General features: G+C 58.3%; 373 protein-coding genes, 6 tRNA genes and 2 pseudogenes (2 of these 381 running past the window's edge). 196 read left to right on the top strand and 185 right to left on the bottom strand.

The annotated features are described in order from the left end of the window. On the bottom strand, window positions 1–320 hold the 5' portion of the coding sequence (locus DHV10_RS10620) for a sigma-70 family RNA polymerase sigma factor (protein ID WP_109486307.1). It extends 256 nt beyond the left edge of the window; only the first 320 of its 576 coding nucleotides appear in the window; the start codon lies at window positions 318–320; the stop codon falls past the left edge of the window. A 377-nt stretch (window positions 321–697) separates the two neighbouring features. On the opposite strand from DHV10_RS10620, the gene DHV10_RS10615 reads away from it, so the two are divergent. The 3 genes and pseudogenes from DHV10_RS10615 (at window position 698) to DHV10_RS27740 (ending at window position 4,081) form a co-directional block, all read left to right on the top strand. Then, window positions 698–2,380, top strand: coding sequence for a hypothetical protein (locus DHV10_RS10615; protein ID WP_109486306.1), 1,683 nt, complete (start codon window positions 698–700; stop codon window positions 2,378–2,380). Between the two features lie 3 nt (window positions 2,381–2,383). Further along, window positions 2,384–2,833, top strand: a pseudogene (locus tag DHV10_RS28255) (hypothetical protein); the annotation flags it as partial. Between the two features lie 585 nt (window positions 2,834–3,418). Next, window positions 3,419–4,081: a hypothetical protein gene (locus DHV10_RS27740; RefSeq protein ID WP_239461458.1), complete on the top strand. Its 663-nt coding sequence runs from the start codon at window positions 3,419–3,421 to the stop codon at window positions 4,079–4,081. Between the two features lie 80 nt (window positions 4,082–4,161). Here the strand turns inward: DHV10_RS27740 and DHV10_RS10605 are convergent, their stop codons facing one another. Then, on the bottom strand, window positions 4,162–6,636 hold the full coding sequence (locus DHV10_RS10605; RefSeq protein WP_162601416.1) for a beta-galactosidase: 2,475 nt from the start codon (window positions 6,634–6,636) through the stop codon (window positions 4,162–4,164). 32 nt (window positions 6,637–6,668) lie between these two features. Then, window positions 6,669–8,828, bottom strand: coding sequence for a glycoside hydrolase family 2 protein (locus DHV10_RS10600; RefSeq protein WP_109486303.1), 2,160 nt, complete (start codon window positions 8,826–8,828; stop codon window positions 6,669–6,671). Between the two features lie 16 nt (window positions 8,829–8,844). Here DHV10_RS10600 and DHV10_RS10595 point away from each other — a divergent pair, with 16 nt between their 5' ends. Then, the gene (locus tag DHV10_RS10595; RefSeq protein WP_109486302.1) at window positions 8,845–12,258 is read left to right on the top strand and encodes a DUF5107 domain-containing protein; all 3,414 of its coding nucleotides are present in this window, start codon (window positions 8,845–8,847) and stop codon (window positions 12,256–12,258) included. Window positions 12,259–12,260: 2 nt separating this feature from the next. Next, window positions 12,261–13,673 (top strand): sugar porter family MFS transporter, encoded by a 1,413-nt coding sequence (locus tag DHV10_RS10590; RefSeq protein ID WP_109486301.1) that lies wholly within the window; start codon window positions 12,261–12,263, stop codon window positions 13,671–13,673. Window positions 13,674–14,195: 522 nt separating this feature from the next. On the opposite strand, the gene DHV10_RS10585 is transcribed toward DHV10_RS10590, so the two are convergent. After that, a tRNA-Leu gene (locus DHV10_RS10585) sits at window positions 14,196–14,283 on the bottom strand. 266 nt (window positions 14,284–14,549) lie between these two features. On the opposite strand from DHV10_RS10585, the gene purL reads away from it, so the two are divergent. Beyond that, window positions 14,550–16,997 carry a phosphoribosylformylglycinamidine synthase subunit PurL gene (purL, locus tag DHV10_RS10580; protein ID WP_162601415.1) on the top strand — a complete coding sequence of 816 codons (2,448 nt, stop codon included), beginning with the start codon at window positions 14,550–14,552 and terminating at the stop codon, window positions 16,995–16,997. Then, window positions 16,997–18,508, top strand: coding sequence for an amidophosphoribosyltransferase (gene purF / locus DHV10_RS10575; RefSeq protein ID WP_109486299.1), 1,512 nt, complete (start codon window positions 16,997–16,999; stop codon window positions 18,506–18,508). The genes purL and purF overlap by 1 nt, the downstream gene beginning before the upstream one ends. Before the next feature lie 50 nt (window positions 18,509–18,558). On the opposite strand, the gene DHV10_RS10570 is transcribed toward purF, so the two are convergent. Beyond that, window positions 18,559–19,923, bottom strand: coding sequence for an MFS transporter (locus DHV10_RS10570; protein WP_109486298.1), 1,365 nt, complete (start codon window positions 19,921–19,923; stop codon window positions 18,559–18,561). Between the two features lie 169 nt (window positions 19,924–20,092). On the opposite strand from DHV10_RS10570, the gene DHV10_RS10565 reads away from it, so the two are divergent. The 7 genes from DHV10_RS10565 (at window position 20,093) to DHV10_RS10530 (ending at window position 33,743) form a co-directional block, all read left to right on the top strand. Further along, entirely contained in the window at window positions 20,093–22,120 is a 2,028-nt protein-coding gene (locus tag DHV10_RS10565; RefSeq protein WP_109486542.1) for a spermidine synthase, read from the top strand. Between the two features lie 382 nt (window positions 22,121–22,502). Beyond that, a complete protein-coding gene (gene fusA / locus DHV10_RS10555; RefSeq protein WP_109486296.1) occupies window positions 22,503–24,653 on the top strand; it encodes an elongation factor G in 2,151 nt (716 codons plus the stop codon). Window positions 24,654–25,104: 451 nt separating this feature from the next. Continuing rightward, window positions 25,105–26,535, top strand: a complete 1,431-nt coding sequence (locus DHV10_RS10550) for an MATE family efflux transporter (RefSeq protein WP_109486295.1) — start codon at window positions 25,105–25,107, stop codon at window positions 26,533–26,535. Window positions 26,536–26,668: 133 nt separating this feature from the next. After that, complete coding sequence (locus DHV10_RS10545) at window positions 26,669–28,135, top strand: TolC family protein (RefSeq protein WP_109486294.1); 1,467 nt, start codon at window positions 26,669–26,671, stop codon at window positions 28,133–28,135. Between the two features lie 98 nt (window positions 28,136–28,233). After that, window positions 28,234–29,031, top strand: a complete 798-nt coding sequence (gene pgl, locus DHV10_RS10540; protein WP_109486293.1) for a 6-phosphogluconolactonase — start codon at window positions 28,234–28,236, stop codon at window positions 29,029–29,031. Then, the gene (glk, locus tag DHV10_RS10535) at window positions 29,028–30,059 is read left to right on the top strand and encodes a glucokinase (protein ID WP_109486292.1); all 1,032 of its coding nucleotides are present in this window, start codon (window positions 29,028–29,030) and stop codon (window positions 30,057–30,059) included. The genes pgl and glk overlap by 4 nt, the downstream gene beginning before the upstream one ends. Before the next feature lie 189 nt (window positions 30,060–30,248). Beyond that, window positions 30,249–33,743, top strand: a complete 3,495-nt coding sequence (locus tag DHV10_RS10530) for a glycosyl hydrolase 2 galactose-binding domain-containing protein (protein ID WP_109486291.1) — start codon at window positions 30,249–30,251, stop codon at window positions 33,741–33,743. On the opposite strand, the gene DHV10_RS10525 is transcribed toward DHV10_RS10530, so the two are convergent. The 12 genes from DHV10_RS10525 to DHV10_RS10470 all read right to left on the bottom strand — a co-directional run bounded on the left by DHV10_RS10525 (window position 33,740) and on the right by DHV10_RS10470 (window position 51,379). Next, window positions 33,740–34,624, bottom strand: a complete 885-nt coding sequence (locus tag DHV10_RS10525; RefSeq protein ID WP_109486290.1) for a glycine betaine ABC transporter substrate-binding protein — start codon at window positions 34,622–34,624, stop codon at window positions 33,740–33,742. The two genes, DHV10_RS10530 and DHV10_RS10525, sit on opposite strands and share 4 nt — an antisense overlap. Next, window positions 34,621–35,271 (bottom strand): ABC transporter permease, encoded by a 651-nt coding sequence (locus DHV10_RS10520; RefSeq protein WP_109486289.1) that lies wholly within the window; start codon window positions 35,269–35,271, stop codon window positions 34,621–34,623. Before DHV10_RS10520 ends, DHV10_RS10525 begins: the two co-directional genes overlap by 4 nt. Next, complete coding sequence (locus DHV10_RS10515; protein WP_109486288.1) at window positions 35,268–36,032, bottom strand: ATP-binding cassette domain-containing protein; 765 nt, start codon at window positions 36,030–36,032, stop codon at window positions 35,268–35,270. Before DHV10_RS10515 ends, DHV10_RS10520 begins: the two co-directional genes overlap by 4 nt. A gap of 60 nt (window positions 36,033–36,092) precedes the next feature. Further along, window positions 36,093–36,953 (bottom strand): PfkB family carbohydrate kinase, encoded by an 861-nt coding sequence (locus tag DHV10_RS10510; RefSeq protein ID WP_162601413.1) that lies wholly within the window; start codon window positions 36,951–36,953, stop codon window positions 36,093–36,095. Between the two features lie 56 nt (window positions 36,954–37,009). Continuing rightward, the gene (locus DHV10_RS10505) at window positions 37,010–37,969 is read right to left on the bottom strand and encodes a tetratricopeptide repeat protein (RefSeq protein ID WP_162601412.1); all 960 of its coding nucleotides are present in this window, start codon (window positions 37,967–37,969) and stop codon (window positions 37,010–37,012) included. A 1-nt stretch (window position 37,970) separates the two neighbouring features. After that, on the bottom strand, window positions 37,971–39,161 hold the full coding sequence (locus tag DHV10_RS10500; RefSeq protein ID WP_109486285.1) for a tetratricopeptide repeat protein: 1,191 nt from the start codon (window positions 39,159–39,161) through the stop codon (window positions 37,971–37,973). Between the two features lie 130 nt (window positions 39,162–39,291). After that, window positions 39,292–42,828 (bottom strand): carboxypeptidase-like regulatory domain-containing protein, encoded by a 3,537-nt coding sequence (locus DHV10_RS10495; RefSeq protein WP_162601411.1) that lies wholly within the window; start codon window positions 42,826–42,828, stop codon window positions 39,292–39,294. Window positions 42,829–43,112: 284 nt separating this feature from the next. Beyond that, window positions 43,113–44,852, bottom strand: a complete 1,740-nt coding sequence (locus DHV10_RS10490; protein ID WP_162601410.1) for a CRTAC1 family protein — start codon at window positions 44,850–44,852, stop codon at window positions 43,113–43,115. Then, complete coding sequence (locus DHV10_RS10485; protein ID WP_239461551.1) at window positions 44,849–46,627, bottom strand: CRTAC1 family protein; 1,779 nt, start codon at window positions 46,625–46,627, stop codon at window positions 44,849–44,851. Before DHV10_RS10485 ends, DHV10_RS10490 begins: the two co-directional genes overlap by 4 nt. A gap of 166 nt (window positions 46,628–46,793) precedes the next feature. Beyond that, window positions 46,794–48,905, bottom strand: a complete 2,112-nt coding sequence (locus DHV10_RS10480; RefSeq protein WP_109486282.1) for a glutaminase family protein — start codon at window positions 48,903–48,905, stop codon at window positions 46,794–46,796. 49 nt (window positions 48,906–48,954) lie between these two features. Further along, window positions 48,955–50,007 carry an ROK family protein gene (locus DHV10_RS10475; protein ID WP_109486540.1) on the bottom strand — a complete coding sequence of 351 codons (1,053 nt, stop codon included), beginning with the start codon at window positions 50,005–50,007 and terminating at the stop codon, window positions 48,955–48,957. A 325-nt stretch (window positions 50,008–50,332) separates the two neighbouring features. After that, window positions 50,333–51,379 (bottom strand): LacI family DNA-binding transcriptional regulator, encoded by a 1,047-nt coding sequence (locus tag DHV10_RS10470; RefSeq protein ID WP_109486281.1) that lies wholly within the window; start codon window positions 51,377–51,379, stop codon window positions 50,333–50,335. A 321-nt stretch (window positions 51,380–51,700) separates the two neighbouring features. On the opposite strand from DHV10_RS10470, the gene DHV10_RS10465 reads away from it, so the two are divergent. The 8 genes from DHV10_RS10465 (at window position 51,701) to DHV10_RS10430 (ending at window position 62,279) form a co-directional block, all read left to right on the top strand. Then, window positions 51,701–54,520 (top strand): glycoside hydrolase family 127 protein, encoded by a 2,820-nt coding sequence (locus DHV10_RS10465; protein WP_239461456.1) that lies wholly within the window; start codon window positions 51,701–51,703, stop codon window positions 54,518–54,520. Window positions 54,521–54,937: 417 nt separating this feature from the next. Then, complete coding sequence (locus tag DHV10_RS10460; protein WP_109486280.1) at window positions 54,938–56,356, top strand: Gfo/Idh/MocA family protein; 1,419 nt, start codon at window positions 54,938–54,940, stop codon at window positions 56,354–56,356. Window positions 56,357–56,484: 128 nt separating this feature from the next. Beyond that, window positions 56,485–57,363: a sugar phosphate isomerase/epimerase family protein gene (locus tag DHV10_RS10455; RefSeq protein WP_239461454.1), complete on the top strand. Its 879-nt coding sequence runs from the start codon at window positions 56,485–56,487 to the stop codon at window positions 57,361–57,363. A 27-nt stretch (window positions 57,364–57,390) separates the two neighbouring features. Next, window positions 57,391–57,933 carry a hypothetical protein gene (locus tag DHV10_RS10450; RefSeq protein ID WP_109486279.1) on the top strand — a complete coding sequence of 181 codons (543 nt, stop codon included), beginning with the start codon at window positions 57,391–57,393 and terminating at the stop codon, window positions 57,931–57,933. Then, complete coding sequence (locus DHV10_RS10445; RefSeq protein WP_109486278.1) at window positions 57,927–59,264, top strand: Gfo/Idh/MocA family oxidoreductase; 1,338 nt, start codon at window positions 57,927–57,929, stop codon at window positions 59,262–59,264. Before DHV10_RS10450 ends, DHV10_RS10445 begins: the two co-directional genes overlap by 7 nt. A gap of 4 nt (window positions 59,265–59,268) precedes the next feature. After that, a complete protein-coding gene (locus DHV10_RS10440; RefSeq protein WP_109486277.1) occupies window positions 59,269–59,937 on the top strand; it encodes a discoidin domain-containing protein in 669 nt (222 codons plus the stop codon). Between the two features lie 25 nt (window positions 59,938–59,962). Next, window positions 59,963–61,444 carry a flippase activity-associated protein Agl23 gene (locus tag DHV10_RS10435; protein ID WP_162601409.1) on the top strand — a complete coding sequence of 494 codons (1,482 nt, stop codon included), beginning with the start codon at window positions 59,963–59,965 and terminating at the stop codon, window positions 61,442–61,444. Between the two features lie 4 nt (window positions 61,445–61,448). Continuing rightward, window positions 61,449–62,279, top strand: coding sequence for an FAD:protein FMN transferase (locus DHV10_RS10430; protein ID WP_109486275.1), 831 nt, complete (start codon window positions 61,449–61,451; stop codon window positions 62,277–62,279). Window positions 62,280–62,383: 104 nt separating this feature from the next. Here DHV10_RS10430 and purS read toward each other — a convergent pair whose 3' ends face one another. Beyond that, window positions 62,384–62,629 (bottom strand): phosphoribosylformylglycinamidine synthase subunit PurS, encoded by a 246-nt coding sequence (gene purS / locus DHV10_RS10425; RefSeq protein ID WP_109486274.1) that lies wholly within the window; start codon window positions 62,627–62,629, stop codon window positions 62,384–62,386. Window positions 62,630–62,796: 167 nt separating this feature from the next. Between purS and DHV10_RS10420 the strand changes: the two genes are divergently transcribed. The 3 genes from DHV10_RS10420 to DHV10_RS10410 all read left to right on the top strand — a co-directional run bounded on the left by DHV10_RS10420 (window position 62,797) and on the right by DHV10_RS10410 (window position 64,899). Next, entirely contained in the window at window positions 62,797–63,378 is a 582-nt protein-coding gene (locus DHV10_RS10420; RefSeq protein WP_109486273.1) for an inorganic diphosphatase, read from the top strand. Window positions 63,379–63,546: 168 nt separating this feature from the next. Further along, a tRNA-Ser gene (locus DHV10_RS10415) sits at window positions 63,547–63,640 on the top strand. A gap of 86 nt (window positions 63,641–63,726) precedes the next feature. Beyond that, complete coding sequence (locus DHV10_RS10410) at window positions 63,727–64,899, top strand: tyrosine-type recombinase/integrase (RefSeq protein WP_109486272.1); 1,173 nt, start codon at window positions 63,727–63,729, stop codon at window positions 64,897–64,899. 35 nt (window positions 64,900–64,934) lie between these two features. Here DHV10_RS10410 and DHV10_RS28250 read toward each other — a convergent pair whose 3' ends face one another. The 3 genes from DHV10_RS28250 to DHV10_RS27075 all read right to left on the bottom strand — a co-directional run bounded on the left by DHV10_RS28250 (window position 64,935) and on the right by DHV10_RS27075 (window position 66,429). Next, entirely contained in the window at window positions 64,935–65,156 is a 222-nt protein-coding gene (locus DHV10_RS28250; RefSeq protein WP_109486271.1) for a helix-turn-helix domain-containing protein, read from the bottom strand. 161 nt (window positions 65,157–65,317) lie between these two features. Then, a complete protein-coding gene (locus DHV10_RS10400) occupies window positions 65,318–66,073 on the bottom strand; it encodes a Mom family adenine methylcarbamoylation protein (RefSeq protein ID WP_109486270.1) in 756 nt (251 codons plus the stop codon). Continuing rightward, window positions 66,070–66,429 (bottom strand): hypothetical protein, encoded by a 360-nt coding sequence (locus DHV10_RS27075; protein WP_162601408.1) that lies wholly within the window; start codon window positions 66,427–66,429, stop codon window positions 66,070–66,072. The genes DHV10_RS10400 and DHV10_RS27075 overlap by 4 nt, the downstream gene beginning before the upstream one ends. 1,345 nt (window positions 66,430–67,774) lie before the next feature. On the opposite strand from DHV10_RS27075, the gene DHV10_RS10390 reads away from it, so the two are divergent. Both DHV10_RS10390 and DHV10_RS10385 read left to right on the top strand, forming a co-directional pair. Further along, a complete protein-coding gene (locus DHV10_RS10390; RefSeq protein WP_109486268.1) occupies window positions 67,775–70,399 on the top strand; it encodes a DNA primase family protein in 2,625 nt (874 codons plus the stop codon). Window positions 70,400–70,845: 446 nt separating this feature from the next. Then, the gene (locus tag DHV10_RS10385; RefSeq protein ID WP_162601407.1) at window positions 70,846–71,331 is read left to right on the top strand and encodes a hypothetical protein; all 486 of its coding nucleotides are present in this window, start codon (window positions 70,846–70,848) and stop codon (window positions 71,329–71,331) included. A 964-nt stretch (window positions 71,332–72,295) separates the two neighbouring features. On the opposite strand, the gene DHV10_RS28245 is transcribed toward DHV10_RS10385, so the two are convergent. Beyond that, complete coding sequence (locus tag DHV10_RS28245; RefSeq protein ID WP_420818744.1) at window positions 72,296–72,640, bottom strand: DUF3592 domain-containing protein; 345 nt, start codon at window positions 72,638–72,640, stop codon at window positions 72,296–72,298. 227 nt (window positions 72,641–72,867) lie between these two features. On the opposite strand from DHV10_RS28245, the gene DHV10_RS27070 reads away from it, so the two are divergent. From DHV10_RS27070 to DHV10_RS10360, 3 genes are all read left to right on the top strand, one after another. Next, complete coding sequence (locus DHV10_RS27070; RefSeq protein WP_162601406.1) at window positions 72,868–73,152, top strand: hypothetical protein; 285 nt, start codon at window positions 72,868–72,870, stop codon at window positions 73,150–73,152. Window positions 73,153–73,224: 72 nt separating this feature from the next. Further along, window positions 73,225–73,599, top strand: a complete 375-nt coding sequence (locus DHV10_RS10365; protein WP_109486263.1) for an NTF2 fold immunity protein — start codon at window positions 73,225–73,227, stop codon at window positions 73,597–73,599. Between the two features lie 176 nt (window positions 73,600–73,775). Beyond that, the gene (locus DHV10_RS10360) at window positions 73,776–74,036 is read left to right on the top strand and encodes a hypothetical protein (RefSeq protein WP_109486262.1); all 261 of its coding nucleotides are present in this window, start codon (window positions 73,776–73,778) and stop codon (window positions 74,034–74,036) included. 84 nt (window positions 74,037–74,120) lie between these two features. Here DHV10_RS10360 and DHV10_RS28240 read toward each other — a convergent pair whose 3' ends face one another. Both DHV10_RS28240 and DHV10_RS27540 read right to left on the bottom strand, forming a co-directional pair. Then, entirely contained in the window at window positions 74,121–74,483 is a 363-nt protein-coding gene (locus tag DHV10_RS28240) for an energy transducer TonB (RefSeq protein ID WP_162601405.1), read from the bottom strand. A gap of 198 nt (window positions 74,484–74,681) precedes the next feature. Continuing rightward, the gene (locus DHV10_RS27540; RefSeq protein ID WP_204101381.1) at window positions 74,682–75,125 is read right to left on the bottom strand and encodes a hypothetical protein; all 444 of its coding nucleotides are present in this window, start codon (window positions 75,123–75,125) and stop codon (window positions 74,682–74,684) included. A gap of 259 nt (window positions 75,126–75,384) precedes the next feature. On the opposite strand from DHV10_RS27540, the gene DHV10_RS27065 reads away from it, so the two are divergent. The 3 genes from DHV10_RS27065 to DHV10_RS10335 all read left to right on the top strand — a co-directional run bounded on the left by DHV10_RS27065 (window position 75,385) and on the right by DHV10_RS10335 (window position 76,882). After that, on the top strand, window positions 75,385–75,777 hold the full coding sequence (locus tag DHV10_RS27065) for a hypothetical protein (protein ID WP_162601404.1): 393 nt from the start codon (window positions 75,385–75,387) through the stop codon (window positions 75,775–75,777). A gap of 45 nt (window positions 75,778–75,822) precedes the next feature. Further along, entirely contained in the window at window positions 75,823–76,113 is a 291-nt protein-coding gene (locus DHV10_RS27990) for a YXWGXW repeat-containing protein (RefSeq protein ID WP_109486258.1), read from the top strand. Window positions 76,114–76,408: 295 nt separating this feature from the next. Further along, the gene (locus DHV10_RS10335; RefSeq protein ID WP_109486257.1) at window positions 76,409–76,882 is read left to right on the top strand and encodes an ester cyclase; all 474 of its coding nucleotides are present in this window, start codon (window positions 76,409–76,411) and stop codon (window positions 76,880–76,882) included. A gap of 1,195 nt (window positions 76,883–78,077) precedes the next feature. On the opposite strand, the gene DHV10_RS10325 is transcribed toward DHV10_RS10335, so the two are convergent. From DHV10_RS10325 to DHV10_RS10310, 5 genes are all read right to left on the bottom strand, one after another. Continuing rightward, the gene (locus DHV10_RS10325) at window positions 78,078–78,299 is read right to left on the bottom strand and encodes a hypothetical protein (RefSeq protein ID WP_109486255.1); all 222 of its coding nucleotides are present in this window, start codon (window positions 78,297–78,299) and stop codon (window positions 78,078–78,080) included. Window positions 78,300–78,689: 390 nt separating this feature from the next. Beyond that, on the bottom strand, window positions 78,690–79,115 hold the full coding sequence (locus tag DHV10_RS10320) for a Rap1a/Tai family immunity protein (RefSeq protein WP_109486254.1): 426 nt from the start codon (window positions 79,113–79,115) through the stop codon (window positions 78,690–78,692). Between the two features lie 552 nt (window positions 79,116–79,667). Further along, window positions 79,668–79,904, bottom strand: a complete 237-nt coding sequence (locus DHV10_RS27060; protein ID WP_162601403.1) for a hypothetical protein — start codon at window positions 79,902–79,904, stop codon at window positions 79,668–79,670. Between the two features lie 52 nt (window positions 79,905–79,956). Then, window positions 79,957–81,081: an argonaute/piwi family protein gene (locus DHV10_RS10315; protein ID WP_162601402.1), complete on the bottom strand. Its 1,125-nt coding sequence runs from the start codon at window positions 81,079–81,081 to the stop codon at window positions 79,957–79,959. A gap of 373 nt (window positions 81,082–81,454) precedes the next feature. Further along, a complete protein-coding gene (locus DHV10_RS10310; RefSeq protein WP_162601401.1) occupies window positions 81,455–82,996 on the bottom strand; it encodes a toll/interleukin-1 receptor domain-containing protein in 1,542 nt (513 codons plus the stop codon). 156 nt (window positions 82,997–83,152) lie between these two features. Here DHV10_RS10310 and DHV10_RS10305 point away from each other — a divergent pair, with 156 nt between their 5' ends. The 8 genes from DHV10_RS10305 to DHV10_RS10265 all read left to right on the top strand — a co-directional run bounded on the left by DHV10_RS10305 (window position 83,153) and on the right by DHV10_RS10265 (window position 94,137). Next, complete coding sequence (locus DHV10_RS10305; protein ID WP_109486251.1) at window positions 83,153–84,820, top strand: type I restriction-modification system subunit M; 1,668 nt, start codon at window positions 83,153–83,155, stop codon at window positions 84,818–84,820. Next, the gene (locus DHV10_RS10300) at window positions 84,821–86,095 is read left to right on the top strand and encodes a restriction endonuclease subunit S (protein ID WP_109486250.1); all 1,275 of its coding nucleotides are present in this window, start codon (window positions 84,821–84,823) and stop codon (window positions 86,093–86,095) included. Further along, a complete protein-coding gene (locus DHV10_RS10295) occupies window positions 86,092–88,962 on the top strand; it encodes a type I restriction endonuclease subunit R (protein WP_109486249.1) in 2,871 nt (956 codons plus the stop codon). Before DHV10_RS10300 ends, DHV10_RS10295 begins: the two co-directional genes overlap by 4 nt. Further along, window positions 88,959–89,306 carry a M48 metallopeptidase family protein gene (locus DHV10_RS10290; protein WP_109486248.1) on the top strand — a complete coding sequence of 116 codons (348 nt, stop codon included), beginning with the start codon at window positions 88,959–88,961 and terminating at the stop codon, window positions 89,304–89,306. Before DHV10_RS10295 ends, DHV10_RS10290 begins: the two co-directional genes overlap by 4 nt. Window positions 89,307–89,388: 82 nt before the next feature. Then, window positions 89,389–89,889: a hypothetical protein gene (locus DHV10_RS10285; protein WP_109486247.1), complete on the top strand. Its 501-nt coding sequence runs from the start codon at window positions 89,389–89,391 to the stop codon at window positions 89,887–89,889. 778 nt (window positions 89,890–90,667) lie between these two features. Then, the gene (locus tag DHV10_RS10275) at window positions 90,668–91,288 is read left to right on the top strand and encodes a recombinase family protein (RefSeq protein ID WP_109486245.1); all 621 of its coding nucleotides are present in this window, start codon (window positions 90,668–90,670) and stop codon (window positions 91,286–91,288) included. Then, window positions 91,285–91,509 carry a hypothetical protein gene (locus tag DHV10_RS10270; RefSeq protein ID WP_109486244.1) on the top strand — a complete coding sequence of 75 codons (225 nt, stop codon included), beginning with the start codon at window positions 91,285–91,287 and terminating at the stop codon, window positions 91,507–91,509. Before DHV10_RS10275 ends, DHV10_RS10270 begins: the two co-directional genes overlap by 4 nt. 255 nt (window positions 91,510–91,764) lie before the next feature. Further along, window positions 91,765–94,137, top strand: coding sequence for an energy transducer TonB (locus tag DHV10_RS10265; RefSeq protein WP_109486243.1), 2,373 nt, complete (start codon window positions 91,765–91,767; stop codon window positions 94,135–94,137). A gap of 152 nt (window positions 94,138–94,289) precedes the next feature. Here the strand turns inward: DHV10_RS10265 and DHV10_RS10260 are convergent, their stop codons facing one another. From DHV10_RS10260 to DHV10_RS10240, 4 genes are all read right to left on the bottom strand, one after another. Next, window positions 94,290–94,883, bottom strand: coding sequence for a hypothetical protein (locus tag DHV10_RS10260; RefSeq protein WP_109486242.1), 594 nt, complete (start codon window positions 94,881–94,883; stop codon window positions 94,290–94,292). Between the two features lie 47 nt (window positions 94,884–94,930). Beyond that, complete coding sequence (locus DHV10_RS10255; RefSeq protein WP_162601400.1) at window positions 94,931–95,974, bottom strand: zinc ribbon domain-containing protein; 1,044 nt, start codon at window positions 95,972–95,974, stop codon at window positions 94,931–94,933. Window positions 95,975–96,674: 700 nt separating this feature from the next. After that, complete coding sequence (locus DHV10_RS10245) at window positions 96,675–97,454, bottom strand: hypothetical protein (RefSeq protein ID WP_109486239.1); 780 nt, start codon at window positions 97,452–97,454, stop codon at window positions 96,675–96,677. 28 nt (window positions 97,455–97,482) lie between these two features. After that, a complete protein-coding gene (locus DHV10_RS10240) occupies window positions 97,483–98,025 on the bottom strand; it encodes a hypothetical protein (RefSeq protein WP_109486238.1) in 543 nt (180 codons plus the stop codon). A 1,847-nt stretch (window positions 98,026–99,872) separates the two neighbouring features. On the opposite strand from DHV10_RS10240, the gene DHV10_RS27055 reads away from it, so the two are divergent. Then, window positions 99,873–100,034 (top strand): hypothetical protein, encoded by a 162-nt coding sequence (locus DHV10_RS27055; RefSeq protein WP_162601399.1) that lies wholly within the window; start codon window positions 99,873–99,875, stop codon window positions 100,032–100,034. A 238-nt stretch (window positions 100,035–100,272) separates the two neighbouring features. Further along, window positions 100,273–100,521: a hypothetical protein gene (locus DHV10_RS10225; protein WP_109486235.1), complete on the top strand. Its 249-nt coding sequence runs from the start codon at window positions 100,273–100,275 to the stop codon at window positions 100,519–100,521. Window positions 100,522–102,483: 1,962 nt separating this feature from the next. Here DHV10_RS10225 and DHV10_RS10200 read toward each other — a convergent pair. Beyond that, window positions 102,484–103,287: a ferritin-like domain-containing protein gene (locus tag DHV10_RS10200; protein WP_109486537.1), complete on the bottom strand. Its 804-nt coding sequence runs from the start codon at window positions 103,285–103,287 to the stop codon at window positions 102,484–102,486. A gap of 532 nt (window positions 103,288–103,819) precedes the next feature. Between DHV10_RS10200 and DHV10_RS27050 the strand changes: the two genes are divergently transcribed. Then, the gene (locus DHV10_RS27050; protein ID WP_162601398.1) at window positions 103,820–103,981 is read left to right on the top strand and encodes a hypothetical protein; all 162 of its coding nucleotides are present in this window, start codon (window positions 103,820–103,822) and stop codon (window positions 103,979–103,981) included. A gap of 1,037 nt (window positions 103,982–105,018) precedes the next feature. On the opposite strand, the gene DHV10_RS27045 is transcribed toward DHV10_RS27050, so the two are convergent. Both DHV10_RS27045 and DHV10_RS10195 read right to left on the bottom strand, forming a co-directional pair. Next, window positions 105,019–105,186, bottom strand: coding sequence for a hypothetical protein (locus tag DHV10_RS27045; RefSeq protein WP_162601397.1), 168 nt, complete (start codon window positions 105,184–105,186; stop codon window positions 105,019–105,021). Between the two features lie 137 nt (window positions 105,187–105,323). Continuing rightward, window positions 105,324–105,623 (bottom strand): zinc-ribbon domain containing protein, encoded by a 300-nt coding sequence (locus DHV10_RS10195; protein ID WP_109486230.1) that lies wholly within the window; start codon window positions 105,621–105,623, stop codon window positions 105,324–105,326. A gap of 449 nt (window positions 105,624–106,072) precedes the next feature. On the opposite strand from DHV10_RS10195, the gene DHV10_RS10190 reads away from it, so the two are divergent. Both DHV10_RS10190 and DHV10_RS10180 read left to right on the top strand, forming a co-directional pair. Beyond that, complete coding sequence (locus DHV10_RS10190; protein ID WP_162601396.1) at window positions 106,073–106,540, top strand: Crp/Fnr family transcriptional regulator; 468 nt, start codon at window positions 106,073–106,075, stop codon at window positions 106,538–106,540. A gap of 464 nt (window positions 106,541–107,004) precedes the next feature. After that, window positions 107,005–107,859 (top strand): hypothetical protein, encoded by an 855-nt coding sequence (locus DHV10_RS10180; RefSeq protein ID WP_162601395.1) that lies wholly within the window; start codon window positions 107,005–107,007, stop codon window positions 107,857–107,859. Between the two features lie 181 nt (window positions 107,860–108,040). Here DHV10_RS10180 and DHV10_RS28235 read toward each other — a convergent pair whose 3' ends face one another. From DHV10_RS28235 to DHV10_RS10150, 6 genes are all read right to left on the bottom strand, one after another. Beyond that, entirely contained in the window at window positions 108,041–108,238 is a 198-nt protein-coding gene (locus DHV10_RS28235) for an ATP-binding protein (protein WP_162601394.1), read from the bottom strand. 59 nt (window positions 108,239–108,297) lie between these two features. Further along, window positions 108,298–108,489, bottom strand: coding sequence for a hypothetical protein (locus DHV10_RS10170; RefSeq protein WP_162601393.1), 192 nt, complete (start codon window positions 108,487–108,489; stop codon window positions 108,298–108,300). Window positions 108,490–109,014: 525 nt separating this feature from the next. Next, a complete protein-coding gene (locus DHV10_RS10165; RefSeq protein ID WP_109486224.1) occupies window positions 109,015–110,223 on the bottom strand; it encodes a hypothetical protein in 1,209 nt (402 codons plus the stop codon). A gap of 2 nt (window positions 110,224–110,225) precedes the next feature. Next, window positions 110,226–111,350 carry an alkaline phosphatase family protein gene (locus DHV10_RS10160; RefSeq protein WP_239461452.1) on the bottom strand — a complete coding sequence of 375 codons (1,125 nt, stop codon included), beginning with the start codon at window positions 111,348–111,350 and terminating at the stop codon, window positions 110,226–110,228. Window positions 111,351–111,385: 35 nt separating this feature from the next. Next, window positions 111,386–112,738: a tetratricopeptide repeat protein gene (locus DHV10_RS10155; protein ID WP_239461450.1), complete on the bottom strand. Its 1,353-nt coding sequence runs from the start codon at window positions 112,736–112,738 to the stop codon at window positions 111,386–111,388. Window positions 112,739–112,883: 145 nt separating this feature from the next. Next, window positions 112,884–116,777, bottom strand: coding sequence for a TonB-dependent receptor (locus tag DHV10_RS10150; protein WP_239461449.1), 3,894 nt, complete (start codon window positions 116,775–116,777; stop codon window positions 112,884–112,886). Window positions 116,778–117,406: 629 nt separating this feature from the next. On the opposite strand from DHV10_RS10150, the gene DHV10_RS10140 reads away from it, so the two are divergent. From DHV10_RS10140 to DHV10_RS10125, 4 genes are read left to right on the top strand one after another with little or no spacing between them, the layout of a single operon-like run. Next, entirely contained in the window at window positions 117,407–121,069 is a 3,663-nt protein-coding gene (locus DHV10_RS10140) for an FG-GAP-like repeat-containing protein (RefSeq protein WP_239461447.1), read from the top strand. A 39-nt stretch (window positions 121,070–121,108) separates the two neighbouring features. Further along, window positions 121,109–123,595 carry a tetratricopeptide repeat protein gene (locus tag DHV10_RS10135; RefSeq protein WP_109486220.1) on the top strand — a complete coding sequence of 829 codons (2,487 nt, stop codon included), beginning with the start codon at window positions 121,109–121,111 and terminating at the stop codon, window positions 123,593–123,595. Beyond that, window positions 123,592–125,343 (top strand): CRTAC1 family protein, encoded by a 1,752-nt coding sequence (locus tag DHV10_RS10130; RefSeq protein ID WP_109486219.1) that lies wholly within the window; start codon window positions 123,592–123,594, stop codon window positions 125,341–125,343. Before DHV10_RS10135 ends, DHV10_RS10130 begins: the two co-directional genes overlap by 4 nt. 46 nt (window positions 125,344–125,389) lie before the next feature. Then, window positions 125,390–127,168 (top strand): CRTAC1 family protein, encoded by a 1,779-nt coding sequence (locus DHV10_RS10125; RefSeq protein ID WP_109486218.1) that lies wholly within the window; start codon window positions 125,390–125,392, stop codon window positions 127,166–127,168. A gap of 4 nt (window positions 127,169–127,172) precedes the next feature. Here DHV10_RS10125 and DHV10_RS10120 read toward each other — a convergent pair whose 3' ends face one another. Beyond that, window positions 127,173–128,762 (bottom strand): tetratricopeptide repeat protein, encoded by a 1,590-nt coding sequence (locus tag DHV10_RS10120; protein ID WP_109486217.1) that lies wholly within the window; start codon window positions 128,760–128,762, stop codon window positions 127,173–127,175. Window positions 128,763–129,314: 552 nt separating this feature from the next. Between DHV10_RS10120 and DHV10_RS10110 the strand changes: the two genes are divergently transcribed. Together DHV10_RS10110 and DHV10_RS10105 are read left to right on the top strand one after the other, a co-directional pair. Beyond that, on the top strand, window positions 129,315–132,395 hold the full coding sequence (locus DHV10_RS10110; RefSeq protein ID WP_162601392.1) for a hypothetical protein: 3,081 nt from the start codon (window positions 129,315–129,317) through the stop codon (window positions 132,393–132,395). A 30-nt stretch (window positions 132,396–132,425) separates the two neighbouring features. Further along, complete coding sequence (locus DHV10_RS10105; RefSeq protein WP_239461445.1) at window positions 132,426–133,466, top strand: VWA domain-containing protein; 1,041 nt, start codon at window positions 132,426–132,428, stop codon at window positions 133,464–133,466. 20 nt (window positions 133,467–133,486) lie between these two features. Here DHV10_RS10105 and meaB read toward each other — a convergent pair whose 3' ends face one another. The 9 genes from meaB to DHV10_RS10060 form a co-directional block, all read right to left on the bottom strand. Then, window positions 133,487–134,536, bottom strand: coding sequence for a methylmalonyl Co-A mutase-associated GTPase MeaB (gene meaB, locus DHV10_RS10100; RefSeq protein ID WP_109486213.1), 1,050 nt, complete (start codon window positions 134,534–134,536; stop codon window positions 133,487–133,489). Window positions 134,537–134,579: 43 nt separating this feature from the next. Then, on the bottom strand, window positions 134,580–136,730 hold the full coding sequence (scpA, locus tag DHV10_RS10095) for a methylmalonyl-CoA mutase (protein ID WP_109486212.1): 2,151 nt from the start codon (window positions 136,728–136,730) through the stop codon (window positions 134,580–134,582). A gap of 2 nt (window positions 136,731–136,732) precedes the next feature. After that, entirely contained in the window at window positions 136,733–138,475 is a 1,743-nt protein-coding gene (locus DHV10_RS10090) for a methylmalonyl-CoA mutase family protein (RefSeq protein WP_109486211.1), read from the bottom strand. Beyond that, window positions 138,465–138,989 (bottom strand): VOC family protein, encoded by a 525-nt coding sequence (locus DHV10_RS10085; RefSeq protein ID WP_109486210.1) that lies wholly within the window; start codon window positions 138,987–138,989, stop codon window positions 138,465–138,467. The genes DHV10_RS10090 and DHV10_RS10085 overlap by 11 nt, the downstream gene beginning before the upstream one ends. Beyond that, window positions 138,986–139,366, bottom strand: coding sequence for a biotin/lipoyl-containing protein (locus DHV10_RS10080; protein WP_109486209.1), 381 nt, complete (start codon window positions 139,364–139,366; stop codon window positions 138,986–138,988). Before DHV10_RS10080 ends, DHV10_RS10085 begins: the two co-directional genes overlap by 4 nt. Before the next feature lie 12 nt (window positions 139,367–139,378). After that, complete coding sequence (locus DHV10_RS10075) at window positions 139,379–139,828, bottom strand: hypothetical protein (protein WP_162601391.1); 450 nt, start codon at window positions 139,826–139,828, stop codon at window positions 139,379–139,381. A 10-nt stretch (window positions 139,829–139,838) separates the two neighbouring features. Next, window positions 139,839–141,413: an acyl-CoA carboxylase subunit beta gene (locus DHV10_RS10070; RefSeq protein WP_239461441.1), complete on the bottom strand. Its 1,575-nt coding sequence runs from the start codon at window positions 141,411–141,413 to the stop codon at window positions 139,839–139,841. Window positions 141,414–141,734: 321 nt separating this feature from the next. Beyond that, window positions 141,735–142,526, bottom strand: a complete 792-nt coding sequence (locus DHV10_RS10065) for an SDR family NAD(P)-dependent oxidoreductase (protein ID WP_109486207.1) — start codon at window positions 142,524–142,526, stop codon at window positions 141,735–141,737. Window positions 142,527–142,631: 105 nt separating this feature from the next. After that, the gene (locus DHV10_RS10060) at window positions 142,632–143,963 is read right to left on the bottom strand and encodes a YncE family protein (protein ID WP_109486206.1); all 1,332 of its coding nucleotides are present in this window, start codon (window positions 143,961–143,963) and stop codon (window positions 142,632–142,634) included. Between the two features lie 168 nt (window positions 143,964–144,131). On the opposite strand from DHV10_RS10060, the gene DHV10_RS10055 reads away from it, so the two are divergent. The 4 genes from DHV10_RS10055 (at window position 144,132) to DHV10_RS10040 (ending at window position 148,695) form a co-directional block, all read left to right on the top strand. Beyond that, window positions 144,132–145,169, top strand: coding sequence for a class I fructose-bisphosphate aldolase (locus DHV10_RS10055; RefSeq protein ID WP_109486205.1), 1,038 nt, complete (start codon window positions 144,132–144,134; stop codon window positions 145,167–145,169). Window positions 145,170–145,175: 6 nt separating this feature from the next. Then, window positions 145,176–146,051 carry a polyphosphate kinase 2 family protein gene (locus DHV10_RS10050; protein ID WP_109486204.1) on the top strand — a complete coding sequence of 292 codons (876 nt, stop codon included), beginning with the start codon at window positions 145,176–145,178 and terminating at the stop codon, window positions 146,049–146,051. Between the two features lie 68 nt (window positions 146,052–146,119). Then, window positions 146,120–146,596 (top strand): (2Fe-2S)-binding protein, encoded by a 477-nt coding sequence (locus DHV10_RS10045; protein WP_109486203.1) that lies wholly within the window; start codon window positions 146,120–146,122, stop codon window positions 146,594–146,596. Further along, entirely contained in the window at window positions 146,593–148,695 is a 2,103-nt protein-coding gene (locus tag DHV10_RS10040) for a xanthine dehydrogenase family protein molybdopterin-binding subunit (RefSeq protein ID WP_109486202.1), read from the top strand. Before DHV10_RS10045 ends, DHV10_RS10040 begins: the two co-directional genes overlap by 4 nt. A 3-nt stretch (window positions 148,696–148,698) precedes the next feature. Here the strand turns inward: DHV10_RS10040 and DHV10_RS10035 are convergent, their stop codons facing one another. Further along, window positions 148,699–149,922 (bottom strand): zf-HC2 domain-containing protein, encoded by a 1,224-nt coding sequence (locus DHV10_RS10035; protein WP_109486201.1) that lies wholly within the window; start codon window positions 149,920–149,922, stop codon window positions 148,699–148,701. Further along, window positions 149,919–150,956 (bottom strand): RNA polymerase sigma factor, encoded by a 1,038-nt coding sequence (locus DHV10_RS10030; RefSeq protein ID WP_162601390.1) that lies wholly within the window; start codon window positions 150,954–150,956, stop codon window positions 149,919–149,921. Before DHV10_RS10030 ends, DHV10_RS10035 begins: the two co-directional genes overlap by 4 nt. Before the next feature lie 79 nt (window positions 150,957–151,035). On the opposite strand from DHV10_RS10030, the gene DHV10_RS10025 reads away from it, so the two are divergent. From DHV10_RS10025 to DHV10_RS10015, 3 genes are all read left to right on the top strand, one after another. Next, a complete protein-coding gene (locus DHV10_RS10025; protein ID WP_109486200.1) occupies window positions 151,036–151,950 on the top strand; it encodes a bifunctional 5,10-methylenetetrahydrofolate dehydrogenase/5,10-methenyltetrahydrofolate cyclohydrolase in 915 nt (304 codons plus the stop codon). 3 nt (window positions 151,951–151,953) lie between these two features. After that, complete coding sequence (gene coaE / locus DHV10_RS10020; protein WP_109486199.1) at window positions 151,954–152,649, top strand: dephospho-CoA kinase; 696 nt, start codon at window positions 151,954–151,956, stop codon at window positions 152,647–152,649. Window positions 152,650–152,745: 96 nt separating this feature from the next. Further along, a complete protein-coding gene (locus tag DHV10_RS10015) occupies window positions 152,746–153,903 on the top strand; it encodes a S1C family serine protease (RefSeq protein WP_109486532.1) in 1,158 nt (385 codons plus the stop codon). Between the two features lie 263 nt (window positions 153,904–154,166). Here DHV10_RS10015 and DHV10_RS10010 read toward each other — a convergent pair whose 3' ends face one another. Together DHV10_RS10010 and DHV10_RS10005 are read right to left on the bottom strand one after the other, a co-directional pair. Then, window positions 154,167–154,445, bottom strand: coding sequence for a hypothetical protein (locus DHV10_RS10010; protein WP_109486198.1), 279 nt, complete (start codon window positions 154,443–154,445; stop codon window positions 154,167–154,169). A 274-nt stretch (window positions 154,446–154,719) separates the two neighbouring features. Beyond that, on the bottom strand, window positions 154,720–155,442 hold the full coding sequence (locus DHV10_RS10005; protein WP_109486197.1) for a hypothetical protein: 723 nt from the start codon (window positions 155,440–155,442) through the stop codon (window positions 154,720–154,722). Window positions 155,443–155,500: 58 nt separating this feature from the next. Between DHV10_RS10005 and DHV10_RS10000 the strand changes: the two genes are divergently transcribed. Further along, a complete protein-coding gene (locus tag DHV10_RS10000; RefSeq protein WP_109486196.1) occupies window positions 155,501–156,748 on the top strand; it encodes a DUF711 family protein in 1,248 nt (415 codons plus the stop codon). Between the two features lie 14 nt (window positions 156,749–156,762). Here DHV10_RS10000 and purN read toward each other — a convergent pair whose 3' ends face one another. Next, window positions 156,763–157,401, bottom strand: coding sequence for a phosphoribosylglycinamide formyltransferase (purN, locus tag DHV10_RS09995; protein ID WP_109486195.1), 639 nt, complete (start codon window positions 157,399–157,401; stop codon window positions 156,763–156,765). A gap of 162 nt (window positions 157,402–157,563) precedes the next feature. Continuing rightward, complete coding sequence (gene purM, locus DHV10_RS09990; RefSeq protein WP_109486194.1) at window positions 157,564–158,637, bottom strand: phosphoribosylformylglycinamidine cyclo-ligase; 1,074 nt, start codon at window positions 158,635–158,637, stop codon at window positions 157,564–157,566. Between the two features lie 227 nt (window positions 158,638–158,864). Between purM and hemL the strand changes: the two genes are divergently transcribed. Then, window positions 158,865–160,187 (top strand): glutamate-1-semialdehyde 2,1-aminomutase, encoded by a 1,323-nt coding sequence (gene hemL, locus DHV10_RS09985; protein WP_109486193.1) that lies wholly within the window; start codon window positions 158,865–158,867, stop codon window positions 160,185–160,187. Between the two features lie 82 nt (window positions 160,188–160,269). Continuing rightward, window positions 160,270–160,944, top strand: coding sequence for a ferric reductase-like transmembrane domain-containing protein (locus tag DHV10_RS09980; RefSeq protein WP_162601389.1), 675 nt, complete (start codon window positions 160,270–160,272; stop codon window positions 160,942–160,944). Between the two features lie 7 nt (window positions 160,945–160,951). On the opposite strand, the gene DHV10_RS09975 is transcribed toward DHV10_RS09980, so the two are convergent. After that, window positions 160,952–161,695 carry a polysaccharide deacetylase family protein gene (locus DHV10_RS09975; protein ID WP_239461438.1) on the bottom strand — a complete coding sequence of 248 codons (744 nt, stop codon included), beginning with the start codon at window positions 161,693–161,695 and terminating at the stop codon, window positions 160,952–160,954. A 141-nt stretch (window positions 161,696–161,836) separates the two neighbouring features. Between DHV10_RS09975 and panB the strand changes: the two genes are divergently transcribed. The 6 genes from panB (at window position 161,837) to DHV10_RS09945 (ending at window position 165,675) form a co-directional block, all read left to right on the top strand. Then, window positions 161,837–162,760, top strand: coding sequence for a 3-methyl-2-oxobutanoate hydroxymethyltransferase (panB, locus tag DHV10_RS09970; protein WP_420818742.1), 924 nt, complete (start codon window positions 161,837–161,839; stop codon window positions 162,758–162,760). After that, the gene (gene panC / locus DHV10_RS09965) at window positions 162,760–163,608 is read left to right on the top strand and encodes a pantoate--beta-alanine ligase (protein ID WP_109486191.1); all 849 of its coding nucleotides are present in this window, start codon (window positions 162,760–162,762) and stop codon (window positions 163,606–163,608) included. Before panB ends, panC begins: the two co-directional genes overlap by 1 nt. A gap of 48 nt (window positions 163,609–163,656) precedes the next feature. Continuing rightward, window positions 163,657–164,556 carry an Fpg/Nei family DNA glycosylase gene (locus DHV10_RS09960; RefSeq protein ID WP_109486190.1) on the top strand — a complete coding sequence of 300 codons (900 nt, stop codon included), beginning with the start codon at window positions 163,657–163,659 and terminating at the stop codon, window positions 164,554–164,556. A gap of 178 nt (window positions 164,557–164,734) precedes the next feature. Further along, window positions 164,735–164,821, top strand: a tRNA-Leu gene (locus DHV10_RS09955). A gap of 251 nt (window positions 164,822–165,072) precedes the next feature. Continuing rightward, window positions 165,073–165,357 (top strand): hypothetical protein, encoded by a 285-nt coding sequence (locus DHV10_RS09950; protein WP_109486189.1) that lies wholly within the window; start codon window positions 165,073–165,075, stop codon window positions 165,355–165,357. A gap of 123 nt (window positions 165,358–165,480) precedes the next feature. Continuing rightward, window positions 165,481–165,675, top strand: a complete 195-nt coding sequence (locus tag DHV10_RS09945; protein ID WP_162601388.1) for a hypothetical protein — start codon at window positions 165,481–165,483, stop codon at window positions 165,673–165,675. Between the two features lie 7 nt (window positions 165,676–165,682). On the opposite strand, the gene DHV10_RS09940 is transcribed toward DHV10_RS09945, so the two are convergent. Both DHV10_RS09940 and DHV10_RS09935 read right to left on the bottom strand, forming a co-directional pair. Beyond that, window positions 165,683–166,873 carry a tetratricopeptide repeat protein gene (locus DHV10_RS09940; protein WP_109486187.1) on the bottom strand — a complete coding sequence of 397 codons (1,191 nt, stop codon included), beginning with the start codon at window positions 166,871–166,873 and terminating at the stop codon, window positions 165,683–165,685. A 113-nt stretch (window positions 166,874–166,986) separates the two neighbouring features. Further along, entirely contained in the window at window positions 166,987–168,360 is a 1,374-nt protein-coding gene (locus DHV10_RS09935) for a DUF3863 domain-containing protein (protein WP_109486186.1), read from the bottom strand. Window positions 168,361–168,465: 105 nt separating this feature from the next. On the opposite strand from DHV10_RS09935, the gene DHV10_RS09930 reads away from it, so the two are divergent. Then, window positions 168,466–170,082 (top strand): Na+/H+ antiporter, encoded by a 1,617-nt coding sequence (locus DHV10_RS09930; RefSeq protein ID WP_204101379.1) that lies wholly within the window; start codon window positions 168,466–168,468, stop codon window positions 170,080–170,082. A gap of 112 nt (window positions 170,083–170,194) precedes the next feature. Further along, window positions 170,195–170,698, top strand: coding sequence for a cytochrome P460 family protein (locus DHV10_RS09925; RefSeq protein ID WP_109486185.1), 504 nt, complete (start codon window positions 170,195–170,197; stop codon window positions 170,696–170,698). A 6-nt stretch (window positions 170,699–170,704) separates the two neighbouring features. Here the strand turns inward: DHV10_RS09925 and DHV10_RS09920 are convergent, their stop codons facing one another. Beyond that, window positions 170,705–171,550, bottom strand: a complete 846-nt coding sequence (locus tag DHV10_RS09920) for an RDD family protein (RefSeq protein ID WP_162601387.1) — start codon at window positions 171,548–171,550, stop codon at window positions 170,705–170,707. Between DHV10_RS09920 and DHV10_RS09915 the strand changes: the two genes are divergently transcribed. Beyond that, window positions 171,549–172,523: a stage II sporulation protein M gene (locus DHV10_RS09915; RefSeq protein ID WP_109486183.1), complete on the top strand. Its 975-nt coding sequence runs from the start codon at window positions 171,549–171,551 to the stop codon at window positions 172,521–172,523. The two genes, DHV10_RS09920 and DHV10_RS09915, sit on opposite strands and share 2 nt — an antisense overlap. Window positions 172,524–172,526: 3 nt before the next feature. Further along, window positions 172,527–173,417, top strand: coding sequence for a CPBP family intramembrane glutamic endopeptidase (locus DHV10_RS09910; protein ID WP_109486182.1), 891 nt, complete (start codon window positions 172,527–172,529; stop codon window positions 173,415–173,417). Here the strand turns inward: DHV10_RS09910 and DHV10_RS09905 are convergent. Together DHV10_RS09905 and DHV10_RS09900 are read right to left on the bottom strand one after the other, a co-directional pair. After that, a complete protein-coding gene (locus tag DHV10_RS09905) occupies window positions 173,345–174,043 on the bottom strand; it encodes a CPBP family intramembrane glutamic endopeptidase (protein WP_162601386.1) in 699 nt (232 codons plus the stop codon). The two genes, DHV10_RS09910 and DHV10_RS09905, sit on opposite strands and share 73 nt — an antisense overlap. 257 nt (window positions 174,044–174,300) lie before the next feature. Then, window positions 174,301–175,503, bottom strand: coding sequence for an acyltransferase family protein (locus DHV10_RS09900; protein ID WP_109486180.1), 1,203 nt, complete (start codon window positions 175,501–175,503; stop codon window positions 174,301–174,303). 159 nt (window positions 175,504–175,662) lie between these two features. On the opposite strand from DHV10_RS09900, the gene DHV10_RS09895 reads away from it, so the two are divergent. Beyond that, complete coding sequence (locus DHV10_RS09895) at window positions 175,663–176,871, top strand: acetyltransferase domain-containing protein (RefSeq protein WP_109486179.1); 1,209 nt, start codon at window positions 175,663–175,665, stop codon at window positions 176,869–176,871. Between the two features lie 4 nt (window positions 176,872–176,875). On the opposite strand, the gene DHV10_RS09890 is transcribed toward DHV10_RS09895, so the two are convergent. Then, a complete protein-coding gene (locus DHV10_RS09890; protein WP_109486178.1) occupies window positions 176,876–178,186 on the bottom strand; it encodes an MFS transporter in 1,311 nt (436 codons plus the stop codon). Between the two features lie 189 nt (window positions 178,187–178,375). Here DHV10_RS09890 and DHV10_RS09885 point away from each other — a divergent pair, with 189 nt between their 5' ends. Beyond that, window positions 178,376–180,565 carry an OPT family oligopeptide transporter gene (locus DHV10_RS09885; RefSeq protein ID WP_239461437.1) on the top strand — a complete coding sequence of 730 codons (2,190 nt, stop codon included), beginning with the start codon at window positions 178,376–178,378 and terminating at the stop codon, window positions 180,563–180,565. Between the two features lie 614 nt (window positions 180,566–181,179). Further along, window positions 181,180–182,253, top strand: coding sequence for a threonine aldolase family protein (locus tag DHV10_RS09875; protein ID WP_109486176.1), 1,074 nt, complete (start codon window positions 181,180–181,182; stop codon window positions 182,251–182,253). 10 nt (window positions 182,254–182,263) lie between these two features. Here DHV10_RS09875 and DHV10_RS09870 read toward each other — a convergent pair whose 3' ends face one another. The 4 genes from DHV10_RS09870 to DHV10_RS27040 form a co-directional block, all read right to left on the bottom strand. Beyond that, entirely contained in the window at window positions 182,264–183,856 is a 1,593-nt protein-coding gene (locus DHV10_RS09870) for a PDDEXK family nuclease (RefSeq protein WP_109486175.1), read from the bottom strand. A 5-nt stretch (window positions 183,857–183,861) separates the two neighbouring features. Next, window positions 183,862–184,392 carry a YfiT family bacillithiol transferase gene (locus tag DHV10_RS09865; protein WP_109486174.1) on the bottom strand — a complete coding sequence of 177 codons (531 nt, stop codon included), beginning with the start codon at window positions 184,390–184,392 and terminating at the stop codon, window positions 183,862–183,864. 20 nt (window positions 184,393–184,412) lie between these two features. Next, complete coding sequence (locus DHV10_RS09860) at window positions 184,413–184,595, bottom strand: hypothetical protein (RefSeq protein WP_109486173.1); 183 nt, start codon at window positions 184,593–184,595, stop codon at window positions 184,413–184,415. Window positions 184,596–184,750: 155 nt separating this feature from the next. Beyond that, window positions 184,751–184,897: a hypothetical protein gene (locus DHV10_RS27040; RefSeq protein WP_162601385.1), complete on the bottom strand. Its 147-nt coding sequence runs from the start codon at window positions 184,895–184,897 to the stop codon at window positions 184,751–184,753. Window positions 184,898–184,982: 85 nt separating this feature from the next. Between DHV10_RS27040 and tldD the strand changes: the two genes are divergently transcribed. From tldD to DHV10_RS09780, 16 genes are all read left to right on the top strand, one after another. Then, entirely contained in the window at window positions 184,983–186,437 is a 1,455-nt protein-coding gene (gene tldD, locus DHV10_RS09855) for a metalloprotease TldD (protein ID WP_109486172.1), read from the top strand. Window positions 186,438–186,473: 36 nt separating this feature from the next. Then, complete coding sequence (locus DHV10_RS09850; protein WP_109486171.1) at window positions 186,474–186,791, top strand: type II toxin-antitoxin system RelE/ParE family toxin; 318 nt, start codon at window positions 186,474–186,476, stop codon at window positions 186,789–186,791. After that, a complete protein-coding gene (locus DHV10_RS09845) occupies window positions 186,788–187,069 on the top strand; it encodes a helix-turn-helix domain-containing protein (RefSeq protein WP_109486170.1) in 282 nt (93 codons plus the stop codon). The genes DHV10_RS09850 and DHV10_RS09845 overlap by 4 nt, the downstream gene beginning before the upstream one ends. Window positions 187,070–187,118: 49 nt before the next feature. Further along, window positions 187,119–188,531: a TldD/PmbA family protein gene (locus DHV10_RS09840; RefSeq protein ID WP_109486169.1), complete on the top strand. Its 1,413-nt coding sequence runs from the start codon at window positions 187,119–187,121 to the stop codon at window positions 188,529–188,531. Window positions 188,532–188,543: 12 nt separating this feature from the next. Beyond that, on the top strand, window positions 188,544–189,803 hold the full coding sequence (locus DHV10_RS09835) for an excinuclease ABC subunit C (RefSeq protein WP_109486168.1): 1,260 nt from the start codon (window positions 188,544–188,546) through the stop codon (window positions 189,801–189,803). Window positions 189,804–189,820: 17 nt separating this feature from the next. Beyond that, window positions 189,821–190,381 carry a HEAT repeat domain-containing protein gene (locus DHV10_RS09830; RefSeq protein WP_109486167.1) on the top strand — a complete coding sequence of 187 codons (561 nt, stop codon included), beginning with the start codon at window positions 189,821–189,823 and terminating at the stop codon, window positions 190,379–190,381. Window positions 190,382–190,429: 48 nt separating this feature from the next. Further along, complete coding sequence (gene rpe / locus DHV10_RS09825; protein WP_109486166.1) at window positions 190,430–191,098, top strand: ribulose-phosphate 3-epimerase; 669 nt, start codon at window positions 190,430–190,432, stop codon at window positions 191,096–191,098. Window positions 191,099–191,176: 78 nt separating this feature from the next. Next, window positions 191,177–192,694, top strand: coding sequence for an outer membrane protein assembly factor BamD (locus DHV10_RS09820; protein WP_162601384.1), 1,518 nt, complete (start codon window positions 191,177–191,179; stop codon window positions 192,692–192,694). A 259-nt stretch (window positions 192,695–192,953) separates the two neighbouring features. Continuing rightward, entirely contained in the window at window positions 192,954–195,719 is a 2,766-nt protein-coding gene (locus tag DHV10_RS09815) for a valine--tRNA ligase (RefSeq protein ID WP_109486164.1), read from the top strand. A gap of 38 nt (window positions 195,720–195,757) precedes the next feature. Beyond that, window positions 195,758–196,498 carry a J domain-containing protein gene (locus DHV10_RS09810; RefSeq protein ID WP_162601383.1) on the top strand — a complete coding sequence of 247 codons (741 nt, stop codon included), beginning with the start codon at window positions 195,758–195,760 and terminating at the stop codon, window positions 196,496–196,498. Window positions 196,499–196,519: 21 nt separating this feature from the next. Further along, window positions 196,520–197,410: a carboxylating nicotinate-nucleotide diphosphorylase gene (nadC, locus tag DHV10_RS09805; protein ID WP_109486162.1), complete on the top strand. Its 891-nt coding sequence runs from the start codon at window positions 196,520–196,522 to the stop codon at window positions 197,408–197,410. Window position 197,411: 1 nt separating this feature from the next. Next, a complete protein-coding gene (locus DHV10_RS09800; RefSeq protein WP_162601382.1) occupies window positions 197,412–198,191 on the top strand; it encodes a biotin--[acetyl-CoA-carboxylase] ligase in 780 nt (259 codons plus the stop codon). 13 nt (window positions 198,192–198,204) lie between these two features. After that, window positions 198,205–199,050 carry a type III pantothenate kinase gene (locus tag DHV10_RS09795; protein WP_109486160.1) on the top strand — a complete coding sequence of 282 codons (846 nt, stop codon included), beginning with the start codon at window positions 198,205–198,207 and terminating at the stop codon, window positions 199,048–199,050. A gap of 6 nt (window positions 199,051–199,056) precedes the next feature. After that, window positions 199,057–199,773 (top strand): hypothetical protein, encoded by a 717-nt coding sequence (locus DHV10_RS09790; RefSeq protein WP_109486159.1) that lies wholly within the window; start codon window positions 199,057–199,059, stop codon window positions 199,771–199,773. Beyond that, complete coding sequence (gene rlmD / locus DHV10_RS09785; RefSeq protein WP_109486158.1) at window positions 199,770–201,083, top strand: 23S rRNA (uracil(1939)-C(5))-methyltransferase RlmD; 1,314 nt, start codon at window positions 199,770–199,772, stop codon at window positions 201,081–201,083. Before DHV10_RS09790 ends, rlmD begins: the two co-directional genes overlap by 4 nt. A gap of 47 nt (window positions 201,084–201,130) precedes the next feature. Beyond that, window positions 201,131–203,836, top strand: coding sequence for a ComEC/Rec2 family competence protein (locus DHV10_RS09780; RefSeq protein ID WP_109486157.1), 2,706 nt, complete (start codon window positions 201,131–201,133; stop codon window positions 203,834–203,836). A gap of 13 nt (window positions 203,837–203,849) precedes the next feature. On the opposite strand, the gene DHV10_RS09775 is transcribed toward DHV10_RS09780, so the two are convergent. Both DHV10_RS09775 and DHV10_RS09770 read right to left on the bottom strand, forming a co-directional pair. Further along, on the bottom strand, window positions 203,850–205,412 hold the full coding sequence (locus DHV10_RS09775; RefSeq protein WP_109486156.1) for an outer membrane beta-barrel protein: 1,563 nt from the start codon (window positions 205,410–205,412) through the stop codon (window positions 203,850–203,852). Beyond that, window positions 205,358–207,544: a carboxypeptidase-like regulatory domain-containing protein gene (locus DHV10_RS09770; protein WP_109486155.1), complete on the bottom strand. Its 2,187-nt coding sequence runs from the start codon at window positions 207,542–207,544 to the stop codon at window positions 205,358–205,360. The genes DHV10_RS09775 and DHV10_RS09770 overlap by 55 nt, the downstream gene beginning before the upstream one ends. Before the next feature lie 326 nt (window positions 207,545–207,870). Here DHV10_RS09770 and obgE point away from each other — a divergent pair, with 326 nt between their 5' ends. Continuing rightward, on the top strand, window positions 207,871–208,905 hold the full coding sequence (gene obgE / locus DHV10_RS09765) for a GTPase ObgE (protein ID WP_109486154.1): 1,035 nt from the start codon (window positions 207,871–207,873) through the stop codon (window positions 208,903–208,905). 26 nt (window positions 208,906–208,931) lie between these two features. Here the strand turns inward: obgE and DHV10_RS09760 are convergent, their stop codons facing one another. After that, complete coding sequence (locus DHV10_RS09760; protein ID WP_109486153.1) at window positions 208,932–209,654, bottom strand: lipid-binding SYLF domain-containing protein; 723 nt, start codon at window positions 209,652–209,654, stop codon at window positions 208,932–208,934. Between the two features lie 188 nt (window positions 209,655–209,842). Here DHV10_RS09760 and DHV10_RS09755 point away from each other — a divergent pair, with 188 nt between their 5' ends. Continuing rightward, the gene (locus DHV10_RS09755) at window positions 209,843–210,778 is read left to right on the top strand and encodes a 3-keto-disaccharide hydrolase (RefSeq protein WP_239461435.1); all 936 of its coding nucleotides are present in this window, start codon (window positions 209,843–209,845) and stop codon (window positions 210,776–210,778) included. A gap of 61 nt (window positions 210,779–210,839) precedes the next feature. Here DHV10_RS09755 and DHV10_RS09750 read toward each other — a convergent pair whose 3' ends face one another. From DHV10_RS09750 to DHV10_RS09720, 7 genes are read right to left on the bottom strand one after another with little or no spacing between them, the layout of a single operon-like run. Further along, the gene (locus tag DHV10_RS09750) at window positions 210,840–212,276 is read right to left on the bottom strand and encodes a DUF58 domain-containing protein (protein ID WP_109486151.1); all 1,437 of its coding nucleotides are present in this window, start codon (window positions 212,274–212,276) and stop codon (window positions 210,840–210,842) included. Further along, window positions 212,273–213,289, bottom strand: a complete 1,017-nt coding sequence (locus DHV10_RS09745) for an AAA family ATPase (protein ID WP_109486150.1) — start codon at window positions 213,287–213,289, stop codon at window positions 212,273–212,275. Before DHV10_RS09745 ends, DHV10_RS09750 begins: the two co-directional genes overlap by 4 nt. Beyond that, window positions 213,286–214,509: a DUF4350 domain-containing protein gene (locus tag DHV10_RS09740; protein WP_109486149.1), complete on the bottom strand. Its 1,224-nt coding sequence runs from the start codon at window positions 214,507–214,509 to the stop codon at window positions 213,286–213,288. Before DHV10_RS09740 ends, DHV10_RS09745 begins: the two co-directional genes overlap by 4 nt. Next, window positions 214,506–215,612: a DUF4129 domain-containing protein gene (locus tag DHV10_RS09735; protein WP_109486148.1), complete on the bottom strand. Its 1,107-nt coding sequence runs from the start codon at window positions 215,610–215,612 to the stop codon at window positions 214,506–214,508. The genes DHV10_RS09740 and DHV10_RS09735 overlap by 4 nt, the downstream gene beginning before the upstream one ends. Then, window positions 215,609–216,592 (bottom strand): hypothetical protein, encoded by a 984-nt coding sequence (locus DHV10_RS09730; RefSeq protein ID WP_162601381.1) that lies wholly within the window; start codon window positions 216,590–216,592, stop codon window positions 215,609–215,611. The genes DHV10_RS09735 and DHV10_RS09730 overlap by 4 nt, the downstream gene beginning before the upstream one ends. Next, window positions 216,589–217,713: a hypothetical protein gene (locus DHV10_RS09725; RefSeq protein WP_109486146.1), complete on the bottom strand. Its 1,125-nt coding sequence runs from the start codon at window positions 217,711–217,713 to the stop codon at window positions 216,589–216,591. The genes DHV10_RS09730 and DHV10_RS09725 overlap by 4 nt, the downstream gene beginning before the upstream one ends. Beyond that, the gene (locus DHV10_RS09720) at window positions 217,706–218,716 is read right to left on the bottom strand and encodes a hypothetical protein (RefSeq protein WP_109486145.1); all 1,011 of its coding nucleotides are present in this window, start codon (window positions 218,714–218,716) and stop codon (window positions 217,706–217,708) included. Before DHV10_RS09720 ends, DHV10_RS09725 begins: the two co-directional genes overlap by 8 nt. Window positions 218,717–219,032: 316 nt before the next feature. Here DHV10_RS09720 and DHV10_RS09715 point away from each other — a divergent pair, with 316 nt between their 5' ends. The 4 genes from DHV10_RS09715 to DHV10_RS09700 all read left to right on the top strand — a co-directional run bounded on the left by DHV10_RS09715 (window position 219,033) and on the right by DHV10_RS09700 (window position 221,785). After that, window positions 219,033–219,422, top strand: a complete 390-nt coding sequence (locus tag DHV10_RS09715; protein ID WP_162601380.1) for a DUF5818 domain-containing protein — start codon at window positions 219,033–219,035, stop codon at window positions 219,420–219,422. A 134-nt stretch (window positions 219,423–219,556) separates the two neighbouring features. Beyond that, entirely contained in the window at window positions 219,557–220,084 is a 528-nt protein-coding gene (locus DHV10_RS09710; protein ID WP_109486143.1) for a DUF1572 family protein, read from the top strand. A gap of 188 nt (window positions 220,085–220,272) precedes the next feature. Next, a complete protein-coding gene (locus DHV10_RS09705) occupies window positions 220,273–221,355 on the top strand; it encodes a J domain-containing protein (RefSeq protein WP_109486142.1) in 1,083 nt (360 codons plus the stop codon). A gap of 100 nt (window positions 221,356–221,455) precedes the next feature. After that, window positions 221,456–221,785, top strand: coding sequence for a hypothetical protein (locus DHV10_RS09700; protein ID WP_239461433.1), 330 nt, complete (start codon window positions 221,456–221,458; stop codon window positions 221,783–221,785). Between the two features lie 83 nt (window positions 221,786–221,868). On the opposite strand, the gene DHV10_RS09695 is transcribed toward DHV10_RS09700, so the two are convergent. The 5 genes from DHV10_RS09695 to DHV10_RS09675 form a co-directional block, all read right to left on the bottom strand. Next, window positions 221,869–222,558, bottom strand: a complete 690-nt coding sequence (locus DHV10_RS09695; protein WP_239461431.1) for a DUF3108 domain-containing protein — start codon at window positions 222,556–222,558, stop codon at window positions 221,869–221,871. 166 nt (window positions 222,559–222,724) lie between these two features. Beyond that, window positions 222,725–223,357 carry a methyltransferase family protein gene (locus DHV10_RS09690; protein ID WP_239461429.1) on the bottom strand — a complete coding sequence of 211 codons (633 nt, stop codon included), beginning with the start codon at window positions 223,355–223,357 and terminating at the stop codon, window positions 222,725–222,727. After that, complete coding sequence (locus tag DHV10_RS09685; RefSeq protein ID WP_109486140.1) at window positions 223,354–224,427, bottom strand: glycosyltransferase family 9 protein; 1,074 nt, start codon at window positions 224,425–224,427, stop codon at window positions 223,354–223,356. Before DHV10_RS09685 ends, DHV10_RS09690 begins: the two co-directional genes overlap by 4 nt. A 59-nt stretch (window positions 224,428–224,486) precedes the next feature. Beyond that, complete coding sequence (gene lpxK / locus DHV10_RS09680) at window positions 224,487–225,524, bottom strand: tetraacyldisaccharide 4'-kinase (RefSeq protein ID WP_109486139.1); 1,038 nt, start codon at window positions 225,522–225,524, stop codon at window positions 224,487–224,489. Next, on the bottom strand, window positions 225,521–226,849 hold the full coding sequence (locus DHV10_RS09675; RefSeq protein ID WP_109486138.1) for a 3-deoxy-D-manno-octulosonic acid transferase: 1,329 nt from the start codon (window positions 226,847–226,849) through the stop codon (window positions 225,521–225,523). Before DHV10_RS09675 ends, lpxK begins: the two co-directional genes overlap by 4 nt. A 56-nt stretch (window positions 226,850–226,905) precedes the next feature. On the opposite strand from DHV10_RS09675, the gene DHV10_RS09670 reads away from it, so the two are divergent. Together DHV10_RS09670 and DHV10_RS09665 are read left to right on the top strand one after the other, a co-directional pair. Next, window positions 226,906–227,565, top strand: coding sequence for a hypothetical protein (locus DHV10_RS09670; RefSeq protein WP_109486137.1), 660 nt, complete (start codon window positions 226,906–226,908; stop codon window positions 227,563–227,565). Between the two features lie 138 nt (window positions 227,566–227,703). Further along, the gene (locus DHV10_RS09665; protein ID WP_239461427.1) at window positions 227,704–227,973 is read left to right on the top strand and encodes a hypothetical protein; all 270 of its coding nucleotides are present in this window, start codon (window positions 227,704–227,706) and stop codon (window positions 227,971–227,973) included. 115 nt (window positions 227,974–228,088) lie between these two features. Here the strand turns inward: DHV10_RS09665 and DHV10_RS09660 are convergent, their stop codons facing one another. From DHV10_RS09660 to DHV10_RS09650, 4 genes are all read right to left on the bottom strand, one after another. Beyond that, entirely contained in the window at window positions 228,089–229,300 is a 1,212-nt protein-coding gene (locus tag DHV10_RS09660) for a sensor histidine kinase (protein WP_109486135.1), read from the bottom strand. Further along, window positions 229,297–229,815, bottom strand: coding sequence for an ATPase domain-containing protein (locus tag DHV10_RS27980; RefSeq protein WP_275425906.1), 519 nt, complete (start codon window positions 229,813–229,815; stop codon window positions 229,297–229,299). Before DHV10_RS27980 ends, DHV10_RS09660 begins: the two co-directional genes overlap by 4 nt. Continuing rightward, window positions 229,772–230,764, bottom strand: a complete 993-nt coding sequence (locus tag DHV10_RS09655; protein ID WP_275425905.1) for a DUF7125 family protein — start codon at window positions 230,762–230,764, stop codon at window positions 229,772–229,774. Before DHV10_RS09655 ends, DHV10_RS27980 begins: the two co-directional genes overlap by 44 nt. A 295-nt stretch (window positions 230,765–231,059) precedes the next feature. Beyond that, the gene (locus tag DHV10_RS09650; RefSeq protein WP_109486525.1) at window positions 231,060–232,256 is read right to left on the bottom strand and encodes a carboxypeptidase-like regulatory domain-containing protein; all 1,197 of its coding nucleotides are present in this window, start codon (window positions 232,254–232,256) and stop codon (window positions 231,060–231,062) included. 364 nt (window positions 232,257–232,620) lie between these two features. Between DHV10_RS09650 and DHV10_RS09645 the strand changes: the two genes are divergently transcribed. The 4 genes from DHV10_RS09645 (at window position 232,621) to DHV10_RS09630 (ending at window position 236,416) form a co-directional block, all read left to right on the top strand. After that, entirely contained in the window at window positions 232,621–233,121 is a 501-nt protein-coding gene (locus tag DHV10_RS09645) for a GNAT family N-acetyltransferase (protein ID WP_204101378.1), read from the top strand. Further along, the gene (trmFO, locus tag DHV10_RS09640) at window positions 233,118–234,488 is read left to right on the top strand and encodes a methylenetetrahydrofolate--tRNA-(uracil(54)-C(5))-methyltransferase (FADH(2)-oxidizing) TrmFO (protein WP_109486133.1); all 1,371 of its coding nucleotides are present in this window, start codon (window positions 233,118–233,120) and stop codon (window positions 234,486–234,488) included. Before DHV10_RS09645 ends, trmFO begins: the two co-directional genes overlap by 4 nt. A 60-nt stretch (window positions 234,489–234,548) precedes the next feature. Then, entirely contained in the window at window positions 234,549–235,286 is a 738-nt protein-coding gene (locus DHV10_RS09635; RefSeq protein WP_109486132.1) for a hypothetical protein, read from the top strand. Between the two features lie 80 nt (window positions 235,287–235,366). Continuing rightward, window positions 235,367–236,416 carry a DUF7544 domain-containing protein gene (locus DHV10_RS09630; RefSeq protein WP_109486131.1) on the top strand — a complete coding sequence of 350 codons (1,050 nt, stop codon included), beginning with the start codon at window positions 235,367–235,369 and terminating at the stop codon, window positions 236,414–236,416. Window positions 236,417–236,486: 70 nt separating this feature from the next. Here the strand turns inward: DHV10_RS09630 and DHV10_RS27035 are convergent, their stop codons facing one another. Then, window positions 236,487–236,636: a hypothetical protein gene (locus tag DHV10_RS27035; RefSeq protein ID WP_162601379.1), complete on the bottom strand. Its 150-nt coding sequence runs from the start codon at window positions 236,634–236,636 to the stop codon at window positions 236,487–236,489. A gap of 198 nt (window positions 236,637–236,834) precedes the next feature. Here DHV10_RS27035 and DHV10_RS09625 point away from each other — a divergent pair, with 198 nt between their 5' ends. Both DHV10_RS09625 and DHV10_RS09620 read left to right on the top strand, forming a co-directional pair. Next, window positions 236,835–237,323 (top strand): SRPBCC family protein, encoded by a 489-nt coding sequence (locus DHV10_RS09625; protein ID WP_109486130.1) that lies wholly within the window; start codon window positions 236,835–236,837, stop codon window positions 237,321–237,323. 92 nt (window positions 237,324–237,415) lie between these two features. Further along, on the top strand, window positions 237,416–238,627 hold the full coding sequence (locus DHV10_RS09620) for a DUF6599 family protein (RefSeq protein WP_109486129.1): 1,212 nt from the start codon (window positions 237,416–237,418) through the stop codon (window positions 238,625–238,627). Window positions 238,628–238,970: 343 nt separating this feature from the next. Here DHV10_RS09620 and DHV10_RS09615 read toward each other — a convergent pair whose 3' ends face one another. Both DHV10_RS09615 and DHV10_RS09610 read right to left on the bottom strand, forming a co-directional pair. Beyond that, window positions 238,971–239,582: a hypothetical protein gene (locus DHV10_RS09615; protein WP_109486128.1), complete on the bottom strand. Its 612-nt coding sequence runs from the start codon at window positions 239,580–239,582 to the stop codon at window positions 238,971–238,973. Between the two features lie 80 nt (window positions 239,583–239,662). Continuing rightward, window positions 239,663–240,319 (bottom strand): TetR/AcrR family transcriptional regulator, encoded by a 657-nt coding sequence (locus DHV10_RS09610; protein WP_109486127.1) that lies wholly within the window; start codon window positions 240,317–240,319, stop codon window positions 239,663–239,665. Window positions 240,320–240,443: 124 nt separating this feature from the next. Here DHV10_RS09610 and DHV10_RS09605 point away from each other — a divergent pair, with 124 nt between their 5' ends. Then, window positions 240,444–240,833 (top strand): hypothetical protein, encoded by a 390-nt coding sequence (locus tag DHV10_RS09605; RefSeq protein WP_162601378.1) that lies wholly within the window; start codon window positions 240,444–240,446, stop codon window positions 240,831–240,833. Between the two features lie 9 nt (window positions 240,834–240,842). Here DHV10_RS09605 and DHV10_RS09600 read toward each other — a convergent pair whose 3' ends face one another. Further along, window positions 240,843–241,448, bottom strand: coding sequence for a hypothetical protein (locus DHV10_RS09600; protein ID WP_162601377.1), 606 nt, complete (start codon window positions 241,446–241,448; stop codon window positions 240,843–240,845). Between the two features lie 122 nt (window positions 241,449–241,570). Next, window positions 241,571–242,791, bottom strand: a complete 1,221-nt coding sequence (locus tag DHV10_RS09595) for a TIGR04053 family radical SAM/SPASM domain-containing protein (protein WP_239461425.1) — start codon at window positions 242,789–242,791, stop codon at window positions 241,571–241,573. Window positions 242,792–243,152: 361 nt separating this feature from the next. Between DHV10_RS09595 and DHV10_RS09590 the strand changes: the two genes are divergently transcribed. After that, the gene (locus DHV10_RS09590; protein ID WP_109486124.1) at window positions 243,153–244,106 is read left to right on the top strand and encodes a universal stress protein; all 954 of its coding nucleotides are present in this window, start codon (window positions 243,153–243,155) and stop codon (window positions 244,104–244,106) included. Between the two features lie 164 nt (window positions 244,107–244,270). Here the strand turns inward: DHV10_RS09590 and DHV10_RS09585 are convergent, their stop codons facing one another. The 4 genes from DHV10_RS09585 to DHV10_RS09570 all read right to left on the bottom strand — a co-directional run bounded on the left by DHV10_RS09585 (window position 244,271) and on the right by DHV10_RS09570 (window position 250,341). Further along, on the bottom strand, window positions 244,271–246,214 hold the full coding sequence (locus DHV10_RS09585) for a CRTAC1 family protein (protein WP_109486123.1): 1,944 nt from the start codon (window positions 246,212–246,214) through the stop codon (window positions 244,271–244,273). A gap of 5 nt (window positions 246,215–246,219) precedes the next feature. After that, window positions 246,220–248,106, bottom strand: a complete 1,887-nt coding sequence (locus DHV10_RS09580; RefSeq protein ID WP_420818741.1) for a CRTAC1 family protein — start codon at window positions 248,104–248,106, stop codon at window positions 246,220–246,222. A 9-nt stretch (window positions 248,107–248,115) separates the two neighbouring features. Beyond that, entirely contained in the window at window positions 248,116–249,957 is a 1,842-nt protein-coding gene (locus tag DHV10_RS09575) for a CRTAC1 family protein (RefSeq protein ID WP_109486122.1), read from the bottom strand. 237 nt (window positions 249,958–250,194) lie between these two features. Next, complete coding sequence (locus tag DHV10_RS09570) at window positions 250,195–250,341, bottom strand: DUF3309 family protein (protein WP_109486121.1); 147 nt, start codon at window positions 250,339–250,341, stop codon at window positions 250,195–250,197. A 322-nt stretch (window positions 250,342–250,663) separates the two neighbouring features. On the opposite strand from DHV10_RS09570, the gene DHV10_RS09565 reads away from it, so the two are divergent. From DHV10_RS09565 to DHV10_RS09545, 5 genes are all read left to right on the top strand, one after another. Beyond that, a complete protein-coding gene (locus DHV10_RS09565) occupies window positions 250,664–250,816 on the top strand; it encodes a lmo0937 family membrane protein (protein WP_109486120.1) in 153 nt (50 codons plus the stop codon). A gap of 122 nt (window positions 250,817–250,938) precedes the next feature. Continuing rightward, window positions 250,939–251,178: a CsbD family protein gene (locus DHV10_RS09560; protein ID WP_109486119.1), complete on the top strand. Its 240-nt coding sequence runs from the start codon at window positions 250,939–250,941 to the stop codon at window positions 251,176–251,178. A gap of 330 nt (window positions 251,179–251,508) precedes the next feature. Continuing rightward, window positions 251,509–252,354 carry a ComF family protein gene (locus DHV10_RS09555; RefSeq protein ID WP_109486118.1) on the top strand — a complete coding sequence of 282 codons (846 nt, stop codon included), beginning with the start codon at window positions 251,509–251,511 and terminating at the stop codon, window positions 252,352–252,354. 14 nt (window positions 252,355–252,368) lie between these two features. Beyond that, a complete protein-coding gene (locus DHV10_RS09550; protein WP_239461423.1) occupies window positions 252,369–252,992 on the top strand; it encodes an HNH endonuclease in 624 nt (207 codons plus the stop codon). A gap of 68 nt (window positions 252,993–253,060) precedes the next feature. Continuing rightward, on the top strand, window positions 253,061–253,858 hold the full coding sequence (locus tag DHV10_RS09545; protein WP_109486117.1) for a dimethylarginine dimethylaminohydrolase family protein: 798 nt from the start codon (window positions 253,061–253,063) through the stop codon (window positions 253,856–253,858). 23 nt (window positions 253,859–253,881) lie between these two features. Here the strand turns inward: DHV10_RS09545 and DHV10_RS09540 are convergent, their stop codons facing one another. Next, the gene (locus tag DHV10_RS09540; protein WP_109486116.1) at window positions 253,882–254,784 is read right to left on the bottom strand and encodes a hypothetical protein; all 903 of its coding nucleotides are present in this window, start codon (window positions 254,782–254,784) and stop codon (window positions 253,882–253,884) included. A 300-nt stretch (window positions 254,785–255,084) separates the two neighbouring features. Here DHV10_RS09540 and DHV10_RS09535 point away from each other — a divergent pair, with 300 nt between their 5' ends. The 6 genes from DHV10_RS09535 (at window position 255,085) to mtgA (ending at window position 262,883) form a co-directional block, all read left to right on the top strand. Next, window positions 255,085–257,115, top strand: a complete 2,031-nt coding sequence (locus tag DHV10_RS09535; RefSeq protein WP_109486115.1) for a sensor histidine kinase — start codon at window positions 255,085–255,087, stop codon at window positions 257,113–257,115. 262 nt (window positions 257,116–257,377) lie between these two features. Continuing rightward, window positions 257,378–259,507: a dipeptidyl-peptidase 5 gene (locus tag DHV10_RS09530; protein ID WP_109486521.1), complete on the top strand. Its 2,130-nt coding sequence runs from the start codon at window positions 257,378–257,380 to the stop codon at window positions 259,505–259,507. 96 nt (window positions 259,508–259,603) lie between these two features. Further along, a complete protein-coding gene (locus DHV10_RS09525; RefSeq protein WP_109486114.1) occupies window positions 259,604–260,947 on the top strand; it encodes a molybdopterin molybdotransferase MoeA in 1,344 nt (447 codons plus the stop codon). Window positions 260,948–261,106: 159 nt separating this feature from the next. Beyond that, the gene (gene moaC, locus DHV10_RS09520) at window positions 261,107–261,589 is read left to right on the top strand and encodes a cyclic pyranopterin monophosphate synthase MoaC (RefSeq protein WP_109486113.1); all 483 of its coding nucleotides are present in this window, start codon (window positions 261,107–261,109) and stop codon (window positions 261,587–261,589) included. 77 nt (window positions 261,590–261,666) lie between these two features. Further along, window positions 261,667–262,077, top strand: a complete 411-nt coding sequence (locus DHV10_RS09515; protein WP_204101377.1) for a VOC family protein — start codon at window positions 261,667–261,669, stop codon at window positions 262,075–262,077. A 143-nt stretch (window positions 262,078–262,220) separates the two neighbouring features. Continuing rightward, window positions 262,221–262,883 (top strand): monofunctional biosynthetic peptidoglycan transglycosylase, encoded by a 663-nt coding sequence (mtgA, locus tag DHV10_RS09510; RefSeq protein WP_109486112.1) that lies wholly within the window; start codon window positions 262,221–262,223, stop codon window positions 262,881–262,883. A 60-nt stretch (window positions 262,884–262,943) separates the two neighbouring features. Here the strand turns inward: mtgA and DHV10_RS09505 are convergent, their stop codons facing one another. From DHV10_RS09505 to bcp, 4 genes are all read right to left on the bottom strand, one after another. Next, window positions 262,944–263,327, bottom strand: coding sequence for a response regulator (locus DHV10_RS09505; RefSeq protein ID WP_109486111.1), 384 nt, complete (start codon window positions 263,325–263,327; stop codon window positions 262,944–262,946). A gap of 189 nt (window positions 263,328–263,516) precedes the next feature. Further along, entirely contained in the window at window positions 263,517–264,050 is a 534-nt protein-coding gene (locus tag DHV10_RS09500) for a c-type cytochrome (protein ID WP_162601376.1), read from the bottom strand. 58 nt (window positions 264,051–264,108) lie between these two features. Further along, window positions 264,109–264,798: a DNA-3-methyladenine glycosylase gene (locus DHV10_RS09495; RefSeq protein ID WP_109486109.1), complete on the bottom strand. Its 690-nt coding sequence runs from the start codon at window positions 264,796–264,798 to the stop codon at window positions 264,109–264,111. Continuing rightward, window positions 264,777–265,250 (bottom strand): thioredoxin-dependent thiol peroxidase, encoded by a 474-nt coding sequence (bcp, locus tag DHV10_RS09490; protein ID WP_109486108.1) that lies wholly within the window; start codon window positions 265,248–265,250, stop codon window positions 264,777–264,779. Before bcp ends, DHV10_RS09495 begins: the two co-directional genes overlap by 22 nt. 83 nt (window positions 265,251–265,333) lie before the next feature. Between bcp and DHV10_RS09485 the strand changes: the two genes are divergently transcribed. From DHV10_RS09485 to DHV10_RS09475, 3 genes are all read left to right on the top strand, one after another. After that, window positions 265,334–266,716, top strand: a complete 1,383-nt coding sequence (locus DHV10_RS09485) for a hypothetical protein (protein WP_109486107.1) — start codon at window positions 265,334–265,336, stop codon at window positions 266,714–266,716. 362 nt (window positions 266,717–267,078) lie between these two features. Continuing rightward, the gene (locus DHV10_RS09480; RefSeq protein ID WP_109486106.1) at window positions 267,079–268,074 is read left to right on the top strand and encodes an acyl-CoA desaturase; all 996 of its coding nucleotides are present in this window, start codon (window positions 267,079–267,081) and stop codon (window positions 268,072–268,074) included. Window positions 268,075–268,176: 102 nt separating this feature from the next. Next, window positions 268,177–268,977, top strand: coding sequence for an SDR family NAD(P)-dependent oxidoreductase (locus tag DHV10_RS09475; RefSeq protein WP_109486519.1), 801 nt, complete (start codon window positions 268,177–268,179; stop codon window positions 268,975–268,977). A gap of 161 nt (window positions 268,978–269,138) precedes the next feature. On the opposite strand, the gene DHV10_RS09470 is transcribed toward DHV10_RS09475, so the two are convergent. Then, window positions 269,139–269,891, bottom strand: coding sequence for a DNA alkylation repair protein (locus DHV10_RS09470; RefSeq protein ID WP_109486105.1), 753 nt, complete (start codon window positions 269,889–269,891; stop codon window positions 269,139–269,141). A gap of 104 nt (window positions 269,892–269,995) precedes the next feature. Further along, entirely contained in the window at window positions 269,996–270,289 is a 294-nt protein-coding gene (locus DHV10_RS09465; RefSeq protein ID WP_109486104.1) for a hypothetical protein, read from the bottom strand. A 36-nt stretch (window positions 270,290–270,325) separates the two neighbouring features. Here DHV10_RS09465 and DHV10_RS09460 point away from each other — a divergent pair, with 36 nt between their 5' ends. Further along, window positions 270,326–271,072 (top strand): hypothetical protein, encoded by a 747-nt coding sequence (locus DHV10_RS09460; RefSeq protein WP_109486103.1) that lies wholly within the window; start codon window positions 270,326–270,328, stop codon window positions 271,070–271,072. A gap of 29 nt (window positions 271,073–271,101) precedes the next feature. Here DHV10_RS09460 and DHV10_RS09455 read toward each other — a convergent pair whose 3' ends face one another. Continuing rightward, window positions 271,102–271,353, bottom strand: a complete 252-nt coding sequence (locus DHV10_RS09455) for a hypothetical protein (protein ID WP_109486102.1) — start codon at window positions 271,351–271,353, stop codon at window positions 271,102–271,104. A 174-nt stretch (window positions 271,354–271,527) separates the two neighbouring features. On the opposite strand from DHV10_RS09455, the gene DHV10_RS09450 reads away from it, so the two are divergent. Continuing rightward, window positions 271,528–271,603 (top strand) — tRNA-Thr (locus DHV10_RS09450). 128 nt (window positions 271,604–271,731) lie between these two features. Here DHV10_RS09450 and DHV10_RS09445 read toward each other — a convergent pair. Continuing rightward, window positions 271,732–274,068, bottom strand: a complete 2,337-nt coding sequence (locus tag DHV10_RS09445; RefSeq protein WP_162601375.1) for a glycoside hydrolase family 44 protein — start codon at window positions 274,066–274,068, stop codon at window positions 271,732–271,734. A gap of 131 nt (window positions 274,069–274,199) precedes the next feature. Continuing rightward, the gene (locus DHV10_RS09440; protein WP_109486100.1) at window positions 274,200–277,037 is read right to left on the bottom strand and encodes an EAL domain-containing protein; all 2,838 of its coding nucleotides are present in this window, start codon (window positions 277,035–277,037) and stop codon (window positions 274,200–274,202) included. Window positions 277,038–277,570: 533 nt separating this feature from the next. On the opposite strand from DHV10_RS09440, the gene DHV10_RS09435 reads away from it, so the two are divergent. From DHV10_RS09435 to DHV10_RS09425, 3 genes are all read left to right on the top strand, one after another. After that, on the top strand, window positions 277,571–278,515 hold the full coding sequence (locus DHV10_RS09435; protein WP_109486099.1) for a tetratricopeptide repeat protein: 945 nt from the start codon (window positions 277,571–277,573) through the stop codon (window positions 278,513–278,515). Window positions 278,516–278,779: 264 nt separating this feature from the next. Next, window positions 278,780–281,677, top strand: a complete 2,898-nt coding sequence (locus tag DHV10_RS09430; protein WP_109486098.1) for a protease pro-enzyme activation domain-containing protein — start codon at window positions 278,780–278,782, stop codon at window positions 281,675–281,677. A gap of 141 nt (window positions 281,678–281,818) precedes the next feature. Beyond that, on the top strand, window positions 281,819–282,979 hold the full coding sequence (locus tag DHV10_RS09425) for an acyl-CoA dehydrogenase (protein WP_239461421.1): 1,161 nt from the start codon (window positions 281,819–281,821) through the stop codon (window positions 282,977–282,979). Window positions 282,980–283,066: 87 nt separating this feature from the next. Here the strand turns inward: DHV10_RS09425 and DHV10_RS09420 are convergent, their stop codons facing one another. Both DHV10_RS09420 and mmuM read right to left on the bottom strand, forming a co-directional pair. Next, a complete protein-coding gene (locus tag DHV10_RS09420) occupies window positions 283,067–284,170 on the bottom strand; it encodes a carboxypeptidase-like regulatory domain-containing protein (protein WP_109486096.1) in 1,104 nt (367 codons plus the stop codon). Between the two features lie 121 nt (window positions 284,171–284,291). Beyond that, complete coding sequence (gene mmuM / locus DHV10_RS09415; RefSeq protein WP_109486095.1) at window positions 284,292–285,206, bottom strand: homocysteine S-methyltransferase; 915 nt, start codon at window positions 285,204–285,206, stop codon at window positions 284,292–284,294. A 66-nt stretch (window positions 285,207–285,272) separates the two neighbouring features. Here mmuM and DHV10_RS09410 point away from each other — a divergent pair, with 66 nt between their 5' ends. Further along, window positions 285,273–285,557: a type II toxin-antitoxin system Phd/YefM family antitoxin gene (locus DHV10_RS09410; RefSeq protein ID WP_109486094.1), complete on the top strand. Its 285-nt coding sequence runs from the start codon at window positions 285,273–285,275 to the stop codon at window positions 285,555–285,557. Window positions 285,558–285,560: 3 nt separating this feature from the next. Here the strand turns inward: DHV10_RS09410 and DHV10_RS09405 are convergent, their stop codons facing one another. Further along, a complete protein-coding gene (locus tag DHV10_RS09405; protein ID WP_109486093.1) occupies window positions 285,561–287,876 on the bottom strand; it encodes a RelA/SpoT family protein in 2,316 nt (771 codons plus the stop codon). Between the two features lie 355 nt (window positions 287,877–288,231). Here DHV10_RS09405 and DHV10_RS09400 point away from each other — a divergent pair, with 355 nt between their 5' ends. Further along, the gene (locus tag DHV10_RS09400; protein WP_109486092.1) at window positions 288,232–288,657 is read left to right on the top strand and encodes a c-type cytochrome; all 426 of its coding nucleotides are present in this window, start codon (window positions 288,232–288,234) and stop codon (window positions 288,655–288,657) included. Window positions 288,658–288,690: 33 nt separating this feature from the next. Next, window positions 288,691–290,046: a class I SAM-dependent rRNA methyltransferase gene (locus DHV10_RS09395; protein ID WP_109486091.1), complete on the top strand. Its 1,356-nt coding sequence runs from the start codon at window positions 288,691–288,693 to the stop codon at window positions 290,044–290,046. A 4-nt stretch (window positions 290,047–290,050) separates the two neighbouring features. Here the strand turns inward: DHV10_RS09395 and DHV10_RS09390 are convergent, their stop codons facing one another. Next, on the bottom strand, window positions 290,051–290,566 hold the full coding sequence (locus DHV10_RS09390) for a plasmid mobilization protein (protein WP_162601374.1): 516 nt from the start codon (window positions 290,564–290,566) through the stop codon (window positions 290,051–290,053). A gap of 110 nt (window positions 290,567–290,676) precedes the next feature. Beyond that, window positions 290,677–292,854, bottom strand: coding sequence for a prolyl oligopeptidase family serine peptidase (locus tag DHV10_RS09385; RefSeq protein WP_109486089.1), 2,178 nt, complete (start codon window positions 292,852–292,854; stop codon window positions 290,677–290,679). Between the two features lie 81 nt (window positions 292,855–292,935). Between DHV10_RS09385 and murJ the strand changes: the two genes are divergently transcribed. Next, window positions 292,936–294,558: a murein biosynthesis integral membrane protein MurJ gene (gene murJ, locus DHV10_RS09380; RefSeq protein ID WP_109486088.1), complete on the top strand. Its 1,623-nt coding sequence runs from the start codon at window positions 292,936–292,938 to the stop codon at window positions 294,556–294,558. A 90-nt stretch (window positions 294,559–294,648) separates the two neighbouring features. Here the strand turns inward: murJ and DHV10_RS09375 are convergent, their stop codons facing one another. Next, a complete protein-coding gene (locus tag DHV10_RS09375; RefSeq protein ID WP_109486087.1) occupies window positions 294,649–295,149 on the bottom strand; it encodes a bactofilin family protein in 501 nt (166 codons plus the stop codon). Window positions 295,150–295,470: 321 nt separating this feature from the next. Here DHV10_RS09375 and DHV10_RS09370 point away from each other — a divergent pair, with 321 nt between their 5' ends. The 4 genes from DHV10_RS09370 to DHV10_RS09355 all read left to right on the top strand — a co-directional run bounded on the left by DHV10_RS09370 (window position 295,471) and on the right by DHV10_RS09355 (window position 299,861). Then, window positions 295,471–297,183: an N-acyl-D-amino-acid deacylase family protein gene (locus DHV10_RS09370; protein ID WP_109486086.1), complete on the top strand. Its 1,713-nt coding sequence runs from the start codon at window positions 295,471–295,473 to the stop codon at window positions 297,181–297,183. Between the two features lie 434 nt (window positions 297,184–297,617). Further along, complete coding sequence (locus DHV10_RS09365; protein WP_109486085.1) at window positions 297,618–298,730, top strand: NADH:flavin oxidoreductase/NADH oxidase; 1,113 nt, start codon at window positions 297,618–297,620, stop codon at window positions 298,728–298,730. A gap of 133 nt (window positions 298,731–298,863) precedes the next feature. Beyond that, window positions 298,864–299,424: a MerR family transcriptional regulator gene (locus tag DHV10_RS09360; RefSeq protein WP_109486084.1), complete on the top strand. Its 561-nt coding sequence runs from the start codon at window positions 298,864–298,866 to the stop codon at window positions 299,422–299,424. Between the two features lie 360 nt (window positions 299,425–299,784). Next, window positions 299,785–299,861, top strand: a tRNA-Pro gene (locus DHV10_RS09355). A 758-nt stretch (window positions 299,862–300,619) separates the two neighbouring features. On the opposite strand, the gene DHV10_RS09350 is transcribed toward DHV10_RS09355, so the two are convergent. Beyond that, window positions 300,620–300,892 carry an oxidative damage protection protein gene (locus DHV10_RS09350; RefSeq protein WP_109486083.1) on the bottom strand — a complete coding sequence of 91 codons (273 nt, stop codon included), beginning with the start codon at window positions 300,890–300,892 and terminating at the stop codon, window positions 300,620–300,622. Between the two features lie 112 nt (window positions 300,893–301,004). Between DHV10_RS09350 and DHV10_RS09345 the strand changes: the two genes are divergently transcribed. Both DHV10_RS09345 and DHV10_RS09340 read left to right on the top strand, forming a co-directional pair. Next, complete coding sequence (locus tag DHV10_RS09345; RefSeq protein ID WP_109486082.1) at window positions 301,005–301,712, top strand: SOS response-associated peptidase; 708 nt, start codon at window positions 301,005–301,007, stop codon at window positions 301,710–301,712. Window positions 301,713–301,863: 151 nt separating this feature from the next. Then, window positions 301,864–302,214, top strand: coding sequence for a DUF4870 domain-containing protein (locus tag DHV10_RS09340; protein ID WP_109486081.1), 351 nt, complete (start codon window positions 301,864–301,866; stop codon window positions 302,212–302,214). A gap of 29 nt (window positions 302,215–302,243) precedes the next feature. Here DHV10_RS09340 and DHV10_RS09335 read toward each other — a convergent pair whose 3' ends face one another. From DHV10_RS09335 to DHV10_RS09325, 3 genes are all read right to left on the bottom strand, one after another. After that, window positions 302,244–304,799 (bottom strand): ribonuclease R family protein, encoded by a 2,556-nt coding sequence (locus DHV10_RS09335; RefSeq protein WP_109486080.1) that lies wholly within the window; start codon window positions 304,797–304,799, stop codon window positions 302,244–302,246. A 132-nt stretch (window positions 304,800–304,931) separates the two neighbouring features. Further along, window positions 304,932–306,911 carry a DUF3857 domain-containing protein gene (locus tag DHV10_RS09330; protein ID WP_109486079.1) on the bottom strand — a complete coding sequence of 660 codons (1,980 nt, stop codon included), beginning with the start codon at window positions 306,909–306,911 and terminating at the stop codon, window positions 304,932–304,934. Window position 306,912: 1 nt separating this feature from the next. Beyond that, window positions 306,913–308,958, bottom strand: coding sequence for a DUF3857 domain-containing protein (locus DHV10_RS09325; RefSeq protein ID WP_109486078.1), 2,046 nt, complete (start codon window positions 308,956–308,958; stop codon window positions 306,913–306,915). Between the two features lie 126 nt (window positions 308,959–309,084). Here DHV10_RS09325 and DHV10_RS09320 point away from each other — a divergent pair, with 126 nt between their 5' ends. Next, window positions 309,085–311,433 carry a glycoside hydrolase family 31 protein gene (locus DHV10_RS09320; protein ID WP_109486077.1) on the top strand — a complete coding sequence of 783 codons (2,349 nt, stop codon included), beginning with the start codon at window positions 309,085–309,087 and terminating at the stop codon, window positions 311,431–311,433. Between the two features lie 23 nt (window positions 311,434–311,456). Here DHV10_RS09320 and DHV10_RS09315 read toward each other — a convergent pair whose 3' ends face one another. After that, window positions 311,457–312,035 carry a Maf family protein gene (locus tag DHV10_RS09315; RefSeq protein WP_109486076.1) on the bottom strand — a complete coding sequence of 193 codons (579 nt, stop codon included), beginning with the start codon at window positions 312,033–312,035 and terminating at the stop codon, window positions 311,457–311,459. Between the two features lie 227 nt (window positions 312,036–312,262). Here DHV10_RS09315 and DHV10_RS09310 point away from each other — a divergent pair, with 227 nt between their 5' ends. Next, window positions 312,263–313,171, top strand: coding sequence for a PI-PLC domain-containing protein (locus DHV10_RS09310; RefSeq protein ID WP_109486518.1), 909 nt, complete (start codon window positions 312,263–312,265; stop codon window positions 313,169–313,171). Between the two features lie 40 nt (window positions 313,172–313,211). Here DHV10_RS09310 and xylE read toward each other — a convergent pair whose 3' ends face one another. From xylE to DHV10_RS09265, 9 genes are all read right to left on the bottom strand, one after another. Continuing rightward, on the bottom strand, window positions 313,212–314,654 hold the full coding sequence (gene xylE / locus DHV10_RS09305) for a D-xylose transporter XylE (RefSeq protein ID WP_109486075.1): 1,443 nt from the start codon (window positions 314,652–314,654) through the stop codon (window positions 313,212–313,214). Window positions 314,655–314,745: 91 nt separating this feature from the next. Further along, window positions 314,746–316,224, bottom strand: a complete 1,479-nt coding sequence (locus DHV10_RS09300) for an FAD-dependent oxidoreductase (protein ID WP_162601373.1) — start codon at window positions 316,222–316,224, stop codon at window positions 314,746–314,748. A gap of 44 nt (window positions 316,225–316,268) precedes the next feature. Continuing rightward, window positions 316,269–317,765: a polyamine aminopropyltransferase gene (locus tag DHV10_RS09295; RefSeq protein ID WP_109486074.1), complete on the bottom strand. Its 1,497-nt coding sequence runs from the start codon at window positions 317,763–317,765 to the stop codon at window positions 316,269–316,271. A gap of 1 nt (window position 317,766) precedes the next feature. After that, complete coding sequence (locus DHV10_RS09290; RefSeq protein ID WP_109486073.1) at window positions 317,767–317,976, bottom strand: DUF350 domain-containing protein; 210 nt, start codon at window positions 317,974–317,976, stop codon at window positions 317,767–317,769. After that, the gene (locus tag DHV10_RS09285) at window positions 317,976–318,158 is read right to left on the bottom strand and encodes a hypothetical protein (RefSeq protein WP_109486072.1); all 183 of its coding nucleotides are present in this window, start codon (window positions 318,156–318,158) and stop codon (window positions 317,976–317,978) included. Before DHV10_RS09285 ends, DHV10_RS09290 begins: the two co-directional genes overlap by 1 nt. Continuing rightward, window positions 318,158–319,522: a DUF4178 domain-containing protein gene (locus tag DHV10_RS09280; protein WP_162601372.1), complete on the bottom strand. Its 1,365-nt coding sequence runs from the start codon at window positions 319,520–319,522 to the stop codon at window positions 318,158–318,160. Before DHV10_RS09280 ends, DHV10_RS09285 begins: the two co-directional genes overlap by 1 nt. Further along, window positions 319,519–320,148, bottom strand: coding sequence for a DUF4178 domain-containing protein (locus tag DHV10_RS09275; protein ID WP_109486070.1), 630 nt, complete (start codon window positions 320,146–320,148; stop codon window positions 319,519–319,521). The genes DHV10_RS09280 and DHV10_RS09275 overlap by 4 nt, the downstream gene beginning before the upstream one ends. After that, window positions 320,145–320,537, bottom strand: coding sequence for an S-adenosylmethionine decarboxylase (gene speD / locus DHV10_RS28230; protein WP_109486069.1), 393 nt, complete (start codon window positions 320,535–320,537; stop codon window positions 320,145–320,147). The genes DHV10_RS09275 and speD overlap by 4 nt, the downstream gene beginning before the upstream one ends. An 11-nt stretch (window positions 320,538–320,548) precedes the next feature. After that, window positions 320,549–321,532 (bottom strand): SPFH domain-containing protein, encoded by a 984-nt coding sequence (locus DHV10_RS09265; protein WP_109486068.1) that lies wholly within the window; start codon window positions 321,530–321,532, stop codon window positions 320,549–320,551. Window positions 321,533–321,770: 238 nt separating this feature from the next. Between DHV10_RS09265 and DHV10_RS09260 the strand changes: the two genes are divergently transcribed. Next, window positions 321,771–323,273 carry a glycoside hydrolase family 28 protein gene (locus tag DHV10_RS09260; protein ID WP_109486067.1) on the top strand — a complete coding sequence of 501 codons (1,503 nt, stop codon included), beginning with the start codon at window positions 321,771–321,773 and terminating at the stop codon, window positions 323,271–323,273. Window positions 323,274–323,322: 49 nt separating this feature from the next. Here the strand turns inward: DHV10_RS09260 and DHV10_RS09255 are convergent, their stop codons facing one another. Together DHV10_RS09255 and DHV10_RS09250 are read right to left on the bottom strand one after the other, a co-directional pair. Further along, on the bottom strand, window positions 323,323–326,007 hold the full coding sequence (locus tag DHV10_RS09255; RefSeq protein ID WP_239461417.1) for an alkaline phosphatase family protein: 2,685 nt from the start codon (window positions 326,005–326,007) through the stop codon (window positions 323,323–323,325). Between the two features lie 279 nt (window positions 326,008–326,286). Next, a complete protein-coding gene (locus tag DHV10_RS09250; protein ID WP_162601371.1) occupies window positions 326,287–327,105 on the bottom strand; it encodes a chitobiase/beta-hexosaminidase C-terminal domain-containing protein in 819 nt (272 codons plus the stop codon). Between the two features lie 815 nt (window positions 327,106–327,920). Here DHV10_RS09250 and DHV10_RS09245 point away from each other — a divergent pair. The 5 genes from DHV10_RS09245 to rocD all read left to right on the top strand — a co-directional run bounded on the left by DHV10_RS09245 (window position 327,921) and on the right by rocD (window position 337,588). Continuing rightward, window positions 327,921–331,229 (top strand): chitobiase/beta-hexosaminidase C-terminal domain-containing protein, encoded by a 3,309-nt coding sequence (locus tag DHV10_RS09245; protein WP_162601370.1) that lies wholly within the window; start codon window positions 327,921–327,923, stop codon window positions 331,227–331,229. Between the two features lie 707 nt (window positions 331,230–331,936). After that, on the top strand, window positions 331,937–333,451 hold the full coding sequence (locus DHV10_RS09240; RefSeq protein ID WP_162601369.1) for a chitobiase/beta-hexosaminidase C-terminal domain-containing protein: 1,515 nt from the start codon (window positions 331,937–331,939) through the stop codon (window positions 333,449–333,451). Window positions 333,452–334,092: 641 nt separating this feature from the next. Then, window positions 334,093–335,127, top strand: a complete 1,035-nt coding sequence (locus tag DHV10_RS09230; protein ID WP_162601368.1) for a hypothetical protein — start codon at window positions 334,093–334,095, stop codon at window positions 335,125–335,127. 160 nt (window positions 335,128–335,287) lie between these two features. Next, window positions 335,288–336,265 (top strand): zinc-dependent alcohol dehydrogenase, encoded by a 978-nt coding sequence (locus DHV10_RS09225; RefSeq protein WP_239461415.1) that lies wholly within the window; start codon window positions 335,288–335,290, stop codon window positions 336,263–336,265. Between the two features lie 99 nt (window positions 336,266–336,364). Beyond that, entirely contained in the window at window positions 336,365–337,588 is a 1,224-nt protein-coding gene (gene rocD, locus DHV10_RS09220; RefSeq protein WP_109486059.1) for an ornithine--oxo-acid transaminase, read from the top strand. A 162-nt stretch (window positions 337,589–337,750) separates the two neighbouring features. On the opposite strand, the gene DHV10_RS09215 is transcribed toward rocD, so the two are convergent. The 3 genes from DHV10_RS09215 to DHV10_RS09205 are packed head-to-tail and all read right to left on the bottom strand — an operon-like array spanning window position 337,751 to window position 341,094. Next, window positions 337,751–338,188, bottom strand: coding sequence for a C40 family peptidase (locus DHV10_RS09215; protein WP_162601367.1), 438 nt, complete (start codon window positions 338,186–338,188; stop codon window positions 337,751–337,753). After that, window positions 338,149–338,649 carry an SH3 domain-containing protein gene (locus tag DHV10_RS09210; RefSeq protein WP_162601366.1) on the bottom strand — a complete coding sequence of 167 codons (501 nt, stop codon included), beginning with the start codon at window positions 338,647–338,649 and terminating at the stop codon, window positions 338,149–338,151. The genes DHV10_RS09215 and DHV10_RS09210 overlap by 40 nt, the downstream gene beginning before the upstream one ends. Before the next feature lie 51 nt (window positions 338,650–338,700). Next, window positions 338,701–341,094 (bottom strand): serine hydrolase, encoded by a 2,394-nt coding sequence (locus tag DHV10_RS09205; RefSeq protein WP_109486516.1) that lies wholly within the window; start codon window positions 341,092–341,094, stop codon window positions 338,701–338,703. A 113-nt stretch (window positions 341,095–341,207) separates the two neighbouring features. Here DHV10_RS09205 and dtd point away from each other — a divergent pair, with 113 nt between their 5' ends. Continuing rightward, window positions 341,208–341,657, top strand: coding sequence for a D-aminoacyl-tRNA deacylase (gene dtd / locus DHV10_RS09200; protein WP_109486056.1), 450 nt, complete (start codon window positions 341,208–341,210; stop codon window positions 341,655–341,657). Window positions 341,658–341,684: 27 nt separating this feature from the next. On the opposite strand, the gene DHV10_RS09195 is transcribed toward dtd, so the two are convergent. After that, window positions 341,685–343,301: an FAD-dependent monooxygenase gene (locus DHV10_RS09195; RefSeq protein WP_109486055.1), complete on the bottom strand. Its 1,617-nt coding sequence runs from the start codon at window positions 343,299–343,301 to the stop codon at window positions 341,685–341,687. A gap of 20 nt (window positions 343,302–343,321) precedes the next feature. Then, the gene (locus tag DHV10_RS09190) at window positions 343,322–343,798 is read right to left on the bottom strand and encodes a MarR family winged helix-turn-helix transcriptional regulator (RefSeq protein ID WP_162601365.1); all 477 of its coding nucleotides are present in this window, start codon (window positions 343,796–343,798) and stop codon (window positions 343,322–343,324) included. Window positions 343,799–343,948: 150 nt separating this feature from the next. On the opposite strand from DHV10_RS09190, the gene DHV10_RS09185 reads away from it, so the two are divergent. Both DHV10_RS09185 and DHV10_RS09180 read left to right on the top strand, forming a co-directional pair. Beyond that, window positions 343,949–345,157: a hypothetical protein gene (locus tag DHV10_RS09185; protein ID WP_239461413.1), complete on the top strand. Its 1,209-nt coding sequence runs from the start codon at window positions 343,949–343,951 to the stop codon at window positions 345,155–345,157. Further along, complete coding sequence (locus tag DHV10_RS09180; RefSeq protein ID WP_109486053.1) at window positions 345,154–346,659, top strand: hypothetical protein; 1,506 nt, start codon at window positions 345,154–345,156, stop codon at window positions 346,657–346,659. Before DHV10_RS09185 ends, DHV10_RS09180 begins: the two co-directional genes overlap by 4 nt. A 567-nt stretch (window positions 346,660–347,226) precedes the next feature. On the opposite strand, the gene fdhD is transcribed toward DHV10_RS09180, so the two are convergent. From fdhD to DHV10_RS09160, 3 genes are all read right to left on the bottom strand, one after another. Next, the gene (gene fdhD / locus DHV10_RS09175) at window positions 347,227–348,054 is read right to left on the bottom strand and encodes a formate dehydrogenase accessory sulfurtransferase FdhD (protein WP_109486514.1); all 828 of its coding nucleotides are present in this window, start codon (window positions 348,052–348,054) and stop codon (window positions 347,227–347,229) included. A 388-nt stretch (window positions 348,055–348,442) separates the two neighbouring features. After that, window positions 348,443–349,465, bottom strand: a complete 1,023-nt coding sequence (locus tag DHV10_RS09170; RefSeq protein WP_109486052.1) for a hypothetical protein — start codon at window positions 349,463–349,465, stop codon at window positions 348,443–348,445. A gap of 379 nt (window positions 349,466–349,844) precedes the next feature. After that, window positions 349,845–350,318, bottom strand: a complete 474-nt coding sequence (locus DHV10_RS09160) for a Crp/Fnr family transcriptional regulator (RefSeq protein ID WP_109486050.1) — start codon at window positions 350,316–350,318, stop codon at window positions 349,845–349,847. Window positions 350,319–350,730: 412 nt separating this feature from the next. On the opposite strand from DHV10_RS09160, the gene DHV10_RS09155 reads away from it, so the two are divergent. Both DHV10_RS09155 and DHV10_RS27030 read left to right on the top strand, forming a co-directional pair. Continuing rightward, entirely contained in the window at window positions 350,731–351,030 is a 300-nt protein-coding gene (locus tag DHV10_RS09155) for a zinc-ribbon domain containing protein (RefSeq protein WP_109486049.1), read from the top strand. A gap of 382 nt (window positions 351,031–351,412) precedes the next feature. Then, the gene (locus DHV10_RS27030) at window positions 351,413–351,598 is read left to right on the top strand and encodes a hypothetical protein (protein WP_162601364.1); all 186 of its coding nucleotides are present in this window, start codon (window positions 351,413–351,415) and stop codon (window positions 351,596–351,598) included. Window positions 351,599–352,627: 1,029 nt separating this feature from the next. Here DHV10_RS27030 and DHV10_RS27025 read toward each other — a convergent pair. Then, a complete protein-coding gene (locus tag DHV10_RS27025; protein WP_162601363.1) occupies window positions 352,628–352,789 on the bottom strand; it encodes a hypothetical protein in 162 nt (53 codons plus the stop codon). Between the two features lie 690 nt (window positions 352,790–353,479). Between DHV10_RS27025 and DHV10_RS09145 the strand changes: the two genes are divergently transcribed. From DHV10_RS09145 to DHV10_RS27730, 3 genes are all read left to right on the top strand, one after another. Next, the gene (locus tag DHV10_RS09145; RefSeq protein WP_162601362.1) at window positions 353,480–354,133 is read left to right on the top strand and encodes a ferritin-like domain-containing protein; all 654 of its coding nucleotides are present in this window, start codon (window positions 353,480–353,482) and stop codon (window positions 354,131–354,133) included. Between the two features lie 2,508 nt (window positions 354,134–356,641). Next, a complete protein-coding gene (locus DHV10_RS09130; RefSeq protein ID WP_109486044.1) occupies window positions 356,642–357,376 on the top strand; it encodes an SOS response-associated peptidase in 735 nt (244 codons plus the stop codon). Between the two features lie 47 nt (window positions 357,377–357,423). Beyond that, window positions 357,424–358,335, top strand: a complete 912-nt coding sequence (locus tag DHV10_RS27730; RefSeq protein WP_162601361.1) for an ATP-dependent DNA ligase — start codon at window positions 357,424–357,426, stop codon at window positions 358,333–358,335. Window positions 358,336–359,194: 859 nt separating this feature from the next. Here the strand turns inward: DHV10_RS27730 and DHV10_RS09115 are convergent. Further along, window positions 359,195–360,472, bottom strand: coding sequence for an NRAMP family divalent metal transporter (locus DHV10_RS09115; protein WP_109486513.1), 1,278 nt, complete (start codon window positions 360,470–360,472; stop codon window positions 359,195–359,197). Between DHV10_RS09115 and DHV10_RS27020 the strand changes: the two genes are divergently transcribed. Beyond that, complete coding sequence (locus tag DHV10_RS27020) at window positions 360,440–360,691, top strand: hypothetical protein (protein ID WP_162601294.1); 252 nt, start codon at window positions 360,440–360,442, stop codon at window positions 360,689–360,691. The two genes, DHV10_RS09115 and DHV10_RS27020, sit on opposite strands and share 33 nt — an antisense overlap. A gap of 118 nt (window positions 360,692–360,809) precedes the next feature. On the opposite strand, the gene DHV10_RS09110 is transcribed toward DHV10_RS27020, so the two are convergent. Beyond that, window positions 360,810–362,084 (bottom strand): ATP-binding protein, encoded by a 1,275-nt coding sequence (locus tag DHV10_RS09110; RefSeq protein WP_109486041.1) that lies wholly within the window; start codon window positions 362,082–362,084, stop codon window positions 360,810–360,812. A gap of 346 nt (window positions 362,085–362,430) precedes the next feature. Between DHV10_RS09110 and DHV10_RS09105 the strand changes: the two genes are divergently transcribed. Next, on the top strand, window positions 362,431–362,631 hold the full coding sequence (locus tag DHV10_RS09105; RefSeq protein WP_109486040.1) for a hypothetical protein: 201 nt from the start codon (window positions 362,431–362,433) through the stop codon (window positions 362,629–362,631). Between the two features lie 24 nt (window positions 362,632–362,655). Here the strand turns inward: DHV10_RS09105 and DHV10_RS09100 are convergent, their stop codons facing one another. The 5 genes from DHV10_RS09100 to DHV10_RS09080 form a co-directional block, all read right to left on the bottom strand. Further along, window positions 362,656–362,877 (bottom strand): hypothetical protein, encoded by a 222-nt coding sequence (locus DHV10_RS09100; protein ID WP_109486039.1) that lies wholly within the window; start codon window positions 362,875–362,877, stop codon window positions 362,656–362,658. Next, complete coding sequence (locus DHV10_RS09095; RefSeq protein WP_109486038.1) at window positions 362,874–363,494, bottom strand: recombinase family protein; 621 nt, start codon at window positions 363,492–363,494, stop codon at window positions 362,874–362,876. Before DHV10_RS09095 ends, DHV10_RS09100 begins: the two co-directional genes overlap by 4 nt. Window positions 363,495–363,888: 394 nt before the next feature. Further along, the gene (locus DHV10_RS09090) at window positions 363,889–365,094 is read right to left on the bottom strand and encodes a GIY-YIG nuclease family protein (protein WP_109486037.1); all 1,206 of its coding nucleotides are present in this window, start codon (window positions 365,092–365,094) and stop codon (window positions 363,889–363,891) included. Beyond that, complete coding sequence (locus DHV10_RS09085; RefSeq protein WP_109486036.1) at window positions 365,087–367,141, bottom strand: DEAD/DEAH box helicase; 2,055 nt, start codon at window positions 367,139–367,141, stop codon at window positions 365,087–365,089. Before DHV10_RS09085 ends, DHV10_RS09090 begins: the two co-directional genes overlap by 8 nt. Further along, complete coding sequence (locus DHV10_RS09080; RefSeq protein WP_204101375.1) at window positions 367,138–369,396, bottom strand: DNA methyltransferase; 2,259 nt, start codon at window positions 369,394–369,396, stop codon at window positions 367,138–367,140. The genes DHV10_RS09085 and DHV10_RS09080 overlap by 4 nt, the downstream gene beginning before the upstream one ends. 26 nt (window positions 369,397–369,422) lie before the next feature. Between DHV10_RS09080 and DHV10_RS09075 the strand changes: the two genes are divergently transcribed. After that, window positions 369,423–369,947 (top strand): hypothetical protein, encoded by a 525-nt coding sequence (locus tag DHV10_RS09075; protein ID WP_109486035.1) that lies wholly within the window; start codon window positions 369,423–369,425, stop codon window positions 369,945–369,947. 66 nt (window positions 369,948–370,013) lie between these two features. Here DHV10_RS09075 and DHV10_RS09070 read toward each other — a convergent pair whose 3' ends face one another. Continuing rightward, a complete protein-coding gene (locus DHV10_RS09070) occupies window positions 370,014–370,205 on the bottom strand; it encodes a hypothetical protein (RefSeq protein WP_109486034.1) in 192 nt (63 codons plus the stop codon). 448 nt (window positions 370,206–370,653) lie between these two features. On the opposite strand from DHV10_RS09070, the gene DHV10_RS09065 reads away from it, so the two are divergent. Beyond that, a complete protein-coding gene (locus DHV10_RS09065; protein WP_162601360.1) occupies window positions 370,654–371,148 on the top strand; it encodes a hypothetical protein in 495 nt (164 codons plus the stop codon). A gap of 1,033 nt (window positions 371,149–372,181) precedes the next feature. Then, window positions 372,182–374,050, top strand: coding sequence for an FG-GAP-like repeat-containing protein (locus DHV10_RS09060; protein ID WP_109486032.1), 1,869 nt, complete (start codon window positions 372,182–372,184; stop codon window positions 374,048–374,050). 387 nt (window positions 374,051–374,437) lie between these two features. Here DHV10_RS09060 and DHV10_RS09055 read toward each other — a convergent pair whose 3' ends face one another. Beyond that, window positions 374,438–374,644 (bottom strand): hypothetical protein, encoded by a 207-nt coding sequence (locus tag DHV10_RS09055; protein ID WP_109486031.1) that lies wholly within the window; start codon window positions 374,642–374,644, stop codon window positions 374,438–374,440. Window positions 374,645–375,001: 357 nt separating this feature from the next. On the opposite strand from DHV10_RS09055, the gene DHV10_RS09050 reads away from it, so the two are divergent. From DHV10_RS09050 to DHV10_RS09030, 4 genes are all read left to right on the top strand, one after another. Next, a complete protein-coding gene (locus DHV10_RS09050) occupies window positions 375,002–375,289 on the top strand; it encodes a hypothetical protein (RefSeq protein ID WP_109486030.1) in 288 nt (95 codons plus the stop codon). Between the two features lie 112 nt (window positions 375,290–375,401). After that, window positions 375,402–375,533 carry a hypothetical protein gene (locus DHV10_RS27975; protein ID WP_275425904.1) on the top strand — a complete coding sequence of 44 codons (132 nt, stop codon included), beginning with the start codon at window positions 375,402–375,404 and terminating at the stop codon, window positions 375,531–375,533. A gap of 1,605 nt (window positions 375,534–377,138) precedes the next feature. Beyond that, a complete protein-coding gene (locus DHV10_RS09035) occupies window positions 377,139–378,962 on the top strand; it encodes a CHASE3 domain-containing protein (protein WP_109486027.1) in 1,824 nt (607 codons plus the stop codon). 170 nt (window positions 378,963–379,132) lie between these two features. After that, complete coding sequence (locus DHV10_RS09030; RefSeq protein WP_109486026.1) at window positions 379,133–379,744, top strand: DUF1579 family protein; 612 nt, start codon at window positions 379,133–379,135, stop codon at window positions 379,742–379,744. A gap of 178 nt (window positions 379,745–379,922) precedes the next feature. On the opposite strand, the gene DHV10_RS09025 is transcribed toward DHV10_RS09030, so the two are convergent. Continuing rightward, complete coding sequence (locus DHV10_RS09025) at window positions 379,923–380,414, bottom strand: PilZ domain-containing protein (RefSeq protein ID WP_162601358.1); 492 nt, start codon at window positions 380,412–380,414, stop codon at window positions 379,923–379,925. 707 nt (window positions 380,415–381,121) lie between these two features. Here DHV10_RS09025 and DHV10_RS09015 point away from each other — a divergent pair. Together DHV10_RS09015 and DHV10_RS09010 are read left to right on the top strand one after the other, a co-directional pair. Continuing rightward, window positions 381,122–381,487 carry a response regulator gene (locus DHV10_RS09015; RefSeq protein ID WP_239461411.1) on the top strand — a complete coding sequence of 122 codons (366 nt, stop codon included), beginning with the start codon at window positions 381,122–381,124 and terminating at the stop codon, window positions 381,485–381,487. A 27-nt stretch (window positions 381,488–381,514) separates the two neighbouring features. Further along, window positions 381,515–382,096, top strand: a complete 582-nt coding sequence (locus DHV10_RS09010; protein WP_109486022.1) for a response regulator — start codon at window positions 381,515–381,517, stop codon at window positions 382,094–382,096. Between the two features lie 1,374 nt (window positions 382,097–383,470). Here DHV10_RS09010 and DHV10_RS27015 read toward each other — a convergent pair. Then, complete coding sequence (locus DHV10_RS27015) at window positions 383,471–383,899, bottom strand: hypothetical protein (protein WP_162601357.1); 429 nt, start codon at window positions 383,897–383,899, stop codon at window positions 383,471–383,473. Between the two features lie 253 nt (window positions 383,900–384,152). Here DHV10_RS27015 and DHV10_RS09000 point away from each other — a divergent pair, with 253 nt between their 5' ends. The 4 genes from DHV10_RS09000 to DHV10_RS08975 all read left to right on the top strand — a co-directional run bounded on the left by DHV10_RS09000 (window position 384,153) and on the right by DHV10_RS08975 (window position 389,106). Next, window positions 384,153–384,875: a phytanoyl-CoA dioxygenase family protein gene (locus DHV10_RS09000; protein WP_109486020.1), complete on the top strand. Its 723-nt coding sequence runs from the start codon at window positions 384,153–384,155 to the stop codon at window positions 384,873–384,875. A gap of 1,956 nt (window positions 384,876–386,831) precedes the next feature. Beyond that, the gene (locus DHV10_RS08985; RefSeq protein ID WP_109486017.1) at window positions 386,832–387,332 is read left to right on the top strand and encodes a hypothetical protein; all 501 of its coding nucleotides are present in this window, start codon (window positions 386,832–386,834) and stop codon (window positions 387,330–387,332) included. A 74-nt stretch (window positions 387,333–387,406) separates the two neighbouring features. After that, the gene (locus DHV10_RS08980) at window positions 387,407–388,165 is read left to right on the top strand and encodes a hypothetical protein (protein WP_162601356.1); all 759 of its coding nucleotides are present in this window, start codon (window positions 387,407–387,409) and stop codon (window positions 388,163–388,165) included. Window positions 388,166–388,167: 2 nt separating this feature from the next. Further along, window positions 388,168–389,106 (top strand): ATP-binding protein, encoded by a 939-nt coding sequence (locus DHV10_RS08975; protein ID WP_109486015.1) that lies wholly within the window; start codon window positions 388,168–388,170, stop codon window positions 389,104–389,106. A gap of 71 nt (window positions 389,107–389,177) precedes the next feature. Here DHV10_RS08975 and DHV10_RS08970 read toward each other — a convergent pair whose 3' ends face one another. The 3 genes from DHV10_RS08970 to DHV10_RS08960 form a co-directional block, all read right to left on the bottom strand. After that, a complete protein-coding gene (locus DHV10_RS08970) occupies window positions 389,178–389,801 on the bottom strand; it encodes an alpha-ketoglutarate-dependent dioxygenase AlkB (RefSeq protein WP_109486014.1) in 624 nt (207 codons plus the stop codon). Then, window positions 389,798–390,454 carry a hypothetical protein gene (locus DHV10_RS08965; RefSeq protein WP_162601355.1) on the bottom strand — a complete coding sequence of 219 codons (657 nt, stop codon included), beginning with the start codon at window positions 390,452–390,454 and terminating at the stop codon, window positions 389,798–389,800. The genes DHV10_RS08970 and DHV10_RS08965 overlap by 4 nt, the downstream gene beginning before the upstream one ends. A 295-nt stretch (window positions 390,455–390,749) precedes the next feature. Then, entirely contained in the window at window positions 390,750–391,601 is an 852-nt protein-coding gene (locus DHV10_RS08960; protein WP_109486012.1) for a hypothetical protein, read from the bottom strand. A 486-nt stretch (window positions 391,602–392,087) separates the two neighbouring features. On the opposite strand from DHV10_RS08960, the gene DHV10_RS08950 reads away from it, so the two are divergent. The 3 genes from DHV10_RS08950 (at window position 392,088) to DHV10_RS08940 (ending at window position 394,780) form a co-directional block, all read left to right on the top strand. Beyond that, the gene (locus tag DHV10_RS08950; RefSeq protein ID WP_109486010.1) at window positions 392,088–392,498 is read left to right on the top strand and encodes a hypothetical protein; all 411 of its coding nucleotides are present in this window, start codon (window positions 392,088–392,090) and stop codon (window positions 392,496–392,498) included. A 201-nt stretch (window positions 392,499–392,699) separates the two neighbouring features. After that, complete coding sequence (locus DHV10_RS08945) at window positions 392,700–392,996, top strand: hypothetical protein (RefSeq protein WP_162601354.1); 297 nt, start codon at window positions 392,700–392,702, stop codon at window positions 392,994–392,996. 371 nt (window positions 392,997–393,367) lie between these two features. Beyond that, window positions 393,368–394,780, top strand: coding sequence for a tyrosine-type recombinase/integrase (locus DHV10_RS08940; RefSeq protein WP_162601353.1), 1,413 nt, complete (start codon window positions 393,368–393,370; stop codon window positions 394,778–394,780). A gap of 14 nt (window positions 394,781–394,794) precedes the next feature. Here DHV10_RS08940 and DHV10_RS08935 read toward each other — a convergent pair. Beyond that, window positions 394,795–394,871 (bottom strand) — tRNA-Met (locus DHV10_RS08935). A gap of 229 nt (window positions 394,872–395,100) precedes the next feature. Here DHV10_RS08935 and DHV10_RS08930 point away from each other — a divergent pair. Further along, a complete protein-coding gene (locus DHV10_RS08930) occupies window positions 395,101–396,573 on the top strand; it encodes a sodium:solute symporter family protein (RefSeq protein ID WP_109486007.1) in 1,473 nt (490 codons plus the stop codon). Between the two features lie 73 nt (window positions 396,574–396,646). Further along, window positions 396,647–397,828 (top strand): alanine racemase, encoded by a 1,182-nt coding sequence (alr, locus tag DHV10_RS08925; protein WP_109486006.1) that lies wholly within the window; start codon window positions 396,647–396,649, stop codon window positions 397,826–397,828. Here the strand turns inward: alr and DHV10_RS08920 are convergent. Then, on the bottom strand, window positions 397,825–398,502 hold the full coding sequence (locus tag DHV10_RS08920; protein ID WP_109486005.1) for a cytidylate kinase-like family protein: 678 nt from the start codon (window positions 398,500–398,502) through the stop codon (window positions 397,825–397,827). The genes alr and DHV10_RS08920 overlap by 4 nt on opposite strands. 184 nt (window positions 398,503–398,686) lie before the next feature. Here DHV10_RS08920 and DHV10_RS08915 point away from each other — a divergent pair, with 184 nt between their 5' ends. Both DHV10_RS08915 and DHV10_RS08910 read left to right on the top strand, forming a co-directional pair. After that, the gene (locus DHV10_RS08915) at window positions 398,687–399,016 is read left to right on the top strand and encodes a PadR family transcriptional regulator (RefSeq protein WP_109486004.1); all 330 of its coding nucleotides are present in this window, start codon (window positions 398,687–398,689) and stop codon (window positions 399,014–399,016) included. Window positions 399,017–399,041: 25 nt separating this feature from the next. Next, window positions 399,042–401,699 carry an ABC transporter permease gene (locus tag DHV10_RS08910; RefSeq protein WP_239461409.1) on the top strand — a complete coding sequence of 886 codons (2,658 nt, stop codon included), beginning with the start codon at window positions 399,042–399,044 and terminating at the stop codon, window positions 401,697–401,699. A gap of 161 nt (window positions 401,700–401,860) precedes the next feature. Here DHV10_RS08910 and DHV10_RS08905 read toward each other — a convergent pair whose 3' ends face one another. The 6 genes and pseudogenes from DHV10_RS08905 to DHV10_RS08885 all read right to left on the bottom strand — a co-directional run bounded on the left by DHV10_RS08905 (window position 401,861) and on the right by DHV10_RS08885 (window position 406,275). Then, window positions 401,861–403,459 (bottom strand): DUF4097 family beta strand repeat-containing protein, encoded by a 1,599-nt coding sequence (locus DHV10_RS08905; RefSeq protein WP_109486003.1) that lies wholly within the window; start codon window positions 403,457–403,459, stop codon window positions 401,861–401,863. Continuing rightward, complete coding sequence (locus DHV10_RS08900; protein WP_109486002.1) at window positions 403,456–403,779, bottom strand: hypothetical protein; 324 nt, start codon at window positions 403,777–403,779, stop codon at window positions 403,456–403,458. The genes DHV10_RS08905 and DHV10_RS08900 overlap by 4 nt, the downstream gene beginning before the upstream one ends. After that, window positions 403,776–404,528 (bottom strand): LiaI-LiaF-like domain-containing protein, encoded by a 753-nt coding sequence (locus DHV10_RS27970; protein WP_275425903.1) that lies wholly within the window; start codon window positions 404,526–404,528, stop codon window positions 403,776–403,778. Before DHV10_RS27970 ends, DHV10_RS08900 begins: the two co-directional genes overlap by 4 nt. A gap of 78 nt (window positions 404,529–404,606) precedes the next feature. Then, window positions 404,607–404,651, bottom strand: a pseudogene (locus tag DHV10_RS28225) (hypothetical protein); the annotation flags it as partial. Then, the gene (locus DHV10_RS08890; protein ID WP_109486000.1) at window positions 404,639–405,517 is read right to left on the bottom strand and encodes an anti-sigma factor family protein; all 879 of its coding nucleotides are present in this window, start codon (window positions 405,515–405,517) and stop codon (window positions 404,639–404,641) included. The pseudogene DHV10_RS28225 and the gene DHV10_RS08890, both read right to left, overlap by 13 nt. After that, entirely contained in the window at window positions 405,517–406,275 is a 759-nt protein-coding gene (locus DHV10_RS08885; RefSeq protein WP_204101374.1) for an RNA polymerase sigma factor, read from the bottom strand. The genes DHV10_RS08890 and DHV10_RS08885 overlap by 1 nt, the downstream gene beginning before the upstream one ends. Before the next feature lie 275 nt (window positions 406,276–406,550). Between DHV10_RS08885 and DHV10_RS08880 the strand changes: the two genes are divergently transcribed. After that, a complete protein-coding gene (locus DHV10_RS08880) occupies window positions 406,551–407,447 on the top strand; it encodes a bifunctional helix-turn-helix transcriptional regulator/GNAT family N-acetyltransferase (protein ID WP_162601351.1) in 897 nt (298 codons plus the stop codon). 65 nt (window positions 407,448–407,512) lie between these two features. Here the strand turns inward: DHV10_RS08880 and glgC are convergent, their stop codons facing one another. From glgC to DHV10_RS08860, 4 genes are all read right to left on the bottom strand, one after another. Next, window positions 407,513–408,808, bottom strand: coding sequence for a glucose-1-phosphate adenylyltransferase (glgC, locus tag DHV10_RS08875; protein WP_275425902.1), 1,296 nt, complete (start codon window positions 408,806–408,808; stop codon window positions 407,513–407,515). A gap of 203 nt (window positions 408,809–409,011) precedes the next feature. Beyond that, window positions 409,012–409,734, bottom strand: a complete 723-nt coding sequence (locus DHV10_RS08870) for a hypothetical protein (RefSeq protein ID WP_162601350.1) — start codon at window positions 409,732–409,734, stop codon at window positions 409,012–409,014. 122 nt (window positions 409,735–409,856) lie between these two features. Further along, complete coding sequence (locus DHV10_RS08865) at window positions 409,857–410,540, bottom strand: YdcF family protein (protein WP_162601349.1); 684 nt, start codon at window positions 410,538–410,540, stop codon at window positions 409,857–409,859. Window positions 410,541–410,622: 82 nt separating this feature from the next. Beyond that, window positions 410,623–411,216: a nitroreductase family protein gene (locus DHV10_RS08860; RefSeq protein ID WP_239461408.1), complete on the bottom strand. Its 594-nt coding sequence runs from the start codon at window positions 411,214–411,216 to the stop codon at window positions 410,623–410,625. 267 nt (window positions 411,217–411,483) lie between these two features. Here DHV10_RS08860 and DHV10_RS08855 point away from each other — a divergent pair, with 267 nt between their 5' ends. Next, complete coding sequence (locus tag DHV10_RS08855) at window positions 411,484–412,359, top strand: inositol oxygenase family protein (RefSeq protein ID WP_109485994.1); 876 nt, start codon at window positions 411,484–411,486, stop codon at window positions 412,357–412,359. A gap of 250 nt (window positions 412,360–412,609) precedes the next feature. Next, on the top strand, window positions 412,610–413,515 hold the full coding sequence (locus DHV10_RS08850; protein WP_109485993.1) for a pirin family protein: 906 nt from the start codon (window positions 412,610–412,612) through the stop codon (window positions 413,513–413,515). 74 nt (window positions 413,516–413,589) lie between these two features. On the opposite strand, the gene DHV10_RS08845 is transcribed toward DHV10_RS08850, so the two are convergent. From DHV10_RS08845 to DHV10_RS08830, 4 genes are all read right to left on the bottom strand, one after another. Further along, window positions 413,590–414,300, bottom strand: a complete 711-nt coding sequence (locus tag DHV10_RS08845) for a lipid-binding SYLF domain-containing protein (RefSeq protein ID WP_109485992.1) — start codon at window positions 414,298–414,300, stop codon at window positions 413,590–413,592. Between the two features lie 233 nt (window positions 414,301–414,533). After that, a complete protein-coding gene (locus DHV10_RS08840; protein WP_162601348.1) occupies window positions 414,534–415,034 on the bottom strand; it encodes a hypothetical protein in 501 nt (166 codons plus the stop codon). Then, on the bottom strand, window positions 415,031–415,597 hold the full coding sequence (locus DHV10_RS08835; protein WP_109485990.1) for an RNA polymerase sigma factor: 567 nt from the start codon (window positions 415,595–415,597) through the stop codon (window positions 415,031–415,033). Before DHV10_RS08835 ends, DHV10_RS08840 begins: the two co-directional genes overlap by 4 nt. 42 nt (window positions 415,598–415,639) lie before the next feature. Further along, a complete protein-coding gene (locus DHV10_RS08830) occupies window positions 415,640–416,584 on the bottom strand; it encodes a hypothetical protein (protein WP_162601347.1) in 945 nt (314 codons plus the stop codon). A gap of 244 nt (window positions 416,585–416,828) precedes the next feature. On the opposite strand from DHV10_RS08830, the gene DHV10_RS08825 reads away from it, so the two are divergent. Then, window positions 416,829–417,029 carry a hypothetical protein gene (locus DHV10_RS08825; RefSeq protein ID WP_109485988.1) on the top strand — a complete coding sequence of 67 codons (201 nt, stop codon included), beginning with the start codon at window positions 416,829–416,831 and terminating at the stop codon, window positions 417,027–417,029. Between the two features lie 193 nt (window positions 417,030–417,222). Further along, window positions 417,223–418,143 (top strand): non-homologous end joining protein Ku, encoded by a 921-nt coding sequence (gene ku / locus DHV10_RS08820; RefSeq protein WP_109485987.1) that lies wholly within the window; start codon window positions 417,223–417,225, stop codon window positions 418,141–418,143. An 85-nt stretch (window positions 418,144–418,228) separates the two neighbouring features. Here ku and DHV10_RS08815 read toward each other — a convergent pair whose 3' ends face one another. Next, window positions 418,229–420,646 (bottom strand): ABC transporter permease, encoded by a 2,418-nt coding sequence (locus tag DHV10_RS08815; protein ID WP_109485986.1) that lies wholly within the window; start codon window positions 420,644–420,646, stop codon window positions 418,229–418,231. Between the two features lie 201 nt (window positions 420,647–420,847). On the opposite strand from DHV10_RS08815, the gene DHV10_RS08810 reads away from it, so the two are divergent. From DHV10_RS08810 to DHV10_RS08785, 6 genes are all read left to right on the top strand, one after another. Beyond that, window positions 420,848–421,972 (top strand): hypothetical protein, encoded by a 1,125-nt coding sequence (locus tag DHV10_RS08810; protein WP_109485985.1) that lies wholly within the window; start codon window positions 420,848–420,850, stop codon window positions 421,970–421,972. A gap of 164 nt (window positions 421,973–422,136) precedes the next feature. Further along, a complete protein-coding gene (locus tag DHV10_RS08805; protein ID WP_109485984.1) occupies window positions 422,137–423,453 on the top strand; it encodes an adenylosuccinate synthase in 1,317 nt (438 codons plus the stop codon). Window positions 423,454–423,484: 31 nt separating this feature from the next. Then, window positions 423,485–423,772, top strand: a complete 288-nt coding sequence (locus tag DHV10_RS08800) for a putative quinol monooxygenase (protein WP_109485983.1) — start codon at window positions 423,485–423,487, stop codon at window positions 423,770–423,772. Between the two features lie 230 nt (window positions 423,773–424,002). Further along, window positions 424,003–424,449 carry a nuclear transport factor 2 family protein gene (locus DHV10_RS08795; protein WP_162601346.1) on the top strand — a complete coding sequence of 149 codons (447 nt, stop codon included), beginning with the start codon at window positions 424,003–424,005 and terminating at the stop codon, window positions 424,447–424,449. 71 nt (window positions 424,450–424,520) lie between these two features. After that, on the top strand, window positions 424,521–425,369 hold the full coding sequence (gene mutM, locus DHV10_RS08790; protein WP_109485981.1) for a bifunctional DNA-formamidopyrimidine glycosylase/DNA-(apurinic or apyrimidinic site) lyase: 849 nt from the start codon (window positions 424,521–424,523) through the stop codon (window positions 425,367–425,369). A 1,029-nt stretch (window positions 425,370–426,398) separates the two neighbouring features. Further along, entirely contained in the window at window positions 426,399–427,322 is a 924-nt protein-coding gene (locus DHV10_RS08785) for a response regulator (protein ID WP_109485980.1), read from the top strand. A 163-nt stretch (window positions 427,323–427,485) separates the two neighbouring features. On the opposite strand, the gene DHV10_RS08780 is transcribed toward DHV10_RS08785, so the two are convergent. Beyond that, the gene (locus DHV10_RS08780; protein ID WP_109485979.1) at window positions 427,486–427,824 is read right to left on the bottom strand and encodes a histidine triad nucleotide-binding protein; all 339 of its coding nucleotides are present in this window, start codon (window positions 427,822–427,824) and stop codon (window positions 427,486–427,488) included. A 111-nt stretch (window positions 427,825–427,935) separates the two neighbouring features. On the opposite strand from DHV10_RS08780, the gene DHV10_RS08775 reads away from it, so the two are divergent. Then, entirely contained in the window at window positions 427,936–428,208 is a 273-nt protein-coding gene (locus DHV10_RS08775; protein ID WP_162601345.1) for a hypothetical protein, read from the top strand. 619 nt (window positions 428,209–428,827) lie between these two features. Then, window positions 428,828–429,103, top strand: a complete 276-nt coding sequence (locus DHV10_RS08770; protein ID WP_109485977.1) for a hypothetical protein — start codon at window positions 428,828–428,830, stop codon at window positions 429,101–429,103. A 639-nt stretch (window positions 429,104–429,742) separates the two neighbouring features. On the opposite strand, the gene DHV10_RS28475 is transcribed toward DHV10_RS08770, so the two are convergent. The 3 genes from DHV10_RS28475 to DHV10_RS08750 all read right to left on the bottom strand — a co-directional run bounded on the left by DHV10_RS28475 (window position 429,743) and on the right by DHV10_RS08750 (window position 433,578). Further along, a complete protein-coding gene (locus tag DHV10_RS28475; RefSeq protein ID WP_476703839.1) occupies window positions 429,743–430,516 on the bottom strand; it encodes a chitobiase/beta-hexosaminidase C-terminal domain-containing protein in 774 nt (257 codons plus the stop codon). Between the two features lie 2,300 nt (window positions 430,517–432,816). Beyond that, on the bottom strand, window positions 432,817–433,068 hold the full coding sequence (locus tag DHV10_RS28215; RefSeq protein ID WP_109485974.1) for a YdeI/OmpD-associated family protein: 252 nt from the start codon (window positions 433,066–433,068) through the stop codon (window positions 432,817–432,819). A gap of 33 nt (window positions 433,069–433,101) precedes the next feature. Continuing rightward, window positions 433,102–433,578: a YybH family protein gene (locus DHV10_RS08750; RefSeq protein WP_109485973.1), complete on the bottom strand. Its 477-nt coding sequence runs from the start codon at window positions 433,576–433,578 to the stop codon at window positions 433,102–433,104. A 50-nt stretch (window positions 433,579–433,628) separates the two neighbouring features. Here DHV10_RS08750 and DHV10_RS27965 point away from each other — a divergent pair, with 50 nt between their 5' ends. Both DHV10_RS27965 and DHV10_RS27960 read left to right on the top strand, forming a co-directional pair. Then, window positions 433,629–434,183, top strand: coding sequence for a molybdopterin-dependent oxidoreductase (locus tag DHV10_RS27965; RefSeq protein WP_275425901.1), 555 nt, complete (start codon window positions 433,629–433,631; stop codon window positions 434,181–434,183). Next, entirely contained in the window at window positions 434,120–435,811 is a 1,692-nt protein-coding gene (locus DHV10_RS27960) for a molybdopterin-containing oxidoreductase family protein (protein ID WP_275425900.1), read from the top strand. The genes DHV10_RS27965 and DHV10_RS27960 overlap by 64 nt, the downstream gene beginning before the upstream one ends. A gap of 40 nt (window positions 435,812–435,851) precedes the next feature. Here the strand turns inward: DHV10_RS27960 and DHV10_RS08740 are convergent, their stop codons facing one another. The 3 genes from DHV10_RS08740 to DHV10_RS08730 all read right to left on the bottom strand — a co-directional run bounded on the left by DHV10_RS08740 (window position 435,852) and on the right by DHV10_RS08730 (window position 440,420). Continuing rightward, window positions 435,852–436,220, bottom strand: coding sequence for a rhodanese-like domain-containing protein (locus DHV10_RS08740; protein ID WP_109485972.1), 369 nt, complete (start codon window positions 436,218–436,220; stop codon window positions 435,852–435,854). A gap of 101 nt (window positions 436,221–436,321) precedes the next feature. Next, the gene (locus DHV10_RS08735; RefSeq protein ID WP_109485971.1) at window positions 436,322–438,916 is read right to left on the bottom strand and encodes a glycoside hydrolase family 2 TIM barrel-domain containing protein; all 2,595 of its coding nucleotides are present in this window, start codon (window positions 438,914–438,916) and stop codon (window positions 436,322–436,324) included. 196 nt (window positions 438,917–439,112) lie between these two features. Then, window positions 439,113–440,420 (bottom strand): M24 family metallopeptidase, encoded by a 1,308-nt coding sequence (locus tag DHV10_RS08730; RefSeq protein ID WP_109485970.1) that lies wholly within the window; start codon window positions 440,418–440,420, stop codon window positions 439,113–439,115. Between the two features lie 199 nt (window positions 440,421–440,619). Between DHV10_RS08730 and DHV10_RS08725 the strand changes: the two genes are divergently transcribed. Then, complete coding sequence (locus DHV10_RS08725) at window positions 440,620–441,090, top strand: DUF4440 domain-containing protein (RefSeq protein ID WP_109485969.1); 471 nt, start codon at window positions 440,620–440,622, stop codon at window positions 441,088–441,090. A 148-nt stretch (window positions 441,091–441,238) separates the two neighbouring features. Here DHV10_RS08725 and DHV10_RS08720 read toward each other — a convergent pair whose 3' ends face one another. From DHV10_RS08720 to DHV10_RS08705, 4 genes are all read right to left on the bottom strand, one after another. Beyond that, entirely contained in the window at window positions 441,239–442,537 is a 1,299-nt protein-coding gene (locus DHV10_RS08720; RefSeq protein ID WP_109485968.1) for an MGH1-like glycoside hydrolase domain-containing protein, read from the bottom strand. A 72-nt stretch (window positions 442,538–442,609) separates the two neighbouring features. Then, window positions 442,610–442,963 (bottom strand): EthD family reductase, encoded by a 354-nt coding sequence (locus tag DHV10_RS08715; RefSeq protein ID WP_239461405.1) that lies wholly within the window; start codon window positions 442,961–442,963, stop codon window positions 442,610–442,612. A gap of 55 nt (window positions 442,964–443,018) precedes the next feature. Then, the gene (locus DHV10_RS08710) at window positions 443,019–445,658 is read right to left on the bottom strand and encodes an alpha-glucuronidase family glycosyl hydrolase (RefSeq protein WP_162601343.1); all 2,640 of its coding nucleotides are present in this window, start codon (window positions 445,656–445,658) and stop codon (window positions 443,019–443,021) included. A 47-nt stretch (window positions 445,659–445,705) separates the two neighbouring features. Beyond that, entirely contained in the window at window positions 445,706–446,239 is a 534-nt protein-coding gene (locus DHV10_RS08705) for a TlpA family protein disulfide reductase (RefSeq protein ID WP_109485967.1), read from the bottom strand. Window positions 446,240–446,452: 213 nt separating this feature from the next. On the opposite strand from DHV10_RS08705, the gene DHV10_RS08700 reads away from it, so the two are divergent. After that, on the top strand, window positions 446,453–447,547 hold the full coding sequence (locus DHV10_RS08700) for a hypothetical protein (protein WP_109485966.1): 1,095 nt from the start codon (window positions 446,453–446,455) through the stop codon (window positions 447,545–447,547). Between the two features lie 23 nt (window positions 447,548–447,570). On the opposite strand, the gene pabB is transcribed toward DHV10_RS08700, so the two are convergent. From pabB to DHV10_RS27010, 3 genes are all read right to left on the bottom strand, one after another. Continuing rightward, complete coding sequence (gene pabB, locus DHV10_RS08695; protein WP_109485965.1) at window positions 447,571–449,451, bottom strand: aminodeoxychorismate synthase component I; 1,881 nt, start codon at window positions 449,449–449,451, stop codon at window positions 447,571–447,573. 34 nt (window positions 449,452–449,485) lie between these two features. Continuing rightward, complete coding sequence (locus DHV10_RS08690) at window positions 449,486–450,430, bottom strand: Ig-like domain-containing protein (protein ID WP_239461536.1); 945 nt, start codon at window positions 450,428–450,430, stop codon at window positions 449,486–449,488. Window positions 450,431–450,652: 222 nt separating this feature from the next. After that, window positions 450,653–450,817 (bottom strand): hypothetical protein, encoded by a 165-nt coding sequence (locus DHV10_RS27010; protein WP_162601341.1) that lies wholly within the window; start codon window positions 450,815–450,817, stop codon window positions 450,653–450,655. Window positions 450,818–451,107: 290 nt separating this feature from the next. Between DHV10_RS27010 and gluQRS the strand changes: the two genes are divergently transcribed. Beyond that, the gene (gene gluQRS, locus DHV10_RS08685; protein ID WP_109485963.1) at window positions 451,108–451,989 is read left to right on the top strand and encodes a tRNA glutamyl-Q(34) synthetase GluQRS; all 882 of its coding nucleotides are present in this window, start codon (window positions 451,108–451,110) and stop codon (window positions 451,987–451,989) included. A gap of 45 nt (window positions 451,990–452,034) precedes the next feature. On the opposite strand, the gene DHV10_RS08680 is transcribed toward gluQRS, so the two are convergent. Next, window positions 452,035–454,599 carry an ABC transporter permease gene (locus tag DHV10_RS08680; protein ID WP_109485962.1) on the bottom strand — a complete coding sequence of 855 codons (2,565 nt, stop codon included), beginning with the start codon at window positions 454,597–454,599 and terminating at the stop codon, window positions 452,035–452,037. 87 nt (window positions 454,600–454,686) lie between these two features. Here DHV10_RS08680 and DHV10_RS08675 point away from each other — a divergent pair, with 87 nt between their 5' ends. The 4 genes from DHV10_RS08675 (at window position 454,687) to DHV10_RS08660 (ending at window position 460,888) form a co-directional block, all read left to right on the top strand. Next, window positions 454,687–455,151: a DUF4126 domain-containing protein gene (locus DHV10_RS08675; RefSeq protein WP_109485961.1), complete on the top strand. Its 465-nt coding sequence runs from the start codon at window positions 454,687–454,689 to the stop codon at window positions 455,149–455,151. 48 nt (window positions 455,152–455,199) lie between these two features. Continuing rightward, window positions 455,200–456,576, top strand: coding sequence for an FAD-containing oxidoreductase (locus DHV10_RS08670; protein ID WP_109485960.1), 1,377 nt, complete (start codon window positions 455,200–455,202; stop codon window positions 456,574–456,576). Window positions 456,577–456,707: 131 nt separating this feature from the next. Continuing rightward, entirely contained in the window at window positions 456,708–457,568 is an 861-nt protein-coding gene (locus DHV10_RS08665; protein WP_109485959.1) for a sugar phosphate nucleotidyltransferase, read from the top strand. Next, a complete protein-coding gene (locus DHV10_RS08660) occupies window positions 457,565–460,888 on the top strand; it encodes a UTP--glucose-1-phosphate uridylyltransferase (RefSeq protein ID WP_204101373.1) in 3,324 nt (1,107 codons plus the stop codon). The genes DHV10_RS08665 and DHV10_RS08660 overlap by 4 nt, the downstream gene beginning before the upstream one ends. A gap of 55 nt (window positions 460,889–460,943) precedes the next feature. Here the strand turns inward: DHV10_RS08660 and DHV10_RS08655 are convergent, their stop codons facing one another. After that, window positions 460,944–461,373: the end of an ABC transporter permease gene (locus DHV10_RS08655; RefSeq protein WP_109485957.1), read on the bottom strand. It continues 2,135 nt past the right edge of the window; the window shows 430 of its 2,565 coding nt (coding positions 2,136–2,565); its start codon lies off the right edge, out of view — the gene reads right to left on this strand; the stop codon is at window positions 460,944–460,946.

The raw sequence follows: 461,373 nt of genomic DNA, 5'->3' as shown, positions 1-461,373 counted from the left end.
GGAACGTCTCCCCCACGTTTCGAAGCGCGACGGGTGCGGGCATGATCTACCAGAATTTGTCTCATGAGCTGCGCCGCCACGGCAAAGAAATGAGCCCGATTCTGCCACTCCGGCAGCTCTTGCGCCACCATGCGGACGTATGCCTCATTGACGAGGGCGGTGCTTTGCAGAGTATGGCCTGGACGTTCGTTCTGCAGGTAACGAGACGCGATGCGCCGCAGTTCGTCATATACGAGCGGAAGAAGGGAGTCGAGCGCTTGCCGGTCTCCGCTGCGCCAGCGAACCAGTAGTTCTGTAACTTCCGAAGAAGGACCTGACACGAAGTTTCCCCACGTCGCGCGTGGGAAGCGCGTTGGCGAAGCATATCCTCCTCATCTTCGCAAGTCAACATAAGAAAACATGAGGGACACTGCGCCTATGCGCCGAGGGTGCGAAGTTCCAGATTTGAGCATCACAGGTCGGTCGGAATCCCGGAAAGGGCTCTGATTTTTCCCTCCAATTCTTAAGGCGAAAACTCATCTCCGACCGGATCATCGAGAACTGAATTTCTTCTCCGGCGTGACCCACTTCGCACTTCTCTTTCCGCCTTTCTCGTTAGGGACCGCACTCCGCGGAGGCCACAGCGACGCTCTCCTTTCTGACCCGCCCGCTGCGGACATCGCTGAGTGTGCACTCAGAATGCTTCGTGAGGTGAAAGATGTCCATTCCCGTTTCGCGTTGCTCAACTTCGATGCTCCTGCTGCTGATCTTTACCCCGATCGCCCACGGCCAGCAGAAGTCCTCTGCGGCTCAGTCCGACGACCTTCATATCAAGAAGAGCATCACGGTTGGAGGGAATTTCGTTTCGGCCTCAGAGAGTTCCATCAGCGGAGCGCGCGAGCGGACCGTCACTCAGACTCCCAATGGAACGACCATCACTCTGCGGCAATGCGACCTTAAACGCACGGTCACACTGAACGAGCAGTCCCAGACATACATGGTCACCCCCGATGCGCAAGACGAGAACGCGGTAAAGGCTGCGGCACTTGCGGCTGGCCAGCCCGCCGCCGAAGCAAACGGAGGGAAAATCGTTTTGACGACCACCGTGACTGATACCGGCGAGCGGAAGACTATGTACGGCTATCAGGTGCGGCACCTCAAAGCAAAGGTGGTGCAGGAACCATCGCAGGATGCTTGTACGCAGGTCCGGCAGATGTTTCAGATAGATGGGTGGTTCGCGGATATCTCGAAGGAACAAGCCGCCTGTATGTCGTTTGCGCCTCCCGTGCAGCAAGGGACAGGCTGCAGCGACAAGCTGATCGAGAAGCGCGTCGGCAGTGGAAAGCCGGGATATCCGATACAGGAGAACATCACGATGGCGACTCCCGACGGGGGCACGATGACGATTGGCCTCCTGACATCGGAACTTACTAAGCAGGAGAAGCTGCCTGCTGAAATGTTCGATGTGCCCACTGGTTACCGTCAGGTCAGTTCCACCGCAGAGTTGAACGGAGCCGTACCCCAGGCTGCCCCGCCGTCGCAGATGACCCAGGCAGCCGCGCCCGCGCCTCAGCAACCGATACCTCAAGGCGGAGCACAGGCTAGCGCGGCTGCCATGAAGTCGACCCTCCTCTCCGGCATGCTGAACCCGATGGCCGCGCCAGCCGCGAATCAGGCTGCCATGGCCCAAATGCAACGGCAGATGGCGATGATGCAGGGCGGCGGAATGCCGCAAATGGGCGGAATGCCGCCAGTGAACGGGGGCAACCAGCCTGCGGGCAGCCAAATTGCTGCCCCGCAAGCGCTGGGACCCAAGGCACCCGGGAAGATCCGCATCGGTGTTGCTCCCCCAGATGCTCAGGTCGGTCAAGGCAACAACACCGGTGGGGACTACAGCACCCCTATTCGAAACGCCGAGATAGCTCTGATGAGTGGACCTGCAATCGAGGTGGCCGGGCTTGACTCGCACATTGCCATGCAACTCCAGGCTGAAGCGCAGCAAAAGCAATGTGATTACATCCTCATATCAAGTGTGGAGGTAAAGCACAGCACGGGCGGCGGCTTTGGGAAGTTCGCAAAGTTTGGAAGCATGGCGGCAAGCATGACGCCCATGGGAGCCATGGCACACGGAATGGGTGGCGCGATTGCGGCACAGGGTGCCGCAATGGCGGCCTCTCAGATGGCGCAGAAACAGGCCATGAACCAGCTCGCCGGCTTCACCGGGCAGATCAAGTCGAAAGATGACGTGACCGTGCAGTATCAGTTGGTTCCCACCGGACAATCCGCGCCGCTCGTACAGAACTCGCTTAAGGGCAAGGCCAAGTCCGATGGCGAGGATGTACTGACGCCGCTTCTGCAACAAACAGCAAGCGAGGTGCTGGGTGCAGCCGCGAAGAAGTAGGTCGTGCTTCTTTACTTGTCAAGCTTTGAGACAGCCTCGCCGACCTCGATTCTCTGCCGGAGGATAATCGTGCGCACTCGAATAGTATTGTCCGGGCTGGGTTGCCTTGTTCTCCTGTTGGCTGTTTCTGGGTGTAAGAAGAAGAACGATGAATCATCTGCCGCTTCAGATTTTGGTGGGTTCAAGGCGAGCGGCAATACGCAGCCGAGAAGAACATCCTCGGCACAGGGACAAACGCAACCGGCAGCGCCGGTTTTGACCCCGACAAGCTCAACGATCGGGCGAAACGGAGGTACTCTCTCCTCATCGGACGGGAAGCTACGGCTGTCCATTCCGCCCGGAGCGCTTGTCGCCGATACCGAGGTGCGGATTCGACCTGCAATCGACGACTCCGAAGAGAGCTTCGGACCCATGTATGACCTCAGTCCTGAAGGCTCGATGTTTGCCGAGCCGGTCACGATTACCTGGAATTTAACGAGCGAAGATCTTGCAAGGACCAATCTGGACAACTTGGTCGTGAGAAGCAAAGGGTCCGACGGGAGATGGACAGTCCAATCGGACGTGGAACGAAATGAGGCCGACCGCACCATCAGAGTCTCTGCCAGACATTTCTCGCGGTGGGATCTTGCCATGACCCTCCGAATCCAGCCATCCGTAGCGAAGGTGTTCGTTGGTGATTCCATTGAGCTAGACGCATTCATTGGGACTACGCGCCTGAGCCCACCGGCACCAGACAATGACAATGAGACACCAGGAACAGCTAAAGGCAATGATGTCGTAAACCACACTAAGCCAAATTCGGATGACGATTCCCTTGATGTTCCGGGAGACATAAGAGCCCGGATGTATCGAGACGTTTCGTGGCAAGTCAACGGCCGTAAGTGTGGAACTCTTGACACGGGATTGGTTGGAACACACATGGTGGGCCTCTACGAGATCGATCAAGCAGCACACCAACCCGCCGAATATATAACTCCCGACGATCTGCCCTCCCCCAACCCGGTTACTGTCAGTTTCGAAATCAGGCTAAGAGTTTCCGTGCCTAAAGGAAAGAGTTTCACTTACGCCGAAAAGAAGATGATCGCTACGGCGCTGATCACCGTCTTGCCCCGAGAGGACCACTGGGTTGGATTCTCCAACATCACACAGGGAGCAGACGAGAAGGTTAGCAGCCAGTTCACATTCGCACAGGCACCGAAGGACCAGAAAGGTCCTATTCGCACCTATGAGGTCCTTAACGGAACGGTCGGATACAAGGGTCCGAAGACTGTATCCGGCGGAGCCTGCACATTGTCGATTTGGCCGTCATCCCAGGTGCTGAAATCGGGGCCGCCCACGCCAGCAGTCCTGGTCAGCGACATGGTAGGAAGCCAGGGAATGCTGCGAGTCGACATGTCGAATCCAGATCAATGGTTGATTGCCGGACAGGGAGACAGCCAATGGCTGGCCGATTACACCACACATTGCGAAAACGGAGACGGGACAATACAGACCGGGGTGCACGCCGGATGGTGGCCCCTCAATCCGCTGAACATGGCGCCCACACCCGTGACAGTCACCGCGGGCAAACCACCGAACATCTACGTGAAGATTGATGGGCCGATGGCGAGAGGAACGGTTCACCTCACATACGTGGGTTACAAACCTGCACCCCTCACCCAACGGATGGGCAACTTCTATTGCCAGACCAAGGCGTACTGACCGGTCATCCTGTGCCGCAATCGCGCCGGACATGATCTTTCTGGAAGCAGACACTCAGGCAGCGATTCATCTGGGTCGAGTTAGTCGGCCCCTATCTGAAATAGAAACTTGTATTCCGGAAGGAGCGTTGCGCGCTTCAAATCTTCCACCTGCTCTCTGCCCTTGAAGCTTGGCCTGAATCGCTTCTCTATGAAGATCGGGGCGTCCTCCCTCAGCGGAAGAATGCTGATCTCAAGTGGACCATCCGCCAGCGTGCGCATGAAGCGGCGCAATCCGATCGTCCACTCAGCTCCGTTGTAGAAGTTGTCAGTGAGAACTTTGCCATTTGAACTTAGCCGCGCTACGTCACCCGTGTAGTCAACTTTCAGAAACAGGTTGCTCAACGTTTCGCTCTGGGGAAGGCGCGGCACGGAGATCGCCCACTTCGCCGCAGAATCGAAGGAGGTTTCGCTCGGAGCTATTGCTACCCCCTTAGGCCGCCACGACAGTGGTGATCCAAGCTGGACAGGTGAAACTTCACCAGCATCCCTTAACTTCTTCACATCGAACGCAATGCGTTCCTCAGGGACAGACGCGGCGAATCGGTTTAGCTTCCCAGCTGAACTCAGACTTAGTTCTCCACCGCTCGCGAGCCTCAATTTGCCGACCGAGGGAGGATAGATCGTGAAGCTGCAGTGAGGATCGCCTCTAGACAGCAGCACGAATGACTTTTCGTCGGCAAAGAATCCTCGGTCAGTCACAAGGAGATGCGGCGAGCCATCCACGTTTGTCTTCCATGCGTTCTCGGCTTCCTGAGTTGACAAAAGGATCAGCCGTACCTCAGGCCCCTGTCCAAGCCTGATTCGAACTTCGTGGTCAAGGCCGGTCTGCAGCTGAGAGATCGTGATGCCCTCTGGGTGCTTTTCAACCGATGCTCTGCCCGCACTTACATCTAGCTCAGGTTCGTTCTTGAGGACAAACGTGGACGGGATTCCCGGAGTCTGTACGAAGAGGAAGACCTCTCCTTCACTGTCCCGGAATCGAGTAAACAACTGCGCGGTAGCGTACTTCAAAGTAGAGGCGCCAAGCTGAAGATTGAATGGCCAGATGAAGTAAGAGCCTGAGGGAATATCGATCGGCTTTTTTGGTATGTTGAGCTTCGAATCCGGGAGCAGTACCTCGAATTGCGCACTCTTCCGGGCGGGCATGGTCGCCCCGCGCACGTAATTGTTCACGAACAGAAATCCACGTTCCCCATTGCTACGAACCGAAGCACGAACGACGTTGAGATCGTCAGCACTCCTGGGAACGATGTCCGGCACGTGAACTGACATCTGCGCTAACTCGCTTCCGAAGTCATTCAGAAAGTAATGAAAGACTTTCAGCTTCCGGAATGACGCGCGCTCCTCGCCGAACTCGCTCAGGGGAGCCTGGAAGTCATACGATTTCATCGGCACGTCTGTCGGATATCCGGTAGCCTGCGACTCCTGTAGTGTTGTTAAGCGTCCGTCAGGATTCTCGCCGCCCTGAAACATGTAGTACCCGTAAAGGTTTGCTCCTGACCCGAGCATCACCGGAAGCATCGCTGCGATATCATCCGGCTCAATCAAGGGCCGCCGATGGTATGTGTCTTGAACTCCGCCGCCTAGCTCCGCTGTGAGAAAGGGCGTATTCCAGCCCGAGGCGTTGGTCTCGCGCGTTTCGTCGATGTCTCCCGTATCTCCCGCGACCCTGTTGCGGAAGCGAAACATGTATACCTCATTCGGTGACAGTGCCGTGATCGACGAGTCCCACGGCGCGTCAGGATACCCGCCAAACACCGGCAGCACTTCACCCTTCGGCACTACGGCGTTATCCCATCCGGTCACGGTGTAGAGAGGAACATCCAGGCCACCCTTGATTGCAAGCCTCTTCAGCGCGAGTATGTACCGTTCACCTTCCAGAGGGCCCCGCGCGGAGTATTCATTCTCGAGTTGGACTCCAATCACTGGCCCGCGATCCTTCCACAGCAAACCGTTCAGCTGAGCTCCGATCTGCGCGTACAAGCCTGCAACACTGGACATAAATGCCGGATCATTACGCCGCGTCGGACCATCCTTGATCACCCAATCTGGAAGGCCGCCGTTTCGCACTTCTCCATGCACCCAAGGACCGACGCGAACCAATAGGTACAGCCCATGTCGTCTGCACAACTCGGCGAAATGTCTGAGATCCTTCTGGCCCGCCCAGTCGAATTTTCCTCGAATCTCCTCATGATGGATCCAGATCACATATGTAGATACAATCTGCACTCCTGCAGACTTCATCTTGAGGAGTTCTTCCTCCCACTCGGGCGCCGGCACACGCGAGTAGTGGAATTCCCCCATCACCGGCAGCCACGGCCGGCCGTCCATCGTGAGGTACATCGAGTTGATCCCCAGGGTATGACCAGATGCGGAATGCGAGCTGCCTTCGCGGTAAGACGTCGCCCCTGGGACCTGCAATGGCCTGCGCGCATCAATCACCACGAGCTGCGCCACAGCAGCGCAAGTGAGCGGCCCAAAGACAAGTGAGAAGAAAAGACTACGCAACATCATCGGTCGTCGCTCACGCAATCTCATCCACCTCGCTAGCGCTGCGCTGCCTCAACCAGGTATTCCACGGTCATCGCCGAGAAGTCCGTAGGTCGGATTATGTCCACGACAATTCTCCTGATCCCAGCCGATGAAACTTCGATCTTGAACGACTGCGAGGAGCCAGGATGCAGATCAGGAATGCTCACCTTTCCACCATCCATCGCCAGATCGTCATATCCATAAGCGATCCAGCGCAGCGAGTAGTCTCGCAGAACATATCCTGGGAGCCTTTCCCGCGCTCGAAGCTCAACTTCAAATCGACTCTCGTCGAGTTTCCGCAACACAGCCCTCTCAAGCGGGCTCGCCTGCATGCGCAAAGCTTCAAACGAAGGTTTTCTGCGCCCGTACAGGTCCACCACGCCGTGTACCCTTTGCCGCATCGCCCCTTTCCCTTTATCTCCCACCAGCGTGCGGTAATCGTTATAGTCGAAGTAAATCGCGCCGGCGACCTCCGGAAACTTCCGAAATACTTCTGTGTGGGAATTCACAATCGCAACGCGATTCTCGTCTCCGGGCATTATCTTCGGCTGGCACTCGCACCAGCCATACTCTGAGATGACAATCGGCTTCTCAGGAAATGCCTTCCGAATCCCCTCAATGCAGGCTTCAACGTCTTCCGGACCTCCGGGTGTCCAGCTTCCGTAATACTCATTTGCCGAAATAAAATCGAACTCGCCCGCCATATCTGCGCCGGGATGGCTTCCCAGCGTGTGCGAAGCATAAGTCTGCAACCGCGATGGATCGAGCCTGCGAGCCTCAGCGCTCATCGCGCGTGCAAATTGCTTCGACCGTGGATTCTTCCCGTCTACTTCATTGCACAGGCCCCACGCAACGATGCATGGATGATTGCGATCGCGCCTGATCATCTCCCTAAGCTGTTCAAGCCCGTTCTGTTCCAGGGCGTGCTGAACATCGTCTGTTGTCTTCAGGAACGTCTCCTGTCCCCACGCCGGCACCTCTTCCTGCATCAGGATCCCGTGCCGATCGCAGAAGTCCAGTACGCGCCGATCCTGCGCCCAATGCACGCGCGTAAAGACGCAATTCAATTCCTTCATGTCCCGGTGATTGCTTTCTATCCACTGTGTCATCTCGGCAAAGCCCTGCTCAGGATGACTCCCTGCCATGCGCTCCACACCGATCAGAGAAACCTGCTCTCCATTCAGATAGAAGGCGCGCCCGCGCACCTCGAACCTGCGAATACCAAAGTGCTCATTTACCTGATGACTGCCCGACGAACTCTCGAGCTCAATCAACGCCTGATACAGGTGCGGCGAATCAAAGTGCCAAAGCTGAGCGCCTTTCAGGGTCATCGGGCCCAGCTCGACCGTCTGCTCTCCGCGCCCTTCCACACTGATTCCGACTGGGCCCAGATGCAACAGCTCTTCCGCGCTTGCTTTTTGGCGAATCGCAGCTCGGACATTCGCCTTACCCGCCCGCAAATCAGCGTTGCGAACCACAGCCCGCATCTTGATCTCAGCCGAACCGCTCACCAGATCCGGAACCGCATCGATTTCCACCCGTTCAATAAACATGCGCGCCGTTATGAGCAGGTTCACCGGACGGATTATCCCGCCATCGTCCGTCCAGTCATAACACTTGTTGCGCGGCAGCATCCGGTCGCCCGGCCGATTATCAACGCGCACCATCAAGGTGTTCTCGGCCCCATTCGCCAGGCGATCTGAAATATCAAGAGTGAAGGCCGTGTAACCCCTGCCAACATGTTCCCCGACAGCCTTCCCGTTCAGAAACACGTGCGCAGTGTGGTTCACTGCTTCAAACTCGATGCGCACACACCGCGATGCTGCCCACTTATTCGGTGCATCAAGGCGGAGGCGATACCATGCCACCCCGACGTACTCCGGCGATCGGCCCAGCGACTGCCACGTATGCGGCACCTCGACTGCCTGCCAGCCACTCGCGCGCTGGGCTATTTTTGCGGGATCTGCAGACCCCTCAGCGTCCATCTGAAACTCCCAGCCATCGCAAAGCGCGACTATTTCGGACTCACGACCGCCTGCATCGACTGCGAGTTTCTCCGGCTCACCTGTCTGCGCCCCCAGAACAGCTAACCCGCTTGCGGAAACAGAACTCAGGAATCTACGCCGGGTTTGCACATGCACCTCACAGCGGATAACGTTGTGTACGTCCACCATATACTCCGGAGCCCCGATGCCGACCAAATCTTCAGCAGCAGAAAATGCCCCATCTTCGCAATACCTGCTGCTGCCTGATGCTCCTCCAGAGCAGTCCGGTTCAGTGAAAGCTTGGGAGCAGGAGGTCGAGATCCTCACCTACGCCCCAGCTCAGCCGGATCGAAACCCAATGTTCCTCGAAAGACGCGTCTACCAGGGCAGCAGCGGTAAGGTATACCCGCTCCCATTTATCGATCGCATCGCAACCGAACCCACACCGAAATCATGGAAAGCCGTCCATATCGAAAACGAGTATCTGCGCCTCATGATTCTTCCCGAGATCGGTGGGCGCATTCACATCGGATACGACAAAACCAGCGGCTACGATTTCTTCTACCGCCAGAACGTGATAAAGCCGGCGCTCGTGGGACTTGCAGGCCCGTGGATCTCGGGCGGCGTCGAGTTCAACTGGCCGCAGCACCACAGGCCGGCTACCTTCATGCCCGTCTCAACCGAGATCGATCGCTCCATTGACGGCTCAATTACTGTCTGGTGCAGCGATCACGATCCCATCCATCGCATGAAAGGTATGCATGGCATCTGCCTTCATCCAGGCCGCGCGATATGCGAACTGAAGGTCCGCCTCTTCAACCGCATCCCCTTCACGCAAACCTTCCTATGGTGGGCCAACGTAGCCACACGTGTACACGAGATGTACCAGTCTTTCTTCCCCGCTGACATCAGCTTCGTTGCAGATCACGCCAAGCGCGCTGTGACTTCATTCCCTCTTAGCAACGGAACGTATTACGGCGTTGCATACGATGAGCGGGCCCGAAACGGCGTTCCCGCCGATGAAGCGCCGAGCGACTTCGTCCCGGACGGTAGTTATCCTGCCAACGATCTAAGTTGGTATGCGAACATACCCGTTCCCACCAGCTACATGATCACGGGCACCGAGCAGGACTTCTTCGGCGGCTACGATCACAAAGCCCATGCAGGGGTCGTGCACGTCGCTGATCACCACATCTCGCCGGGCAAAAAGCAATGGACATGGGGCAATCACGACTTCGGCTACGCTTGGGATCGTAATCTCACCGACCACGATGGCCCGTACATCGAGTTGATGGCCGGCGTCTACACGGACAATCAGCCGGACTTCTCCTACCTGGCTCCCTGGGAGACCAAAACTTTCACTCAGAATTGGTTCCCGATTCATGGCATCGGAAAACCAATAGCAGCCAATAGAAACGCGGCCCTGAGCGTTCTCATTGAGCGCGGAACATTACGTATCGGCGTCTTCGTTACAGCTCCGGTGGACAACGCAACGATGATTCTCAAACTCGACGGCACAGAAACCGCCCGCTGGAATAGAAACATCTCTGTCGCACAGCCGGCAATCATGGAAGCTCGGCACGCACCCGTGCACAACGGATCCCCAATCGCCGTTGCCGTCTACGCAGGATCGCGGCTCCTTATCGAGTACGACTCCGCAAAGGTCCGCCCCGCATCGGCGCCTGTCGTCGCAAGCGAACCAAAGCTGCCTCAAGAAGTTGAGAGCGTCGAGGAACTCTACCTCATTGGGCTCCACCTCGAGCAATATCGCCACGCAACGCGAATGCCCGAAGCCTACTGGGTGGAGGGCCTCCGTCGTGATCCTGGTGAATCACGCATCCTCAACGCAATGGGCCTCTGGCATCTTCGCCGCGGCGAGTTCGAGAACGCGGCTCAACACTTCCAGTCCGCCATCGCCCGCCTCACCGCTCTTAATCCGAATCCCCGGGAGGGCGAATCATTCTATAGTCTTGGACTCGCCTGCCGTTATCAGGGCCGGAATAAAGAAGCCTACGACGCCTTCTACAAAGCAACATGGAACGCAGCCTGGCGCGCGCCCGCTTACCTGGCCCTCGCCGAATGCGACTGCGACAATCAGGATTGGGTAAGAGCAATCGACCACCTCCAGCGTAGCCTGCGCGCCGACGCTGACAACCTGAACGCTTGCAACCTCCTGAGCCTCGCCCTGCGAAAGTCAGGCCACTCCGCAATAGCCGACCTTCTCCTCGACGAAGCCCTCGCGCTCGACCCCATGGACATCGCCGCTCGTTGGCAAAAGGGCGTCCCGCCTGCCAATAATCAGGAGCACCTTGATCTTGCCTTCGATTTCATCCGCGCGGGACTGCACGAAGAAGCCTGCCTCGCACTCGAAGCAGCGGATCAAAATGCGCAGGACGGAACGCTTCCGATCGTCCTCTTCACTCTCGCCAGAGTTCAGGAGAAACTTGCAGACTCGCGCGCCGTGCAGACAATGGAACGGGCCGCCACTGCCTCAGTCGACTACTGCTTCCCAAGCCGCCTCGATGAAATGATCGTGCTCCGGTGGGCTCTCGCCAAATCCGCCGCGAAATGGACTCCCTCTTATCTGCTCGGCAACCTGCTCTACGACAAGCGGCGTTACGACGAAGCGATTCAGCATTGGGAAGCCTCAGCCCGCGAGAACCCCTCCTTGCCCACCGTCCATCGCAATCTCGGCATCGCTTACTTCAACGTCCAACACGATCCTCAGCGCGCATTGGAGAGCTTCGAGACTGCATTCGTCGCAAACCCGAGTGACGCGCGCGTCCTCTACGAACGCGACCAGCTCTGGAAAAGAACGGGACGGCCCCCTCAGCAGCGCCTCGATGAATTGCTTCGCTATCCCGCGCTCGTCGACTCACGTGACGACCTGTCCGTTGAAGTCGCCACTCTCTTCAACCATCTTGGCCAGCCCGGAATGGCCTTGCATCTTCTGCTCAGCCGGCGCTTTCAGCCGTGGGAGGGCGGCGAGGGCCTCGCACTCGCTCAGTTCGTGCGCGCGCACCTGCTACTGGGGCGCCTCTCGCTCGACAGCGGTAACTGCGAAGCAGCACGCAATCATTTCCTGGCAGCGCTACAGCCGCCGCACAACCTCGGCGAAGCGAAGCACCTGCTTGCCAACCAGAGTGACATCTACTTTTGGCTTGGCGAGTCCTATCACCGCGGCGGTGATCTAGCACAAGCGCGGACGTGGTGGCTCCGCGCAGCCAAGCAAAAAGGCGACTTCCAGCAGATGTCAGTGCACGAAATCTCGGACATGACTTTTTGGACCGGTCTTGCTCTCGATCGCCTGGGCAGAAATAGAGAAGCTCAATATCTCTTCACCCGCATCCACGACTCCTCTCTGAAACTCGAAGCGACGGAACCGAAAATCGACTACTTCGCTACGTCACTCCCCGCGATGCTGCTCTTCTATGAAGACCTCGTCCAGCGCAATCACCTTGATGCCATGTTCCTTCGCGCGCAAGCTTTGGCTGGCCTGGGCCATCGGTCCGAATCGCAATCCCTGCTCCAGCAAGTGCTCAACCTCGATCGCAGTCACGGTCGAGCGTCTGACCTCCTGAATCAGTCCGGGCTTCGCAACACCGGAGTCGCGGGCTGACGATGCAAGTGACTCCCGTTACGCCGATCTCGCTTCCCTCGTCCCAACCTGAGATTCATCTTCGGTACGTCTGGACCATCGCATTCATCGCCGCCCTCGGTGGACTGCTCTTCGGCTACGACTGGGTCGTCATCGGCGGCGCAAAGCCCTTCTACGAGGCCTACTTCCACCTCACCTCGGAAGCTCTCGTCGGCTGGGCAAACAGCTGCGCCTTGCTCGGCTGCTTCGCCGGATCGCTTCTGGCCGGCCCCGCGGCCGATCGCTTCGGGCGCAAAAAGCTGCTCGTCTTCTCGGCCCTTCTCTTCGCCATCTCCTCTATCTTCACGGGATGGGCACACGCCTTCTCCACATTCATCTCGTGGCGCATTATTGGCGGAGTCGCCATAGGACTCGCCTCCAACGTCTCTCCGATGTACATCGCAGAAATCAGCCCGGCCCAATGGCGAGGCCGTCTCGTCAGCCTCAATCAGCTCGCAATCGTCATCGGCATCCTCGCAGCCCAGCTCATCAACTGGCGTATCGCCGAAGATGTCCCAGGCGGAATCGTGATCGTGGCCTCGTGGAATGCCCAGTACAGCTGGCGCTGGATGTTTACTGCAGTAGCAATCCCCGCGGTCCTATTCCTGTGTTCGGCACCGTTCATTCCGGAAAGCCCGCGCTGGCTCATCGCGCGGGCTAACGCACAAGACGCTCTCGAGGTACTGCGAAAGATCGGTGGCCAGCATTACGCGAAATCAGAGTTGACTGCCGTCCAGAATTCGCTGTCAGTTCCTCATGAGAACGCCGGCTGGCGAGAGATGCTCTCCGGCCACGGTCGCAAGCTTCTCGCTATCGGAGCAGCCCTCGCCGTTCTCCAGCAGTGGAGCGGCATCAACATCCTCTTCAACTACGCGCAAGAGGTCTATCGCACCGCGGGATACGGCGTGAGCGAGATCCTTTTCAACATCGTCATCACCGGAGCTATCAACCTTATCTTCACCGTCATCGCTATGCTGCTCGTCGATCGCTTTGGCCGCAGGAAGCTCATGATCTTCGGCTGCTTGGCCATCGGCGCGGCGCACCTCGCAGCCAGCTTGGCGTATCGCTCGCACGCGAAGGGTGCATGGGTTCTCGTTCTCACGCTATGCGCCATCGCGTTCTACGCGACGTCGCTCGCACCCGTAACCTGGGTTCTCGTCACCGAAATTTTCCCCAACCGGATGCGCGCATCCGCTGTATCGACTTCAATTGCAGTGTTGTGGGTGGCATCCTTCCTTCTTACTTACACCTTTCCGATGCTGGACGCCGCGATTGGTACATCCGGAACCTTTCTGTGCTACGCCGGCATCTGTTTCGCGGGCAGCATCTTCGTATTCACGGCTGTGCCGGAAACGAACGGCCGGTCCCTTGAAGATTTGGAGATTACCTTGCCGTAGATAGTCAGCCTCACGCAGAAGCAGAGCCGCTTGTCGCGCAGGGAGGCTGAAAAGACGCAAGATCCGAGACCGTGGATTGATTTGTCCTCCGCGAATGCGACTGCCTCTCCTATGTGCTTCCTGGCCTCGGGAAATGTCCTCTTATCAGAGGTCAGAGCATCTCCGCCTCTTCCGTTGCTTAACCAATGCCAAGTTGCGTGCTGCGTCATGCCGAACTTTGATCAGACTCAGGTGCGGGGGGCGACAGAACTCACCTGAACACTCCGACGGTTCTCGAGTTTTCGCTCAAACGTCGCGCTCTGTGACGCAAATTCCAAAGCCACGAGAGATGCCTGACCGAGCCTCGGCGATCATCAGTCCAATTATGAAGAAAGGCTAGAAGCGATCGAGTAAGTGGCCGCGGATCGATTCACCGATGCCAGGAGGGGAAACTTAGACACACTCTGGGCGGAAATTAGGCACGATTCAGGCACGAACGATTTATGACTTTGCCAATGAGTTGATTATGAATAGGTTTAAGGCTGGTGCCGGGAGGGGGGGTCGAACCCCCATGACCGCAAGGGTCGGCGGATTTTGAGTCCGCTGCGTCTGCCAGTTCCGCCATCCCGGCCGGGGTGGGGATACAGGTAAAGTATCGCACAGGCGCATGTTGGAGGCTAATCAATGACGCCTCGTGGCTAAACGACGCAATGCCAGTTCAGGGCGCCCTAGAAGTTCCTCGAATACGATAACGGAGGCGCCTCCACTCTCCTCGGGGTGGTCGGCTGATTCTGAAAATTGTGGGCTCAGGGAAACCTCAGGACTGAGGTGCCTCCTTTCCTGAATGCATACGTTCAGGACGGGCATACATCCCATGCGACAATGGAGGCAATCGTGATGACTACTGCCTCTTCTGCTGTCGTTCCCGATCCAGTCGTGGTCACCCCGGAGTTGCTGGCTCAGCACAGCATCACCCCGGACGAGTACGAGCGGATCCTGACGGCACTGGGACGCGTCCCTTCCCTCACCGAGCTTGGCATATACAGCGTGATGTGGAGCGAGCACTGCTCATACAAGTCGAGCCGTGTGCATTTGAAACGCCTTCCGACGAAGAGCGATCGGGTCGTCCAAGGCCCTGGAGAGAACGCCGGCATTATCGACGTGGGCGACGGCTGGGCCTGTGCCTTCAAGATCGAAAGCCACAATCATCCCAGTTACATAGAGCCGCATCAGGGTGCGGCGACAGGCGTGGGCGGGATCCTGCGGGACATCTTCACGATGGGTGCGCGGCCACTGGCCGTGATGGACTCACTGCGCTTCGGGCCAGTCTTTCCGGAGGCTGGCACGGAGCCGGAGCTCGTTCAGAAGAACCACTCCATTGTGGAAGGCGTGGTGGACGGCATTGCGAGCTACGGCAACTGTTTCGGCGTGCCGAATCTCGGCGGGGAGACGAAGTTTGAGCCCTGCTACAGCGGAAACCCGCTGGTGAACGCCTTTGCACTGGGACTAGTTCGCAAGGACGAGATCTTCTATGGCAAGGCCACGGGCACTGGCAACCCGGTCATATATGTAGGAGCAAAAACAGGGCGTGACGGTATCCACGGTGCCACGATGGCCAGCGAGGAGTTCAAGGAAGGCTCTGAGCAGAAGCGGCCGAACGTACAGGTCGGCGATCCTTTCATGGAGAAGCTGTTGCTCGAAGCCTGCCTCGAGGCGATGAAGACTGGCGCGATCGTCGGCATTCAGGACATGGGCGCGGCCGGGCTGACCTGCTCAACGTGCGAGATGGGCGCGCGCGGAGGCGTAGGACTCGATGTAGAACTCGATCTTGTTCCGCAGCGTGAAACTGGGATGAGCGCCTACGAGATCATGCTCTCCGAAAGCCAGGAGCGCATGCTTCTCGTCGCCGAGAAGGGGCGCGAGGACGAGGTGCTCAAGGTCTTCGCGAAATGGGGTCTGGACGCTGTGATCGTCGGCACGGTCCGGCCGGAATCGCGCCTTCGCATCCGGCACCATGGAGAACTGGTGGCCGACATTCCGAATCAGTCGCTGACGGATGACGCACCGTTGTATCGGCGGCCCGTAGGAACATGGAAGCCGCCCGTGGAGCTGGAACCATCGGAGCGGGTATCCGCTGAGCTGGCGAAGGATCGCGATCTTACGGCCGATTTGAAGACGCTGCTGGTGAGCGCGAACATAGCGTCGAAACGCTGGGTGCACGAGCAATATGACTCGATGGTGCAGACCAACACTGTCCTCGGGCCGGGCGGCGAAGCCGGTGTGATGCGCATCAAGGGAACCGGCGAAGCTGACCATGAGCGCGGTCTCGGCATGGCACTGGATGGTAACGGCCGCTGGTGCTATCTCGATCCGAAACTCGGAGCGAAGCACGCTGTGGCCGAGGCCTCGCGGAAAGTAGCCTGTGTCGGGGCGACTCCCGTCGCTGCCACCAACTGCCTGAACTTCGGCAATCCCGAGAAGCCAGAGATAATGGCGCAGCTCTCGGCGGCGATCGACGGCATCGCCGAGGCATGCACCGCACTCGGCACTCCGATCACGGGCGGAAACGTCTCGCTCTATAACGAGACCAAGGGCGAGGGGATCTATCCAACACCAGTGCTGGGGATTGTCGGCATCTTGGACGATGTGACCAAGGCCGTGCCGGCTGCGTTCCAGCGCTCAGGCGATGCGATTCTGCTGTTGTGGCCGGTGCCGCGTGGCGAAGAGCCAAAGCCTGAAATGAAGGTGCCGTTCCAACCCGAGCCAATGCGCTACTACCCGGTGGAGACCCAAGCAGAGCCTGTGCCTGACGCAGATCCAGAAGCGCCGGACGCGACCGCAGCACAGAATGTGTCCGCATTTGGCAGCTCGGAATATGCCAAGGCCGTACTCGGGCAGCTATGGGGCACGCCGCCATCGCTTGACCTGGAAGCGGAAGCTGATTTGCAAAGACTGCTTGTCACTTTGTCGAACCGGGAGCTGATTCGCTCAGCTCGCGATGTATCGGACGGAGGCATCGCCACGGCCCTCGCTCAGGCCAGCTTTGAGAAGGGCATTGGGGCCAAAGTCGATCAGGAGCCGGCGCTCATGACCCATCCGCTGTTCGGACTGTTTGCGGAGCCGGCATCGCTGGTAGTTGTGAGCACAGTGCATGAGAACATCTCCGAAATTGAAGAAGTGGCAAATCGCTTCAACTATTTCTGCTCGCGCCTGGGCACGACGGGCGGCGACAGACTCGAGATCTCGGTCTATGGAGACGTCTTGATTTCAGCTTCGATTTCTGAGTTGCGCGGGCACTGGGCAAAGTCTCTGGAAGCAGCACTCCACAATGAGGTCACGGCATAATGACGAGCCGCTTGATGTACCAGGGGGTCCCCGGTGTTGCTGACACAGCACAAGCGGAAATCCAGCATGCCACTCCTCCAGGTGGTTTGATCGACAGCGATCCGAAGCTGCGCGAAGAATGCGGCGTAGTCGCCATTAATGGACATCCGGATGCCGCGAAGATGGCGTACCTCGGTCTCTACGCCCTGCAGCATCGGGGACAGGAATCCGCGGGTATCGCAACGGCAGATGGGCAGCATCTTGCCAACATAAAGGGTATGGGCCTCGTCTCCGAGATCTTCACGGATGATGTGCTGCACAAGCTGCCAGGTATGATGGCAATCGGGCACACGCGCTACTCGACAACAGGTGACTCAGCGCTGCTGAATGCGCAGCCGATCCGGGTCGAGTCTACAAAGGGTCTGATCGCAATCGCCCACAACGGCAATCTGGTGAATCTGGGGACGGTTCGCGCCAAGCTTGAACGCGACGGCGCCTATTTCCAGACCACTTCGGACTCTGAAATCATTGTCCAGCTCATCGCCCACTCGCGTGCCGGAACTCTGGTCGACGCGATCGCGGATTCACTTGGTCAGGTGGAGGGGGCGTTTTCGATTGTGATGATGACGCGCGATCGCATCTTCGCGGCACGCGATCCTCGCGGCTTCCGTCCGCTCTCAATCGGGCGCATTCGCAATCAAGACGGTCCTGACACTATCGTCATTGCTTCCGAGAGCTGCGCATTCGATCTGCTCCGTGCCGAGTACGAACGCGATGTACTACCGGGTGAGCTGGTAATGATCACGGAGGATGGCCTAACCAGCCGGCAGTATGCGAGCGGGGTTCAGCAGTCGAGTTGCATCTTCGAGCATGTGTACTTCGCCCGCCCCGATAGCAGGATCTATGGACGCTGGGTCCAGGAGAGCCGCGATCAGATGGGTCGCCAGCTCGCCCGTGAGTCTGGAGTTCCAGCGGACGTGATCGTACCAGTGCCGGACTCGGGAGTAACCGCGGCTCTGGGCTACGCGGAGGAGAGCGGGATTCCGTTCCGTCTTGGCCTCATCCGCAACCATTATGTGGGGCGCACGTTCATTGAGCCGGAACAGCGGGTACGCGACTTCGGTGTAAGGCTGAAGCTGAACCCGGTGCGCAATCTGCTTGCAGGCAAGCGGGTTGTCCTGATCGACGACTCGATCATCCGCGGAACGACGAGCCGCAAAATCGTACGGATGGTCCGCGGTGCGGGCGCAAAGGAAGTGCATCTGCGCATCAGCTGTCCGCCGACAATCTCGCCGTGCTTCTACGGTGTGGATACGCCGCGCAAGCAAGAATTGATCGCAGCCAACCAGACCATCGAGGAGATTCGACGGTTCATTGAAGCCGATACGCTGGCTTATCTCTCGCTTGACGGCTTATTGAAGAGCTGCGATGGGGGCGAGGGAAATGGCTACTGCGTCGCGTGCTATACGGGCAACTACCCGACTGCGTGGGTAGATGTGGACGAGATCTTGCCGGCAACAGCGAACGCCTGATTCGCGATCCATGTGAGATTCCGTCGAACAAGTTCGCAGTCCGCGAAATCCTATGCCGTCTCGTTGGCGAGATCCGGTCGCGCTGCCGACAGCCGTCCTTTGGCCAGGCTGCGAGTAAGAATGAACATCACGAGCGCTGCAGTAAGACCGGGAACGACCAGTCCGCGCAGACCGAAGTTGTAGTTGCCCGTCGCGTCCTTCATCCTTCCCATCCAGTACGGGCCAATGAAACCGCTGAACATGGTGATGGTGTTCATGGCGGCAATGCCCGCGGCTGCCGCGCGCCCTGCAAGGAACTGGGTCGGAACAGCCAAGGCAGGCGCCTGAAGAGCCATGAACGCGACAAAGCTCGTTCCGAGCGCGAGAACCACGAGCCATCCCGGACCTCCGTAGCTCGCGACGAAGTAGCCCATCGCCATCACGCAGCATGGCACACTGCAGTGCAGAGCGCGATCGCCGGTCCTGTCCGAGTTCGATCCCCCAAACAGCATCGCGGCTGCTCCGAAAATTCCGAAGCAAGACATGAGCAATCCGACCTTCCCGACACTCAAGCCAGTGGCAGCCTGCAAGATTGCCGGGCCGGAAAAGTAGAAGCCGTAGTTGCAGGTGAGTGCCGAGAGGAAGAACAGCCCGATCATCCAGACCTTCGGTGAAAGCAGGGCACGCAGAATGCCTGCCTCATGTCCTATGTGTGCGTGGGAGTAATCTACTTCCAGCTGTCTTCGGAGCCATGCTTTCTCATCGGCAGTGAGCCAGGGAGCTCTCTCTGGACTGTCTGGGAGTGCCCTCAGAACTACAACGCTGAATAGCGCCGCCGGTAGTCCCTCCAGTAGGAAAAGCCACTGCCATCCAGCGAGGCCGAGTTCTCCCTGCAGCCCCATCAGCCATCCGGCAACGGAGCCCATCAGCACGGTACTCAGCGGCAGCGCTACATAGAACCTGCTCACCGCGCGGGCACGGATCTTTGCCGGAAACCACAGCGTCAGGTAGTAGAGCACCCCAGGAAAGAATCCCGCCTCGGAGATTCCGAGCAACAGGCGAACCGCATAGAACTCGAGCGGCGTTCGCACGAACATCATCGCAGCCGCGAGCAAGCCCCACGTCAGCATGATGCGCGCCAGCCAGCGGCGCGGGCCGAAGCGCAGGAGCAGCAGGTTCGATGGGACCTCGCACAGCGCGTATCCGATGAAGAAGAGCCCTGCTCCGACACCGTATACCGTCGCGCTGAAATGAAGATCGCTATTCATTCGTAACGAAGCGAAGCTGATGTTAATGCGATCCATGTAGGCCATTCCATAGCCGATCGCAATGAGCGGGAGCAGGCGGACATCGGCTTTGCGCTGGGCTCGAGCGCCGATCTCAATCTCGGAAGCGCCAAGGGCAGGTTCGTCGGATATAGCTCTCGAGATCGACATTCAGATTTCCTCCTGACAGTAGACGAGGCCGGAAGGGAAATGCGGCAGGGGTGTATGGCAATCTAACACAATCGCACTCAAGCTAAGCAAGCAAACTCGTTATGCGGATCATCGGGTTGAGGCGATGATTGAAAATGAGAATGATGATCAAGTCGCCTCAGAGGTTCGCATGACCGGGTCGCGCTGGCTGTTCGCGACAGCGGTTTTTCTCGGCGCGTTCTTGCTGTTTATGGTGGAGCCGATTGCCGCGAAGCAGCTCGTTCCCGTGCTGGGCGGGTCGGCGGCCGTCTGGATCACCTGCCTCGTCTTCTTCCAGACAGCGCTCCTCTGCGCCTACCTGTACGCGCACTGGACGGCGCGGCGACCGCGCTGGAAGATGTACTCCGGGCTGCTGCTAGCAGGACTGGCGACGGCGGTTGCCTGGTGCACGCGAAGTGCAGTGACCGGCGGCGTATCGAATCACCCGATCCTGGCTGTGTTCGGGGTTCTTGCGAGCACAATCGGGCTTCCTTTTCTCGCGCTCGGCACAACCAGTCCGCTGATGCAGGTGTGGTGGCCGCGCCTCCACGGGTCGGCAATTCCCTACAGGTTGTTTGCGCTCTCCAATCTTGCCTCACTGCTCGCACTCGCAGCCTATCCGGCCCTCATAGAACCTCATCTGACGTTGCGTGCACAGCGCATCGCCTGGTGCTGCGGCTTCGCGGTCTTCGCCGCACTGGTGAGCATCATCGCGGGGCGAGCGCGGTCGGCAGATGTTAGCTCGGCACAAGCAGACGATACGAATGTCGAGGACGCAGCTCCGGCGCCGCTTGCGCAGAAGGCTCTTTGGGTACTTCTACCCATGGGTGCAGCGATGCAGTTGAGCGCCGTGACCAGCTACCTGACGGCGAACGTCGCGGCTATACCTCTGCTGTGGGTGCTGCCTTTAGGCGTATACCTCCTGACAATCATCCTGACATTCGAGTTTCCGCGGGCGCTTCCGCGGAGCGTCGTGGCCCGCTTCCTAATCCTGATGCTGGCAAGTCTTGGTTATGCCTTCACCAAACAAGACGCGGAGTGGCCGCTGCGTATCAGCATTGGTTTCTTTCTGATGGAGACGTTCGCTTCCTGCCTCTTCTGCCACAGCGAGGCCTATCGGCTCCGGCCGCGGCGAAGTTCAGAGACGACTGAGTTCTATCTGCTGTTTGCAGCGGGAGGCGCGCTGGGATCATTCCTGATCGGCATCGCGTTCCCATTGCTGTTTCGGTTCAATATGGATCTGGTGATCACCTGCTGCTTCACAGCCTTCCTCGCGTTTCTCGTCACATGGCAGGACGGCTGGAATTCGAGGCTTCTCTGGGGTGTCGGCACGATCATCATGACGGTGCAGGTCTTCTGGATCGCGACGGTAAATGCGCGCAACACCCAGGTGGCGGTACGCAACTTCTACGGCGCACTCCGCGTGAAGCAGAACTTCGGTTATCCGGGAGCTATTCTTCGCACCCTGACCAACGGAAATGTCGAACACGGGACCGAGATCTTCGGCACTGATGCGCAGCGGCATACACCGACGACGTATTACGCGGAGAATTCAGGAGTCGGTTTTGCACTTCGGTTCTGTTGCGGCGATCGGCCCAGAAAGGTCGGCGTGATCGGACTCGGCGCCGGAACCGTGGCTGCATACGGACGGCCAGGAGATCGCATTCAGTTCTACGAAATCAACCCTGCCGTCGAGCCGATTGCGCGAAACGTCTTTACCTATATTCGGGATTCCGGCGCTCAGGTGTCGGTGATCACGGGCGATGCGCGGACTTCGCTAACAACGGAGCCGCCGCAGCGGTTTGATGTGCTTGTGGTGGATGCGTTCTCGGGGGACGCAATTCCGCTACATCTGCTCACGACAGAAGCGCTTGCACTCTACAGGCGTCATCTCGCACCGGGCGGAATCATTGCGTTCCACATTTCCAACCGGCACGTCGATCTCGAGCCCCCCATCGCGTTGCTGGCTGCCTCGGCGGGCATGCAGGCGAGACACGTTTATAGCCTCGCCAACGAACCCCGGGGGGAATACACGTCAACATGGATGCTGGTGACGGATAACGCAGCGTTCTTCCAGCAGCCGGAGCTCGTGTCTCATGCGTTCGACCCGGAAACGCTTCCGGGGCTGCGCCCCTGGACCGACGATTTCTCGAGCCTTCTGCCGGTTCTGCACTGGTAGGGAATCGCTTCAGAGCCGGATTCCTCCCGAAGTTACCAGTCCGCGAGCTTAGGCTAAGAGCTAGAACGTGTAATTCAAGTCACAGGACGTTCATACTCCTGCTGTGATAGCATCCGCTTCTCAAAGCTAGACGCCCGGCGGCTTCCCGATAATTCCCGGAATCCGCCGCGCGCCTGCCGGAGACTCTCCGCATGGACGAGGAAGACGGCAGACTGGGCCCTCGAGCCCAGAAATCCGGACGCGTTGACGTCCTTCGGGACGCCCTGATGACGTCCCTGTGTCGCACTCCCAAACACTTTCAATGGGCGCAGCCGATCTCGGAGTCCAACTTCGGGCCGAAGGTCTTCGCCCTTAAAGACCCAAACAAAAGTGAGGTAATGCCATGAAAACGTACCAGGGAAGTGAGATCCGCAACGTAGCTGTAGTGGGGCATGCGCAGAGCGGCAAGACTTCGTTGATTGCCGGACTGCTGCATGCCGCGAAGATGACACCGACACAAGGGCGCGTGAACGACGGCTCAGCCGTGACCGCGTATGACGAAGAGGAAGTTGCCCGCGGCACAACCATGTCGAATGCGGTGGCGTTTGCCGAGTGGCAGGGCGTGAAGATCAATTTTGTTGATACTCCCGGCTTTCATATGTTCACCCACGAAGCGAAAGCAGCGTTGCTGCCGGTCGAAGCGGCCTGCGTGGTGGTGAACGCACAGAATGGCGTCGAGCCGGTGACGGAACGAGTCTGGAAATGTGCCGAAGAGGCGAATATTCCGCGCTTTGTGGTCATCAACCAGATGGACCACCCGAAGGCGGGCGGCGGAAACGGCCTGAGCGCGCTGATTGAAGATCTGCACGAACGCTGGGGAAGGACCTGCGTTCCGGTGCAGTTGCCGATCTCCGATGCTGGCGGATTTCATGGAGTCGTTGACCTGGTGACAATGGAAGCGTTCCATTACTCGCCGAACGGCGATGGGCACGGGAAGATCACGGGTGAGATACCGGCCAGCATTGCGCAACAGGCTAAAGAGGCGCATGAGGCGCTGGTTGAGTTGGTTGCGGAAGGCAAGGACGAGTTGATGGAGGAGTTCTTTGCCGAGGGGACAATTCCCGAGCAGCATCTGATCACCGCGCTGCACGAAGCGATCCGCGAAGACAGGATCTTCCCCGTGCTGTTTGCCAGCGGCGGAACGAACGTTGCTACCGATCATCTGCTCGACTTCATCAAGGTGTATGCGCCTGCGCCGACCGAGCGCCCGCCGCTCCCGGTGAAATCCGCAGCGATGCAGGCTGTTGCAGCAAACGGAAGCGCGGCTGATTCGGCCTCAGGCGGCACATCCTTCCGCAAGGTCGACGATTCGGAGCCGGTCGCGGTCGTTGTTTTTAAGACAATGAGCGATCCATTCGCGGGCCGCATCACCTTCTTCAAGGTCGTCAGCGGATGCGTGAAAAACGACGCGACACTCGAGAACTATACACGCCGGAGCCAGGAGCGCTTCTCGCACCTGAGCGTGATGCAGGGACGTAAAGCTGTCGAAGTCGCAGAACTTCATGCGGGCGATCTGGGCGCAGTTGCCAAGCTCAAAGACACGCTGACCGGCGACACGCTTGGCGTCAAAGGAGCCGATATTCAGGTTGAGCTTGCGGCCATGCCCGAACCGGCAATGACCTACGCGATCGAGCCCAAGACGCGCGGCGACGAAGACAAGCTCGCGCCCGCGATTCACAAGCTGATGGAAGAGGATCTGCTGATCCGCTTTTATCGTGATCCGCAAACAAACGAATTCCTGATCGCCGGCGCAGGACAGCCGCACATCGAGACGATCGTTTCGCGGTTGAAAAAGCGCTATCACGCTGAGGTCACGTTGAAGGCTCCGAAGGTTCCTTATCGCGAGACCATTCGCGGGAAGGCCGACGCACAGGGCCGGCACAAAAAACAATCCGGCGGTCACGGACAGTTCGGCGATTGCAAAATTCGCATGGAGCCAATGCCTAGGGGCGGTGGTTTCGAATTCGCCAGTGAAGTGTTCGGGGGTGCGATTCCGCGCAACTTCATTCCGGCCATCGAGAAAGGAATCGTGGAGACTGCGGCTCGCGGATATCTCGCGGGCTATCCGGTCGTCGATTTCAAAGTCGTCGTCTACGATGGCAGCTATCACGATGTCGATTCAAACGAACTCTCCTTCAAGAAAGCCGGCCGCCTCGCCTTCCGCAAGGCGATGGAGTCGGCAAAACCGTGCCTGCTTGAGCCGATCATGAAGATCGCTGTTGAAGCGCCGGACGAATTTGCCGGAGCGTTGATGGGCGATCTGAACGGACGCCGCGGCCGGGTGCAGGGCATGGAGACACGCGGACGCACGACGATCATCAACGCCGAGGTACCGATGGCCGAGATGCTCACCTACGGAACTCAGCTCACCTCAATGACCCAGGGCAAGGGCAGCTACCGGATGGAGATGGATCACTACGATGTGGTTCCACAACTCGTAGCCGAAAAGATCCTAGCCAACGCCAAGCGGCCGGTTGAGGAGGAAGAGGAGTAAGTCAGTTCGTAGTTCTTAGTTCGTAGCTGACAGATGCAGAGCCCGGCGCGATCTTGCGTCGGGCTTCTGTTGTCATTAGGCGGTGCTTGTCACTTTTCGCTGGAATCGAGAGTCGATTCCGGGATATAGTCTGGACACCCGCCGGTCCCGCCGGCCTATGGAGGAAACAGTGTTTCAGCCTGTCATCGTCCGAATTCGACCTAATCGCTGAACATTGCCTCGGGTTTTTCCCTTCTTTTTGATCCCGAGGTCAGATCCAGACCTGGGGTGATTCTGCAAAGCAGAACTTATGCGATTAAACCCCTTCGCTCACGCTTGGGATTGTCTCGCAGCGCTCGGCCCGCGTGGGCTAAAGCCCTGATTGAACGGACCGGGATAGCGGCTCGACTGAAGTCGTGCCCTTTCAAAGCCGCACCTGGACAGTTCTTCAGCACGCAACGTGGAGATCCGTATGTCTGTACTTGAGTGGTTGATACCGCCGCCGCCGAGAGAGGGCGAGCAGGGCTTCTGGTCATCGGTGCGCGAGGCGTTGAAGGGCTCGCACCGCGACTTCACAACTGGAAATTTGAATCGCGCCATCCTGCTGCTGGCCATCCCGATGGTTCTGGAGATGGTGCTGGAATCGCTTTTTGCCGTAACGGACGTGTTCTGGGTGGGTCGGCTGGGCGCGAACGCAGTGGCGACGGTGGGCATCACGGAGTCGATGCTGGCGCTGGTGTTTGCGATCGGGCTGGGCGTGGCGATGTCGACGACGGCGATGGTGGCGCGGCGCATTGGCGAGAAGGATCCGGAAGACGCGGCGATTGCGGGCGTGCAGGCGATCATGGTGGGACTGGCAATCTCGCTGGTGATCGGGATACCCGCGGGAATCTTCGCTCCGCAATTGCTGGGTGCAATGGGCGCGTCGCCGGAGATCGTGGCCACTGGGTCGGGCTATGCGCGGGTGGCGCTGGGCGGATGCGGCGCGATCATTATGCTGTTCCTGAACAACGCAATCTTCCGCGGCGCAGGTGACGCGGCGATTGCGATGCGGCTGCTGTGGGTGTCGAACATCATCAACCTGGTGCTCGACCCGTGCCTGATTTTCGGGATTGGGCCTTTCCCGCGCATGGGCGTGACGGGGGCTGCACTAGCGACGCTGACCGGGCGGTCGATTGGAGTGCTGTACCAGTTCTACCGGTTGCTGAAGGGCACGGAGCGCATTCACGTGGTGGCGCGGCATCTGCGCGTTCACTTTGGCGTGATGTTGCGGCTGCTGCGCGTATCGCTGACGGGCATGATGCAGTTTGCGATTGCGAACACGAGCTGGATTGCGCTGGTGCGGATCATCTCGCTCTTCGGAGCGGCCGCGGTGGCGGGATACACGGTGGCGATACGAATCGTGATCTTCTTCATCCTGCCTTCATGGGGGCTGAGCAACGCGGCGGCGACGCTGGTGGGGCAGAGCCTGGGCGCGAAGAAGCCCGAGCGCGCAGCAAAGGCTGTGTGGCAGACGGGCTTCTACAACATGATGTTCCTGGGGACTATCGGCGTGTTCTTCATCGTGTTTGCCACGCCGGCGGTTCGGCTATTCGTGAACGACCCGGCGGTGGTGCCGCTTGCGGCAACGGCTCTGCGCATCTTCAGCTGCGGGAACGTGGGCTATGCCTACGGGATGGTGATGCTGCAGGCTTTCAACGGGGCGGGCGACACGATGACGCCGACGATCGTGAACTTCTTCGGCTTCTGGGTGCTGGAGCTGCCGGTGGCCTGGCTGCTGGCAGTCACTGGTCACCTGCATAGCGAAGGGGTGTTTCTGGCGATTGTGGTGGCGCAGTGCAGTGTGGCGGCGGCGGGCATCGTGCTGTTCCGGCGGGGCAGGTGGGCGCGCCAGAGGATCTGACGCGGAGGCCTGGACACTGAAGGACACGAAAAACTGACCGGAATCTGGTGCAAATTCTCCCAAGATCGCATTGGATTCCGGTATTTTCCGGCCGCATTTGGGAATCCTTCGCTGCCCTTAAACATCTGAGAGAATGATGGATGTGAAAGAAGCTGCACAATTTGCCCGCTGCGCGGCCCTGGGGCTAGTCTGCCTGGCCGGAGCGGCGAGCATTTATGGGCAGAATCCCGGTTCGGGGCAGAATCCTACTTCGGCGGCAAATCCCTTCTACGGCAGCGTCACCGCTCAGGCGATCAGCGATGAACCGCTGAAATTATCGCTGGACGACGCGATTCGGCGGGGATTCGAAAACAACCTGGGCCTCAAGGAAGCGGAGAGCGGAGAGAAGCTCTTCCAGGGCGAGAAGAATATTGCGCTGCAGCAGTTTCTGCCGACGATCAACCTGAGCGGCGGAACTGGTTACTTTGAGCACAACCTGGCGGCGCAGGGGTTCGGTCCAAGCACCCTGAAGAAGTTTGGGGCCATCTTTCCGGGCGGACCGCCGACGGGGATTTCGCTCATCACAAAAGACGACCTGACGCAGGGGCAGTTGTCGTTGAGCCAGACGCTGTTTTCCGGAGTGGTGATTGCGGGATGGAAGGCGGCGGGGGCGGCGGCGCGTTCGGCCTATTTTGCGAAGATGTCGGCGCGCGGCGAGGTGGTGCAGCAGGTGGCCACGGCCTATCTGCGGTGCATTGCCGATGCGAGCGAGGTGGACAACGCGACCGCTCTGGTCAAGGCGGATCAGGTGCAATTGGAGCATGCTCATGCCCAGCACGAAGCGGGCACTGCGGCCAACCTCGACGAGCTGCGGCCCAAGGTCCAGCTGCAATCCCAGCAGCAGGCGCTGATCGCGGCGCAGAACACGCTTCAGAAGGATTTGATTCTACTGAAGCGCGAGATCGGGATCGATCCGGGGCAGAAGATCGTCCTTACGGATCCGGCTCCGTACAGCGACGTGGCGGACCAGACGCCCGCGGAAGTCAGGGCTGTTGCGTACAAGAGCCGGCAAGACTACCAGAATCTGCAGAACCAGATCATTGAGCTTCGCGCGGCTCATGCAGCGTATCGCGCACAACGCCTGCCCAGCCTGAAGTTCAATGGGTATTACGGCGTTGACCGAGTGAACGGCAGCCCGAGCCATGGAGTTTTCTCGGCCGTGGGGACGCTGAACATTCCGATCTTCCGCGAGGCGAGTATACGCGGCGAGGCAGACGCTGCTGCTACGCAGCTTGCGGCGGCCAACGCGCAATTCGATGACCTCCGCGCGAAGATCGACCAGCAGGTGCGGTCGGCTCTGCTGGATGTGGAAGCGGCCAAAAAGCTGGTGGACGTTTCGAAATCGAACGTCGATCTGGCGACACAGGAAGTGAGCGACGAGACGGATCGCGTGAATGCAGGCGTGGATGACACGCTTCCGCTGGTCACGGCGCAGGCATCTCTCGCGACGGCGCAGAGTAACTATGTGCAGAGCCTCTACCGCTATAACATGGCCAAGCTGGCGCTTGCGCGTGCGGCGGGAGTGATTGAGCTGCAGTACAGGGCTTATCTCGGCAAGTAAGCGGGCGGCGGGTTTGGGATTCCACAGGCGGACAGGTCTCACGGGTGGCTCTCTTGTGAAGGGCTACCGGGTAATGTAGAAGAGGCGGAGGTCGCCGCATGCCATCGAAACTTAAAATCGAATACATTGTTGAGCCGGACAGCAGCGCTCTTGCACGCCGTGCTGCCGAGCAGTTTGTCGCGATTGCAGAGGAGGCGGCAACGAAACGCGGCCGGGCGCGGATTGCGATCAGCGGAGGTTCAACGCCGAAAGCTGCCTTTCAGTTGCTGGCCGATCCGGGGCAGCCGTTTCGGAAACGGATGCCGTGGGACAAAGTCGACCTCTACTGGGTGGACGAGCGGACCGTTCCTCCCGATCACGCGGAGAGCAACTATCGCATGACGCGCGAGGCGATGCTCGATCGCGTTCCACTGAAGCCAGACCAAATCCACCGCATGGAAGGCGAGCTGGAGCCAGAAGTGGCGGCGGCGCGCTACGAGTCGCTGCTGAGGAATACGTTCAGGCTGGAAGGCGCGGAGACGCCTCGCTTTGACCTGGTGCAGCTGGGAATGGGAGACGACGGGCATACGGCTTCGCTGTTTCCGCACACAGAGGCGATCAACGAGATGGGGCGGCTGGTGACGGCGAACCAGGTTCCGCAGAAGGACACGTGGCGCATTACGCTGACGTGGCCGGTGATCAACCAGGCCAGCTCGGTTTTCTTTCTGATTGGCGGCGCGAACAAGGCGGAACTGGTGAAAGAAGTGTTCACCGGGCCGCGCGATCCGGAGCGCCTGCCCAGCCAGCTCATCTGGCCCTCAAGCGGTATACTCACTCTCGTCCTGGACAAGGATGCTGCTGCGCTACTGCCTGCAACAGAAGGGAATGGCCACGGGACTTTTGAGAGGGAAAGATGATTCTAGCTGGTGATGTAGGCGGCACGAAAGTCCACCTGGCGCTGTACGACTTCACAGCGGGCAAGCTGAAACATACGCGCGACAAGCAGTATCCGGCGAAAGAGTACGCGGGGCTCGTTGAGATTGTCCGCGAGTTTCTGGGGACGGATAAGGTCACCGCGGCGTGCTTTGGCGTGCCGGGACCGGTGCGCGACGGGCGGCTCAGGCTTACGAATTTGCCGTGGACTCTGGACAGCCGCGAAATCTCTCTCAATCTGCACATCGACCACGTGTTTCTCATCAACGATCTGGAAGCGAACGGATATGGGATCGCGGAGTTGTCGACGGATCAGATCTATGTGCTGAGCGAAGGCGACGCGAGCCAGATCGGCAATCGCGCGCTGATCGCGGCGGGCACGGGGCTCGGCGAAGGGCTGCTGGCCTGGAATGGGCGCATTCACGTGCCGTATCCGTCAGAAGGCGGGCATACGGATTTTGGACCTCGCAATGAGACGGAGATTGAGCTGCTACGCTTTTTGCAGCGGAAGTACAACGGACGGATCAGCTATGAGCGGGTCGTCAGCGGCATGGGGCTGACAAACATCTACGAATTTCTGCGCGATGGCTACGGGATGGAAGAGCCGAAGTGGCTGGCGGAGAAACTCGCCGAAGCTCACGACCCGAACAGCGTGATCACGGAGATGGCGCTGTCAGTGAAAAGCGAGATCTGCGTCAAGGCTCTGGATATGATGGTCTCGATCTACGGAGCCGAAGCCGGAAATCTGGCGCTCAAGGTGCTTTCGGTGGGCGGTCTGTATGTGGGCGGAGGGATCGCTCCGAAGATTCTGGAGAAGCTAAAAGACGGCGTCTTCCTGAAGGCCTTTCAGGATAAGGGGCGCCTTAGCCAGCTGCTCATCAACATGCCGGTTCGTGTGATCTTGGAGAGTCGCGCGGCGCTGATGGGTGCTGCCGCCTACGCGGAGGCTCGGGCGGCGGAGTTCAGCGGCGTTTCTCCGCGGGCGGCTTCAATCGGACATACGAGCCTTTAAGACGCGACAAAAACATTCATCACCTAGTGAATCTCGGTGTAATGCTCTAGGGTCCGTTGTCAGACCTGCCCGGGTTTGTGATCGCGAAAGGCCGCAGTTACACTTGCTCGTTCCATGATTTTCAGGTGAGGCGTGCTGCGCCTGACGCAGGCGCGTCAGCCTTAACTTTCAGGACGCGGAGTTCGTTTGATGAATTGCTTCTTTGTTGCCTACTTTCTTTTTGCGGCGAGTGCATTTGCGCAGAACTATACACGCGGGGTGGGTGTGTATCCCGGAGATCCCAAGGAGTTCACCGGGCCTTCTCTGGTTGTGGATTCGACGAACTATCGCAACCTGGCGCTGCACAGGCCTGCGTATCAGTCGAGCGCGTATGACTATAACCTGACGGCGCAGCTTGTTACGGATGGAATTCGAGAGACAGCGCCGCCGCAGTGGATCGAGACGTCAACGAGTAACGCGGGAGTCCTGCCTAAACGCGAGCGAGAGCTTTTTCTCGACGGCAATGTCACGTCGTCAGTGGATGTATCTGGCGACAACGCATGGGTAGAGTTCGATCTTAGGGGCGGCGGCAAAACCCCGGAGCTCGACAGGATCGACCTTTACCTGCGGAAGATCTATGGGCACTCTTTGAAGGGGACATGGACCTACGTTGTGCTCGGATCAAACGATGGCTCGAGTTGGAAAGAGGTAGGGCGCAGAACGGGCTCTGAGTGGCCGGACATGGCGGCGCCGGGGCCGAGTTTCGTGGAGTCGATTCCTTTCTCGCGACCTGAGACGTTTCGCTCGTATCGAGTGCAACTCTCTTCGGACACGGTGCATAAGTGGGGCGTCGCGGAGTTGGCGCTGTTCGACCAGGGGCGGTCAGTGCGGGTGGCGGGGCCGGATATCTTCTCGAGCGCGTGGATGAGCGCGGGAGGCGGCGAAGAGTGGGTCTACGTTGACCTGGGCGCTAGCTGCACGTTCGATCGCATTACGCTGACCTGGCTCGAGCGCGCGGCGGAAGGAGCCGTGCAGATTTCAGATGATGCAAAGAGCTGGAACACGGTGAAGGCGCTCACAGAATCGTCGAACATGACGGATGATGTGCGACTGGACAGTCCTACCCGCGGCAGCTATGTCCGGGTGTTGATGACGAAGCCCGCGAAGAGTGGGGACCGGTACGTGCTCAGCGAACTTGAGGTGTTCGGGCGGGGAGGGCCGGCGCCGGTTGCCCATGCCGCTGCGGCTGCAAAGCAGGACGGGGCTTTGCCGCTGGCGGGGGGAGCGTGGCGGGTACAGCGAGCATCGCTCGTGGCAGGGAGCGGAGAGGATCTATCGAAGCCGGGATACAGCGACAAGGACTGGATGATTGCGACCGTCCCGGGAACGGTGCTGACCAGTTATCTGAATGACAGCGCGATTCCTGATCCAGACTTTGGCGATAACCAGTACGCGATTTCGGACTCGTTCTTCTGTGCGGACTTCTGGTATCGCGACGAGTTTGAAGCGCCGGTCGCGCAGCATGCAGGCGAACACACGTGGCTCAACTTCGACGGCATCAACTGGAAGTCCGAGGTCTACCTCAACGGACAAAACGTCGGCCGGATTGATGGCGGCTTCATGCGCGGCCGTTTTGATGTGACGGCGTCCATCCATCCGGGCGCGACGAATGCGCTGGCGGTTCGAATCATTCGCGTGGCCAATCCGGGCAGCACGAAAGATAAGGCCGGGCCAACGGTGAATGGAGGTGCGCTGGGGCGGGATAACCCTACGTTTCACGCATCGGCGGGATGGGACTGGATGTCGACGATTCGCGGCCGCGACACGGGGATCTGGAGCAACGTGTGGCTGAGCAGAACGGGAGCGGTGCGCATTGAGAACCCGATGGTAACGACGAAGCTGCCGCTGCCGGATACTGCTCATGCAGACGTTACCATTGAAACGACGCTGCGAAATCTAAGCGGCGCGGCGGTGTCGGGAACGCTGCACGCGAGCTTTGGAGACGTGAACGTCTCGATGCCGGTATCGGTGGAAGGCAACACGACGAAGGCGGTTGAGTTGTCGCCGGCGTCGCTGCCGCAATTGCGCCTGGCGAATCCGAAGCTCTGGTGGCCGGTCGGGTATGGCGATCCGAATCTCTATCCGGTCTCGATCAGCTTCGAGGCAGATGGGGTTGTTCCAGACCAGACAACTTTCAAAGCAGGTGTTCGGCAGTTCACGTACTCGGAAGACGGCGGAGTGCTGAAGATCTGGATCAACGGACGGCGCTTCATTCCGCGTGGGGGCAACTGGGGCTTCGCCGAATCGATGCTGCGGTATCGCGCGCGCGAGTACGACACGGCGCTTCGCTATCACCGCGACGAACACTTCAACATGATTCGCAACTGGGTGGGGCAGACCGGCGATGAAGCCTTCTACGATGCAGCCGACCGCTTTGGCGTAGTGGTATGGCAGGATTTCTGGCTGGCGAATCCATGGGACGGGCCCGATCCGGACGACAATGAATTATTCCTGACGAGCGCGAAGGATTACCTGCTGCGCATTCGCAATCACGCTTCGCTGGGAATCTTCTGCGGACGCAATGAAGGCTTTCCACCGCAGCCGATTGATGATGGGCTGCGCAGTCTGGTCGCCGCACTTGAGCCTGGATCGCATTACATCTCAAGTTCGGCTGACGGACCGGTGAGCGGGCATGGGCCTTATCGAGTTGAACCGCTTCGCTACTATTTTGAGCAGGCGCCGGTAAAGTTGCACAGTGAGATGGGTTCGCCGAATGTGGTGGAGATGGACGATCTGCTGCGGACGATGCCGGAGCAGGCGATGTGGCCGCAAGGGTATGAGTGGCCATTGCATGACTATCACGAGAGCAATCCATTCACGGTGGCCGTTGACCATCAGTATGGCGGAGCGGCCAGCATCGAGCAGTGGGACAGCGTCGCGCAATTTGTGAACTACGACTCGTATCGCGGCATGTTCGAGGGACAGAGCAAGAACCGGCTGGGGCTGTTGATCTGGATGAGCCACCCTGCCTGGCCTTCGCTGCTGTGGCAGACCTACGATTATTTCTTCGACACGGACGCCGGGTACTACGGCGCGAAGAAGGGCGCCGAGCCGCTGCACATCCAGTGGAACGCATCGACGGATGCTGTCGAAGTAGTGAACTACAACGCCGGCGATCAGAGAGGGCTTACGGCTCACGCTCAGATCATCAATATCGACGGGAGCGTGAAGTGGGAGAAGACTGCGACTCTGGACAGCCGAGAAGACAGCACAGACTCCCCGCTGAAGCTCGAGTTCCCTGCCGGACTTGCGCGGACGCATTTCATCCGACTGAACCTTACGCGAAATGGTGTGGCGATTTCATCGAATTTCTATCTGCGGGGCCTGACGGAGAACAATTATAAGGGCATTCGCGATCTGGGTGCGGCCAAGGTGAAGCTCAAGAGCCGCATCAAGCGAAATGGATCAGAGTGGGCAATTACGGCGGAGTTGAAGAATGCCTCGAAGACTCCGGCGCTGATGGTGCGGGTGAAAGCAATTGGGAGCAAGAGCCGCGATCTGATTCTCCCGGCGCTCTTCAGCGACAACTACATCGAGCTGATGCCGGGCGAAAAGCAAATGATCTCGATTACGCTTCTGGATGCGGACACGCGCGGAGAGAAGCCGGCTGTTCGGCTGGAGGGCTACAACCTCGCGCAGCACTAGAGAGAGTGACGCGTTCTGAACTCGCGGACGACATCGGCGGGGTTGCGGTGCTGTCCGTCGACGGCTTCATTCATGGTGCGCATGTCTTCCGCTGTGATCTTTCCGGCGAGTGCGTGAAGAGCCTGCGCTATCTGCGGCCATCGCCGTAACGATTCATTCCGGACCAGCGGGACGGCCTGATACGGCGGGAAGTAGTGGCGATCGTCCTGAAGTGCGACCAGGCCGAGGGCCTGAATGGGACCGTCCGTTGAGTTGGCTGCGATCATGTCGACCTGATGCGCGGTCAAGGCGCGATAGAGCAGGCCCAGATCCATGGTGCGAGGCGGTCCGGCGAAATGAAGATTGTAGGCTGCTCTGAGGCCTGGCAATCCGTCGGGGCGCTGCTCGAATTCATAGCCAACCCCGAGATGCCAGTTAGGCGTGTGTTGGGCCGCCTGGCTGAGCGTGGTGAGGTTGAGGCGCTTTGCGTCGTCGCCGCGAATGACCATGGCGAACGTGTTTTCAAAACCCAGGGGCTCGCCGACGATGACGTCATCTCGGGTCGCGTACAGACGGCGTACGGTGCTTAGAACTGCATCGGGATCCCGATTGACGGGCTGCTTGAGGATCGCAGTGAGTGCCGTGCCGGTGTACTCGATGTATGCGTCGATGCGGCCGGAGACGAGCGCCTGGTTTGAGATGTAGCTACCGGCCAGATAAAACCGCCGTTCTACGTGGAGGTTTGATTTTGCTTCGATCTCCTGGGCGAGAAGCTCTCCGAGGATGACCTGTTCGGTGAAATTCTTCGCGCCGACCACAGGGTGGTTGGGCCGCGGGGGCGAGCAACCAAGAAGGAGGAGAGTCAGAGCGCTAAGAGCTGATCTGAGAAAATTTTGCCTCATGGTCGGGCGCTCTCTGGTGCAGGCACTTTGAAACGCTTCTCGAGCAGCCCCAACGCTCCGTCTGCGATCAGGGCAAGCAGCGCGGCCGGTACAGCGCCGGCGAGCACGAGGCGATTGTCGACGGAGGCTACGCCGCGAAAGATCAGTTCGCCTAATCCGCCGGCACCAACTGCGGCGGCGATGGTGGCGATGCCGATGCAGGTTACGGTCGCCGTGCGCAGGCCGGCGAAGATGAAGGATGCGGCGAGAGGAAGTTCGATCTTGAAGAGGCGTTGACGATTGGTGAGGCCGATTGCGCGGGCGACCTCGATCAGGGTTGGATCGATGCTGCGGATTCCAGCATAGGTATTGCGCAAAATCGGCAGCAGCGCATACGCGGTGAGCGCAATGATGGCGATGCGCGCGGCGCGTTCACCAAGCCATGGCAGGGGGAGTAGAAATCCGAACATAGCGAGCGACGGGATCGTCTGCAGAACGTTGGTTATGCCGATGACCGGCTTTGCCCAGCGCGGCGAACGCGTCAGCCATATGCCGGCGGGAATGGCGATGGCAGCGGCGAAGAGCATCGCTGCCCCCGTGAGCCAGAGATGTTCAATGGCCAGCGTGCCGATCTCAGCGCCATATTGCGACAGGAAGGACCTGTTCATCGTGAGGCACTCTCCTGCGCGGATCGAGCGGCTCCGCGATGAAAGGCAGCGGCGTAGGAGATGATCTCGGGACGTTCGGAGCGGAGGAATTCGTTTCGCGGAACATTGACGATGATCTTGCCTTCGCTCAGCAGAACAATGCGATCGGCGAGGTAAAGAGCTTCGTCGAGATCATGGGTGATAAGCAGGACAGTGGTTCTTACTCGGGTGAGGAGTTCACGGAGCATGTCCTGCATTTCAGCGCGCGTGAGGGGATCAAGGGCGCCGAAAGGCTCGTCCATGAGAAGGATGCTGGGTTCTGCTGCGAGAGCGCGGGCAAGGCCGACGCGCTGGCGCTGGCCCCCGGAGAGTTGATGGGGATATCGTTGCGCGAAGTTTTCAGGATCGAGGCCGACGAGTTGAAGCAGATCGCGAACACGTTGCGAGCGTTGCGCGCGAGAGCGGCCTTCTGCTTCGAGGACAATACCGACGTTTCTTTCCACCGTGAAGTGGGGGAACAGGCCGGTCTCCTGAATGACGTAGCCCATTCTGCGGCGCAGGGAAACGACATCCTGCTCGATGGATCCAGCAATAAGCACTTGGCCGCTCGCAGGCACTACGATGCGATTGGCAGTGCGAAGGAGCGTGGTTTTGCCGGAGCCGCTGCGGCCGATGATTGCAGTCAGGGAGCCCTCTTCGATGCTGAGCGACACGCTGTCGAGGAGGCTGCGGCCCGCTGCGGTGACGACGGATATGTCTCGGAATTCCAGCGCGGCACTCATTGCATCGACTGTTGGGCAGCTTAACACGGCGGATCAGATCGCTCAGCATGTTGGCCGACTTCACCCAGCCATCCATGCTCGCGTTCCCCGGTAACGACAGGACTCTGAGGCGATGATGGAAGCTGTACAGAGAGCCTCGTCAAACCTGCGACCATCAGCATAATAATAAAAGCAGAACGCGCCGTGGAGGATATCACCTGCGCCGGTTGTGTCGAGGGATTCGACCTGCTTTACATTGATCGTTCCTCTCGCAGACTCCGAAGCCCACAGAATCGGTGCAGCACCCTGGGTGATCGCGATCTTCTCTACGCCGGATGTACGAAGATAGGCGATGACTCCGTCCTTATCAGTACAAGTGGGCGGAAAGAAGTCTGCGGAGCAGATCGCGACATCGACGTGCTTCAGCAGTCGGTCGGTTCCGGTCTTCCAGCTGCCTCCGTCGAGAACGACGGTGATTCCGGCTGATTGCGCAGCTTCGGCCCATGCCTGGCAGGCCTGCATATCATGGCCATCGACCATGAGGATATTCGCGTCGGCCAATTGAGACTGGTCCACTGTTGCATTCGGAATCGTTCGGCCTGATGTGTTGGCTGAAACGACGCTGCGGTGGGCCTCAGCGTCGACCCAGATGGACGAGATGGGAGGAGGTTCATGCGCATTCGGGGCGAGATCGGCCAGGGCGATGCCGAAGTGGTTGCATTCTTCGCGGATGACAGCGGCGAGCGAGTGTGCGCCTGCGGGCGTGACCAGGGTCGTATTGCCGCCGAGATGGGCGAAGGTGATGGCAGCATTCGTGGCGGGGCCGCCGACAACGATTTCCTGTGAATGCGCGGCAACCTTCGTGTTCGGAGCGGGGTGTTCGGAAACGGTGTAGATAATGTCGATTGTGGAGAGACCGACGAAGATGCCTTTGGGTTGCATATACGTGTCCCGCATTCATTGCAGAGTGACCAATTTGCGCGGCCGTAGACTCGTGGTCAGGGCTCGTTGGGATTTCGAATGGAAAGAGGATTGGGTGTTTTATCTGACGAGTGCGATCCGCTGAGCCTTGCGGTCAGGTCAAATTCCTTCTTTGCTTGAGCTACGAGGCCCTGTTTCCGGTAGAGCTGGCCGAGTTGATAGTGAAGGCTGGACACGTTGGGCGCTAGAGCGATGGCTTTCTCCAACTCCGCCTGCGCCTGGGGCAGGTCGGCCTGCGCGGCAAATGCGTGGCTTAGCTCCTCATGGACCGTCGGGTTGTTGGGTGCAAGCGCGGCGGCGCGCTGCAGGTAGTCGATGGCCTTGGCGGGCTGGTGTTGATCGCCGTAGAGCTTGCCTAGATTGAGGAATGGCTGCGCATCAATGGGTGCGGGGCCTTGCCACTCGATTGCGGTTTCGAAGGCGGCTCTGGCCTTGTCGGTCTCGTTGAGCTCGCGCCATGCGAGGCCGAGGTTGTTCTCGGCTTCAACGTACTTCGGATGGAGCGCCAAGGCGCGCTCGAAGCTGGCGATGGCGCCATGATAATCGTTCTCGTTGAATCTAGTTCTGCCGAGCAGATAGTGGACGTTCGCATCGTTCGGCAACTCAGCGACGACTGCGGAGAACCATTTGTCTGCATCAACGAGGTCATTGAGGAGAACGTAGTCGGAGGCTACGGTCTTCAGTTCTTCGGGGCCTGGGCGCCGGAACTTGGCTCCGGCAGTGAATTCGGCGAGTGACTCACGCGCTTTTTTCTCGCCGAAGAGAACAAAGCCGAGGAGGAAGTGTGCGTCGGCGGAGTTGGGGTTGGCTGTAATGCTGGTGCGAAGCGCGGCTTCAGCTTCCGGCAGTTTCCCCTGATCGGCGAGGGCGCGCGCCGAGGCAAGGGGATCGCTGGGCGATTGGGCGTGGGTGGAGACCTGGAATAGGATCGCGAGCAGAGCTAGAGGGGCAGCCTCTCGGACTATTTTCGTAGGCACGTCAGTGGGCCGCATTCTTGATTTCTGCAGAGCTGCTTGCCTGGCCGGCGACCGCTGCGCTGGCTTCGCGCTGCAATGTGCCGTAGGTCTGCATCTCTTTCTGCGCCTCGGCGTTCTTGCCTTGGGATCTGTAGACGTTAGCAAGGAGGAAGTGAATGCTGGGCTCGCGCGGACTGTCTTTCATGGCCATCAACAGATCGGGCAGCGCTTCGGGCTGGCGTCCGAGGCGAACAAGGGCGCGGGCGCGGTCTACGCGCGCCTGCATCAGCGCGGGGCAACGCTCGATGGCCGCGTTGGCTTCGGTCAGGGCTTCGTCGTTGGAGTCGTTGGCTTCGAGGATCGCGTTGGCCAGCTTCCAGTGAGCCATGCAGTTGTATGGATCGTTCTTGAGCTCTGCGCGGAATTCATCCTGCGCAGACTTCCATTTTCCGATGTACCAGTATGCATCGCCCATGTGCATGTGGGTGCCGGGTTTCTCCGGGGCGGCGTCGACGGCCTTCTTGTATTCGACAAGCGCGAGGTCGTAATTGTGCATGCTCTCGTCGATTTCGCCGGCGATCTCATGGGCGACGACCGAATCGGGATCAATTTCGTTGATCTTCTTCAGCGAATTCTCTGAAAGCTGAAGGTAGGTCTTGCCCAGCATGTACCAGGCCTGCTGGTCGTTGGGGTTGCGCGCGAGATAGTCGTTGAGGTGACGCGCGGCCTCATCGAGCTTCTTTTCGTTCATGAGCATGCGCGTGAGCGTCATCTCGACTTTGTCGTCTTTGGGATTCGCTCGCAGAGCCTTGCGGAGAAGTGGCTCGGCTTTGTCGTTCTCCCCAAGCTGCACATAGCTCATGCCGAGGATTGCAGCAGCAGTGGGCATATTCGGGTTCAGTTCGAGACCGCGCTTCAGAGTCTCGGCCGCATGCGCATAATCGCGCTGGTCGAAGTAGAGAGCTCCCAGATTGTTGTAAGCCGCTGCGAGATGAGGAGCTAGCTTGATGATGGCACGGTACTTCTCAATGGCGTTGGCTGCGTCGCCGCCCTCCGATGCGGCATTGGCTTCCGCGTAGAGTTGCTGCACCTTCGGCGTGACCTCAGCGTCGCCTGCCTGCCCCAGAACCGCCGGACACACGCAGAGGGCAAGCGCGGCGGCCACAAGCGACAGCTTTGTTGTTCGGAGAACGCCGCAGGAGAAGGACTTCATGACTTGTAATTATAGATTTCCGTGATCCTTGCAGGTTAGCTCGTTGCGTCCGAAAAAATCGCCGGACTGCATGGGGCAGCCCGGCGCAAGGAAGTCACAAGTGTTCCAATTTCAGGAGACAGAGGTAAACCTAGAATTCCAATCGCAAACTGACCTGACCTTGTCGATTGCTAGTATTCGAACCTTTTCCAGTGACCTGGCCGAACGAAGCATCGCTCTTGTTGGTATCAGGACCGTTAAAGATGGTTCTGTTCAAGGCGTTGAAGTAGTCCACAGAGAGAATGGTGGTAAACCGTTCTCCAATATAGAAGTGTTTTTTCGCGTTGAGGTTTTCGTTGTAGAACGCGGGGTACCTCAGCTCAGGATAATTACGCTTTGCATCACCCAGCACATACTGGCTCGGCGTGAGCGTAAATGCGCTCTGATCAAACATCTGCGCCGCCGGGATCTTTCCGAGGAAGTAGTCGCGCGCACGGTTGTAGGATGCGGTACCCAGCTTAACCGATGAGTTGCGATCGGGACGATTGAACCCATTCGGGAACGGTGTTCCGTTTTCGTAAGGCCCAAATGCGCCGCCCGCTTCGTAGTCTAGAATCCAACCAACCTGCCATCCTCCAACTACATTGCCGAGTTTGCGGTTGTTAACGAACTTCTTACCGGGTCCGATGGGCAGCATGTAAGTGCCGCTCACCTTGAGCGTCTGAGGTTCATCTGCGTTGGAGATTGCCCACTCGGGCTTCTGGTTGTACTTGTTTATGCCGCCCGAGGTAAAGCTCGAGAACCCGCTGCTTGTGTTGTCGTACAGGCGGGAGAGCGTATAACCCGCGAGGAACGACAGTCCGTTGCTGAAGCGCTTCTCAACCTCGATCTGAGCGGACTGGTAGTACGTGGTACCCATGGCTTCGAAGTTGTAGAAGATGTTCGAGTACTGTGGGTAAGGCACGAGGGCCTGGGCCACGGTAGCCGATCCGCCGAAATCCGTCACGAAGTCCGGATAGGGCAGCGGTACACCGTCGAGAGAGGTCTGGCCCGGCGCGAACACATCATTCAGCTTGGAACCGAGAGAGAGGTACTTGGGATCGAGCTGGTTGATGTGATTGTTCTGGCTGGGCAGGTGGATGATGCGATTGCCGACCCACGCCACGGTCGCCAGCATGTTGTAGGGCAGTTCGCGCTGCAGGTTTACGTTCCACTGCTCGCTATACGGAGCCTTACCGTCAGTCTTCTTACTCATGGCGTTGATCTGGTTGCCACGGCCAAGGCTGGGGCTGAAGGGCGTCGGGCTCACAGCGGGAATGGAGTTTGTATCCCAGCTGCCGAAGCTGGAGTTGTAGCTGCCGGTGCTGTTGCGTGTATACGAACCCACAAGCAGGTTTCCGTAGTTGACGGCGACCTTGTTGGTGCCGTACTCATACGCGCCGCCATCAAGGAAGGCGACATCCACACCAGCCTGCAGAACCATCTTTCGGCTCAGCTGATATGCGAAGCCGAAGCGAGGTCCGAGGTGGTTCCAGTGGGTATCGACGTGGTTCCAGCCGACGCAGCCATTGCAGCTGCCCAGCTTGTTGGCCTGACCGGGGATGTTCTCTCCGGGCAGCGTTCCCGGGTTGTCGGGATTGAAGAAGACTACGTTGTTGTGGTCTTCAGTGAACGGAACCTGGATATCCCAGCGAAGTCCAAGGTTGACGGTGAGCCGAGGCGTCAGCTTGATGTCGTCCTGGAGATACGGTGAGAAGTCGCGGTTGCGCAGCTTGAGCTCCTGCGAGTTGCTGCGGTTTGCAGAATCAGGAATGCCGAGCAGGAAGCTGGCGAAGGAGCTGCCGTAGCTGCCGAAGTTCGGGTCATTCGAGTTCTGCACGGACGTTGTGCGCTGGCTGAAGTTGAAGTGACCACCCTCGGTCTGCTCTTCGTTGTCGTCCTGATAGGCACGACGATACTCCCAGCCGATGTTGAAGGTGTTGCGACCCTTCGTCCACAGGTAGTTGTTCACGAGCGCAATGCCGAGCTTACGGTTTATCGATTGGAGCCATGCGCCGCTGGTGCCCCAGCTGGTGGGAGCGTGCTGTCCGTCAAAGGTGATGTTCGGCGGAATGTCTTCGTTCTGAACCGCGCCGAACTGGTAGCCCTTGGTGATGTTGAACTGGTTGTTGATTTCGCCGATCCAGCCGAACCCAGCCGTCATGACGAGGTGCGGGTTGAAGGTATTGCTGTAGTTCAGCAGGAAGGCGCTGCCCAGCGCAGGCTCATACTTCTGGCTGTTCAGCGGGTTGGGCGCCAGCACGATCGGAGCATAGTCGAAACTGTGCGTGGTATAGCTGTTCCGCCACTGGCTATAGTGAAGGCTCTGCCGGGCCGAGATGTTCTGGTCGACCGTAAAGCCCCATACGTGCTGGATGTTCGGGTTGATGAAGTGCGCGTAGGTCTTGTTGGAGTCCAGACCGCCGGAGATGTCGGGATTCGGCAGATACTGGAGGAGCGAGGATGACAGCGGGCTGATGCAGTTCGTGGGGATTTTGTTTCCCGGGAACGGCTGGCCAGGCGTCAGGCCGTTGCAGCTGAATCCAATCGGTACATAGATCGGGATCAGCTTGCCATTGGTATCAACGTAGTCGCTGAAGTCGCCGCCCTTTTCCGCTGCGGTCGGCACAGTGCCAATGCCGGTATTCAGGTTGTTCTGCTTGTACCACTCCTGGCTGTAGTAGCCGAAGGTGCGGTTGCGGCCGTCGTAGATGTGCGGAATCCGGATCGGTCCGCCGACGCTGAAGCCATAGTTATTTTCGTGGTCGGACGGAGGTGTCTTCGATCCGCCCCATGCCGGGCCGTTGAAGAAGCCGACGGAGTCAAAGAAGCTGTTGCGGTTGATCTCGAAGAGATCGCCGTGGTACGAGTTCGTACCCGACTTCATCTGATAGGTCAACGCACCCTGGCCGAGGCCAAACTGCGCCGAGAAGGTGGAACGCTCGACCTTGTACTCCTGAACGAGTTCGAAAGGCGGGTTGAAGTTGGTCGTGTAGCCTTCGGTTTCAGGCTGGGGCGTGGGAATACCGTTGTAGACGATTTCCTGCTCAAAGTCGACGCCGCCGCTGACGCGGTGGGAGAAGGTTCCGCCTGTGGTTCCGGGGGCTGTGAACTGGAGCTGATCGATCTGGCGGCCGCGGCCCGAAACTTCTTCAGGCAGGGCGGCAACGACCACAGGCTCAATTGTGCTTCCAATCTCGGGAGCGGTGGTGTTGAGTGCGATCTCGTCTGACGTGACCTGAACGGTTTCGTTCGAGCCGCCAGTGGTAAGGGCGAAATCGACGGTTGCCGTGGTACTCACCTCGATCGTAACGCCCTTTTTGACGTCCTTTTTGAACCCACTAGCGTCGACCTGGACCGTATATCTGCCGGGCAGCAGGCCGCGGAATGAATAGGTCCCGGCGCTACTGGAAACGGTATCGGAGGAAACCGACGTTTGCTCGTTGGTGATGGTGACCTTGGCGTTGGGAATAACCGCGCCGGTCGGATCGGTGATCGTACCCGTGATGCCTGCGCTAGCCTGCGCGAAGGCAGTTTGCGGGGCCAACGAGATCAAGCTTGCAATTGCGACGAAGACCATAGCCCACAGGGCGGCCTTCGAGCGGCGCAATTGGGCAGCGCACTCCTTGGGAATGGGAAATAGTTTCACTTTGCCTCCTGGTCTTACCCAGTTCAGTTGTCGGACTCTGTAGTTTTTGGGGACTGTCGTGACTTCGGAAGGGCTCTGTTGGCCTTGGATCCTGAGTCAGAGATGGAAACGATACCATTTGATGGTAGCGATTCCATTCCGCGCAAATATACGTCGGGCTATTTTGCACTGTCAAGATTTTTCTCGGATAATCCGCTACCTACTCAACAATGCTTGCACCTGTTTAGTGACGAAAATCGGTTTACGGGTGCTGGAGTGCAGCGTCTCCGGTGCAGATGGTGGGATCAGTTGCACCCGCTGGAGGCGGATGCAGCGGGCTCATCGACCTCGACCTGGCGATCGCTTTTGACCCCGGTAAGCGTTTGGAGGATTCCGCTGGGCCACCGAATCTCCACGCAGGAGGCGGCTGGGCTCTCTCCCAGGCCGAAGTGCACGCGCGGATCACTGGATGAGAGATAGCCGCTGGAGGTGGTGGCGGTGGCCCACTGCTTGCCGGCGGGAGTTTCGACTTCCACTACGGCTCCGATACCGTCACGATTGCTTTTGTGTCCGATAAGGCGCAGCGTAAGCCAGTGGCCAGAGTGCTCCGTCTGGTTTAGGAGGACGTAGGCTGGGCCGCCATTCGTTGTGACGACGGCGTCGATGCGGCCATCATTGTCGATGTCGCCAACGGCCATGCCGCGGCCGACCCAAGCCTCATGGAAGATGTCTCCGGAGATAGGGGAGACGTCCACGAACTTCTGGCCGGTATTGCGGGCCAGAAGCATGGGCTCGCGGTAGTGAAACTGCGGATTTATGCGTTCGATGGTGTCGAGGTCGTGTCCCTGGGCAACGAGCAGGTCTTTCCAGCCATCATTGTCGTAATCGAGGAAGCGGAGGCTCCAGCCGGAGTGGAGCAGGGTCATGGCGCCAATGCCGCTCTCTGCGGAGGCGTAGTTGAAGGTGCTGTCGCGGTTGTTCTGGTAGAGTGCGTAGCGCTGGTTGGCGAGGTCATCGACGATAATGTCGGGCCAGCCGTCGTTGTCGTAGTCGGCGAAGTCGACGCCCATTCCGGCGTAGGTCTGGCCCTCGGCGTTGACTGCCGCGCCGGTCTCTAGCCCGACCTCTTCGAAGGTGCCGTTTTTTTTCTGGTGGAAGAGGAACTCGGGCATGGAATCGTTGGCGACGAAGATGTCCATGCGGCCGTCAAGGTCGTAGTCGGCGAAGGCGATGCCGAGGGCCTTGGCTGGTTTGTCGAGGCCGAGCTTATGCGCCACTTCGGTAAAGTGGCCATTGCCGTCGTTGTGGTAGACGAGCATGGTAATTGGCTGAAAGACGTCGGGATGGCAATAGCCGCGGTACCCCTCGCGATGCTCGCCGCACCAGACGTCTTCCCAGTCCCAGGTGACGTAGCGATCGACGACAAGATCGAGCAGGCCGTCGTTATCGAGGTCGACCCAGGCTGCTGAGCTGGACCAGCCACCTCCGGCGACTCCGGCCTTGTCCGTCACGTCGGTAAAGGTGCAGTTGCCGTTGTTGTGGTAGAGGCGGTTGCCTCCGTAGGCGGTTACGTAGAGGTCTTCGTAGCCGTCGTTGTCGTAGTCTGCCGCGGCGACACCCATGCCGTAGCCGATTCCCTTGAGGCTGGCTTTTTCGGTGACGTCCTCGAAGGTGCCGTCGGCCTTCTGGTGGTACATGCGGTTCCAGAATTCGGGGCCGGTCTTCTGGGGAATGAAGCCTTTCGGCGTGGGATCGGTGTAGGGGGCGCCGTTGACGAGGAAGAGATCGAGGCGGCCGTCGTTGTCGCAATCGAAGAGGGCGACGCCTGAGCCCATAGTCTCGATCAGGTATTTGCGGGAGGTGTGGGGCGCCTGGTGAAGGAATTGCACGCCGACCTTGCTGGTGACGTCGACAAACTTGCCGGGAACGGCGGGGTTCGGCTTCGGAGCGGGCTCTGCGGGAGGTTTGGGCGACTGCGCGAGACATGCGGCAGAGGAGAGGATCAGCAGGGTGGAGAGAAGGCGTGCGACACGAACTTGGCTCACTGCTTGCTCCCTGTGCTTGCGGATCCGGCGCAGGGTTTCCCGGCGCAGAGCGAGTAAGTAATTCCCTTCCCTTCCGTGATGGTGTAGATACGGTCGACTGCGGGGAGTTTGACGGTTTCTTTCGCGCCGGACGGCCAGTGAATCTCGGCTGAGCCTGGATCAGTCGCGTCGCCGAGGCCGAAGTGAAGGCGAGGATCGTTGGTGGAGATGTAGCTGCCGCCGCTGATCACATCCTGACGCTGGCGGGTACCGTTCGCGGTCAGGTACGTAGTGGCTCCGACCGCATCGCGAGGGCTCTTTGCGCCGCCGATGAGTTTCAACTCGACCCAGTGATGATGATCGGGGTTGATGTCTCTGAGCAACACGGGAGGACCGTCCATCTGGCTGATGACGACGTCGATCTTGCCGTCGTTGAAGAGGTCGCCAAAAGCTGCGCCCCGGCCTGTGATGAGTTCGGCGAGTGCGGTTCCCTTAACCGGCGGAACCTCAGTGAAGCTGCCATTGTGTTCGTTTTGGAAGAGCAGCGATCGCTGTGCGTAAGAGGTGCCCCAGTCGAGGCGGTCGGCTGCGGGATAGATGTGGCCGTTGATGAACATCAGGTCGAGCCAGCCATCGTTGTCGTAGTCGAGGAAGCCGTCGCCCCAACCGAGAAACGGGATGGAGACCTTTCCGATTCCCGAGCGCATGGAGACTTCGCTGAAGCCGCCCTTGCCCTGATTGCGAAAGAGAAGTTTCGATTCGTCGGAGAAGTCGCTGATGGCGAAATCGAGCAGGCCGTCGTTCATATAGTCGCCGACTGCGACACCCATTGCTGCAACTTCGCGTCCGTCTTCGTTGAGGCCGAATCCCGTGCCGTAGCTCGCGTCTTCGAAGGTGCCGTCGCCGCGATTGAGATACAGGTAGCTCAGGGTCGAGTCGTTGGCGACGACAAGGTCGGGCTTGCCGTCGTTGTTTACGTCTACGAACACGGGGGTGATGCCGTAGTACTTGTTCGCCGAATCCGCCACACCGGCCTTCGCGCTCACGTCTTTGAACGTGCCGTCACCGTTGTTAAGTAAAAGATGGTCTGGTTCGCCTTCGAGATTCTTAGGGCCGCACATCACGGGTTCCCCGCGAAACTCGCAATAGGAGAATCCGGTTGCCTTGGTGTGCTCATATGGCAGGTTATCGCGGTCGAAGTGTACGTAACCCGAAATGAACAGATCGAGCCGGCCGTCTCCGTCGTAGTCGCCCCATGTGGCGCCGTCTGACCAGTTGCCCAATGCGACACCGGCTTTCTCCGCAACATCAGTGAATGTGTCGTCGTGGTTGTTGTGGTAGAGGCGGTTCTTGCCCCAGTTGGTGACGAGCATGTCGGGCCAGCCGTCGTTGTCGTAGTCGGCAACGGCTACGCCGAAGCCCCAGCGGTCATTGGTCACGCCGGCCTTTACAGCGACGTCGGTGAAGGTTCCATCGTGGTTGTTATGGAAGAGCGCGGCATGCGGCGGAGCTTCTTTGCCGTCCATGGCGTTAAAGGTTGATCCATTCACCATGTAGATGTCGAGCCAGCCGTCGTTGTCATAGTCGATTAGACCGACACCCGAGCCATTGGTGTCGATGATGAGGCGCTTGTCGGCGTTTCCCATGGTGTGCTTCCAGCCAGAGAGGCCCGCCGCTTTCGTGATGTCCTGGAACGGGACTGGGCCGGAATCGACGAAACCGGAGGCGGTGATGGGCGTTCTGCGGGGACTCTGCGGGGCAGCTCCAGGCTGGGCACAACTCGACGTCACGAACACGACGGCAGCGGCAAGGAGCCCAGACCACGCGGGAGCACAGATGCGCCGTTTGTGCGGCAACGATGACCTCCATTGGGAAGTCTATAGCAGGTTTAGACTCGGATCCCTGCGCGCCGCAAGGTCATTGAAGATTTGTGCGCACGATCAAGCGCGAGCGGCTGCTCTATCAATGCCGAACCCCGGAGCGATCCACCCACTTGCTCCACATCTGCGGATCAGCCAGCATTTTGATATAAACGCCACCCACGACGGAACGTGCCTGGAAGCCGGGATGCTTTGCGGAGATCGTGTCGTACCAGTCGGTCATGGGAATGCGTTCAGGGGTCTTGTCGAAGAAGTGGAATATGGGGCTCACAAGAGTCTTGAAGTCTTCCTGATTGGAGGCCAGCGTGGCCGACCATACCGTCCAATCGAGCTTGGTGTAGGTCGCTCGATTATCCAGCGGCAGCCCGTAGGGATTGAGGTGCTTCTTGTAGAACGCTACTTCCCGCTGGGCGATCTCAGGCGAGAACATGCGCAGGCCAAGAATCGTGTCCCAAACCAGGTTGTACTTCTGGCTCCAGGTGCCGCTCTTGTCGAAGGCGAGGCGGTAGTGGTCGCCATCGAGAGCCATCGAACTCCATTTGTCAGCCATGGACTTAGCGGCTGATTCATACTTCTTCGCCGTCGCCTCATCGCCGAGTTGCCGTGCAAGCTGCGCGTACGCGGCGAGGGCCTCGATGGCTTTGATGGAGAGATTCGTGTTATGCGCGAGGTGCCCGGCGAAGTCGTCGGTGCAAAGCTGCTTTTCCGGATCGAATCCTTTGGCGAGCAGGAAATCGGCCCACTTGGTCACCAGAGGCCAGTAGCGCTTAGCGAATGACGCATCATGTTCCGCGCGTGAAAGAGCGGCGATCATGAGGATCATGTTGCCGGATTCCTCGACCGGCATCTGATCTTCTTCGCTGCTTTCACCTCCGCCGTAGAGCTGCCCGTTTGCGAGCGGATATACGCCGAGATCGTGCGGGGCGAAGGGGAACTTCCAATGACTGGTCTCCGCATAGCGCATCACCGGCTCGAGCTGCGCCTCAACGAGCTTCGGATTTAAGAGCAGGAACATCGGCGAAGACGGGTACAGCACATCGACCGTGGAGACCGAACCGTTGCTGAAGTTTTCCTTCGGCATAAAGAAGGGCACGCCGGCGTCATCTTCCACCAGCTTGTGCGCGCCGATGGCTTGGCGGTAGGCGAGGATGGCGATTGCTGCATATTCAGCGCCTCCTTCCTGCGTGAGATCGTGTTCAAGTTCGGAATCGAACTGCTCGGCGCGTTTGGCCAGCAATGGATAATCGTGCTCCGCGGCGTCGAGCATCTCAGCGAAGGTGGTGAACTGTTTGCGCCAGTGCGGCAGCAGCCGTTGGCGCATGTATTCGACCGAGTAGATGTCGTTGTAGGAGGCGAGGACGTGGCGCTGAACGGGCGCGCCGCCTACGGAGCCGAGCGGCATTGTGACAATCAGCTTTGGAGACGCCGGGTGCTGACTTTTTGGCATGCGCGGCTGTTCGAGATCGTCCTGCGTGGGGATCTTGCCGTTTTCCACGAAGCTTTGACGGTCGGACCAGTTGCCGGCGGTGGTGATGGTCTTGCCTTGTCTATCGGGCACGCCGAGATAGAAGTATCCCCAGTTGATGCGCAGATCGTCGCCATATTCTTCGAGCATGGGCTGCTTCTGTGTGCCGACCCGAAGCAGGTCGAGGCCGTCGATCCGATCGCGCGACCAGACTACTTTCTCACCGGGCGTATTGGTTGCGATGGTGCCGTCGAAATCAAGGTATAGCGTTACGTCATGCTGCGAGCCATCGCGCGACTTGACCTGCCAGGAAAGGTACGTGACGGGACGGCCCATGACTGCCATGTCGTCTGTAAAGGCCGGAGTGAAGAAGCAGATCTGCAATTCAATCTGCGGATTTGACATGGTCACGATGGTGCGCGTCGGCGTGATGGTGCGCTGTATCTCCTCGAGTGCCGGAGCGTTGTCGGCTTCGCCCAGATAGCGAAAGCTCTTGCCGTCGATGCGGACGATACCGGTCAGTTCCTGCCGTGCACCGGTCCAGTGGCGCGTTGGGCCGCCGGTGAGTTGGTCTGCGTCGGACCAGATGCTGAAGTACGGGTCATGCACGACGAGAGGCGTAGATGGAGGCCGCAGATTCAGATTGGATTTAGATTGCCCTTGGAAATTGACGGCAGCACTGATCGCGAACGCAGAGATTCCGATTGTGCGCAGGAACGAAGAGTTCATACAGAGTCTCCTCTGAGTTTTGCAGTTGCTCGTACCAGCCAGGAGTTTCTCAGGCAGAAGCCCAGGTTGGCTTCGAAGAATACTCGGCCGAGGAGTACACCGGAAGGATACATGCGCCCATGAGGCCGGCTTCGGCGCCGAGCCGCGCGGGGAGCACGCGTGTTCCGCCTCCGGGCATTCCGGCAGCAGCAGCTCGGCCCGGTGCAGTGAGAGCGTAGACATAGCTGCGGCGCTCGAGTTCTTCAAAGATAGAAGGCGAGAGCAAATCCCATGAGTTCGCAACTCCGCCGCCGATCACGTAGAGCGGGAAATTCAGGATGTTGACGAGCCCGGCGAGGCAGATTCCGAGAGAGCGGCCGGTTTCGTCATAGATCTTCTTTGCGTCGACGTTGCCGGCCTTTGCGGCTTCCGCAAGGCTGTGCGCAGTGAGACCCCTACCGTCGGATTTGAGAAGTGCAAGTCCGGGAGCTTTGCCCGAGCTAATCATGCGCTCGGCGGAGTTCACCAGGGCTGTGGCCGAGGCGCATGATTCCAGACATCCGTGATTACCGCAGCCGCAGAGGGCGCCGTCGGGATACACGGTCATGTGCCCGGCTTCGCCACCCATGCCTGCGGACCCGTGCCAGAGCTTTCCTTCGAAGATGATGCCGTTGCCTACGCCGGTTCCGAGCGTGAGCATGCACATGGAGTCGATACCGAGTTCTTTGCCAAGGCCGAGTTCATACTCGGCAAGGACGGCGGCATTGGCGTCGCTCTCTAGAATCACAGGGCGCCGCAGCCGCTTCTCCATTTCGGCGAGGAGAGGAAAGCCGTCCCATCCGGGAAGGTTTGGAGGATGGTGCAAGCGGCCGGCAGGGAGTTCGAGCGGTCCAGGTGATCCGACGCCTATGCCCGCGCAGTCGCGGCCGTTTGCATGTTGAGTGAGCAGTTTGGAGATTGCCTCACACATGTCATCGACGACGGCGATTGGACCCGCTTCGAGTCGGGTGCGAAGAGATACGGACTCCAGAACCCCGCGATCGGGCGAGTATGCCGCGATCCGCAGGCTGGTTCCGCCGAGATCGACGCCGATGGTGAGAACCTGTGAGTTATCCAAGGCCATTCTGCGATCACCGCGGATTAGAGGAGATCGGAAGTATGCTTGCGCCCGTTCGGCCGTGTGCGCCAGGAAGACAGGGAAGGCGCGAAGCAAATTCTCCGTTCCGCTTTGTTCTTGGAAACGATACCACACAACGCGAAACGGCGGTCAACCGAGCTGAAAGCTACCGCACATGAAGCACTCAGGACACGCGACGCGGAAATCAGGGCTGCAGGGGATGTTTCGGGTCAAATCAGCGGGGCCAGGCGAGATTCACGCTGCCGGCGTTTGGATGCGAGCGAACATGGTACCGTTTCCATGCTTGCTGGGAGGCAGAAGAAACTTCGCTTCAAGAGCCTGCGGGCGTACACCCGCAAGAGCTTCGCTGGATGAGTCTTGTTTCCAGCGTCACCATTCGAGGCCTCTTCGCCTTTTGCGGAGCGTGCGCGCCCCGTTTGCCAAGGAGTTGCTCGAACAGGAGTTCTGCTGCGACTCTGCCTATCTCTTCGACGGGTTGCTGGATGACGCTAATGGAGGGCCTCACAGTTGAAGCCAGCTCGAAGTCATCGAACCCAAGCAGTGCCATCGCCTTCGGAATGGGGACGTTCAGTTTCAGCAGAACTTCAAAGGCGTAGATGGTTGTGCTGTTCTTCAGGGTGAAGATCGCGTCGGGAGGATTTGGGCCGGAGAGCATGCTCTGGATTGCATACTCGGCGGAGCGGTAGTCCTTGACGGAGGTGTTCAAGGTGGCCGGCATGCCTGCCGCTTCCATGGCGGCGCGATAGCCGCGCATGCGTTCGTGGATAGTAAAGAGCGTTGTTTCACCTGTGAGGCAGACGATTCGTTTGTAGCCGTGATCGATGAGGTGCTGCGTGGCGAACCGGGCGCCCTTGAAGTTGTCGGAGAGCACGGCTGGAACCAGCGAGTCCGCGACGGGGCGATCCACGGCAATGACCGGAACCGAGAGCCGCCGGAGCAGGTCCTGGAGGGCTTCGCTTTGCGAGTTGGCGGGCGCAACGATCAGGCCGTCCACGCGATGGCTGATGAGGATGTTCAGGTTTTCAAGCTCGCTGTGCGGGTCGTTATGCGACGCGGTTACGATGAGCAAAGAGTCGTTGGCCTGGGCCACGGCCTGCGCAGCTTCAGCGCAACTGGAGAAGAACGGGTCGGCGATGCTGGGAATCACGAGGCCGATGGTCTTGGTGCGGTGGCCTTTTAGAACGCGGGCCGCCTGGTTGGGCCGGTAACCCATGGCATCAATGACGCGCTGGACGTGCTCCAGCGTCTTTGGGCTGACGCGATCCCCTCCGTTTATGACGCGAGAAACGGTGGTTGTGCCCACCCCGGCGGCGCGCGCCACTTCGCTGACCGTGGGAGGAGTGCCTCTCTTCTTCATCGACCTTCCAAGACTACAGTGCGGTACGAGAAGTCTAAGCTACGTGCCCTGAGGGCACAATCGAGGGTCCGTCGGTGTTTGCAGGGGCGCAGCGATTGCTCCACAGGTAAACGCTTGCTGCTCAGTTCTGGCTCCCTAGGTCGCAGGTCCCTGGAAGCTGAATCGATAGGGTTAGGGCCCGCTCTCGGCCGTTTCTTGACAGCGGTTCGGAGCAGGTTTCTACTCGATTTTGCAGTCGCGGCGGCCTTTTCAGGAAACGTTATCAGAGTGCGTTTTTGCCGGTGACAGCGTAGACGAGGCGCAGTTGAGGGGAGCTCGACCATGAAGAAGAATCGCTGGGAAAACGATGCAAGACCTGAGATGTCTCGGGCTTTGACAACCGATTCAACCCGCCGGGAGTTTCTGGCGGGGATCGGCGGAGCGGCGGCGCTTGCGGCCTTGTCGAGCCCGCCGGCGTTCGCGCAGAGTCAGGATGCGCCGCTCAACGTCGCCAGGGTCGCAGTTCCCTCGAGCCGGTCGTTGATGAGCGAGAACAGGATCTCGGCTCTGAATGACGGGTTTGAGCCTGCGGATTCGTTCGACCGTGCGCACGCACTTTATGCGATGTGGGTGAATCACGACGCTGGCGAGCGCGTGAGCTGGGTACAGTACGAGTGGAGCGAGCCGGTAAGCGTCGATAAGGTTGAGGTTTACTGGGCTGCGGAGCGTCCGCGTCCCGGAGCGATTCCGGGTAGCGTGGGGCCGGGGGTGCAAGCGCCCCAGAGCTACCGCGTCGCTTATTGGAACGGTTCGGATTTCGCGCCGGTGAAGAAGCCGCAGGGGCTCGGCGTTGCTCTGAATGCATTTAACACAACGACGTTTGAGCCGGTGAAGACGACGAAACTCAGGCTCGAGGTGGTTCCGCAGGAGCACCGCCTCACCGGAATTCTCGAGTGGCGCGTCTTCAACCATGGCCCCGCACCAGCGCTCCCGCCTGTCGTCGATGCAGGCGTTGACCGCTCGGTAGTCAGCGATGGAAAGACGTACCTCTCCGGAAAGGTTTCATGGCTGCAGGATTCGCCGCGCAACAAAGCGGTCTGGAAAAAGACCTCCGGCCCGGGCGCAGTCGCCTTCGCCGCAGCCTCCTCGCCCGTCACCACCGCGGCCTTCTTGCAACCCGGCGATTACGTGCTGGAACTCGACGCATCGGGCAGCAAGGGCGCGCTTCACCGAATCAACGTGCACGTGGAGCCTGCGCCTCCGGCGGATCGTCTGGATGTGGTGTACACCCGGAGATACTCGATCGACAGCCCTCTCTGGAATGCGCGCGCGAAAGCTCTCATCGTTGACTGGATTCCGCATTGCATCGCGATGTGCGAACGCACGGACATTGCGCCGATGCGCGGCGACGGCGGCATCGATAACTTCGTCGAGGCTGGAAAAGCCAATCGCGGCGAGCCACACGGCACGCACAAGGGTTTTGTGTTTTCGAACGCCTGGGTCCATCAGACTGTGGAGTCTATGTGCATCGCTCTCATGGTCGATCCGCAGGGTGATGCGGAGATCGTGAAAGCCCAGGAATTGATGCGCGGCACCCTCGAGCGCTGGATTCCGATTATCCTCGCCGCTCAGATGCCGGATGGCTATCTGCAGACCGCTTACATCCTTGCCGATCGCAAGGAGTGGCCGGAGCGCTGGTCGCCCGATCATCGCGGTAATCACGAGGGATATGTCTCGGGCTACTTCATCGAGTCGGCGATCAACCACTACACGCTGACCGACGGCAAGGACCTGCGCCTCTACAATGCCGCTAAGAAGCTGGCGGACTGCTGGGTTGCGAATATCGGCCCCGGCAAGAAGGAGTGGTTTGACGGGCACCAGGAGATGGAGCAGGCATTAGTGCGATTTGGCCGCTTCGTCAACGATCAGCAAGGCAATCACAGGGGAGATGCGTACATTGCGCTGGCGAAGTTCCTGCTCGACTCGCGCCGCGGGGGCTCGGAGTACGACCAGAGCCATCTCCCGCCAGGGCAGCAGTACGAGGCTGTGGGACACGCCGTCCGCGCCATGTACTTCTACTCCGGAATGGCCGACATCGCCGCGGAGACGCAGGATCGCGATTACCAGAGCGCGGTGATTTCTCTGTGGGACAACATGGTGAACCGCAAGTACTACGTAACCGGCGGCATCGGCAGCGGCGAGACGTCGGAAGGCTTCGGACCGAATTACTCGCTGCGCAATGAGGCTTACTGCGAAACCTGCTCGAGTTGTGGCGTGGTGTTTTTCCAATACAAGCTGAACCTCGCTTATCACGATGCCAAGTATGCCGACCTCTACGAGCAGACGATGTACAACGCGCTGCTGGGCGGCGTGGCCCTGGACGGCAAGAGCTTCTGCTATACCAATCCGTTGGTGAACACGGAGCGCGCGAAGTGGCACATCTGTCCGTGCTGCGTAGGGAACGTATCGCGAACGCTGTTGATGATCCCGACGTGGAGCTATGTGAAGAGCAAAGACGCGCTCTTCGTGAATATGTTTGTGGGCAGCCGGGTGCGTGTCGGCGAGGTTGCCGGAACGAACGTTGAGATCGTGCAGAAGACTGATTACCCTTGGCGCGGGGCAGTTGCCATCACGGTGAATCCGGAGGAAGCAAAGACGTTCTCCGTTCACGTCCGAATACCGAATCGGACTACGAGCAAGCTCTACAAGGAGTCGCCTGCAATTAGCGGTGTGAAAAGCCTCAAGATCAATGGCGAACCGCACACGCCGGAGATCCGCAAAGGCTATGCGGTGATTACGCGCGAGTGGAATGCCGGCGATCGCATTGAGCTCGAACTGCCGATGGAGCCTCAGTGCATCACAGCCGACGAGCGGATCGCTGCGGACCGGGACCAGGTGGCATTCAAGTATGGGCCGCTCATCTACAACGTGGAGACGGCGGATAACCAGAACATCCATCAGAAGATCGGGGATTCACCGCTCCAGGCGGAGTGGCGGCCCGATTTACTGGGCGGCGTGATGGTGATCAACGGGAGATGGGAGGACGGATCAGAGCTGATCGCGATTCCGAACTTCGCGCGCATGAATCGAGTGGGACCACCCCCTGAATACCCCAGTGAACGCGAAGATAGCAGCCAAATCGATTCGAAAGTCTGGATTTAGGAGACCTTACCGCCCGGCCGCTTTTGCGTTGGAGCGCTGCTGCCGGCTGTGGGCTCGTGCTTTGCGCGGCCGGCAGTCAGGAATCTGCTACCTTTATTGGTGAGGCGTCCAAGAGGCGCACGGCGGTGATCCGTTATGTTTCACTCTTTCCTGGTCCTGGCCACGAAAATCGTTGAGGTCCTGTTCTTTGTCGGGATCGTTGGCTGCGTGCTCGTCGTCACAATCAGCTGGGTCTCGATATTCAAAGAAGGCTTTAAAAACTCTGACGATCACGCTGCTGGCATCCGTTAGAGCGCGCTCAAATCGCTCCTCAATACGCACCGGCTTCTTCTCTCTCTTTTGCCTCTGTTCGACCTACCCGACGAAAAGTGATTAAAATCATTTGCGATTCCAGATCGAACCGACCTTGAGAGCTGAATGATGCCTGAAAAGTCTGACAGTGGTTTCTTGTCTCGTCCCTTCAATCGCCGCCGTTTCTTAAAGAGTGCTGGAACTGCTGCAGTTCTTCCAACTTTCCTGCACGGCGCGACTGCACAAACCTCCACAACTTCGCCGAACAACCGCATCAACGTCGGCGTGATCGGAATGGGCTGGCAGGGCCCCGGGAATACCGAGAACCTGCTGAACAATTCTGAGTGCCAGGTGGTGGCGGCGTGCGATATCGACGCCAACCACCTTCAGGCAGCCATCAAGAAGATCAACGAGACCTACGGCAATGAGGACTGCAAGGGCTATCACGACTTCCGTGAGTTGCTCGCCCGCCCGGACATTGATGCGGTGATGATCGCCGTGCCCGATCATTGGCACGAGATCGTGGCTACCGAAGCCGCCCGCCGCAAGAAGGACATCTACGGCGAAAAGCCGCTGGGGCACACCATCGCCGAACAGCAGTCCATTGTTCGCGCCGTGAAGCAGAACAACATCGTGTGGCAGATGGGATCGTGGCAGCGCTCCGTTCCCATGTTCCACAAAGCTGCGGAGATCGTCCGCAACGGACTGATAGGCACCGTGACCCACGTCGAAGTCGGCCTGCCCGGAGGCAACGCCGACTTTGATGGTTTTGGAAAGGCGGCTCTGGCCAAGGTCGCTGCGGCTGGCGGCACAGCGAAACATCTGGAAGAAATAGTCCCCGGGACTTCAGCCTGGGACGCACTCCTCACCGATCCGCCTAAGGAACTCGATTACGAGATGTGGGTTGGGCCGTCCAAAATGGAGCCGTATATGAAGGTGCGCTCGCATAAGTCCTGGCGGTGGAACTACAACACCGGAGGCGGCGAGCTACTGGACTGGATCGGCCACCACTGCGACATCGCCCACTGGGGACTCGACTTCGACCAGACCGGACCGCTGGAGGTGGAAGGCACGGGCGACCTACCCCCGCGCAATGCTGCATGGAACAGCGCTCCGAAGTTCCGCTTCGAGCTGAAATATCCGCAGAACGTCACCATGACCCTTGCTGGTGGAAATCCGGATATCAAGATGGGTGTGAAGTGGATTGGTACCGAGGGCTGGGTGTGGGTTGATCGGGGCGGATTTGATGCCTCGAACCCTGCGTGGAAGCAAGGCAAGTACCTACCGCGCGAATTGCGTAAGGTGAAGCTTTATACCTCTTCAGATCACATGGGGAACTTCCTTGATTGCATCCGGACGCGGCAGAAGACGGTGACGCCGGTCGAGATCGGTCACAACTCCGCAATTCCTGGGCATCTTTGCCACATCGCAATGTTGACCGGCAAGAAGATCCGGTGGGACGCGAAGGAAGAGAAGATCATCGACGATCCGGAAGCAAGCAAGTTGATGACACGCGAATATCGCGGGCCCTGGAAGATGAGCTAGCGCTTTGACGTACGAGCCCCCTCGACGAGCGCGCATCCTGGAATTTGTAGTGTTTCCGGGCTTCGGGCCGCAACTCGACCCGAAGCAACAATGAATGATCAACTGGTAGCGACCAAGTGGAGGAAGTAATGCGGCCCGTATCTCGCAGGGAATTTATCGGCGGAGCAGCAGCAATCGCATTGATTTCAGCGACGAAGATGTCGTTTGCGGAACCGTTGGGTCTGGCACCCGGCATTCAGCTCTACAGCGTGCGCGAGCAGATGGCGAAGGACTTCGAGGGCACGCTCGCCGCAGTGCGCAAGGCAGGTTATGTTGAGGTCGAGTCTGCGGCACTGCCGAAGAAGCCGGCTCCGGAACTCCGTAAGGCGCTGGATCAGGCCGGGCTGAAGTGTGTCAGCGCTCACCGCTCCTTCGAGGACGTCACGAAGAATCTGGATGCGACAACGGAGTTCGAGAAGACGATTGGCGTGAGCTACATTATCTGCCCGGGGCCGGGACGTCGAAATGCGGGACGCGGGCCTCTCACGATCGACGATTGGAAGTACAACGCCGAGGAATTCAACAAAACAGGTGAGAAACTGAAGAAGGTGGGGATCACGTTTGGCTATCACAACCACTGGTTGGAATTTGCTCCGGTGGATGGGAAGCTGCCGTACGAGGTGCTGCTGAGCCAGTGCGAGTCTGACAAGACCACGTTTGAGATGGATTGCGGGTGGGTCAAGGTTGCGGGGCACGACCCGGTTGCGCTGATGCAGAAGTATCCGCACCGCTTCTCGATGTTCCACGTGAAAGATTTCCATCTGCCGCCGGATATGACGGTCGCCAAGCACGACGAGGCGAACGTGACAGAACTGGGCCGGGGCTCGATTGACTACCGCCCGATCTTCGCGCAAGCAGCGAAGAACCAGAAGATTACGCATGCCTTCGTTGAGCAGGAGGCTTTCGACATTCCGTGGCAGGAGTCGCTGAAAGTCGATGCGACCTACCTGAAAAACTTAACCGTCTAGGCGAAGACCAAAGCGCCCTGAGGATACATGGCTACAACAACTGAAGTGAGAGTGACTCCGGCCCAGAGAATCGCATGGGACTACACCTTTGCGTTCTGGGCTTTGCGCCTATGGCTCGGTGTTCGCGCGCTGTTCGTGGGCATTCAAAAGTACGCGGTCTACAAAGCGGTGGCACAGCCGCTCATTGATCCATCTACCGGCCAGCCGGATGCCAGCGGCGTGATGGTAAACGTAAACGTCAAGTCGTATGCGCTGGCTAACTACGCGGGCGTGCCGACAGCGCTGCGGGATAAGTTCGCGCACGATCCGATGTTTCCGAAGTTTGCGCTGACGATATTCGATAAGACGCTTGGGCCATTGTTCATCCTCACCGGCATCATGTTGATCATCGGCCTCGGAACGCGGCTTTCACTGCTGATTCAGGGGCTGCTGTTCATTGCTCTGACGGTCGGCCTGGTGCTGATTGATGAAAATGCTGGTGTGGCGTATCTCGGTATCCATATTGCTCTGGTCGCAGCCGCCTTTGTGCTCGCCCAGCACAACAGGTTTGTGGTTCTGAAAAAATGGTAGACAAACTGAATCGTCGCGAATTTCTCAGCGCGACCGCGGTTGCGGGCGCCGCAATGCTTCTGGAAGCCTGCAAGTCGGATACGGCCGAACAGAAAGCTGCGGTCGGCAAGTCGTCGCTGAACAATATCAACATTGCTCTGATCGGATACGGCGAAGAAGGCAAGGTTCTCCTCGAATCCCTGCTGAACATTCCGGGCGTCAAAGTAGTTGCCCTGTGCGACATCTGGGACTACCACCGCGGTGAAGGCCAGAGGTATCTTCAGAAGCTCGGGAACGAAGTTCGGGCGTATGAAAATTACGAAGACCTGCTCTCGAAAGAGAAGGATCTTCAGGCTGTCGTCATTGCGACACCCGACTTCTGCCACGCGCCGATGACGAACACGTGCCTCAAGGCAGGTCTGCACGTCTACTGCGAAAAGATGATGAGCAACACGATCGACGGTGCGCGCTCCATGGTGAAAACCATGCGCGATACCGGAAAGCTGTTGCAAATCGGTCATCAGCGCCGCAGCAATCCGCGGTATCTTTTCACGCTCAACCGGCTGCTGCATGAGGCGAACTTCTGCGGCAAGCTGACCGCTATCCAGGGTCAGTGGAATCGTGCCGTAAAGGAAGACTTTGGCTGGCCGAAAAAGTACGAGATTCCGCAGAGCATGTTGGCTAAGTACGGCTACAAGGACATGCATCAGTTCCGGAACTGGCGCTGGTTCAAGGGACTGGGTGGCGGCCCGTTGTCAGACCTGGGAGCGCACCAGATCGACATCTTCAACTGGTGGATGGGGAGGACGCCGAAATCCGTTATGGCCAGTGGAGGTTTGGATTATTACAAGAACCACGACTGGTACGACAACGCGATGGTGATCTATGAGTTCCCTGTCGACCAGGCAGTCGCGCGCGCTTTCTATCAGGTGCAGACTACAACCAGCGCGGGCGGCGGCTATTACGAGCAGTTCATGGGCGATGATGGAACGATCAGGATGTCGGAAGACCCCGCTATCTGCGCTATCTACCGCGAAGCTCGCGCCACCGCTGTCTCATGGGACGACCTGACACAGAAGGGCTACGTGAAGGCGAAGCCGCTGGCCGCCGACACCGCCAAGGTCGACGTTCGAGAAACCGCGGCGCTGGCCGAATACGAAATCCCCGTGTTCTTCAATAAGCCACCGCATCAGCCTCACCTTGAGAATTTCTTCAATGCGATCCGCGGCACGGCTAAGCTGAACTGCCCGGCCGATGAAGCTTTCTCGAGTGAGTACGTGATCCATAAGGCCAATGAGGCAGTAGCCGCCGAGAAGAAAATCAACATCTCAGATGAAGAAGTGAGAGCCTGAATCCATGAAACTGAACCTTTCCCGCACATCCGCGATTGTCGCCGCACTCCTTTTCGCAACCGCCGCTCTGGCACAGGACAAGGTGCCGCTGAAGACGCAACTTCCCAAGCCGCTGTTCGTCGGGACGCCTGTTCCCCTCAACGTGCCGAACCTGGAACCGCCGCTCAAGGGTAAGCGCGCAGACTTCATGGTCCCAGCCGGTACGGTCAACCTGGCCAAGGGCAAAAAGGTTACAGCCAGCGACGATAGCCCTGTGACCGGAACGCTGGACCTGATCACCGACGGCGATAAGGCTGGCGACGAAGGTTCGTGGGTTGAACTTGGGCCTGGCAAGCAGTGGGTTCAGATCGATCTCGCCAAGAAGGCCAACATTTACGCCGTGCTCGTGTGGCACTTCCACTCGCAGGCGCGCGTATATCGTGACGTCGTCGTGCAGGTTTCCGATGATCCGAACTTCAAGTCAGGCGTGAACACGATCTTCAACAACGACTTCAAAAATGAAGTAGGGGCAGGCGCGGGTAAGGACCAGAATTACGTAGAGACCTACCAGGGCAAGCTGATCGACGCCAAGGGAGTGCAGGGACGCTACGTTCGCCTCTACAGCAATGGCAACACCAGCAACAAACTGAACGACTACATCGAGGTCGAGGTGTGGGGCAAGCCTGCTGCCTAGGTCCGCATTGGGCGGCGAAGCTCTGATGCGCCGCGCGATTCACTCACGGACGCGCTGGCTCCCCTTCATCTTCGTCGCGCTTCTCGGTCTGGCCGTTCGCCTTCCGCAACTGGGCGAGCGGCCGATGCACACCGACGAAGCGATCAACGGATACATCGTTGGACAGCTACTTTCCGGAGAGCCGTTTCGATACGACTCCGTGGACCGCCACGGTCCTGCCTTGTCCCTGATTGCACTCCCTCTGGCGCGGATACAAGGCGCGCGATCTTTCTCCGATCTCACCGAATCGGAACTGCGACTAGCTCCTGTACTCGCCGGATGCCTGACCATCCTCCTCTTCGGCGCTGCTGTTGATCTGTTCGGGTTTCTTCCCTGCCTAGTCGCAGCACTGCTATTTGCATTTGGACCACTCCCGCTCTACTACGATCGGTACTTCATCCATGAGTCGCTCTTCTGCGCCGCAACGTTCGGGTTAATCCTATCCGGCTGGCGTGCCTGGAGTTTGTCGTCTCTGGGCTATGCTGCGCTAGCAGGCGCTTGTGGGGCATTGATGCTCGCAGCTAAAGAGACTGCTTTCCTCCACTTCGTCGCTCTGGCGGTCGCGGCGATTGTGTTTGGTTTCTGGAGCAGACCCGTACAACGCAGCACTTCAGGAAAACAGCTGAGTATATTGCTGATCGCAAGCGGAACCTTCGTAGCGCTCAGTGTTCTTCTCTACACCTGGTTTGGCCGAAACTGGAGCGCATTGCACGCGCTGTTCGGGGCGACGCCGCATCTGGTTTCGCGCGCAGGCGGGCAGGGTCATGCGAAACCATTCTGGTACTTCGCTCAGCTTCTCACGAGCGGCCAGTCCGGAGCCGTTGTTACCGCTCTTGCCTGCATCAGGCTTTTTGCCGCGATGAGAAGAAGCCAGCCCTCGTCTTACACCTTCATCGCTATTTACCTCATTCTGATCGGTTCAATCTACAGCCTGATCCCATACAAGACGCCGTGGCTGGCGCTGAACCTCTGGCTGCCGCTGGCCTTGCTTGCGGGAGGTGCAAGCGAGATGCTGTGGCAGGCAGCAACTTCGCACGCATTTGGACGAGTCGCGATCCCTGCTCTCGGCGTACTGGCAGTGTTGGTGGCTGCCTCAATCGCGCACGATACGCGCGAGCGTGTCTTCCTGCATCCCGCGGACGAACAGAACCCGTACGCCTATGCACACACCACCGATGACATTCTCGGACTGCCTGCAGAAATTTCGGAACTCGCCCGGCGCGCTGGCATCACGAGTCCGCGCATCGCCGTGATCGCCTCGGACCCATGGCCCTTGCCGTGGTACCTGCGGCACTTCTCTCAAGTCGGCTTCTGGCAACCAAGCCAGCAGCCGGCCCACGCTGATTTCTACATCACATCAACCGATTCTGCTGAGCAGTACCGCGACTTGCTGAAAGATTACCGGGCCGATTTCTTCGGTGTGCGACCGGGCGTTCTGATCCTGTTGTGGTTGCCGGCGCCGAAGTGATTCCATGGCTGAAATCCATCAATTCAACCATCGCGCAATGGCAACTCATTATGAAGTTCGCGTCGCCGCCGAGGAGAGGACTTATGCGGCTCAGGCTGCTCAGGCTGCGTTCGATCTTCTGGACCGGCTCGAAGCTCGACTGAGCCGCTACAAACCGAACAGCGACATCGCCCGACTCGCTCAGCTCGCTCCTGGAGAGAAGCTGCGCGTGAGCGAGCCAGCCCTGGCCTGCCTTCAGATTGCGAAACAGATGGAGCAGATCACGCAGAGCGCCTTCTGTCCCACTCCCGCTGCCCTTCAAACCCAACCCGCACTACCGGAATGGAATCTGCTTGCCGCGGAGCAATCGATCCAGTGCGTAAGCGGCCGTCTCGATTTCGACCTGGGCGCCATCGGCAAAGGCTTCGCGCTGGATCGCATGGCGGAACTGATTCGCGAGTGGGATTGCCCATCATTCCTGCTCGTGGCAGGAGGGAGCAGCATTCTCGCGGGAGATTCGCCCACCGATGCAGCGGGTTGGTCCTGCGGCCTCGGAGAAGACGATTCACCCCACCGCATCTTTCTCTCAAACGCGTCGCTGAGTGGCTCTGGGCTCGCAGTGAAGGGCGCCCACATACTCGATCCGAGAAGCGGCCTGCCAGCACCCCGACAATCCCGGGCATGGATTCTGGCAGACACGGCCGCCGATTCAGATGCCCTTTCGACAGCCTGCATGGTTCTCAGCGAGGCTGAACTGATCGGCATCCTTGAACGAAATCACTCATGGCTCGCTTTCCTTGAGACGGAGGAAGGACCTCGCCCCCTCGGAAGACGATCAATCCCTAGTCCAGCATAGCTATGGCGATAATCAGCTAACCTTCTGCCCACCAGCGGTTTAGGCTGCCGGCTAAAAAAGCGGCGAGATGCTTCAGCAAAGTGAAAGTGAGCAGCCGACCGCTTTTACTCTTCGAGCCTGTACGTGAACTCCTCGATCACTGGGTTGGTCAGCACTTCCCGGGCGATCCGCTCCACTTGGGTTCGCGCGGCTTGTTGGTCAAGTCCATCCGAGAGCGACAGTGCAAAGTACTTGCCCTGGCGCACCGCTGCAATGTCCGAAAAGCCGATCTTCTTCAGTGCATTGTGAATAGTCTGACCCTGCGGATCCAGGACCGAAGTCTTCAACGTAACGTAGACATGCGCCTTCATCTTCCCGGATTATAGTAGTTCAAGTGGTGCCCGGTAAGTGCCCTCCCGACTCGTCTTCACCCAAGGTTCCCCTCAAGTGAAGACAAAGCGCATGGCGCGGTGCGCATCCAACGAGATTCCGGTCCCTCTGCCTGCCGGACCCAACCCCGAGAGGATGTAGAAACAGAATGATCAATTATTTGGAGCTTCCCATCGGAGAGCGCTCGCCTGAGGTTTTTCGGGCAGTCATCGAGATACCTAAAGACGGTACCAATAAGTTCGAGTACGACAAGCAGTTGCACGTGTTCAAGCTTGACCGCAACCTGCATTCACCCGTGCACTATCCCGGCGACTACGGCTTCATTCCTTCCACGCTGAGCGACGATGGCGATCCACTCGATGTCCTTGTCCTTGTCCCGCACGCCACTTTCCCCGGATGCGTACACGAAGTCCGCCCCATTGGGCTACTCGAAATGCTCGATCAGGGCACCCTCGACGAAAAGGTACTTGCCGTGGGCAAGAACAATCCGCGATACACTAACGTCTGGAACTACACCGACATTTACCCCCACATGCTCAAAGAGATCACGCACTTCTTCTCCGTATACAAGGACCTCGAGGGCAAGCGGGTGGAGATCAAGGGCTGGCACGACGCCGCCTACGCGCGGGATAGGGTCGTCCGCGCCACCAAGCTTTTCGAAGAGGCCCACAAGGGCGACGACGCCAAGCTGAAGCCTGTTGCTCTAAAGCAGAAAGTCGCCGCCAAATAGACAGCGGGCATTCGGACCAAGGCAATGAGTCGACCGAGGCGAGCACGGCGTGAAGTGGGTGGGGTCTGGGAGATGTGGTTACAGCCCGTTATGGGCTAGGCTGATCCGCCGCTGACAGCTGATCTCTGACCGCTAATCTCTGATCCCTGTATAATCCAGACTGAGCCCGGAGAGATGGCCGAGAGGCTGAAGGCGGCGGTTTGCTAAACCGTTATAGGGGCTAAAACCTCTATCGGGGGTTCGAATCCCCCTCTCTCCGCCAGCATCTAGAATCAACAACATACAGCCACTGTTACGATAGTCTGTTAAGAATCGCCTACCTCTGAGTATTAACCCTCGGAGGATTTCATGGCGAACACTACCGCCCGACTATACATTCGCAGCAGTTCTGGGTTCTCTACTCTACCCAAAAAGTTGGTAGACCTTCCAACCAGCCAGTCATTCTATTTGGTCTGGTACGAAGGCAACCGCAAACGCGCCCGAAGCGTAAGCCGTTTCGTAGATGAAGCCCAAGTTGCCCTCATCAACAAGGAGTCTGAACTCCGGAGGGCTGCAATCAACTTTCAATCGCAAGGCCGAAGGAACACACAACAGTCCGATGTGCCTGAAAGCCCTCAACTCGCAGATGCAGCAACCGAGTACGTCACCCGCGTCAAGAAATCTAAAAAACACAAGACTTTCTTGGCCTACAACCGAGCGGTGACGGATTTTGTAACGGTCGTCGGCGACAAATCCACTGCTGACCTGACCCGTAAGGATGTCCTTCAGTTCATGGATTGGATGCGCACCAAGGATGCGGACGACCGCACCATCTACAACCGGCTCACCCATCTCAAAACTTTTTTCACCGAATACTCTTTATCGTGGCCGTTACTCAAGACGGACAGGGTAAAGTACACCGAGCCGCTCGTTCGAGCGTACTCCGATTCCGACCTCAAGCGACTGTTTGCAGTGACCGATGAAGAAGAGGCCGACCTGTTCCAATTCTTCTTGGTCACGGGTGGGCGGGAGCAGGAGGTCAGCACCGCGACTTGGGCTGACATCGACTTCGATTGCCATGAGTTTCTGATTCAGGACAAGCGTGACCTCGATTGGACTTCAAAGGACCGCGAGGAAGGTAATATCCCGGTACCTGACGATTTCATCCATCGAATGGAAGAACGGCATCGGCGTTACCCAAAAAGCCGCCTCATCTTCCCAAATACGCTTGGGAAGCCGCAAGGGCATTTCCTGCGCCAGCTTCAGAACTTGGCCAAGAGGGCTGGGTTGAATTGTGGCGGCTGTGTCAATCGCAAGGGAGAGAGTTGCACCGATGACGCTGTGTGCTCAAACTGGGGGCTGCATCGGTTCCGCAAAACCTTCGCCAGCTTGCACCATGACAACGGAGTACCCGTCCGTACCATACAACGCTGGTTGCGTCACTCTAGTCTGGAAACTACACTTCGCTACCTTGCGGCCGGGCAGAACAAGAAGTATCGAGCGAAGGTGAATACAACGTTCTCAAACATCATTAAGGCGTGACAGCAAAGAAGGGCGGCTTCATGCCGCCCTTCGGTTTATGCTGCCGTCGTAACTCGACGTGCCCACAAGAAGTCTGCCAACTCCTTGGGCTCAATGCGCCATTCCTGCCCGACCTTGAATGCACCGATTTTCCCGGCCTTAACCCAAGCCCGAACTGTCTCGCCATCGAATCCTGCGTATGATCCGGCTTCCTTCAGAGTGAGAAGCCGTTCAAGTGACTTCAGCGTTCCGACTACTGTAATGTTTTCTCTATCCATTGCTACCGCACCTTACCCTTAGCTAGGGTTGTACTCTCTAAATACTCGGTTTCTAGTCATACGAGGCTCTTGCTCGTGCCTGCCTTGGCGATTCGATTACAGGTCAGCCAAAGAAGGCGAACCAAAAGTGATTGCAGGAGGGCTTGAACGCGCAATGATTGCTAATCTGCTCGCCTCGGATAAGGTAAGGAGGGCAACTTCAGTGCTCTGCGATACTGCTTCACAATGGCCGGTGTTCCATAAAGTCCAATAAATTTGTGTTTTCGCTCTCCGGGCAAGAACACCGCACCTTGGTCGGTCAGAAGCTGCTTTTGCTCTGCCCATGTTCTTCGATATCGCATCGGTTCTCCTTGCTTATGGCCCCGCCTGTCACGCGCCAAGCCGCTGATCTGTCGGCTGTCGTGAATCTTGCCGTCGAGTACAAACACCTGTGCTGCGCGGGTGTACCCGGCGTATTGCCAATTCAGACTGGAATAAATGACTCCACATTCACCCGCCGACTCGGTGGCGTATGCGATGAAAAGATTTTTGTTGTAGAGTTCGGCCATCTGCTCACAAGCGCGTCGTATTAACCAACTCGCAGAATTCTTTGGAGTCCACGGAAGGCAGGTGCCGCGAACGAGTTCACACACGCGGTCAGCGTGTTCAACTCCAGCAACGCTCTCCCACACTCGCGTTCCACCTGTTGCTCCGAAGCCTTCGCACCCGCCCAAGTGTTCGCCAAAGAAGAGACCGAACCACTTGCGACCGGAACCCATGGAGCGCAACCATTCGTATTTCAGGATCAGCGGTCTCGCCTGTTCATGAGTAATCTCACGAACACAAGCATGAGCGAAGTCTTGGGCGAGAGCCCGTTTGATGTCTTCGTCGGGCTCAGGCGGTGCAGACTCTCGAATCTCTCGCTGATGACATTTCATGCCCTTCCCTCAATGACCTTGACGGCAAAAGACAGTTCTCGCGCACCGCGTAGCACCTTACGCCATGCCTCAGACGCCTTCTGGAGGTCACTTTTTTGGCGGTCTGTGAGCATAGCGGCATCGGAATAGACTACCCGCTCCATAACCCTGATATATCTCTCGGCGGCTTCCACGCTGGCAGCAAGACGACTATTGATTCGCAACTCTGGCATCGACTTCTCCGCTGTCTTTACCGTCAGTGTGGTGGCTGCGGTCACCGCGTCAGCATGGTCCTTCTCGTATCCGGCAATGATGGCCTTGGCTTGATCGTTCCCCGCTTCCGCTGCTGCTCCCAACTTATCCTTCGCGTCGGCCAAAGCCTTTGCAGCGGCTGTGACCCGTCGCGCCGTTGCGGACCTGGTCCGCGATGCAGCGGAACCGCTGCTCCGCTCACCGGCTACCGTGCCTTCAAGTGTGGGAGGGTCAACGACCGTAGCCAACAATTCTAAGGCCGCGTTGGTGCGACACTTCCACGACCTAAAAGTACCGGGTGGAACACCGACAGACCTCAAAAACTCATGGAACGTCGGTTCCACGAGGTCATGCAAGTCGGTACGAGCACCTTGCTGCTTGGTGTATCTCCGCTCGACTTCAAGCAGGGCCGGATATAACTCAGCCTGTCTCCGGGTGAATCCTTCTACATGCGCAGCACAACGGGCGGCACGATGCTGAACATAAGTCCGTAACTCAGCAGATGGTATCTCACGGAGGCTGACCTGTGTTGCTGCAACACTAGTGAGCGATGTGAGAGACAGGGAACGATCCAATGTAGCCATTGTTTATATCCTCAAAGTGCGAGCGTCTCTCCTCACTCGCCTAAAGCGATAATCTGCCTGAGTGGGCTCGAAATCAACATGCTCCGTCAGAGCGTATAGCCAGTAACCATCGGTAGTTTGGTAAGCATTTTCAAAGTCCAAGTACATCGAACTCTGCGCCAGTCCGGTCGCAAAAATTCGCCGAAAAACATGGCTAACTTACGTCTAGTTAAAATCAGTCACTGGGGATGATTACCAAAGAGTTTGTGGATTGATTTGCAACGGCTCTCTTGATGCCAGAAACGGCCAAGCCCCCGGCACGAATGCCGAGGGCTGAGTTACGACGAGTATATCCCTGAGCAATCCGCCGTGTATCGCAGTATGGAGCCAGTATGTAAATCAGATAGTTTTCAAAAAATTATTTCACCGTCTTCCTCGTCCGCCAATCCACTGCCGTTCTTTCGCGGCAATCGCCGCGAAGCGCGGACTTCGGCGATGTTGGCGCAATCATGCGGGAAGAGGCTCTGAAAGCATACCCGGTACAACCGTCAGCTGAGGTACCTACTCTACTCCGACCCCTTACTCCAGCGGTGGGTATCCGATTGTTGACGCACGGCGGAGCACTGGCGTGCGCTCAGTATCAATGAAACGCCGGAATCAACAGGCACTACAAAAAAGATTTCAGAAGTTCGTGGTTTCCGAGTATTGGACCTTTGGCAGAGGTTGCAGCCTGCCATTCCCCGCCTTCACGCTGGGTTTCCACAGGGGTCGTCGAAAGACGACCCCGTTCCGAAACTCAGGCTATGCGAGGAACGGAACCGGAAACTCACTCTCAATAAGACTCTAACTTACAGAACGACTTTGACCTGTGTTTCTGGCTCCGATTTTCATGATTGGAGCGCACTAGATGCCAGATGACTTGAAACTGTATGACCTTACTGAGATTCGCAAGGCCATCAAGATACTGTTCTCCGATGTTCGGTTTGGAGAAGGCGAATGTGTTGAAATCAGGGCATTCGACAAGAAGAAGCGGCTGGTCGTCAGCGGCTGGTTCGATGACCTTGACCTGTTGGCGAAGCGGGTTGCCCGTGCTGCTCGTGACGGCGTAGGAAGCCCCGGCACTTACCGCTTCATTCAGGACAACGTCTACTGGACAGTCAACCCCGTCAACGATGCCCTCCTCTCTCGTCAAACCAAGAACACTCTGGAATTCGTGTCAGAAAACAGCAGCGATAACAACATCACTCGTCGTTGCTGGTTTCCAATCGATGTTGACCCCATTCGGCCTTCGGGAGTGTCAGCTACCAAAGAAGAGCGCAAGCTTGCTGTCGATGTAATCAGTGCGATGGCCGGGAAATTGGAAGAACTCGGATTCACTGAAAACATGTATGTGGGCGGAACCTCAGGCAACGGGTTTCACTGCCTGATTCGTGTTGACTTGCCCAATGACGATGACAGCCGTGACCTGCTTCGCGATTGCCTTAAGAGTCTGAACACGCTCGTCGGTACCGCGAAGGCTGAGATTGACCCGAAGGTGTTCAACGCTGCTCGAATCATTAAGGCGTACGGCACCATAGCACGAAAGGGCATCAATGACGAGAAGCGGCCATGGCGAATGTCAAAGCTAACTCACATCCCTGAACGGGTTGAGGTTGCATCGCGCGAATTGTTGGAGAAACTTGCCGCGCTCGCGCCTCAAGGTGGTAATCCGAAGCGTGCGGTCGAAGATAAACCGCACGGGCCGTGGACGGAACAAAACACCCAAGCCTACATTGACGGTGGAACCGATTGGAAATGCATTCGCGAGGAAGGTAAGAAGTCCAACGAGGTTTGCAGGTGGATTGGACGCTGCGTCAGAGATAACACCCACACCGACGCGGCTATCATCCTTCACACGGATGGCTGGTGGAGCTATACCTGCTTCCACGCATCGTGTGCCCACTTCCGGCACGAACAATTCAAAGCGCACTGGTCGGAACGTAAGGGCAACTACGCGTTCCCCACGTTGAAGCGACATTCTGGAATGACGGATGGTTTCGCAGTTGAGTTCCTCTCCGATGTGATCGAGGAGACTCCGTGCGTGGAGGAGATTCCACTCTATAATCTTACTGACACAGGCAATGCGGAACGTTTTGCATGGAGGTACAAGAATCAATTCCTGTACTGCCCGCAGCGTGACTGGTATGCATGGGATGGCAAGCGTTGGAAGCCGGATGGAGTCTCAGCTATCACGTTGGCATCCATTGCGACTGTGCGGAAGATTAGCGATGAGTTGAGGCGTGCTCTCGCCAATTGCGACTCCGAGACCGAGGATGGTCAATATCAAATCGACGACATTACAAAATCCTACAGCCGTTGGGCGAAGACCAGCGAGGCTCGTCCACGTTTGGAAGCTCTGGCGAGTATCGCTGAGAAGTTCCTGCCTGTAGAACTGGACAGGTTTGACCAAGACCGGATGCTGTTCAACTGCGCTAATGGGACTATCGACCTAAAAACAGGTGAGCTACGTCATCCACGTCGCGAGGACTACATCACCACAATATCTCCCGTTCAGTATGAGCCCGCAGCCGAGTGTCCGCTATGGATGGAGTTCTTGAGTGATGTCACAGCCGGAAATGACGAGCTTATCCGCTATTTGCAACGGGCAGTCGGTTACAGTTTGACCGGCTTGACCGTGGAGCACTGCATGTTCATTCTGTGGGGCACCGGCAGAAATGGGAAGTCCACGTTCTTGGAGGTGATCCAGCACCTTATGGGAGAGTACTCCAAGGCTGCACACATGAATACGTTCATGCAAAAGAAACAGGATGAGGGTATTCCGAACGACTTAGCGGCTCTGGCATCAGCACGTTTCGTGTCGGCGACTGAGTCCGACGATGGCAAACGGCTTGCCGAAGCAAAGATTAAACAGATCACGGGCGGTGACACTGTGACCGCTCGGTTTCTGCACAAGGAGTTCTTTCAATTCCAGCCGCAATTCAAAATCTGGCTGGGTACCAATCACAAGCCAACGGTCTATGGGACGGACGAGGGCATCTGGCGTCGTATTCGACTGATCCCGTTCGAGGTTTACATTCCAGATGGCAAGAAGGATGAAAAGCTGACACAGAAACTCATCAGTGAAGCACCGGGAATTTTGAATTGGGCATTGCAGGGACTGGAAGAGTACAGGTTTCACGGCATGATGGAGCCAGACATCGTGAAGGCAAGTACAGAGGACTACCGCGCCTCACAAGATTGGATGACACGGTTCTTGGGGGAAGTTACTGAGCCAAGCTCGGAGGACAATATTCCGGCTCGCAAGTTGTATGAGAAGTACGGTGACTGGTGCAGCCGTACAGGCGAGTTCAAGCTGAAGGAAGCCAAGTTCGCCGAAGGCATGCAGCAGAAAGGTATGAAGTCGAAAGAGAAGCGGCAGAGTGACGGCAGTAAAAAAATGGCATATGAAGGTATCAAGCTTCGTGGTGGGTTGTCAGGGTTAGGAATGGGTGAAATGCCGTCGGCTGATCTGGATGGGTTAATTGGCTACTAGATGTGCAGCCCACCCTAGCGAGCGTCCATTAGTCGGTGGATGTCCGGGTATGTCTGGGGGGATTTGGCACTGTAGTTCATACGGGAAATCTGATTCTGCTCGTCAAAACGGCATTCCCGCTACAGTGCTAAAACCGGGGGGACACCCTCTGACATTCGGACGGGCACCAGATAGGCCAAGGGCTGATTTGTCTCCAGATTGGCAGTCGAACACAAAAAAGCACTACGAAAATATATAAAGAGGGCGTTCGTGCCCACCCGTACGCAGATTAGATTCGAGAGGTTTACTCAATGGCATATCCAATGACAGACTCGTACCGTTCCTTCCTTCAATCGATGTGTTCTTTCTGGTCACCAGAACAGAGCGAGTATCTTGCCACAGAAATCCTCAATCAGTGGTCGCTTCGAAAGTCTCTCCGCAATGAGATAGCCCGTCTGGAAGCGGAGGTGCAGAAGCATGATGCTGTGCTCGGTCATTTGCTGCTACTCCAGAAGCAGAAACTCTCCAAACTTGGCCGGGGAGGAGGCTGGAGCGCGTGGCTGAAACAGGAGGGCGTCCCAAGGGCAACCGCCGACCGCCTCGTCGCCGAACACGTGGCGTTCTTTGGCCTAGAAGATCAGTTGCCACATCGTGGACAGAGAGAGGCTTTGGAGGGAAATCTTTGTCAGGCAGCACATCGGACGAGTGAACGCCTCGACAATCTGCTCAAATCTCCGAAATCCAAGATGGCCTTCATGCGGGTGCTCGCCGATTGCCTTGGATTTGTCGTCGAGTACGGCGATGGGCTCGAAACCGTGAGGCTTTCGATTCCTCAGCCGCAGGAAGATACGGTGGACACTGCACCGGCCATCATCGAAATGCAGCCAGATGGCTCAGTACGACCGGTGAATCATGAACTTCGCGAGGAGGGTGCGGGCGATGCTGTTCTGTAGGCGGATGATTCGCGCCCATACTCATCTGCTGCTCGCGCCTCGTGCAAACCGTTCGAGCCGGGAGGTTATTCGGACCTGATGTAACCCGCCCGGTACGGACGACGAAATGCTTCTCCCAGAGGGAATCCCTGAATGCCGGGTAGCCCGCCATCGAAGTTGAGAATTGACGACCTCTGATTCAAGCAGGTTCAGTTTGGGGGAAGAAAACGGCAAGAATTGCCCTCGGCCCGAACTGTTGAATCTGCCCTATGGAGGCGCTCCTCCGGTCGAGAATGGCTCACTGGCTGGTTCAAAGGTTAGGAAGTCGTCGATGACCTTTTTGACCACTTTCCCGACATATTCGTAGCGCCTCCGAGACCGCCAATGACGTTCCAGAGCCCGATGACAGCCACACCGCTGGTCGGCTTTTCAGACACGACCACACTGGGCTCAGTCACCATCGTCCTACCCGTTTGCTCTGGCCTAACGGATTACCGTCGAGAGGGACTTGAGAGCAAAATGTTGCCAAGTTCAGAGTTGCCGCCAACAGGGTATCAATGCAAATGCTAGGCTGAGGAAGAGGGGCTATGTGGCCGGATATGCTTCGTCAAGGTCGTTCGGTAGACGAGTTTCTCTGGAAGGGAGACCGTCGAGCAAAGCCTATCCAGAGAGCCGCGCTTGTGCTCTATAGTCTAATGTTCCTGCTGATGGCTTTTGTAGGGTCGGTCGTCGCGTGGAAGCTGGATGACAGTTGGCTGATGAGAGCGATATTAATCGTTCTTGCTTGTCTCTTTGTCGGAGTAAGCGTTCGTTTCGTACGGAACGCCCTTCTTCGATAGAGGCTCTCGATCTGATTTGGGGCGAATCACCGCCAAATTCGGAACCAAACGGACGATAGGCGAAGAAACGGCATAGTTCCGAGTTGCCGACCACACTACCACAACACATCAATCAACTTCGCGACTCGAGCAGCAGTGTCGGGCTCCTAATGCCTGATTGAGCGGCGCTTGGAGTACAAGATCGAAGCGATGATCACAATGATGCCTACGATTAGGAACCGAGAAAATCCTACGTTGTTGCGGCTAGCAGCCTCGTAATCGGTGAGCGAGTTTGTCACTGGCGCATCTCTATCGAAATAGACCGTGACCTGCTGCCCGATAGCCATGGGCGAGCTCGGCGAGGAACTTTCACCGGTATACCGCTTCCCCCGGACCGCAAATGTATAGCTGCACCGATTGTGATTCGACGGCTCGTAAGCAGTAACGAAGCCTATCGTCGACTCTTGCCGTGCTGCGATTAAATGTTCTCGATGGGCACTGGGCAAAACCACAACTAAGCCGAAAACCAAGGGCAAGGTAAGGAAAAGAGAGTTCCATGATTTCCAGTCATTTTGCGAGCGCGGAGAAAAGAACCATCTCACGAAGTTCACGCCCAATTATCTCCCACGTTCACGAGCGTGCCCTAGCTGGCACGTATTGGGTCCAATCACCGGCAACTCGGACGTTACCAATTCTGGTGCAGAATCGTTACGATGATCTCCCGGAGTTCCTAGTGTCGATGAATCGCGAATACATCCCTACCGTGGGCGAAGAGGTGCTTCTCGTCAATCACCTCGGGACGTTCATGGTCGAAGAAGTTGATTGTGAAAGGAAGACGGCCTCTGTTCGAGTAAGGCGTTCTGGCCTTTTAATGGAAGGCGTTGAGTGGCGTACCATCTGGCCGCTCGACGCCAAAACCCGTGCCGCATTAGCGGATATCTCTAGGAGTGAGGAGTTCCAGAAATTCCTTTCCAAACACATCGGCAGCAGCAACGATGAGGGTGACCGGCAACTCGGACCCTGACGGATTTTGGATTGGTTTTGATTGGCGACCACTCGCCCGGAGATAGGCGGCAGTCAGCAGTAGCATTTAGAAATGCGCCGAACATTGCTTCTTGGATTCATTTCATTCGTGATTCTGGTCTGCGTCACAATGGCCCAGACTGTCGTGACAGACAGCGACATGATCGAGTACGACCGTCGGATCGCCGAGCACCACAAAACAGCATTTCCTACAGCAGGTATCATCCCGAACGAGGAGACAGCAAAAGCTGTGGCGTTGGCGATAGCGATTCCGATCTGGGGCAAAGATAAGGTCAACTCCGAGCTTCCGCTGAGAGCAGGCTTGAAAGGCAATGTGTGGACCGTGATCGGAAGTCCTCATCTACACGGAGGCGAGACCGGGGGTGAGTTGATAATCCAACTCGACAAACGGACTGGAGCAACACTCGCTTTTGTACACACCCAGTAATCACTGGGTTCGCGGCCCACAAATGGCAACATCCTGACGCTCGTGGCTGTATTACCGGCTACTCGGACCTTTGACGTTCGTTCGCTTTTTAGGTTCCGAGTCGCCGACAATACTCCCACAAATGCCAGTTTCCGATGCGATAAGCTCGCATCAAGGCTCTTCACCGCATTGAATCCATGACCAGAAGAAAACCCTTCAATCGCAAGATCATCCGCAGCAACATCGCAGAGGCGATCGAGCAACTCCAGAAGTTGGAGCAAAGCGCGACCGGCGGAACACTCAGCGAGACTGAACTTCAAATTGGCTTGGCTCATGCCTACCACCACCTTAATTTCGCTTGGAACGTCAGGCGGGTCGCAACATCTGAATACGCCCACCTGACTCAGGAGCAATTTGAGCAATGGGGTACGTATCCAGTCGAGATCAACGACATTTAGCCAATTTCGGCAAGGGTCCGAGTTGCGGACAACACGACCACGAACAACACGACCGCGAACAGACTTTAGTGACCGAGATCAGTTCTAGTTTGGTGCTTTCTTGATTTGAATCGCAGGGCCGCAACCGGGCGGTAGCGGTAGTGTGTTCCCGCCCTTTCCGTCAGGTACGTGCATCGGTAATGCTTGGCCGTCGCCTAGGTAAAGGATCGATGCTTGAGTTCGCACCGGAGTGGGTTTGCCGCTGACCATGTAAGGCCGATATGTCCAACGCCGCACGGCAGCAAGGGCAGAATCTTTCAGTTCTGAATAGCCGCTTTCGAAGTCGGCCTTGTTCACTTTGCCCTCTGCGTCAACGAGAACTCTGACCACAACGAGGGCATTCGAGCACCGCTTGAGAGGTGGTGCCGACAGAGGCGGGGTTTCGTGGGACAACAGGAGAGCGGCCATGGCCTTCTCTGGAACATCAAGCGCTCTTGTGTCCTGAGCAACGGTGAATATCGCTTGCTGGCAAAAAAACAATCCGAGAATAGTGATGGAGAGCCTAAGAGCCATTGAAGGCTCACTATACAGCATTCGGGCCGTGTCACCGGCAACTCAGAGCTTTGACGGATTTTCAATTTTAGTTTCGAGTGGCACTGTCTTCGATCACACGGCTTCGAGATAGGCGCTCAATTCGCTCAATGGCGTTAGTTGCGCTACAACGGCGAGTTCCTTCGGTCGATATAGGAATGTCCATTCTCCTATCTGTTCGACCTGTATGTCTGGATCGAAGGCTGATGCGGTGATGCTCGACCTGTCGGCTTGAATAGCGATCACAGTTCGACGCAAGCTCCCTTTGCCACTCCCGAATCGACAATCGAACGCAATTACGCGCCTGCCGCTTCGTTCGCCTTCGAGGACATTCCAAACAGATGTAATTCCGGCTGGCAAATCCTTCAGGATCGACTGAGGGATTGTGTCCGCTAAGTAGTGAAAGCCGGTCATCTGTGCAAGTCGGCGAATGCCACTTGCTCTCACACGGCGTCTCCACAATGCCAAGCCAAACATGGCTGCGATGCCTATGAAAAATATGCCGTCCCAAGCGTTCACAACTCCGAGTTTAGTCCATTGACTTTGTAAGACCGGCGAATCACCGCCAACTCGGAAACCGGCAATTTCTTGGTTAGGGTACGACTTGCCGACACTCGCGCCTAATTATTTCCGGATTGCTCTCTTATGTGCCATGTGTTTCTCGACGCGATGGATCAGGATGAGGACGAGGAAGAAATCTACGAGAACGAATGGAAAAACCAAGAATGAGGGAACCCACTCGGCGTTCCATGGAAAGAACAAGATCAGCGGAAGGTGAATGAGCGAAATTGCAGCGATAGAGGGCCAAAACCACGGCTTCCTGCTTAACTCCCATCGAAATCTGCTGGCCAAGAAAATCGCAGCAGCGCAAAACCATGCGGCTCGCCCGTTGCTAGGCTTTCTAAAATACATAAATATGAGAAGCAGTGGGAACGTCAGGACAATCGCTCCAACTGCCCACGGCAATGTAACCTTGCTCTCTGATTGCTCGTTCATTACTCGCTGTCCCAACATTACACTTAATGCAAGTTCTGGATGGATCACGGGTGATACGGAAACAATGTATCAGGTCAATTTCTTGACAAGCTTCCCTCATGGCTCGCACTGCGACGGCCACACCATCAACCTTTTCTGCCGAGGAGACTTCAAACAATTCAGAGTAGAAGCTTGAGCGATAACGATGCTCCGGTGACACGTATGTGGAAGGAGTTGACAGGTGAAGAAGATTGCACTGGCAGCTTTGCTAACTATCACATTGTTGCCCGTGGCTGGATATGCACAGGTTTACGTTCGCGTCGGCCCACCAGCCCCAATCGTAGAACGACGTACCCCGCCTCCTGAGCGTGGATACGTTTGGGTGAACGGTTATCACCGATGGGACGGAGAACGATACGTCTGGGTTCCGGGACACTGGGATCGACCCCCTCGTCCCCACGCACGGTGGGTAAGGCATCATTGGGTCCACCGACGCGGCGGTTGGGTCCTTGTTGATGGACACTGGCGGTAGTAGAGAGGTAGCCGGAGCGAGGTTGCGGCTTAGCTCTAGCTGCTACAGGAAACGACAAAACGGGAACTCGCGTGCTTCCGCCTTGACAGTTGACTTTGAGGTTGACTCGTCTCCCGATTGCGGTTATCGTACTCCCACTCCTGTAAGCAAGAAGCACGAGTATGCGGGGACTGAGCCCCTCGGGGGAGAGGACTCGTCCCCATTCGTGTTTAGGCAGACCTAAACTCTGCTCACTTACGTATTGCCGACGATACCCAAATGACTAAGCTGAAGTACTGCCTGTCTCGGAGATCGCATGAGTGAAGAGTCCAACATCTTTTGCGTTAGGCAACACTTCGAGGTGCTCTGGAATGCCGGTGAAGTTAGCAAAATCGACGAGTTCTTTTCGCCCAATTTCGTGAATTTCGGCATTTCCTATAGCGATGCACGGGGCATAATTCAGATGATCGTGTCCGTATGGCGAACTGCCTTCCCGGACCTTCATTTCCAAATCGACCATCTGCTATGTTCTGAGAACAATGTCATGTGCGAGGTCACCCTAAGCGGCACGCATCTTGGCGAGTTCGTCATGGTTCCGCCTTTGAACGGGCCTCCGATCAAACCCAACGGGCGAAGCTTCCATGTGAAGCACGTTCATCGGTTCCGGTTGCAGGACTCAAAAATTGTCGAGCACTTCGCGGTGCGTGACGATCTACGCATGTTCCAGCAACTCGGACACGTCGTAGTTCGGACGACCGACCATGCAGACATGGATGGCTCTGTCAGTTGACGTTCATTCGCGTGTAGTCAATTCCGTGGAGGCGTTAAATTACACCCGCAGGTATTGGCTGATTCACCTGTTTAGGCACATCGATTTGATCGTGTGGTATTTCACCTTCTTTATTGTTGATTTAATCAGACTCGACTATCCGAAAATAGACGCTACCTTTGTAAAATCAGTCCGCAATGTCCAATGCAACCAGTGTTTGTGTGCTGTCGGTTCTAAGCCGAGCATTCGAGCTTCGTGTGCGGTTCGAGAAATCGAATCTCTGGGTATGGTCTATTTGCATGTCCGACGGATCGCTACTGCAAGAAGGACATGAGTCAACCCAGACAGAAGCGCAAGTCGCTGCCCAATTCGCATTTGAACAGCGACTTGTATGGGCCGGGCTTTACCGCTGCGCTCCCAATGCCTTTCAGTGGAAGGAGCTCTCGACCTCAGACTCAATCTTTCGAACATCGGTACTCCATCGACCATTGTGAAAGCATCGGACGAAATGCAAGACCTTCAAGATCGCGATTCTGAACCGGCGAATCCGCTCGGTTTTCTCGGTGTGGCAGTCGCAGTTCTCGGCATTTGTCCTCTTTTCGAGCCTCTAAGACTGGCATGTCTCGCCGCCGCATCTATTCTGCTTCCTGTCTTCTTTCAATCCCAAGAAAGTTGGCCTTCCTCGATGCGCTGGATGCTTTCCTTAGTTGCCAATAGCTTCCTTGCCTACGTCGCATGGTGTGTTCTTCGACAGAGGTAGGAGCAAACCCTATCTATTCCGAGCGCGTAGGACAGACAAGCGGGGATGCCCGCCTTCATCGCGGGTCGAGTTCGAATGTGGTGCGTGCACCAGCGTGCGTCTGCTATCGTGCGGTTCAACCCGAAGGTGTGCGCCGATGTATTCGTCAGGGCAACTGCTGATTCTCGTTCTCATGCCGCCATGCCTTGCTGCACTAGTCTGGCTTGGCTTCCGGTCGATACTGGCCGAATACGTAGATAGCCGTCCATTCCTGAAAAGGTATGGCTTTTGGCTCCATTTGGCTCTCGCATATATATGGATGACTGCTGTGTTCCTGATCGAGAACAGGCGGTGATCCTCATGCGCCCCGAACCGGAACTGTTGGATTTTAGTTTGTCCGGCTGTCCGGACTAGGGACGGGAGGCGAAGGATGCACTTCGCGAGCGTTTCGGGGGGAGAATGCGACCTTACCAGCGTTTATCGCTTTTTTGTATCGCTCAAATCAGCGAGCGCGGCAGCGCGTTTGCGGATGTCCTCAGTGACCCATTCGAGCCGCTTAGCCGAGAGCCCGTGAGCTTTCGGCGGCAAGCAGCCGGAGGAGATGAGTGTGGTGAGCCGCTGTTTTCTGCTGGCAAGTTCCTCGAGCTTCGACTGAAGGAAGTCGATTCTTCTCGCCTTGATGTGATTCGCATTCATCATTGAGATGCGACACCCTCGCCAGTGCTTCACAGTGCACGGCATCAACAAGTCAGCAGTTGCACCGAGTCGGCAGTTGGGCGGTGTGCCTGTAGGATGAACGACAGGCACAGCATATTAGATGTTTCGAAAATGCGAGAGATGTATGTACCTCCTCAGAAGCGATTCCCTCATGCATAGCTGGAGAGTCACCTTGTTTTGAAGGTCAACTTATTGACAATCCCGGTTGCTCAGGAACCGTTATAAGCCGCATCTAGCGATGTAGCCTTTCGGAGCCGAACGGCCCCTCCCCCCTCGCCTTCTATTTCTTCTCAACAGAGTCACGAGACGCGAAGGACCCGGACTCTGACTTCAACCATAAAAACCAGAACGGTGACGCACACTGAAGCAGTATCACGGGGTCTTTTTGACGCATGGATAGGTGTCTTCGAACGCCATCATGACCGCCATTGAACCGGGGCTATGGAGGAAAGTTGGGTGCTCATCTAGATACTTCAGAACAACTTTGGTCAATTCAAACACGGTCGCTTCAGGCGGAATGCACATGATTGAATATTCTTTGCGGTTGTACGAGTCGTTCACTGTATTCCATATAGCTTGCATGTCTCTCATTCCGTTCAGATACCCCATGCAGTGCGATGCCTTGCCCCACTCCAAGTCGGTGAGATTTGTTGGCGCGTTTGTAATCCTTACGGCTAGTTGGCACGCACTGTACACATCTGCTCCGGTAACCGCCTTATCGGTTTGCGCTTGAAGCGAGGTCAGAAAACATAGGCCGCTCAAACAGAAGGCGAACGCAGCGGACGCAAGACGTTTCATCAGTTCTCCTCAACTAAATCGATTAGAGCATTGTACCCCGATTCCGAATACCGAACCGTCCCTGCAAAGTAAACTGGCTGTCCGGTAGCACTGACAGATGACGGAGGGTGGCAGTCACTCGCAGGAGCGTGGGCAAGATGCGGGAGAGCCAGCTTGCAAACGTGGTATGACCGACGCTGGAGAGTAGCCCGGCCCGGCGCGATGATGCTTTTCACAATCGACCACCGGAGCGCATCCCAATTGCTTCCATGATTCGTACCGGGCGGAGAGACTGTCGATGCTGTCCTTGCTCATTCCAGCCTCCCGGGCCGATGAACCAGTACGGTGCATCCCATCTGCCGTAGCCGAAGAAGTGCTCGGCCATATGCGCAAGTCCAGATAGGTTCAACGTGAATTGACTGTTACTCACAGACTCACACTCACTCGAGCGAAGTTAATTCAATGCACATGCGAGTTTCCCGAACTTCCTCTTGAACCTGTTCGACCGCAACAACCTCTGCTCTCGTGAGTGAGCGTGACAGTGTTCGGAGGATGCAGTATTGGAAATGCTTCTCACGATTGCGGTGTTGTTCCAGCAGAGCCTTCAGCTTTTTGTTTCCACCGTGACCGCTTCTCGCATATTGCCGCCAGCGACCAAGTATGCCCTGTTGCCCTGAAGCTTTGGTAGATTTCAAGCTCCTTTCGAGTGAAATTGTGTACGTCCACCCGCTTGTCCTCGTGTCGAACCACCCTGATTTTGTATTTACTCGGGTCGATACCACGCAAGGATAAAAGCTCAGTCAATTTCATCTGTTCTCCTGAACCGGCGACTGACCTTCTGTCACCTGAATATCAGTTTCTCTCACATGTAATAGCGATATTGCACCGCTGGCTCCCGAGACCCCGCCAGTTTGAGAATCTCTCCCACACGACGAGAAAACGCCAGCGTTATCGGGTCGTGCGTGCAGAACGCTGATGTGTTCCAGTTAAGTTTGGTCAAACGCAGGATGTCCTCAGCGCATTCGCGAAATGTAAGAGAGCCCCAGTTCTCTGTGATTTCAAGCGGTTGAGGGATTCGGAATCCAGAGTAGCAACGCAAGAACGGAGCGTAGCCGGTCGTGTAGACCAAGCCCTTCTTGGCTCCGAAATCGACGGCAGTTCCCCGAAGCACTGCCTTGTATCCGGGGCGAAGGCAAAAGATGCCTCGGCGTGCAATGGTCAATAGTCCGTATTGATTTGTGTGCGATGCCAGTGCATTCTCGAACCCAATGCGTTCGTCCTCGGTGTATCGAGAGGTCTTATGAAGAACGACTTTTCGCGGCTTGATGCCAACCTGCTTTTCGTAGACATCCAATACGCGGCTCAGAATTGCGTTTGCTTGGTCACTATTCAGGTGTGGTGCCTTTTCCTTTTGAGCTCTTTCGTCCCATTCAACAGTGTCGCCTCTGAGAACGAAGCCTTCTCCTCTGTCGGTGAACGCCTGAGCAATGCTCGTTCTCAGGTAAGGGGACCGTGCTTCATCTTCGTGATAAAAAGACACCCCAACGAAGCAAGAGCCCTCAACAATCTCGGCTAGACGCCACGGAATAATCTTGGCCTTGTACATCAAAGCCGTCGTGAGATTCCATGCCCGTGTCGCCAAGTCCTGTACGCCTCTCGTTCCGGCCAGAGTCTTGTGCCAGATGAGTTGCGTGGGCAACACGTCCATGCATTCAGCCTTGAGTCCGCGTCGAAAGCTACGCGACGTGTCGTCTGATGGTTCTTCAACATCGCCTGAGGACAGTTCGGCAAACTCGCCGCATTCGCGGTCGTACTCAGCAATACCCGTCCGACAGAGGTCTTCGAGGTTTTGCGACATGGCGCAAATCACAACATCCGGTGGCGAGTCCAAAGCCGCTAAAGCCCTGACCTCTTCGGCGACGAACTTCTTTAGCAACCCGACTCTGCGCGTGAAATCCTCTTCCGCTTCTACCAGCCGAACATCCACAGCCCGGAGGCTCCGGTGCCAAATTGGCTGAGTAATCAGTTCGATTTGAAAAGGCTCACCAGAATTCAGACCGGGGAATGAAGGATGCAGGACGCAATCGACACTCTCTTTCTGTTCAACGGGCTTTTGCATTTGGGTGAGGAGGGAGATTGCTCTGTCGATTGCATCTGCCGGGCCGACGATTCCAACCCGGATGTTTTCTCGACGAGTGGCGTCCGTTTTGCTATAGGGGCCGAATGCTGCGAGGCCAGTGCGAGGGTCAACGCATCGCTGCTTGTTTGCGAAGAACAGTTCAGGCTCCGGCAGGTAGGTACAGGAGAGCCTGTCGGTACTCTGAGAAAGCAGGGATTCCAACGAAAGAGCGTGGAGTTCCTTACCTTTCGAGTGCCGTTTCGTCCTCCCGGTCTTCTTCCGCGAACTGTACTTCCTCTGTGTACGCAATCGAGGTTTCCTCTCCAAAGAGTTCTAACTGCGGAACTACCACATCGTCCTGAATCTCAGCCTCCATCAGCTTGTCGAAATTCACTTGGTCACTCGCTATGCCAAAGTCCAGCTTTCCTGAAACTGGTGTAAGGTCAACGCGGACGGGAGTCTGTCCTGTGTCGATGACCAGTTCTTTCGCTCTCGCGATAACCAATGACCAGAATCTCAGGGTTCGAAGGATTTGGCCGTTTCGCTCCTGATTAAGCCAATGCGAAAGAATAGGGCCAACCCATTTATTCGTTCGGGGCGATTTCCCGTCATCCTTGGTCAGCAAGTAGGTCGGCTCCAGTTTCAACATCAGGCTATCGAGAACCAAAATGAAGTTCGCCCTGAAGCCTTGATGACGCCAGCCGAACGGTTCGTCAGAGTATTTGCCGTCATTCTGTTTTACGCGGCGTGTGTGGGGAGTCGTCACTTCTCTCCACTTTCTTACGCCGCCCAACTTCCACGGTATTCTTACTGGCTTGCCTCCACTGTAGTGATACTTAACCTTTCCAGAACTGCTTTCTTCAGTGGTTTCTTTAATGTCAAGTGGTCGGAAGAAATAGCGTCCCTTCCCTCCATCAAAACGAATACGTCGCTGCCAAGCGTGTTCTTTGAGGCAAATGTTCAGCAGTTCAATTGCGCGGCGGCTGTAGTCCTCGTCAGAAAACCAATCCGTGAAGGCGTCGGCTTCGACGACCGCGTTCTTCTTGAAGACGGGTCGAAATACATCAGTGGTGTTCAGGTCGCAGAATGTGTAAAGCTTGCCGTCACGCAAAATAAACGGGGGTGCGCTGTCGGTGTAGTCACGAATTTCCTCTTTCTTCCTGAGCTTTGTTGATGCGTAGTAAACCCGCTCAGGCAAGCTGGTGACTCTGTAAAGATTCGCAACCAGACGCTCATTGATTCGGTCGGCTCCCACCGAAGAGGTTATTTGAATAGGAGCGGGTTCATAGGGGAGCGGGGTTACCGGGACGGTCGGGGAAAAAGTTCCCCTTCCTCGCGGAGTGGGCTCACCCCTTAAATATCTAATCAACTCCGCGAAACTGTCCTCGAATTTATCGGGGTCACGGAAGTCAATCCAGTTCCTCATCCTCAAGGAGGCTGGAAGTGTCACGTTTTCCTTGAGCAGAGGCACTACACGTCCCCTTGCACCCGATGGGTCCGACCACACGGCGATTGTTCGTTCCATGGTCGGCCATTCCGCTGCGAGCATGGCACGGGAAACGACAATTCCGATAACGCGAGCTTTGTCGATATACTTCTCTATATCGAGAACAATGTTTCCGCCTTTGGGAAAATCCCACTTGTCAAATACAACCGCAAGGTTGCGGTTCCTGTAGGGCTCCTGCTCGATTCGCTCAGCCAACATCTCGACCCACGGCTTATCAGCGCCGTTGTGACATAGGAAGATGTCCTTCTCTGTAGAAGGTGCCGATTTGAAATCCAAGCTCGCCTGACTCGACATTTACTGAAACTGTAGCGCAAAACACTTCATTTGAAACACCTTGCCAACATTTCCACATTCGTGGCCGAGATTTCCACCGTCAACCCCGTTGCGCTACCCTGAAGTGTCTTCATCTTTCAGAAAGAGTGCATCAGGGAAATGGCTACAACCGCCAATCCACCAAAGCGTCTGCCACGCAAGAAAAAGGCCGACGAATCGAAAGTCGTCACTACCATCGCCTTTCCTGCTCTAGCGGAGGAGCATCTCGACATCCCCACCCTTGAACAGTGGCTGTGGGATGCTGCGTGTGCCATCCGGGGAGCGGCGGACGCCCCCAAGTTTAAGGACTTCATCCTGCCGCTCGTCTTCTTCAAGCGGCTCTCCGACGTGTTCGAGGACGAGTTCGCCGGGCAGGTGGCCGAGTTCGGGGACGAAGAAGTCGCCCGTGAGGTCATCAAGGCCGACCACGAGGACGCCCTAAAGAACAACCGCAAGCCCATTGTCCGCTTCTTTATCCCGCACGAGTACCGATGGTATGCCGTTCGGAACCACGCCGCCGATGGCACGCTCGGCCAGTTCGTCACGGACGCCATGCGGGAGGTTGCCAAGCTTAATCCCGAACTCCTCGGCGTGCTCGACATCAAGGACTACAACGAGCGTCAGAGCGGCCAACGGACACTGGACGACGACCGGCTTGCGGCCCTCATTGAGGTCATCAGCCGCCACCGGCTCGGCCTGAAGAATGCAGAACCGGACATCCTTGGCAGAGCATACGAGTACCTCCTCCGGAAGTTCGCCGAGGGGCAGGGCCAATCCGCTGGGGAATTTTATACCCCAAAAGAGGTCGGCTGGCTGATGGCTCATCTGCTCGACCCCAAGCCCTACACCACCATCTATGACCCGACATGCGGCTCGGCGGGATTGCTCATCAAGGCTCGACTCCTGTTCGAGGAGAAGAATCCAGAGCAGAAGAGCAAGGCTCCCAAGCTCTTCGGGCAGGAGATGAACCCAGTCACGTTCGCTATGGCGAAGATGAACATGTTCCTGCACGACTACACTGACTCACTCTTCGCCATTGGCGACACCTTCACCAAGCCGGGTTTCTCCGCCGAGGGTGCCGGGCTTAAGCGATTCGATTACGTTGTCGCGAATCCGATGTGGAATCAGAAGAACTACCCTGAATCGTTCTATGAGAACGACCAGTTGAAGAGGTTTGAGATGGGCTCCGCGCCCTCGTCCTCGGCGGACTGGGCATGGCTTCAGCACATCGCGGCCTCGTTGAACGACTCAGGCCGTGCCGCCGTGGTGCTTGATACCGGAGCGGCCTCGCGTGGTTCGGGCAGCAAATCATCTGACAAAGAGAAGACCATCCGGCAAGCGTTCGTTGAGGCCGACCTCATCGAGGCGGTCGTGCTGCTCCCGGAAAATCTCTTCTACAATACCGCCTCTCCGGGCATCGTCCTCCTTCTCAATCGTCACAAGAACAACGGACGCAAGGGACAGTTCTTGCTCATCAATGCGTCGGCTTTCTTTACTAAAAGAAAACCGAAGAACGAGCTGACGGAGGAAGGAATCGCTGTTGCCGCTGAGGCCTTCCACAAATGGGAGACGCGAGAGAAGCTCAGCAAGATTGTGACGCTGGAGGATGTGAAAGAGGCAGATTTCAATCTGAGCCCGTCGCTATTCGTTGAAATTAACGGAAAAACAAAACATCGCTCCCTCGGGGCGATTGTCAAGGATTTGGCCTCAGCCCGGCTAAATCGCGAACAAGCGGATGAAGCCCTTGATGTGATTTTCAGCGGACTGCCCCTGACGGAGAAAAAATAGATGCAATGCTCACGCGCTGAGTCCGCATGGCCGTCAGTATCGCTTTCTGATTTGTGCGAGAAGACTTCGACAACTAATCCAAGTTCTCGTCCTGATGAATTCTTCAAGTACGTCGATGTTTCAAGCGTCTCAAATGAATCGTTCAAAATCGTTGGGGCAAACCGCCTACAAGGCAGAGACGCACCCAGTCGAGCACGGCAGTTGGTTCAGTTTGATGATGTCATTTTCGCTACGGTACGCCCTGCACTTCGCCGGGTGGCGATGATTCCTCAAGAACTTCACGGAGAAGTTTGCTCAACTGGCTTCTGCGTTTTGAGGGCGAACAAGCAACGGCTGAACCCGAATTACTTGTATTGCTACCTTCTTTCAGAAGAAGTTCGCCAGAAAGTCGAAGCTCTTCAAACGGGAGCAACCTATCCGGCAATCAACGACGGAGATTTATTTCGGTTGGCTATTCCTCTGCCTTCACTTACTGAGCAAAGTGCGATAGCCCATGTATTGCAGACTGTGCAGAAGGCGAAGGACACGCGTCAACACGAACTGGACTTGGAGCGTGAGCGCAAATCCGCGCTCATGGAGCACCTGTTTACCCATGGTACTCAAAGCGAGGCAACCAAGGCGTCCGAGATTGGCGAAATCCCGGACGGTTGGTCGCTCAAGCCCCTCAGCGATGTAGCGGATATAGCCTACGGTGTACAAGCCGCTGTAGCTCATTTGACAGACCCATCTGGCGGGATACCAATCCTCACGAACGTCAACATTAAAAACGAGGGAGACTTAAACCTCGACACTCTCAGGTACTTCCCGCTCCCCAAGAAAATGCGAAGCCGTGCAATTCTCGCTCATGGAGACGTGCTCTTCAATTGGCGAAGCGGCAGTCAAAATCACGTCGGGAAGACTGCAATATTCGAAGAGGAAGGGGAGTTCACTTTTTCATCCTTCATCCTTCGATTCCGTCCAACAGGTGCTCTCTTCAACCGATTCCTGTTCTATTTTTTGCAAGCGATTAAGTCACGAGGATACTTCACCCAAAACAGGCAGCAATCGTCAGTGAACTCAGTATTCAATGCAAGCGTGGCAGCGACAATTCCAATACCTCTTCCTGCGATGGGAGAACAAGAGGAGATTGCTTCCTGCCTCTTTACTTGCGACAGAAAAATCCATGCATTAGAAGCCGAAATCCGCTGCGTTGAAGAGCTCTTCAATGCCATGTTGCAGCAGCTAATGGGTGGTGAACTTTCTGTGACGCCGTTGGTGCGAGAGGGATATGCATGAGTGAACGCTCGGCAGTGCAGAGCCCAATGCTTAAGTACGCGCAGGAAATTGACTGGGATTACGTCAAGCCGAGCGATGCTCTTGCGATGCGTGGCGGCGACACTGGCCTGTACTTCACCGGCATCCTCGAAGCACAGCTAATCCGCCTAAACCCCGGCATCGTTGACTTGAGCCGCACGCCAGACATTCTCCGCCGCCTGAACCTACTGAAGCCGACCATCGAAGGCAACAAGGAGGCCCACTCGTGGATACGTGGAGAGCAATCAGTCTTCGTTCCCGAAGAGAGCCGCGAACGCAACGTCAAGGTCATCGACTTCGAGCATCCCGAGAACAACCTCTACCACGTGACCGACGAATGGTGGCAGAAGGGCACGGTCTTCAGCAACCGTGCTGATGTGGTCTTCCTGATAAACGGCATTCCGATTGCAATCGCGGAACTCAAGAACGCTACGAAGCAAGACGGCATTGCCCTCGGCGTTGACCAGATTCGCCGGTACCACAAAGAGACCCCCGAGATGTTCGTCGCCACGCAGGTCTTCGAGGTGTCTCAGCTTCTCGATTTTTATTATGGCGTCACGTGGAGCACGGCACGCAAGAATCTGTTCAACTGGCACGATGAGCAGCCGGGCAATTACGAGAACAAGGTCAAGGCGTTTTTCAGTCGCTGCCGCTTCCTGCGGCTAGTTAGGGATTACGTCATCTTCATGACCGAAGACGACGAACTCAAAAAGAAGATTCTCCGCCAGCATCAGACCCGCGCTGTCGAGAAGGTCATCCAACGTGCGACCGATACCACGAAGCGGCGGGGGTTGATTTGGCATACGCAAGGCAGCGGCAAGACCCTGACCATGCTGACGGTCGCGTCCAAGCTCCTTCGCGAGACAAAAGGGACGGAGAAACCAACCGTTCTAATGCTCATCGACCGGAACGAACTCGAAGGGCAACTTATCAAGAACATCGAGGGGTACGGCATCAAGACCCATGGACTGGCGGATAGCAAGAAGGAGCTTCAGAGAATCCTCGCTTCTGACTATCGCGGCCTTGTCGTCTCGATGATTCACAAGTTTGATGACATCCCGGCGAACATCAACACCCGCGAGAGCGTCGTGGTACTCGTGGACGAAGCTCACCGTACAACGGGCGGCAACCTAGGCAACTACCTGATGGCCGCACTTCCGAACGCGACATACATCGGCTTCACAGGAACCCCCATTGACCGTCTCTCGCAGGGTCAGGGCACATTCAAAGTCTTCGGCAGCGACGACGAAGAGGGATACCTCGACAAGTATTCCATCGCCGAGTCCATCACGGATGGCACCACAGTCAAACTGAACTACGCTCTTGCGCCTTCCGACCTCACAGTGGACAAGGAGGTTCTTGAGAAGCGGTTCCTGAGCTTGGCCGAGGCTGAGGGCGTCAGCGATGTGGAAGAGTTGAACGCCATCCTCGACCGGGCAGTTGAGTTGAAGGAGATGATGAAATCTTCTGACCGCATCGAGAAGATTGCGAGGTTCGTCGCGGAGCATTTTCTGGCGAACGTGGAGCCGATGGGCTTCAAGGCATTCCTCGTGGCGGTTGACCGTGAGGCGTGTGCTCTTTACAAGAAAGCCCTCGACAAGCATCTGCCGCCAGACTACTCGCGTGTGGTTTACTCTCCGTCTCACGGTGACCGGGAGGAGATGAAGGCGTACTACATCAATGAGGACGAGGAGAAGAAGCTCCGCAAAGATTTCATCCGGAAGGCGGAACTGCCCAAAATTATCATCGTCACTGAGAAGTTGCTGACAGGCTTCGATGCGCCCATCCTCTACTGCATGTACCTCGACAAGCCGATGCGCGACCACGTGCTGCTTCAGGCCATCGCTCGGGTGAACCGTCCTTATGAGGATGACAAGGGTTTGGTCAAACCGTTTGGGTTTGTGCTCGATTTTGTCGGTATCTTCGAGAAGCTTGAAAAGGCACTCGCGTTCGACTCAGACATAGTTGCCTCGGTCATCCAGAACATCGACGTGCTAAAACAACTCTTCGCTACGATGATGCAGGAACAGGCATCGGCATACGTGCCCTTGGCGAAGGGATGGGATGACAAGGCCAAGGAACGGGCAATCGCACACTTCGAGGACAAGGAGAGGCGTGGAGTCTTCTTTAAATTCTTCCGCCAGCTTCAGAATGTGTATGAGGTCATCTCGCCGGATGCCTTCTTGCGTCCGTTTATGGACGACTACCTCGGACTGGCTGAACTGTATGCCCTGATTCGAAATGCTTACAGCGACCGTATCTACATCGACCGCGAGGTATCGAACAAGACACGTGAACTGCTCCAGAACCAGACAGTCACAGGGCAGCTTGAAGTTCCGGGAGCGATTCATACACTGGGTGCGGAGGAACTCTCGAAACTCAAGCAGAGCGACACATCCGACACTACGAAAATCCTGAACTTGCGTAAAATCCTCACAGCCACGGTTGTCGATGATGGCCTATCGAAGCCGTTCCTGATTTCAATTGGCGACCGTGCTCAGAAACTAGCCGAGGCTTACGAGAACCGCCAGATTGAGACACAACAGGCTCTGCTCGATTTCGAGAGGCTTGCACGAGAGGCAGTTGAGGCCGAGGCGGAGCGGCAGAGGCTTGGGCTCGATGAGAATGCCTTCGCCATCTACAAAACCGTTGTGACAGATTCGCCGGGTTTCGCAGCAGATGAATCCAAGGCATTGAACACCTTGTTCGAACAGCACTCCGATTACAGATGGAACGATGACCAGAAGAGCAAACTGCGGACGGAGTTGTACAAGGTACTTCGTCCCAAAGTCGGGACCGGCAAGATGATTGAGGTCACAAACCGCCTCCTGAACATTCAGCGGGTATGACGGTGCGAAAACAAAAGTCGGCAGCCCGGTGGCAGGATGCGGACGAACTGCGTTGGGCGGTGCAAAACTGGGTGACGCGTATTGGCATCAAGAGCGTGCAGGTCTACGTCAGGCCGATGAAGCGCAAATGGGCGTCCATGTCCTCTTCGGGGCGGATGACCCTCGACGCTTCTCTTCTGAAGTTGCCGAAGGAACTCGGGGAGTACGTCATCGTCCACGAACTCGTTCACCGCCTTGCACCCAATCACGGAAAGGTCTTCAAAAGCTTTATGCTGGCCTACCTGCCGGATTGGGAAGAGCGGGAAGCCCGTCTTCAGAAGAAAGTACATGCGTTAGGCAATTAAGCCGAGTACTCGGGCGTGAACGATTGGCTTTGCGCCGCAATTTCAGCCCAGTAGAAGGGGGGAATAGTAGACGGGGGAATAGATGACTGTCGAGAAGCTTTCCGAATGGATGTTACAACTGACCGAAGGTTCCGAGGATGTGATTTACGCAGATGAGGACGGCTCGATTGACCCAAACGAGAATAGAGTTCGCGGTGAACTGGTCAATCTCTTCGTCAGATGCCGACAACAGGTAGAGGGTACAACGCCAAGCTCAGATTCCTTTGAGGAATTTGTTCAGAATAACAGAGAACTCGTCGAGAGTTGGCTAGACGGATATTACGTATACCCTCAGCTTCATGCCATCCCGGAGATGATTTCACGCACGCTGCTCCTCGCAAAGCTGGATGCTATCTCCACCCCATCCGAACAAACGAACCAGTACATCGCTGAGGCGACCAGATGTTACATCCACGGTTTCATGCTCGCGGCTGTGGCCGTCGCTCGGGCCGCGTTCGAACAGGCTCTCAAAGAACGTCTCTCACAAGCTTCACGCAGTGTCCTACGATGGGGTGAATCTTGGAGGCCTACTAAAGATGGTTAGAGAGAGGGGAGATGTGTTCGCGCAAGATTTACTCGATATGGCATTCCAGTTGAACAAAAAATGCAACCAAGTGATGCATAGTCGGCCAACCCGCAGCGACGACGAAGCACTGTCAATCTTAGACGGAATCAGGTTCTTAATCCGGGAGCTATATTCGAGGTAAGAGCCTTGCAGTCGAAGTCTTCGCCTTTCGGCCACGCTTGGCATTGGTACGCGCTTCTCTTGTCCGCCCATCGACTCCATTCTTGTCCCACAAGGTGCTCCGGCATTTTTTAGACGCGCAAAGTTTGGGGTACTCCACAGACGGAATCCAGACGTGTCCGCAGACGTCGCAGACCGCCACTCTCTGCAATTTCCAGCCCACACTTAGATTATATGTTCTGACCACTGGGCATAATAGTCTTGATTCCGGCATTCATGATCGAATATAATATGTCCGACAGGCAATATGCGCGATGGGCATAATAAGCCGATTAGGAGCGACGTCTCATGAGCCAATCCGACCGAGAACTGGATGAGGCAATCGCGGAATGGTTGGCAGCTTTTCAAGCCCATAAAACGCTACTTATCCGCTACGGTTAGGCTCTTCACTGCCTTCGCTCATTCATGGCCGGGCTCCCACCGCTACCTCGCCGAGGCATTCTCTGATTATCGAGAAGCCTTGCTCCGTGACTCTGGCTACAGCCATTCGCAAGTCGCCGAGGTCTTCCCAACGAGGAAGGCGAGAAGCGAGTAACGCAATCCATCAAAGTGCTTGAAGTATGAGGAGGCATCCCATATGAAAAAAGCGGCCCTATACGCAAGAACCTCAACGGTAGACCAGCATCCCGAGTCCCAACTCATCCAGCTTCGGGAGATTGCGGCTCAGCGTGGTTTCGAGGTCGTTGCGACCTATTGCGACCACGGAATCTCAGGTTCAAAAGCAAGACGACCCGGTATTGACGCCATGATGCGTGACGGGCGTCGGGGCCGCTTCTCCGTAATCCTTACAGCAGCCTTCGATAGACTTGCACGCTCGACCAAAAACTTCATCGCCATCATTGATGAGGCAGAATCAGCGAACATCCAAATCATTTCCGCGAGGGAGGCGGTAGACACCAGCACGCCGACCGGACGTATGTTCGTGACAATGCTCGGCTGCATCGCCGAGATGGAGAAGAGCTTCATTGTCGAGCGTGTCCGAGCCGGGATACGACGTAGGAGGCTGGAAGGCTTACGTGTGGGTCGCCGGCCCCTCGATCTTGATCACGCGAGTCTCATCGAAGACCGTATGAAGGGAATGAGCCTGACCGCCGTAGCAAAGCGGTACGGCGTAAGCAGAGCGAGCGTCGTGCGCTGGGTTCGCGAGGCTCAAAAGATGACAGCCATCCACGGCCTCAATGAGGAGGTCGCAGCATGATCGACCATGTGATCGTCAGGTTCCGTCCGAGCAAGGATGTGCGCAATCTGCCGAGTGAATCCCTGAACAACGCGCTGGTTTCTCTTTCCGAGGCGGACGAACTCCAGCCGCTTCTAAGCGAGGCGACTGCGGAGGGCAAAGCACTCGCCATTGAAGTGTTCCAGAACCGGGAAGGACGCCCCGTGTTCATCAATTTCAAAAAGGAGGAACTCGAATGGTAGGACTCCTGCGACGGGGCCCAACCTTGACGCTTGTGCCCGCTCATCCGTGTTTAATACCTCGATGCCAAGAAGAGTTGTCAAAGCGATAGGGCGTCCATCCTCCGCCTGCTGCCAGTGCCGGGTACCTCAGGCAAGTCTAAAGGTATAGTCAGATAGGTAGCCATGCTTCTTGCCAAGCTCCGAACTCTGGTACCCAACTGCCGGAGAGAAATCTTGATCTGATACGCATGGGGCTGTAGAATTTCACGAACTAAAATGCCACCAAAGTTCGGCATCATCGAAGGCTCGGTTTACCTGCGCACCAGATGCAAATCGATCCTGCGCCTTGTAATTATTGTCGTCAGCACTGCGTCTAGCGTGGTTCAACTGAAAGCTCAGGCTGACAATTCAGCTCTGCGAGGTCAGATAACCGGAGGGCATCTTATTCAGAGGGTAGCGCCCCTTTATCCGCCAGTTGCGAAAGCGGGTCACGTGCAAGGAACCGTTGTACTCGACGTCGTCGTCGGAAAAGATGGTACGGCCAAATCAACGACTTTCGTAAGCGGGCCGCCCCTGCTCACACAATCAGCAATCGAGGCGGTTAGTCAGTGGAAGTGGGAACCCTTCTTGATCAACGGAATCGCAGCCGAAATACACTCACGAATAAGCGTAGATTTCGTACTCGGCGCAGCGGTTTCTGCCCCAGCACCTCCAGCGCCAGCGACTCCGCAAACTCGTGAGAGCACATCAGAAACTCAGAATACACTGGGGCAAGATTTCGAATTCGGCACGAGCGGCCATCCAAAAGACGATGCGCAAGCGGTCTTCTGGTACAAAGAGGCAGCGGACAAAGGCTTTCCACCCGCTCAATACAATTTGGGGAGGATGTACCTAAGCGGCCGTGGAGGGCTGACCAAAGATGAGGCTCGGGCAGCCGTTTTGCTGAGAAAGTCAGCAGAAGCAGGCTACTCGACTGCTCAAGTCAATCTTGGAATAGCATACGAAATTGGAAAAGGTGGCTTGCGAAAAGACTGGTTCGAAGCATTGCAGTGGTACCAGAAAGCCGCTAACCAAGGAGATGCTGAAGCCGAGGCACGAGTGAGTGTTTTTTACTTGAAGGGGCAGGGAGGTCTGGCTTCGGATGGCTCCATGGCGCTCGTCTGGGCAGAGAAAGCAGCAAAACAACATAACGCTCTTGGTGAGTTTACGATTGGTGAGATATATGCGAATGGCTTAGCAGGATTATCAAAGGATCATAGACAAGCACTTCAGTGGTATCGCAAAGCTGCTGATGACGGCAATGACGATGCAATGTGTGCTCTCGGCCTCGCCTACGATCTAGGCGATACTGTCCCGAAAGATAAAGTAGAGGCTCTGCACTGGTACCGACAAGCTTCTGCGCATGGCAATCGTAATGCCATGTCCATGGCTATGATGCTGAATGGTAAGGCCTACGGGCGACTTGCAAGCGTCACGCAATGTCCAACCGGAGCCGTATCGAATTTAGAAGAGCAGCGCACGAAGGACTCCGTGGTGTTCTACCCTCTTTGCTCGATCGCAACTATCGAGGACGGTACGAATTGTCCAGATGGGTTCTTCTATATGTCTGGAGAAGGTTGTAAAGTCGGTCTGTCGGAATGCCCAAAGGGATACAAACTGATTTCGATTCCGGAAAGTGACACGTTTCACCCAGAACAATTGACATATCGCTGCCATAAGGGAGATGCCTCGATCAGTGCTGATAAGTTAGCGTTTGAAAGTGCACTGAGAATAGAGGAGACCGAAGCTTGCGACGGCCAAAGCGGCTCCGAATTCTGTCGTGCGGACTTCTTGAACGCACTGACCTACCGAACAGTCGCACTGAGCCCAAGCGGCGTGCTTGGGACAGTGGTCGATCTCAATGTGCCCCAGTTCTGCGGGTCAGGAGGATGCTCATGGGTCGTTCTGACTCGGGTAGGCAAGGAGTACCGCAAGGTGTTCCATGGTTTCGGTAATTTGCAAATTGATAGCACGACAACAAATGGATATTACGACATAGACGAAGTAGGAAGCGGAAGCAGGTCAAAGGCACTATGGTCAGGTTTCGAGTATAGAAGTGAAGCCACGCGGAAAGGAGAGGAGCGTGTAGCGCATCACGCTAGTGCAGATACGGCGCACTCAGCGAGCGCCTGCAATCCGACGCGATCCAACCTTGCTATGCACGCGGGACCGTTTGTGATTGGCGAGTCAGTCTGCGACGCTATGCGGAAGGCAGGCATTCCGATAAGCAAGCTTCCGTACCTCGAGGAAAACAGCGCCGGCTTAACTCCCCCAAGCACGAGCGATGCGCAAGAGATGATTGACAAGTTGTTCAAAGGCTCTTATGAGGCATATAACCTCGTCTTCACAAAGGGCACACCTGACGGAATACTCTCGCAGGTGTGGGTATTTACCAGAAGCTCTTATGCATCTCAGAGAGCAAAGCTTACATCTCAGTTCGGATCGCCCACGCAAGAGCAGCTGAAGGTGAGTAAGAACTTTGGACTGCCATATAAAGAGGCGCTCTGGACATTTCCGGATAATACTGCGATAAACCTTACCGAGGACGGCGTCAAGAACGACAGCAAGGGCTTACTCAGTTTCACTAGAGTTCTGTATCTCCGGCGATGATCAGTTCCTCGACCGCAGCTATCCACTGGTCAACAAACCTCTTTCCGCAACTCCTCAATATTGCGGGTATTTGCCCGTGCAATTGGCGACTGGCGATTGGTTAAAAACCGTTAGTCTGCGAACCAGTTGAACAGCAGAGGGAATCCTCGCTTCTATCGTTTTGGAGATGGAGTAGTCCAGCCTCCTAAATCCTCTTCGCTTAGTGGTGATTCAAAGTACTTCTCCATATTGACTCGCGAAACAGGGTCTTCCATATTTTTCACATCTTGCATCTCGCCCTGTTCGTCCCAATAATTTGCGCTTATCGATATCGTCTTTGCCACGTCTGCAATCTTCACATCCTTCGATTCGCTGCCATGTCGGAGCGTGCAGCCTTGGCGACATAACATTACAATTTCGGGGCACGTACGAAGCACCTGCCTGAGCGGCTGTGGCCGGTCAAATTCTACGACAAGCCAATCAAGTCGTCGTGTCGGGTAAAGTCGGGATTGGCTCAAATCGTCGGCGTAATGAACTTTAAGTTGGAAACTGCTTCCCAACAACCGCCGAGAATAAACCTCGAACACATTTCCCTGAGCAACAATTGGCGGATGCCTCAGGTATAGTTGCGTACCCGAGTCGAAATACTTGAGAGGAGACCCAAGCTTGGACAGAACCTCTTGTCTCGACATACCAATTCGCAAAGCAGACTGACCGTAGCCTAGCCCACAAACTGCGAACAAAAGAGCAATCGAAATTTTCTTCATGTAGTGCGCTCAATCTCGTACACGGGAATTCAGCCGTGCCGTGCTGGTTACAGGTGCTCGCAGCCTAAGGAGTAGTCTTGACCCAATTCGAAGACGCTCCCTTGCCGCAGTTTTACTGTCCGAAACCCCACCTTGCATAAATCCTTTTTCCAGCTTGGCAATACGCCATTTATGAACTGTACCCGGGTGGCGGTGTCTTTGAACATATCGGAGTCGAGAACCAAGTCTTGCTCTTGCGTATCTCCTTCGCCGTGCGCCCAAACCGTAATGTCGTAACCCATCGAAGTGAGACGTTGTTGGAGCCGCTGAGCGAACCCATCGCGTGCGGCCTGCTCAGACTTCGTTCCTTGTTCAATGCTGGCTGCTGCCTCTGGAGCCACTTGCCATCCATCCTTGTAGTCGAAGACCTGAACGTCGTTTCCTTTTACGACGATGCTACCTGCATCTTTGTTCTGGTCTCCGTCTATACCCCATTGGTAATAAGCTTCGTCATGTTCTCCGTAGCCGCAGGAGCCGATATTATCCGCGAACGGTTCATTTGCGCACTTCTCTCCTCTATACACTGAAATCATTCCGGATAAGTACCCTATATTTCCCCACTGCTTCGAAGTGCCATGAGTCAGGCCAATGTCTTTGAATCGGTGTGACCGCACCTTGTCGCGAAAAAACCAAAGAAGACTCTTCAGTTGTTCGTCCGTAGTTTTGACAGGCACAACGACAGAGATTCCCTCATCAGTCATAAACTTGTAAATCTTGAATTTCGGAGAAGGAACAGTTGGCCGCACAATTTGAGGTTGCGGCGTAGTTGGGGAAACGGAAGCCCCTGCCTGAGCATTCTGCTGCTCGGGCGATGGAGTGGAACTACCACTCGGTGACTTCTTGACGGAAAGAGAAATCCATAGGACGACTGCAACAAGGCAGACAGAAAGAATAACGAACGCTATCTTATGGCGATACTGAATGGCCTTGTAGGCTGCTGGTGGGATTGCGGCGGACGGCGGAGTTGGAACTGTCTGCGTGACGGCTTTGCCGCACTGCGGACAAAACGCATCATGACTACCAAGGCGGAAACCACAAGCAGAACAGTACATGTGTTCCTTCTAAGCCAGTTTTGCGATTCGGATTCAGTCGCCAAAATTATAACGCCGGTGGGTCTACCGAATCAGCGTGGGCGCGGAGGCCGTTTTCCATTTAAAGCGTCCGAGTGGCACCTATAGTTGGCGGCGTCCAACCGAAAGCCGCCGATACGCCGGAAGCGTTCGAGTGGTTCAGACGCTGCCTGATTGCGCCGGAAATGGAAGTGTAAAGAGCCCCGGCGATGTAAGCCGGGCTCTCGTTAGGCGGTACACCTCGTTATCCGCCTATTCCGCTTTTCCCCGGCGTGACCGGCATCTCGATGGCTCATTGACTAGACCAAGTTGACCACTGTCGCGAAGGGAAATCAGGCGCAGATTCCGCAAGAAACCTGTGGCCTATGACCGAGGTATTTGAACCACCCCACTTAAAGTGGCTCCAGAATAGACCCGTCAGTATCGTCATCCTTGGTTTCGTTGATAATGCGAGCGACAGCTTTGCTAAGAAGTTCCTCATTGGGGACTGAACCGTTTACGCCTACAGCATCTGTGTGGACTATACGGTAACGCTTCACCACGTGTTTCTTTGTTATTGGCTCAATTTCGACGACTTGCTTTATTTGCCCAAGCTTGATTTCTGGCTGTCTCATATACCTCCATTCATATCTGCGCTACCACTCATCAACGTCTCTCTTTTCTCGCCTCGTGACATGAAGCATCAAACCACCCCCAAAATCCAGCCCTCGATTTTGGCGATTCCGTGTTCCTCTGGCGTCAAACTCGGATTGAGAAATCCGTTGAGAGTGCCGTCGCGGTCAGCACGTTCCAGCCATGCAGCCGCTGCATACGCTGCTTGCTCATCGCCGTCACGGTCATCCTTCGGGAACCGCCTCATCCACAATGCCGGATAGACTTCGGCGACAACCGACTTGCCCTCGGGAATTTCCCATCCGTCGAAAGGCCAGAAATGAATCGGGCGTTCACAGTTCTTTCTCAAGTAGAGGAGCCAAGGCAATCCAGCGTGTGTCGAAGCCGCTACCTCCCCGTTCACGCCAAACCCGAATACAGACTTCGCGGTTGGCGTCCATCTTTCTGTCAGTCGGAACCAACTCCGCTCTCCTGTCCGCTTGCCGCTCCGTGAAGGGTCATCCCGTATGAAGGAGACGTAAGTGTTTCGTTCGTCGGTCGGCCAGTGGTATCTGAAATCGAGCAAGAAATCTTGCCAATCGCTAGAGAGCCTGTACTTCTCGAAGTAGGTCTGCGGAAATGAAAACGCGTGGTCAATGCCAACAATGGTCGGGGTGTCGCCACCAAGCTCGTCGCACAGCCATTTGGCCAAACCTCGGCGTGTCCAGTACCGGCGAGGGCTCGGCGGGGGTTGAATCTGTATCGGCTCACCGGAGTCCTCTGCCATGAACACGCGGATACCCTTACAACTGGAGTCTGCTGTCTCCGCGCCGGAGTAGTCGATGCCGATGTAGCGAGTGAATTGGTGCATTCTAATTCCTCGGGGCTCGTTTTTCTATTCAGAACCGGTCGTTCTGTATCCATTCTGCAACTTCATTACTCACTGAGAACCTCTGCTGAGGGTTCCCTTCAAATCGTGCCCCGAGCGCATAGGCATTCCTCTCAAGGGGAATTCCTTCGTATCCTCCACCAGAAAGAAACCCACGAACGTACAGACTTGAGAAGTGCGGGATTCCAAGCTGTCGATACTGTTCAACATGAACAAGCTCATGAAATAGCAATCCATCAGTGAAGGGCAGATGGGAGACCACGACATTTCCGAAGGTGATTGCAGCCATCGTTCGGAAATCTGGCAAGTTCTGAAAACCCATTTGCAAAAGCTGCGGGTAGAAGGCGGGATTCTGGACACGACTGTTCTGAAGCACGACCAGTCGAACCCCGTCAACGACTTCAGGGACAAAGAACCCCTCCATCGCAAGACGTTGCTCCTCTGCAAGCGGCATGGCGAATGGTAGGTATGCTTCGTGTTGAGATGCAATGTACTGAACGACTGCATCAGACAGTTGCTGCACTTGTAGCGATGTCAACTGTGGGGACGCCATCGTTTCCTCCAATCCCTCAATTCACGGTCGCGCCACGGTTACCAGTTCGGGAATATGTTTGGATGAAATTTTGTCGTGTGTTCAAACCTATTTCGCTGCTGCACCCTTCTTCTTCGCCCAACGCTTCCGCTGAGCTTCTGCAATTTTCTTCCGGGCGGCGGCACTCAGCTTTCGGCGTTTGCGCACGGGCTTGGCACTGTCGTTTGTGGGTGTCGTGGAAAGGAGAGCGCGGACTTGCTTGAGGCGTGCGATTTCGGAGTCGATTTCGGCGAGGATTCGTTCGATCGTCATATTGGAAAGTGTACGACCTTCGGAGACGCTTGCCTCCGCATTTAAGAGGCAAGCGATCCGGCAAACCTTGAAACAGGCTACAGATTTCACCACGAAGACAGCGACACCAACGAAAAGCAGCGTGTCCAACCTCCACTGCGTGCTGTGCTGAGAATACTGAGCGGGAACCTGAAAAACTCCGCCTCACCACAATCTTTGGGCATCTATATCAAGTGTGAGTTCGTTGGTATCGACCCTGCTGCCCTGAGACTCGGGCGAAGCGACGATCCTCAGCGGGCTTTCCGTCCATCAACGTCCATGGTGTGAAGGACAGCATACTTAGATATTTAGAGAGCTATGAAATGAACATCGAAGAACAGCGTAATACACGCCGCTCGTGCCGTATGTTTGTTCTGGTTGTTTTCGGGTCTGTGGTATTGGCTTTCATTCTCGTCGTGGCCTTGTCCCATCGACACGTGGTGGGCGAGCAAAGAGAATTCCCGTCTCTATCACATCGGCGGTGATCTGGGGGAGCAATCGGACGATCAGCTTCGTCTCGTCTAGGAACGCACTATCTTTTCTCCGACCGCGTATAGGATGAAGTCCTCCAGAGAGATGCCCTCGCGCTCTGTTATCGCGTTGGCATCGCTGAGGAGCGATTGATCCAACTTCAACTTGACCTCTTGTGTCGGGAATTGAGGACCGCTGGTCAAACCCTGACCCTCGATTTCTTCAATCCGTTGCGCCAGTATTTCTCGGAGACGATAACTGAAGGGGTCTTGTCCGGATCGCTGTCGATTTTATTGAGTGTTGTTTCAGAGTCTGGAGCATCTGCTGTTTCCTACTTTGCCCTGTTGACATCCGACTTTTCTATCCATCGCAGCTTAAGCTCGACTGAAGATCGGACATTGACTGATTCGACTCTTTCGGTCGTCTTGCCGCCGCAGGGAAGTGTCTTTGGAAATGCACAACCACACTCGGATTTGTCCCAGTTGCGCGGAGGCAAATTTTGCGCCTAGTCTGAACTCTTCCGCAGAAGGATGGCAAAAAATGGCGCACGGTTTCATGCACCGATTCAACCCAGATGGCACGGTAGATTCAATCTGTCGATGCTGCTTTCGGACTGTAGGAACCGTGCTCCATGAGGACGATCTGATGATCCATGAAGTTCGTCACCGTTGCCCACCTGAGGAGGCGCGACGATACAATCCGGAATGGGAAGAGTTGATGTCGGCTCAGGGAGACTTTGAGATTGTCAGACGTGCTTAAGAGCCTTTGTGTCTGATTCCTTGTCGCGCTCTCGGATCAGGTCTTGAGACGTGGCTATCGCGTCTAAGGATTTTGACATCTGCTCGTCGAAACAACTGTCAATCACGCGAGACTTGTTGATGAGTTCGCGGCTCTCTGCCACGAGTCTCCTTGAGCGAAGGATAAGCTCGTCGTGGTCAACCATGTGAAGACAATGCCAGAATCGCTCTGTGGAAACCAGAAAGTTCTTGCCAACTAGGGAAAACCCTTGGATATGTACTCGCATCGGACCCCGAATGGAGCAACCTTCTATTCACGTCCGAAATTTAGTGGAGACAGCAGTTCTGCATCTTCAGCACTCCCCGGACCTGAGCGAGGATGAGGTTCGCTGGATTCAGCAGTTCGCCGCTCACCTGATCACGGAGTTCAGCGTACTGAAGGAACCTGACGTTCTGTATGCCCGATTAGAAGATGGAGCGCACGCGAAGTAGTGGGTGGGGATTAGGCCTTGCACCAATATGCCATTTGTCTTCATCGGCTTTTGCTCTATCGTCTGTTGAGACCATTGGCCCGTGGTCCGGGAGGCCCGCAGGTGTAAGCACGGGTCGGATGCGGGCCTCTCTCCCAAATTTTGGGATAGTGCCCCTTTACGTCTGCCCGAAATGGCAACGTTTACAGGCCGGTTCACATCAAAATTTGTTCGGACTGCTCTGTCCTATCTCTGCTGTCATGGGCTACCTGTTATCCAGCACTGCGGAGGCTCTGCGCAAGACTCTCCAGAGCCTCGAAGACGACCCCACCGTCAATACGAGTGACCCAGCCTACGTGACTCTCAAAGCCGATATTTTGAAGCGCATCTTGGAGTTGGAAGTAGCCAAGGCCGAAACGAAGTCGAGGATTCACGTGGTTCAAGTCATTGAACCGCGCACTACAGAACTTGCAGAAGCTGAAGCAGAAGGCGATTCCGCTATCGCATAGCAGTTTGGGTGCATCCTCAACAGTGATCTTCGGGCTTCAATGACATACATCTGCGTTTTGCGCTTGGAGAGCATGATCATCGAATTGTGCGTGTCCTCTGAGACTCCAGACGACTGGCGGTGGTCACTGCGGGTAGTCAACGGGAAGACGTTACAAACAGGAACATCCGAGAGCAAACTATCTGCTCAGATTGCAGCACAGCGTGCCTACGAACAACGTCTGGAAAAGGCTGGCCTAGCCAACTGGGCCAGCAACGAATACCAGTGGGATCAGAGGCCTTTCTGATTTAACGTGAACCCTGCTTAACCCTGCTGCCAAGCGAGTTGGTGGCTCGGTGCTGGCGGAAGGCGGAAAGCAACGTTCGAACGGCGATCGTAATACGCGATACGCCATGATTCGCAGGTATGGGCCTCTTCAGCCCGTCTCAGGTCGGCTTCTGAGAAGGCGGTGGCGACGGTGGCAATGCAAGTCGGGCAGATGGAATCGACAGAGCCATCTGAGTTTAGGCGGTGAGGGTACTGCATTTGAACCTCTACATCTTGCTTGGGGGATAGCACAAGATTATCAATTCTTCGATTTCGCTTCAACTCAGGTGAAACCCCGGCCTTCTAACCGAAAGGTAACGGTTCGCCAGTTTGGAGATGACTGGGGAAATCACAAACGCCGATGGTTCTCGCCCTCTTACCTCAGGGCTGGGGGTAAAAAGGACCCGCAACCGTTCCACGAGTTGCGGTGCATTGCGCTATTTCGCCCCAGTGTTCTGCGTAGATTCGATCTTCGCGGCCAGCGTTGCCCATAAGTCGCCGGCTCGCAAACACAGGTGGGGAGACCACCTCTCCCCCGAGAGTGAGCCCTCCCCAACATACCTGTGTAATGACCCATGCAGGGGTCGTTGACGCCAACGCTACCGTGCTCGTCGGGTAACCAGTCAAGAATCCCTTTTGGTTCGTATTGGAGGGTACCAGTCTGTAAACCGTCAGGGAGGCGGAGGCTTGAACAACTGAGCCGCACAATTTATCGTGCGAGGTAAATACTCCCCCATTCCCACCAAGGAGCATAGCGCACATGATGCCGTATGCGAGGACCGTTATCTCTGTTCTTCAGACTACGTTGAGCCTCGTGGAGAGTTGTGGCCATCTACCCGGCGATAGTTCAGCCTTAGCCAAGTTGCGGGAAGGGGTGGAGCAAACCATTGCGGAACTGGAGTCTGTAGCCAAACGTGATCCGCGTTCAGAGTTTCAAGCCGCCGATGAGAACTTCTTCCGGACGGGATGATTACTCTGACCTGCTTCATGCGTCAGAGGTGTGTAGAGGGCCGCGTGGTTATCAAACGGGCGTTGACTTCCGAAGAAATGATCATCGAGGGCATTCGTAATGCTCTCAGAGCCAACCCCACCAACCTTACGCGGCAAGAGGTTCAGAAGTTGATGTCCGAACTATCAACTCTTGAACGTGCTGGACCGGAGAAGCCACCTGAAAGGTGAGACTCTCACCCCTCTCATTCTAAGAGTTCGCGCTCTAGGTCGTATGCCTTCTTGTATAGATCAAGTGCGCGTTCTGCAATGTGTAGACGTACCCGCATTTTCACTCGCTCATTGGGTGAAAGGTTGAAGTCTTTTAGCTGCTCGCGGTACGCTTCAACCTTTCTCTCGAGTTCCTTGACGTGCTGGCGTAGACTTCTGTCCATTCGCGTATAAGGTCAACAGGCCGGGGTCGAACATTTCACAAAATGGAAAGAGACGAGTCGCACGTTAGAGGGGTTGCTCGGGCAAAAAAAACCCGCGTGGCCCGCCGTTTCCACCGAGTCGCGGGACGAATTTGCCTTTGGTGTTAAACCGTGAGATTCCAATCTACGCCTTCATGTTATTCGTGCCACACACAATAAAGGACTGAGAGACCGCCCGACAGAACCCCGCAACGGTGGAAGCCGTTGCAGGGGCCTTGTTGCCGTCGGGGCTTTCTTCACTGAGTCGTGATTCCGCCGTTCATGCCGTTCGGGAAGAAGCCGCCCATCGAACGGCCACCTGCATAAACGATGTTGAGGACTTGAGATGGCGTTCGCGGGATGGCCAATGCCTTGGTATTCAGGTCAAAGATAGCTTGTCTCGTTGGTGGAATGTCAATGGAATCCACTGCCGGACTGCCGACACCATTGCCGACGCACTCCCAACGGATAGCGCCGGAGTGCATCGCCTCGGCACTGAGTATTGCGGCTGCGGCTGCAAGGTACGCCGAACTACTGATGAGAGGAGCAGCACCGAGATATGCGCTCACTCCCACATCTTCGAACTGACGCGCCAGCTTGAGCCAACTACTCACGCTCGAATAGCCATATCCCAAGGCATTAAGGTTGATAGCTGGTTTCTTGGCTGCGGAGGAGCCCAATGCCGAGCGCAGATACTTCACGTGATCGATCTCGTCGTTGCGTAGAGCAGAGGCGACACCAGCGAGGGGAGAGGCTGAGAAATTGGGTATCCGATTGCCTCCCGTTGTCGGTCCGGTTTCGTCCTCTGCGGAGATCACACCGAGCTTTACGAGAGTCGAGCCATAAGTGGAGACCGCATAGAACTCAGCTTCGAGGTATTCGAGGTTGAGAGCGAAGTTGAGAATGTCCACATCGCTAAACGCAGCGGCCTCGACTTTAGTTGTGGTCAGAGACGCAGGAAGACCGACGAACGCTGTAGCAAAGCCAATGCCGGTTAGCCCAGCGCCTTTGAGGAAGTTGCGACGGTTGGCTTCAATTGGGGAAACTTGATGATCTGACACGAAGACCTCCGAAACGTGGTGGTTCGTTCGTTACTGGGAAAGCGGTACAGTGAGACTCGTTCACCGCTGGTTGCGTCCGCTCCTCCGACAGCGGAATTCAGGGTGCTCGATGCTTACGACGCGAACAAGGTCTGCGCCTGAACAAATGACGTTTCGCTGATCCTTGAACAGGGCGGAAATCGGCCGTCGCCCGATGAGAGGTACGAACGGGGGAGTCAACTGGATTTAGTGGTTTAGGAGAAATTCTATCCTCAGCCATCACAGCCACGCCCGACCCGTTCGAGGAGAGCAGGAAAGAGGGCGGGAGCGTCGGCGCAATCATTGAGTACGAACTTCAACGATCTAAACTTCTCCCTCACACGCATTCAGCAAAGTGCATCAGAACTTCAAGAGGGGTGCTTAACCTTTGTCTGGACGCATTCTAAGTTTTGAGCGAACCTTGAGTTCCCGCCGTGAGATCGTCGAGTTGGATGCGTTACTCATCCACAGAGGCGTTCGCATTCCGTGCCGAGTTCGTGCGGTGAGGATTTCCATGCCGCAAATAGATACATGTGTCTACGTGAAGCCTGACGTAGTCAAGATCAACGTTGACCTGCCGGATGGCGTCTACGAACTGTCGCTTGATGGACGCACCTTCAAAATAGCCAAGAGCGGCGGCAAGTGGCACAGGACTTTCCATCATGCAGTGGTTTAGAGCTTTTGAAGTTGCGGAACCCATATTGCTGATTACGTAACGCGGAAGCTCAATTTGTAAGGCAGGGCATACACTCTGGGTCACCGTTCGCCACCTATTCTCATGGGGCATCTAAAGGCGGGAACAGGAGTGTTTTCCCGTTGTCTTCATCACGACAGGCCTCACAGTTCCCCCGGTGCGAGACCATTTCCCAGAACAGTTGAACAGCGGGGCTGTCATATCCGCACGGGGCTCCATGCTGCTTCCAGACGAGCAGTTTCCATTCTCGGTATAGCTCTTCGTGAACCCAACACCCCATGGAGCAGGAACGATACTCGGCTCTCCCGCCCATTCACAATAGAATCTTTGGTCTCGGCAGTCTCCAAAACTGCACCTTCTCTGCTTCGCGATTTCCGCATCCAAGTTTGTATGGTGCTTCGCTCTCAGGGCAAGCACCCCGACTGCAACGCAGTCGGTGGGCCCGCGCTGTTCGTCGCATGTACGGCGAGCAGCGCATGAACTAGCTATAAGAGTTTTCTACAATGACACACGCACCAAATCGGGTTCCAATCTTTCGTCCGAGTGCGGCAGTACGGCAGAATTGTCCTGCCTCAGTCCTGTTCATGTTGGTGGCCGCTTTTTGGTCGTTCCTGTTCGCGATATGGCTGCTCCATCCGGGCATCTGAACTCGGAATGCACCGGAAGCGGATTTCCCCCTCGCGAAGCAAACTGGACAGAAAGCGGGTTTGTTCTGTCTCGGCGTAAAGAGCATCGTTGGTTTCCCCAGTCCTCGCACGTCAAGGAAGAATCGACCCTCGTGAGGCGATTACCTAGAACCTGCACACCCTGTAAATTATGGACAGTGATTGAAGCCTTTGGAATGGAAGAACTCCCGCTCCGCAGCAGATACTAGACGAGCAGCGGTAGTGAAATCTCTGTGACTTGTGGAGCCCTTTTTAAGAAGTAGAAAACCGATAAACAGAGTGTGTCCATCGCAATCGGTGAGAAGCGCCTGCGTACTCGGTCGATGATGCTTGGTGCATACTTTTCGGTCAACCCTAATCGCTTTCGGCCAGTGGTTCAGGTTCGCGATTGCCGAGAGTTTCAAGCTCCTCGATTTTTTCGTTCAGAATCTGCTTCAGTTGGGAACTCGCTGGATTGTCGCTGTGGTTTCGTTCGATCTTCTCGACTGTGTCTTTGAGCACCTGAACCTTCGGATCAATCATTTTGAGCCCTCAGAATCCCCCACGCAGTCTTCTCTGATGATTCTCTGTCTGTCGGGGTTTTCCCTAGGGTTCTCTGAGGTTCTCAGCGCAGCGGGACACGCGCAAGCAGATTGTTGCCTCTTTGGTTACCCTCAGGCTCAAATAGCAGTGCACACGGGGGATTCCGCCTCAGAGCGGTGTTCACTGAAGCACGCACGGCAATACACAGGTCGATGTTGGCGTGGGGTGAAGGGTACTGTCGTTGCCGACCCGCAGTCCGCGCAGGTCACTTTGCTATCAGCCCTCATCGGTCGATGGTTCTTCTTTGACCTGCACTCCCGGCAACTCTTCGGTGTGTTTGTGAAGCCACGGGCACGGAAGAATTCCTGTTCGCCTGCCGTGAACACGAACTCAACTCCGCAGTTGACGCACTTCAAATCACGGTCAATGAAGTTCATGCTGACCTCCGAGCCGGGAAGACGGGGTTTTGCGAATAGTCTGAGCTTCTCTGGTAGTGACGTCAAGTGTCCCATCCGTAAACGTGGAGCCCGTTTGAGAAAAAACAACGCCAGCCGGGAACAGGTTCGGCTGGCGAGGGTAAAACCGATTGACTTCCAGATTGATTGTATTGCGATGCAATCTTCAGATGGAACTGGGAAGAACCCTTGCTTCCGCGTGACCTACAGTGCAAAAGCTCTGCCTTGAATCAGTAAGAGGAAGCACTCCTGCAAGGCGTTCTGCGGCTTGCAGGGAGGAAGGGGAATGCCACGTCTAAATGGCTTGGAGGCTACCCCGAATTTGGCTTTGGGTTATTAAAACGATCTTCGCCCCGAATTGATGAACTGTATGTGACGCTCGTCACTCCATCCGAGTTCGAATTCTGGCAGCATCTTCGGAGGGAGTTCTCGTGCTCGACGATTCCACAATCAAACAGGACATCCTAGAAGTCTCCCAGCCATCCCCGCTTTCGGGAATCTTGGCCAGCCCAGAACTGATCAAAGAATTTATTCAACGTGGGAGGACTTTGACCTTCCCGCGCACGGCTGTTCTGTTCCGGCAGGGTGAATCTGCAACGAGGGTCTACCTTGTCATTTCCGGGGCTGTGGCACTCACGCTGCCATTCTCGACCTCCCATGCAATCGGATTCATCGCCGAGAACGGCTCAATTGTTGGTGTACCAGCAGCTTTCGGCAACCAGCCGTACTCGATGACAGGCGTTGTTGTTGCTAGATCGGAACTCATAGCGATAGAAGCGGAGGAGTTCTGCAAAATGATTGCCTCTGACCCGGTCCTGTCACTAAATGTGCTGAAGATTCTAGCGGCGGAGACTCGGGCGGCACGGATGGCAATCGCAGAAGCCGCTACTGCTTTTTGAGCGTCTCTTCCATGCTCCGCATCGCCTCATCATCCCGGCAAACCTCACAAGACCGGCGATGTTCAATGATCTGCCAGTAAAGGCGGACGGTGGGGCTGTCATCCCCACTCGAGTGCGCACCGACCTGTTGTTCTACAAGCCTTTTCCACTCGGTTTCGAGTTCAGCGTGCACCCAGCAAGGCATACGCGGCCATTGTAGGCGAGATTCAGTCCGCTTCCGCAACTCTTTCTTCTCGAAAGGTTTGTACCTTTCTCATTTGTGACGAGGGTAATAACACCACGCCGGTACGGGAACTCCGTTTGAGCAGAAACCTGCCATCCTGAAACTACCAATCATGCGAGATTCGTACAGAGCAGCTTTTAAGGACCTGCTCAAGAGATCGACACTGCCCCAGAACGTCAAGGTGACGATCAGCGGAGCATACCCGTCCCAAGAGACCGCTCGGCGAATCTTGGAGACTGTTGTGTTCTTCATGCGGATGTACGGCACTCAACTCGATCTGAGCGGGTTGGATTCGATAGCAATCGCCGACGATTATCACGAGACTCTCGCCAAATTGGATCGAGGTTTCAAAGCTCCGGCTCTGGTTCCCAGCAACGATGCGTTCGGAACCGACTTCGCAAGGGCGATTCCAGTTGTCCGTGATGGTCTGGTGAAGACCTCCATCGTACTGAGGTCGGAACTGGCTTGGGCTCTCGATGATCCTGATCACGAGATGTACAGCCGAGCAATGCATCTACTTGCTCACGAGGCAGCGCACGCTCATGACAATGAGGTACTGAGACGTACACTGCCGGAGTTTGGCAAGCCCAGCGGCAAGGACTCGAGCGATGAGTATCTGTTAAGCACTGCCCACATTTGCTGGAAGGAATATATCACTTCCCGGCTCAGTGCCCAGTGGGGCATTCGCACGTACTGTGGAGAGCTAGAGCCGAGGCTGTGTGACATGCTCTCGTCGGCGAAGGAGAAGGCTGACGAATCCCGTCACGGATACCGTTTTCATCAAAACCAGAAGCTCGTCGAAGGGGAGATTCGGAACATCTTTGGGAAAATTCTCATCCGTTCGTCTTACCTTGTCGGACACGTACATGGGCTAGGAAAGACCGTCATGGAGATGGCACCCCAATACTGCAAGCTGATCAACGAGCAAACGTGGTTCTCGCCAATCTTTCAACGGTACGAATCAACGCTGCGGGAGATGCACTCGACATACGGAAGTTGGACGTGTGAGGAGGTGTTCAGTCCGCTAGTCGGTACTTGTCAGGATTTGTTGAATGCCGGGGGAATGCGGTACGTCAGGGAAGCTAGTGGGGGGTAACGTTCTGAAGTTTGAGTTCACATCTAGACCCAGTCTCGGTGCCAATAGTGAACGTCCAATCTAGATAAGGCTTGGCAAAGAATCAGGGCCTTATTCCGGGTTTCTGAGCGGAACGCTTTCACGAGCTGCCGAGGTTTTGGAAAGCCGATTCTTCTTCCTCCTACGGAAGTCCATGCCCATCCTACGGAAGTCCATGCCCATCGTCGCGAACAATGACACGAGTCAAGCCCTCGATGTCATTCTTCTGAAACACCACTTGAATTTCATCAGCATCCGCGTCCAGACCATTCCAGATAAGCTCAGCTAGTGCCGAGAGTGGCCTTTTCTTTGCGAGGCTCTTGAGATGGTCAGCCTGAACTTGGACAGTTACCGTCTTCATGGGCTGAAGCATGGAGCCGCTGAGTCTGCAACTGGCGCGAATCGTCCGCGCATTCGACCTCACCCCTCTTTCATTTTCTCCGGCACCTTCCGAAACACTCGGTTGTAAATCTCGTGGGCAAGGTCAACCGACTCTTCGATGGCCTTGCCGGTAGGCACCACTCGCACGTTGACCTGCCGTTCCCGTGCGAGCCGGATACCGGCGATGAGACAGGCACCGAGATACACCATCGCTTTATTAATTCGGGGCAAGTGTGCATCCGGGTCGAACATCACCTACCCTCGGTTCGCTGCTGGTGAGTGATGAGGATGGTCAAGTCGTCCGAGGAAGACCTCTGAGGCAGGTACCGACTTAATTCACCGCACAAGGGACATTCACCGGTGATGGACTGAATTGGAAATCCCTCCCGGCCTGAGGGCACGTCTCGGCGGCATCGCTTGCAAGTCACCACGAACGTTTTTCGGCCTGAGGGCGTCGGGAACATGGAAACATTATAGGAGAAGATAAGGCGAATATAACGGGATTCGCTCAGTCCACTGGAGAGCCGTTCTCGCTGCCCTACTGTTATGAAGACTGTTACGATTTTTGAGCTAGAATCGGGGTCAAAGAGGTTGGCGTAGGTTGTCGTAAGTTAGGGCGAGCGGAAACAAGTCTTTCCAAGTGCTTGATTCTAATCGCTATCAGGTTGATTCTAAGAGACGTAGAGATTGGCCGAAAATCGGGGGTTCGAATCCCCCTCTCTCCGCCATTCCGCACCGCCCGCTTTAGGAAACTTGTTAGGTAACCGCCATGGAAAAGAGCTTTTCCATGTCAATCGCGGTGTTTGACTCCGCCCCCCTGGGCATTGCGGGGCCGATTGCTACTGCAATCTGGTGGTCTTCGAACCACGCGATAAAGCTCGAACGCTCAGACTCAGACAATCTCTGCTGATCGATCCACTGGTAGTACGCCCCCATGTCGCCGTCAATGAGCGAGCCGACTGGATCGAGTTCCGCTTGCCCAATCCCGCCGGCCAGCAATTCGTTCATGGGGCGCTGCCTTTGTCGCGGCGCATACCTGACGAGCAATGTGAGAGGCTGGGCACGGCGCAGCACTTCGCGGGATGCCCATTGAGCAAAAGCAGTGCTATAGATTTGAGTACCCGAGCCCTCCGTTAATAATTTCAACTCGAAGCGACTCAGTACCGGGTCAGTCCCTGTCTCCACCTTCAAATCGGTCGGAGTTAAGCGAGCCATCACTGCACGAAGTTCTTCAGGACCCATGCCCGGTCGACTGATCTCCTCCTGCATCCGCTTCAACAGGGCGTTCCGCGTTGGGGTCAGAGCCCTGTAGGAAACAGAAGCGATGTGACTGCCATGCGGCTCTAAATCCCCTCCCTCGACGTACCAGTGCGCGAATGGCTGCGGATAATTTTGGGCTCTCTCCTCGAGAGCAGCCATCAAACAAGCGAGCCCGCCCTGAGGGCTCACATTTGTGAAGTAGGTTCCATGCTTCCGCAGGTTTTTGAAGAGCGGAGAGCTGTAGCTTTGTACTTCTCTGCCGATAATTGCCACTCCGACCCTGCTCAGCCGATTAAGCTCGGGCTTCCTCAGCCGGTTCAGCCGATCGCCGTATTCCGTAGCGGCCTTGCGGAAGCCGTCTAGCTGGTGAGTTGACCAGAGATAGGCAGCCTGCTGTTCGACAAATTGGGCCGGAAGGTTCACCCAGTCGAAGTTCTCAAGAGTTGAGGACAGCGAGATTGAGAAGAATGCTTCGAACCACTGATGCAGTTCCGCATCTGACAGGCTGTCGAGAGTCGAAAGCTCATCTTGAAGCGTCGAGCGCTCGGCGGGAAACTTGTAGTCGAAATCGATGACCTCCCGCAGCAAGCTCGGAGCGAACGCAAATGGCAGCCGCTGTAATGCTCCCAGGTGCTCCGTTGCGATCGCGCGAGCCTGCGGCGGATAGGACGCGAAGCTTTCGGCTTTCAGTTCGCGCGGAAGCATGGCTAAGCCAACTCTCGTATGGATTTGCCGCTCGATTGCGATGGCGAGAACCCCATCATCGCGCCAATGCTCGGAACGAGGTCGATCGACTGAATCGGCGTGTCATAGACAACACCCTGCCGCACACCGGCGCCGAGCGCCATCATCCATGTGGTCCTGCTGGCCGAATCGCCAGTACGGTGATGTTGAAACCCGTTTCCGCCCGCATCAAAGTCCGAATCGCGCCCAAAGTCAGGCAGCACAAACATGGTGGTATTGCCTGCATACTCTGGCTCTGTCTGGATAGCCTTCCACAACTCTGCACAAAGGCGGTCTGTCCGGCGGATACCTTCGATGTAGAGCGAATAGGCTCCAGAGTGTGCGACGTCGATATCGTGCATGGTGATCCAGAGCAGACTCGGCGATTCTTCGCGCATGAGACGTTTTGCAATGTACAACGACAGCTCGTCCGGGCTTGAAAGAGTGCGCGCGTGCGCGGCGAAATCACCAATCGAAAGCTTCAGGATGGTCTCGAGTTGCTGCAGCTCCACTTCTCCGCCGGCCAACGCCGGTGTATAGAGCGGCGTTTCATAGTTGTCGTGAAGGAGGTGTTCGAAATCTGCTGTGCCGGCAGAACTGGTCAGACCCAGGAGTCTCTTCGGCAGAATGACTCGCGCGCCCTGTCCGGGGCCGAATCCTTTCACTTCGCTCTCGCCGATGCGATGAAAACCATTGCTGGGCGCCACCACCCATGCATCGGACAACGGCCGCTTGAGTTCTTTCCTGAAGTACTCAAAGATGGTCGGATGCTCCGGCGCAACCGACGCGAAGTTATTCAGGGTTTCGTAGACTCCCGTTGCTAGGCTAGCGGTGGCTACATAATGCCCGAGAATCCCTTGGTTCGTCACATGCGTGAAGAAGCTCGATTGCGGAGCCATCTCGTTCAGCATGTGCGGAATGTTTTCCTGGCCCTCTGGCGCAAACGTTTCCTGATCTCGTGCGCCACCACCAAAGGTGACAACCACCACTTTGCGTTTTTTGCGCACGGACTCGGCTCGAACAAAAGGGCTCGCCTGAATCAGTGCGCCGCCCAGTGCCAGTCCCGCGGCATCTCGCAGAAATTCCCTGCGCGTGCGGCTGACTGACACGGCGGTCTCAAGTCCATCTGAGGAGCGATTCACGATCATGGCCTTTCCGTGTTCGATCCCTTCTCCGCGTACACGAACTGCCGAACATCATCATGCTCTTTTTGAACTTCAGCAAGGTGCTCAGCGCGCAGCTTTTGATAAACCGCGAATTCTTTTTGAGCCTGTTCCTTCTGCCCGGTATGAATAAGATCGGTCCCGAGCCTGTAATGCGCATCCGGCAGATTCGGATCCAGTTCAAGCGCTCGCTGGTATTGGGGAATGGATCTCGCGTACTCGCGCCGATCCGCATATAGATTTCCTAGCTGTAAGTGGGCATCCGCAAGCGAATCGTCCAGCGCTAACGCTTTCTGCAAGAGTGTCTCAATCAGACTGCCGTCTACGTTTGCGTTTCCTACACGCTTGCCCTTCCAGAGACTCACCGCGTAATAATACTGCGCGAGTGCGTTGTCAGGCCGCAGACTGGCATATCGCTTGAATCGGTCTACCACTTCATCTGCCTGAAGCGGTGAACTGTTGTAGGCCTTGGAGAGAAAAAGATAGCAACGCTCATCTTTCGGATTCAAGTCTGCAGCTGCAATCAACGCCTGCACCGCTTTGTCATAGATCCCTCGGGAATACAAAGCGAGCCCCAGGCCGATAAGAATGCGGGGCGACTTCGGATACATCTCTGAAGCCTTTTGGAAAATCTGAATAGCCGGCTCGTAGGTACGATGCAGCAGCATCTCGCTTCCCCAGGCGAAGAGGTTATCTTCGCTGGGCTCCAGGTGAGCCGCTGCCTCGTAGTCGTTCGCCGCATCCACAAACTTGCCGTCTTTCTCATCAATTTGGCCCATTAGGGCATGCAGTTCGCCGCTTTCTTTCTGCTGGAGCAGAGACTTGACTACAGTCCTGGCCTCCTCGAGATTGCCCGTCATGAAGTCAGCCATTGCCAGATCGTACCCATTGTCGTACGCACTCTGGTTCAGCTCGTAGGCGCGCTTCAACAACGGCAGCGCCTCCGCCACCTTCCCCGTTTGGATGTAGAACTCGCCAAGGTTGTGATTCGCATCGTAATTGTCAGGCTGCAGTGCGCGGGCGCGTTCGAACTGCTCCCCCGCCAGAGCGGGCTTTCCGAAACGAAGTAGGGTGGCGCCGAGGTTGGTACGGGCTTCGCCTGAGGTGGGATTGATCCGCACCGCGGCTCTCAACTGTTCAATAGCCTTCTCGCCCTCAGGGACAGACGCGTAGGCCATGCCCAGCAGTTCGTGGATCTCGAAGCTCTTTGGTGCATAGGGGAGGAGTTTTTCGAGGCGGGATGCTGCCTGCGCGAAGCGGCCGGCATCGAAGTCAGCCACCGCAGCCTGATACTGCTCGTCAAGTTTGCGAGTGTCTTTCGTTTGACCGGCCATGCAACTCGTCCAGATCATGCATGCAGCCATGACTAGACAGCGCCGCCGGAACTGATTGCTCACAATTCGCCTCCGCGTGAGCAGCGTGGCCCAGATTGAAACACCCCGGCCGGAATCATCCGACCGGGGTGTAGTCAATCTTAGCCTAGTAGTACAGCTTCAGAGCAAATTGGATCTGGCGTGGATCGAATGGCTCGTCACGGGTTGATCCAACTTCGCCGAAGTGCGGGTCGGTGTAGTTGCCCGAACCGCCGATCGCCACTACGCCGTTGCCGCCGAAGTTGGGAGCGTTGAAGTTCGGGTGGTTGAGAATGTTGAAGAACTCTGCGCGGAACTGGGTTGAGAACCGCTCGCTGATCTTGAAGTTCTTAAAGAGTGAGTAGTCGAGTCGGTGGAAGCCGGGACCAGCGATCTGTCCCGGTTTGCTGCCGAGTGCGCCTGCTCCATTCAGGGGGATGCAACCCTTCGGAGAATCAGGCTTTGGAGCAAGGCTACCTGGATTTGTTCCGTCCCAAGTAAGTTGGCAAGGCTGACTGAACGCAGCTGGATTGTTAACCCAGAACGGCCGCGGAGCACCGTCGATTGTCTTGGTCTTGATTCCCAGCTTCGGGTCCTGACCCTTGACAAGTACCGTGTTGCAGCCCGCTCCAGCAACGGTCCCTGACGGGCAACCGAAGTTCAAAGGCTGACCACCTTGCAGAGTCACGATCCAGTTCATCGCCCAGCCACCGAGAATCAGATCTGCTGGACCACCGTGGTTCATGTACTGCTTGCCTTTGCCGAACGGTAGTTCATATCCGCCGCTGAAGTGGACCACGTGGCGAATATCGAAGTTTGCCAGAGCGTAGTCGAACTTCGGACCGAGCCCCGGAATTGCGTAGGCGCGCAGACCGCCGGTGGTCCCGCCGTTCAGCAAGTCGCCTGCGTCCGACATCGTCTTGGACCATGTGTACGTAAGCAGGAAGGTAAGCCCGTTCGCGTACTGTTTTTCGAGCTTTGTCTGCAGGCCGTGGTAGCGGCTTTCTCCATAGGTGGCCTGATAGCTGCCGCCTCCGAAGTCCTTGAACGGAACGCAACTGCCACCTTGGAACTTGGCGAATGCGCCGCAGTTCTTGGTGTCCAAACCGGAAGGCAGAATCTGCGTTACGTTCTGATAGCCGACGCCACCCTGAAGATCCGATCCCTTCGTCGTTACGTACGAGGCCGTCGCAGCCAAGGTGTTTGTGAACGAGTATTGGAAGGTGAGGTTGGCGCTGTAGGTTCGAGGAGTTGCATAATCAAACTGAAGTCCCTGCAGACCAAGTCCGAGCGCATTCAAAGCCGCTGGAGTGAGAGGAATGCAAGAGAATCCAGATTCGAACGACGCCGTTCCACCCGGTCCGCTGGTCGGACAATTCGCGTAGGGCGAGTTGTACTTGATCGGCGCTACCTGTGACGATTGGCTTGGATCAGCCGGGTTCGACTGCGGGAAGTACGACAGGTTGAACACAAACGGGTAGTTCTCGCCGATGTTCGGTCCGTATCCTTGATTTTCAAACGAGTTGTAAAAGAGTCCGAAGCCGCCGCGTACGACCAGTTTCGGGGAAACCTCCCAGGCCGCGCCTACGCGAGGAGCAAAGTTATGCTTCTGCGTCTGCAACAAACCTTGACCATACTTGTCGGTCGAGTTGAGCGCGATGCCGTCTTGCGCTAGCAGGTCGACAAAGCCCTTGCACCCGATTCCCTGGCAGGTCGCGTTCGTTGAGAGGGTGCGGTTGTCCTTGCCCTTGGCAGGAATGATGAACTCAGGTTTTCCATCTGGAGGACCGCTCGGAACGAAGTTGGCCTGCCCGCCGTTCGTTTCGTTGATAGGTCCGAAGTAATCCCAGCGAAGACCGAGGTTCACCGTCAGCTTGGGGCTGACCTTGAAATCATCCTGGAAGTACGAAGCGAAGTACATCTTCTCGTCGTACGTCTTGTTGATGTTGGATGCAAACACGCCGTCAGATCCGCCCGAATAGCTGAAGCCGTTCGGGTTGGCATTGCCAGCGATGGTTGCCGGAGCTGCCGTCGGAGGCAGTACGAATTGGGCGATACCGCCCGTCGTGTTCGAAGCATTTGGAATATCCGTGAAGCCGCCGTTGTACTGGAACTGCCCGTGCGACCAGGCAGGCTGCAACGTCGAGAACTTCACGTGCTGGTATTCGATTCCCATCTTGAAGCTGTGCTTGCCGTAGATCTTCGTGAAGTCGTCTGTGACCTGTAACGTCTGGCTAACTTCGTCGGAAGGCAGGAAGGCATTGCTTCCAAGGGTCTGGAGGTTGCCTATCGAGAACGCCGGCAGTCCGCCATTCTCCTGTCCCTGCGGAATATTTGCGATTCCGTACTGGTCGGGCAGTCCATTCACGGTGCCTTCCGGCCCGAAGCGCGTGGTGTGCAGGTGGTTGAAACCGGCACGTACCTGGTTAACCGTCGATCCACTGAAGACGTGCGTGAACCCCGCGACAGCCTGATCCGATTTCGCCGTCTGCACGCCCTGCTGGAACGATCCGCCGTCAGCGATACCGCCGAAGATACCAGGGATGTAGATCGGATCATCGGAATAGCTGAAGCGGAAGAAGATCTGGTTGTGCTCGGTGGGGTTGAAGTCTTCGCGCGTATCGAAGGTGTTGGCGTGCTCATAGGTATTCGGGCTGACAGCGTAGGTCTGCAATCCCGAATTCGGAGCCGGGTAAAGATTCAGCAGCTTGACCGCGTTCGGATCGATCCGGCCGGCAGGCAGCTGGTTGAGGTCGGAGCAAGCCGCTAGCGTGAAGCTGGCCGTTGACGGACCGCACTTCGTGCTGAATGGATCGCGCACGTAGCCGGCGCTTCCCGAGGTGTTGGTTCGTCCGGAGACCGGGTCCACCGCACCGGCTGCTACATAGCGCGTCGTTGCCGGATCGAGAACTGCGCCCTTTTGGATCGCACGACCCAGAAGATCGGGGCGAGTGGTTCCATCGTTGAGCGCGAGAATATCAGCCAGATTCGTGTAGTTACTGCTCCGCATTGCGGCGGTGGGAACGTTCGCGTTCTCTGATGTGCCCTGGACTCGACGCTTCCCTTCGTAGTCGCCGAAGAAGAACATCTTGTTCTTGATGATCGGGCCGCCGGCCGACACGCCGAACTGGTTCAGGCGAAGTCTGCCCTTCTTGATCTTGTTGTTGTTCTCAAAATAGTCGGCCGCATCGAACTTGTCGTTGCGGAGGAACTCCCAGACGGTGCCGTGCAGGCTGTTGGTACCAGACTTGATGGTGGCGTTCATGACGGCACCGGCAGAACGTCCGAGTTCCGCGCTGAAGTCAGCCGTCTGAACTTTGAACTCCTGAATGGCATCAACCGGTGGCAGGATCACGAAATTTGTGCCGTTCAGGAAGTCGACTGCGTTCGAGTTGTTGTCGATACCGTCGAGAAGGTAGTTGTTCTGCGCCGGTCGCAGTCCGTTCGCCGAAAAGGCGCCCGAGGCCGCGTTGCCGCGCGTGTCAGCCTGCGGCGTCTGCATGCCGGCGCCGAGCTGAGCGAGAAACGTGAAGTTACGGCCGTTGAGCGGAAGGTTGTTGACCTCCTGGCCGCTCACCACCTGCCCAACCGAAGCCTCTTCGGTCTGCAACTGCGGAGGCGTCGTGTTCACTTCGACGGTCTCCGTCGTGCCGCCAAGCTTCAGCGAGATGTTCACTTGAAGCGTCTGCGCAACGCTGAGCGTGAGGTTCTTCTGCGTCGTCTTCGCAAAGCCCTGCGCCGTCACAGTGACTGCGTAATGTCCGGCGCGGACGGGAGAAAACGTGTAGATCCCGCTTGCGTTGGACTTGGTTTGAAGGGTGATCCCCTGGTCCGTATTCAACAGCGTGACATCTGCGTTCGGCACGACGGCACCGCTCGAATCTTGAACCGTTCCTGTGATGGCTCCTTCGTCTACCTGGCCATACATGGGTTTGGTTTGGATGACGAGTATGCATACGATCGCCAGAACTGCGTACCGTAGTGCCCTCACCATTTTCAGCTTGCTGGAGTCACGGCCCATGAGAATAACCTCCGATCCTCTGTTTCCTCGTCTGGGACACACTTCTTATCTGTGAAGCAGGTTGTTGTGGGTACAGGGGCGCAATGAAATCGTTTTCCTGTAAACGGTTTCATTGCTCGCGAGAAAAGTTAGGCGATTCACGCAATGTTTGTCAATCAAAAGTTGTAGCTGGCTCTAAATCCTCATCATTCTGCCACGTGTTCAGGTAGGACCGTCCACCTCAACACGAACGCTAAGCCCCTTTGTAAATGCCTTTATCTGCCATACCTTGAGGCTGGGGAGCGCACAGCACAGAGTTGCGACCTGCAGCACCGTGCAAAACGCCACTTTGACGTTATGGAAAGCCTCCGGGCGCAGTTTGGTCATGTATTTGGGAGAGGCTGTGGATTTCCCGGCCCAGCTCTGGAGGCACAGCCGGGATGCTATGATTTCGACCATTCGCACGCGAAAAACTCCGAATGAAGTTCCCCCTCAAGCTGAATGCGCCAGGCTTCTCAAGACGCTCAATTCTGAAATCGTTGGCATCCGCTCCACTGCTAATTCGATCAGCACCTGTTTACCCCTTCAGCCGCCCAGCTTCCTATCTTGAGCTTCCCCTCGGAGATCTGCTCCTAGCGGAGGGAAAGCTCGTGCCTCACTATCCGGTGACCTCTCCTTTGTCGGGAGTTCTCGCCAAAGTTCCGCCAGGATCTGATGAATTTCCTCTGGAGAAATTCGCGGTAGAGATCGAAGCCATCCTCGGTCGATGGGGCAACACGCTGGAAAAGAACACTAAGGGGTATGAGGCAGCTTCAGAGATCTTGAGCGATTTGATCGAAGCGTCCGATCCCGCCTTGTGGAAGGAGACCGTGATCCGTTCGGGATTCGGCGTGGATACTTCGAGGCGTGTCTTCTCATCCATCAAGAGAATCTCGCGCGATGAAATGGTCAGGAGCCTTGATAAGTGGATCGGATCGGCTCTCGCGATCGAAACGACGGAGTTCGAAATCTTCAGCATCGAGCAGACGAACGCCACACCAGTTACCGTGCGAGTCGAAGTGCGCTACAACCTGGTGTCGAGGGTCGAGAAGAACAAACGCCAGGAGCGCGTTGGAACCTGGAAGATGGAGTGGTTCCACGACGCCTCCGATCACTGGAAAGCTCGAATGTGGCAATTCGGTGGCGAAGTGGTGTGCGCGGTGGAGAACCCAGCTTTTGTCGACATTACCTCGGAGACGTTCGGAGCAATTCCTTCCTACGAATCGCAGCTTTCGCGCGGAGCGGACCACTGGCGTACGGTACTGGATGGCGCAACCGGAATCGATATTTACGGCAACAACGGTATCGCAGCAGGGGATTTTGACGGCGACGGGCTGGACGATCTTTACATCTGCCAGCCCGCAGGACTTCCAAATCGCCTTTATCGGAACCGCGGCGATGGAATCTTCGAAGATGTCACCGAGAAGGCGGGAGTTGGTGTTCTCGACGGCAGCGCGTGCGCGCTGTTTGCGGACTTCCTGAATCGGGGACGCCAGGATCTGCTCGTCGTATGCGGCACCGGTCCGCTTCTGTTCTTAAACAACGGAGATGGCACATTCAGCCTCAAGCACGATGCGTTCAAGTTCGCGCGCCCGCCGCAGGGCTCATTCACTCATGCCGCAATTGCAGACTACGATAACGATGGCCATCTCGATGTCTACTTCTGCCTGTACATGTACTACGTCGGTCTCGAGCAATACAACTACCCGGTTCCCTATTACGACGCAAAAAACGGGCCGCCGAACTGCCTCTTCCGCAATCAGGGTGATGGAACCTTTATCGAGGTCACGCAGAGCTCCGGTCTGAACATCAACAACGATCGCTACAGCTTCGCATGCACATGGGGAGACTCGAACGGAAACGGCTTGCTCGATCTATTCGTCGCCAATGACTTTGGAAGTTCGCAGCTGTATCGCAACAATGGCGACGGCACGTTCAAAGACGTCTCCCAAGAAGCACATATCCAGAGCGTTGGTGCGGGCATGGGCTGCTGCTGGTCCGACTACGATAACGACGGCGGGCAGGAAATCTATGTCCCGAGCATGTGGGAAGCGGCGGGGCAGCGCATATCAGAGCAGCCGCAATTTCACAGTGATGCGCCAGATAGCATCCGCGAACTGTATCGGCGGCACGCACGCGGCAATGCTCTCTACCATAACCGCGGCGGGCAGTTCGAGAATGTGGGGCACTCCGCGGGAGTGGAGATGGGACGATGGGCGTGGTCTTCGGACTTCTGGGATTGGGATCACGATGGGTTCAGCGATCTGTACGTGACGAACGGATATCTTACAAGTCCTCAAGACGACGAGCTCGCCGGCTTTTTTTGGCGACAGGTCGTCGCCAAATCTCCTGAAGATACGACGCCTCTCACCGCATACGAAAACGGCTGGAACGCCATCAATGAGCTCATTCGCTCCGATCACACCTGGCACGGTCACGCGCGTAACGTTGCCTTCTCAAACAATCAGGACGGTACTTTCTCTGAAGCCTCGGGCGCGTTGCTGATGGATTTTCGAGAGGATTCACGGGCCTTCGCTCTCGCCGATTTCGATCACGATGGCAGGCTCGAAGTGGTTCTGAAAAACCGCAACGCGCCTCAGATCAGGGTGCTGCATAATGCCCTGCCCAGAATCGGCGCGGTGATCTCGTTTTGTCTTCGCGGAACCCGGAGCAATCGAGACGCAATCGGTGCATCAATCAAGGTGACTGCGGGCAAGCTTGTACAGACCAAGTATCTGCAAGCCGGCTCAGGCTTTCTTTCGCAGCATTCGAAAGAGCTCTTCTTCGGCCTTGCCTCGCATGAAGGTACTGTACAAGCCAGCATCCGCTGGCCTTCGGGGCTCGTCCAGACATTCGAGCAGCTTCCTGTCTTCAATCGAATCCGCATCGAAGAAGGGACCGGGACCTTCCATGCCGAGCCGTTCTCGCCTTATCGTGCGCCGGAAGCGCGCGTATCCTCGGCCGCGAGGGAGACACTCCCGCGTGTATGCGAGACATGGCTGATTCAGCCGCTCAAGGCGCCCGCATTCACGCTTGCCGGTCTCGATGGCACAGCGCGCTCCCTCGAATCCTGGAGAGGAAATCCCTTGGTCCTGACCTTCTGGGCGACAACCTCCCAGGAGAGTTTGCGGCAGATCGAGTTCTTGAACGCACACGCGGCTGATCTTAAACGCAAGTCACTAAAGGTTCTCGCGCTCAATCTCGACGAAGCCGAACAACGCGCGACGGCTAGCAAGATCGCATCTCAGTACGACCCAAGCACAACCGTCCTATTTGCAACCGACGAGGCGGCAGGTATCTACAACCTTCTGTACCGACACCTCTTCGACCGCCAGCGCGATCTGCCCGTCCCACTTTCCCTTTTGCTTGATGCCAACGGGATGATCGTGAAGGTGTACCAGGGCTTCTCAGAGTCTTTTCCGTTTCTCGAAGACAGTACTTCGATTCCCAGGAATCAGCAGGAACGCATGCATCGTGCTCTCCCGTTTCCAGGCTTGCTTGTGCAGGATTCGTTTGAGCGCAATGACTTCACCTACGGTGTAGCCCTCTATCAGCATGGGTACCTCGATCAGGCCGCGGAATCATTTGAGCAGGTAATCGCGGCGAAGCCCAGCGATGCGAACGCCTACTACAATCTCGGCACTTTGAACCTGCGCCGCAATCGCCCCGATGAGGCGAAGACGTTCCTGCAGAAGACAGTTGAATTGAGACCTGGATTTGCCGAGGCTTGGAACAACCTGGGGATGATCGCAGCGCAACAGGGGCAAGCCGAAGAGGCAATTCAGTACTTTCACAAATCGATCGAGATTCAGCCAGGCTACTACACCGCGCACATGAACCTCGGGAATCTCTATCGCCGTCAACGCGCTTTCGATAAAGCGCGAGACTTCCTGAATCGAGCTCTATCTCTGAGGCCCGATGACGCCGACGTGCAGTACAGTATCGGGATGCTTTTCGCGCAGCAGGGTGAACTCGATCAGGCTGCTCAGCATCTGCAGCGAGCCATAGCATTGCGTCCTGGATATCCAGAAGCGCTCAACAACCTCGGCGTGATCCACGTACGGCAAAATGATGCGACCGGAGCAGAAGACCTGTTCAAGACTGCCATTGCTGTCGCTCCATCATTCGATCAGTCATATCTGAATCTCGCGCGCCTCTATGCATCCCGAAATGAGCGGCAGAAGGCGCGTGACATTCTGGAGCAACTCCTGAAGCTGCAACCGAATAACGCGAACGCACGAGATGGTCTCGCGGTGCTACAATCTGCGCCATAAGCTCGCTCTAAAACAGGTATTCAGAAGGTGGATCCTCGCATGTCATCGAAGGGAGCGGTTATCTGTTGCCGAGGATCCGCTCGTTGGGCAGGCGTCATCGCAGCTCTCTGCGTTTCCAGTCTTGCGCAACAAAAAGCCTCAATCTCACCATTTCACGATGCGGAAGAGCTCCTCGCACAACACAGGCTGGCAGAGGCTCGGACTGACGCGCTTGAGCAGTTAAAGACGCATCCGAGTGTGGACGGTTACAACTTGCTCGGCATCATCGACTCGAGCCAGCAGAACTATTCGGAAGCTGTCGACGCATTTCAGCATGCATTGCGCATGAAGCCCGGCTCTGCGAAAACGCTGAACAATCTTGGCAACGCGTACGCAGCTCAGCGTCAATTCGATCTCGCAGAGCGCCAGTTCCGCGCGGCTTTGCGCAGCGAGCCGGCCAATCTCGACGCTAACTACAATCTCGGTGTGCTGCTCATGATGAACGGCAGCGCGGCAGAGTCGATTCCGTATCTCTTGCACGTGCACACTCCTCAAGCGCAATTGAACCTGATACGTGCTTATCTTCAGACGCACCGTACCGCAGACGCATTGCGCGCAGCAGATGATCTCGCGAACCGCAACAAGAGCGACGTCAAGGTTCAATTTTCACTGGGTCTGCTGCTTGCATCGGAACGACAGTACAAAGCGGCTCAGCGTGTTCTGGACCAAGCAGCTGCACTGCAGCCCGACAGCCTCGAAGTGCTGTATAACCTCGCGCAGGTTCTCCTTCGCACAGGCGAGAACGCGAAGGCAGAACTGATTTTGAACCGCGCGATTCGCATACAGCCGGAAAATGCCGACGCACTTTATTTGCTCGCACAAAGCTATGCGGGCCAGTCTCGTCCTCTGGATGCTCTGGATGCTCTAGTGCGGGCCCACAAAGTTGCTCCGGACAATGTGGACGTCATCTCCCTCACGGCGCAAATCACGATGTCTCAAAACTATTTTGAGGACGCGATTCCTTTACTTGAGTCCGGTCTGAAGATTGCGCCCAAACGCCCTGATCTCCTCGCCGCTCTTGGGCAGAGCTATTTCATGGCTGGCAAAACTGAAAAGGCGATTGAGGAATTCAACATGCTCCTCGATGTTGAGAAATCGGCGCGATCCTACGCTTTCTTGGGGCTCTCATACCGAAACCTGGGCCGCTTCGATGAGGCCAAGAAGTACTTCGACCGTGGCATCGCGCTTGATCCGCACAGTGCGACATGTCTCTTCAACCTTGGATTCATCGCTGAGCGGCAGGGAGATGCCGCAGGCGCCCAGCGGTACTTCGAAGAGACACTCAGGTACAACCCGAAGTACTCTGATGCCCTCTTGGAATTGGCCAACATCCACAGCGCCGCAAAGCGGCTACCTCAGGCCGAAGAACTATTGCGCCGCTACGTGAAAGTCGCACCAGACCCCGCAAACGGTTACTACAAACTCGCCATGGTTGAGAGAGGCCTGCACGAGAACGAAGCTGCGAACCGCGATTTGAACGTATTCAAAACTCTTTCCAAAAACGCCCAGGCCGGGCCCTATCCATTCGAACATCTGTTTGACTATCTCAATAGCCGCTCGGAGCTGGGTGCCGGCGCTCGCACACAACTCGACATTACCGAACTGCAGGCTGAGATCCAGCGACACCCGAATCAGCCGCAAAACCTTTACATGCTGGTGGAAGCGTACCTGAAATCCGGCAGACTTGAGGAAGCCCGAAAGACTGTAGGTGAGCTCGACAATCTGAGCTCGAACGACTTCCGCACTTTGAACGGCACCGGTGTCCTGCTATCACGATACCGCCTATATGACGATGCGATTGCGCACTTCCAATCCGCTCTGCAGGCTAATCCGAACTCAGACGAAGTCAAGTTCAATCTCGCTAATGCCTACTTCGAAGAACGCAAGTATGCGCAGGCGATGGAGACTGCCCAGCAGGTCTCAGAAGCTGGCAAAAAGGATGACGCGTATCTCACGCTGATGGGCGACATCTACGCGCATCTTGGCGACAATGCCAACGCAGCCGCGATCTTCAACGACGCAATCTCTCGCAATCCGGACAACGACCAGAACTACCTCTCGCTCGCACTCGTCAACCTGCGATCCAACGACGCAGCCGCGGCACAGAAGGTTCTGGCGAAGGGCCAGACACGCATACCTCATTCCGGGAAGATTTCATGGGGGCTTGGCCTTGTGGCGGCGATGGCGGGCAATGCGGATGAAGCAGCATCTCGATTCGAACATGCGATAGAGCTGCTGCCGGAGTGGGCGGGCGCTTACTCGACTCTGGGGGTGCTCTATTTTCAAATCGGCGAAATTGACAAAGCAAAAGAGGTCTTGAATCGCTTCAAGGAAAGCAGCGTTGGACCGAGCCTTGACATCAGCCGCATTGAACAGGTCCTTGATCGCGCGACTGCTCCAGGTGAAGCTACGACACATTCCCTGGCGGCGGAGAAGCGGCAACAGCTGCTGCAGTTCGCGCTGTCGCTGTCGGACCAGACCCTATGAACGTTCGATTCCTTCGCGCAACGGCTGTCGCGGTTGCGATTGCAGTTGAATTATCTGCACACGGCACATCCGCTTTCACCCAAAGAACGAGCAAGCCTGTTATTCACGGAACAGCCCCTGCCCCGTCGGTCAGGTTCGTCGACATACACAACTCCGCCGGAATTCATTTTGTTCAGGACTCGACGGAAACCGAGGAGAAGTATTACCTCGAGACGATGGGCACTGGAGTTGCATTCCTCGATTACGATCAGGACGGATTGTTGGATATCTATCTTGTTCAATCCGGAGCTACGGACGCCTACAAGCCCGCTCACCCGCTGCGCTCCGCCCTTTACCGCAACAACGGAGACGGCACGTTTACAGATGTGACGGAGAAAGCCCACGTCGGAGGCGAAGGGCACTATGGCCAGGGCGTAGCGATCGGTGACTTCGACAATGATGGGTATCCCGACATCTATGTGACGGGGTACGGTAGCGCGATTCTTTACCACAACAACGGTGACGGAACTTTCACTGACGTGACCGCGGGAGCAGGTGTCGCTGACAAAGAGAACTGGTCTACGAGCGCCGGGTGGTTTGATTATGACAAGGATGGCTGGCTCGACCTCGTGGTCACGAACTATATCGATTGGTCGCCGAAAAATAACCTCTGGTGCGGAGAACACAAGCCGGGCTACAGGTCCTACTGCAATCCAAACAACTATCGCGGCCAGAAGACCACCCTCTACCACAACAATCACGACGGCACCTTCACAGACGTAAGCGAGAAATCGGGTGTAGCCAAACCGGAGTCCAAAGGAATGAGCATGGTGCTCGCGGACTTGAACAACGATGGCTGGCCCGATATCGCGGTGGCCAACGACACCTGGCCCAACTTCCTTTTCGAGAACAACCACGACGGCACGTTCAATGACGTTTCGCTGATCTCAGGCCTCGCCGCGAGCGAAGACGGCCGCTACGAAGCAGGAATGGGCATCGACGCGGCTGACGTTGACGGGGACGGGAACCTCGACATTTACATCACCCATCTTGATTTCGAGCTGAACCGCCTCTATCACAACAATGGTGACGGTACGTTTTCCGACGCAACCTACAGCTCAGGCATCGGAAACAAAGCCATCCTCCTGAGCGGGGTCGCTGCGAAGTTCATGGATTACGACAACGACGGCTGGCCCGACATCCTCCAGGCGAACGGAGCCATGCTTGACAACGTGCAGCTCTACCACAGCCTGGTTACCTACAAGGAGCCGCTGCTGATGTTTCGCAATCTCGGGCGCGGGAAGTTCGAGAAGGTTTCAGACTCGCTCGGTCCGGATTTCAACCGTCCAATGGTGGGACGCGGCCTTGCAACGGCAGACTTTTTGAACGACGGTCAGGTCGGCATCGCGGTTAACTGCCGAGGTGAGGAACCGCTACTTCTGAAGAATGAAGGAACCCCGAATCACTGGGCTGAGATACTTCTGATTGGGACGAAGTCGAATCGCGATGGAACTGGCTCAGTACTCAAACTAGCTACTGGCGGTGTTACCCAGGTGGACCAGGCGAAAGGCGGAACAAGCTACATGTCGGCAAGCGATCCGCGGATTCACTTTGGATTGGGCAAACGATCCAGGATCGACTCACTCCAGATCACGTGGCCCAGCGGGCAAGTGGACAAGCTTACCAACGTTCCCATCGACAGCATCGTGGCCGTGAAGGAGGGTGTGGGCATCGTTCCCCATTCATTTCCAAAGGTGAAGCCGCGGTGATCAAGTTTCCTTCTTATCTGCTGACTTTCTATAATCTCGGAATCGCATGATCATCCCACGCCGCCGCTTTCTCGGATCCACTGGCTTCCTTCTCGGCAACGCTCTACTTGACCGTCTCACAACGCCGCTGTGGAGATCGCGCGCTTCTCAGCAGTTGAAAGCCGCTGTGGCGTCCACTCCGGCTTCGCCAGTGCAGTTCATCGATGTCGCCGAGCGTGCAGGTCTAAACGTAGCGAACGTCTGGGGCGGGACCGAACATAAGCGCATCATTATCGAGACCAAAGGTAGCGGAATCGCCTTCTTCGATTACGACAACGATGGTTGGCTCGATATCTACCTCACCAACGGAAGCCGGCTTGACGCGAAATGGCCTGCAGGCTCGGCTCCCACGACACACCTGTTCAAGAACAACCGAGACGGCACATTCACAGACGTTACGGAAAAATCAGGAATCGGCCGAAGCGGCTGGCAGACCGGTGTTTGCGTCGGCGACTACGATAACGACGGGTGGGACGACATCTTTTGCACCTTCTGGGGACATAACATTCTTTTTCACAATAACGGGAATGGAACCTTCACCGATGTCACAAAGAAGGCGGGCCTTGCACAGGAGAAGGGCCGATGGGGCACCGGCTGCAGCTTTGTAGATTACGACCGCGACGGCCATCTCGACCTGTTCGTATGTAATTTCGTCCGTCTCGATCCCGACAACCCGCCCTCCATCGACAATGCGAGCTTTTGCCAGTGGAAAGGTGTTCCGACAATGTGCGGTCCTCGCGGCCTGCCCGGCGACACCAACATCCTCTACCACAACAACGGAGACGGAACATTCACGGATGTCTCGGAGAAAGCGGGGATTCTCAAACCCGGCCCTCGCTACTCGATCACTTCGGTCTGCTGCGACTTCGATAACGATGGATGGCCTGACATCTACGTCGCTGTCGACTCAATGCCCAGCATTCTTTACCAAAACAACCACGACGGCACATTCACAGATGTCGCCGTCATCTCCGGGTGCGCCTACAACGCGGACGGCCACGAACAAGCCGGTATGGGCTTGGGCGTCGCGGATTACGACTGCGACGGTTGGTTCGACATCTTCAAGACCAACTTCGCCGACGACACCAGCGACCTCTACCACAACAACGGCGATGGTACGTTCACCGATCTTTCTTTCAATTCCGGTTTAGGGATCAACAACACCTACGTCGCCTGGGGTTGCGGCTTCATCGACTACGACAATGACGGATGGTCTGACATCGTACAGATCAACGGGCACGTCTACCCCGAGATCGACAAGTACAACTTCGGCGAGACGTTCAAGAATCCCAGGCTTGTATATAAGAACCTCGGAAACGGGAGTTTCAAAGATGTTTCCGCGAGCATGGGGCCGGGAATCACCGCTCGCTACTCAAGTCGTGGCGCGGCTTTCGGAGACTACGACAATGATGGCGGCATGGACATTTTGATCCTGAACATGAACGAGCTTCCATCGCTGCTTCACAACATCGGCGGCAACAAACAGAACTGGATCAAGCTGAAGCTCGTCGGCACCAAGTGCAATCGAACGGCAATCGGCGCCCGGGCTCGAGTCATCGTCGGTAAACATGCTCAAATGGCAGAGGTCCAGAGTGGCGCCAGCGTCATGTCGCAGAATGACCTCAGGCTGCACTTCGGCCTTGGCTCAGCCAAGACGATCGATGTCATTGAAGTGAAGTGGCCTACAACGCAGAAAATCGAGCGCTTCGAGAAGGTAAAGGTCAACCAGATTCTTACGATCCGAGAAGGTGACGGCATCATTTCTGCCCGGCCACCTGCGTCATGACCGATCAGGGCCGCGCCGACCGCTCCTGTGAGCCTCCGCCGACCTGCACCAGAAACTGCTTCACTTCCTTCCGCTGCTCGTTAACCGTGGCGGCCTGTTTCTTTTTGAGCTCTTCATGAAGCCGGAACTCATCACCGGCCTTCGCCTTCTCTCCGAGCCGATCGTACGCGACCCCCAGTCGGTAGTGTGCTTCTGTTGACTGCGCATCTGTTTCGATCGCCCGTCGATAGTAGTCCACTGCTGTTTTGAAGTCACCGCGTGACGCCTCGATGATTCCCAATTGCAGAAAGGCATCGCTGCACTTGGGATCGGCCTTCAATGCTCGCTGCAGGTGACTTTCAACCACGCCCAGGGTTGCAGGGTCGATCCGCTTCCCGTGCTCCTTCCAGTACGACATCGCATAGTAAAGATTCGCAGTGGAGTTTGATGGCTGCATCTGGACGAATCGCTGCAGCTTGCTTTCGATACACGGCAGCGAGTCGGGGGCCGCGGTCTCAACTTTGCCCATGAACAAATATGGTTCGGCGTCTCCCGGGTTCAGGTCCGATGCCTGGCACAGTCGCCGGGCAGCATCGTCATAGAGCGCTCCAGCAAACAGAGCTGCACCAAGGGCCGTAAGCATGCGCGCAGATTGGGGGTAGGCCTTTGCGCCCGCGTCAAAAACATCTTTCGCCTGCCATATCGCTCGGTGCGCCAGCAATTCGGAACCCCAGGCAAAGGTATTCTCCTCGCTGGGATCTTCTTTGGCCGCTCGTTCGAATTCGCGAACCGCGGTGAGAGGGTCACCGGATTTCTCGGCGATTTCGCCCGACAGTCTGTGCCATTCCGGCTTGTTCCCACTTGAAAGCAGATGACCAAGATGATCTTGAGCTTCAGAGAGCTTGCCGATGCGAGCGAGGGCTAAGGCCAGCTCATATTCAGCCTGCGCGTCCTTCGGGTTGAGAGAAAAAGCCGTTTGCAGGGGCATGATTGCATCGGAATACCGTTCTGCCCGAAGATAAAAACGCCCTAGGTTGTGGTTCGCCTCGACACTTTGAGGCGATTTCTCCAAGGCTGCGCGAAGGTCTTGCTCGGAGGCCCCGGGTGTAGTCGAATCGGAATTCGACTTCAAGCGAGAGGTTTCACGGTTCAACGCTTCGCTCATGCGCAGGTTTGTATCGGACCCGTGACCTCCGGCAGCAGTCCAGTCCGTCACGGCGGCGACCGTAAAGTTTGGCCTGTCTGAGAACTCCATCTGCGACGCTTCGCCAGAAGCCGAAGTAAGTGTCAATTCCACTCGCTGGACAGACCCTTTCCTCGTGAGGCTAACCGTTACCTCAGAACTGTGCCGCTCGCCTTTCGAAGCGCTGAGGAGATAGGCGCCAGCTTTAAGGCTCGAAAAGCCGAAGGCCCCGGATGCATCGGTCTTCCGCTCCTCGGCCTCCCCATCTCCCACGTGTTGAAGACGCACAGTGGCATCGACGACCGCTCCGGAACTATCGCGTACCGACCCGGTGATCGAGCCGTTGGCACCGCGCTGAATCTGCGAAAAGCCTAGCCGCGCCATCAGCAGCAAGCTGAAGAGAACAAAGAGGGTTCGAAGATTTACTTTCATCCTTCACATTCCCGTACACACAACGCGGTTGCCGGAGAAACCACCGCTGCTTGAATAGCCCGAGTGCTCCGTCATATTCAAGGAGTCCTGACCTCTACTCGACGAGCCCGAACCGCCGGAGCAAGAACGAAACGTCAACCAACGTAGTGTACCCATTCCGCCGCGCAGCGCTCCCCCGGGACAATGCTAAGTGCCTGACAACAAATTGTGCTTGTAGGAAAGCGCTCCTCGCAAGTCCGTAAAAATTCGACCCCATCTAGATCGAGTTTTGATAACAGCTTGCCGGAGACAGATTGTTTTGCGATGATGGTGGACCTACGAGCGCCTCCTGCCCCGCTCTCGGAGGCGCAGTGAAAGTCAACACTCTTAATCAGGAAACACGTTGCGGCGCATCTCAGTCGGAGGCCATCCATCTCTACCCTCACCCGTGCAAAGCGAAAGTAGATCGGGAGCACTCCACATTAGACAAGCTCCTGGATTGAAAACGTTTGCCTCGTAGAGGAGTCGAGACTATCCGCAGAGATGTTCCGTTCGGTCCCAAGAGGTATCCGGATGAGGTTCTCTCGGCACCAGATTATTCGTAACACGCTTCTCTGCGCGACGGTTTGCTGCGCTTCCGTCTTCTCTTCGATGTGCGAAGCCCAAGCAGCCATCTCTACAAATCCAGATCAATCCATCGTTATTCCCGGCCCGATCAGGTCCTTCTTGCGCATGGCCGGGATCAGCCAGGAAGTGAATCCCGAGCAGGTGCTCCCTTTACTCGCTCGCAACGTATCTCTATATGGCTTCAGCGGCGCAAACCAGAAGGAATACCTTGTCCTGCTCGATCGGTACGTCCACTTTGCACGAGAGCTTCAGGGGCTAACTGACGGTCAGGGCGTAATCCGAATCGGTGGCTGCAAGGATGCTGGCCGGTTGCTGAACACGCTCGGTTACCGGCTCGAGAATGCATGCGGGCAGCGCAATACGGCGCTGATGACGGCAAACGCCGAGCGCGCATTTCTAACCACCGATTCCGGTTTTCCTCTCTCCGCACTGGAGCAGGCGCTGCAAAAGGATGCTCCCTTCGAACATCAGTTTGCCGGCACGCGCGTTCCAGTCATTCTGTCAAACGGCGAGTGGGTCGCGGCATCCAAGTCGCGGCGCAACGCAAGTGACAATCTGCTGGACGTACTCCTGCATGACCAGGACCTGGATCGCCTCTACTCGGCGATGGCCAAGTACGATAGCGATACCCAAGAAGCTCTGGCGCGTTCGCCGGGCTTGAAGAGGCTATCTCAGTCCGCTGCCGTCGTGGACCTATACGGTGGCCAAATCTGCATCAAGGACGGCAAGGTGGCTGTGCCGGGAGACGCCGAAAAGGCTTGGCAGGAACTCGTCGGTGAGAGCCCACGATCACCCGGATCATTCGTAGCCAGCCTGTTCTCGAAAGATAGTGGATGGCTCGCGGCGTATTTCGACGCACTCAGCCGGATCAACCAATCGCAGCAGGCTCACTTCACAGAAGGAAATCGCCTCAAGCGCTTCTACAGCGTGTACAGATCGACGGCCATTCGCACGGACGCGTCCCGAGGAGTCTATCCGAGGAATGGCGACCTTCTCATTCTCCTCTCCTCGCTCAAGTGGCACCCCGACGGCGATGTCGCGATTCCGGGAGACGTAGCTACGTGGGACGCGATCTTCACCCAGATGGCTAAGTCTCGTGAGATACGGCCGTGGCTGGGCCGCGGGCACGAATGGAATACCTCGGGAAAGCTGTTGGAGACATTGATCGGCTCGTCCAACTATCGCGCGGAAAACGGGCCCATCCAGGTTTTTCTCCTGCTCAGTGCTATCGATGCGTCAAGGTCGCCCCAACATCAGATGTCCGCAGACACAGAGAAGCTCCTGGCGCATCGCTTCTCGCAGTTCCGTCACTGGTTTCCAACCTTTGCTGAATTCCCCGCTCTCGATGACGAGGCAATCGCAAAGTTCGTTTTGGCTGCCGACAAAATTGATGGAATTTCAAACTCGACTCTGCGTGCGAATGCGCTTGGAGCGTTTCAGGCAGATGTCGGCATATGGCAAATCCTGGCGCGCCAGCATCAGATTTCCGAAGATCAGCTGAATTCCTCGTGGCTAAACGTTGTCCAGCCCTTCATCGGAACCAATTCTTCTGCACATCTGTTTGAGGCATCGCGAATCGCTCTGCAGGCAACGCTGAAGGCAGCCACAGGCGAAGCAAACCTCTCCCAGGATCAAATTGTGGAGTTGCTCGCCGGGCCCGTCCATGCCGATCGAGACAGCCAGCGCGTACACCAGGAGATTGCGAATAGGATTCGTGCCGTACTCGAGGATCAGCGCCTCGCGTCACTTGACGCTCTGTTCGGCCTTTACGATGGGTTGGGCCAGGCTGGCAGCGGTGGAGCTGCAGGCGGGTCGCTGCTTGCCATGGCCGAATCTCTCCGCGAATTCGAGATGCCGCGGCCAATCTTCACCGGCAACGAACGCAGTTCCTGGGCGCCGATCATCTACAGCAGCCGACACGCAGAGTTGCAGGTCAAAACGGATCTGACCAGGGTTCTGAAGTCTCCGGCTACGCCGTCGCAGCTTGAGGCGGCGCGCGGCCAGCTCACGCCCTTCTTGCGCGACACTCTCGTGGGTCTGAACTATGCATACTATGAGCCACCTGGGGCCGAGGTTCTGCATAACAATCCCCTGTTCGTCCGTTCGCATGATTTCTCTTCGGTTTCTGTTCAAGGGGTGACTGAGATCTGGGATGTGCCTCGCCTGGTTGGAGTAGGAGTGACCGCAGGTGGAGGTGCCTATCTGCTGGGATCGCTAGCCGATCTGCCGTATGCGCTTGCAATGACCGAAGAGGATTTCATCGTGCCGAGGAATGTTCAGGCATTGATCTGGCGCGAAGTGGTTCCGAATCTCATGGTGGGCTCGACACTTCCACGCTGGTGGAACGTGACTCCAAACGAACTGCACGTCGCAACCCTTTACCAAAAGACGGGCGAGGAACTGCTGAAAGCGTCGGTAACCGATCCAGAGACGCGGACGAAAGTTCTCGCAATCCTGTCGGAGCGCATTACGCCAGTTCGCCTGGAGCAGATCTCCGCTAGTTTGCAGTCCAAGAGAGAACTGAAAGAGATCGTCACGGCCATGCCGCCGGCTGATCTCCTCTTTTTGGCGTTCGAATTCCGCGGCAAATACCCGCAGCTTGCTGACCAGCCGGGACCCGCATCCCGTGAACTGAGCGCGATCTGCTCGAAAGACCCCTCCAACACGGGCTGGGAACGCCTCTCCGCAGATTTTGGCGTTCCGCATCCATCGTTCACCGTGACGAACTCCTCGTCTCTACTCAACTCGAAGAGCATGACGAACTATGAAGGAAATGCGGGGAGGATCTTCGCTGAATCATGGGACTCGAATAATCTCTACTGGGCAAGGTTGGCGGATGAAATGGGATTCCCTCCTGTTGAGCTGAACCTTCTCGCTCCGGAACTTACTCGCAACATGATCATGAATATCTTTGCCAGCAATACCGATGATTGGCCTGCGTTGCAGCGTGCGATGCTGCAGACGGGAGAAGAATTTCGGAACGGTAAGATTGCGCGGAACGTAGCTATGGCGAATTCCGCCGAATGACTTAACTGATCGTCAGAATGAGTTGAATCTATGAAAAAAACTGCTCTGGCTTTTTTGGCAATGACTCCTATCCTTTTCCTTCAGTCTGCGGATACGCAGTCTACGCCTCAGGACGAGACTACGCGCCTTCGCATGAATGTCGTCCTCGTCCAACTCAGCATCGCGGTGACTGATTCGAAGGGCAACTATGTAAACGGGCTTAAGCCCGAGGACTTCGAGGTGACTGAAGATAAAATTTCTCAGAAGATTTCGAGCTTCGAGGAAGGAAGCGGGTCCCCGCCGGATATCGAGCCGGATCAGACACTCGATGCAAAGCGGACGGTGCGGCCCGCCGGATCTCAGGAGATCGCGAAGACCGACCTGCACCTCCAGACGGCAAGCACGGCGATGACTGAGCCGCACGGAAATCAGGCGAGTGTTTTTGTCCTGTTCGATACGAGCAACTACATGTACCGCGGGTTTGTCTTCGCTCAGGATGCGATTACCGACTTCATCCGCTCGATGGACGGCGCCAGCAAAGTAGCCTTCTACTCCTATTGTCGCGACCTCTCTCGCGCGATGCAGCTGACTTCGGATCACTTTGGCATCTTGAACGCAGTACGCAGTACAGTCGCCGGAGATGACGCAGCCCTCTATAACAGCCTCCTGCTGACCGTGAAAGATGCCGCTCCTTTGAAGGGCCGGAAGGCAATTGTGGTGTTCTCCAACGGACCGGACAACGCAAGCTCTGTGCCACCGGAGGATGTCGCCGAACTGGCGCAATCTACGGGCACCATCATCTACATCATCAGTACTCGCCAGGCCGAGGAGGATCCAGCTTCAGCCGCTGCCTTTGAAAGAATGAGTCGAGTCTCTGGCGGGAAAGCGTACTTCGCGAAGAACTGGCTTGATGAAAGGAAGGCGTTCTCTTCCATTCGAGAGGACCTCGTACATCTCTACACCTTGAGTTACTATCCGCAAGCCAATCCGAATAGAGGCTGGCGATCGATCAAGGTCAGGCTGGTTGGAAAGGACCTGCAGAAGTACCACCTGCGTACTCGAGATGGATACCGGCTGGCGGCGCAAAGATAGGCTGACTTCGGGCCATCAATCTACAGCAGCGATTCGCGCTTTTTAGCTCGCCGCTGCCGGTCGGAATCATAGAGTAAGAGCAATTGTCGCGCAGCAGCTAAGGGGGTTGTTTGTCCCGCCACCACTTCTTTCTCAATATCAGCAAGGCGCTTCTGCACAGCTTCCGCTGAGACGAACATCTGTTTCAGGCTTCGATCAATGCTCTCATGAAACCATGCCAGGCCCTGCTCACGTCGCAATTGCGCGAGGAATCCGTTCTGGCGCAGCATTCCGTGATGCTTGGTGATCTGGGACCATATCTCGCCTATGCCAAGGCCGGTGCAAGCGGAACAGACACAAGCCAGAGGAGTCCACCCAGAAGCACTTGGAGGAAAGTAGTGCAGTGCGATCTCGGCGACCGCACGCGCCTTCTCGGCTTCGCGAACATTGCTGCTATCCGCCTTGTTCACGGCGATCATGTCCGCGACTTCCATCACGCCTCGCTTGATTCCTTGCAGTTCGTCACCCGCACCTGCGATTGCGACGAGCAGCAGAAAATCAACCATATCGCGGACCGATGTCTCCGATTGGCCGATGCCGACGGTTTCGATGAAGACAGTTCGGAATCCCGCCGCTTTGCATATCAGAATCACTTCTCGAGTACGGGGTCCGATCCCGCCAAGACCTACACCACTTGGGGATGGCCGGATAAATGCCATTTGGCTTGCCGCCAGAAACGGCATACGCGCCTTGTCGGCCAGAATGCTTCCCCCCGTCAGCCGGCTACTCGGATCAATTGCAAGAACCGCGACCTTCTCTTGGCAAGTGGTGATGACGTGTCTTCCGAGAACGTCGATCAGGCTGCTCTTCCCTGCCCCTGGCACACCCGTAACCCCGATCGTGATGGAATCGGCCGTCTGATCACCGCAGATCTCCAGGATCTCCGCGGCCATCGCGCTATCGCCGCGATGAGTACTCTCGATGAGAGTGATCGCCTTCGCCAGCACGGATCGATCGCCGGCGAAAATTCCGTCAGCATATTGCGATAGCGAGAGCCGCGAAGTGTGAGTTGTCCGTAAAACCCTGTCCACTTTGCTTTCGCCTTCCTAAACCGCTGTGTACATCGACCATCGATCACTGTCGAATGCACTTCGGAGATTCGCGCGTACTGATCACCTTCAGGATGCGCTGCGCGGCAGCCGGAATCACGGTGCCTGGACCGAAGATCTCTGCGACACCGGCACGCTGAAGGAAGTCATAATCCTGCGGAGGAATCACTCCTCCAGCTACGACGGCGATATCTTCGTGACCGAGACTGCGAAGCTCCTGAACGAGTTCAGGAACAAGCGTCATATGCCCCGCTGCGAGTGAAGAAGCTCCAACGACGTGAACATCACTTTCAATGGCAAACCGTGCCACCTCCCGCGGCGTCTGGAAAAGCGGCCCGATGTCGACATCGAAACCGATATCGGCAAGAGCGGTGGCGATCACCTTTGCGCCTCGATCGTGCCCATCCTGACCCATCTTTGCTATGAGGATCCGCGGTCTCCTTCCTTCCTGCCTCTCGAACTCCATCACCATCTCTTGTGCTTTGCGAAACTCATCTGACCTTGCAATACACGCCGAGTAAACCCCTGAAATGGTCCGCGTCACGGGTTGATACCGGCCCCACACCTTCTCCAGCGCAGCCGATATTTCGCCGAGGGTGGCGCGTGCGCGCGCTGCTACAACCGATAGCTCAAGCAGGTTTCCGTTCCCAGACCGTGCACATTCTTCGATGCCAGACAGGGCGTCGCTTACGGCTGCAGAATCGCGCTCACGTTTCAAGTCCGCCAGCCGATCGATCTGCGCTGTCCGAACCTGTGCATCGTTGATTGCGAGCACGGGTATATTCACGGGCTCGTCGTTCCGGTACGCATTCACCCCAACGAGGACCTCTTCGCCCGAATCGATGTTCGCCTGCCTGCGGGCTGCTGCTTCTTCAATCCTTAGCTTGGGGGTGCCAGCCTCGATAGCCTTTGTCATGCCCCCCATTCGTTCCACTTCTTCGATCAGGCTCCACGCTGCATGCATGAGTTCGTGAGTGAGCCGTTCTACGTAATACGATCCACCAGATGGATCGATCACTCGCGTAATTTCCGTCTCTTCCTGGAGGAAAATCTGCGTATTGCGCGCGATTCGCGCAGAGAACTCCGTGGGCAACGCAAGAGCTTCATCCAGCGCATTCGTGTGAAGCGACTGGGTATGTCCCAGGGCCGCTGCCATTGCCTCGACGCATGTGCGCACAATGTTGTTATACGGATCCTGAGCCGCAAGGCTCCAGCCGGAGGTCTGGCAATGCGCTCGCAGCGCGAGCGACTTCGGATTCATGGGATTGAATTGCCGCACGATCTTCGCCCACAGCACCCTGGCAGCGCGTAGCTTGGCAATTTCCATGAAGTGGTTCATTCCGATGCCCCAGAAGAATGAGATCCTCGGGGCAAAGTCATCTACGCTAAGTCCGGCCCTGATTCCTGTTCTGAGATACTCGAGTCCATCGGCGAGCGTATAGGCAAGCTCAAGATCTGCAGTGGCTCCGGCTTCCTGCATGTGATAGCCGCTCACACTGATGCAGTTGAACCTCGGCATCTTCTCTGAGCAGTATTTGAAGGTGTCTCCGATGATCCGCATCGACTCCGCTGGAGGATAGATATAGGTGTTGCGGACCATGAATTCCTTCAATATGTCGTTCTGAATAGTGCCACTCAGTTTTTGAAGGGCGACTCCCTGCTCCTCAGCAGCGACGATATAGAAGGCCATAATGGGCAGAACGGCTCCATTCATGGTCATCGAAACCGACATCTCATCCAGAGGGATGCCGTCGAAGAGCTCCTTCATATCGAGCACAGAGTCGATCGCAACCCCTGCCTTGCCGACGTCCCCTCGCACTCTCTCGTGATCTGAATCGTAGCCGCGATGCGTGGGCAGATCGAAGGCAACTGATAACCCTTTCTGCCCAGCGGCCAGATTGCGCCGGTAAAACGCGTTTGACTCCTGCGCAGTGGAGAATCCCGCATACTGCCTGATCGTCCAGGGCTTCAGCACATACATTGTGCTGTAAGGCCCTCGAAGGTATGGAGGAATGCCTGCAGCATAATCCAGATGCTCGAGACCTGTGATATCTCTACCCGAATAAACCGACTTCACGGGGATGTGTTCCGGTGTTAGCCAGCTCACAACATCCGCTTGCTCTCGATCAGAAGCCGGCTGGCAATCGAATGGCATCTTCGAAAAGTCGGGTCTCATCGTCACCCACCAATCTGAAGCTTCTGCTGAATGGCCGAAAGCACATCCACAGCGTTGCTTCGCACATGGATGAAATGTTCGATACCGAGCCCCTGCAGTTCCTTGGCGCACTCGGGATTTCCCGCAATCGCGACATTAACCTTTTGCTCCCGAGTGGATAGGGTAGCCATCAACTGCTTCGCGAATGGAAGATACTCCTGATCTGAGCTGCACAGCACAATGAGACTTGCTTCGACCTGCGCAACTTCTAAAGGAGCGTCGCATCGAACGGCGGCTGTGCGCAAGCCTGCGCAGGCGAAGAAGTCCGCCGCAAATTGTGCGCGAGCTTCGCTCATCCTGGCGTCCCCAAACGCAGCAAGAATAATCCTTGAATGTCCGCCATTCAGAAATGCCCTTTCCGAACGGAACCTCAGCTCCTCGAACGGTTGAGCAGCCCGCAGCCTCGCATTCGGCAGCTCGGGGTCAGTCCGCTCCAGAGCCAGCTCGTGCACGTCCGCAAACCGGTTCGTCCCCGTGAGTGCGAGCTTCCGTCTGCTGACCGCCTCCTTGCGATCTGCGCTCCTTCGCTCAGCGATGCGATCGATGAACGCAGTAGCCTTCGATGTACTGAAGCCTCCGCCCGCCTCGATCTCTTGAAACAGCTTCCAGGCTCCGGCAGCGACCTTGTTGGTAAGGACTTCAATCAGATAGGCTCCACGCAGCGGATCAGCAACACGGGCGAATCCGGCTTCATGCTTGAGAAGAAGCTGCAGATTGCGCGCGAGCGCTCGGCTCGCCTTCAGCGGGGTCCGATAGCACTCGTCGAAGGGCGTAACTGTGATTGAATCTGCGCCTCCGAAAACAGCAGACATAGCTTCCGTTGTCGCTCGCAGGACATTCACGTGTGGGTCGTAGACTGTCTTGTTCCAGCGAGCAGTGCGAGCGTAAATTACTGCTAGCGGGAAGTCCTGGCCACCACCGAAACTGTGCAGCGTTTTCGCGCACAGCAGGCGAAATGCTCGGAGCTTCGCAATCTCCAGGAAGAATTTTGGCCCGACAGAGAAGCGAAATGTGAGAGCCTCCACAGCTTGCGTGACGCTCACATCTCTTTGTTGCATTTGGTCAAACAACTCGACAGCTGCTGAAAGCAGAAAAGCGATCTGCTCAGTCGAGGTAAGACCGTTCTCTTCGTACTCCTCCGCGTTGAGACACAACAACCGCGACTCAGGAAAGTTTCGACACAGCTCAGCAGAAAAGTGTACGTCCGCGAGTGGATCGATATCCGTTGAGACATGCCCACGGTTTGGTCGGTCGCGGAGCCACCCGGCCGTGACATGCGCAGCCTGTTGATCTAAGCCGGCCAATCGCACCGGCAACTCATCCAGACCCCCGAGGAGTTGCGTAAGGTAGGCACGATCTAGGTCCCCTTTGACCCTAAATGAGATCTCATCCGCACCCGCGGCGATGGCCTCCAATGCATCCTGATTCGCGCGGAGCGAGTCTGCTGCATCAACCTCTTCCAGAATGCGCCAATCGGAGTTCTGACGCTTCCCCAGCTCAGGACAAGCAGGGCACGCATCTGAAACCAGAGACCCCAACCTGTCTAAATCTTCGCGCCTGTAATAGGGTTTTACATCCATCCCTTCTTCTGCGTGCCATACAAGCTTTGCCGGATAATCCGGCTCACGCACGCACGTTCGTATCGCGGATTCCCACTCTTCCGTTGCCACCTCCGGAAACCCAGATAAGAATCTACTAGTGCCCATCGCTACTCCCGGTTGGGTCTTCCACGATCTCGATTAGCACTCCAAAAGGGCTCTGCTCCTTTGATTTCGGATGAACGAAGAAGACCGTTGTGCCGCGCGACCCAGCCCGCGGCGCATCGTCAATGATCCTGAAACCTCCGTCCCTCATGGCTTGAAACGCAGCTCGCGCGTTCTCCACGCGAAAGGCAACGTGAGCCAGCCCTCCATGTCCGCCGTTCTTCGCAATCAACCTCGCTACGGGCGACTCGGGGGTCAGTGGTTCAAGCAGCTGGATCAGGTTCGGCCCATTGCCAACCTGCAACAGAACCTCGCGGACCTGATCCGATCCCAGCACTTCTTCGCGGTGAATTTCGCAAAAACCGAGTAGCTGGTAGGCCGCAACTTGCGCCTCCAGGGTTCCAGGCGGAACCGCAATCGCGACATGATCGATAAACTGAATACCAGGAATATCGCGAAGTTCCAGTTGCTCTCGCTCCGGGTAGGTGGGTGTCTTGGAAGCGGCCGTTCCTGTCATGCAAGCTCCAACATCAATTCATTTACCTTCACCGCCCTACCCTGACTCACGAAGATGTTCTTTACGACACCGCTGGCCGGGGCCGCGATCTGCATTTCCATCTTCATGGACTCCAGCACGATGACAACCTCTTCGGCCTGAACCGGCTGGCCCACTTCCACGTTCACCTTGATGACCAGGCCCATCACAGGACTGCGGCATTCCTTGTCGCTGCTCTGCTCCGGCACGACATGAGCTACAGAATTGGGCAGCGAAGCAGGAATGAACGTAGGCTCGGCAGGAGGATAAGGCGGATACTCTGGCGCGCTTTCGGCTGAATCGAGAATTTCAACCTCAGCCTCATAAGTCCTGCCGTCGATCTTGATCCGAAGCCTCAAACTTCCTCCTCTTCACCGCTGAACGCGCAGATTGTGACCGCCCTGCACAAGGACCCGGCCCTGTTGTGTCCAGGAGCTTGTCGCTGGCTTGACAGACTTCACAACCGCATCGGGCCCGAGCGTGGCAACGGCTGCGGCCGCAATGGCCGCCCGGATCTCCGGCGCAACCCTGGCCTCGGACGCTTCGTGGCCGATCTCTGACCCATCAACCTGCTGTGCCTCGCTCTGGATCTCCGAGACCTGATACGCACGCTGCTGCATCGACCATTGCTGTTGATGATCGGCCAGGCGAGTTTCCAGTGCACGGATTGCATCATCAAGTGATGCGATCTGATCCGCGATCTTCATCTGTCGATCCGACAACGCAGAGCGCATTCTGCGCAGCAACAAGGCGTAGCATCCCGCGAATGCCGATCCAATCAGCGCCGCGATCGCAAGAAGATCCGTTCCATGCAGAGTCAAGATATTCTCCTCAAAGCGGAATGAGCCCATGTTTCTTGGCTGGCCGCAACTCCCGCTTTCCGTGCAGAGATTCGAGTGCGAGCGCCAGGTACCTGCGCGTCTCCGCAGGCTCGATGATCTCGTCCACCAGCCGGCGTCCGGCGGCAACATAGGGATTCGCAAAAGTCTCCCGGTACTCTTCGACAAGTTCCTGGCGCCGTGCCACCTGATCGTGTGCCGCCTCGATTTCGTGTCGGAATACAATCTCAGCCGCGCCCTCCGCGCCCATGACAGCTATCTCTGCTGTGGGCCACGCTACGACGCGGTCAGCGCCCAGCCCCTTCGAACACATTGCGATGTACGCACCGCCGTATGCCTTGCGCAGCACAACGGTAATCTTCGGCACCGTTGCCGCCGAATAGGCAAACAGCAGCTTCGCGCCATGCCGGATGATCCCCCCGCGCTCCTGCTCAACTCCCGGCAGAAATCCGGGCACATCCACAAACGTCAGCAAAGGCGTATTGAACGCGTTGCAAAAACGCACAAAGCGGGCAGCCTTATCTGATGCATTGACGTCGAGAACCCCAGCCATAACGCTTGGCTGGTTCGCGATGATTCCCACTGGCCGTCCCTGCAGCCGGCCGAAACCAATCACAATATTTGGCGCAAAACCCGGCTGAATTTCGAGGAAGTCGTTGTAGTCCACAACTCGGGTCACAATCGAACGCACGTCGTATGCGATCTTCGGATCCACCGGCATCACTAGGTTCATGTCCGAGTCCGACTTGATGCGCGAATTGAATGGCATCCGCGGCGGATCCTCGAGATTATTCGAGGGCATGAAGCTGACCAGACGCCGGCAGAGTTGAAGAGCTTCCTTATCGTCCTGAGCGATGAGGTGAATTACGCCGGAGCGATTCATCTGCGATTGCGGGCCGCCCAGTTCTTCCGCGCTTACATCCTCGCCTGTAACCTGCTTGATGACTTGCGGCCCGGTGATGAACATTCGCGCCTGGCGCGTTTGAATCACGAAATCAGTAAGTGCAGGGCTGTATGCAGCTCCGCCCGCGCAGGGGCCGCAGATTACGGCAATCTGTGGGACCGTTCCCGATAGCTGAACGTTACGGTAGAAGACCCGCGCATAGCCATCGAGGCTGTCGATGCCCTCCTGCACTCGTGCGCCGCCGGAGTCATTGATAAAGATGAACGGCGTCCCTGTCTTCAGGGACATAATCATCATCTCGACGATCTTGCTGCAGTGCACCTCTCCAGCAGCCCCGCCAAGCACTGTGAAATCTTGGCTGGCCAGATGAACCAAGCGTCCATCGATGGTGGCGGCACCGGTCACAACTCCGTCAGCCGGGGTCTCCTTGCCTGCCATGCCAAAAAGAGTGGCGCGGTGCAGCGCGTAGATCCCGATCTCCTCGAAGCTGCCCTTATCCGCCAGCGTATTGATTCGTTCCCGCGCTGTCAGCTTGCCGGAAGCATGCTGCTTGTCGATTCGGTCTTTGCCCCCGCCCAACTCCAGTTCTGCGCGCCGGGCGCGAAGCTCAACGATTCGCTCCTGCATGCTCTTCGTTCTCGAAACATCCTGCAGCTTCGCCATCCCCACTCCAGAACCTAAGGCCGGTCCCGGAGAAGCACAGGCGCTAGCCCGATCATCCTCCGCGACCTCCGCAATTCTAGGAGTCAATCGTGGGCGGGGGATGTGATCTACTTCACGTCTGGTTCAACTTGGATTGGGCGGCGGCGCCGGCATTCAGGGAGTTGGACGGGGTGGTACCGGAAGAACGATTTCTGTGAGACTGAGATTAAGGCGATCGCCTTGAAGCCAGGTCGCATTTGCGGCGGCTTGGCTCCCCGGCGCTTCTCAATGTTGCACGAGCCGCAGTTCTCCCGCCGCTCACGTGAACTCTTCAGACGGTTCTTACTTCTCGTCTTTGGGCCGCGCCATCTTTTCATGCATGGCGCCCTTCACACTTCCCGGAATCGCATTCGCAAGCATTCCTTCCATCTTGGTCTTCCCGGAAGCTGCATACACGTGATCGTCGCCCGCGAACAGCGCGTCAATGCCCTGCTTTGCAACGTCCTGCGGTTGGCTTTCCTTTTTGCCCTTGGCGCCCACTTCCGTATTGTCCATGCCGGCGCGGTGAAAGAAGTCGGTATCGGTCGGCCCCGGCTGCAGCGCAGTCACAGTGATACCGGTGTCCCGCAGTTCGTATCGAACACTGTGCGCAAACGACAGAACAAATGCTTTGGTCGCCGCATATACCGCTTCACGGGGCGCAACCATTTCTCCCGCAATCGAGGCCGTGAATAGGACCTTACCTGCACCAAGCGGGCGCATGTGTTGAATCACGTATTTGGCAAGTTGCACCGTTCCGACGCAGTTCAGCTCTACCATCTCCAGCTCTTGCTCAAGGTCGGTTTCCCAAAAGAGGCCGCCTACCCCGATGCCGGCATTGAGGCATGCCACGTCCAGCGGACGTCCCAGTGTTTCGACAGCATTCCATAGCTCCTCGACCCCGTCACGGGTGGACAGATCCGCCGTCACATCCTTGACCTGTACTCCCAGCGAGGCGAAGTCGCTTTTTGCATTTTCCAGCCGCTCTCCGGCCGAGCACACCACGAGGTCATACCCGCGGGAACCCAGTTCCCGTGCCAGCCAATATCCAATCCCGCTTGATGCGCCCGTCACGAGCGCCAGTCTGTCCGACATAAATCACATCTCCACATCTGGTCTGCTTGCTTTGCCGACACACTTGGATGCGAAGCTGGATTCCAGGTTGGATTGGGTACAACGGATGGCGCGATCTGCCGCTTCTCAGTTTCCGACAACCAGGACCTGAAAGCTGCTATCCACGCGAGAGACCTTCAAAGGAGCGGGTCTACCATTGGTCATCGGAGTGTCCATCGCTGCTCCGTACACCACGGTCGTCAAGTACACGTTCCCGTTGGATGGATCAAGCGCAAGCGTTCTCGCGTGTTGCCGGGTCGGGAGTGTCTGGACTACGGAGTATGTATCCGTCACAGTCTGACGCACAATCGTAAGACTCCCATCCCCAGCACCGTTTGCCGTGAAGATCAGCCCTCTGTTCGCGTCGTAAGCAATCGCGTCCGCTCCAGCACCGATCGGGAGAGCAGCGACCACAGCACCCCGTTGCGGGTCGATCACAACCATTCTGAAGTTATTGCAGGCCACAAACAGCCGTACGTGATTGGCATCGATCGCGAGTGCTCTAGGTCCTTCGCACGAAGGGCCGAGTGAAATTGCGCTGGGAAGGGCTTCTGGCGGAGGGTTTGTAGCCGCACCCCGGAACCAGTCCAGGACAGGAGGTTTCTCGCTGCGAGTTTCTGCGTTCACACGAGTGCGTGTCTGCGACGTACCAGCAGTCTGCGGGACTTTACTACGAATGCTGACTATCCGCTGGAGCGCATTCTCGACTGCCTGCGCATCGATGCGAATGATCTGGTCGCGATCCCTGACTGCCATGTAGACGTGCCCGTCGCCATCGGACTCAGCAAAGCGAAGTTCCCCAGGCACCACCAGTTGCGCCAGCTGCGCCCTCTGTGCAATGTCGATCACCGTGATCGATGACTGCGTACCTTGCGGAATACCTCTAGAGAGCCTTGCAGCCGCGGTCCGTGTCGGACCAGATTGTCCCGGCTGAGCTGGCGGAGTCGCAGGCGAGGGCTGGCCTCCGACTACAAAAAGCAACCCACTCGGTACGTCGAGCGCCATTGATCGGGGTGCCGGACCAGTGGGAATACTCGTCACAACCTGAAATGAACGCCGGTCGAACACGCGTACTACATCTGCCTGGCCATCCGTTGCGTATCCGTACACGCCCTGGCCATCGAGAAGTATCGTATGCGCCTGCCTAAATCCTTTCACCGTACCGGCCACTGTGCCCGAATCCACATCTACCACCTGCACGGTAGGTCCGTGTGCAATAAACAACTCTCGAGCGGCCGGATCCATGGTGAGGTAATCCCAATCCCCTTGGCCGCCCACTACCCACGTCTTGGTGATGAAAAAAGGATGAGAGGGCGTTGCATTAGGCGGCGGAGGCACAGGCGTCTGCTGCCCCGCGGCGATGCCTGCTGCGGCAACGGTTGACCACAGTCCTACTGTCAGGCCGGCGAACACCCGCATCCTGGCACGCTCCTTCAATCTTTGACGCCGTATCTTGTTCTTGCGCTCAGATTTTCACGCAAAGAGTGCATCGATCAGAACCAACGTTAATGCACCCTAGGGTAAGTGTCGATGCATCACAACTCCTAGTGGGCATTCGATTTTGCTCTTCAGAGGGGGTTTAACGTCATGGACTCTGCCAGGCTGCGTCAAACCGCTCTGGCCATGGTTGCCAATCATAAGGGTCTGCTTGCAATGGATGAGAGTACCCCGACGGCGAATAAACGTTTCGCGGCCGCAGGCATCCCGCAAAACGAGCAGACCCGCCGCGCCTACCGTGACCTCATCGTGACTACTGCCGGGCTCGGGCGGTTTCTAAACGGCGCCATCCTTGTGGACGAGACCCTTCGTGAGCAGACCCTAAGCGGGAAACCTTTCCCCAAAGCTCTCGCAGAGCAGGGGATCATTCCAGGAATCAAAGTGGACTCTGGAGCCCAGCCCATGGCTGGCGACCCAGGCGAAAAACTCACCTCCGGACTAGACGGCCTTCGCGAGCGGCTCGCTGAGTACGCCAAACTGGGAGCTCGCTTTGCCAAATGGCGCGCCGTCATCACCATAGGTCCGGGCATTCCTACTCGAAGCTGCCTGCAGGCCAATGCGTTACTGCTCGCTTTATATGCAGCCCTATGCCAGGAAGCAGACCTGGTGCCGATCGTTGAGCCGGAAGTTCTGATGGACGGAGATCATGACCTCGCCCGGTGCACCGAGGTCACCGAACTGACTTTGCACACCGTCTTTCACCACCTCGTCACTCAAGGCGTGATGCTCGAAGGCATGATCCTCAAACCGAACATGGTGGTTCCTGGGCAAAGAGCTCCGCACCAGAACAGCGATGAAGAAATCGCTGACGCGACCGTGCGCACTCTACTTCGGACGGTCCCGCCTGCAGTTCCAGGCGTCGCATTTCTCTCCGGCGGCCAATCCGGCGAGCAGGCCTGCGCGCGACTCAGTACCATGAACTCTCGGTATCGCGGTCGCCTGCCTTGGGCGCTCACCTATTCCTTCGCACGCGCCATCCAGCAACCCGCCATGGACATCTGGCACGGTGAGGACGCGAACATCCCCGCTGCCCAGAAGGCTTTGCTGCATCGAGCGGAGTGCGCTCACGCGGCGCGCAAAGGTGAGTACACTCCAGCGATGGAATCGGATCAAACCAATGAGGGCTGACAGACCATGACCGGCAAGCGCTTCATCAAGGACCTTCGCGTAGCCCCCGGCGATCACATTCGGCTCCGCGACTTCAATCCAGGCTACAAGGGCAGCTATCAAAAACATGACGCCCTGAAGAAGGTCGAAGAACTCCGCGACAAGATGAACGATCTTCAGCAGCGACTCTTCGCGGAACGCAAGCGGTCGCTGCTCATTGTGCTTCAGGCGCTCGACGCCGGCGGCAAAGATGGCGTGATCAAGCACGTCATCGGCTCGATGAATCCCGACGGCTGCCATGTAGCCAACTTCAAAGAACCCACGCAGCAGGAGCTATCGCATGACTTCTTGTGGCGTATCGAAGCCCAGACACCCGCCAAAGGCGAAGTCGCAATCTTCAACCGCTCGCATTACGAAGATGTCCTAATCGTCCGCGTGCACAATCTTGTCCCGAAAGCCCTCTGGTCGCAACGATACGACCAGATCAACGACTTCGAGCGACGACTGGTGCAGAACGGAACTTGCATCTTGAAGTTCTTCCTCCACATCAGCAAAGAAGAACAGCTCAAGCGCTTCGACGAACGGCTCGATGATCCAGCCAAGCGCTGGAAAATCAGCGAATCAGATTACGCCGAGCGTGAGTACTGGGATGACTACCTGCGCGCCTATGAGGAAGCCTTCGAGCGTTGCAATACGGATGATGCGCCCTGGTTTGTGATCCCAGCCGACCACAAATGGTTCCGGGACCTCGCCATCTCTGAAATCGTCGTCTCCACCATGGAAGGTATGGACTTTCAGGTTCCGCAACCTACCGTCAATATCGAGGAGATCCGACGGAAGTACCACTCGGCCGCCGCCGAGGGAAGGCGCTCCGCCAAAAGCCCAAAACGGCGCGGGCGCTGAACATCTACTCTCGCATTGCGTTATGCTGAATGCCGTGCCAGACCGCTCGGCGCTGAGGTGCTCCCGCAATGAGCAAATTCCTTCTTCACATCAATGGTCAGGACCATTCCGTCCAAGCCCCGGATGAGGAATCGCTGCTTTCTGTTCTCCGGAACCGGCTCGCTTTGACGGGAACCAAGTACGGCTGCGGCGAGGGACAGTGCGGCGCCTGCACCGTTCTGATGGACGGCGCCGCTACCCGCTCATGCCAAATTCCGGCTGCTGCGGCTGCCGGCGCGAAGATCACCACGATCGAAGGTCTCGAACGCCAGGGCCGGCTCACCCCGGTCCAGGATGCCTTTCTGGAAGAAGGCGCTTATCAGTGCGGCTACTGCACCTCCGGCATGATCATGAGCGCTTCTGCTCTGCTGCACGACAACCACTCTCCAACGGACGAGCAGATCGTCACCGCAATGAACGGCAATGTCTGTCGTTGCGGAACCTACCCGCGCATTCTCGCCGCGATCAAGCGAGCCGCTTCTCTGTCGGCCGGAGGTACCCGATGACGACCCGGGAGACTGCCTCTCTGCAAATCAGCGTAGATCGCCGCGGGTTCCTGAAGCTCCTTGGTGGAGGCCTTCTCGTTTGCCTCTCGCCGTCTTCAGCGCTCGCGCAGGAATCAGGCCGCGGCTTCCGCGGGCACGAGCTACCAAACGATGTCAGCGCCTGGATTCACATCGGTGCGGATGGCCGCGTCAAGGTGTTCACGGGCAAAGTAGAGGTAGGCCAGAACATCCGTACCTCACTCGCCCAAGCCGTGGCCGAGGAACTTCGCGTGCCCTTCGAGTCGATCACCATGGTCATGGGCGACACCGACCTCGTTCCCTGGGACATGGGCACATTCGGCAGCCGCACCACGCCCACCATGTCGCCGCAGCTTAGAAACATGGCTGTTGCGGCGCGAGAGTTGCTCGTCGAGGCCGCTGCCAAGCGCTGGAACATCGACCCTTCGAAGCTGACAGCTAGCGCAGGCAAGATCACCACACCTGATGGCCAGAAGTTCATCACCTACGGGAACCTGACCCGCGGTGAGGACCTCGTCAAATCCGCGCCGGGCGATCCACCCTTGACTCCGGCCACTGAGTGGAAGATCGCGGGTACCCCCGTACCCAAGGCGAACGGCCATGACTTCGTCACCGGCAAGCATCAGTTCCCGTCCGACATTGTGCGTCCCGGCATGGCCTTCGGCGCCGTGCTTCGCCCGGAGGGTTACAACGCGAAGCTTGACTCCATCGAGACGACGGCAGCGGAGAAGCTCCCCGGCGTCAAAGTCATCCGCGATGGCGATTTCACCGGCGTTGTCGCCGAAGATGCTTTTACGGCGCATCAAGCTGTTGAGGCCATCAAGGCAAAGTGGACCATGCCTTCACAACCCTCAAACCAGGGTCTGTTCGATTACCTCAAGGCCAACCCAGACGGTGAGAGCAAACCTGATCACCAGTCGGGTTCTGTTGCTGACGCCTACTCATCCGGGGACGTCAAGCTCGAATCACGCTACACCACCGAGTACATTGCACACACGCCGCTCGAACCCCGCGCCGCTGTCGCCGAATGGAACGACGGCAAGCTCACCGTCTGGACAGGAACGCAGAGGCCCTTCGGAGTTCATGAAGAGCTGATGCAAACCTTCAAGCTGTCGCCGAAGCAAGTCCGCGTCATCCAGCCCGACATGGGAAGCGGCTATGGTGGCAAGCACACTGGCGAAGCCGCAATCGAAGCCGCGCGACTGGCTCGCGCCGCGGGCAAACCGGTCAAGGTCGTCTGGACGCGCGAAGAAGAGTTTACATGCGCCTACTTCCGGCCCGCTGGTCTCGTTGAGATCAAATCTGCGGCACGGAAAGACGGAACTCTCGTTTCGTGGGAGTTCCACAACTACAATTCAGGCCCCGCGGGGATCGAGACGCCCTACGAAACCCCAAATCAGCTCATCCAATTCCATCCATCAAAATCTCCGTTGAGGCAGGGCTCCTATCGCGGGCTGGCAGCCACCTTCAACCATTTCGCCCGAGAGTCACAAATAGACGAGATGGCGCACGCATTGCACATGGACCCGGTCGCGTTCCGCCTCAAAAACATCAGCAACCCACGTTTGAGGGCTGTGGTGCGGGCCGCTGCTGAAAAGTTCGAATGGGACTCCGCGAAATCCTCTCCCGAACGCGGCTTTGGCCTCTCCTGCGGAACGGATAAAGGTGGCTTTGTCGCAACCTGCGCTGAGATCGCCGTCAACCCATCTACGAAGAATGTGAAGGTGCAGCGCGCCGTGCAGGCTTGGGAATGCGGCGCCATCGTCAACCCCGACGGGCTTCGAAATCAGGTCCAGGGCGCGCTGGTTCAGGGCATTGGAGGAGCGCTCTTCGAACGAATTCTCTTCTCGAATGGCCGGATCGAAAACCCGCACCTCTCGAAGTATCGCGTTCCCCGTTTCAGCGACACGCCGCAGATCGACATCATCCTGCTCGACCGCAAAGACCTGCCCTCGGCTGGGGCAGGCGAGACAGGCATCGTTGGCATCGCGCCGGCAATCGGCAATGCCATCTTTGCCGCAACGGGTACTCGCTTGCGTCACATGCCGCTGACCCCGGAAGACAACGTGGTCAAATCATGAACTCTACTGATTCGGTGCGGGCGGTTCACGTGTCCATCGCTTACCGTCGTCGCTGATCCAAATCTCCGGCTTGTCGGTCGTCAACTCAAACTTCGAAGGCGCCTGTTGCTTCAGCGAGCCTCCCTCGGCCGAAGCCCCTTGCTGCGACTTCACCCGAACTGCACGACCGTCCCACTGAGCGCTGACGGCCTCCCAGTGCCTTCCTGCATCCTCGCTGACAAATACCGAGCCGCTTGTGTCAACAGCCACTGCCCTGGTCCCGACCGTAGCCTGAGAGAGCAGAGCCTGCTTGCTCGGCAGCGCCGGATTGGCAGCCTTGAGCATCGACTGGTCCTTCCCTGCCAGAGGTATGGCCTCAGTTTGCATCTGTGCAGCCGCCATGGCCGGTGCCGCAGACGGCGCCGGAGAGGCAGGAGTTGGCGCTGCCGTACCTGCTTCGACCGTCATGGCCTGTGATGCGCTCCGCTTCTTCATGACAGAGTCTGTCGGATTATTTGCCGAATCAGACAATCCACTCGCCTGCCTCACTGCGTTGGAGGAATTCTGCTGCAATGGAGCGTTATTCTGTTGCACTTGGTTCTGGAGCAGCGGGCCGCCCAGAGCCGGCGAGTTGGCACGTGCCGCAAAGGTGCCGTGATACGCTTCAGCCGACTTCGCCTTTTCCGAGAAGCCGGTCACAGAGTCAGAGTCCTTCGCAGGTTCATCCTTCTTCTGTGGCGCGACAGCCTGTTCCTCATCGAGAACCTTGCGATCCCGTTCTGCATCCTGGCCCAACCGCCTGGACTCTGCGGCTTTCCGCTCTGACGTCGCGAGTGCCTGCGATTGAGGCGTCTGCGGTGCTGACACTGCTTTAGTTTTGTCCGCACTCCGCATGGGCTCTGGCGGAGGCGCATTTTGGGCCATACGCGTTTCCGAGTGCGATGCATGATCTGCGTGCCGTATCACCGCAACACCGACGATGCCGGCTAGCGCCGCAACTGGAATCCACGCCAACCTGAAACCTCTGAACCAGCCTCCAGCCACCTTTCTTGTGGGGACCGGTGCGATCGGGCGGACCGGCTCCTCATCCATCGCCTGTCGCGCAAGAAACACGATCTCCCTGCACCGGCCGCAGTCGGCCATATGCGCAAGAATCTCTTCGCGTTCACGCTCATTCACCAGTTGCTCCGCGAACGCATTCAGCGTCTCGGCATCGGGATGGGTTCCGGGTTGGATCATCGGGTTCATCTCTCGCCGCCTGCCTCACTGGTCTGCGCACCGGTCGCCCTTGCGATCACTGACTGAGTCTGCCGCTCCGAAGACGCCTGACCTGAGAACGAATCGGCGGACGATTGTTGCAGGAGGATTTTCAAGTTAGTTCCGAGTTCCAGGTCTCGCGGATCAGCGCCGAGCGCTTCCTGCGCAGCCCTCCGGCTCAGGCCTCTCTTCTGCAATCCCCTGAGGAGATCTTTGCGCACACTCTCGGTAGCTCTCTTGACCCTGCGGCTAATGGTGGCCTCATGTACGTTCAGTACCTTTGCGATCTCCGCCAGTGTCCTCTCATCGAGATAGTATGCCGCTAGCAGGAATCGCTCCTCAGCGAGCTGGTCGCCGAAAGCTTCCCGAACCGCGTCACGCAACTTCGCTTGGAAAGCTCCATCAAGTTGTGGGGAACCCTCGGCCGCAGGTAGATCGTGCGCTTCATCATCAAGCGCCTGCTCGCGAAACGTGCGACGGTAATGATCCACAAACCTCTGCGACAGTGTCGTTCTCAACCAACCAACCAGCGATCCGCGTCCGCGATACGACTCCAGCGGGCACCTGCGGACACCGTCACGCGTCTTCAAGCCGTAGAGTTCCGCGTAGAACGCGTCCGCGAGATCGCGTCCCACTGTCTCGCTTCCGCTGATGGCGATGGCAGCGCGCGTAAGCGGAGCGGCGTAGGTCGCCATAAAGTGCTCCCACGCACGCTCGATCCCGTCCGCGCAGGCAGCCGCAAGGGTCAGATCGGCCAGCCGGACCCCACGGAAGAAAGCCGCCTGCTCGTTCACATTGGCGACGAGACCGGGGCCGAGGCCAAAATTCTGACGCAGTGCTGCGGCGAGGATAATGCGATCGAAGTCGGTCCGCGCCAGTCCCCACGATTGCGAACCGCTTTCCTCCCAAAGCCTTTCCAGAAGCGCCGCTCCCAGAACGACGGCAACCGCTGAAGTTTCAACCTTCACCGGCCCATCGAGAGACTTGGGTGACGCTTCGTCGTCCACGTCACGAAGATACGCCAAAACATCCAGTCGAAGAAACAGAACTATCGCGCAAATAACCCGCTTGGAAGAAGCGATACGATTGATGTGGAGATCATGAATGGCCACAGTGCTCGACGGGGCAGCGATTGCCGCAACCATCAAGAATGAAGTAGCCGCAGAGGTAAAGAGCCTTGCGGCCCAGGGCATCCGGCCGGGGCTCGCCGCGGTGCTTGTGGGCCATGTTCCGGCTTCGGAGATCTATGTCGCAAACAAAGTAAAGACCTGCGGCGAGCTCGGGCTTTACAGCGACCTGATCACTCCTCCGGACACGGTCACGACCGAAGACATGCTTGATCTTGTCCGCAGCCTCAACGATCGCGATGACATCGATGGCATCCTCATCCAGCTTCCGCTGCCAAAACAGGTCGATGCGAAGTTCCTGCTCGATTCCGTTACGCCTGACAAAGACGTGGACGGCTTTCATCCGGTGAATGCAGGCAAGCTGCAGGCTGGGCGACCAGCGCTCGCTCCGTGCACGCCTGCTGGGGTCATCGAGATCCTCAAGCGCAGCGGCCTGCCGATCAGCGGGCAGAATGCTGTGGTCGTGGGTCGAAGCGATATCGTCGGCAAGCCGGCCGCCATGCTGCTCCTTAACGAGAACGCTACCGTCACCATATGCCACTCGAAAACGCGGGACCTTGCTTCGATCACTCGTCAGGCGGATATCCTCGTGGCCGCGATTGGCCGGCCAGGGTTCATTACGCCTGAGATGGTGAAGCCCGGGGCGACGATCATTGACGTCGGCATCAACCGGATCACCACGCGCGAAGAGGTCGACCGGTTCTTCGCGGGCGATGCCAAGCGTGAAGCGACCTTTGCCAAACGCGGCTCGACGATCGTGGGCGACGTGCATCCCAAGGCCTTCGAAATCGCAGGCGCGTACACGCCGGTGCCGGGTGGAGTCGGCCCGCTGACGATCGCAATGCTCATGGCCAACACCGTCCGCGCCGCCAAGATGCGGAGAGGGATCTAGCCGATGCTGCGTGTCGGACTGACAGGCGGCCTCGGCAGCGGCAAGAGCACCGTTGCCCGGATGCTCCGTGAGCTTGGCGCCGACGTAATCGAGTCGGACGAGTTAGGCCGCACGCTCATGGAGCCAGGAAACGCGACTTACGATGAGATCGTCCGCGCCTTCGGGCCGGAGGTCGTGGGCGCCGATGGACGGCTCAACCGCCCGCGGCTCGCCGATCTCGCGTTCAGAGCAAACAGAGTTAAGGAGCTGAATGCAATCGTGCATCCAGCCGTGATCGAAGCTCAGGCCGAGTGGATGAAGCAGGTCTTCGCGCGCGATCCGGCCGCTGTCGCAGTTGTCGTCTCGGCGCTCATCTTTGAGGTCGAACGCGACGCGCGTGAAGGCGGTGCTGCAACTGCTGTCTACTCGGACCTGCGAAAACGCATCGACCGCATCATCCTCATCACCGCTCCTGATGAGGACAAGGTCTCGCGTTACGTGGGGCGCGTTTGCACGTGCGGAATGGGCATGGAGAAGGCCGAGGCCGACGCACGGGCGCGGCTCGCGCATCAGATCCCGGATCGAGACAAGATCGGGCGCGCCGATTACGTGATCGAGAATGCGTCCGATCTCGACTCGCTGCGATCGCAAATCGAGCAGCTATGGCTGAGGTTGAAGCAGGAGAGCAACTTAAACCTGCCCGGCGAGTCATTAAAATAGAGGCAGCATCAAACCAGCTGCGAGCCGTCGCGCCGCTCACACGGAACTGTATGGCGCCGGCGTCGTAACTGTATTGAAAGGTTCATGCAGAAGGCTATGAAACTGCGCCAGTTCGTTTTGATCGTTGCTCTGGTGGGTGGCTTCTGGTTCGCCACCACACACTTTCCGTCGGGATTGAATCATCTCGCACTGACCAGCGCCGGAAGATCGGGTTCGCCGCTCGAGTTGACCGAGGCGCATGCCGCTCCGCAATTTGACTCTGAAGAGCAGAACAACATTTCCGTCTACAAGCGCGTACTGCCGGCCGTGGTGAACATCACCTCGCGCGCAGTGATCATGAATTTCTTCTACGGAGCTGTTCCGCAGGAGGGCCAGGGCTCCGGCTTCATTCTCGACAAGGCAGGACACGTGCTTACCAACTTCCACGTGGTCGAGGGCGCGAACCGCGGCATCGAGGTGAAGCTGAGCAACAAGAGGAGCTTCAAGGCAAAGGTCATCGGCACGGATAAGATTCATGACCTTGCCTTGCTGCAGATCGACGCGCCGGACCTGCAGCCTGTAACACTGGCGGATTCGAGCCAACTCGCTGTGGGTGAGAAGGTCTATGCAATCGGCAATCCTTTTGGCCTGAGCGGCACCATGACGCAGGGCATCATCAGTTCCATTCGTTCTATCCGGAACGGAGACGGCGCGCCGATTGAGGATGCGATCCAGACAGACGCGGCCATCAATCCCGGCAACTCCGGAGGTCCGCTGTTGAATTCACGCGGCGAGGTAATCGGCATCAACACGATGATCGCTTCGAACGGCGCGGAGCAGAGTTCCGGCATCGGTTTCGCCATTCCCATCAACACGGCCAAGGCAGTTCTTTCGGACCTCACCCGCTATGGGCAGGTGCGGCGGCCTTCGCTCGGGATCGTTTCGTACGCAATCGGACCTGATCTTGCGCAACAGATCGGGCTTTCTGCAGATTCTGGAGTGCTGATCCAGAAGGTGGTTCCCGGCGGCGCGGCCGATCGAGCCGGACTGCGCGGAGGCAACGAACAAGCTTACGTAGGCAATGAGCCGGTAATGCTGGGCGGTGACCTGATCATCGCCATGGATGGACAGCAGATCACCGATCCGCAGGACATCGCGGTGGTCCTGGACAAGCATCAATCGGGCGACACCATCAGCGTGACAGTGATGCGTGGGCGCCGCCAGATGACCGTGAAGGTGACACTGGGTGAGGCGCGGACGCAGGTGAACACGTAAGGACGGGTTGTGAGTGATTTCTTTCGTTCAGCGGGGCATTCGATCTGGGGCACCAGCCCTCCCCCGGGGGGCTCAAAATTAATTTGACCGGAATTGGCCTTAAATTCTCTGCATTGAGGGTCTTGGGGGACGACCCGGGGCAAAACCCTCTCTCCATTAGGCTTAGTCGCAAGATCCTAGACAGAAAGGGCTTAGGTTCCGGCCATCCCCATCCAAATGGAGCCACGCGCCATTTGGATGGGGCCTGGGGTAATGCGCTCGAACTAAAACTTCACTCCCAGACTCGACAGGAAGTTCTTGACCTCGGGCCAGACGGCTTTGAGGTCACGGGCAGTCTGAATGTCCAGTGCGATGTTCAGCGGATTCGAAGCAGCGCCTGCCAGTTCGGCCATCGGCTTCTCGACGGCAGCGATCAACGTAGCCAGTGCAGCGACGACCTGCGGAGCAGCTTTCAGCGCTTTGTTGGCGCCCGTGAGCCATTTGAGAACATCCTCAGCACCAATCTCAATTCCCTTTTCGATATTGACGAGTATGTTTGCCATTGCAACGGTTCCTTTCAAGTAAAAAGCCGCACGGCGAGGCCAAGATCCGCTCGTTGCAGCGGCATCGGGACGCAGTGCGGCAACCCCGACACGCTCCCGCCGTCCGCGCAGGTTGGCGCAGATTCGTTCAGAAGCGGATGTCTGGGCTATAGATCCAGTTTAGAGATTTTGTCGAAATAGACTGCAAAACGACAAATAGGAATTTAACCCTTCAACATCAAGTGCTTGCGTCTATCTCTCCGGTCCCTCGGTATTGACCTGCCGAAGATGGAGATCAGCCGTGCGATACGAAGATGGGCGACGGTGAGTATCCGCTGAGCGCTGTTTTGAGCGCGCCGGCGAGGAAATGGCGGCGGTCGTTGGAGAGCATCGATCCGAACGCCATCGAGCGGGAGCCCTCGAGGCGGATGACACGCCCTGTGCGATTTGTATTCATGGAACTGAAGCCGAAGTCTTCTCCCACGGTTTTGAATTCGGAGAGGTTTCCGGTGCGCGTAATGCCGAATGGGCCAACTCCGGTGAAGATGGACAGCCTGTCGCCGTGGACGGATACGGTCACCCTGCCGACTGTCATCATCAGGCAGGACGAGACCAGGAAGCACGACCCGATCAGGAATGGAAGGCCGAAAAGGGACATGGGCAGATTGAAGTGCCCCTTGGCGATCTGCGTTCCGTAGATGCCGAACATGGATCCGCCAGCCCACACGCAGGTGAACGGCACCAGAAACAGAGCGGACCAGTTACGGGTACTGGCTCCGGCGGTAAAGCCGTCAGCCTCTGGCCTGTACCAGGCGCCCGACGGGGGAGAGTTGAGATCGACGGGGCCGGAGGGCGGAATGACCGCAGACATCAACGACGAAAGGATTGGACTGCTGGCCATCAGGACTTCGGAGGGGTGAAACGTGTTTCCGCATGAGCGGCACAGTGCCACATCGGTGGAGACGTTGATATCGTCTGTCGCAACTTTGGCGCGGCAGGTAGGACAGGTGATCTGCATGAAATTGGTGGAATTATGCCATAAGATTGGTCTCAATCCCCCGATCTGGAGGTTACCGATGAGGCGAATCTTCGCCCTCACTGCTGCTCTACTGCTCGCGTTTTCGCTCTCCGCACAGAAACCCTCGACCCCGGCCCCCACAGTCAAACCCAAGGTGCGGGCAATTACCGGATTTGTGCGGCTTGAACGGGTGGGATGGGAAAAGCAGATCGCCGAAGCGCTGGTCGTATTGCGGAAGGCAAAGAAGGAGTTCGAGTCGGCCGGGTACCAGGTGGAGAGCGTGAGGATCGTAACGCAGCCAGTGGGCGAATTGATCGCCGGGTTGTCGGAGGACGATGCCGTTGCGCTGTTGAAGAAGATCGACGAGTTCTCGGCGAAGGAGAACTTCCTGCCAAACGTGGGGCCGGGAATGATGCAGGATACGGATGATCCCGCGCCGATGAGGGTACTGGAGCGGGTGCTGTCGACTCTGCCGAACATCGAAGCGAGCGCGATCATCGCAGATGATTCCGGTATCCATTGGAAGACGATCAAACGAAGCGCGGAACTGGTGAAGTTCGTGGCCGAGCACAGCGTTCGCGCTCAGGGAACATTCAACTTCACGGCAACCGCAATGCTGAAGCCGCTCGGGCCGTTCTATCCGGGGGCGTACCACACCGGTGGAGGAAGACAGTTCGCGATTGGGTTTGAGGGAGCAGGCGTGGTAGCTGAAGTGTTCGCACGCGACAAGGGCGATCCGGATGTGGCGACTACCGAGCTGGCAGCCGCGCTGACGAAGCACGCGCGCGTGGCGGATGGAATTGGGAGCCGGGTTGCGGCGCAAACGGGTTGGGAGTTCGTGGGCGTTGATCCGACGCCGGCGCCTCTGGGTGATGTGTCGATTGCGACGGCGATTGAGAACTACACCGGCGCGAAGTTCGGCTCGAGTGGAACTCTCACTGCCGCACGCATCATTACGGCGGCCGTGAAATCGGTACCGGTGAAGCAGATTGGCTACTCAGGGCTGATGGTGCCGGTGATGGAAGACAAGGTGATGGCGCAGCGCTGGGCAGAAGGAACGTTCAACGTCGATTCTCTGCTCGCGTATTCCTCTGTTTGCGGAACGGGGCTTGACACCATTCCTCTGCCCGGCGATATCAGCGTTGAACAGATGCAGCGAATGTTCGGCGACGTAGCTTCGCTCGCAGTGAAGTGGAACAAGCCGCTGTCGGCCAGGCTACAGCCGGTGCCGGGGAAGAAGGCTGGGGAGATGACGGAGTACCAGGATCCGTTCTTATTCAATACGGTGATACACGCTGCGCCGTAGGATCTCTATGAGGATCAGGCTGTCGCGCGCTTGATGTAGCGGCGGCCCTGAATTTCATATTCGCCGCCTGCGACGCGGGAGACGGCTTCGGTGTAGGCGATGTGTTCTTCGACGAGAATGCGCTCGGAGAGGGAATGCGCGTCGTCTGACTCGAGCACCGGGATCGCGCGCTGCAGAATGATGGCGCCGTGGTCGAGGTGCTCGTCAACGAAATGTACGGTGCAGCCGGCGACCTTTACGCCGTAGTCGAATGCCTGCTGCTGTGCGTCGAGGCCTGGGAAGGCCGGGAGCAGCGAGGGGTGAATGTTGAGAATGCGGTTGGGGAAGGCGGCGATGAAGCCGGGCGAGAGCAGGCGCATGTATCCGGCCAGGCATACGAGATCGACGTTGTAATCGCGAAGACAGGAAATGAGATCGGCATCGTGGTCGGCGCGGGGACGGGCTTTTGAGACGTAGAGGGCGGTGGGGAGTCCGAGGTCTTTTGCGGCGGAGAGGCCGGGGGCGTCTGCGACGTTGGAGATGACGACGGCGATTTCGACGTTGGGGAGTTTGCCTTCACGAATGTTGCGGGCGATGGCCAGGAAGTTGGAGCCGCGGCCGGAGAGGAGGATTCCAAGGCGGAGGGGTTGATTCGGGTTGGGTGTCGTTCCCATTCAGATCAAGATAAAAAGCTGATTGGTTTCCCAGGTCTGAGAAGCGAGGCCCGGGGCACCTAGCTGGTAGAAGAACAACTGCAGATACTTCGGCTCACCACTCCCAGAACTGAAGAAAACGTTCGGGGCCCCGTTCGCTCAGGATGACAGCCCCCAGTGGGGCTACGTGTATTGCACGCGCTTTTCGCCTTTGACGATGCGGCCGATGACGAAGAATTTTTCTTCGGCGCGGTCGAGGAGGGCTTTGGCGCGGGTGAACTTGGCTGCCGGGATGACGGCGATGAGCCCGACGCCCATGTTGAAGGTGCGCATCATCTCGTCCTGCGAGACCTGGCCCAGTTCCCGGAGGTGCTCGAAAATGGGCAACACGGGCCATGAGCCGAGCTCGACCTGAGCGGCGGTTCCCTTGGGCAGAATGCGCGGCAGGTTTTCGGTGATGCCGCCACCTGTGATGTGTGCCATGCCGTTGGTGAGTCCCGCAGCGACGAGCTTCTGGATTACATGGAGATAGCTGCGGTGCGTCTTCATCAGCGCTGCCCCAGCCTTTTCCTTGATTGCTGTCACGTACTGCGAGGCCTTGTAGCCGGCGACTTCGAAGAGAAGCTTGCGCGCCAGTGAGTAGCCGTTGGTGTGGAGGCCAGTGGAGGGGAATCCGATAAGGACGTCACCGGCTTTGATCTCGGCTCCGGTAACGAGTTTGTCGCGATCGACGGCGCCAACGATGAATCCGGCGAGGTCGTACTCGCCTTCCTGGTAGAAGCCGGGCATCTGGGCGGTCTCGCCGCCGATGAGGGCGCATCCGTTAGCGCGGCAGGCCTCGGCGAGGCCGGAGACGACGGCTTCGGTGACTTCGGGGTCGAGCTTGCCGCTGGCGAAGTAATCGAGGAAGAAGAGCGGGGTTGCTCCCTGGACGGCGATGTCGTTGACGCAGTGGTTGACCAGATCGCCACCCACGCTGGAGTGGAGGCCCAATTCGAAGGCGATCTTCAGCTTGGTCCCGACGCCGTCGGCTGAGCTGACGAGGATGGGGCTTTTGAACTTCTGGAGGTCGAGTCGGTAAAGGGCTCCGAAGCCGCCGATTCCGCCTAAGACGTTGCGAGTGAAGGTCTTCTGCGCGAGATACTTGATGCGGTCTTTGGCGCGATCGCCGCGGGTGATATCGACGCCGGCGTCCGCATACGTGACGGGCTGAGTGGCGGCAGGCTTGCCGGCTTTCGCTTTGGATTCTTCGGGCACTTCACGGCCTCTTCACTCCCCGAGGGCTCCGGCTGGCGCCGGCGATTGGCCCGGGGCTGGGATTTGTTTCCGAAAGAAATCTGCGTCGGAAAGGTCGATTCTAACAGGGCAACAGGGCTCCAATTTGTGAGTCCCGAGCTGGCCGCATGTTCAAAATGTGGAGAACCGAAGGGCCGGGTGACGCACGACATTCGCGAGTTTGAAAGGACTTCTATACTGAGGTCAGCATGAGCACGAAGGCCACCAACCTGTCTCTTTCCCGAGTACACACCCGATCGCTGGAGTTGCAACGGCGCGCAGAGCGCTTCTTCCCGGGCGGGGTGAACTCGCCGGTGCGGGCGTTTCGCGCGGTGGGTGGAGCCCCGCCGTTTGTAGAGCGCGCCGAGGGCGCGTACGTGGTGGATGCGGACGGGAACCGCTACATCGACTACGTAGGCTCGTGGGGGCCGATGATCCTGGGGCACGCGTTTCCGCCGGTGGTTGAGGTGATCGAACGGACAGCGAAAAGTTCGGCGAGCTTTGGGGCTTCGACGGCTGCCGAGGCGGAGCTGGCAGAGCGGGTCATTCAGTGCTATCCGGCGATCGAGAAGATGCGGTTTGTCAGCTCCGGGACCGAGGCGACGATGTCGGCGATCCGGCTGGCGCGGGCGGCGACAGGGCGAAAGATCATCGTCAAGTTCGAAGGCTGCTATCACGGGCACGCGGACGGCCTGCTGGTGAAGGCTGGATCGGGCGTAGCGACGTTTGGGATTCCGGGGTCGGCCGGGGTGCCGGAGGAGATCGCGGGGCTGACGCATCCGCTGCCGTATAACGACCTGGCGGAACTGGAGGCGGCGTTCGATGCGCATCCGGATGAGATTGCGGCGGTAATTCTGGAGCCGGTGGTTGGGAATGCTGGTTGCATTGCGCCTGCGCCGGGGTTTCTGTCCGGCGTGCGGGAACTGACACGGCGCGAAGGCGCGCTGATGATTGTCGACGAGGTGATGACGGGCTTTCGCGTGGCGCTGGGCGGGGCTTGTGAGTTGTACTCGCTCGATCCGGACCTGGTGACGCTGGGAAAGATTGTGGGAGGCGGGCTGCCGGTGGGCGTCTTCGGCGGCAAGCGGAAGTATATGGACATGCTGGCGCCGCTGGGGCCGGTGTACCAGGCGGGAACGCTGAGCGGGAATCCGCTGGCGATGGCGGCGGGGCTTGCGACGGTGGGGTATCTGCTGGAGCATGCGGACGAGGTTTACCCGAAACTGGAGAAGACGGCGAAGGCCATCGCTGACGGAGTAGCCGCGGAAGCGGAGAAGGCCGGGGTCGCGCTGAGAACCAATCGAGTAGGTTCGATGTGGACGTGGTTTTTCACGGATGGGCCGGTGCGAAACTACGACGAGGCAGCGAAGTCGGATACGGCGGCATTTGGGAAGTTTCATCGGGCGATGCTCGATCGCGGCGTGTGGCTGCCGCCGTCGCAATTCGAAGCTGCGTTTCTAGGCACGACGCACGGTGAGGCTGAAGTGGAGACGACGACCAGTGCGGCCCGCGAGGCGTTTCGGGCTACGTAGATGTCAACATCATGGTCTCCCAGGTCTCAAAATCGAGACCTGGGGCACCCGGCAGTGTTGATGTTCCGAGGAGTTTTCCGAATTGAATTCTGTTTCTACTGCGCCGAGGTGGCGTGGACGTCTGCTGCCTAGAATCTGGCGGCATCATCTGCCGCTCTTCCTCGTGTCGTTCATCAGTGTGGCTGTGCTTTACCAGACGCGGCCGTATCCGGATGTGCTGAGCAGGGCGAGCTTTGCGACGGCATACCCGGCGCTGGCGCTGCTGGCGATCACGCTACTGATCGGGCCATGGAATTTGCTGGTGCGCAGGCCAAATCCAGTGTCGAGCGATCTTCGCCGCGACATCGGGATATGGGCTGGGCTGCTAGGGGTGCTGCACGCGGGCGTGGGGCAGTGCGTTCACCTGCGGGGACGTCCGTGGCTCTATTACGTGTATGGGCCGGGTGAACATCATCACGGGATGCGGCACGATCTGTTCGGGCTCGCGAATTACACCGGCGCACTGGGAACTCTCTTGCTGATCGCGCTGCTCGCTACATCGAATGATGTTTCGCTGCGCAGATTGGGAACGCGAAAGTGGAAGCAGCTCCAGCGGTGGAACTATGCGGTGTTTGTGCTGGTGGCAGTGCACTCGTTCGCGTTTCAGGGAGTGGAGACGCAGAAGATGCAGTGGGTGATTACGGTTGCGTTGTGTGTAGGCGCCGCGCTCGCATTGCAGATTGCCGGAGTTGCGAAACACTCTTCGGCCCGCGCTTAGCCAGACCCTACTGCTGCCACGCGTCGAGAGTCACGAAGGTATGAGAGCCGGCATAGCGCTCCAGCAGTTGCTGCGTTGCGGATACCGACGGGCCGCGATCTGCACCGAGCTTGCGATGGTTGCCGTCGTGCAGGACGATGTTGCTGGCGTAACCTCGGCGCTGGTTGCGGTCGATCTTGTTCATCAAATTCGTTGCAATCGTGTCGGCGGAGGTCTCGCTCCAGTCGCTTGTCATCGCATTCCAGGTGACCGGAATCAAACCGAGTTGCCGCGCCAGCTTCAGAACATAGGGCCGCCGGGCTCCGAATGGCGGACGGAAGAAGCGGGCAGGCTTGCCGGTGATCTGGGAAAGAATGTCGTTGGTGCGGGTCAGCTCTTCAAGCACCTTGGCATCGGAGACGGCGGTGAGCTTGGGGTGACTCCAGGTGTGGTTTCCGATCAGGTGGCCGGCCTCCAAGACCCGCCGCGCCAGATCTCGCTCAGCTTTCACAAAGCTGCCCATCATGAAGAAGGTTGCGCGGACATTGTGTTCCGCAAGAATCTCCAGCAAGCGCGGAGTCCAGGCAGGATTGGGGCCGTCGTCGTAGGTGAGGGCAAGCTCGCGAGGACGGCGCGGCGCAATGAGCGTACGGCCGAAGAGCTGGGAACCCGGCCAGCGGGCAGCATAGGTATATCCGCCGATGCCGAGCCCTACCGTGGCGCCAGCGACACCGAGCCCGCCGTAAATGCCCGCCATCCAATGAGAAAGCATTGCTCCCAATAGTGTGCGTCTGCGAGTGCCCGGACAGCAAGACAAGTGTGACGAGCCGTAACGGACGCGGAGAGCTCGCGGGAGTATACTGAGCCTGTTCGGGCTGCATCTTGAGCACTGCGGAGCGGCACTGGAGACAACGTGAGCCTTACCAACTTCCCCGGAAGCGCGAATTCTTCGCCCCTCGACCCTTCCATCACAAAAGTGACGATTCCTGCGCTGGCAGAGATGAAGCGCCAGGGCAAGCCGATCTCCGCGCTTACTGCCTACGACTACGCAACTGCGCGCCTCGTGGACGAAGCCGGCATCGATCTGGTGCTCGTCGGCGACTCGCTCGCCATGGTTGTGATGGGCCAGGACAACACATTGGCAGTCACGGTAGACGAAATGCTGCACCACACGCGTGCGGTTCGGCGCGCGGTACGACGGGCACTGGTTGTCGCTGATATGCCCTTTGGCAGTTACCACGGGACAGTAACGGAAGGTGTCGCAAATGCAGTGCGCTTCATCAAAGAAGCCGGCGCCGAGGCAGTGAAAATCGAAGGCCCTCGCGTTGCGCTGGTGCAGGCGCTCACCGACGCGGAGATCCCGGTCATCGGACACCTTGGCCTTACTCCTCAGAGCGTGCATCGCATGGGCGGCTATCGTGTTCAGGCCAAAACGCTGGATGCGGTGCAGCAGATCAAGGCAGATGCCAAGTCGCTGGAAGAGGCTGGAGCGGGCGTGCTGGTGCTCGAAGGCATACCGCGTGAAGTAGCCGCGGAAATTACAGCGGAGCTGACGATTCCGACTATCGGGATTGGCGCAGGGCCAGAGTGCGACGGGCAGATTCTGGTTTTTCACGACATGGTCAACCTGAGCTTCGCGCCCAAGGCGAAGTTTGCACGGCGCTACGCGGACGCGGCATCGCTGTTCCGGGCTGCCATCGACCACTATCGCGAGGACGTGGAGCATCGCGCGTTTCCTTCGGACGAAGAGAGCTATCATCTGTCTTCTTCAGTGAAGAAGGAACTGCAAGCCGAGCGATCTACAGTGGAACCAATCAAGCATTTGCGCAAGGCATAATGCAGATCCTGCACACAGTGGACGAACTGCGGGCGTGGAGCCGCGGCTTGCGATGCAAGGGCGCCGGAATGATCGGCCTGGTTCCCACGATGGGCGCCCTGCATGAGGGACATGCATCGCTCATCCGTGCAGCCGAGCAGCAGTGCCGGGGGCGCGTTGCGGTGAGCATCTTTGTAAACCCGACACAGTTCGGTCCGAATGAGGATTTCGCGCGATATCCCCGGACGTTTGGTGCGGACTGCGAGATCGCGGAGCGCGCGGGCGCAAACGTGATTTTCGCGCCTGGCGTGGAAGAAATGTATCCCGCCGGAGCGGCAACCTTCGTCGATGTCGAGGGTTTGAGCGAACGTCTCGATGGCCAGTCGCGTCCCGGGCATTTCCGCGGAGTTGCAACCGTCGTCGCGAAATTGCTGATCGCCGCCGAACCAGATCTTGCGTTCTTCGGTCAAAAAGACGCGGCGCAAGTCGCGGTGCTACGAAAGCTCGTTGCGGACTTGCGTCTCGGAACCAGGCTTGTAGTCTGCCCCATCGTTCGCGAGCCCGATGGCCTGGCCATGAGCTCACGAAACGTCTACCTCAGCGCCGAGGAGCGGAAGCAGGCTCTGGCGCTGTGCCGCGCTGTGCGATGCGTCGAGCAAATGAGGTCGAACGGCCAACGAGCGGCGCCTTCGCTCGTCGAGGCGGCCCGCAAAATTTTTGCTGAAGAGCCGGCTGTCCGCGTGGACTACGTTGAGCTGGTGAACTGGGAGACGCTGCTGCCGACGAATACGGCGGGGCCGGGTACGTTGTTTGCCGTAGCGGCGTGGGTTGGGGATACGCGGCTGATCGATAACACGATCCTGAAATAAACGAAAACGCATTGCACAAAGCCGCCGGGTCCATGCACTCTGAATGGAATGCCCGAGCTGCCCGATATCTCCGCATACATCACGGCGCTCGCAGCCCGCATTCTCGGGCAAACGCTGGACCGCGTGCGCCTTGGCTCGGTCTTTCTGCTGCGCAGCGTCGATCCGCCGTTGAATGCCGCAGAAGGCAAGACGGTTCGCGAACTCCGCCGTGTCGGAAAACGGATCGCGTTCGGTCTCGGTGAAGACATCTGGCTGGTGCTGCACCTCATGATCGCCGGACGGCTCCACTGGAAACCCGCCGGAGCAAAGCTGGCCGGACGAAACGCGCTCGCAGCATTCGATTTTCCGAACGGATCGCTGACGCTAACCGAGGCGGGATCAAAACGACGCGCATCCCTTTACGTGGTCCGCGGCGAGGACGCCCTTCGCGCCATGGACCCTGGCGGGGTGGAGATTTTCGAAACAGACCTCGAAGGCTTTCGCGCCGCGCTTTCCGCGGAGAACCGGACCCTCAAGCGCGCGCTGACCGATCCGCGGCTGATCAGCGGAGTGGGTAACGCCTATTCCGACGAGATTTTGCATTCTGCCCAACTCTCCCCGGTTACGCTCACCCAGAAGCTCAAGCCGGAAGAGTGGGAGCGCCTCTTCAACTCGACCCGCACCGTAATGACGGAGTGGATGGAACGGCTCGACGCGGAAGCAAGAAAGAGTTTTCCGGAGAAGGTCACAGCCTTCCGGCCCGAGATGGCCGTTCATGGACGCTTCAACCTGCCATGCCCGCGATGCGGCGAGAAGATTCAACGCATCCGCTACGCCGATAACGAGACTAACTACTGCGCCAAATGCCAGACCGGCGGCAAGGTTCTTGCCGACCGCAGCCTCTCCCGCCTGCTCGGCGCAGACTGGCCGCGAACGCTCGACGAACTGGAAGCATTGAAGCGCAAGTAGAGACGCCTGGGCCTGCAAGCGGCTGCTCGGCAGCGACTTAGATTTGAGCTGTACATGCGCTGCGTTCCGATCGAAGGGCCTAAGCCGACTCCCACCAGCTAATTTGACACGAGCCGTTCGTTTTGCGAGACTCGAAGTTGCTGCCGATCTGACGGATAGCGTCAGATTTGTGTCCCGTGCCGAAGTGGCGGAATTGGCAGACGCGCGTGGTTCAGGTCCACGTACTCGCAAGGGTGTGGGGGTTCGAGTCCCTTCTTCGGCACCAATCTTCCGCAGCATCTTCCAAAGCCCTATCTGAAATCACCCTGAGGCTGCGGAGACCTGCGCAAATTCGAGAGATCTCCGCCTTCGATTAGAAGCCGAAGGTATACGGCGTATCCGGTGGAATGAACCTCGATTTCCTGGCCGGCTACAGTGTGGTTGAACTCTTGTCGGAACGACCGGCCCGAATAACCTCCTTCACGCAGACAATCACTTCCGATAGCCTGAAATCCGCAATTGAGCTGAGGGGAGCCGATGACAAAGCTGATCTGGAAGTGGGCACGGCGCACAGTCGTGGCGGTCATCGCAGCCTTCATTGCGCTTTATCTGGGGGACATGGCTGTCTACTCGATGCGCGGCAGCCCTCAAGGCCGCGTGCACGTGAATCAGACCATCATCGTTCCACTGAAGGGCAACAAGCAGGAGTACGACTACCTCGGGGCAAGCGACGTCCCCTGCTCGGTGTCGATCTTTTCGCAAGGCGGCGAGGACGCGTGCTGGATTTTACGCCGCAATCAAAACAAAGCTACGAAGATGTAGCCGGCACTCCGGCAGCTACTCGATTGGCTGCTCACACTAGACCGTGACTTCGATCACGCGCCGTCTTGAAGAATCGTGCATACCATCTAGAAACTCGGGCCACTCCGCTCGATGGATTCGCTTATGTACAGCCGGACTCAGAACGACAACGGAACCTTCAACACCATGTGTCTCGATTGTCTGCGCACGATCGCTAGGTCAGTGGAGAACGAGACAGATCTCGAGCTGCTCGAGATGAGACATGTTTGCCCGGAGAAGGCTCTGATGCGTCTCGTCTCCGCGAAGAAGAATTCCGAGCGCCACGGCAGGGTCTGCTGAACCGCCATTACTTCGGATCCGGGGGGGCTACCGGTTCGGGCGATGGCGGAGCGGCTTGCGAGCCTCCGATCTTCTTGTAGAGTTCCTGATTCGCGGTTCTCGTAATAGAGCTGGCCTTGTCGAGTTCGGCTTTCGCCTCTTCCTTCTTTCCCATCGCGCGGTAGAGCCTGCCAAGGCGCCAGTGCACGTTCACGTCTTCCGGTGTGAGCTTTTCCGCCGTCAGAAACTCCCGCAGCGCGTCTTCATTGCGCCCGTCATTCGCGGCCACGATTCCAAGGTCAAGATGAGCGAGGCCGAGCGCGGGTTCGATCTTCACGGCCTGCTGCAAAAGCGGGGCCGCTTCCGCGTATTGGTTCATCTGGACATGGGAATCGGCGATGTAGAGCAGCGACTGCGCGTGGTTCGGATCGATCGCCAGTTCCGCCTTCAGCTCTGCGATCGCTTCGGGATACTGCTTCTGCGTCCATAACAGATATCCCAGGCCGAAGTGAGCGTTCGGCTGATTGGGCTTGGCCTTGACGGCTTTGCGGAACATCTCGATCGCCGCCGGCGTGTCTTTCATCTCGTCGAGCGCTTCGCCGGCCAGCATGTCGGCTTCGGCGGAATCCGGATCGAGCGCGAGGATCTCTTTGTAGACCTCCATCACCTTGCTGTACTGCTTCGACCAGAGCAGGCTGTGCGCGAGCGCCATTCGGATGGGCAGGTTCTGCGGATCGGCATCGGCAGCAGTTCTCAGGTATGGCGACGCCTCGGCAAACTGACCCACACCGTAGTGAGCCATTCCGAGCAGGATCTTGTAGCGCAATGCCTCTGGAGAGTTCGCCGGAGCCGACTTGAGCAAGATGTTGAACTGAGGAATGGCGCCTTTCAGATCGCCGGCCTTGAAGAGCGCGAGAGCCAGGTTCAGGCGGAGTCCAGGGAATCCAGGGCTGAGCTGAAGGGCCTTACGATACAGAGGAACCGCTTCCTTGTAGTGCTCCTGTCGCGCTTCAAGCAGGCCCAGATGCGCGTAGGGCTCGGCGAGCGTGGGATGTGTTTTAAGGTAGCCTCGCCAGGCTTCTTCCGATTGCGCGATGCTGCCCTGCTCTTCGAATGCGATAGCGGATTGCCGGAGTTTCTCCGATTGCGCCCCAGCTTGACCGTACAGCGATGTTGCGGCAAGGAGCACGACAACAGCCCAAGTTGATGCGAGCTTCACTCGTCTACCTTCTCACTGACCCCAGCAATTCTCGCGGGCTTCATTCATGAAGGGGCTGCCCCCGCTCATGCCTATTCTCTCTCTCGAAAGTGCCGCGCGACAACCTGGCGTACCTAGGCGCGCTTCTTCAATGCGGGGTACTTTGCGAAGATCCGCTGCTGGTCTTCGGGCTTGAGTTGCGAGATCCGCACCGGCTTATCCTGCGGACGCGTCTCTTTCTGATTGATGACGTTCATCAGGCTCCACTCGCGCTGTGGAGTGGGCGGCTCCTGAGCTCTGAGGTCGTAGCGCGTGAAATCGATGACCATCGGAGTTTCGCTCTTCGTCCAGTTGTGCAGCAAAGCAAGACGGAACTCCTGATTCATGAACCACTCGATTTCCAACTCCTTCTCCGAACCGGGCGCGCCGGTGCCCTTCTCTTTGAATTGGTAATCCAGTTTCGAGTTGTCGGGATTGTGCCTCCGCCATTCGAGCCCGAACGCGCCTTCGGTGACGACCTTTGTGTCGGGCCAGCGCTCGCGTACAGCCTGGAGCCACCACGCGAGATCTTCATCGTGGCCGATAGAGGTTTCCCAGATCGAGGTGACGAAGCCGAAGCCGTTCAGCGCGACGCCGCTGTCGAAGTGCACCGCAGTCGTATCCATCATCTCCTTGCGTCCAGCGGTGACGCCGAGATTGCCCACTGATTCGATGGGGCCAACTCCCAGCCGGCTGTTGAATCCGCCCTTGAAGCCATCGCGCCGCGCGGTGAGGAAATCGCAGGTCCATCCATCGAGACAGACGCAGTCGATGAAGTCGGCCTTGCCCTGTGCGGGCTTCAGATAGTGCTCGCGGCTCGGGTAGTAGGGATAGCAGATGCCGCCATCGCCGTCGCCGTTGTCGATTGCGTGCTGGCTCCAGATCTGCCCCTGGCAGACGTGAATGCCTTCGTCGTCGGCGAGATGCCGCTGGTTTTCAGCGTCCATGAATCCAGCCACCAGGCATTGCGGACGATAGCCGCCGCCCACCATATTCGAAATAAGCTGAAGCGCTTCGTGAATCGTGGCGCGGTTGTGCTCGCGCGTGTCGAACATGGGCGCGAAGTATCCTCCCGGAATAAACGTCACCTCGTCGCCATAGCGGTCGTGATACTGGGCGAGCAGCCGCCGCGCTTCTTGATACTCCTTTCTCTGATCATGCAGAGCCAGCCAGCTGATGGCCCACGTCACTTTGCCATCAGGGCAGCCCCGCGCGAACGCTTCGCGCCTTGACCGGATTCGTTCGGGTCGATTGTCGGGCGCCTCGTCCTGTCCTAAATTCTTCGTCGGCGTAACTTCGATTTGGTTCACGCGGACGATCGACACGTGCGTGAGAAAACGTCCGCGCAAAGTCTGTGCCGCGTTGGTGAACGCACCAGCGGGTGAGTTAAGGAGTGCAAGAGACGCCGATGTGGCTGCCGTCCCCACAACGAAGTTGCGCCTGCTTTGGTCTACGATTCCATTCCTCATCTCCGCCACCCTCAATTCGAATTTGTTCTCCAAGCGCGAGGACACCCGGCGGTCTTTGAACGCCGGGGAGTCTGCGATTACAGTAACAGGACGTGACGTAGCGCTTTGGGGGTCAGCCCGCTGGAAAACATCGACACCATTCTCGTTCTGCTGATCGCTCTGCTGTTTGCAGTGGCAGCGGTTGCCGGCCTTGCGCGGCGTTTCGCGCTGTCGTACCCGATTGTGCTGGTCGTCTTCGGATTGCTCTGCTCCTTGATCCCGCACGTACCGCGGATCCCGCTGCCGCCTTCCATTGTGTTCCTGGTATTCCTGCCGCCCCTTCTCTATGTCGCGGCGTGGCAGACCTCGTGGCGCGAATTTCGGTACAACCTCATCTCGATTTCAAGTCTCGCCGTCTTCCTGGTCTTCTTCACGGCAGTCGGCGTTGCGTTCACGGCCAAGTGGTGGCTGCCGGGATTCGACTGGCGGCTCGGCTTTCTCCTTGGCGCAGTTGTGTCACCTACGGACGCGGTTGCGGCGACCTCAATCGCACGGAAAGTTGGCATGCCGCAGAGGATCGTCGACATCCTCGAAGGTGAAAGCCTGCTGAACGACGCGACTGGCCTGCTGGCGTTGCAGTTTGGCGTACAGATGGTCGTGGAGGGCACCACTCCTTCGCTGGGCCGAGGCCTGCTGGAGTTTGCCTGGCTGACGATTGGCGGAGTGCTCGTCGGCGTGGTCATCGGCTTCATCGTCTCTTCTCTGGAGCGCTGGGTAGACGATGGGCCAGTGGAGATTGCGCTCTCACTGGTAGTTCCTTATGCGACCTATCTGGCAGCCGATGCTGCGAAGGCCTCGGGTGTAATCGCGGTAGTCGCATGCGGGCTGTTAATGAGCCGGCGCAGTTCCACCTTTTTCTCGCCCCGCACCCGGCTGCAGGCAAACGCCGTGTGGGACGCGCTCGAGTTCCTGCTCAACGGATTTGTATTCGTGCTGATCGGCCTGCAACTGCCCTATGTGTTGGCGGGAATCAAAGGGATGAGCAGGGTCGGGCTGGTGGGATACGGGGTCGCGTTCTCTGCGGTGCTTATCCTGCTGCGCCTGGCCTGGATGTTCCCGGCTTCGCGAGCGGCTTGGTGGGTCCGCACCAGAATCGCGCATCAGCAGTATGAACAGCCGCAAGCCAATCAGGTCTTTGTGGTTGGTTGGACAGGGATGCGCGGAGTGGTTGCACTTGCCGCAGCAGACTCTCTGCCGATGACACTGAACGACGGCAGTCCGTTCCCGCAGCGCAGCATGATTCTCTTTCTCACCTTCACCCTGATCCTCGTCACCGTAGTGCTCCAGGGGCTTTCGCTGCCGTGGGTAATCCGCCTTCTTCGGCTACAGAAGCACGATGGCGGTTACTGCGAGGAAGGGCAGGCGAGGCATCTAATGCTGCAGGCAGCGATCGATTTCCTCACGGAGCGTCGCATTTCAGCGCGGGGCGAGGGCGAAGTTCACCTCTACGACGATCTCCTCCACCAGTTTCAACATCGGATTACCTCCATCGATCTTTGCGGGCCCGGGGGAGAATCGTCTCCCTCCACTGGAAACGGTATGACGATGGAGGGCCTTCTGCTCGAAACGGTCCGCCGCCAGCGTGACGAGTTGAACGCTCTGAGAGAGAACGGAAGGATAGGAGACTCCGTGCACCGCAGCCTCGAGCGCGAACTGGACCTGAGCGAGAGCCGTCTCGCATAGAGCCCTCAGTGGTTACAAGACCGTTTTGATTTGCCGCAAAACCGGTCTGACACAAAGCGCATTCATCCGAGAGAAACATGGTCCACCATTAGGTTCTGTCGGATTGGAGCCTATGGAAAACCGCAATCGCGTCTCTCGCTTCACTTGCTCGGCACTGATGCTGGGTGCCATTTTCGCTCTCGCGCTCACTCGAGTTCACGGGGATGAAGGCGTGCAGTTTCCGGATGGGTTTCGACGCTGGGTCCACGTCGGCACGGGGGTGATACTGCCGAGTGACAACCCCATGCTGAAGAGCGAAGAAGGCATGCACCACGTGTTCGCAAATGCGAAAGCCGCCGATGCCTACGCGACGGGAGACTTCCCGGATGGGTCAGTCCTGGTCTACGAGCTTCGCGAAGCTCAGCAGAAGAACGGCGTCATTTCCGAGGGCACGAGGCGGAGGGTCGACGTCATGATCAAGGATTCGGCCGCATATAAGAACACCGGCGGCTGGCGGTTCGAGAGGTTCATGGGCGATCAGGAGACTGAGAACGCAATACCCGACTCCGGCAGTTCTTGCTTCCAGTGCCATTCGAGAGCAGACAAGCACGGATTCGTATTCAGCCAGCTTCGCTGATTCTCGTTAGCGCTGCATGCGCGCCACATCCCGCAGCTGCCGCGCTGCGATCTCGAGGAACGTTTCCACACTTGCTCCCGTGGGCGGCTCCAGACCTGACTTGGCCTGAATTGCCGAGGCGATGCGTTGCGCAAGCGCTTCGCGCGTCTCGAGTGGCATGTCGAGCCGTCGCGCAAAGAAGCTTTCCAGCACCTGCAGATCTGCACTTGAGAGCTTCGCTACGCCGTGATCCGGTAGACTGAGACCCGCGTGTGGCTCGGGCGCAGCCACAGCGGGCGCGAACAGGTTCGCTGTGAACGTGCGGCTGGCCTCGGTACTTACCGGGGCCTCTTCAATGCGATCGCGAACCACAAGCGTTCCGGCGGCGAGATCGCCAAGACGCTGATGGTCCTTCGTCACGAAGATCGCAATGGCTCCGACAGCATAAAAGAACGGGATCTGGTCGACGTAGCGGATGAAGTTGCGCGCCATCGACTCGAACAAGCCGATCGGCCGCCCCGACCGCTCGATCACACGAATCCCCGCCACGCGCTTCCCTGGCGTACGCCCATTCCAGAACGCCTCGAACAGCGTGAAGTATCCCCAATTAAAAAGAAAGATCAGAAACAGATAGATCGCGAACGCCCACTGCTCCGAGAGCTTGTTGAAGGCGCTGAGGCTGGGCAGAAAGTAGGCGAACAGCCTGCCAACGATCAGAATTCCGGGAATCCAGATCAGGTAGTCAACCAGCAATGCGATGAAGCGACTGCCGATACCCGCGATGGGCATCTGGATGGCGACCAGCTCAGGCGTTTCAATGCTAAGCTGATCTGAACTCAACACACTCGGAGTATCCGGACCAGTCGGGATCATGGCGCCCATTCTATCGAACCAGTGGATTGCAAAGCGTCGGCCGCATTGGGATCGGCTTGCGTTTCTGCTCACCCGCTCCGATCAGCACGGCGTCGCCTCTCTCTCACGATCAGAATTGCAGGAGATGGCTCTCCTTTACCGCCAGGTGGCCGGCGATCTCTCCGTCCTCCGCCGGGACGAAACGGCCCGCACGCACACCGAGAACGTCAACATGCTGCTGGCGCGCGCGCACCACATCATCTACTCGCGCAAGAAGACCGGCTGGGCCGCACTTTTTCGTTTTCTCAAGGATGAGTACCCGGTCATCTTTCGCAGGCAGGGATCCTATGTCCTGGCCTCACTGCTGGTCTCCATCGCCTGGGGAATTCTCGGCGCCGCTCTCACCACTGCGCGGCCGCAGTTCATGCGTCACTATGTTGGACCGGCCATGATCTCGACGATGGAGCAGCACAAGATGTGGACCGAGTCGATCGTGAGCGTGGCTCCGCAGGAAACCAGCCACATCATGACGAACAACCTGTCGGTCAGCTTCCTAACCTTCGCTGGCGGAATTCTCTTCGGGATTGGAACGTTTCTGCTGCTGTTCAATAACGGAATGATGCTTGGAGTCATCGCCGCCGCCTGTCATCAGTACGGAATGTCCATCGCTCTCTGGAGCTTCGTGGTGCCCCACGGCTCACTCGAACTTCCGGCCATCATCATCGCCGGAGGAGCAGGCTTCCGCATCGGCCGCGCCATGCTTTTCCCCGGTGGTTATCGCTGGAAAGAATCCGTAGCACGAGGCGGAATCGAAGCATCGCGATTGGTATCCGGCGTAATCCCAATGCTCGTGGTTGCCGGATGCCTCGAAGGCTTCTTCTCCCCGTCGCACGCGCCGGTTTGGCTCAAGTTCACTGTGGGTGGGCTGCTCTTTTCGCTGCTGCTCACCTGGCTCTTCCGACCCGTAAAGACCGCGCCCGCAGCGCAGGTTTAGACAATGAACTTCGCTGAAGGCTTGCGCCCCGGCGCAGTGGTCGCGGCAGTCCTCCTGCTGACGCCCATGCTCGTCGCGGCGTTCGCACCTGGCACGGTTGATGATCTTGGGCGCAAGCTCCCTCGCATCATTCGCATCAGCGCGCCAGCGTTGCTCTGCGTTCCTTATGCCCTCACGTCTCGCGCCTTCGGTGTCTTTCACTGGACGTGGCTTGTCGTCTACGCCCTGCTGCCCGTGGCTGTGGCTTTCCTGCTCCATCAGGCTCGAAACGATGATCCGAAGTGCCGTGGCACCTGGCGAGACTACGGCGTACTACTCGCTCTCGGTCTCGCTGTCGATTTGCGCTGGCTCGAACCGGCATGGCCGCAGGGCCTCGCGGCACTCGGGAAGATGCTGCTCCTTGATGCGGGCATCTTCGGCTTCCTGGTGGTTCGCGGGCTTCATGGCGTCGGCTTCGATCTGCGCCTCACCCGAAAGGACCTGGCCCGCGGCGGCGGCGAGTACCTGCTGTACGCGGTCATCGCCGTCCCGCTCGGATTATGGCTTGGCTTCCTGCGATTTCACGCGGTCCTGCCATCACCGCTTCGAGCGATCACGGCTTTCATCTTCACTTTCGTCTTCATCGCAATTCCGGAAGAACTGTTCTTTCGAGGCTGGCTGCAGAACCTTCTCGAACGCCGTATGGGCAGGACGGTGGCACTCATCGCAACAGCCATCCTCTTTGGCCTCGCCCATTGGAACAAGCGCACCCTGCACTTCAACTGGCGTTATGTGCTGATGGCGGCGATTGCAGGGATCTTCTATGGCAGGGCCTGGCGAGCTCAGCGGCGCGTCGGCGCGTCCGCCCTGACCCACTCGCTCGTCGACACCACGTGGTCGCTCTGGCTCAGGTGAGTTGGGCGCGGGTGGTAATTGAGATAGCCAAGACCCACGCGCATGTTGTGCAGGATCGACGCCGGCACCGTAATTGCCACGCATATACCGAACACCGCATGAGCAATCGCCAGCGGATAGACATTGCGCGAACGGATGAACACGAGGCACGCCGTCAGTCCCCAGATGAGCGTAAGAGGCGTCAATACGGGATTGGGAAGGTGGGCCAGTGCGAAAACCGAAGCGGCCAGCAGCGCCGCCCAGTTTGGATTCGGTATGATCCGAAGCGCGCGCCCCAGGAAGTATCCCTGCAGGAGCAGCTGCTGAAACAGCGCCCAGACCGCATACCCTCCGAAGGTCAATACCCATCGAGCGGGCCCGCCGGGGTGATGCAGCGTATGCAGCGTTGCAGCCAGCCACGTGGCGATGCCGGCCAGAACGAAAGCCACACCGACGATCCAGGACGATCGCCAGAAGCCCGCAACGCAACAGCCCATCGCCCTCCAGCTCTCGAACGAAAGAGAGATGGACACGACAAACCAGCCCAGGGCAATGAAGTAGAGCCAATGCTGCAGGGGGCGAGGCGTCCAGATCACCGCCATAATCAGCGCATACCCAATGAAGAGTTCGCCGACCTCCCACGCCATGCTTCTTGGCGAGGCAGTGTTCACGGTACAAGAACAATCTGCGGCGTATTCCTCAGACACACTCAAAGCGTGACCTCCTGCCGGAGCAAGGGGTGCTTCGGCAATCCGGCACGACGGGTCACGCGGGCTCATCGGCAACCGGGTAGGGGAAGATGCGGTCAGGCCAAACTTGAAGACCTGATTAAAACAATAGACGATGAACAAACGTTCTGGGTTATCCGCACCACGCTCCAGGCCAGATCCGCTTCATCGGCCTGCTAAACCTTGAGGAAGATTTTCTTCTTGTAGAGAATCCAAACTGGAATAAAGCAGAACGCACAAAAAGACACCGAAAATGCAAACGCGGCCCAGTGCGGGTCTGGTATCCGCATTACCGTGTGCATTGCCGTCCAGGCCAGAGGATTGGTCATCCGCCCGTCTGCACCTCTGAACTGGAGGAGTTCTCCGAAGATCCCCGGCACCAGTTCACTGAACATGTATGCCGCAATGGCATTTGAGCCGAACACGATCCACGGATAGGTCCAGCCCTTCCGCCAGTTCATCTGCTCAATAGTGAAGTGCGCGAAGGTGAGCAGCGCCAGCGAATACCCGCCCGCGACGAGCACAAAGGAGCTCGTCCACATATTCTTGTTCAGCGGAAACTCCATCGACCACAAATAGCCAATCACGAGGCTCGTAATGCAGGCGATTGCCAGGCCCGCCGTCTTAATGCTGACAGATCGCTTCGACCTGAGCCATATTCCCGCCAGCATCCCCATCAGCGCAGTTCCAATCGCCGGCAGATCGCTGAGCAGGCCTTCGGGGTCGCGAACGTTGTGATCAGGCGAGTACAGGTAGAGGTGGTGCGGGAACAGGTGCTGGTCGATATAGGAGACCAGATTCCGTTCGACGTCCATGAATGGAACGTCGCGGCCCGGCATCCCAATCCCCGGGATCGGCACCCAGCGCACAAGAACCCAGTAGCCGATGAGGCAGCCTGCGAGGGCCATCCACTTTGTTGAGGCGCGCTGGTCCCATAGGTAGAAAAGGCTAACCACGAGATAGCAGACCGCAATCCTCTGCAGCACGCCGTAGAAGCGCATGTGCGCGAGGTGGAAATACGGGAAGCTGTTGACGATGATGCCGAAGAGGATCAGCACGATGGTGCGGATCACGGCGTGTCTCGCGAGTTCTGAACGCGCCGCGCCTTTGGCAAGTCTCGCCTCCGTCGCGAAGACGACCGATACTCCAACCACGAAGACAAACGTCGGAAACACGAGATCCGTCGGCGTCAGGCCGTTCCACTGGGCGTGGTTCATGAAGTGCCACGAACCGGGGCCGCCGTTATTGTTCACCATGATCATGAACGCGATGGTGATGCCGCGGACCACATCAAGCGAGAGGAGCCGTTTGATAGGGCTCTTCCCTGCGAAAGCGGGATTGACCGCTGTCGTCTGCTTCTCAGAAAGGCTTGTCTGCATTTGTACCCCGGAACTTGCCTGCACCCTAAGCTACGCGCTGAAGGCGTGTCGTGCCAAGTAGCTGCATTGCGAGCGAACGTACTCGGCGCTGGGCGCTCGTCACAAAAGATTGAAATCTGCTGCTCTGGTTGCTACCCTCCATGCCACGAAGGAAAGCTCATGCCGATATCCGCAGCGACCGCAACCTCCCCGATTGCACCTGGAACAGCGACGACGAAGGCGGGGAGGGTCTCGTCGCTCGATATTGTGCGAGGCGTGGCGATGATCCTGATGGCGATCGACCACGTCCGCGTCTACTCGGGCGTGCCTGCCGGAGGACCGACCATTGGCGTCTTCTTTACGCGCTGGATCACCAACTTCGTCGCGCCGGCATTCGTTTTCCTGGCCGGAACATCGGCATGGCTCTACGGGCGGAAGTTCTCCGATCGTTCGCTGCTGTCGAAGTTCCTGGTGTCTCGCGGATTCTGGCTGATCTTTCTTGAGCTGACGTTTCTGCGCGTGGCCTGGACCTTCAACTTCGACTTTCAGCATTACCTGCTCGCCGGGGTGATCTGGATGATCGGCTGGTGCATGATCACGCTCGCAGGAGCCGTCTATCTGCCGAGACAAGCTGTTGCCGCAATTGGGATCGCTCTTATCGCGCTGCATAATCTGACCAACCTGTTCCGGCCGCAGATCGCTCATGCGTTCGGCCCTGACGGACCCAGTTGGCTGTTGCGCATCTTCTACTTCGGCGGGGCCGTCGAGATCGGCAAATCAGGACCGCCGCTCCTGATCCTCTACGTACTTGTCCCCTGGGTCGGTCTGATGTTCGCCGGCTATGCTTTCGGACCGATTACACAGCGAGCCGTGGCGGACCGGCGCCGGATCTACGTCCAACTCGGTTTATCTCTGACGCTGCTGTATGTCGCCCTTCGTCTCGCCGGGATTTATGGAGATCCGCGGCCTTGGGATCGGCATACACTGTTCAGTTTCCTGAATACCGCGAAGTATCCAGCGTCACTTGAGTATCTCTGCATGACGATCGGGCCGATGTTCCTGCTGTGGGCATTGGCCGAAAGCTGGCGGGGGCGGCTGGCTGGAATCGTCGAGACCTTCGGCCGTGTTCCGATGTTCTACTACCTGCTCCACATTCCCCTGATCCATCTGGCCGCTTGCGTCGTATCCGTCGTACGCGAAGGACATGTGGACCCGTGGCTCGTTACGAATCACCCCGTCGATCCAGGGCCGCTTCCTTCCGGATACATGTGGAGCCTGCCGCTTCTTTACCTCGTTTACGGCATTTGCCTCGTCATCTTGTATCTCCCGTGCCGGTGGTATGCGGATCTGAAAGCGACGAAGCGATCGAAACTGCTCAGCTACATCTGACCTTCTACTGGGCGTTTGAAACCCGGTCTACTGCGCCCTCCGGAATTTTCGGGGAAGCTGAGAGCTGGATCTCAGGATTGACTCCAAGCCACGCGAACGCGCCTGCAAACGCCAGCAGCGCCGCGGCCAGAAATCCTGCCCACCAGCCAAATCTCTCTGCCAGCCAGGGAGTCAGCGTCGTCGTCACCGCTCCTCCCACCTGGGCCCCGGTGTTCATGATCGACGACACCACACCAGCATTCCGCCCGGCGATATCTGCAGTGACGGACCAGTACGAGCTCTGCGAGATGTACAGCCCGCCCGCCCCGGCCGCCAGGGTCATCGCGGCAGCGGTCGCGCTCACTGCATGCGACCCGGCGATGAGCAGTCCCCCGCAAAGGAGAAGACCCACAAACGCCGGAGCTACCCGTCCTATCCGAAGGCCGTATTGTTTGGCGAGCCAGTCGCAGACAACGCCGCCGATCAGGCAAAACGTCGTCATCGCCGCAAACGGAATCATCGAGTAGAGCGCGCTCGCCTTCATATTCAGGTGCCGCGCCTGCGCCATGTACAGGAAGAACCAGCCCAGAAAGATCCATGCGATATATCCGAAGCAGAAGCAGGCGAAGGTCAACAGGATCATCGACCGGCTGCGCACAATCGCCGCCCACGGGATGGGAGGTCTCGGCGAATCGTCGGCGAGAATTCCTGCCTGAATCGTCGCGAGTTCCTGGCGAGAGACCCATCCATGCTGGCCGGGAGAGTCGCGCGCGATTACGTACCAGACAATCCCCGCCACGATACCGACCGCCGCACTGAACCAGAACCCGGCACGCCAGCCATAGGCAAGGATGATCCCCGTGAGTATCGGCGGTGTAAGCATCGACCCCGCGCCAACACCGGCAAAGATGACGCCGTTCACGCGGCCGCGTTCGCTCACCGGGATCCATCGCGCCACGAACTGGTTCGAAGTGGGATAGATGATCGCTTCACCGAGGCCCAGCGCGAAACGGATCCCGATAAGAATCCAGAGCGCGCCGCGAATGCCCGGGGGGACGGCAGCCGTCGCCAGCGTAAATACGCCCCACCAGACGACCCCAAGAGTCAGCGCCCTCCGCGGGCCCAGCCGCACTGCGATCCACCCTGCCATCACTTGCGAAGCCGCATAGCCGACAAGGAACGCGCTCAGCAACCAGCCGAAACGGACGTTGTCGAGAAGGTATTCGTGGCTGATCTGCAGCCCGGCAACGGTCAGGTTGGTGCGGTCGAGAAATGCAATTGCGCTCAGCAGGAAGAGCCAGCAGACCAGCACCGCGCGTATCGGGATCTTGCTCATTCAGTGGCGCTCCGTTCGGGGAGAGCTGAGCCAGTCGGGAGAACACGACCCATACAAAGAAATCACGCAGAGCGCTCTAAAGTCTATTGCCATACCGTGATGCGTGTGATGTCGCAACCTCAGGCGCATGACGTAAACTCGTCCTTCAGGTTTCATCAGGCATTCTGTTTGCTGGCAGGGGAGGCTCTTGTGGCCGAATTTCAATCGTTCATTCCGCCCGATCAACATCCGCCGGAGTTCACGTTCCGCGCTCTGTTCCTTGGCTCGATCTTCGGCATCATCTTTGGCGCGGTCACTGTTTACGTCGGCTTGCGCGCCGGGCTCACGGTTGCCGCATCGATTCCGATCTCGGTGTTGTCGATCAGCATTCTCCGCGCATTCGGTCGAGCCTCCATCCTCGAGAACAACATCGTCCAGACAACGGGCAACGCGGGCCAGTCCATCGCCTCCGGCGTCATCTTCACCCTGCCGGCTCTCGTCTTTCTCGGCTTCGATCTCGAATACTCGCGCATCTTCATGCTCGCGCTGATCGGCGGATGGCTCGGCGTTCTGTTCATGATTCCGCTTCGCCGCCAGCTTATCGTCAAAGAGCACGGCGCGCTTCCCTACCCCGAAGGCACAGCCTGCGCCGACGTTCTGATTGCCGGTGAAAAAGGCGGATCGCTGGCCAGCCGTGTCTTTCTTGGACTCGGGCTCGGCGGCATCTACACGTTCTTCCAAAACGCCAATCTCTTCCGCGCCTGGCCCGGCTCTCCTGGATACGAGCCCGACTACGGCCCACAGCACATCCTCAAGGGCTCAGCTATCAACGCCGACGCGACCTCGGAATACCTCGGGGTGGGCTACATCATCGGCACCCGCGTGGCCGGCGTTATCTTCGCTGGAGGCGTCTTCTCCTGGCTCGTCGTCATGCCGCTCATCTACTTCTTCGGCAAGGCTCTGCCGCTGCCTGTCTATCCCGGACAGACCCCGATCGCGCAGATGGGTCCAAGCGACCTCTGGGCCAGCTACATCAAGCCAATGGGAGCCGGAGCGGTCGCCGCCGCAGGGCTCATCACTCTGCTGAAAACCATCCCAACCATCTGGAGCGCGCTCACCGCAGGGCTGACCTCCATGCGCGCCGGCGCCGATGCGGAGAAAGCTCAAAAGCCAATCCGCACCGAAAACGATCTCTCCATGAGCGTCGTCATCATCGGCTCGCTGCTGATCGTGGCATGCATGTTCATCTTCCTCGAGTTCAAGCCGGTGCCCGGAGCCTTCGTCGGTTGGGGAGCAAATCTGGCCGCCTCGCTCCTTGTGGTCGTCTTCGGTTTCCTTTTCGTGACCGTCAGCTCCCGCATCGTTGGCCTGGTCGGCTCTTCGGCGAGCCCCGTTTCGGGCATGACCATCGCCACGCTCATGGCTACGGCGGCGGTCTTCCTCGTTCGCGGTTGGACGGCGCCGGCCTATGGCGCTCTCGCCATCACCATCGGCGGCGTGGTCTGCATCGCCGCCTCCAACTCGGGCGATACCTCGCAGGATTTGAAGACCGGCTATATCGTCGGATCAACTCCGCGTCTCCAGCAGATCGCACTGATGATCGGTGTGGTCGTATCCACCATCGTCATCGGATCAACTCTGAACCTGATGAACACAGGGCTGCAGGAGTTTCAGGCCGCGGCACAGCCGTGGGACATCAACGCCGCTCATCCGGGTGTCTCCGTCGAACAGGACAAGAAGCATCTGCCCGCCGAGATCCGCGTCGTCCAGTCAGACAAAACGACCTCAACCCACCAAGCCTCTGAATACGTCCTTCTGAACGCGATCGGCTCAACCGAGCTTCAGGACGGCAAATACCTCTACTCGCCTCAGACCGGCAAAATCGAAGTCCATTGGATTCAGGGAATCGGCAGCGCCAGCGCCCCGGCGCCGCAGGCCCGGCTCATGGCCACGGTGATCAACGGCATCCTCAGCCGCAAGCTGCCCTGGGGACTCGTTCTGGTTGGTGTTTCGCTGGTCATCGCCGTCGAACTGCTCGGGATCCGCTCGCTCACCTTCGCCGTTGGAGCTTATCTTCCCATCGGCACAACGCTGCCAATCTTTGTCGGCGGCGTGGTCCGCTGGCTTGTCGACCGCGCTGCGGCAAAAGCAGGCGAAGCCGAAGCCGAGAGCGACATCTCCTCCGGCTCCCTGTTCGCCTCTGGCCTGATCGCTGCGGGCGGCATCGCCGGGCTCATCGGCGTCGCCCTAAAGGCCGTTGAAGCTACTTACATGGAGAACCGCGACATCCTGAATTTCCCGCGAGGAACAATCCTCGATCACACATTGGTCTCCGTGATCGCCTTCGGGCTGCTCGCCTACTCGCTTTACTACTTCGCACGAAGGCCGCTGAAGAAGTAATCTCCAGCGGCCTTGGCCTGCACTCTGCGGGTGCGAACTTGTTTGTTTCTAGCGCATCAGGTGGATCGCGTTGAAGACGTGCCGGAAATGCCAGAGGGCATAGAGGGCCGCCCCCAGGCTCCCTTCCAGTACGAAAGCGGCACGGATTGCCCGGGCACATCCCAAGCCATCACGAATCGGTTCTTCAGCTTCTGGTTCAAACGCGCGGGAAAACGCCGGTGAATCACAGATGGATATCACATTGCCTGTGGCAGGCGCCGGCCTGGGAGCTACACGGGGGGGTCTTGCAATAGCGGGCCGAAATTCAAAGACGGGCTGGGTGGGCACGGCGAAAAACTCCCGCCTGAGGGCTTCTTACTTGACCCCTTCAGGACCTGAATACCTATTGCTTGTTAGCGGATGAAATGAGTATGCCGCTATCTGTTCTGGAATTATGTGATTTATATCACTCCATGATGTTCGTGTGAACGGCAATTTTTTGCGGAAATCACGGTACTGAGGTAAGAAACCCAGGATGCACCAAAATTAGGTCAGTTCTGTCCAATCCACGCCCTGCGTGACCAACCTCACTGTGAGACCTCGCGATCTCTGGACTCCTATCATGGAAGAAGAAAATGACGCGAGAAACCAACGATTTTGCTCAACAATTCGCCAGCGACAATTATGCGGGCATCTGCCCTGAAGCATGGGCTGCCATGAACGCCGCTAACCAGGGACACGCAACCGCCTACGGGGACGATGTCTGGACCACCCGCGCGGCCAACGAGTTTCGCGACCTATTCGAAACCGACTGCGAAGTCTTTTTCGTGTTCAACGGCACAGCCGCAAACTCCCTCGCCCTGGCGTCACTCTGCCAGTCCTATCACGGAGTCATCTGCTGCGACGCCTCGCACGTTGAAACCGACGAGTGCGGCGCGCCCGAGTTCTTCTCCAATGGCTCCAAGTTGCTGGTAGCCCCGGCAGTCGACGGGAAGCTCACGCCGACAGCCATCCGTGAACTGGCCACCAGGCGCCAGGACATTCACTATCCAAAGCCGCGCGTCGTCACCGTCACGCAGCCGACGGAAACCGGCCGCGTGTACTCGCTTGAAGAACTCCAAGCGATCTCCGCTGCCTGCAAAGAGCACGACCTTTCGCTCCACATGGACGGCGCGCGGTTTGCGAATGCCTGCGCAAGCCTTGGTTGCTCTCCGGCCGAGCTGACATGGAAGAGCGGCGTCGACGTTCTCTGCTTCGGCGGTACAAAGAACGGCATGGCCATCGGCGAAGCGGTCATCTTCTTTGACAGGAAGCTCGCCGTCGACTTCGATTACCGCTGCAAGCAGGCCGGGCAGCTTGCGTCGAAGATGCGCTTCCTCGCTGCGCCCTGGGTCGGCATGCTCGAAAGCGGCGCCTGGTTGAAGAATGCGGAACACGCAAACGGGTGTGCTCGCTACTTTGCAGACCGCGTGGGCTGCATCGGCAACCTTGAAGTTGTTTCCAAGGTCGACGCCAATTCCGTGTTCCTGAACGCGCCGGAGGATATTCTCAACGCTCTCCGTTCACGCGGCTGGAGGTTCTATACGTTCATCGGCGGCGCGGCCCGCATCATGTTTGCGTGGGACTCTGACCTGAAGCGCATTGATGCGCTGCTCTCCGATCTCGAAGAGTGCGCCTGCGCGGCCAGCACAAGTTCTACGACGAAGTAGCGCCGAGACTTTATCTCGAATCCGCCGATCGCTTTCGGAAGACAATCTTCAACTCGTCTCGCCAGTGCTCGCCAAGCGCGATGAGCTCCCAATCGACCTCAGGCGAGAGATACCGAAGCACAGGCAGGTTCGCAGGGTGAATTCGCAACGCCGGCGCTACCAGGATGAGCCGCGGGGGCTGGTCTGACAACTCCATCCCTTGAAAGTAGCCCTCGCGTTCAAACGCCGATAGAAGACGGTCGCTCATGGGCGTGCGCTGCCGGTCTGCGTTGAGCGCGCGCACCCGGATCCAGTAGTCGAGCGCCTGCATGGGAAGCTGCAGGTCCTCATCGGCCTTCAGTTCGATGACGCAGAGCCGCCCGTTCCGATCGGCCGCAAGGAGGTCAAGCATGCCACGGTCGCCGCACGAGAGCGCAGGCACCTGCGAGTAGACCGACTCACCCCGCAAGATCGGCAGCAGTTCACCCAGACTCCTGCGGAACTCCGATTCGAGCCAGCGCTCCGGCTGCATTCTGAACAGCGGATCCGCATGAGTGCCTCCGGGATGGCGGCTCGCGAAGAGCCTCTCGCACAGCGCGCGACACGTATCTTCGGTTTCGGGTGTCAGAGGAGTCTCATTTGCGCCGGCTCCGAACGTGATCTCCTCCTGATGTGTGAATGAATGAGCCGATGGTCCGTTCCGAACGCGCGCAAACTCCAGACCGTGCAGCAGCAGCCCCACCTCACTTGCCGAGCGGGGGCGTAGCTCGACCCGATGCTGGGATCCATCCGGCAAGAAGGCCATCACCTTGCCCAGCCCCGCACCGCAGCGCTCCAGAGCTGATTCACCAGAAAATGCATGAATTAGGCGAGCCGTCTGGTTGCCGCAGTCGCGGAAGTCGATCGCTTCAAGCTCCTCCGTGCGTTCATCAAGGGCGAAGAGCTCGAAGGCAGCGGAACTATTCAGCCACGCCATTCGCTCGGCGGTGGTACGCCATGCGCCCGCCGGCACAATCACCTTCAATCCTCCAAAGTGCCGTCGTCCGTCCGCCTTCTGCCGGCAGTAATCGAGCCAGAGGACCCCCAGAGTGAGAATGCCGTCGATCGCAGTTGAGGACTCTGCGCCGCCGATGCCGATCACCGCATCTGCAGCCGTTCCACGAAGCAGTCTTCCCCGCACGTACGCCGGTCCAAAGCTGTGTTCCAGATCCATTGCTGAGCGGAATCCATCCACCTTTGCGCCCAGAAACGCACGCGTCAGAACCCGTTCCAGCAGACGCTGATAGTTCCGTCGCGCTGAGTCCCTCGCTGTCGGTGTCCGGCGGTCGCTCGTAGCAACCAGTTCGAGCGCCTGGGGCTTTGGCGCTCCCATTCGGCGTGTCATCACTCGCAGAGAATGCGCCCGCTGTTGAATCTCCAGAACCGTCCGCACCAGGTTGCGTTCTTCGCTCCAGAGTTGCAGGAGGCAGCGCCCGTGCGACTCCGAAATCGAGTAGCGGGCCAATCGCATGTCAAACAGAACGCGACCGTCTTCAAGCAGGGCGGCAGCAGGATGTGAGGCCAGGTAGTTTTCGAGAGTTTCTGCGAGTTTCGCGGCGGACGGAGTTTCAAGGCCCGAGGACACTTCGGCTACCAGGACATCCTTTTGCGCAGATTCGTGATGTGCGCCGTATGGTGACGCGAATGCCATGAATACAAAGCAATCACGTTGCCGAGTTCCTGCCGGCCAAGTTCCGGATGATTGTAGCCGCGCTTGAAATCAGCCTCGGTCAGCCACTCCAGGATTGCCACCCAGCGCTCGTGCATTGCCGAGATCATCGCTATAGAGCCATCGATGGGTAGCGCACTGTCGACCAGCTTTGCCCAGGCGGCCTCATCGTAGGGTTTGATCGTCGGCCAGTCCTCGGTCAACGCGAGCTTGGTCCGCACATACGCGTTGGCATGGCTGTCGGCGATGTGATGAACCAGCTGCCGCACCGTCCATCCGCCCTCGCGATAGGGTGTGTCCAGTTGCGTGTGGCTGAGTCCGCTCACTGCGGTCTGGACGTTTCCAGGTAGCAGGCGCAGAACTGAGATCTGCTCGGCCCGCGCTGCCGGCTCAGAAGAGGCGGGCGGCGTGAAACGGCCAATGGGATAACGGAGATCGTCCAGCTCTGGCATCGTCTTCCGGTCGCGCGATTTTACTTCGCCGTGTTGTGCTTCGGCATCTTGTGCTTCTGGATCTCTTTAAGATGCGGGTTCTTCTCGTGGACGGCCTTCGGATGATCGATGACCCGCGGGTCTTTATGCGGCTTCTTGTGCCGGGCAAACGCCGGGGCAGAACACACCACGGCCATCAGCACGGCAACTGCAATTTTCTTCATGGCTGGAATGTAGCACGAGAGCGAGGCCGGGGATAGTATCCGAGGTCACCCGTGTCATACGGAAGAGAACTGTGCGGGTAAGCGGGACTGGCCCACATCGTATATATGGGCCAATCGTTCGGTTGAGTAATCCCCCTGAGAGAACCCGTTGGGAACTACGCCTTCTTGTGGTGGTGATGGCGATGGTGATGATGATGCGTCGTGGCGGCAAAGGCCGGCGCAGCAAACACCATGACCAGAAGCGCAGCAGCAAGTAGCTTTTTCATGGCCTGAATGTAGCACGACGCGAATTGTGGAAACATGCTCGCGACCGGCATGAATCAAGTGAGGAAACGATCCGGAGCGGTTCCGCCATGAGTCTCCGGCAGGCGTAAACTGGAGATAGTGATGAACCTACCCGAGACCTCCCCGCAGCAGAGCCATAGACGTTACTTTTTTGACAAATTTGGAATCACCGAGCGCCTGCTCGAGCGCTGCCTCGGCGAGGCGCTGTCGGCCGGTGGCGATTACGCCGATCTCTACTTCGAGTCCGTCACCTCTACTTCGCTCGGCGTCGACGAGCAGATCGTGAAGTCCGCCAGCACCGGCACCAGCGCCGGGTGCGGGATTCGCGTTCTCTCCGGCGAGCGCACGGGGTACGCCTACACGGACAATCTCAATCCCGACCGGCTTCTGCACGCCGCCAAGACCGCTGCCCTCATCGCCTCCGGCCCGTCGAAGCAGCCCATCCAGGGCTTTACGGAAACTAAATCAGGCGATCTCTACCCCGTGCCAGTCGGAGGCTTCGACCTCGACCTAGCCGCCCGCCTCGAGTTGATCCTCCGCGCCGATCGCGCGGCCCGCGCCTTCGACAACCGGGTTGTGCAGGTGCGCGCCGGCTACAGCGAAGAACTCCGCCGCATTCTGGTTGCCGGTTCTGACGGCTCGATCGCGAGCGATACCCAGCCGCTCTGCCGCCTGAATGTGTTTGTCATCGCCAGAGACGGCCAGGTGACAACGAAAGGCTCAGCTGGAGGGGGTGGGCGTGCCGGCCTGGACCAGTTCGCAGGCACCAAGAGTCCGGAGCACCTCGCCCAGGAAGCAGCTCGCGGCGCGATCCTCCAGCTCGGAGCAGTCCCCGCCCCAGCGGGCGACATGCAAGTGGTCCTCGGCCCCGGATGGCCCGGAATCCTGCTGCATGAGGCAGTCGGCCACGGCCTCGAAGCCGATTTCAACCGCAAGGGAACATCGGCCTTCTCCGGCCTGATCGGCCGCCCCGTCGCCAGCTCCAAAGTCACGGTCGTCGACAACGGCACGATGCAGGGCCGCCGCGGATCACTCAATGTAGACGATGAGGGCTCGCCGACCCAGGAGACCGTTTTGATCGAGAACGGCGTCCTGAAAGGCTACCTGACCGACAAGCTCTCTTCGCGGCTCATGGGCACGGCGAACACCGGCTCCGGCCGTCGCGAGAGCTACCACTGCATCCCCATGCCCCGCATGACCAACACCTACATGCTGGCCGGCGAGGATGCCCCCGAAGACATTCTGCGATCGGTGAAGCATGGCCTTTACGCGGTTAACTTCGGCGGTGGCCAGGTCGACATCACCAACGGCAAGTTCGTCTTCTCGGCTTCCGAGGCTTACCTGATCGAAGACGGTAAGATCACCGCGCCGGTAAAGGACGCCACTCTGATCGGCAACGGTCCCGAGGCCCTGAAGTACGTCTCGATGGTCGGCAACGACTTGAAGCTCGATGAAGGCATCGGCACCTGCGGCAAAGATGGCCAGAGTGTCCCCGTTGGCGTCGGCATGCCGACGATCAAGCTGGAACGCATGACGGTGGGTGGAACAGGCAGGTAGGCTATATCTCAATTTTGAGATATACTGCTGAGTGCGGTGGAAGTCGAAATCCTGAGCGAAACCGTAGCAGCCGAGATCAAAGCACTCCCTGCTGACATCCAAGCCCGATTCGTCCGAATGGCGGACCGCATAATCCAAATCGGTCTTGAGAGCCTGGGCGCGCCTCATGTAAAGCACCTCGAAGGTAAGCTCTGGGAGCTCCGATTGGTGGGTCGGGATGGAATCGCAAGGGCCCTCTACATAACCGCGAACACCAGGCGATTGGTTGTGCTTCGCGCATTCGTCAAGAAGACACAGAAGACTCCCCGCGCAGAGATTGAGTTGGCGCTTCGAAGGGCAAAGGAGGTCCAATGACAATCGCATATGAAGAACTGAAAGGCCGGCTGCTCGCCAATCCCAAGGTCAAAGCTGAATACGACGCCCTTGCACCCGAATTTGAGATCGCGTCGGAATTGCTGCGAGCACGCCTTCGTGCCGGACTCTCTCAGGCAGAGCTGGCCGCCAAGATGAAGACGAGTCAGTCAACTATCGCGCGGCTCGAGAGCGGGCAGACTCTGCCGAGTACGAAAACTCTGCTGCGATTTGCGGAGGCTACGAAATCCAAAATCCAGGTCCGACTGTCCGCGGCGTGAAGAGAGCAGCATCTACGCACTGCATCGCGCAGTTTGTTAAGGTTGACCCATGTCCGATGCAGTTGCACTCCAGGCCGGCCCATCTCCCAATTCCGGAACTCTCGATCTCCAATCCCTTGCAGCTAACGTTGTGAACCAGGCCATGCAGGCTGGCGCAAGCGACGCCGAGGTCGTCGTCCGCGAAGGCGATGAGTTCAGCGTCAATGTCCGCATGGGGCAGGTTGAGACGCTGAAGGAGTCCGGCTCGCGCGCGCTCGGCCTGCGCGTCTACCTCGGCGAAAGAACCGCATCCGCATCGACCAGCGACCTTACTGCTGACGGTGTTCGCCACATGGTCGAAGGCGCGATGGCCCTGGCCAGGGTCACGGAAGAAGATCCCTTCGTCGGGCTACCCGAGACCGAGGAATTCGGCTCCGTACAGGACGACCTTCACCTGTACTACGACGACGTCTACTCCCTGCCCGGACCCGAACGCATCGAGATGGCTCGCCGTGCGGAAGCCGCCGCACTCGCAGCCGACAAGCGCATCACCAACTCCGACGGGGGCAGCTTCGACGCAGCGACCGGCCTGAAGATCCTCGCTAATTCGCGAGGCTTCCTCGGCAGCTACCGCTCCAGCTATGCCGGGGTCTCCGCTGCCCCGCTCGCCGCGGACGAGAACGGCCATATGCAGCGCGACGGCTGGTGGTCGAGCGCCCGGCGCATGGCCAATCTCGATTCGCCGGAGTCAGTCGGCGCAGAAGCCGCGCGTCGCACTCTCCGACGCCTCGGCGCACGGCGCGTGCCCACGCAGCGCGTTCCTATCGTCTTTGCGCCCGAAGTCGCCCGCTCGCTCATCGGCTCTGTCTTTGAAGCCGCATCAGGCGACGCCATCTGGCGACACGCCTCGTTCCTCGCCGGCAAACTCGGCGAGCAAATCGGCGCATCGACCCTGAACATCATCGACGACAACACCATGCTGCTGCCCACTGGAGTCGGCGGCTTCGGCACATCGCCCTTCGACGGCGAAGGTCTGCCCTCCCGCCGCACCGTTGTCCTCGAGAACGGCGTGCTGCGCAACTACATGCTGAACACCTACGCTGCGCGCAAACTCGGCATGAAGTCCACGCACAACGCCTCACGCGGACTCGCCGGCGCACCAGGGATCGGCCCCGGCAACCTCTACCTCGAGCCCGGCACGCAGAGCCCCGAGCAGATCATCGCCGAGGTGAAAGCCGGCCTGTACGTCACCAGCCTGATGGGTTTCGGCACGAATATCGTGACCGGAGACTACTCGCGCGGAGCTGCGGGCCTCTGGATCGAGAACGGTCAGCTCACCCACGCCGTCGAGGAGATCACCATCGCGGGCAATCTGGGCGAGATGCTCCGCAACATAACCGCAATCGGAAGTGATCTCGTCTTCCGCGGGGCCGTCGCATCTCCCACATTGCGCATCGACGGAATGACCATCGCGGGTGCGTGACCGGAGCGGCGCTTGAACGTCGAAATGCAATCCGTTCCGTTCGATCCCGCTGACCCCAAGGCATCCATCCACCAACTGCCGCACGCGCCAGCCGTCTTCGCCCTCTACGGAGCGGAAGAGAAGGATGAGCCCTATATCGGCCGCACGCCCAACCTGCGCGGACGCCTCGAACGCCTCCTCCAGCCTTCGCCAAAGCACCCGCGCCGCCTTCAACTGGCCGGACGCGTCCGCCGCATCGCATACCACCTCACCGGCTCCGACTTCGAATCGCTCCTCACACAATTCGAACTGCTCGAAAACGTCTACGGCGCAAAAGCACTGGAGCGCATGCACCTTCGCGCCCCCGCGTTCGTCCGCTTTCTTGGCAGCAACCCCTACCCGCGCGTCACTGTCACCAACAAGCCGAGCCAGCGCGAAGCCGAATGGGCATACGGGCCTTTCGCCTCCCGCGCCGCTGCCGAGCGATTCGCGGAAGAGATGCTCAAGCTCTTCCTGCTTCGCCGCTGCACCGACGATCTCCACCCCGATCCCACGCACCCCGGCTGCGTCTATAGCGAGATGAAAATGTGCCTCGCCCCCTGCTACAAGGGCTGCACCGACGATCGTTACGCGGACGAGTCCAGCGCCGTGCAGGACTTTCTCGCCACCCGCGGCGACAGCAAGCTCGTCCCCCTTCGCACCCAGCGGGACAAAGCCTCCGAAGACCTCGCCTTCGAAGATGCCGCCGCACTCCACGCCCAGGTGCAGAAGATCGAGGCCGTCCGCGCACTCGCCCCCGAATTAGTCCAGCCCATGAGCAAACTCCGCGCGGCGATTCTCCAATCGTCAGCCAATCCCGACGAAGTCGCCGTCTTCCTCTTCGAAGGCGGCCAACTGCGCGGTCCCGTTCCATTCTCCACAGTGGGCATGCGTATCCAGAACGAGCAGTCGGGCTCGAGCTCCCTCTTCGCTCAGCCGATGGCCCTCGAACCGGTACCCGAAGACAGCGATCAGAGAACAGAGATCAGAGATCAACAGAAAGTTCCCCGCACCATGCTCGAGGCCCGCATGGAATCCGTTCTCGAACAGCTCTCGACAGACCGCCCGCAGCCAAACCCAGTCACCCGCCAGGCACACCTCGCCCTCCTCAAGCGCTGGTACTACCGCCCGGAGGTAAAGCGCGAAGGCGAAGTCGTCTTCCCCGATGACCAAGGCGGCTGGCCCGTCCGCGCTCTGCTGCGAGCGGCGGGACGCGTCGCCGCGAAGAAGCTCGCCGCAGCAAAGCCCCAGTGAGACAATGGCCGCGACTCATGCCGCCCACCGAAACCATTCGCCAGATGCTCACTCCCGGCAAGCTCCTCGACGCGGGCCGCGTCTGGGAAGTGGTCGAACTGCTCGAAGGCCGCCCCGCAAAGCTCTCCGGCCTCATTGAATGCCTCTTCGACGAAGATCCAGCCATCGCCAGCCGCGCCGCCGACGCCCTCGAGCGCATCACACGCGACCGCCCGCATCAGGCACAGCGCTGGAAACAAGCCCTCATCGGCCTGCTCTCCGAAACCACAGAAAAGAAGGTCCGCTGGAATCTTGCACTCACGATTCCGCGCCTTAAGCTGACCGTGCCCGAGTGTCGCCGCATCGCCCAGATCCTGAATACCTCGCTCGACGACCCAAGCTCCATCGTCAAAACCTGCGCCCTCCACGCCATGGCTGACCTCACCCGGAAGGACCGCGCCTCACTTACCGACGTGCTCGACCTTCTTCGCATGGCTGCCCGCTCCGGAACTCCCGCCATGCGCGCCCGCAGCCGCATCCTGCTCAAAGCCCTTGAATCTGGCCGGCGCAAACGAAGCTCCCTGCACATGTTCGACTGATACACTTGCGGGGGACACACCACCCCAAGAGGACTGCATCAAAGCCGCATGGTTCAGCTTCTTCCATCGATACTGTCCGCCGACTTCGCCCGCCTCGCAGACGAAGTAGCCGCGGCCGAGCGCGGCGGTGGCACCGTCATCCATGTCGACATCATGGACGGCCATTTCGTCCCCAACATCACCATCGGCCCGCCCGTCGTGAAGAGCCTGAGGAAAGCAACAAAGCTGCCCCTCGATTGCCACCTGATGATCGAGAACCCCGACGAGTTCATACCGGCCTTTGCTGAAGCGGGAGCCAACTGGGTCAGCGTCCACTACGAGGCGTGCCGCCACCTCCATCGGACTCTTCAGCTCATCGAGCATCACGGTATGAAACCGGCTGTCGTTCTCAACCCGGCAACCCGCGTCGAGCTCATTCGCGACATTCTGCCCATGCTGCATCACGTCCTCATCATGAGCGTGAATCCCGGCTTTGGCGGACAGGAGTTCATCCCGTTCTCGCTCCAGAAGATCCGGCGCCTCGCACAACTCAGGCAGGAAATGGGGCTTGCATTTAAAATTGAAGTCGACGGCGGGGTGGCTCACGACACCGTTGCCCAGGTCGTCCAAGCAGGAGCGGAGCTATTGGTAGCCGGCAACGCCGTCTTCGGCGCAGGCCAGGCCGAACGCGACGCGCGCGAACTGCTGGGGGCGGCCCGCAAAGCTGCTGGTGAGTAGATTTTTCCGAATTCCGTAAACAGCGGCAGCTTCCTCCCTGTCGCATCTTGAGGTGGTATGAACCGGTTGTCGAGAACCATGACTGTGTTGGCGCTTGCATCCCTGGCGCTCTCGGGCGTTACGGCCCAGGCCAAGAAAGAAAAGCAGCCCAAGCACAAGAAGAATCAGGATCTAAGCGCGAATCCTCTGGCGAACGTAAAGTCCAAGCAGCCCGACAAGGAGCTCTTCGACAAGGCCATGATCGCCATGAAGAAGGGCCGCTACGACGTGGCCCGGCTCGACCTCCAGACCATGCTCAACACCTACCCGGACTCCGAGTTCAGGATGCGCGCCAAACTCGCCGTCGGCGACAGCTGGTTCAAAGAAGGCGGAACTGCGGCCCTCACCCAAGCCGAGGCCGAGTACAAGGACTTCATCACCTTCTTCCCTCAGGCCCCCGAAGCTGCCGAGGCACAGATGAAGGTAGGCGACATCTACTACCAGCAAATGGAGAAGCCCGATCGCGACTTCAATAATGCTGAAAACGCGGAGCGCGAGTACCGGAACATGATCAACATGTTCCCCGACTCCAAGCTCATACCCCGGGCCAAGCAGAAGCTCCGCGATGTACAGGAAGTGCTGGCCGAGCGCGAGACGGGGATCGGCATCTACTACGAAGGCAAAGAGAACTACGTTGCTGCGATCGCACGCCTGCAAACAGTGGTCGACACCTACCCGCTCTACTCAAAGAGCGATCAGGCGTGGCTGGCCATCGGCGATGCGTACGCGGGCCAGGCTCACCTCGTCCAGGTCGCTCCCGGAATGAAGGGTGATGTCCGCGAGCGGCTCCATACGATGTTTGAAGACAAGGCCGCCGCTGCCTATGCCAAGGTGATCACGCGTTACCCGATGGCTCCGCACGTTGAGGACGCGCGCGATCGTCTCGTCGCCATGAACCGCCCGGTCCCTGAGCCGAGCGATGCAGCCGTTGCGGAGAGCGACGCCGAGCAGAAGAGTCAGCGTCCGCTTCGCTTCACCGACAACATCCTCGGCGTCATCAAGCACGGTCCGACGGTCGTGCAGTCTGCTCACGTCGGGGAGCCTTCGCTCGACGATCCCAAGCGCACCATCGCGCCGGACGTCAGCAAGGCGGAAACCACCATGATGAATGAGGCGGTAAATGCCGGCAAACCTGCGGAGCCGGCCGCCGTCGCGCCCACCGGACCCAACGAGCCGCCCCGCAGCGATCAGCCTTCCACCGCTCCGCTGCAGATGTCGGCCCCGGCTGGCGGCACCGGCGTTGGCGTTTCTATCGTGAACGGGCCGAATGGCGATGCATCAGCCACTCCCGCAGCCGACTCCGGCAGCGGCGCTCCCGCGGCTGGAACCGGCAATGCCAGCCCTCTGGTCAAGTCTGTCGGTCCCACAGACAACTCTCTGCCTGCCGTCGACAAGCCCGCCGACGCTCCCGATCAGGTCAACGACATCCGCGCCGGCACTGGTCAGACGCAGACTGCCGCGACCGAGAAGCAGAAGAAGTCGAAGGCCAACCTCGACGAAGAGTCTTCCAGCAAAAAGAAAAAGAAGAAGGGCCTCGGCAAGCTCAAGCCGTTCTAAAAGCAGGGGACAAGCTGCCAAGGCAACAAGGGAACCAGACCACAGGCCGCATCTTCAGGGTGCGGCCTGTTGCTTTTCGCCGGGTGCCCCAGAGCCTGCCCTGAGCTTGCCGAAGGGTCTCGATTCTGAGATCTGGGATCAGGACTCCGCTTACGAGGCATCCTTCCTGAATCTGCTAAATTGAAAGTAGTCCTATCGCCTGAAATCCTTGTCCGATCAGGGTTTCCGGGCACTCTCCAGGGACCGCCGACAGAGCACAATGCCCCACGATCTGCCCAAAGCGTACGACCCAACCGCCATTGAAGATCACTGGGCCGAGTACTGGGTCCGCGAAAAGCTTTTTGTACAGCCAACGCCGAGCGAAAAGGAACACCTGGACGGTCAGTCCTTTGATATCCTTCTGCCTCCGCCCAACGTCACCGGCCGCCTCCACATGGGCCACATGCTCAACCAGACGGAGATGGACATCCTCACCCGCTGGCACCGCATGAAAGGCGATCGCGCGCTCTGGCTACCCGGCACCGATCACGCCGGCATCGCCACCCAGATGATGGTCGAGCGCCAACTCGCCACCGAGGGCAAGAAGCGCCAGGAAATGGGCCGCGAAGCCTTCATCGAGCGCGTGTGGGAGTGGAAGCGCCACTATGGCGGGGCCATCCTCGACCAGATGAAGCGCCTCGGCGCCTCCGTCGACTGGGACCGCGAATACTTCACCATGGACGAGCGCCTCTCCGTCGCCGTTCGCGAAGCATTCGTCAAACTCTACGAGCAGGGCCTCATCTACCGCGGCGCGTACATCGTCAACTGGTGCCCGCGCTGTCAGACCGCCATCAGCGATCTCGAAGTCGTCTACGACGAGCACAAGGGCCACCTCTGGGAGATCCGCTACCCCGTCATCGGCGACGACGGCAAGGACACCGGCGAGTTCCTGACGGTTGCGACAACACGCCCTGAAACCATGCTGGGCGACGTTGCCGTTGCCATTCACCCCGAGGACGAGCGCTACACGCACCTCCACGGCAAGAAGCTGCGCCTGCCTCTCGTCGGCCGCGAGATCCCCATCATCACCGACGAGTGGGTCAGCCGCGAGTTCGGTACCGGAGCAGTCAAGGTCACCCCCGCACACGATCCGAACGACTTCGCGCTCGGACAGCGGCACAATCTTCCATCCATCAACGTGATGGACGATACGGCCCACATCAACGAGCAGGGCGGCAAGTACAAGGGCCTCGACCGCTTCGTCGCGCGCAAGGAAGTTGTCGCCGATCTCGAAGCCCAGGGTCTCCTTGCCGGAATAAAAGACCACGTCAACAACATCGGCGATTGCGATCGCTGCAAGACCATCGTTGAGCCGCGCCTCTCGTTGCAGTGGTTCATCAAGATTCAGCCTCTCGCTGACAAGGCCATCGCCGCGGTCAAGGAAGGGCATATCAAGTTCACGCCGGAGATGTACGCGAAAACCTACCTGAACTGGATGGAGAACATCCACGACTGGTGCATCTCGCGTCAGCTCTGGTGGGGGCACCGCATCCCCGCCTGGCACTGCTCCGTCTGCCACAAGACCACCGTCAGCCGCGAAGACGCGACGAAGTGTGCCCACTGCGGCTCCGACAAGATCGAGCAGTCCACCGACGTGCTGGACACCTGGTTCTCCTCCGGCCTCCTGCCCGTCTCCGTCTTCGGCTGGCCGAACATCACATCCGAAGATCGTCGAGACTTCGACACCTTCTACCCAACCAGCCTGCTCGTCACCGGCTTCGACATTCTGTTCTTCTGGGTGGCCCGCATGATCATGATGGGCTGCTGGTTCTCGCTCGACGTCCCCATGCCCGACGGGTCTCCGCGCTCGCTTGCCGACTCCGTCCCCTTCCGTGAGGTCTACATCCACGCCCTCGTCCGTGACGCCAACCGCGAAAAGATGTCCAAGACCAAGGGCAACGTCATCGACCCTATCGAGATCGTGAAGCAGTACGGGACTGACGCCGTCCGCTTCACGCTCGCCTCCATGGCGTCCCCCGGAACGGACATCGCCTTCAACGTCGCCCGCACTGAAGGCTACCGCGCCTTCGCCAACAAGATCTGGAACGCCGCGCGCTTCCTGTTCATGAACATCGATCGCGCAGCAGAAGCCGGCATCACCATCGACACGGCCGCACTCGGGTCTATACCTACGGCCAGCGCAACGGCGCCGCTCGAATCCCGCTGGATCGTTGCTGAATTTCACTCCGCGGCCGCCAGGGTGAACGAGGCGCTCGCCGCCTACCGCTTCGACGACGCCGCGAATGTGATCTACCAGTTCTTCTGGGGCAGCTTCTGCGACTGGTACCTCGAAATCGTAAAGCTGAGCCTCGACTTCAACGACGGTGCAGATAAGTCCCGCACCCAGTCCGCTCTCACCACACTCGTCAGCGTCTTCGAAGCCTCCCTGCGTCTGCTCTCGCCCTTCATGCCCTTCCTCACCGAAGAGGTCTGGCACGCGGTCTACGACGGCAAACCGGCCGGGAAATCCATCGCTCTCACGCGCTTCCCGCAAGACGGAGCCTCAACTGATAGCTCCGCCCTCGAGCAGATGGCTCTGCTCCAAAACCTCGTCGTCGAAATCCGCGCCCTTCGCAAAGAAATCGGAGTCGAAGAGAAGGCAGCAGTCCCCATCGAACTCCGCATCGACGAACACTTGAAGCGGGTCATCAGCGAGAACGCCGCCATTGTCGAGCGCCTTGCACGCGTCACCGAGATCCGCTTCATCGGCCAGATCTCGGCCGGCCTCGCGAAACACGCCACTCCCCAATTCGACGCTGCGGTCGTCTACGAACGCAAAATCGACGTCGCCGCCGAATGCGAAAAGCTCAACAAGGAAATCGCAAAGCAGGAGAAGAATGTCGCCAGTGCTCACCGCCAGCTCGGCAATCCAGCCTTCACCGCCAAGGCCCCCGCACACATCGTCGAGGGCCTGAAGAAACAGCGCGACGAAGCGCAGCACCTGCTCGACAAACTCCGTGCCGACCGCAACTCCCTCGGCTGCTGAGCGAGACCACCAGCATGCCCTGCGTGTGCAGAACCTGCATGCAGCACTTCCCCGTGCTGGGCATCGCCGATCCGCCGCGCTCGAAATCCGCGATTCACAAGGCCTACCGCACCGCGGCCAAGCTCTGGCATCCTGACCGCTACGAGAACAACCCCCGCAAGCGCCTCGAAGCCGAAGAGCAATTTAAGCTTCTCCAGATCGCCTATCGCGAGCTCTGCGACCACTTCGACAATCCGCAGCGCCGCTACGTTCAGCGCGAATACCGCGCCAAAGACATCAACGACGTATACGCCGCCGAACGCTTCTCCGGCGCAACCCCGCCCCCCACCATCTTCTTTGGAGACGCACATCACTGCTACTCCATCGCTCACTTCCCCGAAGGAGCAGAGAAGGTCATCCTCGACTCCGCCCTCGGCGGCGCTGAAAGCCCCGTGGGTTTCGTGAACATGTCCGGCGCCCTCGACGAACAGGGCATGCCCGCGCGCTACATCCTGCTCACCAATCACCGCCTTTTCATTCGCGATTCCAGCGAGCTCGTTCACGTGCTCTGGTATGCCGACCTCGGCGAAATCGCCTACATCGACCGCCATGCGGAGAGAAAGCAGCGCCTCTCCTACCGCCTCTTCGGCTGGCTCCTCGACAAGGAGCGCCGATTCACCCTGAAAGTCGACCGCCGCGACGGCTCTAACTTCTATGCTCTGAAGGACACCCCGGATGACAGGGTCAAGAAAGTTATTTATAACTTTCTCCAGCAAATGAGAGCCAAATCGCAGCTCTGACTCATCGAAAAGAAAGAACGCATGGACTGGAAAAGCCACCGAATCGAAGCAGTTCTGGCGCAGGCCCTCGTCGAAGACCAGGCCGTCAGCGACGCCACTACCAGCGTCACCATCGACCCCAACCTGCGCGCAACCGCCTCCATCATCGCCAAGCAGGACCTCGTCGTTGCCGGTCTCGGCGCTATCCCCCGCTTCCTCGAAATTTTTGCGCATCTCGATCCACGACCCACGGCCCACACTCGCTACGAGGTCATCAGTCACAACGAGATCTTCGACGGGGTGCGCGTGCAGCGCGGCCAGGTCCTCGCCGTGATCCGCCACAACGCGCGCGTGCTGCTCAGCTGCGAGCGTGTCATCCTCAACCTGCTACAGCACCTCAGCGGCATCGCCACGCTGACCCGCCAGTATGTCGACGCCATTCAGGGCACCAAGTCCCGCATTCTCGACACGCGCAAGACCGTCCCCGGCCTTCGCGCCCTTGAGAAATACGCCGTCCTCTGCGGAGGCGGCACCAATCACCGGCTCGACCTTGCTTCCGGCGTGCTCATCAAGAACAATCACATCTCTCTCGGCGGCGGCCTCCGTACTGCCGTGAAGAACGCGCTCGAGAAGCGTCAGCCCGGCAATCGCGTCCAGGTTGAGGTCCGCACGCAGCAGGAACTCGAAGACGCCCTCGAAGTCGGCGCAGAGGCCATCCTCCTCGACAACATGACGCCTGAACAGATCAAGACAGCAGTCGATCGCATCCGCAAAGAAGACCGCTGGATTCCGATCGAAGCCTCCGGCGGCATTGTGCTTGAAAACGTCCGCGCATACGCCGAAGCGGGTCCAGACTTCATCAGCGTCGGCGCGCTCACGCACTCCGCCAAAGCAGCCGACATCTCCATGAGCATTGTCGCGGAGAAGGCATAGCGTGTACGACGTCGCAGCGCTCGAGTCCGCATTCGCGCAGAGCACCTACGCAGGCAAGTTCCACTACACGGCCATTACGGGATCCACAAACACCGATGCAGTCGCCGCCGCGCGCTCCGGAGCGCCGCATGGCTCCGTCTTCTTCACCGATGAGCAGACCGCCGGCCGCGGTCGCGGCGATCACGGCTGGCACTCCGCCGCAGGCCAGGGCCTCTATGTTTCAGTACTTCTCCGCCCGTCAATCGGTATCCAGCATATGCGGCTCATTCCCCTCGTTGCCGGATTGGCAGCAGCACAGGCCATCGGCATCACCGCCGGACGCGAAGTCGATCTTCGCTGGCCCAACGACCTCCTCATCGGCGAACGCAAAGTCGGCGGCATTCTCGTCGAATCCAAAACGGAAAGCGGAACCCCCAGCTTCGCCGTCGTCGGCATCGGCATCAATGTTCACCAGCGCTCCTTCGATCCCGGTCTTTCCACTCCCGCAACCTCGCTCGACATCGAGGCTGGCCGCGTTATCAACCGGCAGGTGCTCCTGATCTCCCTGCTAGAATCGCTGCAGCACGAGACATGGGCACTGCAGGATCCCGGGTTGCGTGCAGCCATTACTGCGCGCGTTGCATACATGTCCTCGTGGATCTCCAATCGGCGCGTTGAGGTTCACGGTCCGCAAGCCTGCATCGGCACCACCGCCGGGCTCGATGAACACGGCTTCCTCCTGGTCCGCACCGACCAGGGCATCGTAACCGTGCAGACCGGCGGCATCCGCGCAGCAAACTGAGTTAGGAAAGACAATGCTCCTTGCAATCGATGTAGGCAACACCAACACCGTGCTCGGGCTCTACCGCCTCGACGAAAAGGCCGGACTTCCTCCCAAGGGAAAACCCGTAGCCGCGAAGGAGCGATTCGATCTCGCCGCGCACTGGCGCGTCACCACGCATCGCACGCAGACCGTCGATGAATACGGTGTCTTCTTCGTCAAGCTCTTCGAGATGAATGGCCTCTCGCCAAGCCAGGTCACGAACATCATCATCGCCTCCGTCGTGCCGCCGCTCGATTCAACGTTGCGCCAGGTTTGTGAAACCTACTTCCACCTGGAACCGCTCTTCGTCGAGCCCGGCATCAAGACCGGCATGCCCGCTCTCGTCGATAATCCCACCGAGCTAGGTGCAGATCGCATCGCAGACTGCGTCGCCGCCATCGAGCGCTACGGCGGCCCCTGCATCGTCGTCGACTTCGGCACCGCCACCAAATTCGAAGTCATCTCCGAAAAGGGCGAATACCTCGGCGGCTCCATAGCTCCCGGCCTCGGACTCAGCGCCGAAGCGCTCTTCTCGCGCGCCGCGCGCCTGAGCCGCGTTGACATCAAGCGCCCCGCAAAAGTCATCGGCACCAACACCGTAGGCCATCTGCAGAGTGGCGTCTACTACGGCTATATCGGCCTCGTTGACGGCATGCTCGAACGCATCTTCGCCGAGCTCGGCCACAAGCCGCGCGTCATCGCAGCCGGCGGCCTCGCCCGCATGGTCGCAGCCGATTCGCGCTACATCAGCGAAATCGACGACCTGCTTACCCTCGACGGCCTGCGCATTCTCTTCGAACGCAATCGCAACGCGCGGCCCCGCGGACGCACGCACTAGATTGCCGTGCTCAATTATTTCAACTACTTCACCGAAATCGAAGAGCGCTTCCAGCAGCGGCGCGGCTCCATCCTTCTCCTCTCCACCCTCGACTGGGCCCTCATCGAAACGTGGCGTGACGCCGGCATTCCTCTCGAAGCCGTCCTTCGCGGCATCGACAATGCTTTCGACAAATACGAGACGCGCCAGAAGCGCGGCCGCATGCGCCGCGTCAACGGCCTCGCATGGTGCGCCCAGGCCGTGATGGAAGCATCCGAAGAGTTGCGCGAAGCCGCCGCCGGCACCGCGCAAACCTCCGCCGCTGCACAGATCGAATCCGGGTTCGAACACGAACGTGTCGCCTCGCATCTTGAATCAGCCGCCGAAGCGCTCGACGCTACCACCATCGCGCACGACGCGTGCACTGCGACCGCCGTGCGACTCCGCGAGCTCGCCGGGGAAGCCCGCGCTGCCAAGTCCTCTGTGACCCCCGCTGCCGAGATGGAGTCGTTCGAACGCATCCTCACCGTGCTCGAAGAGAAGCTCTTCGCCGCACTCACCGCCGCCGCGCCTGAAGATCTCCTCGTTGGCCTCAAGGAGCACGCTGCCCGCGAGCTCGCCCCCTACCGCAGCCGCATGGGCGCAGTTCAATTGCGCCAGGTCGAGCACCAGTTCGTGCAGAAGCAGCTCCTCGTCCACTACAGCCTTCCCCGGCTTAGCCTCTTCTACATGAGCCAGCAATGAAGCACCGCAGACCTCATCGCCCCACGCCGAAGCCAGCCAGATCGGCCCTCGTTCAGATCGAAAAGCCGATCTACGGCGGAGCTTTTTTGGCCCGCCTCGCAGGCAAAGCGACCTTCGTGCCCCTGACCCTTCCCGGCGAGCAGGCCCGCATTCGCATCATCGAAGACAAACACAGCTACGCGGCCGGCGAACCCGAAGAGATCCTCACCCCGTCGCCCACCCGCGTCCAACCCCGCTGCCCCCACTTCGGCATGTGCGGCGGATGCAGCTATCAGCACGCCGACTACGAAACGCAGCTCGCTCTCAAACAGCAGATCCTGCGCGAAACCTTTCAGCGTGCCGGTGTGGAAGCTCCAGCACACATCGAAGTTCTTGCCGCCCAGCCGTGGGCTTATCGCAACCGCATCCGCCTTGCGTTCGATCCGTCGGGGCGCGTCGGCTACCGGGCCCGCAGATCGCACGACATCACTCCGATTCAGGAGTGCCCGATCGCATCCCCTCTGCTGGTCAAGGCAGCGCTCAGCGCATCCGAGCTTATCCGCGAACACACGTCTGCGTTCAAGCCCAGCGAACTCTCTCTATTCATGAACGCCGACGCGACTGCACTCCTCGCCGGCCTCTACGTCCGGACCAGCGCAATGGAAGGCTTCAACAGCCTTGCCGCCGCATGGAGCGACAGAATTCCGGAACTGGCCGGCATCGAGTGCGTCCTGCAATCATCCGCGGAAGAACCGTCGAAGCAGCTGGCCCGCTGGGGCCGCGAATCCATCGCGTATCAAGCGGCGGGCTTCGGCTACCGCGTCGATCACGGCTCTTTTTTTCAGGTGAACCGCTGGCTTATCGACGCACTCATCGAGGAAGTCGTTGCCGGCCATCAGGGCACGCTCGCCTGGGATCTCTTCGCAGGCGTCGGCCTGTTCGCGCGTCAGCTCGCTTCACGGTTCGGCGAAGTCATCGCCGTGGAGTCAGCGCCGGCCTCACTGGCGGCGTTGACCCAAAATCTTCAGGGCACAACCGGCCACGCCATCTCCGCCGATACACTCTCATTCCTTAGATCGCACCAGGCCGGCCCGGCTCCGGATCTGATCGTCGTTGACCCGCCACGAGCCGGGTTTGGTCCCGAAGTCACCACCCTTCTCGCCACCATCGCCGCGCCAACAATCGTCTACGTTTCCTGCGACCCGTCGACGCTCGCGCGCGATCTCAAACAACTTGTTGCCTCCGGCTACGCCATCCTTTCCGTAACCCTTGCGGACCTGTTTCCGCAAACTTTTCACCTTGAGACGGTGGTCACATTGCAGAAACCGTGATCCTGCTACCCTTGCGCCCATAGATTCTTTTTAGATATTTGGGCTGCATGAAAGCTGATCGGATCGACCGCTGGCCACTCGCCCTGCAGAAAATAGAACCGCGCATTGGCGCTCCTCTGTTTCACGCTGCCTGGCTGTTTGCCATCGGCATCTTCATCGCGCACTCCCTCTGGCTTCGGCCCGCGTGGCTCCTCCTCTCGCTCGTCCCGCTCGCGATCCTCTCCGGCATCGCTGCATTCCGCGCACAGCGCCTGATCTGGATGCCCGTAGCAATCCTCTGGTCGGCACTCGGAGTCTGGTGCGCCGAGATGCAGCCCCAACCAGCCCCCGACGCCGATCTCTCTACCCTGTCCGACGGTCTGTCACGCACCATAGAAGGCACCATCATCGATGCCGGCCCCGTCCGGATCGAGTCCGACTCTGAGTTCGCAAGCGGATCGAAAGAGGGCCCCACGCAACGCGTGGACGTCCGCCTCTCGTCCATCGAGTTCGTTTCCGACAGCGAAGACCTTCAGCGACCGGCCGACGCCGCGGTCCGCATGATGGTCCGCTGGACCTCCGACGCAGCTGCGCCCATCGCGTTCGCTTGCGGCCAGCGCATTCGCGCCGACGCTCGCCTGATGCTCCCCGATGTCTACCACGATCCCGGTGCATGGAATTACCGGGACTACCTCCTCGACCAGGGCATCACCTCGACCGCATCCGTCAAAGCAGATGGAGTGGAGTCGTTCGCAGCCTCCGCGAATGAAACGCTCTTCAACTGCCAGCTCACCACATGGCAGCATGCCGCCAGCGCTCGCCTCCTCGCACTGCCCTCGACCATGCGGAGATTTCCCGTTGCTCTCCGAATCAGCAATGAAGACGCCGTCATGCTCGCAGCCATGGTCACAGGCGACCGCACCTACCTGACGCACTCCTTGCGCGAAGGATTTGAGCGCACCGGCTCCTTCCACATGCTTGTCGTCTCCGGCTTGCACCTCGGCATCGTCGCCGGCTGCATCTTCTGGACCACGCGTCGCATCCGCCTTCCTCAGCTTCCGGCGACAATCATTACCATCACCGCCTCATGCGCATACGCTCTCTTCACCGGGTTCGCAGCGCCTGTCCAGCGATCGCTCTGGATGGTCTCGCTCTACCTCATCGGCCGCCTCGTATACCGCCAGCGAAACGTGCTGAATACCATAGGCTTCGCCTCCCTTTGCCTTCTCGCCTCAAGTCCACGCAGCCTCTTCGACGCGAGCCTGCAGATGACCGTGCTCGCTGTCATCTCCATCGGCGGCATCGCCGTTCCTCTGCTCGAAAAGACCGTACATCCCTACCTGACCGCCACGCGTGACCTGCGCCTGCTGGCTCTCGATGTAAAGCTGCCTCCGAGCCAGGCACAATTCCGCGTGTTACTTCGCATGTTCTCCTTTGCACTGAGCAGAGCTGCAGGCAAGCTGATTGGACGAACGCTGTTCCCCCGGACCGTACGCACATTCCTGCGGTGCCTCGAAGCGCTCGTTGTCTCCTGCATTGTTGAACTCGCGATGGCCCTGCCGATGGCCACCTACTTCCACCGCATCACCGTCTTCGCTCTGCCCGTAAACCTCATCATCCTTCCTCTTCTCGTCGTTCTCGTACCCAGCGCCCTCCTGACGCTGATGACAACCTTCATCTCGCCCACCATCGCAGGCGTTGCCGCAGTCGTAACCGCAATGCTGCTGCATTTGGCCGTGGGGCTCATTCACCTCTTCGCCGTCATTCGCACCGGTGATTACCGCATGCCTGCGCCTCTGCCCGCGCAAACCGCAGCTTTCAGCGTTCTCCTCGGCGCGAGCCTTCTCCTTGCGTGCCTCGCGAACAACTGGAAGTCCAGATGGCTTCGCCGCTCCGCATGTCTCGCCATCCTCCTCGCCGCAATCGTCGTCGTTCTGCCCCGGCCCATCGACCATCCACGCCAGGCACTTCTGGTCGAAGCCATCGACGTCGGGCAGGGCGACTCCTTGCTCCTCATCACCCCCGACGGAAAAACTCTCCTCGTCGACGGCGGAGGTTTCGGCGGAGCGCCCCGTCAAACCGCGCAGAACTTCGACATCGGCGAGGAAGTCGTCTCGCCCGTATTATGGTCCCGCGGCATCCGACACCTCGACGTCGTCGCGCTCACGCACGCGCACTCCGACCACATGGGTGGCCTGCCCGCTATCCTGCACAACTTCAAGCCCGATGAGTTGTGGGTCGGCAACAACCCGCCCTCGCTCCCTTACATCGCTCTGCTAGACCAGACACAGGTCCTGAACATCCATGTCCGCCGCATGGATGCCGGAGATCACACAAGCCTCGGAGCCGCTGAAGTCAACGTTCTCGCGCCCCTCTCGAACTACACACCTGGCCCTGAGCCAGGCAACAACGACTCACTTGTACTCCGCGTCAGCTACGGCCGTACTGGTGTCTTGCTCGAGGGCGATGCCGAAGCGCCAATCGAACGAGCAATGCTGGCAGACAAAGGGCTCGCAAGTGACCTGCTTAAGGTAGGCCATCACGGCAGCGCCACATCCACGCAACCTGCCTTCCTTTCGCTGGTCTCGCCGCAATTCGCAGTCATCTCCTGCGGACTGCACAACCACTACGGGCATCCAAGATCAGAAGTCCTTCAATCCCTGCAAGCCGCTCACGTGCGCACATTCTCAACCGACATCACCGGCGCAACCTGCTTCGCTCTGGACGGGAGGACCGTCGACGGACTGGCCTTCTGCGGCTTGCAAGATCCTTAGTCAGACCAAGCGGCTAAAACCTCACCCGCGCCCCGAACTGGAATTGCCTTTCGCGTAATACGTCAGTCGCGTTGACGCTCAGAGGTTTTCCAAACTCCGTCTGCCCCTTCTTCAATCCGGTCACGAAACTCAACCGCGGCATCGCGCCATTCATCGTTCCCTGTTCGACGGCGTACCCGGTCGTTTCGACCTGAGTGACGTTTTGATGGTTGAAGAGGTTGAAGCTCTCCGCCATCAACTCCAGCTGACGCATCTGCCCCAGATCGAAGCGCTTCGCGATCCTTAGATCGGCTTTCCACGTTGCAGGATAACGATATGTATTCCGACCGATGCCGTAGACCCGGTTGTCGCCGCCGTACCCGTTCATCCCGGTGCCAAGGCCCACGATTGGCTCTCCGCTGAGGTTGAATTCCTTCGCGAGCGAGCCCGCGGTGCGCATCGTGTAGGGCAATCCGCTATGGAGCTGACCCACTCCGCTCATCATCCACCCGTTCGCAATTGCACCAGGCGCCCCACGCAGCTTCCAGTTCGGCTGCACGATCACCGCCGACGTGAGCGAGTGGCGCACATCGAGATCGCTCGTCCCGTACTCCTGCCGAAAATCAATCGGATCAAGCACGCTCGGACCGCCCACCATGGGCGAATCATCTGGATTCCAGTCAGCAGCATGCCCCAGCGTATAGCGCGCTCGAAACGTCAGCCCGCGCGCATTGCGCGAGAGCCTCAGCAGCAGCGCCTCATACGTTGAGTTCGCCCCGCTGACGACCTCCAACACTTTCTGATAATTCGGATTCAGCCGTCCGGCGAAACCGGATGCCGCATTCGCCGAAGGCCAGGATGCAAAGAACGGCACTGTGATCTGCGGAACCTTGATCGGTCCCGACCCGTCTCCATCGACAACCTGGTAGGTGATGCTCTTCGGATTCGCCGCCGGATCGATATTCGCATCCGTCGTCACCGGCAGCCTGCGCCCCAGGCTGGCCACTCCACTCGCTTCCAGGCGAACATGCCCCGGCAGCGACTCTTGCAGCGAAACCTCTGCCTCATGCACCTCGCCATTGCGGAACGACGATGCATACTCCACCGCGTCCGGCCTCACCACAGCGCCCGGCTGCCCGGCCAGCACATACGGAAATGGCGGCGCCCCGCCACCGCGCAGATTATCGGTCGGCCGCATGAAGAAGCTGAGATCCCCATTTATCGATCCAGTTTGCGTTAGCGCTGTTTCGAGTTGTGCGTTTGGCGTTCGGCTGAAATACATTCCGTATCCCAATCGCAGCACTGGCCAGTGGCTCTCCGCCGCGCCCCATGCGACGCCCAGCCGCGGACCCCACTGGCTCCCCAGCCTGGGCAGACTCTGCGTCAGCGGCAGATCCGGATTCTTCAACCTGGTGATCGCAGGTGACAATTGCTCCATCTCCCAGCGGCCGCCTAGCGTAAACACCAGCGTCTTGCTCGCCTTCCACCGGGAACTCGCATATCCGGCCCAGTCATTGGTGGAGAGCCACCAGTCCGACGGCCCTATCGTCTGCGAGTAATACGAGTAGCAGGGCAGATACCCGAGCCCATGCAGCACCCCGGCTGAATCCCTCCACGGTCTTCCCCGCTGGTCGCAGTTGTGCTGGTCCATCGGATCAAGCTGTCCACTGATCCCGAATGCGAAAAAAGCCAGCGCATCCGACGCGAAGTCGCCGACACTGGCGTAGTGTCGGTTCCGGTCTGATTGCGCAACCTGCTGGTTGCATCCATGTCGTGGCTTAGCTCGCCGCCCGCATCGAGTGTTATTTTGCCGTGAACCCACTTTACCTGCTGCTGAACACTGACAACGCTCTCATCGGGATGCCTCCCCCTCCCGAATCGTGCGGGATTGCCGATTGTGAATCCATTTTGCGAATCCACGACGATCTGCGGTAGCTGACCCCACACATTGATGTTCAGAGACCGCTCGAGAGGCGACGGCCTGTCCGGTTGAAGACTTTGTACATTCCAGCCATAAGAGCCCTGCGTCACAGCCAGCAAATTGGGGCTCACGAAGGCGCTCCACCTGCCCTGCACCCACCCGTTCGACACGCTCGCCGACCCGAGGCTGTGTGCGCCGTAGTTCTGCCACGCTCGCACAGATCCGCTTCCAGGTGTTGTCGCACTGCTCGCATTTCCCTGCAGCGTGAACCGATGCCTGCTCCCTGCACTCCCGTCCAAACGCCCAAAGCCGCTCATGCGCAGCGACGGCCGTGGCGCCGGTCCCAGCAGTCCTGCAAGCGACTCGAGCAGCTTCGAGTAGGCCTTCACCCCTTCCGTCACGGGATCCAAGCTACTCAGACCGAGCTGCGCGCTGAGCAGTTGCATCTGGTCGTTTGTGGGCTGCGCGAAAAAGCGGTCTGGGTGCCGAACAGAGGCGATCGCCGCAACCTTTTGCTCTGATCCGTTGAGCGCACCAAACCAGAACAGATGCCGGCGCGCGATGGAGCCGCCCATCCCCGCTCCCCACCACAGCTCGGTATCTGTCGGCGTATAGCGGTCTGCTGTGAATACCGGGACCCTCGCTCCCGATCCGGCTGCCGTCTCCTTCACCCATTCCGCGAATGGATTCTGCGCTCCAAGAAACTTCTCGCGATCGAAGACAAACATCTGCCCGTGCAGCCGCTCTGTTCCGCGCCGCGTTTCGACCATCACGCTTTTTCGGCCGCCCTGCCCAATCGACAACTCAACATCCGCGGCTCTCCGCACCTGTCGGATCACGCTCACTGCGCTCTCGATTGCCGAGATAGATTTCGCCGAAGACGTATGCACAAGGCCGGATGCGAAGCCCGTCCGCAGCTCGTCCGCCGCCCCAAAGGAATCTGATTGAGCGTTTGCGCCCCGGTGGTCCTCGCCTGCATCCAGCGATCCACGCGTCGTCCCGCTGAGAAAGGTGGTCCAGTCTCCACTCTTCGGCAGCGATTCAATCTCTTTTGCGTCGATTCCCTCCGCTTCGTCCTCTCCCAACTCCATGAGGGCGGCGGAGATCTGCGGCTTTGCAGGCAGGCGCACCCCCAGCAAGCCATTCTGGAGAGTTGCAAGCGTTACTGATTCGATCGCCGCGACGCCGGAGGCGTTCAGAACAGACACAGGAGTCAATGGCATCGTGAATCGAGGACCGTCAAACGACGCGACGCGCCGCAAACCGACGTCCGGTAGTACCGCAAGCGAGGCCATCGGCAGCGATGCTTCTACCACCGTGCTGTGCAATCGAACGTATGGCTGGCGGGCGATCTTCGACAAGATTTCTCGCGATCTACTCGCTGTATCGTCTGCGCCAGACCGGGTTTCGTTCACACTCTGACCTTGATTCGGCACGACAGCAGCACCCAGCGGCGCTACAAACTCAATCACCGTCTGCACGCGCGACACGTGCCCCGGCGAGACTATGATGCCGCCGACCGCCCCGCTCCCCCTGGGTCCGGATGCCGCAAGCACGTACTCTCCCTGCTGGAGATCGCGGAATCCGTACCGGCCTCCATGGGAGGTCACGGCGCTCACCAGGCTGCCGGTAGCCACGTTGCGAAGCGTGACAGTCACATTCTCCAGGGGAGCCGATCGCGTATCCGTCAGCCTACCTGTCACCGAACCGGTCAGGCCCTGGGCATCGCCGCAGACCGACGAAAGCGCGCCGGCGGCGACCAGCACCCCGCTAAGGCCGAGCAGCTTTCTCCCGAGTCGCGCTCCCATGCGCACCTGTCTGCAGTCAGTGGCGGGAGCCCGCCTCGGCCCTGTCGTCGACCCAAACAGGAACTTGGAGCCGGGACAGGGCCGGATCGGGATCAACCCTCTCCATCCAGCCGCAATTTCCTTGCAGTGAATTAGGCAGCCATTGTAAGCAGCCTAGGAGAAAACTTGTGGTGACTGAGCGCACAGTCGCTGGTTCGAACCAGGACATCGCTCGCCCTCTCCAGACGCATCAGGTTGTTAAACTAAAGACGGGGCCGGGCCGACTCCGCAAGGGATCACCCCTTCCGGCAAAACAAGTTGCCTAAGTTCCCTCGTTACAACAGCATATGTTCATCGATGAAGCGAAAATCCGGGTCAAGGCGGGCGACGGCGGCAACGGCTGCATGGCATTCCGCCGCGAAAAGTTCGTTCCGCGCGGCGGCCCCTCCGGCGGCGACGGCGGCCGCGGCGGCGACGTCATCATGCAGTCATCCCAACGCCACAACACCCTGATCCACTTTCGCTACAACCCCGAGCACAAGGCGCAGCGCGGCGAGCACGGCATGGGCTCCAACTGCACCGGGCTCGACGGCAAGTCCATCGTCCTGCAGGTTCCAGTCGGCACCTCGCTCTACGACATGGAAACCGGCGAGCTCATCCATGACTTTTCCGAGCCCGACGAGCGCATCGTCGTCGCCAAGGGCGGCCGCGGAGGCCGCGGCAACCATCACTTCGCCACCAGCACGCACCAGGCTCCGCGCGAACACGAAATGGGACGGCCCGGCGAAGAGCGTGCCTACCGCCTCGAACTCAAGCTGCTCGCCGACGTGGGCCTGGTCGGGTACCCCAACGCCGGAAAGTCCACGCTGATCTCGCGCATCTCTGCCGCCAAGCCCAAGATCGCCGACTACCCATTCACCACACTCGAGCCGAACCTTGGCGTCGTCACGGTGGGCGAAGAGCCTCACCAGCAGTCGTTCGTCGTTGCGGATGTACCCGGCCTGATCGAAGGCGCCCACGAAGGCTCCGGACTCGGCACACAGTTTCTTCGCCACATCGAGCGCACCCGTGTCCTGGTCCATCTCGTCGATGTGTCGGACGCGTCCGGTCGTCCCGACCCCGTGGAAGACTTCAAGGTCATCAACAACGAGCTCGCCAGCTTCGGCAACGGACTGCTCGAAAAGCCCATGATCGTCGTGGCCACAAAGATCGACTCCGCCAATCCCGACAAGCTCAAGAAGCTGACCACCTACGCCAAGCGCCGCAAGCTGGAGTTCCACGCCATCTCCGCTGTCACGGGCCAGGGCATCGACCAGCTTAAATGGGCAATGGCAAAACGGGTACAGCAGGAGCCGGTCCCCGAAACGGCCGGGACGAACTGAGTCGGTAGCACACCGCCGCACTACTTTCATCGACGGCGGCGATGATGTGTCCGTCTCGTCGCTCCATGTGTGGCTGCCTGGTATTCCGCACGCCGCACCGCCGCTATAAACGGCCGTGCTCCAGCCCTCGGCGCTACCCGGCCTAGCAGCACTTCGCTCGTGGTCACTCCGCGCCCGTACATCGCATGGCGCGCATCTTCATCCCCTTTCACCACCGCTCCATCGAACGTCATCCCCAGAAACGCACCCTTCGCGCGCGAGTAGGTCAGAATCAGAGCATTCAGCTTCGCGTCCGTGTTCTCCGAAGAATGACGGCCTACCGGCCCGACCGCGACCGATGCGTCTCTTCCAATCTCGAACTTGCTGGCCAGCAGCTTGTCCATGCCCTCTTTGCCCCTGACCACCATCACCAGATCAACCGCTTCAACGCCAACCTGCGTTCCCCAGCTTCCACCGCCCATCTGAATAAATGCCGGCGCGCTCCATCCTCTCGCTGTCCGGCAGGTCGCCACACCCTTACCCTCTTCGGCCCCGAAGATAAGCCCGCCCTTCACCAGGTGAGGGATCACAGCCACGCATCGTGCCCCCTTCAGAATGTGGTCGGGGATGCGCTGATCCGGCGCACGCATCGTCTCGTACAGCACCCGGGCCGCATGATTCAGACGGTGAATATCCTTTACGCGCTCAGGCTCGCCCGAGCAGTTTGGCAGAACGCACAGAACAGAAAGCAAAACCATAATGAACTTCATCTATCGACCTCTCCTCTATATCGATCCGCTGCGCGCCATTGCGACCAGTCGCCGCAGCTACAAAGCACATCTACATTGGATTGCGAAACAGCGCCCGGCAGTCGCTCGCCTCATTCGCCGCGGGTCGAAACTTATTCGGTAACCGCCGATGCGCATCGCGTTGTTACACTCTGGAGATGCTGAAGAAGATGCTGCTGTTACCACTCCTGGCCACTGCCCTCGTCGCGAACCTCGCGGCGCAAGATGCTAAACAATTCCTCGGCCGTTGGGACATGACTGCCACCCCATCCAGCGGCGATCCCTATCCGCAATGGATGGAGCTCACCGACAACGGCGGCAAAATCGAGGGGAAAGTGCAGCCACGCGGCGGCGCTTGGCACCCCATCGAAGGCGCGCACGTCGACGCAGGCAAACTGATCGTGAACCTCAGCCCCACCACGACCTGGGAAATCACCTCTTCCGGATCCGGCAAGATTTCAGGCATTGAGAAGCACGGCAGCACCGAGGGTCCAAAGCTCGCGGGAGTGACGGCTCCTTCGCTTGATCGCCCCATGCCGAAGCAGTGGACCAAGCCCCGGCCTATCTTCGACGGCAAAGACCTGAAGGGCTGGGAGCCCGTCGGCAACGTCGACAACAACAAGTGGGTCGCGCGCAATGGCGAGCTGGTCAACGATAATCCCGAAGTTCCGGGCCAGAAGGTCCACGGCGCAGCCAACATCAAAACGACAGAGAAGTTCCAGGACTTCAAGCTGCATATCGAAGTGAACTGTCCGGAAGGCGGTAACAGCGGCATCTATCTGCGCGGACGCTACGAAGTGCAAGTCGGCACGGAAGGCGGTAAGCTTCCCTCGCACGAGATGGGCGCAATCTACAGCTGGTATCCGCCGCCGCAAGGCGCGGAAAACAATCTTGGCAAGTGGACGGCTTTCGACATTACCCTCGTCGGCCGGCACGTCACCGTTCTGCGCGATGGCAAGATGTACCACGATAACGTCGAGTTGCCCGGCCCCACGGGCGGCGCTCTCGACAGCAACGAAGCAGAGCCGGGACCGTTTTACTTGCAGGGCGATCACCACGGCGTAATCGCCTACCGCAACATCACCATCTCTGTACCCAAGAAGTAGCGCAACCGATCAGTTGCACAAAGGCCCGGCGTTCTTGTCTGAAACGACGGGCCTTTTTTTGCTACACCATCGCCCGTTCCTTCACCATCAGGTACTGGTTCAGCACGGAAGATGTCACCGCCTCCGGGTTCAGGTCGAGCGTAAGCGCTCCCTGCTCGTGCAGCCGCGCAATCAGCAGCTCGCGCCTCCCCGCCAGTTCCTGAGCCGCGGCGCTGCGAAACATCTGCTCCACGGTCTTCGGCCGCTCCTGCGCAATCGCATCCACCTCCGGCTGCGCCATCGCGACAAACAGCAGCACATGCCGACGCAGCAGTTGCATCGCGCCGTCAATCACCTCCGGCCGCATTGCCGTCTCCGCCAGGTCCGTGATCCACAAAATCAGCGACCGACGCGGCTGCAGCCGTCCCATCAACGCGGTCGCCCGCAGGTGATCGGCTTCGCTCGACTCCGCCCTCACCTGCGCCAGCAGCTCAATCATCTGCCGCAGATGCGCCGCGCCGCGCCCCGGCAGCAGCCGCTGCTGCACCGTCTGCCCATACGCCAGCAGTCCAACGCGGTCGCCGGAGAACAGCGCGAGTTGCGCCAGCGCCACCGCGGTCGAACACGCATGATCCAGCTTCGAATGCGCCCGCAGACTTCCCGAGGCCAGCGGCATTGCCGCATGCGCCTGTGGAGCCGCAACCACGCGCGAACGCATCAGCCGCCCGCAATCCAGCACGATCCATACCGGCTGGCTTCGCTCCGTCTGATACTGCCGCGTAATCAGGTTTCCCCTGCGTGCACTCGCCGTCCAGCAGATATCACGCAGATCGTCGCCCTCACGATACTCACGCAGGCTTTCGAAATCGCGCCCCAGCCCGCGCTGCCGCGTCTGCCGCAACTGCAGATCGATCTGCCGGCTGCGTGCCAGAAAGATCTGCTGCTCCTCGCTCGTCCGCAGCATCGGATAGACGCGAACAGTCTGCGTCAGCGGCGCTTTTGCCCACCTCTCCGCCAGTCCGAGCGGCGAACGATAACGCACGTACAGCAGACCCGTCGTGCAGTCTCCCCGCTCCTGCGGCTCGATCCGGTACCGCACCGAAGCCGGCACTCGCGGAAACGCCGTCACCAGCAGCGGCTCCGAATGCGCCGTCGCATCCATCAGCGCAGCCGGCAAATCATCGGTCAGCCGGCACTCCAGAATCACCGAGCCGCGATTCTCAATCGTCAGCTCGATCTCCGTCTGGCTATCGAGTGAGGGAGCGTTCGACCACCTTCGTGTCGCAGCGAGGTTCTCCGCCTTCGGCAATCGCATTCCATCCAGAAGCGCCGCCAGCAGCACCAGCGCATCCCACGCCAGCATTGCGTAGCTCAGCCGCACGTCCCACAGCCCAAAGACGAGAAACGCAAACCCGGCCAGCAGCAGCGCAATGCTCCGCGGCGTGAGCGCGAAGCCCATCTTGCCGTGCGGCTCGCATTGCCCTCGAACTTCGCCGGGATGGAACTGCGGAGCGATCATTGGCGCGGAACCGGCACCGCCGCAATCACGTCAGCCAGCACGCGGTCTGCATCGAACCCCTCGAGCTCTGCCTCCGGCTTCAGCATTACGCGATGCCGCAGCACCGGCGGAATCGCCCGCTTCACATCATCCGGCACCAGGTAGTCGCGCCCATCGAACGCCGCCGATGCCTGCGCCACCCGCATCAGGCTCAGCGCGGCACGCGGACTTGCGCCCAGCAACAGCGTCGGCCACTCACGGGTACGCCGCGCAAGGCTCAGAATGTACCCGTACAACTCCGGCTCGATGCGAATCGCACGCACCTCCGCCCGCGCTGCGTCCAGCATGCCCTCTGGAATCGCCGCGATCGCCACATCCTCCAGCAGCCCCGCTCCGCTTCCCGCATGATGCCGCTCCAGAATCTGCAACTCCTCCGCTTCCGTCGGATACGACACCCTGATCTTCATCAGAAAGCGATCGAGCTGCGCCTCCGGGAGCGGATAGGTTCCTTCAAAGTCCACCGGGTTCTGCGTCGCAAATACCGTGAACCAAGCCGGCAACGGACGCCGCGTTCCGTCACTCGTCACCTGCCGCTCTTCCATGCACTCCAGCAGCGCAGCCTGCGTGCGGGGAGGCATGCGATTGATTTCGTCCACCAGCAGCAGATCCGTAAACACCGGCCCAGCATGGAACGTAAATGCATCCGTCCCCGGCCGCAGAATCGAGGTGCCTAGAATGTCGGCCGGCATCAGGTCCGGCGTAGCCTGGACGCGTTGGAAGCCCAGCCCGAGCAGCCGCCCCAGCGTCTTCACCATTAGCGTCTTCGCGATTCCCGGCACGCCCTCGAGCAGCGCATGCCCCTGGCAAAGCACCGCAATCAGCACCTCTTCCACCGCATGTGTCTGGCCGGAGATCACGCGGCTCAGTTCCGTGCGCGCATGCGCAATTAGCTCGCTCGTCGCGCGAAGCCCGGCCCCGCCGGTTGCAAATCCCGCCTGTTGAACCTTGCCGTTCTCTCGCAATTCCTCGCTCATGAGCGCCTTCCCTGTTTGATCTCGTTGCTCGCCACGAATCTGCTTCCTGATCTAGCCGCAGCCATCAGCAACTGCCGATGATGATGCAGCGTTTGAATCGCCTTCAAAGCCTCGCGTGGCTCAATCTTTTCATTCCGGGCTGCCTCCTCGCACGAACGGAGGTCATCTTCCAACGCCGCGTCCGCATTCGGAAAACGCCTTCGGATCGCCGCAGCCAGTTCGTCTGCGCTGATTTTCGATTGCCGCAGCCCGCACATCCGCAGCGCACTGCGTCGGAACCGCTCCCACGCGATCGAGACAGCCGTCGAACTCGCCCCTGCACTGCGGTAAAGTGATCCCAGCGCATCCAGAAACTCAATCGGCGTGGCGCGCGGCGCACCCGGCAACTCGCGCACCGGCCCGCTCCGCCTGCTGAAGCTGAACACAATCAGAATCGAAGTCAGAATCAGACCCACCCACAGCAGCCGCACGGTCGGACCGCCGACGAAGCTCCACGTCGATCGCATCTCCCCATGCAGCGACTCGTCCCAGTAAATCTGATGCCCTTCACGCGGCCCGATCGAATTCAGCAGCAGATCGAAATCCGCTCCGCGGGCCAGCGCCGCATTTTCCAACGGCGTCGAATTCGCCCACCACACAACATGCCCTTTGCCGTAATCGTATTCGACGACCGCCGGCTGCCCAGCACAGTCATACTGCGTCCTCTGTGCGGGATTGCCCACGTTCCAGCTCGCTTCAGGCACCATCCACACCTCGCCGGTGCCAGCGAGCGCGTCCAGTCCATCCGCATCCAGCTGACACGCCGCGAAAGTGAAGTTCTTCGGCTCGCTTACCTGGCCCTCGGGCAGCAGATACCCTCCGTATAAACCCGTCGCCAGCACACGCCCGCCCCGCGCAACAATCTGATCCACGGCCTTGTAGTCATCGGTCTCGCGGCTGAAGGGCTGCGCGAGAATCACAACCGTATTCGGGCCCGCCGATGCCGCCAGCTCCGACAGCGGACGCTCCCAGCGCTCGATGCCGTACCCCGATCGCACCAGCGTCTCATACGCAGCACGCGCCCCGTGCTTTCCCGCCAGATATGTGGAAGGCATCGGATTCTGATCGTTATTCTCGTCCGGCATCACCAGCGCGATCACAACCGCCAGCCCCACCGCGATGCCCACACTCCACAGCAGCAGCTTCCTGTCCTTCGCGTCGAGCGACGACATGAACCTCATCGCGCACCTCGATCCGGACTGGCCCCGCTGCCGATCAACCCCGTCGCAACGCTCTCCGCCGCCCTGTAGTCGTCCTCCGCCGCCTCCCGCCCGCCGTACCAGAAGCGCTCAAACGTATTCGTCAGCTGCGACAAACCCGGTCTGCGCGGATCCTCGTGGGCAACCAGCGCCAGATACTCGCGCGGAGTCCTCGCACGATCCGCCGGCCACAAGCGCCGCGACTCGAGCCTCGAGATCGCCGCCCAGTAGACAAAATGAATCGCCTCTCTCCACTCTCTATTGGCCGCCGCACGCCGCGCGTCCTCGAGCCACAACTGCCAGTCGCGCGCCGATGCAGCACCGGGAGCGGGCATCTGATCGTCTTCAGGCGTGAGCTTCACCCGCCACCGCCGCTCCAGGCGGATCAACGAATACACCAGCGCGACACATACTCCCAGGATGAATCCCCAGACGAGCACTCGCCCGATCCACGCCGACGACATTCTGAGGAAACTCACATTCGCAAACAAGTGGTTCAGCCAGCGCGCAAACCTCTCCAGCACCGAGTCCTGCACAGTCTGTTCCTGCAGATTGCGAAATTCTTTGCCCGCCAGCACCTCGCGCATCACGGCGCGTTCTCTCGCGTGAACTGGAGGAACTGCAATCGGCGCACGCGACTCGGCCAGATCCGTTTCAAGCCGCGCCTTGGCATCCTTCAGAAGCTCCGTCGTTGGCGGCCCCGCCTCGTTCTTCGCAGCTTTAGCCGCGCCGCCTTTGGCGTTGTTGCCTCCCTCATCCCTTGTCGCAGCCTTTTGAAACAGCACCCGCAGCCAGCCATATCGCACCACGCGCCGCTGCGCTGCCTGACCCACAACGACAGTCACGCGATCGTCGTCTCCGATCAGGCCAGGGTCACAGCTCTTCGCATCCCGCTCCTTCGAACAAATACCTAGCGCCGATTGCAATCGAATCAGATGCTGCTGGTATCCATCGAGCGAGACATCGTCTGCCCGCACCGCCGGCTGAGAAGTAGGAGCAGGAATCTTCTGCGCAAGGCACACGGGCCCGGGTAAACAGGCAGCGAGGATAAAGACCGCGCAGTCGCAAAACCGTGCGAACCTCATACCGGTGCACCCATTGGAGCCATATCTTCAGATCTTCTGTCGGTTACTCGCCGCCGGTCGTTATAGATCACCGCTAAAGCGGTGCTAATTCCTGCACCGGCACATGCCATGAAAAAGATCATCATGCATAGGACACCAAGCAGAGTTAGCACTCCCATAATCAACGTAAGGATTATTGGAACATGTCCTCCCATCGTGAGCGAGGCAGCAGATAAGAAGGCAAACCAGATAGCCACGACGAAGAACCCTACCAGGTAAGCCGCATAGCACGCTGCGTACACAACCAGCAAAACGAGAAAGATTCTCCCTTTTGCTCCGCGTGTAAGCAGGTCACTGCGCCTGAGGGCTGCGGATGCGCCCAAAGACTCCGTCACGCACGCGGGAAACGCTAACGAAATGCGGAGCGTCAAGACGATGGATAGAACGTAGACACCAATGAATACGATCATGCCGACAGGGATCAGGGCCACCAGTCCTGGACCTATTTCTCTAGGGTGATACTTCAGTGAAAGTGCTGAAACGGCTGTAAACGCCTCCAGCACCAGAACAGGGCTCGTTGCAATCAGGATGGTCAGGAAGAAAAGTGCAAGATAGCTCCAATAGCGCTTGCACGCGAAAGCATACGATTCTCTGAAGGTCACATGGCTGCTGCCTAGGTCAGCATGCACCGATGCATAGCAACAGGCTGCAAGCGACGGAGCAAAAGCAGCAGAGCACAAGGTCATTACGACGCTCATACAAAAGAAGAACACGAATCCCATCCTGGGAGTCTGTTCCGCGGACATATTCTTCGGCATCCGCGCAATGAACGGAATCATAAAGCTGCCCATCGCCGCGGCAAGCGTTGCAAAGAGAGTCGCTGGCGGCACGATCGCGATCGCCACCAATGTCTTTCGTCCTTTCCAGCACAATTGAAAAACTCGTTCTAGGATCTGACCGGTCTTCATTCGATGCAGTGGCGTGGCATTTCCATCCGTCATGCCTGACTCTTATCGGGGCTGTTGCGAAGGGGATCTGGCTGCATGACAAACGATTCTATGGTCGCGAGTTCGTGGGCTTCCACTGGCACAGGTACCGGATGATCCGCGGCGGGCAAACTCGCTGAAAGGTCATCTGCATCGCGGGTGTACGTAGCCGGTACCGCCACCATTCCCGCCTTCTGCATCATCCACTCGATGTCGAACCCTTCCTTCCGAATCCTCTGGTCGAAATAGAACAGCGTTAACCCAATCCCGAACACCGGCTTCGTCAGTGCGCGAACGACGAACATCGCGCCATACATGGCAAACGTCATGAAGGTGCCCATTGCGCGCGCGTGAGCCTGGCCCTGTAGCGCCGGAATCATCGCAATCAGAATCAGCGCCGGAAACATCACCATCCAGGCAATGATCTGGTTCAAAAGGACGCCGAGAATGTAGAGCACAAGAATGCGCCTCTTTGTTCCAGCGCTCAGCCCTACGCTGCGCTTCAACGCATTCCATGCGCCCGTCTGTTCTACTACCGAGGCAGGAAATGCCAGGCACAGGCGCAACAGCATCCATGCTGCAAAAGCGGCGAAGCCAACGAGCAGCAGGAACAACAGGCCGCCAAACAGAGGACTCGAGTCATTCGCGTTGTAGCCGCTCACCCGGGCCGCGACCATGACTCCAACCGCGAAGCCGAAGAAGATCATCGGCCCCATAAAAATCGCGAGCCCTTGCAGCAGCAGTATCCCGATATACCGCCACCCCCGTCGCCACGCCGTCTTGTACGACTCGCGAATCGTAATCGGGTATCCCAGAAACGATCTCGCCGCTGCATCCGCCATCGCTGCTTCAGCCAGAGCAGTCGAGCCCACAGTTGCGGGCACCAGCAGAAGACCCAAAACGATAATTCCGGCCCACGCTCCTGCATTCGCGGCCGTGAGTCCCTCGCTCACCTTCGGCCCGATCCATCCGGCCAGGCCAATGATTCCGGCCACGAACACAAAGATCGTCCCGGCAGGGATCGTCGCTATCCCCAGAAAAACAAGGAAACGCGAACGATAGATCTGCGCAGTTTTGTCCAGGATTTCGCCGAGTCTGAGCGGCCCGAGTGTCATCGACGGAAGCGCCTCATTCATTCGCGCTGCCCGCTTCCGCCCGCATTGGATCGAGTGGAGCCTGAGCCTCCACAGATGCGAGCGCTGGCGTCATACCCGCTGCCGTCATCATGTGTTCGATGTCGAAGCCCTCTTTTCGAATCCGCTGGTCGAAATAGAAGAGGGTGAATCCAGTCGCATAGATCGGCCCGACAAATGTATTCGTTACAAATGCCAGCAGCTGCTGCAGCACGCTCATCCACAGCGGCAGCATGCCTTTGCTCTTGATGCCTGCGACGATGAAAAAACCCTGTGTAAGTCCCGCGAGCCCAATCTGGATGATGATCGTCAGCAGCCCCAGCATGAATATCCGTCCGCGCGATCCCTTGCTCAACAGGACGCTCCGCTTGATGGCCGCGCGCGCCTTCAGATCCTCAACCGTGCACGCCGGCACCGCGAGCGAGTAGCGCAGGCTCATGAGGATTCCGTAGATCCCGAACACCACCACCAGCAGCAGAAACAGCACCGTCGCCCCGCCCAGCATCAGCGCGGTATTCGGGTCGAGCGGCCTCCCCGCATGAGGGTCCAGCATCCCCGATGCGCGCACGTAGTGCAGCATCAATACCGCGTATCCCGCATAGATCAGCACACACGGAAACCACGCCACGAAATAGATGATGGTCAGCAGCCAGACATATCGCCGCGTCTTCGGCAGAACTGCGCTGTACGCCGCGCTGATGCTCGCCGGCTCGCCCAGGTAAAGCCAACCCACCGCGCGAGTATTCGCGGCCACTGCAAGTCCGCCGCACACTAGCCCCACCAGGAACATCAGCACAATCCCGACCACCGCGCCGGCAATGAGTCCGGTAGTCATGTGCATCGCTGAGAACGCGTGTTGCGCTCCCACCTGCGCCAACCCAATCACCAGCAGCACTCCCGCGTAAACGGAAGAGATGCCCGCAAGAAGTAGGAAGTGTGTCCGGTAGAGCTCGGCGGTGCGGTCGAGAATCTCTCCCAAAGTGAGCGGCCGCAGGGTGGTCTGCATCGAAAAGGTCCTTGGAGTATGGCGGAGTTGCTTGCCGGGATGCTAGCACAATCCAGCTACGAACCGCCGTCCCACTCCTGCGTCAGCATCCCCGTGGAGTTTTCTCCGGCACTTTTTTCCCAGCCGGAAGTTCTTACCTATCGCACATCACCCGTTTCATCCACGCAAATTCTTAGATCTAAAGCGAAATCCAATTGGCATGCTCATTGCTAACTATAGTCACCGCAAGACGAGGCCGTTTCCCCGAGATCGTTGCCACGTCGAAGCAAGACCTGACGGAGCGTAGGGCAAACGTCCAGACCCACCGGAGGTTTATATGAAAACTAGAATGCTACTTCTCGGACTCTCCTCCTGCGCTCTGATGATCGCCAGTTCTCAGGCCCAGGGATTTGCAATGAATGCGGCTTCCCCGATGCCCGTCATCCAGGAACCCCAGGCTCCACCGGCACAGAACCCGCCTGCTCAGGCATCGCCTGACCAGTCGAGCATGCCGAACCAGGATGCCACCAAGGCGACGACCTTCACCGGCACTGTCGTAAAGGACGGAGAGAACTACGTTCTCCGCGACTCATCGGGCGGCATCTACAAGCTGGACGACTCCACCAAGGCGCAGACCTTCGAAGGCAAAACCGTCAAGGTAACCGGCAAGCTCGACGCAGACTCCAAGATGATCCACGTCGACAGCATTCAGGCGCTTGCCTCCTAACACCTCTGAATAAACTGACAGCTCTCTGCAAGAACATTCCGGATGCAGGCACCTCGCCTGCATCCGGATTTGTGTCTGCTCCCCGCTGCGATCGGGACGCGCCAGCTAAAATCGTTTCAAGGAGGGCTCATCCCATGCCGTCCGATGGAGCCTGCGATCTTTTCCTCGACTTCTCCCGCAATAAACTCCTCAACCAGTACTGGCCGCGCCTTCGCAAAGCAGTCGAGCCGCTAAGCGATGAACAGATCTGGTGGCGTCCCAACGAAGCCAGCAACAGCATTGGCAACCTGATCCTTCATCTCAATGGCAACGTTTGGCAGTGGCTCGTCGCGTCCTTCGATCGCCTTCCCGACAACCGCGATCGCCCCGCGGAGTTCAACGCTACCGGAGACATCTCCGCCGCAGATCTGCTCGCTCGCCTCGGCCAGACCATCGACGAAGCTGCCAAGGTGCTCGTCCGCCTCACCCCCGAAGAGCTCCTCGCAACGTGGCAGATTCAGGGCTATACAGTAAGCGGTCTCGCCGCCGTGTATCAGGTCGTCGAGCACTTCGGCCTCCACTGCAGCCAGATCGTCTACATCACCAAAATGCAGGAGGGCCGCGATTTGGCCTTCTACAGTGAGCTCAATAAAACGGGACGCGGCACGGGCGGCTCGGCCTGAACCAGCTCAGATCTGCACCATCTGTGCGACTTGAAGTTAATGAAGTGCAGCTTCCTCCCGAGTTACTCTCCAAACCGGAAGTAAGTCCGCCAATCGGTAACTGAAGTTCAGCGGTTCCGGCCTAAACCAGCCCGCGACCGCCTGCCGGATGCTACGATTCCAGCAAAACCATCCGACTGGATCCCCCCATGGTCTTCGATCCATCCAAAGCCGGAAAGTCCCTGTGCGCATGCGGGATGGTGGCTGACACCTTCGGCGGCCTCTGCGATCGCTGCGTCTCCCTGCAGACACTCGGGCTCACCTCCGATGCGACGTCCGATCTCATCGAAAACACCTACAGGACCCTCGTCAAGGTCTGGCACCCGGACCGCTTCTCCCATGACCCCAAACTCAGCAAGGACGCCGAAGAGAAGCTGAAAGAGATCAACAGCGCACACGACTATCTGCTCACCCACCCAAAGCAAAGACCGGAACGACCCGCCGAGAAGCCGCCCACTCCAGAGCGTCCGTTCGTGCCCTCGGACTTCGACTTCGAAGGCGAGGAAACCGAAGAGATCAAGCGAATTCTCCGCCGGCGCGAGAAGTCCCGCCTTCCCGGGATTCTGCTACGAATCGGCATCGCCCTGGGAGCTGTCGCGTTCGTAGCGATCCTGTGGTTCGCCGGGGACTCCTTCCTCTCCAGCAACCAGCTGACTGCTCGCTCCTGGAATGAGTTGAAACTCGAGCTCCAACACGACTTCTCCGTCCACTTCGGCTCGACCTCAACCTCCGCGGCTCAACCTGCTCCCGTCGCTGCTCCGGCCACATCCACCACCGTTGCTGCCGCTGAAACAACCCCCGCATCCCAAAAGGAAAAGATTTCGCCGGCCCAGCAGGCACAGAAGCACCTCGTCGCCGCAAAGCCATACATCACCGCCGGCCTGACCCCTGCCGAGGTGATCTCCGTTCTCGGAAACCCGACATCCTCCACCGGCGAAAAGATGTTCTACTCGGGATCCGAAATCGACTTCAAGAACGGCCAGGTCGCGGGATGGAAGATCGATCCAGCAGCTCCGATCCGGGTCAAGCTCTGGTCCGAGACGCCCTCCGTTCCGGGCCTGAATACCTTTGGCCTCGGCTCCACGAAGAGCGATGTCATCGCCCTCCAGGGAACACCGACGATCTTCTCTGACAACGACTTCGGGTACGGCAACTCGCACGTGTTCTTCCAGAACAATCGCGTGACCAGTTGGAAAGACTCCGCGTCCGCGCCGCTGCGGGTGGCTCGCTAGAGTCCTGACGCTCTCCGCGGCCATCCCCGTCTCACAAATCCGCTGCTACCATGCTCTGAAAGCACGACAATTTCATCCAATACCCAGGAGGAATTGCCGCATGGGTTTAACTCGAAACCCCTGGGACATGCCTGCCGACACGGTTCCAGCTTCCCCGTCAGGGCCCGACGCCGCGCATCAGCAACCCTCGCAATCACCCGAAGAATTGCAGGAGGAGAGCCGGAAGATCCGACGCCTCCAGATCATGGTCAACATGGTCATGCAGGTTATTGCCCAGGACTCCTCGCTCAGCGTGGAAGAGGCCTCAGAGATGGTCGCCGACACCCGAAAGGCAGCGCTTCTCATGTTCCCCGAGAAGGAACTCGCCTTTAACCTGATCTACTGGCCGCGTCTGCAGCGCCTCATGCGCGAACGCTACAGGATGCAGTGAGAGTAGTCTTCAGTTCTCAGTTCCAACAAATCATCGGGTGCAGAGCTTCGCTGAGAGCTGAAGGCTGACAGCTGATAGCTGGTCTACTTGTTCTCGTTCCCCACGAGCCGGAACGTGATCGTCCCCCAGAACAGCCTGGCTCTCATCTGCACGGGCAGGTGCCGCTCATCGTCCGTGTACCAGATCCAGATGTTGCCGCGGTTTTTCACCACGCCTGAATCCGCCGTCGGCTGCGCCCTGATCGTCTTGAAAGTGCCCAGCGTGGTCTTCACCACCTCGCGGGCTTCCACCTTCATCGTCACCGGCACGTTATGCATCGCGTCCACCACCGGCATCATGAAGTTGTGTCCGATCTCCAGCGGTTGCGACGAAGCGTAAAACACCCCGGTCAGCAGGTCCGTCATGCAGCTCGGTATGGGCGACTCCACGTGCTTCGACTGCCCATTGACCAGGTTCTTCTCGTCGAAGATCGACTTGCCCTGTGCATAGTCCATCTTCAGGGTCGAGTTGATCTGCCGCTTGCCCTCCACCGTCTGCTTATCGAACTGATACGTGCAACCCTTCGTGCGATCGAAGCTCGACTGAAAATGATCGCTGGCATGGAACAGCATATTGATCGCGCCAACGGTGTTCGCGTCCGCGCTCAGCTTCTCCCGGTCGCCCGCCTCTTCAAAATGAATCACCGCGGTCCCTGCAGAAAACACACGCCAGTCCACCGTGTACGTAAGCGTCTGTTTTTGCGGAAAGCTGAAGCCCGCGCGCGGGGGCGGCAAAGCCGGAAGCTGCTGGACAGGAACTGGTGGCTGCTGGCCATGGCCCAGACACGCTAGAGCAAGCGCGCAAAAAATTGTTCTTGGAATTCTGCGCTCTCTCACTGCTGGGCTCTGCTCCTTAGATCTTTGACTCGTTCAGCACCGAAACTCGTACCGGCTTGCCACGCTACAGATGCGGCACGTGTACAACAAGGCCCAAAGCCGGCCGGAGGAAGAGCAGGCTGAGATAGAGCAGGGCGGCTCCTATAGCTGCATTGTACTCGCGGTGCCGCAAGTAAAGCTCTACAGAGAACTTACCGGATGAAACTTCGGTTTGGCTACCCGCAGTTCCGCCCCCCGCCAGCCTCGGAACCAGCCTCGGAACACGCCTGCAATACGCCTCGAAATCAGGAAACGTCGACCGCAAAAACCGCTCTTCCGAAGCAATCACCGGCACATAGATGATCAGAAACATCGCCGCCAGCATCGCGCCAACCAGCCAGCTCAGCAACGCCACTGCGAATCCCGCCGCAATCAGAATCGACCCCAGGTACAGCGGATTCCGCGTGTACGCATACGGCCCCGTCTGGGTCAGCTCGCGATTCTTCTTCACATACCCGGCTGCATACCCGCGCAGCCAGAGTCCCGGCAGCACCAGCAGCAGGCTGCACGCAATCGCAATCGTGTGCGGCGGTTTCCGCCACAGCTCAAAGAGGTACAGCGCCGCGGTGACAAATCCCAGTGGCACCCGTATCCGGCGCGCAATCCGCTGCCACGCTTCCATCGTCCCGGATTGCACCGCTCTCGCCTGCTCTGTCATCGCGCCGCCTCAGAATAAAGCAGCCCCTCGGCCGCTTCGATCACCTCAGCCGGCGTGATCGTCAGCAACCCGGCCTCCGGCGCCGAACGACGGGTGTGGTCCCGCTGGCTCTCCGGATGCCGAAGCACCTTGAAGCGCGTTCCGAACGGCCCGTTTCGCGCCGGATCGGTCGGCCCGTAGATCCCCACCACCGGCCGTCCCAGCGCGCACGCCAGATGAAGTGGCCCAGTATCCCCCGCAATCGCCAGGCTCATCCGTCTCGTGATTGCAATCAGCTGCTCCACCGACCCCAAGAGCGCGGTCGCTCCACCCCCGGTCCGCTTCACAACCTCATCGGCCAGCGCTACTTCGCCCGGCCCCGCGTTCACAAAGACCTGCCAACCTCTGTTCAACAACCCGCGCGCCACATCCGCGTACCGCTCAACCGGCCAGCGCTTCGCGCCCCAACCCGCGCCCGGATTGATCAATACCACTGGCGTGCCTCCGCCCTCCGCCATCATCCCCTCTGCCCACTCCTCGGCTTCGGGATCGAACGGCAGCATCGGCTGCACCGGCTTCAACTCATCGCCCGCGATCGCCTGCGCCAGCTCCACATCCTGCTCGATCACATGCGCGCCGCGCGTCTCCACCTTTTCCGTGAACAACAGCTTCGCCGCACTCTCGCGTGGCCTCGCCTCTCCGATGTACCGCCTGCTCCGCGCCATCCGCCCGATCAGCGCCGACCGCACCGCGCCCTGCATGTCCACCACAGCGTCGTAGTGTTCTCGCTTCAGCCCCCTCCGAAGCGCGGCGAGCTCCTGCCGCGTCTCGCGCGCAAACACATTGCGCCGCCACTTCCGTGTTCCGGCAAAATGCACCCGATCCACAATCGGCTGCTTCGGCTTTGCTGCGGATGTATCTCGAACGGCGCCAGTTTCCGCTGTCAGCAACGCGCTCCATACCGGCTCGACGACCCAGTCGATCACCCACTCCGGATGCGCCTTCCGCAGCGCCGTCACGGCCGGCAAAGCATGCAGAATGTCGCCCATGGCCCCCAGTCGCACCACGAGCAATCGATACTTGGACCGCATTTGCAAACTAAGATTCTCTCACAGCGAAACGCACGTCCAATCGCTCCGCACAGCCGTGTTCAACGCGTCGTGTGCTTCTCCGTTGCATTCCGATCCTGCGCCAATTGTCTTCCCGCCAGCCTCTCCTTCAACCACGCGGCAACGCTCGCCTCATCATCGAACTCGCTCAGCAACTCAGCAGTCCGCAGCCTCTCCCCGAACGCTGTCCTCAGCGCACCCAACCTTACGTGGTCCTTTTCTGTCGTAATGAAACTCTGCGCACCCGCCTTCCGTGCGCACTGCAGCAGGCCCTCCACGTCTCGCTGCGAGTAGCGATGATGATCCGCGAAGACCCGCCTGCAGACTACCTGCATTCCCCGTGCCTCAAGCCCCGCGAAGAACTGCTCCGGCCGCGCGATGCCGCAGAACGCTGCCACCGCGCCCTCCACCTCCGGCACGCGCATGCGTCTGCGCACCCGCCACACCGGGCCGCTCCACTCGCAAACGCGCAACTCCTCTTCGAACTCATGATCGCTCGCAGGGATCGCCAGCACGCTCGCTCTCCCCAGCGCCTCAACAGGCTCACGCAGATCCCCCGCCGGCAGCAGATAGTCCCCGCAGTCCTGGCGATTCACCAGCACCACGTCCACATCTCGATAGAGCTGCCTGTGCTGAAATCCGTCGTCAAGCAGATGCACCAGAGAAGCCGACTCCGCCGATGTCTCTCCGGCCTGCATCAATTCGCTTTCCGCCAACTGTCCCGCCTCGTATCGCTCCGCCGCCACCCAGACCGGCACGCCCGTCTTCTGCGCGATCAGCAACGGCTCGTCTCCAAACTCGTCCGCACTCCCGTCCGATCTCACGCGCGCAGCTCCGCGGCTCTCCCGACCATAGCCCCGCGAAAGCACATCGACGCGCCATCCCTCGTTCGTCAGAAGCCGCGCCAGCGCAATCACCAGTGGCGTCTTCCCCGCACCTCCTGCCGAGAGATTCCCAACGCTGATCACCGGCCACCGCAGCCGCCGCACCTGCTCCCACCCGCGCTCCAGCTTCCATTCGCGCAAAGCCACTCCCGCCGCGTAGAGCGGCATCAGCGGCAACAGAAGTGGACGTCTCATGCCCGTCCCGCTCCAGCCACGACCGGCTTTTCAGCAACGATGTTCAGAACGCTCCGCAACGCCTCCACTGACCGGGCCGTCGCTCCCGCCTGGGCCTCGAACACTCTTCGCGCCCGCTCCCCCATCGCCCGCGCCTCATGCTCATTCGTCAGCAATTCCACCAATGCATTAGCCAGTTCTTCCCGCCCCGCAATCCGCACCGCATCATGCGTCCGCAGATCCTCCGTGATCGCCCGGAAATTCGCATAGTGCGGCCCCATCACAATCGGAACCCCAAACTGTGCCGGCTCCAGCGGATTATGCCCGCCTGCCTCCACAACGCTGCCACCGACAAACGCCACGGACGCCAGCGAATACACAGAAGCGAGTTCGCCGATCGTATCCAGCAGCACCACCTGTCCCGGTCGCAGTGGCCCAAATTCTCCGGCCGACGTCCCCTTCCACTCCGACCTTCGCACCCACGCCGCGCCCGAAGCCTCCAGCAGCGCAGCCACTGCACCAAAGCGCTCCGGATGCCGCGGCGCCATCACCATGATCAGCTTCGCATCGCTCACCAGCAATCGCGGCCACGCCTCCAGCAGCGTCGCCTCCTCGTTCTCCAGCGTGCTCCCCGCCACTACAAACCGCAGCCCTGCCCCGGCCAGCTTCAACAGCCGCACCGCCTCCGCCTCTCGCGGCACTCGCACGTCGAACTTCAAATTTCCCGAAACCGAAACCGACCCGCACCCCAGCGCCCTCAATCTCTCCGCGTCCAGCTCGCTCTGCGCCAGCACCCGGCTCAGCCGTGACAAAATCGGCCTCCACAGCGCTCGCAGCATCCGGTAACGCGGCCAAGACCGGTCCGAAATTCGTGCATTCACCACTGCAACCGGCACGCCGCGTTGATAACACCCGTTCAGCAGATTCGGCCAGAACTCCGTCTCTGCCAGCACCAGCATTGCCGGTTGCAATGCATGCAGATAAGCCTTCACCGCCCACGGTAGATCCAGCGGGCAATAGAACACCCGCTCCGCCCCGAATCGCTCCCGCGCCAGTGCCTGTCCCGTCCGCGTCGTCGTCGAAATCAGCAGCCGATATCCCGGAAACGCCGCCCCGATCTCCTCCACCAGCCGGCTCACTGCCAGCACCTCGCCCACGGAGACGGCATGCAGCCAGATCACCGGCCGGTAATCCTCAGCCAGCCTCTTCAGCCTCCGCGGAACCCGTCCCAGGCGCTCCCAAAATCCCTCGCGATATTTCTCCGTCGTCGCCACTCGCCACAGCCACCACGGAGCACCCGCAACCAGTGCCGCGATCAGCGCCACGTTGTACAAAAACAAAATCATGCGAGACGGATCGTGCCTTCCCCCGGTCTAACCCTCAAATGATACAGTCGAGCCCGATGAAGATCGTCCGCACGCTGCTGCTCCTGTTCCATTTGTTCATTGGGCTGACCGCTACCTCCTGGGCCAGCGACCACAAGATGCCGCCCGTCCAGCCGGCCACCTCCTTCCCCGCCGTCGAGACTCACGAAAAAGAACACGTCTCCATCGCCGTCGAGCCATACGACACCCGCGAGAAAGAATCCATCTTCCGCGTCGACTACCTCGGCCACGGTGTGATGCCCGTCCTCCTCACCGTGACCAATGACGGCAATCGCCCCATCTCGCTTCGCGACGCGCGCATCCTCTTCTACACTCCCGGTGGCGACCGCATTCAGGCTGCCGAGCCCGAAGACGTCGAGCGCCTCATGACGCGCACCGAACGCGAGGGAAAAAAGATCCCCATGCCGGGGCCTTTCCCCTCCATCAAGATGAAGCCGAAGGCGAGCAATCGAAACATCGAAGAAGATTTCAATCAGTTCGAATACCAGGCTCTCGTCGTCGAGCCCCACACGACGCGCGCGGGCTTTCTTTTTTACGATGTCTCGCAGCTCGATCACCCGCTCCAGGGCGCCAAGCTCAATCTGCACAAGCTGCGGGATGCCGATGGTAATGAGCTCTTCTTCTTCGAAATCCCCTTCGACACCTACCTCAAATCCAAATCGAAGGACATGAAGTAACGCAGAAGCAGCCGTTTCAGCCCTTCTTGCCCTTCCGCCATTCGGAAGTAATACCGTCCATTACCCTGGTCGTAGCTTCATCCCCTGTCTGTGTCATTGAGGGGGCCGCGTTTCGATGCCACCATTCTCGGCATGCGAATGAATCTCATTGCCCGGTCTTCCGGCGACCCCTGCATCGGAACGATCCCCCTCTCGCTGACGCTCAAGCCGTCGTGCGGGCTTCCGGGTGATTACGAGTACCCCACCGACAGCGCCTCGCTCATCCGCTTGCTTCGCGCCCAAACCGACCTGCCCGGCACCGTCCTCCAGCACTTCGAAGAGGACATCCGAGCCGGTTACAACCCGCGCCTCCTCGGAGTCGAGCTGAACGACAACATCCTCGAGAAGATCGGCTACTTCATCGACTGATCAGGCGAGAAAACGAGCCACAAAGCGAGCACCGAAGGGTGCCGACGCTCCGTGGCTCGTTGAACTGTGAACTAAGAACTGTGAACTAAGATCTAGGAACTGCGAACCAGCATTCCTACATCGCCGCTGCGACCTTCTGAAAGGTCGCGCTCTGACCGCCCTCTTGCACGCTCTTGGGTTGCTCCACCGGCGGCGTCGACGGCAGATAGATCACGAACACCGTCCCGCTGGGCGACTCCGTCCTTGATCGAAACTTCAGCTTTCCGCCGTTCCGCTCCACAATATCGCGAGTCAGCCACAGCCCCAGTCCAGTTCCGCTGCTGCCCTTCGTCGTAAAGAACTGCCGGAAGAGCTGCGGCCGGATCTCTTTGCGAATTCCCGCTCCCGTATCCGCTACGGTCAGGCGCGCATACTCCACACCCCCAACCGACACCGGCATCACGTGGATACGCAGGATACCGCCTTCGCGCATCGCATCCACTGCATTTCCGATGAGGTTCACCAGCGCCTGGCGTATCTCGCCCTCGTTACAGTACCCGAAGGCTCGCTCCGAAGTGATCCGCTCTCGGATGTGCCGCTCGCGCAGCTTACCGCGGAAAAGCGTAACGGCCGACATGGCCAGCTCCGCCACATCCGTAAACGAAGGCTTCGCCGGAGCGCGGTGGAACTTGAGCGTGTGATTCACAATCTCGCTGATTCGCTGGAACTCCTTCACCGCAAGCTGCCCGAAAGAGTGCGCCTCTTCCAGCGTCGAGCTGTTCTCCACCAGGAAGAGAAGATTCCCCAGTGCCTCCAGAGGATTATTCACCTCGTGCGCCAGGGTCGCCACGAGCCTGCCCGCAACGGCCAGGTGTTCCGACTTCCGCAGCGCTTCATCGCTCTGGAACTGCTTCACTGCCGCGTCGCGAACTTGCAGCTGCTTCTGGCGTGCGTTGAACGCCACCTGGATCGCGCTCAGCAGCATCTCTTTGCGAATCGGCCGGTCCAGCAAAATGAGGCTTCGTACTTCGAGCCGCGCCTCGCTCGCCAGCGCTGCGCACCCCGGCTCAGTTGCCGTGCTGGTTAGCAGAATGACGGGCAGATCCGACCACACCGGCTGCGAATGGACGATCCGCTTCAGCGCGTCGATTCCTCCGCGTAGCAATGCCTCGTCGGTCACGATGAGCCCCAGGAGCATCGCGCAATCGATTCCTTCCGCCTCGCGCACATGACCAACGCACGCAGCCGGGTACCCCGACCCATTCAGGAATCCTGAAATCAGATCACCATCGCGGCCCAGAGGAGCAACAACAACGAACCGGGGAACATTGGCAGCTAGTTCGCTCACAACAGATTTTGCCCTCCCCTGTACTCCGGTGTGCCTGTCAGAACTCCGGCGAAGTTCTTCAGCGGCTCCCCGATAACCAGCCGGCCCGTAGTCAACTGCATCTCGCGGATCGATCGCTCATGTGGGCCCGACCGCCTCTTCACCACCGAAATTGCCTGCCTCACTTCTCCCAGCGCCTCGAAATACCGCAGCAGCAGTACGTTGTCGGCAAGGTAGCTCACGTCGATGGGAGAAACCATCGCTCCTCCCAGCAGCCCGTACTGCGCCATCACCAGGAACGACGCCACCCCTACCTGGTTTAGATATGCAAGCAGTTCATGTAGCTGTACGGACAGCCCCTGTTCCTCGCTCATCGCGTTCAGCAGCCCGTTCAGGCTGTCGATCACCACGATCCGCCAGCGCTTCTCTTCCACACCGCGCCTGATCCTGTGAATGAATTCACCGGGAGACAACTCCGCTGGATCCACCTGCTCAAGATGGATCAGCCCCTTTTCTAGATACTGATCCAGATCCATCCCCCAGACCCCGGCTCCTCACCCGGAACGACTGACGCGTTTCATCGAAAGTGAAGATCGCGGTGTTCTCGCCGCGCATTGCCGCCTGCAAAACGAATTGCGTACACATCGTCGACTTCCCGCAACCCGCCGGTCCCACAATTAGCGTGCTCGTGCCTCTCTGGACACCGCCGTTAAACAGTTCGTCTAACTCCTTCACGCCGCTGGGCAGGTTTTCCGACATCACCGACGCCGCCCGATGCTCACCCGATACCAGCCTTGGAAATACCACCACGCCGCCCTTCACGATGACGTAGTCGTGATACCCCTCTCGGAAGCTGGATGCCCTAATCTTCATCACCTGGAGCCGGCGCCGCGTAACCCCATAAGTGCGGGAAAGCACCTCCATGCAGAGCACGCCATGCGCGATCGTCTGCACCTGGTTCTCCTGGTGGTCTCCGAACCGTTCGTCGAGCAGCAGAATCGTGCAGTCCCGCCCTTCAAAGAACTGCTTGAGGCTCAGCACCTGCCGCCGATAGCGCAGAGAATCCCGCGCGAGCATGCGAAGTTCCGACATCGAGTCGATGATGATTCGCGAGGGATTGATCTCGCGCACCTTCGCCAGAATCGTCTCCAGCACGTCCGACAACTCCACTTCGGCCGGCTGGAACACCGTATATTGCTTCCCTGCGTCGCCTGCAATCTCCGGGGGCGAGATCTTGCAGATCTCCACGTTGCGCAGATCCATCCCGTGCGATGCCGCCACATGCCGCAGCTCTGCGTCGCTTTCAGCAAGCGAGATATAAAGCCCCCGCTCGCCCTTCTTCGCTCCCGCGATCAAAAACTGAAGCGCGAGCGTTGTCTTCCCCGCGCCTGGGCTCCCCTCAACGAGGTAGAGAAAGCCCTTAGCTAGCCCTCCGTGCAGGACGTCGTCCAGCCCCCCAATTCCCGTAGATAGACGTGTCTCCATTCTCCCGATGTTCTCCATTTGTCGCTGTGGTCTAGCTCTGGCAAACGGTTACATCGCTGCAACTGCGCTGCGTAACGTCAGGCCGGGGCAACATCTTTAGATGCTGCCATCACTCGCCGGTTTGTCCCCTAAGCTGAACAAACTCAAAGATCCCGAACCTGACATCACACCCGCAGCTTTGCCGTCTTGCGGACCCGGGGGCGACCCGTACCCGTTTCGATGTTTCCTGGACACAAACAGGAAGGGCGCACCCCTGAGGAGCGCGCCCTTGTTGAGGCTTGGGATTGCGGTGAACCTACTTCTTGCCCGCCTTGTAGGTGGAGTTGACCTTCTGGCCTGCGGAGTCAAGAATGCCCTTCACATCCGCGGAATACGGCCCGTTCGGATCGAGTTCAAGATACTTCTGGTACGCCTCGCCGCAGCCCGGAGGCAGAACGATGCGCGAGGTCTTCGGATCGACCGTCGCCTTGCTGATCAACGCCTGACCCTTCAGGTAGTAAGGGATCGGGTCCTGCGCGTTTGCTGCGATCGCCTTATCTGCGGCCTGTGCCTGGCCGTCGGTGTTGCCCACCTGCGAGAAGATCACGGCTTCATTCTTGTAGTAGAAACCGGCCTTCGTCGGATCCGCCTTCACAGCCGCGTCATAGGCTGCATTGGCCTGATCGATCTTGTTCGTACGTGCGTAGATCTCGCCCAGGCCGGCATTCACCAGACCTTCGATGTCAGGACGCGGCTTCTTGGAAGCAGTGTCGAGTTCAAGAGCCTTCTTGAACGATGTCTCCGCGTCGTCGTACTTCTTCAGTCCCATCTGTCCCTGGCCCAGATACGCCCAGAGAACCGACTCCGTCGGTCGAAGCTGCGTATCCTTGGACATGAGCGTGACCACGTCGGTGTACTTAGCCGTCTTGATCTCGTTCTCCTTGGCCGCAACATCGGTCTTGGAGGCGGAGGCGCCGAGCTGCTGAACAGCGGCGGCGTGCGCCGCATCGGCATCGTGGATATCGCCCGTCACGGTCTTCAGATCAGCGTTCAGGTTCTTGATCACCGCATTCGCCTTCAGAGCTTCCGAATTGTGCTTCTTCATCTCTTCAAGCTGCTTGCGGGTCTCTTCCGGCAGCGTCTTCACATACTCATCGCGCGACATGTCGTCATCGGCAGCGGTGTCCTGCCCGGCGACGATCTTGATGTTGTCGATCTTGTCGGCGTCCTTGTCTGCGGCCATGCCCAGTGTGCGGTAAACAAGCGTATAGGTGCCAGGAGCCGCCGAGCCGGAGTAGTCACCGTTTGCGTCAACCGGGAAGCTGGCGACCTCCTTCGTTCCCTGGTTGAGGCTGACCGTTCCGCCGGACTGAGCAGCGCCGGTGGGATTGGTGATCTTGCCGTGGATCTTGCCCTGAGGCTGACCACTGGCAGCAGGCGCGGGAGTCTGGGCGAGCGCGGGCATCGCGGCTAGTGCCAGCATTCCAAGCCAGAGCGAAATCGTGCGTTTCATGTTCTTCTCCTTGGGAGCTTGAGCGAGCATTGAGCCTCGCGCGCTCGATCGAAAATTTTCTGTGTAGGTGTCTGACATCGCTAAACAAATAAACCCAGTAATTACCCGTTAGATGCGCATCGGCACGCCCAGCTTGCTTGCGGCAAAGGCCGGGAATCGGCCGGCACGGTTCCAACGAGTCGAGCGCGTACAAGGACACAGCGCTCTTGATGCACGGTCCAAGGTAAATCTAACGGATGCTTCAGCACAAGACCGCGCAAACTGCAGCGCCGGAATAAGAGCCAGTATCGCGCACCCTGATGTTAGTTTGGCCCTGCACACCCAACATGTGGCCTGCATCACACCCTAGAATAGCGGCATGGCGATGACGATTCGACCGGCCGTGGCCGCCGATGTTCCCCGGATTCTGATGTTTATTCGCGCCTTGGCGGAATACGAGCGGGAACCGGATGCTGTGGTAGCAACCGAAGCAGACCTTCTGCGAGACGGATTCGGTCCCAATCCCTACTACTGGTGCCTCATTGCCGAACAGGAGGGAGAGCCGGCCGGGTTCGCGCTCTGTTTCTACAGCTATTCCACCTGGATGGGCCGCCCCGGGGTCTACCTTGAAGACCTCTTCGTACTCCCCAAATTCCGCGGGCTCGGCATCGGCAAAGCTCTGCTTCAGCGGGTCGCGGCGGTGGCAGTCGAGAAAGACTGCCCCCGCCTTGGGTGGGAAGTCCTGGACTGGAACACCCCGGCGATCGAATTCTACTCAGCCATGGGAGCGGAGTTCCTCGACACCTGGCGGAACGTCCGCGTAAGCGGAAAAGCACTCAGGAGGCTCGCCGGAGCCCCGGATGCAGAAGCGGAGCCTGCGAAGTGAGGATTCGAGTCATTGGCGGCGGACTGGCCGGCCCCGAAGCAGCCCTGACTGCAGCCAGCCTGGGCGCCGACGTCGATCTTTTCGAGATGCGAGCGCTCGTGAACGGAGAGCCAAGGCTCACGCCTGCGCACCAGACCATCGAGTTTGGAGAACTCGTCTGTTCCAACTCCCTCAAAAGCGAGTCGCCCAACACCGCCCCATGGCTCCTGAAGCAGGAGATGCGGCGCGCAGGTTCGGCTCTGCTCCGCATCGCGGACCAGACCGCGGTTCCCGCAGGACACGCCCTCGCTGTCGATCGTGTCGAGTTCTCGCGTCATATCGCGGAGGAGATCGCGTCTGAACCCCGGATACGCGTGATCCGCGAAGAGGTGACAAGCCTCGATGCGGAAGACTTCGCCATCACGATCGTGGCGACTGGGCCGCTGACCTCCGATGCGCTGAGCGAAGACATCCGGCGGATCACAGGATCCCAACACCTTTCCTTCTACGATTCCATCTCGCCCATCGTCGATGCGGAGTCGATCGACATGGAGCGCGTCTACTTCGCCGCACGCTACGACAAGGGCACAGCCGACTACATCAATTGCCCCATGTCGCGCGAAGAATACGACCGCTTCTACGACGCGCTGGTCTCCGCCGAACCTGCGGAGCTCAAGGATTGGGAGACCTGCGACTACTTCGAAGGCTGTTTGCCCATCGAGGAGTTAGCGCGCCGCGGACGCGACACGCTCCGTTACGGTCCAATGAAGCCGCGTGGTCTGCGCGATCCCAGAACCGGCCGCGAGCCCTGGGCCGTCGTCCAGTTGCGCAAAGAGAACGTCCGCGCCGACAGCTACAACCTCGTCGGCTTCCAGAACCACCTGAAGTATGGCGAGCAGGCCCGCGTACTGCGCATGATTCCCGGCCTCGAAAATGCCAAGTTCCTCCGCTACGGCCAAATCCATCGCAACACCTACATCTGCGCGCCGGCGTTGCTGGACCAGACGCTTCGCCTCAAAGACAATCCGCGGATCTTGTTTGCAGGCCAGATCTCCGGAGTCGAAGGCTACACCGAATCGATCGCTACAGGCATGCTCGCGGGCATCTACGGGGCATCCTTGATCCGGGGAATCGAACCTCAGGCGGCGCCGCGCGGAACAGCGCTGGGTTCTCTGGTTCACTACATCACGCATGCAGATGCGAAGGGCTTCCAGCCCGCGAACATCACCTTCGACCTGCTGCTGCCGCTCGACGAAGAGATTCGCCGCAAGATCCGCGACAAGAAAGAACGTCATCGCATGCAGTGCGAACGAGCGCTGGCCGAGTTCGATCAGTGGTGGAGGCAGCGGGAACAAACACCCGCAATCAACACGGCAGAGGTGCTCTAAGCCTTCGCGCAGACACTTCGTCGCGCTAAATGGAGTTATCCTTCTTGGTCGGGGTGAACCATGAAGTTCATAGGGCTGTTGTTGACTGTTCCGTTGCTGGCGAGAGCGCAAGAATCTCCCAAGGTGATCACGTTCAATCGCGCTGATACGGAGCATTGCCGTGTGCTGGTGGCGAACGGGAAGCCTTTGCTGTCGAGCACCTATGACGGAACCACAGTTGCGGTTTCTTTGCCTGACAACTGGATGAATGGTGAGTACTCGCTTTTCGTGATGGTTTCGCAGAAGGGCGACGGAAGCGCTGAAGTGAATCCGAAGGAAATCTACGCGCTCTTCTCGGATCCGGCGCACACCCGGTTCTCGTGGTTCGATAAGAAACATGACCTCGACACGCTGGCCAGTATGCGTTCGCAAGGGATGGGGCAGCCGGGCGCCGGAGGGCCAGGTGGGCCGGGAGGATTTGGCGGATCGAATGGCGACAGCAGCGGCGCGGCTCCGCCGATGACGCACCCCGAGGTGATGTCGATCGGCGGGCCGGGCGAGACGAACCAGGCGACGAAGTCGGAAGCCGAAGCGCGTAATATGGGCATGAGAAATCCCGGGGCAAGCGCTCCGCATGGTCCGCAGCTCGACCCGGCACATCCGCCGGCATTCCTGAAGCGCACGACCGTGAAGAACGGCTCGCAGGCGAGCGGGTATGTCTTTGTCCATAAACCCAAGGGTTTTTCGCAGGAGATTACGGCGAGTTCGCAGCTTGGGGAGATCGATATCCCGGTGAATGGAGTGATCTTCCGGTTCTAGGGGAGATCCGCGGCAGGGAACCTGACCCCGCAACCTTGCGTATCGTTATCTAGATCGGACGTTCCCCCGGAAAGGTTTGTATGCGCGCACTCTCTGCCGCAGAGGCCATCTCTCCTGCCATCAACCGTACCCGCGAGTTCCTGTTTGCGCCGCCGTTTCGCTGGCTCACCTTCCTGAAGCTCTGCCTCGTAGCCGCGATCACAGAGGGGCTGGGGACCAACCTGCAATCCAATGCGAACAAGAACCACTCATCCGGCGATGTCGGACCGATGATCTATCACTTCTCGCCAATGATGATCGCAGCGATCATCGCAGTTGCGCTGCTCTTGTTTGTAGTCGTCCTGCTCATCTTCTACGTCATGACGCGTCTGCGGTTCGCCTACTTCCACTGCCTCACGACAAATACAAGGCTCATCAAGCCGGGCTGGAACCTCTACAGGCCGCAGGCAAACCGTTTCTTCCGGATGAACGTCGGGGTCGGAATCTGCTTTGCGCTGATGGCGGCGCTGATGGTCTCGCCGTTCATTCCGGGCTTCATCCGTCTCTTCCACAACATTCAGGAAGGACGTGGGCCGGACGTTTCGCTCGTCCTCTCCCTGGCGCTGCCCCTCATCCCCATCTTCATGCTGATCGTGGTTGCGGCTATCGCCCTCGACATTATCTTGCGCGATGGAATGCTGCCGCATTACGCACTCGAAGACGCGACCGCAGGTCAGGCGTGGTCGGCGCTGTGGGAACGCGTGCTCGCTGAAAAGGGCGCCTTCTTCGCGTACGGCATCCTCCGCATCGTGCTCCCCGTCATCGCGTTCATCGGCATCGTGATCGTGCTGCTCGTTCCCGGCCTGGTTCTGGTCGGATGCGTTGCCGGCGCTGAGTACGCTATCCACTCTGCATTTGCCGAGGCCGCTGGAGCTCAAGCCGCGATCGGCGCCGTGCTCGAGATCTTCATCGGTGTGATTGCACTTGCCTTCGCTCTGGTAATCGGAATCAGCATCGGCGGGCCGGTCAGCACAGCCATCCGCGAGTACGCGCTCGTTTTCTACGGAAGCCGGTATCAGAAGCTTGGCGAACTGCTCTTTCCTGCTTCGCAACTTGTGCAGGCAGGCATTCCAGGCGCTCCGGCCGATTGAAGTCCGGCTGATTGAGGTTTTCACGTACGGGACAAATCAATCAGCCGGAACGGTCTCACACTCTGGTCGGTCAGACGCGCGTGTGGTTATCGGCCCAAGCCTCCTGAAGCATCTCTGCTGCTTTCTTTACCGGCACGGGCCGGGTTCTCTGATTGCGATAGAGGGCCCACGCGGCAAGAAACGCAGAGACTCCAAAGACATAAAAAGGTAGACGGGACATTGCTCGAGTTTCCTCCGTGTTGGTGAGGTTCGATGCCAAGTCCGGTGTGCGAGATGCAGTGCATTAGGTTCGCCGTACATACGGCAAGCGGCAAATCGTCTTGGAGTGATTTCCAGAGCGGTGCTCCGCAATTCGTATGGTGAAACCCAGCAACTCCGGCTCCCCTCTGGAGCCCGTGAATCACTGTCTAATCGAGGTATGGAGCAAGGCCCGCAGTTCTTCGTGGTGCGCGATGAAGCATCGGTTATGGCTCCCATCGATCGCTGCTTCGCGCTCTCAACGCACCTGGCTGTCGTCGAAATGACTCTGGCTATGCGCCCCGTTGCCGGCCGGACGCGGGGCGCGGTGGTTGATGGAGACACGGTGCGCTGGCACGGATGGAAGTGGGGATTGCCCCAGATGCATGAAAGCTTGATTGAGGCCTACGATCCGCCGGTCTTCTTTCGAGATCGAATGATCGCGGGGCGCTTCGCCACGTTCGAGCACGACCATCGATTCAAAGCTCAGGACGGCGGCAGCGTGCTGCTGCAGGATGAAGTGCGCTTCTCCATGAAGTGGGGCGCAGCAGGATTGCTCATCGGCCGCACCATCCTGATGCCGCACATCCGCAAGCTGATGTGCCAGAGGTTCGCCCTCATCAAGCGCCTTGCTGAAGGCGAGGGCTGGCGTCCCTATGTCAACGGCTAGCGAACATTTCCCGCAGTCGCGGTGTCAAAGAGGAGATGGGCTTTTCACGCCTTCACTTGCGAAGCTGGTAGCCTGAGTTGGGAGTGTACGGAATGCGGTGGATTGGATTTGCTGTGTGCGGGGTGGCTTTGCTGGGAGCGGCGCGCGTCGAGGCGCAGCAAGCGCCCGAAAAGAAGTCCTCGCCGATTATGGTGACGACCGGCAGCCCCTCCGTGGCCAAGCCCGGCGCCACCGCAGAGCCCGCCACACCCCCTACCCCCCCACCGGCACAGGGCCCCCTCCTCCCCGACGACTTCTCCGGATGGGTCGCAAGCGAGAAGCCGAAGACTGTGGGCGATCCCGCGCAATTGGACAGCACCCATGCCGCTGCACTCAAAGAGTACGGCTGCACAGGCGGCATGGTGGCCAGCTACAAGCGTTCCGGCGAAACACTGGACGTAAAGGCGCTCACCTTCCCTGACGTGAGCGGGGCCTACGGCGCCTACTCCTTCTACAGGCAGAACGGATGGCCCAAGGCTGACATCGGCACCGGAGGCGCTTCGGACAAGAATCACGTCGTCTTCTGGAAAGGCAACACCGTCGTAGACGCCACCTTCTCGCACATTGGCCCGATGTCGGCCGGTGAACTCCGGGAGCTGGCGAAGAACCTGCCCGTCCCCCAGGGCAACCGCGCACTGAACCCTCCGATTCTTGCCGCCCTTCCGCAAAGCTCGATGGATCGTCAAACCATGCACTTCGCGCAAGGGCCGGTCGGGTACGCGGGCGCTGGCGGAGTGCTGCCCCCGGAACTGGTCGGTTTCGACAAGGACGCTGAAGCGGTGACCGCCAACTACTCGCTCCCTTCAAATCCGGCAGTGCTCACCTTGATTGACTACCCGACCCCACAGATCGCTGAGGCGCAGGAGAAGCGCATCCGCGATTACATCAAAGCGGGCCAGGCAGCCCAGCCCCCTTTCACCAAGGCTCTCCAGGACTCAGACCAAGCTTCCCTTGAAGTCCGCCGCAGCGGGCCAATCGTCGCCCTGGTCAGCGGAGATGCCATTCCCGACGAGAGCCACAAGCTGATCGCCCAGGTGCACTACTCCGCCGAGTTGACCTCCATGCCCCAACCCCACGAGTCCGAGGTCTCCAAAACCAGCCGGTTCCTCATGGGCGTGGCATCCCTCGTGATCATCGGATGTACCGCCGCGGTCCTCCTTGGCCTCTTCCTGGGCGGCGGGCGTGCGCTGTACAGGGTGGCTCGCGGAAGACCGGCTTCCTCGGTCTACGAGGCGGAGTTCATCAGCCTCCATCTTGAAGACTGAGACCAGCCGTAAGCGCGATGGGGGTATGCATCCGATGGGTAAATGCCCCGTTTCTCTTGTGGAAAACCGGCGGTAAACCCAAGAAATCACGGCAAAAACCGGCGAAAAACCGGGCATGAATAGGCGAATACAAGACGAAACAAGCCGGAACGCCTCACGCATGGTGCGCCGCGTATCTGCAACATTCTGCAAGGGTTGTCGAGAACCGGATTTATTCTTGACACTCCCTTTCCACGCCCCTACTATGCAGCCAGAAAGTTCTGATGGTTTTGCCTCCGTTGGAACTATTCTCCCTGAGGAAGGAGCTGCCCTGTTGCCGGGCGGCTCTTTCCGTTTCTGAGGCCTAATTAGCCGGTCCCGAGGCCGCAGCCGGGTCCGCCACGGGGTCCGACCATGCATGCCCGCACGATTCGCACAGCCAGTTGTTCGTAGGCTCCACAGATTCGAGCGTCGGATCGGGAGCCCCGCACTCCGGGCACGTCGGGATCTCATAGTCCAGCGATTCCACTTCTGCTTTCAACTGGTCGAGAATGTCCTGCGGGATCGGCTGCTCAAGAATGTTGCGCGCCTGTTCGAGCTGATCTGCCCCAACATCGATCCGAATGTTGCCGCCGAACCGGTCAGGACGTGGAATCCAGGAGTCGACGCCGGCCCGTCGCAACATCTCTGAACGCCCTGCTGCTTCGTCCAGGGATTCACAATGGCATAGCTCAACTTTCCACGTGTAATCAAAAACTCCGTCCTCAGAAGTCGGATCGAGCTCATCATCTGAGCTGTCGTTGTTCTCAGCCCAGTGGACCTCTGCGCCATCTGCTCGATGCCGCGTTCTCACGCGCGGATTCTCTGCCTCAGCGCTGATCCCGCGCTTCTTCATCTCATCCCGAAGCACATCCTGCGCAACCGGGGTAAGATCGCCGATCTGCGCCACAAGCTCATTGATCTCCACATCGCCCATCTCGCCGTAGAGCGCAGACAGGCGGCGCCACTCTTCAACCGGGTCACTTGGATGGCGAGCAGTATAGCCGAACGGGAGAATCAGGTGCGCCCGGGCCAGACGATCTGGTGAAAGAGCTTATCCATCTGGTGAGGCGACTCCTTCTCGCCTCGGTCGAGCCACCACCGCAGCAGCGCGAACAGACTGCCGGAGAGAGCGGATGCGCGAGCGGCAAGTTCACGGGGTTGAACGCTGCTGAGGCGTCCCGACTCGGTGAGGCGGCGCTCGATGCCGCGCGCGAAGTGGCCCTCTGCCAATTCGTAAAAATCCTTCAGATGGCCCGAGTCGGAGAGCACGCGATACAGTTTGTTGCCGTTGCCGATGTGCGCGAACAGTTCGGCGACCGGCGCAACGCGATGCGATCTGTCCCGCTGATTGCTGAGCGTGGTGCTCATGGCTTCACAGAACATCTCCAGCTGACTGAGCAGCAGGTCATCGATATCGCGGTAATGCAGGTAAAAGGTGGAACGGCCCACGCCGGAGCGGTCGAGAATTTCCTGAACTGTCACCTCCCTGATCGGCTTCTCGACGATCAGATTGAGCAACGCCGTGCCAAGTTGCATCCGCGTGCGGCGGATGCGGGCATCGTCGCTGCGCATCGAGAGTGGTTCGATGGCGGACAGTGTACCCGTAGAACGCTTCAGCTTTTCGCTGATAACCAGGGGCGGGCTTCCCTTCTTGCGAGCGTTCCTGGACATCCATGGCCTCTTTGTTCAGCAACGCGCGTTGGGGTCTCGACGCGGATCGAATTCAACGCTACATTCCGAATCATAGGCCTGAACCGCGGTTCCCCAATCGAGAAAAACAAGAGGGAGAACAAAGATGAATCGTAGAAGATTGCTCACCATCGCTGCTGCCGCTTTAGCTCTCGCTGTGCCGGCAATCCCGTCAGCTTTTGCCCAACAATCCGAAGCTCCGGCTGCCGCGCCGCACAGCATGCCGAGTGTTGACGACCATCTGCATATGCTCGCGCAGAAGCTCGACCTCACCGACGATCAGCAGAACAAAGCTCGCCCGATCATCACCGAAATGCAGGACGAGATGCAGAAGATCACGGACGACAAGAGCCTCACCCACGATGAGGCAAATGCCAAAACCCACGCAGCCTTCATGAAAGCCGACAAGAAGTTCCGCGAGTTCCTTACCGACGAGCAAAAGACCAAACTCGACGAGATGGAACAGCAAATGCACCCCGGGCACGGTGCCTCCTGAGTCCGCAACCTATCTCGCATTCACATTGCACGCTGCCCTGAATGCGTCCCACGCCGACCAGTCGAGGGTGGCAGTCGCGTGATCGACGAAAAGTGAGTTATCGAAAGGAATGCCCTGTTCTCCGGGGCGATCCAGAAGAAGCTGCTGCCCACGAAAGCTTCCGGCGAGATCGAAAAACCCGCGGTTAGGTCGTCGGACGCTGAAGGGCGGCGTGTAGTCGATCAGACGGAAATCAAAGAGACTGCTGTCAGTGCTCGTATAGCCGCCGTACATCGTGCCGCTGAGGGTAAGCCTGCGAAGCTGGCCTGGCGCGGTGCACAGCCATGCATTGCCCTGCAGACGCGCGCTAGTCGTTTTGCCCTCGCGGCGTCCGCCTCCGTGAGATCCGCGTGGTCGGCCCGGCCAGAACGAAATGTACAGTGGATAGCTCCTGCCGTCCTTCGCCAACACACTTCCCGCTCCATGCCACCAGAGCAACGGCGTTGATCGGCCGCCTATATGCAGCGCCCAGGGATTGAGCGCGATGGTGAACACATAAACAAACGCGACCGCGATCACTCCCCAGAGGACAAGCCTGCTGAGGCATCCGGCCAGACAGCCTGTTTTGGAGCGCATGGCGCAGAGTATAGCGAGAAACCACGGAACAAGGAATACGCGGCAAGCCTGAACCCGCCCGCCCTCGCCGCTGGATCAAATGCGGCGAAGATGGGCCCCCACCATCTTCTGACCCCCGTCGTCTACGCCTCGAGGTTCACGAGAGGCCCCGTAAACTCCGGCTGACACACTGCCGGAGTGTCGGTCGGTACCCAGTTCTTCGGCTGGTAGATGCAGCAGGGTTCCTGCGAGAGCGGATCGCCTGTGATGGCGTAAGCGCGGGCACGCGAACCACCGCAGATCTCCTTGTACTCGCATGCGCCGCACTTGCCCTCAAGACGGCTGGTGTCGCGCAGCGCTTTAAAGATCGGCGCGTTCTGGTAGATATTCGCGAGCGAATCCTCGCGGATGTTCCCTGCATGAATCGGCAGGAACCCGCTGGGATAGACATTGCCCACATGCGACACAAACAGGAATCCCTTGCCGTCGTTCACGCGTCGCGTCATCCAGTTCTTCGTCCGGGTCTGCGCATCCGCCTCCGGCGCACCGGGTTCATACTCACGCGCGATCGAGCCCGGCAGCGATCCCGGATGCCCGTGTCCCTTCCGCTTCTCCTCCAGGTTGTGCTGCAGCAGATAACGGCGGTAGTGCATCGCCTCGGTCGTCTTGATCTGGAAACTCACGCGATTCGAGAGCTCATAAATCTTTCCGAATACCTGCTCGAATTCATCCCCGCTCAGCAGATCGCCGAGCTGCCCGCGCCCCACCGGAACCAGGAAGAAGACGTTCCACATCACAATGTTCAGCCTCTCGAACAACGCGCACAGATTGTCGAGGTCCTGCGCATTGTGCCGGCTGATCGTGGTGTGCACTTGAATGGGGAGTCCCGCTTCGCCAGCCCACTCGACGGCCTGAATGGTCCGGGCCCACGCGCCGGGCAATCCGCGGAACGCGTCATGGATCTCCGGTGAGGAACCATCAAGCGAGATCCCCAGCCGCACCACTCCGGCCTCCTTCATTTTGAAGATTGCGTCGCGCGTCAGCAGCGGCGTTGCGCTCGGCGTCACGGCGACTTTAACCCCCTTCTCGTCGCAATACCGGATGAGCTCGTACAGATCCGGGCGCTTCAGCGGATCGCCCCCGGTAAACACAAATATCGGGATATGCATCGCCGCGATCTGATCGATCAGCGCCTTGCCTTCCGCGGTAGTGAGCTGATCGGGGTGCGCAATCGGCTGCGCGGCTGCCCGGCAATGCTTGCAGGCAAGGTCACAGGACTGTGTGACTTCCCAGATCGCCAGGAACGGCGCTTCGTCGTAATTGAGCCCGCCCCGGGCGGGTATGTGGTGCATCGGTTGTTGCATCGTGCGGCCTCCAACCTCGAAGGGACGGCTCAAAATCAGCAGGAGAACGTCCCCGGTCGCATTCAGAAGACCACCATCCCAATGCCCCAATCAGTGATTCAGATCACCAAATCGCGAAGGATTTTCATGAACTGGGAGTTCTATCGGGTAGACAAAAATTTGCGATAGGTCCACAATCCAAGGCAAATGACTGTCCTCGCGGCCTCGGAGACCGGGGTGTCGGGATGAGGACAGACTCTGCAGATCCGACCCGTATCAGACTGCGGGTGGTGTGATTTAAACCACGTTTTTGTGTGGTCCACGGCACTGTCCTGCCGGCTCTGGACGCCTAACATCTTTAAGCACCCGAAGGAGGTTTCCCATGGCCAACAAGCCGGGTTGGAGCAAGCCTTCCACGATTCTCTTCGCCACCGAGATTCCCGCAAACGAGCGAGCCTTCAATTTCGCGCTCGCTGAAGCGCGTGCGTCTGCTGCCGATCTCATCCTCTTCCACGCATATGACACGCTGGTCGTGGCGGCTTCGGAAACTTCGGGCATCCGCTACTACGACTACGCTGCGGCCGCCCGCGCCGAAATCAAGCACCTTGAGCCGCTGGCTCAACGCGCGCGCGACGCAGGCATTGAATGCGAGATCGTCGTGCGGCCGGGCCTCCCGGCAGATCAGATCCTTGACTACTTGAATCAGCGTCCCATCGACCGCATCGTCACGGGAACGCATTCGCCGGGTCCCATCGGAAAGCTGCTGGTGGGTTCAGTGGCCGAAGCTGTATTGCGCAGCGCGCGCGTACCCGTCTTCACCATCGGGCCGGAGGTCGTTGACGGATCTTACCGGAGCTTCGCAACGCGCACCATCCTTTGTGCCGTTAGCCTCATCGAGAGCAGTTACGTCATCGCAACCTTTGCCGCCGAAGTAGCCCTGCAGCACGACGCACGACTAATTCTGCAGCATGTCATTCGCCCGCAGGAGAGAGCCGAGGTCCTCGCAGGGCACACCATTGAGGAGATCGAGTCGGGTCTGCTGGCGCTTATCCCCGCAGAGCTTCGCGAAAGAATCTCCATCCAGACAATCGTCGTTCCCGGCGACCCGACCGAAGAACTTCTTTATCAGAGTCGTGCGCAGCAGGCCGACCTGATCATACTCGGAGCGCATGGAGCTTCGGCCTTCGCCGCAATCGCCCGCCACGGCATTGTCTACAAAGTTCTGGCACACGCGCACTGCCCCGTCATCACCTTGTCGCCTTCAGTCCTCGCGGAAAGCGGTGCTATGCATCGCAAAGAACATCCGGCAGAAAGTTTTCTGGCGGGTGTGTTTTAGAGATCACCGGCAACGCGGGATCCACGGCCTGGGACTCTGGAGCAAGCGGCTGGGGTTACCGCCATACCAACCGGACGCGACGCCGGGTGAACTCAATCCAGGACGCGTAGAGTTCACCCGGTGGTGCCGGTCTCGTCAGATTTCCTGAATCAAGAATCTTGCAGCTATCGTCGGCCGGAACGCTCCATGTGTTTCGGTGCAGAACGCGGCTTGCTTGTGCAAGGCTGCTTCTCGCAAAGAACGCTGGTGATCCCCTTGCCTTCAAAGATCGTGAAGATGCGATCGACTCCCGGAAGCTTTACGTTCTCGACAGCCCCCGACGGCCAGTGAATCTCCATTGTGCCTGCGTCGGTCGCATCCCCCAATCCAAAATGAGCCCGCTGGTCGCTCGAGGAAATGTAGCTTCCTCCGCTCATCACGTCCTCGCGCTGCCGCATTCCATTCGTCGTCAGATACACCGTTGCACCGATCGCATCGCGGGGGCTGGTCTTGCCGTTCGCTGGATTCGCCCCACCGATCAGCTTGAGTTCCACCCAGTGATGGTGATCCGGATCGACGTTCTTCAGCAGAACAGGCGGACCGTCGATCGGATTGATAACCACGTCGATCTTGCCGTTATTGAAGAGATCACCGAATGCCGCGCCGCGGCCCGAAGTAAGCGCCGCCAGGCCCGACCCCTTCACGGCCGGAACATACTCGAACTTTCCGTTGTGTAGATTCCGGAACAACAGCGGCCGCTCGGCGAACGTCGTCCCCCAGTCGTGCTCGTCCACCTGGGGATAGACATGGCCGTTGATCATCATGATGTCTTTCCAGCCGTCGTTGTCGAAGTCCGGAAACCCTACTCCCCAACCCACAAACGGAACTGGAACCTGCGCGATACCCGCTTCGCTGCCAAGCTCCGTAAAGCTTCCCTCCCCATCGTTGTGGTAGAGCGTCTTGTAGTCGTCGGAAAAGTCCGTGACCACGAGATCCACGCGTCCATCATTGTCGTAGTCGCCGACCCCAAGGCCCATGGACGCGATCTCTCGGCCGTCGTTGTTCAGCGCAAACCCCGACACGTAGCTCCGATCCTCAAAGGTGCCGTCGCCTTTATTCAGGTAGAGATAGTTGGGATTTGAATCGTTCGCAACCAGCAGGTCGGGCCGGCCATCGTTGTTCACGTCGACGAAAGTAGCTGTAAACCCGTAGTAGCGCCCCGGATCGGAAACCCCGGCCTTCACGCTGACATCGCTGAACGTGCCGTCCGCATTCTGATGAAACAGATGGTCGCCTTCACCGGGTAAACCCCGCGGTCCGCACATCACCGGGATCCCGTGCAACTGGCAAAAAGAGAACGCCACCCCTCCCGTGTTCAACGACTCGGGCTGATGTTCGAGGTCGTAGTGGACGTAGCCGGAGATGAAGAGATCGAGCCGTCCGTCGCCGTCGTAGTCGCCCCAGGTCGCCCCATCCGACCAGTTCCCCAGCGTGACCCCGGCCTTCTCGGCAACGTCCGTGAACGTGCCGTCGTGGTTATTCCGGTACAACCTGTTGTGTCCGAAGTTCCCAACGAAGATGTCAGGCCAGCCATCGTTGTCATAGTCCGCAATCGCTACGCCGAATCCCCACCGATCGTTTTGAACGCCGGCTTTCGCCGCGACATCCGTGAACGTCCCGTCGTGGTTGTTATGAAACAGCGCGGCGTGCGGCGGCGTTTTCTTTCCAGAGAGCGCATCGTAGGTCGAACCGTTGACCAGATAAATATCGAGCCAGCCATCGTTGTCGTAATCGATCAGGCCGACGCCCGAGCCGTCCGTCTCGAGAATGTACTTCTTCTGCTTTGTGCCCATCACATGCTGCCATGTGCTCAGCCCCGAGGCCCTGGTTGCGTCCTCAAAAACGACTACGCCTTTATCGACCGTGCCTCCAGCGGTGATGGGGCGCTTGTTCTCGTCGTAAACAGGCGCAAATGTGCCGGCCGAAGAGATGCCGCCCATTCCGCCCTGGGGTTCAGTCTGCACAGGCTTGGGTTTCTGATTCGGAGCAGTCTGTGTGTTTTGCGCCAAAGCGGATGTGGTGGCAAGCGCGAGAAACGTGCAGACGAGAAATCGACGAAGCTCGTGCATTCGATTCAGTTCTTCTTCACGTTGGCGCTCGATGGCGCCGCGTCGCAGGGCTTGCCGTCGCAGAGGGCGCCGGTGATGCCTTTGCCCTCTTCAATCGTGTAGATACGATCCGCTGCTGGAACCTTGATCGTTTCCTTCGCGCCCGACGGCCAGTGGATCTCAGCGGTGCCGGCATCCGTTGCATCGCTCAGCCCGAAGTGCAGCCGCATGTCGTTCGAGGAAAGGTAACTGCCTCCGCTCAGAACATCCTGGCGCTGCCGTATTCCATCTGCGCTCAGATAAACGGTCGCGCCTACCGCATCACGCGGGCTCTTCGCTCCGCCAATCAGTCGGAGTTCCACCCAGTGGTGATGATCAGCATCCACATTCCGCAGCAGGACCGGAACGCCATCCATATTGTTTATGACGACGCTGATCTTGCCGTCATTGAAGATGTCTCCGAAGGCCGCGCCGCGACCCACGCTGACAACCGCGAGTCCTGTTCCTTCAACCGCCGGCATCAGGTCAAATTTGCCGTTCTTGAGATTGTGAAAGAGCAGCGGTCTTTGCGCGTAGGTGCTGCCCCACTCCGGGTGCTTGTCGGCCTCCGGATACACGTGCCCGTTCACGATCAGCAGATCCTGCCACCCGTCATTGTCGAAATCGAGAAACCCATCGCCGAAGCCAACAAATGGCATCGTCGGTTTCATCAGGCCGGCTTCATAGCTGACGTCCGTGAAGTAGCCGGTTCCATCATTCTGGAAGAGCACATCGTAGTCGTCGCTGAAGTCGGTATTCACCACGGCCAGACTGCCGTTGTTCTGGTAGTCGCCTACGGCGATGCCCATGTTGGCCATCTCGCGTCCGGCCCCGTTCAACGCATAGCAGTCCTCAACGCTCTTGTCTTCGAACGTGCCGTTGCCCTTGTTGATGAACTCGTAGTTCTGCGATGTGTCATTCGCGACAAGCAAGTCGGGCTTGCCATCATTGTTCACATCAACGAACAGAGCGCCGAGCCCGAAGTATCCGGCAGAGTTGTCCACGCCGAGCTTCTTGCTTACGTCAGTGAATGTGCCGTCGCCGTTGTTGTGATAGAGAGTGTCGCGTTCGCCCTTCATCCCGCGCGGTCCGCACATCACCGGAATCCCGCGGTACTGGCAGAACATGAGCGGCGTAACGTTGTCCTGCTTCGGAGGATTCTTCCAGTCGAACTGCAGATACCCTGCAACAAACAGATCGAGTCTGCCGTCGCCATCGTAGTCCCCGAACGTGGCGCCGGTGGACCACTTGTCCACGTCCACGCCGGCCTTTTCCGCCACATCGTTAAATGTGCCATCGTGGTTGTTGCGATACAGTCGGTTCTTTCCGTAGTTGCTGATGTAGAGATCCGGGTACCCATCGTTGTCATAGTCCGCAACAACGCAGCCGAAGCCCCACCGGTCGTTGGCCACACCAGCTTTTGCTGTAATGTCCGTGAACGTGCCGTCATGGTTGTTGCGGAAAAGAGCGGCATGCGGAGCGGGAGACTTGCCGGCGAGGAAATCGAAATTCGCTCCGTTGACGAGGTAGATATCGAGCCAGCCATCGTTGTCATAGTCGAGCAGGCAAACGCCCGGCCCTTTGGCTTCCAGAATGAATTCCTTTTTCGGTGTTCCGGCAGAGTGATGAAAACTGGTCAGGCCCGCGGCTTTCGCCACATCCTGAAAGACGACCGGACCAGCCTTGACGAACCCGCCGGCGGTGATTGCGCGATGCTGGCTGTCATACACAGCTGCTTGCGGAGCGGAGCTTGCCATGCCCCCGCCTGGTCGCGTTTGACCCGCGGGAGCCGGAGCATCCTGAGCCAGCAATTGCGCCGCTGCGACCGCGAGCGCGAGTGCAATCTTCAATGCCGATCCTGCGTGCACTGCCACTCCCCTCAGCTACTTCGCCGGCGCTTCGGGCAACAGCTTTACCTCAGCTGCTTTGCCATCGCACAGCTTGCCGCCGCAGAGAGCGGCGGTGATCCCTTTGCCCTCTTCGATCGTGTAGATGCGGTCCACCGCGGGCAGCTTGATCTTCTCCTTCGCTCCGGATGGCCAGTGAATCTCGGCCGTTCCCGCGTCCGTCGCATCTCCAAGCCCGAAGTGAAGTCGCCGGTCATTGGACGAAATATAGCTGCCGCTCGAAAGCACGTCCTGTCGTTGACGCACGCCATTCGCCTGCAGGTACACCGTCGCGCATGTTGCATCCTTCGGACTCATCTTGCCGTTCGCCGCGTTCTTTCCGCCTACCAGGCCGATAGCGACCCAGTGGTGCTTGTCGGGATTCACGTTCCGCAGCAGCGCCGGCGGCCCGTCCACCGGGTTGATGATCACATCGATTTTGCCGTCGTTGAAGAGATCGCCAAATGCGGCTCCGCGCGCGGGCAGTACGTCCGCCAGACCAGATCCCTTCACGGGCGGGACATACTCAAACTTCCTGCCCTTGCCGCTGTTCTCGGGAATGTTGTGGAAGAGCAGCGGACGCTCCGCAAACGTGGTGCCCCAATCGTGCTTGTCGACTTCCGGGTAGACGTGCCCGTTCACTTCGAACAGATCGAGCCAGCCATCGTTGTCGAAATCAAGAAACCCATCGCCCCAACCCACGAACGGAATCGTCGTCTGTGCCAGCCCCGCCTTGTAACTCACATCCGTAAAGCTCGCATCCCCGTCGTTGTGGTAGAGAACCTTGTAGTCATCGCCGAAGTCGGTGACGTAGAAGCTCAGCAGTCCGCTGTTCTCGTAATCTCCGGCCGCAATCCCCATCGACGCAATCTCGCGCCCATCCTTATTGAGAGCGAAGCCGGAGACATAGCTCTGATCGTCGAACGTGCCGTCCCCTTTATTGATGTAGAGGAAGTTCGGCTCTGAGTCGTTACCAACAACAATGTCGGGCTTCCCATCGTTGTTTACGTCGGCAAAGATCGTCGTAAAGCCGTAGTACTTGTCCTTGTCCTCCACGCCGGCTTTTACCGTGACGTCCGAAAACTTGATATTCCCGTCCTTGTCCACGCCATCGTTGTGAAAGAGATGATCCGGTTCGCCGAGAAGGCCCCGCGGTCCGCAGTTCACGTTGTCGCCCCGATAAAGACAGGAGGCGTATCCAACTGCTTTGGTCCCTGCGATCGGCAGATTGTTGCGATCGAAGTGAACATATCCCGTTACGTAGAGATCCAGCCTGCCGTCGCCGTCATAGTCGCCCCAGCTCGAGCCCGGCGACCAGTTGCCGAGATCGACCTTTGCCCCTTCTGCAACATCGGTAAACGTCCCGTCATGATTATTGTGAAAGAGCCGGTTCTTACCGTAATTGCCGACGTAGAGATCGGGCCAGCCATCGTTGTCGTAGTCGGCGACGGAGCACCCGTATCCCCAGCGATCGTTCTGTACCCCGGCCTCTTTTGATACATCGGTGAACGTGCCGTCGCGATTATTGCGAAACAGCGCGGCATGGGCCGTCGGCTCCTTCCCATCAAGCGCGTCAAACGTCGAGCCGTTCACGAGGTAAATATCGAGCCAGCCGTCGTTGTTGTAATCGATCAGGCATACGCCCGAGCCATTCGTCTCAACGATGAACTGCTTTTGCGGCACACCCATCTTGTGCGTCCAGCCGGCAAGTCCCGCCGACTTCGTAATGTCCTGGAAGACAACCGTTCCTTTTTCGACAAATCCACCCGCGGTGATGGGCCGCTTCTGCTCGTCATACTGCGGCGTTGACTGCACGCCGGCAGCGATGCCGCTCGACATCCCGGGCTTCTGGCCCGATTGCGGAGGCTGTTGCGAAGGGCTGGCGGGAGCCTGAGGTCTTGCGGCGGATCCTGCGATCAGGAAAAGAAGAAAACATGCGAGACCGCGGACGCGCAAAAGAAGAAACCCCCTCGGTGGATACGGTCGCAGTGTATCGCATCGAGGGGATCACTTTCGAATGGCATGTCGCGCACACGAACGCGCTGTGTAAGGCGGAGGTGTGGAGCTTGCGTGAGACTAGAAAACGTGGAGCAGCACCAGGATGAGCACGATCGTGAGGATGAGACTGAGCCCGCCGCCGCCGTAGTAGCCGATGCCGGGGCCCATGCGATATCCGCCGAAGCCGAACACCAGAATCAGGACAATGAGAAGAACAATCAACATAGTTTTAATCTCCTTCTTTCGTTAATGTATTGACCCCGCGCACACGACTTGTCCGAATGCGCGCATATATGGGTGCGGCTTTTGTACGTGCAGATGACGCAAGCAGCAACTCTGAAAATCTGATGCGGCTGAGATTGCTAAAGCTGTACGGCCAAAGATGCGCGGCAGGAAAGGATGTCGTCGAAGTGGGTTATCTGCGGCACTTGACATTCGAGCAGATATTTTGTTCAGGATTCTGAGCAGCACGAACAACCAACGGGAATGAGAGAGGCGTCCAAGCAGGTGTTGTAGATATACGTAAAGTTTCACGGAGGTAGTAACGATGCTTTGGACAATCTTCGTCGTCCTCCTGGTTCTGTGGCTTCTGGGTCTGGTAAGCAGCTATACGCTGGGTGGCTTCATCCACGTTCTGCTGGTGCTGGCACTGGTCGTCCTCGTGATCCAGCTGATATCCGGACGCAGAGCAGCACTATAGCGAGTTCGGAAAACAAGTTTTGAAATGAAAGGCGCGTACGCAAGTGCGCGCTTTTTCGCGGGTGCCGGCTCACTCCGGTGCTCAGTTAAAAACGCAAGCCATACCCAGGGAGGTAAATACATATGAATAGTGACAATATCAAGGGATCCATTGATGATGCGGCAGGCCGCGTAAAACGTCAGGTGGGCGAGTGGACCGGCGATACGGGCACCCAGGTAGACGGCGCAGCGCAGCAGGTGAAGGGCAAGGCTGAGAAGGCCGTCGGCAACCTTCGCGACGCCGTGAACGGCAATCGTAGCGTCGACGCGGATCGGGACATCGACGACAACACCGACCGTGAATCGGTTCGCGATCGCGAGTAGTTCTCTGATCGAAGCAATCGTGGGAGGCGGATCAACGCCTCCCATTTTCATTTCCCGTAATCCGCAGCTTTGACCGTCCCGCCCCATAAGTTCACGCGGTTTAAGCTCCGGACTCGGGCCAGGGGACATCAGAATCTCATCGCCTGAGAGTGCCGACTCGGGCACCCCGCTTGCTAAAAGATTACGAATGAAGCTATAGATATAGGTAACACCGGAGAAGCAGGACACCCGGTTCTGCGCTCGGTGCCAGTGAGGTGCGCCTTCCGCAGGAACTACGGTTCACTGTCGATTGACGGTCCACTATCGGAGACATCCCGTTGGCGCGCGATTGTGCGTGTCCTCCGAAGTCCTGCAGACGCAATTAGTTCCGCACTGCTGCCCGCCTCCTGTTCTCTCTGCGGCTCCCCGCTGCCGCGACTTTCTTCCGCTCCAATTTGCGACGCCTGCTGGTCCGAGATCACCTCCCACTCTGGGCTCGTCTGCTCTCGGTGCGGCGACACGCTCGACGCACCCGTTCTCGACGGCATTCCCGCCACAAATCTCTGCCGGGCCTGCGCCATCGCCCCTCCGCCTTTCGCAAAAGCCGTCTCCTTCGGGATTTACGACGGCCGGCTTCGCGATGCGATCCACGCGTTGAAATACGACCGCATTCGTCCTGCCGCACGGAATCTCGGCGCCCTGCTCGCTGAGGCCATTGCGCAGATTCTTCCCGAAGCTCCTTCCGCAATGCTGGTCGTCCCGGTTCCCTTGCACCGAACCAAGAATCGCCAAAGGGGATTCAATCAGGCCAGAACTCTCGCGCAGGCAGCGATCGGCTCCCTTTCCCAATCTCATCCCCACTGGAAGTTCACGCTCGCCCCCAGTACGCTCATGCGCCTCCGCGCTACCGAAACTCAGGCCGGGCTCACTCCCACCCAGCGGCGCAGAAACGTCCGCGGCGCATTCAAAGTAAGCGATCCGAACGCAGTAAGCGGACAGCACGTCCTGCTCGTCGACGACATCCTGACTACCGGGGCCACCGCTCGGGCCGCCGCGCAGTCCCTCATCAAGGCCGGAGCGGCCTCCGTTTACGTAGCGACGCTGGCCAGGGCGCGTCGCATCAACAGCAACGTTTCACGAACTCATGCGTTCGCAGACATGCATTCGTCATCATCCAGTCATCAACCTGCTTCATAACGAGGGGAAGAAGGATGTCGCTCGGAAAAGCCATGATTCATGCACGCAAGCAAAAGACTGCCGCCCGCGCCGCCGCCCATGCTGCTGAATCTGGCGCGCACGCGGGCATCCACGCGGGCCACATCCTGCAAATGCCGGTACTGGTCCTCAACGCTTCCTACGAGCCGATCAACATCTGCGGAGCGCGCCGCGCGCTTGTTCTGGTGCTGAAAGGAATCGCACGCACCGAGGAAGAGCACGGAACCACGCTGCACGCGCAACGAAGCTTCGTCGCCATGCCGTCCGTCATCCGGCTGCTCGAATACCGGCGAATCCCGCACCAGACGCGGGCGCTCTCGCGCAAGAACATCCTTCTTCGCGATCGCAACCAGTGCCAGTATTGCGGCGTAGTCCTCCCCTCCGGCGAACTGACGCTTGACCACGTTGTCCCGCGTTCTCGCGGCGGCAGCTCGACCTGGGAGAATCTGGTCGCGTGCTGTCACGCCTGCAATCGCCGCAAGGGCAACCGCCTGTTGTCGGAGATCGACGATATGGCGCTGCTGCGCGAACCGCGCCCCTTCTCCCTGCACACCAGCCGCCAAATTATGCGCATGCTGGGCCGCGGCGACGATCGCTGGCGCAAGTACCTGTTCTATTAGCGTCCTCGCACTGCCTCGATTCGAAGCGTTGTCAACGCAGTTCGAAACAACGCTACACAAACACTTCGATGCCTACGGAAGCTGGAGGTGCGCCTCTGTTCACTCGCGCCATTGTGCGAATACCCGGCAGCAACTTTGCTGATGGCTTGACCACCGTCGACCTCGGCGTCCCTCACTTCGATGAAGTCCTGAAACAGCACTCGACCTACTGCGACGCGCTGCGCGCATGCGGCCTGGAACTGACGGTCCTCGACCCGGATCTGCGTCACCCGGATTCCACTTTCGTCGAGGACACCGCCATCCTCACGCCTCAGGTCGCCATCTTCTGCCGACCCGGAGCAGCAAGCCGGCAGGGCGAGGTCACGGCCATCAAACCCGCAGTCGAGCGCTTCTACTTCAGCACCTTCACCATCGAAGCTCCGGGCAGCGTCGACGGCGGCGACATCTGCGAAGCCGGCTCGCACTTCTTCATCGGCATCTCGCACCGGACGGACGCCGAAGGCGCCCGTCAGCTCGCCATATGTCTGAACGCGCTGGGATATACAGCTTCCACCATCGACGTGAGGGGAATGACCTCGATCCTGCATCTCAAGAGCGGCATCAGCTACATCGGCGACAACACGCTAGTCGTCATGGACGAGATGGCTTCGAATCCCCTCTTCAGCCGCTTTGAGCTCATCCGGGTTTCCGCTGAAGAGAGCTACGCCGCCAACTGTGTCCGCGTCAACAACCGGGTGCTCGTAGCCGACGGATTCACAAGAATGACCGCCGATCTCGAAGCGCGGGGCTTCAATCCACTCGCGCTGGACATGTCGGAGTTCCGCAAGATGGACGGCGGCCTGAGCTGCCTCTCCCTGCGCTTCTGAGACTCCGCTGAGTTCCGCCGATCTTACTTCTGCGGTTTCGCAGGAGCGGGCTGTTTCTTCTGCTCTCCGGGCTGGTTGGGCTGTTGTCCGTTCTGGGTGATGTCCTGCCCGTCGTAGATGATCTTCACCGTGGAGCCGAAGCGCTTGTAGTCGGTGTACTTGATCGTGTCCCGGATGTGCACGTCCTCGCTCATCGTGTAGCTGCCGCCCTTGAAGTGCAGCACGCCCTCGCCCTTTGTGTAGACCGGGAACCAGTAGTGCCCATCCACCTGTTGGCGCCAGGTCATGAACGGCGGGTGAAGGTCCTCGTTGTTCTTGCGCGTGTCATCGGGAACCATGCGGCCGTTCGTGACCACGATCTGCAACTCGCCGGAATCCACCCAGATACGGCCGAGAAAGTACCGCTTGTTCTTCTCGATTTGCTTGGGAGACACATCGAAAACCACGCAATCTACTTCATCGACCTTCTGCTTACCGACATACTTCACGTTGTATTGCGTGATCTCTTCCGTGGTCAGAACAAACGGATAACCCTTCTGAATGTCCTGAAGATCCGAAGGGCTCATCGTCACGCGTTGCAGTGTGTTCTCCGGCGCATATACCGTCTTCTCCATGCGCCGGCCGGTCGGGTCAAACGTCACATCGTCAACCTGGTACCACTCGCCATCGACCTTGTTGTCATCGTCCAGCGTCTGCACCCGCGCCACTCTGCGGTACGTGTAGTGATTCAATGCTTCCCGGAACTCGCTCTCCTTGGCCGCGAACTTCTTGATGATCTCTTCGGGCGGCGTAGACGGCTGCGTCAAGTCGAGCTTCCCGAACCCTGCGTCCAGCGGCATCGGGGTAAAGGTGTCCTTATCCTGCGCGACTGCGGGCAACACCAGCATTGTGGCGATGGCTGGTATGAGCCACCAACGGTTTCTCACTGCTTGACTCCTCATGGTCCGCATTCAGGACACTCTCTTCTTGTTACCACGTTAGACGTATTTACAGGATGCCCGGGTGCCAAGCAAAATCGCCAGTGGCGAAGCCGGTGGCGCACGGACCGCCACGTCCCTCGACGATCGGTCCGCGTCCGGCCAGACTCAAACTCAGCATTTACCGTTGGGGATCAATGGTTTAAGCTCACTGATTAAAGTCAGTAGCTGCCCCCGGCAACACCCGAACTGGACGCGCGCGACCCTCAAAGAGGGCGCGGACGCTTCCAAGGAGAAAAGCGCACCATCATGCCCGACAGCTATCAGCTTCCCGCGCTGGTTCTTACGCTGCTTCTGCTGCCGGCCTTCTGTCAGCTTTACCTGCGCTTTCGCAACGCCCGGACCCTCCTTTGGTTCCTCGGCTTCCTGTTTGCCTGCCTCCGCATGCTGCAGTACTACAAGCTGGGCGTCTGGGATTACACCAGTGCCGTAGAACATCCCTGGATTGTGGCGACCGGCCAGACCGCCATCCTCATCAGCTCCGCCTTCTTTCTCGCATCGCTTACGCCCATGCGCTTCCGACTCGGGCGGGTCCGGGTGCTCTACGTCATCCCCTTCATCCTGCCCCTCATCGCCTACGCCCTCCTGATCTACGGCGTATATGGAGGCGTAACGCCCTCAGGCACCACCTTCCTCCTCTTCCCCGCTTTAGGCGGCCTGTCCCTCTTCGTGGCCTGTGCATGGGCCATCTCCCACCGGGGAATTCCAAGAGCCTTGCCCCTCGGCCTCTGCATCCTCCTGGGCGCCGTGGGACTCTGGATCTGCTTCAGAATTGGCGGAGGGTGGCCGCTCACCTACGTTGAGTGCGCGATCCACCTGACCACTGCCCTGCTGGTCTTCTACGTTTTCCGGCGCATCTCTGCCGGTACGCTGCTGGCGGCACTCGGCTTTATTGGCTGGTCCCTGAACATCGGCGAAGCGCTCCCGTTCCACTTGGGGTTCTTCCATGCCGGACGGCCCGGTCTGGTCGAAGAACGAATCATCGTGCTGTCCAAAGTCGTAGCGGCAATCGGCATGATCCTCATCGCGCTCGAAGATCAACTCGCGACCAACCAGGCGGGAGAGAAACGGGAACGCCATGCTCGCCAGGAGATGGAGGCCTACACGCGCCTCAACCTGGCACGCCGCCGCGTCGAGGATTTCGACGGCCAGGCCGCTACCGTCTGCCAGTCCATCGTCGAGAACAGCCGCTTCAAGCAGTCCGCCATCATCCTGCTCCAGGGCTCCGGCCGCTATCACCTCTCAGGCTCCGCCGGCTTTGATGACGCAACCCTCACTGCCCTCGAAGCGCTTGCAGGCCGCATTCCCGTCAGCGGCTTCCTTGATCCGGAGAACGTGACCCCAACCCTCGAGCACGCTCAGACCTTCGATCTCGATCTCACTCCATTCCTCGTCCCCGGTGACGACCTCACCCGCCTGAAGCTGACCACCGTGCAGGCGATTCCCTTGCGCGGCAGGACTTCCACCGAGGGCGCAATCTTGCTCGCAGGTCTTGAAAAACCTCACGATCCCATCACCGCTGTCGATCTGCTCCCGCTGGAAGTTCTCGCCACCCGGCTCCAGGCGCTCCGCAGCCACACCATGATGCTCGAAAAGCTCGTCGACGCCGAGAAGTTCGTCGGCCTTGGACAGCTCGCCGGCAATGTCACGCGTCAGCTCAACAACCCTCTGACCGTCATCCTCGGCTACGCCTCTCTCCTCGACGAAACCGAGGACCTCAACCCGCAGGCGCACAAAGCCATCGAAGCCATCCTCACCGAGGCCCGGCATATGCGCCTGACCCTCGAGAGCCTCGCCCGCATCTCGCGTCCGCAGGGCGATCAGATGGCCGCGATCTCCGTAACAGAACTCCTCAGCGACCTCGAACAGCTCCATCGCTCTGAATTCGTCCAGCGCTCCATCGACTTCCGCGTGCAGATCGCGCCAGCCCTGCCGCGCATCCTGGGCAACGCGCAGCAGGTCCGGCAGGCGGTCCTCTACTGCCTCCAGTACGCCATGGACGCCGTCGAGAAGCTCGACACCGCGCAGGAAAAGACTGTCCGCCTCGAAGCCGTCGCGGAGAAGGGCCACGTCCAGATTCTTGTCGCCCACAGCGGTGCGAAGTTCACCGTCCCGGCCCGCGCCTTCGATCCATTCGTTCCCGAGCCCACAGGCGAAGAGTCCACCAGCCTCGGCCTCAGCATGTGCGCATCCATCCTGCGCGAAAACAACGGCAAAGCCAGCGCCCTCAACTTCGAACCCCGCGGCGCCGGCATCCTCCTCGAACTCCAGGCCGCCTAGGAACAGTTCTCAGTCCTCAGTTCTCAGCAGTCTTCCCGCGGATGCTCAGTGAACCGATCAGTGATCACTGGCAACTGGCAACTGGCAACTGACAACTGGCGACTGGCAACTGGCAACTGGCAACTGCCGTTGTACACTTCTCCTTCGCGCCGAGAGACCGCGCGAGGGGAACGCTATGCGTAGATCGGGTTCGTCTGCTCTTCTTTTCTTTGCGGTCTTCTCTGCAGCTTCCATCACAACTCAGGCTCAACCGAAGCGCCCCATGACCTTCGAAGACATGATGCACATGAAGCGTCTGGGCGAAACCGCCGTCTCTGCCGACGGAAAGTGGCTGGGCTATTCAGTCACAACAGTTGACCTCGAAAAGAACACAAAGACTCCGGAGATTTGGCTTCAGCCGATTGCGGGTGGCGAGCCTTTGAAAGTCTCTGCTACCCAGCCCGGCGACGGTGGACTGCAGTTTGCTCCGGACGGCAAGCGCGTCCTCTTCGTCAGCGGCCGCGAAGGCGCCAGTCAGGTCTGGATTGCAGACTTCGACGACGCAACCGGCGCGACCAGCAACGCGAAGAAGCTGACGTCCATCTCGACCGAAGCCGACAACGCCAAATGGTCTCCCGACGGAAGGTTCATCGTCTTTACTTCAAACGTCTATCCCGATTGCGCGCCTATCACCTTCGCCGATTCCAAAACCGGCGACCAGTGCAACGCCGATCGCGACAAGGCGAAGGCCGAGAGCAAGGTCAAGGCGCAAATCTTCACCCACCTGATGTACCGCCACTGGAACCACTTCACAGGCGACAAACGTTCGCATCTCTTCCTCATCGAGGTGGACACCGGAAAGCTCCGCGATCTAACCCCGAACGACACGCACGATGTGCCGACGGATTATCCGACGTCCCCCCTTGGCTGCGGCTGCGCCATCTCTCCCGACGCCAAGGAAATGGCCTTTGTGAAGAAGGATGTGCCAGAAGAGGCCACCAGCACCAACTCCGACATCTTCACGCTCGACCTCACCAGCCCCGACGCAAAGCCCATCAAGGTAAGCACCGCTCTCGGCGGCGACATGGATCCCGCCTACTCCCCCGACGGCAGATACCTCGCATGGCGCTCCCAGGCCCGCGCCGGCTACGAGAGCGACAAATTCCGCTTGGCTCTTTATGACCGCGGGGCGAAGACGATCAAGTACCTACTGCCGAAGTTCGAGAATTGGGTGGATGAGTTTGCGTGGGGACTGAATTCGGAAACGATCTATTTCGTTTCCGGCTCTCGCGGCTCTGCTCCGGTTTATGAATTGGATTTGAGGACAGGGCGGGCTGCTCTTTGGGTGACTCTTCAACAAGGGTCGGGAGAGTTCAGTAGTATCCATCCGACACCGGTTCGTAATTCGGTTGTCGCGACGCGCATGACGGCAGGGCACCCGAGCGAAGTGTTCGAGATTGTGAATTCGCCAGCAATCGTAGATGTGCTGCCCACCAAGAAGGAAAACGCAGCACAAGCAGGAAGATTGCCGGTTTACCCAGTGCCAGAGGCAAAAGAACTTCGACAGCTCACTCACCTCAACGACGCCCTACTCGCTAACCTCGATCTTTCCGAGATGGAAGACTTCTGGTTCACCGCATCCGACGGCACCAAAGAACAGGGCTTCCTCATCCGCCCGCCCAACTTCGACCCCAGCAAGAAGTACCCGCTCAAGTTCCTCATCCACGGCGGCCCGCAGGGTGCCTGGGGCGACGCCTGGTCCTACCGCTGGAATGCCGAGCTCTTCGCCGCCAACGGCTATGTCGTCGTCATGATCAACCCCGGCGGCTCCACCGGATACGGTCAGGCCTTCGTCGATAGCGTCAATGGCGACTGGGGCGGCAAGCCCTTCACCGACCTCATGTCCGGCCTCGACTACGCCGAGCAGCACTACCCCTTCATCGACAAGACCCGCGAGTGCGCCCTTGGCGCGAGCTACGGCGGGTACATGGCCAACTGGGTGCTGGGCCACACCACCCGCTTCAAGTGCATCGTCTCCCACGACGGCATGTTCGATCCCGAGTCCGCTTACGGAACCACCGAAGAGCTCTGGTTCAACGAGTGGGAGTTCAAAGGCAAACCGTGGGACTACTATGGCAAGCCCGACTCAGAGAATCCCTATCGCAAATGGGCCCCCATGATGTCGGCAAAAACCTTCAAAACGCCCACCCTCGTCGTTCATAGCCAGCTCGACTTCCGTCTCGACGTCAGCGAGGGCTATCAGCTCTTCACCACCCTCCAGCGCCTCGGCGTCCCCAGCAAAATGCTTTACTTCCCCGACGAAGGCCACTGGGTCCTCAAGCCCCAGAACTCCCAGCTCTGGTGGAAAACGGTCAACGACTGGGTCGACCAATGGACAACAAAACCCAACTAGACGCAATCAGGCGAACAGGGACTGATCTCCAGTCCCTGTTCTCGTTTCCTGAACACTGACCACTGATCACTGATCACATCTCGCTACAATTTCCCCATGCCCCCCGACCTCCTGAGCTACGAGCAGGCCGCGTCCCTCATCGCTGAAAACGCACGCGCCATCTCTGAGAGCCGCCGGCCATCCATCGAACGCATCGACCTCGCCGCAGCTCCCGGACGCATCCTCGCCACACCCCTCCTCGCCGACGACGACCAGCCTCCCTTCCCCCGCTCCACGCGCGACGGCTACGCCTGCCGAGCCGACGAACTGTCAGCCCACGTCCCCCTCCCCATCGCCGGATCCACCCGCGCCGGCCAGCCCCCCGCCAGCCCGCTCCCTCCCTCCTCCGCCTGGGAGATCATGACTGGCGCTCCCGTCCCTTCTGGCGCCGACTGCGTCGTCATGCTCGAACACGTCGAAGAATCCGGCAACACTATCCAGCTTTCCGCATCCCGCACCATCGCCCAGGGCGACAATATCGTCTCCCGCGGAGCCCAGTCGCGCCGCGGCGACCAGATCCTCAGCGCCGGCTTCGCGCTCGGCCCCGCCCAGATCGCCCTCGCTGCTTCCTGCGGCTACTCCACCGTCGAAGTGTTCCGCCGTCCCCGCGTTGCCATCCTCACCACCGGCGACGAACTCGTCCCGGTCGACGCCACGCCCGGCCCCGGCCAGATCCGCAACTCCAACGCCCCCATGCTCGCCGCCCTCGTCGCTCGATGCGGCGCCGATCCCCTCATCCTCCCCACCGCAGCCGACTCCCCCGAAGCGCTCGACGCCGCACTCGCTCAGGCGGCCACCGCCGATCTGCTCCTGATCTCCGGCGGAGTCTCCGCCGGCACCCACGACCTCGTCGAACCCGCCCTTGCCCGCCGCGGCGCGCAGTTCCACTTCACCGGCGTGAAAATCCAGCCCGGCAAACCCCTCGTCTTCGGCCAGATCCCGCAAAGCGCAGAATCGCAGAAGCAGGACAAGAAGCATCAGGGCAAAACTTCAGTCGTGCCAACCAGCGCCCATACAGACGAAAGGGCTTCAGCCTCTCGATCAAATTCGATCCCCTTCTTCGGCCTCCCCGGCAATCCCATCTCCTCCGCCGCCACCTTCCTCCTCTTCGCCGCCCCCATCCTCGCCGCGCTCTCCGGCAGCCGCGAAACCCACCCCCGCTTCGTCCTCGCTCAACTCGCGCGCGATACCGATCGCAAAGCCAAACCCGGCCTCACCCGTTTCCTCCCCGCCCTCTGCACCTTCAACCGCTCGGCCAACGCGCTTCCCCAGGTCGCCACCATCCCCTGGCACGGCTCCGGAGACCTCACCGCCTTTGCCCAATCCAACTGCTTCCTCGTCATCCCCGAAGACGCCGCCCACCTCGACGCCGGCTCCACCGTCCGCATCCTGCTACATTGAAAGCGCCGTTCTTATGATCTCGGGTGCCCCTTAGCCTGCCCTGAGCTTGTCGAAGGGTCTCCCGAATTTGAAGACATGGGAGACCATCACGCCAGAACAACATGCGGGTGCCCCCGGTCCCTCGCTTTTGGGGACCGGGGATCGCCGGAAATCACAAATATGCCCAAACCAAAATCGCCGCAGAAGCTCTCCCACTACGACGCCGCCGGCACCGCCCGCATGGTCGACGTCAGCTCCAAGCAATCCACCCGCCGCACCGCCACCGCCTCCGCCTTCATCGAGCTATCGGCAGCCGTCCTCGCCGCCCTGCCGCAGAACCCCAAGGGCAATCCGCTTGAAGTCGCCCGCTTCGCCGGAATCCAGGCCGCCAAGCGCACCTCCGAGCTCATCCCCATGTGCCACCCGCTCCCGCTGACACACGTCGATGTCGAAGCGCGCATCGTCGACAGCGGCGTCTCCATCCGCGCCACCGCCGCCACCACCGCGCAAACCGGAGTCGAGATGGAAGCCCTCACCGCCGCTACCGTCGCCGCCCTCACCGTCTACGACATGACCAAGGCGCTCGACAAATCCATCGTGATCCGCTCCATCCAGCTCGAACAAAAGTCCGGCGGCAAATCCGGCGACTACAAACGCGCCTGATGGCGCCGCGCGGGCAGACAAACGGGAGTTGTGCCCCGTTCATCGCAGCTTCACCGCGATGAGCGGAATTAACACAGTTGCCTCACGGCCTCTCACCAGCCATTCCGAACGGAAGCATCCTGTGTTCCAATCTCCCCATGATGCTTCGCCTCATCCCCAAGGTCTTCTACGACACCCTCGAAGAAGGACTCGACCTCTTTGTCAACTGCCTCGGCTTCGAAGTCCGCTATCGCGATGACGATCTCGCCGTCGTCGAGCGCGACGGCGCCAAAGCCTACATCGTCGCCAGCCCCGAGTTCGCCGCCAAAGACCGTCCTGAAATCGCCATCGAAACCGACAACATCCACGCCCTCTACGACGAGATTTGGGCACGGTGCCCCCACATGCTCCACCCCAACGGCAACACCGTCCAGAAGAAGCCCTGGGGTGCTACTGAATTCGCCGTCCTCGACAAGACCACCGTCTGCATCATCTTCCGCCAGTGGTGATATTCGAACCCGCACCACAGACCGAAGTATCCTGATCCGTGCCCGCTACCCTGCCTCCAACCGCCGAATTCCCCCGTCGGTCTCGTCCGGCCTGGCTGCGGGCCTCTCAATTCACTCGCCTCCGGTTTGCTCATCCTCGATCGTTGCGCGTCCGGCACGTCCTTCTCGGCATTGCCCTCTGTCTCGCTCTTGCCTGGACTCTCGCCGCCCTCACCCTCATCGCTCTTCGCTTCATCGACCCGCCCACCACCGTCGTTCAAACGCAGCGCCGCATCCAGGCTCTCCTCCACGGCACGCCCTATCACAAGCGCTATCGGTTCACCCCCATCGCGCAGATCTCGCCCGAGCTTCAGCACGCCGTCGTCGCCGCCGAAGACGCTCGCTTCTACCAGCACCATGGCTTCGACTGGCACGAAATCCAGATCGCCGCTGAAGACGATCTCGAAGGCGCACGCACTCGCGGCGCTTCCACCATCACGCAGCAGCTCGTCAAAAATCTCTTCTTCGGAACCGGCCGCTCATGGCTGCGCAAAGGAGCCGAATTCACCCTCGTCCCCGTTGCCGAACTCGTCCTCCGCAAGCAGCGCATTCTCGAGCTCTACATCAACATCGTTGAATGGGGACCCGGCATCTACGGCGCCGACGCGGCCGCGCACTACCACTACGAGGCATCCGCCCGTGCGCTAGACCGCGACGAAGCCGCGCGCCTTGCCGCCATCCTTCCGTCTCCGCTCCGCCGCCGGCCCGCCCGCATGACCCGTTACAGCACTCTCATCCAAACTCGCATGCGCCAGATGGGCTGGTGAGGCTGAGAGACCGTTCCGGTCCTGATCGATTGTTTCTGTTCGGACAGAGGGCTCGAACCCTCAGTGCGCCGGCTCGCGCAACCGGGAGACCGCATCCTTGAGCTCCTGCCCGTTTTCGGTCTTCAAGAGCACCTCGCGCGCGCCCAGAAAAATGCAGATGTCCGATTGGGTTGGATCATCCGATCCCGTCCAGACGATGACCGGTATGTTCTCCAGCTCAGGCTCGCGTCGAAGTGCCGCCAGCACGTCCTGCCCAGAACCCTTGCGAAGATTCAGATCCAGAATGATCGCCTCGGGCTTGGAGAGGAACCCCGCGCGAACTTCATCCAGAAACTGGATGACGCGCGAGGCATCGTCAAACACCTTGAACCTCCTGCCGACGCGCGAAAGCACCCGCGCTGCGGTCTTGAGGTCGCGCTGTTCGTCTTCGACGATCACCAGCATCTCTCCTTGGATGCGGCTTTCAGGAATCTGCCCAACGTATTCGGCTGGAGTTACAACAAACCAGCGCTAACCACCGTTCCATCTTTCACGAGGGCGAAACCGACGAAATGAAAAGCGGCCCCTAGCCGAAAGCTAAGAGGCCGCATTCAAAACACTCTCGCACCCTGCGGAGTGACAGATTTTCCCGATTTACTTGGCAGCCGGAGGCGCCGGGTGATCGTGGTCATGATCTTCCTTGGGCGCAACAAAGGTCGGCGGATGCAGATGCCCGCGGTGACACGTCCCGCACGTCACTCCCGCCTCTTCCTTCCCATGCTCCTCGTGAGCCTCGTGCCCTTCGTGGTCCTCGACCTTGCTCACGTAGTTCTTGTTGATGTCTTCCATCATCTTGTACATCAGCCGCGCCGTATTCTTCTCGGGCTTCGAGTCGTCCGCGAAGTTCAGCGCGGGCCGTCCGTTCGGCATTTTCCGGTTCGGATCGACCGCATGGCACGTCGTGCACTCTGCACCCAGCTGCGCCTCCCAGCCGTGCATGATCTCGTGAATCTGCTCGCCCGTAGTGTCCTTGGGCAGCACCTTCAGGTTGGTCGGCGCCGGAGCCTTGAACTGGCGGTGCTCCCCAGCTCCACCGGCTGCTGGCTGCGAAGGGTGCTCCTGGGCGAATGCGGCAACAGACAGCACCGCTACGGCAACAGCAATGGACAACGGGGAAGCAATTTTCAAGACAACGACCTCGCAAGTTGTAGATTGACAGCTATTGTATCGACGAAAGATAGCGCCACTAAGTTGACGGATTTGAGGCCCATCGTTCCAGCTTTTTCGGCCCCGAGACGCACGGGTGCCCTCGAACCGCAAAGCGCAGCGGCAAATCCACCGCATGCTTGATCCCGATCCGCGGCGTAACCACTACCTCCGGCGCCGCAAAATCATCCTCCCGCACCTGCAGCGACGACCCCGCACTCGCAACATCCAAGCCGTTATGCCCCGGCCTTGTCAGCCCCAGCGCCAGGCACAACCGGCTCGGCCCGGACGCAATCATCCTCACCGGCGCGCTCTCATCCAGCCCCCGGTTTCGCGCCATCTCCGCAACCCCGACTACCGGCTCCAGCGCCCGCAACAGCACGCAACCCGCCAACCCCTCCCGCTCGCACGAAATGTTCATGCAGTAATACAGCCCGTAGATCGAGTAAACATACGCATACCCCGCTGGCCCGAACAGCACCATGTTCCGCGGCGTGGGCCCGCGATGCGAATGAGCAGCCGGATCCGGCGGATCGCTGTGCGGCCCCAGGTACGCCTCAACCTCCACAATCCGCCCCGCCAGAATCCTGCCCGCCTCCACCGACACGAGCAGTTTGCCCAGCAGCTGCGGCGCAACCGTCTCAGGCGACTGCTCGAAGAATCTCCGCGAAACAAGCCGCCCCGGAAGCTCAGACCTGCGACGCCCGCTCACTTCTGCTTCTTGTTCCATTCCTTCAGCAGCGCAAGTACCTCTTCCGCATGGCCTTCCGGTGTCACCTTGGGGAAGACATGAACCAGCTTCTGGTCAGGCCCGATCAAAAACGTCGTCCTCTCGATGCCCCAGACCTTCTTCCCATACATGTTCTTCTCCTTCATCACACCAAACTGATTGCAGACTTTCTCGTCTACATCAGCAAGGAGTGTGTAAGGCAGGTCGTACTTGGCCTTGAACTTGGCCTGAGCCTTCGGCGTGTCCCGCGAAATGCCAAGCACTACCGCGCCTGTAGCCTGGAGCTTCTTGAAGGCATCCCGGAAACCGCAGGCCTCAATCGTACAGCCAGGAGTATCTGCGCGCGGATAGAAGAACAGCACTACCGGTTTTCCCTTATAGTCCGACAGGCTTACCGTCTTGTCCTCGTCTGTCTGCAACGTGAAATCGGCGACCTTCTGGTTCACTTCCATGGGAGTTTCCTCGTATCTTCAGTATGGTGAATAGCCTCTTGCCAACTCTGTTTCGTTTGCATTATTTCCGAGCACCGCGCCCTATGTCACCGCGCCAATCCAACGAGCTTTCCACCAAGCGAACATCGCTTGCCCTCATTCTCGGCCTGATTGCCTCCGCGGCCAGCGCTCAATACCCCGGCCAGATTGAAAAGAAATCCAAAGACGGCCCAACCCTGCGCGCCGTCGCTGTCCTTGAGTGGACCGGCGATCTCGGCAAGCCCAAAAAGAGCCGCCTGGTTCCCATCAGCATCTACGACGGTCAGGAACTGCACGACGCCAGCATCTACATGGCGCGTCCTCATCCGATGGCGCTCGCCGGCGAAGTCGAATACGAACTCCAGCGCAACGGTGCCCCCATCGGCCTCTTCGACATCAAGAACGCCGCCCAGGAAATGGGCTCATGGGTTGGCTACGGCTCCTGGAAAGCCACGCCCTCCGCCAAGCCCACCGCTCCAAAGCAAATCGTCGATACCGGCTTCGACGCAAACGACGACAAGCCCGTGCTCCATCGTAAGCACTCCGACACGTCCGCCAAGTCCGACTCCACCGCTTCTGCGTCCTCTCCGGATTCCGATCGCCCCACACTGCACAAACCTACGACAGAGGACACAAGCTCCAAGTCCGATCCGGCTCCCGACCCCGACCGCCCCACGCTTCACAAGGAAAAAGCACCAGCGGATTCGGACAATCCCGTCCTCCACAAACACTCCGGCACGGACACGAGCGACGGCGAGCACGCCAGCTTTACTGACCCCGACCGCCCCCGCCTGATGCGCGGCAAGCAGGGGGGCGCCAATGGCCTTGATGTTCTCCCCAGCCTCCTCGGCCTTCCGCCAGACATGAATCAGGCCGTCGCCGTCTCCGACTCCAAGTCCCGCCAAGAACACACGTGGGATTACAAGTGGGCCAACCCTGACGACGAAGATAAAATGAAGGCCGCCCTCGAGGACATCGCCCGCACCGCCCTCGGCCTGAAGACACCCCCGCCTCCGCCCGCGACCAGGCGCGCTGCCGCCCACAAAGCCATAAAGCCATCCCCGGCGCCCGAGCCGCCCCCGCTGGTCGATGAAAAATTCAGGGTCCTGGAGCTCGCCTACGGCTCCGGTGCGACCATGGTCTTCTCCGCCCACACCGACGACCCTGAGAAGACTCAGAAATTCGTCACCCTCATCGCCCAGCCTGATCTCTACGGAAATCCTCTCGTCCTGCTGAAAAACGTGACCGACGCGGCGCATCTCGACCAGACCCCGCAAATGCGCCTAGTCGATGCCGTCGATGCCCTGGCCGATAACCGCGGCGAGCTGCTCTTCGAGCTCCGCGGAGCCGGCCAGCGCCAGTTTGCCCTCTACCGAGTTTTGCGCGGCACCGCTGAGAAAATCTTCGTCACCGGCGGAGGCGAGTTCGGGGTTGCTCCGGGAGAATAGCCCGTCAGAGTCTCGTCACGTCCGGGCCGGGTCTCTCTGAACGCTCACTACGTCCAACCCCGGGCGCCTTTTTCGCCCCGCCAACAACGTTTAGTAACTTTCGTGACAATCAGTTGCAGATTGTGGGTACAAACCCCTTGCCTCCTATACAATTCAGGAAGAAAGTGGCAGTAACAGCTGCAGATTTCAGAGAGATTCCACTTCAAGGCCTACAACTGAAGTCGACGCAACCATTCGGCTCATTCTCGATTCTTTCTATCAACAGAGCATGATCACCGGGTAGCGGCGGCCCGCCGAAAGGCTGACACGTTACCCCTCTCTGGTTCTGCCGCAAGCACCCTCTTCAAAGGATTTAGTAACGAATGGCGTCAGTTTTGACCGCACCATCCCCCGACCGCTCGACCCAACCCTCAACTGAACAGATCACGAAGACGCACGACACCGCACCGAAGGCTGCTCACGACGTAGCCGCTCGCGACCTCGTCCGTCTGGGCCGCGCGGCCACCACCAAAGAGGGTCTCAACTGGATCACGCTCGTCACGGTGATCATCTTCCACGCCGGCGCCCTTGCCGCCTTCTTCTTCTTTAGCTGGTCGCGCCTCGCGGTCATGGCGATCCTCTACGTCCTCGCCATCAACGTGGGCATCGGCATGTGCTATCACCGGCTGCTGACCCATCGCGGCTACCAGACCCCCAAGTGGATCGAGTACATCATGGCCGTTTGCGCCACCATGTCGCTCGAAGGCGGCCCGCTCTTCTGGGTAGCCACCCACCGCATCCACCACCAGCTCAGCGATCATGAAGGCGATCCCCACACCCCCCGCGAAGGCGGATGGTGGGCCCACACCGGCTGGATCCTCTTCGGTGAAGCGCTTCACTCGCAGACCAGCGTTCTTAAGCGCTACTGCCCCGATCTCTATCGCGACAAGTTCCACGTCTGGCTCAGCAAATATCACTGGCTCCCCATCACCCTCAGCGGCCTCGGCCTGGTTGCACTTGGCTGGAACATGGGCGGATGGAAGAGCGCGCTCGGTATGGTTCTCTGGGGCGTCTTCCTTCGCGTCACGCTTGGCCTCCACGCCACATGGCTCGTCAACTCCGCCACGCACCTCTGGGGCAGCCGCCGCTTTGAAACTCGCGACGACTCCCGCAACAGCTGGTGGGTTGCGCTGCTCACCGGCGGCGAAGGATGGCACAACAACCACCACGCCCATCCGGTTTCGGCTCGTCATGGCCTCAGGTGGTACGAGCTCGACCCGAACTTCTGGGGCATCTGGATCCTCTCCAAGCTCGGCCTCGCCAAGAAGATTCAGGTCGCCAAGTTCGATCCCGCGAATCCCAAGCCCGCAGGCTTGTAACTCACCAGGACACGATTCAGTCCGCGACGGCCGTCCCTATGAGGGGCGGCCGTTCTCCTTTTGCATCACAACTTCTTCGGACTTGCTAATCTTGCTTTCAGAATGGATCCGAAGCAAAGCATCACCAGCGACAAACGAGTTGCAGTCATCACCGGCGGAGCCCAGGGCATCGGTCGCTGCACATCCGAACTCCTCACCGAACGCGGCTTCTCCATCGCCATCATCGACCTCCAGGAACCCACCGCCACGGTGCAGGCGATCAAGCACAGCGGCGGCGAAGTCCTCTCCTTCACCGGTGACATCTGCCGCGAAGAGATCGTCGACGACTTCGCTCATCAAGTACTCCAGCGCTTCGGACGCGTCGATGTTCTCGTCAACAACGCCGGCATCAGCCTCATTCGTCCCGCCGAAGACACCACTGCCGCCGAATACCGCCGTGTCATGGAAGTAAACCTCGTCGCGCCCTTCCTCCTGGCACGAACCTTCGGCCGCATCATGTTGGCCGCCCGCAGTGGATCTATCGTGAACGTCGCCTCCATCGCCGGCCTTCTCGGCGTCTCCGATCGCGCCGCCTACAACGCATCGAAGCATGGCCTCGTCGGTCTGACGCGCACTCTCGCCGCCGAGTGGGGCGGCCGCGGCGTTCGCGTCAACGCCGTCTGCCCCGGCTGGGTGAAGACTGAAATGGACGCCGCCGACCAGGCCCGCGGAACCTACAGCGATGCCGACATCACCCAGCGCGTCCCGATGGGAAGATTCGCTACCCCCGATGACGTCGCCCGCGCCATCGCCTTCCTCGCCGACGACGCGCAGAGCAGTTTCGTCAACGGCCACACCCTCACCGTCGACGGCGGCTGGAGTTCCGACGCCAGCTGGGAATCCCTCCGTCTCAACAAACGATAGCGAACGGCTTCTCGATAAAGGCCGACTTCAAAGCTGGGTTCAACATGGTTTTGAAAGGGCACGGATTTATCCGTGCCGCTAAACTGCCTGATTGATCCGGGCTTTAGCCACTGAGGGACGGGTTCTGCTGGAGCAAAATCCATGCAGTCCTGTACGAAGCTCTACAAATGCTTCGCAGCCTCACGCACCGTCAACGCCGACAGCTTGTCACCATTCGCCCGAACGAAATCCCGAACCTCCGCCGGCGCATGCCGCGCATAGTCACGCAGAGCCCATCCGATCGCCTTGCGAATGAAGAATTCCTTCTCGTGTCCGCACGCGAGAGCGTACGCAAACAGCCGCCCCGCATCCGTCTGCCCCCGCCACCCGAGTTGATGGAGGATCGCAACCCGGCGCACCCAGAAATCCGAAGACCGGAGCGCCTTATCCATCTCGGTCTGTACCTCAGGATTCTCTGCGCGCGCATTCCGCACAACTTTACCAATCACACCGGCAGCCAGCGCATCGACCGTATCCCACCATGACTTCAGCCGCACGAGCTTGAACACCGCTGGCAATTCCCTCGGGCTCAATTTCTCAATATGCTTGGCGAGCAGGTCAACGGCGACATACTGATACTCCCGTTCCGGCAGCGCCCACAAAATCCGCGCCGCGCGAATCAGATCCTTTGCAGTCGCGCCTCTCTGCATACGTGCCAGCTCGGCCACGGCTTTCCTGCGGACCGGCGTCTTGATCCCGAGAAACTCGAACTGGCCCTTCATGTACGCCTGCATCCACGGCCGAAGCGCCGGGTCGCTTATCGGAACCAGCACCCTCGAAACCGCGCGCACAAACTCATCAGGCGACAGCGGCCCATTGGAGGGCTTGACGCCTTTCACCGCGTGATTTGGCCCCACTGCTTGCGTGTGTTTCATCGTTCAGGCTCGTCCGGCTCGGAAATCTTCTCACGGACAGCACTGTGCGCAGTGTCCCGTGTCACCATTCCCGGACAGCTATGGAGAACCGCCGTCGACCGGCTCTACTTGCGGATCTTGGCCCGCACCCACAGGGTCGCAAAGAGCGGCAGTGCGATAAGCAGAACGATCAATCCCGCCGGCAATCCGACGTACAGATAGCTATCCGCGTAGTTCACCGTATGGTGCCCGCCAATGTTCCACGCCAGCAAGCCGAAGATGGCCAGCATGGTCGTCAGGAAAAACGTAAAGAACGCCGACGCAAAAGAGAGCAGCAGGCTCTGGAACAGACTGAACCCCTCCAACGGAAAGCCCAGAACGGTTCCGCCATGATGGCGCTGGGTGTGGATGGATTGCATCGTGGAAGGGACCTCTCTCGTCTAGAATACAGTTTTATGCCAAGCAGCGCGCAAATCGAACTATGGCCTGCTGAAAGGGTCGCGGCGAAAGCGCTCATCGTTCGCGCGCCCAACGGGCTGGGGTATGCGCCCTGGGGCGAGACGCGCATGGGCGACACCGACCTCGAGCGCCTTGTCGCCGCAGTTCCATCTGCGATGACTCCGGCCCTCAAGAATCGCGCGTACTACTTCGTGCCCCTGGCCATCGCCGACACCGGCGAAACGCTGGTAGCTCCCTCGTACACCGTCGAGCTCGGCGACCGCGCCGTATGTCATCGCAACGCTTCGTTCGGAACCACCGAAGCCGTCTTCCTCTCCACGCGCCTTGTCGAAGACCGCTTTGGCCTCGCCTTTGAGTTCTTCATCAACGTCGCTCACAACTTCGTCGACGTAGCCGGTGTGCCTGAAAGCTTCTCGCAGCTCGTCTGGTCGCAGGCCGATGCCCAGGTCCGCGGGGAAACCAGCCAGGACGCCTGGGAGTCACGCCGTCGCGCACAGGACATCAATGGTCGAAAGACAATCGACGAGCGGGCCCGCAGCACGTTCTACGACGCGTCTTTCTCAGACGCTCTCGCCATCTACATGCTCTCGCTCGCCGTCGACTTCGATTACCACGACCTCAGAGAGCGCGAGTACCCTCTTCTCGCCGCTCCGGCGCTCGCAGAACGCCTCCGGCACGTAGCCAGCCTCTTCCCGCCCAACCCCGGCTACGAGTTCCAGATCCTCTACCGCCGCAAAGGCTGAAGCCTTTCCCGGCCCGAAACCAAGCCGCTCTAGCGAAACGTGTTCCATCCGATATCCGCGAGCATGGCGCGCCCAACCACCAGGGCAGTCACAATCAGTGCTGCGAGCACACACGTCCAGAACCCCATCCGGCTGAACGGAATGAACAGAACGCTGTCCTTTCCCGTTAGATTGATCCCCGCCTGATCGGGCAAGAGAGCCTGCACAGCCACTGCAATCAGAAACCCGGCCGCCCACACCAGGGCGATTCTGAAAGAGAGCTGAAGGGTGATGTTCATCATCGAATCGATGGCTCCTCTCTACTGCAGCACCATACCTGCTCGGGGACCTACCCTTGAAAGGACGCGAACAGCACAGGATTGGCTGCCTCCCTCCACCCCGCTTTACCGAACAACTGCGCAACGATACAATCAGATGAGACGCTGTTAGCGGCGCATTTCGTGTGCGTTCCAGCAGCCGACGTAGCTCAGTTGGTAGAGCAGCTGATTCGTAATCAGCAGGTCATCGGTTCAAGTCCGATCGTCGGCTCCATCTGATCCACCACGCTCCAACCCACAAGTCTCCTCGATGGTTTAGACACCGTTGAGCGTTCGTTCGGGCAATGGAAGCTCGCCCGGCTGATTCCTCGAACCAGCCGTCATGCCTGCCTCGATTTCAGCTCAGACCTTCGGAATCGCGAGAATCGTGATCGACTGCGCAGGAAACGTCGTCATCAGAGAACTGCTCGTTCCGCCCCCGGTAGGCCCGCTGACAGCCACGCTCGGCTTGGAGACGATCGCGTTGAGATTTGCGGCACTGTAGAGCCACACCTGCGCCGGACCGCTCGCATTGAAGTTGCCCAGATTCAGGCTGCTGTTCAGGTCTCCGTACGTCTTGTTGATCACCACCACAACCAGAACATTGTCCTTGGTCCTGAAAGACCCGTAGATCGAAAGCTTGCCCTGATCGACGCTTGCCGAGCTCACCGCCTCGTTGCCAAAAGTCGCACCGGCTCCGTCGTAGTTGCGGAATACCTCAAACGCCATCAACCCCGGTACCTGCGTTGCCGGATCAGGCGCTCCCCACAGGGTCCCGATGTCCAGCCCCTCGCGGCCGAAGATACCCAGAATGTCCGCCTGCGCCAGTGCGCCGCTGATACTCTCCTGCCCGCCCCAGTTGTACTCGGTGATCGCGAGCTTCGTACCCGGATAATCCGCCGCCACCCACTTCTTCATCATCGGAATGACCTGCGGAGCCTGGGCGGGCGGATTGCAGTTCGGCGTGTAATTCGCATCCGTCCGGTAGTTGGGCTGCTGGAAGTTCGGATCGGTATACGTCGCATCCCAGAAAACACGCGTCGAATTCAGCCGCGCCTCTTGCGTCTGCGTATCTCCGCCCGTCGAGAACGCCAGGTTGCTTGGCGCGAAGTACGTGTGCAGGTCCAGATAGTCCAGCAACCGCGTGCCGTGGTTCTTCTCGTAAGCCGCGAATTGCTGCAGGTAGTACTCGATCAGCGGCACGCCTCCATGCGCATCGCGATCCACCGGATTGCTCCATGGCGCCCAGCACGGCGACCCATTGCCCCAACCGTTTTCAATGTCCTTCTTGGAATAGAAGTACGCCCACCAGTAGTCCATCACCGGACCGCTGACCTCGGCGCTCGGATCCGCCGCTTTGATCGCCGCGGCGTGCGCAATCCCGTTGTTCGTGACCTCGTCGTAGGTGAATGCCGCTGGATGAACGTCCCGATGCACGGCATCCCACCAGCTCGGCTCATTATCCAGGTCGTAGATAGCAACCCCGCCGCTTGCGGCAGTTCCGAACTTGCTGACCAGATACTTCACCCAATTTCCCGTCCACGTCGCATCGACAGCAGTGCTCGTCACAGTAGCCGCCACTCCCGTGATGTTGCAGCCGCCCGAGTTCGTACAGCCATTCACGCCCTGCGGATACATCCCGTTTCCGCAGACCCCTCCATAGGGATCAACCGCGGCCTGATTCGGGTAGACACTTTTTGGATAGCTGCAGGAGCTGCCATCCTTCGCCACCCATCCATTCACCGGCACCGTGCCAATGGTCTTCGCTCCGATCGCGCGATCCGCCTGAACCTGCGCACTGAACGCGCCTGTGTCCTGGACACCCGTAGCGCCGGTGTGGTTCTCGAAATACCAGTCGCTCGCGGAACTCGTCACATCCAGCTGGTAGTTATAACGGGAGGTCGCATCGCCGCCCCAGCGATCCACCGTGATCCCCGCGCTCTTCGCCGCGGTGCCCGCCAATTGAAAAGCGTTCATCCCGTAAATCAGAGGATTGATGGCATGCGTCACATTTCCCGCATCGACTGACAGAGCTGGGCCGCTCGATGCCGCCGGTTGCGAAAGCGTCACCGTCGCGCTCCCCACCACGCTCGTGTCCTGCACGCTCGTGGCGGTCACCGTCACCGTGGCGGGAGCGGGATACGGCGTGTTGTAAAGCCCTGAGCTGCTGATCGTCCCTGCACTCAGGCCGCTTCCCGATGGCGCGGCAACCGACCACGTTACGTTTCCGCTTACTCCCGCCGGGAGCGCCGCTTTGAACTGTACCTGCGTGCCGATGATGGCCGCATTCGGTGTGACCGTAATCGCAGGAGACGTGTAGGCGGCTGTGATCGTTGTGTTCGCATTCAACGTCACCTTGCAGGTCACCGTAGTCACTGTCGTGCATCCCGACCACGCACTGAACGCGTGCACGCCTGCCGACGCCGGAGCCGTAATTGTCACCGATGTGCCCGCGTTGTAAGTCCGGCTGAAGCTCGCGCTGCCATTCCCCGCACCAGTGTTATCCGCCGGCGCAACCGTGATCGCAACCCCCGTCGTCGGATTGGTCGTATTCACGGTCAGGACGTAGGTGGTCACCGGGGGTGGTGGATTGTTGTTCGAACCACCGCCGCTCCCGCCCCCGCACCCGCTCAGTGCCGCAAACGCTGCGGCCAATACCGAAGTTCCTGCACACCGCAGCCAGTTCTTCCAGTTCTTCACGGATCCCTGCATGTTTTGAAATTGGACCAATCATAGATGATCCACAACACTCCACGTATGACCGGCACCACAGCCCCGGACACTCTGGTCAATGCCGCATCGTGAACGAAAGTAAGCGGTCGGCCGCGCCTTCAGTCTCGCTGCAGCAGCGCACGCAGTTCACCCGTCAGGTTGTCGCGCAGGCGATGAAGCTCCGGCACGCGATCCAGCGCCTCCTGCATGCATTCGCCATCCTTGCAGCGCAGTATTTCCGCGCCGCAGCGATGCAGCGCCCCATGCACAGCGGCAACGTCTCGAAACAGAGAAATCCGCCCCGCCGCACTTGGGTTCTCGCCGCTCATCCATGCCCCAAGACGGCACTGTGTCTCTTCCATCGATGGTGCTACCCGGCGCGTCCCATGCAGGTACGCCTCAATCGCGCTCACCCAAGCCGTGTGTTCGGCGCCGGCATAGAGCAGCGGCCTGTCCGCCGGATCCAGAGCAGAAATCTTCAGCCACTGCGGGTCCGGAGTCCACGACGCAAGCCACCCCGGCAGATCGCCCGGCGGCATCGGAGCCGCAATCCCAAATCCCTGCGCGATCTTGCACCCCAGCCTCAGAAGAAGGATCCCCTGCTCCACTGTCTCTACACCCTCAGCGATCGCCTCTCGACGGAACGCCGACGCAAGCCCCAGCATTCCTTCCACGATCGTCAGGTCCTCCGGATCGTCCAGCATGTCATGGACGAAGGTCTGATCGATCTTCAGGACATCCACCGGAAGGCGCTTCAGATACGCGAGAGAAGAGTAGCCCGTACCGAAGTCATCCAGCGCAAACGAGACGCCCAGCTTCCCGCAGGCATGAATCACCTGCGACACCTGCGCCATGTCCTGCACAGCGGTGCTCTCCAGCACCTCGATCTCGAGACGCGACGGGTCCACGCCGTCATGCGCGGACAAAATCTCGTGCAGCCTTGCTGAGAACCCCGGATGCTGCAGCTGCTGCGCAGAGATGTTCACGCTCACCGGTATGTCGAGTCCGCCCGCCTTCCACATTTCGATCTGCTGCAGTACGCTCTTGATCACCCACTCGCCGACCTCGAGCACCAGCGGATGACCCTCCAAAACCGGAAGAAACTGTGAGGGCAGCAACAGCCCGCGCTCGGGATGTTGCCACCGGATCAGAGCCTCAGCGCCATGGATCGCACCGGTCGCCAGGTTCATCTTCGGTTGATAGAACAGAAGAAATTCGTTCTCGCGCAATGCCCGGCGAACGCGCTCCAGGTCTTCATGATGGCCGCGTACGGAGAGATCGAGACGGGAATCGAAGACGTGAAATTGATTCTTTCCTCGCAGCTTTGACTGATAAAGAGCCTGGCCCGCCTGTCTCAGCAGTTGATCCGCATCCACATCTTCTGCCTGGGGGTAGAAAGCCACACCGGCGCTCGCAGACAGGTCCAGAGCTTCCCCGCTTACATTCACCCTCTGGGAGGCCACTCCGAGCAGCCGCTTGATCTTCGGCAGGCTCTGATCCGGATTATCCAGACCGAAGAGAACCGCGATGAATTCATCGCCCCCCAGCCGCGACAGCGTGTCACTCTCCCCCATCGCAAGCTTCATCTGGTGCGCGATGGTGGTGAGAATCTCATCTCCAGCGCCATGGCCGTAAACGTCATTGACGTGCTTGAAATTGTCCAGATCGATGCACACCACCGCCAGCACGTCGCCTTGCCGCACCGTCTGCTGCATCGCATAATGCAGCCGGTCACGAAGTAGCGATCGGTTCGGCAGACCAGTAAGAATGTCGTACTGGGCCATGCGCCGCAGCGTCTGCTCGTGCTCCTTATTCGCCGTGATATCCGAGAAAAGCGCAACATAGCGCTCGATCTCACCGGCCTTTCCCCGCACAGCGGTGATCGTCAGCTTTTCCGCGAAGACCCTCCCATCCTTCGCTCTGTTCCATATCTCACCCGACCACTGGCCCGAGTCGATGAGATCCCGCCACATGTTGTCGTAGAACTCTCTCCCATGGCGACCCGATCGCAGCAGGCTCGTGGGCTGGCCGATTGCTTCTTCCCGGCTGTACCCCGTGATGCGCGTGAACGCATCATTCACGTCGAGGATCTTGCCCTGTCGATCGGCGATCACAATCCCTTCTGAAGCATGCGTGAACACGCTGGCCGCCAGTTCCAGCCTCTCCTCCGATTGCCTTCGCGCCGTAATGTCTTCCGTGAAGATAACGATCCCGCCAATTACCCCTGTCCCCGTCAGCCATGGCCGGATCTCCCACCGAAGCCACTGCACCGAACCATCCGCACGTTCGAAACGATCCTCCTCTTTCTTCAGCGTCTCCCCGCCAAGCGCCCGCCGATGCAACGCCACCCACTCGGCGCGAATCTCCGGAAAGATCTCGTAGTGAGATCTTCCGATGATTGAGCGGCCCACGAGGCCGTAGCTGTCGATCCATTTGCGGCTCACTGCGATATAACGCATGTCTCGATCGAACATCGCCAGTGCTGCTGGAGCATGCTGAATGAAAAGATTCAGCAGTTCCTCGTTCTGTCGAAGATCGGCCTCAACGCGCTTCCGTTCGGTGATGTCCTCGATCGTTCCGCGCATGATGGCAGGCCGACCACGCTCGTCGAACTCAAACCGGCCGCGCCCGTGAACCCAGCGGTGCTCGCCATCGCGGCGTCGATCGATCCGATACTCCTTGTCGAATCCGGAACGAAATTGGACCGCACCGTCGAGGTGTGCCGACATCATCTCCCGGTCGTCCGGATGAATGATTGCGAGCCAACCCGCCACCGTCCGCGGATGATCCGGACCAATGCCGAAGATCTCATCCAGAACATCGGAAGAGGACCAGCACATCGTCTTCAGATCCAGCACGTAGGATCCGATACCGGCGATGCGTTGCGATTCTTGAAGAGAGTTCGCCAGGTCGCGAAGACTCTGACCGGCGTCGCTGGTGGGGTTATCGTCGTTCATGGCCCTGGCCACCGTCTGATGCTGCGAAATGCTCGTTGTCCGGAAGTGACCGTAATCTAGCACGGAACAGGATCAACACAAAAACGGTTTATCTTGACAGACACGCAACGCAGGTCTGCTCGAGGTACACCCCGCCCCAACCGCTCCGAAACGGAACTGAGACGCGAGAACAACGATCCTGCAACAGTCCCCGCAACCTGTATGCACCGGAAGTGATGCGTTAACAACGGCATGGAACCAAATCAGGTACCGGTTATCCACTCACTTTTTAATACAAGCGTGTTTCGTCCCTCCTTATCCACGCATATTCTTGGCATAATCCAAGCTGTTCAGTCTCTTCCGTAGAACGCAAGCAAATGTCTGAGCGGGAATGCATTGGCCCGGCTCAGAACCTGGCTCGCACCACGGGAGCGATCGAGAGAGCGGTTTCTTCGCAGCTGATCCGAGTGGCAAGTGCAGGAGTAGAAATCCAAACCTGCACCGAATTCGCAGCCTGAATCCGACTGGGTACCAAAACGCCGGAGCATCGTAGAGTGACCAGCTTTAGCCGCCAGGACGTACAGAGAATCTTGCAGATCAGTTCCCGCCAGTTGCAGGGCTGGGAAAAAGCAGGACTCATCTCACCTCGCGAAACCTATACGTTTCAGGACCTCGGCCAGCTGAGAACCCTCCGTTCGCTCCGCGAGGAAGACGTCTCCGCTGCCTCCATCCGTCACTCCATCACCGCCATGCAGGCGGTCGCCGGACTATCGAACCCTCTGCAGCAAGCTTCCCTCGTGCGCTCCGGAAGCAGATTGGCCTTCAGAGTCGATGGCGCGATGATGGACCCCATCCGGCGCCAGCTCATGTTCGACTTCGAGCGCATCGAAAACGATGCTACGGTCAGGACTTCAGTCCGTCCCCTTCGCCGCGTTGACCAGGCCTCCCGCGGAATCCAGGAACTCTTCGTCACTGCCGTGCAGGCTGAAGAGTCCGGAGACAAACACAGAGCCATATCAATCTACGAAGAGATGCTCCGGCTCGACCCCGACTACGCTCCCGGATACATCAACCTCGGCACAATTCACTTCCACCTGAAGCAATACACCCGCGCCGAGGAGCTCTACCGGACGGCAACCCGCAAAGACCCCGGGTACGTTCTGGCCTTCTTCGATCTCGGCAACGTCCTCGACGAACTCGACCGGCCCGACGAATCCATTGCCGCATATCAGCGCGCCGTAGAGCTGGCCCCGCGCTACGCCGATGCCCACTACAACCTTGCCTTGGCCTTCGAGCGCAAGGGAGAGAAACGGGCCGCACTCCGGCATTGGCAAGCCTACGCTCGCCTCGACAAACGCGGACCATGGGCCGAACACGCCCGTGGCCAGATCCGCAAGCTTCTGGAATCTGAGAAACTCACCATCGCCGCCCGCGCTGAAAAGTACATCGCCCCCAAGGGTGGTGGCGTCGCACTGCAGCTCGTTCCCTTTATCGGCTGACCAGCCCTCCCACATCCCCGGCGTAGAAGCCGCAGCCCCAACACCCCACACAACTTTGTAGACGGATTTGAGTCTAAGGAGAGAAGCAGAATCTCCTCGGCCCCGGCCGGGCGGCCTGCTGATTCTCCACGTTTGCACCCGGGCGCCAGAACTCCCCTCCCCGCACGAAACCTGTCCCCCGGCGGCATGACACTGGCGTGACTCGAGCATGGGCCTCAAACAAGGGCTCACGTCTTGTCTCAAATAAATCACTCAAGGATCTATATGCTTTCAAAGCCGTTTGCAGGTCGAGGCAGATTTCGTGTACTCGGATGGCTGGCGCCTTGCGTCCTGGCCGCAACCAGCATTGCCGCGCAGCGGCCCGCTACCCGGATTCAAAACGAAGTCAACAACTCCGATACGGCTCCTCTCAGGAGCGGACAGTTGCAGCCCAGCCCCGCGGAGTTCGACGCCGGCCGCATGCCCTCGAACACGAAACTCACCGGCGTGAGCATCGTCTTCAACCGGTCAGCCCAACAACAGGCAGCCCTCGAAAAGCTCCTCGCCGCTCAACAGGATCCTTCATCCCCTCAATACCACCGCTGGTTGACCCCCGAGCAGTTCGGCGCGCAGTTCGGAATGGCGCAGTCTGACCTCGACAAGGTCCAGACCTGGCTCGAGCAGCAGGGTCTCGCCGTCGAACGGGTCGCACGCAGCCGCAACGAGATCCGGTTCTCTGGAACCGTGGGCCAGCTCGAACAGGCCTTCCAGACAGAACTGCACTACTACGAAGCTGGTTCCGGCACTCATTTTGCGCCCTCGACCCAGCTTTCGATGCCCGCCGCCATCGCTCCCACCGTGCAGGCGGTCACGAATCTCAGCAGCTTCAGGCCGAGACCTATGCACGTGAAGCCGCGGACAGCCTTCACCTCAGGCAAATCCGGCAACAACTTCTTCGCTCCGGGCGACATCGCCCTCACCTACGACGTCGCGCCGCTCTACACCGCCGGCATCGATGGAACGGGCCAGTCAATTACCGTCGTCGGCCAGTCTGCAATTGATCCCAAGGACATCGAGAACTTCCAGGCTGCCGCGGGTCTGCCCACGAAGGCTCCTGTGATGGTCATCGTTCCCGGATCCGGCAGCTCTACCGTGGTCGCCGGCGACGAGGGCGAGTCCGACCTCGATCTTGAGTGGTCCGGCGCGATCGCCAAAGGCGCGACTCTCAACTTCGTCTACACCGGCAGCAATACGAACTTCAACACCTTCGACTCCCTTCAGTACGCAATCGTTGAAGGCATCGGCAACATCATCAGCATCAGCTACGGCGCCTGCGAAACCGCCATCCAGAAGAGCAACTTCTCCCTCGAGACTGTCTTCCAGCAGGCACAGGCTCAGGGCCAGACCATCGTCGCGTCGTCCGGCGATCAGGGCTCAACAGCCTGCTCCGGCGATACGAACGGCCTCACTCAGACTGAACAGGACGCGATCGCGGTCAACTATCCGGCCAGCAGCCCCTACGTCACCGCCGTAGGCGGCACTGAGATCTCGAGCGCCAATGCCACCTCATCGACCTACTGGACCAGCACCTCGGGCACCGATCTCCTGACCTCCGTCAGAAGCTACATCCCCGAGGTCTCCTGGAACGACAACTCGACCCAGTACGGGTTGAGCTCCTCCGGAGGCGGAGCCAGCGCCCTGTTCACCAAGCCTGCCTGGCAGAAGGGCGTCGCCGGTATCCCCAACGACGGCAAGCGCGACCTGCCCGACATCTCGCTCTACTCCTCACCCAACCTGCCCGGCTATCTCTTCTGCACCAGCGACAAGTCCGATTGGATCGGACAAAGCTCTTCCGGCCCCGCTCAAGCCGCGAGTTGCAGCAGCGGCTTCCGCGATTCCGTTTCGGGTGGCAACTACCTCACCGTCGCCGGCGGCACCAGCTTCGCAGCTCCCATCTTTGCTGGCATGATCGCCCTCATCAACCAGAAGCAGGGCTGGACCGGCGGACAAGGCCTGACAAATTCAACTCTATACACCCTCGCATCCAGCGCCTCGACCTACAGCTCTGGTTTCCACGATGTCACCAGCGGAAACAACAACTGCACCGCGGGCGCAACCTACTGCGGCACAACTACAGGTGGCTTCGCCGCAGGTACCGGCTATGACCAGGTGACCGGCCTCGGCTCCGTCGATCTCGCAAACCTCATCACCGCCTGGCCCGCCAACACCAAGTCGCTCCTCGCCACGACAACGACCCTGGCAGCCGCTACCACATCGCCCAATACAAGCACCAACGACTCAATCACCATCACAGTCGTTGAAGCCTCGGGTAAGGGCACTCCAACCGGAACCGTCAACCTCTCCATCGATGGCGGCGGCACAACCTACAGCAGCAGTGGCTCCAAAACATCCGTAACGCTCGGCGCCAACGGCACCGCAACCTACAATGCCAACTTCGCTTCCGCGGGTGTGCACACCATCATTGCCCAGTACGCCGGAGACGCAACCCATGCAGCATCCACCGGCAGCGTCATCTTGACCGTGGGCGGAACCACTACAGGAAAGGGCACCTTTAAGGTTGCGCTTTCTCCGGCCACCCTCACCATTAAGAGAGGCTCGCAGCAGGCCGAAACCCTAACCGTTACCCCTTCCGGCGGATATACCGGAACGGTGAATTTCACCTACGCCACATCAAACGACACCGCCCTCACGAACCTCTGCGTGCTAGTTGGAACCGGCTTGAACAGCAACGGCTCGGCATCCGTGACCGGCACTTCTCCCGTCAGCGGCCAGATCACCATCGACACCAATGCCGCCGACTGCTCGGGAAGCCCCACCACTGGCGGCGTCGTGAAGGGCCGTGGCCTGAGAGTCCTTCCACACGCCAAGGCCTTTGCGACGGCACCCCATCCCCCCGCAAAGCGCAGCCCTCTTCCCGCGGAGATCGCCTTCGCCGGCCTCCTTCTCGCAGGTTTTCTCGGACGCTCCTCGCGCAAGCTGCGCCAGCTTGCCTGTTTGATCGCCCTCGCATCTGCTGGACTCGTTCTTTCAGCATGCGGAGGCACCAGCGGGAGCACGGTCTCCGATCCGCCCAAAGGCACCTACACCATCACCTTCACGGGCACGGATTCCGCCAACACCGCACTCACCTCCGGCGCATCCTTCACGCTGACCATCAACTGAAGTCCAACTCGCTTCACCGCAATCGGGGCAGGCTCCATCAAGGTGCCTGCCCTTTTTCGTGTGCTCCACTCGTAAAGCCGGGCCCCAATGCGAGCCCGCCCGCCGGTCTGTTAAACTCCGATGCCGGAGGTACCGATTTTCTTGTCAGAACATGGCCACTCGTCTGCTCCCCTCACGCGTCTGAGCGAAGAAGAACAGCTGTTCTACTCGACCATCCGTCGCTTCGCTGAAGAAACGATAGCGCCGCTCGTTCGCTCCATGGATGACGAACAGCAGTTGGCTCCCGGCCTCCTCCAGAAACTCACCGAACTCGGTCTGATGGGAATTGAAGTACCGGAAGCTCTCGGCGGCTCGGGCGGCTCCTTCTTCGACGCAGTCCTCGCCATCGAGGCTATCTCCCAGGTCGACCCAGGTGTCGCCGTTCTCGTCGACGTGCACAATACCCTTGTCGTTAATGCCATTCGCCGCTGGGCCACCGAAGATCAGCGCGCTCACTGGCTCACGAAACTGGCCGAAGGTACGGTCGGCGCATACGCTCTCAGCGAGGCTGGGTCTGGCTCAGACGCCTTTGCCCTTCAGACACGCACAGAAAAGATCGACGGCGGCTACCGCCTGAGCGGCCGCAAGCTCTGGATCTCGAACGCCAAAGAAGCAGGAATCTTCCTCGTCTTCGCCACGCTCGATCCCGCAGCCGGATACAAGGGCATCACCGCTTTCTTCGTCGAGAAGGGCACCCCCGGTCTCACCATCGGCCGCAAAGAAGACAAGATGGGCATCCGCGCCAGCAGCACCTGCGAGCTGCTCCTCGACGGCTGCGAAGTTCCCTCCGCGAATCTGCTCGGCGAAGAAGGCAAGGGGTACAAAATTGCGATCGAAACCCTCAACGAGGGACGAATCGGGATCGGCGCGCAGATGCTCGGCCTCGCCGAGGGCGCATGGACCCACGCCGCACGCTACGCGAAACAGCGCAAGCAGTTCGGCAAACCCATCTCCGAGTTCCAGGCCGTCCAGTTCGCGCTCGCTGAGATGGCCACCGACATCGAGGCCGCGAAGCTTCTCGTCTACAACGCGGCGCGCGTCAAAGATGCCGGACAGCCCTACGTCACCGAAGCTGCCATGGCCAAACTCTTCGCCTCACAGGTTGCAGAGAGCGTCGCCAGCAAATGTGTCGAGATCTTCGGCGGCAACGGCTTCGTTCGCGACTACCCCGCCGAAAAGTTCTACCGCGATGCCAAAATCGGCAAGATCTACGAGGGCACTTCCAACATGCAGCTCATGACCATCGCCAAACAGGTGCTCTGAACGGAGAAACCACGGGCTCTGAATGTCTATGTGTCCCATTCATCGCACAGCCTCATCGTGCGATGAGTGGGAAACGAATCCGCCCGATCAGGGCTGACCGTCCGCTCCCGCTGGCACGTGCGACGTCAGCCCCTTGAGCAAGAATTCCCGTATCAGGTTCGATACCGCGTTCGCACCAACTCCCGTGGCCCCGTTCAGCATCACCAGCGAAAAACCTCGATCCGCCTTCGGATAGTAGAGATTCGAAATTGCCCCAGCCGAAAAGTCGCCAAGCACTTCCGAGTAATTAGGTCGAAGCTGTCCATCGTCCGTCCGCGTCACCACAGCCCGCGACATCGCGTACAGCGCGCGAGAGCTGATGCTCCCCTTGCCCTTGTAGAAGTACCGCGGGTCCTGGTGAAAGATCGACGGGAACGCCGCACGCGAAAGCATCTCTCCCGCAAATCGATTCGTATACGCCGCACCGAATCGCTTTCCGTATCCGCCGATGCCGCTGCCATACCCTGAGAACAGCCCTTTATATTGCTCCGCGCCTGCAATGCCCGCCACAGTCACGATCGAAACTGGATCGATCAGCGATCGGAACGACAGCTTGAACTTCTGCTTCGCCATCATCGGCGGCGCGTTCCAGTCGTACGCGCTGAAGAAGTTTGGAATGATGCCGGCAACCCGCTGCTGCTCTGCAATCCGCACCTGCTCCTCTGCCAGCTGCTCCTTGTCTCCGTTCACAACGACGCTTGTTGTTCCTCCGGACACGTTCAGCTTGATCGCAGGCAGAATGAGAAACTGCCCCGGCTTAAGCTCAACCGGCTGCGAGGTGTACGAGCTCATCCCCTGCCCGGTCGCCGAAACACTGTACGTGCCCGCCGTCAATCCGCCAAACTGAAATTGCCCGTCCGCGCCCGACTCCGCAGTCTGCTTCACTGAACCCGCCGAAAGCGTCACCGTCGCGCCTTGAACAACATCTCCGTTCGAATCCAGAACGGTACCGGAGATGTTCCCGGTCGCAGCGTTCTGTGCGATTTCTCCAGCTGGCTGGCCGGGAACCTGTGCAGGAACCGGGGCACTTGGAAGCGCGCCTTCTGGCGTGCCCGACTGCGCCTGTGATCGAGGAGATGCGAAGCTGAAGCTGAGTAGGAGGACACACCAGACCAGAACGCGCGGTCTAGGACAAACGCGAAAACTGTGCAAACAAAAACCTCACCAATGAGAGTCTTGCAAAGGTACCCATTGGGTGAGACGCGCCTCGAGCCATAAGGGTGGTTCGGACATCAGCCCCTATCGAGCTAACACATTCAAAATGAATAGATCTTCATCCTGCGGAAGCAGCGACTGCTGAGATGTGCGCCGGACGCGTGCGGCAGCAGCCTCCGATGATTTGCGCGCCGGCGCCAAACCACCTTCGCGCCGCATCTCCAAAATCCTGAGGATCGCTGGCGCCTGTCCAGCACCGGCGCTCCGCGTCCCATCCCTCCCCGGAGTTCGGATACACGATCACCGGCTTGTCCGATGCATCTCGCAGTTCCCCAATCAGTGACTCGATCAGCGTCGGGTGCGTACAGTTGACGCCCACCGCAACCGTCTGCGGGAACGCGCTCACCGCCGTCGCGCACTGCCTCAGCAATTCCCCGTGGGCTACATGAATTGCATCCGGGCACGTAAACGAAAACCAGACCGCAAGCTCCGGATGCCGCGCAAGCGCTTCCCCGATCGCCTCAGCCTCCGCCAGCGAAGGCAGCGTCTCGAACGCCAGCAGGTCGGCACTCTCCTCCGGCGGCGCAGAAGCAAGCACGTTGATGCGCTGCCGATGAAACTCCACGAGGTCGCCAAAGGTGCAGTCGTACTTGCCGTGATACTCCGCACCGTTATGCAGCGCCGCTCCATACGGTCCGAGCGATGCTGCTACCAGGACTCGGCGCTTAGGATAGAACCGGGCCGCCTCCTTGGCGAGAGCAACGGAGCGCAAAAGCGCGCCGTCAGCCCAGCACGCTCCGAGCCCAACTTCGGCGTAGCCCATCCGCGATACCTGGTAGCTGGCCGTCTCGATAATCTCTGCGCCAGCTTCGATGTACGCGCGATGCACAGCGACAATCTTCTCTGGAGTCTGTTCCAGCACATGCGCCGACCACAGCGGCCCGTTGATATCAGCGCCCAGGTACTCCAACTCCGACGCCAACCCGCCATCAAGCACGCGCACATCACGTAGCCACTCTCGCACGTCCAACATAGCTACAGGTTAGCCTCTTGAGCACAAGGGTGCCACAATGTAGGTGCGTTGTTACGAGGTGATGGAATGACTGAAGCGACTTTTTCGAGCCGTGATCTTAACAACAATTCAGGGAAGGTCAAGCGCACCGCGGAAACAGTGCCTGTCATCATCACTCATCGAGGCAAGCCATCTTATGTGCTGCTCAGCATCAGGGAATACAACCGGATCACGTCGAAGCAGAAAAACCTTGCTGACGCCTTGGCAATGCGCGAAAGTTCGCAACAACTCGAATTCGACCCGCCATCTTTGGTCGGAAAAGTGTTCCGACCTGCAGGATTCCGACAGATTGACAAAAGCACAAAGCGGTAAGCACTACAGCTTCTGCGTCCGCTGCACCGTGCGCACTCCCTGCACGCGCCGCAGGCCAAGCACCATCCGGTTCAAGTGCCGCACATCTTCCGCTTCGACCACAAATTCGATGACCGCCTCGCCATTGTCATCATGCCGGATATCCACTCCGCGGATATTCGTGTTGTCATCCGAAATCACAGCAGTCAGCTCTTTCAGCATGCCTGTCCGATCGTCGCAGAAGATCGTGATCTTCACCGGATAGCGCTGCGGTCGTCCATTCTCGTCGCCAACCCGCGACCACTCCACGTTAATCCGCCGGTCGCTCTCGTACAGCAGGTTCTGCACGTTCGGACAACTGCGCGCGTGTACCGCCACTCCCTTGCCTCGCGTTACATACCCGACAATCTCCTCGCCGCGAATCGGATTGCAACATCGCGCTCGATATACGAGCAGATCGTTCTGCCCCTCCACCTGCAGCGAATCCGAGCCCGTCAGGTGCAGCTTGCGCACCGCATCCGACATCGCCTGCTCAACCGTACCTGGCTGCTGCGCTTCGCTCCCCGTCGTACCCTCCGGGGGATTGGCGTAACCCGGCGCCAGCTTGTTCAGAATCTGGTGCGCGCTGTGCTTCCCCTGCCCGATCGTCGCCAGCAGATCCACAGCCGTCGCCACGCCGTACTCGCCCGCTATACGTCCAAGATCCTGGTCGTCGATCTGCGTCATCGGCACCTTGAACTTGCGCGCCTCGCGCTCCAAAAGCTTGCGGCCGATCTCAACCGCCCTGCGTCGCTGGTCTTCATTCAGCCAGTGCTTGATCTTGTTGCGCGCTCGCGGGCTCTTGACGAACGTGAGCCAGTCCCGGCTCGGCTTGTGATCCTTTTGCGTGACGATCTCGACAATGTCGCCCGTGCGCAGCTTCGTCCGCAGCGGAACCATGCGTCCGTTGACCTTGGCCCCCACGCACGTATGCCCGACCTCGGTGTGAATCGTGTATGCGAAGTCCACCGGGGTTCCATCCGCCGGAACAACCACCACCTTGCCCTTCGGCGTGAACGTGTAGACCTCATCCGGATAGAGGTCCATCTTCAGGCTCGAGAGGAACTCATTCGGATCGGTCATCTCCTTCTGCCACTCAACCAGCTGGCGAATCCAGTTCAGCCGCTCCTCGTCCCGCGCCGTGACGACATCATCCTTCGTCTTGTACTTCCAGTGCGCCGCGATTCCCTCTTCCGCGATCCGGTGCATCTCTTCAGTCCTGATCTGCACCTCAAATTGATGCCCGCCCTCCCCAATCACCGTCGTATGCAACGACTGATAGCGGTTCGCGCGCGGAATCGCAATGAAGTCCTTGATCCGGCCCGGCACCGGCCGCCAGATCGTGTGAATCAGCCCGAACACCGCATAACATGACGCAACATCCTGCGTGATCACGCGCACCGCAAGCAGGTCGTAAACCTGGTCGAACGTCACCTTCGACCGCTGCAGCTTCTGGAAGATCGAGTAGTACCGCTTGATCCTCCACTCCACGCGCGCCTCAACGTTGTTCTCCCGCAGCTGCTCGACCAGCGTGTCTTCAACGTTGCGCAGGAACTGCTCACCTTCGACTCGCTGAGCCTCCACCGCAGCCGAAACCTTCTCGTAGCTCACCGGGTCGGTATAGCGAAACGCCAGATCCTCGAGCTCGCCGCGCACCTTGCCCATTCCAAGCCGGTGCGCAAGGGGCGCGTAAATGTCGAGAGTCTCCCGCGCGATGGCCTCGCGCCGATCCGGCTGCAGATGCTCCAGCGTCCGCATGTTGTGCAGGCGATCCGCAAGCTTGATCAGCACCACGCGCACGTCCGTCACCATGGCCAGCAGCATCTTGCGAACGTTCTCCGCCTGCCGGTCTTCGCGATTGGCAAACTGAATCTTGTCGATCTTCGTGACGCCTTCGACGATATGCGCCACCTGGTCGCCGAAATCGCTTTCAATCTGCTCGCTCGTTGCCGGAGTATCCTCGACCGCATCGTGCAGAAGCCCCGCAGCGATCGCGGTCGCGTCCAGCTTCATCTCGGCCAGAACTTCAGCCACCTCAAGCGGATGAATGATGTACGGCTCGCCTGATGCCCGCATCTGCCCTTCATGGTGGTGAACGCAGAACTCCCAGGCCTTCCGGATCAGCGCAACATCTTCGGTGGGGCGATTCGCTTGCACCCTGCCAAGCAGCGACTCAAACCGGCGGTCGATCGCAGCCTGGTCCAGCACCGGCTTGGGGCCCGGCTGGACAGCCTTGACCTGCACCGCAGGGATCGCGGGATCAGCGCTCGGCGTTGGAGTAGGCTGCCGGACTGTCGCCATACTTCATTATAGGCACCGAATGTTGAACTTGCCTCAACCGCCTGACTTTGCGAGCGCCTGCAAACCGCCAAAACAAGCGCTCCGGGAAGCGATCTCTCTCTTCCATCTCGCAAGCAGAGATCATTAGGCTTCAAGGCTCTATGAGTTAATCTTCGGCGACGAGTGCCCTCCTGAGCTGCAATGTTTAAGGCAAAATCCATGTGCCTGCCATCACTGCCCCCGATAGCCATGACGGGAGTAAAGTCTCCGTCGGACTGAACCCTCCCGGGACGATGCCGCGAACCGGCAACTCCGGCAGACGCGCAACTTCCTGCCCAAACTCGCCCGCGGGAGAGGTCCGGAATTGAGGAGTTTTATGAGAAAGGGTCTTGTACTCACAGCAACAATCGGGATCTTGGCAGCAACCATCACCTTTGCGGATCAGACCAGCAAGGTCGTCATACCCGCAGGCAAAACTGCCCCGAACGATGCCCGGCAAATGTACACAAACTACTGCGCCCCGTGTCATGGTGTTGACGGAAAGGGTAAAGGTCCCGTCGCTCCCGCGATGAAGTCCTCCCCCACTGATCTGACCCAGCTTACCCGCAACAACCATGGGAAGTACCCGGACACCCATGTTGTCGCCGTCCTTCAGTTCGGCTCAACTCTCTCCTCCCACGGCTCTGCCGCTATGCCGGTCTGGGGACCCATTTTTGGTAACATGAGCCGCACGAACGTCCAGGAAAAACAGCTCAGAATCTCAAACCTGGCGCATTACCTCGAATCGATCCAGCAGCCCTAGTCGCCGGCAGCACTGCTTCCGGCAAGGAAGCAGATGATAAAGCCGAAGACACACAAGCGGAAAAAGCGGGAAGCGTCCTCCACCCAGAGAACGCTTCCCCCGCAAAATCCCCATTCTCAAGAAAAACTCACTTCTGCTACACAGGCAGATTTCGGCGCACGCGTCAGCCGCCGCGCCGCGGACCGCCTCCGAGCTGGCCACGTCTGGGTCTACTCCTCCGATATCGAATTTACCGAGCTCGCTGCGGCCAGTGCCGAACCGCCGGCACTCCTTCCCGTTGCCGACTACCGCGGCGTCCTCCTGGGCACTGCCCTCTACAGCCCCACCTCCCAGATCGCGCTGCGCCTCATCTCGCGCGAAGCAATCAGAGAGACCGAGTGGCTCAACCTGCTGCAGGAACGGCTGAAGGCTGCAATTGAAAGACGCATGGCCGCGCTGCAGGCGCCAAAAGGTGAGAATGACTCGTGCCGCCTCTGCTTCAGCGAAGCCGACGAGCTTCCCGGCCTCGTCATCGACAAGTACGACGACCTGGTCATCGTTCAGCTCCTGACAAAAGGCCTCGACTCCCCCGCCGTCCGCGACCAGATCGTCTCCGTTCTGCGCGAGCAGATCAATCCGTCAACCATCCTCGAACGTCCCGATCCGCGCATCCGCGAGTTGGAAGGCATGTCCGCGCCTTCACCCGCCCCTCTCTACGCCGTAGATCCCGCGCATCCGCTGACCGCCACCCAGTTCCAACTCAACGGACTCAAGTTCCACTACGACGCCAATGCCGGACAGAAAACCGGCGCCTTTCTCGACCAGCATGCCAACTACAAAGCCGCAGCCGATTGGGCCCGGATCCTTTCACCCGGCGGCCGCGCTCTCGACGTCTGCACCTACCAGGGCGGCTTCGCTCTGCACCTCGCCCGCGTGTCAAACCACGTCACCGGCATCGACAGCTCGCGCGCTTCACTCGAAGTCGCCGAGCGCAATCTCGCCGCGAACCGCGACCAGCTCCGCTCCAACGTTCAAGTCGACTGGCTCGAAGCCGACGCCTTCACCGTCCTTCGCGACTGGGCCGCCGCCAAAGAACGCTTCGATACCATCGTCCTCGACCCGCCCGCCTTCGCCAAAAGCAAACGTGCTGTTGAAGGCGCTCTTCGCGGCTACAAAGAACTCAACCTCCGCGCCATGCAGATGCTCAAGCCCCATGGCCTGCTGGTTACCTGCTCCTGCTCCCACCACGTCTCGCTGTCGGACTTCGAAGCGATCGTCGCCGCAGCGGCAGCCGACGCCCACCGCCGCGTGCGCCTTCTCGAACGCCGGGGCGCAGCGCCCGATCACCCCGTCATCCTCAACATCCCCGAAACCGAGTACCTCAAGTGCTTGATCCTCGAAGTCGAATAACAACTCAACTGTTGGCAGCCCGGCCCCGCCACCATCCTGAACGCAATGCCCATCGCCGCCGGCCGCGCGCATCCGAAGAACTGGCAGCGGTCTCCTGCGCCGACTTCAGCTGCGCAAGCGCTTCCTTCACCTCGGCTCTCAACGCTTCTGCCTCAAACACACACGACCGAAGATAGGCCGAAACACTCACCTTAGCCGCGGCTGCACGTTCCTGCAGCCGGCTCTGCTCCTCAGCCGTCACGCGAATCGTGATACTTGCCCCCCGCCTCACCCGGGCCGAAGAACTGCCCGGCTCTCGCGCATCAACACCCAATGCCGTATTCTGCTCAGTCTCATCCGCAACCGAAACGTTGCGCGTTTCGGCAGTCACGCGCCCGCCCGGTACGCCGCCAATCGTGCTTACATCCGCCTCGAGACCGCTATCGTCCCATCCATCGCTCTCCCCGCCGGCAAACGATGCGAGCATATCGGCAAAGCTGTTCCCCGATCCACGAGACGCGGACTGTGCCGGCTGCGACATGGCCAAAGCTTACGCGCGCTGCCACCAGCGATCACACATCGCGCCGGAATTCTTCGATCGCATTCCCGATTCGGCCACCCTCGTCGCTTACTTCCCTATTCAGTCCAGCCTCAGGGCTGATCCCCGCCCGCCGTCCGCGCCTGCCGCGCCTTCGACGAACTCCCCGTCTCCGTCCACAAGAACGTCAACTGATCAGCGTCATCCTGAATCTGCTGCTCCACGCTCACGCCCGCCGAGTGCCCGCCTGTGGTGCTGTAGTGCAGCAGCACCGGTCGTCCGCTCTTCGACTCCGCCTGCAGCAGCGCCGTCATCTTTCGCGCATGCAGCGGATCCACTCGCGTATCGCTGTCCCCCGTGAAGAACATCACCGCCGGATAGTCCGCCCGCGGCTTCACGTTCTGATACGGCGAGTACTTGTAGATCCACCCGAAATCCTTCTGCTTCTCCGCCGACCCGTACTCCGTCGTCCAGTGCGGCCCCTGCTCAAACTTCTGATACCGCAGCATGTCCAGCAGCGGATACCCGCACCACACCGCCGAGAACAACTCCGGGTGCTGTGTAATCGACGCACCCATCAGTAATCCGCCATTCGAACGCCCGCTGATCGCGAAGTGCTCCGCCGACGTGTACTTCTGCTCGATCAGATACCGCGCCGCCGCGAACCAGTCGTCAAACACGTTCTGCTTCTTCGCAAACATCCCCTGCTCGTGCCAGCTCTGGCCGTACTCGCCGCCGCCGCGCAGATTCGGAACCGCGAACCACCCGCCCTGCTCCAGCCACCACGCCCACGCCGGACTCCACGCCGGCGTCTCGCTCAGGTTGAACCCGCCGTACCCCGTCATCAGCAGTCGTTCCGAGCCATCCTGCTTCAGGCCTTTCTTCCCCGCGATGAACATCGGCACCTGCGTTCCATCAGCCGACTTGAAGAACACCTGCTTCAACTCATAATCAGCCGTCTTGAACGCCGTTTTCGGCTCAGCAAACACTTCGCGCTTACCGGTCAGCGTATCGATCCGATAGATTGTCGGCGGCTGAATATACGACTCCATGCTGAAGAACCCATAGCGGTCGATCGTTCGCCCCGTCACGTTCGACGCGCTGCCAATCCCCTCCAGATCCACCTGCCCCGCCGGCTTCCCGTCCACCGTGTACACGCTGATCTCCGACTTCACATCGTGCAGCCGCTTCACATAGAGCTTCCCGCCGACAATCTCGAAGCTCTCGATCAAATCTTTCCCCTCGGGGATAACCGTCTTCCACGCCTCCGGCATGATCCCGGGGTCAGCGCGCAGTATCCGGTAATTCGGCGAACTGTAGTCCGTCTTCACATACCACGATCCCTTGAAGTAGCTCGCCGAGAACCGCGAATCCAGCCCCCACACCAGCACATCGAACGGCGCGCCCGGCTTCTTCAAATCGCGGAAACAGATATCAACGCGCGTCGGAGGAACCCCGCGCTGGATCGTGATCACCAGATACCGATCGTCATCCGTGATCTCCGCATTGAAGAGATCAATCGGCCCAAGCAGCTCGCCATGAAATTCCCGTCCGAACACAAGCTTGTCAGTCGAATTGCGCATACCCAGCGTGTGCAGATACAGCAGCGTCCCTTTCGCATCCGTCCGCGCGTAGTACAGTCCCTTCCCATCCGGCGAGAAGAAAACCGAGTAGTACACCCCCGCCGGAATCTCATCTTCCAGTGCCTTCTTCTTCGTGAGGCTGTACACGCGAATCGTCGATTCGTCCGCCCCGCCCTGCCTCACCTGGTATGCCACCAGCAGCCCGTCGCGCGACACATCCACCAGCCGCACCGACGTGTTCTTGTCCCGGCTGAAGCTCGCCGGATCCACCAGGCGCTCGTCTTTCGGTCCGGCCTTCTCCGCCGCACCGGTCCAACCGCGCCGCACGTAGATCGACCCCTGCTCCTCCCCCGCAAGCCGCTTCATGAAGTAGTAGTTCCCCGCCCTCTGCATGGGAATCGACCAGCGCGTCGTGTGCTCCAGCGGATCCAGATCATCCACAATCTGACTTCGCACCCGCGCCTGCTTCAGATACCGGGTCGTATAAGCATTCTCCTCGTCGATAAACGCGCGCGTCTCCGGGCTCTTCGCATTCTCCAGCCAACGGTAGTTGTCCGTCACCTTCGTCCCGAAGTAGTCATCCACCACCGGCCCCGGTTCCACCACCGGCGCCGCCGGTAAAGTAATCCCATCCCGCCCACGAATCGACTGCGACAGTCCCGCACTGCTAAGAACCACGACGAAGAAACATCCAGCCACCCGGCGCATCAACATTCCTCCTGCCTCACAGGATACGCGCCGCTTCGTAGCAGACGTCGCTGCGTCCATTGCACCGATAGAATCAACACAGTGGAAGAACAGCTCCCAACTCAAGCACCGCTTGCCAGGCCCTCGCTCGTGGCGCGTCTCACCCGCGTCCTGCGCCCCTCCCACGCCCACTCCGCCTTCAGCGCCACGTTGGTGCTGATGGTCTCGGTCTTTCTCTCCCGCATCATCGGCCTGGTCCGCGTGAAGTACATCATGTGGCTCTTCGGCAGCGGAATGCAGGCTGACGCTTTGAACGCCGCCTTCGTTCTCCCCGACATGATCTCCTACTTCCTCGTAGGCGGAGCAGCCTCCATCACCTTCGTTACCATCCTCACGCGCTATCGGGAAACCGGCCGCGAAAAGGAAGGAGAACGCTCGCTCTCCATCATCCTCAGCACCATGTACCTCGTGCTCGGCAGCGCCATCCTGCTCGCTGAAATCGTAGCGCCCTGGTATGTAGGCTGGTGGTTCCCCGGCTTCGACGCCGAAAAAGCCGCGCTGTGCGTGCGCCTCACCCGCATCCTCCTTCCAGCCCAGCTGTTCTTCTTTGCCGGCGGAGTCTTCGGCGCAGTGCTGCTGGTGCGCAAGCAGTTCAACGTGCAGGCCGTTTCGCCTCTCATCTACAACCTGGGCACGATCGTTGGCGGCCTGCTGCTCGTCAAGCAGCTTGGCGTCGCATCGCTCGCCATCGGCACCGTTGCGGGTGCGTTCTTCGGCCCTTTCTTCCTCAACTGGATCTCCGCGCGGCGCGCCGGCGTACGCTATCGTCCAATCCTCGACTGGCATGACGAAGGCCTGCGCGAGTGGGTCCGGCTCTCTCTTCCCCTCATCGCCGGAGTCTCGCTGGTCACAGCCGACAACTGGATCATCGCCCACTTCGCCTCCAGGATCGGCGGCGCAGTTTCGCAGTTCAATTACGCGAAGCAGTTCTTCACCGCTCCCATGGCCGTCCTTGCGCAGGCCGCTGGCGCAGCATCGATGCCCTTTTTCGCGAGCCTCTGGGCCAAAGATAATCGGTATGAATTCGCAAACGTCGTCGCCGAATCCGTCTCGCGCGTCGCCTGTCTCGGCCTTCTCGCAGCATCCGCCATGATCGCGCTCGGCAAGCCGGCTATCGACCTCGTCTTCACCGGCGGCCACTTCACCCGCACCGACGCTGCGCAGTGCTTCGCCTACTTCGCGGTCTTCTCCGTCTCCATGTTCCTGTGGTCCGCGCAGGCCATATACTCCCGCGCCTTTTATGCAGCCGGCAACACCCTCGTGCCCATGGCCGCCGGGACGGTCGTGACGATCGTCTCATTGCCCATCTACTTCGGACTCTTTCACGCTCAGGGCGCCATGGGGCTCGCCGTCGCATCCGACATCGGCATAGCCATGCAGACCCTCGCAATCGCGGTCCTGCTGCACCGCCGCCAGATGGTCTCGCTCGCCGGACTCGATTACCCCGAGATGGGCCGCTGCCTCGCCTCGTGCATCGCAGGCGGCCTCATCACCTGGTTCCTGATTTCTTCAATCGCCAGACTCGTCCACACGCATGGTCGTTGGTACGACCTGATCGTGCTGCTGCTCGGCGGAGCGCTCTGGGCTGGAATCTCCCTGCTCGTACTCAAACAGACAGGCTCTGCCCTGCCTCGCGTCCTGATGAAGCGTCTCCGCCTAGCCTGACCTACGCGACCCGACCTCACGCTAAACAAGCCTCAATGAAACACCAAGACCCCTGCCGCGGCAGGGGTCCGTGCGGTCAGTCCCGAAAAACTAGGCGTTCGCCGCGACTTTTTCGTTCTGCACAGCGGTCGGCTTTCCATCCGCCTTGCGAATGTCGATCCCGCCCTTGAAGAACGCGCCGTCCTCGATGCTGATGCGGGCTGCTGCCACGTCGCCGGTCAGCGCGCCTTCCGCGCGAATGTCCACGCGATCGGTCGCCGTCACATTGCCCTTCAGCTTTCCAAGCACAACGATCTCGCGGGCGCTGATGCTGGCGTTCACCACGCCGTTCTTGCCCACCGTCACGCGATTGCCCGGGATATTGATGCTGCCCTCGACCTTGCCGTCGATGAACAGAGACTCGGTACCGGTAATTTCGCCCTTGATGGAGAGACCCTTGCTGATCGACGCCTGCTCACCGGCAGGGGAGGCGGAAGAAGATGAAGATGCGGTCGCGCGCGGCGTCTCAATCGATGGCTGCACGGGCGTAGGACGAACAGGCTCTGGGGTAGTATTCGGGGACGATTGGCCCTGTTGGGTAGGTTTCCACATAGCGCTCAAAGCAATTTCCTTTTCTGTCCTATTAGGACCAGGGTTCCAAGGCTGGGACCACCGCGGTGGACCCGGAATTCTAAAATTGCCGAACAGCGGGAACTCGCTTTCGAGTGAGGACGCGCGTTCGCAGTATCAGATCAGTCCTGCTCGGGCATTACCAAGCATGGTTGTTGCCGTTATTGTAAGCCGAGTGGCCGAAACTTTACGAATGTGCAGAGTACCGAGGTCATGCGGTGATGCTGCGCGACAATAGCTGAAACCGAAAACCCGAAAAATCGCGGAGATAAGCAGAGAACTTCCGAACCAGAAAAGGAACCTATGTGGAAAAAATCCGTGCAACTCGCTCTTCTTTGTGCGGCAGGAATGTCGATCTCGCTCCTCGGCCAGACCGGCGCGACTAACGGCTCCTTCGACATCGTCATCCTCCACGGCCACATCATCGACGGCACAGGCTCCCCCTGGTACTCCGCCGACATCGGCATCCGCGACGGCCACATCGCCGCCATCGGCGACCTCGCCTCCGCCCCCGCCACCCGCAAAATCGACGCCGTCGGAAAAGTCGTCGCTCCCGGCTTCATCGACATGCTCGGCCAGTCCGAGCTCACAATCCTCGTCGATCCTCGACTCCCCTCCAAGATCTACCAGGGCATCACCACCGAAATCACCGGCGAAGGCGGCTCGGTCGCTCCGCTCAACGACAGCATCATCGCCGCCGACCGCGCCGGCTACGACCACCTCCACATCACCCCCGACTGGCGCACCTTCCGCCAATACTTCGCCCGCATCGAGAAACAGGGCATGGGCATCAACCTCGCCAGCTACGTCGGCGCAACCTCCGTCCGCAGAATGGTCCTCGGCGACGCCAAGGTCGACCCCACCCCCGTGCAGCTCGACCAGATGAAGACCCTCGTCGACCACGCAATGCGCGACGGCGCCGTCGGCGTCTCCACCTCCCTGCAATACTCGCCCGCCCCCTACGCCAAGACCGAAGAACTCATCGCGCTCGCTCGCGAAGCCTCCAAGTCCGGCGGCATCTACGCCACTCACATGCGCAGCGAAGGCGATGCCGTGCTCGAGTCCATCGACGAAGCCACCCGCATCGGCCGCGAAGCCCACATCCCCGTCGAAATCTGGCATCTCAAAGCCGCCGGGAAATCCAACTGGGGCAAAATGCCGCAGATCGTCTCCCGCATCGACGCCGCCCGCGCCTCCGACATCGACGTCAGCGCCAACACCTACGCCTACACCGCCTGGTTCAACACCTTCTCCGCTTTCATCCCACCCTGGGCGCACGACGGCGGCGATGCTCAACTGATTGCCCGCCTCAAAGACCCAGCCCAGCGCGCGCGCATTCGCAAGGACCTCACCAGCACCGGCGAAGACTCCGCAGGCGAGGACTGGGACAATGAGTGGCAGGAGATCCCCGGCCCCGAAGCCATCCTCATCGCCGTCGTCCAGAATCCCGAGCTCGTCCCCCTCCAGGGCAAACGCCTCTCCGACGTCGCCGCCCTCTGGCATGAAGACGCTATCGACGCCCTCTGCGACCTTCTCATCAAGGACAAGGCATTCACTGAAGTCGCCGTCTTCGGCATGGATGAACCCGACGTTGTCCTCGGCCTCAAGCAGCCCTGGATGTCCATCGACAACGACTCGCAGGGCACATCGCCAGAAGGCCTCCTCGCCTCCGAGCATCCTCACCCGCGCGCCTACGGCACTTTCCCGCGCATCCTCCGCAAATACGTCCGCGAAGAGCACGCCCTCGCCCTGCCCGACGCCATCCGCAAGTTCACCGCGCTTCCCGCGCAGCGTATGCGCCTCACCGATCGGGGCGTGCTGAAGCAAGGCATGTGGGCCGACGTCGTCGTCTTCGATCCCGACAAGATCACCGACAAAGCCACATTCGAAAATCCCAACCAGCTCTCCGTCGGAATGGACTACGTCCTCGTGAACGGCGTCCCCGTCATCGAAGACGGCAAAATGACCGGCAAACTCCCCGGCAAAGTCCTCCGCGGCCCCGGCTACGTGCAGTGACTCTGACTAGGGGCGTGCCCAAAACATGATGTGAAGGACGTGATTTCGGTCTTGCTGAAAAGGTCCGTTTCAACATCGTTTTGAAAGGGCACGACTTCATAGCTTGCTCAAACACTCTCAGTTCGGCACGGTTTGAAAGGGCACGGATTTATCCGTGCAGTTAAGTGCCGTCAGGAGAGTGGCGGCTTTAGCCGCTGAGGGAAGGTTCTCACTGAAGTAAGCCATATAAGCTCATTAGTCCTGCCGAAACACTGGAACATATCGGGGGTCGGTCTGCGGTGAGCCCAGATGCCGTAAGAGCTGCTGCGAATCTGGGAGCACTATGGTCCAATGAAGCCTCCGAAATCTACGGCCAAAGCGCTACCTCGGAAAACGACAACCTGACCTTTGCCTCCAATTGATCAGTTCGCGCATCTCTTGTCTGAACGCACACCATGACGACACCCCTCTTCACGCCCTTCCATCTTCGCTCCATCGCCTTCCCCAATCGCATCGGCGTCTCGCCCATGTGCGAGTACTCCTCCGAAAACGGCTTTGCCACCGACTGGCATCTCGTCCACCTCGGCGCACGCGCCCAGGGCGGAGCCGGCCTCGTGATGCTCGAAGCCTCTGCCGTCACGCCTGAAGGCCGCATCTCCATTGGCGACCTCGGCATCTGGAAAGACGAGCACATCGACAAGCTCTCCCAGATCGTCCGCTTCATCCACTCGCAGGGCTCACGCGCCGGAATCCAACTCGCTCACGCCGGTCGCAAAGCAAGTATGACCGTTCCCTTCGGCGGCGAGCGTTTGCTCACACCCGAAGAAGGCCGCTGGCAAACCGTCGCCCCCAGCGCTATTCCCTTCTCCGAAACCTACTCGACTCCCAAGGCCCTCGACGAAGCCGAAATCGCCGGCACCATCAGCGCCTTCTCCGATGCAGCGAAACGCGCCAACACCGCCGGGTTCGACTTCGTCGAAATCCACGCCGCTCACGGCTACCTCCTCCACGAATTCCTCTCTCCGCTCTCGAATCAGCGCACCGACCAGTACGGCGGCAGCTTCGAAAACCGCATCCGCCTCCTCCTCGAAGTCACCGATGCTGTGCGCTCTGCATGGCCCGACCATCTCCCGCTCTTCGTCCGCATCTCCGCCACCGACTGGGCGGAAGGCGGATGGACCCCCGACGAATCGGTAGAACTCGCCCGCCACCTCCGCGAACACGGCGTCGATCTCGTCGACGTCTCCTCCGGCGGTCTCGTTCCCCACGCCAAAATCCCCGCCGCCCCCGGCTTCCAGGTCCCCTTTGCCGAACGCATCCGCAAAGAAGCCGGCATCCCCACCGCCGCTGTCGGCCTCATCACCGAGCCGAAACAGGCCAACGGCATCATCGCCAACGGCCAGGACGACATCGTCCTCCTCGCCCGCGAAATGCTCCGCGACCCCTACTGGCCCCTTCACGCCGCCGAAGCCCTCGGCGACACCACAACCTGGCCCGTGCAGTATCTGCGCGCTGCTCCCCGAGGCGCCACCCCGCGGAACCCCGTCCAACGTCCATCCCGATCCTGAACCCACCCATTTACGGCCCGATTTTCAACATATTTCGTGATCACCCAGCGTCGAACCGCCCGATTTTGCTTCACTTTGGGTGCAAGCTGTGGCCTATACTTCGACTAACAGCGCGGTCTGGCTGTCTTCTGTTATGGCATCGCATCCATCCCCGAAGCGCGCCGTTGAAATTCCTACGATCCCCGATCGTCTCTATTTCAAAATCGGAGACGTCGCGCGCCTTCTCAAGGTCGAGCCATACGTCCTTCGCTTCTGGGAGTCGCAGTTCCCCCAGCTCAAGCCCAACAAGAGCGGCACCGGCCAGCGCCTCTATCGCAAACGCGACGTCGAGGTCGCCGTCGAAATCAAGCGCCTCGTCTACGGCGAGGGCTACACGCTATCCGGCGCGCGCCAGGTACTCGGCCAGCAGCGCCGCGCCGACGCAACAGCCGCCGCTCCCGGCCCCGCCGCAAAATCAGCCGCAGCCAAAGCCGCTCCATCCGCCCCGGCCAGAAACGACGCCTCAGCCAGAAACGACAAAGCATCCCTCATCATCAGCCGCATCCGCACCGAGCTCCGCGAGATCGCCGGCATCCTCGCCGCCCCCGCCAGCTCCGCCTCGAAAGCGGTTGCCATGCCCCAGGTCCACTCCATCCGGCGCAAACCTCGCTCCGCTCCCCTCTCCAACTCCTCCGGCTCCCTCTTCGACTCATAGAAGAGAGCACGGAACGCCGTCCCGTACATCAGTCTTCGACGCCCCCAGGATGCAGGCTTGATCAATAAGCGTCCGGGCACGACTTCAGTCGTGCCGATAGCAACATTCATTCCGAGACACCGCGGCTTCAGCCCCTGCTGTCCAGCGAGCACGGCAAGCTCCCCAGGGGAACGACGGATGTTAGCCCAGCACAAGCGAGGCGCAGTGCTGGGAACACCGCAACCAATCTCCCACAGCCCCGGATGGGCGACAGAAATCCAATCCCTCGCTGCACGCGAAGAAATCAGCGCAATCCAAACGCTGGTGTAAACTAAATCAGAACCCCTAAGGGCCGGCTCACCCGAGCCGGCTCGACTGTGTCGGGACGTGGCTCAGCCTGGTAGAGCACTCGCTTGGGGTGCGAGGGGTCGGCAGTTCAAATCTGCCCGTCCCGACCATTCAACTTCCTCCGCAACTCAGCTCTCGTGGCAAGCACACTCAACTGCCGACCCACGAAGCACCCCGATCCGTCATCTGCCGCAGCAGATGACGCCAATTCAGAATCGAGGGGTCCGCGAGCCGAAGCCGAGCCGTCGGCAGTTCATGGGGTCCCCAGCGACACCTCGCTGCGGCGGAAATCTGCCCGTCCCGACCATTCAACTTCCTCCGCAACTCAGCTCTCGCAGCAAGCACGCTCATTGCCGACCCACGAAGCGCGCCGCATTCGCAGTTCCCATTCTGGAAACCCGCGCATCGGAACTCCAGAATTCTTCTCTCCGTTTGCAGTCTATTTCGCACAAAAGCGCATACTGGAATCAAAGCTCAAACAACCAACAGCCCATCTGCGAGGACCAGCGAGAGAACACTCCTCGCTCCTCGTAGCGATCCCGGACATAGCTAAGATTTTGAGCTGGAAACTAGAAGCGCTGAAAGGAAGAAAATCCGCTCTAAATCCATCCACAAGATACACTTACGGTTAACTTCAATCCCGAGATACACTTGCGGCGCACCGCTCTTCGCAACCGAAACAAAACAGAGTACTTGCTCGCAAGCTATATAGGGAGGGGGGCGGGGGTATGGTGTCCGAAAACGGACAACAAATCTCTCCCTCGAAACGCGGCGACGGTGTGCGTTGTCGGAATCGCAATCGTCGAGAAATCGTCTCCAAAAGCGAAGCCATCAGCAATCGCCGCCGAAGCCTCCCGCAATTCAATGCCTACTGCGACGGCGGAACATACTCCTGCGGCAGAGCCGACCCTTCACCGAAGAAGAACTGATCCATCTGCTCCACCAGAAACTGCTGCGCCTGCGGAGTCCACGGCTGCAGCCGGTATTCATTCAGCAGCATCTTCTGCCGATCGACCCATTCGCTCCACGCGGCCTTCGAAACATTCTTGTAGATCTTCTGCCCGAACTCTGAGTCGAAAGGAGGCTCATCGAGCCCCTCCATCTCTTTCTTGTAACGTACACAAAATACGGTATGCGCCATCTCTTCCGCTCCCCTCACCATTGTATGGGATCAACAGCATGACATATCGAGACGCGAGCGCTCTGGCTCCAATGCACCGCATTCCCCGCGCCTAAAATCAAAGGAGAAGATTATGTGCGGCCGCTTTGCCCGTCGATCAACGCAAGAGGTGCTCGCCGACTGGTTCGGAGTCGAACTGGAAGACATGCCCTTCTTCGCTCCCAGCTACAACGTCGCCCCGCAAAGCACCCAGCCGGTCGTTCGCCTCAACCACGACACCGGCAAGCCAGAATTTGCCCTCATGCGCTGGGGACTCGTGCCCTACTGGGCCAAAGATCCCAAAGTCGGCTACACCACCATCAACGCCCGCTCCGAAGAAGTCGAGAAGAAGCCTCTCTATCGCGACGCAGTCAAGAAGCGCCGCTGTCTCGTTCCCGCCGACGCCTTCTACGAGTGGCAGAAACTCGAGGGCAAAGCAAAAAAGCCGTTCGCCTTCGGATTGAAGAACGACGAACCCTACGCCTTCGCCGGCCTCTGGGAGCGCTGGAAACCCAAGGATGGCGAACCGCTCGAGACCTTCACCATCCTCACCACCGACCCGAACGAGCTTGCTGAAACCGTGCACGACCGCATGCCCGTCATCCTCGAACCAAAGGACTACGACCGTTGGATGGAGCCTGGTGATCCGGCCCGTCCTCCCATCGATCTCCTGCGGCCGCTTCCCGCAGAAAAGATGCGAAGCTGGCCCGTGAACGAACGCGTAGGCAATGTCAAGAACGACGAAGCCGGCCTCCTGCAACCCTGCGAGCCCGAAGACCCGGCCCAGGGTTCGCTCTGGTGAGCGCCACAGTACTAAAGAGCGGTCAGCTCACACATCCCGCTTGACCTCGACATCGCGTCCGCGTTTTTCTTGATTTAGAACAATCATGGGAACTCCTACGCGCAGTCTCACAACCAGTAGCTTTGCTCCGGAAGGATCGGAAATAACGGTCATGGACAAGCCTGCGCTTTCCTATAAAGCAGCCGGCGCCATCTCCTACTTCACGTTCCTGCCGGCCGGCGTCTTTCTCGTCGTTTCGCCCTATAAAGACGACCGGAACCTCCGCTTCCACGCGTGGCAATCCATCCTGCTCAGCATGGCGGCCTTCGCCTCGGACATCGTCGTAGGCGCCGTCGCGCTGGTCACGCCTCTCATTGGAACCGCAGCGCTTGCTTACTCGATGCGGCTCATGTTTCTGTTCTGGTTCGTTCTTTGGCTCGCCTGTGTCATCAAGGCCGCGAGTGGCAAAGCCATGAGGCTTCCCATCATCGGGCGCCTCGCTGAAAAGCTCTCATTGAAGTAGTCGCACTTCATCGAGGCGGCAAAGAAGTCTTACCGCCTCCGTCCGCGCTTGTTCGCAAACCTGCTTTTCTTTCGCTGTGAACCAATTGCCTGTTCTGGACTTTTTCGCTTCGTCTTCTTCGGAGCTTTGGGCTGCTTCTTGCCCGTGAGCGGAATCCCTTCCTCCGCGATCGAGAACTGAAGCCTCCGCTCCTGCGCAAGAATGCGGTCCAGCACAACCTGCACGCGATCTCCCGCCCGAAATCGCCTGCCCCAACGCTCACCCACGATCTCGTGCGTGTTCTCGCGCCAGGTATAGCGATCGTCGCGAAGGCTCTCGATCGGCACGAGACCTTCAACAAAGAGATCCGTCAGCTCAACAAACATCCCATACTTTGTCGGATTCAGCACCAGCCCGGCAAACTCTTCGCCCACGCGATCCTGCATGAAGCGAACCTTCTTCCACTCCACCAGCTCGCGTTCCGCCTCAGCCGCGCGTCGTTCAGCTTGGCTCGACTCTTCGGCGATCTGCGCCAGCTCTGCCTCCGCAATCGGAGGCTCACCACGAAAGCTTCCTCCATCGTGTCGCTTCTTGCCATGATGGATGACTAACCCCTTGAGTCCCTCGTTGGGATGAGTCCACGGAGATGCATGTCGCCCTTCAGCCACTTCGCCGCGTCCATCAACGCCGGCACGCAGCAACGCCTTCGTGATGCGATGAACGATCAGATCCGGATAGCGCCGGATCGGCGAAGTGAAGTGCGTATACGTCGGAGCCGCAAGCGCGAAGTGCCCCTCATTGATCTCCGAGTAGCGTGCCTGGCTCAGCGACCGCAGCATCAGGTAGCTCAGAATGCGCTCTTCCGGCTTGCCTTCCACACGCGCCGCAAGCTTCTGATACATCTTCGGCGTAACTGCAATGTCTTCCGGCACCTCATGGGTCCTCGCCTGTCGCCCGCTCCGCTGTGCCTCTCTCCGGTCTCCGCGAGTCTGCACGCGCTTCACCGGCAGCGCTCCGAGCCCGAGCGTATATCCGAAGCTCGCAGCCAGTTCCTCAAACTGAACAACGCGCCGAGGATCAGGCTTTTCATGAATTCGATAAAGCGACGGAACGCCGAGGTCTTCAAGCCATGTAGCCACGCACTCGTTCGCCGCGAGCATGAACTCCTCGATCAGCCGATTCGCCCACGTCCGCTCTGCCCGAGTCACGCCGCGCATCTGCCCCTGCTCGTCAAACTCGATCACCGGCTCCGGCAGATCGAAATCGATGGACCCACGTTCCTCGCGGCGCTTGTTCATCAGCAATGCGAGCCGCTTCATCCGCTCGAAATTCGGGACCAGGCCTTCGTATCGCGCCCGCGTCTTTGCATCGCCGTCGAGAATCGCGTGCACATCGGTGTACGTCATTCGCTCAGCCGACCGGATCACTCCTTCCGAAATCTTGAAGCTTTCAACCCGTCCGTTCGAAGTCAGCTGCATTACGCAACTCAGTACCAGCCGATCTTCTTTCGGACGCAAGCTGCAAACATCGGTCGACAGCTCCTGCGGAAGCATCGGAATGGCGCGATCCGGAAAGTAGACGCTTGTTCCCCGTATGCGCGCTTCCAGATCCAGATCAGTTCCCGCTCCAACGTACTCCGCCACATCGGCGATGTGAACATGCAGTTCAAACCCTCCGTCCGGCCTTTCGTTCACCAGCACAGCGTCGTCGAAGTCCCGTGCAGTCTCACCATCAATCGTCACAATTGGAAAATTGCGAAAGTCCTGCCGCCGGTTCACCTCCACCTCGTCCACGAAAGCCACAGCGCGTGCCTCGGCAAGAACCTTCTCCGGAAACACCCGCGGAAGCTGGTGCTTACGGATCATCATCTCCACGTCCACGCCGAAGTCATCCGGATCGCCGAGTACTTCAACCACACGCCCGACCGCCGGACGCGTCGGAGTGGGCCAGCTCGTGATCTCCACATCCACCACCAGCCCCTCGAGGTCGTCGTAGTGCGCAGCAGCCGCCGCTTCACGCCCAATCACCCGGTGCGGATTATCGTCCTTTGCCTCCGGTGGAATCTCCTGGCCGCGAGGAATAACGATCGGCTGTGTCATCCTCTCGTCGAAAGGAACGAGCTTGTGTCCCTGCTCGCGATCCGATCTCGCGTAATGAAAGATACCGACGACGGTAGGATTGCGGCGTTCGAGAATCCGGGCAATGCGTCCGAGCCTCCGGCCATCCGCGCGAGGCGGCGCAAGCTCAACCAGAACCTGATCACCCTGCATGGCTCCGTTGATCTCGTCCGGCGGGATAAAGACATCATCCTCTTTCCCCGCGCCTTGTCGTGCGTTCGGCCGCACAAACCCGTACCCATCCCGGTGCAGATCGAGACGCCCCGCAACCAGGTTCTCGCGCGATCCTCCCGTTGTCTTCCTCGGAAGACTCCAGTGCTCCCGGTCTGTCTTGACCAGATCGCCGCGTGCGGTCATGCGGGCCAGTTGCTCCAGCAGCAGCCGGCGCTCGCGCCCTCCGCCAAGTCCAAGTTCCCGCACCAGCTGCTTGTAACCGGCTTTGCCTCCGGCGGAACGCCCAATCTGCGCCAGCAATTCGCGATCGTTCATACGTCAAGACTAGAGCAAAGCTCTACCCCACCCGACCTCTCGATACAAGTTGCGGCACGGCTCGCAAGGGATGCTTCCATCAACAGGACGGCCGCGCTGAACGCGCGGCCTGTTCCCATCGATGTCTGAGATCTATTGCTTCTTCAGAACCGCCGTCCCCTTCTCGTCCATGAGGATTGCGCTCTCCAGCTTCCGGAAATCAGCAACCCGTGACGCTGGCAGCTCTACCTGCTTGACCACCAGCTCGCGCTCATAATGCAGCTGATCGGCCTTCACGGTCACCGTCGAGTGATAGCTCGCGAAATCCAGATCTAGACTCACCGGATCTGGCGTCTCGTCGACCACATAGCCTGCCGGCAGCGCGATGTCGAAGCTGTCGCGCCATCTCCCCGTCGCATTCAGATCAATGGGAACAGTTCGAAGCTTGTCATTGAATGCCATGGCATCCGAACCGACCACTCGCGGCCGCACAAGGAGCAAGGGTCCAGCACTGTGCGCATATTGCGCTGCCGTGAACTTATAGTGCAGTTCCATCGGCTTGTCGAGTTCAGCCGGCTGCACATACTGGAAGGAGTTCAGAACCACGCCAGGAACATCATGCGCCACGGAGTTCTCGAGCGCCTGGCGGCGCTCCTTCTCGTCAGAGTCCTTCAGCGACAGGCGAAGCTCCGCGCCGCCGGAACCTCCGTGTGTCACGTCCACCTGCCCGGTCAGAGCTCCATCCGCACCAAGCGTGAATGATCCCTTCCGCTCATTTCCATTCCCTTCAGGAGGTAATATCGGCAAAGCAAGTACCTGGCTTGCCGGCCCGGCGGAGAGAATCCCGTAGCTCCCCTGCAGATAAGCCGGAAGGTTCCCGACAGGCGTCCGCTCGTTCGTAGGATCAAAGATCAGATATCGCCTGCCGTCGTGTCCCTTTGCCAATGCCATCAACCGTGAGTCGTTCACGTCTGCGGGTACTTCAATCGCGGCAATCATGTGATTGCCGTAGATCGACGGAACTTCTGGATCGACGATGCCTCGCCGGTCGTCCACCGGCATGTAATAGGCGTTGATCCCCGCCACGCGCAGCATCGAAATCAGCAGCGTCGTCTTGTCTTTGCAATCCCCATAGCGGTTCCGGAAGATATCTCCTGCGTGGTTAGCCTGGAAGCCGCTGATACCCCGCGATACGACGAAATATCGAATATTCTTCTGGATATTCTCCGTAATCCGGCTGAGCTTTGAGTAGAAATCAGGAGCGCCCGCGATGAGCGATTGCGTGAAGGCCGTAATCTCCGGCGACGGCTGCGGCCGGTCAGCTTCCAGGCCGGTTACCCACGCGCCCACCGCCTTCCACTCGTTCTCCTTCCCCTCCACCGCCGCATCGCCCCACTGCACACTCATGCGTGCCGCCAGGGCTTCCCACTCGGGATGGGATGGTATATCCCGCAGGTCCAGCGCCGGCATATCCCTGACCTCCCAGCGCCAATGTCCCGGAGCCACCTCCACACCCGGCACCGCCTTGAAGCTATGCCACGCCTCTGCATGGTGTCCACCCTGCGGCAAGTCGATCTCTAACGCCTGAAAGACAACCGGAATCCCATTCTGGATGCGCCACACCTTCTCATGCATGTACGGGCGCAGAACCTCTTCCGACTCACAAAACACCGTCGCCCCTACATCAACGGCCGGCGGATGCGCGATCCGTTCCTTATACGTCGAGAGCATCACAGGAATCTGAGTGTCACCCGCCTCCACAAAATCGGTGTCCTGCGCCATGTACTGCTTCTCATCTGCTGCGACAGTCCACACACGGAAGTAGTTGATCTTTTCATCCACGTCGTAACCAACGGCGCAGGTATTATGTCGGCCCTGGGGCTTCAGAATGCGAATAGCCTGCCGTTCTCGTTCGGTCGGTCTGCCGGTCGCGTCAATGGCTTCAACGTACTCGTCGTAAAGGATCACGGCCGATGCATCTTTGACATAATCCGGCGTGCGAGTCTTATTTGCCTGCACGGCCCAATCCGGCAATGGCTGATTCTTGCCAAATATCCCCGACCGTGCCTGCATCGGAAATGCGGCAACGACGGCAATTGCAAGCACTGGATGAAGAAGATGGCCCCCTCTCATCTCAGTTCCCTCTGGCTGTCTGCGATCTGGTCAGAACGATTTGCTGTTGATCCGCAGCCGCTACCTTCTGGTAGAAGTCGTGGAGATCCCCGTATTCCTTACTGTCCAGGACCGTGTAGTTATAGCCGATTGTCCGCGTCGCGACGATGTCATTTCCCTTCACTGTTGAAGATGACTTGAAGGCTGCGTGATTCGCCCAGCCAATGCTGGCGGGCGCCGGCGGATTCTCGATCGTGAATTCGGCGGGAACGTGGTAGGTCACCGCATCCTGCTTCATCAGCGCAAAGTGAACGTCGATAGGGGTCATCCTCTTGTCCTGCGATACAAACGGATGCCCTGCGTGCGCACCAAAGAACTCTTCCGGCAGGATCAGGTGCTTCCCAGTCACATTAGCCAGCGTCCCCGAAACATCCACCATCGCCAGCAGGTTCGACTCATAGTCAGGAAGGCCCAAAAAGTGATTGAAGTCAGCCTGGACACCCTCAGGCAATTCTCTGCGAATCTCCTCGTTGAACTGTTTCTTCACCTCGTTCTCGTCAGTTCTCAAGCTCAGCTGGCGCCAGTGGAGAGCCTCCTGCCCGCGCAAAATGAAGCGTATGGTGCCTTTGACGTTGCCGGACGGATCGATCGTGAGATCCGCAATCCGATCCACGAGGTTCGTCGTGTAAGGCGTCGCGGGTGTAGTCCCTGCGCCCAAGCCCTTATCGCTCTCACGGAACCCGGAAGCCAGCATGTGCTTCCAATGCAAAACCCCATATGGACACATCTTCTGCCCGGGATCGAGGTAGACGTCTTTACCGTCGATCGAAACGATCGCCACGTAATCGTCGAGTTGCGAAGTCGACATCAAAGTCGGATCAAAGATCGCGTGGTTGCGGTTTACGATCTGCATCGGATAAGCGTGCAGCCCTGCCGCTCGTGCCAACGCAATATACAGAAGCGCTAGTTCATCGGAAGAGCCGCTCTTCTGCTTCCATACGTCTTCGGCGTCTTTGACCTGCTTCAGCTTTTCGCTTTTGAGTTCAGCCTTGCTCTTTTCACGGGTGAAGTCCGTATTGTCCAGCTTCATGACCGCGGCGTAGATCTTGCGCGATTTCTGATCATCGCTATCATTGGCAGCGACGATCTGCGTCACTGACTCCCTGAGCGCTTTCGTTGGCTCAGCAAAGTGGTCTGCCTCTTTCTGCCACCGATTGCCCTCCTTCTGCCAGAACTCGGCGCCTGTCGCGTACTGCGTGTAATAGAACTGCAGTCTCCAGTTCACACTATTCTGCGGAGGCATCCAGTCTTCCGACGGAATAGCGGGTATGTCCGTGAGATCCAGCTCATAACCGCCTGTGATCTTATGCGATACTTTTTCTCCGATACCGCCCACCGACCCATACATCAATCTGTTCAGTGCTTCACCACGGCTATTCGTGATTACATACATACCCTTCGCCGGCAGAAACGCGTAGTGCGCCTTATGCACGAAGTACGGCTGCTGAACATCCCAGTCCGGGGAGTTGACTACATTGTCTTCGTACCGGATCTGGAATTTGTATTCGAGAATGCTACCAACCTCAACGCTAGGAAGCGTGAACACCGCTGTATTGATCTGCACCTCTTTTGTCTTCACATCCACTAGATCTGACGGCTTAGTTGTCAGCGGGACCGCTGTGCCATCCGAGTGAATTGTGCGTCCCTTGATGTCGGTCACCTTGAAGTTGTGACGCTCATAAGGAATGCGGACTGTGGCCAATTCCTTCCCCTTCTCACTGAGCACCTTGATCCGCGCGTACACCGAGTGATAGTGAAGACTGTCGTCGGTAGTCTCTTCCCGATAGAAGTAGACCGCATCTGCTCCGGGTGCTTTCGGATCGGATGTCATCTCGAGCTCTTCTTTCGTCGGCGCCGGGAACTGAGCTCGAAGCTGTGATGTGAAGGCGACAGGAAGGCAACAGAGCGAAAACAGCAGGTGTTTCAGCCGCATGAGTTTTACCTTGGGAACGGAATCGTTGGCAGTGTACCGCAGTTTCGGCAGAAATCGCCGGCGAATACGTGCCACCTTCGGGTCATTCCACCGGCACACCTTCCCCGGGGCTCGGTCGAGTCAGCCCTGAAGAAATTCAGAGGAGTACCGGGAGGTACACTTGAGGCGCCTGCAAATCGGATCGAATAAGGAAAGGTATTCATGCGCAAAATGAAAGGCTTCTGGCTGCCTCTCCTCCTCTTGGCCTTCCCGCTCATAGAGGCTCGTGCTGGCGCGCAATGGAACCCGCCGAATCCGGTAGTGTCTTTCGAGAAACAGACCAATGGAGTGGAGATACATCAGCAAGCCGGAACACTTCGGCTTGAGGTGGACGCTCCTGACCTCCTCCATGTGACCTACTTGCCCCTCGAGAAGACCGAATCCCACCCGTCCGACAACGTCGTGGTCAAAAAAGACTGGCCGGCTGCAACCTTCGACCTGGCCTCTGACGAAAAGACCATCACCCTCTCCACCGCGAAGCTCAAGATTGTCGTAGAACGGGAATCCGGCGCCTTGCGCTATGAGGATGCCGCGGGGCAACAGCTGACCACGGAGGCATACCGCTCGCTCAGGCCTGTGGAGGTAAACGGCGAGAAGACACATCACGCTGAATCCTTCTTCGCAATCTACGGCTCTCACGAAGGTCTCTACGGCCTCGGCCAGCATCAGGCCGGTGTGTGGAATTACCGCGGTGAGACCGTCGACCTATCACAGGAGAATACAGAGATAGCTGTTCCCCTTCTGGTTTCCACAAACGGATACGGCATCTTCTGGAACAACCCTTCGCGTAGCCGCGTCAACAACCGTTTTGTGCACTCGCTATATCTCAGCGCAGAAGTCGCCGATCGAATTGATTACTACTTCATTTATGGCCCCGGCGTGGACCAGATCATCGGCCGCTACCGCGAACTAACCGGAGAAGTGCCGCTATTCGGTCGATGGGCTTATGGGTTCTGGCAATGCAAGAACAAGTACCAATCGCAGGCGGAGATTGAAGGAGTTGCCGCGAAGTACCGCTCTCTTCACATTCCTGTGGACAACATCGTGCAGGACTGGTTCTGGTGGGTCACCATGGGCGAGATGAAGTGGAACTCGAAGTACCCTGACCCGCAAGGCATGATCAATAAACTGCATGAACAACACTTTCACTTGATGGTGTCCGTCTGGCCGTACTTTCGCCCCGGAACCAGCATTTACGACCAGTTCGACAAGAATGGCTGGTTCATTGCGAAGACGCTGGTCGGCGGATTCCACCCGCTAGGTCAAGCCCTTTACGACCCATCCAATCCGCAAGCTCGAGCCGAGTACTGGAAGAACATCGATGCATCGCTTTTCGCCAAGGGCGTCGACGCGTGGTGGCTCGACACCGATGAGCCGGAGACGGAAGGACGCGAAGACAACATCCTAATCGACCATAAGGTGCACATCGGTTCAGGCGCGCGGTACGCGAACATCTACCCTCTTTGGCACTCTGAGGGCGTTTCGCAGGGCCAGCAGACGGCCTCCGACAAGAAGCGCGTATTCATTCTCTCGCGCTCTGCGTACGCCGGCTCGCAGCGTCTTGGCGTGACCGCGTGGTCAGGCGACGTCCTCAGCGACTGGGAAACTTTCAAGCGGCAGATTCCCGCTGGTCTGAACTACTCCATCTCCGGCAATCCTTACTGGACTACCGATATCGGCGGCTTCATCTCCGGCGGCAACTTGAACGATCCCAAGTTCCGCGAGCTCTTCATCCGGTGGTTCCAGTTCGGAGCCTTTTCGCCCATCTTCCGCGTCCACGGCACTCGCTACCCCGACGAAAATGAACTCTGGTCCTACGGACCGGACGCGCAGAAGATCCTGGTCGATTACGACAACCTCCGCTATCGCTTGTTGCCCTACATTTACTCGCAGGCGTGGCAGATCACCAGCAATCGCGCCACGCTGATGAGGCCTCTCGTCATGGACTGGCGTGACGACGTCGATGCCCAGGATACCGGGGATGAATATCTCTTCGGCCCAGCGATCCTCGTAAGTCCCGTCACCACGCAAGGCGCTACAAGCCGCCGTGTCTACCTGCCCAAAGCAGAGTGGTACGACTTCTGGACGGGTGCAAAGATGGACGGCGCCAGATACATCAATGCCGAGGCTCCGCTCGACAAGCTGCCGCTATTCGTTCGAGCCGGTTCCATTCTTCCGTTGGGCCCCGCGATGGAGTGGTCCACCCAGAAACCGGCCGATCCCATCGAGATTCGCATCTATCCCGGCGCAGACGGTGACTTCACCCTCTATGAAGACGAGAACGACAATTACAACTACACCAAGGGCCAGCACGCAACCATTCGGTTGCAATGGGACGACACCGCAAAGACGCTGACCATCGGTGCTCGCCAGGGCTCATTCCCTGGCATGATCGCGAAGCACACATTCAATGTGATCGTCGTCGCGCAGAGCCACGGAGCGGGAGCGTTGGAATCCACGCAGGCTCGCAGGGTCGAGTACTCCGGAGACCAGGTGCAGATCCACCCCTGAACTCAAGGCTAGGTTCTGTGCTTCTACTGATTCTTCCTCAAGCGGTGCGGCTCCAGCATCGTCGATACTGTCGCCAGCGGCAGACCCACTACGTTGAAGTAGCAGCCCTCAATACGGGGGATCCACTTTGCCGCATAGCCCTGAATCCCATAAGCTCCGGCCTTGTCCATCGGCTCGTCTGTTGCTACGTAAGCGGCAATCTCTTCATCGCCTAGAGTCAGGAACTGGACTCCCGTGACCTCGGCTGCGACCTCTACACCTAATCTGGAAGTGATTCCGACTCCGGTAATCACGCGATGAGTCCTGCCTGAGAGCAACCGAAGCATCCTGGCGGCATCAGCCGCATCCTGTGGCTTTGCGAGAATGTGCCCATCCAGTGTCACAGTGGTATCGGCTCCCAGAACAACCGCTTCCGGATCTCGCATCTGTGCGTAAACGGCTTCCGCCTTTTCCCGGGCAAGACGAACGACATAGCCGATCGGATCCTCGTCCGCATGCAGATCTTCATTGATGTGGGCGGGTTGCACTTCGAACTTGAACCCCGCCTGTTTTAGAAGTTCGCGGCGGCGTGGCGAGGCGGAAGCAAGGATGAGTCGGTGCATGTCGATCTCTTGAGCTTAATGCTTCGTTCCGGCCGAATCGAATCGTCAGATACCGGTGTAGGATCACATTCAGGTTTGCTTTTCCCCGTCAGTCGCATCCGTATGAGGTCAATGTGAGGGTTCCCGGGCGCCGCTTCATCCTGATCTTGGGGTTCGCAATCATCTGCCTGCCTGGCGTGCACTCCCAACAGAACTCCAGCGCCGCCATCCCCGGAGCACGCTCTGTTATGGACGCGCACAATTGTTATCCCTATGGCGAATGGTGGAATGACCGTATCGATCGCGCTCTCTCCGCAGGCACGCCTGTAGCTATTGAGCAGGACCTTGCCTGGTACACCGATCGAAAGAGCGGCCGCAGCTGGTCCGTCGTCACACACGGCGATCCGATCACCGGCCGTGAACCGACTATAGAGCACTACTTCTTTGATCGTGTACGGCCAGTTGTTGAGCAGGCTTTACGCGCGGACGACCACCGCAGCTGGCCACTCATAACGTTGAACCTCGATTTCAAAGATGACAACCCCGACCACCTCGCCGCTATCCGGGTGCTTCTTCTGAAATATCGCTCGTGGATCACCGAGGCGCCGAAAGGAAACAGTAGTGACACCGTTCAGCCTCTCGTTGTCCGCCCAATCCTCGTTCTCACGGGTGAATCAGACGCTCAGCAGGCAATCTTTTACGACCACCTCGGTCCCGACGATCCCGTCCTCGCCTTCGGAGCGGTGCACACCGTTGACAAGCACTACCATGCCGCTCCCGAGGAGATCGACTCCGAGAAGGCCACGAACTACCGCCGCTGGTGGAACAATCCCTGGCGCGTCGTTGAGTCCGGGGGACAGCAGCACGCAGGAGACTGGACTCCCGACAAGATGCGCCGGCTCCGGGCGCTTGTAGAACGCGCCCACTCCAACGGTCTTTGGATCCGCTTCTACACGCTCGACGGCGCAGATGAAGATGAGCTCAGCTGCCACGGCTGGTTCCACACCTACAACTTCGGAGACCTCGCTGCCGCTCGCAAACGCTGGCAGGCCGCAATCGCCGTTGGCGTGGACTATATTGCCTCAGATCAATACGAGTTGCTCGGCGCAGAAATTCAGCAATCAAGCCGCAAAGGCAACACAAGCCGCTCACAATGAGCGGCTCGTGTCGTCTGCCATTCAACAGCAGCGCGTTTGCCTAAATGCGATGATCCCGCCACAACGCTTCCATCTGTTCCAGCGTCCGCCCCTTTGTCTCCGGAACCATTCGCCACATGAATAATGCGGCGATCACCCCCATCACACCGTAGATCCAATAGGCAAACCCATGGTGGAAGTGCTCGACAAGGTACGGATTCTTGTCGAGGATCGGAAAGCTCCAGCTGACGAGATAATTCGCAACCCACTGGGCAGCCACAGCCAGGGCCATCGCTTTGCCACGAATCTGATTCGGGAATATCTCGCTTAGCAACACCCAGGTTACCGGTCCCCACGAAACCGCAAAACCTGCCGTATATACCAGCATGCTGACAAGGGCGAGCATCCCCTTGCCACCGAGCCAGAATGCGGAGCCAAGCGACACCATGCTCACCGCCATGATCAAAGCACCCACAATCTGTAAAGGCCGCCGACCGAATCGATCGACCGTGAGAATCGCAACCACCGTGAAAGTCAGATTCACCGCGCCTACGATGATCGTTTGCAGGAGGGATGCATTTGTTGTCATTCCCATGCCCTGAAAGATGTCAGTTGCATAATAGAGAACCACATTGATCCCCACGAACTGTTGGAACATCGAAAGCATCAAGCCGATAAAGATCACGAGTGCGCCGAACGAGAACATCTGTCCGGAGTGATGTTCGCTCAGCGAAGCTCGAATTTCAGAAAGCTCCTTTTCGCTCTCCTCTTTAGTCACGAGCTTCGCGAGCACTGCACGCGCTCCGCTCTCGTTCCCTCGCAGCATGAGATAACGGGGCGTTTCAGGCACAAAGAAGAGCAGAAGCAGAAAGAGGCCAGCCGGGATCGCGCCCGAGAGAAACATGTAACGCCAGCCGATCGAGTTCAGCCAGGCGTCGCCGCTGCCCGCCCTCGAAATGCCATAGTTCACGAAATAGATCACCAACATCCCGAAGATGATGGCGAACTGATTCCAGGCAACCAGGTTTCCGCGGACTTTGGGTGGAGCAATCTCAGCGATATACATGGGAGAGAGCATCGAGGCTAGTCCCACCCCGATTCCACCGAGAATCCGGTAGAACACGAAGTTAGTCATGTATCCTGGACCGCCGTGACCGATTGCCGCAAAAGGAAACTCCGGCGCGGAGGCTCCCAGAGCCGAGAGAAGGAAGAGCAGCGCTGCAATAATCAAGCCTCTTTTACGTCCGATATTGGTGCTGACCCATCCCCCGATAAGCCCTCCGATGATGCAGCCGATCAAGGCACTCGATACCACAAAGCCAAGAAGCGAGTTCGCGGCGTTCGCCTGTGCCGGGTTCGCCAGATCCGAAAACCTGGGATCTACGAAATACGCCTTCAGGCTGCCTACCGCACCATTAATGACTGCAGTGTCATAGCCGAACAGCAGACCGCCCAGAGTGGCGATCAACGTCAGAAGCACAACATACGGATTGATTCTGGACATCGTCTTTCCTCGAACAGACGACTATACAAATGCGAGAAGGAATGCACAAGCGAATAAATCGCTTTATCTAAGAAATTATCGGAATGACGATCTAACCGCGCTTCGATCCGGAAACTCGAGCCAGGGCGTGCTCCGCCGCTACCACACCGCGGTACTGGGCCTCCTCGAATATGGAGAAGCCACTCAGGTCGGAATTGGCGAAAAGCAGGTTGCCGTGCAGCTTCGCCAGGCTCCTTCGTTCCGGCGATGTCACGGCTCCCACGGAAGGCCGAGCCATCGCGTGCCCCATCCGCATTAAGTCCATACGTGAGACGCACTGGCGTATATCCGGGTGTACACGTTCGAGATCGTGAAGGATTGCATCCTTCCAATAACCCCAGTTGCCGCTCAGCAGCATCCGCCTGTTCTGAGATGCAGGCCCTTCCGCCAGCGCCCAGTAGAAGGTCCACACCGTCCGGTCCACATGTGTTCGCAAGGTCTGATGCGTCGCATCCACGTACCCAAGTGTTGGTGAATCCATGAAGACGCTGTCCCAGGTAGGATCGCTGCCGTAGTTCTTCGGTAAACGATCGAGTGTCAAGTTAGCTGTCAGCCAAGGTGAGTACTCAAAAGTTTTCAGCGGCATCATGCCTTCGACGAGATAGGGCGCGAGAAACGTCGGCGCAGCGTAGATAACGAAATCTGCGTGGTACTCCGCATCTCCCGCATAAACCTTCAACCCTGATCCAGATTGCACGATCCTGTGCACCATCCGGCCTGTTCGCACAAAGCTCCCAATTCGTTCCATCAACCTCTGTACGATCCACCCGTTTCCTTCCGGCCACGTAAGCGGTCCCTTTTCTTCTGGCTCCCGCGATGCGAAATACTGTATCCCCGCCCACGCCGATGTTTGGTCAAGCGTCGCACCATAATCATCGCGGCAGCAATAGTTCAAATACCAGCGAAGAACACGCGAATTCATGCGGTGCTCGCTCAGCCAGTCTGCGAACGATATCCGGTCCAGATTTGCGCTCTCCTGCGAGAAACCCACCTCCATCGGCACGGTGAATCTGCTGGTCGCTCGAAAGGCTCCAATCTGTTCCTCAAGCCGTCGAAACTCATCGCGATCACTCCGCGTCAATCCGATCGCCGGCTCAATTCCCTCTTGCCAGCGACCATAAAGAAAGAGCCGCTCCTGCGGCGTAAAGCACAGATAGCGCTCATCCCATTTTCCGTCCTTCAGCACTCCCAGATCTTCGAACAACTCGCGGACATAGATCGCCTTCCGACCGGGTACCGGAACATAATGCGCAGCCCACGGATAGCGTGTAATCTCGTTTTCGCCCCACCGTGAGTTCCCACCTGCCTGATCGCACATCTCGAGAAGAACGAAATCCCTGAAGCCGCTCTTGTGCAGACGCCACGCCGCGCTTAGGCCAGCGATTCCGCCGCCGACAATCACAATTGGAATCTTCTCTACACGGTTGGCAGCAGCAAAGGCAGCCCGGTCGCGCAGCAGATGCCCCTGCGTGAACGACTCATTCACGAAGCCGCCCGCAATCTGCGGCTCGCTCTTTGCCGCGAGCCCCACAATCGAAAATCCCGCTCTCTGAATGAAAGAACGCCTCGAAACCGTCAATGGCTTATATCTTTCCAGTCCTGGTCGTACAGATGGACCAGAACCTGATCGTTCAGGCGATTTGGAGGCATCGACATCGGCGCCATGTCCGGCGGAAACTGAAAGAGTGCAGGCATATCCTTGACGTTCACGAAGCGCAGGCCGGGCGGTAATGAGGTAGGCGTCCGGTATTCGTGGTGCCCCGCAAGTACAAACCCCCACTCACCAAACGACGGAACGTACACGTGGTAGGGGTTGATCAACATCCCTGCTTGCTTGATCGTTTCAGCGATACACCAGTACGAGTCGCGCGCAAACATCGGTGACGTGCTCTGGACGACCATCAATCCCTGTTCACTGAGATGACGAGCTACCGCCTTGTAGAACGCTGTTGTGTAGAGCTTGCCGAGCGAGTAGTTCGTAGGATCAGGAAAGTCGATCACGATGAAGTCGAAGCTGTCGGTGTTCGACTCTACCCACGGAAATGCGTCAGCATTGATGACATGGACCTTCGGAGAGAGAAACGACTGATGATTGAGCCCTGTCAGCATCGGATTGGTCGTAAAAAGGCGCGTCATCTCCGGATCGAGATCGACGAGCGTCACGCTCTCCACCTGCGGATACTTCAAGATCTCCCGGACAGCCAGCCCGTCTCCGCCGCCCAGCACAAGCACGCGGCGCGGTGCTGCAATGGCTGACAGCCCAGGATGGATCAGCGCTTCGTGATACCGATACTCGTCGCGCGAGCTGAACTGAAGGTGACTGTTCAGAAACAGCCGGATATCGTCCTTGAAGCGCGTTAGAACGATGTGCTGATAATGTGTATCCCGCGCAAAGATGATCTCGTCCGCATAGATGTTGTCTTCCGCCGCCTGCGTGATGCGCTTCGCCTCGACAAGCCCAGTACACAGCGCGGCGAGCACCACGAGGCAGAAGCCGCGCAGCACCGCCGTCCTCGCTAGCTGATTCGCGAAGATCCACGTGCTCCACAGTGCGACACCCGCGTTCAGAATGCCGAACAGCATTGCCGAACGAACCAGACCCAGATGCGGCACCAGAAGAATTGGAAACAGCAGCGAAGCTCCCAACGCGCCCAGATAATCGAAGGTCAGCACATGCGCGACCACATCTCGAAAGTGATACCGGTCGCGAATGATCCTCATCAGCAACGGGATCTCAAGCCCGACAAGTACGCCGATCACAATCACAAGCGCGTACATCAAGAACTGAAACCCCTGCGAGTAGGCGAAGGCCAGGAAGAGGAGCGCCGAAGAAAAGCCGCCGACAACCCCTAGAAGCAGCTCAATCCATACAAATCGATATGCGAGTCCGCGATCGATGTAGCGTGAGAGCGCGCTCCCGATACCCATTGCAAACAGATAACAGCCTATGATCGTCGAAAACTGCAGCACGCTGTCGCCCAGCAGATAACTGGCAAGCGTTCCTGCCACGAGCTCGTAAATCAGCCCGCACGCGGCGATCAAAAGAACAGTGATGAAAAGAAGGATCCCCACTTTAGTGAACGGCCGCCGCGATGATCACACACAGTCCGAGAGACATGGCGCCCAGCAGAATCGCGAGCGCGAGGTTGTGCTCCTGTACGATCTCCTTCCACAAGTTGTAGGGCGTGAGTTTGTCCAGAACCAGAAAGGCACCGGCGAAGATTACAATCCCAATCGCCGCATAGATGATCGCATTCACCACATTATTGATTTGGATGATCATTACTTGCCTCCCGTGTAGTGGTGGTAAGAACTGTAAACCGACCGGTATGATCCCGGGTTATCGCGCACGGACTTCGGAACATTGCGCACCTCATCGATGCGGTTCAGGCTCCAGCCGCGGTACTCGGCGAAAGACACCAGAATCAGAACCAAAACTCCATAAGCCAGGATGAAGTTCCGCATTAGTCCTCCTCCCCTGAAGACTTGAATGAATCTCGAATGTTCTCAACGCTGCTGAGAAGCGATCCATCATTAGGGGCGGTTCCGTAGTCGCTCTCAGCCCATCGAAGATGCTCAAAATTCAGCGATCGCCACGTGATCAGACCCGCCGGAATTAGCAAAGCCAGTGCAGCGAGCCCGAAAAAACTCGCCTGCGGAACATCGCGCTTCACAGTCACCCCGTAGCGAATGAGCCCCCGATTGGGATCGCTCTCCGGCTCGATGCGAAGATAGTAGTTCCCAGGGGGAACGCTCGGAATCGTCACGGTGTTCGTTGTTCCGCCTTCCGACCATGATCCGTCAGAGTCGTAGCCGTGGTAATAGCTGACCTCACGACCGAAATCGTAAGCGTGGCCTGTGTCCTGATCGATGAGTGCATAGTTCAGATACAGCCAGTCGTTATCGACCCCCGCGTTAGTCGTGACTTCAACGTCCGCTGTACGTCCCTTGAGTTGAAACACATCAGTCACGAATGAGGCTTCGCCTCCAGCGCTGGTATTGAACTCGAACGTTTGTTCGAAGACCTGCTCGCTGCTCTCGATCCAGTACGCACCGACTGCAATCGCCAGCAGAGCGATGAGAAATGCGCCCGTCAGAGCCCATACGCTCTTCACATTCGAACTCATCGGAGAGGGCTGATTCTCGTACACTCCGACGGGCGATGGCGCCTGTCCCGGAAGCTTGAATGCTTTCCAGATATCCTTCCCGGCAAGGTACTCGCCGATCGACCACGTGACTTCCTTTCCGCTGCCCTCGCTCGAGATAACCCGTGGCGGTGAAATGAAGTCCGACACCCGCGCAACTTCACCAACGCGCACCTGCCAAGGAAATTCTCCCAGAACGAAAGCCGTCGCTGCATCGGCCGTCTGGAAATGCCGATAGGTTTCTCCAAGGTACTTCAGTGTCGCGCCGCCTGAACTTACCTCCGGCAGAGCACGCAGTACGCTGACATCGTTCCAGTGACCCTCAAATTCAGTTAGGTACCGAAAACCCTTCGTCGGATTGAACAGCACATACTCGTGCCAGCTATAGGAAATTCCTTCTACCTGGATCGTGCGGCGCTCGAATCCAATTACTTCATAAAGAACTCCGCGTATAGTCCCGCGCGATCCAAGCGGTATGAGCGGTGGATCTTCACTCGTCGAAGCGTGAAACTGCTGCAGGATCCTCAGCCTCGGATCTTGCGCATCTAGCACGGAATGACAGCTCTCACAGACGATCGTGACAGCGTTTCCGAACGAGCGGACCGTCAGGCTGGCGCCGCAGCCGGGACAGTTGAGCGACCTCACATGCGGCGCTCCCGCCGGCGTGGGTCCGCTGGTGCTCACGACCACCCCTCAAAGGTGCGCAGATTCTTGAGCTTCAGATCGTCGAAGTCAACAAACTCACCCAAGAACAGCAGCGGCGGATCCTCACTGTAATCGAAGGTGGCGAACTTTTGTGATCGCGACATCAGGTCGATGAACACCACATCCGACTTGTCCCAGTATTTAAACGGCAGCTCCCCTTCTACCCCGCAGTAGTGAGCCTTCGTGATGGTGCTGACCACGTACGTCTCGCCATCCCACACGTACTGCTGGCCGACCTTGCACTCACGCGGTAATATCCCAACCTGCGCCGGAAACGTGACTGCATAGTTCAGCTGCGCATCAGAGAGCCAGCCGCTCGTGCCATCGATCGTTACAAAGTGCCACTCATTCCAGTTGCCCTGTTCGTACTCGTAGATGATGCGCCCTAATACGCTGAATGAACGATTCCCAAACACCCCTTCAGTCCCGACCTGAATCGGCGAACTGTTCGGAGGCAAGTCCGCCACTTTACCGACCCTCTGGAGATTGATATCCGTCCGGATCAGAACAGACTTGCAGAATTCGCATACGGTCTGTACGCTGCCCGACCAGCGAAACACGATCTTTGCACCGCAATTCGGACAGTTAGCGATTGGCTGCGTCATTTGTTCTTACCGCCTGTCCCGAGCGCCCCGGCGGCGGCAAATGAGCAATCGTACTGCCGCTCAATGCTGCTTACGCGAACCGATCTCGCCGAAAACCGTGCTGCGAGCTGCGATTCAAACTCCCATCGCTCTCGCGGTACGCAGCAGAATAAGTTCATACAGAGGGAACCAAATTCAGGAAACGTGTGACACGTCAGGTGCGACTCCGACAGCAGACAAAGGCCAGTGATTCCTCCCGTTCCCGGAAACTGATGCCAGTGCGGCTCTCCGATTGTGCGAAGTCCCAGATCTTCAACGATCTGCGCGAATAGAGCGCTCAGGCACCGCATGTCGCAAAGTGCGTCCGCGCTGCACCCCTGTGCATCAACGATCCACTCAGTCCCATGCATACTGTCCCGTGTCACTGTTGAGGATGGCCGCATTCGGGGCAAAACTTACTTGGTTTTGGTATCTGTTTGCCGCAACTTATGCAGAACTTGGTCTCGGTTGCCGCGGGCGCACCAGAGTCGGACTGAGCCGATCCTGGCCTTCTCAGTGCGTCCATCATCGCTTGCCCCATCGCAACTCCAGCGCCCAGACCAGCACCCACGCTCGCGGTCCCAGCACCCTCGTTCGCGGCGGCGATCGGAATCGACTGAGCGACCTCGAACTGCGTATAGCGTCCCATATCGCCTACCATATTCATGCCAATTCGTTGGTCTAGGATCTTCTGCAGCTCATCGGGAAGGGACAAATTCTCCACCACGAAGCTGTCGAGCAGAAGACCATATTCCGCGAAGCCTGGCTTCAACGAAGCCACCAGCTTGTCCGCGAGCGCCACCTGATTCGCCGCCATGTCCAAGAACGGCACCTGGCTGTTGGCAAACGTATCCGTCATTCGCCCAACGATCGTGTTGCGCAATTGCCCTTCCAACTCGGGAACCGTATAGAGATCGCGCGTGCCACTGATCTTCGAATAGAAGGTCTTTGGATCGACAATGTGGTACGTGTAGATTCCGAATGCCCGAATTCGTACTGCGCCAAACTCTTTGTCGCGAATCGTGATCGGGTTTGGTGTGCCCCAGCGCTGATTTGTTTGCAGCCGCGTTGAGAAAAAGTACACATCCGACTTGAATGGGGACTTGAATGCCTTGTCCCAGTTCATCAGGTACGTGAGAATAGGCAGCGTCTGCGTATTCAGGGTGTACAAGCCAGGCGCGAACACATCCGCCACACGACCCTCATTCACGAAAACCGCCATCTGCGACTCGCGAACGGTGAGCTTGCCTCCATTCTGAATCTCTCGATCCTGCATCGGATAGCGATACGCGAGAATGCCGTCGTCCGGCTCGACCCACTCAATGACGTCGATGAACTGCTTGGACAAGAAGTCGCGAAGGCTCATTGGAACGCTCCGTCGATGAATTCACTTACCCTTTTCCGGTGAGGGCATCGTAGGGCCTCAGATGCCCGGTGTCAACAAGTACCGATATTGCTGACCTGTAATAACTTATTGCAATTCGCGAACTTACAGATTACTTACACTGGCGGCTTCCTCGTACGTGTATCACGCCCTCGTCTGAGAAATCGGGCTGTCAGCATCTTGCGAGCAACTCTGGTTCATCAAACCCATCGAGGTTTCAATGCGAAGAAGAGACTTTCTCTCCTCCACCCTGCCCATCGTGGGTGGCATCTTGTTACTCGAATATCAGCACGCTGACGCAGCAACCGTCTCCCGAAGCATCTTGGAATTCGGAGCCAAGCCGGATGGTAAGACGCTGAACACCAGTTCCATCCAGCACGCCATCGACGCAGTTTCGCAGGCCGGAGGAGGAACCGTCGTTGTTCCCGCCGGGACTTTCCTCTCAGGTCTCATCGAGCTGAAGAGCAAGGTAAACCTCAACCTCGCCGAAGGTAGCACTCTGCTGGGAAGCTCCTCGATATACGACTACAAATTCGCTTCCAACCCCTCTGCCCACAATGGCCCGAATCCGCACCATCTTATTTTCGCGATGAACGCAGATGACGTAACCATCTCGGGCACAGGAACGATTGATGGCCAGGGCTCAAGCTTTTGGGAACCCTCAGACAAGGCCTCACCCGCCGAGGACTGGGCTGGCGTCGCGTCACACGACCTCGCACCGAAAAAGAGCGGTCGTCCCAGCCCGTTGCTGCTCTTTGTCAATTGCCGCCACCTCGCCGTTCAGGATGTACACATTCAGAACTCGCCGGGCTGGACGCTGCATGCTATCAACTCCGATAGCGTTTCCATCCGAGGCATCACGATCAAGAATCCGGTCAATGGCCCAAACACCGATGGCATCGACATTACCGGATGCCAGAACGTCACGATTTCAAATTGCTCTATAGAAACGGGCGATGACGCGATCTGCCTCAAGAGCCAGAACCCGTTCGGACCCGAACCGCGTCTCGTGAAGGACGTCTCCATCACCAACTGTCATCTATCGACCTGCTGTAATGGTTTCAAGATTGGGACGGAGACCGAAGGGGGCTTCGAGAACATCACTTTCTCAGATTCGGTGGTCTTCAACTGCGAAGTGCCTTATAAAGAGCGCGTCATTGCGGGCGTGGCATTGGAGATCGTGGATGGTGGTTGGATAGACGGGGTGATCGTCAAGAACATCAAGATGCAGCGCTCGCGCACGCCCATCTTTATCAGGCTCGGGAATCGTAAGCGCGTTCACGATTACCCGCAACACGGTATCAGAAACGTGGACATCGACAACGTTCAAGCGTCCGAAGCGCTTGTCCCCAGTTCCATAAGCGGGCTCCCGGGCATGGAGATCCGCAGCGTCACCTTGTCACACATGAGTCTTCAGGATTCTTTGCGAGGCAGCTCGGATCTGGTAAAGCGCCCCGTGCCGGAAAAGGACACGGCCTATCCAGAATCCAGAATGTTTGGCATGCTGCCCGCATCAGGACTCTACGTTCGGCATGTTCGCGATCTGCATCTCAACGAAGTCACCTTTACTGCCCCTTCGGGAGAGAGCCGCCCTACGCTTGTCTTCGATGACGTCGTCGGTGCGCGATTGTCAGAGATCAGAAGCTCTCCGATAAGCGGCCGAATGCCGGTTCTGCTCCAAAACAACTCGAGCGACGTACAGATCCTGAAGAAAGCTGGTTAGCTTATTCAAAGTCTCTTCGTCGCCACGAGTATCTTTGCTCTCGATCGCGCTACGGCCCCATGCTGTCTGGGGTACAAGCACCTGCCCCGCTCGCCGGAGTCGGAGGCGTCGGTGGTTTAGCCCACGGCACCGCGTTAAAGTCAAAGAAGTCCAGGAGGTTCGGCTGCGCGGCATCCCGGTTGGTCAAGTGCGCAGACGGACCGATAAAGCGGTTCTCGACGAACTTGATGATTGCTGTGTGGTCCATGGGGATGTGCGATACGTAGTGTTTCCGCGTAAACGGAGAGATCACCATGTTCGGCACACGGAACCCTATCTGGGCAGCAAATCCCTGCATAGCCGGAGCATCTGCTGGATTCGTGCCAGGATCGTGCGCGTACAGATCGCAGTGCAGATCTCCCGCAGCTGCCGGCAAACACGGGAAGTACGCCGGATTGGTGTCCGGATTCACAGCAATAGACGATATATCCGGGATGCTCCCCATCGACGCGGATGTGAAGTCATTAGAGTGACCCGGAACAGGGGGAACGTGATCGTATGGCCCACCGCCTTCGTCGTAGCTGAGGAAGAACACAGAGTCCTTCCACGATGAGCTGCCCATTAGCGCGTTGATGATGTTCGCAACCGCGGTCTGCCCGGCCGTCACTGGCTGCCCCGAGCCCGGGTGTTCGTCATTATTCCCATATCCGGCCTCGATGAACGCGAAGCTCGGAAGTGTCCCGTTTTTTAGATCCGTGTAGTACTGATCGATAGGTGCGATGTGCGTCGGATCAACGCAGTACGTCTTGGTCGAATCAAGCTGTGTCGGCGGAGCACAGCTCCCCGCGTTTCCATTCAAATAGCGATAGGAGTACGTGAGATTCGAGAAATGAGTGGCAGGATAGGCGCTCTTGCCTGAAGCGAGGCAGTCGTCATTGTTCAGGCAAAGCCCCTCGGTCACCGTGTAGTAGATCTTCCACGAGACATTCGCCTGATCCAGTTCCTGGAAGATGTTATTGATGTTTAGCTGAGGCAGATGATCGTCGCCACCCGGATCGTGCACCAGGCCCTGCGATGTGCCCCCTGTGAATGTCACCAGCCGATTGGGAACACTCTTGCTCGCCATCGGCGAGAACCAGCGATCGGAAATCGCGAACTGCGATGCCATGTAGTAGTAGTAGTTAAGGATGTCCTGATCGTAGTAACCCATCGCTCGCTGACCGGTAAGATCGCTGAACGTGCCTGAGCATTTGCCCGCTGCGCAGCTCTTTGCAAATCCTTCTGCGGTATGCACAAAGCCGTCCATTTTGATCGGACGCGTGTCCAGGAAGTTGTATCGGTTCACATCACCATAGCTGGATAGCCAGTCGGACGAGTCGTCGTCAATGCATGTGCTCTTCAGCTTGAACAGTGAGTATGCAGTCCCCTCGTCATCCATGTTCGAGATCGTTGCCTCTTTTCCATCGTCGATCCCGTCAACGAGGTACTGCACACCGTCATCGCCCTTGTCGTACTGGTTCGCTGAGCGATACAGATTCAGCCTTCCGAAATAGTTATCGAACGAGTGGTTCTCCTGGAGCATGAAGATGACGTGATCGATCGACTGCACACTTCCCGCCGGGTTGACGGTCACCGAGGCAGAAGCTGTTGCTGTCCCGCCATTCCCCGTGGCTGTCACCGTGTAGGCCGCCGTCGCCGTTGGAGTAACAGCTTGCGTTCCCCCGGTCGGCTGCAGGTTGTACTTGCTCCCATCAGATCCGTTGACCGCTACGCTCGTAGCGTTTGCCGCCACTACCGTCAGGGTTGATGTGTTTCCCGAGACGATTGTGGTTGGATTCGCGGTGATCGTGACTGTTGGTGCGGGATTAGCGGTCACCGTGACCGTCGCCTGTGCCGACGCGCTGCCGCCAGCACCCGTTGCAGACGCCGTGTAAGTCGTCGTGGTCGACGGACTGACCGACTGAGTTCCGCCGGCTCCATTGTTGAAGTTGTAGCTGGTCCCATCCGACCCGGTCAGCGTAACCGTAGTCGCGTTCACCGCGGTTACTGAGATCGTTGACGACTGCCCTGCAGTAATCGATGGCGGGTTCGCCACGATCTGTACGGTGGGCGCGGGGTTTGCTGTGACCGTCACCGTTGTTGTCGCGGTCGTATTCCCGCCGCTGCCGGTGGCCGTAGCCGTATAGGTCGTCGTCGCCGACGGGCTGACTGCCTGGGTGCCCCCCGTCGCGCCGAGAGTGAACTTGCTCCCGTCAGAACCGGAGATCGACACGCCTGTCGCGTTGGTCGCCGTGACGGTCAGAATGGAAGAACTGCCGGCCGTCAACGATGCGGGGTTTGCATTAATCGTCACCGTTGGTGCCGACGAGCCTGAGCCAGCGCCTGAAGACGAGACGTTGACAGTTGAAGCGGCCGTAGCAGAACCGCCCGGACCGCTCGCACTCGCGGTGTACGTCGTCGTCGCGGTCGGCTTCACGGGCTGCGTGCCTCCAGCGGCGGCAAGCGTGTATGAGCTGCCGTCAGATCCAGTCACTACGACCTTGGTCGCGTTCGTGGCCGCGACCGTAAGCATCGCCGACCCGCCGGAAGCAACAGTCGCCGGATTCGATGAAATGCTCACCGTCGGAAGAGGTGAAGTCGTCGTAAGCTTGCCGCTCATGCTCGCGCAGCCGACCGTGACGAGCAGCGAAGCTAGCGCCCAAAGCTTGGCGGAAAACAGGCAACTCAGATTATGAAGACGTTGTGGCGCAGGCAATGCGTTCCCCCTTCTGTCGCTCAACCGAATCTCTATGAAAAAGGCGTGAACGATAGGCGGGCTTGCCGCTCTCGGAAAGACATCGCTCAGCAGTGTGTCTTGGCGATTAAATCGAGCATTCCGTTTTGGCGCTCTGCAGCACGCTCTCGAGCCGGATATCCGGAACTGGACGCACTTCTACTTAGAAGGGAATTGGAGCAAGTTAGATGCCCGTGTCGACCCCGGCGCTGAGGTGTCAATCAACAATATTTTTTGATTGGGCTTCCACTCCGGCTCTCTCTATTCACCGATGCGGAAAATGCCGGTGACCACAGGGCTGTCCTTTTTCCCCGGTGCGCTCGCATAGGCTTTGATGGTCAGCGCAGTCCCCTTCACTTCGATGGGTGCAAGATAAGGTGGGGCACCCTCGAGTGGCTGTGATCCATCGACCGTAAAACGGATGGTCGCACCGGGAGTGCTGCAACCCAACTTCACTTCCGTGTCCCTTTTGAAGACGCCGGGCGCTGGCTCAAAGCTCGGCTCACAAGCTACGTTCCCGGCGTGCGTGCCCCGGATCTGTGCAGGCGACTGCGGGAGCGGGGCGAAAGACGGCGCGATGCCCAGCATCACCGAGCGCAAATATGCCCGACGCAACTCGTGACGCGGCCATCCTTGGTAATCCTCATTCCAATCCTTGAGAAGCGCATCGACATTCTCAAACGCTTTGGCGATTTTGGCACCGCGAGGCGGACGGATGGCCGCGATCAACAGCTCGATGCGTGGCGTGCTCAAGCGATCATAGATCGACACCTTGAATAGCCCCTCAGCAGGAATCGGAAGAGAAAGGGTGCGTCCCCGCTTCTGGATCTCGCCGCGTTTCTGCTGCTCCGTCGGATTTGAGAGGTTTCGGAACACGTAGGAGTAGCTGCCATCCGATAGTGCGCCAGCCAGTCCACCCACCTCAACGTCGCCAGCCGGGTCAATCTCTCCAACTGCTTCATCGCTCGGCGTCGAATCGCCACTCCGCGTTCCAGATGGATCTGGAGCGGACTCCAGATTCGACACAGCGCTCACACGCGCCAGCAGATCTACGCCAGCACTGGACGGCTTCCGGTACAACGCTGGTACTCGAAAACCTCGCGCGCAGTCTAACTGCGAGTAGCACTCATAAAGGATTCGTTGACCGTCAGGCAAAAGAATAGTGATGGAGTGGCTGTCGCTGCTGTTCTGCGGCTGCAGGAGCGAGCCGGGAAAGATTGCTGACCCATTGGAGATTAGAGCTTGTCGTCCCGGAATGCGCCATGCTCCAATCACGCGCCATGCGATTCCTGCCGAGGCTGCATGTTGACACAAGAGCCGACCAGGACAGATCAACGCGATTGCAAGTAAGTGCAACCCCGCGACTTCGACAATTGCTTTCAAAGAACTTCGTTCGCGCATCATCAGAGGCTTGCAAAACTTTAAGCAGGAAGATCAACTATCTGTTCAGATGCGTCGCGCTCGATCAGAGTTCATCTCCCGGAACAAAGCAACCGCGACGTAAGAACCTGCCATCGAAAAACCCATGAGCGTGTTGAAGTGCTATGCAAAGGTGTCTCAGATACGCCTTTGAGCTCCCAGTGCAGTGTCACAGAAAAGTCTGATAGGCCCACCAAGTTTGGTCGATCTGTCGGGAAGCGGCACGCAAGTCCTAACGTTCTATACCGGCCCTTTAGTGGCGCACCTCGCGTCGCTGTGCAGTCCTGTTCGCTCTAGCTTCAGTTTCTAAATGCAGTTCATTTCTATTGCTGATACAGGTGTTTGCGATGTCCGAACTTCCTTGTACTTCCTCCCGGCAAGCCTCGTTTTCAACGCTCAACAGTAAGAGAACGACTTCACAAATTCAGATGCTTTGCGCCGTGATTCTGGCAATTATTTGTGCAGCTCCATCTGCATTGGCTCAAACTCCAACTCCCGTTCCTGTACTTACGTGGCGCTATGATCAGACTCACGCCGGACAGAACACTTCAGAGACAGCTCTCACCACCACTAACGTGAACCCGAGTTCTTTCGGCAAACTCTTCTCCGTAAAAGTTGACAGCACGGTATATCCGCAGCCTCTCTACGTCCCCAATTTGAAGATGAGCGACGGACAAACGCACAACGTCCTCTTCGTCGAGACTTCCAACGACAGTATGTATGCATTCGACGCAGACTCGAACGGCGGCTCGAACGCAAGTCCTATTTGGAAGGTAAGCCTTGCGGCCACTGACCACGGAGCCGCTTCTGGCGCTACCGCAATTCCCTGGCAGGACACAGGCTCACCTGACGTAGCTCCTACGATCGGAATCACCGGAACACCTGCCATCGATTCCTCCACGAACACCATGTACGTCGTCAGCAACACCAAGGAGAACGGCAACTACTTCGCGCGCCTGCATGCCTTTGATATCACCAGCGGTGCGGAGAGGTCCGGCAGCCCCGTTGAGATTAAGGCGACAGTCGCCGGCACCGGCAACGGCAGCTCTGGCGGCCAGCTCTCCTTCAGCCCTCTGTGGGAAAACCAGCGCCCGGCCCTTGCTCTTTATAACGGGTTCGTCTACATCGGCTTCGCAGCGCATGGAGACAACGGCAACTGGCACGGCTGGCTCTTCTCCTACAACGCCAGCACTCTGGCACAGAAAGCCGTCCTTTGCCTCAGCCCCAATTCGTACGGAGCAGGAATCTGGGCCTCGGGTGCAGGCCTGCCGATTGACAACGGCGCATCTGGCGGCCGTATGTTCATTGTCACAGGAAATGGGCCTCGAACCGCCCCTCCATTCACGGCCAGTACATCGTATGGTGAAAGCGTTGTCGCGTTCAGCCTTGCCAACGGCAACATAACTCCAACCGACGAATTCACTCCGTACAACTATCAGACTCTGAATAACAGCGACTGGGATCTGGGATCCGGCGGAATGCTTATGATCCCTGATCAGCAGGGTGCACACCCTCACGTCGCTTTGATCGCCGGAAAAGAAGGGCGCATCACCGTGCTCGATCGCGACAACCTTGGCGGCTTCGCCTCGGGCGCGTCTTCGAACACGAATGCTCTTCAAGACATCTCAGGGCTCATCCCGCAGGCGAAAGGTTTCTGGTCGACGGCTGCGTATTGGAACGGTCAGATCTATCTGTGGGCCGAAAACAACGTGCCGATGATGTTCAAAATGAACACAGGCGTGATGGATGTCGAGCCGGACAGCAAATCCCCTATCACCTCGGCGTGGCCCAGTCCAACCTTCTCGCTCTCATCCAATGGAACCCAGAACGGCATCGCATGGGCTGTTCGTTCCGATCAGTTCAATACCAATGGTCCTGCAGTTCTCTACGCATGGGACGCAAACGACCTGACAAAAACCATCTTTGAGAGCGACACAAACGCAGCTCGTGACTCCGCTGGACCGGCAAATCGATACTCCGTGCCAGTTGTCACCAACGGTAAGGTCTATGTCGCGGCGCGAGGTGAAATCGATGTATACGGTCTGCTGAATGGCCAGCAGGCAGCAGCGGCTCCCGTCATCACGCCAAACGGCGGCACGTTCTCGTCGACCCAGAGTGTGACGCTCTCCAACACGACAGCCTCGTCGTCAATCTACTACACACTTGACGCTTCGACTCCCACCACATCATCAACTCTCTACACCGCGCCAATTACGGTCAGCGCGAACACGACTGTGAAAGCTATCGCGAGCGCACCAAACTATCTCCAAAGCTCTGTGAGTTCAGCAGTATTCACATTCGACACGCAGACACCCACTGTCACCTTCGCGCCTGCGCCGGCAACTTACACGTCTGCGCAGACCGTGACATTGTCTGACAGCGATGCCAACGCGAAGATCTTCTACACCACGGACGGAACCACACCCACGGGATCTTCAACGAGCTACACCGCTCCCATTCAGGTATCGGCAACGCAGACGATCAAGGCGATTGCCATTGATTCCACGAAACAGGATTCCAGCATCGCAGTCGGAACTTACACGATTCAAGACGGAAACTCGCTCGACTTCAGCCAGGGCTTCTCGTCAACAAACGGGCTGACCATGAACGGAAGCGCAGTGGCATCGAACGACACTCGCCTCCAGTTGACCAATGGCGGCCTCAATCAGGCAGGGAGCATCTTCTGGAGTTCGCCGGTCAATGTTCAGGCGTTCTCCACTTCATTTGAATTTCAGATCTCCGGTGATGCTCAAGCAAACGGCTTCACCTTCTGCATTCAGAACGATCCGCACGGAGTGAACGCGCTGGGCGGCAGTGCATCAGGACTCGGCTATGGAGGCATAACCAAGAGCGTCGCCGTCAAGTTCGACTTCTACGACGCTATGGGAAGCGGGAGCAATTCGACAGGCGTATACACCAACGGCGATGCGCCCACAACCGGGTACACAGACATCAGCCCCAGCGGCATTCAATTGAACAGTGGCGATTCCATTCAGGGCCAACTCAACTACGACGGGACGACGCTCACGCTCAATTTGCTGGACCTCGTATCAAACAAAACCTTCACATGGTCTAAAGCAATCGACATCCCGGGTACCGTGGGAGGAAACACCGCATTCGTCGGATTCACCGGTGGCACGGGAGGACTCTCCTCGAGTCAGAAGCTCCTCACTTGGACGTACAACGTCCAGGCAGCACCGACGCAACCAGCCCCGACGCCTTCATTTGCAGTGACTACGAGCGCGGTTGCAGCCTTCAAGGCTGGCGCTCCCTCCACATCCACCGTCACCATCACGCCAAGTGGCGGATTCACCGGTGCGGTTGCGCTCGCGTGCTCTGTCACTTCCAGCCCATCCGGGGCGCAGAATGCGCCGACCTGCACGATCGATCCCACTGCTTCCGTCTCAGGCACACAGCCAGCGACGGCGACTCTCACCATCAAAACAACGGCTCCAACATCCACAGCAAGTTCTCACCTTCCGAAACTCTTTGCTGCCGGCGGAGAGGCGCTTGCTGCGGCTGTTTTGCTATTCGCCTTCCCGATAAGACGGCGCAGATGGCGATCGTTGATTGGCGCGCTGTTGTTCGTTTTCCTTCTCAACGCGGTCACCGGATGTGGTGGAACGAATAAACCCCTTAACTCCGGTGGTGGGGGCGGCGGAACCGGCACAGGTGGCGGAGGTGCTGTGAGCCCGGGCACAACTCCTGGAAGCTACACCATCACCGTTACCGGAACGAGCGGCGCCTCAACTGCGAGCACCACGGTGAATTTCACGGTCCAGTAATCGCTAGAGCAGCGACACAAAACGAAACACACTCAGCAGTGCCGCGGGATCGCAACTCCCGCGGCATTTTTGTTTTCAGACGTTCTTATTGCGCTGACTCGAGCCTTCGAATCAGGCCTGTGACACGCGAGAGTCCTTCGATCGCAGCCGCGTGCACTGGCGATCAACCTAAGTACCTCAGTAATAGATCTAGTACCCTCTTCATCTTTCTCTCGATCAACACGCTCGGTATGCTCAGTAACAAATAGTTAATCAATTTCTCGGGTCGTCACTGGATGTACGTTGTTCCGGAGATTGATCACGCGATATTCGTTTCAGAATGTGTCGTAAGTTGGCCTCTGAGACGCATTGCGGGGCTCACCACTGGTGCCAGCCCTTTAGTAATGCCCTACCCCGGTCTAAGCAGGTATTTCGTTCAGGACTGGTCGGGATGAGTTTTCGTGCGATCCACCGAAACATAAAGTGCCGCGTCAGCAGCACGCGAAATCTTCATATATCCCTTCCGCTCGGCAGAACCTCCTGCGCTTTACAAGTCCGAATTACATCCGGTCCTCCTCGTCGAACGCAGGCAGGTTCGAAAGACAATGCCGTACGGTTGGACTTTTCGATAGAAACCCCGACAGTGCACTCCCCCGCTGTTCGTTCCGGTGATACGCACCGCTGAGTTGCGTCACCGCATGCACCGCCATATTTCTCGAGGTTCACTTATGAAGTCTTTGCTTATTGCTGCCATGGCGCTCCCAACCATTACCGTATCTGCTCACGCAATCACCGTCTACTCGCCTTCCAACGGCACCACGGTGACGTCCCCGTTTGTTGTCTCTGCGAGTACTACGACTTGTGCCGGTGTTCCCGCAGTCTCGATGGGCTATTCGCTCGACAGCAACACGGCTGTGATCGAACCGACCTCTTTCTCCGCATCCGTATCCGCGTCTGCCGGATCTCATGTTCTGCACGTAAAGTGCTGGGGTAAAAACGTCCACGCGGAAACACTTCTGAACATCACGGTCGCCGCAGCGTCCACGGCGACAAATATAAAGGTTAACGCTCCCTCGAACGGCGCCTCTCTCTCCTCGCCCTTCACGGTAAGCGCAAGCACGACATCCTGTGCCGGGAAGCCAGCCGTATCCATGGGCTATTCACTCGACAATGGAGCTTCGGTGATTGAGCCAACTTCGTTCACAGCATCGGCTACCGCAGCGCCGGGTGCTCACGTGTTGCACATCAAGTGCTGGGGAGAGCAGGTGATCGGCCAGGTACAGCTCAACATTAATGTAGCTGCAGCCGCCTCGGCAGCAACGCCTGCCATCTCTGTGCCATCTGGCACGTACACCACTAGCCAGACTGTCGCGATGGCTTCCCCGACCGCCGGATCCACAATTTACTTCACAACGGACGGTTCCGCTCCCACAACAGCTTCTTATAAATACGCGGGACCTCTCGCCATTGCCAAATCCACCACACTCCAGGCCGTCGCTGTCGCTCCAAACATGGCCAACAGCGGGTTGGCTCGTGCCAGTTACGTCATCTCATCCGCATCGAAGGGAGCGCCGATTCCCTCGTACGCAACCGCAGAAAAGCAGATTCAGCTACTCCCTAATTGGAGGATCAAGCACGATCCCGCAACGCCCGGAACCTCCACAGGCGCGATGACGCTCACCAGCGATCCAACGCAGAGCGGTCAGAGCGAGAAGTACTACACCAGCTACACCAACAGCGGCGGAGAGCTCTACTCCATCAGCTACGGCAACGACACCTATTCCAAGAACTTCGTCTACGACGTACAGGTCTACATCGCTTCGGGAAGCTCACTTGTCAATCTGGAGATGGACAACAACCAGGTAATGAGCAACGGTGACACGGTCATCTACGCTTTCCAGTGCTCCGGATACTCGAACACATGGGAATACACCGGCAACCTTGGGACACCCACCAGCCCCAGCATCCACTGGCTGAAATCCACAGCGCCTTGCAACCCGGCAAACTGGACTCGCAATACCTGGCATCACATTCAGATCTACACGTCGCGCGACGACGCAGGGAATGTGACCTACCACTCGGTATGGTTCGACGGAGTAGAAGCTCCAATCAATCAGACCGTCAACTCGGCTTTCTCCCTCAACTGGGGTCTTGGCGCGCTCGTAGCCAACTTCCAGGTCGACGGAAGCGGCTCGGGTTCAGCAACGATATATGTAGACAATTTCACGCAGTACCGCTGGTAAGAATCAGCCAGCATCTACTTACCCGGCGGATTAACTTAGTTGATCCGCCATCTTCTTTTCTGCATTTCCTGATCAGAGAAGTCTGAGAAGAAGCCGATGGACCCGAGTGACGAAACGCACTGCACATTCCAACTGATTACGGTCCAATGGTCTGAGTAAGGGTTCTCGGAATTCCTACACTTTAGAAGAACTTTTTACCTGCAAAGATGTATGTTTTTCTCGATGCGGGTAAATATTTCCAGGATGCCCGGCAACGCAAATTTTTCTGGGAAAATCGATGAATTTGCGTTGAAGCTACAACTAAAGTGTGAAAGGATTGCCAAGAACAATTCAACAAGTTGCCTGTGGTCAAAGAAGACCTGGTGACGAATGGGCCACAGATAGCGGGACAGATTGTAAGAAAGCCGCGAACAAACCCACTCGGACGCTGCGGGTCTTATCCATGAAGTTAGTCCGGTGTCCTTGGAAGAGCGGACTCCGGCACTGCGATTAGAGGTTGCTGAGCAGTAAGACCTGGTACATCTCCTTCGTGCCTCTCAGAACAGCCCACTCAAAAACCGAATAACGTTTCGACCTGCGCTTGCGAAAACGCCAGTGGGGAGTCGGTGCGAATCTACGCCTTCAAATCGCAAAGGAAATCGATGAAACTCTTCAGAAATCTGATCGTCACATCCTCCGCAGTTCTCACGCTCTCACTTCCGGCCCTCGCTGGTGTAACCGTCAACAGCCCCACGAACGACTCGAGCGTCTCCTCGCCCTTTACACTCTCTGCATCCGCATCCACGTGCTCGTCGCAGAGCGTCACAGCCATGGGCTGGTCGTTCGACAGCAGCAGCGACACCACCGTCGTGAAGACTCAGAGCCTCAGCAAGAGCATCTCCTCATCAACGGGAACACACGTACTTCATGTGAAGGCGTGGGGAGCAAACGGAGCATCGTGCGTGACAGACGTGACCGTCAATGTGAAGTCTTCCACCAGCGTCTCAACAACTTCGGCGACGACGGTACCCTCGTATGCTGATTCCGTCAGCTCGATCGAGTCCCTTGGCGGCTGGAAGGCACAGCACGACAGCGGCGGCGCTGGATCGTCCACCGGCAGTATGAGTATCGTGAGCTCTCCTTCCAAGTACGGCAGTTCCAGAAAGTTCTACACTACCTTCTCGAGCAACGGCACTGAGCGCTACAGCGTGTCCTTCTCCGATAATGTGAGTGCCCAGAACTTCTTCTATGACACTTGGGTGTACATTGCGAACTCTGCAAGCAAAATCGGCAACCTGGAGTTCGATGTGAATCAGACGATGCCCAACGGGCAGACCATGCTCATGGGCGTCCAATGCGACGGCTGGACCGGGCTCTGGGATTACACCGTCAACACCGGCAGCGCCACGAGCGTGAGACCGCACTGGGTGGGCAAGAGCGGTGCTTACTGCAACCCGCGTAGTTGGTCCGTCAACACTTGGCATCACGTACAGGCCAGCTTCTCGCGCGATACCTCCGGTCACGTCACCTATCACACCATCTGGCTCGACGGAAAAGCGTTCTACATCAATGCCACAGCCTACGCGGCCGCAGCGCTGGGATGGGGCGACGTCATCAACACGCAGTTCCAGGTTGATGGATACGGAAGTGGAAGCGAGACTGTCTACATCGACGGCCTCAAGGTTTCCACCTGGTAGTCAAATCAGCTCTAAGCTGATCCACGAAGAACCCCGGGCGTCGTCCCGGGGTTTCGTGTTTTTGGCATCCAGATCAATCCCCTGTAGATGGGGTATCGTTCTCCATAGATGTATGAGAGCCGCCGAACTCATCGCGCCCCGAACATTCAGGCAAGCTGAAATGTCCATCGCCGATCCCGCACCCGGTGAGGTTCAGGTGCAGGTCCAGGCAGTCGGCGTATGCGGATCAGACCTCCACGCCTACTCTGAAGGCGCAGTTGGAAGCATTCCCAACGTCTATCCCATGGTCCTCGGACACGAGCCCTCGGGCATCATTGCCAAAGTCGGACCCGGGGTCACGGGGCTCAACGTTGGCGATCGCGGCGCACTCGAACCCGCGCTCTACTGCTACCACTGCGAATTCTGCCTGAGTGGGCACCACAACGTCTGCGCGAACATCCGCTTCCTCAGCAATCCCAACTACCCCGGCTTCTTTCGCGAGCGCGTGAATTTACCCTCCACCAACTTCGTTCCCATTCCGCCGGAGATGTCCTTCGCTGCAGCCACGCTTGCCGAGCCTCTCGCCATCGCCCTGCATTCTCTCCGCCTCGCTTCAATTCAACCGGATGAGCATGTGGCTGTAATCGGTGCAGGTCCCATCGGGCTCATGACCATCGCAGCACTTCGCGCTGCAAAGGTCGGCAGGATTTGTGCTATCGAACCCCTTCCGCACCGCCGCGAACTGGCCGTTCAACTCGGCGCACATGCTGCCCTCGAACCAGCCACTGCGCTCCCGGAGCTGCTGCGCGACACCGCGGGCCGTGGCGTCGACTGCGCGATCGACTGCGCCGCCGGAGAACAAACAACCGATCAGGCAGTCCACATGACCCGCAATGCCGGACGGGTGGCCCTCACCGGCATCCATTCCACATCATTCGTAGCTCTCGACGGCTCCGCGATGCGCCGCAAGGAACTCACCATCTACAACGTCCGCCGCTCGAACCACGAAACGGGCGAGGCGCTTGAACTTCTCCGCCTCCATCCCGATTGGTTCGAGCCTGTCCTTACACATGAACGGCCCCTCGACCAGATCCACGAAGCTTTCACAGTCGCCAGCCAGTACCTCGACGGCGTTGGAAAGATGATAGTTAAGCCCTGATCCGCCGCTCGCCAGATCCCCCGGAACCCAGCACCTAAGCTGGCCCAACGCTCCCCAAAGCTGCGATCATGGAAGAGACCCAAGGATCGAAAGGCAATCATGACCCCGCAGCAGTTGGATAAGTTGACGCGCACCCAGGAACTTGTCGACCTGGAAAACCGCTATGGCGCCAACAACTACCACCCTCTTGACGTCGTTATCGAGCGCGCCGAGGGCGTTTGGGTATATGACATCGACGGCAAGCGCTACCTCGATTGCCTCGCAGCCTACTCAGCCGTCAATCAAGGCCACTGCCACCCGAGAATCCTCCAGACCTTGAAGGATCAGGCCGCGAAGGTCACACTCACGTCCAGGGCATTTCGCAACGAACAACTTCCGCTGCTCTACAGAGATCTCCACGACCTGACCGGCTTTGACGCGGCGCTCCCGATGAACTCCGGCGCTGAAGCTGTCGAAACCGCTATCAAGACCGCGCGCAAGTGGGGCTACAAACACAGGGGCATTCCCGAGAACCAGGCTGAAGTCATCGTCTGCGCCGGCAACTTTCACGGGCGCACCATCTCGGCAGTCAGCTTCTCCAGCGATCCGCAATATCGCGATGGCTTCGGACCGTTCACTCCTGGATTCAAAGTCATCCCTTTCGGAGACGCCAAAGCTCTTCGCGAAGCGATCACCTCGAATACCTGCGCGTTCCTCCTCGAACCGATCCAGGGCGAAGCCGGCATCGTGATACCGCCCGACGGTTTCCTGCTCGAGGCTGCAGATATCTGCCGCGAAGCCCGCGTCCTGCTCATGCTCGATGAGATCCAATCCGGTCTCGGTCGCACAGGCAAGCTCTTTGCCTACATGCATGAGGGCATCACACCCGATGTTCTGATCATCGGCAAAGCTCTTGCAGGCGGTTTCTACCCCGTCTCCGCGGTTCTTGCCTCACGCGAAATCATGGGCGTCTATAAGCCCGGAGACCACGGAAGCACATTCGGCGGCAATCCCCTGGGCTGTGCCGTCGCCCGAACTGCACTGCGCGTAATCGTCGAAGAGAAACTGTCCGAGAGATCCGCCGAACTCGGCTCGTACTTTATCGAGCGTCTTCAATCGCTCCACAGCCCTGCCATCAAAGAGATACGCGGCCGCGGCCTCTGGATCGCGATCGAGCTCTTTCGCAGTGCCCGGCCTTATTGCGAAGCGCTCATGCACGAAGGCCTCCTCTGCAAAGAGACCCACGGCACGGTCATTCGCCTCGCGCCGCCGCTCGTCATCACCAAACCTGAGATCGATTGGGCATTCGATCGAATCGCAGACGTCATCAGTCTCATGCAATAGTCGAGAGTTTGCGAGCGCACGAGTTCGGTCGACCACAAAGTAGCCAAACGGATTTCGCCTCAGACGCCGGGCGACGATGCTTATTCAACCGACGGCGCATGCGCCTGCGCTGGTGCCGGCCGAACCCGACCCATCAAGCAGCAGTTTGAAAAATCCCTCGCCTCACTGCTTCACTCTCCGTGCTACTACCAGCAGCTTCGTCCAGGGCATCTCGTCCAGCACGCTGATCTGCACTCCCGGATGATCGTGCGTCGTATCGTGAATGAACTTGCCTTGCCCGAGATACATTCCAGTGTGGGTGATGTTCGAAGAGTTCGAGCCGAAGAAAAGCAGATCGCCCGGCTGAAGATCTTTCCGATCCACCGAAATCACTCCGCTCCACCCCGCCTGGAGATCGGCATCACGCGGCATCTCGATCCCGCGCTGCCGCACGAGCATCTGCGTAAACCCTGAACAATCGAACCCGAAGCTACTCGTTCCTCCCCACGTGTACGTGATTCCAAGGAACCTGCGAGCAACTTGCAGCGTCTCTTCGATCGAGAGCGGCGCTTCCTTCTTCCCTACATCGCCGCGCTGCACCCATGCAGTTTCCCCATCCACCAGCCGAACCTCAGCCAGCGCGCATCATCTTTCGGTGAGTCCGACGCAACCTCCAGGATCGCTTCCCACGGCAGGCGAAGCACAGGCGCGTGCTCCGTCACGTCGGCTTCGCGGTAGGCGTTGGCGCTCAACGCGGTCACCCGGACAGAATGACCCTCAGGTGCATAGGCGGACCCACCCTGAGCACGCACATCTCCGGCCTCAACCCAGCCCGTATAGTCGTCCGCAGTCTCAATCCGTATCCAGTCTCCCTGCTTCTCGAGCGACTTCACACCGGTCCCGTACAGCACCTGCGACGTGACCTCGGTATCGGCCGATGCGCTCTTATACATATTGACCACAGGCCGCGATACTACAAACTCCGCATTGGGAACAGATTGCTGCGCCCCCGCAAGCGAACCCGCGAGCGTTGTACCCAGCAGCACGAATCGAAGCGCAACTCGCGACTTCAACCTACTCATCTCCCCAACTTGCATCCGTTCGCCTCTCCACTAACCCGCCTTGGTGGCCCTTCAGTACAGCAGATATTTCTTTCGGTTTTCAGCGAACGTGTTGTTCGCATCCTGCCAGTCTTCAGCGATCCGTCGCGGATCGCCTCCCTTCTGCAAAGATTCAAGAGCGGCTTTGCTGCGCATCAGCCCATCGATCGCGCCAATCTTGAATTCCTTCGGATGAAGAACTCTCAGCGCGCTCGCGATCTCCAATCCCAACTCCGGCGCATCCAGGCTGTCACGCGCTGTCACTACGATGTTCACTCCTCCGCATCGCTCCTTCGCATAGATCGACTCAGTCGGAGTGAATAAGACCGGAACGAATCGAACACCGTCGATCTGCCTGCCGTTCAGATAGCTCGCCAGCGCCGCCGCCTCGATCCATGGCGCTCCCACAACTTCGAACGGGGTATCGGTGCCGCGTCCCACCGAAACATTGGAGCCTTCAATCATGCCGATCCCGGTGTACAACGTAGCTTCCGTCAAGCTTCGCATGTTTGGAGAAGGATTCACCCATATGCGGCCGGTGGAGTCAAACCAGTCTCCCCGCATCCACCCTTCCATTCCAACAACCGTAAGCTCTGCCCCGATCGATCGCTCTCCGTTGAACATCCTCGCCAACTCGCCGATCGTCATTCCATGGCGAACCGGAATCCGCCCGTAGCTCACAAACGACTCACTTCCCGCGTCTGCAATCGGCCCCTGAACATAAGTGCCTCCCACCGGGTTCGGCCGATCTAGAACGAAGATCGGCTTGTGCGCCTTTGCCGCAGCCTCCAGGAAGTACCCCAGCGTTGTCTCATACGTGTAGAACCGTGCACCCACATCCTGAATGTCGTACACAATCGCATCCACACCGGCAAGCTGTTCCGCCTTGGGTCTACGCTTCGCATCCGCATCGCCGTACACGCTGTAGACCGAAACGCCAGTTGCCGCATCTCTCGAGTCGTCAATCGCTCCGGTATCCAATGTCCCGGCAATCCCGCGTTCAGGGCTGAAGATTGCTTTCAGTTCGAGTCCGCTGGCGTGGGCCAGCACATCCGCCGTACGCCGTCCATGCGCATCGATCCCCGTCTGATTCGTCACCAGCCCGATCCATACCGGATGTTCTCGATTCGGATGCAGCTCCCGAAAGTCGTGCTCTTCCAGAACGTCGATCCCGGCTTTCACATCTCCATTGCGAATCGTAAAGCGTCGCTCTCCCATCAACGACTCGTTGTACCCAGTAATGCGAGCCAGCCGCACCTTCTCGCGCTGGCTCACCGTTAGAGCGAGAGAATGAACAACAGCGCTCGCCAGCCGCGTCCGCAGAGAGATCACCGATCCCTCCCCGATCGGATGAACCGCGTTCGTCAGAAGAATCACGTACGTATCCGTGGTCGGATCGATCCACAATGACGTCCCCGTAAACCCGGTGTGCCCGAATGATCCCACCGGCAGCAGCTCTCCGCGATTGCTCGCAAATGGAGAATCGATATCCCACCCGAGTCCCCGCAAGCTCGTCGCCGTCGCCGCCTGCTGTGGTGTCGACATTTTCTCCACCGCCATCCGGCTCAGAACCGCATGACCGCTCAGCAGCTCCTGCGCAAACTTCGCAACATCATCGGCCGTCGAAAAGAGCCCTGCGTGCCCCGCAACTCCTCCCATCCTCCGCGCCGTCGGATCGTGAACTACTCCGCGCAGCATCTTCCCGTTCTCGTCATACTCCGTAGGCGCAATCTCAGGCATCCACTCCGCAGGGGGAAGGAAACCCGTCCTCGTCATCCCCAGCGGCACAAAAATCTTCTTCTCCGCATACTCGTTCAGCGGCATGCCTGACACCGCTTCCACCAGGAACCCGAGTGTCTCGAAATTGATATCGCTATAGACGAATCGCGTGCCAGGTACATCCACCGGCCTCGCATCCATAATCATCTTGAGTGCCGTATCACGACCCTGCCACGGCTTCGACAGATCGAGATCCGGAGCGAGCCCCGCGTAGTGCGTCATCAGCTCGCGAACAGTGATCTGCCCCTTCCCGTTCTCTCCAAACCACGGCAGATACGCGCTCACGGGATCATTCAGCTTCACGCGCCCCGTATCGATCAGTTGCATCATCGCCGTCGTCGTCGCGATGCATTTCGTCAGCGAAGCCATATCAAAGATCGTGCCCACCGTCATCGGCTCGCGCGTTGGCTCAATCGATCGCGACCCGAAAGCCTTCCGGTAAACCACACGTCCGTTGTGCCCGATCACGACGACCGCACCCGGCATCTTCCCTCTCTCGATTGCCTGTCGCACAATCGCGTCGACATCCGCGAAGCTAGCCTCGGCTCTCGCACTCCGCGCCTCTTCCGCCCTCAGCTCACCGCGTCCACCTGCAAGGACAGCGCTGCAAAGAACCACCGCACACCAGCCGGAGATACCCCTGCTCATCGTCGACATTCGCCTCGCGCACCCAATAAAGACATGAGCGATTTTACCCAACGGAGATCGAATCGTCGCAGAACACCGCTTCCTCGTTCATCGAGATGCTAACCTGAACTGCAATGCGCGCCGTAGTACAGCGGGTTTCGAAGGCATCAGTCACCGTAGACCACGCTGTCATCGGCGAGATCGGGCTCGGTTTCCTCGTACTGCTTGGCGTCTCCGCGGATGACGTCGCCTCCGACGCCGACTACCTCGTGGACAAAATCTCTGGCCTTCGCATCTTCGAAGACGACCAGGGCAAAATGAATCGCAGTGTCATCGACGTGGGCGGAGCCGTACTCGCCATCTCGCAGTTCACGCTCTACGGAGACGTCCGCCGCGGCAAGCGCCCCTCCTTCGACGAAGCGGCCAAGCCTGACCACGCGCGTCCCCTCTACGAGCACTTCGTCGCACAAACGCGCCGCCTCAACATCCGCTGCGAGACGGGTCAGTTTCAGGCCACCATGTCCGTGTGTCTCGTTAACGAGGGTCCGGTGACCATCCTGCTCGACAGCAAGAAACGGTTCTGATCAGTTTTCTTCGGCTCACTTCACTACTCACGAAGCGATGGCGTGCGCGTGCATCCCTGTCGCCGCGCTCAACATTTCTTTCAACTCCGACAAGCGACCATGCTCAGCAACCACACCATCCGGCCGCACAAGAACAAGTTCGCTTTCCGTTGACGGCTTAACCTCAGCCCACGCCGGCTCCGGAAGCCGCACAACGTGAACTGATGCCGGAATCGAGACGGGAATCACCGCTCCCTCAGCCACCACCGCGCTGAAACCCGATACCAGCAAATCCAGCGTAGATCTGCCATCGCTCAGCCACGCATGCGGAAACCGCGTGCCGGGCTGGCAGCGCAGTTCGAGCCCCTCCAATCGCTCTCCTTCGGCGACTGCACCCGATCGATACTGGAACCCAATCACCACGCGAACTTGCTCTTCCAGCGGTTGATCCCACGGGCTGGAACCCTGCCCGTCTCCATCTTCCGCATGTTCAGGGCCGCCCCACACCGGTTCAGATCCCGCCTCAGCTGCCGGGCCATTCCCTTCTCCGGACTCCCACGGATTTGGAGCATCCATCGCCCGCTCTGCCTCCCTCGCAAGCTCCGCGGCAATTGGCAGCCGCTCCTGCTCGTACGAATCAAGCAGCACTTCCCCCGCCTCTCCCTTCAACACGGCCGCGAGTTTCCAGGCAAGGTTGTGCGCATCCTGAACAGCCGTGTTCAGCCCGTAAGCACCTGCAGGCGGCATGATGTGCCCCGAATCCCCGACAAGAAACACCCGTCCCTCCCGAAGGCGAGGCGCAACGAGAGCGCTTGCTTGCCATGGAATAGCGCTGAGAATCTCAACGTCCAGACCTGAATCTCCCACCGCCGCGCAAACCAGTTCGAGACACTTCTCCTTCGTGAAGGTTTCCGACGACGTGACCTCAGGATCGAACTGAACATTGAGCAGCCACCGAGAGTCGTTGTCCACAGGCAAAAAGAGCCCTCGAACCTTCGGGTTCTCGACGAAGCAGATACCGAACCAGCGGCCCTGAACAAGATCCTTCAACTCCGCACGGAAGTAGATATTCACGAAGTGCTCGATCGCGGAGCGTCCTTCCAATGGAATACGCAGCGCGCGGCGTACGAAGCTGTCTGATCCGTCGCAAGCCAGCAGATATCTCGCGCGAATTTCCCGATCTGTCTCCGAACTCCGATCACGAACAGTGCAGCTCACATTGCCATCATCCTCGGTGAAAGCTGTCAGTTGCGCGCAGAAACAGATCTCCGCGCCGCCCTGAACTGCCGCCTCAGCAAGAACCTTCTCCAGCGTGTCCTGCGAACATTGCGTCCAGGTGCACGGGGTCCATTGCCGCAGCAGTTCGCCTTTCAGCATCAGATCGTCATCGGGAATGCGCCGAATCTCGCGTCCTGCAAGCGTCTCCACAAAGAGCATGAACTTGTTCTTCGCAAGGTCCGCGCCTGCTGTCAGAACAGCCTGCTCAAGGCCGAGCGCCCGAAGTATTTCCATCGTGCGCAGATTCAATCCGCGCGCCTTCGGATGCACAGACATCGAAGGGCGCCGCTCGATAACTGTGGCACGAACGCCGGCTCGGGCCAGAAGCAAAGCGCTCATCAGCCCCGCCGGCCCTGCTCCTGCAATGAGGACCTGAGTATCTTTCATATGTGACCTCCCAGTCGTTCTTAGCGTTGTTTTTGGTTTCCCAGTGCGCGGCGTCCCGCTTCAGCAAATTCGCAATATCCCGCCAGCAGCGCATCTCTTCCCGTTTCGCTCATCGAGCAAAAGATGGTCGCAATCTGCCGGCCAACCCCCCCCCTTGCCGAGTTCTGCAGCTCTCGACCTTTGGCCGTGAGCGTCACATGAACCTCGCGGCGATCTTCAACATTCCGGGTTCGTCCGATCAGCTTCCGTTCTTCCAGCCCATCAAGCGTGCGAACAATCGTGGCGGGATGTACGTTCAGCCGCTCCGCAAGTTCGACCGCGGTGGTCGGTCCCGCAGGATTCAGCACGTTGATCACCATGAACTGGGTCGCACTCAACCCCTCCTGCTTGAATCGGCTCAGATTCAGCGCCTGGATGAGTTGGCGTACCTCGAACCATGCATTCAGAAATTGCTCAGCTTGCGCCTGACACTTCCCAGATTGCCCTCTGCTTGCCATGACGTATCGTTGTATCATGCAATCATTGCGCATCGCAACTATTTTCTACAGGACTCCCCTCGTGATCGCGACGAGCACTCGCGCGGCCCCCGCCGCTTGAAACGCAATCTCGTATCATGAAAGGAGCCATTTCCCCCGGGAGGTCCATCCATGTCTGCCGATCTGGCTCAGCATCCGCTACTTGTTAACGGCAGCCGGACCAAAGCAAAGGTTCAGCCCGCAACCTCGGTTCCCTGGTACATCTGGGCCGGAGCTCTCGCCGTCACCTCCGCCTCCCTCGGCGGTCAGTGGGACGTCGCCTGGCATCGCTCCATCGGCCGCGACACCTTCTGGACTCCCGCACACATGGCCATCTACGCCTGCGGCGTCATCGCCGGAATCGTTGGCATGTACCTCGTGTTCGCGACCACCTTCGGCAAATCCGTCCACGCCGCACGCCTGCGCGAGGCCTCCGTAAACATCTTTGGCCTCCGCGCTCCGCTTGGCGTGTTCCTGGCCGGATGGGGCGGCGTAGCCATGCTCACCTCTGCCCCGTTCGACAATTGGTGGCACAACGCCTACGGGCTGGACGTGAAGATCATCTCGCCTCCGCACGCGCTCCTCATCCTGGGCATACGCGCCATCGACTTCGGGATGCTCTTCCTCATCCTCGCAGCCATGAACCGCGCATCCGATGCGGGAGACGTGAACTACCCCAACCTGCGCCGTCTCTTTCTCTACCTCGGCGGTCTTGTGCTCGGCGGACAGATGTTCTTCATCATGGAATACACCTGGGACGTAGGCCTGCATCGCGGCATCGCCTACATCTGCCTTGCCATCGCAGTGCCCGTCGTGCTCGCAACGATATCGCAGGCATCGCGCTTCCGCTGGGCTGCAACGACCATTGCCGCCATTTACACCATCTCGATAATGGCTTTCATCCTCATCTTTCCGCTGTTCCCCGCTCAACCCAAGCTCGGCCCAGTCTTCTATCCAGTCACCCACCTAGTTCCGCCGAAGTTCCCGATTCTCCTCATCGTCCCGGCATTTGCTCTCGATCTGCTCTGGCACTGTACAAAGACGTGGAAGTTCTGGCAGGTCGCGCTTCTATCCGGGCTTGTCTTCGTGGGCGTAATCTTCGCCGTCGAATGGCCGTTCGCCAGCTTCCTCCTCTCGCCTGCGAGCGAGAACCGCTTCTTCGGCACCACCTACTTCGACTACAACTCAAGGCCCGACGGCTTCGACCGCCTGCGTCACTTCTTCCGTCCGGACTCCGGCGCGACTCTCTGGTTCGGACTTTTCCGCGCTACCCTCTACGCATCCTTCTCCACATGGCTCGGCCTCCTCTTTGGCCGCTGGATGCGCGGAGTACAGCGATGATCCTGCTTCGATGCAGACTCTTCCTCTGTGCCTTAGCCGGGCTTCTGCTCTCGACCGGCTCCGCCCACGCGCACGTCGGCAATAAAGACATCTACCAAACAGTCTCCGCCGGCCCCTACAAGCTATTCGTCACGGTGCGAACGCCGCTTGTCATTCCCGGTGTGGCCGGTATCGAGGTGCGCTCCAGCGGGGCGCCCGTTCACGCCATCACCATCACGCCTCTTCCTCTTACAGGCGAGGCCTCGAAGCACCCTCCTACTCCTGACGCGATGAAAGTCTCAGGCAGCGATCCTGCGTTCTTCACGGGCTCCCTATGGATCATGGCCTCCGGCTCTTGGCAGGTGCGCTTCCATATCGACGGGTCAAATGGACCCGCAACTGCCAGCGTCCCCGTACCCGCAGTTCCCACCCAGACCCTGAGGATGCAGCGTCCAATGGCGCTCATGCTCTCCGTGCTCGGCTGCATTCTCGTCCTCGGAGCAACAGGCATCGTAATGGCCGCTGTCCGCGACGCACGTCTCATCCCGGGCGCGCCAGCCGAAGATTCTCGACGTCGCCGCGCTTTCGTCGCTGGCCTTGTCGCGCTCTTGTTCTGCGCCTGTTCCGTCTATCTTGCCGGCAAATGGTGGAAGGTGGAAGCCGCGGACTACAGAGCGGGAATGCATCGCAATTCGCAGCTACGGACCACGCTCAACGGCAATCGCCTGGACGTCTTCCTCGGCGACCCCGATCCCGATGACCCCGCCACTTGGCGACCGGTCCAGAACTCCCAGCTTCTCGCGGATCACGGCCATCTCATGCATCTCTATGCCATACGCTGGCCTGAAATGGATGCCGTACTTCACCTGCATCCCGTACCAAATTCAAATGCCGGATTCAGCGAAACTCTACCCAGCATGCCGCCCGGAACCTACCACCTCTACGCCGACGTCGTCTTCCGCAACGGCTTCCCCGAAACAGAAACGGCCTCCCTCTCGATTCCTCCTGCGCTTTCGTCAGCGCCGCTTGGTAGCGACGACGCCAGCGCCGCCCCGCCAGCGATCTCCACCACCCAGCTCGGCCCCGAATCCAAACTGCCCGACGGCTACATCATGCGGTGGGACAAGCCCCAGACACTCACCGCCAACACTCCATACAACTTCGTCTTCCACCTTCTCGATCCGCACGGCAACCCCGCGGCCGATATGCAGCCCTATCTCGGAATGGCCGGCCACGCAGCCTTCGTCAAAACCGACGGCACCGCCTTCGCTCACACTCATCCCGACGGCTCAGCCGCCATGCCCGCTGTGGTGTTAGCCAACGAGAGCTCCGGAACATCGATGAGCGTAATGGCTGGTATGGACGGCATGGCCGCAAGCTCGATGAGCATGAGCACCGAGCCGCTCTCGTCAACCGTCTCCTTCCCCTATGGCTTCCCCTCCGGCGGCACTTACCGCATCTTCATCCAGATGAAACACGGAACAAGGGTCGAAACAGGTGTCTTCGACGCCACGGTGAATTAGAACCGCACATCGCGCATTACGATGTTGCAGCTTATGTCGACCGTGTGCATCTCCTCCTAGGCGTGCTGACAAGCGATTACGCACTACGAAATATCCAATCGCAGGCCAGAATACGATCCAGCAAACCAGCAGTGTCACCAGTTCAACCGTCGTCTCGATTACACGTGCAAACGTATGCTCGTCTAGCCGCATATAGGCAGGAAACAGCGCAGCACCGATCAGCAAATAATCAAGGATCGTTTCGAAAATTGCGTGCACCTCGGTCACTCCGCAACAGCGCGCCGGCCCTCATGCGCCTCGTGTCGGGCGCGATGTACATCGAGAACGAACTGTCCTGCAAAGCTCATCCCGGCACTCCAGTCTCGTGATGAAGGTACTGCTTGCTTCCTTCCATTACCACGAAGACGATTTGCCGTGGAAGGAGATCCTTCCCAATTCGGCACCAGACGAACTTTCCTTTCGGAAGGGGAAGAGCTAATTCAGCTTCAGAAGTTCACCGGCTACTTAGTTATATGCACCGAACTGACAGCGGAACTCATCTTCTAAGCGAACCCAATTCTCTCCGCCTTAGTGCGCTTCGGCCAGACACCGGAACTCGCCTGAGTAGACTACGAATCTCTTCCCGCGTAGAAACCCGATCAGCGTCAGTCCCATCTCGCGGGCAAGCTTCACCGCAAGGTTCGACGGCGCTGATACCGATGCTACGATCGGGATGCCCATCGCCAATGCCTTCTGGATGATCTCAAAACCTCCCCGGCCGCTCACCAGAATGACAAGGTTTTCTAGAGGAAGAACTCCATCGAGGAGTGCCCATCCCGCAAGCTTGTCCACCGCGTTGTGACGCCCAATGTCCTCGCGCAGCGCCACGAGTCTCCCCTCGCGATCGAAAAGTGCAGCAGCATGCAAACCTCCGGTGCGTTCGAAAACCTCCTGCCTTGCGCGTAAACTCTCCGGCAATCGGCACAGCACCTCCGGCCTGACTCGAAGCTCCCGGTTCGGCATGACAAGATCGCGTCGACGGATGGCTTCGATTGAGGCTTTACCGCATATCCCGCAACTGGATGCCGAAAAGAAGTTCCGCTTCAACTCCTCTTTCTCGTGATGGACATCCCGCAGCTCCACTTCCACAACATTGCTCTTCCCGGCACCTTTCGGTACCACGGCGCGGATGCTCGAAATCTGCTCGCGGTTTTCGATGATACCTTCGGTGAGCAGGAAACCTGCTGCCAGTTCAAGATCATTACCAGGCGTTCTCATCGTCACTGACAGGGGCCGACCGTCAACTCGAATCTCCAGCGGTTCCTCCGCCGCCAGTGAGTCTTGCCGCGAGTTGGTGACGCCATCATTCCATTCGAAAACCTGAGTTAGTTCAATGCTGTACGCGGGTGCACGCATGAGGACTCCCGCTCCGAGCTTACCGACCTTCAACCATGCTGGCAAAGGGGCTTCAGCCCACCGCTCGCCACCTTCAAAGGCAGTCTTGGGCAGCGCTGAAGGTCAGTCGAGATGCAACCGCGTGAGGACTGTGGCACGGCCTGCTGTGCCAGGACGGCGTAGTTTGATCGGGCTACCTGAAAATAGGAACGCCCCTCACGAGGAACAGTCAGCTCAAACTCGAAAGAGGGGCGTTTTCGGATGGTTGCGGGGGGCGGATTTGAACCGCCGACCTTTGGGTTATGAGCCGGGCAGGTCGGCCCTAACTAGTTGTTGATTCAATGACTCTTACCCCCTCGCAACCGCTATTTTGGGCCTATTTTGCCCCGATTCTTTGCCCAAGTTTTGCCTAAGTTTTTGCCTGAATTCGATCAAGATGTGAACCCAACTTCTCGTCACGGAACTCCTCCAAGTACCGCATTCCCCCCGCACTCAACAAAGCCTCACAAGTGCCGACGAGCGGTCTGAACACATCCGCGCTGGTCCAACTGCCGTAAGTCGAGTGCATCTCGACGAGCGTTGATTCGTACCGTTGAAAGGTTGGCGAGAACCACGTTTGCTCGTTGATCAGATTGCAGTATTGGGGTGCCATCTCGGCCACTGTCTTCCCTATCCCATGGATGTGTCCGACAAGATAAGACGAACGAATGAGGATTTTCCCGAAAATGTTCCGAATCTCCCCTTCGACGAGCTTCTGGTTTCGATGAAAACGGTATCCGTGAAGGGATTCGTCAGCCTTCTCCTTGGCGGACGAAAGCATGTCACACAGCCTCGGCTCTAGCTCTCCACAGTACGTGCGAATGCCCCATTGGGCACTGAGGCGGGAAGCAATGTATTCCATCCAGGAAATGTGGGCAGTGCTTAACAGATACTCATCGCTCGAGTCCTTCCCGCTGGGCTTGCCAAACTCCGGCAGTGTACGTCTCAGTACCTCATTGTCATGAGCGTGCGCTGCCTCGTGAGCAAGTAGGTGCATTGCTCGGCTGTACATCTCGTGATCAGGATCATCGAGAGCCCAAGCCAGTTCCGACCTCAGAACGATGGAGGTCTTCACTGCACCGTCGCGGAGGACTGGAACGGCCATCGCGTACCCCGTCCCGAACGCATCGTTGCTGGGAACCAGAGCCGGAGCTTTGAAACCTCGATCCAATTTGGCGATAGTCTGGTGGTAATCGTCGGCAATTGCTATCGAATCCACCCCTCTCAGATCGAGTTGGGTGCCGTAAAGCCGCATGAAGAACACGACAGTCCCCAGAATCCGCTGGGCTGACTCCTGTGAGGGGTATGCCCCGCTGATCGTCACCCTGACGTTTTGAGGCAGTGTCGAGTTCTTGAGCAGATTTCCGAAACCTGCTCTGTCGGACTCTTTCATAACGGGTAGTGTCAGAATGGCAGATTTCGGCACGGCACTGGGTTCTGATACCAGCAGAGTGTCATTACCGTTGTCACAATGGGAAAAGGTACAAACCTTTCGCAAATAAAGGGATGCGGAGCCAGACCGAATTCGGCCTACAATGGGCGCGTATGCCTTGCTGGGTGCACGCTGAACTCGAAACCGAGTGGAAAAGGCTTGTAGAACAACAGGTCGGTGCGCACTCGAGTGGAGACGATAGCCCGACCGTCCGTCTTTACTGGCAGATGGTCGAACATCGTCGATCCTGTGAGGTCTGTCGGGACGATGACGTATTGCGAAGCGTGAAGGAGACGCTCAACCAGCACTAAAGGGTTAGATCGAGGATCAATGGCTGGTTTCATTCGCGCCCTGTTTGGCCGACCTTCGCGATTGCTAGTCGAGCAGAACGGGTTTCAGCCGCAAGGATTTGCAAAACTCCTGATGACAGGGCTGGGTCATGCGCAACCGCCTCACAGAACACCTCTCGATCTAGAACAATGAGTTCTGAATCAGTCCAGACGATTGCAGTCATTGAATACGCCGCGTTGCTGACGGCTGCTGGTATCCCGATGATGGAACCTTCATCCGCCACAAATTTCATCGTCTTCGTGGTCGAGAGTGGCAGGGTCAGTATGACAACTCCAGAAACGACGAAGTAGACCTGCTTCGCAGGTTCCCCCTGCGTGAACAGGACAGTGGCCGGTTTACAGGTGAGTGTTTTTCCGCGCTGCTGAAATTCTCTGAGTAGTTCCCCGCTTGCTTTCACTCCAGACAGAGCGGGCGAATCGCGGAAATCAGAGAAGTCCTGCTTGCCTTTGGAATCGCCGAACATGCCCCCTCCGCCCGTTCTGCCAGAGAGCCCGGAGATGGAGTGATGCAAATCACATACATTTGGTCAGATCAGACCGATGATCTTACTCATAACCCAAAGCCAAATTCGGGGTAGCCTTGCATTTCTCGCTGCCGGATTCCCTCTCCCTGCATGCGTCAGATCGCCTTTATGAGGCATTTTCTTTTGCGAAATTCAAGGGTTCTCCCCAGTTCAATCTTAGAATCAATCGCAATAGAATCAGTTCGGAAGTCATCGGTTTTACCCTCGCCAGCCGAAACCGTTTTCGGCTGGCGTTGCTTTTCTCGAACTATGCGGAGGTGTACGGGTGGAGACACTTGACGTCACTACCAGAGAAGCTCAGACTATTCGCAAAACCCAATCTCAATCGCGTCTTCCCGGCTCGGAGGTCAGCATGAACTTCATTGACCGTGATTTGAAGTGCGTCAACTGCGGAGTTGAGTTCGTGTTCACGGCAGGCGAACAGGAATTCTTCCGTGCCCGTGGCTTCACAAACACACCGAAGAGTTGCCGGGAGTGCAGGTCAAAGAAGAACCATCGACCGATGAGGGCTGATAGCAAAGTGACCTGCGCGGACTGCGGGTCGGCAACGACAGTACCCTTCACCCCACGCCAACATCGACCTGTGTATTGCCGCGCTTGCTTCAGTGAGCACCGCTCTGAGGTGGAATCTCCCGTGTGCACTACTATTTGAACCAAGGCAACCAAAGTCGGATGAGACACAATCATCCAACCATGGGCTGTCCTGTTCACGATGAGCTACAGCTTGAGTGGAAATGGCTCGTCTTGCACGACCCCGGAACCAGTAATGGCGAGGACAGTCTCACCGTGAAAGCATTTTGGGAAATGGTCGAACATCGCCGGAAGTGTCCCGTGTGCCGCGAAGAGGATATCAAGCAGAATTCCACGCCTCCCTCCGACGCTCCTCACAGCTAGAAGACCGCGTGTACTGCATCCAGAGCCGTCAATTGTGAGAAAGCAACAATCTGCTTGCGCGTGCCCCGCTGCGCTGAGAACCTCAGAGAACCCTAGGGAAAACCCCGAGAGACAGAGAATCATCAGAGAAGACTGCGTTGGTGGATTCTGAGGGACTCAAAATGGTTGATCCGAAGGTTCAGGTGCTCAAAGACACAGTCAAGAAGATCGAACGGAACCATAGCGACAATCCAGCGAGTTCCCAACTCAAGCAGATTCTGAACGAAAAAATCGAGGAGCTTGAAACTCTGGGCAATCGCGAACCCGAACCAACGGCTGAAAGGTGATTAGGGTTGAACGAGAAGCATGAACCAAGAATCATCGAGCGAGTGCGCAGGCGCTTCTCACCGATTCCGATGAGCACACTCTGTTTATCGGTTTTCTACTTCTTAAGAAGCTCCACAAGTCACAGAGATTTCACTACCGCTGCTCGTTAGTATCTGCTGCGGAGCGGGAGTTCTTCCATTCCAAAGGCTTCAATCACTGTCCGCAATTAACAGGGTGTGCAGGTTCTAGGTAATCGCCTCACGAGGGTCGATTCTTCGTTGACATGAGGACTGGGGAGCGAATACCAGGATGCTCTTTACGCCGAGACAGCCGCTTTCTGTCCAGTTTGCTTCGCGAGGGGGAAATCCGCTTCCGGTGCATTCCGAGTTCAGATTCCCGGATGTAGAAGCCACATCGCGAACAGGAACGACCAAAAAGCGGCCACCAACATAAACAGGACTGAGGCGGGACAATTCTGCCGTACTGCCGCACGCGGACGAGAAATTGGAGCCCGATTTAATTGATATGTCATCGAAGACAACTCTTATACATAGTTGATGCGCTGTTCGCCGGACACACGACGAACAGCGCGGGCCCACCGACCGCGTTGCAGTCGGGGTGCTTGCCCAACAGCGAAGCACCATGCAAGCTTGGATGCGGAAAGCGGGAAGCAGAGAAGGTGCAGTTTTGGAGAGTGCCGCGAAAGAAGATTCTATTGTGAATAGCTGGAGGGGCGAGTATCGTCCTGCTCGATGGGGTGTTGGGTTCACGAGGAGCTATACCGAGAATGGAAACTGCTCGTCTGGAAGCAGCAAGGAGCCCCATGCGGATACGACAGTCCGGCTGTTCAACTGTTCTGGGAAATGGTGGCGCACCGGACGAAGTGTAAGGTCTGTCGTGATCAGGACATTGGGAAGACACTCCTGTTCCCGCCTTCAGATTCCCCATGAGGATATTGCCGAACGGTGACCCAGAGTGTATGCCCTGCCTGACAAATTGAGCTTCCGCGTTACGTAATCAGCAATATGGGTTCCGCAACTTCCAAAGCTCTAAACCACTGCATGATGGAAAGTCCTGTGCCATTTGCCGCCGCTCTTGGCTATTTTGAAGCTGCGTCCATCAAGCGACAGTTCGTAGACGCCATCCGGCAGGTCAACGTTGATCTTGACTACGTCAGGCTTCACGTAGACACATGTATCTAATTGCAGCATGGAAATTCTCACCGCACGAACTCGGCACGGAATGCGAACGCCACTGCGGATGAGTAACGCATCCAACTCGACGACCTCACGGTGGGAACTCAAGGTTCGCTCAAAACTTAGAATGCGTCCAGACAAAGGTTAAGACCCCTCTTGCAGTTCTGATGCACTTTGCTGAATGCGTGTGAGGGAGAAGTTTAGGTCGTTGAAGTTGGTACTCAATGTATCCGGTTGCGTCGAAGCGCCCGCCCTCTTTCCTGCTCTCCTCGAACGGGTCGGGCGTGGCTGTGATGGCTGAGGGATAGAATTTCCTCCTACACCACCAAATCCAGTTGACTCCCCCGTTCGTACCTCTCATCGGGCGACGGCCGATTTCCCGCCCCGTTCAAGGATCAGCGACACGTCATTTGTTCTAGGCGCAGACCTTGGTCGCGTCGGAAGTATCGAGCACCCTGAATTCCGCTGTAGGAGGAGCGGACGCAACCAGCGGTGAACGAGTCTCACTGTACCGCTTTCCCAGTAACGAACGAACCACCACGTTTCGGAGGTCTTCGTGTCAGGTCATCAAGTTTCCCCAATTGAAGCCAACCGTCGCAACTTCCTCAAGGCGCTGGGCTAACCGGCATTGGCTTTGCTACAGCGTTCGTCGGTCTTCCTGCGTCTCTGACCACAACTAAAGTCGAGGCCGCTGCGTTTAGCGATGTGGACATTCTCAACTTCGCTCTCAACCTCGAATACCTCGAAGCCGAGTTTTATGCGGTATCGACCTACGGTTCCACTCTCGTAAAGCTCGGCGTAATCTCCGCAGACGACGAAACCGGACCGACAACCGGAGGCAGTCGGGTACCCAAATTCTCAGCCTCTCCCCCCGCCGGTGTCGCCTCTGCTCTACGCAACGACGAAATCGATCACGTGAAGTATCTACGCTCGGCGTTGGGCTCCTCCGCAGCCAAGAAACCAGCTATCAACCTTAATGCCTTGGGATACGGATATTCGAGCGTGAGTAGCTGGCTTAAACTGGCGCGTCAGTTCGAAGATGTGGGAGTAAGCGCATATCTCGGCGCTGCTCCTCTCATCAGTAGTTCGGCGTATCTTGCAGCCGCAGCCGCAATACTCAGTGCCGAGGCGATGCACTCCGGCGCTATCCGTTGGGAGTGCGTCGGCAATGGTGTCAGTAGTCCGGCAGTGGATTCCATCGACATTCCACCAACGAGACAAGCTATCTTTGACCTGAATACCAAGGCTTTGGCTATTCCACGCACCCCCTCGCAAGTCCTCAATATCGTCTATGCGGGTGGCCGTTCAATGGGCGGTTTCTTTCCGAACGGCATGAACGGCGGAATCACGACTCAGTAGACGAAGCCTCGATGGCAACAAAACCCCTGCAAATGGCTCATACCGTTGCGGGGGTTTTCTTAACTTCTACCGGGTGTTTTCGGGAACAGAGAACATGATTTCAGCGTAGATCGCTGTCTACCCAGAGTGCATACAACGTACGGTCGCCCACGTTCGCGTCATAGCCCATTTCGCATAAGCATCGCGATTGGCATCCGCTGTCGAAGGTATTTGCATCCGAGACTTTGGCAGTTGGAGGGGGGATGTCACAAGTCGTCCGAACTAGAAATGGGTACGAATTCATTGGATTAGGGTCTGTCGGGAAAAGGCTTGTAAACGCATTTCAGAGAAACTTCCCCGAGCTTTGCCAGCCGAGCCCAGAACCTGCATATCGCTACATACGCATCGGCACTGCTGAACAGAACATCGCGCTGGGACGGCTGATCGCAGAAGTCAGGGCCTCAGACACGGAGCCGGACCCGCAACCAGAACCTGCGGACTGGCACCAAGGAAGAAGCTGAGTTCAGGGCTGATCCGCCCGGAGCATCGGCGTTCGGCGAAGTTCCAGCTACTCTCGTGCTAGACTCGGGTATTCCGTTCCGATTCTGGGCCCTGTTGATGACCAACCTGATCTGTCCTGTACCCGTCGGCGAAAGCAAATTTGAACTGCGCGTCGAACGTGAGAGTCCGGAGGTATGGGTATGGTCACTTCGCGGCAAGACTGGAGTCAGATTGCAGCGAGGCCGGACTGCGACTAGGACCGCCGCACAAGTCGAGGCTCAAAGAGCTTTCGAGGAGCGGCTTCACAGGGCGGGGCTAGGTACCGAAGCGCCATGTGCATACCAATGGCGAGAGTTGCTCTCCGATCAATAGTCATTCACGGAATCATTGATTCGTCGGCTCTGGCTACCCGAACCTCGCAAGAATCTTTGTGACGGAGTAGGAGATTAGGCCATCTGGTTGTGGATCAGAAAGCTGGGGAAAACCTCATTCCACAACGCAAAACGGCTAATCGCAATATAACCGGGCGCTGACTAGCTTGCCTGCTGCCCGAGTTCCTCTGTTGGTCTTTTCCAATGTTCGAAGCGATCCCGTGTGCCCTGCTCACAGACGTGCTGGTTTTCACACGTGAAAAGCTCGCACTCTCGGCTTACGTTCGCAACAGTGGCGAAGCACTGGCAACAGATGGAATCGATGGTTCCATCGGGGTTGTAACGGTGGACAAATTCATTGGAAGCCATATTCGTATCGGAGCCTCCCCTGAAAAGGATGTTTGCACAACTGGATACGCCGAATGCTGTTGATCCGTCAAGTGGTTCTGTAATGTCAAGAAATTGTCGGCAAGGTTTTCATGGAGCAATCGCCGCCCACCTTGACTCATTCCACATCGGTGCGGCGATCCCTTTGAATGTGTCTTACGATGAACTAAATCGATTGGTCAAAGTCGTTGACGAATTTGCTCTACATTATTCAGCAAGACGCCAACGACGCAGCAGAAGTTCGATACTTACGTGGAGAACGCAGAAGGGTGCCATGAACGGGCTAGAGTAATCGTGCGTTCGCAGACAATGGCTCTTTGCCGAACTGACATCGTGCGACGGTTTAATTGCTTCGTTCATTGGCAACTTCACGATGCTACGGTCAATCTTCGAGTCGCTGTGCGTGCGGATTTGTACTCACAACCTGAATACGTTGGAGGGCATCTACAAAGCAGGTGCGTCCGTTGCTGCATCCACCCCGCCCACAGATGCGGGGCCTGCGACGATGCACAGGGGCGCTGCCCGAACCCAGCTACGCCACGCTCTGACGGACAGCGCCTTCAAAAAAAGTTTGTACTAGAGCTATTTAGACATGAACCTCGAGGAACGCCACGCACGTCGCATATGCCGAATATTTGTGCTGGTGGTCTTTGCAACAGTCGTCCTTGCGTTTGCGTTGGTCATCAGTTTTTCCCGCCACCGACTTGACATTCAACAACGTGAGTTTCTGAACGCCGTGCACCAGAGATAAACATCGGAAATGTTCCTGCCCTAAGTAGCTCTTGATGCCACCGTTTCCGTAGTGACGAGGCGACCAATTTAAACTTTGCAACTGCTCCGGGCAGGTTGTCGTCACGCTCTCCGCCTCTCGACGATGACAAACTGGCGAATTTCTGTCTCTTCCTCGCCGCCTACCGCAGCCGCGCGATCTTCTCAGCCAGCACCGGCATGATGATACTCGGTCAGCAATACGCTATCGCTGCTTACAACTTCAGCAGCTTCCGCTCGGCTTAATTTGGGCAGTCTAAGAAGAACAACGTCGCCCGACCTTTAGACTGGTCACATGAGTCTTGAAGCAATCATTTCAGAAATCGACAACGAAATCTCGCGTCTTCGGCAAGTCCGCGCTCTGCTCTCCTCCAACGAAGCACATGAGAAATCCACTACGACCATACCTAGACGCAAACGCCGAAAGATGAGTGCCGCTGCTCGGAAGAGAATTGCAGAGGCGCAGCGGAAGAGATGGGCAAAACAGAAGGCTGCGAAGTAGATGTGTGGTCGCTATGGAAGACGCGGAGACAAGCAGCGCATCGCTGAATGGATGCAGACGCACAATACGAATGTCTTCGATGAATTCGATGAAATAAGCCTTGCTCCATCCTTCAATGTTGCGCCTCAGAGTGTGCAACCAGTTGTGCGCCTGAATGGTGAGACAGGTGGGCGAGAACTCACCGTGATGCGATGGGGTCTCGTCCCGTACTGGTCGAAAGACGGCAAAGCATCATTCAGCACAATCAATGCGAAGTCCGAAACGGTCGCTACTAGCCCCGCGTTTCGGGAGGCATGGAAAACACGACGTTGCCTCGTGCCAGCGGACTGGTTTTACGAGTGGCAGAAGGTGGATGAGAAAACAAAGCAACCCCATGCGATTGCGTTGAAGAACGGAGAGATGTTTGCCTTTGCCGGACTCTGGGAGACGTGGAAGGATAAAACCACAGGGCGAAAGCTGCGGACGTATACATTTCTCACAACTGACCCCAATGAATTGGTGGAGCCTCTTCACAATCGAATGCCCGTAATCCTGCATCGCAGAGACTACGAGCGTTGGTTGGCACCAACCGACCCGGCACATCTGCCCATTGATTTGCTGAGACCCTACCCTGCCGAGGAGATGAAGGTATGGAAGGTGAGCAAAGCGGTTGGGAATACTCGTAACGACGACCCGAGCCTGATTGAGCCCCTCAAGGAAATCGAGGTAAATCCCACTCCCTCCCTTTTTGAATGACTCGCACCAACGAAAACGAGATTCCGTTCACTCCTCCGATGGAGTGTTTGCCTGTCGCCAATCTCCCGGAAAGCTCCGACTGGGTTTACGAACTGAAGCTCGACGGTTTCCGAGGTCAAGCGATTCGAGACAAGGCTGGCGTTCACCTGCTGTCGCGCAACGGCAAGGACTTCTCCAAGAAGTTTCCGCAGGTATTCGCGGCACTCGGCAAAACACTGCCCATCGGAACTGCCGTTGACGGCGAATTAGTCGCATTCGATGAAGACGGACGCCCGAGCTTCAACGCCATCCAGAATGCCACTACTGAAAGCAATGTCGTGCTGTTCGTCTTCGATGTGCTTGTGAACCGCAGGAAGGACACTAAGCTTCTGCCTCTTAGCGAACGGCGGACACTCCTCGAAGAGGCAATCACTCCATCTGAGCGAGTGCAGCTATCGGAGCATTTTCCCGGCCCCCTGCCACGCTTCCTCGCCGCCGTTCGGGAGATGGGTGGAGAGGGCGTAGTCGCAAAGCGGCTAACCTCCCTCTACGAACCCGGCAAACGAAGCGGGGCATGGTCAAAGAAGCGAATCAATATCGGTCAAGAATTCGTGCTTGGCGGCTTCATTCCGGGCAGCAACGGAGTCGATGCGCTCGTAGTTGGCTTCTATGACGGCGACGAACTGATGTACGCGGCGAGAGTTCGAGCAGGTCTGGTTCCCGCGACTCGCCGCGACCTGTACGCACGTCTGAAACCATTATTCGTGCAGCGGTGCCCGTTCGTTAATCTGCCGGAGCCGAAAAGCGGCAGATGGGGTCAGGGATTAACAGCGGCGAAGATGAAGGATTGCGTCTGGGTAAAGCCGAAATTGGTAGCGCAGTTCGAATTCCTCGAATGGACGGATTCAAGCCACGTCAGGCATATCAAGTTCATGGGGCTGAGGAATGACAAGAATCCTCGGCTGGTTGTGCGGGAATAGGCTAGACTTGCACCCGGTCTCTCTCTGTTCCTCTCAGTCTGCGAGGATGAGTGTTCCAATGGCGAGGAAGCTAGGAATAAACCTAGTTCCGTCCGTGCGTCACCTGTGCAAGGATTTCGTATGGCTGCTGATTGGCCGACGCATAGCATGTGCGGGGTATTGGACATTTTGCGAACCTCTCTGGATCGGCTCGTCTCGAGCCGATCTGTTCTCACCCTTAGCCATTACCGGATCAACGAGACACATCGCGCTCTCCTGCATTCACGCGCCCAAATTCGAAGAACCGATCAACTGATTGAGAAGCTCCGAAGCAAAATGGTGAGCGTGGACTCAACCGCGCCCGATGCAGTGGTCAGGGGCACCTAACGACGGTACAGGCTAGCGGAAGAGGTATATAAATTTGCACCGCTAGAACGAGCATTTGCCGTTATGTCGGGTAACGATGTTGCTCAACTGGACATAAATTTAACTGTCTTGAACTCTCAACTGGAGAGCGCAAGCTCTCAAGTCAAAGAGTAGAATTCACAGGTGCCCGATACACGAGACGATACAACCAAATAGGAATCGACCTTCTGTTCACAGATGTGGAATTGGGACTGACGCTTGCACATATCGCATCCCAACGCACGAACTTGGCGAACAAGATCGAGGGTGTTCGACGCTCGCGAGAGGTCTACGACGCAATATCGGATCAGAGACTCAAATTCATCCTCTCAGATCAACAGGCACGGGAACTGGTTGAGAAACTTGGACAACTGAAGTTCTCTCTGATGGCATTGGGTGAGGTGTTCACGGCTTAAAAAGGTTTTCAGTTGGCTCAAATAGAACATCGCGAAAGAAGATGGTATTTGCCCTACTGCTAATGCAAGAACCAACTGATGATGAGCCCCAGTGACGCGGAAAAGATCATCGCAGTTGTAATCCATCCCAAAATATTCGCCCATCGTCCGTTCACGCGGTTTCCCATGATGGAGCCATTGTTTGTCATTACCATGATGAGCATCATTAGAGGTGGCGTCGAGAACCCCTGTACGATACCCGCGATCACCAGCGCACGCATTGGATTGATCCCGACAAAGTTGAGCCCCATCGCAACAAGAGTAATGAATGTTATCGCAGCGTAGAACTTCTTCGCCTCTGAAGGCTTTTGGTAAAGCCCATTCTTCCAACCGAAGGATTGGCTGACGTCGTAAGCGGCTCCGGTCGTCATCACGGGAACCGCGAGGAAGCCGACGCCGATGATTCCGAGCGTGAAAAGAAGCCCCGCTGCTCGCCCAGCCAGCGGGGTGAGGGACTGAGCAGCTTCGGCAGCGGTATTGATGTTGTGTTTACCGGCGACGAAAAGTGTGGCAGCAGTCGCCAAAATAATAAAGTACATGACAATGTTTGAGAACAGCATGCCGAAAATCACGTCCCAGAGACTACTTCGCAATTCCGCCTCCGAAGTGCCCCGCCGTTCGCGAACACTGTGTTTTCCGGCAGCTACCTTCTCTTCCACCTCCTCGTTCGACTGCCACGTATATAGATAGGCAGAAAGAGAGGTTCCGATGATCGCAACAACAATCGAAAGGAAATCTTTGTTGAAGCCGACCGTCGGCACAAACGTTCCTCGAACAACCTGACCAAGTTGAGGGTGCGCAAGGAATGCCGAAAAGATGTAAGCGGCAAGAGACAAGGCTATGACTCGAAAGATGTTCCGGATCAGCTTGTAGGAACCCCAGATTTGTAGAACAAGGGTCGCGACTGTAATGCAGAGCACCAGAACCCACCGAGGCCAATGCACGAGGATACCGATCCCAGCCGCCATCCCTCCTATGTCAGCGCCCGCCTCAATTGTGTTGCCCGTAACGACTGCCGCCAAGACGAGGTAAACGAACCATCGTGAGTAGTGGTTGCGTAGAACACTGAACAAGCCCTCGCCGGTGACTTGGCCAAGCTTTCCCGAGAGGTAGACGACCGCAACCATCATTGGGAAAGTGACCGGGGCAGTCCATAGCAACTTGTAGCCGAACTGGGCTCCGGCTTGTGCATAGGTTCCGATTGCCGAGCAGTCGTCGTCGGCAGCACCCGTAATTAACCCCAACCCGAGAGACCTGAGAACCGTATGCTGCCGACCGGACGTGTGTTGCTCGCTCATCGCGCCGTTAGATGCGTGCGCTGGATGATTGAGATGATTCACACCAAAGCTGAAGGAGGACGGCTGACGCGCTGGACTCGAACGAACCTTTTGCGGCCATTCACCACTTCACTGGAGGTGGTCGGTTTGATCCGACTTCCAAAGAACGGCGCACAATTAGGTATGGTCTTTCAGTACGCGCCCATCTACATTGGCGTACAAGTGGAAGCAGCAGGGTAGAAAGAGGGCTCCGGTTCGTAGACTAAACCAAGTGAACCAGCCACTCGGAGGGCATCAAGCAGCAAAAAGCCCCCGGAAATCGGGGGCTAGGATTTCGGGTTTGTGAACCACCCTAAACTCAGGCTCTAAACCCTATTGTTCGCGTCTCGGTCTGTACCGCTGGTGCCCCGAACCTTTCGTACGCGGCCTCATCCTGTGCCGATACGGAAGGTGCGACGAGATTTCGGGCTGACTGCAAGTGTTGTTCTCCAATTGGCTCACTTGCCTTCATCGCGAGTCTGGCCGACTCGTCCACTAACAGGTTCAGGTCTGCTGATGAGTATCCTTTGAGAACTTCCGAAATTACCTCAAGGTGAAGTTCGGGTGCAGTGTAGCGACCCCTCAAATGATGTCTAAGGATTTCTTCTCGTGCAACTTGGTCTGGAGCGCCGACGTAGATTTTCTTGTCAATTCGGCCAGAACGCAGGACGGCAGGGTCAATCTTCTCTGGTGCATTCGTGGCAAGTATGAGTAGCACACCTTTCTCAGAGCAGGTCGCCATACGAGCAAGGAACTCGTTCACTTCCTCAGCCTTATGGTGATGTCCGCCGAGAGCCGCTCTACTGGGTACAAGAGCATCGAATTCGTCGATAAGCAGCACGGAAGGTGCCTTGCTGATTGCCCGCTCAAAAATGTCACGGATTTTAATTGTGCTTCCATGAACGTATGAATCAGCAACGTCGGACGGCGAAATCTCGAAAAAGTGATACTTCAGTTCGCTTGCTAGTTGGCGGGCGATGAACGTCTTGCCGCAGCCCGGTGGCCCGTAGAGAAGAATGCCATTCGGTATTGAAAGCCCGTATTGTCGGGGCTTGTCAGGCCTTTTGTAAACCTCTATGACCTGCTCTCGAAGAAGCTTCTTTAGAGATGCCATTCCAGCGACGGCCTTGAGACCCCCTCGCGTAGTACGAACTCTGGAAGGGAGCGTTGTTTCAACGTCTCGCTTCTGTTCCTGCCGCTTCGCTTTGTCTCGCCGTTCGCTCAAACGGCGCTCCGTACGAGCGAGTTTGCGCTGTTGTTCGCGTTCCTCTTCCTGCGCCCGGAGAGCACGTTCTCTGTTCCGCCTTTGCTCCTCCTCGCGCTCACGCTGTTGCTGTTCCCGTTCCTCCATCAGCACTCTCTGCTTACGGATTCTGACGAACCAGATATAGCCGCCCGCCTCTGAAAGCGCGACGAGCCACTGCGTGTGATTCAGAGAGTCGGTTCGGCCATAAACCAAGCCAGCGATGCCAGACGCCATCAAAGCGGGAAAAAGAATCCTGCCCGCGCTCTCGCGCTGAGCGGAGAATACGAGGATTACAAACCCAAACGCCAGAGCGACAGGCCACACCAGTTCACTTGTTGTGAACTCCATCCTAAGGTCTCCTCCGATGGGCTACTTCTTGCCGCTTCCTTTGCACACGCGGCAAGCTCCTGAAGCTTGGCAATAGCTGCAATGAGGCCGGTTCCCAATTGGCCCATAGCCGGGATAACCGAGATGCCCTGTCCCCTTGCAGCTTGGACACTTTCCAGTGCCGTTGCACTTCGAACATTCCTGCATCATGCTCCTCCTGAAAGGAACCAATACGCTAATCTGCTCGTGGCGTTTCTGCTCGTAAATCTTTACATCTCAATGCGTGGCGAATCAAGACCAGTTCTTCCGCGCCTTGGGTACAAGAGTTCGGGATATCCGGAAGAAACGCGGGTTCTCGCAAGAGGACATGCTTAGCTTTGGTTTTTCCACACGGCATTGGCAGCAGGTGGAGGCTGGACGCCCCATTACCGTTACCACTCTGCTGCGAATCTGCGAAGTCTTCGAAACGCCTATTTCAAAGCTGGTGAATGGGCTGGACAAGAACGGTGTCTACGAGAAGGTAAATTTCGATGTCGTGATGCGTCGGAAGGGCGGACGAAAGCGTTAAGGTACACCCGGCAGGAGAGAACCATCATTCGAGGTCCTCTTTGCGGAAATTGATGAATACGGGGCGTCCTTCCCGGTTTTGGAATACCTCGATGGCAAGTGCTTTGCCCTCTTCAGTCGCCTCGCTAAGAAGCGGCTGGAGTTCGTCCGCCCCGGCAAGAGAAACCAGCGCGTCGTTCAGCGATTCACTCGGTAGATTGCGAACAGCTTTGCTCGGACGGAACCTGACTATCACACGGTTCATCATGCAGCGACCTCCTGCTTGAACCCATGGATGGCTGTCTTCTGTTGAGCCTCTCGAACCCACCTGACCACGGAAGCCCTGCTGACATCGTACCGCTTCGCCACGTCCGTCAGACTCATTCCACGCAACCTGTCTTCAATCAATGAGCGATGGTCAACGTCGAGAGGTTGCCGTCCGACTGGGAGACCTTCCAGCTTCCTTCTGCGGATTCCAGCCCTGACGCGCTCCCTAATCAAGTCGGCTTCCAGTTCTGCGATGGACGAGATTAGGGTGATGAACAAGCGACCCATTGCCCCATCAGTCGCAATGTTCTCGCGGCGAGAGATGAACTCGATGCCGAAAGAATCCAGTTCGTCTACTACGCCGAGGAAGTGCTTTGTGCTCCTTGCCAAACGGTCAAAGGCCGCGACGATAAGAACCGTGAACTTCCGTTTCCGAGCATCTCGTAGCATCGCATCGAGACCGGGACGACGAGCCTTGGAGCCGCTGATTCCGACATCGGTATATTCGCAGACCACTTCGAGGCCGCGTTGAGCCGCAAACTGGCGCAGATCAAGAAGCTGATTTTCGATTCGCTGGTCTGACGTGCTGACTCTCGCATAGATTGCGCACTGCTTCATTCGGTTTAGTCCTCCTCAATGCTTGGTGGCTTCCTTCTCGCTCCAGCAGCAACACAAACAGGAATTTCAGGTCGCCCTCGCTGTTTAGCCACAATAGTGCGACCGGAATCCCAATCGATTTCCGCATATTGAGCGAGGTATTCCCGGATTACAACTGGAGTGTGCTGGTATTCGGGATATAGGCGGAGGAATTCACGCCTTGCCATCAGTTCGCAGGTGGCAGGGAGAAGAATGGAAAGTCCGAGGTCTTTCGGGTGGCGCTGGAGTTCGATGCAGAAGAGGCTTGTTGGGGAAAGGACCCGTTTTTGCACACTAGAGTATACGGAGAACGAGGCGAATACAGCCCGTGTTTTGGTCGATTTCCCAACAATTTTTTGAAATTGAGAGATTTGCTCTAGGCCCGAGCCACATGTTTAACCAACTGCGCTCTCGAAGGGTCATAGACGTATTCAGTGATCGTTCCATCCTTGATGCGTTCAACTGCTTCATTGATAACAAATAGCGGCACGAGGAACCATTCACGGGGTTTCACGGGGTTGCCAAAACGGTCGCGTAGCTCAATATCCAGTTGTGCGATGTCAAAGACGCGATGGATCAGATTCTCCAGCTTCACGCGGCTCACATTGTAGAGACCATACGTTGCTACGACCTCGACTTCGGCCAACAGGTACGTGGGGTCAAGCTTTGCGTTGGCGATACGGGTTTCCACCTTGCCACCCGTAACCCCAATTTTGTGCAGAACGTCCCGATGGGCTGCAATCTCGGGCTGGTCCGATTTGCTACGCAGGACGTAGATTGTGCCGCTGGCGAGGTCATCTCCCGCTGGCTCTTGCGCGAACAGCGGACCGCTATCGACGGTCGTTATGACACGTGCCGCTTCGTCTCTGTGTAAGGCACGCTGAAACGAGCGCATGAGCAAATCGCTTTCTGTACCGTTGTCGTACACGACTCTCAGACGACTATCGCGCCTGTCGTATTGCGTCTTGAAATCCTCGCCAGCTTGGGCGATGTATGCAATCTGCCCGTTAACGATGAAGAATTGGCCTTGCTGAATTTCAGTCAGCCTAATTTCGTCCATCTTCTGCAATGGCAGGGCTTGTCTCACACGATCCTTTAACTCAAGCCTCACGCTCTCGAAGATCGGCTTGTATTCTTCGAAGTCCTCGCAAACCGTACGATTAGCAATCTCTTCAGCAGCACGCTTCTCCGCAGTGCTGCGAACGTGGCGAAGTTCCGTAAGGGTGCTGGAGACGGTAGCATCTTCAAGTTCGGCACGCAGTTCGTCAAGGTCGGGCTCTTCCTTTCCCACGGAAGATGCTGCTGGTGCAGCCAACAATCCTTGATGGTCTAACGGAGCGAGGAGCGTGCGAAACTCCTCCTGCGCCCTCAGTCGGTCAAGCCTGACCGCATAAAGCCGCTCGAAGATGTCCTTGTTTTCTCCGTGCCGTGGCAGGTGTCCGTGGCTACTGAAGAAGCGTTGAATCTCTTCGAAACCAGCAATAACCCTTTCTTCGACGGCGGAACGACCACTGACTTTCTCCGGCTCCGCAAACTCTGATAGTCCGGAGCGGAGTTCATCAAGGTCAAACTCCTCAGGCATAGCGACCCTCCTTGTCGAAGCGGAGGAATGCCGCAGCACCTTCCGCCATCTTCCTCTCCCAAGGGTCTTGGGATGTGGCTGAGGGGACACGCCCGTGTTCCTTCTTGAACTTCAGCGCACGCACTGCGAGTGCCTTCGCTTCCTCCGGCGTCAGGGCGGTTCGCTTGGCCGAGATTGCCGCTGCCACATGCTTCAGGCTCTCCTCATTCATGGTCTTAGCCAAGATGGCGTAAGCCTCACCGAACGGATTGATGCGGTCGATCAGGTCAATGTCGAGTTCGCGGACATCCATCGCAAACAATCTCACGCCGTCAATCAATGCCGTGTTGGCCTTCGGTTCCTCGCCGCTACCACCGGAATAAAGCTTCCCCTGTTGTGTGAAGTTTAGAGCGGCAATCGCGTGCTGGCGAACGGCCTCTTGGTCTTCGGCGTTAAGTTCGGGATACTTCTCTTTGACAATCTTCCCCATCCGCGTCTGTGTTAGCTCTTCCGGCACTAGCTCTTCGTCAAACATCCCACGCTCGATGGCCGTCTTGTCCTGTACAAACGCTGCTATCACTTCGTTCAAGTCTTCTCGACAGATGCGAGTGGCTTCAGTCGTTTGGGGCATCGCCAGCCCTTTGATTTCAATCTGAATCGCGCCCGTTTGTTGGTTGACGCCGATGTTGCATTTGTCCGCGTTGTAGCCGCCCTCCCCGTATGAATAGCCGGGGGTAGGCTTGTTCTCTGGATTCTTCGGACGAAACTCGAAGCGTGGTGCAAGAACCTGTTCCATCAACAAACTGGCAGCGATAGCCTTCAAAGTGTCATTGACGGCCTCGGTAACAGCCTCTTCCGAAGCATCGGGTTCCGCTATCAAATTGGTGAACCGGGCGCGAGTCTTTCCTTCGGCATCGCGGGTTACACGCCCGATGATTTGCACAATCTCCGTCAGGCTGGAGCGATAGCCAACCGTCAAAGCGTGCTCACACCAAATCCAGTCGAAGCCTTCTTTTGCCATCCCGAGAGCGATGATGATGTCTACGTGGGCACGGTTATACTTTTGGGTGGGGTCTTTTAAAGCGTTCACGACGCGGTCTCGTTTGCCGGGGTCATCGTCTACTAGGTCGGCAATTCGCAGAACTTTCCCGCTCGGGATCTTCACAAGCTGAAAGCCTGTCGCCGGGTCGATGCCCTGCCACTCGCCCATTGCCCCGATGATGTGGTCAACTTCCTTGATTTTGTCCTTCGTGCTCTCCCGTGAATTCACATTGGGAATGTGGACAATTGTTTTCTCGGACGTGTCAAGCACGCTCAGAATTTCGTCGGCGTACGAGCCACTGTAGAAGTAGTAGCCCATGTCGAGTTGCTTTAGGTACTCGTAGCCGTTCAACTGCTCATAGTAGGTGTACGTGACGGTATCGAATTTGTTCTCGTCAAACGGGGAGAGAATAGCCTCAGCATCACCACGGAAGTATGAACCAGTCATCGCGACGATGTGGACACGGTTCCTCGCGATGAACTCGCCCAAATATGAGCCGAGGATGTTCTCGTCGTTGACGGAAACATGATGGAACTCATCGACGGCTATCAGGCGGTCATCAAATTTCTCGACGCCGTACTGTTCCACAGCGAAGCGGAAGGTTGCGTGCGTGCAGACCAGAATCTTATCCGTGCTCTCAAGAAACGCCCCAACAGCCTTGACCTTGCCACCGTTTTCACTACCGGGGGCATTGCACAGGTTCCACTTGGGCTCAACATGCCAATCCGCCCAAAAGCCGAACTGCGAAAGCGGCTCATCATTGAAACTCGCTCCGATGGAGCGTTCCGGCACCACAATGATGGCTTGTTTGATGCCTTGGTGCTGGAGTTTATCCAGCGCGACAAACATGAGGGCACGGCTCTTGCCTGAGGCTGGAGGGGACTTGATTATCAGGTACTGCTCTCCCCGCTTCTCATAGACGCGCTCCTGCATTGGCCTCATGCCGAGAGCATTCGCCCTCATCGAAGAGCCGTTTCGAGCATAAGAAACAGATACGGTGGGTATCGTCTTCGCCTCGGTCGTCATGCGCGTGCTTTACTCCTCCCCCTTTTGGCGGGTTGTTCAGTTGAGGTCATCCTCGTATAGAGTTCGAACAACTTCTCAATCCGTTCGGTATCGTTCTTAAACCGGCGACCGATATAGATGCGTTCCAGCACTTCATCATTACGCTCATGTGCGTGGCGTAAGTTCTCGGGCATGTTCTCCGGGTCATACAGGTCAGCGATGGTCGCCGGGAAGTGTGCCTCTCGAGCCAAGAGAATTTCTTCGGCACACCGCGTGAGGTCACGCTTGTTCTTGTCCGTCAAGGCGGGAACTGGGAATGTATTCCAACCCAGTGTGTTGGAATACGAAAACCGCATCTCCAGACGTACACAGACTGTGGCTATCCAGACCCAGTGAAGACGTGAGGCAATCAACGCGATGTTCCAGACAGGGGCGTCGTAAAGCGCAAAGCACTTATTGGACGCGATGTAATCAGCAGACAAAAAGTCGCAAGGCAGGTATTCTCGATTCTCAGAACTAACACCGGGTACCAGAATTGCATGGTCTTTCGCCACGCCTCCAATTTGCACGAACCTATATGGACGCGGCGCAAACTGCCGTGTCGATTCTGCGTTCGATTTCAGTCGGTTGGCAGATACCAACTCTAGGCGTTTAGCAATGAACTCGTTTTGTGACGCGGCTTCTGCTTTCTCTTCAGGTATCCACAAGCAATATCGTTGCAGCCCATTAATGAGTTCCTCTGAACCGACAAATCGCCGTACATACAGATCTGTCTGTTCGTCTTTGCGGAGTTCATTGGCCTCATCGGCATCCAAGAACAGATGCCCCCCATCTCGGGGCATGTTGCCGAACAGCATTTGAGATTGCCCGGACAATGGCGAGTTGCACTTCTGAACGACATCATTGCGGTTTGGTACCAAGTACGGTCCGATGAGGGTGCAGTCGCGAACAAGGTCATCACTATAGAGCCTCTTAGGCTTTGACGACTTCTTGCCGAGCCCGACAATAATGACTGTCACGCCAGCATTGTGACTGGCGAGATTGCTCCACTTGAATGACGTATGAGCGAACTGAATCTCGATTCCGCGTTGCCACGCGACCGGCCAAATCTCGGAAGCTTGTTGTCCTTGGCAGATGCTGTTAGTCATCACGAAGGACGCAACAGAGTTGGGCTCCGAATCAGCATAGTCAAAATAGCGTGCAATCCACCCTGATACGAAGTCCGTTGTCTTTGCCAACTGCCCATGCAGTTGCCATGCATGTGCTAGGTCATCTTTCTGCGCGTCGGTCTGCCACTTACTGCCTCTGTAGGGCGGGTTTCCGCAAATGTAGGTTTCACCTCCCTCATTTTCGAAATCAATCTGCGCCTGTTCTAAGGGCGTACTGAAGAGATCATCTGATTGCAATTTCACGCCCGTCCCAGTTGGGGGACAGATGCTTAGCCAGTCAAGCCGCAGCGCGTTCCCGCAAGTAATCCAATTCTGCTTGTCGAGCGGAAGAAATTCTGCCAGTGCCAATTTGTGTCCACGATAGAGCACATCACATTGATACTCGGCGATGACCAGTGCGAGGCGTGCAACCTCAGCGGGGAAGTCGCGAATCTCGATACCACGGAAATTTGTCTTGGGGATTGCAGAGCGGCGTTCAGGTTCGCCACGCCTCCGGTTGATTTTTGCTTCTATGGCTCGCATCTCTTTGTATGCAATGACGAGGAAATTGCCTGAGCCGCAAGCCGGGTCAAACACACGGATTCGAGCCATGCGATTCCGCAGGTTCAAGAGCATTCGTGGATTGTCGCCAGCCTCCTCCAGCTTTGCTCTCAGGTCATCGAGGAAGAGCGGATTGAGCACCTTGAGGATGTTCGGCACGCTCGTATAGTGCATTCCAAGTTGGTGCCGGTCGTCTTCGTCAGCGTCCTCAGCTATGGCCTGAATCATCGAGCCGAAGATGTCCGGGTTGATTTTCTGCCAATCCAGATTGCCGATGTGGAGTAGGTAAGAACGTGCGATTTTGCTGAACCGGGGAACTTCGAGATTGCCGGAGAACAATCCGCCATTCACATATGGAAAGCCGACAGCCCACCGCGGGATGTTGGCTGCATCTCTGTCTTCGGCTCGGGTATTCATGGCAAGGAAGAGTGTCTGAATTACCTCATGAGTGTTCGATGAGTCCCTGTCGCTCATCTGCTCAACAGTCTTGGTGAATAGGTCGTTATTGAAAATGCCAGTGTCTTCAGCGAAGAAGCAAAAGATGAGCCGCGCCATGAAGTGGTTCATGTCATATCGGGCAAGAGGGGACAGACGTGAAGCGAGTCAAGAAGAAGTCGGTCAAAACTATCGCGGCCAAGAATGTATTCTCCGATTCGCAGTGGACTGTGGGGTACGGAAAGCTAAAACCCGGTCGGGGACGACCCGAGTTAACGCAACGACTGTTTTTGGCCTTGGGTGAAAAACTGCCATTTGAAGCTCTTCCGAATGTTCGTCGCTACCTGAAGGAACAGAATATTCCTCGAATGGGCGTGTATATCGCGCACGATTCAATGAGCTACGCCCGTTATATCGGACGAGGGGATATTTTTCAGAGGCTCGGGGCGCGAAAGAAAGCTCAAGAACTTGAACTCAAATATTTCTCATTCTATGTAGTCAAAGATAAGAAGCACGAACGGGAGATTGAGTCGCTGCTAATCCGAGCAGCGGGGCCACTGCTGCAATTCAATACCAAGAAGAAACGGCTCTCGATAAGTGCTGGAAGCGTGAAGGACTACGAACCCGGTACATTATTCTTCGAACGTCGGTACAAGAGGGGAATGAAGCGACGAAAAGGATAATGCGCCTATGGGTGGCACATCGCGCGACCAAGTGCAATTCGAAGTTGCCTTGTCTCCTCCTGATCTTCAGCACAGTGACCGAGAGACGCGGCGATCCTTCCGCATCCCGTTGATCAACTTCAGGTGGAATGGCACGTCGATGCCGATCAGGCGCTTTCGGCAATCGGGCTTGTCTTCTCGATATTCAAGCTTCTTTTCTCGCGAGACAATCTGGCTGAACCATTGGCGTTCAATGGTGGTTGTGATGGTTTGCATCATTGACTGTCCTCCGAATGCTACCTCGGCTCCGGGCCGAAACGGCCACTAGAGTCTGGCGCGGTCTTTCCTTCCGTAGCTCAATCTTTGCGGCAGTATACCTCCTCCTCTCGAGCGGAGCACAAGTCGTTTCAGATGGCTTCCTCTCCCGTGATCACCGCATCTTCGCAAGACAACTCCAGCACTCGGTAAACCCAACTTGCTGTCAGACTGAATAGTTTCAGCAGAAGCTGGATCACGATTTTTTGTTCACAGAGAACTGTTTCTCGTTGACACTCTACTTCGCCTAGTGGTACACGTTCACCCTCCCCCGAAAGCAAGCCCACAACTCTGCCTATCGAGGAGAACCATGACCAAAATGTGTAGAACAAGCCTGTGTGCTCTTGCGACGTTCGCCGCATTCGCTCTCCCCTGCGTTGCACAGCAGAACCCGTGGAACGGCTCTTGGAAGTTGGATCGCTCCACGCTCAAATACGATGGTCCGACTGTTTCGGTGGCTGCGGATGACAGCGGCTTCACTGTCACTCGCGGCGGCAAGGCTGGTCCTAAGGTAGTCTGCGACGGTAAACCCAACGCTCCGGATAACGGTGTTATCACCACTTGCAGCAAATCTGGTTCTGGTTACGAGGTCGAAAATACCCGTGACGGCAAGCAGATCAACAAGATCAAGATCGAGCTATCCCCAGATGGAAAGAAGCTAAGCCGAACCATCGACATCACGCCGCCTGACGGAAGCCCGTACACGCTTACGACCACTTCCAAGCGGCTTTCTGGAGGTCCGGGTTTCTCCGGAGTTTGGAAGGAGACTTCCTTCACTGAATCGCAAGACAATGGTGTGCTCACCATTGAAGTCAAAGGAGACAGTGTTGATTTCAAAGAAACGAGAAGCCGATTACCTGTAAGCTCGACGGCACTCCAACGACCACATCGGCTGGCCGGACAATGAGCGTGAAGCAGGATGGGCCTCGGACTCTCAAAGTGACTTACAGCATTGACGGCAAGGTCGCCCGCGAGAATACTTTTGTATTGAGTAGCGATGGCAAAACAGTAAAGGAAACAGATATCACGCCAGCACCGTCGCCTTCAACGATGTCAGTCACGTTCCACAAGTCCTAACACCCTGATCACATGAGAACCTGAGTCGAGTAATCATGCTCGACTCAGGTCCCCCGGTGACATAGGGTCTTCGCTGTCGCGTCATCGGAAGCCGCTGAGTATTCGGCGCTGCGCTGAAAGTGCATGAAGGCTCCGCACTCCTTCATCGCAAAGGGATGCCTCTCCGGATGGTCGGTACAAACAAGCATTCTCTGAGTGAGAGCCTATGATGCCAAGGGATCACACCGTCGCCGCACCGCTTCTTATAGCCGCAGCAGCCATTTGTTTACAGGGCTGTTTTCGCGTGCCCGAACAGCCAGCGATTGTGGGCGCGTGGTACGTAAACATTCCCGCAGCGCCGTATCCGTATCATCTGTTCATCTTCCATGCTGACGGCACGGTCATCCAGTCAAATCCGGATTCAGGTAATGCTCATTACAGCGATAGCAATTTAGTTGGGGCATGGTCCGCGCAAAACGGGAACTTCAAAGCAAAGCTCATCGAAACATCGGCTGATCGAGACTCCCACAAATACGTCGGTCGTACCGAGTTGATCATGTCAATTGAATTGAGGGGCGATTCGCTCCGCGGTACTGGTACGGCATCGTCATTCGAACCGGGAAGACCCAACAGTACGCCGCGTTCATTCGACCTCTCAGGCTCCCGAATACGACCTTGAGGGGATCACGGCGGAATCTGAATTGTTTCCGCAGAGTCTGTGAATCCTCGAATGGACTTAACAGGTTGCGCCTAATGCCTGATGGGCAACAAAGCCCCGCGCTGAGCCAGTTGGCAACATTTTGTTAAAGCAACCACGGATGCCCTTTCTCGACTCGAAATCGTGAGAACGTCTGTCTGGTCGCCGCAGACGCTCTGGAGGGGCTATGACTGCCCGCACATGTACCCACCTCGCACTCTGTGCTGCGGCTGCTACCTGCATAGCAACAGCCCAGAGTTCCGCCACTTTAACACCGAAAACCAGTACGGATGCCCAGACTCCCGCGAATTTGTACGCGGTTGACCTCAATAATGATGGGTTTGATGACCTCGTCGGAGACGACGGACAGTCCGCACCGGGATTCAATGTCTCGATCAACAATGGAGATGGCACGTTCAAAGCTCCCGTTCATTATTCGGTTCCCGCGAAATCGCTGATTGGAACGGAGCCAATCGTCACGGGCGATTTCAACGGCGATGGGAAAGCTGATGTAGTCGTGGTTCTGAGCAACACCGCCCAAGTGGCATTCTTTGCTGGGAATGGCGACGGAAGTCTCCAAGCACCGAAGATTTCAACCGTTGGCTTGCCCTCGGGCTGGATTTTCCAATCGGGAGGGGCTACTGGTGCTGATCTGAATCGGGACGGGAAGATCGACCTGATCGCTTGGACTCTACTGCCGGGACAATTCAGCGGTGAAGGGGTGACGGCGTTGTACGCGATGGAAGGCGATGGGGCGGGCGGTTTCAGAAGTCCGCATTTGGTTCTCTCGGGGCCGATGCCTGAACCAGATTTCCAAGTCTATGTGGGGGATTTCGACGCTGATGGCAAGGCTGATCTAATCGCGACAGAGTACACGCTGGACAGTGAAGGCACAAACCAGAACACCCATGTCCATGTCCTCTACGGCAACGGCGATTTCACGTTCACAGACACAGTTCCGTACACACAATCACATGGGCCGTTCATGATCGGCGCTGGCGACCTGAACAGCGACGGCAGGTCAGACTTCTTCTCGTTGAATGGGTTCGGCACAAGCCAGCAGCTTGGCGTGTTCTATGGAACGACATCCAGAACCTTCGCTAGCTACTTCCAATCGTTGTCTGGAAGCTATCCTGTCGGCGCTGGAAGTGACAGCACTGACCAATACACTTCACAATACATCTTGGGTGACTTCAACGGCGATGGTCGCATGGACCTAGCAGCGGTCGCATCCAATTCCACCTATAGTGCGTCATACGTGCTCCTACTACTGGCCACAGCGAACGCTGGTCAATTCACCGAACAAGCAGTGCAAATGCCAGCCAAGTACCCCGAAGTCTCAATGCCTGTGGTTGGACTGTTTGGCAACAGCTTGCTAAAGCCCGACGTGGCACTGAATCAGAGTTCAAACTACGGAAGCCCTCCGCAGGACCAGCCTTCCCATTTCCTCAGCGAAATCAACTCAACCAGTAGCGGCTGGTTCGGACCGTGTGCCTATCCTCGCTCCGGAAGTGGTTTCAGAGTGTGTTCTCCGGGAACTCCACTGAATGGGAAGACACTTTTCAGCACTTCGGTGAATTCCTACGGCAAGCTGCGCAAGGTTGAACTCTGGGTGGATGGTAAGAAGGTGCAGGAGCAGCAACACACTTGGGATCAACACGCCTACTTCAATTGGAGCGGTTCATTTGGCGCCGGGACTCACCAAGCCACATTCTACGCAGGAGATGTGGACAATCACCTTCAGAGATACAACTTTAGCTTCAACGTAGGTGGCGTCTCCTGCACTGCTCCGTCTTCACCGGGAGTTCACGTGTGCAGCCCGGCCAACAACTCCACAGTCAGTTCACCCGTTCAAGCCACCGCTTCGGCGGCGATCAGTGGAACGCTCGCCCGAATGGAAATCTGGGTGGACGGAGTGAAGAAGTATTCAGAAACATCGAGCTTGACGGAATCTGCGTCACTCTCACTCTCCTCCGGGAAACACAAATTCGACTTCTACGCGGTGAACACTGCCGGGACAAAGTGGGAAACTTCGGTGTACGCTACGGTTCAATGAACTTTTGCGTTTCTCATACCAAGGTCGATACTAGACTCGCAATGCTGGTGGATCGTCTGTGAACGGATTAACTCGGCGTGGTCGTTTGCTACTGAATGGCAAGCAACAGGACGAGATCATTTCAGTTTGAACCAAAGGCAGGGTCGAACTCCCCTAAATGTGGAATTCCGCTTGGGGCTCGGCTTGTTCTAGGCTTCTAGATGAAGCCAGTGTTGCTCCAGCACCTGCCGAACAAGCTCACGGCGGGTGTTTGAGTTTTTAGCGCACGGCTTTCCCGCACACCCGCATAAGTCTGTGTCGAGCACCCAGTTCGGCGGAGCAACGAACAAATCGGGGGACATCAGGGCAGGATCGCGAAGAAAGTTTCAAGTCCGGTCTGGTTTCCCTTCACTTCTGCTTCAGAAGCTTATCCGCCTTGCGATCAACCTTCTGCTTGTCAGCCGCACTCAACTTGCCCTCATGCTCGGCTTGCGAGGCCCGTGCTTTTGCATTGCGGGCGTGAGCCGCGTCCGGCATGGGATATTTGCGTTTCTCCGGAAGCCCGAAATCGCTTTTCGGTTCCGCATTCTTCTTTGCGGTTGTGAGTTTTGCCATGGGTAACCTCCTCACCGGATGAGATGCCATCCTCCGGATGGGTGGACACGATCAATGCTGAAAGTCCCGCATGGTCACGGACCGTTGTCTCTCCGGAAGTCCACATATCCTTAACGATTCCCGAGCAACAGCGGCTGACAAGAAGTTGACCTCAGAACCACGGTGCCCCCGGCTAATCGATGACTAAGCAAGCAAGTGCTTCACAGGAGGTACATACATCTCTCGCATTTTCGAAACATCTAATATGCTGTGCCTGTCGTTCATCCTACAGGCACGCCGCCCGACTGCCGACTCGGCGCAACTGCTGACTTGTTGCTGCCCGAGTCTGAAAATCAGTGGCGAGGATGCCGCATCTCAATGATGAATGCGAATCACATCAAGGCGAGAAGAATAGACTTCCTTCAGTCGAAGCTTGAGGAGCTTGCCAGCAGAAAACAGCGGCTCACCACCGTCATGTCTTCTGGCAGCTTGAGCAAAAAATCTTATCGGCTCTGGGCTAAGCGGCTCGAATGTGTCGTCGAGGACATGCACAAATACAGTGCCGCACTTGCTGAATATGAGCAATGCGAAAGAGCGATAGACTCGGAAGGTGGCATTCTCTCCGGAAAACGCTCCCGAAGTGCATCCTTCGCCTCCCGTCGCTAGTCCGGACAGCCGGACAAACCAAAATCCAACAGTTCCGGTTCGGGGCGCATGAGGATCACCGCCTGTTCTCGATCAGGAACACAGCAGTCATCCATATATATGCGAGAGCCAAATGGAGCCAAAAGCCATACCTTTTCAGGAATGGACGGGCATCTACGTATTCGGCCAGTATCGACCGGAAGCCCAGCCATACGAGTGCAGCAAGGCATGGCGGCATGAGAACGAGAATCAGCAGTTGCCCTGACGAGTACATCGGCGCAACACCTTCGGGTTAATCCGCACGATAGCAGACGCACGCTGGTGCACGCACCACGTTCGAACTCGACCCACGGTGAAGGCGGGCATCCCCGCTTGTCTGTCCTACGCGCTCGGAACAGATAGGGTTTGCTCCTACCTCTGTCGAAGAACACACCATGCGACGTAGGCAAGGAAGCAATTAGCGAGTAAGTAAAGCATCCAGCGCATCGAGGAAGGCCAACTTTCTTGGGATTGAAAGAAGACAGGAAGCAGAATAGATGCGGCGGCGAGACATGCCAGTCTTAGAGGCTCGGGAAGAGGACAAATGCCGAGAACTGCGACTGCCACACCGAGAAACCCGAGCGGATTCGCCGGTTCAGAATCGCGATCTTGAAGGTCTTGCATTTCGTCCGATGCTTTCACAATGGTCGATGGAGTACCGATGCGAAAAAGATTGAGTCTGAGGTCAACACCTCTTCTCTGTGCCTTTTCATCCTCGCTTTGAACCAGCCCGTCGCTATCGCTTTGTCCCTGAGTGGGGGGGCACTGGGCGATTCGCATACAAATAATCGAACTTTTTCCGGAACTTACGGATCAGTTCCGGGTCAAGGTCTTTCCCGGCTCTTGCTGAGCCGAGTGCTTCGATGAGTGGGTCCATGCTTTGGTCTTCAGGGTGTAGCGCAAGGTGTCGGCTCACCATTGCCTCCATTCGCTCTAGGTGTCGAGCCTTTCGATAGAGCCTAAGCTGCGCCTCACAGGTGGAGCCGTTCTGAGCCGCAGAGAGGCGGACTTCTCTATTCGTTAGCTCCTGTGCGTTCGCCTTAAGCCTTTGATAGGCCTTCCATGACATCTGCTGCTGTCCTGTCTCGACTCTGAAGATCAATTCGTCGAGCTTCTCTCGTTGTATGACGTCGTACTTTCGCACTTTGCCGAACATTCGGTCACCATCTACCTCATACGCAGAACTGAATTTCTCGTTAAGCAAGGCCGGGGTACTCTCAGACGGGCCTTAATGGTGAAGCATGGTCCTCTTCTACGCGCTGGGCAGAAACTCTGGAATGAGCAGTTCCTCCCAGCGGAAGACACTGGGAGCACACCGATAGAGTCCAGCCCATTCGAGTCGCTGTTCAAATGCGGATTGGGCAGCGACTTGCGCTTCAGTCGGAGTTGACTCATGCCCTTCTTGCAGTAGCGATCCGTCCGACATGCAAATAGACCAAACCCAGAGATTCGACTTCTCAAATCGGACACGAAGCTCGAATGCTCGGCCTAGAACCGATAGCAGACAAACACTAGTTGAGTTGGACATTGCGGGTCGATTGTACAAAGGTAGCGTTTAGATCGAACAGCCGAGTCTTGTTGAATCAACAAAAAGCTTGATCAAATACCATATGATCAAATCGATGCATGTGTACAGGTGAACCAGCCGTTAGCTGCGGGAGCAATTTACACGCCTCGCTTACCATTGGTACTCTGGTTTCCCTAGAAGCGTCTGATGCGCTCACCCGCTCGCTGAGGAGTCCTGCAAGACAGCACACTAGTTCAAATTTTCGCGCCTCGTGATCTCGGAAAGACGGGGACATCTCCGCTATGAAGGAGAGCAAACGGACGGATGGAAGAAGCTGAACTGCGCCCCAAAGATGGCCTCATGAACAAGCGGGTCTTCCGGAACCTGCTTCTCCGGGCGTTTGCATTTCCAGTGGCCATTCTCATTTCAGCCTTCTTCCTGATGGCGCGAACGATCCACCAGCTTGAGGACCGAGCCATCCTCGTTGACCACACGGATCAGGTGATCTCAAGCGCAAATCTGCTCACAAAGCTCATCATCGATCAGGAGACGGGTTTACGGGGCTACATCGCGTTCAGAGATAAGCAATTCTTAGAGCCGTTCGAGAAAGCCGACCACAGAATAGAAGAGCAGTTTGCGCAGTTGTTTCAACTTGTTTCTGACAATCCCGGTCAACTCAGCAGATTGACGAATATCCGTTCCACTTATTCTCGATGGCGACTCGGCGCGAAATCTGGCGTGGAGGGAGATGCGAGTCTTCGCGCAGGTATCGAGCGGAAGCAGATCATGGATGCCCTTCGTGCTGAAATCGATGATTTCATCGCGGTCGAAGAAGGCCTTCGAGAATCTCGCGAACAATCATTTATTTTCTCGTCGAGAACTCTTAACGGCACAGTCCTTGCCGCACTCGCAGTGGGAGCAATTCTGATTGGTCTCTTCACTGCCAACAGTTTGCGCCGACTCAGCCGAGCTTACGAGCAACAACTTGAGCAAGCTGCAAGGGAACGTCAGTTCGCCATTGAACAGGAAGCATGGCTACGAACGACTTTGCGGAGCATTGGGGACGCTGTAATCGCTTGCAATAAGGACGGCAAGATCATCCTGATGAACGTCGTGGCCGAGAGGCTTACGGGATGGCTAAGCGTGGATGCAGAGAACAGGCCATTGAGCGAGGTGTTCAGGATCATGAATGCTACATCCAGAGCAATCGTTGAATCACCTGTTGAGAAGGTGCGCCGATTCGGAACAGTAGTCGGTCTCGCAAACCACACTATCCTCGTCCGCCGGGATGGCGGAGAGGCTCATATCGATGACAGTGCTGCTCCGATCATCGACCACACTGGCGAGATGGTTGGAGTTGTGCTGACATTTCGCGACATCACGGATCGACGAAAGGCCGAAGATGCTCTCCTGAAAGCAGAGAAGCTGGCTTCTGCCGGGCGTCTCAGTGCGGCGATTGCGCATGAAGTTAACAACCCCCTTGAGGCGCTAACCAACCTGCTATTCCTAGCTGAAGCACGGGTTGAGGGCTCCAGCGCCAAACCACTAATTCAACAAGCAGCAGTCGAAGTAGATCGCATTGCTCACATCACGCGGCAGTCCTTGGGATTTTTCCGCGATGGGACGGCTCTGAAGCTGTTCAGTGCTGCCGATCAGCTTAACCAGACCGTTGCGTTCTACTCCGCACGGGCAACTGTTAAGGGAGTGACTCTCGAGACAACCCTACGAAGTGACGTAGAAGTGTTCGGGTCTCCGGGAGAATTTAGGCAAATTCTATCCAACCTGCTCTCCAATGCACTGGATGCTTGCGCGGCCGGCGGTTCCATTCATATTGCGCTTCGGAAAGAGACAGAAAGGAAGTCGGGTCGAGTTGGAGCCGCCATTACGGTATCCGATTCGGGAGGCGGGATCGAATCTGCAAAGCGTGCTTCGATCTTCGAGCCGTTTTACACGACCAAAGGGAGTACTGGGACAGGATTGGGACTCTGGGTGACGCGGCAGCTTGTTGAAAAACACGAAGGAAGCATTCGCTTCCGATCAAAGACGGAAGGTGAGAGACATGGAACCACCTTTCGCTTATTTCTTCCTGCGGTCATCGCGGAGGTGAATCAAGCATCGACCAGCAACGCCGAGGGTCTGATGCCGTAACAAAAGGAAGCATGCTGGAGCTTTACCGAAGAAGGGGGCCATTTCCGGGCAAGACGGTGACTGCTGAATTCTGCGCTCGAAACAACCCGATGTAGATGTTCTAATTGTGTCCTTGAGCCAGCCACCCTTTCCCGAACGGCGCGGCTGACGCTCCGACCAGAGGAGAGCTAATGAATCGACAAACTGTAGTCGCTTCGATGCTTATTGGTTTTGCGTTCTCCAGCATTGGGATGTCTCAGCAGCCAGCAGAGACAGACATGCGGCACATGATCGAACTTTCGAAGCCCGGTGAGAATCACAAAGTTCTAAACGAGTTGGTCGGCGAATGGAGATTTACGGGCAAGCACTTCTCAGATGATCCGAACCAGAAGCCGCTTGAGTTTAGAGGTACCTTCACCAGAAAGCCGGTCTGGGGTGGTCGTTACTTTCTGACTGAAACTACGGGGGAGAAATTAAAGATGCCGTGGTCCGATGGGCCGGAGGTTCCATACAAAGACATGAGCCTCGAAGGATATGACAATGCAAAGGAGAGATTTGTACGTGCAATGATCGATAACCATTGGGACACGGGAATCCTGTCCTCAGAAGGGACCTACGACCGGATCAGGAACACTATAACCTTCGTCGGAGAGGTTGAGTCGGAACCCGGAATCAGAGTCAAAACTCGCATGGTCTTGAAGATCATCGGTCGCGATCAGTACATCGAAGAGGGGTACGAGGATCACAATGGGCATGAAGTCAAGGTCACGGAACTGGACTACACGCGAACTAACGTCAACTGATCAACCTTCTGTTCTGTCGGCATCGTAGGACATCTCGAAGTCGTTGAGATGGATCAACAGCAAGACGCGAACGAAATCCGGTCCCTCTTCACCCCGAATAGACGACCCTAACCTTCGTTTTCCGACGCGAAAACACGTGTTGATCGAAACTCCCTACAGGGAGCACCCGCCCGGAAGCTCAAACAGTCATCAGTTCCTCATCAGGTTGAGCAAACGGAAGTCCGCTTAGGAAGTCGGCGACTCGAGTCATGTCCACCACAGTTGTCCCACTGTCCTCAGTCTTGATCCAGTCTTCACTGGGAGGTGGAACGAAAGAGAAACCGACACCATTCTTTCCCGTCCGGACGACAGTTGCGGTTACGGTGAGGATTCGACCTATGCCTGCCGTATCCACGCGCTCGAGGGTGACAGGGAACGATGTTCCGGCAATCCAACGCTCTTCCGTGATCATGTAGAAACCGCTCACGCTAAAATCACCGATTCTGAACTCAGCGGAACCACGGACGGTGCCAAGATAGGCGATAATGGGCGGCTCTACAAAACGGTTCGCAATGCGTTTCTCAGGAAAAATCCACCGTAAAAGCCGCTTCATGTATGGCTTGGCAGCGCCCTGAATGACTTGAAATGTGGAGTGTTCTACCTCAATAGCAGTTGTCATGTTCATCGTCATCACTAGCTTTATTCCCGCCATCCGAGGCGACCCCGCCGCCGGACGTTGAGGGATGTTCAAGCCTACCGTGAAGCAGCCGGATTGCACATTCCACAAATGTGCATGCATATTGCTCTTTGGTAGCTCTGAACGCCGGTTCTAGAGAAGGACATTCGAGAACCCGCGTTCAGCTTGCGTGACAGCCACCAGTGACGTTGCGGCAAGTCGAAGACAGTGCCACTCGAAACTGAAGCGAAAATCCGTCAAAGGCATCACCGCATCAGCCTTCGATCCAGACATACAGGTGGAACAGATAGGAGAATGGTCATTCCTATATCGACCGAAGGAACTCGCCCTTGTAGCGCAACTAACGCCATTGAGCGAATTAAGCGCCTATCTTGAAGCCGTGTGATCGATTGCCGATTCGGGAGTGGCAAAGCAAGTTGGCGTCGAACTGTGATCGCCATTCAAGCCGACAGGTCGAGGGTCCGAGTAGCCGGTAATCCGGCCACAACCCTTTCTTGATATCGACCAGATTGGCTTCGGAGAGCGAGGGTTCCATGGTGTGCTGGCGAGAACGGGCGCGGCCTTGCATGACACGGGTAAGCAGTCCTCATGCTGCAGAGTCGCGCGATTGTGCAACCAACTCTCGCAAAGGGAAATCCAAGCCCTGTAGCTCTTACGTCTCGGAGATTCTCACCACGACGGGCCCTAACCGCAAACTGAACGTGCTGGTTGTCGATGATGAGCATCTTGTCGCCGATTCCCTCTGTCAAATACTGAATTCTTTCGGGTTCAACGCATATTGCGCATACAGTGGGCCGCACGCGATACGCCTCGCCACATCCGCTCCGTTCGATGCGCTTATCACAGATGTTGTGATGACCGGAATGACCGGAATCGAGACCGCTCTAGAAATCTGGAAAATTTTGCCGAAATGCAAGGTCATGCTGGTGTCTGGGCATCAAGGAACTGCTGACCTGTTGAAGGCTGCTCAAGAACGAGGGCATGACTTTGAAATCTTTGCGAAGCCCGTCTATCCGGCACTGATAATCGAAAAGCTCAGAGCAATAACGCCAGCGATATTACAATGACGGAATACAGTCAGCGGAGCCGTAGACATGGGCCAACAAGGGTTCAAGCTCAGAATTCTGTTTGTAGATGACGACCAAGCACTCAGGGAGACTTCTGCTCTCATTCTGAAAACTTTCGGCCACGAAGTGCGAACGGCTGAAGATGGTTTTCGTGCGCTCGTGGAACTCCGCTCCGTTCTGCCGGACTTGATCGTCTCTGATTTGCGAATGCCGGGAATGAGCGGCTTCGAGTTGCTGTCAATCGTCAGACAGCGATTTCCGCACATCCCTGTCATAGCCATTAGCGGAGAGTTTTTTGGTACTGGGATCACCGCTCCTCTTGCGGATGCTTTCCTCTTGAAGGGTCAGTACAAGCCGGAAGAACTTGCGTCGAAGATCGAAGAACTGATTGGACTCTCACCCCTCAGGCCGCATCTCCCAAAGCCCGACAAGGCTCCGGTCTGGATTCCGATAAACGGCAAGGACTACGTTGTTCTGACTTGTCCAGACTGCCTTCGCTCGTTTTCAGAACCGCGTACAGAGTCGCAGGGAGTATTGCAAGCGGCTTGTCCTGCTTGCATGACCAAGGTGCGCTACATCCTTGACGCTATTTCCGACAGTCATCACTGAGGTTCTCTTTCGGAACTGCCTGCACTGCTGCCATCACCACCCGCGTCCCCGTTCCGGGCGGCAACGTTGCTTCCCGAGCAACTGCTCGAGCGTGTTATCGGCACTCGGACCCTAGAAGGCGAAGGATCAGCAAAGGTCCGAGTGTGCCGGTGACTCGATCAGAACACAAAAAGCGGGCTGGGGAACCTCCATTATCTAAACTCCGTTCTCTATTTCGAGTCGAGTTGGCTCTGCATCACCTGCCCCGCGGTGGCGCAAAACACCAACTCAAAGATGCCTCTGGACTGCACGAATCACGCTTCCGTTGAATGTCTCTCGAATCTAGGGATCGGACGAACAGCCAAAGTGGGAGGGCACGGGAGTCTTATGAATTCCTTACGCAACCATCAGTGACGAAACGTTATCGAAGTGGGATGAACGACGGACGTAAAACTACTTAGAATGTGGGCCTTATGTATTCACCGCTTGAAGGACAAGCGATATTGATCGTAGACGCCGTCCTAATCCTGTTTTTGCTGATTTCAGAGCACATTCCTATGAAGAAGCCTTTCTGGTTCCATTCCCTCTTGGGGCTGTGTTGGGGTGTGATCGTTGTTGCGACAGAGGCCGTGCAGTGTGTCAAACGCTGACGACATTGTCTGCATCTTCTCTGGTATGAACGACGGAGATTTGGTGATACGCTCTATCAATCTTGTCGCTGCAAGCCGTGAACTGCTCAACCTTTATCACGTCATAGACCGGAATTCGGATTGCTGTCTATGCCACTCATGGGAAGCAATTGAAAGGAGCTGGGCGCTCATCAAACGCTCTGACGCCATCATCCGCGACTTGCAGCCACAGTGACGAGCAGAACTAAATCGACGATTATCGTCACTTAACAATATCTGTTCTGGCTTTCATGCCATCATACGAGCACTATGGAATTTGAAGACATAGTGATACGTATCCGTGAATACACGGCTCAACTACGTGAAAGTGTCTCAAACAGCCGCCGTTTACGCGAACAGCACAGCGACACCCTCTCCACTACGCATAAAGCTATTCAGACGAGTCTCGACAAGCTTTTACAAAGCGATATGACAATAAAGAGGATGAAGCTTCTCGGGTTTGAGGCCCACGAAGAGAAATAGACGGACGCCGCCCATCTGAGTTGTCGCCGCGCCCTTTTAAGTTAGGCCGAAACCTGTGTCAGACTAAGCCCTGGGCAAATCGGAACCAACCCAAAATCCGTTATGGCCGGTGATTCGCCCGGAACATCCGTTGTGCCTCACAGTAAAACGATTTGCGCCTTCCTGAGTATCTACAGATGAATCACCGATTGGCGAACTACTCGGGTTTCGTCCGACAGTTTGCGATGGCGAACTTCGCTGAAAATCATCGAAATGCAGAAGCGATCAGTTTCAATACTTGCGGAATACATCGGACGCCGGAGTCGCTTTGACCAATCTTCTGCCTCTGGGCTTGCAAGGGGAACTTCAATTCCGGGATAGGCGAGGCATCAGTTCGTGCCAAAGACATAGCCCTCAGGCTCTCCAGCGGCTTCCCACGCAGCGAAGTCGGTGAACTCATCTGCCCACGAAATTTGCCAATTGTTCTCACCAATGCGCGTCTTGTAATGGAGATCGACGATATGCGTGAAATTAATTCATAGGTTCCCGGATCGCGGCACAGGCTGTCCTGAATGACGAATCTGTAGTCTCTTCCATGAGGAGCAAAGCCATGCTCCATGACTCCAAAATCACAGTCGGTAAGGGAGCCATTCAGCAGTAGGCTAATAGGGTTCCCAGTCAGGTTACCGCTCATCAGTTGTTCCACCCGCTCTAATACTGCCCTTCATCATAGTTGGCGCGTGGTCGTTACTCGGAACTTGGCGATATTTTGCTCTCAGGTCTCCTCTCGAAGGTAATCCGCAGGTCCATAGCAAACGGCGTAGGACGATTCGGTCGTTTGGGCGTACCGCACCTCCATTCGCTTGTTCGGCACCAAACCGTTCTTGGACGGTTCAGAGAAGTCACCACGTTTCTGGTAGGCTCGTCGCTTGGATAGAAGTGACGAAATGTCCGACTACAGCACATCGACCGCCTACGTCGTGAAGGAAGTTCGAGACGTTGGCTTCTCGACCCTCTCCGGCCCTCTCGCGACCGAACGCTTCAATACATTGAGAGATGCTTACGACGAAGCCATGGCCGCTGCTCACGAACCGCATTTCAAGGTAGGTAGCACCACCACTCGCCTGTCGAACCTGCTCAGTTTCAGCCCCATCTTCGACGAGGTCTTCCTGCATGAGCCGCTTCTCGAAGCCTGCTCGGAGTTCATGGACGGAGACTTCAAGCTGAGTTCATTCCTCGGAAGAACTCTCAGGGCGGGAACACCTGCGCAGGCGCTGCACGCAGATTTGCCACGAAGTTCGCAGGATTCTCCTCTCCTTGGTTTCATTCTCATGATTGATCCCTTTCGAAACTCTAACGGGGCGACTCGTTTTGTTCCCGGCTCGCATCGATGGCCGGGCCCTCCAGACGACTTGATGGTAGGCACTCGGGCTCCCCATCCGGAAGAGGTTTTGGCGTGCGGAGAAGTTGGGACACTGATCCTGTTCGACGGCGCTATCTGGCACGGGCACACGGCAAACACCACCTCACAGGGACGCCGCTCAATTCAGGGGTATTTCGTCCGAAGAGCGGTTCGACAAGGATTTGATTTCAGAAACGGCTTACCGAGTCAGGTACAGGTACGCATGAGTGCCCTTGCGCGGCACGTTCTTGCCCTAGATGGTGACTGAGCCCTGTGTGGTCGCGTCTGAAAAGCCGACCAGCGGTGTGGTTGTCATCGGGCTCTGGAGCGCCATTGGCGGTCTCGGAGCCGCTACAAATATGTCGGGAGAGTGGTCCACAAGGTCATCGACGACTTCCTGACCTTTGAACCAGCCAGTCAGCCATCCTCGACAGGAGGACGGCTGCAAAGGGCTTCGGAGGACGAGCACTGCGGAGTAGCGTTTTCGCCAGTTTTATTGGCAAAATTGACCTGACCGAAATGTTCTATCTTCGCTCTTAGACTTCTGTAAGGCACGGGTCTGGATCAATGTCGCTGGCCGGGATGTCTTCTCTTCGAGGAACATATCGGGTGAACCGCCAGAAATCCGCGCCATTGATTGTTACTGGCTCTTTTGAATCAGACCAGCCGCAGGCATCGCACCAGTGGTTGTAGCTGTTAGTGGAGCAGTCGTACCAGCCGTAGCTCGCGGCGTGGCCGCAGTTCGGGCATTTTTCTCTTTCATGTGACGACGTCGACATTACTGTTTTCCTAGCACTTGGATTTGACCAAACGGCTCGAAGTGGAAGGAGAATTACTTCCCCACTGATGCCGGGGCGAGTGTGCCGTCTCGCCCCATACTGTACTTTCGAAACACTGCCGAAAGTAGGGTAGTTTAGATGGTCATCTGAACTACCTATCAATGGAATACTGAGAATGGGCCAGCCGAGATTGACCGAGTCTTCAACCCAAATGAACGGATCGATCGTGAATCGTCCGGCCCCGGACGCAAAGCGGCTTAATGGTGCGCCAGACCAGCATTGGGCTGCATTCAAAACAGCCTTTGCTCGACGTAGTGGTTGGAGCACGCATCCCCGCCCGAAAAATTGTTAGGCACGCTGGTCAACTTCTCGCTAAAGCGATCACCTGCTCAGGCATGGTCTTCTTGCTCACTAGGGACCTTGTGCGACTCGGTGAAGGTTTTAAGTACCTGCCTAATCGACATCCGCTTTTGGACGACCAATTTCGCACCGAACCTCCTGATGCGGTGATGCACCGGGTCGCCCAGAACAGTGGCCGCATACCAGCGAAGCCGCCGTCCGTTCAATGACTGGTCAATCTCGTAAACAGCGTCTTGATCCGGGAGATGATGTACGACCTCGACGCTACCGTCCTCCCGCCGCTCCGCGCCGACGCGAAATACGTCGAAAGCGCGGACGAATGTGTATCGAGGACAGGGTGCAACAAGGAGTGCCACGTATGGAAGACCGCGTAAGGGCAGACGGAGTTCGGTGTACCTTGCTTCACTGCCCATCAGAGACCTCAGTCGATGTAGGCTGCTGGCTGTTTCGCCCGCACCCTCGTAGCTTGGCAACCTGATACACCAGTTGTTCACTGCAACCCAGTTCTGCCGAGATGGCGGAGTAGGAGCGGCCTGAATATCGAATCCTGCATTCGACTACGTCGAAAAAACTTCCCGCAGGGCGTCCATCGCATTTTTGAGTTTGTTCACCTTGGAATTTGCCACGAGTTTAGCTCCAGCAGCGGTTCGCAATCACATCACCGCCTACCTATGACTTGCGTAGCGCACTTTTTGCGTTGATTTTCGAGCGACAAAATAGAAATCCCAGTTGGAACGGCCAAAACGCTCATGGGATGCCGTTTCTCGTTGCCGATCATCACAAACAAGCCGGATAGATAAGCTAACGAAAATAAATCAGTGAAAAACAAAATACCGAAACCGTAAGTGTTACCCGCTTTCGGGTAAACACCAAAATTGACGGAGTAAAGCAGTAATGAATGATGCACACGAAAAGCTAGTCAAATATTTGAAGAAGATGCGTCCGGAGGAGACATATTCCTCAGTTGCACGGATGTTGGGCACTTCTGTAGCAACAATCACACGCATAGCGCGAAAAGCGGGGTTACCGTCTCGCGGTAGCAAGCGTCTGACGATCGCTGACGTAGAGAAATTGGAGGTCAGGAAATGAGCTACCCAAAGCAGCTTAAAGTTGACGCCACCTATACTTGCGGACACATCCTCCATCTCGCCAAAACTGTGTACAACGAGCTTCAAGAGGAGGATTTCGTTTTCACGGGTCTATATGAAGTCTGTCCGGAGTGCCGCGAGGCAAGCCGAATCCGTTACAGCGAGGTATACGAGATGCTCAAGGACAAACGTTATTACTCTTACCAAATTCTTTTTGAAAGACACGCGATGATTTGCGGAGACCGCCTCCATAAGGAATTGCTGCTCGACTTCAGCACAACTAGTTTTTTTGTGGAGTACAACATCAATCAAAAGCACATGAAGCCCGTGGGGCTTTACAAAGGGACGGTCTTCCTCCCGTTCGAGGGCTACACGGTCGCTTACATGGAGTGGCTGCTCGAATCGAACGAGGAGTCCATCCTCAGATACCAAAAAAACTCGGAGGAAGCAAAGCGGAGAGTGAGGTACTTGCCCGAATGGCAAATACTCGACCAATAAACCCTAGCGGTTTGCCATGGTTTCCCTTCTACGCCGTGCAGTGGCTCTCCTCCGAGACGGTGGATGGGATGACGATGACAGAGCGCGGCATCTACATCAGCTTGATCGCTTTGAACTGGCGCGATGGAAGCATCTCATGGAGCGAAGCACGCCTTGCGAAGAAGCTCGGAATTGACCGGAGAACCATTGGAAAATTCTTGGAAAAGTACAGGCTCCTTACAGAGCCTCTCCAAGAGATTTCCTCGGAATCTCCATCCCTTCTCCATTCAGGCTCCACAAAGGTTACATTCCCAAAGCTGCAAGCTTTCGCAGAAAAATTGGGGAAAAATGTGTCCGGGGCGAAACAGAGTAGAGGAGAGCAGACAGAAGTAGAGGATAGGCAGATAGAGAGTAGCAGTAGTGCCGCAGCAAGCAGCAGCAACGCTGCCACACTCTCCCTCTCTTCGAGGGATCAACCGGGAAGGAACAAGCCCGAATGTCCCCGCAATGCCGAACAAGCTATACAGCCCGTATCGCCACCGATAGTCAACCGTCCGAGCGTCAACCTGCCTGATATCCGCAACTGGCCGGAGTCGGAATCGCGGTTTGGCGTACCCGGTTCGCGGCTTCGGAACTGCCTCCGATACCAACTCGACCATAGCTCTGACGATTGGTATCGGACCAAGGCTTACCCGAACATGACCCGAATGAACTCGGAGACATACGTCCGGAAGCTGGACGCAGACACACCACCCGGTTGGTCTCCAGAAACGGTGCAGATCGACAAGAAAGCCGCCAAAGCAAAGTTACAAACTGATCTCGGCGGATACAAAACTCGTGGAATGGAGGATTAGAGATGACTGAAAACGAATTTGAGGCACTAAAGCGTCAGGCAGAATTGAATCAGAAGCACGGGACTCCTCAGTGGCGGGTGATCGACAACCCGCTCTGGGCCTATCCCAAGGGCATCCGGTCGTGGACACCGTCACAGCACGATGCCATCATGTTCGGGGATCAGCCTTGCCCAATCTGTGCGGGGAAGCAGGTCGTTGAGTACACAAGGCAGTTGGAAGGAAGCGACCGCACGATGAAGGAACAGACCGCATGTTTGTGCCAGCTTGTCATCCGTCGGAAGACAAAGTTCTTAAAGCGTCTCTTGCCAGAGCGGTACCTGCGTTCCAGCCTATGGAGTATCAAGCCGTCAGAAAAGTCACAGATGAGCCTTGAGAGACAGGAAAAGACCATCAAATACGTCTGTGAAAACAAGAACTCCAGCTTTTTCTTCTACGGCCCTCCCGGCACAAGCAAGACGACGTTCGCTACGGCTCTGATGAGGTTTCATCTGGAACTGAACTGGAACATCGGTCTCATCTTGGACGAGTATGGCTATCCATATAAGATCGACACCACCTTCTGGCTACACTACATCAACTGGGACAGGCTGATTGGCGAGTATCTCGATTACCAAAATCATCCGGAAAATGCTCCTGCGCCGTCGCTGACGCCTCGTCTCATTCGCGAATCAGCCGCCAAGGGACGTACCCCGGTAATCGCGATTGAGGAGGTCGATAAGAGCCGCCTGACGGAATTCAAGATAAACAAATTATTCGAGATCGTTTGCGCCATTGATGAGGTCAAGGGTCGTCTCATCATGACAACAAATCATACGTCGTTGGAATCGTTTCAGAAATGGCTCTATCAGACTGACAACGAAAACATCAACATCACGGGAGAAGCGGTATGGCGGAGGATCTCAGACAACTGTCTCATGGTCAATTGCCGGAAGGGTAACTGAATGATGCTGGATGCCACAATGTCACTAGACGAGTTGACTTGGATCGATCTTCCACCTGCACTAGCACGTCGTCAGAAGTGCCGATATGTCAGACTGATCCGCTTACCTTCTACCTTTCTTGTATCCTTCGGGATCGAGTGCTTCCAATACCTATTGAAGCTGTTCGCGAACAGCACCAAGCTTCCAGAAGGGAGGTCTATTCCAACCGCACCGGGCACGTTCATCAGGCTATTCACCGTTATCGCCACTCCCTTCAGGTTGGCATCGGGGGGTGTTAGAACCATCTTCCGTTCGGCTCCCAGAGAAATTGAGGCGATGTAGAGGGGCTCCCGCTTTTGTCCTTCGATTACCGTATCTTTGTCGTGATGCGGCCCGATGTACGCGGAACGGGTGCCATATTCATTGCAAGCGCACTGCTGGAAATCGACTCCGAAGGCGACATCCAGACTTTCCTTCAATTCTAGAGCAAGGGGCTCCCAGTCCACTGAAGACTTCGCGGTCTTGTTGTAGGAGTACGGAAGGCCATAATTAACAGTCCGTCGCTCGATGAGGTTTTGCTTGGCGTACATCGTGACAATCTCATCAGTCCACGATAGCTTGAGAGCCTCCTCAAAGCTCAACTGGGGATTCTTGACCCATTGAGGGTAGAGATGGAGTTCTGCCCCGTCTCCAAGACGATAAATTGTTGGCTTCATGCGCTCACCGCCTTCACTCGCTGTGGAATTGTTGGAGGCAGGGTTACTGCGGGATCCGCTGTCGGCTCTGCCGCTACTGCCTCTGAGTCCTGTTCTGGCCCTGAATCAACAAATCGGGGGTTGTTCGAAGTCCCCTGATTCGTTGGTCGTTCTGTCGGTCTCAGACTCGTCAGCATCGATCTCAGCTTCTGATCGAAAGACTCTCCATTGCTCCAACTCAACTTGTTCGCTGCATCGTTGATCGCAGATTTCTTGAATCCTTGAGCCAAAAGTGCGGTCACTACCTCGTTCCGCAAATCACAAGGTGCAGTTCCCCGCAAGTCTTCGATTGAAGGCAATGCCGACATCTCAGGTTCCTCGTCCCACTTCTGATCTTCCACGAGATCGCCGCTCTCGACGAGATTTGCTATGGCGTTCGGTTTCAACCAAGCGACATTGTCGATTGGTCGCGTGTATTGCTCCATTATCGCTCGGATCATTGTGACTTCTTCGGGCAGCATTCGTGATCTCATCTTGCTCACGAGGCCCAGCACTCTCAGTCCATTCACGCGGAAGTCATTGTCCTCTTTTTCTTTCTTCTGCTGGGCTCTTTCCAACATGCGACTTGTTCGTGTGACATCTTCACCCTGCTGTCGAGCACGTGATTTTGCCATGCGGCACGCACCGCATACCTCCCCGGCAGCAATAGATTTTTCCGTCTGGCACACCCTGCATCTTTTGAGCATTTTTCTGACCTTCCCATGGCACCCGCTGTCACATGTCACAAACAAGCCTCCGTTGTGACATAACTTTTCGTCCCGTTCCGAGTGTCACTGTCACGCGGTGGCTACTCACACGTGACACAATGGCTACCGGAGATCGGAGCGCAATCCGCGCTTGCCATGAAGACATTGTCGAGCGAAAAATGAAAGGAGGGTGGGGAGGAATTTGTCGTTATTGCGGCATCAACTATTTCCCCGATGCATCGCGAGAGGACCCGTTCTTGATCGGCTTTTTCGTGTTCTTCCGGGCTTCTTTCACCGATTCTGATCCATAAAGCATGGTGTGGATAGAGTCGAAAAAGTCTTGTTTCGTTGACCGCTTTCTATTGCGAATGGTGCCTCTGCTTATCGAGTCGGATTCCCTCCTCTCAGCGAACGGGGCCACTTCAGCATGGCCGCACCCATGGGCAAGCAACGCGATCCTGATTAGGTCATGACACTCTCGCTGGCTCAGACCGGCCCTATCCTCCATCACAAATATCAGCGGCAAGCAGCGGTCGATAATGTCTGGTGCTTGGGTATATGGTCTCAGTATTCGGTCTACTTGCTGAGAAAGGAGCGATGAAAGCCCAAGGCACGGATTGCGTAAAGCACCAATGGTTACCTCGAAAAAGCCATCCTGAGTGCTCAAAGTCTGTGGCCCTTTGTCGATCTGGATCGCGAAAGCCTCGATCTCTTGGGCCAGTCGCTTCATTCGACTTATAAGTTGCATGTCGCTCTTAGAAAGAGGGGAGCTTTTCACTTCTACTGGGTTCGATTCCCGATACAGACGCTCAATCAAATCGGTGCGGGCGCTATCGGGCTTTTCACGATCGTCGAGTAACTTCTTCGCAGCCTCTTGGGTCAATCCATGGTGCTCGATCGCCCGATTAAATTGCGCGATGTTCGCTTCGCGTTGCCGTTTCTCATTCTGAACCCACTTCTGTAAGCCTCGATGGGCATCAGAACCATTTTTGAGCAGTTCGTTGAATTTCCGCTGCCACCCCGTAAAGTCAACGGGTGAACTGGGATATGCAGCTTGGTTTTGCTTCTCGGCCATGCGGGCAGTGTACCCGAGTCGGAGAGTGGGGAAAAGTTTGGGCGCATCTTTGTGCGAACTTCCTCCCCGATTGGTTCACGTTCCTGATCACACAATTGAAGTAAGGAGGCAGGATCAAGATGTCTGACATTCCGGGTTACATTAACCCTCGAACCCTTGGTAACGATGAGCCCCACCGCATCTTGCAAATGGATATCTTTTTTGAGCAGGAACTGTGGGACAGGTACATCGCTAACAAGAATAGTAGTCGGCGTGACCTCTACACATGGGATGCGTTTATGCTGGCGTTTACCTCAATTTGGGGATTCGGCGGTCCTCCTCGAATTTCCCGAGAGCAGTTGTTGAAGGGCATCCAGAGGTACGGCAAGATTGGGCACCATAAACCTTGCACAATTCGCGTATACGAACATCCACAGATTATGGCGTTATGCGTTGGGTTAGCAAAGCCATTGGCTAACGAGTCGAGGCACGAGACGGAGGAAGCCGATGTCTAATGGCAATCGTGTTGCAATCTCTTTTGACTCGTACAACCCTCGTCGCTACTCGCGCCCTTGGATTGCGCGTGTTGTCGCTTGGGCTGTCGGTCAGAAGCCCGAGTTGCAGTTCGGCGGCTACTGCGGCGACGATGGCGGTGGTGAGGCTGAAATCATCGCCCATCCCGGCGACATCATCCGCTACGGTCAGCGTGATGGTCGCCGCCCGGACAGGAGCATCAACGAATGGGCAGTGGTCGAAGAGGACTACTCAGTAAGGGACATCAAGCAGACCGAGGCGCGTGGTCTGTTCAAGCAACGCCCCAAAGCCGAGTCCACGCCAAGTCCGATGGGTGTGTGTGTTTCTCCAGAAGAAGGTTACACCTGCCTTCTCAAGAAGCCTGATGCGAGTTGGGGCCCCTGAGCCGGGCTGTTGAGCAGGAAAGCAGACCGACATTCGACGATGAATCTCAATTTCAGATAGTCAGCAGCCGGACGCATTTGCGGCGAAGATAGAGCGGCTCGACGGGCAGGTTGTTCTAGCGTTTCGTGGGGCCTTCACCTTGGTTGCTTCTGCACAGCGGCAAAGATCGCAGCCAGCAGTTCTATGGAGAGAGGGAGGAACATGATGACGACAGGATCAGATGAGGAATATCCAATGGAAGCCATAAGCGTACTGAAGCAGTTCGGCGTTGCGTCCCTCGAAGACGCGAAGGAGTTAGCCGACCTTACGAGCCGCATCGTAGCCAACCTCAAGGTTATTGAGGAAGACGACGCGGACTTAGATGGACTTTTGGAGCAGACTACCGCAATCGTCGCAAATCTGAAGTTCATCGAGGATTCGAATCTAGACCTTGATGATTTTCCTGAGCAAACAAACGCTATCGTCGAAAACTTGAGACTTATCGAGGAACGGACTTAACCATAGCGAATGGCGGTCGGACGCCTTTCCGAGCCACGTCAACTGCTACGACCTATATCTACTGGAACGGGGATCGGGAATACTTCAGAGGAGATGAGAACTATCTATTTCTCCCTTTGTCTGCGAATGTCCGAACCACCCGTTCAGGAGTGATCTTAGGTAGGTAACAGATTCGCTCTGGCGTGAGCCAAGACAATTTGAAGATGTACTCCGCAGTCTAACGGCTGGCTCACGGAGTGCACGGGGCGGGAGTGGCACTCGCGTCTGAGTGGGACCCCGGTGAGGGGTGGTGCCATAGGGGGCATAGGGGCCTTCGTTTCCGAACATCTCCGAGACGCGACTGAGCAAATCCATTAAGAGGATTTGCGCACGTGCGTGCCCGTAAGGCAAAGGAACGAAATCTCGAGCCGGGATCAGCAAATCCCCCGTTCCAATTGGACGCGGTTCAGTTGTCACTCTGGCCGGAACTGGAACACAAGGACGGTTCTGAGCCCCAGTCACTCTCTATAAAATACGGTCAAGAGTCGTTGAGCCAACAACGGAAAGCTGGAATTTCGTTGGCGAGACGAAGGTATCAAAGAGGCACAGTCTTTAAGCGGGGCAAGCGGGAGAAAGTTTGGGTCGGTCGCTGGCTGGAAGATGTCCTCCTGCCGGATGGAACAATCAAGCGAGTCCATCGGTGTGATGTTTTGGGCTCGGTCAAAGACTTTCCCACGAAGCGCCTCGCTCAACGTGAACTCGACGGTCGAGTGGCCGTCGTCAACAGCCCGAATTACCGGGCGCGTCCAACAGCGACGTTCAGCCAACTGGCCGAGAGATGGAAGATGCTTGTCATGGTCAACCACGAAGATTCCACGCAGCGAAGCGAGAAATCTGACATCAAGGCTTGGACGTCGGCAATTGGAGCAGTTCAAATCCGAGACATTGGATGTGAACTGCTTCAGGAAGTCGTGAACGGCTGGACTTGCAGCGCAAAAACCATCAAGAACCGCGTAGGCACTTTTCGCTTGATTTGGGAAAAGGCTAAGGTCTGGAAGTACACGGCCGAGACCGCCTACGACGGACTTGAACTTCCTGAATGGGAGCGGGATGAACAACCCTGTTTCTCGATCGAGGAAATTGGCCGAATTATCGAGCGGTCACCGCAGCCATACAAGACGGTATGGCGGCTGGTAGCTGAGACAGGCATTCGGCGCGGCGAGATTTGCGGGCTTAATGTCGGGGACGTGGACGTGAACCATCGCATCATCGTGGTGCAGCGGTCACGGACGAAACTTGGGCGACTCAAGGCTCCCAAAGCAGGAGCCAGAAACGGACGGGTGAAACGGCGTGTCTTTAGCTTGTCACCGTCGCTGACAGAACATTTGCGTCCGTTTGTGGAGGAACGAGCAGCAGACCAACCCCTATTCCTCACACCCGGTCGGCTCACCAAAAACGGCAAAAGAATCGGCGGCGGAGTTCGGCTCGAACCAGATAACTTCGTGAAGAGAGCCTTGAAGCCAGTTCTGAAAGAGTTGGGGCTGGATGGTGGGGCTCATGCCTTCCGACATGGCAACGCTACTCTGCTGGACTCCCTCCACGCGCCGATGGCTGTCAGGCAAGAACGTCTCGGTCACGTCGATCCCAAAACCACAATGGGCTACACCCATGTGATAACAGCGGACGATGTGAGAATTGCCGAGCAACTCGGAGCACTTCTGGATAAGGAATTCCTTGCCCAAGATTTGCCCAAATCGTCTGTGAAAGCAAAAACGGCCTCCGAATTCATACCGGAAGCCGTTTAGATTCATCAGAACTTTGGTTGCGGGGGGCGGATTTGAACCGCCGACCTTTGGGTTATGAGCCCAACGAGCTACCGGGCTGCTCCACCCCGCATTCACAGTCTAGCAATGCCCCCTGCCCCGGTCAAATTCAGAGAACACTGGGATTCTGACCTGCCTTGTGATCCGTTACACTGACTCGCAGACCGTGAATCCGCCTGCCCTCAGCTTGAAAAGCCTCGCGCCACCAATCAGTTGCGCGGCGGCCCAGTAATTCCTCCGGAAGCGGGTCAGGAACCTAGCCTTCACCGCGGAACAGTCAATGCATAGGAGAGCCTCACCGCATGTCGCAACTCTACGTCGCCGTACTGGCCATTATCGTGGCGGTGCTTCTCGCGGTCGCACTCTACCGCGCCACGCGTGTCAAAACAAAGGCCGACTATCTTGTGGCTGGGCGTTCTCTACCCGCCGCGGTCCTCGTACTCACCCTGCTCACCTCCTGGATCGGAGCAGGCTCGCTCTTCGCCGGGGCCGAAAACGCCTATAAAAACGGATTCGCCGCTCTGTGGCAGCCAGCCGGAGGGTGGCTCGGCCTTCTGCTCATCTACTTCATTGCTCCACGGGCCCGCAAATTTGCCCAATTCACGTTGCCTGATCTTCTCGAAGCTCGCTACAACCAGACCGCACGCGTCCTCGGCACTCTCGCCATCCTTTTCGCATACGTGGGAATCACCAGCTACCAATTCAAAGGCGGAGGCGACGTCCTCCACCTCATTTTTCCTGATACCGTCTCCTCGCAGCTCGGCACGTACATAATCGCACTCTTCGTAATCGTCACTACCGCGCTCGCAGGCATGTCCTCCGTCGCCTACATGGACGTCGCCATCGGTTCTCTCGTCACCTGCATCTGCATCATCTCTGCGCCTTCTCTCCTCCACCAAGCCGGAGGATGGTCTGCGCTGCATTCCTCTCTGCCGCCGCAGTACTTCGAGATCTTCGGCAATTACCGTCTCTCACCACACGGCGTCCTTCAATCCCCAGCCATGGGGCTCGTCCGCGCTCTCGAGTTTCTCGTACCCACCATGCTTCTCATGCTCGGCAATCAAGTCATGTACCAGAAATTCTTTTCTGCCAAATCCGAGAGAGACGCACGCAACTCCGTCATTGGCTGGATCATCGGCACCGTGGTCCTCGAAACACTCATCGTAGCGATCGCCGTCTTCGGTCGCGCTCTTTACCCCACCGGAGAAGTCGCGCAGCACCCGCGCGAAATCATTCCCTACACCGCGCGCCACGGGCTCCCCGCGATCCTCGGTGCCGTCCTTCTCGGAGCCGTCTTCGCAAAGGTGATCTCTACCGCTTCAAACTATCTCTTCTCTCCCGCCACCAATCTGGTCAACGATGTCTTCGTTCGATACCTCGCACCCAACGCCTCGAACAAGCGCGTCCTCATCGTCTCGCGTCTTGCTGTCGTTCTTCTCGGATGCTGGGCTCTCTACCAGGCCATCTATGCCGAAAGCATTCTGCAGAAAATGCTCTGGGCCTACACCATCTACTCCGCGGCGCTCACCCCCGTCGTTCTCGCCGCCTTCTATTCAAAGCGCGTCACCGCATGGGGTGCAGTAGCCGCCATCGCCAGCGGAACCGTCGTCACCCTCGCATGGGATCTTCCCGGAGTGAAGAGCCTCTTCCCGCACATCATCTCCGATCGCGACGCTATCTTTCCGGCGCTCTTCGTGGCCATTGCAGCGCTCATCATCGTCAGCCTGTTCACTCCAGCTCCCTCCGAAGCGCAACTTGCCCAGGTAGCTGAATAGCAAACCTCTACAGTCACTCAATGCGATACCTGTGCTGAAAGGTTTCGCCTAGACTGATTACTTGAGCAGCTTCATGCAAACGCGCCCCTGCTGGGTCGAGATCTCCACTCGCGCCTTCGAAGACAACTGCCGTCTTCTCTCAAAGCTCGCAAACCCGCACGTCGACCTCCTCGCCATCGTCAAGGCGAATGCCTACGGCCACTCTCTCGCGGTTTGCGGTCCGGCAGCGGTTCGCGCCGGTATCAATTGGCTCGGCGTCACCAGCGTTGAAGAGGGTATCGAGGCGCGCCGCCTCTGTCCCGATGCCCGCATCCTTGTCATCAGCGGCGCATTCCCTCATCAAGGCGAAGACGTGGTCCGCAACAAGCTCACCGCGGTCGTTTGGGATCAATGGCAATTCGATCTTCTCGAAGAGGCCGCACGCTCTCTCAGCGTCCGTTCAATCTCCGTTCATCTCGAACTCGACACCGGCATGAACCGGCAGGGAGTGCAACCAGACCAGCTCCCTCATCTCCTCGCGCGCTTCCGTCGCGACTTTCCGCTTCGATTTGAAGGCGTGATGACACACCTCTTCGCCGCCGACGAAGCCGACGGTCGCGTCACGGAGGATCAGCTTTCCCGTGTGAACGATGCGCTCATCAGCATCAAATCCGCCGGCATTCATCCTGGCATACTCAACGTCGGCAACTCCGCCGCTCTCGTTTCCGGACAAGCAAGCAATATCGCTAAGCTCGCCTCCCGTTTCGAGATGAAGCCTCTCGTCCGCCCCGGCCTCGCTCTCTACGGCCTAATCCCAGAATTCGATCCGGAATTCTCATCCGCTGAGCCCATCTCGCTCGGTCAGGCGCGTCACGCTTTAAAGCCTGTGCTTACCTGGAAGTCACAAGTCGTAAGCGTTCGTCCCGTTCAACCCGGGAGCGTGGTCGGCTACAACGGCACCTTCGTTGCCACAGAACCCATGCGTCTCGCCCTCATCGCGGTGGGCTACGCCGACGGTCTCGATCGCAAGCTCGGCAATCATTTTTCGCTCCTTGTTCGTGGCCAGCGCGCACCGATTATCGGCCGCATCAGCATGGACCAGACTGTTCTCGATGTCACAGAGATTCCAGATGTCGTACCCGGAGACGAAGTCGTTCTTATCGGCCGTCAGGGAGAAGACTCGATCTCAGCCTTCGATCACGCCCACGCTGCCGGCACCGTTCCGTGGGAGATCCTCACGCGTATCGCGCCGCGCGTATCGCGCGTCGAGATTTAACAGTTTGCCACGGTGCCGATTGAGCTACCCGCGCCCACCGGCAGCGCAATGTCCAACTCAGCAGCACCTGCCACGGCCGCGATCATCGCATCGGTTCCCATCGCCGAGTTCAGCAGCATGTGATAAAGCCCGCGCGCGCACCACTCCTGCTGGTAGAACTTCCTGATCACCGCCGCTCGACGCTTGTCATGCTCCGCCAGTCGCTGCTCCGCATGCTGCGCCTCTTTTGGAAACGCTTGCGCAAACCAGTCCTTCTTCGACTTCATCGTTGCGTACACAAACACATGAAAGGTTCCCGGCTGGCATGCAAGCGCGCATGCTGCGCCCCGACCCACCAGCACGCAATTGCCCGCCTTCGCAGCATCGAGAATCTCTGCTTTGATTAGCGTCAGCATCCTTTCCGAGTCAAAGACCTGGTCTTCTGAAAGTCCGGTCATCTGATAGGCCGTATCATGCCAGAACACCTTTCCGTACCGGTAGTACCAGGGATCCAGCCGCTCGTCATACTTCGCCGCCAGTTCCGGTGTAACGCCCGCGCGCCGCGCCGCCGCACACACCAGTTCAGAGTCCAGCAGTTTCCATCCAAGCCGGTCTGCCAGATCATGGGCAAACTCACCTCCCCGAGAACCGTATTCCCGTTCAACCGTAATCACCCGGATCGGTGTCTGCCTCATAGCTTTCTCTCCCGTGCCAGCGAGCATATACCGAAACATCACACGCCCGGCAAGTACCTAGACTCTATGAAAACGGCTTCAGTTGCATCCCATCGCATCGCAATCTGAGTTCAGGCCTCAAGCTCGAAGTGCTCGTCACATATACCTTGACGATCTACAATCGCTCCTTGTAGACAGTCTAGGTATGGGCAAGCCAAGTGACCTCGTTCAGGGAACCCTCGATCTCCTCATCCTTAAGACGCTCCTGCTCGAGCCTCTTCACGGCTGGGCGATAGGCAAGCGAATTCAGCAACTTTCGCGCGAAGTCCTTCAGGTGCAGCAGGGCTCTCTGTACCCCGCCCTGCATCGCCTTGAACAGCAGGGTTGGATCAAGGCTAAGTGGGCTGAAAGCGAAACCGGCCGCCAGGCCAAGTTCTACGCCCTCACCGCTGCGGGCCGTTCCCAGTTAGAGAAGGAGACTGCCAACTGGAACCGCCTCTCCGCCGCCATCAATCTCGTGGTCGGCGAAGCATGAAGTCCATCACTTTCCTGGAGATCCCATGCGTCTGCTCGATCAAACCCGAATGGCAGTTTCATCCCTCTTCCGCCGCAGTCAGGCTTCCGCGCGTCTCGACGACGAGCTTCGTTATCACTTGGATCGCCAGATTAACGAGAACATCTCCGCTGGCATGTCGCCCCTTGCGGCTCGCACAGCCGCTCTCCGTCAGTTCGGCAACCCCGCTCTCCTACGTGATCAGGCACGCTCCACCTGGACCAGCGCATCGCTCGACTCCGTCGGTCGCGATCTCCGCTACGTCTCTCGTGCTCTCCTGCACTCTCCCGGGTTCACCGTCATTGCCGTCTTCATCATCGCCCTCGGCATCGGTGCTAACGTCGCGCTCTTCACCCTCGTTCACCGCGTCCTCCTCAGCCCGCTACCCTTCCCGAATCCTGCACAGCTCGTCTCCATTTATGAGACTGGCGGTAACAAAAGCTTCAGTTATCTTCCCGTGGATGCCGCCAGCTTCTTCGACTGGCAGCGCGCAACGGTCGACACCGCCGACATGGCCATGATCTCGCCCTTCCAGGGCTACAACGTCTCTGCCGAAGGAGGCAAACTCCCCGAGAAGATCAACGCAGGTGCATGCTCCTGGAACTTCTTCTCCGTTCTGGGCGTTCATCCGGCCCTCGGTCGCTCCTTCATCCCATCAGACGACAGCCTCAGCGCTGAAGCTACCGTGATCCTCTCCAACTCCTTCTGGCAGCGCCGCTATGCGGGCGACTCTGCAATCATCGGCAGAAAGATCTGGCTCGACGCAAAACCCTACACCGTTATCGGAGTCATGCCCCCGTCGTTCGTCTACACCGGAGCATTTGGTGGAAACAAAGACCAGGTCTGGACTCCCATTTCTCACGAGATGCCGGAATCCACGATGAAGACCTACGAAGATCACGAAATGATCGTCGTCGCCCGACTTCATTCAGGAGTAACTCTTTCTGCACTCATCAGCCGCCTTCAGGCTGTCCAGAAACAGATAAAGGCGGACCACCCTGGGCCTGCCGTTCACGAAAGCGTTATCGGCCGCTCCATGCTTGACGACGCCGTCCAGGACTACAAGACTCCTCTGTACGCCCTCCTCGCCGCTACTGGATGCGTTCTCCTCATTGCCTCCATGAATGTTGCCAGCCTCCTTGTTGCACGCACGGCATCTCGCCGCAAGGAACTTGCGATCCGTGTTGCGCTCGGCGGCGGCTGGTTCCGAATGATGCGCGAACGAATTCTCGAGAGCGCCATCCTCTCCGCCATCGGCGGTGCATTTGGTCTTCTGCTCGCTTACACCGCGATTCAATGGCTGGTCAGAACTCGCGAGGACATGAACCGCGTCGAAGCAATCCACATCGGTGCGGTTGAGATCGCCTTTGTCATCCTCGCCGTCATCGCCACAGCTTTCTTCGCCGGCTTGGCCAGCGCACTCAGTTCGAATCTGAAAGACGTTATCAGCGTTCTCCAGGACTCCTCGCGAACCGCCTCAAGCGGTCGAGCGCGCGCTGGTCTCCGCCGCACTCTCCTGGTGCTCGAAGTCTCCCTCACCGTCGTTCTCCTCATCGGTGCAGGCCTGCTCCTCAAGAGCTATCAGCGCCTGCGTTCAAGCGACCTCGGCGTTCCCATCGACAACGTTCTCACCATGCACTTCAACTTGCCCGACGCGCGCTACAAAACCCAGATCCAGCAAAACGACTTTTACGAAGATCTCCTTGCACGCGTGCGCGCACTGCCCGGAGTCCAATCCGCCGGTCTCGTCACCTCCGCTCCTGGTGAAGGCTGGGACGGCGACAACCTCGTCTCCGTCGTAGAGCATCCGCCGTTGCCAAAAGGCACAGGCCTGGACCTGCAGCATCGCGGTGCAGACCCCGGCTACTTCGCTGCCATGCACCTTCCCATCCTGCGCGGCCGCACCTTCACGTCGGACGAGCGCCTGCAGCGCGCCGACGTCGTCATCATCAGCCAGAAAGCCGCAGAGCTCTGCTTCCCAAAGGAAGACCCGATCGGAAAGCACATCAAAATTGACACCGATAACAGGACTGGCGAAGTCATCGGCGTCGTCGGCGATGTTCGCTGGAACATCGCGGAGCCAGCGATGCCGATGATGTACTGGCCCATCCTCGGCCACGGCTTCCAGAACGCTAGCCTCCTAGTTCGTTCCGGCTCCAAAGTCACTTCTCTCGCCATGCCAGTGCAGAAGGTCTTCAGCGCGCTCGACCCGGACCTGCCCATCTCTCACATCCAGACCCTTCGCGAGTTGGTCGGCAAATCCACGGTCGATTCGCAGTTCGACTCGCTCCTCGTCCTGGCCTTCGCGGTGATCGCACTTGTTCTCGCCGCCGCCGGACTCTACGGCGTTCTCACCTATCTCGTCACGCAGCGCACATCAGAACTCGGCATTCGTATCGCCCTCGGCGCTCGCCGCGAACAACTTCTCCGCACCGTCCTCTTCGATGGCATTCGCCCTGCTCTGCTCGGCCTTCTCGTCGGACTTGCAGGGAGCGCACTTGCAGTTCGCTTGATCCGTTCAATGCTTTATCAGACCGAACCGCTCGACCCCGCGGTCTTCGCCTCCGTGGCGGTGCTGCTTCTGGCAGTCGCAGTCTTCGCCTGCCTTCTCCCCGCCTGGCGCGCCTCCCGCCTCGACCCGATGCAAGCTCTCCGCACCGAGTGACATCGTTCAACCATTCAAGTCAGCCGCGCTGTCCAACCATTCACGAACCAGCCAAAAACAAAAAGAGGCGCGGAATTTCCGCACCTCTTCGCCTCTGCCTTTTACTCACTACTCACTACTAGCGTTCGTTACTCCCTAATCTCTGTTCCCTAATCCCTGCTTTACTGCGTTACCGGCGCCGCCGGCACCTTGGGCGCTTTCAAATGCGGCGCATTCGGAGGAGCCGGAGTTGCCGAAACCGCCGGTGGGGCGGGAGGAGCCTCATCTCCACGCTTGATGTGAATGTCCCCATTCTCTGCTTCGAGCACAACCTTCGGCCCACCTGCGCCGATTGTGCCGCTCACACTCTTGCTCTCATCCCCGCTGATCGACAGGGGGAAATCCGACACCACGTCGCCGTTGCGCGTGTTGCCGCTGATTGAAGCGCGCGCATTCGGCGGCAGACTCAACTCCACATCGCCCTTGCGGTTCTTCGCTTCCACCGCATAGCTCGCGGCCGGCTCAACCGCAATCCGTCCATCGCGATCCTCAACATACATATCTCCGTAAATCTGAGTCAGGTCAACATCCTTTGAATGCGTAATTACCCGAACCTGTCCCTTCGACTGGGTGACGCGCAGATTATCCGAGTTCAGCGTCAGATCGCCCGGCAGTGAGGCCACATCCATCTCCGTCACCGATGTACGTACGTGCACTGGACCGCTCACGTTTTCCATATGCACATCGCCAAACAGCTCACCATTGATCGAGACTTTGCCCGTGACTTCAGACAGCGTCAGGTCGTTACAGTTCCCTTCGGCCGTGATGTCGCCATCCACTTGGTGTGCAGAAAAGTCGCCCTTATCCGTTGAAAAATGCACCTGCACGGAACCCTTGATCACGCTCAAGTGCACATCGCCGTGACTGGAGTTGATCGTGACTCCGCCATTGAGATTCGCCGCCGTCACATCACCATGCCCCGAGTGCACGCTCACATGCGCCGACTTCGGCACCGTAACCGTCAGGTTCGATCGGCCCTTGTTGGTGCCGTCCGACTTCACAAGCACCGCACTACCACTCACCGTCACGCGTGCCTGCTCGGCATCGAAGATTTTCTTCGCCTCTTCATCCGAGTTCGCGAACGCAACCTGGTGCGCCTGCACTTCGATGTTCGCCGAGTCTCCTGAAGTAATGCTCACATCGCCGCGCGGATTCTCAATTTGAACTGATGCGTTCTCCGGAATCTGAATACTCTGCGCCTGCTGATCTAGATCGTGCTGCGGCTCTCCGAAGACGTTGAAGAAGTCGTCGCGGTCGCCCCAGTTGCTTCTCCAGTCACCCCAGTAGCCCCGTGTCCACCCTGACGCCGCGAAACCCAGAACCGCTAGCAGAATCAAAACTCCAACAAAACCCCCGCCGCGCCGCACCGGCGTCTCGCGCTTCAGATCCAGCGCCCACTCCGCCAGCATCGCCAGACCTGCTGCGATCAGCATCAGGGGCCACCAGCGGCCATACCATGTCCAGAAGGCGGAACCGCTGATCTTCCCAGAATGGATCAGCAGCCACACCACACCAATCGCAACCAGAATGAGCGGCCCAACCACAGAAGGCACCCGCGGTCCGTACGCGTGCTGATACTTCGCCTTGTACGCGTACTGCTGTGCCTTCCACGCATCGCGCTGCGCGCGCCATGCCGCCTTCTGCTGTTCGCGATAGACCCGCCACTGCGTCCGCGGATCGTAACCGCCCGGTGGCACATTTGGTGGAGGAACGGTGCTCATGACTGCCCTCCTTCAGACCCTCTTCCGTAATCCTGAGTCGCAGCGGGAACGATCGCCGCACCTGCCGGGGGCTGCGGAACTCCGGGCCCCGGCGCTGCCGCTCCATATGGATACTGTGAGCCTGCGTACGGAACCTCATCACCCGCCGCAGCCAGAGCCGCGCGCTCTGCTAGCTTCAGCACGCCGATCGTGATCAGCAGCAGCGGAAAGAACAGGCTCCAGAACTCCACGAGTCCAGCCTCGTGCAAGAGCGCAATCACGCCTGCCAGCACCAGAATCGCCGGCCCTCGTAAACGTCGAATCAGGATGTAGCGGTTCATTGCGCGCCTCCCTGCGGTCCAACTCCCGGTCCCTGCGGCGGAATCTGCGGTGTATCTCCAATGCGACGGATCACCAGCCACACACCAATCGCGATGAAGATCAACGGCCACAGAATGTGAATCACGCGCTCTGCCAAGAATCCGAGTTGATTCATCAGCAGCAGCAATCCAAACCCGATTAGGATCAGAGCTCCGATCGGCTCCTTCCGCTTCCAGAACACCGGCGGCACTGGAGGCGGCGGCGGCACAGCAGGATCAATAAACCCCGGCGGTGGTGGCGGCGTATACGCTGCCTGATATTGCGTGTACGGCACCTGCTGATAACTTCCAACTCCCGGCGCTGCTCCAGCACCCGGCGCAGGCCCGGCTCCGGGCGGCGGTACCGGCGGCTGGCCCGGCATTCCAGACCTCGGCGCACCCGGCTGCGGCCCGCCCAGGTTCAGCCAGTTCCCGACTTCATTCAAGCCAAGCGGGTCCGGCAGCGGCTGCCCATCGCGAATCGCCTTCGCCGTGTGGTACGCCTCAAACGACTGGTACAGCACCCACGCCGGAATAAACAGGCCGAATAATCCATAGTGCGTCGTGATGCTGATGATCACCACGAAAATCACGACGTGGATTAATCCCTTAAAGTACTGGGCGTTGTACATCGCGCCGACGCCGGGAATGATGCCAAGCACCGCCGCAACCGAAGGATTCGGCCCGCTCGCCTGAGCCACAAACGGCTGCTGCACGCTCTGCCACGCCATTAGGCATGGCTCGCACAGAATCTGACCGTTCCCCGCATTGCGAATACACGCTGCACAGAGCGGCTTCCCGCAATTCTGGCAGTACGCTGTTGCTGCCACCCCTTGATGATTTACGCAGTCCATACTGTGCTCCCTTCCCGTACTGCCATTTCTGAACCGGGTGTCAAAGAGCATCCGCCGGAATGCGCGGACTGATTTCCCAGGCCATCGACTTCAATGCCCCGGGGGTCTTGCCGGTCGTGAAACGTAACAGAAGTTTCCAGATAATCCGAGTCCTTCAGCGCTGGTGCCCCGCTTTGCTGCGGTGGATCGACGCGAGACCCGCCGTCTTTCCGATTAGGGATTTGTTTTGACTCCCCCGGCAGCGCCGGCTGAGTCTGATTCTGTTGCTGCTGCAGCTGGCTGTTGCGCCGCATCTCCTTCACCCTCGACTCGACCTCGTACACCAGCCGCAGGTGATCGTAATAGCGAATGATCGGCGTTGAAGCCATCGTCAGCCGGCGCTCCATGAAGGAACGAACCGCGCTCGGCCTCAGATTCGAAATCCGGAGATCCGTTAACCGCACGCCGGTCATGTTCAGCGTCAGCGCAATCGAGAAAAATGCCATGGCAGCCGTCATTAGCAGCCGGGGCTCGGCAAACCGCCGGATCCGCCCCATCATTCCCGGTCTCTGCCATGCCGGAATCGGCATCGAGACCACGTCGCCTGCCGTGGCCAGTTTGTATTCGGATGTGTGTCCCGGCCCGGTCTGCGCGAGGATCTTATCCAGGAGACCCTCCGGGACCTCTGGTTCCGGGCTTAGAAACTCCAGCCACTCCCGGCCCCGCCGCGCTTCTTCAAACATCGCGGTACACGCCGCGCAAGAAGCCATGTGTGAGGAGAAGACAGCCTCGTCTTCCGGCTGCAGCAGCCCGTCCAGCGCGTCCGCCAGCAGTGTCTCCCACTGCCCGCACGCTGGAGAGTTCGGGATGTTTCCGCGGTCTGCCATCACATCACCTCCCGCTTATTACGTTCCAGAAGCCTCGCCAGTTCCGCGCGGCCCCTGCTGATGCGGGATTTAACCGTCCCTTCCGGTATGCCCAGCACCTGGGCGATTTCCTTATAATCCATGTCCTGCAAGTCCCTTAATATCACTGCTTCGCGCAATTCCACTGAAACCTTCGCCAGCGCTCCCTGCACCATCTTGGCCAGTTCCTTCTGGGCTGCCTTTTCATGCGGTGAAGCTCCGTTGGCCTGAAGCCGATCCACCGGCCTCAGTTCATCCGTCTCGTCCCAACCCGCGTCCAGCGAATCCGTTACCCGCTGGTTCCGCGTCCGGCGGAAATTGTCCACCAGCAGGTTGCGGGTCATCGTCGTAATCCACACCTGTAGGCTGCCCCGCGCCGCGTCGAAACTGGAAAGATTGGAATATATCTTGAGGAAGACGTCCTGCGTAAGATCTTCCGCGTCAGCAGGATTCCCTGTAAAGCGATAACACAGCGCGTACACCCGCCGGTGATGCGTTCTCACCAGCTCGGCCCAAGCCCCGGAGTCGCCATCCATGCAGCGGCGTACGACCTGCGACCAGTCGATCTCCAGTGCATCCGGCATCATCGTTCTTGCTTCCTGACCGTGGCGGGCTGCCGGCGTCCTTGGCGTCTCGCCCAGCTTGCGCGAGGTCTGCGCTGCCGGACCATAACCGGATCCCCTCAGGGTGGGTTGGTTCGTGGCGATTTCCTTGCGCCGCGACGGCGCCGTCGGCGCCATCACTCCTGCCACGCTCCAGCTTAATGTACCCGCACAAGCCATGGAGCCCTATACGCATCATTTTGTTGCGCAGTTCCACGTTCCGGAGGAACCGGTACGTGTCACGCCGGCTTGTCGCGCCGTAGCTTTAGCGCAGGCGGAAGCTCTTTAGCATAGGCGCGTCATGCTGGTTGAGCGCCGATCCGGTATAGGGTGCCCCGGGTCCTCGCATTTGGCGACCGAGGAAGACCCTTCGGAAGTTTGTTGCTTTTGGCAACTATGTGCTAATCTGCACCATGAGCTCAGGCTTCGCCATCCCCGACCAAATCGCCTCCATCCGCGAGTTCAACCGCTTCTACACCGCCAAGCTGGGGCTCCTGCGTAAACACCACCTCGACGTCAACTTCTCCCTCACAGAAGCCCGCATCCTCTACGAAATCGGCGCTAATCCTCAAATCACCGCCACCCGGCTTCGCGAAACCCTCTCCCTCGACCGCGGATACATCAGCCGACTTCTCGCCTCCCTGACCCGCCGCAAGCTCATCCGCCATACAGCCTCGCTGTCCGACGCCCGCGAAAAGCTCCTCACCCTCACCACCGCCGGCCAGCGTTCCGCAACTCAACTGAACGAGAGCTCGAATCGCCACATCGCAACCATCCTCCGCGGCATCAACGTACAACTCCGCAATGACCTCATCGCTTCACTCAATCGCGCACATCAGATCCTAGCCAGCCCCCAGCAACCCCAAATCTCCATCGGGCGCCTCACAAAACCCGAACCCACAGCCATCGAAATCCTCGAGGAGTACTACGAAGCCGTCCAAGTCGTGAAGCGTGACAAACCCGGCGACCTGCATACGCTTCTGAAAGAATCCAACTCCGCCATGTGGCTCGCCCGACTCAACGACGATATCGTCGGCTGCGTCGTCCTTCGCAACCTCCCCTCCATGCCGCGCGCAGGCGAATGCAAACGCCTCTACGTCCGTCCCTCGGCCCGCGGCCATCACATCGCCACACTCCTCCTCGACGCCCTCGAAGAGCACGCGCGCATCCTCAAACTCGACTGGATCTACCTTGACACCCACGACGGCCTGAAAGCCGCCATCGCTCTCTACCAGAACCGCGGCTACGAGCTCTGCGACCGCTACAATGACAACCCTCAGGCCACCCTCTTCATGCGCAAACGTCTCTAGCGCTAGATCTCAAAAGAAAAGCGGCCCTATTCAGGCCGCTTCCCCACATCCGATCCAGTCCAGCTTCAATAACTGTTGCCGAACTCCGGCTCAACTGGATTCTCGAACAGCGACGCATCCCTGGTCACAATCGTCAGCCCCGAAGGCGTAACGAAGTATCTTCGTTTATCCTCAACCGGGTCGTAGCCGATCACCGTGCCCTCCGGAATATGCACGTCGCGATCGATTATCGCCCGACGAATCCGGCAATGCCGCCCGATCTGTACGTGCGAGAAGATAATGCTCGAGTCGATCTCCGTGTACGAGTTCACGCGCACATCCTGCGACAGAACCGAGTTCGAAACCGTGCCGCCCGAGATAATCACGCCGGCCGTGATGATTGAATTCATCGCCATGCCGGTTCGTCCCGGCTCTCCAAAAACGAACTTCGCCGGCGGATACTGCCTGACCCTCGTTCGGATTGGCCAGCTCTTGTCGTATAGGTTGAAGATCGGCGTCACCGAGCACAGATCCATGTTCGCTTCGTAGTACGAGTCCAGCGTTCCCACATCCCGCCAGTACAGCGCCGTTTGTTTGTTCTCATCGACGAAGCTGTACGCCATCATCTTCCTTTTGCCCAGCATGTTCGGCAGAATGTTGTGCCCGAAGTCGTGTTTCGAGTTCGGATCCTCCGCATCGGCGATCAGCGCCTTCAGCAGTACCTCGGTATTGAAGATGTAGATCCCCATCGACGCCTCGACTTTCTCTGGATTGAAAGGCGATCGAAACGTCGTGCTCGCGGGCTTTTCCAGGAAACCCTGCACCTCACCCGACTCCCCAACATCCACCACACCGAACCGTCCCACCTCATCCGGCTCCACTGGGATCGTGGCCAGCGTGACCTCAGCCTTCTTCTCCCGGTGGTATTCGAGCATGCGGCTATAGTCCATTTTGTAGATATGGTCGCCGCCCAGGATGATCATGTGCTTTGGCTGCTCGCTGCCGATCGAGTAGATGTTCTGGTACACGGCGTCCGCCGTCCCCATGTACCAGTTCGTGCCGGTCCGCTGCATCGGCGATAACAGTTCAAAAAACTCGCCTAGTTCCTGCGCCACGATACCGGTCCACCCCTCGCGGATGTGCCGGTTCAGGGAAAGTGCCTTGTACTGCGTCATGATGTAGACGCGTCGTAAGCCGGAGTTAATGCAGTTCGAAAGCGTGATGTCGATAATCCGGTAGTGGCCGCCGAATGGAACTGCCGGCTTGGCGCGGTCACGGGTTAGCGGGAAGAGCCTCTCTCCGGCTCCGCCCGCAAGCAAAACACCCAAAGTGTCTTTCATGTCCGTATGAGCCTGCCTTGTCGCGTTGTCTTCCCGGAGCACTCCTCAGCGCGATTCGTATTTGCCGTTATCCGGTACGGCATGTCTCAGTGAGCAATTCCATGGGAATCCCCTCTGAACGGCGAAGAATACCATACGCGGATAAACACCTGCACATCTCACGCTTACCCATCTCGCATGAGCTCAAAAAAAGGAGAAGAGCCGGAACGCTCTTGCGCCCCGGCTCTCATTCTTCCTCATGTCGTTTAGCGGCGCTTCGCCCTGAACCGGTACTCCGCCCCCACCGAGATAGCAAAATTCACGTCGGTCTGCGTGACCTTCGAGCCGTAGTTGGTCCCGTACCGCGTAATCACAGCATCAGGCGTAATCCGAAACACCCAGCGCGGCGACCGGTTCAGATCCATATGCCCGCCGATGATCGCCGCGGGAGCAATCTGGTCGTTGTAGAACCCCACCAGCGCCGGAGACTGCCCGCGCAGATCCTGCTCGAACTTCCCGTAAGCTCCGCCAAACAATGCATGCGCGATTAGCGCGCCGTGCTTGTTATGCGGTCCCAGCCATTCCGCTCCGCCCACAAAGAGATACTGCGCCACAAAAGGACCCTGAATGCTCTCGTTCTGCCCATTCAAGTTTTTAAACGAATTCGGCGCCGCTCCGCTCGTGCCCACGTATGCCCGGCCGCTGCCTTCCAGACCCCAATGCTTGCTGAACCAGTACGAACCCGACAGATCCAGTCCGCCCAGGTTCGACCCTTGCAGCAGGCTCGGACCAGCTTTGATGTGATCGTATGCCAGCCCTAGCGATACATCGTACTTGTTGTCGTACCGGACATTCGCCAGCGGATCCACCACGATGTAAGTGCCGTTGCCCGTCGTCTGCGACGCGGTGCTCTGTGCGGGCCGCTGCACACCACTCTGTGCCCGCACAATCGAGGCAGGCAGGCACACGGCGAGGACCGCCAAAAACAAACAAAACCTTACTGGAAGACGCATCACCAAAAGCTTACAGGACCATACCTTTCGCGGACAATTTTCGGAGCCTCAGCGTTAGACGCTCCGAAATCGCACCTGCGAGCGGGAATCCCTCAGTGCTAATCCTCTGGATTACACCGCTCAGCCCAGTTCGCGTACACCAGGTACCGAATCGTCTTCAGAATCTCAAAACCCGGAGTGCCCTCAGACCCCGCTTCCCACGCCGAGGCAGCGTGCATCCGCCATTGCAACGGGGTGCGGCTGAAGATCATGCTCGCCCGCGGGAGGTGATATGCGCTCGATACTACCTCCGCCGAACGCCACCCGTGATTCCCCATCAATCTCGCCGAGTAGCATGCATTCTGAATCGTATCCTTCGCCTTGGTCTCCACGAAGATTGCTGAGGGAGGAATCCCCTGCGACGCCGCCACCCGCGCCATCACGTCTGCTTCGACAAAGTGATTTCTCGCCGCCCCACCCGTAAATAGGATCCTCGGCGCAACGCCCCGGTCGTACTCGCGCACGCCCTCCGTCACCCTAGCCAGTTGCTCTGGAGTCGGGTTTCCGTCCTCATCAGCCGGAGAACCAAGGACCACGATCACGTCGAAATGCTCCCGGCTCGTATTCGCCATCGCGGCCACACGCCGTGCAATAACTGCCCAGAGCACCAGTAGGCCAATTAAACCGACAATCGCCGCCGATACCTGCACAATCCTCCGGGCCTTACCCATCTTGATGGGCTTGTACCGGTGACGCGGGCGGCGTGTCGGCGCGCGCCTTCGAGATGTGGCAGCTGTAGGCAAGACAAAACCTCAGACTTCCACTCTACGGGCGCAGCCCCGATCCACACTGCACGAAGGTATTAACTCAAGAGGCGACCCACTGCTAGCCCAGATCCGCCGGCCGGTCCATCTCTGCAAGCACGATCTCACTCAAAGCCTTCCGGCTCCGCGGCGCCTGCTCCTGCGCCTGGAAACTTTCCGGCATATCTGACAACTCGCCGTGATACCCGAGCGCCATCACAGATCCGATCGCGTACACCTCTGGAATTGCGAAAGCCTCGCGAGCTTTCGTCTGGTCGAACCCGCCCATCTGGTGCGCAGCTAGTCCGGAAGCCGTCGCCTGCACCGCGATCAGCGCCATGGCAGCCCCGAGGTCATGCAGAGCATAGTGGTTCGGCGAGTCATTATGGCTGAACCGGGTCTTTGCAACGCCCATAATGAGCACCGGCGCACTCTTCGCCCACTCCTGGTTGAAAGGCACCAGCGAGTCCAGAATCTTCTTGTAAGTCTCCGACCCCCGGTGTCCCACAAAGAACCGCCACGGCTGCTCGTTATACGAAGACGGAGCCCAGCGCCCAGCCTCAAATATGGTCTTCAGAACCGCCGCCGGCACATCCCGATCCGCGAAAGCCCGCGGACTCCAACGCTCCAGGAACACCGGCAAAACCCCATCCGCGGACGGCTGGGCATATTTCATCTTGTTCACTTCGCTTGCAGTTAGCATTTATCTTTCGCTCCGGATCTTCAAACTTGTGCTCCGTCGGTTTGATTGCGACTGCCCAAAGAAAGATGCGCCTTTGCTGTCAGCCTTTTCATCGCGTTACACCCTCCCCTTCTCAAGGGGACGAGCGGGCGGTAGCTCACACCCCCGCAACTTGCACCCCGCCAGGCCCAGTGTTAGCGTTAACTTCACCCGGGCCAGTATGCTGACCCGCCCTCTTTCCCACATCCTTAGGAGGCCCTCATGAGCGTCGCACTCCATGGCACCACTCCCACCGATCCCAACAAGCCCCTTCACGACCTCGAAGAATGGGATGGATTTCTCGCCGGACGCTACAAAGAGGGCAAAAGCAAAGAAGAATTTCGCGTCTACGACGCCAAGGCTACCCCCGGCGTAGCCGAGTTCTACCGCCTCAATCACGAGCACCAGACCGTCGACTACGTCCTCGGCAAAGAGAAGCAGTACTTCTCGCTCCAGAAGGGCCAGAAGACCATCTGGGAAGCCGCCGAGTTCCTCAACACCCTCGTCGACGACAGCGACCCCGACACCGATCTCACCCAGATCGAGCACCTGCTCCAGACATCAGAAGCCATCCGTCGCGATGGCCATCCTCGCTGGATGGTTCTCGTCGGCTTCCTCCACGACCTCGGCAAATGCCTCTGCCTCTACGGCGAGCCGCAATGGGGCGTCGTTGGAGACACCTTCCCCGTCGGCTGCGCCTGGTCCCCCGACATCGTCTTTCACGAGTACTTCGCCAACAATCCCGACCGCAACGTCCCCGAGTACCAGACCAAGTACGGCATCTACGAGCCCAACTGCGGCCTTGAGAACGTCCACATGTCCTTCGGCCACGACGGCTACATCGCTGAAGTCATGAAGCCCTACCTCCGCGACGAAGCTCTCTACATGCTCCGCTTCCACTCCTTCTACCCCTGGCACAAACACGGAGCATACGACCACCTCTGTAATGACAAAGACCGTGCCATGATGCAGTGGGTCCTCAAGTTCAACCAGTACGACCTCTACTCCAAGGGCCACACGAAGCCCAACGTCGCCGAACTCAAGCCCTACTACGACGACCTCTTCGCCGAGTTCCTTCCACCCACCCTGGCCTGGTAGCCCCGCGGCCAGACAAGCTCCCTCACCGTCTTTCGGTGCCCCCGGTCCCTCGCGTTTGGGGACCGGGTCTGCGTCCTTTACGCTCACTCGTTTAGGGTGCGAACCAACCCGTCAGTCCCGAATCATCACCTCACTGATTACTGACCTCTGACCTCTGGTCCCTGCTCCCGAAATTTACTTGTTGCAACGAATATCTCCTCCGCGCATCTACTACCTGTACGCTAAGAAACACCCCGTTCGGAGGTACACCATGTCGCTTCGTGCCGTCAAAGACATTCTCGAAACCAAGTCCACCATTGAAGGAGCAGGAGTTAAGCTCCAGCGCGCCTTCGGTTTCGGCAAAACCAAGGAATTCGATCCCTTCCTGCTCTTCGACGATTTCCGCAATGAGAACCCGCGCGACTACATCGCCGGATTCCCCTGGCACCCGCACCGCGGCATCGAGACCATCACCTACGTCCTCGCCGGCGAAGTTGCCCACGGCGACTCCCTCGGCAACAAAGGCCGCATGACTGCGGGAGACGTCCAGTGGATGACTGCGGGCAGCGGCATTCTCCACCAGGAGATGCCCAAAGGCGATGCCAGCGGCCGCATGCACGGATTCCAGCTCTGGGCCAACCTTCCCGCCTCGCTCAAGATGACGGACCCGCGCTACCAGGACATCCCTTCTGCTGAAATCCCCGAAGTCACCGAGGATGACGGTACAAAGGCCCGCATCATTGTCGGCGAATTCTGGGGCAAGCGCGGTCCCGTCGAAGGCGTAGCGGCCGATCCCAACTACGTCGACATCTCGGTGCCGCCGAACAAATTTCGGCGCATTAAGGTCGATGTCACGCGCAACGCCTTCGCTTACGTATTCGCAGGCAGCGGCGCATTTCGCGATGCCTCCGATCCGCAAGCCGTCCTCACCGAGTCGGCCGTAGACCCGAACGCTCCGGCAAAGTACGACGCGAAAAACCACTCGCTCGTCCTCTTCGACCGCGGCGACGAGATCGCCGTTCAGGCCGGCCCGGAAGGCATCCGCTTCCTGCTCGTCTCCGGCAAGCCGCTCGAAGAGCCCGTCGCGTGGTACGGCCCAATCGTCATGAACACCCAGGCCGAACTGCAGACCGCCATGCGCGAACTCCAAACCGGCAAATTCATCAAGCACCAATAACGTAACATCAGATTGGGTGCCCCAGGTCTCCCGCCGTTGGAGACCTGGATCATTCACCACTGACCACTGGAACCCTACTTCAACGACCGCGGATCCGAACGGTTAACCGGCGACTTGCTGTTCAACAGCGACACCAGTTCCCGAGCACTCGCCGGAACCCCGACCCGACCCTCGCGAATAATCTCCTTCGCGCTCAGCTTCTTCCCGTACAGATTCTCGTTCGCCCCACCATCCGACCGCAGTGTCGAACCCTCCAGCGACACGCCGGCAAACAGTCCCTTGTTCCTCGAGTACGACAGGATCTCCGCATTCATCACGATGTCCGTCGCGCCCTCTGCCGTTCGTCCCTTCGGCCCAGCCGCCGCTGATGCATCCGCACCCAGCTTCACCTTGCTCGACAGCAGTGACTCCGCGCCCTTCACATTCATCACCAGCAACACAAAGTCCGTCGCCTGCCCGCCGAGCTGAAATCCGATGCTCAGCCCTTCGAGCGCATACATCGCCGGAGCGCCCCAGCGTCCAGTGAACTTCGCACCTCCCCGGCAGACCATCACACCACGCCCGTAGCTGCCGCCCACCCCGAACGCCGCTTTCTTCACCGAAGGCAGAATCACCACACACTCCGCCTTGTTCAGCAGATCCTGCGGAATGTCATCCGGAACGTTCAGAATCTCCTTCAAAACCGTTCCCGCTTCCTTCACGCGGTCAGCTTCGCGCTCATCGTTCGCAGCAAAAAGCGGAGCCGCCATCAGAATCATGGCCGCACACATAATCAACTTCTTCATGGAGAAACCTCCTCGATATACAGAATCAGAACAGCACCTACTCTTAAGCCCACGGAATCGCCTCCATTGTAGCTGCCGAGATCCAATTCCAGATCAACGCAACAAGAGCGGGGGCCGCATACTCGGTGCGGTTTCGTTTCTGCGCCAAGAGTGGGAACGAAGAGGTTCTCAACCGAATAGGACAGGCGCCCTATGTCCCCAAACGAGAACCGGGCTAGAAATGTGAAGGCGACTTATTGTTTCTCTGAAGCGAAATACGCGAGGATGCCGCTCAACAGAGCGATCGTGGTGATTACCGGCACGATGATCCAGAGTGTGCTGTTCTCAGACATCGATGAAGGGATCAGCGCTGTGAGGTGAAAGGTACCTGGCAGATCGGAGAACCAGACGCTCCAGTTGCCGAACTGCGAGATCGCGATTGCAGCGACGACAACCAGCGCCATGGCGACTGCGAATATTTGAGCGCCGAGAATGGGCCGACCGACTTTTTCGATTGCGGCATTCCTGCGGCGGAGTTGGGCGCGCCACCAGATCGCGCCGGCGGGCTCGAGCCGTGGGAGTTCGACGGTGTGGCGGCGAGCAGCTTGCAACGCCCCGGTGACCAAAACGAGGTCAGAGCAATTGCGGCAGGATGCCACGTGTGTGTGTAAATCATCGGGGCAGGCGCGGGGCCAGTGGCCGCTATGGAGGAGAGTGGAAAGCTCGCGCTCACGAGGGCAGGTGAATGGGCTCATGCTTCGCCTCCATCCCGAAGCAAGCGGGCCATTTTTCGGCGAGCGCGGAAGAGGAGCAGGCGGATGCTGGCGGAGGCGAGGCCGGTGATCTGGGCGATCTCGTGGTGCGAGTAGCCCTCCGCGTAGGCGAGCCAGAGTAGCTGGCGGTCGCGTGGACGCATCTGAGCCATCGCGAGGCCAAGCATCGCGACTGATTCGGAATGGTCTTCAGAAGCCGTAGCCGCGAAAACCGCTTCGGGAATTTCGTCGATGGAAGACGATTGGGGACGACGCCAGTGATCGCGCAACAGATTAGTTGCGATTTTGAAGAGGTAGCGGCGAGCGGCGACTTCGCCATCCTGCGGACGGTCGGCGCAGAGGAAGCGGACGTAAGCCTCTTGCGTGAGGTCGTCAGCCAGGCCGGGGTCGCGGCTGACGCGGGCGAGATAGGCCCACAGGGAGCGAGCCGAACGCGCGTAGAAGGCGGCGAACTGCTCGTTATCCATCGCCGCGGCGGGCGCAGTGCCGGCGAGCGATTGCGATTCGCCCGCCAGCACGTTCGGAATGATCGACTCCCAGGACATCGGTCTTTGCTTTCTCGGTTTCGGCGTAGGCACCGGGGATCACTACCGGTCCCGGTATGCAGCGTTCAGTGACGACTCTTGTCTGCTGTCGCTGGGCACGAGGCCAAGACGTGCAGCAAGGAACCAGGAGACGCCTGCGGAGATGATAAACCCGATTCCGGGCATGAGAACGACGGTTCCGAAGAAGAGCATCGGTGTGTTCATTTCCGGCTCGGTGTGACGGAGGAGGAGCAGGCCGATGCCGAGCAGGACCATGATGATGCCGGTCTGCAGTGGCGTGAGAATGCGGGCGATGGCGCTGGGAACGCGCTGGTGCTGCTCGAAAGCGATGGGAAGCGGCGCGGCTTCGAGGAACTTGCGGCCCGCTTCGGTCTGCATGTAGGAAGCGAGCTCCTGGTTGGTGGTGAAGCGCTCGATGAGGCGCCCGTGCACGTCACTCTGCATTTTGAAGATGCGGCTCCAACGGCGATTTTCGATGAACATGCGAGCAAGGAGAATGATGGCGACCAGTCCGCACGCAAAGGCGAGGAGAGGGACAACATCACTCCAAACGCGATCGAAAGAGGAAGGTGGATTTTGGGCCCGGTAGACGTCGGGCCAGACTGCTTTCTCAAGAGCTTCGTCGGGCTGCCCGTCTTCGTGCTTGAGGTGCGAGAAGAGGTAGAACTCGGGGTTCCGGGCGACCTCGGGGTGAGCGGCGAGGAAGGCGGCGAGCTGGGGGTTATTGCGCGCGACGTACTCCTGGTTGGAGAGGAGCGACGGGTCGTGCGAAACAACGGTTGTGAGTGTGGGGCTCAGGCGGAGGAGACGGATGAGTTCGGTCTGCGTGGAGCGGACGTCGCCGTCGTTAGGCATTGGGGCGACGGCTGGCGCCGGTTCCTTTGCGGGCGTGGCGGGGCGCTGCTGAGCGGCGCTCGCACAGGTAAGCAGAGAGGCACCAATGACCGCTGCGGAGAGAACCCGGTGGAGGCTGAGTTTATTGGGCATTTTGAATCCTCGAACGAAGAGCTTTGTGGGCTTCTGACCAGACAACGAACGAGGAGGCAATGCGGTTAACAGGATCTCAGGGGAAATTTGAATGACGCTTTTGGGTGCGGAGTTTCACGGAAGCAGTATTTAAGCCGCCCGCGGCGGAGATTACTTTGTACCTATCCCCAGACTGCACCTTTGGGTTTGAATGGTTTGGTTTCAGGAATCTCCCAGGCAGGTACTCGTAGAAGAGGAGAGGGCAATGGATGAGCAGCAGAGCCGGATACTTTCGAAGCTGAAGAAGAGCTACGCCGATCCGCGGAACACGATTACATGGGCGCTGTTTCTGTGGACGTTTACGGCTGTGGGGTTTTCGCTTTTCATGCCGGTGTGGCCGACGTTGGTGCGCTCGATCGGAGTCACTGTCGGGTGGTCGGCTGTCCATCTGCTCAGGCGGATGTAGGACGCATACTTCTTCAAATACGCACTCAAACGCATCCGATCCAGTGCGGAATCCAACGCCAGGCGAAGAGAAGACGAAGGGCAAGTGTTTATCAGATAAGCACTTCTCCGACGTTGACGAATTGCGCTAGACTCCTGAGTCTGCGGATCTTTGCGCCGTTGCGCGTTTTCTCCGCACAGTTTCGGAGGTCCCCATGGCACGTCCTTATTGGTCAGGCAACGTTCAGATTTCGCTCGTGTCGTTCGGCGTGAGTCTTTACGTTGCGACCGAAAGCAAAAGCCAGATCAGCTTTCACCAGATCAGCCGTCGTACGGGCGAACGGATTCGCCACCAGAAGGTACTGGAAAGCGCAGCCGAAAGCCGCGAGGCGACTACGGCTGTGGAGAGCGATGAGATCGTAAAGGGGTACGAGTATCGCAAAGGCCAGTATGTGATCGTTGAGTCCAGCGAACTGGAGAATCTCCGGGTCCCCTCTAAGCACACAATCGCGGTGGGGCAGTTTGTGGATGTGGCGGAACTGAGCCCGATGTTTGTAGAGAAGCCGTACTACGTGATTCCCGACAATGACATGTCGGCCGAGGCGTTCAACGTGGTGCGGCAGGCACTCGTGGATACCGGCAAGGCGGCGATCGGCAAGGTGGCGTTCTCAGGCCGCGAGCATGTGTTTGCGCTGGTGCCAGTGGGCAAAGACAGCCCGGGGATGATGGGATACACGCTGCGGTATGCGTACGAGTTGCGAAAACAGGAAGACTATTTCAAGGACATCAAGCAGCCGCCGATTCCGGCGGATTCGCTGCAGCTTGCGGAGATGCTGGTTGAGCGGATGTCATCGAAGCTGGAGATGGACAAATTCGAAGACAGCTATGAAACCGCGGTGAAGGCGCTGGTGGAGGCGAAGGTGAACAATATGCCGGTGCCGATCGACGAGGGTCCGAAGCAGCGGCCGAGCAATGTGGTGAACCTGATGGATGCGCTGCGCAAGAGTATCGGAAGCGAGGCGCGTCCAGCCCCCGCGGCTGCGAAGAAGCCGGTGAAGAGCGTCAAGGAGCCGCCGGCGAAGGGAATCGGAATTGTGAAGGCCCCGGCCAAGTCGGCGAAGCGCAAGTCGGCGTAGGACGTAGGGGAACGGGCAGACTGCGGTCTCCCATACCATCATGGGAGAGATAGGACACCTGGGCTCTGCTCAAAGGCTTCTTGTGTTATTCGTCTCGCAAGAGAACAAGCGGGTCCACCGCGAGTGCGCGGCGCGCGGGGATCCATGATGCGAGCATCCCCAGCACCAGCATCGTTGCGGTCACGCCGAAAAGCACCAACGGATCTTTGGGTGTTGCCTGGTAGACGATGAAGGCGAGAACTCGCGCCCCGAGTACACCGAGAGCGACACCAGCAACGGAGCCGATGGCCAGCAGCCGGAATGCGCGGCCGAGAGAAGCGCCTAAGATCTGACGCTGGCTTGCTCCGAGTGCGACGCGAATGCCGAGTTCGCGGAGGCGCTTGCTGACGACGTAGGACGCCATGCCGAAGATGCCGGTGATGGCGAGCATTGCTCCGAGAATTCCGAGTACGCCTAAAGCAACGCTAGCCACTCGCGCTGGGAATAGGGCCGAGTTCATCTCCTGATTCCAAGTAGTGATGGTAAAAGGTAGTCCTGAATCGATGCTGCGAATGGTTCGTTCGAGCGCGGCAGTGATTTCGGAGGGGTCCCGTTGCGAGCGCACGACGAGCCATGTACTGCCTTGAGGATGCTGGAGGAACGAGAAGAACATGGCGGGCATCTGATCTTCGGTGAGACTGCGGTATTTGCCGTCCTCAACGACACCGACGACTTCGGCGCGTTCGCTCCCCCAGTATTTGAAGTGGCCGCCAATGGCTTTATCGACGGAGCCGAAGACCTTCATGGCGAACTGATGGTTGATGACGGCAACTCTCGGAGCTTTCTTATCGTCAGCGAGCGTCAGATTGCGGCCCGCGATGAGGCGTGTGCCGGCGGCTTCGAGGTAGCCGGGGGAGATGCGGTAGTTCATCGCGTCGGCGGCATAGTTGGTGGGCCGGAAGTCGGTGGTGGCATCGGTGTAGACGTAGGAGTCGCCGCCGCCAAGGCTGAGAGGGAGATTGTCGATGAAGCCGACGTTTGAGACCCCGGGGATGTTGCCGACGCTTTCGAGCAGTCGTTGCTCCATCTGAGCAGCACGATCGTCGTTGTATCCGGCCATGCGCAGATCGCTTGAGACGAGGACAACGTTCTGCGGGTGGAAACCGAAGCTGCTGTTCAACGAGCGAATCAGACCACGTACGGCGACCAGGGAAGATGTGACGAGAACGGCGCAGATAGCAATCTGGATGACGAGCAATACGTCGCGGAGCGTAAAGCGCTTCAATCCCGTGGTGGAACTCATGCCGGTGCGGATCATCTGCCATGGGTCGGAGCGCATGATCTGGCGGACCGGGACGATGCCGAAGATGAGTCCGCTGAGGAGAGAAAGCAGAAGCGCAACCGAATAGGTGCGGATGTCAGGATTGACAGGGACGTTGATGGGAACGTCCGGGATGGGCTGCCATGCGCTGAGGCCGCGGAGGATTACAACGCCTCCGGCGAGGCCGAGGATACCACCCAGAACGGAGAGCAGGACGGCTTCGGTGAGCATCTGGCGCAGGATCAGGGCTCGCTTGGAGCCGAGAGCCAGGCGGAGAGCGACTTCCTTGGCGCGATCGGCTGCTCGTGCGGCGAAGAGGCTGCCGAGATTGGCGCAGGCGGCGAGCAGGATGAGGCCGGCGAGGAGCATGACTCCGGCCATGAAGGCGCGTGCGGGTCCGCCGAGAAAATCGCCGACCAGACCGGGCTTGGCAAGCGAGAACTTGATGCCGTCGTCGTCACGGGGGTAGGTCTTGGCGAGCCAGGCACCGATGGAGTTGAGGTCTTCGGTGGCCTGAGCGGGAGTGACACCGGGCTTGAGGCGGCCTACGACCCACGGGGAGTGATCGCCGCGGTATTGAAGCGAGTCGCTGCCCTGAATGAGGGGTTGATCGAGAAGGGGAATCCAGAATGCGGGCGCGAAGAAGAGTTCTGTGCCGCGGAAGGACTGTGGGGCAACGCCGATGATGGTGAACGGGTGCTTGTTGATTTCGACGGAGCGTCCGATGACGCTTTTGTCGTCGTGGAAGTGGCTATGCCAGTAGGCGTAGCTCAGAACCACGAAGGGCATGCTGTTCTTTCCTTTTTCTTCAGAAGCGTGGAAGAAGCGGCCCATAAAGGGCTGGATTTCGAGGGCGTCGAAATAGTTGCCGGTGACGAGATAGGGCCAGGCGGTGGAGGGATTCTTGCCGGTATCGATGCCGACCGGGCCGGTGATCTGGCAGGCAATCAGGCTGGAGAAGGTGCGGTTGCGATCGCGCAGGTCGATGTAGTCGAGGTAGGACTGCGAGGGGAATCGGAAGCGCTGGACGGTGTAGAGGTTTTCTGCGTGCGGAACGTTGACGGGACGCAGGACGAGCGCATTCAGGACGCTGAAGACGACCGCATTGGCACCGATGCCGAGGGCTAGGGTGAGGAGCGCGGTGAAAAAGAACCCAGGCGATTTGGCGAGTTGGCGGACGGCGAACTTTAGGTCGTTCAGCATGATGTTGTGAGCTACGCGAGCGGAGGCGCAGGAGTTCCCGAAGAGTGACGGAGCACACCATAATCTTGGAATGTGAGGGGTCCGTTCGTTGTTCGCCCGATTTTGTGAAACGCAATTGCATTGACTCTCACAATCCTTCGGGCTACACTCCCTGCGCCCTCGGCTGCTCTTTTCTGCCGTAATTCGAATCGGAGGATAATCATGTTCCCGCTCTTGAAGCGTGCTTCGTTGTTGTTCGTCTTTTTCTTGCCTACCGTACTGTATGCCGGTGATTACACGTATCAGCAGACTACTCAGATCACCGGGGGATCGCTGTTGAAGATGATGAAGACTGTCGGGGTTTTCAGCTCGCAGGCGCGTCATATGGGCGATCCTGTGACTTCTACGATCTATCTCAAGGGCAACCAACTTGCGGACGTTTCACCAACCCAGATACAGATCATCGACTTGGACAAGGAGACGATCACACAAGTCGACGTTGAGAAGAAGACATGGTCGGTGATGACTTTCGACCAGATGAAGCAGGCCATCGAGAATGCACGCGAGCGGATGCAGCAGGAGCAAGCTAAACAGCAGTCACAGCAGACGGCGCAGAGTCCGGATGCGCAGAATGTGCAGATGAGCTTCGATGTGAAAGTACGGAAGACCGGAGCCACAAAGGATGTGAGCGGCCTTAACAGCAGTGAGGCCATCCTGACGATGGCGATGACTGCCACCAACACGCAGAAGCAGCAGTCAGGAAATCTGGCAATCACGAATGATATGTGGATGGTGCCGTCCGTTCCGGGATACGAGCAGGTGCGGGAGTTCTACAAGAAATTCGCGCTGAAGATGGGCGACGCGACGGTTGGGTTTGGGCGGGACATGAGCCGGATGCTGGCGCAGCAGCCTGGAGCGAATCAAGCCATGGGCGACATGGTGAAGGAGATGCAGAAGCTGGATGGCGTCCCGGTGATGCAGGTGATGCGTATGGGAACGACAGCTAACGGGCAGCCGTTACCGGCGGCGTCAGAGGCACCTCTGCCAGCGGAAGCCCCTGGTCCGAGCAAAGGTGAGATTGCGAAGGCGGGGATGAGTTCAATGATCTCGAGCAAGCTGGGAGGATTCGGCGGGTTCGGGAAAAAGAAGAAGGACACGCCGCCGCCGGATGAGAATGCGGCTCAGGCGGGGGCGCAGCCGACGACAGCGATCCTGATGGAGATGCAGACGACGACTTCAAATTTCTCTTCGGGTCCGGTCGATCCCTCGCACTTCGAGGTGCCGGCAGGATACCAGCAGGTGACCGCACCGATGCTGGAGCACCAGCAGGAGATGAGCGGGAAGTAACTCGCGGCGATTCGCAATAGAGAACGAGTCTTCACAGCTCGCTTTGGAACCAGGGTTTAAAATCGTTCGTGGCGCAACGTGTTTGCGCCACCTTTTCGCCCGCGCGTAGCCGTGGCAGGCTGCGGCGGGTATTTGTGTGATTTTGGAAGGAAGCAGGCGGTTTGATGCGAGCTAAGACGGCAGTGGTTCTGGGCGCCCAGTGGGGCGACGAAGGCAAGGGAAAGATTGTTGATGTGCTGAGCGAGCGGTTCAGCGCGGTAGCGCGGTACGCCGGCGGACACAATGCGGGACACACCGTAATCCACGGCGAACAGAAGTTTGTACTTCAGCTCATTCCCTGCGGAGTGCTACGGCCGGGTTGCAAGGGTGTGATCGGGAACGGCGTGGTGCTGGATCCAATCGCCTTCCTAAAGGAAGTCGGAAAGCTGCGCGCCATGGGCATCGACGTGGATGCACAGCTGTTCGTATCGAATCGTGCGCAGGTGATCCTGCCCTACCACCGGATGATCGAACTGGCCGCGGAGAGCGCGCCGGGGCGCCAGCGGATCGGAACCACCAGCCGCGGGATCGGGCCGGCATATGAAGACAAAATGGCACGGAGCGGACTGCGCATCGTTGATCTGCTGAGGCCGGAGCTGCTGAAGACGCACATCAATGCCGCCTGCAGCGAGAAGAATGCGATCGCGCATGCGTTGTTCGGGACCGATCCTCTGGAGCCGGAGAAGATGTACGAGGAGTATGCGGCTGCGGCGGAAGAGATTCGGCCATTTGTCGCCGATACGGGAAGGATGCTGAACGAGATCATCGCCAAGGGCGGCTCGGTGATGTTCGAAGGCGCCCAGGGGACGATGTTGGACATCGATCACGGGACGTATCCCTTTGTGACTTCGTCGTCCGCGACCGCGGGCGGAGCAGCGACCGGAACCGGAGTGGGCCCGACGGCGATCGGCACGGTAATTTCAGTGACCAAGGCGTATGTGACGCGCGTAGGTGAGGGGCCGTTCCCCACCGAGATCCATGAGGCCGTTGGTGATCAGTTGCGCGCTCGCGGAAATGAGTACGGAGCTGTGACGGGAAGGCCGCGACGTTGCGGATGGTTGGATATCCCGCTGCTTCGCTACTCCAACCAGGTGAACGGTGCGGAATGGTTGGTTGTGACGAAGATGGACGTGCTGGACGAACTCGATGAGATTCCGATCTGCGTGGGATACCAGGTGGACGGCAAAGTTAGCGATGAGATTCCGGCGGATGTGCAGGGGCTGGAGCGCGTGAAGCCGGTGTACACAAAGCTGAAAGGCTGGCACGCTTCCACAGAGGGAATTACAGAATTTGATAAGCTGCCGAAAGCCGCACAGGAGTACCTGCGCTTCCAGGAGCGTGAGAGCGGCGCGAAAATCGGCATGGTATCGACGGGGCCCGACCGCGATCAGACGATGGTCCTTCCTGAGTTTGCCGCGGCGCTGAACGAAATCCAGGCTTAGAACGATTCGGGATACTGAGGAACTGCTCCCCATGATCAGCTTTACGGTCCGGATGAAATTCGCCCAGGAAGACCGGGCAGAGATTGCAGAAATTTTGCGCGCACTGACGACGGCTTCACGGCAGGAACCCGGCTGCGTGAGCTACATTCCGCACTGGGTGCAGGGCGATCCGTGCACGGTGCTTATCTACGAGCAGTACGAAGACGGGAAAGCGGAAGAGGCACACAGGCAGTCGGCGCACTTCAAGAAGTTCGCGGTCGCGGGGCTCTACCAGAAGATGCTGGAGCGAAGCCGCGAAGACCTCGCTGCGCTGGATTGAAACGAAGTTCACCGGCGGCGACAAACCCGGTTGCAAAAGATACAGTCCAACCTTCGACGGGCAATCCATCAGTCATGGCAGACCAGTGACTTGCGGATTGTTGACCGGAGGCCTGCGTGATTTCTCGCATTGACCCTGCAGATGTGTCCCCGCTACTATCCCTATCGCCTATGCGAACACTCCAGGGAACGTCGTCTGTATTCAAGAGGTGGCCTGTCTTTGTAGGTCTGATGGTTACCGTGTTCGCTGCGACCGGATCCCTCTGGGCGATGCCACGGGCTGAGAAGCACGAAGGCCGGCACCAAATCGAGCGGCTCGAAGAGGCCTGGCGGAACGCGATCCTGCATGGGAACATCTCCGCGATGGACGGCTTGCTCGCAGATGACTACATGGCGATCACGCCCACCGGAATTCTGCAGTCGAAAGAGCAGGCGCTGGCGGCACTTCGATCGGGAGCGATGAAGTTCAGCTCGCTCGAGGTTTCGGATCGTAAAATCAGGCTTTACGGTACTACCGCGCTGGTGACATCCCGAGCTGAGGTCAAGGGGACGGGTCCTGAGGGAGACATGTCGGGGGCCTATCGCTATACAAGGGTGTACGTGCGCGATCCGCATGGCGTCTGGAAGATCGTGAGCTTCGAGGCGAGCCGCATCCGAGAGCCAGGCGAGCGGCGCTGAACCAATAGCTGGTCGCAACGCTCAGAGCGTCGTCATTTCGAAGGAATGTTCCGCGATCTTAAAATGAAGACATGCCTGAGCTGCCCGAGGTAGAGACGATTGCGCGCGGCGTGAATGAACGTGTAAAGGGCGACCGCATCGTAGAGGCGTGGTTTGGGTCGCATCGCGAACCATTCAAGAACCCGCCAGCGAGACAGGTCAAGGGGCTTGTTGAGCGAAGGATCGAGTCGGTCCACCGCACCGGGAAGCACATTGTTCTAGAACTCGGAGTGCAAGGCGATATCAGGCGAGCGGCAGGCTCTGCCGAGATCGCAGCTCAGTGGATCGTTCACCTGGGAATGACCGGGCGGCTGCTCGTAACGACACCGGAAGCTGAGGTTGCGAAACACACCCACGCGCGGTTGCGACTGGAGAGCGGGCGCGAGCTGAGGTTTGTGGATCCAAGACGGTTCGGGCGCCTGGAGTTCCGCGATCTCGAGAAGGGCGACGAGTTCGGCGGCCCAGGCAGAGAGCCGCTGACCATTGATGGTGAAGAGTTCGCGAAGCTGTTTCGCGGCAGAAAGCTGGCCATCAAGGCGGCCCTGTTGAACCAGACCCTACTGGCGGGTGTGGGGAACATCTACGCGGACGAGAGCCTGTTCCGTGCCGGAATCCGCCCGCGAAGGAGAGCAGGAAAGCTGACGCGTGCGGAGCTGGAGCGGCTTCGGAAGGCTCTGAAGGAAGTGCTGGACCATGCGATTCGACTTGGAGGATCTTCCGTCTCGGACTATGTCGATGCGGAAGGCATGAAGGGCTTCTTCCAGCTCGAACACAACGTGTATCAGAGGGCTGGCGAGCCATGCCGCAATTGCGGGAGCGAGGTTAAGCGGATCGTAGTAGCGGGACGCAGCACGCACTACTGCGCGCGCTGTCAACACTGACGATCTATTGTTTTTTGAAGTTGAAACAGCTTCGCGTACCAGAATCGAAACGGATCGCACCTCATGCAGCTCGCAAGATGTTGAAAGCAAAGGTAAGGGCGAACGGCACAGCGATTGCTATTTAGAGAGTGCCAGTGATGTACCGGCTGCTGGAGAATATCCGGCCAGACCGCAAAAGAGCAGGCACCCGGCAAGAGCAACCGCCAAAGAAGCGGCAGACCGGCTGGGGAGCCTGGATAAGGCGCGGTGGAGAAACCACCGGCCGCACTTGCTGGGAGGCCAGTGACCAGCGCAGGGACACGAAACGCCACTCGAAGAAGTGGCGTTTCGTGCGTTTGGGCTGGACTCGGCCCAGGTAAAGTCTGAAGCTGCTCACATTACCGTGGATTGGGCTCGTAACAGACGCGAGCCGGTTGTGCTACTTGCGCGGTTCCCTGGGAGCCTGTACTATCAAACTTGCCTATCAGGCGGCTGATGCGATCCACCCATAATCGGGCAGAGAAGGCTCGCCGCTGACAAAAGATATCTTCGGACCGCTGAAGCGTCCATTTTGACGGGAGTCCGGAGCGTCTATAGGACAGGCAATACCCAGGGAAACGCCGACGAGAACGTACCGACTTTGGTTGCAGAAGCATGTCGAGGCAGGTTCCGGCTGGGTTGAGACCTGAGTATTTCGATTTGGATGTTTGGCCCTGAAGGTGCATCAGATTAATAGGCGTTGTTCTTTGCGGGGATCCTGACGGCAGATGTTTGCCGAGGGAGCAAAAAGAAATCGACGTCGTGCGCTGGGCAGGAAAGGTACACACCCGCCGTTCAATCGTCCTGGGAATTGCGATTCGCGAACAAGTGCGCCGAGACTTCGGTTCCCGTCAACGTATGCGGCTTTCAGAAAACTAGAGCTTGCAGCCGAATCGACTCCGTATTCAGGAGACGATGTGGCGGAGTGAGGGCAGTTCAGCACCCCGGAATCGAAGTTGCTGACCCAGAGTAGCAAGGGCAATACAGAGCAGAGTGCCAGGAAGTGCACGCATGACAACAGAACCGACAGCGCCTCAACCAGAAATGGGGCCAGTCCCGGCCAATGGGCAGGGACAGTCGCAAGGACACCGGCGCCGCCGGCGTCGCCGCAAAAACAAGTCGAACCAGCCGGGCGGACAGCAGCCGCAGCAGGGCCAGGGGCAGCAGAGCCCGCCGGTGCAGCAGGCGCAGCCGCAGATGCAGGCTCAGCAGCAGCAGGGGGGCCAGCAGCAGAAGCAAGGCTCTGGGCGACACCGGAAGAAGAAAAAGTTCTTTCAGCAGAAGAACGGACCGCAGCAGCCTCAGCCGCAGCCCGGGAACAGCATTGTTCCTCAACATCAGGGCCGGCGCAAGGACAGGCAGAAGGGTCCGCGGATGTTTGTGGGGCCGATGGACCACAGTTATCGTGCTGCGAACGGCAATGTTGCAGATGCGCCTCCTTCGACGATTCCGACTTCAGGAAACGGGCACCACAGCTCGAACTACTACGACGTGAACGTCGGTTCGCCGAGCGTTGCGGTGCGGGCTGATGCTCCTACGCGCATCTTCTGCTTCATCGACGACCTGTTCTTCCAGGCGAAGATCCAGGAGACGGCGAAAAAGCTGGGCGTGAAGGTGGAGTTCGTGAAGGGCGAGAAGGACACCGTCTCGCGGATTACGGACGCTACGGAGCCTCCGACACTGCTCGTCTTCGATCTGAACAATCTGAACGCGAAACCCATGACGCTGATTCCGAAGTTCAAGACGAAGTTCAAGAAGGCTACGTCGATCATCGGCTTCCTCAATCACCTTCAGGGCGATCTGAAGCTGAAGGCGATCGAAGCGGGATGCGACACGGTGATGCCGCGGTCCGCGTTCTCGCAGAGCCTGCCGAACCTGCTGCGCAGGTACGGGCTAGAAGAGGAAGACGAGTACGTTCCTCAGCCGGCGTTCTGATCCGCAACTTGATGTCAGAAGCTGAACAGGGTGCCAATCGGCACCCTGTTCGCTTTTTGTGCGAAGGTTGATTTCCTACCCATTCGGCAGAAGGGGCCGAATGGATGGGGCACAGCTACTTCACCATGAATGCTGAAGGCTGAGGAGCGTTGATTCCCGACGATTAGCCTGGAGGCCAAGACATCGGACGTCCGCCGAGGAGGTGGACGTGGATGTGGTCCACGGTCTGACCGCCGTCTTCACCGGTGTTGATGACAGTGCGGTATCCCTGCGAGAGGCCCTTGGTTCGGGCGATTTCAGCGGCGGCCCACTGCAGGTGGCCGAGCAGATGTTTATGGTCCTTTTCGGCGTGGGCGATGGAGGCGATGTGCTGCCGCGGAACGACGAGGATGTGGACAGGCGCCTGCGGCTTGATGTCGGCGAAGGCGTAACAGTGCTCATCCTGGTAGATGGCTTTGGAAGGAATGCTTCCGTCGATGATCTGGCAGAATACGCAACTCATGCAAAAAGTCTACAGGCGTCCGGATTCTACTGCGATCCGGACGCCTGCGGTTTTGTGGATTGGCTCCAGTCAGCGTTGTTTCGACTGATCTTCCCGGGAGTCGAGAAAGCGATGAATGGCCTGCGCGAGGTTCCGATTGAAGGTACGAACGCGCGCGAACGGGACTTGGATGAGCCGGTGTTTACCGGATTTTTCCATGAGCTGGGCGATTCGATTGGAACGATCGACTTCCATCACCACAAACAGACCCTGCGTTCCGGAAACACCAACGACCTGGCCGAGTTGGGGAAACCGACTGAACGACTGGTCGGACTTAATGACGACAGTGGATATGGCGGAACTCACTGGACACCTCAACAAGTAAGTGACTTCCGGCGGAAATGAATCGAGCGACATTTCTTCGCACACAGCAACAGATGCGGCAAAGGCGAGATCTGGTTGCGCGTAAATCGTTGATTTCGTTTGTGTAAGTAGATCGTTTACGCTCGTGTAATGCTTCGAGCCGTGCGGTGGATGCAAGGCTGCAGATTCCGAAGCCGAATCCGTCGCAAACCAAAGTGCGCGGCGCGAGGCGAGGAGTGATTGACGGAGCCCGGCCCGTTGCCTAGTTTGGAGATGGTGCATCTGCATTGCAAGTGTTGAGCGCACTTTTTAGCAGGAAGCCTGCCGAGCAAGAGGGCGGGCTTTTTTGCGTCCTAACGGCGTGCGGAACTCGACTGGCTGCCGCGGGCTGGCGCAGAGATGTGATCCAAATCACTTTCAAGGCGTTATGTCTCCTTGAAACTGAAGGTGCATAAGGTGGGGCCGGACGATCGCGGGCCAGAAAGATTGCCTTGGTTCAGACCTGCCTTGTGCTTACAATAACCTCAGTTTCCGAACCGCTCAGCGCTGTGCACGAGTGAACGACCCTACAACGTTGATGTTTGACGTGCGGAGCCGGGACCGAACGTGACACACAACTGCGCCGGCTCCAAGACCGCGCAGTGCGATGAGGGTTTCAATCGTGGCAACAACTCAACTTCTTCCCCGCTCCGCGAAGCTCGGCCGCCGGAGTGCGCCAATTGCAATTCCAGCCGGGTTCGAGATCGTGGAGGGCCTTGACCGGCTCTGGCTGGCGTTGCGCTGTCCGGCGCACGCGTGGAGCTGGCCGCGTGCGAACGGGGATGAGCTACTGGGCCGGTATGACTCGCACCAGACGTGCCATAAATGCACGTCCCGCCGGATGTTCGATACGCAGAGCTGGCAGGCCGGGCCGATCTGCAAACGGCGGGTTCGCTGAGGGCGGTCCAACGGTGAGCGGCCCTGAGAATTGAATTCGCTGCGCTTCAGTTCTTTACCGATACCCTCCCCCGCCCCCTCCCTATATAGCTTGTAAACAAGTATCTTTGGTTTCTTCAGCTTACGGGATGGCGTGCGCTCTAAGTGTATCTCCCAATTGAAGTTAGACACAGGGTGTTTGATAACAAAGGACTTAGCGGGTCCTGGTAGGTCATGGACGGTACGGCACGAGCAGAGATGAGAGTCATACTTCAAGTATGACGAATTTGTCGCAATAGACTGCAAACGCGCTTACTACATGTAAGTCACGTATTTTCTGTCGGATGGAGACTGTGCGCCGAGGAAGGCTGCTTGACATCCGGTGAGGTGCGCCCCTGCAGTGACGGACCCGGAGGCGGCCCTGGATCGATTGGCGACTCCTAGCCTGACGCAGAGTGGGATACGCTTATCGTCGGTTCATGCCGTGGCGACTTTCCCCTCGTTGCGAGAAGGCGGAAGCTTTGATGAAAGTGTTGAACCAGGTTACTCGGCAGCGTTTGAACGCTCAATGTCAGCAAAACGGCAGCAGGCCAACTCGTGCTATCTAGAAGGAACTTCCGTATGGGCGGTCGTACGCTCAGAATCCGATTGCAGTTGCAGGCTATTGTTTGACCACCAGCGAAATGCTCACTGTCTTCTGGATAGAACCTGACGTCGCAGTGATCGACACCGTTGATGGTGTTTGACTGGGCCCTCCATTGCCGACTGCGCCAGCCCCTCCGCTAGCCCCTCCGCATGCCGCGATCCCGCCGAGCGCAACGATTGCTACTGCAAGCAAACGAAAGTTTCGCCTAATACAACCCTTCTTCCAACTCAGCGCAAACACACACGAGATAACGATCGTTCCTGGCCAAAACGGATGAGTGTCCATGTTCGACGCGAGTGCGGTTTCACCTATAGTGAGCGTCGTCGTCGCAACTGAATCCATAAACGGGGTCACGGTTGATGGATTGAATGCGCAGGAAGCACCCTTCGGCAAACCGCTGCAGATAAAGCTTACTGTCGAATTGAATCCGTTCAGCGGCGTCACACTCAGAGTCACACTTCCGCTTCCGCCAGGGCTGATCGTGATGGTCCCAGGTGACGCGTTAAACGTGAAATCCGGGGCTGGGAGGTTTATGACGTATGTCGCAGAAGCTGCCGGGCTATTGAGGAAGTTAGGAACTACTGCGATCGCCTTGATTGTTTCTGATGAGTTGACGCTTACTGAAGACGATACATATGAGTTTGTGGTCGGAGTCGTTCCATCTAATGTGAAGTAGAAAGCTGCGTTGTTGGTCGAGCTAGCGAACGTCACACTTTGCGAGGCTGTGTACGTGCCGGCAACAGGATTGAAGGTTGGTGGATTCGCAACCGAAGGACTAGCTGTCCCCATCTGATAATTCCAAACATCATTGAGAGGCGCGATGATGTTCGTGATATCTGCAGCGTATCCTCCGAAGAGCCACAAGTTGCCTTGAGCATCAGTCCAACTAGACGATCGTTCTCTCGATCCCGGTGAATTAGAAATCGAGGGATTCAAAAGAGTTCCATAGATACCCGGCCAATCGCAGGCTGGGCTGCCACCTGCGCACGATCTTCCAACGCTCCAGCCCCCCATCCAGGTCCATTGATTGCTTTTGGTCGAGAACTTCCAAAGGTCGGCGAGATGAAGGAGCTGACCTCGGGACGAAAACCCTTCTCCGCCAAATAACCAGAAATTGCCGCCCCTGTCGGTCCAGTGGCTTGCATGGCTCCGGCCTCCTGGAAAGTTCGCTGCTGATGGGGTATCGAGAGTTCCGTATACACCGAGAGTGCCGCAGAGTTCGGCGCATGAAAGGTTGCTGGTTCCTCCCATCCATGTCCATTCGCCTGTGGATGGGCTGTACTCCCAGAGATCATTCAGGGATGCATCGGAACTGCTGATGCTCGAGAGACCTCTTCCGCCAAACATCCAGAGGTTTCCATTGTTATCAACCCAACTAGCTGCTCCCTGTCTCCCCCCCGGAGTGTTAGCTGGTCCAGGAACTCCGAGAGTTCCGTAAACTCCGGGTTCACCGCTCACCCCGATTCCAGTCGCATCGACGCCGCTCATCCAGGTCCAAAGCTCGTTGACCGGGTCGAACTTCCACAGATCGTTGAGGTAAGCGCCCTGCCCCGCTGAGTCGAAACCGTATCCTCCAAAGAGCCATAGGTTGCCGCTTTGATCGACCCAGCTCACTGCATCGAGTCGACTTCCCGGACTATTTCCTTTCGCCGGAATCCCTTTCGTCCCATATACACCCGCTTGGCCTGTCTGACTGGTTCCCGCAGTACTACTCCCGCTTATCCACGTCCATTCAGCATTTGAGGGATCGAAAACCCAGAGATCATTGAACAAGAGATTGCCTGTTAAGCCACTGACCGTTCCATATCCTTCGCCCCCGAATAACCAAAGCCTTCCGGCTTGATCAGTCCAGGCAGCCGATTGTTGCCTTCCCCCAGGGTGATTGGACGGTGCCTCCACTCCCAATGCTCCATAGGAGCCGGGCCATCCCGCCTGCTCGTTTTGACCAAAAGGCAGTTGGCTGTTTCCGCCTCTCCATGTCCATTGGTTCGTAACTGGATCGAATTCCCATAGATCGTTGAGATTCCCGTCGTATCCAAAGGAGTCGTAACCGTCCCCTCCGAAAAGCCAGAAATGCCCATCCTTGCCTGCCCAGGTCGCCGCTGACATTCTGCCTCCCGGCACATTAGAAGGTGCTGTCACTCCCAGTGTCCCGTAGACTCCCACAGGCAGGACGCAACTCTGATTGCAGCGTTGGAACAGGTCGCTTCCCCCCATCCATCCCCACTGGCCCATTTGAGCGGGCAAGGAGAGGCACAGAAAAGGAAGGCTGAGTCCTAAGAAGCTGATCTTCAATGCTTCACGTTTCACCAAAGCAACACGCGTGATCTTGCTCAACTCGCCTTCTCCTCGTCTGGCAAGGACCAGTTCCCCGGTCAGCGCTGACATTTCTTACTCGGTACGTTGTTTGTCGAGACGAAAATCGATGCAAGTATATCGTTGGGTGTGTAGCAAAGGTCGTGAACGGAATTTCGGAATGGCTGGCCGACAGTACGGAATCTGATTTTCGTATACGCGAGGCCTATTCCATCTTCGGGTTTTGCACGAAAAACGTCCGCATGCGCGGTGACTCGCCCGGGAAACCGACAGCTCATGTAGACTGACGAATCACAATAAATCGATCGATTCGGTCCAGCAGAGTATGTCCTCGAATTCCGAGCTAAATTGGGCGCTCGTGTTGGTCGCTACCGCAGCAAGCGCGTTCAACGGCATTTTGGCATTGCTTTCGGTGCTCGTCTTTTCGGGGCGCGAGAGCTTCATATCTCATGTGTCCATCTATGCTCCGCTCTTTCTCTGGATTGCGGCAATTTCCTGTCTGAAGTGGCCGCGGATCGGCCTCTTGTTCTATCTATCGCTTCTGGGCCTCGCGATCATTCTGTGCGCTGGTCCGTTTCATCACAATAAATCAAGTCTGCGCCAGTGCACCTATAACCTAGGATTCGCCACGTTTGGTGCTGCACTCCTTCTGTTGAACGCAGTGATTCAATTGCTGAGGCCACGCTTTGAATAGCCGTAGGGTCCAGAGAAACGGCTGTTGCGGGGGGATTGTCCGCAATAGGGACATTACTTTCTAAAACCGGCCGGATGGCTCATCGATGCGGGCAGCCGGGCCAGCAGCATGGCCGCCGCATTCCTTCTTTTAGCTCTGAGCACACCCGTTCGACGTGCTGCCGCCTCGTGTCATCTCGTTTGACCGAGATGGTCCAGCATATCCACTCGTTCCGTGCGAGCGGGGTTATGTCTTCCCAGGCAGCCCGAGCCTTTGCGTCCGATGCGAGCGCCTTCCTGAGATCAGGCGGAAGGTCATGAACGACTCCTCCAGAGAGGTGAATGGCTGTCATACGTTCGTTCATTATCCGAGATTAGAACTACGTTCAGCTGGTGTGGTCGAGGATGATTTTCCAGCCGTGGGGGCCTTTGCGCCAGACCAGGGAGAAGATGCCGTCGTCTTTCGTAGCGGCGCCGTGCTCGGTGCGGTTGAGGTGGAACTTGCCGGTGACGAGGGCGATTTCGGACTTTCCGCAGCCGGAAGGCAGGAGGCGGATGTCGATGTCGGAGAAGGTGAGGGTGCCCATCTGCGCGCGCGTGGTGTAGCTCTTCTGGTAGCGCTCGAGGATGGGCTTGTAGCCCTTGCGGAGGGTTTGTCCGATGAAGGTCGTGTCGGCGGAGTCTTCGTAGGTCTGCATGAAGGCGGGGATGTCGGCGCGGTTCCAGGCGTCGGTCTGGGACTGGATGGCGGCGCGGATCTGGGCTTCGTCGGAGGCGGGAGCGGATGAGGTTTGAGCGTCCGCGGCCGGGCGGAGTGCAAGGCAGAACAGGGCGAGGCAGATGGCGGTGACGGCGCGTTTCATGCGGGGGCTCCCGGGGAAGCGGAAATGTGCAATCAGCTTACAATGACGCTATGGCCGCGACAGCTGAGACTTCTCCTTTTCGCGTAGTGCATACGGTGTGTTCGCATGATTGCCCGGACTCGTGCGCAGTGCTGGCGACGGTGGATGACACCGGGAAGGCAATCAAGGTGCAGGGCGATGCGAGCCAGCCGGTGACGCAGGGATTTCTGTGCGGGAAGGTGGCGAAGTACCTGGACCGGGTGTATTCGCCGGATCGCATCCTTTATCCGCTGAGGCGCAAGGCGGGAGTGGGGAAGGGCCCTCTGGTGAGAGGACGCGAGCACGAGGCGTTTGAGCGGGTGAGCTGGGATGAGGCGCTGGATGCGATTGCAGCGAGGCTGCAGCAGATCAGCGATGAGTTTGGGCCGGAGTCGATTTTGCCGTACAGCTACGCGGGGACGATGGGCGTGCTGGGGTATGGGTCGATGGACCGCAGGTTCTTTCACCGGCTGGGAGGGAGCCAGCTGGACAGGACCATCTGCGCGGAGGCCGGTGGGCAGGCGTGGAATTTTGTTATGGGAAGAAGCTGGGGACGCCGGCGGAGGACTTCAGGCTGGCGAAGTTGATCATTGCGTGGGGCGCGAATATCCACGGGAACAATATCCACCTGTGGCCGATGGTGGAGCAGGCGCGGCGGAATGGGGCGCGGCTGGTGGTGATCGATCCGTATAAGACGCGGACGGCGGCGCTGGCGGACTGGCATATTGCGATCAGGCCGGGGACAGATGTGGCGCTGGCGCTGGGGATGATGCACGTGATTTTGCGCGAGGGGTTGGAGGATCGCGCATATATCGCGGAGATGACGCATGGGTTCGAGCGGCTGGCGGAGAGGGCGCGCGAGTACACGCCGGAGCGCGTTGCGGAGTGGACTGGTCTGAGCGCGGCGGAGATCGAGGCGCTGGCGCGTGAATATGCGACGACGCGGCCGGCGGCGATTCGGCTGAACTACGGCATGCAGCGGTGCGATAACGGCGGGGCGGCGACAAGGGCGATCGCGATGCTGCCGGCGTTGACGGGCGCATGGAAGTATCGCGGCGGAGGCGGGTGGCTCTCGACGTCGGGGGCTTTCCAGTGGAACAAGCGGGAGCTGGAGCGGATGGACCTGGCGCTGGATTCGCCGATCGGCAGGCCGGCGCGCGTGGTGAACATGTCGCTCCTGGGCAAGGCGCTGAATGCTGAGGCCGGGGATGTTGGGGTGTTGAGCGGCGGGCCGGCGGTGAAGGCGCTGTTTGTGTACAACTCGAACCCGGGTGCGGTCGCGCCGAATCATAACGCGGTGAAGAAGGGGCTGGCGCGCGAGAATCTGTTCACGGTGGTGCACGATTTGTTCTTCAATGACACGACGGATTATGCGGATTATGTGCTGCCGGCGACGACGTTTCTGGAGCACGACGATATTCAGGGCGCGTATGGGCACTACTTCGTGCAGAAGTCGAACAAGGCGATTGAGCCGCTGGGGGAGTCGCGGCAAAACGTGCGGCTGTTTGGCGAGCTGGCGCAGCGTATGGGGTTCACGGAGCAGTGCTTCAGGGATACCGAGGAGCAGATGATCCGGCAGGCGCTGGCGATCGGCCTGGATGGGCAGTCGAAGAACAAGGGGATGGAACACATCAGCGTGGAGGACCTGGAGGAGAAGGGACATATTCCGCTGGGGTTCTATCGCGATCCGGAGGGGCGGCCGTTCATGCCGTATACGGAAGGCGATCTGCCGACGCCGTCGGGGAAGGTGGAGTTCTATTCGGAGGCGCTCGCGGCGGCTGGGCAGGATGGGCTGCCGGGGTATGTGGCGCCGGCGGAGTCGCGATGGACGGAAGCGGCGAAGCAGTATCCGCTGGAGCTGCTGGGGCGCAAGGCGGACAACTACATGAACTCGACGTTCGCGAATCTGGAAGGACACCGGAAGATGGAGGCGCGGACGACGCAGCGGCTGGAGATGCATCCGGAAGATGCGAAGGCGCGGGGGATTGCGGATGGGGACGCGGTTCGGGTGTGGAACGATCGCGGAGAGATCAGGTTGACGGCGCTGGTGGATGGGGCGGTTCCGCGGGGCGTGGTAGCGGCGCGGCTGGACTGGGCGAAGTTGAGCGAGGGCGGCGTGAATATCAATGCGCTGACGAGCGAGCGGCTGACGGATATTGGGGCGGCGCCGACGTTTTATTCAGTGCTGGTAGAAGTGGGGAAAAGCAGGGATTAGGACGAGGGACGCGGGGACGAGACATCAGCTTTAGCGTCGCTCACTTTTCCAAGACGATTTGGCTGGCGCGATCGTAGGAACCGAGATTGAAGACGTTTTTGTAGCCGATCTCCTCGAGCTTCTTCTTCGCCAAGCCGCTACGAACGCCGGTGGCGCAGTGCAGGAGCAGGACTTTGTTTTTGTCCTTCACGGCGGTTGGGACCAGGACATCCACTCGATCAAGGGGCATGTTGTAGGCCTGGAGGATGTGGCCTGATTCGAATTCCTGCGCGCTTCTCACGTCGATGAGCATGGCGCCGTTTCTGAGATATTCGACGGCCTCTTTTGAAGAAACCTGGCCGGAGCGCTTCATGTAGAGATAGGCGAGCGCAAGAACCATGACAACGATAAAAGCGATCCAAGGCGACATGCTGCCAGTGTATCGCCCCTATTTCGTCTCTCGAAGAAACCGGGACACTTTTGGTGCTGGGTTTTTCTCGATGCGAAAGTCATGTTGATGGAGCCTGAGTTTTATGCAGTGATCTCCAGGGTCGTGGTGGCAGGTTGAAGATCTGGAGATTCGGCGCGGAGCTCGGCGGTTCCGGCGTTTCCTTTGGGGCGGATTATGGCAACGCATGCGCCGTGGAAGGTTCTGTGATGCGGCTGGCGGAAGCTGGCGACGTCTTTGGGATTGGCGCTGGCGACGGCCGCGATTTCTGCTGAGCCGGTCAGGGTGAAGGTCACGGGGACAACGGCATCGGGGAGCGGGCGGCCCTGCTCGTCGACGATCTGCACCATGACGTAGCTGAGCTCGTCGCGCGAGGCCGTGAGCTTTGGCTTGTCGGGAGTGAGCAAGAGTTTGTGGGCCGTGCCGGTGGTGCCGAAGGAAACTGTGCCCAGTTCCCTATCGCCCTCGTAGCCGATGGCCTTGAGTTCCCCGGGGGCGTAGGGGACGGTGAATTCGGCTTTGAGCGCGTCATTTTCTGTGAGGTTTTTCGATCCGACTTCTTTGTCGTTGAGGAGGAGCCTTACCTTGTCGCCGCGGGTGTAGACGCGGACGTGCATGGGCGTGTTTTCGAAGCCCGGCCAGGTCCAGCTGCGGAGTTCGTCGCTCCAGCCCCACATGCTGATGTGTTCGGTGTAGCCGGTGGGGATAGGACGCTGAACAGCCATTTCGATTTTGCTGCGATGCCAGACGACGTCGCGGAAGTAGGACTGGGGTTTCTTGTTGCCGATGAGGTCGATGTCGCCGCAGTAGGAATTGAACCACGGGTAGGGCGGCGAGAAGACGTCGTGCGACTGGCCGCTGGCAATGCTGGCGTGGCCGATGCCGGACTCGCCGAGGTAGTCGATCGCGGTCCAGACGAAGTCGCCGAGAACGTAGCTATTGGCTTCGACGGCACGCCAGTTCTCGTAGGCCTGGTTGGGGAAGGATTCGGTGCCGGCCATGGTGCGGTCGGGGTATTTGGCGTGGTCCTTCTCGTACTGCGGCCACTGGTAGTTGTAACCGCCCACGTCGAGGTAGGTGAAAGCGGGCTGCATGTCGGCCCAAGTCTGGCCGGGATGGTCCCATGCGTGGCAGATGGCGGCGGTGACTTTGCGAGTGGGGTCGAGCTTGTGGCAGAGGGCGGCGAGGGCTTTGCCGATTTCGACGCCGTGGGGTTCAGCGCGCTCGTTGATCTCGTTGCCGATGCTCCAGAGGATGACGGAGGGGTGGTTTCGATCGCGGAGGATCATGCTTTCGAGATCGCGCTGCCACCAATCCTTGAAGTAGAGGTGATAGTCCTGCGGGTTTTTGTTGCCGGCCTCCCAGCAGTCAAAGGCTTCGTCGATAACGAGCATGCCGAGACGATCGCAGGCATCGAGGAAGTCGCGTGAGGGCGGGTTGTGGCTGGTGCGGATAGCGTTATAGCCGTTGGCCTTGAGGATCTCGACGCGGCGTTCCTCGGCGCGTGGAATGCAGGCGGCGCCGAGGGGACCGTTGTCGTGATGGACGCAGCCTCCCTGGAGTTTCAGGGGTTCGCCGTTGATGCGAAGGCCCTGTGCCGCGTCGATCTCGATTTTGCGGATTCCAATGTTGAGGGTCGTGGCGTCGCCGGGTTTGCGGTCGGATTCGATGAGGATTTCGGCGCGATAGAGGTGGGGGTTGGCCGGGGACCAGAGATGCGGGTTAGAAACGTGCAACTCGCAGGTTGCGCTTGCAGTATTGCTCGCGGGGATGGTCAGCGGTGATTGAGATTCGGCGGCGGTGGCGCCGGATGCGTCGAGCAGGCGAACGCGGGCGATGGCGCGCCTGGCTGCTGCGGAGGCGTTTTCGACGGTGACGGCGATGTTGACGGTGGCTACGGCTTTGGACGCTTCGGGTGTGGTGATGGAGACGCCGTACTCGGGTATGCGGAGGTCGCTGTTGATGGCGAGCCAGACTTTGCGGAAGATGCCGGATCCGGAGTACCAGCGGCTGTTTTTGCCGGTGTTGTTGACGCGAACGGCGATGACGTTAGTTCCCTCTTTCAGATGAGGCGTGAGGTCGTAGGCGAACGGTGTGTAGCCGTAGGGGTGATTGCCGAGGTGGGTTCCGTTGATCCAGACGCCGGAGTTCATATAGACGCCTTCGAACCTGAGTTCCGCTCTTCCAGGTTTTGGACTGGGTGCCTGGAAGGACTTGCGATACCAGCCGATGCCGCCGACGGTCCAGCCGGTGGCGATCTGGCCTTCGCTCTGGTAGGCGTCGAACGGGCCAATACGGAGCGGGTTGGTGCCTTCGCTCCAGATCGCGGCTTCACCGGAGTCGGATGGCGAAGGAAGGTCTTCAATGCTCCAGTCGTGCGGGACGTCGAGGGTGCGCCAGGCGGAGTCGTCGAAGGAGGGCGCCTCAGCTCCGGTGATGTCGCCGCGGTGGAAGCGCCAGTCGCTGGTGAACGGGAGAAGGCGGTTCTTGAGGATCGTGGCGAGTTCGTCGTCAGAGGGCCAGGCGGATTGTTTCTGCGCGTGTTTCGATTCGGCGCGGAGAAGAGAGGCAGCGGTGAGGCCGGCGACTCCCTGGAGAACATCGCGGCGGGTGAGTGTGGGATCGGGATGGATTGTTCTTGAGTTTATGGTTGCGCCTCTCGCTGGAAAACAGACCATCGTAAATGGTGAGGGCGGGAAGCGTGAGGTTGAATCGACAGCGGATTGAAGGCTGATAGGTGATTTCGAAGCTGCGCTCCGACGGGCCGGGATTTGTTCTCGGCAGCCGAGAGAGTGTCTGGCTAGAGATCAAAAGGCAACTGCAGGTTTCTCCACTTCGGTCGCTCTGCGACCTCCGGTCGAAATGACACAGTTCTTAGCTGACGTTGGCGAAGGGATCTTCGAGCGAGGGGCATTGCGGGGTGAGGAGCTCAGCGCCGTTCTCAGTGACGACGAGGTCGTCTTCGAGGCGGATGCCGAACTCGCCGGGTATGTAGATGCCGGGCTCATCGCTGAGCGTCATGCCGGCTGCGAGCTTGGGGTTCAGGTCCCAGCCGTACATATTGTTGTGAACGAAGTAGGGCCACTCGTGCCCGTCAAGGCCGATGCCGTGACCGACCCGGTGCGTGAAGAACTTGAACCCGGGGCCGTAGCCGCCGTCGGTGATGACCTTGCGCGCGGCGGCGTCAACCTCGGCAGCGGGAACGCCGGGGCGCGCGGTGTGCAATGCTGCGGTCTGCGCGCGGCGGACGAGATCGAAGACGGAGAGCATTTTGGAAGTTGGCTTGCCGAGGACGAAGGTGCGGGTGATGTCGGACTGGTAGCCCTCGACGGAGCATCCGTCGTCAAGCATGAGGATGGAGCCTTCCCGCAGTGTCTGCGGCTGGCGGGAGCCGTGAGGAACGGCCGTAAACGCGTCGACGTTCAGGCTCGCCTCGCCTTCAAACCCCACTTGACGATAAGCGGCGTCGATGAGCTGGCGGACGTCGGCGGTGGTCATGCCGGGATGGAGGGATTGCGCGACTGCACGGTAGACGAGGAGAGTGGCGCGGCAGGCGAGGCGCATGCAGTCGAGCTCGTGCGCGCTCTTGATCATGCGGCAGCCAGCGGTCACGGGCGTTGCGGAGACGAGCTTGAGGTGCGGGTTGGCGGCGCGAATGCCTTCAGAGAAGACGAAGGCCATGTGTTCGTCAAGGCCGATGGTGGCCGAGCCGAGATGGCGATCGGTGAGTCCGTGGCCGAGGAGCGCGAAGGGGCTTTCATCTTCCTGCCAGGTGAGGATGTCGCAGTCGCCGCCGAGAGGACCCGAGGCGAGGAGTTCGTGCGCGCGGCCTTCCTCGAATGCGGGGCAGACGAGAAACGGTTTCGATTTCGCGCAGAGGGCGAGAGCCCACAGGCGTTCGCCGCCGAAGAGATGGAGGTTTGCGAAGTAGACGGAGGAGCTGGTGGAGTTGGCGAGGACGATGGCGTCGATATTGTTGTGGGTCATCAGCTCGCGGGCGCGCTCGATGCGCGCCTGGCGCTCCTCGTTGGTGAAGGGACGCGCCTGGCCGGAAAGATTGGGGAGCGACTGGATCGCGGGGTGCTGTGTGGGGGTAGATTGCGCGGGCAGATGGGGAGCAGCAAAAGCAGCGGCGGAGGCGGCGAGGAAGTTGCGGCGCGAGAGGCCGGATGAAAGCGGCATGGTCCTCCAGGGGAAGTGAGTCAGTGGTCTGTGATCAGTGGTCTGTGATCAGTGTTCAGTGAGTAGTGAGTAGTGAGTAGTGTATCCCGGTCGCACCCAGCAGGAGAGGCGAACCAGGTTGTGATTGACATGCGTGAATGCAGGGTGCGAGGCTGACTAAAAATTTCACAGTCCTGGGTTTCTGAAGGAGGTAAAAGCAATGAGAAAGATCGTGCTTGCTTTGATGGCGGGTGTGCTTTGGGCTCCGGCTGCGTTTGCGGCAACGGAGGATGTGGCCGCTCCGGTGCGGCAGTTTATCGATGGGTTCAACAAGGGCGACACTGCGTCGGCGTATGCGGCGTATGCAAAAGGAGAGATCACGATCGTGGACGAGTTCGCTCCACACCGCTGGACGGGACCCCATGCTGCGCAAGACTGGGCTGCCGATTATGACAAGCACGCCAAGGCGACAGGTGTTTCGGATGGGCAGGTGAAGTATGGGACTGCGACGCGGATCGAGCACGAAGGCGACTTTGCCTATGTCATTCTGCCGACCGAGTATCTCTATAAGGAACACGGGAAGGCCATGGATGAGAAGGGATCGATCACGGCGGTGCTTCATAAGGAGGATGGAGCGTGGAAGATTCGCGCGTGGACGTGGTCGGGGGAGAAGCCGCATGGGGCGAGATAGTTCTCAGTTGTCAGTTCTCAGTTGTCAGTTCTCAGTTGTCAGTTTTCAGGTTTCAGTTTTCAGTGATCAGTGAGTATTGATTTTCGGTCCACAGTGCGAGGGATCCGCCTTCGCCAAGGCTGCGGCGCGACTTCGCTCGACACATCTGCTACGGAGCTGTGTCGAGCGAGAGGGTGATGCAGTGCTGGTTGGTGAACTCGCACTGGAGCATGTCCTGGGCGAGGAGATTCCAGCCGACGAAGCCGGCGAACTTGCCGTTGGGCGATTGCTCAGGAGTGGGGGCGAGGCCATCGCCTGTCTCGGCGTTGTAGTTCTCGTGCATGGAGCCCCAGCGCTGGATGTCGCGATGGATGTCGTCAGCGAGAGTAACGGCGAGCCAGCGAGCTTCAGTTGAGTAGCCGTAGCGGCGGAGGGCAATCCAGTCGAGGAGGTTGGCGTTGACCCAGATGGGGCCCCGCCAGTTGGAGTAGGGATTGATGATGGCCTCGTTGTTGTAGTCGCGGTTGAACGCGGAGAGACTGCGAAAGCCGTGGGGCGAGCGCATCTGGGCGGGGTTGAGGAGATAGCGGTCGATGATACGGCGAGCTTCTCCGCGCGAGAGGTGGCCGTCGATCAGGGGCAGGAAGTTGGACCAGGCGACGACGCGAATGACTTCACCGGTATCGCGTCGGCGATTCCAGAACATGGCGTCGCGCGGCGCGTAGAGATGACGGCGGATCGCCTGGCGCGTGGCTATCGCGTCGGTGGTGTAGACGCGGGCGGCGACGGTGTCATCCAGATGCTGAGCCAGGATTGCCATTGCCTGGTATTCGCCCATGGCCCAGACTGAGGCGTCGACGGCGAGGATGGCGCTGCGATCGTGCTCGTCGTTGGTGAGAGCCGGGTTGTTGTCAGCGCCGGATTGCATGGCGTTGTCCCAGAACCAGAGGCCCCATTTGGGATCGAACTGCGTGCGGCGGCGGTATTCGAGAATGCGCTTCATCGCGGGCCAGACAGGCCGGAGCCATTCGTAGCTTTTGAGATCGCGCGACGCGATGAGGGCCCCTTGAGCGAGGAAGGGCTTCATGGCGAATTTGCCGAAGAGCGGACGCGGGCCTTTGGGCGTGATGCACCCGGCGACGTAGCCGTCGTTGTCGGCGGAGCCGGCGAAGCTGAGCACCCAGTCGCGCAGGTACGCGGCGTCGGCCTGATTTTGATTGGCCCAGTGGAGGCCGATGAAGAAGCCGTCCCAGTCCCACATTTGAGGGTAGTAGCCGGAGGGGACGAGATAGGGATGCTGGATGTAGCCGTCGGCGGGGCGGATGGTCTGGGGAGCAAGACGGGCGAAGTCGGCAGTGAGGTCGCGGAGGAGAATGGAGGGGTCGGGGGGTTCGGGTGGGGATTGGGCTGAGGAGATGCTGACTGCGAGAGCGACGGCGGTGAGCAGAACTGCGGTGCGGAAACTCACGCGTGAATGATAACGCTGACCTGACGTGCAAGCGTTGGGGTGCGCATCACGTGCATGCGTGACAAAGCTCGACTAGACGGGGACGACTTCGCTGACCTGGACGACGGAGTCGCCGCTGTAGTATTTGCGCTGGTCGGCGATGAGGTCGGAGGCGGTGGCGGCGAGCGCGGTATCGAGGTGAACCATGGATTCGAAGTAGAGGTGTCCGATTGCGTGGTAGTGGGAGGGAGTGCCGGGCGGGAAGGCGCCGATGCCGCGATCGACTTCGATGCGTACGAGTCCGCGGGCGCCGAGAAGGCGGCGCGCGATGAGCAGATGCTCCGAGAGGTAGTAATTCCAGTCGAAGGTAGAGATGGGAGTAGCGGGATAGAGGACGGTGAGGCGGACCATGGAGTGGGAATACAGGGGAAGTGGCGCGGGTGTCAATCAAAGAGAGTCGCCAGTCACCAGTCACCAGTCTTCGGTTCGAAGTTCATCGTTCTCAGTTCGCAGGCTGTGGGAGGAGTTCGATGTAGTCGAGGGCGGCGGGGTCGGAGTTGTCGGGGGTGGCGTTGACGCGGATGGTGTCGCCGGGTTTGAGAGTGAGGTTGCGCACGATGCGGCGGGTGGAGTTGTCGCCGTTGGGGCGCTGCGAGGGAAGGTGGTCGCTGGCGGACCAGGTGTCGGTCTGGCGGTCGTTGATGGAGAGAGTGAATTGCGCCGAGCCGCCGGGCAGGTCGAAGTACTGGACCGCGAGGTTGAAGGCGCCGGGCTGGCCGGTGTAGGTGAAGGTGGCGGAGCAGTGAGTTGCTGCAGGGGCTGAGGCACCACTTTCTTTGGGCGCTGTTCCGGCGCGACTGAGGTCGTGCCCTTTCAAAGCAGAGTTTGGTGCGGGATCTCCGCCCGGGGCAGGTTTTCTCGCGGACTCTCCGCAGGAGACGGCTTTGCCGTGGCTGGCGTCTTCCCATGGGTTCACGTCGATGACCGTGTAGCCGGTGAGGCTGGCGTCTTCGGCTTCGAGGCGGTTGGGGTAGCGGCCGGCGCGGCCTTGTGCGTCGGGGATGCCGCTGAGTTTAAGGAAGTATTGTGTGACGGCGTCGCGCCAGACGATGGCGTGGCCGGCCTGGTATTCGAGCCGGGGGAGAACGTCGGCGAAGAGAGCGGGATCGAGTTTGCTTTGGATCGACTGCCAATCTGTGACGAACTGTGCGGCTTGGGCGGCGCCGTCGTTGTGGGAGTCGTAGAGGTACTGGATGACGGTTTTGCCGCCAAATCCGGGCTGGTCGAGTTTGTACGTGTAGGGGACGTGGTGGAAGAAGAGGAGGAGGTTGTCGGGAGTGGTGGCTTCGGACTCGTAGATCTTTGCGACTTCGGGTGGGTACTGGCCGACAAAGCCGGTGCCGGTGGCGGCGGTGCGATCGAAGCCGACGCCGTTGTGGTCGGCCTTGTGCCATTGGCCCCAGCCGTTGCGTTCGCTGGCTTCGACGTTCGGGCCGTAGTGGCTGCCGGTGATGTCGGTGAGAGTCTGCAGGCCGAGGGGGCCGGTGTAGTTCTCGTAGGCCGGCCACGATTTCATGAGCATGTTGACGACCGTGTGGACGACGGCGGCGTCGGAGGAGATGGTCTGGCGGGTCCACTCGGCGGCAATGTCTTCGGGGTTGAGGTCGGGATTCCAGGCGAGACGGCCGAAGGCATAGAGGTTGGCGAGAGCGAGCGGTGAGCCAAGCCAGTTGTTCTGGCCGACGCAGGCGACGCCAACGATTCCACCAAGTGGGCGGTGAAAAGATTGGCCGGAGATGATCTGCTTTACGGGAGTCGATGCGCCGTTTACGCGCATGTCGAAGTCGAGGACTTCCTTCCACATGGGCGCGATGTAGACGAGGTGGCGTTGCTGGCCGAGGTACTCCTGCGTGATCTGAAGTTCCATGGCCTGGTTGGTGTGCGGGATTCCGCCGAAGAGCGGGGAGACGGGCTCGCGGACCTGGAAGTCGATGGGGCCTTCTTTGGTCTGGATGATGACGTTGGGTGCGAACTTGCCGTCGAGCGGATGAAAGATGTCGTATGCGGCGCGGGCGCGGTCGGCTTTAGGGTCGTTCCAGTCGAGGTGGTGGTTGTAGACGAATGCGCGGTAGAGGACGACCCCGTTGTGGGGGGCGAGGAGAGCGGCGAGCACGTTCGCGGCGTCGGCAGGAGAGCGGCCGTAACTGGCGGGGCCGGGCTGGCCTTCGGAGTCGGCTTTGACGGTGAAGCCGCCGAAGTCGGGGATGAGACGGTAGATCTCGCTGACCTTGTCGGACCACCATTTTTGGACTGTGGGATCGAGGGGATCGAAGGTGGAGAGGCCGCCGATCTTCTGCGGGCTGGCAATATCGGCGGAGAGAGAGACGCGCACACCGTAGGGACGCATTGCATCTGCGATGCGGGCGACCTGCTTGAACATCGCGGGCGTGAAGAAGGCGGACGCGTTGTTAACGTTGTTGAGATTGCATCCGTTGATGCCGATGGAGGCGAGGAGGCGGGCGTATTCGGTGGCGGGAGTGAGGTCGGGGCGGACGTGGCCTGCGTCGAAGAAGATGCTGCGGCCGGCGTAGCCGCGTTCGATGGAGCCGTCGATGTTGTCCCACTCGTCGACCCAGCGGATGGGCATGGCGGGAGACTCACGAACTTCGAGTGGAAAGCCCTTGTCATCGCGCGGACGCAGAAGGTTGAATGTGCCGTAGAGTACGCCGCGTTCATCTCCGCCGACGATGAGCAGGCGGTGCTTGCCATTCGAGTCTTTGCGGCTGAACCAGAACGCACCCGGTGCGAGATCAGATGGTATCCGCACGTCTGGTCGCAGCTTGCGGAACTCTTCGGCGGTGCCGAGGATCGTCTCTCCTGAAACCGATTCTAGTGCCCGGGCGGATAAGCCAGCAGCTGATTCGCCTGCAAGATTGCCGAGGCCCCGGTTCAGCTCTCGCATTGCGGATTGCTCAATGGCGCCGCTTCCAAGCGTCCTGATGTTCCGAGGAAAGAGGGTCCAGCCGTTCATCTTCTGATAATTCAGCCAAGCTTGATCAGCGGTCTGGGCAGGGAGAGGAAGCAGGGCGGAGAACAGAATCGCGAGAAGCGGGATGGCTTTCAAGGAGCGGCGGAGTCTCACCGCCCCATTCTATGCCGCAGTCTGAGATTGAAATATTTCGGCCGGAGTTACAGACGTTTGGTGAGCGGCGGGGGCGGATCGCCTTTGCGTCCGGCGAGGAGCCAGTCGACCGGTTTGCGGACGTCCTCTTCTTTCGCCTCGCCCATGACACGCGCGACGGGCTGGCCGGTTTCGTCGAGGACGATGGTGCCGGGAACGATGTTGCCGAGGCCGAAGCTCGAGAGAGTATCGGTATCGGCGTTGACCCAGGTGGTGAAGTCGACGTGGAGTTTGGAGAGAGTCGTGGGAATTTTCGAACGGTCTTTCGGGTCGTCAATGGAGATGAAGACGAAGGTGACGGGCTTGCCGGAGTACGATCCTGCGATCTGATTGAGGCGGGGGAGTTCTTCCTGACACGGACCGCACCACGTTGCCCAGAAGTTCACGACAACGATCTGGCCGCGGAGTGTGGAGAGTTTGCGGGATTGGCCGTCGAGCGTCTTGAACGTGGGGTCGGGGAGACGCTTCGCATGAGCGAATGGAGCGACAAGAGCAAAGCACACGAGCAGCGCAGAGAGGAGACTGCGAGGGGAAGGCGGCATCCTTTTTCGACGATAGCGGCTGATGCGAGGATGACGACTCCGCCAAAAGGAGGAGAGGAGCTTCGACAAGATGGGCGACGCGTGATGGACGGATAGGCTGGTACTTTCGTGTGGATCAACTTTGGTTGATCAGAATGCAGGCTTTCCCGACCTGCATTTCGCCAGTTGGGAATTTTGAGGTCAGTTCTTCCTTCCTGAATTGGAGACAAAAAGATGAAAAAGCTCCTGGTTCGGAGCGCGGTTTCAGCCGCGTCTCTGTCAATCTCATTTCTATGCATGCAATCCGCCGCGAAGGCGCAAGGCTGCGTGGCCGCACACTCGCCACAGCCGGTGATTTCGGGACTGGATCCGACGAATCAAGCGACGATCGCGCACTCCGCAGGCACGAACTTCCTGCATGGCCTGACGGTCTCAACGGGCTATCGCGTGTATAACTCGTACCGGCACTACGTCGGAACGGATTACCAGGCGCAGCGGCAGGCTCTGCACAATGCGGTGGTGAATCATGTGAACCTGTTTGAGCTGGATTTGAATTATCAGCTGACGCCGCGGTGGAGCGTGATTGCGACGATTCCGGCGATGGAGGCGACGCGTCACGGACAGGCGAGTGCGACCAACTTCTATCGCTCGGGTGGAATCGGCGACGTGACGGTTGGGGCGCAGGCGTGGGTGTGGCGTCCGCCGACAGAGAGCCATGGGAACGTTGCGTTGTCGGCACAGTTGAAGCTGCCGACGGGGATCAACGATGCCAAGGGCCGGACGGTTTCGAAAAGCGGTGTGACCTCTATACAGCCGTTCGATGAGTCGATCCAGCCGGGCGATGGAACGTGGGGTTTCTCGCTGGCGACCGAGGCTTACAAGGAGCTCCACTGGCGGACGTCGGGGTACTTCACGGGGTCGTGGCTTTTCAGCCCGCAGGATACGACGGGGGTGGCACAGGCGCGTTCGGCTCCGGGAGAGAACGTAATCTCGGCAACCGACCAGTATCTGTGGCGCGGTGGATTTTCGCGGCCGGTGACCGGCGTGAAGGCTCTGCGCGGCATGGCACTCAGCTTCGGCGGGCGCATGGAAGGCGTACCGGTGCGCGATGCGTTTGGGTCAAGCAATGGATTCCGTCGTCCGGGATACGTGATCTCGATCGAACCGGGCATGATGTACAGCCATGGGCGCTGGGGATTCTACGCAAGCGGACCGTGGGCGATGGAGCGGAACCGGAAGATCAGCGTGACGGATATCCGTAACCACGCACATGGGGATGCCGCGTTCGCGGACTACACGGTGATTACGGGGATTTCGAGAACGTTTTAGAAGCAGTTGCCAGTTGCCAGTCTTCAGTTTGTTAAGTGGAGGCCGGCATTCCAATCGATGGTGACACGGCGGAGGCCGCGGACGGCGTTGCAGATGTAGACGCTGTCGGCGGCCTTCACGTCGTCGAGGGTCAGGATCTTCTCTTCGATGCTGGTGCGGGTTGCGAGGAGATGGCGGCGGTAGACGCCGGGCAGAACACCGCAGTCGAGCGGGGGCGTGTACCAGCGGCCAGCCTTCTCGATGACGATGTTGTGGACTGCGCCTTCGGTGATCTCTTCGCGGATGTTGAGAAAGAGCGCGTCTGCAAAGCCTGCGGAACAGGCGGCAGCGTGCGCGCGGTTGTAGAGATCGCGACGCGTCGTCTTGTGAAACAGGAAATGGTCGGCGGGGTCGGTCCGATGCGCTGCGATGCAGATACGAGGCGGTGCTTCATTGGCGGCGACATCGGGCAGGACTCCATTCTCGATGTTGAACTCGCCGTTGGCGTGGAGCAGGAGCCGTACTTTGCGCGGCTGAGCGCCCGGAAATGCGGAGGCCTCAATGAGGAGAGTTGTGCGGATCGCGTCGAGATCGCACACGAAATCGAAGTAGCGGGCGCTATCGGCGATGCGATCGAGGTGCAGATCGAGAAACGGGAAGCCGCCGTTCCAAAGCATGGTCTCGATGAGCGCGAAGGGCTCGACGGAGCGGGTAAGAAACTCGGCCTTGAGGCGGCACTCGCTGTATTCGGCGGCGGGCCCGGAGTCGATGACGATGCCGCTGCCGATTCCGCCATGCGCTGTGCCGTTTGCGAGTTCCAGAGTACGGATGGCGACGTTGAAGACGGATTCTTCGCGCGAGAAGCAGCCGATGGCGCCAGTGTAGACGCCGCGCGGTTGCTGCTCGATTTGCGCGAGCAGCTGCATGGCGTGGACCTTCGGCGCGCCGGTGACGGAGCCGCATGGGAAGAGGGCGCGGAAGATTTGCTCAAAGCTGACATCCGGACGCAGAGCGCCCGAGATGGATGAGGTCATCTGCCAGAGCGAGGGGTAGCGCGCGACCTCGAACAGCGAGTCGACGTGCACGGAGCCGAACGCGCAGATGCGGCCGAGGTCGTTGCGGATGAGGTCGACGATCATCACGTTCTCGGCGCGGTTCTTTGGGTCGTCGGCGAGAGCTTCGGCGATGGCGCGATCTTCGGAGTTGGTGCGGCCTCTGGCGGCAGTGCCCTTCATCGGCTGCGTGGTGATCCGGCGGTTCCGGTCGATGCGAAAGAAAAGCTCGGGCGAGAAGGAGAGTACGTGGTGCCCCGGGCGCGTGTGAAGGAATGCACCGTAGTCGACGGGCTGGGCCGCGGCGAGACGTGCATAGAGTTCAGCGGGAGATTCAGCGGTCTGAAGATGGACTGGAAACGTGAAGTTCAGCTGATAGACGTCGCCTGAGCGAATCCAGTCGTGGATGCGGTCGATACAGTGAGCAAAGTGCTGTTCGTCGAGACTGTAGCCAATCTCAGAAGGAGGAATGGAAGCCTGTTCGGGATGCAGATCGAACCTAGATGTGGGGAGAGGATCGGAATCGAAGGTCCCGATCTGGTGATCGAAGCTATGAGCTTTCTTGTAGACCGCGAACCAGGCGAGAAGATCCGAGTCGCCGCCTCGCGGGAGCGCTGCCGCGGGTTCGAAATACTCACCGCACTCGTAGGTAAGGTATCCGGCTGCGAAGTTGCCTTGGTGGATGGCTTCTTCGATGGCGGCGAAGAGCGATGGCAAGTGGTGCAGGTCCCGTACCTCGATGACGCGGATCGGATCGGTGAAGAGGCGGCTGAAACGAGAAGCGCCGGGACGGGAGCTATGAAGCAGCACCGTGCCCGGCGTGGATTGAATGAACGAGAAAATTTGCGGCGGCAGGGGATGCCAGGAGCTCATGCACCCGCCCTCATCATCGGACCTTATTCTGACGCTACTTGGTGACGGTCAGAGCCAGAGTCGTGGCGTGCGTAGTGGCTGTGACTCCGTTGCTCGACTGGGCCGACACGGTGACGTTATACGTACCGGTGGGGGTGGGCAGGTTCGGCGTCGGGCCGTGATTGCGGTAGTTATAAAGCGGCGAGCAGCCGGTGGAGCCAAGCACCCCGACAAACGCGAGAAGAGCCATGAGTGTGAGACGGCTGAGGAACCGGCGGCGGAGTCCGAAAGCAAGGCCACCGAGAGTGAGAGCACCCGGCAGGAGGATCGCCCATGCAACCGGTTGAGCGGTGCGGATCTGAGACGGCTCGGCTTTGGCGATCGACGGACCCTGCGTAGCGATGACCATGGAACTCGTGATGCCCTTGGAAGCGCCGACCGGGATCTCGATGTTCTCGGGGGTGAAGGTGCAGGAGGTCTGGTCGGGCAGGCCCGAGCAGGAGATGGTGACAAACATCGGTGCGGCGAGCGAGGCCGCGTTGATGGGAGTGACCGTGACAACGGCCGAACCGGACTGGCCCTGCTTGAGGCTGGTGGAACCCGGTGCGACGGCGACGGAGAAGTCGGGAGTGGTTCCGGCGGTGGCGGCGAGGGTGGATACCCGTGAATTGGAGACGGCGTGCGTGGTGTCGCCGGAGTAGACGGCGCGAAGCGAATGCGATCCGCCGGGCAGGGTGATGGTGGAAGCGGCCTGACCCTGGGCGTCGAGGGCAAGTCCGCCGAGCGAGTTGGGTCCATCCATGAGCGTGATGGAGCCGGGAGCGCCGAGGCCGTCAGAGCCGCTTACGGCTACGAAGATGTCGGCCTCTGTGTGGCCGTTGACGTCTCGCGTGTCGACAACGAGGGAGGTCTGTGTAGCCTGCCTGGGAACTGCGGCGGGGGCTGCGAGCGCCGGAAGTGCGATGGCGCAGAGAGAGACTGCAGCCCATTGGCGGAACATAAGAATCACGTGCACCTGCTCCAAATCTAGAAAGAAATCATCGATCGCCCGATTTTCGCGCGTGGTCCCATTGTATCCGGCGAAGGGGGGACGAGCGAAACGCAAGAACGAACGAGAGTTGGACGGATCAGGGCGGATTATGGCGTGCGGAAGGAGGCAATCTCGGGCAGAGACACCAAGCCCGCGACCGGGAGACGAGTCGCGGGCTGTTGTCGATCTGAACTAAGCGTGGTCGGGATTCGGGGTTTCGATCACCGTGAGGACCTCGCGGATGCGGTCCTCAAGCTTCTGGCGGGACTGCTGTTGGGCCTGGATCTCTTCTTCGGTCTGTTTCTTTTTGGATCCGAAGATGGAAGCAAAGAAGGTAGGTTTCCGATCCTGAGACATGGGTGCGGCTCTCCTGGGGGTGAAGGTCCTGCGTGCCTCGCCTGGATGTCTTGCTGTCTCTTACCTGGCTCCGACGGCGGGTACAGCTATGAACTTCTTTTGTCTTACTCGTACATGTTAGCCGCGATTCCCCAAACGTGTAAGGTCCTTTCGGTCACCTGGACGGGGATCTAAGTGGTCACCGGTTGGAAGGGTACCTGAGAGTGTGGAAAATCACAGAACCTTCGAGGACGACTCTATCGTTTGTTCCTTCGCCGGGCTGAACCTTCCGACGCACTTACACTAGGGCCGTGTCCTCTAATGCTTATCGGGGCAGGCTCGCTCCTTCGCCAACGGGGTACTTACATCTGGGGCACGCGCGGACTTTCCATCGCGCCTGGCAGCGGGCGCGCGAGGCAGGCGGGAATCTGGTGATGCGGATGGAGGATCTGGACCGGGATCGCAGCCGCGCGGAATATGCGGAGGCGGCTCTCGAAGATCTTCGCTGGCTCGGGATGGATTGGGACGAAGGGCCGGATGTTGGCGGACCTTCTGGGCCCTATCAGCAGAGCCGGCGCGGGGAGGTGTACCGGGTGGCGTGGCAGAAGCTGAGCGATGGCGGGTTCCTCTATCCGTGCCGGTGTTCGCGGAAGGACCTGGCTGCGGCAGTCGGGGCGCCTCACGAAGGACCGCACCGCGGAAACGATCCCGATGACGAGCCGGTCTACCCTGGGACCTGCCGGCCTGCACAGACGGGCGCAGGCCGCTTTGACCTTTCTGCCGGGCCGGGAGAGGGGCCGAGCGGTCTGAACTGGCGTTTTCGCGTCCCGGATGGCGAGGTGATCGCGTTTGAGGACGGCAACCTTGGACCGCAGCGATTCACGGCAGGAGTGGACTTTGGCGATTTTCTGGTGTGGCGGCGAGACGGAGTGCCCAGCTATCAGCTGGCCTGCGTTGCGGACGACTTTGCGATGGAGATCACGGAGGTGGTGCGCGGGGCGGATCTGCTGAAGTCGACGGCGCGGCAGATGCTGCTGAACCGCGCCCTGGGGTACCGGGATCCGCGTTGGTTCCACTGCGAATTGATGGTCGATGAGCAAGGGCGGCGGCTGGCGAAACGGCACGATGCCCTGAGCATCCGGGAGCTGCGGGCGAAGGGGAGGGTGCCGGGGGAGCTGCTGGCAGCCGGGTGAGGACCACTTATTGTCAGTCTTCAGTTTTCAGTTGCTCGATCGGGGCTATTCGCTGCGGAGGGTTTCGAGGGGGTCGGCGAGGGCGGCGCGACGGGCGGGAATGAGGGTGGCGATGGAGCCCGCGAGTGCAAGGATGACGCTCGCGGCCAGGATGGCGAGTGAATTCGCTCCTGCGGAGCCGTAGAGCAGGTGGTTTGCGGCGCGCACGGCGAAGAGGGAGAGGACTGCGCCGGGAAGGATGCCGGCGAGGAGGATGCGCGCGGTCTGGGACAGGATGAGCAGCCCGATATGACGGCGGGTGGCGCCGAGCGCGAGGCGGATTCCAAATTCTGATTTGCGGCGGGCGGTGCGCGACGACATCACGCCGTAGAATCCGATGGCGACAAGCAGAAGCGTGAGCCCCGCGTAGATGCCGGCGAGGCGCGCGAGAAGCTTTTCCGTGCCGAGATCGCCGCTCAGCTCTGTTGCGAGCGGAATGACTTCGCCGATCTGCAGGGCGGGATCGACCTCGTGCAGAGCACGCTGGACGCTGTTTGCCATCTGCTGCGGGTCGCCGGCGACGCGAACGCGAATGCTGTTGGCCGGCGCTGGATTCTGATTGATGTCCATGTAAATCATGGGCGGCGCATCGCGCTGCACACCGTTGACGCGCGCATCGGCGACTTCACCGATGATGAGGAATTTGTGATCGTTGGGAGCGGGTTCATAGCCGACCCACTGCCCTATCGGGTCGCCCTCGCCGAACAGCTGGCGCGCGTACGAGCGGCTGATGATGGCGACCGGCTGGGTCGACGCAGTGTCGGTGGTGGCGAAGTCGCGGCCACGGAGAATGGGGATGGAAAGCGTGGAGAAGTACCCGAGGCCGACGTGATCTTCCTGCCCATGGACCTGCAGGTCGCTGAGGTGGGGGCCGCCGTGCACGTAAAGCGCAGTGATCCATCCACAATGGATGCCCCCGCACATTGCTACGCCCGAGCCGCGTACCCCTGGCAGAGACTGAAGGCGCTCCTGAATGCGGCGGTAGAGATCAGGCAGCAGTTCGGGGCGTTCGGTGTACCTGCGGTCGTGCAGTTCGGGATGGACGAGCAGGACATGTTCGCGATCCATGCCGACGTCGACAGTCTGCCAATGAACAAGCGTGGCGGCGAAACACGCAGACATGGTGGAGAGCAGAAGGGACAGACTGACTTGCGCGCCGAGGAGAAGATTGGAGCGGAAGCGCTGGCGCGCGGACTGAGCGATTCCGGAAACTCTGGCGCGCGATCCTGCGCCATGGGCAAGGCCGCCGCGCATGAAAACGAGAGCCGGAAAAATGCTGAAGCAGAAAAGGGCAAGAAGCATGAGGCCGATGCCGAGCGCGAAGAGCGGGAGGTTGGGATGCAGATCGAATGTGAAAAGAGCGTTGCGGTTGGAGGCCCAGCGGATGAGGATTCCGCTGGAAGCTCGACCGACCGCGCAGGCGCAGACGGATCCGGCGATGAGGAGCAGCGCGTCCTCAAGAATGATCTGAATCAGAAGTCTGCGGCGCGAGGCCCCGAGCGCCATGCGTACGCCGAGTTCGTGCGCGCGGCTTTGTAGGCGGGCAAGCTGAAGGTTGGCGAGATTGAGGCAGCCCACGAGGAAGATGGAAGCGGAGAGAGCCATGAGCAGCGCGAGCGGGCCTGCGAATCGCCTGGTCATGCCGTTTTCGCTGAGGGGCGCGGATGTGGTTTTAACGCGGAGCAGCGCGGCTTTCACCACGGGGTCGGCAGTGGCTTCGGTCATAAGCTCGCGATCGCTGCGGAAGGCCTGATCCAAGCGTGCGAAGACCGCGGAGCGGCGTTCGGCGGGGATGCGCGCGGTGAGAAAGAGCCAGAAGATGGTGGGCTGGTTGTACCAGGGTTTTTCGAGCGAAACGTTGTGGCCGGGGCCGAGCGAATCCCATGGGAATGCGAAGGCGCCGGTGCTCTGCACGGAGAGAGGAATCCAGACGTCGGGAGCGCGTCCGGTGATGTCGCCGAGGAATCGGCGCTGCGCGACGCCGATGACGATGAAAGCGCGGCGATTCAGAAGCACGCGTTGACCGATCGCGTTCTGTGCAGAGCCGAACGTGCTGCGGGCGAAGTCGTAGCGGAGGACGGCAGGCCACTCCGACTGCCCGATGCGGTCATCGGACTCTATGAAGAATCGGCCGGCCGCGGGAATCAGACCGAAACCGCTGAAGTAGTTGGCGGAAACAGGAGCAAGCGAGGCGCTGGTCGATGCACGGCCGGGCAGCTCGAGCGTCGCGTCCGCGGCGTAGGCCGTTGCGACTAACGGAACCTCGGGAGTGGCGGCGCGGAGACGCTGGTAGGCGGGATAGGAGATGCTCCAGCTCTGATCGAAGGGCGTGCGGGCGACGTGTACGCGGACGAGTTCATCCGGATGAGGGACGGGGAGCTCGGCGAGTATGACGGCATAGAGAAGCTGAAAGACGGCAAGGTTTGCGCCGATGGCAAAGGCCAGCGTGAGAATGGCCGTCGCGGTGAATGCGGGTGCGTGGAGGAGGAGGCGCAGCGCGTGGCGGAGATCGCGCGGAACGTTCGCGAACGATGCGGGACGAAGCAGAGTGCGTTTTGCCGTGGCGACCATCGGATTCGGGGAACTGATGCCTTTGAGTGGGAGTATACCGAGAGCTCCGCTGGGGTCCGCTCCTGTACTCTGCTCGTAGAGGACACTATGCCCCTATTGATCCTCGCAATCCTGATCGGGATCATCGCTGGTTTACGATCGATGACCGCTCCAGCCGTTGTGAGCTGGGCCGCGCGCCTTGGCTGGATTCACGTACACGACAGCTGGCTGACATTCCTGGGCTACGCATGGACTCCGTGGATCCTGAGCATCTGCGCAGTGGGTGAACTGATCGTGGACAAGCTTCCCTTCACCCCAAGCCGCAAGCTTCCGCCCTCGTTTGCGTTTCGCATCGTCTCGGGTTCCATTTCCGGCGCGGCGATCGGCATCGCGCACGGCTCGCTGGTCACCGGCCTGGTGGGAGGGGCAATCGGCGCTGTCATCGGAACGCTGGGCGGAGCGGCAGCACGATCGGCCCTCGCGAAGCGTTTCGGCAAGGACTTACCTGCCGCGCTTCTTGAAGATGCGGTCGCCGTAGTCGGGGCCATTCTCATCCTCAAAGCCGCGGCGTAATCAGAACTCAACGTTGCGATTGAGCCCGCGAGCTTCATCTGGAGATCTATGAGCACAAACTTCGATGCGATCATCATCGGCTCCGGCCAGGCAGGCCCCTTTCTTGCGGTACGTCTTGCTGCCGCGGGCAGAAAGGTCGCTCTCATCGAGCGCAAGGTTCTGGGCGGCACCTGCGTCAACACGGGCTGCACTCCCACGAAGGCCATGGTGGCCTGCGCCAAAGTTGCGCAGACTGCACGCGAGTCGGCTCGATTCGGCGTTCACATTCATGGTGAGATCACCGTGTCTCTGGCAGAGATCAGAGCTCGCAACGAACAGATCGTCCAGAACTCACGCGACAGCCTGCGCAAGATGCTCGAGAATGCCAAGGGCTGCACCGTCATCTTCGGACCGGCGCAATTCATCTCGGCGAACGAAGTCCAGGTCGGTGATCAGACACTGCGCGGCGATCAGATCTTCATCAACGTGGGCGGCCGGGCCGCGACACCCGAACTGCCGGGCCTGAAAGAAGTTCCTTATCTAACCAACTCTACACTGCTTCAGCTCAATGAACTCCCGCGGCACCTTATCGTGGTCGGCGGCGGCGCAGTCGGGGTCGAGTTCGCCCAGATCTTCCGCAGACTGGGCAGCGAAGTCACCCTGATTGAAATGAAGTCGGCTCTCGTGCATCGCGAGGATGCGGCGGCATCGAAACTCATGAGCGAACTTCTTGACCTGGAAGGCATCCGTCTTCGTCTCAACTCCGAATGCGTTTCGTTTTCGCCGTTGCCCGACGGCGTGTGCGTGCACGTAAGTTGCAAGTCGGACGAGCCTGAGGTGCACGGTTCTCACGCTCTGCTCGCTATGGGCCGGAGCCCCAACACCAATGACCTCGGGCTTGAAGCAGCCGGTGTACGCACCGATGGACAGGGCTTCATACCGGTGGACGATCAACTCCGCACCAACGTCCCCAACATCTTCGCCCTCGGAGACTGCAATCGGCGCGGGGCATTCACCCATACCTCGTACAACGATTTCGAGATTGTCGCCGACAATCTGCTCGACGGCGCCACGCGCCGGGTTACGGACAGGATTCCTGTTCGCGCCACCTACTCCGATCCGCCGCTTGCTCAAGTCGGCATGACGGAAGAAGAAGCGCGGGCCTCTGGCCGCGCATTGCTGATGGCCACACGCCCCATGCGCTCCGTCGCGCGTGCGATCGAGAAGGGCGAGACTTTCGGCTTCATGAAAGTAATGGTCGACCCAGAGACGAAACGCATTCTCGGCGCTACCATCTTCGGCGTGGGCGGAGACGAAGCCATCCACTGCATCCTCTCCACCATGTACGCGGACCAGCCGTACACCACGCTCACTCACGCCGTGCACATTCATCCCACTGTGGCTGAACTGATCCCCACGCTGCTTGGCTCACTGAAGCCCGCATAGATCAACGAATTGAAACGCCGGCGTGCCCTCAACCGGTTCTGAGCGAAGCCGAAGCATCCCAATCCTGGCACAGCGGCAACCTGTTGCCGGCTGTCGATACGTTACGATCATGGGGAACGGGATTTCTATATATGCAAATTCGCAAGGCCGTTATCACTGCTGCGGGGCCCGGCCAGCGCACTCTGCCCATGCAGCTGCTCATCGATCAACAGGGTTCAGAGTGTTCTGTCCTCTCCCTCGTGGTCCGTGAAGCCTCACGCGCCGGCATCAACGATGTATGCATCGTCGTCTCGCCGGGCGATGAAGAGCCTTATTCCAAGCTCGTCACGCAGGATTCTGTCCGCCTGACCTTCATTCCGCAGCGCGATCCGCGTGGCTACGCGCATGCCGTCTTCTGCGCGCGCGAGTTCGTCGGCGATGAGCCTTTCCTGCACTTTGTCGGCGACCACATCTACGTGGGCCCTGAATCCGGCGGCTCGGCCCGGCGGCTCATCGATGCGGCCACCACGGCAGGATGCTCGATCTCGACGGTGCAGATCACGCGAGAGAATCTTCTTCCGTATTTCGGCGCCATCGGCGGCCAGCCGGTTCAGGGCAAACCGGGCTTTTACCGGATCGATACGGTCCTCGAAAAGCCCACGCCTACTGAAGCTGAGCAGAGCCTCATTGTTCCGGGACTTCGCAGTGGGCAGTACCTCTGCTTCTACGGCATGCACGTGCTCACCCCCGCGATCTTCGAGATCCTGGCCGAACTGCTCTCCGACTCCGCGCAGAAGCGGCCCAGTCTCTCATCCGCGCTCGCCATCCTCGCCCAGCGCGAGCAGTATCTGGCCATGATTCACAAAGGCCAGCGCTTCGATGTCGGCGTGAAGTACGGCCTCTTCTCCGCGCAGCTCGCGCTCGCGATGCACGGCCGCGACCGCGACAAGGTCCTGACAGAGATCATTCAGGTGCTCGCGACCCGAGAACAATCCGAAGGGAGCGGGCAGTGAGTGCGCTCTGGGCGATCATTACCGCCACTGATCCGGACATACGCAATCGTTCTCTCGACAGCTTCTGCGAGCACGCCTCGACTTCAGATCTGATTGCCGAAGCCGGCGACCTTGAAGCTCGACGCCACTCGAGCGACAGCCTCTACGACCGCGTACGGGCCCTGTTCTTTCTCTACGCGATCCACCGCTTCCACTTGCCTATGCGTCCCGAAAGCGCAACCTCGCGGTCGCATATACCCTACGCGGGTGTTGAGCGCCTTCTCAACCGCCGCTACGAAGAAGCCATCAGCATCTTTCTTGCCGCCCAATCCGCGCACGGGTTAGGCGATGGGATTTCGAGTGCGCTTGCATCCGCCTATCGCGGTCTTGCCTTTCAGACGCTCGCCGACCAAGTTCGCCGCAGCGTTCGATCCGTGCGAGGCAATCAATGGATGTTCCGCACCGGCCATCCATCGGACTACGCACTGCGCCTGCGCCGCGAACTGCTGCCCAGCGCGCTGGGACAGCCCGCGCCCATCCTGCACGAAGCCACGCCGGTACGCATGGATCTGAGCCACAGCGGCTGGAGCGACATTTTCTTTCTCGGCATGGACCTGCCCGAGGGCGCGCGGGTTCTCAACGTGTCGATCAACCTCGCGCTGCACGATACGCAAAGTCCCAAGCCGCCCGTCGAAGCCTACCTGCGCGTCATCGACCGTCCCGTCATTCGCCTCGTCAGCGTGGATCTCGATGCCAGCGTTGAGATTCGCGAGTTGCAGGAGATCTTTGACTTTGGCCGCGACTACCTTGGATTGCTAAAGGCGGCTGTGATCGCATCCGGCATTGTTCCCGCGGGGCTCGAAGGCTCCGACCAACCGCTGGCCGACCTGCTGCGGCAGCTCACGCAGCGTGAAGGCCTTGGCCTCGAGATCGTAAGCCACGTCAACAATATTCCGAAAGGCTCGCGGCTGGCCGTTTCAACGAATCTGCTTGCGTCGTTGATCTCCGTCTGCATGCGCGCCACGGGGCAGGCCGCGTCGCTTACCGGACAGCTTGCGGAACCCGAGCGCCGCCTGGTTGCCGCGCGCGCGATTCTCGGCGAATGGCTGGGAGGGTCCGGCGGTGGATGGCAGGACTCCGGAGGTGTGTGGCCCGGCATCAAGCTGATTGAGGGAGTGCGCGCCATGGAGGGCGACATCGAATTCGGCATCAGCCGCGGACGGCTGCTTCCGAATCACCGCATCCTCTCCTCAGACGAAGTCACGCTTAAAACGCGGCAGCATCTCCAGGACTCGCTGGTGCTCGTTCACGGCGGCATGGCGCAGGATGTCGGCCCCATTCTCGAAATGGTGACGGAACGGTATCTGCTTCGCTCTGCGAAAGAGTGGGCCGCTCGCCGCGAAGCCGGAGAGATTCTCGACGAGATCATCGACGAACTTCGCCGCGGAGACGTCGGCGCGATCGGCAGGGCCACGCAGCGCAATTTCGACGGGCCATTGCAGGAGATCATTCCGTGGGCGAGCAATCTCTACACCGAGACTCTCATCCGCGAGGTCCGCGCAAAGTTTGGCAGCGCGTTCTGGGGATTCTGGATGCTCGGAGGGATGTCGGGCGGCGGCATGGGCTTCATCTTCGATCCGGTGCGCAAGCCCGAAGCGCAGAACGCTCTCGGCCCGATGATGCGCGAAGTGAGTCAGCGCCTCGCTGGGGGCGTGCCCTTCGCCATGCAGCCGGTGGTGTACGACTTCTCCATCAACGAAAACGGGACGTTCGCTGAACTGCTCTCAGGCGAGTCCGCAGTGCTTCCGGACGGCTACTACAACCTGATGCTGCCTGCGCTGCTTCGCAAGGAGCAGCGCACGTTATCGGTAAACGAGCGCGCAGATCTCGAGCGCTTCAGCTTCCGCTGTCACGCAGCATCAGGCGCGCAGGAGCGCACACGCACCTTTCTCAATCGCCTCTTGCCTCAGGCGCAGAACGGCAACGACCGCGCCGAGACTTTGCAGTCGCTTCTGCATCAGTATGGATTCGATCCGCTGCAGCACGAGCGCATTCAGACGGAGCTTCGCGCGGGGCAGATCGGCCTGGCGCAGAATCGGCTTCCCGCTTCGGTCACCATCGAAGACGTAGCGCCTGACCAGGTCTTCGACGCGACGCGCGGCAGCGACGCCAAGTTGCGCAAGCTCGGTGAAGAGGCTCTGGCATCGGGTTCGGTTGCAGTCGTCACTCTCGCGGGCGGCGCAGGTTCGCGCTGGACGCATGGCGCTGGCGTGGTAAAAGGCCTAAGCCCTTTCTGCCGTCTCGCCGGCAAGCACCGCACCTTCCTCGAGGTTCATCTTGCGAAGAGCCGCCGTACGAGCCGGGCTTACAACTCTCCGGTGCCGCACATCGTCACGACGAGTTACCTGACGCACGATCCGACGGACAAGCTGCTCAAGCTCGAAAACAACTACGGGTACACCGGCCCGCTGTATCTCTCGCCGAGCCGCAGCGTCGGCCTGCGGATGATTCCGATGGTCCGCGACCTTCGTTTCGCGTGGGAATCCGTTCCTCAGCAGATCCTGGATGCTCAGGCCCAAAAGGTACGCGACAGCTCGCGCGCCGCGCTTATCTCGTGGGCGCAGCAGTGCGGAGAAGGCAGCGACTACACCGACAATCTTCCGCTGCAGTGTCTCCATCCGGTGGGCCACTGGTATGAGGTGCCCAACATCTTTCGCAACGGAGTACTGCGCAATCTGCTTGAAGCGCAACCGAACCTGCGCTATCTGATGGTGCACAACGTCGACACGGTGGGAGCCGACCTCGACGCGCAGATCCTGGGGCGTCACATCTCCACCGGCGCTACGATGACGGTGGAGGTGATGACGCGCCGCATTGAGGATCGTGGCGGCGGGCTCGCAAGCGTCGATGGACGCGCGCGTTTGGTGGAGGGCCTGGCGCTTCCTTCGGAGGACACGGAGTTCCGCTTGTCTTACTACAACTCCAACACCTGCTGGCTGTCGATTGATGCACTGCTCGGAGTTTTCGGACTCACGCGGGCCGACCTCGCCGACGAACGGAAGGTCGCGGACGCCGTTCGCGCTCTTTCCGCGCGCGTCCCCACCTACATCACGATCAAAGACGTGAAGAAGCGCTGGGGAGAAGGCCAGGAAGATATCTTCCCCGTCACGCAGTTTGAGAAGCTCTGGGTCGACATGACTGCGCTTGCGCAGATGAACTGCGACTACGTTCTCGTGCGGCGCATGCGCGGCCAGCAGCTCAAAGAGCCAGCGCAGCTGGACGGATGGCTTCGCGACGGATCAGCCGATTACGTCACAGGGCTTTGCGACTTCCCCGACTGACCGCGACAAAGAAATCGCGAACTACGAACTGAGTTGGCTTCGGAAGAAGCCAACTCTACTCATTTCTCAACGCCACCATCGGCTCCACTCCCACGGCGCGCCGCACCGGGACCAGCGAAGCCACCATCGCCGCGATCGCCAGCATTCCCGCCGACGTGAGCAGCATGACCGGGTTCCAGGGCTGCACTCCGAAGAGCTGATCCTTCATCAGTCGTCCAGCCACAATCGCGAGCGGAATGCCGATCCCGAGCCCAATGCCGATCTGCCAGAAGGCACCGCGCAAGACCATCGACACCACGTCTGTGCGATTCGCGCCGAGGGCCATGCGCAGTCCGATCTCGTTGGTGCGCTGCTCCACCGTGTAGGCCATCACGCCGTAGAGCCCCACCGCAGCGAGCACCAATCCAAGCAAGCCGAACAGCGAGGTCAGTGTCGCAATCATGTTCTCCTGCTGGAAATCCGCGCTCACCACGCCGCTATAAGGG

The organism is Occallatibacter savannae (genome assembly GCF_003131205.1).
Classification (GTDB): Bacteria; Acidobacteriota; Terriglobia; order Terriglobales; family Acidobacteriaceae; genus Telmatobacter; species Telmatobacter savannae.
This window is presented reverse-complemented; position numbering and strand designations above follow the sequence as displayed.

What these genes read in the sequence shown, in the direction of transcription:
- DHV10_RS10615 (WP_109486306.1), top strand. Translation starts at nt 698, where the DNA reads ATGTCCATTCCCGTTTCGCGTTGCTCAACTTCGATGCTCCTGCTGCTG.
- DHV10_RS10605 (WP_162601416.1), bottom strand. Translation starts at nt 6,636, where the DNA reads ATGATGTTGCGTAGTCTTTTCTTCTCACTTGTCTTTGGGCCGCTCACT.
- DHV10_RS10600 (WP_109486303.1), bottom strand. Translation starts at nt 8,828, where the DNA reads ATGGTGGACGTACACAACGTTATCCGCTGTGAGGTGCATGTGCAAACC.
- DHV10_RS10595 (WP_109486302.1), top strand. Translation starts at nt 8,845, where the DNA reads ATGCCGACCAAATCTTCAGCAGCAGAAAATGCCCCATCTTCGCAATAC.
- DHV10_RS10590 (WP_109486301.1), top strand. Translation starts at nt 12,261, where the DNA reads ATGCAAGTGACTCCCGTTACGCCGATCTCGCTTCCCTCGTCCCAACCT.
- purL (WP_162601415.1), top strand. Translation starts at nt 14,550, where the DNA reads ATGACTACTGCCTCTTCTGCTGTCGTTCCCGATCCAGTCGTGGTCACC.
- purF (WP_109486299.1), top strand. Translation starts at nt 16,997, where the DNA reads ATGACGAGCCGCTTGATGTACCAGGGGGTCCCCGGTGTTGCTGACACA.
- DHV10_RS10570 (WP_109486298.1), bottom strand. Translation starts at nt 19,923, where the DNA reads ATGTCGATCTCGAGAGCTATATCCGACGAACCTGCCCTTGGCGCTTCC.
- DHV10_RS10565 (WP_109486542.1), top strand. Translation starts at nt 20,093, where the DNA reads ATGACCGGGTCGCGCTGGCTGTTCGCGACAGCGGTTTTTCTCGGCGCG.
- fusA (WP_109486296.1), top strand. Translation starts at nt 22,503, where the DNA reads ATGAAAACGTACCAGGGAAGTGAGATCCGCAACGTAGCTGTAGTGGGG.
- DHV10_RS10550 (WP_109486295.1), top strand. Translation starts at nt 25,105, where the DNA reads ATGTCTGTACTTGAGTGGTTGATACCGCCGCCGCCGAGAGAGGGCGAG.
- DHV10_RS10545 (WP_109486294.1), top strand. Translation starts at nt 26,669, where the DNA reads ATGATGGATGTGAAAGAAGCTGCACAATTTGCCCGCTGCGCGGCCCTG.
- pgl (WP_109486293.1), top strand. Translation starts at nt 28,234, where the DNA reads ATGCCATCGAAACTTAAAATCGAATACATTGTTGAGCCGGACAGCAGC.
- glk (WP_109486292.1), top strand. Translation starts at nt 29,028, where the DNA reads ATGATTCTAGCTGGTGATGTAGGCGGCACGAAAGTCCACCTGGCGCTG.
- DHV10_RS10530 (WP_109486291.1), top strand. Translation starts at nt 30,249, where the DNA reads ATGAATTGCTTCTTTGTTGCCTACTTTCTTTTTGCGGCGAGTGCATTT.
- DHV10_RS10525 (WP_109486290.1), bottom strand. Translation starts at nt 34,624, where the DNA reads ATGAGGCAAAATTTTCTCAGATCAGCTCTTAGCGCTCTGACTCTCCTC.
- DHV10_RS10520 (WP_109486289.1), bottom strand. Translation starts at nt 35,271, where the DNA reads ATGAACAGGTCCTTCCTGTCGCAATATGGCGCTGAGATCGGCACGCTG.
- DHV10_RS10515 (WP_109486288.1), bottom strand. Translation starts at nt 36,032, where the DNA reads ATGAGTGCCGCGCTGGAATTCCGAGACATATCCGTCGTCACCGCAGCG.
- DHV10_RS10510 (WP_162601413.1), bottom strand. Translation starts at nt 36,953, where the DNA reads ATGCAACCCAAAGGCATCTTCGTCGGTCTCTCCACAATCGACATTATC.
- DHV10_RS10500 (WP_109486285.1), bottom strand. Translation starts at nt 39,161, where the DNA reads ATGAAGTCCTTCTCCTGCGGCGTTCTCCGAACAACAAAGCTGTCGCTT.
- DHV10_RS10480 (WP_109486282.1), bottom strand. Translation starts at nt 48,905, where the DNA reads ATGAACTCTTCGTTCCTGCGCACAATCGGAATCTCTGCGTTCGCGATC.
- DHV10_RS10475 (WP_109486540.1), bottom strand. Translation starts at nt 50,007, where the DNA reads ATGGCCTTGGATAACTCACAGGTTCTCACCATCGGCGTCGATCTCGGC.
- DHV10_RS10470 (WP_109486281.1), bottom strand. Translation starts at nt 51,379, where the DNA reads ATGAAGAAGAGAGGCACTCCTCCCACGGTCAGCGAAGTGGCGCGCGCC.
- DHV10_RS10465 (WP_239461456.1), top strand. Translation starts at nt 51,701, where the DNA reads ATGAAGAAGAATCGCTGGGAAAACGATGCAAGACCTGAGATGTCTCGG.
- DHV10_RS10460 (WP_109486280.1), top strand. Translation starts at nt 54,938, where the DNA reads ATGATGCCTGAAAAGTCTGACAGTGGTTTCTTGTCTCGTCCCTTCAAT.
- DHV10_RS10455 (WP_239461454.1), top strand. Translation starts at nt 56,485, where the DNA reads ATGCGGCCCGTATCTCGCAGGGAATTTATCGGCGGAGCAGCAGCAATC.
- DHV10_RS10450 (WP_109486279.1), top strand. Translation starts at nt 57,391, where the DNA reads ATGGCTACAACAACTGAAGTGAGAGTGACTCCGGCCCAGAGAATCGCA.
- DHV10_RS10445 (WP_109486278.1), top strand. Translation starts at nt 57,927, where the DNA reads ATGGTAGACAAACTGAATCGTCGCGAATTTCTCAGCGCGACCGCGGTT.
- DHV10_RS10440 (WP_109486277.1), top strand. Translation starts at nt 59,269, where the DNA reads ATGAAACTGAACCTTTCCCGCACATCCGCGATTGTCGCCGCACTCCTT.
- DHV10_RS10435 (WP_162601409.1), top strand. Translation starts at nt 59,963, where the DNA reads ATGCGCCGCGCGATTCACTCACGGACGCGCTGGCTCCCCTTCATCTTC.
- DHV10_RS10430 (WP_109486275.1), top strand. Translation starts at nt 61,449, where the DNA reads ATGGCTGAAATCCATCAATTCAACCATCGCGCAATGGCAACTCATTAT.
- purS (WP_109486274.1), bottom strand. Translation starts at nt 62,629, where the DNA reads ATGAAGGCGCATGTCTACGTTACGTTGAAGACTTCGGTCCTGGATCCG.
- DHV10_RS10420 (WP_109486273.1), top strand. Translation starts at nt 62,797, where the DNA reads ATGATCAATTATTTGGAGCTTCCCATCGGAGAGCGCTCGCCTGAGGTT.
- DHV10_RS10410 (WP_109486272.1), top strand. Translation starts at nt 63,727, where the DNA reads ATGGCGAACACTACCGCCCGACTATACATTCGCAGCAGTTCTGGGTTC.
- DHV10_RS28250 (WP_109486271.1), bottom strand. Translation starts at nt 65,156, where the DNA reads ATGGATAGAGAAAACATTACAGTAGTCGGAACGCTGAAGTCACTTGAA.
- DHV10_RS10400 (WP_109486270.1), bottom strand. Translation starts at nt 66,073, where the DNA reads ATGAAATGTCATCAGCGAGAGATTCGAGAGTCTGCACCGCCTGAGCCC.
- DHV10_RS10390 (WP_109486268.1), top strand. Translation starts at nt 67,775, where the DNA reads ATGCCAGATGACTTGAAACTGTATGACCTTACTGAGATTCGCAAGGCC.
- DHV10_RS27070 (WP_162601406.1), top strand. Translation starts at nt 72,868, where the DNA reads ATGAATCGCGAATACATCCCTACCGTGGGCGAAGAGGTGCTTCTCGTC.
- DHV10_RS10365 (WP_109486263.1), top strand. Translation starts at nt 73,225, where the DNA reads ATGCGCCGAACATTGCTTCTTGGATTCATTTCATTCGTGATTCTGGTC.
- DHV10_RS10360 (WP_109486262.1), top strand. Translation starts at nt 73,776, where the DNA reads ATGACCAGAAGAAAACCCTTCAATCGCAAGATCATCCGCAGCAACATC.
- DHV10_RS28240 (WP_162601405.1), bottom strand. Translation starts at nt 74,483, where the DNA reads ATGGCCGCTCTCCTGTTGTCCCACGAAACCCCGCCTCTGTCGGCACCA.
- DHV10_RS27065 (WP_162601404.1), top strand. Translation starts at nt 75,385, where the DNA reads ATGAGCGAAATTGCAGCGATAGAGGGCCAAAACCACGGCTTCCTGCTT.
- DHV10_RS10335 (WP_109486257.1), top strand. Translation starts at nt 76,409, where the DNA reads ATGAGTGAAGAGTCCAACATCTTTTGCGTTAGGCAACACTTCGAGGTG.
- DHV10_RS10325 (WP_109486255.1), bottom strand. Translation starts at nt 78,299, where the DNA reads ATGATGAATGCGAATCACATCAAGGCGAGAAGAATCGACTTCCTTCAG.
- DHV10_RS10320 (WP_109486254.1), bottom strand. Translation starts at nt 79,115, where the DNA reads ATGAAACGTCTTGCGTCCGCTGCGTTCGCCTTCTGTTTGAGCGGCCTA.
- DHV10_RS27060 (WP_162601403.1), bottom strand. Translation starts at nt 79,904, where the DNA reads ATGAAATTGACTGAGCTTTTATCCTTGCGTGGTATCGACCCGAGTAAA.
- DHV10_RS10305 (WP_109486251.1), top strand. Translation starts at nt 83,153, where the DNA reads ATGGCTACAACCGCCAATCCACCAAAGCGTCTGCCACGCAAGAAAAAG.
- DHV10_RS10300 (WP_109486250.1), top strand. Translation starts at nt 84,821, where the DNA reads ATGCAATGCTCACGCGCTGAGTCCGCATGGCCGTCAGTATCGCTTTCT.
- DHV10_RS10295 (WP_109486249.1), top strand. Translation starts at nt 86,092, where the DNA reads ATGAGTGAACGCTCGGCAGTGCAGAGCCCAATGCTTAAGTACGCGCAG.
- DHV10_RS10290 (WP_109486248.1), top strand. Translation starts at nt 88,959, where the DNA reads ATGACGGTGCGAAAACAAAAGTCGGCAGCCCGGTGGCAGGATGCGGAC.
- DHV10_RS10285 (WP_109486247.1), top strand. Translation starts at nt 89,389, where the DNA reads ATGACTGTCGAGAAGCTTTCCGAATGGATGTTACAACTGACCGAAGGT.
- DHV10_RS10275 (WP_109486245.1), top strand. Translation starts at nt 90,668, where the DNA reads ATGAAAAAAGCGGCCCTATACGCAAGAACCTCAACGGTAGACCAGCAT.
- DHV10_RS10270 (WP_109486244.1), top strand. Translation starts at nt 91,285, where the DNA reads ATGATCGACCATGTGATCGTCAGGTTCCGTCCGAGCAAGGATGTGCGC.
- DHV10_RS10265 (WP_109486243.1), top strand. Translation starts at nt 91,765, where the DNA reads ATGCCACCAAAGTTCGGCATCATCGAAGGCTCGGTTTACCTGCGCACC.
- DHV10_RS10260 (WP_109486242.1), bottom strand. Translation starts at nt 94,883, where the DNA reads ATGAAGAAAATTTCGATTGCTCTTTTGTTCGCAGTTTGTGGGCTAGGC.
- DHV10_RS10255 (WP_162601400.1), bottom strand. Translation starts at nt 95,974, where the DNA reads ATGTACTGTTCTGCTTGTGGTTTCCGCCTTGGTAGTCATGATGCGTTT.
- DHV10_RS10245 (WP_109486239.1), bottom strand. Translation starts at nt 97,454, where the DNA reads ATGCACCAATTCACTCGCTACATCGGCATCGACTACTCCGGCGCGGAG.
- DHV10_RS10240 (WP_109486238.1), bottom strand. Translation starts at nt 98,025, where the DNA reads ATGGCGTCCCCACAGTTGACATCGCTACAAGTGCAGCAACTGTCTGAT.
- DHV10_RS10225 (WP_109486235.1), top strand. Translation starts at nt 100,273, where the DNA reads ATGGGCTACCTGTTATCCAGCACTGCGGAGGCTCTGCGCAAGACTCTC.
- DHV10_RS27050 (WP_162601398.1), top strand. Translation starts at nt 103,820, where the DNA reads ATGCCGCAAATAGATACATGTGTCTACGTGAAGCCTGACGTAGTCAAG.
- DHV10_RS27045 (WP_162601397.1), bottom strand. Translation starts at nt 105,186, where the DNA reads ATGATTGATCCGAAGGTTCAGGTGCTCAAAGACACAGTCGAGAAGATC.
- DHV10_RS10195 (WP_109486230.1), bottom strand. Translation starts at nt 105,623, where the DNA reads ATGAACTTCATTGACCGTGATTTGAAGTGCGTCAACTGCGGAGTTGAG.
- DHV10_RS28235 (WP_162601394.1), bottom strand. Translation starts at nt 108,238, where the DNA reads ATGAAGACGGTAACTGTCCAAGTTCAGGCTGACCATCTCAAGAGCCTC.
- DHV10_RS10165 (WP_109486224.1), bottom strand. Translation starts at nt 110,223, where the DNA reads ATGCTTCCGCGCGAACTGAAAGCCGAAAGCTTCGCGTCCTATCCGCCG.
- DHV10_RS10155 (WP_239461450.1), bottom strand. Translation starts at nt 112,738, where the DNA reads ATGGCCGGTCAAACGAAAGACACTCGCAAACTTGACGAGCAGTATCAG.
- DHV10_RS10150 (WP_239461449.1), bottom strand. Translation starts at nt 116,777, where the DNA reads ATGGGCCGTGACTCCAGCAAGCTGAAAATGGTGAGGGCACTACGGTAC.
- DHV10_RS10135 (WP_109486220.1), top strand. Translation starts at nt 121,109, where the DNA reads ATGTCATCGAAGGGAGCGGTTATCTGTTGCCGAGGATCCGCTCGTTGG.
- DHV10_RS10130 (WP_109486219.1), top strand. Translation starts at nt 123,592, where the DNA reads ATGAACGTTCGATTCCTTCGCGCAACGGCTGTCGCGGTTGCGATTGCA.
- DHV10_RS10125 (WP_109486218.1), top strand. Translation starts at nt 125,390, where the DNA reads ATGATCATCCCACGCCGCCGCTTTCTCGGATCCACTGGCTTCCTTCTC.
- DHV10_RS10120 (WP_109486217.1), bottom strand. Translation starts at nt 128,762, where the DNA reads ATGAAAGTAAATCTTCGAACCCTCTTTGTTCTCTTCAGCTTGCTGCTG.
- DHV10_RS10110 (WP_162601392.1), top strand. Translation starts at nt 129,315, where the DNA reads ATGAGGTTCTCTCGGCACCAGATTATTCGTAACACGCTTCTCTGCGCG.
- DHV10_RS10105 (WP_239461445.1), top strand. Translation starts at nt 132,426, where the DNA reads ATGAAAAAAACTGCTCTGGCTTTTTTGGCAATGACTCCTATCCTTTTC.
- scpA (WP_109486212.1), bottom strand. Translation starts at nt 136,730, where the DNA reads ATGAGACCCGACTTTTCGAAGATGCCATTCGATTGCCAGCCGGCTTCT.
- DHV10_RS10090 (WP_109486211.1), bottom strand. Translation starts at nt 138,475, where the DNA reads ATGGGCACTAGTAGATTCTTATCTGGGTTTCCGGAGGTGGCAACGGAA.
- DHV10_RS10085 (WP_109486210.1), bottom strand. Translation starts at nt 138,989, where the DNA reads ATGACAGGAACGGCCGCTTCCAAGACACCCACCTACCCGGAGCGAGAG.
- DHV10_RS10070 (WP_239461441.1), bottom strand. Translation starts at nt 141,413, where the DNA reads ATGGCGAAGCTGCAGGATGTTTCGAGAACGAAGAGCATGCAGGAGCGA.
- DHV10_RS10065 (WP_109486207.1), bottom strand. Translation starts at nt 142,526, where the DNA reads ATGTCGGACAGACTGGCGCTCGTGACGGGCGCATCAAGCGGGATTGGA.
- DHV10_RS10060 (WP_109486206.1), bottom strand. Translation starts at nt 143,963, where the DNA reads ATGCGGGTGTTCGCCGGCCTGACAGTAGGACTGTGGTCAACCGTTGCC.
- DHV10_RS10055 (WP_109486205.1), top strand. Translation starts at nt 144,132, where the DNA reads ATGGACTCTGCCAGGCTGCGTCAAACCGCTCTGGCCATGGTTGCCAAT.
- DHV10_RS10050 (WP_109486204.1), top strand. Translation starts at nt 145,176, where the DNA reads ATGACCGGCAAGCGCTTCATCAAGGACCTTCGCGTAGCCCCCGGCGAT.
- DHV10_RS10045 (WP_109486203.1), top strand. Translation starts at nt 146,120, where the DNA reads ATGAGCAAATTCCTTCTTCACATCAATGGTCAGGACCATTCCGTCCAA.
- DHV10_RS10040 (WP_109486202.1), top strand. Translation starts at nt 146,593, where the DNA reads ATGACGACCCGGGAGACTGCCTCTCTGCAAATCAGCGTAGATCGCCGC.
- DHV10_RS10035 (WP_109486201.1), bottom strand. Translation starts at nt 149,922, where the DNA reads ATGAACCCGATGATCCAACCCGGAACCCATCCCGATGCCGAGACGCTG.
- DHV10_RS10025 (WP_109486200.1), top strand. Translation starts at nt 151,036, where the DNA reads ATGGCCACAGTGCTCGACGGGGCAGCGATTGCCGCAACCATCAAGAAT.
- coaE (WP_109486199.1), top strand. Translation starts at nt 151,954, where the DNA reads ATGCTGCGTGTCGGACTGACAGGCGGCCTCGGCAGCGGCAAGAGCACC.
- DHV10_RS10015 (WP_109486532.1), top strand. Translation starts at nt 152,746, where the DNA reads ATGAAACTGCGCCAGTTCGTTTTGATCGTTGCTCTGGTGGGTGGCTTC.
- DHV10_RS10010 (WP_109486198.1), bottom strand. Translation starts at nt 154,445, where the DNA reads ATGGCAAACATACTCGTCAATATCGAAAAGGGAATTGAGATTGGTGCT.
- DHV10_RS10005 (WP_109486197.1), bottom strand. Translation starts at nt 155,442, where the DNA reads ATGCAGATCACCTGTCCTACCTGCCGCGCCAAAGTTGCGACAGACGAT.
- DHV10_RS10000 (WP_109486196.1), top strand. Translation starts at nt 155,501, where the DNA reads ATGAGGCGAATCTTCGCCCTCACTGCTGCTCTACTGCTCGCGTTTTCG.
- purN (WP_109486195.1), bottom strand. Translation starts at nt 157,401, where the DNA reads ATGGGAACGACACCCAACCCGAATCAACCCCTCCGCCTTGGAATCCTC.
- hemL (WP_109486193.1), top strand. Translation starts at nt 158,865, where the DNA reads ATGAGCACGAAGGCCACCAACCTGTCTCTTTCCCGAGTACACACCCGA.
- DHV10_RS09975 (WP_239461438.1), bottom strand. Translation starts at nt 161,695, where the DNA reads ATGCTTTCTCATTGGATGGCGGGCATTTACGGCGGGCTCGGTGTCGCT.
- panC (WP_109486191.1), top strand. Translation starts at nt 162,760, where the DNA reads ATGCAGATCCTGCACACAGTGGACGAACTGCGGGCGTGGAGCCGCGGC.
- DHV10_RS09960 (WP_109486190.1), top strand. Translation starts at nt 163,657, where the DNA reads ATGCCCGAGCTGCCCGATATCTCCGCATACATCACGGCGCTCGCAGCC.
- DHV10_RS09950 (WP_109486189.1), top strand. Translation starts at nt 165,073, where the DNA reads ATGACAAAGCTGATCTGGAAGTGGGCACGGCGCACAGTCGTGGCGGTC.
- DHV10_RS09945 (WP_162601388.1), top strand. Translation starts at nt 165,481, where the DNA reads ATGTACAGCCGGACTCAGAACGACAACGGAACCTTCAACACCATGTGT.
- DHV10_RS09935 (WP_109486186.1), bottom strand. Translation starts at nt 168,360, where the DNA reads ATGAGGAATGGAATCGTAGACCAAAGCAGGCGCAACTTCGTTGTGGGG.
- DHV10_RS09925 (WP_109486185.1), top strand. Translation starts at nt 170,195, where the DNA reads ATGGAAAACCGCAATCGCGTCTCTCGCTTCACTTGCTCGGCACTGATG.
- DHV10_RS09915 (WP_109486183.1), top strand. Translation starts at nt 171,549, where the DNA reads ATGGCGCCCATTCTATCGAACCAGTGGATTGCAAAGCGTCGGCCGCAT.
- DHV10_RS09920 (WP_162601387.1), bottom strand. Translation starts at nt 171,550, where the DNA reads ATGATCCCGACTGGTCCGGATACTCCGAGTGTGTTGAGTTCAGATCAG.
- DHV10_RS09910 (WP_109486182.1), top strand. Translation starts at nt 172,527, where the DNA reads ATGAACTTCGCTGAAGGCTTGCGCCCCGGCGCAGTGGTCGCGGCAGTC.
- DHV10_RS09905 (WP_162601386.1), bottom strand. Translation starts at nt 174,043, where the DNA reads ATGGCGTGGGAGGTCGGCGAACTCTTCATTGGGTATGCGCTGATTATG.
- DHV10_RS09900 (WP_109486180.1), bottom strand. Translation starts at nt 175,503, where the DNA reads ATGCAGACAAGCCTTTCTGAGAAGCAGACGACAGCGGTCAATCCCGCT.
- DHV10_RS09895 (WP_109486179.1), top strand. Translation starts at nt 175,663, where the DNA reads ATGCCGATATCCGCAGCGACCGCAACCTCCCCGATTGCACCTGGAACA.
- DHV10_RS09890 (WP_109486178.1), bottom strand. Translation starts at nt 178,186, where the DNA reads ATGAGCAAGATCCCGATACGCGCGGTGCTGGTCTGCTGGCTCTTCCTG.
- DHV10_RS09875 (WP_109486176.1), top strand. Translation starts at nt 181,180, where the DNA reads ATGACGCGAGAAACCAACGATTTTGCTCAACAATTCGCCAGCGACAAT.
- DHV10_RS09865 (WP_109486174.1), bottom strand. Translation starts at nt 184,392, where the DNA reads ATGCCAGAGCTGGACGATCTCCGTTATCCCATTGGCCGTTTCACGCCG.
- DHV10_RS09860 (WP_109486173.1), bottom strand. Translation starts at nt 184,595, where the DNA reads ATGAAGAAAATTGCAGTTGCCGTGCTGATGGCCGTGGTGTGTTCTGCC.
- DHV10_RS27040 (WP_162601385.1), bottom strand. Translation starts at nt 184,897, where the DNA reads ATGTTTCCACAATTCGCGTCGTGCTACATTCAGGCCATGAAAAAGCTA.
- tldD (WP_109486172.1), top strand. Translation starts at nt 184,983, where the DNA reads ATGAACCTACCCGAGACCTCCCCGCAGCAGAGCCATAGACGTTACTTT.
- DHV10_RS09845 (WP_109486170.1), top strand. Translation starts at nt 186,788, where the DNA reads ATGACAATCGCATATGAAGAACTGAAAGGCCGGCTGCTCGCCAATCCC.
- DHV10_RS09840 (WP_109486169.1), top strand. Translation starts at nt 187,119, where the DNA reads ATGTCCGATGCAGTTGCACTCCAGGCCGGCCCATCTCCCAATTCCGGA.
- DHV10_RS09830 (WP_109486167.1), top strand. Translation starts at nt 189,821, where the DNA reads ATGCCGCCCACCGAAACCATTCGCCAGATGCTCACTCCCGGCAAGCTC.
- rpe (WP_109486166.1), top strand. Translation starts at nt 190,430, where the DNA reads ATGGTTCAGCTTCTTCCATCGATACTGTCCGCCGACTTCGCCCGCCTC.
- DHV10_RS09820 (WP_162601384.1), top strand. Translation starts at nt 191,177, where the DNA reads ATGACTGTGTTGGCGCTTGCATCCCTGGCGCTCTCGGGCGTTACGGCC.
- DHV10_RS09815 (WP_109486164.1), top strand. Translation starts at nt 192,954, where the DNA reads ATGCCCCACGATCTGCCCAAAGCGTACGACCCAACCGCCATTGAAGAT.
- DHV10_RS09810 (WP_162601383.1), top strand. Translation starts at nt 195,758, where the DNA reads ATGCAGCACTTCCCCGTGCTGGGCATCGCCGATCCGCCGCGCTCGAAA.
- nadC (WP_109486162.1), top strand. Translation starts at nt 196,520, where the DNA reads ATGGACTGGAAAAGCCACCGAATCGAAGCAGTTCTGGCGCAGGCCCTC.
- DHV10_RS09795 (WP_109486160.1), top strand. Translation starts at nt 198,205, where the DNA reads ATGCTCCTTGCAATCGATGTAGGCAACACCAACACCGTGCTCGGGCTC.
- rlmD (WP_109486158.1), top strand. Translation starts at nt 199,770, where the DNA reads ATGAAGCACCGCAGACCTCATCGCCCCACGCCGAAGCCAGCCAGATCG.
- DHV10_RS09780 (WP_109486157.1), top strand. Translation starts at nt 201,131, where the DNA reads ATGAAAGCTGATCGGATCGACCGCTGGCCACTCGCCCTGCAGAAAATA.
- DHV10_RS09770 (WP_109486155.1), bottom strand. Translation starts at nt 207,544, where the DNA reads ATGGGAGCGCGACTCGGGAGAAAGCTGCTCGGCCTTAGCGGGGTGCTG.
- obgE (WP_109486154.1), top strand. Translation starts at nt 207,871, where the DNA reads ATGTTCATCGATGAAGCGAAAATCCGGGTCAAGGCGGGCGACGGCGGC.
- DHV10_RS09760 (WP_109486153.1), bottom strand. Translation starts at nt 209,654, where the DNA reads ATGAAGTTCATTATGGTTTTGCTTTCTGTTCTGTGCGTTCTGCCAAAC.
- DHV10_RS09755 (WP_239461435.1), top strand. Translation starts at nt 209,843, where the DNA reads ATGCTGCTGTTACCACTCCTGGCCACTGCCCTCGTCGCGAACCTCGCG.
- DHV10_RS09750 (WP_109486151.1), bottom strand. Translation starts at nt 212,276, where the DNA reads ATGATCGCTCCGCAGTTCCATCCCGGCGAAGTTCGAGGGCAATGCGAG.
- DHV10_RS09745 (WP_109486150.1), bottom strand. Translation starts at nt 213,289, where the DNA reads ATGAGCGAGGAATTGCGAGAGAACGGCAAGGTTCAACAGGCGGGATTT.
- DHV10_RS09740 (WP_109486149.1), bottom strand. Translation starts at nt 214,509, where the DNA reads ATGAGGTTCATGTCGTCGCTCGACGCGAAGGACAGGAAGCTGCTGCTG.
- DHV10_RS09735 (WP_109486148.1), bottom strand. Translation starts at nt 215,612, where the DNA reads ATGAGGTTCGCACGGTTTTGCGACTGCGCGGTCTTTATCCTCGCTGCC.
- DHV10_RS09730 (WP_162601381.1), bottom strand. Translation starts at nt 216,592, where the DNA reads ATGACGGATGGAAATGCCACGCCACTGCATCGAATGAAGACCGGTCAG.
- DHV10_RS09725 (WP_109486146.1), bottom strand. Translation starts at nt 217,713, where the DNA reads ATGAATGAGGCGCTTCCGTCGATGACACTCGGGCCGCTCAGACTCGGC.
- DHV10_RS09720 (WP_109486145.1), bottom strand. Translation starts at nt 218,716, where the DNA reads ATGCAGACCACCCTGCGGCCGCTCACTTTGGGAGAGATTCTCGACCGC.
- DHV10_RS09715 (WP_162601380.1), top strand. Translation starts at nt 219,033, where the DNA reads ATGAAAACTAGAATGCTACTTCTCGGACTCTCCTCCTGCGCTCTGATG.
- DHV10_RS09710 (WP_109486143.1), top strand. Translation starts at nt 219,557, where the DNA reads ATGCCGTCCGATGGAGCCTGCGATCTTTTCCTCGACTTCTCCCGCAAT.
- DHV10_RS09705 (WP_109486142.1), top strand. Translation starts at nt 220,273, where the DNA reads ATGGTCTTCGATCCATCCAAAGCCGGAAAGTCCCTGTGCGCATGCGGG.
- DHV10_RS09700 (WP_239461433.1), top strand. Translation starts at nt 221,456, where the DNA reads ATGGGTTTAACTCGAAACCCCTGGGACATGCCTGCCGACACGGTTCCA.
- DHV10_RS09690 (WP_239461429.1), bottom strand. Translation starts at nt 223,357, where the DNA reads ATGACAGAGCAGGCGAGAGCGGTGCAATCCGGGACGATGGAAGCGTGG.
- DHV10_RS09685 (WP_109486140.1), bottom strand. Translation starts at nt 224,427, where the DNA reads ATGCGGTCCAAGTATCGATTGCTCGTGGTGCGACTGGGGGCCATGGGC.
- lpxK (WP_109486139.1), bottom strand. Translation starts at nt 225,524, where the DNA reads ATGAGACGTCCACTTCTGTTGCCGCTGATGCCGCTCTACGCGGCGGGA.
- DHV10_RS09675 (WP_109486138.1), bottom strand. Translation starts at nt 226,849, where the DNA reads ATGATTTTGTTTTTGTACAACGTGGCGCTGATCGCGGCACTGGTTGCG.
- DHV10_RS09670 (WP_109486137.1), top strand. Translation starts at nt 226,906, where the DNA reads ATGAAGATCGTCCGCACGCTGCTGCTCCTGTTCCATTTGTTCATTGGG.
- DHV10_RS09665 (WP_239461427.1), top strand. Translation starts at nt 227,704, where the DNA reads ATGAATCTCATTGCCCGGTCTTCCGGCGACCCCTGCATCGGAACGATC.
- DHV10_RS27980 (WP_275425906.1), bottom strand. Translation starts at nt 229,815, where the DNA reads ATGGATCTGGATCAGTATCTAGAAAAGGGGCTGATCCATCTTGAGCAG.
- DHV10_RS09655 (WP_275425905.1), bottom strand. Translation starts at nt 230,764, where the DNA reads ATGGAGACACGTCTATCTACGGGAATTGGGGGGCTGGACGACGTCCTG.
- DHV10_RS09650 (WP_109486525.1), bottom strand. Translation starts at nt 232,256, where the DNA reads ATGAAACGCACGATTTCGCTCTGGCTTGGAATGCTGGCACTAGCCGCG.
- DHV10_RS09645 (WP_204101378.1), top strand. Translation starts at nt 232,621, where the DNA reads ATGACGATTCGACCGGCCGTGGCCGCCGATGTTCCCCGGATTCTGATG.
- DHV10_RS09635 (WP_109486132.1), top strand. Translation starts at nt 234,549, where the DNA reads ATGAAGTTCATAGGGCTGTTGTTGACTGTTCCGTTGCTGGCGAGAGCG.
- DHV10_RS09630 (WP_109486131.1), top strand. Translation starts at nt 235,367, where the DNA reads ATGCGCGCACTCTCTGCCGCAGAGGCCATCTCTCCTGCCATCAACCGT.
- DHV10_RS27035 (WP_162601379.1), bottom strand. Translation starts at nt 236,636, where the DNA reads ATGTCCCGTCTACCTTTTTATGTCTTTGGAGTCTCTGCGTTTCTTGCC.
- DHV10_RS09625 (WP_109486130.1), top strand. Translation starts at nt 236,835, where the DNA reads ATGGAGCAAGGCCCGCAGTTCTTCGTGGTGCGCGATGAAGCATCGGTT.
- DHV10_RS09620 (WP_109486129.1), top strand. Translation starts at nt 237,416, where the DNA reads ATGCGGTGGATTGGATTTGCTGTGTGCGGGGTGGCTTTGCTGGGAGCG.
- DHV10_RS09615 (WP_109486128.1), bottom strand. Translation starts at nt 239,582, where the DNA reads ATGGGCGATGTGGAGATCAATGAGCTTGTGGCGCAGATCGGCGATCTT.
- DHV10_RS09610 (WP_109486127.1), bottom strand. Translation starts at nt 240,319, where the DNA reads ATGTCCAGGAACGCTCGCAAGAAGGGAAGCCCGCCCCTGGTTATCAGC.
- DHV10_RS09605 (WP_162601378.1), top strand. Translation starts at nt 240,444, where the DNA reads ATGAATCGTAGAAGATTGCTCACCATCGCTGCTGCCGCTTTAGCTCTC.
- DHV10_RS09600 (WP_162601377.1), bottom strand. Translation starts at nt 241,448, where the DNA reads ATGCGCTCCAAAACAGGCTGTCTGGCCGGATGCCTCAGCAGGCTTGTC.
- DHV10_RS09595 (WP_239461425.1), bottom strand. Translation starts at nt 242,791, where the DNA reads ATGCAACAACCGATGCACCACATACCCGCCCGGGGCGGGCTCAATTAC.
- DHV10_RS09590 (WP_109486124.1), top strand. Translation starts at nt 243,153, where the DNA reads ATGGCCAACAAGCCGGGTTGGAGCAAGCCTTCCACGATTCTCTTCGCC.
- DHV10_RS09585 (WP_109486123.1), bottom strand. Translation starts at nt 246,214, where the DNA reads ATGCACGAGCTTCGTCGATTTCTCGTCTGCACGTTTCTCGCGCTTGCC.
- DHV10_RS09575 (WP_109486122.1), bottom strand. Translation starts at nt 249,957, where the DNA reads ATGTCGAGCGGCATCGCTGCCGGCGTGCAGTCAACGCCGCAGTATGAC.
- DHV10_RS09570 (WP_109486121.1), bottom strand. Translation starts at nt 250,341, where the DNA reads ATGTTGATTGTTCTTCTCATTGTCCTGATTCTGGTGTTCGGCTTCGGC.
- DHV10_RS09565 (WP_109486120.1), top strand. Translation starts at nt 250,664, where the DNA reads ATGCTTTGGACAATCTTCGTCGTCCTCCTGGTTCTGTGGCTTCTGGGT.
- DHV10_RS09560 (WP_109486119.1), top strand. Translation starts at nt 250,939, where the DNA reads ATGAATAGTGACAATATCAAGGGATCCATTGATGATGCGGCAGGCCGC.
- DHV10_RS09550 (WP_239461423.1), top strand. Translation starts at nt 252,369, where the DNA reads ATGTCGCTCGGAAAAGCCATGATTCATGCACGCAAGCAAAAGACTGCC.
- DHV10_RS09545 (WP_109486117.1), top strand. Translation starts at nt 253,061, where the DNA reads ATGCCTACGGAAGCTGGAGGTGCGCCTCTGTTCACTCGCGCCATTGTG.
- DHV10_RS09535 (WP_109486115.1), top strand. Translation starts at nt 255,085, where the DNA reads ATGCCCGACAGCTATCAGCTTCCCGCGCTGGTTCTTACGCTGCTTCTG.
- DHV10_RS09530 (WP_109486521.1), top strand. Translation starts at nt 257,378, where the DNA reads ATGACCTTCGAAGACATGATGCACATGAAGCGTCTGGGCGAAACCGCC.
- DHV10_RS09525 (WP_109486114.1), top strand. Translation starts at nt 259,604, where the DNA reads ATGCCCCCCGACCTCCTGAGCTACGAGCAGGCCGCGTCCCTCATCGCT.
- moaC (WP_109486113.1), top strand. Translation starts at nt 261,107, where the DNA reads ATGCCCAAACCAAAATCGCCGCAGAAGCTCTCCCACTACGACGCCGCC.
- DHV10_RS09505 (WP_109486111.1), bottom strand. Translation starts at nt 263,327, where the DNA reads ATGCTGGTGATCGTCGAAGACGAACAGCGCGACCTCAAGACCGCAGCG.
- DHV10_RS09495 (WP_109486109.1), bottom strand. Translation starts at nt 264,798, where the DNA reads ATGGAACAAGAAGCAGAAGTGAGCGGGCGTCGCAGGTCTGAGCTTCCG.
- bcp (WP_109486108.1), bottom strand. Translation starts at nt 265,250, where the DNA reads ATGGAAGTGAACCAGAAGGTCGCCGATTTCACGTTGCAGACAGACGAG.
- DHV10_RS09485 (WP_109486107.1), top strand. Translation starts at nt 265,334, where the DNA reads ATGTCACCGCGCCAATCCAACGAGCTTTCCACCAAGCGAACATCGCTT.
- DHV10_RS09480 (WP_109486106.1), top strand. Translation starts at nt 267,079, where the DNA reads ATGGCGTCAGTTTTGACCGCACCATCCCCCGACCGCTCGACCCAACCC.
- DHV10_RS09475 (WP_109486519.1), top strand. Translation starts at nt 268,177, where the DNA reads ATGGATCCGAAGCAAAGCATCACCAGCGACAAACGAGTTGCAGTCATC.
- DHV10_RS09470 (WP_109486105.1), bottom strand. Translation starts at nt 269,891, where the DNA reads ATGAAACACACGCAAGCAGTGGGGCCAAATCACGCGGTGAAAGGCGTC.
- DHV10_RS09465 (WP_109486104.1), bottom strand. Translation starts at nt 270,289, where the DNA reads ATGCAATCCATCCACACCCAGCGCCATCATGGCGGAACCGTTCTGGGC.
- DHV10_RS09460 (WP_109486103.1), top strand. Translation starts at nt 270,326, where the DNA reads ATGCCAAGCAGCGCGCAAATCGAACTATGGCCTGCTGAAAGGGTCGCG.
- DHV10_RS09455 (WP_109486102.1), bottom strand. Translation starts at nt 271,353, where the DNA reads ATGATGAACATCACCCTTCAGCTCTCTTTCAGAATCGCCCTGGTGTGG.
- DHV10_RS09440 (WP_109486100.1), bottom strand. Translation starts at nt 277,037, where the DNA reads ATGAACGACGATAACCCCACCAGCGACGCCGGTCAGAGTCTTCGCGAC.
- DHV10_RS09430 (WP_109486098.1), top strand. Translation starts at nt 278,780, where the DNA reads ATGCTTTCAAAGCCGTTTGCAGGTCGAGGCAGATTTCGTGTACTCGGA.
- mmuM (WP_109486095.1), bottom strand. Translation starts at nt 285,206, where the DNA reads ATGTTGGACGTGCGAGAGTGGCTACGTGATGTGCGCGTGCTTGATGGC.
- DHV10_RS09410 (WP_109486094.1), top strand. Translation starts at nt 285,273, where the DNA reads ATGACTGAAGCGACTTTTTCGAGCCGTGATCTTAACAACAATTCAGGG.
- DHV10_RS09405 (WP_109486093.1), bottom strand. Translation starts at nt 287,876, where the DNA reads ATGGCGACAGTCCGGCAGCCTACTCCAACGCCGAGCGCTGATCCCGCG.
- DHV10_RS09400 (WP_109486092.1), top strand. Translation starts at nt 288,232, where the DNA reads ATGAGAAAGGGTCTTGTACTCACAGCAACAATCGGGATCTTGGCAGCA.
- DHV10_RS09395 (WP_109486091.1), top strand. Translation starts at nt 288,691, where the DNA reads ATGATAAAGCCGAAGACACACAAGCGGAAAAAGCGGGAAGCGTCCTCC.
- DHV10_RS09390 (WP_162601374.1), bottom strand. Translation starts at nt 290,566, where the DNA reads ATGTCGCAGCCGGCACAGTCCGCGTCTCGTGGATCGGGGAACAGCTTT.
- DHV10_RS09385 (WP_109486089.1), bottom strand. Translation starts at nt 292,854, where the DNA reads ATGCGCCGGGTGGCTGGATGTTTCTTCGTCGTGGTTCTTAGCAGTGCG.
- DHV10_RS09375 (WP_109486087.1), bottom strand. Translation starts at nt 295,149, where the DNA reads ATGTGGAAACCTACCCAACAGGGCCAATCGTCCCCGAATACTACCCCA.
- DHV10_RS09370 (WP_109486086.1), top strand. Translation starts at nt 295,471, where the DNA reads ATGTGGAAAAAATCCGTGCAACTCGCTCTTCTTTGTGCGGCAGGAATG.
- DHV10_RS09365 (WP_109486085.1), top strand. Translation starts at nt 297,618, where the DNA reads ATGACGACACCCCTCTTCACGCCCTTCCATCTTCGCTCCATCGCCTTC.
- DHV10_RS09360 (WP_109486084.1), top strand. Translation starts at nt 298,864, where the DNA reads ATGGCATCGCATCCATCCCCGAAGCGCGCCGTTGAAATTCCTACGATC.
- DHV10_RS09350 (WP_109486083.1), bottom strand. Translation starts at nt 300,892, where the DNA reads ATGGCGCATACCGTATTTTGTGTACGTTACAAGAAAGAGATGGAGGGG.
- DHV10_RS09345 (WP_109486082.1), top strand. Translation starts at nt 301,005, where the DNA reads ATGTGCGGCCGCTTTGCCCGTCGATCAACGCAAGAGGTGCTCGCCGAC.
- DHV10_RS09340 (WP_109486081.1), top strand. Translation starts at nt 301,864, where the DNA reads ATGGACAAGCCTGCGCTTTCCTATAAAGCAGCCGGCGCCATCTCCTAC.
- DHV10_RS09335 (WP_109486080.1), bottom strand. Translation starts at nt 304,799, where the DNA reads ATGAACGATCGCGAATTGCTGGCGCAGATTGGGCGTTCCGCCGGAGGC.
- DHV10_RS09330 (WP_109486079.1), bottom strand. Translation starts at nt 306,911, where the DNA reads ATGAGAGGGGGCCATCTTCTTCATCCAGTGCTTGCAATTGCCGTCGTT.
- DHV10_RS09320 (WP_109486077.1), top strand. Translation starts at nt 309,085, where the DNA reads ATGCGCAAAATGAAAGGCTTCTGGCTGCCTCTCCTCCTCTTGGCCTTC.
- DHV10_RS09315 (WP_109486076.1), bottom strand. Translation starts at nt 312,035, where the DNA reads ATGCACCGACTCATCCTTGCTTCCGCCTCGCCACGCCGCCGCGAACTT.
- DHV10_RS09310 (WP_109486518.1), top strand. Translation starts at nt 312,263, where the DNA reads ATGGACGCGCACAATTGTTATCCCTATGGCGAATGGTGGAATGACCGT.
- xylE (WP_109486075.1), bottom strand. Translation starts at nt 314,654, where the DNA reads ATGTCCAGAATCAATCCGTATGTTGTGCTTCTGACGTTGATCGCCACT.
- DHV10_RS09290 (WP_109486073.1), bottom strand. Translation starts at nt 317,976, where the DNA reads ATGATCATCCAAATCAATAATGTGGTGAATGCGATCATCTATGCGGCG.
- DHV10_RS09285 (WP_109486072.1), bottom strand. Translation starts at nt 318,158, where the DNA reads ATGCGGAACTTCATCCTGGCTTATGGAGTTTTGGTTCTGATTCTGGTG.
- DHV10_RS09275 (WP_109486070.1), bottom strand. Translation starts at nt 320,148, where the DNA reads ATGACGCAGCCAATCGCTAACTGTCCGAATTGCGGTGCAAAGATCGTG.
- speD (WP_109486069.1), bottom strand. Translation starts at nt 320,537, where the DNA reads ATGCATGGGACTGAGTGGATCGTTGATGCACAGGGGTGCAGCGCGGAC.
- DHV10_RS09265 (WP_109486068.1), bottom strand. Translation starts at nt 321,532, where the DNA reads ATGAGCCTTCGCGACTTCTTGTCCAAGCAGTTCATCGACGTCATTGAG.
- DHV10_RS09260 (WP_109486067.1), top strand. Translation starts at nt 321,771, where the DNA reads ATGCGAAGAAGAGACTTTCTCTCCTCCACCCTGCCCATCGTGGGTGGC.
- DHV10_RS09240 (WP_162601369.1), top strand. Translation starts at nt 331,937, where the DNA reads ATGAAGTCTTTGCTTATTGCTGCCATGGCGCTCCCAACCATTACCGTA.
- DHV10_RS09230 (WP_162601368.1), top strand. Translation starts at nt 334,093, where the DNA reads ATGAAACTCTTCAGAAATCTGATCGTCACATCCTCCGCAGTTCTCACG.
- DHV10_RS09225 (WP_239461415.1), top strand. Translation starts at nt 335,288, where the DNA reads ATGTCCATCGCCGATCCCGCACCCGGTGAGGTTCAGGTGCAGGTCCAG.
- rocD (WP_109486059.1), top strand. Translation starts at nt 336,365, where the DNA reads ATGACCCCGCAGCAGTTGGATAAGTTGACGCGCACCCAGGAACTTGTC.
- DHV10_RS09210 (WP_162601366.1), bottom strand. Translation starts at nt 338,649, where the DNA reads ATGAGTAGGTTGAAGTCGCGAGTTGCGCTTCGATTCGTGCTGCTGGGT.
- DHV10_RS09205 (WP_109486516.1), bottom strand. Translation starts at nt 341,094, where the DNA reads ATGAGCAGGGGTATCTCCGGCTGGTGTGCGGTGGTTCTTTGCAGCGCT.
- dtd (WP_109486056.1), top strand. Translation starts at nt 341,208, where the DNA reads ATGCGCGCCGTAGTACAGCGGGTTTCGAAGGCATCAGTCACCGTAGAC.
- DHV10_RS09195 (WP_109486055.1), bottom strand. Translation starts at nt 343,301, where the DNA reads ATGAAAGATACTCAGGTCCTCATTGCAGGAGCAGGGCCGGCGGGGCTG.
- DHV10_RS09190 (WP_162601365.1), bottom strand. Translation starts at nt 343,798, where the DNA reads ATGGCAAGCAGAGGGCAATCTGGGAAGTGTCAGGCGCAAGCTGAGCAA.
- DHV10_RS09185 (WP_239461413.1), top strand. Translation starts at nt 343,949, where the DNA reads ATGTCTGCCGATCTGGCTCAGCATCCGCTACTTGTTAACGGCAGCCGG.
- DHV10_RS09180 (WP_109486053.1), top strand. Translation starts at nt 345,154, where the DNA reads ATGATCCTGCTTCGATGCAGACTCTTCCTCTGTGCCTTAGCCGGGCTT.
- fdhD (WP_109486514.1), bottom strand. Translation starts at nt 348,054, where the DNA reads ATGCGTGCACCCGCGTACAGCATTGAACTAACTCAGGTTTTCGAATGG.
- DHV10_RS09170 (WP_109486052.1), bottom strand. Translation starts at nt 349,465, where the DNA reads ATGAAAGAGTCCGACAGAGCAGGTTTCGGAAATCTGCTCAAGAACTCG.
- DHV10_RS09160 (WP_109486050.1), bottom strand. Translation starts at nt 350,318, where the DNA reads ATGTTCGGCGATTCCAAAGGCAAGCAGGACTTCTCTGATTTCCGCGAT.
- DHV10_RS09155 (WP_109486049.1), top strand. Translation starts at nt 350,731, where the DNA reads ATGAACTTCATTGACCGTGATTTGAAGTGCGTCAACTGCGGAGTTGAG.
- DHV10_RS27025 (WP_162601363.1), bottom strand. Translation starts at nt 352,789, where the DNA reads ATGCTGCAATTAGATACATGTGTCTACGTGAAGCCTGACGTAGTCAAG.
- DHV10_RS09130 (WP_109486044.1), top strand. Translation starts at nt 356,642, where the DNA reads ATGTGTGGTCGCTATGGAAGACGCGGAGACAAGCAGCGCATCGCTGAA.
- DHV10_RS27020 (WP_162601294.1), top strand. Translation starts at nt 360,440, where the DNA reads ATGCTGCCGACCGGACGTGTGTTGCTCGCTCATCGCGCCGTTAGATGC.
- DHV10_RS09115 (WP_109486513.1), bottom strand. Translation starts at nt 360,472, where the DNA reads ATGAGCGAGCAACACACGTCCGGTCGGCAGCATACGGTTCTCAGGTCT.
- DHV10_RS09110 (WP_109486041.1), bottom strand. Translation starts at nt 362,084, where the DNA reads ATGGAGTTCACAACAAGTGAACTGGTGTGGCCTGTCGCTCTGGCGTTT.
- DHV10_RS09105 (WP_109486040.1), top strand. Translation starts at nt 362,431, where the DNA reads ATGCTTAGCTTTGGTTTTTCCACACGGCATTGGCAGCAGGTGGAGGCT.
- DHV10_RS09100 (WP_109486039.1), bottom strand. Translation starts at nt 362,877, where the DNA reads ATGATGAACCGTGTGATAGTCAGGTTCCGTCCGAGCAAAGCTGTTCGC.
- DHV10_RS09095 (WP_109486038.1), bottom strand. Translation starts at nt 363,494, where the DNA reads ATGAAGCAGTGCGCAATCTATGCGAGAGTCAGCACGTCAGACCAGCGA.
- DHV10_RS09090 (WP_109486037.1), bottom strand. Translation starts at nt 365,094, where the DNA reads ATGCCTGAGGAGTTTGACCTTGATGAACTCCGCTCCGGACTATCAGAG.
- DHV10_RS09085 (WP_109486036.1), bottom strand. Translation starts at nt 367,141, where the DNA reads ATGACGACCGAGGCGAAGACGATACCCACCGTATCTGTTTCTTATGCT.
- DHV10_RS09080 (WP_204101375.1), bottom strand. Translation starts at nt 369,396, where the DNA reads ATGAACCACTTCATGGCGCGGCTCATCTTTTGCTTCTTCGCTGAAGAC.
- DHV10_RS09070 (WP_109486034.1), bottom strand. Translation starts at nt 370,205, where the DNA reads ATGATGCAAACCATCACAACCACCATTGAACGCCAATGGTTCAGCCAG.
- DHV10_RS09060 (WP_109486032.1), top strand. Translation starts at nt 372,182, where the DNA reads ATGACTGCCCGCACATGTACCCACCTCGCACTCTGTGCTGCGGCTGCT.
- DHV10_RS09055 (WP_109486031.1), bottom strand. Translation starts at nt 374,644, where the DNA reads ATGGCAAAACTCACAACCGCAAAGAAGAATGCGGAACCGAAAAGCGAT.
- DHV10_RS09050 (WP_109486030.1), top strand. Translation starts at nt 375,002, where the DNA reads ATGATGAATGCGAATCACATCAAGGCGAGAAGAATAGACTTCCTTCAG.
- DHV10_RS27975 (WP_275425904.1), top strand. Translation starts at nt 375,402, where the DNA reads ATGGAGCCAAAAGCCATACCTTTTCAGGAATGGACGGGCATCTACGTA.
- DHV10_RS09035 (WP_109486027.1), top strand. Translation starts at nt 377,139, where the DNA reads ATGGAAGAAGCTGAACTGCGCCCCAAAGATGGCCTCATGAACAAGCGG.
- DHV10_RS09030 (WP_109486026.1), top strand. Translation starts at nt 379,133, where the DNA reads ATGAATCGACAAACTGTAGTCGCTTCGATGCTTATTGGTTTTGCGTTC.
- DHV10_RS09025 (WP_162601358.1), bottom strand. Translation starts at nt 380,414, where the DNA reads ATGACGATGAACATGACAACTGCTATTGAGGTAGAACACTCCACATTT.
- DHV10_RS09010 (WP_109486022.1), top strand. Translation starts at nt 381,515, where the DNA reads ATGGGCCAACAAGGGTTCAAGCTCAGAATTCTGTTTGTAGATGACGAC.
- DHV10_RS27015 (WP_162601357.1), bottom strand. Translation starts at nt 383,899, where the DNA reads ATGAGCGGTAACCTGACTGGGAACCCTATTAGCCTACTGCTGAATGGC.
- DHV10_RS09000 (WP_109486020.1), top strand. Translation starts at nt 384,153, where the DNA reads ATGTCCGACTACAGCACATCGACCGCCTACGTCGTGAAGGAAGTTCGA.
- DHV10_RS08985 (WP_109486017.1), top strand. Translation starts at nt 386,832, where the DNA reads ATGAGCTACCCAAAGCAGCTTAAAGTTGACGCCACCTATACTTGCGGA.
- DHV10_RS08980 (WP_162601356.1), top strand. Translation starts at nt 387,407, where the DNA reads ATGACAGAGCGCGGCATCTACATCAGCTTGATCGCTTTGAACTGGCGC.
- DHV10_RS08975 (WP_109486015.1), top strand. Translation starts at nt 388,168, where the DNA reads ATGACTGAAAACGAATTTGAGGCACTAAAGCGTCAGGCAGAATTGAAT.
- DHV10_RS08970 (WP_109486014.1), bottom strand. Translation starts at nt 389,801, where the DNA reads ATGAAGCCAACAATTTATCGTCTTGGAGACGGGGCAGAACTCCATCTC.
- DHV10_RS08965 (WP_162601355.1), bottom strand. Translation starts at nt 390,454, where the DNA reads ATGGCAAAATCACGTGCTCGACAGCAGGGTGAAGATGTCACACGAACA.
- DHV10_RS08960 (WP_109486012.1), bottom strand. Translation starts at nt 391,601, where the DNA reads ATGGCCGAGAAGCAAAACCAAGCTGCATATCCCAGTTCACCCGTTGAC.
- DHV10_RS08950 (WP_109486010.1), top strand. Translation starts at nt 392,088, where the DNA reads ATGTCTAATGGCAATCGTGTTGCAATCTCTTTTGACTCGTACAACCCT.
- DHV10_RS08945 (WP_162601354.1), top strand. Translation starts at nt 392,700, where the DNA reads ATGATGACGACAGGATCAGATGAGGAATATCCAATGGAAGCCATAAGC.
- DHV10_RS08930 (WP_109486007.1), top strand. Translation starts at nt 395,101, where the DNA reads ATGTCGCAACTCTACGTCGCCGTACTGGCCATTATCGTGGCGGTGCTT.
- alr (WP_109486006.1), top strand. Translation starts at nt 396,647, where the DNA reads ATGCAAACGCGCCCCTGCTGGGTCGAGATCTCCACTCGCGCCTTCGAA.
- DHV10_RS08920 (WP_109486005.1), bottom strand. Translation starts at nt 398,502, where the DNA reads ATGAGGCAGACACCGATCCGGGTGATTACGGTTGAACGGGAATACGGT.
- DHV10_RS08915 (WP_109486004.1), top strand. Translation starts at nt 398,687, where the DNA reads ATGGGCAAGCCAAGTGACCTCGTTCAGGGAACCCTCGATCTCCTCATC.
- DHV10_RS08910 (WP_239461409.1), top strand. Translation starts at nt 399,042, where the DNA reads ATGCGTCTGCTCGATCAAACCCGAATGGCAGTTTCATCCCTCTTCCGC.
- DHV10_RS08905 (WP_109486003.1), bottom strand. Translation starts at nt 403,459, where the DNA reads ATGAGCACCGTTCCTCCACCAAATGTGCCACCGGGCGGTTACGATCCG.
- DHV10_RS08900 (WP_109486002.1), bottom strand. Translation starts at nt 403,779, where the DNA reads ATGAACCGCTACATCCTGATTCGACGTTTACGAGGGCCGGCGATTCTG.
- DHV10_RS27970 (WP_275425903.1), bottom strand. Translation starts at nt 404,528, where the DNA reads ATGGCGTGGCAGAGCGTGCAGCAGCCGTTTGTGGCTCAGGCGAGCGGG.
- DHV10_RS08890 (WP_109486000.1), bottom strand. Translation starts at nt 405,517, where the DNA reads ATGGCAGACCGCGGAAACATCCCGAACTCTCCAGCGTGCGGGCAGTGG.
- DHV10_RS08885 (WP_204101374.1), bottom strand. Translation starts at nt 406,275, where the DNA reads ATGGCGCCGACGGCGCCGTCGCGGCGCAAGGAAATCGCCACGAACCAA.
- DHV10_RS08880 (WP_162601351.1), top strand. Translation starts at nt 406,551, where the DNA reads ATGAGCTCAGGCTTCGCCATCCCCGACCAAATCGCCTCCATCCGCGAG.
- DHV10_RS08860 (WP_239461408.1), bottom strand. Translation starts at nt 411,216, where the DNA reads ATGAAATATGCCCAGCCGTCCGCGGATGGGGTTTTGCCGGTGTTCCTG.
- DHV10_RS08855 (WP_109485994.1), top strand. Translation starts at nt 411,484, where the DNA reads ATGAGCGTCGCACTCCATGGCACCACTCCCACCGATCCCAACAAGCCC.
- DHV10_RS08850 (WP_109485993.1), top strand. Translation starts at nt 412,610, where the DNA reads ATGTCGCTTCGTGCCGTCAAAGACATTCTCGAAACCAAGTCCACCATT.
- DHV10_RS08845 (WP_109485992.1), bottom strand. Translation starts at nt 414,300, where the DNA reads ATGAAGAAGTTGATTATGTGTGCGGCCATGATTCTGATGGCGGCTCCG.
- DHV10_RS08840 (WP_162601348.1), bottom strand. Translation starts at nt 415,034, where the DNA reads ATGAGCCCATTCACCTGCCCTCGTGAGCGCGAGCTTTCCACTCTCCTC.
- DHV10_RS08835 (WP_109485990.1), bottom strand. Translation starts at nt 415,597, where the DNA reads ATGTCCTGGGAGTCGATCATTCCGAACGTGCTGGCGGGCGAATCGCAA.
- DHV10_RS08830 (WP_162601347.1), bottom strand. Translation starts at nt 416,584, where the DNA reads ATGCCCAATAAACTCAGCCTCCACCGGGTTCTCTCCGCAGCGGTCATT.
- DHV10_RS08825 (WP_109485988.1), top strand. Translation starts at nt 416,829, where the DNA reads ATGGATGAGCAGCAGAGCCGGATACTTTCGAAGCTGAAGAAGAGCTAC.
- ku (WP_109485987.1), top strand. Translation starts at nt 417,223, where the DNA reads ATGGCACGTCCTTATTGGTCAGGCAACGTTCAGATTTCGCTCGTGTCG.
- DHV10_RS08815 (WP_109485986.1), bottom strand. Translation starts at nt 420,646, where the DNA reads ATGCTGAACGACCTAAAGTTCGCCGTCCGCCAACTCGCCAAATCGCCT.
- DHV10_RS08810 (WP_109485985.1), top strand. Translation starts at nt 420,848, where the DNA reads ATGTTCCCGCTCTTGAAGCGTGCTTCGTTGTTGTTCGTCTTTTTCTTG.
- DHV10_RS08805 (WP_109485984.1), top strand. Translation starts at nt 422,137, where the DNA reads ATGCGAGCTAAGACGGCAGTGGTTCTGGGCGCCCAGTGGGGCGACGAA.
- DHV10_RS08800 (WP_109485983.1), top strand. Translation starts at nt 423,485, where the DNA reads ATGATCAGCTTTACGGTCCGGATGAAATTCGCCCAGGAAGACCGGGCA.
- DHV10_RS08795 (WP_162601346.1), top strand. Translation starts at nt 424,003, where the DNA reads ATGGTTACCGTGTTCGCTGCGACCGGATCCCTCTGGGCGATGCCACGG.
- mutM (WP_109485981.1), top strand. Translation starts at nt 424,521, where the DNA reads ATGCCTGAGCTGCCCGAGGTAGAGACGATTGCGCGCGGCGTGAATGAA.
- DHV10_RS08785 (WP_109485980.1), top strand. Translation starts at nt 426,399, where the DNA reads ATGACAACAGAACCGACAGCGCCTCAACCAGAAATGGGGCCAGTCCCG.
- DHV10_RS08780 (WP_109485979.1), bottom strand. Translation starts at nt 427,824, where the DNA reads ATGAGTTGCGTATTCTGCCAGATCATCGACGGAAGCATTCCTTCCAAA.
- DHV10_RS08775 (WP_162601345.1), top strand. Translation starts at nt 427,936, where the DNA reads ATGAATGGCCTGCGCGAGGTTCCGATTGAAGGTACGAACGCGCGCGAA.
- DHV10_RS28475 (WP_476703839.1), bottom strand. Translation starts at nt 430,516, where the DNA reads ATGGGGACAGCTAGTCCTTCGGTTGCGAATCCACCAACCTTCAATCCT.
- DHV10_RS28215 (WP_109485974.1), bottom strand. Translation starts at nt 433,068, where the DNA reads ATGACAGCCATTCACCTCTCTGGAGGAGTCGTTCATGACCTTCCGCCT.
- DHV10_RS08750 (WP_109485973.1), bottom strand. Translation starts at nt 433,578, where the DNA reads ATGAAACGCGCCGTCACCGCCATCTGCCTCGCCCTGTTCTGCCTTGCA.
- DHV10_RS27965 (WP_275425901.1), top strand. Translation starts at nt 433,629, where the DNA reads ATGGCCGCGACAGCTGAGACTTCTCCTTTTCGCGTAGTGCATACGGTG.
- DHV10_RS08740 (WP_109485972.1), bottom strand. Translation starts at nt 436,220, where the DNA reads ATGTCGCCTTGGATCGCTTTTATCGTTGTCATGGTTCTTGCGCTCGCC.
- DHV10_RS08735 (WP_109485971.1), bottom strand. Translation starts at nt 438,916, where the DNA reads ATGGTCTGTTTTCCAGCGAGAGGCGCAACCATAAACTCAAGAACAATC.
- DHV10_RS08730 (WP_109485970.1), bottom strand. Translation starts at nt 440,420, where the DNA reads ATGCCGCTTTCATCCGGCCTCTCGCGCCGCAACTTCCTCGCCGCCTCC.
- DHV10_RS08725 (WP_109485969.1), top strand. Translation starts at nt 440,620, where the DNA reads ATGAGAAAGATCGTGCTTGCTTTGATGGCGGGTGTGCTTTGGGCTCCG.
- DHV10_RS08705 (WP_109485967.1), bottom strand. Translation starts at nt 446,239, where the DNA reads ATGCCGCCTTCCCCTCGCAGTCTCCTCTCTGCGCTGCTCGTGTGCTTT.
- DHV10_RS08700 (WP_109485966.1), top strand. Translation starts at nt 446,453, where the DNA reads ATGAAAAAGCTCCTGGTTCGGAGCGCGGTTTCAGCCGCGTCTCTGTCA.
- pabB (WP_109485965.1), bottom strand. Translation starts at nt 449,451, where the DNA reads ATGAGCTCCTGGCATCCCCTGCCGCCGCAAATTTTCTCGTTCATTCAA.
- DHV10_RS08690 (WP_239461536.1), bottom strand. Translation starts at nt 450,430, where the DNA reads ATGTTCCGCCAATGGGCTGCAGTCTCTCTCTGCGCCATCGCACTTCCG.
- DHV10_RS27010 (WP_162601341.1), bottom strand. Translation starts at nt 450,817, where the DNA reads ATGTCTCAGGATCGGAAACCTACCTTCTTTGCTTCCATCTTCGGATCC.
- DHV10_RS08680 (WP_109485962.1), bottom strand. Translation starts at nt 454,599, where the DNA reads ATGGTCGCCACGGCAAAACGCACTCTGCTTCGTCCCGCATCGTTCGCG.
- DHV10_RS08675 (WP_109485961.1), top strand. Translation starts at nt 454,687, where the DNA reads ATGCCCCTATTGATCCTCGCAATCCTGATCGGGATCATCGCTGGTTTA.
- DHV10_RS08670 (WP_109485960.1), top strand. Translation starts at nt 455,200, where the DNA reads ATGAGCACAAACTTCGATGCGATCATCATCGGCTCCGGCCAGGCAGGC.
- DHV10_RS08665 (WP_109485959.1), top strand. Translation starts at nt 456,708, where the DNA reads ATGCAAATTCGCAAGGCCGTTATCACTGCTGCGGGGCCCGGCCAGCGC.